Annotated in this window: 408 protein-coding genes, 2 tRNA genes and 3 rRNA genes (2 of these 413 running past the window's edge); 198 read left to right on the forward strand and 215 right to left on the reverse strand. The window is 33.8% G+C overall.

The features are described from left to right. Positions 1-119: the end of a GNAT family N-acetyltransferase gene (locus QWY90_RS07420; RefSeq protein ID WP_290285241.1), read on the forward strand. The gene continues 442 nt to the left of window position 1, outside the view; only the last 119 of its 561 coding nucleotides appear in the window; the start codon falls outside the window, past its left edge; its stop codon occupies positions 117-119. Here QWY90_RS07420 and QWY90_RS07425 read toward each other — a convergent pair whose 3' ends face one another. The 3 genes from QWY90_RS07425 to QWY90_RS07435 all read right to left on the reverse strand — a co-directional run bounded on the left by QWY90_RS07425 (position 120) and on the right by QWY90_RS07435 (position 2,711). After that, a complete protein-coding gene (locus QWY90_RS07425; protein ID WP_290285242.1) occupies positions 120-350 on the reverse strand; it encodes a VF530 family protein in 231 nt (76 codons plus the stop codon). A gap of 68 nt (positions 351-418) precedes the next feature. Then, the gene (locus QWY90_RS07430; protein WP_290285243.1) at positions 419-1,948 is read right to left on the reverse strand and encodes a S8 family peptidase; all 1,530 of its coding nucleotides are present in this window, start codon (positions 1,946-1,948) and stop codon (positions 419-421) included. Between the two features lie 124 nt (positions 1,949-2,072). Then, positions 2,073-2,711 carry an outer membrane beta-barrel protein gene (locus QWY90_RS07435; protein WP_290285244.1) on the reverse strand — a complete coding sequence of 213 codons (639 nt, stop codon included), beginning with the start codon at positions 2,709-2,711 and terminating at the stop codon, positions 2,073-2,075. A 141-nt stretch (positions 2,712-2,852) separates the two neighbouring features. Between QWY90_RS07435 and smpB the strand changes: the two genes are divergently transcribed. After that, positions 2,853-3,305, forward strand: coding sequence for an SsrA-binding protein SmpB (gene smpB, locus QWY90_RS07440; protein WP_290285245.1), 453 nt, complete (start codon positions 2,853-2,855; stop codon positions 3,303-3,305). Here smpB and QWY90_RS07445 read toward each other — a convergent pair. Then, positions 3,302-3,943: a protein-L-isoaspartate(D-aspartate) O-methyltransferase gene (locus QWY90_RS07445; protein WP_290285246.1), complete on the reverse strand. Its 642-nt coding sequence runs from the start codon at positions 3,941-3,943 to the stop codon at positions 3,302-3,304. The genes smpB and QWY90_RS07445 overlap by 4 nt on opposite strands. A gap of 97 nt (positions 3,944-4,040) precedes the next feature. Here QWY90_RS07445 and QWY90_RS07450 point away from each other — a divergent pair, with 97 nt between their 5' ends. The 8 genes from QWY90_RS07450 to QWY90_RS07485 all read left to right on the forward strand — a co-directional run bounded on the left by QWY90_RS07450 (position 4,041) and on the right by QWY90_RS07485 (position 11,545). Further along, complete coding sequence (locus QWY90_RS07450) at positions 4,041-5,009, forward strand: Gfo/Idh/MocA family protein (RefSeq protein WP_290285247.1); 969 nt, start codon at positions 4,041-4,043, stop codon at positions 5,007-5,009. Positions 5,010-5,019: 10 nt separating this feature from the next. Next, entirely contained in the window at positions 5,020-5,460 is a 441-nt protein-coding gene (locus tag QWY90_RS07455) for a DUF8192 domain-containing protein (RefSeq protein ID WP_290285248.1), read from the forward strand. Beyond that, the gene (locus QWY90_RS07460) at positions 5,460-6,347 is read left to right on the forward strand and encodes a 3-hydroxyacyl-CoA dehydrogenase family protein (protein WP_290285249.1); all 888 of its coding nucleotides are present in this window, start codon (positions 5,460-5,462) and stop codon (positions 6,345-6,347) included. The genes QWY90_RS07455 and QWY90_RS07460 overlap by 1 nt, the downstream gene beginning before the upstream one ends. Positions 6,348-6,424: 77 nt before the next feature. Next, a complete protein-coding gene (locus QWY90_RS07465) occupies positions 6,425-7,642 on the forward strand; it encodes a DUF1015 domain-containing protein (protein WP_290285250.1) in 1,218 nt (405 codons plus the stop codon). A 173-nt stretch (positions 7,643-7,815) separates the two neighbouring features. Further along, positions 7,816-8,466 (forward strand): YggS family pyridoxal phosphate-dependent enzyme, encoded by a 651-nt coding sequence (locus tag QWY90_RS07470; RefSeq protein WP_290285251.1) that lies wholly within the window; start codon positions 7,816-7,818, stop codon positions 8,464-8,466. Between the two features lie 38 nt (positions 8,467-8,504). After that, positions 8,505-9,866, forward strand: coding sequence for an exonuclease domain-containing protein (locus QWY90_RS07475; protein ID WP_290285252.1), 1,362 nt, complete (start codon positions 8,505-8,507; stop codon positions 9,864-9,866). Beyond that, complete coding sequence (gene miaA, locus QWY90_RS07480; RefSeq protein WP_290285253.1) at positions 9,866-10,798, forward strand: tRNA (adenosine(37)-N6)-dimethylallyltransferase MiaA; 933 nt, start codon at positions 9,866-9,868, stop codon at positions 10,796-10,798. The genes QWY90_RS07475 and miaA overlap by 1 nt, the downstream gene beginning before the upstream one ends. 6 nt (positions 10,799-10,804) lie before the next feature. Continuing rightward, positions 10,805-11,545, forward strand: coding sequence for an acyl-[acyl-carrier-protein] thioesterase (locus tag QWY90_RS07485; RefSeq protein WP_290285254.1), 741 nt, complete (start codon positions 10,805-10,807; stop codon positions 11,543-11,545). A 120-nt stretch (positions 11,546-11,665) separates the two neighbouring features. Here QWY90_RS07485 and QWY90_RS07490 read toward each other — a convergent pair whose 3' ends face one another. The 13 genes from QWY90_RS07490 to QWY90_RS07550 form a co-directional block, all read right to left on the reverse strand. Further along, positions 11,666-12,367 (reverse strand): response regulator transcription factor, encoded by a 702-nt coding sequence (locus QWY90_RS07490; protein WP_290285255.1) that lies wholly within the window; start codon positions 12,365-12,367, stop codon positions 11,666-11,668. Positions 12,368-12,380: 13 nt separating this feature from the next. Next, on the reverse strand, positions 12,381-13,961 hold the full coding sequence (locus tag QWY90_RS07495; protein ID WP_290285256.1) for a sensor histidine kinase: 1,581 nt from the start codon (positions 13,959-13,961) through the stop codon (positions 12,381-12,383). A gap of 70 nt (positions 13,962-14,031) precedes the next feature. Further along, positions 14,032-14,616: a dephospho-CoA kinase gene (gene coaE, locus QWY90_RS07500; RefSeq protein WP_290283941.1), complete on the reverse strand. Its 585-nt coding sequence runs from the start codon at positions 14,614-14,616 to the stop codon at positions 14,032-14,034. Further along, positions 14,613-15,617 carry a glycosyltransferase family 2 protein gene (locus tag QWY90_RS07505; RefSeq protein ID WP_290285257.1) on the reverse strand — a complete coding sequence of 335 codons (1,005 nt, stop codon included), beginning with the start codon at positions 15,615-15,617 and terminating at the stop codon, positions 14,613-14,615. The genes coaE and QWY90_RS07505 overlap by 4 nt, the downstream gene beginning before the upstream one ends. An 85-nt stretch (positions 15,618-15,702) precedes the next feature. After that, positions 15,703-17,277, reverse strand: a complete 1,575-nt coding sequence (locus QWY90_RS07510; RefSeq protein WP_290283942.1) for a T9SS type A sorting domain-containing protein — start codon at positions 17,275-17,277, stop codon at positions 15,703-15,705. 107 nt (positions 17,278-17,384) lie between these two features. Next, positions 17,385-18,578: an enoyl-ACP reductase FabV gene (gene fabV, locus QWY90_RS07515; protein ID WP_290283943.1), complete on the reverse strand. Its 1,194-nt coding sequence runs from the start codon at positions 18,576-18,578 to the stop codon at positions 17,385-17,387. A 55-nt stretch (positions 18,579-18,633) separates the two neighbouring features. Continuing rightward, entirely contained in the window at positions 18,634-20,286 is a 1,653-nt protein-coding gene (recN, locus tag QWY90_RS07520) for a DNA repair protein RecN (protein WP_290285258.1), read from the reverse strand. A gap of 41 nt (positions 20,287-20,327) precedes the next feature. Beyond that, entirely contained in the window at positions 20,328-21,215 is an 888-nt protein-coding gene (porD, locus tag QWY90_RS07525) for a type IX secretion system protein PorD (protein ID WP_290285259.1), read from the reverse strand. Further along, the gene (gene coaBC, locus QWY90_RS07530; protein ID WP_290285260.1) at positions 21,205-22,416 is read right to left on the reverse strand and encodes a bifunctional phosphopantothenoylcysteine decarboxylase/phosphopantothenate--cysteine ligase CoaBC; all 1,212 of its coding nucleotides are present in this window, start codon (positions 22,414-22,416) and stop codon (positions 21,205-21,207) included. The genes porD and coaBC overlap by 11 nt, the downstream gene beginning before the upstream one ends. Before the next feature lie 6 nt (positions 22,417-22,422). Continuing rightward, positions 22,423-22,743: a DNA-directed RNA polymerase subunit omega gene (locus QWY90_RS07535; protein ID WP_121313610.1), complete on the reverse strand. Its 321-nt coding sequence runs from the start codon at positions 22,741-22,743 to the stop codon at positions 22,423-22,425. Positions 22,744-22,750: 7 nt separating this feature from the next. Next, entirely contained in the window at positions 22,751-23,545 is a 795-nt protein-coding gene (locus QWY90_RS07540) for an outer membrane protein assembly factor BamD (protein ID WP_290283945.1), read from the reverse strand. 109 nt (positions 23,546-23,654) lie between these two features. Next, entirely contained in the window at positions 23,655-24,539 is an 885-nt protein-coding gene (gene dapA, locus QWY90_RS07545) for a 4-hydroxy-tetrahydrodipicolinate synthase (RefSeq protein WP_290283946.1), read from the reverse strand. A 1-nt stretch (position 24,540) separates the two neighbouring features. After that, positions 24,541-25,059: a DUF6913 domain-containing protein gene (locus QWY90_RS07550; RefSeq protein WP_290285261.1), complete on the reverse strand. Its 519-nt coding sequence runs from the start codon at positions 25,057-25,059 to the stop codon at positions 24,541-24,543. Positions 25,060-25,108: 49 nt separating this feature from the next. On the opposite strand from QWY90_RS07550, the gene QWY90_RS07555 reads away from it, so the two are divergent. Then, a complete protein-coding gene (locus QWY90_RS07555) occupies positions 25,109-25,885 on the forward strand; it encodes a 5'-nucleotidase C-terminal domain-containing protein (RefSeq protein ID WP_290283949.1) in 777 nt (258 codons plus the stop codon). Positions 25,886-25,889: 4 nt separating this feature from the next. Continuing rightward, a complete protein-coding gene (locus QWY90_RS07560) occupies positions 25,890-26,804 on the forward strand; it encodes a bifunctional metallophosphatase/5'-nucleotidase (RefSeq protein WP_290285262.1) in 915 nt (304 codons plus the stop codon). Here QWY90_RS07560 and QWY90_RS07565 read toward each other — a convergent pair. From QWY90_RS07565 to rpsF, 6 genes are all read right to left on the reverse strand, one after another. After that, a complete protein-coding gene (locus QWY90_RS07565; RefSeq protein WP_290285263.1) occupies positions 26,781-27,473 on the reverse strand; it encodes a lysoplasmalogenase family protein in 693 nt (230 codons plus the stop codon). The genes QWY90_RS07560 and QWY90_RS07565 overlap by 24 nt on opposite strands. 115 nt (positions 27,474-27,588) lie before the next feature. Next, positions 27,589-29,589: an NAD-dependent DNA ligase LigA gene (gene ligA / locus QWY90_RS07570; protein WP_290285264.1), complete on the reverse strand. Its 2,001-nt coding sequence runs from the start codon at positions 29,587-29,589 to the stop codon at positions 27,589-27,591. Between the two features lie 72 nt (positions 29,590-29,661). Beyond that, positions 29,662-30,135 (reverse strand): DUF6495 family protein, encoded by a 474-nt coding sequence (locus QWY90_RS07575; protein WP_290285265.1) that lies wholly within the window; start codon positions 30,133-30,135, stop codon positions 29,662-29,664. Positions 30,136-30,337: 202 nt separating this feature from the next. After that, a complete protein-coding gene (rplI, locus tag QWY90_RS07580; protein ID WP_290285266.1) occupies positions 30,338-30,778 on the reverse strand; it encodes a 50S ribosomal protein L9 in 441 nt (146 codons plus the stop codon). Between the two features lie 62 nt (positions 30,779-30,840). Then, positions 30,841-31,137, reverse strand: coding sequence for a 30S ribosomal protein S18 (rpsR, locus tag QWY90_RS07585; RefSeq protein WP_136152299.1), 297 nt, complete (start codon positions 31,135-31,137; stop codon positions 30,841-30,843). A gap of 2 nt (positions 31,138-31,139) precedes the next feature. Further along, complete coding sequence (rpsF, locus tag QWY90_RS07590; RefSeq protein ID WP_136152298.1) at positions 31,140-31,484, reverse strand: 30S ribosomal protein S6; 345 nt, start codon at positions 31,482-31,484, stop codon at positions 31,140-31,142. A gap of 187 nt (positions 31,485-31,671) precedes the next feature. Between rpsF and QWY90_RS07595 the strand changes: the two genes are divergently transcribed. Further along, positions 31,672-32,367, forward strand: coding sequence for a LytR/AlgR family response regulator transcription factor (locus QWY90_RS07595; protein ID WP_290285267.1), 696 nt, complete (start codon positions 31,672-31,674; stop codon positions 32,365-32,367). Positions 32,368-32,373: 6 nt separating this feature from the next. Here QWY90_RS07595 and priA read toward each other — a convergent pair whose 3' ends face one another. The 4 genes from priA to nadC are packed head-to-tail and all read right to left on the reverse strand — an operon-like array spanning position 32,374 to position 37,062. Further along, complete coding sequence (priA, locus tag QWY90_RS07600; RefSeq protein ID WP_290285268.1) at positions 32,374-34,827, reverse strand: replication restart helicase PriA; 2,454 nt, start codon at positions 34,825-34,827, stop codon at positions 32,374-32,376. 7 nt (positions 34,828-34,834) lie between these two features. Then, complete coding sequence (locus QWY90_RS07605; protein ID WP_290285269.1) at positions 34,835-35,257, reverse strand: DUF2147 domain-containing protein; 423 nt, start codon at positions 35,255-35,257, stop codon at positions 34,835-34,837. Beyond that, positions 35,254-36,204, reverse strand: coding sequence for a YihY/virulence factor BrkB family protein (locus tag QWY90_RS07610; RefSeq protein WP_290285270.1), 951 nt, complete (start codon positions 36,202-36,204; stop codon positions 35,254-35,256). The genes QWY90_RS07605 and QWY90_RS07610 overlap by 4 nt, the downstream gene beginning before the upstream one ends. Continuing rightward, the gene (gene nadC / locus QWY90_RS07615) at positions 36,205-37,062 is read right to left on the reverse strand and encodes a carboxylating nicotinate-nucleotide diphosphorylase (protein WP_290285271.1); all 858 of its coding nucleotides are present in this window, start codon (positions 37,060-37,062) and stop codon (positions 36,205-36,207) included. Between the two features lie 98 nt (positions 37,063-37,160). Here nadC and QWY90_RS07620 point away from each other — a divergent pair, with 98 nt between their 5' ends. After that, positions 37,161-38,174: a quinone-dependent dihydroorotate dehydrogenase gene (locus tag QWY90_RS07620; protein ID WP_290285272.1), complete on the forward strand. Its 1,014-nt coding sequence runs from the start codon at positions 37,161-37,163 to the stop codon at positions 38,172-38,174. A 1-nt stretch (position 38,175) separates the two neighbouring features. On the opposite strand, the gene QWY90_RS07625 is transcribed toward QWY90_RS07620, so the two are convergent. Continuing rightward, positions 38,176-39,393, reverse strand: a complete 1,218-nt coding sequence (locus QWY90_RS07625; RefSeq protein WP_290285273.1) for a hypothetical protein — start codon at positions 39,391-39,393, stop codon at positions 38,176-38,178. A gap of 65 nt (positions 39,394-39,458) precedes the next feature. Here QWY90_RS07625 and QWY90_RS07630 point away from each other — a divergent pair, with 65 nt between their 5' ends. The 4 genes from QWY90_RS07630 to QWY90_RS07645 all read left to right on the forward strand — a co-directional run bounded on the left by QWY90_RS07630 (position 39,459) and on the right by QWY90_RS07645 (position 44,660). After that, entirely contained in the window at positions 39,459-40,322 is an 864-nt protein-coding gene (locus QWY90_RS07630) for a hydroxymethylglutaryl-CoA lyase (protein WP_290285274.1), read from the forward strand. Positions 40,323-40,380: 58 nt separating this feature from the next. Further along, positions 40,381-41,853 carry an IMP dehydrogenase gene (gene guaB, locus QWY90_RS07635; protein WP_290285276.1) on the forward strand — a complete coding sequence of 491 codons (1,473 nt, stop codon included), beginning with the start codon at positions 40,381-40,383 and terminating at the stop codon, positions 41,851-41,853. 278 nt (positions 41,854-42,131) lie between these two features. Continuing rightward, positions 42,132-43,457: an ammonium transporter gene (locus tag QWY90_RS07640; RefSeq protein ID WP_290285277.1), complete on the forward strand. Its 1,326-nt coding sequence runs from the start codon at positions 42,132-42,134 to the stop codon at positions 43,455-43,457. A gap of 132 nt (positions 43,458-43,589) precedes the next feature. Next, on the forward strand, positions 43,590-44,660 hold the full coding sequence (locus QWY90_RS07645; protein WP_290285279.1) for an outer membrane beta-barrel protein: 1,071 nt from the start codon (positions 43,590-43,592) through the stop codon (positions 44,658-44,660). Positions 44,661-44,725: 65 nt separating this feature from the next. Here the strand turns inward: QWY90_RS07645 and purB are convergent, their stop codons facing one another. Then, the gene (gene purB / locus QWY90_RS07650) at positions 44,726-46,069 is read right to left on the reverse strand and encodes an adenylosuccinate lyase (RefSeq protein WP_290285281.1); all 1,344 of its coding nucleotides are present in this window, start codon (positions 46,067-46,069) and stop codon (positions 44,726-44,728) included. A 149-nt stretch (positions 46,070-46,218) separates the two neighbouring features. Continuing rightward, positions 46,219-46,929, reverse strand: coding sequence for an SIR2 family NAD-dependent protein deacylase (locus QWY90_RS07655; protein ID WP_290285282.1), 711 nt, complete (start codon positions 46,927-46,929; stop codon positions 46,219-46,221). A 157-nt stretch (positions 46,930-47,086) separates the two neighbouring features. Between QWY90_RS07655 and QWY90_RS07660 the strand changes: the two genes are divergently transcribed. The 3 genes from QWY90_RS07660 to QWY90_RS07670 are packed head-to-tail and all read left to right on the forward strand — an operon-like array spanning position 47,087 to position 50,077. Continuing rightward, the gene (locus tag QWY90_RS07660; protein ID WP_290285283.1) at positions 47,087-48,109 is read left to right on the forward strand and encodes a hypothetical protein; all 1,023 of its coding nucleotides are present in this window, start codon (positions 47,087-47,089) and stop codon (positions 48,107-48,109) included. A gap of 13 nt (positions 48,110-48,122) precedes the next feature. Then, positions 48,123-49,400, forward strand: a complete 1,278-nt coding sequence (locus QWY90_RS07665; RefSeq protein ID WP_290285284.1) for a hypothetical protein — start codon at positions 48,123-48,125, stop codon at positions 49,398-49,400. Between the two features lie 23 nt (positions 49,401-49,423). Beyond that, positions 49,424-50,077: a TrmH family RNA methyltransferase gene (locus QWY90_RS07670; RefSeq protein ID WP_290285285.1), complete on the forward strand. Its 654-nt coding sequence runs from the start codon at positions 49,424-49,426 to the stop codon at positions 50,075-50,077. 74 nt (positions 50,078-50,151) lie between these two features. On the opposite strand, the gene QWY90_RS07675 is transcribed toward QWY90_RS07670, so the two are convergent. The 3 genes from QWY90_RS07675 to QWY90_RS07685 all read right to left on the reverse strand — a co-directional run bounded on the left by QWY90_RS07675 (position 50,152) and on the right by QWY90_RS07685 (position 53,816). Continuing rightward, positions 50,152-50,919 carry a carboxypeptidase-like regulatory domain-containing protein gene (locus QWY90_RS07675; protein ID WP_290285286.1) on the reverse strand — a complete coding sequence of 256 codons (768 nt, stop codon included), beginning with the start codon at positions 50,917-50,919 and terminating at the stop codon, positions 50,152-50,154. A gap of 209 nt (positions 50,920-51,128) precedes the next feature. Further along, positions 51,129-53,105: a DEAD/DEAH box helicase gene (locus QWY90_RS07680; RefSeq protein ID WP_290285287.1), complete on the reverse strand. Its 1,977-nt coding sequence runs from the start codon at positions 53,103-53,105 to the stop codon at positions 51,129-51,131. 141 nt (positions 53,106-53,246) lie between these two features. Then, a complete protein-coding gene (locus tag QWY90_RS07685; RefSeq protein ID WP_290285288.1) occupies positions 53,247-53,816 on the reverse strand; it encodes a non-canonical purine NTP diphosphatase in 570 nt (189 codons plus the stop codon). A gap of 117 nt (positions 53,817-53,933) precedes the next feature. Between QWY90_RS07685 and capB the strand changes: the two genes are divergently transcribed. After that, a complete protein-coding gene (gene capB, locus QWY90_RS07690; RefSeq protein WP_290285289.1) occupies positions 53,934-55,196 on the forward strand; it encodes a cysteate-C-fatty acyltransferase in 1,263 nt (420 codons plus the stop codon). Positions 55,197-55,267: 71 nt separating this feature from the next. On the opposite strand, the gene QWY90_RS07695 is transcribed toward capB, so the two are convergent. Further along, positions 55,268-55,768: a hypothetical protein gene (locus QWY90_RS07695; protein ID WP_290285290.1), complete on the reverse strand. Its 501-nt coding sequence runs from the start codon at positions 55,766-55,768 to the stop codon at positions 55,268-55,270. 127 nt (positions 55,769-55,895) lie between these two features. Here QWY90_RS07695 and QWY90_RS07700 point away from each other — a divergent pair, with 127 nt between their 5' ends. Beyond that, a complete protein-coding gene (locus QWY90_RS07700; RefSeq protein ID WP_290285291.1) occupies positions 55,896-56,036 on the forward strand; it encodes a hypothetical protein in 141 nt (46 codons plus the stop codon). Positions 56,037-56,319: 283 nt separating this feature from the next. Here the strand turns inward: QWY90_RS07700 and QWY90_RS07705 are convergent, their stop codons facing one another. Then, entirely contained in the window at positions 56,320-59,745 is a 3,426-nt protein-coding gene (locus tag QWY90_RS07705) for a methylmalonyl-CoA mutase family protein (protein ID WP_290285292.1), read from the reverse strand. A 151-nt stretch (positions 59,746-59,896) separates the two neighbouring features. Between QWY90_RS07705 and purU the strand changes: the two genes are divergently transcribed. Together purU and QWY90_RS07715 are read left to right on the forward strand one after the other, a co-directional pair. After that, positions 59,897-60,751, forward strand: a complete 855-nt coding sequence (gene purU, locus QWY90_RS07710; protein ID WP_290285293.1) for a formyltetrahydrofolate deformylase — start codon at positions 59,897-59,899, stop codon at positions 60,749-60,751. Positions 60,752-60,802: 51 nt separating this feature from the next. Then, positions 60,803-61,558 (forward strand): DUF4197 domain-containing protein, encoded by a 756-nt coding sequence (locus QWY90_RS07715; RefSeq protein WP_290285294.1) that lies wholly within the window; start codon positions 60,803-60,805, stop codon positions 61,556-61,558. A gap of 160 nt (positions 61,559-61,718) precedes the next feature. Here the strand turns inward: QWY90_RS07715 and QWY90_RS07720 are convergent, their stop codons facing one another. The 3 genes from QWY90_RS07720 to prfA form a co-directional block, all read right to left on the reverse strand. Beyond that, positions 61,719-62,519: an ABC transporter substrate-binding protein gene (locus QWY90_RS07720; RefSeq protein WP_290285295.1), complete on the reverse strand. Its 801-nt coding sequence runs from the start codon at positions 62,517-62,519 to the stop codon at positions 61,719-61,721. Between the two features lie 51 nt (positions 62,520-62,570). Next, positions 62,571-63,389: an orotidine-5'-phosphate decarboxylase gene (gene pyrF, locus QWY90_RS07725; protein WP_290285296.1), complete on the reverse strand. Its 819-nt coding sequence runs from the start codon at positions 63,387-63,389 to the stop codon at positions 62,571-62,573. A 71-nt stretch (positions 63,390-63,460) separates the two neighbouring features. After that, positions 63,461-64,534 (reverse strand): peptide chain release factor 1, encoded by a 1,074-nt coding sequence (prfA, locus tag QWY90_RS07730; protein WP_290285297.1) that lies wholly within the window; start codon positions 64,532-64,534, stop codon positions 63,461-63,463. Between the two features lie 104 nt (positions 64,535-64,638). Between prfA and QWY90_RS07735 the strand changes: the two genes are divergently transcribed. The 3 genes from QWY90_RS07735 (at position 64,639) to QWY90_RS07745 (ending at position 68,070) form a co-directional block, all read left to right on the forward strand. Continuing rightward, entirely contained in the window at positions 64,639-65,112 is a 474-nt protein-coding gene (locus tag QWY90_RS07735) for a DUF6265 family protein (RefSeq protein WP_290285298.1), read from the forward strand. Between the two features lie 175 nt (positions 65,113-65,287). Then, positions 65,288-67,519 carry a TonB-dependent siderophore receptor gene (locus QWY90_RS07740; RefSeq protein ID WP_290285299.1) on the forward strand — a complete coding sequence of 744 codons (2,232 nt, stop codon included), beginning with the start codon at positions 65,288-65,290 and terminating at the stop codon, positions 67,517-67,519. 2 nt (positions 67,520-67,521) lie between these two features. Further along, on the forward strand, positions 67,522-68,070 hold the full coding sequence (locus tag QWY90_RS07745; RefSeq protein WP_290285300.1) for a PepSY-associated TM helix domain-containing protein: 549 nt from the start codon (positions 67,522-67,524) through the stop codon (positions 68,068-68,070). Between the two features lie 92 nt (positions 68,071-68,162). Here QWY90_RS07745 and QWY90_RS07750 read toward each other — a convergent pair whose 3' ends face one another. Beyond that, a complete protein-coding gene (locus tag QWY90_RS07750; RefSeq protein WP_290285301.1) occupies positions 68,163-69,626 on the reverse strand; it encodes an aminoacyl-histidine dipeptidase in 1,464 nt (487 codons plus the stop codon). 84 nt (positions 69,627-69,710) lie between these two features. After that, a complete protein-coding gene (locus QWY90_RS07755; RefSeq protein WP_290285302.1) occupies positions 69,711-70,997 on the reverse strand; it encodes a hypothetical protein in 1,287 nt (428 codons plus the stop codon). Positions 70,998-71,081: 84 nt separating this feature from the next. Here QWY90_RS07755 and QWY90_RS07760 point away from each other — a divergent pair, with 84 nt between their 5' ends. Continuing rightward, positions 71,082-72,152 (forward strand): DUF3810 domain-containing protein, encoded by a 1,071-nt coding sequence (locus tag QWY90_RS07760; protein ID WP_336622154.1) that lies wholly within the window; start codon positions 71,082-71,084, stop codon positions 72,150-72,152. A 79-nt stretch (positions 72,153-72,231) separates the two neighbouring features. Here QWY90_RS07760 and QWY90_RS07765 read toward each other — a convergent pair whose 3' ends face one another. The 11 genes from QWY90_RS07765 to QWY90_RS07810 form a co-directional block, all read right to left on the reverse strand. After that, the gene (locus QWY90_RS07765; RefSeq protein WP_290285303.1) at positions 72,232-72,768 is read right to left on the reverse strand and encodes a DUF8465 domain-containing protein; all 537 of its coding nucleotides are present in this window, start codon (positions 72,766-72,768) and stop codon (positions 72,232-72,234) included. After that, positions 72,758-72,946: a hypothetical protein gene (locus QWY90_RS07770; protein WP_290285304.1), complete on the reverse strand. Its 189-nt coding sequence runs from the start codon at positions 72,944-72,946 to the stop codon at positions 72,758-72,760. The genes QWY90_RS07765 and QWY90_RS07770 overlap by 11 nt, the downstream gene beginning before the upstream one ends. Positions 72,947-73,116: 170 nt before the next feature. Then, positions 73,117-73,581 carry a DUF5362 family protein gene (locus QWY90_RS07775; protein WP_290285305.1) on the reverse strand — a complete coding sequence of 155 codons (465 nt, stop codon included), beginning with the start codon at positions 73,579-73,581 and terminating at the stop codon, positions 73,117-73,119. A gap of 121 nt (positions 73,582-73,702) precedes the next feature. Next, a complete protein-coding gene (rocD, locus tag QWY90_RS07780; RefSeq protein ID WP_290285306.1) occupies positions 73,703-74,983 on the reverse strand; it encodes an ornithine--oxo-acid transaminase in 1,281 nt (426 codons plus the stop codon). Between the two features lie 183 nt (positions 74,984-75,166). Further along, entirely contained in the window at positions 75,167-76,423 is a 1,257-nt protein-coding gene (locus QWY90_RS07785) for an NRAMP family divalent metal transporter (protein WP_290285307.1), read from the reverse strand. Positions 76,424-76,445: 22 nt separating this feature from the next. Then, on the reverse strand, positions 76,446-76,745 hold the full coding sequence (locus QWY90_RS15795; RefSeq protein WP_336622167.1) for a hypothetical protein: 300 nt from the start codon (positions 76,743-76,745) through the stop codon (positions 76,446-76,448). After that, positions 76,700-76,999 carry a DUF1697 domain-containing protein gene (locus tag QWY90_RS15800; protein ID WP_336622155.1) on the reverse strand — a complete coding sequence of 100 codons (300 nt, stop codon included), beginning with the start codon at positions 76,997-76,999 and terminating at the stop codon, positions 76,700-76,702. Before QWY90_RS15800 ends, QWY90_RS15795 begins: the two co-directional genes overlap by 46 nt. A 328-nt stretch (positions 77,000-77,327) precedes the next feature. Continuing rightward, positions 77,328-77,843, reverse strand: a complete 516-nt coding sequence (locus QWY90_RS07795; protein ID WP_290285308.1) for a hypothetical protein — start codon at positions 77,841-77,843, stop codon at positions 77,328-77,330. A 101-nt stretch (positions 77,844-77,944) separates the two neighbouring features. Further along, complete coding sequence (locus tag QWY90_RS07800; RefSeq protein ID WP_290285309.1) at positions 77,945-78,385, reverse strand: hypothetical protein; 441 nt, start codon at positions 78,383-78,385, stop codon at positions 77,945-77,947. A gap of 61 nt (positions 78,386-78,446) precedes the next feature. Next, positions 78,447-78,848, reverse strand: coding sequence for a hypothetical protein (locus QWY90_RS07805; protein ID WP_290285310.1), 402 nt, complete (start codon positions 78,846-78,848; stop codon positions 78,447-78,449). 646 nt (positions 78,849-79,494) lie between these two features. After that, a complete protein-coding gene (locus QWY90_RS07810) occupies positions 79,495-80,013 on the reverse strand; it encodes a hypothetical protein (RefSeq protein ID WP_290285311.1) in 519 nt (172 codons plus the stop codon). Positions 80,014-80,462: 449 nt separating this feature from the next. Here QWY90_RS07810 and rlmD point away from each other — a divergent pair, with 449 nt between their 5' ends. From rlmD to QWY90_RS07845, 7 genes are all read left to right on the forward strand, one after another. Continuing rightward, positions 80,463-81,878 (forward strand): 23S rRNA (uracil(1939)-C(5))-methyltransferase RlmD, encoded by a 1,416-nt coding sequence (gene rlmD / locus QWY90_RS07815; protein WP_290285312.1) that lies wholly within the window; start codon positions 80,463-80,465, stop codon positions 81,876-81,878. Between the two features lie 42 nt (positions 81,879-81,920). After that, entirely contained in the window at positions 81,921-82,421 is a 501-nt protein-coding gene (locus QWY90_RS07820) for a DUF6452 family protein (RefSeq protein WP_290285313.1), read from the forward strand. Beyond that, the gene (locus QWY90_RS07825) at positions 82,393-83,205 is read left to right on the forward strand and encodes a DUF6048 family protein (RefSeq protein WP_290285315.1); all 813 of its coding nucleotides are present in this window, start codon (positions 82,393-82,395) and stop codon (positions 83,203-83,205) included. Before QWY90_RS07820 ends, QWY90_RS07825 begins: the two co-directional genes overlap by 29 nt. Positions 83,206-83,222: 17 nt before the next feature. After that, the gene (locus QWY90_RS07830) at positions 83,223-83,456 is read left to right on the forward strand and encodes a hypothetical protein (RefSeq protein ID WP_290285316.1); all 234 of its coding nucleotides are present in this window, start codon (positions 83,223-83,225) and stop codon (positions 83,454-83,456) included. Positions 83,457-83,528: 72 nt separating this feature from the next. Next, positions 83,529-84,683: an acyltransferase family protein gene (locus QWY90_RS07835; protein ID WP_290285317.1), complete on the forward strand. Its 1,155-nt coding sequence runs from the start codon at positions 83,529-83,531 to the stop codon at positions 84,681-84,683. 72 nt (positions 84,684-84,755) lie between these two features. Beyond that, positions 84,756-85,499: an NYN domain-containing protein gene (locus tag QWY90_RS07840; RefSeq protein WP_290285318.1), complete on the forward strand. Its 744-nt coding sequence runs from the start codon at positions 84,756-84,758 to the stop codon at positions 85,497-85,499. Between the two features lie 106 nt (positions 85,500-85,605). Further along, the gene (locus tag QWY90_RS07845; RefSeq protein ID WP_290285319.1) at positions 85,606-87,123 is read left to right on the forward strand and encodes a TlpA family protein disulfide reductase; all 1,518 of its coding nucleotides are present in this window, start codon (positions 85,606-85,608) and stop codon (positions 87,121-87,123) included. A 1-nt stretch (position 87,124) separates the two neighbouring features. Here the strand turns inward: QWY90_RS07845 and QWY90_RS07850 are convergent, their stop codons facing one another. Beyond that, positions 87,125-88,288, reverse strand: coding sequence for a THUMP domain-containing class I SAM-dependent RNA methyltransferase (locus QWY90_RS07850; RefSeq protein ID WP_290285320.1), 1,164 nt, complete (start codon positions 88,286-88,288; stop codon positions 87,125-87,127). Between the two features lie 100 nt (positions 88,289-88,388). Between QWY90_RS07850 and QWY90_RS07855 the strand changes: the two genes are divergently transcribed. From QWY90_RS07855 to QWY90_RS07900, 10 genes are all read left to right on the forward strand, one after another. Beyond that, positions 88,389-89,153, forward strand: a complete 765-nt coding sequence (locus tag QWY90_RS07855) for a class I SAM-dependent methyltransferase (protein WP_290285321.1) — start codon at positions 88,389-88,391, stop codon at positions 89,151-89,153. Positions 89,154-89,230: 77 nt separating this feature from the next. After that, positions 89,231-89,899, forward strand: a complete 669-nt coding sequence (locus tag QWY90_RS07860; protein WP_290285322.1) for a ZIP family metal transporter — start codon at positions 89,231-89,233, stop codon at positions 89,897-89,899. A 140-nt stretch (positions 89,900-90,039) separates the two neighbouring features. Further along, a complete protein-coding gene (gene murQ / locus QWY90_RS07865; RefSeq protein ID WP_290285323.1) occupies positions 90,040-90,852 on the forward strand; it encodes an N-acetylmuramic acid 6-phosphate etherase in 813 nt (270 codons plus the stop codon). 66 nt (positions 90,853-90,918) lie between these two features. Then, the gene (locus QWY90_RS07870; protein WP_290285324.1) at positions 90,919-91,410 is read left to right on the forward strand and encodes a hypothetical protein; all 492 of its coding nucleotides are present in this window, start codon (positions 90,919-90,921) and stop codon (positions 91,408-91,410) included. Between the two features lies 1 nt (position 91,411). Then, positions 91,412-91,639 (forward strand): DUF6095 family protein, encoded by a 228-nt coding sequence (locus tag QWY90_RS07875; RefSeq protein ID WP_290285325.1) that lies wholly within the window; start codon positions 91,412-91,414, stop codon positions 91,637-91,639. A 25-nt stretch (positions 91,640-91,664) separates the two neighbouring features. After that, the gene (locus QWY90_RS07880) at positions 91,665-91,895 is read left to right on the forward strand and encodes a hypothetical protein (RefSeq protein ID WP_290285326.1); all 231 of its coding nucleotides are present in this window, start codon (positions 91,665-91,667) and stop codon (positions 91,893-91,895) included. Continuing rightward, a complete protein-coding gene (locus QWY90_RS07885) occupies positions 91,880-92,182 on the forward strand; it encodes a type II toxin-antitoxin system RelE/ParE family toxin (protein WP_290285328.1) in 303 nt (100 codons plus the stop codon). The genes QWY90_RS07880 and QWY90_RS07885 overlap by 16 nt, the downstream gene beginning before the upstream one ends. Next, positions 92,179-92,763: a DUF1572 family protein gene (locus QWY90_RS07890; RefSeq protein ID WP_290285329.1), complete on the forward strand. Its 585-nt coding sequence runs from the start codon at positions 92,179-92,181 to the stop codon at positions 92,761-92,763. Before QWY90_RS07885 ends, QWY90_RS07890 begins: the two co-directional genes overlap by 4 nt. Positions 92,764-92,815: 52 nt before the next feature. Beyond that, on the forward strand, positions 92,816-93,187 hold the full coding sequence (locus QWY90_RS07895) for a DNA topoisomerase IV (protein ID WP_290285330.1): 372 nt from the start codon (positions 92,816-92,818) through the stop codon (positions 93,185-93,187). A gap of 74 nt (positions 93,188-93,261) precedes the next feature. Then, a complete protein-coding gene (locus tag QWY90_RS07900) occupies positions 93,262-94,122 on the forward strand; it encodes a TerC family protein (RefSeq protein ID WP_290285331.1) in 861 nt (286 codons plus the stop codon). 34 nt (positions 94,123-94,156) lie between these two features. Here QWY90_RS07900 and QWY90_RS07905 read toward each other — a convergent pair whose 3' ends face one another. From QWY90_RS07905 to QWY90_RS07940, 8 genes are all read right to left on the reverse strand, one after another. Further along, positions 94,157-95,830: a formate--tetrahydrofolate ligase gene (locus QWY90_RS07905; protein ID WP_290285332.1), complete on the reverse strand. Its 1,674-nt coding sequence runs from the start codon at positions 95,828-95,830 to the stop codon at positions 94,157-94,159. Between the two features lie 104 nt (positions 95,831-95,934). Further along, positions 95,935-98,643 (reverse strand): DNA gyrase/topoisomerase IV subunit A, encoded by a 2,709-nt coding sequence (locus QWY90_RS07910; protein ID WP_290285334.1) that lies wholly within the window; start codon positions 98,641-98,643, stop codon positions 95,935-95,937. 10 nt (positions 98,644-98,653) lie between these two features. Further along, positions 98,654-101,017: a DGQHR domain-containing protein gene (locus QWY90_RS07915; protein WP_290285335.1), complete on the reverse strand. Its 2,364-nt coding sequence runs from the start codon at positions 101,015-101,017 to the stop codon at positions 98,654-98,656. Positions 101,018-101,043: 26 nt separating this feature from the next. Continuing rightward, positions 101,044-102,900 (reverse strand): DNA topoisomerase IV subunit B, encoded by a 1,857-nt coding sequence (locus QWY90_RS07920; protein ID WP_290285336.1) that lies wholly within the window; start codon positions 102,898-102,900, stop codon positions 101,044-101,046. Positions 102,901-103,080: 180 nt separating this feature from the next. Beyond that, a complete protein-coding gene (locus tag QWY90_RS07925; RefSeq protein ID WP_290285337.1) occupies positions 103,081-104,607 on the reverse strand; it encodes an ATP-binding protein in 1,527 nt (508 codons plus the stop codon). Between the two features lie 4 nt (positions 104,608-104,611). Further along, positions 104,612-105,754: an FIST signal transduction protein gene (locus tag QWY90_RS07930; protein ID WP_290285338.1), complete on the reverse strand. Its 1,143-nt coding sequence runs from the start codon at positions 105,752-105,754 to the stop codon at positions 104,612-104,614. A gap of 124 nt (positions 105,755-105,878) precedes the next feature. After that, positions 105,879-106,973 (reverse strand): redox-regulated ATPase YchF, encoded by a 1,095-nt coding sequence (gene ychF, locus QWY90_RS07935; RefSeq protein WP_290285339.1) that lies wholly within the window; start codon positions 106,971-106,973, stop codon positions 105,879-105,881. A 57-nt stretch (positions 106,974-107,030) separates the two neighbouring features. Next, positions 107,031-108,194: a hypothetical protein gene (locus QWY90_RS07940; RefSeq protein ID WP_290283954.1), complete on the reverse strand. Its 1,164-nt coding sequence runs from the start codon at positions 108,192-108,194 to the stop codon at positions 107,031-107,033. Positions 108,195-108,349: 155 nt separating this feature from the next. On the opposite strand from QWY90_RS07940, the gene QWY90_RS07945 reads away from it, so the two are divergent. Then, positions 108,350-110,794: a TonB-dependent receptor plug domain-containing protein gene (locus QWY90_RS07945; RefSeq protein WP_290283956.1), complete on the forward strand. Its 2,445-nt coding sequence runs from the start codon at positions 108,350-108,352 to the stop codon at positions 110,792-110,794. 152 nt (positions 110,795-110,946) lie between these two features. Next, a complete protein-coding gene (locus tag QWY90_RS07950; protein WP_290283957.1) occupies positions 110,947-111,477 on the forward strand; it encodes a hypothetical protein in 531 nt (176 codons plus the stop codon). Positions 111,478-111,527: 50 nt separating this feature from the next. Here the strand turns inward: QWY90_RS07950 and QWY90_RS07955 are convergent, their stop codons facing one another. Then, positions 111,528-111,878 carry a 4Fe-4S dicluster domain-containing protein gene (locus tag QWY90_RS07955; protein WP_290283958.1) on the reverse strand — a complete coding sequence of 117 codons (351 nt, stop codon included), beginning with the start codon at positions 111,876-111,878 and terminating at the stop codon, positions 111,528-111,530. Positions 111,879-112,016: 138 nt separating this feature from the next. Here QWY90_RS07955 and QWY90_RS07960 point away from each other — a divergent pair, with 138 nt between their 5' ends. The 5 genes from QWY90_RS07960 (at position 112,017) to QWY90_RS07980 (ending at position 116,431) form a co-directional block, all read left to right on the forward strand. Continuing rightward, positions 112,017-113,075: an acyl-CoA reductase gene (locus QWY90_RS07960; RefSeq protein WP_290283959.1), complete on the forward strand. Its 1,059-nt coding sequence runs from the start codon at positions 112,017-112,019 to the stop codon at positions 113,073-113,075. 128 nt (positions 113,076-113,203) lie between these two features. After that, the gene (gene serC, locus QWY90_RS07965; protein ID WP_290283960.1) at positions 113,204-114,295 is read left to right on the forward strand and encodes a 3-phosphoserine/phosphohydroxythreonine transaminase; all 1,092 of its coding nucleotides are present in this window, start codon (positions 113,204-113,206) and stop codon (positions 114,293-114,295) included. A gap of 129 nt (positions 114,296-114,424) precedes the next feature. Continuing rightward, the gene (locus QWY90_RS07970) at positions 114,425-115,387 is read left to right on the forward strand and encodes a D-2-hydroxyacid dehydrogenase (protein ID WP_290283968.1); all 963 of its coding nucleotides are present in this window, start codon (positions 114,425-114,427) and stop codon (positions 115,385-115,387) included. A gap of 61 nt (positions 115,388-115,448) precedes the next feature. Then, positions 115,449-116,015, forward strand: coding sequence for a DUF937 domain-containing protein (locus QWY90_RS07975; protein ID WP_290283967.1), 567 nt, complete (start codon positions 115,449-115,451; stop codon positions 116,013-116,015). Positions 116,016-116,110: 95 nt separating this feature from the next. Next, positions 116,111-116,431 (forward strand): DUF6787 family protein, encoded by a 321-nt coding sequence (locus QWY90_RS07980; protein ID WP_290283962.1) that lies wholly within the window; start codon positions 116,111-116,113, stop codon positions 116,429-116,431. A gap of 45 nt (positions 116,432-116,476) precedes the next feature. Here QWY90_RS07980 and folE read toward each other — a convergent pair whose 3' ends face one another. Next, positions 116,477-117,148, reverse strand: a complete 672-nt coding sequence (gene folE / locus QWY90_RS07985; RefSeq protein ID WP_290283963.1) for a GTP cyclohydrolase I FolE — start codon at positions 117,146-117,148, stop codon at positions 116,477-116,479. A gap of 148 nt (positions 117,149-117,296) precedes the next feature. Between folE and QWY90_RS07990 the strand changes: the two genes are divergently transcribed. From QWY90_RS07990 to QWY90_RS08015, 6 genes are all read left to right on the forward strand, one after another. After that, positions 117,297-117,956, forward strand: coding sequence for an ABC transporter ATP-binding protein (locus QWY90_RS07990; protein WP_290285340.1), 660 nt, complete (start codon positions 117,297-117,299; stop codon positions 117,954-117,956). A gap of 4 nt (positions 117,957-117,960) precedes the next feature. After that, positions 117,961-119,655 carry an LIC_10190 family membrane protein gene (locus tag QWY90_RS07995; protein ID WP_290285341.1) on the forward strand — a complete coding sequence of 565 codons (1,695 nt, stop codon included), beginning with the start codon at positions 117,961-117,963 and terminating at the stop codon, positions 119,653-119,655. Beyond that, positions 119,648-120,412, forward strand: a complete 765-nt coding sequence (locus QWY90_RS08000) for a TIGR02757 family protein (RefSeq protein WP_290285342.1) — start codon at positions 119,648-119,650, stop codon at positions 120,410-120,412. The genes QWY90_RS07995 and QWY90_RS08000 overlap by 8 nt, the downstream gene beginning before the upstream one ends. 211 nt (positions 120,413-120,623) lie before the next feature. After that, entirely contained in the window at positions 120,624-121,799 is a 1,176-nt protein-coding gene (locus QWY90_RS08005; protein WP_290285343.1) for an acetyltransferase domain-containing protein, read from the forward strand. 231 nt (positions 121,800-122,030) lie between these two features. Continuing rightward, positions 122,031-122,414, forward strand: a complete 384-nt coding sequence (locus tag QWY90_RS08010) for an HU family DNA-binding protein (RefSeq protein ID WP_290285344.1) — start codon at positions 122,031-122,033, stop codon at positions 122,412-122,414. A 422-nt stretch (positions 122,415-122,836) separates the two neighbouring features. Next, on the forward strand, positions 122,837-124,246 hold the full coding sequence (locus tag QWY90_RS08015; protein ID WP_290285345.1) for a serine hydrolase domain-containing protein: 1,410 nt from the start codon (positions 122,837-122,839) through the stop codon (positions 124,244-124,246). 470 nt (positions 124,247-124,716) lie between these two features. Here the strand turns inward: QWY90_RS08015 and QWY90_RS08020 are convergent, their stop codons facing one another. Both QWY90_RS08020 and QWY90_RS08025 read right to left on the reverse strand, forming a co-directional pair. Then, the gene (locus tag QWY90_RS08020; RefSeq protein WP_290285346.1) at positions 124,717-125,670 is read right to left on the reverse strand and encodes a transporter; all 954 of its coding nucleotides are present in this window, start codon (positions 125,668-125,670) and stop codon (positions 124,717-124,719) included. A gap of 69 nt (positions 125,671-125,739) precedes the next feature. Continuing rightward, positions 125,740-126,129 (reverse strand): hypothetical protein, encoded by a 390-nt coding sequence (locus QWY90_RS08025; RefSeq protein WP_290285347.1) that lies wholly within the window; start codon positions 126,127-126,129, stop codon positions 125,740-125,742. A gap of 199 nt (positions 126,130-126,328) precedes the next feature. Between QWY90_RS08025 and QWY90_RS08030 the strand changes: the two genes are divergently transcribed. The 7 genes from QWY90_RS08030 to QWY90_RS08060 all read left to right on the forward strand — a co-directional run bounded on the left by QWY90_RS08030 (position 126,329) and on the right by QWY90_RS08060 (position 136,006). Beyond that, on the forward strand, positions 126,329-128,383 hold the full coding sequence (locus tag QWY90_RS08030) for a M3 family metallopeptidase (RefSeq protein ID WP_290285348.1): 2,055 nt from the start codon (positions 126,329-126,331) through the stop codon (positions 128,381-128,383). A gap of 126 nt (positions 128,384-128,509) precedes the next feature. After that, on the forward strand, positions 128,510-130,294 hold the full coding sequence (locus QWY90_RS08035) for an ABC transporter ATP-binding protein (RefSeq protein WP_290285349.1): 1,785 nt from the start codon (positions 128,510-128,512) through the stop codon (positions 130,292-130,294). A gap of 156 nt (positions 130,295-130,450) precedes the next feature. Further along, the gene (locus tag QWY90_RS08040) at positions 130,451-131,794 is read left to right on the forward strand and encodes a DEAD/DEAH box helicase (RefSeq protein WP_290286949.1); all 1,344 of its coding nucleotides are present in this window, start codon (positions 130,451-130,453) and stop codon (positions 131,792-131,794) included. Positions 131,795-131,853: 59 nt separating this feature from the next. Next, positions 131,854-133,782: a vWA domain-containing protein gene (locus tag QWY90_RS08045; protein ID WP_290285350.1), complete on the forward strand. Its 1,929-nt coding sequence runs from the start codon at positions 131,854-131,856 to the stop codon at positions 133,780-133,782. Then, positions 133,779-135,032, forward strand: a complete 1,254-nt coding sequence (locus QWY90_RS08050; RefSeq protein WP_290285352.1) for a dihydroorotase — start codon at positions 133,779-133,781, stop codon at positions 135,030-135,032. The genes QWY90_RS08045 and QWY90_RS08050 overlap by 4 nt, the downstream gene beginning before the upstream one ends. Positions 135,033-135,038: 6 nt before the next feature. Continuing rightward, positions 135,039-135,362: a magnetosome magnetite crystal formation protein family gene (locus tag QWY90_RS08055; RefSeq protein ID WP_290285353.1), complete on the forward strand. Its 324-nt coding sequence runs from the start codon at positions 135,039-135,041 to the stop codon at positions 135,360-135,362. Next, positions 135,362-136,006, forward strand: coding sequence for an alpha/beta hydrolase (locus tag QWY90_RS08060; protein ID WP_290285354.1), 645 nt, complete (start codon positions 135,362-135,364; stop codon positions 136,004-136,006). Before QWY90_RS08055 ends, QWY90_RS08060 begins: the two co-directional genes overlap by 1 nt. A gap of 35 nt (positions 136,007-136,041) precedes the next feature. Here the strand turns inward: QWY90_RS08060 and QWY90_RS08065 are convergent, their stop codons facing one another. From QWY90_RS08065 to QWY90_RS08075, 3 genes are read right to left on the reverse strand one after another with little or no spacing between them, the layout of a single operon-like run. Continuing rightward, the gene (locus QWY90_RS08065) at positions 136,042-136,530 is read right to left on the reverse strand and encodes a hypothetical protein (RefSeq protein WP_290285355.1); all 489 of its coding nucleotides are present in this window, start codon (positions 136,528-136,530) and stop codon (positions 136,042-136,044) included. Between the two features lie 19 nt (positions 136,531-136,549). Next, positions 136,550-137,074, reverse strand: a complete 525-nt coding sequence (locus tag QWY90_RS08070) for a hypothetical protein (protein WP_290285357.1) — start codon at positions 137,072-137,074, stop codon at positions 136,550-136,552. Positions 137,075-137,077: 3 nt separating this feature from the next. Continuing rightward, positions 137,078-137,845 (reverse strand): MBL fold metallo-hydrolase, encoded by a 768-nt coding sequence (locus QWY90_RS08075; protein ID WP_290285358.1) that lies wholly within the window; start codon positions 137,843-137,845, stop codon positions 137,078-137,080. Positions 137,846-137,980: 135 nt separating this feature from the next. On the opposite strand from QWY90_RS08075, the gene QWY90_RS08080 reads away from it, so the two are divergent. Beyond that, a complete protein-coding gene (locus QWY90_RS08080) occupies positions 137,981-139,447 on the forward strand; it encodes a TonB-dependent receptor (RefSeq protein WP_290285360.1) in 1,467 nt (488 codons plus the stop codon). A 33-nt stretch (positions 139,448-139,480) separates the two neighbouring features. Here QWY90_RS08080 and bcp read toward each other — a convergent pair whose 3' ends face one another. Beyond that, complete coding sequence (bcp, locus tag QWY90_RS08085) at positions 139,481-139,933, reverse strand: thioredoxin-dependent thiol peroxidase (protein ID WP_290285361.1); 453 nt, start codon at positions 139,931-139,933, stop codon at positions 139,481-139,483. A gap of 47 nt (positions 139,934-139,980) precedes the next feature. Here bcp and QWY90_RS08090 point away from each other — a divergent pair, with 47 nt between their 5' ends. Further along, complete coding sequence (locus QWY90_RS08090; RefSeq protein ID WP_290285362.1) at positions 139,981-140,646, forward strand: endonuclease III domain-containing protein; 666 nt, start codon at positions 139,981-139,983, stop codon at positions 140,644-140,646. 16 nt (positions 140,647-140,662) lie between these two features. Here the strand turns inward: QWY90_RS08090 and QWY90_RS08095 are convergent, their stop codons facing one another. The 13 genes from QWY90_RS08095 to QWY90_RS08155 form a co-directional block, all read right to left on the reverse strand. After that, on the reverse strand, positions 140,663-140,806 hold the full coding sequence (locus QWY90_RS08095) for a hypothetical protein (RefSeq protein ID WP_290285363.1): 144 nt from the start codon (positions 140,804-140,806) through the stop codon (positions 140,663-140,665). A 60-nt stretch (positions 140,807-140,866) separates the two neighbouring features. After that, positions 140,867-141,454 carry an RNA polymerase sigma factor gene (locus QWY90_RS08100; protein ID WP_290285364.1) on the reverse strand — a complete coding sequence of 196 codons (588 nt, stop codon included), beginning with the start codon at positions 141,452-141,454 and terminating at the stop codon, positions 140,867-140,869. A 255-nt stretch (positions 141,455-141,709) separates the two neighbouring features. Then, entirely contained in the window at positions 141,710-143,407 is a 1,698-nt protein-coding gene (locus tag QWY90_RS08105; protein WP_290285365.1) for a family 16 glycosylhydrolase, read from the reverse strand. Positions 143,408-143,478: 71 nt separating this feature from the next. Further along, positions 143,479-144,429 carry a glycoside hydrolase family 17 protein gene (locus QWY90_RS08110; protein WP_290285366.1) on the reverse strand — a complete coding sequence of 317 codons (951 nt, stop codon included), beginning with the start codon at positions 144,427-144,429 and terminating at the stop codon, positions 143,479-143,481. 31 nt (positions 144,430-144,460) lie between these two features. Continuing rightward, the gene (locus QWY90_RS08115) at positions 144,461-146,860 is read right to left on the reverse strand and encodes an MFS transporter (RefSeq protein ID WP_290285367.1); all 2,400 of its coding nucleotides are present in this window, start codon (positions 146,858-146,860) and stop codon (positions 144,461-144,463) included. A gap of 65 nt (positions 146,861-146,925) precedes the next feature. Beyond that, positions 146,926-148,200: a glycosyl hydrolase family 17 protein gene (locus tag QWY90_RS08120; RefSeq protein ID WP_290285368.1), complete on the reverse strand. Its 1,275-nt coding sequence runs from the start codon at positions 148,198-148,200 to the stop codon at positions 146,926-146,928. A 4-nt stretch (positions 148,201-148,204) separates the two neighbouring features. After that, complete coding sequence (locus QWY90_RS08125; protein ID WP_290285369.1) at positions 148,205-151,624, reverse strand: 1,3-beta-D-glucan phosphorylase, GH149 family; 3,420 nt, start codon at positions 151,622-151,624, stop codon at positions 148,205-148,207. 154 nt (positions 151,625-151,778) lie between these two features. Beyond that, entirely contained in the window at positions 151,779-153,290 is a 1,512-nt protein-coding gene (locus QWY90_RS08130; protein ID WP_290285370.1) for a glycoside hydrolase family 30 protein, read from the reverse strand. A 90-nt stretch (positions 153,291-153,380) separates the two neighbouring features. Further along, positions 153,381-154,256 carry a glycoside hydrolase family 16 protein gene (locus QWY90_RS08135; RefSeq protein ID WP_290285371.1) on the reverse strand — a complete coding sequence of 292 codons (876 nt, stop codon included), beginning with the start codon at positions 154,254-154,256 and terminating at the stop codon, positions 153,381-153,383. A gap of 35 nt (positions 154,257-154,291) precedes the next feature. Continuing rightward, a complete protein-coding gene (locus QWY90_RS08140) occupies positions 154,292-156,154 on the reverse strand; it encodes a CIA30 family protein (RefSeq protein WP_290285372.1) in 1,863 nt (620 codons plus the stop codon). 16 nt (positions 156,155-156,170) lie between these two features. After that, a complete protein-coding gene (locus QWY90_RS08145; RefSeq protein WP_290285373.1) occupies positions 156,171-159,296 on the reverse strand; it encodes a glycoside hydrolase family 2 TIM barrel-domain containing protein in 3,126 nt (1,041 codons plus the stop codon). A gap of 352 nt (positions 159,297-159,648) precedes the next feature. Further along, on the reverse strand, positions 159,649-162,477 hold the full coding sequence (locus tag QWY90_RS08150; protein ID WP_290285374.1) for a triple tyrosine motif-containing protein: 2,829 nt from the start codon (positions 162,475-162,477) through the stop codon (positions 159,649-159,651). A 113-nt stretch (positions 162,478-162,590) separates the two neighbouring features. Beyond that, entirely contained in the window at positions 162,591-163,958 is a 1,368-nt protein-coding gene (locus QWY90_RS08155) for a T9SS type A sorting domain-containing protein (RefSeq protein WP_290285375.1), read from the reverse strand. A 413-nt stretch (positions 163,959-164,371) separates the two neighbouring features. Here QWY90_RS08155 and uvrA point away from each other — a divergent pair, with 413 nt between their 5' ends. Next, a complete protein-coding gene (gene uvrA, locus QWY90_RS08160; protein WP_290285376.1) occupies positions 164,372-167,161 on the forward strand; it encodes an excinuclease ABC subunit UvrA in 2,790 nt (929 codons plus the stop codon). Here uvrA and QWY90_RS08165 read toward each other — a convergent pair whose 3' ends face one another. After that, positions 167,162-168,355: a M28 family peptidase gene (locus tag QWY90_RS08165; RefSeq protein ID WP_290285377.1), complete on the reverse strand. Its 1,194-nt coding sequence runs from the start codon at positions 168,353-168,355 to the stop codon at positions 167,162-167,164. A gap of 283 nt (positions 168,356-168,638) precedes the next feature. Between QWY90_RS08165 and QWY90_RS08170 the strand changes: the two genes are divergently transcribed. Beyond that, positions 168,639-169,253, forward strand: coding sequence for a hypothetical protein (locus QWY90_RS08170; RefSeq protein WP_290285378.1), 615 nt, complete (start codon positions 168,639-168,641; stop codon positions 169,251-169,253). Positions 169,254-169,350: 97 nt separating this feature from the next. Here the strand turns inward: QWY90_RS08170 and QWY90_RS08175 are convergent, their stop codons facing one another. From QWY90_RS08175 to QWY90_RS08225, 11 genes are all read right to left on the reverse strand, one after another. Beyond that, entirely contained in the window at positions 169,351-170,787 is a 1,437-nt protein-coding gene (locus tag QWY90_RS08175) for an MFS transporter (protein WP_290285379.1), read from the reverse strand. Positions 170,788-170,886: 99 nt separating this feature from the next. Beyond that, on the reverse strand, positions 170,887-172,644 hold the full coding sequence (locus QWY90_RS08180; protein WP_290285380.1) for a family 43 glycosylhydrolase: 1,758 nt from the start codon (positions 172,642-172,644) through the stop codon (positions 170,887-170,889). A 10-nt stretch (positions 172,645-172,654) separates the two neighbouring features. After that, positions 172,655-174,751 (reverse strand): glycoside hydrolase family 97 protein, encoded by a 2,097-nt coding sequence (locus QWY90_RS08185; protein WP_290285381.1) that lies wholly within the window; start codon positions 174,749-174,751, stop codon positions 172,655-172,657. Positions 174,752-174,840: 89 nt separating this feature from the next. After that, entirely contained in the window at positions 174,841-177,141 is a 2,301-nt protein-coding gene (gene bglX / locus QWY90_RS08190) for a beta-glucosidase BglX (RefSeq protein ID WP_290285382.1), read from the reverse strand. A 9-nt stretch (positions 177,142-177,150) separates the two neighbouring features. Next, positions 177,151-177,858 carry a carboxylesterase family protein gene (locus QWY90_RS08195; protein WP_290285383.1) on the reverse strand — a complete coding sequence of 236 codons (708 nt, stop codon included), beginning with the start codon at positions 177,856-177,858 and terminating at the stop codon, positions 177,151-177,153. A 14-nt stretch (positions 177,859-177,872) separates the two neighbouring features. Further along, entirely contained in the window at positions 177,873-179,240 is a 1,368-nt protein-coding gene (locus QWY90_RS08200) for a glucoamylase family protein (RefSeq protein WP_290285384.1), read from the reverse strand. Between the two features lie 84 nt (positions 179,241-179,324). Then, positions 179,325-180,230, reverse strand: a complete 906-nt coding sequence (locus tag QWY90_RS08205; RefSeq protein WP_290285385.1) for a LamG-like jellyroll fold domain-containing protein — start codon at positions 180,228-180,230, stop codon at positions 179,325-179,327. A gap of 43 nt (positions 180,231-180,273) precedes the next feature. Next, positions 180,274-181,728: a RagB/SusD family nutrient uptake outer membrane protein gene (locus tag QWY90_RS08210; protein ID WP_290285386.1), complete on the reverse strand. Its 1,455-nt coding sequence runs from the start codon at positions 181,726-181,728 to the stop codon at positions 180,274-180,276. Positions 181,729-181,740: 12 nt separating this feature from the next. Further along, on the reverse strand, positions 181,741-184,722 hold the full coding sequence (locus QWY90_RS08215) for a SusC/RagA family TonB-linked outer membrane protein (RefSeq protein WP_290285387.1): 2,982 nt from the start codon (positions 184,720-184,722) through the stop codon (positions 181,741-181,743). A gap of 252 nt (positions 184,723-184,974) precedes the next feature. Further along, positions 184,975-187,719, reverse strand: a complete 2,745-nt coding sequence (locus QWY90_RS08220; RefSeq protein ID WP_290285388.1) for a helix-turn-helix and ligand-binding sensor domain-containing protein — start codon at positions 187,717-187,719, stop codon at positions 184,975-184,977. 93 nt (positions 187,720-187,812) lie between these two features. After that, positions 187,813-189,018, reverse strand: a complete 1,206-nt coding sequence (locus tag QWY90_RS08225; RefSeq protein WP_290285389.1) for an NAD(P)-dependent oxidoreductase — start codon at positions 189,016-189,018, stop codon at positions 187,813-187,815. Between the two features lie 270 nt (positions 189,019-189,288). Here QWY90_RS08225 and QWY90_RS08230 point away from each other — a divergent pair, with 270 nt between their 5' ends. Both QWY90_RS08230 and QWY90_RS08235 read left to right on the forward strand, forming a co-directional pair. Then, entirely contained in the window at positions 189,289-190,488 is a 1,200-nt protein-coding gene (locus tag QWY90_RS08230; RefSeq protein ID WP_290285390.1) for a serine hydrolase domain-containing protein, read from the forward strand. Continuing rightward, a complete protein-coding gene (locus QWY90_RS08235) occupies positions 190,448-190,861 on the forward strand; it encodes a ribosomal maturation YjgA family protein (RefSeq protein ID WP_290285391.1) in 414 nt (137 codons plus the stop codon). Before QWY90_RS08230 ends, QWY90_RS08235 begins: the two co-directional genes overlap by 41 nt. 7 nt (positions 190,862-190,868) lie before the next feature. Here QWY90_RS08235 and QWY90_RS08240 read toward each other — a convergent pair whose 3' ends face one another. The 8 genes from QWY90_RS08240 to QWY90_RS08275 form a co-directional block, all read right to left on the reverse strand. Then, positions 190,869-193,874 carry a serine hydrolase domain-containing protein gene (locus QWY90_RS08240; protein ID WP_290285392.1) on the reverse strand — a complete coding sequence of 1,002 codons (3,006 nt, stop codon included), beginning with the start codon at positions 193,872-193,874 and terminating at the stop codon, positions 190,869-190,871. Positions 193,875-193,884: 10 nt separating this feature from the next. Then, complete coding sequence (locus tag QWY90_RS08245) at positions 193,885-194,367, reverse strand: ABC transporter ATPase (RefSeq protein ID WP_290285393.1); 483 nt, start codon at positions 194,365-194,367, stop codon at positions 193,885-193,887. Positions 194,368-194,427: 60 nt separating this feature from the next. Continuing rightward, positions 194,428-195,219: a (Fe-S)-binding protein gene (locus tag QWY90_RS08250; RefSeq protein ID WP_290285394.1), complete on the reverse strand. Its 792-nt coding sequence runs from the start codon at positions 195,217-195,219 to the stop codon at positions 194,428-194,430. An 82-nt stretch (positions 195,220-195,301) separates the two neighbouring features. Continuing rightward, entirely contained in the window at positions 195,302-195,748 is a 447-nt protein-coding gene (locus QWY90_RS08255) for an LNS2 domain-containing protein (RefSeq protein WP_290285395.1), read from the reverse strand. 81 nt (positions 195,749-195,829) lie between these two features. Continuing rightward, positions 195,830-197,137, reverse strand: a complete 1,308-nt coding sequence (locus QWY90_RS08260; RefSeq protein ID WP_290285396.1) for a 4Fe-4S dicluster domain-containing protein — start codon at positions 197,135-197,137, stop codon at positions 195,830-195,832. 9 nt (positions 197,138-197,146) lie between these two features. Further along, positions 197,147-198,103 (reverse strand): MlaD family protein, encoded by a 957-nt coding sequence (locus QWY90_RS08265; RefSeq protein WP_290285397.1) that lies wholly within the window; start codon positions 198,101-198,103, stop codon positions 197,147-197,149. A 50-nt stretch (positions 198,104-198,153) separates the two neighbouring features. Continuing rightward, positions 198,154-199,341, reverse strand: a complete 1,188-nt coding sequence (locus QWY90_RS08270) for an N-acetylmuramoyl-L-alanine amidase (RefSeq protein WP_379691943.1) — start codon at positions 199,339-199,341, stop codon at positions 198,154-198,156. Between the two features lie 17 nt (positions 199,342-199,358). Further along, positions 199,359-200,498 carry an N-acetylmuramoyl-L-alanine amidase family protein gene (locus tag QWY90_RS08275; RefSeq protein ID WP_290285398.1) on the reverse strand — a complete coding sequence of 380 codons (1,140 nt, stop codon included), beginning with the start codon at positions 200,496-200,498 and terminating at the stop codon, positions 199,359-199,361. Between the two features lie 133 nt (positions 200,499-200,631). On the opposite strand from QWY90_RS08275, the gene QWY90_RS08280 reads away from it, so the two are divergent. The 4 genes from QWY90_RS08280 (at position 200,632) to QWY90_RS08295 (ending at position 207,515) form a co-directional block, all read left to right on the forward strand. Continuing rightward, positions 200,632-203,295: a putative LPS assembly protein LptD gene (locus QWY90_RS08280; protein ID WP_290285399.1), complete on the forward strand. Its 2,664-nt coding sequence runs from the start codon at positions 200,632-200,634 to the stop codon at positions 203,293-203,295. Between the two features lie 80 nt (positions 203,296-203,375). Next, the gene (locus QWY90_RS08285) at positions 203,376-203,756 is read left to right on the forward strand and encodes a RidA family protein (RefSeq protein ID WP_290285400.1); all 381 of its coding nucleotides are present in this window, start codon (positions 203,376-203,378) and stop codon (positions 203,754-203,756) included. A gap of 1,452 nt (positions 203,757-205,208) precedes the next feature. Next, positions 205,209-206,420 (forward strand): hypothetical protein, encoded by a 1,212-nt coding sequence (locus QWY90_RS08290; protein WP_290285401.1) that lies wholly within the window; start codon positions 205,209-205,211, stop codon positions 206,418-206,420. Positions 206,421-207,035: 615 nt separating this feature from the next. Continuing rightward, positions 207,036-207,515 (forward strand): hypothetical protein, encoded by a 480-nt coding sequence (locus tag QWY90_RS08295; RefSeq protein ID WP_290285403.1) that lies wholly within the window; start codon positions 207,036-207,038, stop codon positions 207,513-207,515. Between the two features lie 535 nt (positions 207,516-208,050). Here QWY90_RS08295 and QWY90_RS08300 read toward each other — a convergent pair. Beyond that, complete coding sequence (locus QWY90_RS08300; protein WP_290284411.1) at positions 208,051-209,046, reverse strand: IS110 family RNA-guided transposase; 996 nt, start codon at positions 209,044-209,046, stop codon at positions 208,051-208,053. A gap of 630 nt (positions 209,047-209,676) precedes the next feature. On the opposite strand from QWY90_RS08300, the gene QWY90_RS08305 reads away from it, so the two are divergent. Then, positions 209,677-210,426 (forward strand): hypothetical protein, encoded by a 750-nt coding sequence (locus tag QWY90_RS08305; RefSeq protein ID WP_290285404.1) that lies wholly within the window; start codon positions 209,677-209,679, stop codon positions 210,424-210,426. A gap of 534 nt (positions 210,427-210,960) precedes the next feature. Here QWY90_RS08305 and QWY90_RS08310 read toward each other — a convergent pair. Next, positions 210,961-211,956 carry an IS110 family RNA-guided transposase gene (locus tag QWY90_RS08310; protein WP_290284411.1) on the reverse strand — a complete coding sequence of 332 codons (996 nt, stop codon included), beginning with the start codon at positions 211,954-211,956 and terminating at the stop codon, positions 210,961-210,963. A 228-nt stretch (positions 211,957-212,184) separates the two neighbouring features. On the opposite strand from QWY90_RS08310, the gene QWY90_RS08315 reads away from it, so the two are divergent. The 6 genes from QWY90_RS08315 (at position 212,185) to QWY90_RS08340 (ending at position 216,201) form a co-directional block, all read left to right on the forward strand. Then, positions 212,185-212,898, forward strand: coding sequence for a hypothetical protein (locus QWY90_RS08315; RefSeq protein WP_290285405.1), 714 nt, complete (start codon positions 212,185-212,187; stop codon positions 212,896-212,898). A gap of 214 nt (positions 212,899-213,112) precedes the next feature. Then, positions 213,113-213,355 carry a type II toxin-antitoxin system ParD family antitoxin gene (locus QWY90_RS08320; protein WP_290285406.1) on the forward strand — a complete coding sequence of 81 codons (243 nt, stop codon included), beginning with the start codon at positions 213,113-213,115 and terminating at the stop codon, positions 213,353-213,355. Then, positions 213,355-213,648 carry a type II toxin-antitoxin system RelE/ParE family toxin gene (locus QWY90_RS08325; protein ID WP_290285408.1) on the forward strand — a complete coding sequence of 98 codons (294 nt, stop codon included), beginning with the start codon at positions 213,355-213,357 and terminating at the stop codon, positions 213,646-213,648. Before QWY90_RS08320 ends, QWY90_RS08325 begins: the two co-directional genes overlap by 1 nt. A gap of 193 nt (positions 213,649-213,841) precedes the next feature. Next, positions 213,842-214,087: a type II toxin-antitoxin system ParD family antitoxin gene (locus tag QWY90_RS08330; RefSeq protein WP_290285409.1), complete on the forward strand. Its 246-nt coding sequence runs from the start codon at positions 213,842-213,844 to the stop codon at positions 214,085-214,087. Continuing rightward, positions 214,087-214,374, forward strand: coding sequence for a type II toxin-antitoxin system RelE/ParE family toxin (locus tag QWY90_RS08335; protein ID WP_290285410.1), 288 nt, complete (start codon positions 214,087-214,089; stop codon positions 214,372-214,374). Before QWY90_RS08330 ends, QWY90_RS08335 begins: the two co-directional genes overlap by 1 nt. 93 nt (positions 214,375-214,467) lie before the next feature. Further along, on the forward strand, positions 214,468-216,201 hold the full coding sequence (locus QWY90_RS08340) for a tetratricopeptide repeat protein (RefSeq protein ID WP_290285411.1): 1,734 nt from the start codon (positions 214,468-214,470) through the stop codon (positions 216,199-216,201). Between the two features lie 30 nt (positions 216,202-216,231). Here QWY90_RS08340 and QWY90_RS08345 read toward each other — a convergent pair whose 3' ends face one another. The 5 genes from QWY90_RS08345 to QWY90_RS08365 form a co-directional block, all read right to left on the reverse strand. Next, complete coding sequence (locus QWY90_RS08345; RefSeq protein ID WP_290285412.1) at positions 216,232-216,606, reverse strand: methylglyoxal synthase; 375 nt, start codon at positions 216,604-216,606, stop codon at positions 216,232-216,234. A gap of 147 nt (positions 216,607-216,753) precedes the next feature. Further along, complete coding sequence (locus tag QWY90_RS08350) at positions 216,754-217,605, reverse strand: BadF/BadG/BcrA/BcrD ATPase family protein (RefSeq protein ID WP_290285413.1); 852 nt, start codon at positions 217,603-217,605, stop codon at positions 216,754-216,756. A gap of 145 nt (positions 217,606-217,750) precedes the next feature. Beyond that, complete coding sequence (gene gap, locus QWY90_RS08355) at positions 217,751-218,758, reverse strand: type I glyceraldehyde-3-phosphate dehydrogenase (RefSeq protein ID WP_290285414.1); 1,008 nt, start codon at positions 218,756-218,758, stop codon at positions 217,751-217,753. A gap of 92 nt (positions 218,759-218,850) precedes the next feature. Beyond that, on the reverse strand, positions 218,851-219,837 hold the full coding sequence (pfkA, locus tag QWY90_RS08360) for a 6-phosphofructokinase (protein WP_290285415.1): 987 nt from the start codon (positions 219,835-219,837) through the stop codon (positions 218,851-218,853). Between the two features lie 141 nt (positions 219,838-219,978). After that, complete coding sequence (locus tag QWY90_RS08365) at positions 219,979-224,382, reverse strand: translocation/assembly module TamB domain-containing protein (RefSeq protein WP_290285416.1); 4,404 nt, start codon at positions 224,380-224,382, stop codon at positions 219,979-219,981. A 216-nt stretch (positions 224,383-224,598) separates the two neighbouring features. Here QWY90_RS08365 and tsaD point away from each other — a divergent pair, with 216 nt between their 5' ends. The 7 genes from tsaD (at position 224,599) to QWY90_RS08400 (ending at position 231,107) form a co-directional block, all read left to right on the forward strand. Continuing rightward, positions 224,599-225,621 carry a tRNA (adenosine(37)-N6)-threonylcarbamoyltransferase complex transferase subunit TsaD gene (gene tsaD, locus QWY90_RS08370; RefSeq protein ID WP_290285417.1) on the forward strand — a complete coding sequence of 341 codons (1,023 nt, stop codon included), beginning with the start codon at positions 224,599-224,601 and terminating at the stop codon, positions 225,619-225,621. A 5-nt stretch (positions 225,622-225,626) separates the two neighbouring features. Beyond that, the gene (locus QWY90_RS08375; RefSeq protein WP_290285418.1) at positions 225,627-226,331 is read left to right on the forward strand and encodes a 16S rRNA (uracil(1498)-N(3))-methyltransferase; all 705 of its coding nucleotides are present in this window, start codon (positions 225,627-225,629) and stop codon (positions 226,329-226,331) included. Between the two features lie 4 nt (positions 226,332-226,335). Continuing rightward, positions 226,336-227,523: a thioredoxin family protein gene (locus tag QWY90_RS08380; RefSeq protein ID WP_290285419.1), complete on the forward strand. Its 1,188-nt coding sequence runs from the start codon at positions 226,336-226,338 to the stop codon at positions 227,521-227,523. Between the two features lie 3 nt (positions 227,524-227,526). Further along, positions 227,527-228,165 (forward strand): DUF4159 domain-containing protein, encoded by a 639-nt coding sequence (locus tag QWY90_RS08385; RefSeq protein ID WP_290285420.1) that lies wholly within the window; start codon positions 227,527-227,529, stop codon positions 228,163-228,165. A gap of 157 nt (positions 228,166-228,322) precedes the next feature. Next, positions 228,323-229,273: a zinc metalloprotease gene (locus QWY90_RS08390; RefSeq protein ID WP_290285421.1), complete on the forward strand. Its 951-nt coding sequence runs from the start codon at positions 228,323-228,325 to the stop codon at positions 229,271-229,273. An 82-nt stretch (positions 229,274-229,355) separates the two neighbouring features. Beyond that, positions 229,356-230,534: a class I SAM-dependent methyltransferase gene (locus QWY90_RS08395; RefSeq protein ID WP_290285422.1), complete on the forward strand. Its 1,179-nt coding sequence runs from the start codon at positions 229,356-229,358 to the stop codon at positions 230,532-230,534. 3 nt (positions 230,535-230,537) lie between these two features. Continuing rightward, positions 230,538-231,107 carry a hypothetical protein gene (locus QWY90_RS08400; protein WP_290285423.1) on the forward strand — a complete coding sequence of 190 codons (570 nt, stop codon included), beginning with the start codon at positions 230,538-230,540 and terminating at the stop codon, positions 231,105-231,107. Here the strand turns inward: QWY90_RS08400 and QWY90_RS08405 are convergent. From QWY90_RS08405 to QWY90_RS08415, 3 genes are read right to left on the reverse strand one after another with little or no spacing between them, the layout of a single operon-like run. After that, entirely contained in the window at positions 231,104-231,763 is a 660-nt protein-coding gene (locus tag QWY90_RS08405) for a M15 family metallopeptidase (protein ID WP_379691226.1), read from the reverse strand. The genes QWY90_RS08400 and QWY90_RS08405 overlap by 4 nt on opposite strands. Positions 231,764-231,766: 3 nt before the next feature. Then, positions 231,767-233,071: an NAD(P)/FAD-dependent oxidoreductase gene (locus QWY90_RS08410; RefSeq protein ID WP_290285425.1), complete on the reverse strand. Its 1,305-nt coding sequence runs from the start codon at positions 233,069-233,071 to the stop codon at positions 231,767-231,769. 11 nt (positions 233,072-233,082) lie between these two features. After that, on the reverse strand, positions 233,083-233,403 hold the full coding sequence (locus tag QWY90_RS08415; protein ID WP_290285426.1) for a rhodanese-like domain-containing protein: 321 nt from the start codon (positions 233,401-233,403) through the stop codon (positions 233,083-233,085). Positions 233,404-233,567: 164 nt separating this feature from the next. Here QWY90_RS08415 and QWY90_RS08420 point away from each other — a divergent pair, with 164 nt between their 5' ends. From QWY90_RS08420 to QWY90_RS08490, 15 genes are all read left to right on the forward strand, one after another. Further along, on the forward strand, positions 233,568-234,029 hold the full coding sequence (locus QWY90_RS08420; protein WP_290285427.1) for a MarR family winged helix-turn-helix transcriptional regulator: 462 nt from the start codon (positions 233,568-233,570) through the stop codon (positions 234,027-234,029). Positions 234,030-234,037: 8 nt separating this feature from the next. After that, positions 234,038-234,670 carry an NAD(P)H-dependent oxidoreductase gene (locus tag QWY90_RS08425; protein WP_290285428.1) on the forward strand — a complete coding sequence of 211 codons (633 nt, stop codon included), beginning with the start codon at positions 234,038-234,040 and terminating at the stop codon, positions 234,668-234,670. A gap of 22 nt (positions 234,671-234,692) precedes the next feature. Next, positions 234,693-235,259, forward strand: a complete 567-nt coding sequence (locus QWY90_RS08430; protein WP_290285429.1) for a YceI family protein — start codon at positions 234,693-234,695, stop codon at positions 235,257-235,259. Positions 235,260-235,520: 261 nt separating this feature from the next. Then, positions 235,521-236,915, forward strand: coding sequence for an anthranilate synthase component I family protein (locus QWY90_RS08435; RefSeq protein ID WP_290285431.1), 1,395 nt, complete (start codon positions 235,521-235,523; stop codon positions 236,913-236,915). 2 nt (positions 236,916-236,917) lie between these two features. Continuing rightward, entirely contained in the window at positions 236,918-237,487 is a 570-nt protein-coding gene (locus tag QWY90_RS08440; RefSeq protein WP_290285432.1) for an anthranilate synthase component II, read from the forward strand. Next, positions 237,484-238,482: an anthranilate phosphoribosyltransferase gene (trpD, locus tag QWY90_RS08445; protein ID WP_290285433.1), complete on the forward strand. Its 999-nt coding sequence runs from the start codon at positions 237,484-237,486 to the stop codon at positions 238,480-238,482. Before QWY90_RS08440 ends, trpD begins: the two co-directional genes overlap by 4 nt. After that, positions 238,479-239,264 (forward strand): indole-3-glycerol phosphate synthase TrpC, encoded by a 786-nt coding sequence (gene trpC, locus QWY90_RS08450; protein WP_290285434.1) that lies wholly within the window; start codon positions 238,479-238,481, stop codon positions 239,262-239,264. The genes trpD and trpC overlap by 4 nt, the downstream gene beginning before the upstream one ends. Beyond that, a complete protein-coding gene (locus QWY90_RS08455) occupies positions 239,264-239,890 on the forward strand; it encodes a phosphoribosylanthranilate isomerase (protein ID WP_500683688.1) in 627 nt (208 codons plus the stop codon). Before trpC ends, QWY90_RS08455 begins: the two co-directional genes overlap by 1 nt. Before the next feature lie 3 nt (positions 239,891-239,893). Continuing rightward, positions 239,894-241,081, forward strand: coding sequence for a tryptophan synthase subunit beta (gene trpB, locus QWY90_RS08460; RefSeq protein ID WP_290285437.1), 1,188 nt, complete (start codon positions 239,894-239,896; stop codon positions 241,079-241,081). 2 nt (positions 241,082-241,083) lie between these two features. Next, positions 241,084-241,845, forward strand: coding sequence for a tryptophan synthase subunit alpha (gene trpA / locus QWY90_RS08465; RefSeq protein WP_290285439.1), 762 nt, complete (start codon positions 241,084-241,086; stop codon positions 241,843-241,845). Positions 241,846-242,005: 160 nt separating this feature from the next. After that, positions 242,006-242,629, forward strand: coding sequence for a TetR/AcrR family transcriptional regulator (locus tag QWY90_RS08470; RefSeq protein WP_290285440.1), 624 nt, complete (start codon positions 242,006-242,008; stop codon positions 242,627-242,629). After that, positions 242,619-243,971: a TolC family protein gene (locus tag QWY90_RS08475; RefSeq protein WP_290285441.1), complete on the forward strand. Its 1,353-nt coding sequence runs from the start codon at positions 242,619-242,621 to the stop codon at positions 243,969-243,971. Before QWY90_RS08470 ends, QWY90_RS08475 begins: the two co-directional genes overlap by 11 nt. A gap of 13 nt (positions 243,972-243,984) precedes the next feature. Further along, positions 243,985-245,067 carry an HlyD family secretion protein gene (locus tag QWY90_RS08480; RefSeq protein WP_290285442.1) on the forward strand — a complete coding sequence of 361 codons (1,083 nt, stop codon included), beginning with the start codon at positions 243,985-243,987 and terminating at the stop codon, positions 245,065-245,067. Positions 245,068-245,105: 38 nt separating this feature from the next. Beyond that, a complete protein-coding gene (locus QWY90_RS08485) occupies positions 245,106-246,695 on the forward strand; it encodes an MDR family MFS transporter (protein WP_290285443.1) in 1,590 nt (529 codons plus the stop codon). 101 nt (positions 246,696-246,796) lie between these two features. After that, positions 246,797-247,147, forward strand: a complete 351-nt coding sequence (locus QWY90_RS08490) for a hypothetical protein (RefSeq protein WP_290285444.1) — start codon at positions 246,797-246,799, stop codon at positions 247,145-247,147. A 123-nt stretch (positions 247,148-247,270) separates the two neighbouring features. Here the strand turns inward: QWY90_RS08490 and yaaA are convergent, their stop codons facing one another. Then, positions 247,271-248,029 (reverse strand): peroxide stress protein YaaA, encoded by a 759-nt coding sequence (gene yaaA, locus QWY90_RS08495; RefSeq protein ID WP_290285445.1) that lies wholly within the window; start codon positions 248,027-248,029, stop codon positions 247,271-247,273. Between the two features lie 279 nt (positions 248,030-248,308). Here yaaA and QWY90_RS08500 point away from each other — a divergent pair, with 279 nt between their 5' ends. The 7 genes from QWY90_RS08500 (at position 248,309) to QWY90_RS08530 (ending at position 253,380) form a co-directional block, all read left to right on the forward strand. Then, on the forward strand, positions 248,309-248,725 hold the full coding sequence (locus QWY90_RS08500) for a DUF2846 domain-containing protein (protein WP_290285446.1): 417 nt from the start codon (positions 248,309-248,311) through the stop codon (positions 248,723-248,725). 291 nt (positions 248,726-249,016) lie between these two features. Continuing rightward, on the forward strand, positions 249,017-249,499 hold the full coding sequence (locus tag QWY90_RS08505; protein WP_290285447.1) for a hypothetical protein: 483 nt from the start codon (positions 249,017-249,019) through the stop codon (positions 249,497-249,499). A gap of 174 nt (positions 249,500-249,673) precedes the next feature. Continuing rightward, on the forward strand, positions 249,674-250,387 hold the full coding sequence (locus QWY90_RS08510) for a hypothetical protein (protein ID WP_290285448.1): 714 nt from the start codon (positions 249,674-249,676) through the stop codon (positions 250,385-250,387). Between the two features lie 27 nt (positions 250,388-250,414). Beyond that, on the forward strand, positions 250,415-250,939 hold the full coding sequence (locus QWY90_RS08515; RefSeq protein ID WP_290285449.1) for a DUF8685 domain-containing protein: 525 nt from the start codon (positions 250,415-250,417) through the stop codon (positions 250,937-250,939). A gap of 67 nt (positions 250,940-251,006) precedes the next feature. Beyond that, complete coding sequence (locus QWY90_RS08520; protein ID WP_290285450.1) at positions 251,007-251,534, forward strand: superoxide dismutase family protein; 528 nt, start codon at positions 251,007-251,009, stop codon at positions 251,532-251,534. A 13-nt stretch (positions 251,535-251,547) separates the two neighbouring features. After that, positions 251,548-252,123 carry a YdeI/OmpD-associated family protein gene (locus tag QWY90_RS08525; protein WP_290285451.1) on the forward strand — a complete coding sequence of 192 codons (576 nt, stop codon included), beginning with the start codon at positions 251,548-251,550 and terminating at the stop codon, positions 252,121-252,123. A 57-nt stretch (positions 252,124-252,180) separates the two neighbouring features. Continuing rightward, positions 252,181-253,380: an LETM1-related biofilm-associated protein gene (locus QWY90_RS08530; RefSeq protein ID WP_290285452.1), complete on the forward strand. Its 1,200-nt coding sequence runs from the start codon at positions 252,181-252,183 to the stop codon at positions 253,378-253,380. Positions 253,381-253,412: 32 nt separating this feature from the next. Here QWY90_RS08530 and can read toward each other — a convergent pair whose 3' ends face one another. Both can and QWY90_RS08540 read right to left on the reverse strand, forming a co-directional pair. After that, positions 253,413-254,048: a carbonate dehydratase gene (can, locus tag QWY90_RS08535; RefSeq protein ID WP_290285454.1), complete on the reverse strand. Its 636-nt coding sequence runs from the start codon at positions 254,046-254,048 to the stop codon at positions 253,413-253,415. 47 nt (positions 254,049-254,095) lie between these two features. Further along, complete coding sequence (locus QWY90_RS08540) at positions 254,096-255,019, reverse strand: LysR family transcriptional regulator (protein ID WP_290285455.1); 924 nt, start codon at positions 255,017-255,019, stop codon at positions 254,096-254,098. A gap of 162 nt (positions 255,020-255,181) precedes the next feature. Here QWY90_RS08540 and QWY90_RS08545 point away from each other — a divergent pair, with 162 nt between their 5' ends. From QWY90_RS08545 to QWY90_RS08570, 6 genes are all read left to right on the forward strand, one after another. Beyond that, the gene (locus QWY90_RS08545) at positions 255,182-255,457 is read left to right on the forward strand and encodes a hypothetical protein (RefSeq protein WP_290285456.1); all 276 of its coding nucleotides are present in this window, start codon (positions 255,182-255,184) and stop codon (positions 255,455-255,457) included. Positions 255,458-255,467: 10 nt separating this feature from the next. Then, positions 255,468-256,310, forward strand: a complete 843-nt coding sequence (locus QWY90_RS08550) for a DUF6671 family protein (RefSeq protein ID WP_336622156.1) — start codon at positions 255,468-255,470, stop codon at positions 256,308-256,310. A 3-nt stretch (positions 256,311-256,313) separates the two neighbouring features. Beyond that, positions 256,314-257,288: an L-threonylcarbamoyladenylate synthase gene (locus QWY90_RS08555; RefSeq protein WP_290285457.1), complete on the forward strand. Its 975-nt coding sequence runs from the start codon at positions 256,314-256,316 to the stop codon at positions 257,286-257,288. Between the two features lie 5 nt (positions 257,289-257,293). Further along, positions 257,294-258,031, forward strand: coding sequence for a carbonic anhydrase family protein (locus QWY90_RS08560; RefSeq protein ID WP_290285458.1), 738 nt, complete (start codon positions 257,294-257,296; stop codon positions 258,029-258,031). Between the two features lie 37 nt (positions 258,032-258,068). After that, positions 258,069-259,022: a sodium-dependent bicarbonate transport family permease gene (locus tag QWY90_RS08565; RefSeq protein ID WP_290285460.1), complete on the forward strand. Its 954-nt coding sequence runs from the start codon at positions 258,069-258,071 to the stop codon at positions 259,020-259,022. 90 nt (positions 259,023-259,112) lie between these two features. Further along, entirely contained in the window at positions 259,113-260,054 is a 942-nt protein-coding gene (locus tag QWY90_RS08570; protein ID WP_290285461.1) for a LysR substrate-binding domain-containing protein, read from the forward strand. Between the two features lie 34 nt (positions 260,055-260,088). Here QWY90_RS08570 and QWY90_RS08575 read toward each other — a convergent pair whose 3' ends face one another. The 6 genes from QWY90_RS08575 to QWY90_RS08600 form a co-directional block, all read right to left on the reverse strand. Next, entirely contained in the window at positions 260,089-260,283 is a 195-nt protein-coding gene (locus tag QWY90_RS08575) for a hypothetical protein (RefSeq protein ID WP_290285462.1), read from the reverse strand. Positions 260,284-260,432: 149 nt separating this feature from the next. Next, complete coding sequence (locus QWY90_RS08580; protein ID WP_290285463.1) at positions 260,433-260,648, reverse strand: hypothetical protein; 216 nt, start codon at positions 260,646-260,648, stop codon at positions 260,433-260,435. 107 nt (positions 260,649-260,755) lie between these two features. Further along, positions 260,756-260,956 carry a hypothetical protein gene (locus tag QWY90_RS08585; protein WP_290285464.1) on the reverse strand — a complete coding sequence of 67 codons (201 nt, stop codon included), beginning with the start codon at positions 260,954-260,956 and terminating at the stop codon, positions 260,756-260,758. Between the two features lie 115 nt (positions 260,957-261,071). Next, positions 261,072-261,743 (reverse strand): tRNA (5-methylaminomethyl-2-thiouridine)(34)-methyltransferase MnmC2, encoded by a 672-nt coding sequence (gene mnmC2, locus QWY90_RS08590; RefSeq protein ID WP_290285466.1) that lies wholly within the window; start codon positions 261,741-261,743, stop codon positions 261,072-261,074. Between the two features lies 1 nt (position 261,744). Continuing rightward, positions 261,745-262,185, reverse strand: coding sequence for a hypothetical protein (locus tag QWY90_RS08595; RefSeq protein ID WP_290285467.1), 441 nt, complete (start codon positions 262,183-262,185; stop codon positions 261,745-261,747). Between the two features lie 12 nt (positions 262,186-262,197). Beyond that, entirely contained in the window at positions 262,198-262,692 is a 495-nt protein-coding gene (locus tag QWY90_RS08600) for a DUF4920 domain-containing protein (protein ID WP_290285468.1), read from the reverse strand. 278 nt (positions 262,693-262,970) lie between these two features. On the opposite strand from QWY90_RS08600, the gene QWY90_RS08605 reads away from it, so the two are divergent. The 12 genes from QWY90_RS08605 to QWY90_RS08660 all read left to right on the forward strand — a co-directional run bounded on the left by QWY90_RS08605 (position 262,971) and on the right by QWY90_RS08660 (position 275,272). Continuing rightward, positions 262,971-264,038 carry a branched-chain amino acid aminotransferase gene (locus tag QWY90_RS08605; RefSeq protein WP_290285469.1) on the forward strand — a complete coding sequence of 356 codons (1,068 nt, stop codon included), beginning with the start codon at positions 262,971-262,973 and terminating at the stop codon, positions 264,036-264,038. A 367-nt stretch (positions 264,039-264,405) separates the two neighbouring features. Beyond that, positions 264,406-264,909, forward strand: a complete 504-nt coding sequence (locus QWY90_RS08610) for a YybH family protein (protein WP_290285470.1) — start codon at positions 264,406-264,408, stop codon at positions 264,907-264,909. A gap of 179 nt (positions 264,910-265,088) precedes the next feature. Beyond that, positions 265,089-265,592 carry a YybH family protein gene (locus QWY90_RS08615; protein ID WP_290285471.1) on the forward strand — a complete coding sequence of 168 codons (504 nt, stop codon included), beginning with the start codon at positions 265,089-265,091 and terminating at the stop codon, positions 265,590-265,592. A 78-nt stretch (positions 265,593-265,670) separates the two neighbouring features. Further along, entirely contained in the window at positions 265,671-266,798 is a 1,128-nt protein-coding gene (locus QWY90_RS08620; RefSeq protein ID WP_290285472.1) for a methionine aminotransferase, read from the forward strand. A gap of 70 nt (positions 266,799-266,868) precedes the next feature. After that, complete coding sequence (locus QWY90_RS08625; protein ID WP_290285473.1) at positions 266,869-268,479, forward strand: helix-turn-helix domain-containing protein; 1,611 nt, start codon at positions 266,869-266,871, stop codon at positions 268,477-268,479. Between the two features lie 358 nt (positions 268,480-268,837). Continuing rightward, a complete protein-coding gene (locus QWY90_RS08630) occupies positions 268,838-269,719 on the forward strand; it encodes an SDR family oxidoreductase (RefSeq protein ID WP_290285474.1) in 882 nt (293 codons plus the stop codon). 135 nt (positions 269,720-269,854) lie between these two features. Further along, positions 269,855-270,622, forward strand: a complete 768-nt coding sequence (locus tag QWY90_RS08635) for a ParA family protein (RefSeq protein ID WP_290285475.1) — start codon at positions 269,855-269,857, stop codon at positions 270,620-270,622. Positions 270,623-270,625: 3 nt separating this feature from the next. Continuing rightward, positions 270,626-271,525 (forward strand): ParB/RepB/Spo0J family partition protein, encoded by a 900-nt coding sequence (locus QWY90_RS08640; RefSeq protein ID WP_290285477.1) that lies wholly within the window; start codon positions 270,626-270,628, stop codon positions 271,523-271,525. Then, positions 271,525-272,079 (forward strand): DUF5683 domain-containing protein, encoded by a 555-nt coding sequence (locus tag QWY90_RS08645; RefSeq protein WP_290285478.1) that lies wholly within the window; start codon positions 271,525-271,527, stop codon positions 272,077-272,079. The genes QWY90_RS08640 and QWY90_RS08645 overlap by 1 nt, the downstream gene beginning before the upstream one ends. Then, positions 272,080-272,784, forward strand: coding sequence for a 4-hydroxy-tetrahydrodipicolinate reductase (dapB, locus tag QWY90_RS08650; RefSeq protein ID WP_290285479.1), 705 nt, complete (start codon positions 272,080-272,082; stop codon positions 272,782-272,784). 64 nt (positions 272,785-272,848) lie between these two features. Continuing rightward, complete coding sequence (lepB, locus tag QWY90_RS08655) at positions 272,849-274,585, forward strand: signal peptidase I (protein ID WP_290285480.1); 1,737 nt, start codon at positions 272,849-272,851, stop codon at positions 274,583-274,585. 72 nt (positions 274,586-274,657) lie between these two features. Next, positions 274,658-275,272, forward strand: a complete 615-nt coding sequence (locus QWY90_RS08660) for a WbqC family protein (protein WP_290285481.1) — start codon at positions 274,658-274,660, stop codon at positions 275,270-275,272. On the opposite strand, the gene QWY90_RS08665 is transcribed toward QWY90_RS08660, so the two are convergent. The 6 genes from QWY90_RS08665 to QWY90_RS08690 all read right to left on the reverse strand — a co-directional run bounded on the left by QWY90_RS08665 (position 275,273) and on the right by QWY90_RS08690 (position 281,435). Beyond that, the gene (locus QWY90_RS08665) at positions 275,273-276,322 is read right to left on the reverse strand and encodes an endonuclease/exonuclease/phosphatase family protein (RefSeq protein WP_290285482.1); all 1,050 of its coding nucleotides are present in this window, start codon (positions 276,320-276,322) and stop codon (positions 275,273-275,275) included. It abuts the gene before it with no gap. 7 nt (positions 276,323-276,329) lie between these two features. Then, positions 276,330-277,181 carry a rhomboid family intramembrane serine protease gene (locus tag QWY90_RS08670; RefSeq protein WP_290285484.1) on the reverse strand — a complete coding sequence of 284 codons (852 nt, stop codon included), beginning with the start codon at positions 277,179-277,181 and terminating at the stop codon, positions 276,330-276,332. 53 nt (positions 277,182-277,234) lie between these two features. After that, positions 277,235-278,047 carry a rhomboid family intramembrane serine protease gene (locus tag QWY90_RS08675; protein WP_290285485.1) on the reverse strand — a complete coding sequence of 271 codons (813 nt, stop codon included), beginning with the start codon at positions 278,045-278,047 and terminating at the stop codon, positions 277,235-277,237. After that, positions 278,044-279,906, reverse strand: coding sequence for a DNA mismatch repair endonuclease MutL (gene mutL / locus QWY90_RS08680; RefSeq protein WP_290285486.1), 1,863 nt, complete (start codon positions 279,904-279,906; stop codon positions 278,044-278,046). Before mutL ends, QWY90_RS08675 begins: the two co-directional genes overlap by 4 nt. 160 nt (positions 279,907-280,066) lie before the next feature. After that, positions 280,067-280,561 (reverse strand): 6,7-dimethyl-8-ribityllumazine synthase, encoded by a 495-nt coding sequence (gene ribH / locus QWY90_RS08685; protein WP_290285487.1) that lies wholly within the window; start codon positions 280,559-280,561, stop codon positions 280,067-280,069. Between the two features lie 85 nt (positions 280,562-280,646). Continuing rightward, complete coding sequence (locus QWY90_RS08690) at positions 280,647-281,435, reverse strand: tetratricopeptide repeat protein (protein WP_290285488.1); 789 nt, start codon at positions 281,433-281,435, stop codon at positions 280,647-280,649. Positions 281,436-281,559: 124 nt separating this feature from the next. On the opposite strand from QWY90_RS08690, the gene recF reads away from it, so the two are divergent. From recF to QWY90_RS08745, 11 genes are all read left to right on the forward strand, one after another. After that, positions 281,560-282,639: a DNA replication/repair protein RecF gene (gene recF / locus QWY90_RS08695; RefSeq protein WP_290285489.1), complete on the forward strand. Its 1,080-nt coding sequence runs from the start codon at positions 281,560-281,562 to the stop codon at positions 282,637-282,639. A 40-nt stretch (positions 282,640-282,679) separates the two neighbouring features. Next, complete coding sequence (locus tag QWY90_RS08700; RefSeq protein ID WP_290285490.1) at positions 282,680-283,378, forward strand: thioredoxin domain-containing protein; 699 nt, start codon at positions 282,680-282,682, stop codon at positions 283,376-283,378. A gap of 1 nt (position 283,379) precedes the next feature. After that, positions 283,380-284,054: a DUF2461 domain-containing protein gene (locus QWY90_RS08705; protein WP_290285491.1), complete on the forward strand. Its 675-nt coding sequence runs from the start codon at positions 283,380-283,382 to the stop codon at positions 284,052-284,054. Between the two features lie 67 nt (positions 284,055-284,121). Beyond that, positions 284,122-285,189, forward strand: a complete 1,068-nt coding sequence (locus QWY90_RS08710; protein ID WP_290285492.1) for a glycosyltransferase — start codon at positions 284,122-284,124, stop codon at positions 285,187-285,189. A 4-nt stretch (positions 285,190-285,193) separates the two neighbouring features. Continuing rightward, positions 285,194-287,041 carry an asparagine synthase (glutamine-hydrolyzing) gene (gene asnB / locus QWY90_RS08715; RefSeq protein WP_290285494.1) on the forward strand — a complete coding sequence of 616 codons (1,848 nt, stop codon included), beginning with the start codon at positions 285,194-285,196 and terminating at the stop codon, positions 287,039-287,041. A gap of 27 nt (positions 287,042-287,068) precedes the next feature. Beyond that, positions 287,069-288,082 carry a UDP-N-acetylmuramate dehydrogenase gene (murB, locus tag QWY90_RS08720; RefSeq protein ID WP_290285495.1) on the forward strand — a complete coding sequence of 338 codons (1,014 nt, stop codon included), beginning with the start codon at positions 287,069-287,071 and terminating at the stop codon, positions 288,080-288,082. A gap of 9 nt (positions 288,083-288,091) precedes the next feature. Next, entirely contained in the window at positions 288,092-288,703 is a 612-nt protein-coding gene (locus QWY90_RS08725; protein ID WP_290285496.1) for an FMN-binding negative transcriptional regulator, read from the forward strand. A gap of 86 nt (positions 288,704-288,789) precedes the next feature. Beyond that, complete coding sequence (locus QWY90_RS08730) at positions 288,790-289,896, forward strand: glycosyltransferase (protein WP_290285497.1); 1,107 nt, start codon at positions 288,790-288,792, stop codon at positions 289,894-289,896. Further along, complete coding sequence (locus QWY90_RS08735) at positions 289,887-290,438, forward strand: RNA polymerase sigma factor (protein ID WP_290285498.1); 552 nt, start codon at positions 289,887-289,889, stop codon at positions 290,436-290,438. Before QWY90_RS08730 ends, QWY90_RS08735 begins: the two co-directional genes overlap by 10 nt. Before the next feature lie 140 nt (positions 290,439-290,578). Beyond that, complete coding sequence (locus QWY90_RS08740; protein WP_290285499.1) at positions 290,579-291,382, forward strand: energy transducer TonB; 804 nt, start codon at positions 290,579-290,581, stop codon at positions 291,380-291,382. Positions 291,383-291,531: 149 nt separating this feature from the next. Continuing rightward, on the forward strand, positions 291,532-292,755 hold the full coding sequence (locus QWY90_RS08745) for a serine hydrolase domain-containing protein (protein ID WP_290285500.1): 1,224 nt from the start codon (positions 291,532-291,534) through the stop codon (positions 292,753-292,755). Here QWY90_RS08745 and QWY90_RS08750 read toward each other — a convergent pair whose 3' ends face one another. Further along, entirely contained in the window at positions 292,756-293,586 is an 831-nt protein-coding gene (locus tag QWY90_RS08750) for a CvfB family protein (RefSeq protein WP_290285501.1), read from the reverse strand. Between the two features lie 118 nt (positions 293,587-293,704). Between QWY90_RS08750 and QWY90_RS08755 the strand changes: the two genes are divergently transcribed. Together QWY90_RS08755 and QWY90_RS08760 are read left to right on the forward strand one after the other, a co-directional pair. Further along, the gene (locus QWY90_RS08755; RefSeq protein ID WP_290285502.1) at positions 293,705-294,199 is read left to right on the forward strand and encodes an RNA polymerase sigma factor; all 495 of its coding nucleotides are present in this window, start codon (positions 293,705-293,707) and stop codon (positions 294,197-294,199) included. Positions 294,200-294,204: 5 nt separating this feature from the next. After that, the gene (locus QWY90_RS08760) at positions 294,205-294,843 is read left to right on the forward strand and encodes a DUF8845 family protein (protein WP_290285503.1); all 639 of its coding nucleotides are present in this window, start codon (positions 294,205-294,207) and stop codon (positions 294,841-294,843) included. Between the two features lie 17 nt (positions 294,844-294,860). Here the strand turns inward: QWY90_RS08760 and QWY90_RS08765 are convergent, their stop codons facing one another. Both QWY90_RS08765 and QWY90_RS08770 read right to left on the reverse strand, forming a co-directional pair. Then, positions 294,861-295,691, reverse strand: a complete 831-nt coding sequence (locus QWY90_RS08765) for a lysophospholipid acyltransferase family protein (protein ID WP_290285504.1) — start codon at positions 295,689-295,691, stop codon at positions 294,861-294,863. Between the two features lie 43 nt (positions 295,692-295,734). Beyond that, positions 295,735-296,373: an NUDIX hydrolase gene (locus QWY90_RS08770; protein ID WP_290285505.1), complete on the reverse strand. Its 639-nt coding sequence runs from the start codon at positions 296,371-296,373 to the stop codon at positions 295,735-295,737. A 67-nt stretch (positions 296,374-296,440) separates the two neighbouring features. Between QWY90_RS08770 and QWY90_RS08775 the strand changes: the two genes are divergently transcribed. Next, entirely contained in the window at positions 296,441-296,884 is a 444-nt protein-coding gene (locus QWY90_RS08775) for a DUF4268 domain-containing protein (RefSeq protein ID WP_290285506.1), read from the forward strand. On the opposite strand, the gene QWY90_RS08780 is transcribed toward QWY90_RS08775, so the two are convergent. Continuing rightward, positions 296,881-297,177, reverse strand: coding sequence for a DciA family protein (locus QWY90_RS08780; protein WP_290285507.1), 297 nt, complete (start codon positions 297,175-297,177; stop codon positions 296,881-296,883). The genes QWY90_RS08775 and QWY90_RS08780 overlap by 4 nt on opposite strands. Next, on the reverse strand, positions 297,177-297,593 hold the full coding sequence (locus QWY90_RS08785; protein ID WP_290285508.1) for a lipocalin family protein: 417 nt from the start codon (positions 297,591-297,593) through the stop codon (positions 297,177-297,179). Before QWY90_RS08785 ends, QWY90_RS08780 begins: the two co-directional genes overlap by 1 nt. Positions 297,594-298,024: 431 nt before the next feature. Between QWY90_RS08785 and QWY90_RS08790 the strand changes: the two genes are divergently transcribed. Next, positions 298,025-299,074 carry a serine hydrolase domain-containing protein gene (locus QWY90_RS08790; RefSeq protein ID WP_290286955.1) on the forward strand — a complete coding sequence of 350 codons (1,050 nt, stop codon included), beginning with the start codon at positions 298,025-298,027 and terminating at the stop codon, positions 299,072-299,074. 2 nt (positions 299,075-299,076) lie between these two features. Here QWY90_RS08790 and QWY90_RS08795 read toward each other — a convergent pair whose 3' ends face one another. The 9 genes from QWY90_RS08795 to QWY90_RS08835 form a co-directional block, all read right to left on the reverse strand. Beyond that, positions 299,077-299,580 carry a J domain-containing protein gene (locus QWY90_RS08795; RefSeq protein WP_290285509.1) on the reverse strand — a complete coding sequence of 168 codons (504 nt, stop codon included), beginning with the start codon at positions 299,578-299,580 and terminating at the stop codon, positions 299,077-299,079. A gap of 2 nt (positions 299,581-299,582) precedes the next feature. Further along, on the reverse strand, positions 299,583-300,536 hold the full coding sequence (gene ftsY, locus QWY90_RS08800; protein WP_290285510.1) for a signal recognition particle-docking protein FtsY: 954 nt from the start codon (positions 300,534-300,536) through the stop codon (positions 299,583-299,585). A gap of 96 nt (positions 300,537-300,632) precedes the next feature. Further along, complete coding sequence (locus QWY90_RS08805; RefSeq protein ID WP_136152050.1) at positions 300,633-300,785, reverse strand: DUF4295 domain-containing protein; 153 nt, start codon at positions 300,783-300,785, stop codon at positions 300,633-300,635. A 34-nt stretch (positions 300,786-300,819) separates the two neighbouring features. Continuing rightward, complete coding sequence (gene rpmG / locus QWY90_RS08810; protein ID WP_035126304.1) at positions 300,820-301,002, reverse strand: 50S ribosomal protein L33; 183 nt, start codon at positions 301,000-301,002, stop codon at positions 300,820-300,822. 27 nt (positions 301,003-301,029) lie between these two features. Further along, positions 301,030-301,266 (reverse strand): 50S ribosomal protein L28, encoded by a 237-nt coding sequence (gene rpmB / locus QWY90_RS08815; protein WP_121313180.1) that lies wholly within the window; start codon positions 301,264-301,266, stop codon positions 301,030-301,032. A gap of 160 nt (positions 301,267-301,426) precedes the next feature. Beyond that, positions 301,427-302,680, reverse strand: coding sequence for a CinA family nicotinamide mononucleotide deamidase-related protein (locus QWY90_RS08820; RefSeq protein WP_290285512.1), 1,254 nt, complete (start codon positions 302,678-302,680; stop codon positions 301,427-301,429). A 225-nt stretch (positions 302,681-302,905) separates the two neighbouring features. Further along, the gene (locus QWY90_RS08825) at positions 302,906-303,250 is read right to left on the reverse strand and encodes an Hpt domain-containing protein (RefSeq protein ID WP_290285513.1); all 345 of its coding nucleotides are present in this window, start codon (positions 303,248-303,250) and stop codon (positions 302,906-302,908) included. Next, complete coding sequence (locus tag QWY90_RS08830; RefSeq protein WP_290285514.1) at positions 303,250-303,861, reverse strand: fumarylacetoacetate hydrolase family protein; 612 nt, start codon at positions 303,859-303,861, stop codon at positions 303,250-303,252. Before QWY90_RS08830 ends, QWY90_RS08825 begins: the two co-directional genes overlap by 1 nt. A 56-nt stretch (positions 303,862-303,917) precedes the next feature. Further along, a complete protein-coding gene (locus QWY90_RS08835; protein WP_290285515.1) occupies positions 303,918-304,688 on the reverse strand; it encodes a 3'-5' exonuclease in 771 nt (256 codons plus the stop codon). Between the two features lie 652 nt (positions 304,689-305,340). Between QWY90_RS08835 and QWY90_RS08840 the strand changes: the two genes are divergently transcribed. From QWY90_RS08840 to QWY90_RS08850, 3 genes are read left to right on the forward strand one after another with little or no spacing between them, the layout of a single operon-like run. Then, positions 305,341-305,928 carry a hypothetical protein gene (locus QWY90_RS08840; protein WP_290285516.1) on the forward strand — a complete coding sequence of 196 codons (588 nt, stop codon included), beginning with the start codon at positions 305,341-305,343 and terminating at the stop codon, positions 305,926-305,928. Between the two features lie 24 nt (positions 305,929-305,952). Next, the gene (locus tag QWY90_RS08845; protein WP_290285517.1) at positions 305,953-308,337 is read left to right on the forward strand and encodes a DUF5686 family protein; all 2,385 of its coding nucleotides are present in this window, start codon (positions 305,953-305,955) and stop codon (positions 308,335-308,337) included. Positions 308,338-308,346: 9 nt separating this feature from the next. Continuing rightward, the gene (locus tag QWY90_RS08850) at positions 308,347-309,000 is read left to right on the forward strand and encodes a YiiX/YebB-like N1pC/P60 family cysteine hydrolase (RefSeq protein ID WP_290285518.1); all 654 of its coding nucleotides are present in this window, start codon (positions 308,347-308,349) and stop codon (positions 308,998-309,000) included. Between the two features lie 235 nt (positions 309,001-309,235). Here the strand turns inward: QWY90_RS08850 and QWY90_RS08855 are convergent, their stop codons facing one another. The 4 genes from QWY90_RS08855 to QWY90_RS08870 all read right to left on the reverse strand — a co-directional run bounded on the left by QWY90_RS08855 (position 309,236) and on the right by QWY90_RS08870 (position 313,775). Beyond that, positions 309,236-309,760 carry a hypothetical protein gene (locus QWY90_RS08855; protein WP_290285519.1) on the reverse strand — a complete coding sequence of 175 codons (525 nt, stop codon included), beginning with the start codon at positions 309,758-309,760 and terminating at the stop codon, positions 309,236-309,238. A 207-nt stretch (positions 309,761-309,967) separates the two neighbouring features. Then, positions 309,968-311,146: an Lcl C-terminal domain-containing protein gene (locus QWY90_RS08860; protein WP_290285520.1), complete on the reverse strand. Its 1,179-nt coding sequence runs from the start codon at positions 311,144-311,146 to the stop codon at positions 309,968-309,970. 27 nt (positions 311,147-311,173) lie between these two features. Beyond that, complete coding sequence (locus tag QWY90_RS08865; protein WP_290285521.1) at positions 311,174-312,508, reverse strand: dihydrolipoamide acetyltransferase family protein; 1,335 nt, start codon at positions 312,506-312,508, stop codon at positions 311,174-311,176. 106 nt (positions 312,509-312,614) lie between these two features. Then, positions 312,615-313,775 (reverse strand): glycosyltransferase family 2 protein, encoded by a 1,161-nt coding sequence (locus tag QWY90_RS08870; RefSeq protein ID WP_290285522.1) that lies wholly within the window; start codon positions 313,773-313,775, stop codon positions 312,615-312,617. 123 nt (positions 313,776-313,898) lie between these two features. Here QWY90_RS08870 and QWY90_RS08875 point away from each other — a divergent pair, with 123 nt between their 5' ends. Together QWY90_RS08875 and QWY90_RS08880 are read left to right on the forward strand one after the other, a co-directional pair. Further along, positions 313,899-315,761 (forward strand): ABC-F family ATP-binding cassette domain-containing protein, encoded by a 1,863-nt coding sequence (locus tag QWY90_RS08875; protein WP_290285523.1) that lies wholly within the window; start codon positions 313,899-313,901, stop codon positions 315,759-315,761. A 109-nt stretch (positions 315,762-315,870) separates the two neighbouring features. Further along, complete coding sequence (locus tag QWY90_RS08880) at positions 315,871-316,650, forward strand: O-methyltransferase (RefSeq protein WP_290285524.1); 780 nt, start codon at positions 315,871-315,873, stop codon at positions 316,648-316,650. Here QWY90_RS08880 and QWY90_RS08885 read toward each other — a convergent pair. Both QWY90_RS08885 and QWY90_RS08890 read right to left on the reverse strand, forming a co-directional pair. Next, entirely contained in the window at positions 316,647-318,017 is a 1,371-nt protein-coding gene (locus tag QWY90_RS08885) for a T9SS type A sorting domain-containing protein (protein ID WP_290285525.1), read from the reverse strand. The two genes, QWY90_RS08880 and QWY90_RS08885, sit on opposite strands and share 4 nt — an antisense overlap. 132 nt (positions 318,018-318,149) lie before the next feature. Then, entirely contained in the window at positions 318,150-318,824 is a 675-nt protein-coding gene (locus tag QWY90_RS08890) for a hypothetical protein (protein WP_290285526.1), read from the reverse strand. Between the two features lie 155 nt (positions 318,825-318,979). Here QWY90_RS08890 and QWY90_RS08895 point away from each other — a divergent pair, with 155 nt between their 5' ends. Next, positions 318,980-319,111, forward strand: coding sequence for a hypothetical protein (locus QWY90_RS08895; protein WP_290285527.1), 132 nt, complete (start codon positions 318,980-318,982; stop codon positions 319,109-319,111). Positions 319,112-319,151: 40 nt separating this feature from the next. Next, positions 319,152-319,838, forward strand: a complete 687-nt coding sequence (locus QWY90_RS08900) for an ABC transporter ATP-binding protein (RefSeq protein ID WP_290285528.1) — start codon at positions 319,152-319,154, stop codon at positions 319,836-319,838. Between the two features lie 15 nt (positions 319,839-319,853). On the opposite strand, the gene QWY90_RS08905 is transcribed toward QWY90_RS08900, so the two are convergent. Genes QWY90_RS08905 through QWY90_RS08920 form a run of 4 tightly spaced genes read right to left on the reverse strand, consistent with a single transcriptional unit; the run spans position 319,854 to position 323,550 of the window. Continuing rightward, a complete protein-coding gene (locus QWY90_RS08905) occupies positions 319,854-320,303 on the reverse strand; it encodes a sterol desaturase family protein (protein ID WP_290285529.1) in 450 nt (149 codons plus the stop codon). After that, the gene (locus QWY90_RS08910; protein WP_290285530.1) at positions 320,300-321,139 is read right to left on the reverse strand and encodes a phytoene/squalene synthase family protein; all 840 of its coding nucleotides are present in this window, start codon (positions 321,137-321,139) and stop codon (positions 320,300-320,302) included. Before QWY90_RS08910 ends, QWY90_RS08905 begins: the two co-directional genes overlap by 4 nt. Further along, positions 321,139-322,596 carry a bifunctional phytoene desaturase/3,4-desaturase gene (gene crtID / locus QWY90_RS08915; RefSeq protein ID WP_290285531.1) on the reverse strand — a complete coding sequence of 486 codons (1,458 nt, stop codon included), beginning with the start codon at positions 322,594-322,596 and terminating at the stop codon, positions 321,139-321,141. Before crtID ends, QWY90_RS08910 begins: the two co-directional genes overlap by 1 nt. A 57-nt stretch (positions 322,597-322,653) precedes the next feature. After that, the gene (locus QWY90_RS08920) at positions 322,654-323,550 is read right to left on the reverse strand and encodes a MerR family transcriptional regulator (protein WP_290285532.1); all 897 of its coding nucleotides are present in this window, start codon (positions 323,548-323,550) and stop codon (positions 322,654-322,656) included. 141 nt (positions 323,551-323,691) lie between these two features. Between QWY90_RS08920 and QWY90_RS08925 the strand changes: the two genes are divergently transcribed. The 5 genes from QWY90_RS08925 to QWY90_RS08945 all read left to right on the forward strand — a co-directional run bounded on the left by QWY90_RS08925 (position 323,692) and on the right by QWY90_RS08945 (position 329,667). After that, positions 323,692-324,261, forward strand: a complete 570-nt coding sequence (locus tag QWY90_RS08925; RefSeq protein WP_290285533.1) for a cob(I)yrinic acid a,c-diamide adenosyltransferase — start codon at positions 323,692-323,694, stop codon at positions 324,259-324,261. 165 nt (positions 324,262-324,426) lie between these two features. Then, positions 324,427-324,648, forward strand: a complete 222-nt coding sequence (locus QWY90_RS08930; protein WP_002986941.1) for a DUF2795 domain-containing protein — start codon at positions 324,427-324,429, stop codon at positions 324,646-324,648. Positions 324,649-324,841: 193 nt separating this feature from the next. Next, positions 324,842-328,189, forward strand: a complete 3,348-nt coding sequence (gene secA / locus QWY90_RS08935) for a preprotein translocase subunit SecA (RefSeq protein ID WP_290285541.1) — start codon at positions 324,842-324,844, stop codon at positions 328,187-328,189. A gap of 251 nt (positions 328,190-328,440) precedes the next feature. Beyond that, complete coding sequence (locus tag QWY90_RS08940; RefSeq protein ID WP_290285542.1) at positions 328,441-329,004, forward strand: helix-turn-helix domain-containing protein; 564 nt, start codon at positions 328,441-328,443, stop codon at positions 329,002-329,004. A gap of 84 nt (positions 329,005-329,088) precedes the next feature. After that, a complete protein-coding gene (locus QWY90_RS08945) occupies positions 329,089-329,667 on the forward strand; it encodes a hypothetical protein (RefSeq protein ID WP_290285543.1) in 579 nt (192 codons plus the stop codon). A gap of 218 nt (positions 329,668-329,885) precedes the next feature. Here QWY90_RS08945 and QWY90_RS08950 read toward each other — a convergent pair whose 3' ends face one another. The 4 genes from QWY90_RS08950 to QWY90_RS08965 all read right to left on the reverse strand — a co-directional run bounded on the left by QWY90_RS08950 (position 329,886) and on the right by QWY90_RS08965 (position 334,134). Next, entirely contained in the window at positions 329,886-330,365 is a 480-nt protein-coding gene (locus tag QWY90_RS08950; protein ID WP_290285544.1) for an outer membrane beta-barrel protein, read from the reverse strand. A 78-nt stretch (positions 330,366-330,443) separates the two neighbouring features. Then, complete coding sequence (locus QWY90_RS08955) at positions 330,444-331,847, reverse strand: FAD-binding oxidoreductase (RefSeq protein ID WP_290285545.1); 1,404 nt, start codon at positions 331,845-331,847, stop codon at positions 330,444-330,446. 166 nt (positions 331,848-332,013) lie between these two features. Further along, entirely contained in the window at positions 332,014-333,222 is a 1,209-nt protein-coding gene (locus QWY90_RS08960) for an MFS transporter (RefSeq protein WP_290285546.1), read from the reverse strand. Continuing rightward, positions 333,223-334,134 (reverse strand): AEC family transporter, encoded by a 912-nt coding sequence (locus tag QWY90_RS08965; protein ID WP_290285547.1) that lies wholly within the window; start codon positions 334,132-334,134, stop codon positions 333,223-333,225. A 184-nt stretch (positions 334,135-334,318) separates the two neighbouring features. Here QWY90_RS08965 and meaB point away from each other — a divergent pair, with 184 nt between their 5' ends. Then, positions 334,319-335,407: a methylmalonyl Co-A mutase-associated GTPase MeaB gene (gene meaB, locus QWY90_RS08970; RefSeq protein ID WP_290285548.1), complete on the forward strand. Its 1,089-nt coding sequence runs from the start codon at positions 334,319-334,321 to the stop codon at positions 335,405-335,407. A 209-nt stretch (positions 335,408-335,616) separates the two neighbouring features. Further along, a complete protein-coding gene (locus QWY90_RS08975; protein WP_290285549.1) occupies positions 335,617-336,000 on the forward strand; it encodes an HU family DNA-binding protein in 384 nt (127 codons plus the stop codon). Positions 336,001-336,163: 163 nt separating this feature from the next. Here QWY90_RS08975 and QWY90_RS08980 read toward each other — a convergent pair whose 3' ends face one another. The 6 genes from QWY90_RS08980 to QWY90_RS09005 all read right to left on the reverse strand — a co-directional run bounded on the left by QWY90_RS08980 (position 336,164) and on the right by QWY90_RS09005 (position 344,926). Then, the gene (locus tag QWY90_RS08980; RefSeq protein ID WP_290285550.1) at positions 336,164-336,799 is read right to left on the reverse strand and encodes a hypothetical protein; all 636 of its coding nucleotides are present in this window, start codon (positions 336,797-336,799) and stop codon (positions 336,164-336,166) included. Next, positions 336,789-337,586 (reverse strand): prolipoprotein diacylglyceryl transferase, encoded by a 798-nt coding sequence (locus tag QWY90_RS08985; RefSeq protein WP_290285551.1) that lies wholly within the window; start codon positions 337,584-337,586, stop codon positions 336,789-336,791. The genes QWY90_RS08980 and QWY90_RS08985 overlap by 11 nt, the downstream gene beginning before the upstream one ends. Positions 337,587-337,621: 35 nt before the next feature. Beyond that, positions 337,622-339,220 carry a hypothetical protein gene (locus QWY90_RS08990; RefSeq protein ID WP_290285552.1) on the reverse strand — a complete coding sequence of 533 codons (1,599 nt, stop codon included), beginning with the start codon at positions 339,218-339,220 and terminating at the stop codon, positions 337,622-337,624. A 28-nt stretch (positions 339,221-339,248) separates the two neighbouring features. After that, positions 339,249-341,321, reverse strand: coding sequence for a hypothetical protein (locus QWY90_RS08995; RefSeq protein ID WP_290285553.1), 2,073 nt, complete (start codon positions 341,319-341,321; stop codon positions 339,249-339,251). Positions 341,322-341,419: 98 nt separating this feature from the next. Next, positions 341,420-342,043 (reverse strand): response regulator, encoded by a 624-nt coding sequence (locus QWY90_RS09000; protein WP_290285554.1) that lies wholly within the window; start codon positions 342,041-342,043, stop codon positions 341,420-341,422. A gap of 39 nt (positions 342,044-342,082) precedes the next feature. Further along, positions 342,083-344,926 (reverse strand): sensor histidine kinase, encoded by a 2,844-nt coding sequence (locus QWY90_RS09005; protein WP_290285555.1) that lies wholly within the window; start codon positions 344,924-344,926, stop codon positions 342,083-342,085. A 796-nt stretch (positions 344,927-345,722) separates the two neighbouring features. On the opposite strand from QWY90_RS09005, the gene QWY90_RS09010 reads away from it, so the two are divergent. Next, positions 345,723-347,048, forward strand: a complete 1,326-nt coding sequence (locus QWY90_RS09010) for a sensor histidine kinase (protein WP_290285556.1) — start codon at positions 345,723-345,725, stop codon at positions 347,046-347,048. Then, positions 347,049-347,684 carry a response regulator gene (locus tag QWY90_RS09015; protein ID WP_290285557.1) on the forward strand — a complete coding sequence of 212 codons (636 nt, stop codon included), beginning with the start codon at positions 347,049-347,051 and terminating at the stop codon, positions 347,682-347,684. Between the two features lie 63 nt (positions 347,685-347,747). Here the strand turns inward: QWY90_RS09015 and QWY90_RS09020 are convergent, their stop codons facing one another. The 3 genes from QWY90_RS09020 to QWY90_RS09030 all read right to left on the reverse strand — a co-directional run bounded on the left by QWY90_RS09020 (position 347,748) and on the right by QWY90_RS09030 (position 350,423). Continuing rightward, the gene (locus QWY90_RS09020) at positions 347,748-347,978 is read right to left on the reverse strand and encodes a DUF8828 family protein (protein WP_290285558.1); all 231 of its coding nucleotides are present in this window, start codon (positions 347,976-347,978) and stop codon (positions 347,748-347,750) included. 98 nt (positions 347,979-348,076) lie between these two features. Continuing rightward, the gene (locus QWY90_RS09025; RefSeq protein ID WP_290285559.1) at positions 348,077-348,982 is read right to left on the reverse strand and encodes a prohibitin family protein; all 906 of its coding nucleotides are present in this window, start codon (positions 348,980-348,982) and stop codon (positions 348,077-348,079) included. A 58-nt stretch (positions 348,983-349,040) separates the two neighbouring features. Then, entirely contained in the window at positions 349,041-350,423 is a 1,383-nt protein-coding gene (locus QWY90_RS09030) for an MATE family efflux transporter (protein WP_290285560.1), read from the reverse strand. Between the two features lie 197 nt (positions 350,424-350,620). Here QWY90_RS09030 and QWY90_RS09035 point away from each other — a divergent pair, with 197 nt between their 5' ends. Beyond that, complete coding sequence (locus QWY90_RS09035) at positions 350,621-351,163, forward strand: hypothetical protein (protein ID WP_290285561.1); 543 nt, start codon at positions 350,621-350,623, stop codon at positions 351,161-351,163. A gap of 48 nt (positions 351,164-351,211) precedes the next feature. Here QWY90_RS09035 and QWY90_RS09040 read toward each other — a convergent pair whose 3' ends face one another. Next, complete coding sequence (locus QWY90_RS09040) at positions 351,212-352,087, reverse strand: PPK2 family polyphosphate kinase (protein ID WP_290285562.1); 876 nt, start codon at positions 352,085-352,087, stop codon at positions 351,212-351,214. A gap of 27 nt (positions 352,088-352,114) precedes the next feature. Here QWY90_RS09040 and QWY90_RS09045 point away from each other — a divergent pair, with 27 nt between their 5' ends. Further along, positions 352,115-352,936, forward strand: a complete 822-nt coding sequence (locus tag QWY90_RS09045) for a DUF6929 family protein (protein ID WP_290285563.1) — start codon at positions 352,115-352,117, stop codon at positions 352,934-352,936. A gap of 90 nt (positions 352,937-353,026) precedes the next feature. On the opposite strand, the gene QWY90_RS09050 is transcribed toward QWY90_RS09045, so the two are convergent. After that, positions 353,027-354,661, reverse strand: a complete 1,635-nt coding sequence (locus QWY90_RS09050; RefSeq protein WP_290285564.1) for an ABC-F family ATP-binding cassette domain-containing protein — start codon at positions 354,659-354,661, stop codon at positions 353,027-353,029. A gap of 112 nt (positions 354,662-354,773) precedes the next feature. Here QWY90_RS09050 and QWY90_RS09055 point away from each other — a divergent pair, with 112 nt between their 5' ends. Continuing rightward, a complete protein-coding gene (locus QWY90_RS09055) occupies positions 354,774-355,997 on the forward strand; it encodes an MFS transporter (protein ID WP_290285565.1) in 1,224 nt (407 codons plus the stop codon). A gap of 1 nt (position 355,998) precedes the next feature. Here the strand turns inward: QWY90_RS09055 and QWY90_RS09060 are convergent, their stop codons facing one another. The 3 genes from QWY90_RS09060 to QWY90_RS09070 all read right to left on the reverse strand — a co-directional run bounded on the left by QWY90_RS09060 (position 355,999) and on the right by QWY90_RS09070 (position 358,140). Beyond that, complete coding sequence (locus QWY90_RS09060; RefSeq protein ID WP_290285566.1) at positions 355,999-356,214, reverse strand: DUF2007 domain-containing protein; 216 nt, start codon at positions 356,212-356,214, stop codon at positions 355,999-356,001. Positions 356,215-356,290: 76 nt separating this feature from the next. Next, positions 356,291-356,908 (reverse strand): DEAD/DEAH box helicase, encoded by a 618-nt coding sequence (locus tag QWY90_RS09065; protein ID WP_290285567.1) that lies wholly within the window; start codon positions 356,906-356,908, stop codon positions 356,291-356,293. A 68-nt stretch (positions 356,909-356,976) separates the two neighbouring features. Continuing rightward, positions 356,977-358,140 (reverse strand): sigma-54-dependent transcriptional regulator, encoded by a 1,164-nt coding sequence (locus QWY90_RS09070; RefSeq protein WP_290285568.1) that lies wholly within the window; start codon positions 358,138-358,140, stop codon positions 356,977-356,979. A gap of 220 nt (positions 358,141-358,360) precedes the next feature. Between QWY90_RS09070 and panB the strand changes: the two genes are divergently transcribed. From panB to QWY90_RS09105, 7 genes are all read left to right on the forward strand, one after another. After that, positions 358,361-359,179, forward strand: coding sequence for a 3-methyl-2-oxobutanoate hydroxymethyltransferase (gene panB / locus QWY90_RS09075; RefSeq protein ID WP_290285569.1), 819 nt, complete (start codon positions 358,361-358,363; stop codon positions 359,177-359,179). A gap of 88 nt (positions 359,180-359,267) precedes the next feature. Continuing rightward, positions 359,268-359,957: an RluA family pseudouridine synthase gene (locus tag QWY90_RS09080; protein WP_290285570.1), complete on the forward strand. Its 690-nt coding sequence runs from the start codon at positions 359,268-359,270 to the stop codon at positions 359,955-359,957. A gap of 56 nt (positions 359,958-360,013) precedes the next feature. Next, positions 360,014-361,363 (forward strand): hypothetical protein, encoded by a 1,350-nt coding sequence (locus QWY90_RS09085; RefSeq protein ID WP_290285571.1) that lies wholly within the window; start codon positions 360,014-360,016, stop codon positions 361,361-361,363. Between the two features lie 60 nt (positions 361,364-361,423). Continuing rightward, positions 361,424-362,755, forward strand: a complete 1,332-nt coding sequence (locus QWY90_RS09090; RefSeq protein WP_290285572.1) for an aldehyde dehydrogenase — start codon at positions 361,424-361,426, stop codon at positions 362,753-362,755. 88 nt (positions 362,756-362,843) lie between these two features. Further along, positions 362,844-366,800 (forward strand): PAS domain S-box protein, encoded by a 3,957-nt coding sequence (locus tag QWY90_RS09095; protein ID WP_290285573.1) that lies wholly within the window; start codon positions 362,844-362,846, stop codon positions 366,798-366,800. Positions 366,801-366,811: 11 nt separating this feature from the next. Then, on the forward strand, positions 366,812-367,669 hold the full coding sequence (gene ypfJ / locus QWY90_RS09100; protein ID WP_290285574.1) for a KPN_02809 family neutral zinc metallopeptidase: 858 nt from the start codon (positions 366,812-366,814) through the stop codon (positions 367,667-367,669). 157 nt (positions 367,670-367,826) lie between these two features. Next, complete coding sequence (locus QWY90_RS09105; RefSeq protein WP_290285575.1) at positions 367,827-369,179, forward strand: hydroxymethylglutaryl-CoA synthase family protein; 1,353 nt, start codon at positions 367,827-367,829, stop codon at positions 369,177-369,179. Here QWY90_RS09105 and QWY90_RS09110 read toward each other — a convergent pair. Continuing rightward, positions 369,176-370,711 (reverse strand): YifB family Mg chelatase-like AAA ATPase, encoded by a 1,536-nt coding sequence (locus tag QWY90_RS09110; RefSeq protein ID WP_290285576.1) that lies wholly within the window; start codon positions 370,709-370,711, stop codon positions 369,176-369,178. The genes QWY90_RS09105 and QWY90_RS09110 overlap by 4 nt on opposite strands. A gap of 161 nt (positions 370,712-370,872) precedes the next feature. Then, entirely contained in the window at positions 370,873-372,885 is a 2,013-nt protein-coding gene (locus QWY90_RS09115) for a M1 family metallopeptidase (RefSeq protein ID WP_336622157.1), read from the reverse strand. A gap of 236 nt (positions 372,886-373,121) precedes the next feature. Between QWY90_RS09115 and recG the strand changes: the two genes are divergently transcribed. After that, the gene (recG, locus tag QWY90_RS09120) at positions 373,122-375,230 is read left to right on the forward strand and encodes an ATP-dependent DNA helicase RecG (protein ID WP_290285578.1); all 2,109 of its coding nucleotides are present in this window, start codon (positions 373,122-373,124) and stop codon (positions 375,228-375,230) included. 63 nt (positions 375,231-375,293) lie between these two features. Then, positions 375,294-377,717: a phenylalanine--tRNA ligase subunit beta gene (gene pheT, locus QWY90_RS09125; RefSeq protein WP_290285579.1), complete on the forward strand. Its 2,424-nt coding sequence runs from the start codon at positions 375,294-375,296 to the stop codon at positions 377,715-377,717. A gap of 120 nt (positions 377,718-377,837) precedes the next feature. Here pheT and QWY90_RS09130 read toward each other — a convergent pair whose 3' ends face one another. After that, complete coding sequence (locus tag QWY90_RS09130; RefSeq protein ID WP_290285580.1) at positions 377,838-378,404, reverse strand: fasciclin domain-containing protein; 567 nt, start codon at positions 378,402-378,404, stop codon at positions 377,838-377,840. Between the two features lie 197 nt (positions 378,405-378,601). Here QWY90_RS09130 and QWY90_RS09135 point away from each other — a divergent pair, with 197 nt between their 5' ends. Further along, on the forward strand, positions 378,602-379,318 hold the full coding sequence (locus tag QWY90_RS09135) for a hypothetical protein (protein WP_290285581.1): 717 nt from the start codon (positions 378,602-378,604) through the stop codon (positions 379,316-379,318). 51 nt (positions 379,319-379,369) lie between these two features. On the opposite strand, the gene rpsA is transcribed toward QWY90_RS09135, so the two are convergent. The 13 genes from rpsA to QWY90_RS09200 all read right to left on the reverse strand — a co-directional run bounded on the left by rpsA (position 379,370) and on the right by QWY90_RS09200 (position 399,512). Beyond that, the gene (gene rpsA, locus QWY90_RS09140; RefSeq protein WP_290285582.1) at positions 379,370-381,145 is read right to left on the reverse strand and encodes a 30S ribosomal protein S1; all 1,776 of its coding nucleotides are present in this window, start codon (positions 381,143-381,145) and stop codon (positions 379,370-379,372) included. Between the two features lie 431 nt (positions 381,146-381,576). After that, positions 381,577-382,830 carry a nucleoside permease gene (locus tag QWY90_RS09145; protein ID WP_290285583.1) on the reverse strand — a complete coding sequence of 418 codons (1,254 nt, stop codon included), beginning with the start codon at positions 382,828-382,830 and terminating at the stop codon, positions 381,577-381,579. Positions 382,831-382,897: 67 nt separating this feature from the next. After that, positions 382,898-383,593 carry a (d)CMP kinase gene (cmk, locus tag QWY90_RS09150; protein ID WP_290285584.1) on the reverse strand — a complete coding sequence of 232 codons (696 nt, stop codon included), beginning with the start codon at positions 383,591-383,593 and terminating at the stop codon, positions 382,898-382,900. A 62-nt stretch (positions 383,594-383,655) separates the two neighbouring features. Then, entirely contained in the window at positions 383,656-384,687 is a 1,032-nt protein-coding gene (gene porQ, locus QWY90_RS09155; protein WP_290285585.1) for a type IX secretion system protein PorQ, read from the reverse strand. A 131-nt stretch (positions 384,688-384,818) separates the two neighbouring features. After that, positions 384,819-387,269 (reverse strand): endopeptidase La, encoded by a 2,451-nt coding sequence (gene lon / locus QWY90_RS09160; RefSeq protein WP_290285586.1) that lies wholly within the window; start codon positions 387,267-387,269, stop codon positions 384,819-384,821. 232 nt (positions 387,270-387,501) lie between these two features. Then, positions 387,502-388,602, reverse strand: coding sequence for a phage tail protein (locus QWY90_RS09165; RefSeq protein WP_290285587.1), 1,101 nt, complete (start codon positions 388,600-388,602; stop codon positions 387,502-387,504). A 42-nt stretch (positions 388,603-388,644) separates the two neighbouring features. Further along, positions 388,645-389,970, reverse strand: coding sequence for an MFS transporter (locus tag QWY90_RS09170; protein ID WP_290285588.1), 1,326 nt, complete (start codon positions 389,968-389,970; stop codon positions 388,645-388,647). A 71-nt stretch (positions 389,971-390,041) separates the two neighbouring features. Next, a complete protein-coding gene (locus QWY90_RS09175) occupies positions 390,042-390,860 on the reverse strand; it encodes a M48 family metallopeptidase (RefSeq protein ID WP_290285589.1) in 819 nt (272 codons plus the stop codon). A gap of 37 nt (positions 390,861-390,897) precedes the next feature. Further along, on the reverse strand, positions 390,898-393,297 hold the full coding sequence (locus QWY90_RS09180; RefSeq protein ID WP_290285590.1) for a glycoside hydrolase family 31 protein: 2,400 nt from the start codon (positions 393,295-393,297) through the stop codon (positions 390,898-390,900). A 187-nt stretch (positions 393,298-393,484) separates the two neighbouring features. Then, on the reverse strand, positions 393,485-395,389 hold the full coding sequence (gene glgB, locus QWY90_RS09185; protein ID WP_290285591.1) for a 1,4-alpha-glucan branching protein GlgB: 1,905 nt from the start codon (positions 395,387-395,389) through the stop codon (positions 393,485-393,487). Positions 395,390-395,459: 70 nt separating this feature from the next. Then, a complete protein-coding gene (locus QWY90_RS09190; RefSeq protein WP_290285592.1) occupies positions 395,460-395,771 on the reverse strand; it encodes a GIY-YIG nuclease family protein in 312 nt (103 codons plus the stop codon). 175 nt (positions 395,772-395,946) lie between these two features. Next, positions 395,947-397,569, reverse strand: a complete 1,623-nt coding sequence (locus tag QWY90_RS09195; RefSeq protein ID WP_290285593.1) for a maltokinase N-terminal cap-like domain-containing protein — start codon at positions 397,567-397,569, stop codon at positions 395,947-395,949. A gap of 2 nt (positions 397,570-397,571) precedes the next feature. Further along, positions 397,572-399,512, reverse strand: a complete 1,941-nt coding sequence (locus tag QWY90_RS09200) for an alpha-1,4-glucan--maltose-1-phosphate maltosyltransferase (RefSeq protein ID WP_290285594.1) — start codon at positions 399,510-399,512, stop codon at positions 397,572-397,574. A gap of 76 nt (positions 399,513-399,588) precedes the next feature. Here QWY90_RS09200 and QWY90_RS09205 point away from each other — a divergent pair, with 76 nt between their 5' ends. Together QWY90_RS09205 and QWY90_RS09210 are read left to right on the forward strand one after the other, a co-directional pair. After that, a complete protein-coding gene (locus QWY90_RS09205; protein ID WP_290285595.1) occupies positions 399,589-400,452 on the forward strand; it encodes an alpha/beta hydrolase in 864 nt (287 codons plus the stop codon). A gap of 6 nt (positions 400,453-400,458) precedes the next feature. Next, entirely contained in the window at positions 400,459-401,103 is a 645-nt protein-coding gene (locus tag QWY90_RS09210; protein WP_290285596.1) for an endonuclease III domain-containing protein, read from the forward strand. Positions 401,104-401,558: 455 nt separating this feature from the next. Here the strand turns inward: QWY90_RS09210 and rrf are convergent. The 5 genes from rrf to QWY90_RS09235 form a co-directional block, all read right to left on the reverse strand. Further along, positions 401,559-401,668 (reverse strand): 5S ribosomal RNA (rrf, locus tag QWY90_RS09215). Positions 401,669-401,818: 150 nt separating this feature from the next. Next, positions 401,819-404,703: ribosomal RNA gene (locus QWY90_RS09220) — 23S ribosomal RNA — on the reverse strand. A gap of 191 nt (positions 404,704-404,894) precedes the next feature. Beyond that, positions 404,895-404,968, reverse strand: a tRNA-Ala gene (locus QWY90_RS09225). 166 nt (positions 404,969-405,134) lie between these two features. Next, positions 405,135-405,208, reverse strand: a tRNA-Ile gene (locus tag QWY90_RS09230). Positions 405,209-405,298: 90 nt separating this feature from the next. After that, a 16S ribosomal RNA gene (locus tag QWY90_RS09235) occupies positions 405,299-406,810 on the reverse strand. Together the 16S, 23S and 5S rRNA genes with 2 tRNA genes alongside form the textbook arrangement of a ribosomal RNA operon. A 750-nt stretch (positions 406,811-407,560) precedes the next feature. Between QWY90_RS09235 and thrS the strand changes: the two genes are divergently transcribed. The 5 genes from thrS to QWY90_RS09260 all read left to right on the forward strand — a co-directional run bounded on the left by thrS (position 407,561) and on the right by QWY90_RS09260 (position 412,430). Beyond that, positions 407,561-409,507, forward strand: a complete 1,947-nt coding sequence (thrS, locus tag QWY90_RS09240) for a threonine--tRNA ligase (RefSeq protein WP_290285597.1) — start codon at positions 407,561-407,563, stop codon at positions 409,505-409,507. A 76-nt stretch (positions 409,508-409,583) separates the two neighbouring features. Further along, positions 409,584-410,084 (forward strand): translation initiation factor IF-3, encoded by a 501-nt coding sequence (gene infC / locus QWY90_RS09245; RefSeq protein ID WP_290283953.1) that lies wholly within the window; start codon positions 409,584-409,586, stop codon positions 410,082-410,084. A 25-nt stretch (positions 410,085-410,109) separates the two neighbouring features. Next, positions 410,110-410,307, forward strand: coding sequence for a 50S ribosomal protein L35 (rpmI, locus tag QWY90_RS09250; protein ID WP_011921545.1), 198 nt, complete (start codon positions 410,110-410,112; stop codon positions 410,305-410,307). 169 nt (positions 410,308-410,476) lie between these two features. After that, a complete protein-coding gene (gene rplT, locus QWY90_RS09255; RefSeq protein WP_126745177.1) occupies positions 410,477-410,821 on the forward strand; it encodes a 50S ribosomal protein L20 in 345 nt (114 codons plus the stop codon). 181 nt (positions 410,822-411,002) lie between these two features. After that, complete coding sequence (locus QWY90_RS09260; protein ID WP_290285599.1) at positions 411,003-412,430, forward strand: T9SS type A sorting domain-containing protein; 1,428 nt, start codon at positions 411,003-411,005, stop codon at positions 412,428-412,430. A gap of 61 nt (positions 412,431-412,491) precedes the next feature. Here QWY90_RS09260 and QWY90_RS09265 read toward each other — a convergent pair whose 3' ends face one another. Together QWY90_RS09265 and QWY90_RS09270 are read right to left on the reverse strand one after the other, a co-directional pair. Next, on the reverse strand, positions 412,492-413,334 hold the full coding sequence (locus QWY90_RS09265) for an isoaspartyl peptidase/L-asparaginase (protein WP_290285600.1): 843 nt from the start codon (positions 413,332-413,334) through the stop codon (positions 412,492-412,494). A 74-nt stretch (positions 413,335-413,408) separates the two neighbouring features. Continuing rightward, positions 413,409-414,281, reverse strand: coding sequence for a cyanophycinase (locus QWY90_RS09270; protein ID WP_290285602.1), 873 nt, complete (start codon positions 414,279-414,281; stop codon positions 413,409-413,411). A gap of 126 nt (positions 414,282-414,407) precedes the next feature. On the opposite strand from QWY90_RS09270, the gene rluF reads away from it, so the two are divergent. The 6 genes from rluF to QWY90_RS09300 are packed head-to-tail and all read left to right on the forward strand — an operon-like array spanning position 414,408 to position 419,643. Beyond that, positions 414,408-415,208 (forward strand): 23S rRNA pseudouridine(2604) synthase RluF, encoded by an 801-nt coding sequence (gene rluF, locus QWY90_RS09275; RefSeq protein ID WP_290285603.1) that lies wholly within the window; start codon positions 414,408-414,410, stop codon positions 415,206-415,208. Between the two features lie 20 nt (positions 415,209-415,228). Next, on the forward strand, positions 415,229-415,600 hold the full coding sequence (gene crcB / locus QWY90_RS09280) for a fluoride efflux transporter CrcB (protein ID WP_290285604.1): 372 nt from the start codon (positions 415,229-415,231) through the stop codon (positions 415,598-415,600). 60 nt (positions 415,601-415,660) lie between these two features. Beyond that, on the forward strand, positions 415,661-416,665 hold the full coding sequence (locus QWY90_RS09285) for a DHH family phosphoesterase (protein ID WP_290285605.1): 1,005 nt from the start codon (positions 415,661-415,663) through the stop codon (positions 416,663-416,665). Between the two features lie 4 nt (positions 416,666-416,669). After that, positions 416,670-417,257: a gliding motility-associated peptidyl-prolyl isomerase GldI gene (gene gldI, locus QWY90_RS09290; RefSeq protein ID WP_290285606.1), complete on the forward strand. Its 588-nt coding sequence runs from the start codon at positions 416,670-416,672 to the stop codon at positions 417,255-417,257. After that, positions 417,250-418,380 carry a peptidylprolyl isomerase gene (locus QWY90_RS09295; protein WP_290285607.1) on the forward strand — a complete coding sequence of 377 codons (1,131 nt, stop codon included), beginning with the start codon at positions 417,250-417,252 and terminating at the stop codon, positions 418,378-418,380. Before gldI ends, QWY90_RS09295 begins: the two co-directional genes overlap by 8 nt. A gap of 51 nt (positions 418,381-418,431) precedes the next feature. Then, positions 418,432-419,643 (forward strand): peptidylprolyl isomerase, encoded by a 1,212-nt coding sequence (locus tag QWY90_RS09300; RefSeq protein ID WP_290286957.1) that lies wholly within the window; start codon positions 418,432-418,434, stop codon positions 419,641-419,643. Between the two features lie 54 nt (positions 419,644-419,697). Here the strand turns inward: QWY90_RS09300 and QWY90_RS09305 are convergent, their stop codons facing one another. From QWY90_RS09305 to QWY90_RS09330, 6 genes are all read right to left on the reverse strand, one after another. Then, positions 419,698-421,143 carry an APC family permease gene (locus tag QWY90_RS09305; RefSeq protein WP_290285608.1) on the reverse strand — a complete coding sequence of 482 codons (1,446 nt, stop codon included), beginning with the start codon at positions 421,141-421,143 and terminating at the stop codon, positions 419,698-419,700. Between the two features lie 77 nt (positions 421,144-421,220). Continuing rightward, on the reverse strand, positions 421,221-421,994 hold the full coding sequence (gene mazG / locus QWY90_RS09310; RefSeq protein WP_290285609.1) for a nucleoside triphosphate pyrophosphohydrolase: 774 nt from the start codon (positions 421,992-421,994) through the stop codon (positions 421,221-421,223). A 152-nt stretch (positions 421,995-422,146) separates the two neighbouring features. Next, positions 422,147-422,626 (reverse strand): DUF5606 family protein, encoded by a 480-nt coding sequence (locus QWY90_RS09315; protein WP_290285610.1) that lies wholly within the window; start codon positions 422,624-422,626, stop codon positions 422,147-422,149. Between the two features lie 199 nt (positions 422,627-422,825). After that, positions 422,826-423,413 carry a peptide deformylase gene (gene def, locus QWY90_RS09320; protein ID WP_290285611.1) on the reverse strand — a complete coding sequence of 196 codons (588 nt, stop codon included), beginning with the start codon at positions 423,411-423,413 and terminating at the stop codon, positions 422,826-422,828. 30 nt (positions 423,414-423,443) lie between these two features. Further along, a complete protein-coding gene (gene ruvX / locus QWY90_RS09325; protein ID WP_290285612.1) occupies positions 423,444-423,860 on the reverse strand; it encodes a Holliday junction resolvase RuvX in 417 nt (138 codons plus the stop codon). Between the two features lie 6 nt (positions 423,861-423,866). Further along, positions 423,867-424,757 carry a copper resistance protein NlpE N-terminal domain-containing protein gene (locus QWY90_RS09330; RefSeq protein ID WP_290285614.1) on the reverse strand — a complete coding sequence of 297 codons (891 nt, stop codon included), beginning with the start codon at positions 424,755-424,757 and terminating at the stop codon, positions 423,867-423,869. A gap of 114 nt (positions 424,758-424,871) precedes the next feature. Between QWY90_RS09330 and QWY90_RS09335 the strand changes: the two genes are divergently transcribed. Further along, positions 424,872-425,687 carry a 2,3,4,5-tetrahydropyridine-2,6-dicarboxylate N-succinyltransferase gene (locus QWY90_RS09335; RefSeq protein ID WP_290285616.1) on the forward strand — a complete coding sequence of 272 codons (816 nt, stop codon included), beginning with the start codon at positions 424,872-424,874 and terminating at the stop codon, positions 425,685-425,687. Between the two features lie 26 nt (positions 425,688-425,713). Here the strand turns inward: QWY90_RS09335 and QWY90_RS09340 are convergent, their stop codons facing one another. The 3 genes from QWY90_RS09340 to QWY90_RS09350 are packed head-to-tail and all read right to left on the reverse strand — an operon-like array spanning position 425,714 to position 428,492. Then, a complete protein-coding gene (locus QWY90_RS09340; protein WP_290285618.1) occupies positions 425,714-426,829 on the reverse strand; it encodes a glycosyltransferase family 4 protein in 1,116 nt (371 codons plus the stop codon). Between the two features lie 13 nt (positions 426,830-426,842). After that, entirely contained in the window at positions 426,843-427,658 is an 816-nt protein-coding gene (locus tag QWY90_RS09345) for a glycosyltransferase family 2 protein (RefSeq protein ID WP_290285621.1), read from the reverse strand. Positions 427,659-427,679: 21 nt separating this feature from the next. Beyond that, positions 427,680-428,492: a glycosyltransferase family 2 protein gene (locus QWY90_RS09350; protein ID WP_290285623.1), complete on the reverse strand. Its 813-nt coding sequence runs from the start codon at positions 428,490-428,492 to the stop codon at positions 427,680-427,682. A gap of 155 nt (positions 428,493-428,647) precedes the next feature. On the opposite strand from QWY90_RS09350, the gene QWY90_RS09355 reads away from it, so the two are divergent. From QWY90_RS09355 to QWY90_RS09375, 5 genes are all read left to right on the forward strand, one after another. Next, entirely contained in the window at positions 428,648-429,625 is a 978-nt protein-coding gene (locus QWY90_RS09355) for a stealth family protein (RefSeq protein WP_290285624.1), read from the forward strand. A gap of 26 nt (positions 429,626-429,651) precedes the next feature. Beyond that, entirely contained in the window at positions 429,652-430,218 is a 567-nt protein-coding gene (locus tag QWY90_RS09360) for an L-threonylcarbamoyladenylate synthase (RefSeq protein WP_290285625.1), read from the forward strand. A gap of 13 nt (positions 430,219-430,231) precedes the next feature. Then, positions 430,232-431,656 (forward strand): CCA tRNA nucleotidyltransferase, encoded by a 1,425-nt coding sequence (locus tag QWY90_RS09365; protein WP_290285626.1) that lies wholly within the window; start codon positions 430,232-430,234, stop codon positions 431,654-431,656. A gap of 75 nt (positions 431,657-431,731) precedes the next feature. Then, on the forward strand, positions 431,732-432,751 hold the full coding sequence (locus QWY90_RS09370) for a COX15/CtaA family protein (RefSeq protein WP_290285627.1): 1,020 nt from the start codon (positions 431,732-431,734) through the stop codon (positions 432,749-432,751). 49 nt (positions 432,752-432,800) lie between these two features. Further along, a complete protein-coding gene (locus tag QWY90_RS09375; protein WP_290285628.1) occupies positions 432,801-433,571 on the forward strand; it encodes a CDP-alcohol phosphatidyltransferase family protein in 771 nt (256 codons plus the stop codon). A gap of 29 nt (positions 433,572-433,600) precedes the next feature. On the opposite strand, the gene QWY90_RS09380 is transcribed toward QWY90_RS09375, so the two are convergent. The 3 genes from QWY90_RS09380 to QWY90_RS09390 form a co-directional block, all read right to left on the reverse strand. After that, positions 433,601-434,206 carry a thioredoxin family protein gene (locus QWY90_RS09380; protein ID WP_290285629.1) on the reverse strand — a complete coding sequence of 202 codons (606 nt, stop codon included), beginning with the start codon at positions 434,204-434,206 and terminating at the stop codon, positions 433,601-433,603. Positions 434,207-434,212: 6 nt separating this feature from the next. Then, positions 434,213-434,698, reverse strand: a complete 486-nt coding sequence (locus tag QWY90_RS09385; RefSeq protein ID WP_290285630.1) for a TlpA family protein disulfide reductase — start codon at positions 434,696-434,698, stop codon at positions 434,213-434,215. Between the two features lie 196 nt (positions 434,699-434,894). After that, the gene (locus QWY90_RS09390) at positions 434,895-437,522 is read right to left on the reverse strand and encodes a valine--tRNA ligase (protein WP_290285631.1); all 2,628 of its coding nucleotides are present in this window, start codon (positions 437,520-437,522) and stop codon (positions 434,895-434,897) included. Positions 437,523-437,802: 280 nt separating this feature from the next. Here QWY90_RS09390 and QWY90_RS09395 point away from each other — a divergent pair, with 280 nt between their 5' ends. After that, a complete protein-coding gene (locus QWY90_RS09395) occupies positions 437,803-438,237 on the forward strand; it encodes a DUF1573 domain-containing protein (RefSeq protein ID WP_290285633.1) in 435 nt (144 codons plus the stop codon). 35 nt (positions 438,238-438,272) lie between these two features. On the opposite strand, the gene QWY90_RS09400 is transcribed toward QWY90_RS09395, so the two are convergent. Beyond that, a complete protein-coding gene (locus QWY90_RS09400) occupies positions 438,273-439,601 on the reverse strand; it encodes an aspartyl protease family protein (protein WP_290285634.1) in 1,329 nt (442 codons plus the stop codon). Between the two features lie 129 nt (positions 439,602-439,730). On the opposite strand from QWY90_RS09400, the gene QWY90_RS09405 reads away from it, so the two are divergent. Continuing rightward, entirely contained in the window at positions 439,731-440,927 is a 1,197-nt protein-coding gene (locus QWY90_RS09405) for a pyridoxal phosphate-dependent aminotransferase (protein ID WP_290285636.1), read from the forward strand. A 376-nt stretch (positions 440,928-441,303) separates the two neighbouring features. On the opposite strand, the gene QWY90_RS09410 is transcribed toward QWY90_RS09405, so the two are convergent. The 11 genes from QWY90_RS09410 to QWY90_RS09460 form a co-directional block, all read right to left on the reverse strand. Next, positions 441,304-450,036, reverse strand: a complete 8,733-nt coding sequence (locus tag QWY90_RS09410; RefSeq protein WP_290285637.1) for an FIDD domain-containing protein — start codon at positions 450,034-450,036, stop codon at positions 441,304-441,306. A gap of 153 nt (positions 450,037-450,189) precedes the next feature. Continuing rightward, positions 450,190-451,362, reverse strand: coding sequence for a proline dehydrogenase family protein (locus tag QWY90_RS09415; protein ID WP_290285638.1), 1,173 nt, complete (start codon positions 451,360-451,362; stop codon positions 450,190-450,192). Positions 451,363-451,423: 61 nt separating this feature from the next. Beyond that, positions 451,424-452,851 (reverse strand): SDR family oxidoreductase, encoded by a 1,428-nt coding sequence (locus tag QWY90_RS09420; RefSeq protein ID WP_290285639.1) that lies wholly within the window; start codon positions 452,849-452,851, stop codon positions 451,424-451,426. Positions 452,852-452,873: 22 nt separating this feature from the next. Next, positions 452,874-454,166, reverse strand: coding sequence for a DASH family cryptochrome (locus QWY90_RS09425; protein WP_290285640.1), 1,293 nt, complete (start codon positions 454,164-454,166; stop codon positions 452,874-452,876). Beyond that, entirely contained in the window at positions 454,163-455,698 is a 1,536-nt protein-coding gene (locus QWY90_RS09430; RefSeq protein ID WP_290285641.1) for a cryptochrome/photolyase family protein, read from the reverse strand. Before QWY90_RS09430 ends, QWY90_RS09425 begins: the two co-directional genes overlap by 4 nt. Before the next feature lie 62 nt (positions 455,699-455,760). Further along, positions 455,761-455,904, reverse strand: coding sequence for a DUF2256 domain-containing protein (locus tag QWY90_RS09435; protein ID WP_290285642.1), 144 nt, complete (start codon positions 455,902-455,904; stop codon positions 455,761-455,763). Beyond that, positions 455,891-456,625: a YqjF family protein gene (locus tag QWY90_RS09440; RefSeq protein ID WP_290285643.1), complete on the reverse strand. Its 735-nt coding sequence runs from the start codon at positions 456,623-456,625 to the stop codon at positions 455,891-455,893. Before QWY90_RS09440 ends, QWY90_RS09435 begins: the two co-directional genes overlap by 14 nt. Continuing rightward, positions 456,622-458,127: a cryptochrome/deoxyribodipyrimidine photo-lyase family protein gene (locus QWY90_RS09445; protein WP_290285644.1), complete on the reverse strand. Its 1,506-nt coding sequence runs from the start codon at positions 458,125-458,127 to the stop codon at positions 456,622-456,624. The genes QWY90_RS09440 and QWY90_RS09445 overlap by 4 nt, the downstream gene beginning before the upstream one ends. Beyond that, a complete protein-coding gene (locus tag QWY90_RS09450) occupies positions 458,120-458,773 on the reverse strand; it encodes a flavin reductase family protein (RefSeq protein WP_290285645.1) in 654 nt (217 codons plus the stop codon). The genes QWY90_RS09445 and QWY90_RS09450 overlap by 8 nt, the downstream gene beginning before the upstream one ends. Before the next feature lie 13 nt (positions 458,774-458,786). Continuing rightward, entirely contained in the window at positions 458,787-459,203 is a 417-nt protein-coding gene (locus QWY90_RS09455) for a DUF2452 domain-containing protein (RefSeq protein WP_290285646.1), read from the reverse strand. A 3-nt stretch (positions 459,204-459,206) separates the two neighbouring features. Next, the gene (locus QWY90_RS09460; RefSeq protein WP_290286958.1) at positions 459,207-459,512 is read right to left on the reverse strand and encodes a TIGR03643 family protein; all 306 of its coding nucleotides are present in this window, start codon (positions 459,510-459,512) and stop codon (positions 459,207-459,209) included. 147 nt (positions 459,513-459,659) lie between these two features. Here QWY90_RS09460 and aroB point away from each other — a divergent pair, with 147 nt between their 5' ends. The 3 genes in view from aroB to QWY90_RS09475 are tightly spaced (at most 57 nt apart) and all read left to right on the forward strand, a layout consistent with a single transcriptional unit that may run on beyond the window. Beyond that, positions 459,660-460,727: a 3-dehydroquinate synthase gene (aroB, locus tag QWY90_RS09465; protein ID WP_290285648.1), complete on the forward strand. Its 1,068-nt coding sequence runs from the start codon at positions 459,660-459,662 to the stop codon at positions 460,725-460,727. 57 nt (positions 460,728-460,784) lie between these two features. Then, entirely contained in the window at positions 460,785-460,964 is a 180-nt protein-coding gene (locus QWY90_RS09470; protein ID WP_290285650.1) for a hypothetical protein, read from the forward strand. A gap of 55 nt (positions 460,965-461,019) precedes the next feature. Next, positions 461,020-461,373, forward strand: partial view of a type III PLP-dependent enzyme domain-containing protein gene (locus QWY90_RS09475; protein WP_290285652.1) — the 5' end (the start) only. Its footprint extends 1,050 nt past the window's final position; 354 of the gene's 1,404 nt are visible here — the first part of the coding sequence; its start codon is at positions 461,020-461,022; the stop codon falls past the right edge of the window.

Below are 461,373 nucleotides of genomic sequence, written 5' to 3' on the forward strand. Positions count from 1 at the left end.
GAGTTTTGCAAAAAAATGGCTTTGTAAAAGAAGCTCACATTTTAGAAAATGAGTTATGGGAAGGTAAATATTGGGACACTGTTATTTATTCTTTACTTAGAAGGAATTGGAAAAAATAATTATTTGTTAAGCTTTGGCAACGTTCTAACATACAATTCTTCTACTTTTTTTCTGGCCCAATCCGTTTTTCTCAGAAAAGTTAAGCTCGATTTAATACTTGGATTGTCTGTAAAACATTTAATTTTTATCAATTCACCCAAAGTATCAAAGCCATAAAATTCAATAAGAATCTCGAGTATTCTTTGAAGTGTGATGCCGTTAAGCGGATTTTTATTTGAATTACTTTGCATACTGTAAAAATAGAATAAAAAAACCATCCCAAAAATTGAGATGGTTTCTAATTTTATACTGTTTTATATTATTGCACCGCTAAAAATGCATTCACGTTTCCATAACCATATTCAGCGCTTTTATTTGGATATAAACTTGCCGATTGTCTCATTTTGTTTAAGACTTGATCTCTTGTCCAAGTTGGGTTTTTAGACCAAACTAAAGCAGCAATACCAGCAGTTGTTGCCGTTGCAACTGAAGAACCCCCAATATAATCGGTTAGGTTTTCATAATAACTACTCACAGGAACTGTATTTCCTGACACAGCTCTTTGCATTGCTACGGTAAATTCAACTTTGCTACCCGTATGACAATCGCTGCATGCTTGATACGTTGAACCTTCTTTTACTCCTGTTACAGCCAATGTTTCTGGCATCCAAGCTGGGAATATTACACCAACAAAAGTGGTGAAGCTTGTAGAAGTTCCGGCAGCACAAAAAATAAGTTTTCCTTTTCCGTAAGCAAATTTGATAGCGTCTTCAATTTTCCCAACAGAGAAAACATAACCCATTGACATAGATATAATTTTCACCTTAGTATTGTTTCCTAAAGCAGTAAACGCCTTTTTCACACCTTCTTGCTCTTGATAGCCATCTAAAACGACATTATAAGCAGCACGATAGGTTACAAGATTAGCATTATAAGCCACGCCAACAGGCAAACCTTTATCATTTCTTGGTGCTGCTGCCGTTGAAGCCATACTTGTTCCGTGTCCGCATAAATCATTAACTCCATCAGTTCCGGTGCTCCATGGCCAAATAGAATCAACATAAACTCCATTTTTTTGTATTGTTCTACCAGATGAAAGTCCGTTATTGAAATTAGCGCCTAACAACGATTGGTTTGGAGAAACTCCCGTATCGACAATTCCTATAGTAACTCCAGATCCAGTACTTATATTCCATGCATTTGGAATATTATGTTGTGTAAATGTCCATGGAATTTTGGCATTTGGTGTTGTAGTAGTATAATCGGCTGCATCCAAAATTTCTGAATCATACCCGCAACCCGAACTTGTTCCTACATTAGAATTTGTAGAGACACCCGGACCTTTAAGAGATTCGCGAACTGCTAAATATTTATAATCTCCAGGCTCAATATATCTAATATATTTAGATTCTCTAAGGGCAATTATAGTTTCTTGTTTAGAAATTATAACATCCATTAAATTTAAATCTGTGTCGGCAGAAATTAAAATCTTATCTAAAGTTGTGTTTTCATACTTCATTATAATTGCTAATAAATCATTTTGGAGCTTAGCATTATTAGATGTTTTAGCTCTTTCAAAATTAGTTTTTGAATTACCAAACCCAATAGTGACAACATTATTTCCATTGACAACTGCGCTCCATATCAAATATGAATCCGCTTGACGCCAATTAAAAGTTCCATTTGAATTGATAGCTGCATCAATTTTAGCATTAATCTGTGCAGGAGTTAAAGGTATTTTTTGATTTTCAGGAATTACAATTTTTTGATTTTCCATAGAATCTTCTCTAGAACAGGATAAAGATAATATTAGTGTTAAGAGAAATAACGGCAGTATTCTTTTTAGCATAATTTGTTATTTTAATTGGTTTGACTTGGCCAATTTAATAAAAAAATGTTAAATACATAAAAACCGTTACCCAAAAATGAATAACGGTCTTCAACCAAATTAAATTTGATAATTACTTATAAAACTAAAAAATAAACTTGAATCCGAATGATAAAGGCGTAGTTAAATTAGGCAAACTTCCACCTAAATTATCAATATAAACTGATTCTGCTGATGCTACATGAGCCAGAGAAAAATTAGTAATTGTTGTTTTGTCTCCAGTTGCAGGATCAATTGTTGTTGATGTGAAATTGGCTAAATCATAAGAGAACTCCACTGAAAAATTCTTAGTAACAAAGAAGTCAATACCGCCAGACATGGCCAAACCAAATTGAGAAATTTTAGTTTCGGCTTCTTTTTCTTTACCAGTAATAATTGGGGCTGCTAATTGTCCAAAGAAATAGAAATTACCAGCTACATTCCAATACTTTCTAACCAATGGTTCTACAACTAGTAAGTTAGTGTTAGCAAGGGTGCCTGTAGCATCTTCAGCTTTCATGTTAATCATACCAACTCCAGCTCCAACGGTAACTGATGGTGTTACAAAATAACCTGCTATTGGCAAAACAGTCAAATTGGTTCCTTTAGTATCGCCAGTTTTTGTTTGTTGATAGCCAAACTGAGCAGTTGCCCACCAGGCTCCTTTAAGACCTTGACTTTTTTCTTGTGCTTGAGCAGTTAATGATAACAATACAATTCCTGCTGCTAATAATAATTTTTTCATTTTATTTATTGGTTTAAAATTATACGTCAAAATTATTGAGATGATTTTGCTCAAAAAATGATATAAATCATAGTTTAACGGTTTTTTTTATTACTAATTTCATTCCAAGTAACAGCAATAATTTAGTACATTTGTCGTCCAATGTTAAAGACAATAAACATCCTAAATAAACGAGCTAAATTTGATTATGAGATAATCGAAACTTATACTGCTGGCATCGTTTTAACAGGAACGGAAATTAAATCCATTCGTTTAGGAAAAGCAAATATTACAGAAGGATTTTGTGAATTTCACAACAGTGAATTATTTGCTATCAATACGCAAATTGAGGAATATCTTTATGGAAATCAATTCAATCACAAAGCAAAAAGTGAACGTAAACTTTTATTAAATAAGAGAGAATTAAGAAAATTAGAAAAAGCTTTCGACACCAAAGGTTTGACTATTATTCCTTTGAAACTTTTTACCAATGAAAAAGGAATTGCCAAATTAGATATTGGGCTTTGCCGCGGAAAGAAAACTTATGACAAGCGGGAAAGTTTGAAAGAACAAGATACTAAACGTGATTTGGATCGAATTAAAAAATCGTTTTAATTTTTATTTTCCAATAAAGGAACGAATCTAAAATCACCAAATTCGTGCTTTTCGAATTGCATTTCATTTTTACGGATAAGCATTGTCATTACTTGCTCATTTTCGCCAACAGGAATAACAAGCTTTCCTCCTATTTTTAGTTGAGCCATCAATGGTTTCGGAATGATTGGTGCGCCAGCCGTAACTATAATACTATCGAACGGAGCGTGATTTGGTAATCCTTTATAACCATCACCAAAAGATAAATGCTTGGGTTTTATACCAAGTTTTGGCAAAAGCAAAGATGTCGTCTTAAACAATTCGTTTTGTCTTTCTACCGAATAAACCTTTGCTCCCATAGCAACTAAAACAGCGGTTTGATAACCGGAACCCGTTCCTATTTCAAGAATTTTATCATCTTTTTTTACTTCCAATAACTGACTTTGAAAGGCTACAGTATAAGGTTGCGAAATCGTTTGTCCCGCACCAATAGGAAAAGCTTTGTCTTGATAAGCAAAATCTTCAAAACTGGAATTTAAAAATAAATGTCTTGGAATTGCTTTTATAGCTTCCAATACTTTTTTATCTGTGATTCCTTTTTCTGCCAAGAGTTTGGCCAATTGATTTCGAAGTCCTTGATGTTTGCTTGTGTCTTTCAATTTGGGTAGTAATTTATTTCGTAAAAATAGAAAACAAATTAGCAATTATCAATTACCAATTATTAATTAATTTCTATTTTTGATAAAATTTACTTCTATGCTTAAAGTTGGCGTTTTAGGTGCTGGTCACCTCGGAAAAATACACTTACGTTTATTACAACAATCTGATAAATATGAACTCGTTGGTTTTTATGATGAAAATCATGAAAACGGAGCCAAAATCGAAGCCGAATTTGGATACAAACAATTTGATACTATTGCCAAGTTAATTCACGCTGTAGATGTCATCGATATTGTAACTCCAACCCTTTCACATTATAAATGTGCTAAAGTTTCTATCAAATCAGGGAAACACGTTTTTATAGAAAAACCAATTTCTACAACGGTTGAAGAAGCCGAAGAAATTATCGCTTTGGCAAAAGAATATAACATCAAAGGGCAAGTTGGACATGTAGAGCGTTTTAATCCGGCATTCACTGCTGTGAAAGATATGATTGAAACGCCTATGTTTATAGAAACACACCGTTTGGCAGAATTCAATCCTCGAGGCACAGATGTTCCTGTAGTTTTAGATTTAATGATACATGATATTGATGCTATTTTGAGTGTGGTAAAATCAAAAGTCAAAGCGGTTCATGCCAGTGGCGTTTCGGTTTTGAGTCAATCGCCAGATATTGCCAATGCTCGAATTGAATTCGAAAATGGTTGCGTGGCCAATATTACTTCAAGTAGAATTTCAATGAAAAATATGCGTAAGTCACGATTTTTTCAGAAAGATGCTTATATCTCAGTCGATTATTTAGACAAAACCTGTGAAGTTGTCAAAATGAAAGAAGCTCCAGAAGTTCCTGGAGATTTTGATATGATTCTTCAAAATGCAGAAGGCGATCGCAAGCAGATTTATTTTTCTAATCCAGAAGTAAGTCAAAATAATGCAATTTTAGATGAATTAGAATCGTTTGCTGATGCCATCAACAACAACAAGACTCCAATCGTAACTTTAGAAGACGGAACTGAAGCATTGCGCGTTGCATATATGATTATCGATTCTATGAACGAAAAGTAATTTTATGAAAATGATTGTTCTTATATTATGTTTTTTTCTTGATGCTACTGCACAAAATAATACTATTGTCCATTTTGAAGAATTAAAACAAAGTATTTTAAATGAAAATATTAATTTAGATACTATTGATTTATCTTCTGAAGTAATTAATAAAACAGAAATTAAAATCTTGCAATTATTAAATAATACTGCTGACGATCTGAATGGTAAAAGTTTCGCATTCGTTTCCGGTTCAACAGGAACGTTTATAAGCAAAAAGACTGTTTTTTTTAACTACTTTAAAGATTCATTCCTTACTAAAAATGATGTTCTTAGCTATTCAATTATAAAGTTAAATCCGGATCAAATCAAATTATCAAATACCGACTATATTGTGTTTTTCTGGACAAAAACATACAATGCCAATTCAAAAGCTTTGCTAAAAAAAATAAAAAATACTAAACCACAATAATGAAAATAATAGCTGTAATAGGCGCAGGAACAATGGGTAATGGAATAGCCCACACTTTTGCCCAAAGCGGTTTTACCGTAAAATTAATTGATGTTTCCGAAAAATCATTAGAAAAAGGGATGGCTACTATTGCTTCAAACTTGGATAGAATGGTAACCAAAGGAACCATTACCGAAGCAGAAAAACACAAAACCATTGGAAATATAATCACCTATACTGATATTAAAGACGGCGTTGTTGGAACCGATTTAGTAATTGAAGCTGCCACAGAAAACGTGGGTTTAAAACTTCAAATATTTAAACAATTAAGCGACGTTTGCGATCACAATGTGATATTGGCAACCAATACCTCTTCCATTTCTATCACTCAAATTGCTGCGCAAGTAGTACATCCTGAACGTGTAATCGGAATGCATTTTATGAATCCGGTGCCGATTATGAAATTGGTAGAAATCATTCGTGGTTATTCCACTACAGATGAAGTGACTAAAATCATCATGGATTTATCAGTAAAATTAGGTAAAACACCAACAGAAGTAAACGATTATCCCGGCTTTGTGGCTAACAGAATTTTGATGCCAATGATTAACGAAGCAATCGAAACTTTATACAATGGCGTAGCAGGTGTTTACGAAATTGACACTGTGATGAAACTCGGAATGGCACATCCTATGGGACCATTGCAATTAGCAGATTTTATTGGATTAGATGTTTGCCTTTCGATTTTAAACGTAATGTATGACGGATTCAAAAATCCAAAATATGCTCCTTGCCCACTCTTAGTGAATATGGTTATGGCGGGAAAAAAAGGAGTAAAATCAGGTGAAGGTTTTTATGATTATTCAGAAAGCAAAAAGGCTGAGAAAGTTTCTAAACAATTTTCATAATTAACAATGGATAATGGATAATTGATAATTTCAAAACATAATTATCAATTGTTAATTGTCAATTATCAATTGAATAAATGAGCAAAATAATCCCTTTTAAAGCCGTTCGTCCTACGCCAGATAAGGTAGCGTTAGTGACCTGTAGAAACTATGATGATTATAGTTCGGCTGAGCTTGCGGCTTGGTTGAGTTTTAATCCGTACTCTTTTTTGCATGTGATTCACCCTGCTTATATGCATTCGCAAAAAATCACATTGGACAAGCGTTTCAAGGGTGTGGCTCATAAATATCAGGATTTTAAAGAGGAAGGCATTTTTATGGAAGAAGACAAAGCTGTTTTCTTTTTATATGAAATTCAGAATAAAGTGCAGACTTTCACAGGTTTTGTAGCCGGAACTTCGATTGAAGATTACAAGAACAATGTCATTAAAAAGCACGAAGATACATTGCAATATCGTGTGGAATATTTTAAAGATTATTTGCATCAGACGGGTTTTAATACTGAACCGGTTTTGATCACTTATCCGGACAGCGAAACACTGAATTCTTGGATAGCCGAAAAGAAAAAAAGTCAACCGGTATATAATTATTCTACAACCAATAAGGAAAAGCATCAAGTGTGGAAAATTGAAGCGAAGGAAGAAATTCAATGGTTGCAAAAGCAATTTGAGCAAATCCCTGAATTATATATTGCCGACGGGCATCACCGCTTGGCTTCTGCTGAATTGTTGTATGATGAAGACAAGCATTTGGGCAACGAAAACCTAAACTATTTTATGAGTTTCTTAATTGCCGAAAGCAATGTTAAAATCTACGAATACAATAGAATCATAAGAGATTTGAATGGTTTTACTAAAGATGATTTCCTCGAAAAATTAACCGAAAATTTTATCATCAAAGACAAAGAACAAGAATTGTGGAAACCACAAAGTAAGTTTGAATTTGGAATGTATTTGGATGGACATTTCTATGCTTTGTTTTATAAGCAAGATAACAAACAACCTTCCATTATAGAAAACCTTGATGCACAGATTTTATACGATAAAGTTTTGAAACCTCTATTAGCTATAGAAGATTTGAGAAACGATGAACGCATTGAATACATTTCTGGAAAACAATCTATTTCAACTATAAAAGAATTAGTTGATGAAGGAGAATTTGAAGTTGGTTTTATGTTATTTCCCTCTGATATTTCAGAAATCAAAGCCTTGGCAGACAACAATTTGATTATGCCACCAAAAAGCACTTATATCGAACCAAAGTTCAGAAGTGGATTGATGGTATATGAATTGTAATGTGACAGCGGGGATTTTAAAAGATGAAGAGCTTTCTAATCAAAGATGAAGAGCTTTTCAATGAAAGATGAAGAGCTTTTTAATTAAAGATGAAGAGCTTTTACATTGCCCATAAATACTGGCCTTCGGAAGGCTTTTATACACTTTAAAAAATTGTTTTTATCTTTAAATTTATGTCAATAGCCCAAAACCTTCAAAAAATTAACACTACACTCCCGTCCCACGTCACATTGGTAGCCGTTTCCAAAACCAAACCTGTTTCCGATTTGATGGAAGCCTACAACGCTGGCCAACGCATTTTTGGAGAAAACAAAATACAGGAAATGACCGAGAAATGGGAACAAATGCCCAAAGACATTCAGTGGCATATGATTGGGCATGTGCAAACCAATAAAGTCAAATACATGGCAGAATATGTGAGTTTGATTCACGGAGTTGATAGTTTGAAGTTATTACAGGAAATCAACAAGCAAGCTGCAAAGCACAATCGGGTAATAGATTGTTTACTTCAAGTTTATATTGCTGAAGAAGAATCAAAGTTTGGTTTGGATGAAAATGAATTGGAAGAGATTTTTCACTCTGACGGATTTAAATTATTGAAAAACATTAAAGTCGTCGGGTTAATGGGAATGGCAACATTCACTGATAATCAAACACAAATCAAAAAAGAATTCCTGAATTTGAAATCTATTTTTGATAAACTGAAAACTGAACACTGCCAACTGAACACTCTTTCCATGGGAATGTCAGGCGATTACCAACTTGCTATTGAATGTGGCAGTACGATGGTTCGGATTGGAAGTAGTATATTTGGCGGAAGATAGAAATCTGAATACTTAAAACTGAATACTGAACACTCATTTTGTACGCAATACTTGACATAGAAACCACAGGTGGACAATTTAATGAAGAAGGCATTACCGAAATTGCCATCTATAAATTTGACGGCCATGAAATTGTTGATCAATTCATTAGCTTAGTAAATCCTGAAAAACCGATTCAGCCTTTTGTGGTGAAACTAACTGGAATAAATAATGCTATGCTCCGCTCGGCACCAAAGTTTTATGAAGTTGCCAAACGTATTATCGAAATTACCGAAGACTGCATTGTTGTAGCGCATAACGCTTCCTTTGATTACAGAATCCTAAGAACAGAATTCAGTCGTTTGGGCTATGATTATATAAAGCCAACACTTTGTACTGTTGAGTTATCACAAAAATTAATTCCGGGTCAACTTTCTTATAGTTTGGGGAAATTGGTTAGAGCACTAGGAATTCCGGTTACTGATAGACATCGTGCCAGTGGTGACGCATTGGCTACTGTGAAATTGTTTAAAATGATTTTAGCAAAAGATACTGAAAAAGAAATTTTAATCAGTTTAATTAAAGCCGAAATCAAATCGGGCTTAACCCCAAAATTATTAGATATTGTTGAAAGTCTACCAACAAAAACTGGAATTTATTATATTCATAACGAAAAAGGCAATCTGATCTATATTGGCAAAAGCCGAAATATCAAGAAACGCATTAATCAACATTTTACTGGAACATCTGGAAAAAGCAAAAAGATTCAGCGTGAAGTTTTTGCTGTAACGCATGAAGTTACAGGAAGTGAATTGATTGCTTTGTTAAAGGAAAGTGAAGAAATAAAAATCAATAAACCCATTTATAATCGAGCGCAACGTAAGACAATTTTTCAATGGGCATTATATTCTGAAAAAGATGAAAATGGTTATTTGGCTTTAATACTTCAAAAAGCAGATGGCAGAAAAAAAGAGATTACATCTTTTACTTCAATACAAGAAGGGAAAAATTCGTTACTAAAAATTACCGAGAAATATAATTTGTGCCAAAAGATAAATGGCTTATACGAAACTAAGAATGGTTGTTTTCAATATAAAATAAAAGAATGCAATGGTGCTTGTTTGGGCAAAGAAGCTCCTGAATTATATAATGAACGTGTGGAAGAATTTATTCAGGAAATGAAGTTTGAAAATGACAACATGGTAATTATTGACAGAGGCAGAACGGTTGATGAACGCTGTGCTGTTTTAATTGAGAACGGAATTTACAAAGGCTATTGTTTTTATGATTTGAATTATCAGGTTAACAATATCGAAATCTTGAAAAACATTATCATTCCGATGCAGAATAACCGTGATACACGAACCATTATTCAAGGCTATTTGAGAAGAAATAAGGTAATAAAGATTGTCAAATTTTAATGAACTATCTAATCACAATCATTGGTCCAACAGCAATTGGAAAAACTTCCTTGAGTATTGCTTTGTCCCAACATTTTGGTTGTGATATCATTTCGTGTGACAGCCGACAGTTTTTTAAAGAAATGCGCATTGGAACTGCTGTTCCGAGTGAAGAAGAATTAGCTTCGGCTACGCACCATTTCATCCAAAATAAATCTATTCTTGAGAATTATACAGTTGGAGATTTTGAGAAAGAAGTCATTGTCAAATTAGATGAATTGTTTCTTAAAAATAACATTCAAATTATGGTTGGTGGTTCAGGTTTATATGTAGATGCTATTCTAAAAGGGTTTGATGAATTTCCAGATATTAATAATTCGATTAGAGAAAAAATAAATGCTGATTTTGAAGAACTTGGAATTGATTACCTACAAAATAAGTTGAAAGATTTAGATGCAAATTATTATCAGCAATTGAGGTTGGAAAACCCGCAAACATTACAAAATCCACAACGAATGAAACGTTTTGTTGAAGTTTGTATTGGAACCGGAAAACCGTATTCTTCTTTTTTAAATCAAAAGAAAAGCCAACGTAACTTCACTCCTATTATCATTGGTTTGGAAGCTGACAGAGTAATAATGTACGACCGAATTAATCAACGTGTAGATATAATGATTAATGAAGGCTTGGTTAATGAAGCTAAAAGTTTGTTTCCAAATAAAGAATTAAATGCACTACAAACCGTTGGTTATAAGGAGTTGTTTGATTATTTTGAGGGTAAGATTACATTAGAATTTGCTAAAGAAGAAATTAAGAAAAACACGCGTAGGTTTTCAAAGCGCCAATTGACTTGGTTCAAGCGAACTGAAGATGTTAAATGGTTTGATTTTAAAGCAGACAAAAATGATATTGTGAATTATATAAAATCCCAAATCCTAATTCCTAAATCCTAAATTATCATGCCTATATCAAAAGACTTTACTTCTTTACTAAACAAAGATTGGGAAATTTCCTTTTTACAATGTTATCCTAATGGTCGTTTAAAGTATACTGATTTATGCAATATATTGCAGCTAACTGCGGCTGATCATGCAGAATTAGGTGGCATCAGTTTTAGTGATATGCAAGTGCATCATCAGGCCTGGGTTTTAAGCAGAATGCGTGTTGAGATAAAACGTTTGCCAAAATGGAAAGACGTTGTAACGGTTAAAACGTGGATTAATTCATTAGAGAATTCGCGTTCTATTCGCTGTTTGGAGTTGTATATTGGTGCTGAGAAAATTGTGGGTTGTGAAACCTTTTGGGCTGTTTTTAATACGCAAACGCGTCGTCCTGAAAATTTGGCTTTACCACATTCCCATTTTGAAAAATACCCTGAAGATAAAGCAACTGTAATTCAATTTTCTAAAATTGACACCACGATTGACAAGACATTTGTGATAGAAAAGACAATTCTTCTTTCTGATTTAGACATAGTAAATCATGCTAACAGCGTTAAATATCTAGAATGGTGTTTGGATTATGTTGATCCACAATTGTTGTTAAATCAAAGAGTTGAAAGTTTTGAAATGAATTATCTAAAGGAAGTTTCATTGGACGATACAATTGCTATTGAGAAAAGTGTCGTAGAAAATCCGATGATTTTTACTGTGAATGCCAACAATAAAATTTGTTTTGCTTTACAACTGAATTTGAAGTAGAAACAAATCTCCTAGCCCGGATTGAAACGGCATCCTTTTTCTTGTTAAAGAAAAAGATATAGTGAAAAGCCGGATTAGCTACTAATTAAAAATGGCTCCAATTTCTTGAAGCCACTTTACTTATTTTTTTACGACTAATCTAAAACCTTCTCCGTGTATGTTAAGAATTTCAACATTAGGTTCTTCTTTCAGATATTTTCTTAGTTTGGCAATATACACGTCCATACTTCTTGAGGTGAAATAATTATCTTCTCTCCAAATTTTGGTTAAAGCCAGTTCTCTTGGCATTAAATCATTTTCATATAAAGCCATCATTTTTAACAATTCAGACTCTTTTGGAGATAATTTAATTGGTTCCTGATCTTCAAATTTCAAGTAACGAAGCTTTGAATTTAGAAGAAATCTTCCTATTTGGAACTCAAATTTTGCTGGTTCATTTTTATTTTCAGATGCTTTTCTTTGAATGATTGCTTTCACTTTCATCAGCAATACATCAGAATCAAATGGTTTGTTTAAGTAATCATCAGCACCAACTTTGTATCCTTTTAAAACGTCTTCTTTCATTGACTTGGCAGTCAAAAAGATTAAAGGCACATCTTTGTTTTTCTCTCTGATTTCTTTTGCCAAAGTATAACCATCTTTATAGGGCATCATTACATCCAAAATACACAAATCGAAATTGTCTTTTTTGAATTTTTCGAAACCTTCCATACCATTTTTGGCAAGAGTTACATCGAAATCATTCAGTGTCAGGAATTCTCTCAAAACTATTCCGAAGTTTTGGTCATCTTCCACCAGTAGTATTTTTTTATTATTTTCCATAGCTTTTTTTATTTTAATTTATGAGTGGGACTTTAATTATAAATGTGCTTCCTTTTCCTTTTTCGCTTTCTACAAATATTTCACTGTTGTGGTCTTCAACAATTCTTTTAACATATGCTAGACCTAATCCATGACCTTTTACGTTGTGCAAATCTCCAGTATGCTCGCGATAGAATTTTTCAAATATTCTTTTTTGGGCTGCTTTCGACATTCCGGAGCCTTGATCTTTAATCTTGATAATGATAAAATCTTTTACATTTTCAGTTTGAATATCGATTATTGGTTCTTCTGGTGAATACTTAATAGCGTTATCCAAAATATTGACAATCACATTAGTAAAATGAACATCGTTTAATAAAACCGAAGTTCTAGTTGCGTCAAAATGTGTTGTTATCTTTCCGTTTCTATCTTCTACAATTAAATTCACATGTTCGATAGCATCTTCAATTATCTCGTGAATGTTGTTAGATTCTTTATTGATATCCAATTCTTTCTTCTCCAGTTTTGAAATACGCAATACATTTTCAACTTGTGCATGCATACGCTTATTTTCATCCTTTATCATTTGCAAATAGCGAAGTACTTTTTCTTTATCGTCAATAACTTTCGGATTCTTGATGGCGTCTAATGCTAAATTTATCGTAGCAATCGGCGTTTTGAATTCATGTGTCATATTATTAATGAAATCGGTTTTGATTTCTGAAATTTGACGTTGCTTTATCAATTGGTTTAAAGCGCTTGAATAGGCAATAACAATGATTAGCGTAAAAATGATTGATAAAATGCAAATTCCAACCAATTCTGAAAACAAAAACTTCTTTTTTTGCGGAAAGGTTAATAACAATTGATATTTATTATTACCGTCATTATCGATAAAAATTGGAATAGAATAAGTAGATTGTTTTTCGTACTTGAACCGTTCTGATTTTATCTTTGTTGCCAAACCATTACTGTAAACATTAAACTCAAATGGAGTTTTTACACCATATTCATTAAGTTCTTCAGACAATAGTTTTTGCACCATTTCATTAGTAACTCTTTCTTGTATGGGCTTTACAGCTGCTATATCTTTATAAACGATTTCAAATTGTGCATTGTCTAATAAATCTAGTCGTCCAGATTTTTCGATTTTTACATCTGGAGAAACTTTTTGTTTTAAACTTGAATTATCAATATCACCGTTGTAAATCTCAGTTTTCCTTTTGGAAGTGTAATTTTTGAGTTTTACGCTATCTAATTTTTTATCAAAGAACGAGGCCGAAATTCCGTAGTCTTCGGATATTATACTGTTTGAATATATTATTGTTTCATTAGTTCTTGAATCTCGTTGATAATAACCAAACTCTAAAAAATCACTTTTTTGAGGTGTTTTCCCGGTGCTGTCTTTGAGACGATTGTACATTTCATAGTACGAATATTGCTCATTCTTTTGCAATTTATCAGCAACATTTCCTAGAACTTGTTTTACATGATACTTAAATTGTTCTTCGTTGTTCTCGAAAGACCTATCAAACCAATAAACTTGAACCAGAATTATACCGATTAGGGATAAGCTCATTAAGATAACCAGTAAGCGAAAGAAAAAATTATTCATCACACAAATTTAACATTTTAACATTTATACAATAAATACATTAACCAAACATTAACATCTTGTATATAAATTATTGATTTTTCAATAATTTTAGTATTTCATCAACTTGCTTTTTGGTAGCATCAACTGAAAGATTATGAATAACATAATCGCTTTTTGCAATTCTTTGTTCATCAGTCCATTGGTTTTGCATTCTTTTTAAAACAGATTCTCTATCTGTATTATCACGTTCAATTACTCGTTGAAGTCGAGTTTCTATAGGAGACGTTATTGTTATTACTGCGTCACAGTATTTATTGCTTCCAGATTCAAATAAAATGGCGGCTTCTTTTACTACGAAGGGATAATTTTTATGTTTTTCGACCCAAGTATAGAAGTGTTTTTTAACCTCAGGATGAACTATGTTGTTAAGTTTTTGCAGCTTTTCTGGATTGTTAAAAACAAGTTGTGCTAGTTTTTCACGATTAAGCTTACCATTATCTAAAATTCCGTTTCCGAATTCATTACTAATTGCTTTAATAATTTTATCAGACATCATTAATTTTCTAGCTTCATCATCGGCAATATAAACAGGAATACCCAATGATTTGATATACTCTGCAACCATTGTTTTTCCGCTGCCGATTCCACCTGTTAATCCTATTATTTTAGTCATTTTTTTAATTTAAAGAATAATTCAGGAAATGCAACTTCTGGTTTTTGTTTTAAAAGAATAACTTTTATGTACGATTCCAAAAAACCTCTTCCATATCCAAAGAATTGTATTAAAACAGCAATTAAGGAAAGAAAACCAATTTTAAAACTTTTATTTTGAACTGTTGCTTCAACCAATAATAAAAAGAAATAAAATGTGTAGAAGAGTATTGGTAATTTAAAACCAAATAGAAACATAACTAGAGAAACTGTAAATCCTAATATAAATAGCGTCGGGAAGAAAAATGTAAGCTTATTATATTCAGGATACCAACTATTTAAAATTGGTCTAGCTTTGCCAAATTTATATACTTGCACTGAAAATTTATCCCAATCAATTCTTCGCTTATGATATACGAATGCTTTTGAGAAAAGTCTAGTGTCATAACCTAATTTCCATAATCTTATTGTTAAATCCGGATCTTCGCCTGGATGAATATTTCCAAAACCATTGGAATCATCAAAAGCTTTTTTAGAAATACCCATGTTAAAACTTCGGGGCTGAAATTTAGTTAACTTTTCAGAACCTCCTCGAATCCCTCCTGTTGTCAAGAAAGATGTCATAGCAAAATTTATAGCTTTCTGAACATCTGAAAACGAATCTAAAGCAGTATCAGAGCCACCAAAGCAATCAACATAATTGGTTGTTAATTCTTTCTCAACTTCAGTAAGATATTGTTTTGGAATAATACAATCTGAATCAAAAATAATGAAGTAGTCTCCTTTAGCTACTTCCATTCCGTAATTTCTAGAGTCTCCAGGACCAGAGTTTTCTTTAAAATAATATGAGATGTTTAATCTTTCTTTGAAATTTTCAACCTCTTGTCTACAAGTAATAGAAGAGCCATCTTCAACAATTACAATCTCATATTTTTTTTTATAATCTGAAATAGAAAGACTTTCTAAAAGCTCTTTAATTTCATCAGGTCTATTATAAACAGGAATGATAATTGAAAAATACATGTCATAAATTTTAACAAAGATAGGTTTTATACAAAAAAAAACCACCTAAAATTTAGGTGGTTTTAGTATGTAAAAAGAATTTAAGTTATTCTTTAATAACCTTAATAGTTTTTGCTTGGTTATTAGATGTTACTCTAACCATGTATGCTCCTTTTGATAGATTTGACATATCAACATTTGCATCGTTAGCATTAATAAAATTAGAACTTACTTTTTGACCTAGCAAATTGTATACTTCAACACTTGAAATTTCTTGGTTATACGATAAGTTCAAGATGTTTTTTACAGGGTTTGGATAATAAGAAAAGTTATTATCATTAAATGCTGGAACTGCTAAACCATCAGTACAAGTAGCTGTACCTGCACCAGTAATAACTGTTGAAAAATTACCAAAATCTGTTGGTGAAAATGATGTTGTTACAAAATAGTAATCAGTACCAGTTGTTAAATTTGTGGTAATTACTGAACCAGGTCCTGAATCATCATTTCCAGCAACAAAATTTGTAAGTTGATCATTTGGATCAAATGAATTTTGATAAACAAATATATAACCATCGAAATCCTGAGTACTGGTAAATGTGTAAGAACCTCCGGTATCAACAGTGAATGGCCCATAGATGTGATATGAGATACCAACTCCTACTCCTGATAATCCTGTTCCACTTGCCAATGGTCTGTCCCATGTGCTACCACCAAGAGATGGATCCGCCAAGGTTCCAACAAGATCACAATTTGGGGTAACAGCAGGCGGAGGAGTTACAGTTAAAACTCCGCTAACATAAGTTGTTCCGTCCCATACACCACCTCCAGGAGGAGGGCTGTAACCACCATAAACAAAGGCACCACCATTTAATTGAAAACGAGTTGCATAATAATAGGTACCAGGAGCTAATGTTGCACCAATAGCAGCTTGGTATTCATCATTATTTCCAACAGCACCTGAGTTCCAAGTCGCAGCTACCCAATTAGTCCAAGTGTTTGGATTTGTGTCTGCGCCTAGTGGACTAATTCCAATCCAAGCATTAATGCCTGGAGCTTGACCTACAATATTTGGGGCTACATCAGTTAAACCACCTTCATAAACTTGACCATAAACAGTAACATTACCTCCTACTTGAAATGTCGCACTACCTGGATATTGTAAATTAACATAATCTGGTAAATCAAAAATTGTAGGAGCAAATGTTATTGACCAGCTATCAACTGTTCCTGTATCTCCAGAGGCAACATCACACACTCTTAAAATCCATGTTCCGTCAGCATTAACAGCATTTAAAAGACCTAAATTTCCTTCTGGCGTATATGTACCAGTAAATGGTGCTGTACCAGCAGTAATAGATGTAGCTCCATTAGCGCTGAATACAGTGTTTGTATAATCAGTACCAGATCCGCCGTTGCCATTAGATAATAAAACTATTGTTCCATCAGGTGCAACCAAAGAAATAACTAAATCACCATCAAAAGTGTGCGTTATACTGAATCCGACTGAGCTAAAACTATTGGTTACTCCAAGAACACCGACTCCAGAAACTGTTACAGGAAAATCGTGAGTGGCATCACAATTATTATCTGTAATTGGACCTGTTCCACCTGTAAATGTTTGAGCAAACAAACTTATTGAGGTAAAACACATTAAAAATAAATAAGTAATTTTTTTCATATTGTTAAAAGTTAAAAGTTAATTGCCATAAATATAAATAAAAATAAAAATAGATTACAACTAAATTGTTTGTTTTAAATAATAATCATTACATTATTATCAACATGTTAATTTTTGATACTTGAAATTGTAACTAATTCATTTGATTCAGCCTTGTAATCAACATTATTTAATCCAAAACCAAATAAGTTAAGAAAATCTTGTTTGTAACCAGCTAAATCACCAATTTCTGTCAAATTTTCAGATGTTGCTTTTGCCCATAATACTTTTATTTTTTCTTGAATATCTTCTCTCATTTCCCAATCGTCAATTCTTATTCTACCTTTTTCATCAGTAGGAACTTCTTTCCCAGAGTAAAGTCTTTGTTCAAACAATCTTTGTATTTGTTCGATACAACCTTCATGAATACCTTCGGCTTTCATAATTTTATATAAAAGTGAAATATAAAGCGGAATTACAGGTATGGCAGAACTTGCTTGTGTTACTAAAGCTTTATTTACTGATACGTAGGCTTTACCATTTAAAGACTTCAAATCATCAGTAATTTTGAATGCTGTTGCCTCCAAATCATCTTTAGCACGACCAATAGTTCCTTTTCTATAAACTGCTTCAGTAACTTCTGGTCCAATGTAAGAATAAGCTATTGTTGTTGCTCCATTAGCTAAAACACCGGCATTTTTTAAAGCATCAATCCACATCTTCCAGTCTTCACCACCCATTACAACTACAGTATTGTCAATATCTTCCTGATTTGCTGGTTCAATAGTAACTTGAGAAACTAAACCAGTATGAAAATCAACTGTTTTGTTTGAAAATGTTTGACCGATAGGTTTTAATACTGAACGATGCAAAACTCCAGTAACTGGGTGCATACGAACTGGCGAAGCCAAACTGTAAATTACCATATCAATCTGACCTAAATCTGCTTTAATTAAATCAATTGTTTGTTGTTTTACTTCATTTGAAAAAGCATCACCGTTTATGCTTTTAGCATACAAACCAGCTTTGTGAGCTTCTGTTTCAAAAGCAGCAGAATTATACCAACCTGGAGTTGCTGTCTTGCCTTCTGACGGTGGTTTTTCGAAGAAAACTCCAATCGTACCTGCATCTGAACCAAAAGCACTTGTTATTCTTGAGGCCAAACCAAAGCCTGTTGAAGCACCAATAACTAAAACTTTTTTTGCGCCATCAATATGTCCTTTTGATTTCACATATTCAATTTGATTTTTAACATTTTGAGCACAACCTTCAGGATGAGCTGTCAAACAAATAAATCCTCGCATTCTTGGTTCTATAATCATATGATATGTATTTATGTTAGTTTTTTTTGAGATACAAAAGTAATAAATTAGCCTTTCAATTCAACAATGCTTTGGCATGGTTAACGGCTGAATCTGATATATCTTTCCCTGAAAGCATTTCGGCTATTTCAATTATTCTTTCATCGTTGTTTAGCAATTTCAATTCAGAAACAGTATTTTCTCCTAATACAGTTTTGAAAACTTTATAATGATTTGCTCCTTTAGCCGCAATTTGTGGAAGATGTGTTATGGCAAAAACCTGCATTGTTTTACTCATATCTCTCATAATTTCTCCCATCTTATTGGCAATTTCGCCAGAAACACCAGTGTCTATTTCATCAAAAATGATAGTTGGCAATTTTGAATATTGCGATAAAATTGACTTCACTGCCAACATAATTCTGGACATTTCACCACCTGAAGCTACTTTTTTCAGCACACCAAAATCGGTTCCTTTATTAGCAGAAAATAAAAACTGAAGTGTGTCTTTTCCGTTATTGTGATAACTTTCTGAAGGAATAATTTCGATTTTAAATCGAACATTTGGCATACCTAACAGATTCAAAATATCAATAAGCTTTTCAGTTAAATTAGGAATCGCTTCTCTCCTACTTTTCTTTATTTTATTTGCAACTTCATCTAATTGCAATTCAAAATCTTTGATGTTATTTTCAAGTTTTGCAATTTCATCTTCTAAAGTTGCAACCGAAACAACTTTGCTTTCTAAATCCGTTTGAATCTGAAGTAATTCTTCTATAGTTAAGACGTTATGTTTTTTTTGAAGGTTATAAACTAGTTGTAATTTTTGATTTATAGTTTCCAGTTTTTCAGGATCATTAAAAACCAAATCTGATTCCCGATTTAACTCTTTAACTATATCATCAAATTCGATTAAAATACTATTTACACGTTCAAAAAGCGATTGGTAATTAGCAGAAAAATTAGTGTTTTTTTGAAGTGCCGTTTTAAACTCTTTTACGTTTTTTATAATCCCAAACTCTTCTTCATTTGCAATAGATAAAAGTTTATCCAGATTTTCTTTAATGAATTCTACATTGCTTAACGCTTGATATTGTTGCTCTAATTCTTCTAATTCACCTTCTTTTAAATTAGCAGATTCCAATTCCTGATATAAAAACGCATTATAATCTTTCTCTTTTAGAATCGTTAAAAACTGATTTTTTTTAGATTCTAAAGTAGATTTTGCAAAACGATATTTTTTTAAATCGGATTGAAATTCTATAAGTAACTCTTGATTATTAGCAATTGCATCAATGATTTTAAATTGATACTCTTCTTCCGATAACTCTAAAGTTTGATGCTGTGAATGCACATCTATTAGGTAAAAACTTAAATCTTGTAGTTGTTGAAGATTAACCGGACTATCATTTACAAATGCCCTTGATTTTCCAGAAGGAAGAATTTCTCTTCGAATAATAGTTTCTTCTTCGTAGTCTAAATCATTGGTTTCGAAAAAAGATTCTAAACTGTATTTTCCAATAGAGAAATGGGCTTCAACGATACATTTTTCATCCTTATTTTTAAGTGACGTTAAATCGGCTCGTTTTCCTAAAACCAAACCCAATGCACCAAGAAGTATTGATTTCCCAGCTCCTGTTTCACCTGTTATAATTGAAAATCCGTTCGAAAAATCGATTTCTAGTTTTTCAATTAAAGCAAAATTTTCAATGGATAATGATGTAATCATGTTCAGATAAAGAAGAAAAGTTTAAGTAGTAAATGTACTAATTATAACTTAATAGCTGACCATTTAGCCGTATTGAGTGGTGACAATTTATTTAAATTATCAATAGTTTCTGATAATGAGACTTTTGGACCACCTGATAAAATAGAAACCAATTCATCTACTTTGGCATCAAAAAACACTCGGGTTAAAAAAGCATTCGGGCGAACTGCATACACTTTTGATAAGGTTGCAATTGCATCAATAATTTTATTTTTTGAAGCTTTTACATCAGCAGTCATTGTATCTAAACCTTCTCTGTGATATTGATATAGAGCTTCTCTGTATGCATCATAAGTTCCTCCTAATACGTCTGAAACTAAGAAATATCTATTTTGGTTTCCATCATTTTGACTCCAACCTTTATAACCACTTTGTTGGGCTACATTAAGTATTTGTTGAGCAACTTCATAATTTTTATTTCCTCCCATCAAAGTATAAGTATCGGAATCAAACCCAAGAATCATATAACTGTAATATGCCAAAACGGAAACTAAGTTTGAATCAAAGTTGGATGGGTTAAATTGTAAATTTTCAAATTCAACATAACGGAAACTAAAATCCTTGTCATTAAAGTTGAATACTGGCGATGCGTAAGTTGAATTAAAAACCGGTCTTGTCGATTGTACCTGAATAGATGCAGAAAACTGATTGGATTCATAGCTGTTCACTATGATTACCATAGAACATTCTATTTTCTCATTTTGTTTGTATTCTTCTCCTGTCCAATCAGTTTTGTTTACAAAATCACTTATAGAAGTTTTTAGGTTTTTAAATATCTGATTGTTAGTTGTTGCTACTTTGTCTGAATTGATCTGAACTGAACAGTTTAACTGCTGAGCTTGTGCCAGTCCAACAAAAAATAATAAAAGAAAACTGATTCTATTTTTCATAAAAAGAAATTACTTTATTCATAATATCGATCGCAACCAATTCTTTTAATTTTAAATCCATTGGTTCAACAACAAAATCCTTATCAATGAAGGTAATTTTATTAGTTGTTTTTCCAAAACCAGCACCTTCATCCATTAGCGAGTTTAAAACAATCAAATCTAGGTTTTTTTTCTGAATTTTCAACTTTGCATTTTCAATTTCATTTTCAGTTTCTAATGCAAAGCCAATTAAAAATTGCTGTTGTTTAATTTTACCCAACGATGCCAATATATCCTGCGTTTTTTCAAGTTCGATTGCTAACGAAGCTGCTGCTTTTTTTATCTTTTGTTTTGCAACAAATTTTGGTTTGTAATCGGCAACTGCTGCTGCGCAAATTGCAACATCAACTTTTTCAAAATACTCATGGCATGCGTCATACATTTCCTGAGCAGAAGTCACTCTAATTAAATTAATAACGGCTTTTTTTGTATTTAAGTGTGTCGGTCCGGAAATTAAAATTACAGAAGCTCCCAATTCAGCTGCTCTTTCAGCAATATCAAAGCCCATTTTACCAGATGAATGATTCCCAATAAATCTCACAGGGTCAATTGCTTCATAAGTTGGGCCAGCAGTAATAAGTATTTTTTTACCTATTAAAGGCAATTTGCTTTCCAAATCTTTTTCAAGAAAATCAACAATGTTTTCTGGTTCTGCCATTCTTCCTTCTCCTGATAATCCGCTGGCAAGTTCACCTTTTTCTGCAGGAATAATAATATCTCCAAATTGCTTTAATGTATGAAAACTGGCAACAGTTGAAGGATGTTTGTACATATCTAAATCCATTGCAGGTGCAAAATAGACAGGACATTTAGCAGAAAGATAAGTGGCAATTAAAAGATTGTCGCAATTACCATTAACCATTTTAGATAAAGTATTGGCAGTTGCAGGAGCAATAAGCATTAAATCGGCCCAAAGACCTAATTCGACATGATTATTCCATTGGGCATTCTCGTCTTCTTCATTAAAAAAGGTAGAATGAACAGGGTTTTTTGAGAGTGTGGATAATGTTATCGGTGTTACAAAATCCTTAGAAGCAGGTGTCATTATCACTTGGACATGTGCACCTGCTTTTATGAATAGTCTAACTAATGTTGCTGTTTTGTATGCGGCAATTCCTCCGGACACACCAAGTAGTACTTTTTTACCGCTTAAAACAGACATCTTTAATTAGTCTTTTGTTGTATCTCTGTAGTAAATTTTGTCATCAAGCCATTCTTGAACAGCTAATGCATGAGGTTTTGGTAATTTTTCGTAGTATTTAGAAACTTCGATTTGTTCTTTGTTTTCAAAGATTTCTTCAAGACTATCGTTGTAAGTGGCAAACTCTTCTAATTTCTCAGTCAATTCCTTTTTGATTTCAGAATTGATTTGGTTTGCTCTTTTAGCCATTATTGTTATTGCTTCATAAACATTGCCAGTACGCTCTTCAATTACAGTTTTGTTGTAAGTAATAGTGTTTACTGGTGCATTCGTCTTTTTTAAATCCATGATTTAATTATTTAGAAAATTGTTGTAAATCTTTTTCAATTCGAGCCAACATTTCGTCAGCTTTTGATTTGTATTGTGAATCTGCTTTATATTTTATCAGACTTGTGTAAGCTGTTTTTGCATTTTCAAGTCTTTCTTTCATTTTAGAAGGAATACTGTTAATTGCTAATGAATAAGCAGAATCCAATTTGTAAAATAGCGCTTTTTCTTTATAAACAGTTCCGGGATAATTAATCATAAAATTGTCAAACGCTACCATTGCTGCTTTATAATCTGAAATAGTATTATAAATTTTAGCATTTTCATATGCTTTCATTTCAAGCTTTTCTCTTAATTTTTTTACCAATGTATTGGCTTCAGCCAAATTTTGACCTTCTGAATAAGTATCAATATAAGTCTGAAGTTTATCGATAGCTTTATTGGTATCCGTTTGATCTAAACTATAAACCGGAGATAAAAAAGTGAATGATTTAGCTCCTAAAAAAGAAGCTTCTTCAATCTTTTCGCTTTTCGGATAACTAGCTGCAAAACTTTCAAATTGATATCCAGCTAAATAATATTGTTCTGTCTTGTATAATGATTGAGAATACATGTAAAACATTTTTTCAGCTGAAGGTTTTCCTTTGTAGGCTGGAGCTATTTGTTCAAAAAGACGTATAGCTTTACCATATTTTTTTGCTTCGTACATTTTTGTTGCAGATGCAAACTTTACAGCGACATCTTCCGATTTTAATGCTTTTTGATAATCGCTACAAGACGATAAAAATAAAATTACTGTGAATAATGCTAAAAATTTCTTCATTTATTTTTTTAATTCAGCTGATTCTAAACACTTATTGTGTTTTAAAAAGCAACTGCAAATTTAGTTATTAATTGTTGATTACAAAATATTTTTTTTGACTTCGAAAAAGTTACATTTTTGAAATTTTATTGGTGAAATTATGCAAACGATTTGCTAAATCTTCATCTGTATTTACTAATGGCAAACGTACCGTATTCTCACACAAACCTAATGATTTAAAGACTTCCTTAATTCCGGCCGGATTTCCTTGCTCAAAAATCATATCAATAGAATCGACTAAGAGATAATGGATTTTATAGGCATCATCTACTCTTTTATTTAAACCAAGATGCACCATTTCAGAAAATTGTTTTGGAAAACCTTCTGCAATTACAGAAATAACGCCAACACCACCAGCCAAAATCATTGGTAACGTAATCATATCATCGCCAGAAATCACTAAAAAATCTTTTGGTTTATTTTGTATCAATTTCATGGCTTGCACAATATCACCAGCAGCTTCTTTTACAGCTACAATATTATTAAAATCAGTTGCTAGTCTAATAATCGTTTCTGGTAACATGTTGATAGCAGTTCTTCCTGGTACGTTGTATAAAATCACTGGAATTGGGGAAGCTTCTGCAATAGCTTTGAAATGTTGATAAATGCCTTCCTGAGTTGGTTTGTTGTAATAAGGACAAACCGACAAAACCGCTACAAAATCTGAAAAATCCCCTGATTTTAATTCCTCAACAACTTCAGCAGTATTGTTACTCCCAACACCAAGAACTAAAGGTAATCTTCCTTTATTGGCATCAACAATAGTTTTTATAACTACTTCTTTTTCAGCTTTAGACAAAGTGGCACTTTCGGCCGTAGTTCCAAGTACAACTAAATAATCGATTCCGTTGTCAATTTGAAAATTTACTATAGTTTTTAAAGCATCAAGATCTACTGAAAAGTCTTTTTTAAATGGTGTAACAAGCGCAACTCCGGTTCCTATTAATGATTGCATGCTATATTTTGTTTAGAATTTTTAAATATTTGAATAGCTCGTCCATAAATACTTTATAGTTTTCAGCATTGGTATTAATCATAAAATGATTTAATCGTTTATCAATAGAAGTAAAACCTACCTTGAAACTAGCTTTAGATAAATGTGAAACCAACAGTAATGCTACTTTTTCGGTATCGTAGTAATTAATTAACAAATCAAAAGGTTCTATGATAAAATCTTTTACTTCTTTTTTATCAACTGTTCCTGTCCAGCTTAAATCTTTATGACTAAAAATCGGATAATCAAAAACCTCATTCTTTTTTATTTTGTCTTTGTAAACCAAAACTTTAATATCGCTTTCATTAATTCCGTTTTGGATTAATTCTTTTACCAAAGCTTCTCTTTCATAAAAATAGCTTTCGTCAAAAATAATCCCAACAGTTTTGATTACTTTATCTGAAGCTAAATGTTTAACATTTGATAAACTATTTTTAACTATTTTTTTTGTTGAAAAATCCTTTAAGTAATTTAAAAACATACTACTTTTACTTGAATTACAAATTTACTAAAATTAGTGGCAAAAAACGATGGTAAAACTAAAAAACTATAACGGTGTAGTAAAGCATTTTGTTTTATTATTAACATTTGCAGCTATTATTTCCTGTGCCGAAAAGAAATACGCAGTAACCAAAATTGAAGGCAAAGAAATAGGAATTACAGACAAAAATTCCGAAGTTGCTGACATTGAAAACTTTATCAAACCGTATCGCGATAAAATTGACGCTGATTTGAATACTGTTTTGGCAAGTGCTCCTGAAAATATTGATAAATCTGGTGAGTGGCAAACACCAATGGGAAACTTTTTGGCTGATATCACTTATGAAAAATCAAATAAAGTATTTCAAATACGTGAAAAGAAATCAATTGATATTTGTTTACTAAATCACGGTGGAATTAGAAGTGTCATTTCAAAAGGAAATATTACCGCAAGAACTGCTTATGAAATTATGCCCTTTGAAAATAGTGCAATTATTATCGGATTAAAAGGAGCTCAAATTTTGGAAATCGTTAATTATATTATTTCCGAAAAAAAACCACATCCATTAAAAGGATTAACTTTTACAATTGACAAAGACACTCAACCAAAAAACATTTTAGTTAATGGAATTCCGTTAGACAATAATAAAATCTATTATGTAGTTACTTCAGATTATTTATCAAGTGGTGGTGATAATATGCTTTTCTTCAAAAAAGGAGTTGAAAAATATGATTTAGATTATAAGCTTCGAAATATCATCATTGATTATTTTAAGGAAAACAAAACGATTACGTCAAGCAAAGACATTAGAATTACCAAAGAATAACATCATGAAAAGAAGAGATTTTATACAAAATACCGCTTTGAGTTCTGCATTTTTAGGGCTTGGAGGTTTATCATTGAGTAGCTTTAAAAAGTTTGACACAAAACATTTGACGATACTTCACACAAACGATGTACACAGTTATATTGATCCTTTTCCGCCAACGCATTCAAAGAATCCTAATATGGGAGGTGTTGCCCGAAGAGCTGCATTAATTGAAACTATCCGAAAGGAAAATCCAAATGTTTTATTACTTGATGCCGGAGATATTTTTCAGGGAACACCCTATTTTAATTATTATGGAGGCGAATTAGAATTCAAACTAATGAGCATGATGAAATATGATTTAGCAACTATTGGAAATCATGATTTTGACAACAGTATTGATGGCTTGTACAATCAATTGCCGAATGCTAGTTTTGACTTTGTTAATGCTAATTATGATTTCAAAAATACAATTATGAATGGTCATGTAAAGCCTTATAAAATTGTTGACAAAGACGGAATTAAAGTTGGTATTTTTGGGATTGGAATTGAGCTTGAAGGTTTAGTTGACAAAAAAAACTATAAAGAAACAATTTATCATGATCCGGTTAATATTTCTCAAGACATTTCACGGATTTTAAAACAAGAACATAAGTGCGATTTGGTAATTTGTCTTTCCCATATTGGTTATCAATACAAAAATGAACCAGATAAAATTAGTGATGTTAAGTTAGCTTCATTGACTAAAGATATTGATTTGATTATTGGAGGTCATACCCATACTTTTCTTGACAAACCGACCGTTTTAAAAAATGCTGATGGAAAAGATGTATTAGTAAATCAAGTTGGCTGTTATGGAATAAACCTTGGCAGAATTGATTTTTATTTCGATAACGATATTTCAAAAATGGCGTCAGGAAAGTCCATTATTGTTTGATTTTTCGGAAATAAGAACATATTTATAAAAAGAGTAAAAGGCTAAAGCATTGAATGTCATTGCTAATGGTCTGAATAATTCTTCGTATTCGTCTACCAAAAAATACTTTTCAATAAATACTACAAACTGTAACATTACAAACAATAATGCGCTAATTAAGAGCACTGAATTTTGTTTATTATCATTCATGAAATAACTCGAAAGTGCTATTCCGGCAAATAACGATATTAATAAGTTTTGAAATATTATTATGTAAATACTGTTCTGTGGAATTTCGGCAGTTTCCATAAACAAATAAAAAAATATCAGCAAGAAAGGTGTTGTTGCTATTATTAAAGGAATAAAATCTCCCACTTTTTGGAAACGGAATATTAGATATAAAACAATTACACGATGTATTGTAAAAACTAACACGCCATAAAACAAACAGCTTGATGTGTTTGGAATAAAAAGAATATTTGTGACTAAGGATAAGAGCAAAGCTGCAATAAAAAGCATATTCTTTTTATCTGATTCAATGTAGTAAATAACGATTAAAACTAAAGGAATTATTGGTTTCAATACGCAGATTAGAGTTCTGTTTACAAAATACTCAGCAACAACCTCAAATAAAGCTATTGCAAAATAGGTAACTGTTAACAATTTTATTATCGTGTATTTTTTTTGCATTTATTCTAATAAAAGACATTCTTTATTATTATTTATAACTGCTTCAACATCTTTAATATTAATTAAAATTAAGTTAAAAAAAATTAATTGTCATAATTAATCACTGTTTTTTTATTTAATCCATAATCATAGTCAAAAAATCAGTTTCTGAAATAATTGGAATTTTTAATTGATTTGCTTTTTCTAATTTAGCTGGTCCCATGTTATCTCCTGCAACAACAAAATCTGTTTTAGCTGAAATAGAACTCCCCACTTTTCCACCATTATCTTCTATTGCTTTTTTTAAGTCATCGCGCGAGAATTTTTCGAAAACGCCGGAAACTACAAAGGTTCTTCCTGATAATTTATCGGTTGCATTTGGATTAAATTTTTCTACTAATTCTAATTGAACTCCAAATTGTTTTAAACGTTCGATTATTTTTACGTTTTCTTTATTTTCAAAAAACTCAATTACGCTTTGGGCAATCTTCTCTCCTATTTCGTCCACTAAAATTAAATCCAGTAAAGAAGCGTTCTGTAGTGCGTCAATATTCTTATAATGTTTAGCTAATTTTTTAGCTACAGTTTCACCAACATAGCGAATTCCGATAGCATACAAAACTCTTTCAAACGGAATATCTTTAGATTTTTGTACGCCATTAACCAGGTTTTCAGCTGATTTTTGGGCCATTCGTTCCAATGGTAGAATTTGTTCAACTGTTAATTCATATAAATCTGCATAATCTTTTACTAAACCATTATTAAACAATAAAGCCACCGTTTCACCACCAAGGCCCTCAATATCCATTGCTTTACGTGAAATAAAATGCTGAATTCTGCCTATAATTTGTGGTGGACAACCATAAAAATTTGGGCAATAATGATTGGCTTCTCCTTCAGTTCTTATTAATTCAGAGTTACATTCTGGACATTTAGTGATGTATAGTGTTGGTTCAGAATCCGGATTTCTTTTAGCAAAATCAACACCAATTATCTTCGGAATAATTTCGCCTCCTTTTTCAACAAAAACAGTATCGCCAATACGAATGTCTAATTTTTCTATTTGGTCAGCATTATGCAAAGAAGCCCGTTTTACAATTGTTCCGGCCAATTGAACGGGTTGTAAATTAGCAACGGGAGTTATCGAACCAGTTCTTCCAACTTGATACGAAATAGAATTTAATTTAGTAGAAACTTGCTCTGCTTTAAATTTATAAGCCATTGCCCAGCGTGGTGATTTGGCAGTATAACCTAATTCATCTTGTTGGTGAAAGTTATTTACTTTTATAACAACACCATCAGTTTCATAAGGTAAATTGTGACGATGTGTATCCCAATGATTAATGTACTCGAAAACTTCTTCTATAGAATTGGCTAATTTAGCTTCTTTGGGAACTTTGAAACCCCATTTACGTGCTGCTTCTAAACCTTCATATTGTGATTCTATATTTAAATTATTACCAACAATAAAATATAATAAACACTCCAAAGGCCTCTTAGCAACTTCACTACTATCCTGCAATTTTAAACTTCCTGAAGCCGTATTTCTTGGATTAGAATAAGGTGTTTCTCCAATTTCAATAAGTTCTTGGTTCATTTTTTCAAAACCTTCAAAGGGTAAAATAATTTCTCCACGAATATCAAATCGTGAAGGATATTCGCCTTTTAATTTTAACGGAATAGATTTTATGGTTTTAATATTATTGGTAACATCATCACCCTGAAATCCATCACCTCGAGTAACGGCACGTTTTAGTTTGCCGTTTTCATAAGTTATCGAAATTGAGGCGCCGTCATACTTTAATTCGCAAGTATACTGCAACGGAACATTTCCTAGTACTTTTTGAATTCGGGTTTCCCAATCAACTAAATCTTCTTTGGAATAAGAGTTGTCCAAAGAATACATTCTGTAATCGTGAACAACTGTATTGAAATTTTTAGTAATTGTTCCGCCAACGCGTTGTGTTGGTGAATTATCGTCATAGAATTCAGGATGTTGATTTTCTAATTCCTGAAGTTGTTTTAGTTTTTGATCAAATTCAAAATCAGAAATAGTTGGCGTATCTAACACGTAATAGTTGTGGTTATGTTGATTGAGTTCATCTCGTAAATCCTGAATTATTTTCTGAATATCCATAAAAGAAATTGGCTATTTTAGTTGCAAATTATGTGCACTAAAATAGCCAATATTTTTTAAAAGAAATAAACTTTACGACTGAATTATTCCGTTGATTTGAAGATATAATTGTCCGTCGCTCAAAATGGCTCCTTCTTTTATTAAATCAAAAATGTGTTTGTTTCGTTCTTCCTGATATTCTTTTTTACCTATATGGATTTCAACCGTATCCGTAAATAAATTATCACTTAACCATTGTAGACCTTCTTTTTCCATAAAATCAACTTGTGATTCTAATGCTTTTAAGACAATGGATTGAATTAATTTTTCCTGACAGTGAAAAAGAAAAATATGATTTTTAGAAAAATGTTCTAAATAATTTGCATTACTCAAAACACCTTCCCAAATTAAATCGGAGAAAACATCCAATTCTTGCTCGGCTACTTCGGGCTTTTCGCTTTTTATTTTATCCCATTCTGATTTATCTATAGATTGCGTTGCCAAGAAGTTTGTAAATTCTTTGTGTAAAGCTTCGAATTGTTCTTTGGTTAGTCTTTTATATTTCATTTTAGCTGCTTAGTAAATGATTTATTGTTTTATATGTGATGTACTAGCCCCGATAGTAGTGGAAATCCTTTTTATTGTTATAGTAAAAGTCCTTCTACTTCGAAGTGCGACAAAACAATAAAAAGATTGCAACGGATAGCGGGATTAGCTTCAAAAAAAAATCCCGACGCGAATCGGGATTTAAAATTTATATAGCAAAATATTAAACTTCAGCTACAATTTCATATGGTAATTCAACTACAACATCTCTGTGAAGTCTCACAGTTGCAGAATATTTACCTGTACGTTTTACAACTCCACTTGTGATGAATTTTCTATCTACAGTTTGACCAGCAGCTTGTAAAGCAGCAGCTATATCAATGTTAGAAATAGAACCGAATAATTTTTCACCACCAGCTTTTGCTGTAATTTTAATTTCGATAGCTTTTAAAGCTTCACCCAATGCTTTTGCATCGTTTACCACTTTAGCTTCTTTATGTGCTCTTTGTTTTAAATTTTCAGCTAACACTTTTTTTGCTGAAGGAGTTGCTAATGAAGCGAAACCTTGAGGGATTAAAAAGTTACGACCATAACCGTTTTTCACCGTTACTACATCGTCTTTAAAGCCTAAATTCTGAACGTCTTGTTTTAAGATCAATTCCATGTTGTTGTCCTTATTAGAGAAGTTAGGTTCCGTTTGACGAGAAACCAACAACTGAGTTTATATTATTTTAATAAATCGGCCACGTATGGCATTAAAGCTAAATGACGTGCTCTTTTCACAGCTACTGACACTTTTCTTTGGTATTTTAATGAAGTTCCGGTTAAACGACGTGGTAAAATTTTACCTTGTTCATTTACAAATTTCAATAAAAAGTCTGCATCCTTGTAATCAATATATTTGATTCCGGATTTTTTGAAACGACAATACTTTTTAGTTTTATTGGTTTCGATGTTTAAAGGAGTAAGATATCTGATATCTCCGTCTTTTTTTCCTGAAGCTGATTGTTGTAAATTTGCCATGATTAGTTTGCTTTTGCTTCTTTTAATTTAGTTCTTCTTCTTTCTGCCCAAGAAATTGCGTGTTTATCCAAACTTACAGTTAGGAAACGCATAACTCTCTCGTCACGTCTAAACTCAGTTTCAAAAGCAATAAGAGCTTCTCCTGATACTTGGAATTCGAATAAATGGTAAAAACCACTTTTCTTGTTTTGGATTTCGTAAGCTAGTTTTTTTAAGCCCCAATCCTCTTTGGATACCATTTTTGCTCCTTTAGCAGTAAGAAAATCTTCAAATTTGCTTACTGTTTCCTTTACCTGAACTTCAGATAAAACGGGATTTAAAATGAAAACAGTTTCGTAATGATTCATAATATTATGATTAAAATTTAATTTGGCCGCGAAAGTATAAATAATATTTCAATAAACAATCACAAGTTTGCTTAAATCGTCTAAAAGTAAAAAATATCGTTTAAAAGCAAAAATAATCGACGAAATGTTAGGTGGAATAAAATAAAGTATATATTTTTACAACACCAAATCTATAATAAATAATATTATGAAACTAAATTGTGTTGTTGTTGATGATAGTTCCATTCAGAGAATGATCATTGCAAAGTTAGTAAATAATCATCCCAATCTACATTTAGTGGGTGATTTTTCTAATGCAATTGAAGCAAAAAATTGCATGTCGGTTCATACCGTTGACTTAATTTTTCTAGATATAGAAATGCCAGTCATCAGCGGTTTTGATTTTCTTGATGGTTTAAAAGTAAAACCTCAAATTATTTTTATCACGTCAAAAGCAGAGTATGCTATGAAAGCATTCGATTATGACGCTACGGACTACCTACAGAAACCGATAGCTCTTGATCGTTTTAATGCTTCTGTTAGAAGAGCGATGGATTTCCATTTGCTGAAAAAAGAAAATCAAGAAGAAGAAGGAGAACATATCTTTATTAAAAGTAATCTCAAAAAACTTAAAATTTATACCAATAAAATTAAGTGGATTGAAGCTTACGGAGATTATGTGAAAGTAGTTACTGAAGAAGATAGCAATCTTGTTCTTTCTACTATGAAATCTTTTGAAAATGATTTATCAAAAGAGAAATTTATTCGCGTACACAAATCCTATATAATTAATATAGATAAAGTGGAACGATTCAATAGTAAGTTCGCTGAAATTGGAGTAACTAAAATTCCGTTAAGTCGAAATAAAAAAGAAGATTTAATTAAAGCACTAGCTATTGCGTAATTCTACTCAATAAAAATCAACATTTACGGTAACTTTAATAGTTCTGTATTGTGATACCAAATCAAAACTATTCAGTATTTTCTGGATAGTTTTTTTTGTGCCTTGAATTGAAGTATCTCCAGGCATCTTTATCATTATAGTACGAATATATTCATTTCGAATTCTTCCAATAGCAGGTTCTTCTGGACCAAGCACTGGAATGGTTAAGTTTTGCTGTAAAACTTGATATAGCCACATCGAACCTTCTTTCAGTTTTTCAAAATCTCTATGCTTTAAAGTCAATCGAATCAAACGGTAAAATGGCGGATAATAATAAATCTTTCTTTCGTAGAGTTGTTCATTATACATTCCTTCATAATCATTATTAGTTACTTGCTGAATTACATTATGCAGCGGATTATAGGTTTGAATAATTACTTTACCGCGCTTCTCAGCTCTGCCAGAACGACCTGCGACCTGCGTCATCATCTGGAAACTTCTTTCAAACGCTCTAAAATCGGGATGATATAACATATTATCAGCATTCATAATTCCAACTAAAGAAACATTATCAAAATCTAATCCTTTGGCCAGCATTTGGGTACCAACCAAAACATCAATTTCGCGATTTTTAAATCCATCAATGATTTTTTCGAAACTATATTTGCCTCGAGTAGTATCTTGATCCATGCGTTTGATGTTTTTTTGTGGAAAAATCTCTGCTAATTCTAACTCAATTTGTTCTGTTCCAAAACCTTTAGTTTGCATATCGATACTCGAACAGACATGACAATTCGTTGGTTTAGCCATATTATAACCACAGTAATGGCATCGCAATTGGTTTTTATATTTGTGGTACGTTAAACTTACATCACACTGCGGACATTGTGGCACATGACCACAAGTTAAACATTCTAATACAGGCGAAAAACCACGACGATTTTGAAAAAGGATTACTTGTTCGTTCTTTGAAAAAGCTTCTGTTATTTCATCTATCAAAGTCGTGCTAAAATGTCCTATCATCTTTTTCCTGAAATAACTATCTTTCAAATCGACCAATTCTATTTCAGGCATTTTCACTTTTCCAAAACGTTCTTTTAAAGTAATCAAACCAAATTTTCCGGAGGTTGCATTATAATAAGTTTCAATACTTGGCGTTGCCGAACCTAACAAAACTTTAGCCTGATGTGCATTTGCTAAAACAATCGCAGCGTCACGGGCATGATATCTTGGTGCTGGATCTTGTTGTTTGAAGGTTTGTTCATGCTCTTCATCAACAATGAGTAAACCTAAATTATTGAACGGTAAAAACAAAGCCGACCTTGCTCCTATTACAATTTGTGCCGTTTCGGAATTTTGATTGACATTGTTCCAAACTTCTACTCTTTCATTGTTGGAATATTTCGAATGAAAAACAGCAACTTTATTTCCGAAATGTTTTGTTAATCGGCCAACTAATTGCGTTGTCAAAGCAATTTCTGGTAATAAATACAAGACTTGCTTTCCTTCTGACACCCGATTTTCAATGAGTTTGATATAGATTTCTGTTTTGCCACTTGATGTTACTCCATGCAAAAGCGAAACTTCTTTATCTTCGAAAGATTTTTCAATTTCATCAAAAGCCTTTTGTTGCGCTATACTTAGTGTTAGTTCATTATCGATTTTATTTTTCTCAAAATTTACGCGGTCTTCCTTAATAAAATATTCTTCAAAGATTTGTTTGTCGACTAACGCTTTGACAATTGCTGTTGAAGTTTGAGCCGTTTCTGTTAATAGCTTAACGGAAATTGGCTTTTTTTCTTGAGCTTGCAATTGAAAATACTGAAGTATGAGATTTTTTCGCTTCTCAGATTGTAAACTGTCTAATAAGGCAATTAAGTTTTCTTCCTGATCATATTGTTTTCTCAGACGAATATACTTAACTAGTTTAGGCTTGTATTCCTCCTGAATTTCTTCCTGAAGCGTGATTATATTTTTATTAATAAGTTTTTGGATAACCGGTAAAACTGTTTTCTTATTCAGAATATCAACAATATTTTGAACTTTCAATGAACTCTGATTTTGCAAAGCTTCATATATTAAAAATTCATCATCTGAAAGTTCGGTTTCATTTACAAATGTTTCGGCAGTTTTAGAAATTAAAGTCTCACTTTCAAGTAATAATGCTGATGGCATTGCACCTCGATAAACATCACCAATATTGCACATATAATAAGACGCAATCCAAAACCAGTGATTGATTTGAAAATCGTTTACAATTGGTTTTTCGTCAAGGATCTGATGTATTTCTTTTGCTTCATAAAGCGTTGGTTCGTTCTGATGCAAATCAATAACCAATGCTGTATAGATTTTATTTTTGCCAAATGGAACTGCTACTCGCATTCCTACATCAATATAAGTAAATTCGTTTTCTGAGACCTTGTAAGTAAAGGTTTTAGAAAGTGAAAGCGGAATAATAACTTCAATAAAAAATGCGTTCAAGAGTATACTATTTTTGTCTAATCCAAGTTTGTGATCTTCCAAAAAGTGGAATTCCTATGTAACCGCGGACAATGAGTTTTTCTTTTCCGTCTATGGTCATTTTGCAATGATATTTTTTTCCGTTTTTAGGATCAACAATTTTCCCACCATCATAAACACCTTCATTTTTGGTCAATCCTTTTATAATTACCAATCCTAAAATAGGTTTATTTTTATCATCTCCTTCACATTTTTCACATTTTTGATGCCTGTGTTCTTGCTCAAAAATTTCAACTATCTTTCCGTAAACTTTACCTTTATGTTCGTATATCTCAACCATACCCTTCTCCTTACCTGTTTCATCGTCCACAGTTTTCCACTTTCCGAAAATTGTCTGTGAAAAACTGATTTTAGTAAAAAATAAGATGGCAATTAACAATTTTAATTTCATGATATTTTAGAGTCTATTTCTTTTTGTTTCTCCCTTTTAATGTAGTGTATTGAAGCATTTAAATCAAAACCTAAAAGTAAAATCATAGAATTAATCCAAATGTAAAACATTACAACTAATAAAGTTCCTATTGAACCATAAAGTTCATTGTATTTAGAAAATTTCACAACCCAAATTCCAAAGAAATAAGAGGAAATAATAATCAAAATAGTAGTAACCACAGAACCAATAGAAATTAAACCTCTTTTCTTATCATGTTTAATACCAAATCTAAATAATATTGAAGTTGACATTAATATCATCAGAATGACAAAACCATATCTTCCCATTTCTATCAAATGAATTTTATCAGACAATACGTCTTGAATTTTTGTTTTTTGGATAAAGACCTCAAAAACTACAATAGCTGCTACAGTTATCAATAATAGGAAAGATAAGAAAATTGATAATGCTAATGCTACAATATACTGTCTGAAAAACTTTCGCTTTAAAGAAACATGAATGTGATGGGAACTTTCAAAACCGCCAAGAATAGCATTCACTCCATTAGTCATTAAAAAAATGGCCATAAAAAAACCAGTTGATAGTAGTCCGCTATGACTATTATGCAAAATATCGTTGATAATTTTATAGATAGCATCGTAGGTTGTTGGCGGAACACTTTGCTGAACAAAACCTAAAAAATCATTTTGAAACCCTTGAATTGGAATGTATGGAATTAGATTAAGTATAAAAAGTGCAAATGGAAATAATGCCATAAAAAAACTAAAGGCAATAGCTGTAGCACGATAGGAAATGTCACCTTCAATTATTCCAAAAAAATATAAATCAAGCAAATCATATAATGACATACCATGAAGCCATGGCAATTTTATTTTCCTTAAAAGAAAAACCAGCTGTTTAATAATAGGAAGTTTTAGGAATTTATTTTCTGTTGTTGCTGACATTTAGATAGCTTTTAAACTTAAATCCATATTATAAACGGAATGCGTCAATGCGCCAGAGGAAATATAATTTACACCACATTCCGCATATTGACGAATGGTATTTTCATTGATATTTCCTGATGATTCTGTTAAGCATTTATTCCCAATCAATTCGACTGCTTTTCTTGTATCTTCAAAATTGAAATTGTCAATCAAGATTCGGTAAACACCTTCATTTTCTATAATTTCTTTGATTTCGGTTAGGTTTCTGGCTTCTACAATAATTTGTAAATCCAGTTTATTAAACTTCAAAAATTCTTTGGTTTTTTTGATTGCATTAGTAATTCCTCCGGCAAAATCATTGTGATTGTCTTTAAGCATCACCATATCATACAATGCAAAACGATGGTTTTCACCACCACCGATTTTGACAGCCCATTTTTCACAAGCCCGAAACCCAGGTGTTGTTTTTCGTGTATCAAGAACTTTGGCATTTGTGCCTTCTAAAAGTTTAACGTATTGATTAGTCTTTGTTGCAATGGCAGACATTCGCTGCATAGAATTAAGTACTAATCGTTCCGCTTTCAAAATAGATTGCGAACTGCCCGACACATAAAATACAATATCACCATGTTTTACGGATGTTCCGTCCTCAATAAAAGTTTCGATTTCTAAAGTTGGATCAACATTTTCAAAAACCATTTTGGCAAATGCAACACCGGCAATTATTCCGTTATCTTTAACTAACAGTTTGGCTTTCCCTTTAGCATTATCAGGAATACAAGCCAACGAACTATAATCGCCCGGACCAATATCTTCACGAATGCCGTTTTGTATAATTATATTGAGTTCCTTTTGAAACTGTTCTTCTGAAATCATTTTGTAACTATTGATTGGCTAAAATAGCATTTAATTTATTGATTTAAAAATGAAAATTGAATTTGAATTTCTATTTTTGTAACACAACAACACTACTCATGTACAAACTACTCATTCGTCCCATTTTATTTTGGTTTGACCCCGAAGATGTCCATTATTTCTCTTTTAGTTTTATCAAATTTATTTCCAAAATTCCTTTTGTTCCAAGTATTTTAAAATCGATTTACGAAGTTAAGGATAGCCAATTAGAACGCGAAGTATTTGGCTTGAAATTTAAAAATCCTGTGGGTTTAGCAGCCGGATTTGATAAAGATGCTAAGTGTTATCAGGAACTTTCTAACTTCGGCTTTGGCTTTATAGAAATCGGAACCTTAACTCCAAAACCACAAGATGGTAATCCAAAGAAACGTTTGTTTCGATTAAAATCGGATAGCGCAATTATTAACAGAATGGGGTTCAATAACGGTGGCGTTGATGCGGCAGTAATTCGATTAAAGAAAAACAGAGGTGTTTTAATTGGTGGAAACATTGGTAAAAATAAGCTTACGCCTAATGAAGATGCTACTGCTGATTACTTGATTTGCTTTGAAACATTGTTTGATTATGTTGATTATTTTGTTGTGAATGTAAGTTCACCAAACACTCCAAACCTGAGAGCATTGCAAGACAAAAAGCCGTTAACTAATTTATTACAAACACTTCAGAATAAAAATTTGGGCAAACCAAAACAAAAACCAATACTCTTAAAAATCGCACCCGATTTAACTAATGAACAATTATTAGACATTATTGCTATTGTAAACGAGACCAAAATTGCCGGCGTAATTGCGACCAATACAACCATTTCGAGAGAAGGTTTACAATCAGAAAAAAAAGCAGAAACTGGTGGATTATCAGGTAAACCTTTGACAAAACGTTCTACAGAAGTAATCAGGTTTCTTTCGGAGAAAAGCAACAAAGCCTTTCCAATCATTGGTGTGGGCGGAATCCATTCGGCTGAAGATGCATTAGAAAAGTTGGACGCTGGTGCCAGTCTAATCCAATTGTACACAGGGTTTATTTATGAAGGTCCAAAATTGGTCAAACAAATTAATAAAGCAATTTTGAAATAAGTTATTTTTTGTGCAAAATATTATAATTTAAGGTAACCGAAATTGCATTTACATAAGCATCCAAATAATAGCTTGGTGCGTAGGGCTTTTGATAATTTAACTTTGCTTCAACTCCAATATAATTTTTATAGTTATAGCCCACACCAAAAGATAAATAGTTTTCATCAGTAGCGTTAAAATCCTGAAAATTACTGCTAAATGTGATTTTACCTTTGGTCAGTGTACTTAAGTTATAGGCTGCTCCAATAAAAATTGACGATTTGTTATTTAAAAAAAGATAATGCTTAACTCCCAAACCTATATCAGTTGATTTATAAGTCATATCAGTTAAAACATCTCTTCTAAAAGAACCAGCCGAATATTTCCCAACACCTTTAAAGCTATAATTAATGGTGTTAAGGTTTAAAAAAATGCTCCATTTATTTTTGTTAAAAGGCAGATTATATTCAAACTCTATAGCTGGTCTGAAGACTATTTTTGAATTAGCTTTAAAATTATACGTTCCAAAACTATCATGACCGGATATTGAAGGAGAAACACTATTTAATCCCGGTTGAAGGTAAATGCGGAATGAATTTTTGTATTTAACTTTTCTGGCTTCATCACTAATTATAGACTTTGACCCTACTTTCTTTAGTAACTTTTCAAGATCATACTGACTGTAATTTAACCTTTCGAAAGTGAACAAATCTAATTTTTCTTTTGAAAGATAAGTTGATAATTGCTGCTTATACAAATTATTGGTTACAAGTTGTCCAATATCATCAAGGTATTTTTTATAAATAAGCTGCTGAAATTGTCCTCCGTCTTGTATAAAAAAACTCGTGTGATTGTTTTCTTTATATTTATAGAGCTTATAATTATCATCTATTAATACTTTTAAAAAAACTTTCTCATTTATATATACAGGATTTCTTTTATTATACTCTACATTTTTAGGCTCATTATTGAACTTATCAATCTTAACTTCTACATTTAAATACTTAAATTCATTTTCTATTGAAAATTCTTTTATTGAACTCAAATTACCAATTATGATTTCAGCAGTTGGATTTAATTTATATTCAAACTCAACTGGATTTTCTAACCAATCGTTATTTTTTATAAAACATTCCGTTTTATTATTATTTTTATCAATAATATATCCTTTTTCAAAATTTATTTGAGAAAATAAAGCGTAGGAAAAAATTAATGTTAGTAAAGTAAATTTTAATTTCATAATTTGTAATTTTCTCAAATATATGTATTTTCTTTAAATAATTGTTTTCTATATTTGATGACCAAATGAATAAAATCAAAATCATAGAATGTCCACGTGATGCCATGCAAGGTATCAAAGACTTTATTCCAACTCAGAAAAAAGTTGATTATATTCAGTCTTTACTACGAGTTGGATTTGATACAATTGATTTTGGCAGTTTTGTTTCACCTAAAGCAATTCCTCAAATGCTAGACACTGCCGAAGTTTTAGCACAATTAGATTTATCCCAAACACAAAGCAAACTGTTAGCAATTATCGCCAATACGCAAGGTGCACAAATAGCTTCTGCTCATAAAGAGATTCAATACTTAGGCTTCCCGTTTTCAATTTCAGAAAACTTTCAAATGCGCAATACACACAAAACCATTGCTGAAAGTCTAGTTACTCTTCAGGAGATTTTAAACATCGCCGACGCTTCAAACAAAGAGGTTGTGACCTATATTTCTATGGGATTTGGCAATCCATATGGAGACCCTTGGAATGTTGAAATAGTGGGAGAATGGACAGAAAGACTTGCCAATATGGGAGTAAAAATCCTTTCGCTCTCTGATACTATTGGAAGTTCTACTCCAGATATGATTACTTATTTGTTTTCCAATTTAATTCCTAAATATCCTCATATCGAATTTGGTGCTCACTTACATACAACTCCAGAAAAGTGGCATGAAAAAGTAGATGCTGCGTATAAAGCTGGATGCTATCGTTTTGATGGAGCTATACAAGGTTTTGGAGGTTGCCCAATGGCAAAAGATGATTTAACCGGGAATATGCCAACAGAAAAACTATTGTCCTATTTTACAACTCACAAAGCAGATACCAATACAAGCCCGATGAGTTTTGAAAGCGCTTATAATGAAGCTACAAAAATCTTTAGCGCTTATCATTAAAAAAACTTCCAACTTTTCCCTATATTTGCACGCAATTTAACTACAACTACAAATTGCAATGAAAGCACACACCACTAAAATCGTTGGAGAAGGTTTAACCTATGACGATGTACTGCTAATCCCAAATTATTCCGAAGTTTTACCGCGCGAAGTTAATATTCAGTCGAAGTTTTCGAGAAATATTACTTTGAATGTTCCTGTTGTTTCTGCGGCAATGGATACCGTTACCGAAAGCTCCATGGCTATAGCTATGGCACAAGAAGGTGGCATTGGCGTGTTACACAAAAACATGACAATTGATCAACAAGCTGCAAAAGTTCGAAAAGTTAAAAGAGCCGAAAGCGGTATGATTATCGATCCCGTTATTTTACCATTAACTGCAAAAGTTATAGATGCCAAAAATGCTATGAAAGAATTTGGTATTGGTGGGATCCCAATTGTAGATGATAACAAAGTTCTAAAGGGAATTGTAACTAATCGTGATTTACGTTTCGAAAAAAATAATGCTCGTCCTATTGTAGAAGTAATGACAAGCCAAAATTTGATAACAGTTGCAGAAGGAACATCTTTAGAACAAGCCGAAGTAGTTTTACAAGGAAACAAAATTGAAAAGTTGCCAGTTGTTGATGCCAATTATAAATTAGTTGGTTTAATAACTTTCAGAGATATAACCAAACTTACTCAAAAACCAATAGCCAATAAAGACCATTATGGACGATTAAGAGTTGCCGCTGCCATTGGAGTAACTTCAGATGCTATTGATAGAGCAACCGCTTTATATAATGCAGGTGTTGATGCCATTATCATTGATACAGCTCATGGACATACGCAAGGTGTTGTTGCTGTTTTAAAAGAAGTAAAGGCTAAATTTCCAAATCTTGATGTGGTTGTTGGCAACATTGCTACTCCCGAAGCAGCGCTTTATTTAGCTCAAAATGGTGCCGATGCTGTAAAAGTAGGTATTGGCCCGGGTTCTATTTGCACAACCCGAGTGGTAGCCGGAGTTGGATTTCCTCAATTTTCAGCCGTTTTAGAAGTCGCTGCTGCACTAAGAGGAACCGGCGTTCCTGTCATTGCCGATGGTGGAATTCGTTATACTGGCGATATCCCCAAAGCGATTGCAGCCGGAGCAGATTCAGTAATGTTAGGTTCTTTATTGGCCGGTACAAAAGAAAGCCCTGGAGAAACTATTATTTTTGAAGGCAGAAAGTTCAAGTCCTATCGTGGAATGGGCTCTATAGAAGCAATGGAAGATGGTTCTAAAGACCGATACTTTCAAGATGTTGAGGATGATATAAAGAAATTAGTGCCAGAAGGAATTGTTGGTCGAGTACCTTATAAAGGAGAGTTGAACGAAAGCATGCAACAATTCATTGGCGGACTTCGTGCTGGAATGGGTTATTGTGGAGCTAAAGATATTCCAACACTACAGGAAACGGGACGCTTTGTTAGGATTACGTCAAGCGGAATAACCGAAAGTCATCCTCATAATGTTACAATTACTAAAGAAGCTCCTAATTATTCAAGGTAAATTAAGGGATAAGAGATAAGGTAAAAGGCATAAGATAACTTCTTATGCCTTTTTTTTTATTAAAATTAATTGAGGGCATTCTGAAAAACAGTTTTAACAATAAAATAAATGCAGATACGAATTATCAAATTCTAAATTTATGCATATTTATTAGTTATACCCTTATTTTTTTTAGGGTATAAATTAATATATTCGTAAAAATGACGCTCTAAGTGCATTTTTTACATGGGTTATAACTCATTTTATATATTTTTAACAAAATTTTAAATATTAAACATATGAGAAAAATTATTTTAAGTGTGATTCTAATCACGATTTTAGTGTTATCTGTTTTTTCAATTTATTTATTTCCAGAAAGTGCAACTTTAGGAGCACATGTTATCCCTCTAAAATTAGATACTGGAGACACAGCTTGGATGCTATGCGCAACAGGACTTGTATTGCTAATGACACCAGGACTTGGTTTCTTTTATGGAGGAATGGTTGGTAAGAAAAATGTAATTAGCACAGTTCTACAAAGCTTCATAGCTATGGTAGTTGTAACTGTACTTTGGGTTGTAGTTGGATTTGGAATGTGCTTTGGACCGTCAATAGGAGGTTTTATTGGAGATCCTTCCCATAACTTGTTTTTTCAGGGAGTAAGTGCTAATACAGCATGGGACTTAGCCCCAACGATTCCATTTATATTGTTTGCTTTGTTTCAAGCAAAATTTGCTATCATTACACCTGCGTTAATAACAGGGGCTTTTGCAGAACGCGTACGTTTCTGGGCTTATATGTTATTTATGGTTTTATTCATACTATTCGTTTATGCTCCATTATGCCATATGACTTGGCATCCTGATGGAATCTTTTTTGGATGGGGAGTATTAGATTTTGCTGGTGGAACAGTCGTGCACATGAGTGCTGGTTGGGCTGCTCTTGCAGGGGCTATATTTTTAGGAAAAAGAAAAGTGCAAAAAGCAAATCCTGCTCGTATAACTTATGTATTATTAGGAACTGGCTTATTGTGGTTCGGTTGGTTTGGTTTCAATGCAGGTTCTGCTGTTGGTTCTGGTAGTCTTGCCGCTCAAGCTTTAGGAACGACAACTGTTGCGGCTGCCGCTGCTGCAATGGGTTGGGTTTTCTTAGATAAAATTCTTGGACACAAACTTTCTGCTATGGGAGCTTGTATAGGTGCAGTTGTTGGATTGGTTGCTATTACTCCTGCTGCAGGTTTTGTATCAATTCCTTCTGCTCTTGCCATTGGTTTTATAGCTAGTATTGTAAGTAACTTTGTGGTTAGCAAATTTCCAAAAGGTAAAATCGACGATGCTCTAGATGTATTTGCTTGTCACGGTGTTGGCGGTATGGTTGGTATGCTTTTAACTGGTGTATTTGCCTCAAAATCTGTTAATGCAATTGTTGGTGACAATCAAGGTTTAATATATGGTGATACTACTTTGTTTTTTACACAATTGAAAGCTTTAGTATTAGTATCAATATTTGCTTTTTCGGTTTCCTATGCCTTATTTTTCATTGTAAATAAAATAACTCCACTACGTGTGAGCGAAGAGAAAGAAGAATTAGGATTAGACATTTCACAACACGGTGAATTCCTATAAATAGCTTATTTAAATCACACTTATTTACTGAAAATATTTTCAACAACATCTGATACATTAGATGTTGTTGATAGTATTTTCTATTGAACTAACCTTAATAATATCTTTAATAATTAACTAAAAAATAACACAATGAAAAAAACAACAACAATTTTTAAAAAGAATATTTTTCAAATAATGGGTATTTCCTTATTAACGATATGTTCTGCAAAAGCTCAAGAAAGCACACCAATATTACCTGGAACAGTATTCGCAGGTTCTGCTGATTTTTATTATAAATATGATTTTGCTGAAGTTGATAACAGTTATACCAGCTTTACACATTCTCATGATTCCTTCGAGATTGGTATGGCTTCAATTGAAGCTTCTCACAAGTTAGGCAAAGCTTCTGTATTTGTTGATTTAGGTTTTGGATCAAGAGCGAGTGAATTTACTTATAACGATGCTGCCAATACTTTTATGATTAAACAATTGTATGTTACCTATGATTTTTCTCCAAGTTTCAAAGTTACAGCAGGTAGTTTTGCCACTCATATTGGATACGAATTAGTAGATGCTGTTGATAACAAAAACTACAGCATGTCTTATGCTTTTACCAATGGCCCATTTTTTAATACTGGAGTAAAAGCTCAATATACTTCAGGGAAATATAGCTTTATGGCCGGAATTACTAACCCAACTGATTTTAAAACTGCTGGAGAGGCAGGTTCAAAAGAAAAAACATTTATTGGACAAATTGGTTATGTTGCTGAAACTGGTAGTGCCTACTTAAACTTCACTTCAGGCAGTAATAATCCTGCTTCTGATAAAAACAAAACGCAATTTGATTTTGTAGGTACTAAAAAGTTAAATAGTAAATTAACTTTAGGTTTTAATGGTACTTATGCTATGGTTAAAGATGACAACGATAGTGCTCTTGATGCTAACTGGTTTTCTTTGATAGGTTATGCAAACTATGCCTTGAAAGGCAAATGGAGTATGGCTTATAGATTAGAGTATTTTGATGATAAAGATGGTGCTATTTTTGGAGCAAAGCCTAGCATCATAGGAAATACGTTGTCTTTTAATTATAAAGAAGGTAACTTTACGTTTATTCCAGAAATTAGATTTGATTCGTCATCAGAAGATATTTTTAGCAAGAAAAATGGAAGTGCAACAGTTTCATCTGCTTATGTTTTATTTGCAACTACTTATTCTTTTTAAAACATACAATAACCAAAACAACACAAATTATAAAGGCATAAGTTTAATTACTTATGCCTTTTTTATTATATCCCAGTAAAATTACTTGGAGTTATTTTCATCAACTCTGCTTTAATTGCATCCGAAACTTCTAAAGTTTTTATAAATTCATGTATTGATTCTTTTGTAATTGCTGCATTTGTTCTAGTCAATCCTTTCAATGCTTCATACGGATTCGGGTAGCCTTCTCTTCTTAAAATGGTTTGAATCGCTTCAGCAACAACAGCCCAGTTTTTTTCTAAGTCTTCTGCAAATTTTGGTTCGTTTAATAACAGTTTGTTCAAGCCTTTTAATGTAGCATCAAACGCAATTAAAGTATGTCCAATTGGAACTCCAATATTTCTCAAAACAGTGCTATCAGTCAAATCGCGTTGTAATCTTGATATTGGAAGTTTGGCCGATAGATGTTCAAAAATAGCATTGGCAATACCTAAATTTCCTTCCGAGTTTTCAAAATCGATTGGGTTTACTTTGTGTGGCATAGCCGATGAACCTATTTCTCCTGCTTTTATTTTTTGTTTGAAATATTCCATCGAAACGTATGTCCAAATATCTCTGTCTAAATCGATTACAATATTATTAATTCTTTTTAAGGCATCAAAAAACGCAGCAAAATGATCGTAATGCTCAATTTGTGTGGTTGGAAATGAATGTTGCAAACCTAGAGTTTCTTCCACGAAAGTGGTTCCGAATTGTTTCCAATCCACATTCGGATAGGCAACATGATGGGCATTATAATTCCCTGTTGCACCACCAAATTTAGCGGCAAACGGAATATTAAATAGTAAACGCATTTGTTCTTCAATACGCTCTACAAATACCAAAATCTCTTTTCCTAAACGGGTTGGCGAGGCAGGTTGACCATGGGTTCTGGCTAACATTGGAATAGCATTCCACTCCATCGCCAATTCTTTTAGCTTTGCCACTAATCCAATTAATGACTTCAAATAAACTTGTTGAAATGCTTCTTTTGTCGAAAGCGGAATGGCGGTGTTATTAATGTCTTGTGAGGTTAAACCAAAATGAATAAACTCTTTGTAGGCTGATAAACCTAATGCTTCAAACTTATCTTTGATAAAATATTCCACCGCTTTAACATCGTGATTGGTTGTTTTTTCGGTTTCTTTTATCCATTGAGCATCTTCGGTAGTAAAGTTTTTATAGAGATTACGCAAACTGTCAAAAACGCTTGGGTTTACCCCTTTTAGTTGTGGCAAATCAGCTTCGCACAAAGCGATGAAATACTCAACTTCTACCAAGACACGGTATTTGATTAAGGCTTCTTCAGAGAAATAATTGGAAAGCGATTTGGTTTTACTTCTATATCTTCCGTCAATAGGTGAAACAGCATTTAGTGGTGTTAGTGACATGTGTAGTGTTGTTTTGTAAGATGCAAAAATAAGGAATAGTGTTCTGTGTTCAGTAATTAGTGTTCAGTTTTTTTAGGAGCAGAATATTTGTCTTTTTTAAGATGTTCACTCCCGCTGTCCGCTATACTTCGGTGCCGCTCCCATCGGGGCTAATGACAACTTTTAGCTTCTATAATTTCTACTAATTTTTCTCTTAAAAACGGAACACCATCTGTAGCATTCATTGAAATTATTTCTAAAGGATTTTGCAAATTATTAATACTCGCAGGTCTTGGGTCGATATAAAAAACAGGAGTGTTTGGATTCGCATAATGCATCAGACTTGCTGCCGGATATACCTGAAGTGATGTACCAATAATGGCTACGTAGTCAGCTTGCGCTGTGATATTTATGGCTTCTTCTAAAGCAGGAACCATTTCACCAAACCAAACAATATGCGGACGTAATTGATTGCCTTTATCATCAACATCTCCAATTACTAAATCGTGCTGCCAATCTAAAATATAAGTTTCGTTTTTGGTGCTACGCACTTTTAATAACTCGCCATGCAAATGCAAAACTTTGGTACTTCCTGCCTGTTCGTGAAGATTGTCTACGTTTTGAGTAATAATATGAACATCAAAATATTTTTCTAATTCCGCTAAACCAAAGTGTCCTTTATTGGGTTTTACCTCTTGTAATTGTTTTCGCCTTTGATTATAAAAATCTAAAACGAGTTCTTTGTTTCTATGCCAACCTTCAGGCGAAGCTACATCCATAACATTATAACCTTCCCAAAGTCCATCGGCATCACGAAAGGTTTTGATACCGCTTTCGGCAGAAATTCCAGCTCCGGTTAGCACTACTAGTTTCTTTTTCATTTTTAATTACTAAGATTATAAGATTACTAAATTAATAAAAATACGGTAACGTTTACTGCGGTTATTCTTATTAAATATGTTTATAACTTGCTGTAAGGTTGTTATGATTTAAAAAAACTTTTGATAGATTTGGGTAAACTAATCATTACAACTACCCGTGAACGAAATTACCTCTTCCAAAAAAATCATCTTCCCCCTTTTACTTATAGCATTAATTGGTTTCTTCGGATATCTGACGGTTATGTGCTATAATAAATACGACAGCCACAATTATGCAACAGCGGATAATATTGTTTTTGCTATTGTATGTTTTTTGCTTGCCCTGGTTTGTGCATTTATTTATATGAGTATCAAGGATATCAGAATAACGACAACACAAGTAGAGTTTAAATCATTGATGGGTTATAAGACCCAAACGATGCGTTTAAGTGATATTAGTTCCTATACAATTCAGAATATTTCAAACAAATATGGCAAAGATAAAGAAGCTATTACCCTTCACGCCAAGGATGGTACTGCAATAAAAGTAAAAGAAAATCTTTACTCAAACTATGATGAAATTAAAGACCTGCTGACCAAAGATGTGACCAGGGATGAAAAATTAGAGGCGCGACTACAGTGCACTGCTTCACTTAAAAGTGCCTTACTAATCATTTTCATTGGGCTTTTAATTTTAACTGCGGGCTTTTTGTCGAGGGAAAAAGTAATTAATAGCAAGGATATTTTTTATGTTAAGGATTTAGCAGCAGACAATATCAGACTAACAAAAGGCAGAAAAGGGAATTCCTCATCACTTCACATTGATTTGATGAAGTATCCTGATTATGATTTCAAGGTTACCAATCTAGGGTTTTCAGCCACCGATTCGGAAGGAGCACTTAATGAAATACATCCTATGGATAGCATCATGGTTGGAATTTCAAAAGATGATTATGACAAAAAAATCAGCAAAACTATAACTCCGGGTTTCTTTGATATCTATTTTGGTTATACTCATATAAAAGTGTATGAGCTACGTAATCAAAACTATGAGTTCCTGTCTATTGATAATTATAATGAGGTTATTAAAAGACATGTTTTTTTCGGGATGGGCTTTTTTAGTCTGGTTGGGGTTATGCTTTTAGGTTTTGGAATCTATATTTATTTTAAGGCAAAGAGAAATACAACTGAAATAGTTTAATAAAATTAAGCTTATGAAACACATCAAAAAAATATCCTTTAGATTTTTCTTTATTTATTTTTTACTGACAATTGCGCCATGGTTTTGGTTAGATGTCATTCCGGGAGTAAGTTATCTTACAAGGATTTATACCCAGGCGGTACAGTGGATAGTTTTTAGATTCAATGATTGGTTTTTGCACATTAAAGATAAACTGAATACTGAAGGTTATGGAAGCGGAGACACTACATATTATTGGGCGGAGTTTTACACAATTATTATACTTTCACTTGTAATTGCAATTCTTTGGAATGCTTTCGATAAAAAAGAAAAAGAATCAAAATCACTGTCTTATTGGCTGCACAATTTGATTCGTTATAATCTTTGCTTTGTCTCATTTATTTATGGTTCCATTAAGCTTTTTGCTTTACAAATGTCTTTCCCTACTTTAAGTCAGCTGGCTACTCCACTTGGCGATTTTCTGCCCATGCGTTTAAGCTGGATGTTTATTGGCTATTCAGAACCTTATCAAATATTTTCGGGGATAATGGAACTTACTGTTGGAGTATTATTACTTTACAGAAGAACGATTCCGCTGGGTTTATTTGTTGGTCTTGGAGTATTTATCAATGTCTTCGTCCTTAATATGTGTTATGACATTCCCGTAAAATTATACTCGATGCAAATTGTTATAAGCTGTTTATTTTTATTAGCTATCGACAGTGAAAAATACCTGAATTTCTTTGTGCTAAATAAGCCAACGGTACCAATTACAGGCTATAATTATAGATTTACCAAAAGATGGCAAAGAATTGGACGGATAGTCTTAAAAAGCACTTTTATTGTCCTGGTTGTTGGCTTTTCTTTTTATGATGCTGTTAGTCAGTACCAGGAAAGCAAAAAACTGGAAACAAGTGTTATTCCGCCAGGCATTTACAATATTAAAACATTTAAAAAGAACAATCAGATTTTTGCTATAGATGCCACTGATACTATGGCATGGAAGGATTTTATATTTGAAAAAGGAAAACTCGGCAGCATCAAAACGGCGGATACTACCTTTATGAACCGATATGGAAGGGCTTATTTTATTTATGAAGCTGACAAAGCCAAACAAATAATACACTTCAAGGAAAGTATGTCCGACAGTGTTCCTTTGTTTGGGATGAAATATAAATTTATCAATAAAAACTTGCTTCAGTTAAATGGAGTTTTCAAAAAAGACACCTTGTTCTTTGAACTAATAAAAAGTAATAAAACGTTCCCGTTAGCAGAGAGACAATTTCATTGGATATCAGAAGCTAACAGATAACTTCGTATTAAAATACTATTATAATGATTGACCTAGATTACCTCAAATATCTGGAAGAATTCCTAACCGACAACCGCAAAGAGCGCTTTGAAAACGTATTAACCAATAGAACAAATCATTTTACGATTGCCGTAGAAGATGTGTTTCAATTCCATAATACAAGTGCCGTGATGCGTAGCTGTGAGGTTTTTGGAATTCAGGAGATTAATATTGTTGAGCAGCGCTTTGGCAAAAACATCGACAAAGAAATAGCAATGGGTGCACAAAAATGGGTCGATATCAATAAATTTGAAAATATCTCCAATTGCATAGAAACTTTAAAAAGTAAAGGCTATCAAATCATTGCGACAACACCTCATAACGATTCGTGTTTGCTGCATGAATTTGATGTAACCAAAAAAAGCGCTTTATTCTTTGGCACCGAAAAAGAAGGATTATCAGAAGAAGTGATGAGTCAGGCTGATGGATATTTAAAAATCCCAATGGTAGGTTTTACGGAGAGTTTGAATATTTCAGTTTCTGCAGCTATCATTATTCAGGACATTACCACTCGCCTACGCCAATCTAATGTTAACTGGCAACTTACCGAAGAAGAATTATTGGAAAAGAGATTACTTTGGGCTAAGAATACGATAAAGGATATTAAGCGGATTGAAAAGAGGTATTATTCTCAGTAGTTATTGGTTGTCTGTTATCGGTTGTTAAAACACAAAGAACGAGAACAGAGAACTGAAAACTGATAACCGAACCTCTACTTCTTCTTCAATACCTTATATTGCTCATAGCATTCACTGATGGCATCCATAATTTGCAAATCGTTTGCCGTTTTTATAAACTCCTCTGAATAACTACAACGCGTTAAGATTTCGGCAATTTCTTTTTTATCAATACCTAAAAGTACGCCCAGGGTTTCTCTATCAAATTTAGATTCTAAAAGATTCCTAACCGTATCATCCTTTTTCATCTGTTTGAGTTTTTTAAGTTCGTTGGTCTTTTTGCCAAAGAAATTATACAGCATATCCGCCGGATTAAAAATAGAACCTAAAACTCTGGTAAAAGCGCCAGGTGAAGTATCGCCGGTTTCATATCCTTGTGATAAACCAGAAATACTGTAACGATAGTTTTCTTTATCCGGAATAAGTTTTGAATCAATTTCGAGATAACCCGTTAAGTCATATTTTCTAACAATAACTTCTTCTAAAGCAATAGCTTTTTCTGTTAACAATAATTTAGCGGTTCCATTTTTTAACCAGTCATTAGTTACTCTTACTCTCAAGGATTGATAACCGAGTAAAGCTATGTGCAGTGTATCATTAACACTTACTTCCAATTCAAAATATCCTTTTATATCAGTTGTAACTCCTTTTACTTTGTTAATATTAATAACGTTTACATTAGTTATAGGTTTCAAAGTATTATCGTTAATAATAGTCCCAGAAACTTTTTGTGTTATCTGATTAACTTGTGCTATTGCACACAAAGGAAGCATAAATAAAAGTAAAACGGTAAAGTATCTCATAGCAATTTTTGATGGTTTAAAAGTATGAAACTCTTTTATGATATTATAAAGTTTGGCATCAGAATTAGAACAAAATTAACAAATTGAGGCATTCACAACGGAAAACTGAGTTTTCATCTCATATAATTAATTACAAATTGCAAAAAACTCCGCTTTACAATTAGTAAAACGGAGTTCTATATAGTTTAATTAATTCTTAAACTTAAAATCTAGCTTTTTCTTGGTCTTCTGCTTTTAGCTGCTTCAAATGAACGACCGGCTGGTTTATCACTTGAACCTTCTGAACGTCTTGGCGCTCGTTCTTCTCTTTGAAAAGAACCTGGTTCTCTTTTTGGAGCAGCATTGTCTCTATTAAAACCGCCTTCTCTTCTTGGTCTGTCTGAACTTGAACTTCTTTCACTTCTGAAACCACTTTCTCTTGGAGCTGAACTTCTTTCGCTTCTGAATCCGCCTTCTTTTCTTGGTCCAAAACTTCCACTACCAGAACTTCTACGTTCTCCACCAGAATTTCTATCACCTCTGAAACCGCCGCCACTTCTTCCGTTGTGATCACGTCTTTCACGGCTTCCACCGTCATTTTTAGAGATTTCTACGTTTATACGTCTTCCGTTCATATCATACCCGTTAAGGATTGACATCACTTTATCAGTATGTTCTCCGTCAGTATTAAAGAAAGAGAATCCTTCTTTCACATCAACTTTAAATACGTCATCTCGACCCAAATCAAGTGTGTCTTTTAAGAAATCTTTCAATTGCATCCAGTCGAAATCGTCTCTCGAACCAATATTTACGAAATAACGAACAGGATCTCCGGCTCTGATTTCTCTTGGCTCTGAACTTCTTTCGCTTCTTTCGCCACCAGATTCACCAGATATATCGCGTTTCTTTTTGTAGTAAGAGATAAATCTATTGAATTCAACAGAAACCATTTTCTTAATTAATTCCTCTTTTGATAAACCATCAAGCACTTCGTTGATTGCCGATAAATAGTTGTCTATCTCGTGGTCAACTTCAGTGTCCTTGATTTTGTTTGCTAAGTGAAGTAATTGGATTTCACAGATTTCAATTCCACTAGGAATTGTTTTTTCCTGAAATTTTTGTTGGATGATTCTTTCGATAGAAGAAATTTTACGCAACTCACTTTTAGTGATGATTACAATAGAAGTTCCTAACTTCCCGGCTCTACCAGTTCTTCCTGAACGGTGATTGTAAGTTTCAATTTCGTCTGGTAACTGATAGTTTACTACGTGAGTAATATTATCAACGTCAATTCCACGTGCCGCAACATCTGTTGCAACAAGCATTTGGATTTGTCTTCCTCTAAACGATTTCATAACACCATCACGTTGCGCTTGAGATAAATCTCCGTGCAATGCTGCTGCACTGTATCCGTCTTCAATTAACTTTTCGGCAACCGCCTGAGTATCACGTTTTGTTCTACAAAAAACTACAGAAAAGATATCCGGATTAGCATCGGCCAATCTTTTCAAAGCTTCATAACGGTCACGAGCATTCACACAGTAAAATTCATGTGAAACGGTAGCCGAACCAGAATTTTTATGACCAACCGTAATTTCTACTGGATCTGCCATGAATTTCTTAGCAATACGCGCTACTTCCGCAGGCATAGTTGCTGAGAATAACCATGTTTTTTTCTCGTCTGGAGTATCAGATAAAATCGAAACGATATCATCATAAAAACCCATGTTTAACATCTCATCTGCTTCGTCAAGAATACAGAAGTTGATGTTTTTAATGTTTACCAAGCCACGATTAATCATGTCCTGCATTCTACCCGGAGTGGCCACAATTACTTGTGCTCCGCGTTTAATCTCTCTGGCTTGATCTGTTATGCTGGCACCACCATAAACTGCCACTGTATGCAAACCTTTTACATATTTTGAGTATTGTTTAATCTCGTTGGTGATTTGTAAGCATAGCTCACGCGTTGGTGATAAAATTAACGCTTGAGTACTTCTGTCTTCAGCATCAATTTTTTGAATTAGCGGAAAACCAAAAGCTGCCGTTTTCCCTGTTCCTGTTTGTGCTAATGCGACTAAGTCTGTGTTTTGTTCCAATAGTACTGGAATCGCTTTTTCTTGCACTTCTGACGGATTCTCAAATCCTAGATCTTTGATCGCCAGCAGTAACGATTCATTCAGACCTAATTGTTCAAATTTATTCATATTGTATTTTAAATTGGGTGCAAAGGTAGGTTTTAAATACCATAAAAGCTAATTTGTTATTTGTTGGTAATTAATTAGTTACGATTTCTTAGCAATTAGGAGAAAAGAAGAAAGAGCCAAGAAGCAAGATTAAGTGAGAGTTTATTGCAGAAAATCAACTAATTGTTTGACTGCCAAACCACGATGGCTGATTTTGGATTTCTCTTCTATTGTCAACTCTGCAAAGGTTTTTGTGTATCCATCGGCTACAAATATTGGATCGTAACCAAAGCCGTTAGTTCCAATTTTTTCTTTGATAATTTTACCTTTGATGATTCCTGTAAATAGGGTTTGACTTCCATTAAGATTTAAAGCAATAACTGTTTTGAATTGAGCCGAACGATTCGATTCCTCTTGTAAATTCAATAACAATTTATCCATATTATCATTGGCATCTTTTTTTTCGCCTGCGTATCTAGCTGAATAAACACCTGGTTCACCGTTTAAAGTTTCAACTTCCAAACCGGTATCATCAGCAAAACAATTATAACCATACTTTTCTGTGACATAATTTGCTTTTAGAATAGCATTTCCTTCAATCGTATCAGCAGTTTCGGGAATTTCTTCTAAGCAGCCAATGGCTGAAAGACTTAAAACCTGAATAGAATCTGGTAGTAACAGTTGAATTTCCTTTATTTTATTTTGATTGTTAGAAGCGAAGACAAGTTGCATTATTCATAATTTTAGTTTACAAATATAAACTTTGAAAAGCTCATAAAACATAATTCCTTAATCATAAATTTTAATAATAAATTATTACTTTTGCCCCGACTAAAACACAAAGTGATTATGGTAAAAGATTTATTCGAAAGAATACAAAACAATAAGGGTCCATTAGGAAAATGGGCTTCTCAGGCCGAAGGATATTATGTTTTTCCAAAACTTGAAGGAGAACTTGGACCAAGAATGCAATTCCACGGAAAAGACATTTTGAACTGGAGTCTGAATGACTATTTAGGGCTTGCCAATCATCCTGAAGTTCGTCAAGCGGATGCTGATGCTGCTATAAAATATGGTGCAGCTTATCCAATGGGAGCCCGTATGATGTCGGGGCATACTGATGCTCACGAACAATTAGAAAATGAATTGGCTGCTTTTGTACAAAAGGAATCTGCATACTTATTAAACTTTGGTTACCAAGGAATAATGTCTTGCATTGATGCTTTGGTTACTAAAAACGACGTAATTGTTTATGATGTTGATGCTCATGCGTGCATCATTGATGGTGTACGTTTGCACATGGGGAAACGCTATACCTATAAACACAATGATGTGGAAAGTATGGAGAAAAATCTTCAACGTGCTACCAAACTTGCTGAAGAAACCGGTGGTGGAATATTATTCATTACCGAAGGTGTTTTTGGAATGCGTGGGCAACAAGGAAAGTTGAGAGAGATTGTAGAAATGAAAAAGAAATACAATTTTCGACTTTTGGTTGATGATGCTCACGGTTTTGGAACCTTAGGGAAAACTGGTGCTGGCGCTGGAGAAGAACAAGGTTGTCAAGACGGAATTGATGTCTACTTTTCTACATTTGCTAAATCTATGGCGAGCATTGGAGCTTTCTTGGCTGCCGATAAAGAAATTATTGATTATTTAAAATACAATTTGCGTTCACAAATGTTTGCCAAAGCATTGCCAATGATTCAAACTGTTGGTGCTTTGAAAAGATTACAGTTGTTGAGAGAGAATCCGGAATTGAAAGACAAACTATGGGAAAATGTAAACGCGCTTCAAAACGGTTTGAGAACCCGAGGATTTAATATCGGAGATACTAATACATGTGTAACTCCAGTTTATCTTGAAGGAAGTGTTCCAGAAGCTATGGTAATGGTAAATGATTTGAGAGAAAACTATGGTATTTTCTTGTCGATTGTAATTTACCCTGTAATTCCAAAAGGGATTATCTTATTGCGTATGATTCCGACCTCTTCACATACTTTAGCTGATATTGAAGAAACACTTACTGCTTTTGAGATTATCCGTGAGAAATTAGTAAACGGAACCTATAAGAAAATTGCTGACGCTACTACGGTTGATTTAGACGCCTAAAACACAAGCTTTGTTGTTATAAAAAAACCATCTCGAACTGAGATGGTTTTTTATTATATTGTAGTATGAATTTATTGTTTTATTTTGATTGTTTTACTTTCATCAATATTAAGTGCTTTTACAACAGCTTTATAATCATTGAAATTCATTTTGTTGTTTTTGCCAAAATAACCAGGTACTACTACTACTCTAAGGATTTGATTCAATTTATAACCGTTGGTTACATTAGCTAAATCATATCCTTCTAAATGTACTTCGGAGTCAAAACGGGTGAAATCAAAATCATAACGCAAGTCTAAAGTTCCATCATCAAAATAATAGGTTTCAGGCAATAGTTTCCATATATCTTCTCCTTGAAAAGAACCTGATAAGCGATAGACTAAAACCATATCCGAATTAAAAATTGTATGCGGATAAGTTAACACGACACTATAATCGTTTGGTAAGAAGTTGACATTAGTATATTCAAATACTTCACTGATGGTATCGTTATCGATATTGTCATTGTTAGTGGTGCAACTTTGTAGCGTTATCATCCCGATAAAAGCTAAAATAAGGGTAATCTTTCTCATGATATTTACTTTTTTAAGTGATTAATGATATTTTAAGCTACTCATTAACTATGCCAAACTTTTATTTTAACAAAGAAATGTTTTTTAAAGGCTAGAAATAAGAAGCAAGAATTTGTACTTTTGAGTTATGGGAAGAAACAATGCTAGAAATATTAAAACACACAACGAGAAGCTTCATAAAGAACAAGATAAAGAAAAGTCTAAAAAGGTTGCGCGTGAAGAAAAATTAAAAGCGATTTTGAAAAAGTTTAATGAGGGTAAAGAATAGAAATGCAAAACAAAGAAGATAGGCAATCTGATAGCGCTTACAGCACTTTTACCTATATGCTTACGGTACTTTGTGGCACTTACACGGCGCTTTGATGGCACTTTAACCGCACTTAGAAGGCAATTTAGAAGCAGGAGAAAAGAAAATAGACTGCTATTGCGTTGAAAATTTGCGTGATTAGTTTATACCACACTAAAGGATTCGTGCGGTAGCGGTGTGGGTAAATAAGCTAAATAAAAAAAACCTCACGTTTCTGTGAGGCTTTCTCTTTTTAATATAATAATTACATATTCCTTCTATACTGCCCACCAACTTCAAACAAGCCAGCGGTTATCTGACCTAACGAACAATATTTAGTTGCATCCATCAATACCTCAAAGATATTTTCGTTGTTGATAGCTGCATTTTGTAATGCCGCTATTTGCTCCTCTTCTTTGTCGTGATGGGTTTTATGTAAATTGGTAAGTGTTTTGATTTGCTCTTGTTTTTCTTCTTCAGTGGCGCGAATTACTTCGGCTGGTAAAATAGTTGGAGAACCTTTAGAACTTAAGAAGGTATTTACTCCAATAATTGGGAATTCACCTGTGTGTTTTAAGGTTTCGTAGTATAAACTTTCTTCCTGAATTTTACTTCTTTGATACATAGTTTCCATAGCACCAAGCACACCGCCACGTTCTGTAATTCTGTCGAATTCGAGCAAGACTGCATTTTCTACTAAATCGGTTAATTCTTCAATGATGAAGGAACCTTGAATTGGGTTTTCATTTTTGGCTAAACCCAATTCTTTGTTGATAATCAACTGAATTGCCATGGCACGACGAACGCTTTCTTCAGTTGGTGTAGTAATGGCTTCGTCATAAGCATTGGTGTGTAATGAATTACAGTTATCGTAAATCGCATACAAGGCTTGTAAAGTGGTACGAATATCGTTGAAATCAATTTCTTGGGCGTGTAAGGAACGACCTGAGGTTTGAATGTGGTATTTCAACATCTGTGCTCTTTCGTTGGCACCGTATTTATTTTTCATGGCTTTCGCCCAAATCTTACGTGCTACTCTTCCTATTACTGCATATTCCGGATCGATTCCGTTTGAGAAAAAGAAGGATAAGTTGGGTCCAAAATCGTTGATGTCCATGCCACGGCTTAAATAGTATTCCACGTAAGTGAAACCATTCGAAAGCGTAAATGCCAACTGTGTAATTGGATTCGCGCCAGCTTCAGCGATATGATAACCCGAAATAGAAACTGAATAGAAGTTACGCACGTTTTTCTGAATAAAATATTCTTGCACATCACCCATCAATCGGAGTGCGAATTCTGTTGAGAAAATACAAGTGTTTTGCGCTTGGTCTTCTTTTAAAATATCGGCTTGGACAGTACCTCGAACCTGGGTTAAAGTTTTAACTTTAATTTCCTGGTAAACATCCATTGGCAAGACCTGATCACCTGTAACTCCAAGTAGCATCAATCCTAAGCCATTGTTTCCGCTTGGTAAATCGCAATTGTATTTTGGTCTGGGCAATCCTTTTTCTTTATAGATTTCGTTGATTCTTTCTTCAACTATTACCTGAAGATTATTCTCGACGATGTATTTTTCACAATTTTGATCGATGGCTGCATTCATAAAGAAGCCTAACAACATTGGCGCTGGCCCATTAATTGTCATAGAAACTGAAGTCAATGGATGGCTTAAATCGAAACCAGAATATAGTTTTTTCGCATCATCTAAACAACAGATAGAAACTCCGGCATTTCCGATTTTCCCATAAATATCCGGACGTAAATCGGGATCGTTTCCGTATAAAGTCACACTATCAAATGCTGTTGAAAGTCTTTTAGCCGGCAAACCTGCACTTACATAATGGAAACGTTTGTTGGTACGTTCCGGTCCGCCTTCTCCGGCAAACATTCTTGATGGATCTTCACCTTCCCGTTTGAAAGGATAGAGGCCAGATGCGAACGGGAATTCTCCAGGAACATTTTCCTGTAAATTCCATTTTAAAATATCTCCCCAAGCTTGGTATTTTGGCAAGGCAACTTTTGGGAGTTGAGTATGTGATAAGCTTTCGGTGTGGGTTTGGATTTTGATTTCCTTGTCGCGCACTTTAAAGCTATATATTGGATCTTTATAGGTTTTAACTTTATCATTCCAATTGAGAATTACAGCCCAATTGAATGGATCAAGATTCATTTTTACTCTGTCAAATTCTTTAACTAATAGGTTTAGAAAATCTTTGTTATCATCATTGAAATTCAAAGCATTAGTATCAATTCCAGTTTTATCAATTCGGGCTGCTTTTTTAGCAACACTTTCGATGGTTTTATAGATTCCGTATAACTTCTGAGCTACTTCAACTTGTGTTAAAACCGTTTCATCATACTTTCGATTGTTCTCTGCAATTTCAGATAAATATCGGGTTCTATGTGGTGGAATAACGAAAATCTTCTCGCTCATTTCACGGGTAATTTGGAAAGTAGATTTCAAATCGGCTTCCGTTTTCTCCACTACTTTGTCCATGATTCTTTTGTAAAGCGTATTCATGCCTGGGTCATTAAACTGAGAAGCAATTGTACCAAATACGGGCATATCATCCGGATTTGTATCCCACAAATTATGGTTGCGTTGGTATTGCTTTTTTACATCGCGCAAAGCGTCTAAGGCACCACGTTTATCGAATTTATTCAATGCCACTAAATCAGCAAAATCAAGCATATCAATCTTTTCTAATTGTGTAGCTGCACCAAATTCAGGTGTCATGACATATAATGAAACATCAGAATGATCCATGATTTCAGTGTCTGATTGTCCGATTCCTGAAGTTTCTAAAATGATAATATCGTATTTCGCTGCTTTCAATACTTGAATCGCTTCGGCAACATATTTGGATAAAGCCAAATTCGACTGACGAGTAGCCAACGAACGCATATAAACTCTAGGGTTATTAATTGCATTCATACGGATTCTATCGCCTAATAAAGCGCCACCCGTTTTACGTTTTGATGGGTCTACTGAAATTAATCCAATTGTTTTTTCTGGAAAATCAATTAAAAATCTTCTAACCAATTCATCAACTAATGATGATTTTCCGGCACCACCCGTTCCTGTAATTCCGAGAACTGGAATTTTTGATGTTTCATTCCGTTTGTGAATCTTATCAAAAACAGGCTTTGCTATTTCTGGAAAATTCTCTGCTGCAGAAATCAACCGCGCTATGGCTGTTGGATTTTTATCTTCGATATGTTTTAACTCAGCATTCAATTCATTACCAATAGGGTAATCCGATTGTTTAACCAAATCATTAATCATTCCTTGTAATCCCATAGCACGACCGTCATCCGGAGCGTATATTCTGGTAATTCCGTAAGCTTGTAGTTCGGCAATTTCACTTGGTAAAATTACGCCGCCACCGCCACCAAAAATCTTAATGTGACCTGCCCCTTTTTCCTTTAGCAAATCATGCATGTATTTGAAATACTCATTATGCCCACCTTGATACGAAGTCATTGCGATAGCATTAGCATCTTCTTGTATTGCAGTATTCACAACCTCTTCCACACTTCTATCGTGACCAAGATGTATAACTTCGACACCTGTTGCCTGAATGATTCTACGCATTATGTTGATTGCGGCATCGTGACCATCAAAAAGAGAAGCCGCTGTTACAATTCTTACTTTATTTTTTGGAATATAAGGTTGTTCTTGAACCATTGTTAAATAAGTGTCTATTTTGAGGACGCAATTTAAGGAATTTTCAAAAAATGGGCTATTAAATGGCACAAAACATAAAAATAAGTTTTGGCTATAAAACAAACTAAATTAAGTTTAGATTTGAAATGCATAAAATCTATTTCAAAGTCAGATGAATAAAATTGTTATACTCATCCATTGCCGGGATCAAAAGGGAATTATAGCTGCGGTGACCAACTATATTGCTTCTATTGACGGGAATATTATTTACCTGGACCAACATGTTGATAGCGATCAAGATGTATTCTTTATGCGATTGGAATGTGAGTTTGCGAAAGACCGTTTTAATTTGGATGATATCAAGGATAATTTTCAGAAAAACTTGGCCAATCCTTTTTCTATGTCTTGGTCAATTCAGCTTCAGGAAAGAAAGCCGAGAATGGCCATTTTTGTTTCTAAATATGACCATTGTTTGTATGATATTCTTTCTAGATATAGTACTGGCGAATTGCATGTGGAAATTCCGATTATCATTAGTAATCACAACGATTTAAGTTCGGTTGCCCAGCGATTTTCTATTCCGTTTAGCTGTATTCCTTTCACTAAAGAAAACAAAGAAGCTGGCGAAGAAGCACAGCTAACAATTTTAGAAAAAAACCAAATTGATTTCATTGTTTTGGCGCGTTATATGCAAATCATCACTCCCAATTTAATTGAATTGTATAAAAATAAAATCATCAATATACATCATTCGTTTCTTCCTGCTTTTCCCGGGGCAAAACCTTATCATTCCGCTTTTAACAGAGGCGTTAAAATCATTGGAGCAACTAGTCATTACGTTACCGAAGCATTAGACGAAGGACCAATCATTGAACAAGATATCACTCGAGTAACGCATACTCATTCGATTGAAGATTTTATTATGAAAGGAAAAGATTTGGAGCGTATTGTTTTGGCAAGAGCTATAAAATTACATTCTGAACGAAAAACTATGGTTTACAATAATAAAACAGTTGTTTTTGCATAAAGAAATACTGGCTCCATTTTTGATAAGCAGTTTGAAAAAAAAATAAATCCTATGAAAACAAAATTGACTTTACTCCTATTATTACCCGCTTTCACTTTTGCTCAAGGCGGCATCTTGGACCAAATTAAACAAGAAGTCCAAAAAGAAGTTCAAAAAGCAGTTCCTGTAGATTTATCAATATTGAATACTAAATTAGGTATGGTAGATATTGCTGGTGGTTTGAAAGAAGCCTTGAACAAAGGAATTGAAAAGCAAGTGACTAAATTAACCGCTACAGATGGTTTTTATAAAAACAGTATGGTAAAAATTCTTTTGCCAGAAGAACTCCAAAAAATAGACAAAACACTCCGAAAAATTGGCATGAGTTCGTTAGCCAATAAAGGGTTATTGATGTTAAACCGAGCTGCAGAAGATGCTGTAAAAGAGTCGACTCCAATTTTTGTTGATGCTGTAAAAAACATGAGTTTTACCGATGCTAAAAATATTTTAATGGGTAACGAAAGTGCGGCAACAACTTATTTGCAAACTAATACAACGACTCCGTTGTATGCTAAATTTAATCCGGTTATCAAAAATTCTTTTACTAAAGTAGGTGCCGATAAAGTTTGGGCTAGTATTATTAAAAAATACAACAGCTTACCTACGGTTAAAAAAGTTAATCCCGACTTAACAGATTATACAACTAACAAAGCATTGGAAGGTGTTTTTAAAATGATAGCTATAGAAGAAAAAACCATTCGTACCGATATTAACGCTAGAACTTCTCCTTTGTTGCAACAAGTTTTTGCGATGCAGGATAAGAAATAGATCTAAATTTTTAGAAATCAATAACATAAGAATAACAAAACCTTAACAGTGTAAGCTAAAAAGGCAGCGTACCTTTGTAATGTAATAAATTTGGTTTTTTATTATTGGTTAAGGTTAGTTAGTTTAGGAATGCCAGCGTAATTGTATGTTGGCATTTTTTTTATGCAATGCTTTCGTGTAGTTTTTTGAAGTAATCAAATGCTTTTATTAAACGACTTCCATACCAGGAAAACATTTCGCCATCTACAAAAACTGTTTTGGCGTGATGTGTAAATCTTCCAATTTCAAAAGCGTTTTCATCAGTAAACGGAAAAGGTTCAGAGGACAGTAATACCAAATCAGGATCGCCTTGAATACGCATTTTTTGGATGATGATTTCGGGATAACGTTCTTCCCTATTTTCATAGACGTTTTTAAAGTTATTTAGCTTCAACATTTCATTGATAAAAGTATTGTTTCCGACTACCATATATGGATTTGCCCAAATAAAGTAAGCTGTCTTTTGAACTGGTTTATCTTTTATAAAATTTAGAAAATTTTTACAAGCAAAATCGATTTTGTCTATCCATTTTTGAGCTTCAGTTCTTTTATTGAAGAGTTGTCCAAAGTCTTCTATCATTTTTAGATTGTCTTCCAAAGTGATAATATCCGTTACCCAAACCGGGCAAATTTTAGAAAGTTCCTCAACGATTTCTTTAGTGTTTTCTTCTTTATTGGCAATGATAATATCAGGCTGCAATAATCTGATTTTTTCGAAATGCACTTTTTTGGTACCACCAATAATTTTCTTTGTCGATTTAAAATGGAAAGGATGTACACAAAATTTGGTAATGCCTACTACACTGTCCTCCAAACCCAAATCATAGAGCAATTCAGTTTGAGAAGGGACAAGCGAAACTATTCTTTTAGGAGTGTTTTCAAAAAAGTGGGAAGTGCCGAGTTGGTCTTGGAGTGTTTTCATTTTTTGTTTAAACGCAAAGGGCGCAAAGAATTACGCAAAGTTCACAAAGTATTAATCTTTGTTTAGTATTATTTCCATTTCTTGCTGCATTTTTAGTGCTTCCATCCTAGCCCTTTCGGCAAAATCTTTATCGTTTGAAGCATAAATAATTCCACGTGATGAATTAATAAGTAAGCCTATTTCATCATTCATTCCATATTTACAAACTTCCTGTAAACTTCCGCCTTGTGCTCCAACTCCTGGAACAAGCAGAAAACTATTTGGAATTATTTTTCTGATTTCTGTGAAATATTCAGCTTTTGTTGCTCCAACAACATACATTAGATTTTGACTGTTTTTCCATGTTTTAGAGGTTTCAATTACCACTTTATACAATTCATTTCCTTCTACATTTTTTGTCTGAAAATCGAATGCACCTTCGTTAGAAGTCAAAGCCAACATAATAGTATGTTTATTTTCAAAAGCTAAAAATGGTTCAACGGAATCCTTTCCCATGTAAGGAGCAACAGTAACCGAATCAAAATTCAAATCTTCTAAAAAAGCTTTTGCATACATAGCTGATGTATTGCCAATATCACCACGTTTGGCATCGGCAATGGTGAAAATTTCGGGATGCTTTTCGTTGAGATAATTGATGGTTTTTTGTAAAGATTGCCAACCTTTTAATCCATTAGCTTCGTAAAAAGCAGTGTTGGGTTTATAGGAAACACACAAGTCATGAGTTGCATCAATTATGGCTTTATTGAATTCGAAAATGGGATCTTCAAGTTCTAATAAATGGGTTGGAATTTTAGTCAAATCAACATCTAAACCTATACAAAGAAAAGATTTCTTGGTTTTGATTTGTTGAACGAGTTGTTGTGTTGTCATTTTTTTTAGTTGTTGTACAAAGTTACTAATTTCAGAACCTAAAAAAAGCCTCAATAAATGAGGCTTATATTTTAGAAAACTTCGCTTTCTTTTAGTTTTTCCATATTGTTCACCAACTGAAGTTCGTCAACAAATTTTTGAATTTTTCCGTTCATTACGCCGTCCATATCAAAAACGTCTAAACCAATTCGGTGATCTGTAACTCTACCTTGCGCATAATTATAAGTTCTGATTTTTGCAGAACGATCACCAGAACTTACTTGTGAAGTTCTCTTGACAGCATCTTCAGCTTCTTTTTTGGCTAATTCTTGTTCGTATAAACGAGAACGTAAAACCGTTAAGGCTTTGTCTTTATTTTTATGTTGCGATTTTTGATCCTGACATTGGGCTACTAAACCCGTTGGAATGTGTGTCAAACGCACAGCTGATTTGGTAGTATTTACCGATTGTCCACCTGGACCAGACGAACAGAAGAAATCGACACGAACATCGTTCATATCAATTTGCACATCAAATTCTTCAGCTTCCGGTAAAACCATAACGGTTGCTGCAGAAGTATGCACTCTACCCTGCGTTTCAGTTTGTGGTACACGTTGTACTCGGTGAACTCCGGCTTCAAATTTTAATGTACCGTAAACATCTTCTCCCGTAACTTCAAAAATCACCTCTTTAAAACCACCAGAAGTTCCTTCGTTCATGTCAACTGTTGAAGTTCTCCATCCACGAGCTTCGCAATATTTGGTGTACATTCTGTATAAATCTCCGGCAAAAATAGAAGCTTCGTCACCACCTGTTCCGGCACGGATTTCAACCATAACATTTTTGGCATCTTCCGGATCTTTTGGAATCAACATGAATTTGATCTCTTCTTCCAATTCCGGTAAACGGTCTTTGGCTTCGTCTAATTGCATTTTGGCCATTTCTACCATTTCAGCATCAGAGCCATCAGCAATAATTTCGTTAGCTTCTGCAATATTTGCGGTAACATTAATGAGCTCTTCACGCTTCTCCATCAACGCTTTCAAACCTTTATATTCTTGATTTAATTGCACATAACGTTTTTGATCCGCAATAATATCGGGTTGAATAATCAAATCCGAAATCTCGTCGAAACGCTGTTTTACATATTGAAGTCTTTCTAACATATCATTCTTTATTTTCGAGTGCAAAAATAGGAAAAAAAGTCTACAGTTTAAAGTGTTCCGTTGGCAGATTTTTTATAGTATTGTACAACCTAAAAACACTAAAGATGAAAACTACTCTAGCAATACTCTCGATAGCTTTACTTATATCTTGTCAAAACAAATCTGAAAAAAAATTTGACAAGCTCGAAAAGATGAATTGGCTTATTGGCAATTGGGAACAAAAACTTCCTGATGGCACCTTAAAAGAAGCTTGGACAAAACAAAATGACAGCACTTTTAGCGGAAAAAGTTTTTTTATCAACACAAAAGATACGGTTCATTTTGAAAGTATAAAGCTTACACAGTCAGCTGAAGAATTAAAATACATTGCTACAGTAGTTGGTCAAAACAATGATGATCCTATCGTTTTTGAATTAACTTCTGATGTTGACAACGCCTTTACTTTTGAGAATCCAACGCATGATTATCCTCAAAAAATTACTTATAAAAAAGTTAACGAAAGTAATATGTTAGCTTCTATTTCTGGAAAACAACAAGGAAAACTGTCTTCAGAAAGCTATTCAATGACCAAAAAATAGACCTTCTTCAGCTCTATATTAAATCTTGACCATACTAAACACAAGGTTTTTTTGATTTATAAACAATAGAAAATCAATTTGTTAAAAAGTATTATTTATATTTAGTCTAAATAAACTTTTTTATTTCAAATCACGTAATTATATTTGCATCGTTATTTTAACTTATTCTAAATAAATGTACAAATATATTTCAATTCTCGCCTTAACACTTATTAGTTCCGTTGGACATGCCCAAGAAACTAAAGATGATTTCCAAGATGAACTCTATGCAGTAAATGATACTGTAAAAAACAAAAAGGGCGAAGTCCTTAAAGAAGTTGTGATTATTTCACAGCAACAAAAAACAATTGTAAAAGGTGGTAAAACCAACATCAAGCCATTAGATTTACCACAAGCAACTTTTGTAATCGGAAAAGAGACTATCAAACAACAACAAATTCTAAGATTATCTGATGCCTTAAAAAATGCAAATGGTGTATATGTTTCAGGAGCCAGTAATGCTTCTGGTAATAACCAAGAAGAATTAGGTTCAAGAGGTTTTACCTTTAGTGGTGGCAATACTTTTAAAAACGGTGTACGGTTCAACGGCTCTTTAATTCCGGAAACGAGTTCATTGGAAAGTATTGAAATCTTAAAAGGAAGTTCGGCACTATTATACGGAAACGTTGCGCCTGGTGGAATCTTGAACCTAATTACCAAAAAACCTCGATTTGACCATGGTGGTGAATTGAGTTTTAGAACAACTGAATATAATTTTTTTAAGCCAACAGTTGACGTGTACGGGAGTGTTAACAACAGTAATACCGTAGCGTATCGCTTTATATCCAGTTATGAGCAAGGCAACAGCTTTAGGAATGATGTCCAAACCGACAGAATTTATTTTAATCCGTCAATCTTATTGGATATCTCAGCAAAAACGAATATTATAATAGAAGCTGATTACACCAAGGACAACAGAACACCTGACTTTGGTTTAACAACGATTGATTATAAAGTGGTGGCATTACCAAGAAATACGTTCCTTGGTTTTAATTGGGGAAAATTTGCCTCAGAACAAGTTGGTTTTACTACAACCATCAATCATGATTTAAATAAAGATTGGCAATTAAAAGGTATTTTCTCTTATCAAGGTTATACAACCAATTTGCTGTCAAGCCTTAGACCTAATGCGGGAATTAACGATCCTAATAACGTAAATAACAATTTAGTTCGTTCTAACGGAGATTGGATTAGAGGCGTTCAAAAAACGGATACAGAACAAGATTACAGTTTGGCTGAAATAGACCTAAACGGAACATTCAAAACCGGAAAAGTAAAACACTCGCTGCTTTTCGGAGCTGATGCTGATCAAAGTAACACAACGACTTTAGCTTATAAAAACATCAATTATTACGATAAAATAAACATCTATAATCCATCAGTAATAATTATAAAAAATGCTGCTTACGCCAACACTGTTATACCAACAATGGATAAAAACACGAATACGTTAGCAAATGTAAAAAGAGCCGGAATCTATTTTCAAGACTTGATAGAAGTAAGTACTAAATTTAAAGTATTAGCAGGTTTGCGATACAGTTATTTAGAAAACACATCTAATGCATTAACGTTTTCAACAAATGTTAATTTAGAGACTAAAACCAATGACAATATTATCTCGCCTAAACTAGGTTTTGTTTTTCAACCTGTTAAAACCAGTTCTATATTTGCCAGTTACTCTGATTCATTTGTATTGAATACCGGAACAGACAGAAATTTAAATGCTTTACCAAATTCGACTATTGATCAATACGAAGTAGGAATTAAAAATGAATTCTTTAAAGGGCATTTAGTAGCCAACCTTACCTCCTATTTGATTGATTATGGTAATTTAGCTCAAACCGATTTTTCAAATGGAAACACCAATACAAACATCAAAGAATTGGCTGGAGCATACCAAAGTAAAGGGGTTGAAATAGACATTACAGGATACCACAAAGGCTTGCGATTAATTGCCGGATATAGCTTTAACGAGACAAAATATACTAAAAGCAACATCTATAATCCTGGAACTTTTTTAAGATTTTCACCAAAACATACTGCTAACGCGAGTGGCTTTTACACCTTTGAAAACACTAAATTAAAAGGATTAGAATTAGGTTTACAAGCTACTTTTATAGGAGAGCGTTTAGGTGGAAGATTAAGACCGAACAACGCTTCGACTGCAGCCGAATTAGCTAGAAAACCAATTCCAGTTGATGGGTTTATACAATTGGATGCCTCTGTAGGTTATTCAATAAAAGATTTTACCATCAGAACAAAATTATCGAACTTAGCAAATGTAGTGAGTTATTATGTTTATGATGATAATACTGTAACTCCGATTGCGCCTAGAATGTTAACAACCACTTTATCTTATAAATTCTAAAAATGAAACAAGCCACCATCAGAAACTTACACCGCGACTTAGGTTATTTTTATATCGGATTGATTATTTCGTTTGCCTTTTCAGGGATTTTGATGAACCACAGAGACAGTTGGCATCCCGAAAAATATACAATTGAAACCAAAGCCATAGATGTTAAACTTCCTTCGGATGAAAAAGACATTACTGAAGACTATGCAAAGGAATTAGGAAAAACATTGGGAATCGATGATAAAATGCGACGTCACAAAGTAGACGAAGGCAAATTCAAAATCTCTTTCGAAAAACACGATGTTGAGATTGACACCAAAACCGGAAAAGGTGAAATTGTTTCTTACATCAAAACGCCTATCATCAGCCAAATGATGAAACTGCACAAAAACAATTCGAATTGGTGGATTTATTATGGTGATATTTTTGGGATATCGTTAATCGTGATTGCTATAACCGGAACATTTATGATTTCCGCCGGAAAATTTAGTTTTAAAAATAGAGGTTGGAAATTGGCGTTGGCGGGAATCATATTTCCGCTATTGATATTATTGTTTGTTTAAATATTGAATTAAATAAAAACCCGCTTATCACTAAGCGGGTTTTTCTATTTCTATGTTCTATTTTCTTTTCTCTTTCTTCTTTCTTCTTTTCTCTATTTTCTCTCCGGTATATTCGCCAATATTTCCAAATAAAACTTCCAGAATTTCTGTGAGGATTTAATCGAAGCTCTTTCATCCGGGCTATGCGCTCCGTGAATGGTTGGGCCAAAAGAAATCATATCCATTTCAGGATAATTGGTTCCTAAGATTCCACATTCTAATCCGGCGTGACAAGCTACAACATTTGGCTTAGTGCCATTTTGTTTTTCATAAATAGAAACTAAAACATCCAGTATTTCTGATTGTACGTTTGGTGTCCAACCCGGATAACTTCCGCCAAATTCTACTTCGCAACCAAACAATTCATAAGCCGAACGCAACGCATTGGCCAAATCAAACTTAGAGCTTTCTACTGAAGAACGTGTTAAATTCTGAATGGTAATTTCACCGTCTTTCACAATTATTTTAGAAATATTATTGGAGGTCTCTACCAAATCAGCCATATCAGCACTCATTCGGTAAACGCCATTGTGAGCAGCATAAATAGAACGAAGTAAACCTTCTTGCACACCTAAATCCATAACTTGTTTAGGCAAATCACTTTTTACGATTTCAATAGTAAGATTTGGTTCCGTAGTTTTAAATTCGAATTTAATATCGCCGATTATTTCTTGCATATCAAAGACAAACGCTTCATCATACATTCCGGCCACAATCACTTTTGCAACACTTTCACGCGGAATAGCATTACGCAAACTTCCACCAGCAATTTCTGAAATCTGCAACCCAAAATTCTCGAAGCCATCAAATAATAAACGGTTCATAATCTTGTTGGCATTACCCAAACCTTTGTGAATATCCATTCCGGAATGTCCGCCATTCAAACCTTTCACAGTTATTGTATATCCAACAGAGCCTTCTGGAGTTTCTTCCTGATTGTAACTTCTGGTTGCGGTAACATCGACACCACCAGCACATCCAATATCAATCTCATCGTCTTCTTCTGTATCTAAATTTAAAAGAATTTCTCCTTTTAAGATTCCGCCTTTTAAGTTCAAAGCTCCAGTCATTCCGGTTTCTTCATCGATAGTAAAGAGTGCATCAATGGCGGGATGTGGAATGTCTGTACTTTCTAAAATGGCCATGATAGCGGCTACACCTAAACCATTATCAGCACCAAGTGTTGTTCCTCGTGCACGAACCCAATCGCCATCAACATACATATCAATTCCTTGGGTATCGAAATCAAAATTGGTATCGTTATTTTTTTGATGCACCATATCCAAATGCCCTTGAAGGACAACGGTTTTGCGGTTTTCCATTCCCGGAGTTGCTGGTTTTCTGATGATTACGTTTCGGATTTCGTCTTCAAACGTTTCTAACCCGAGGCTTTCACCAAATTTTTTCATGAATTCGATAACTCTTCCTTCTTTTTTTGACGGACGAGGCACTGCATTTAAATCGGCGAATTTATTCCAAAGTACTTTTGGTTCAAGGTTTCTAATTTCCTGGCTCATTATGTATTTTTTAGTTTTAATTTTCAAGAAGACAAAGTTACAAAGTTTACTTTCAATATTTTTTACATTAGGAGTATCATTATACTATTGCAATGGATGCTTTTCTAATACTTCGTTTTTAAGTTGTTCTGCTTTTGGGTCGGGTTTTGGAATGGCAGGCGTTTCAATATTTCCATAATCAAATTTCCTGACAAAGATTTTTGAACCATTATCATCGCCGTAGTCCTCTTCATATTTGATATAAGGATATTTCTGTAGGGACTTTTTATAATTCCAGTTGCCTTTGGTATCATATTCATAGGCATTTGTAGTTACATCATAATCCTCTTTTTTACCTGAATAAATTGTATGCTCCTCTTTGATTACATCATTTTGCTTATTGTAAGTGTAAACGTAGGTTTCCTGAAGGCCGCTTTTCTTAGCAGGATAAGTTGATGCAACTCTTTGCTCATTATTGGAATTGGCGGTAGAAACGGATTTAATGTGATTATTTCCGGCATATTCCTTAATCACTTTATATTCCAAATTATATTTAACCATGTTTTCAATTCTTTTGGCTACGATTTCCTTTCCTTCAGCATTGTATTCATAAAGATTGGTTAGGGTTTCATTTGGGCTAAAGGACATATACATTTTCTCTTCTGAAACTAAATAGCTGTTGTTTACCCCAACATGCTTGTACTCTTTAAAATGGCTTGCCTCTTTACCCGATAAAGGGTTATAGTCCTCAGTTTTTTCGGAAAGGATTCTTCCTGCATTGTCAAATTTCTTTACAACATTCAGTTTATGAAAAGTGCTCCATTCTTCAATGCCCTTAATGGTAACGGTTATTCCTGTTTTATCTTTTGAATAATAGTACTCTTTGTAATGCTCAAATTTGTAGGTTCCATCGGCATTGATTCGGTAGCTAAGAAAAGACTTCAGGTTGCCATAGTTATCATAATGAAATCTATGATAAGTTGAGCTTTCATCCTTTCTTTTCGACACCAGCTGCCTAAGTACTAGATTGTTTTTATCGTCGTAGAAATATTCGTCCTTCGACTTATAGCTTTCCATTTTTTGTATTAGGTTATTTTTGGTAAATGCTACATCATACTCCAAATAAAGCGTATCTTTTCCCCTAATGATAAAATCTTCGCCATAAGCGTAAGTGGAATAGGTTTTATAGCCACTTGCAGGGATTTTCATCTTAATCTCAATATTAAATAATTCAAGGGATTTAAAATACGTTGGCTCCGCAAAGCTATCCACCGCAATTGGGTCAAGGAGTTTTTCAGTAAGTTCCTGTGAAAATTTGTTTTCCTGATTATTCCCTTTTTTAAAAAAGACAACAACAAAGAATAGACTTATAATCCAGCAATAATATCTCATAAAAGTTTAATAAAGGATTCCAAAGATAACAATTTATGAAATTTTATACATGGATAAATTAAATCCGTAATTTTGCCTTGAGCCATGCCAATACAACGCAAATACATACTTCCGCTTTTCCTATTAATCCAAATCATTCTGATTAAGGTTTTGGCCTACTGTCCCGAAATCATAGAACGTTATTATAGCAACGGATTATATGTCTTTACTTCAAGATTTGAGCGCACTGTTTTAGGCAGCCTTCCATTTTCTTTTGGCGATATTCTGTATGGAATTCTAATTGTTTATTTGCTAATTTCAATCTGGAAAACCAGAAAAACATGGCGAAAACAGTGGAAAGACAATCTGTTAAAAGTTGTAAGCGGACTCTCTGTTTTCTATTTCCTATTTCATCTGCTATGGGCATTGAATTATTATCGCTTACCGCTTTTTGAAAAAATGAATATTCAAAGAGAATACAGCAATGAAGATTTGTATGCGTTTACTGAAAAGCTGATTGCCAAAACAAACGATGTACAATTTGCCATTACACACAACAAAAATCAAAAAGTAAGCAATCCGTATTCACAGGATCGTATTTTCAGCATGACGCAAAATGGTTATGATAACTTGGCAAAGCAATATCCGTTTTTTAAATATGAAATTCCAAGCAGAAAGAAATCACTGTTCAGTTTACCTTTAACTTATATGGGTTTTGGCGGTTATTTGAATCCGTTTAGCAATGAATCTCAGGTAAATTACATGTTGCCAATGTACAGTTTTCCAAATGTAGTTACGCACGAAATGGCACATCAAATTGGTTTTGCCAGTGAGAGCGAATGCAATTTCATTGGTTTTATGGCTTGCATCAAAAACGATGATTTGTATTTTCAATATGCCGCTTATTCAGTAGCGTTACGTTATTGTTTAGAGAATGTGCTTATGAAAGATGAAGCCAAATTTAAAGCACTAAAACCTACTATAAATCGAGGTATTATTGAAAACTTTAAAGAAGGTGAACTTTTTTGGAAACAATACGACACGTTTATTGACAAAGGATTTCACGCCTTTTATGACCAGTTTCTAAAAGCAAACCAACAAAAAGATGGTTTGGAAAGTTATAGCAAGTTTGTGGATTTGTTGATTAATTATTACAAGGGAAAAGAACTAAGGTAATTCTTTGTCATTCCCGCGTAGGCGGGAATCCATCTCTTTAAGTTGTAGTTTCCCGCCTACGCGGGAATGACAGTGCTGACTACTTCACGTTCTGCTTAAAGTAAACTTCCGTTGCACCTAGCCCATACTTTTGATAATTAGCATCTTGGAAAATAATATTATCATAGCGTCCTAACAAGAAATCGAGATCCGATTTCAATACACCTTCTCCAACACCGTGTATGAAAACAATCTTTGGAATTCGGTTTCGAATAGCAAATTCGATATGGCGTTTCGCGGTTTCCATTTGTAATGTTAGGATATCAAAGTTGTTCATGCCTTTATAACTTCTGACCAACTTTTCGATATGCAAATCAAATTCCGGTGGTGGAATTTCTTTTTTATTTTTTTTCTCTTTGTTGCTATAGTTTGGTTTGGCAACTTCCTTTTCGCTAATTACCTGACTTTTATTAAAGTTGAATTTCATAGCACTTTCAATCTTGATTAACTCGTTGCTTTTAAAGGTCAGATTAAAACCATCGGTAGTTTCAATGGTTACTTCCGTGCCTTTCACTTCAACAACAACGCCATCAATAGCATCATCTAAAACCGAAACTTTATCACCTTTATTCAGCATCTTCTTCCTCCTGTTCTTCTTGATTTTTACTTGGTGTTTTAGCACTTAATTTCATAATGCCATACATAAATACTACAATAGTAATACATAAAACATAAACGTTAGGTTTGGCTTTTGATTGTTCATATAATCCAACAATAATAGCCACAACTGTAAAAGGTATTACTAATTTTTTCATATTTACTGCGTCAATTCACCTTGCATATGCAAGGCTCGTGTCAAAAATAAAAAAACCCGAGGCTCTGCAGACTCGAATTTTAGTTAGGCATCCCAGCCGAATTGTATGGAGCGTTAGCGGAATAAAACCAGCCAAAGTAGCTGGTTTTAGATAAGTATATTTTATTACTATTAATTCATTCCTCCGGTTGCCATTTTGGCTGCAAAAACAATAACTCCAATAATAATTACAATGTATAATGAAATAATAACAATAGCTGTAATTCCTAAAAATTTATGATGCGATTTTAAATTAACTAAAGCATCAGAAAGCACATCGCTATTACTTGATTCTAAAGCTCGTTTTGTGCCAGTAGCATATTTGTATAAATAATAAATTGGAAAAAAATACAATACTGCAATTACAATATATATAATTCCAAAATAGGCTTTAATTGCTCCTAAAGGATTCATGCCGCCACCAAAAGCAGGATTTTCCGGTATTGCAGACATGACAACCGACATGAACAAGCCTCCCATAATCATAAAAGCAATTCCAATAAATCCTAGGATTGATAAAAACATACACCATTTGGCGCTTTCTCTTAAAGCGGCTACCGCTTGCTCGTTTAATACTAAATTGTTTTGGTTTTCCATAATTAATAGGTTTTAGGTTGGTTATAATTGTTTTAGTTTTTACGAGCTAAAGCTCGTGTACCTGAAGCCCACCGGGCTTCCTCCTCTTAATATCAAAGGTTGGTTATAAAAGTTTGTCTACTTACTTTTCAAATTGCTTTAACGTCTTGATGATAATCGAAATACAATCTAATAATTGTTCCTCATTCATTACTAATGGTGGAGCAAAACGAATAATATTGCCGTGTGTTGGTTTGGCTAATAAACCATTGTCTGCGAGCTTCATACAAATATTCCAGGCTGTGTCGCTTTCTTCAGTATCGTTGATGACCACAGCATTCAGTAATCCTTTACCTCGAACAAGTTTTGCAATGTTTGAGGTTTCAATATACTTTCCGATTTCTGCTCTAAAAATCTTTCCTAATTTTCTGGCGTTTTGAGATAAATTTTCATCGGTAACAACATCTAATGCTGCCATAGCTACTGCAGCTGCCACTGGATTTCCTCCAAAAGTAGAACCGTGTTGTCCAGGCTTGATAACATTCATAATATCATCATTTGCTAAAACAGCAGAAACCGGGTAAGCGCCACCTGAAATAGCTTTTCCTAAAATCAAAATATCTGGTGTTACATAAGTTGCTTGCTTTTCGCATTTATTTTCACATGAACAATTACCGCAAACGGCTAATAAAGAACCGGTACGGGCAATTCCGGTTTGCACTTCATCAGCAATAAATAAAACATTGTTTGCTTTGCATAATGCTTTGGCTTTTGCCAAATAATCTTCACTTGGCATATAAACTCCGGCTTCACCCTGAATTGGTTCTACCAAGAAACCTGCAATGTTTTTTGATGAGGTAATGACACTTTCTAACGCATCAATATCATCGTAGGCAATTTTTATAAATCCTGCTGTATATGGACCAAAGTTTTTACGGGCATTTTCATCATTAGAAAAGGAAATGATAGTGGTTGTTCTTCCGTGAAAGTTTCCGTCACACACTATAATCTGTGCTTCATTTTCGTTGATTCCTTTCTTTTCGTAGGCCCATTTTCTACACAGTTTTAAAGCCGTTTCTACCGCTTCGGCTCCTGTGTTCATTGGCAAAACCTTATCAAAACCAAAATAGTTAGTGATGTATTCTTCGTAAACGCCTAACTTATCGTTATAAAAAGCTCTCGACGTAAGCGTCAATGTCTGCGCTTGTTCTACCATTGCTCGCACAATTTTTGGATGACAATGACCTTGATTTACTGCTGAATACGCCGAAAGAAAATCGTAGTATTTTTTACCTTCAACATCCCAAACATAAACGCCTTCTCCTCTGTTAAGTACTACTGGTAAGGGATGATAATTGTGTGCGCCGTACTTGTTTTCTAAAGCAATTGCTTCGGCTGAACTCATTTTTTCTAAAACTGACATTTTTTTTATTTTAAATTCTTTAATATCAATTCCTTCTTTATTGGAGAGAAATCATCCATATCTTCAACAAAAGTATAATTTAATTATGAATTATAAGTTATGAATTATGAGTTCCTAGTTTTTAACAACCCCTAACTCACAACCCATAACCCATAACTCATAACTTATAACTCATAATCCTTTTCATCCTACAAACTGCAAATACAACAACGCTCCTCCTGCTAAAGTCATAATGAATAAGGCTATGAACCCTAAAATATTAGCTAATCTGCTGTTCGTGAAATTACCCATTACGGCTTTGTTATTGGAAATATGAAGGATGATGGCTATTAATACAGGAGCTGTTAGACCGTATAATATAGCGGTATAAATCAAGGCTTTTACTGGAGAAATCCCAATGTAGTTTAAGGACAACCCTAATAGTAGCGAAATCGCAATTACAATATAAAAAGCTTTGGCTTCATGGAATTTCTTATCCAAGCCTTGCTCCCATCCAAAAGTCTCGGTGATGATATACGAAATGGAACCGCTTAAAACGGGAATGGCAATAAGTCCAGTCCCAATTACTCCCGTAGCAAACAACAAATAAGCAAAGTTACCTGCTAAGGGTTTTAAAGCTGCTGCTGCCTGTTCAACGGTATCAATTTGATGAATACCTGCTTTGTATAATACTGTTCCGGTAGTTAGTATTATAAAATACATAACAAAACCTGAAAACGACATTCCGAAATCGACATCTTGTTGCATTTCGTGAATGATTTTTTTATTAACCATCAAATGGCGTTTTTTATTTTTCATTTCTTCTACTTCAACAGAAGCTTGCCAAAAGAAGAGATAAGGAGAAATAGTGGTTCCCAATATCCCGACTAAAATGGCTATAAAATCTTTGTCGAATTTTATAGTCGGAATAAAAGTAGCTTTGGCTATAGCAACAAAATCTTGCTTGTATAAAAAGGGGACGATAAAATAGACCAACATTACAATACACAAGTATTTCAGTACTGCCGCAATTTTTACATAGGGTAAGTAAATAATCAAACCCAATAAGAGTATCGTAAAAAAGACACTAAAGAAAGAAGCATCAATAGCCGGAAACAATAAATTTCCGACAGCTCCCATTCCGGCAATGTCAGCACCAATGTTCATTATAATAGCGGGAAAACTAAAAAGCAACATCAAATAGAGAATTGGTTTTGGATAATTGGTTTTCAAAGTACCTGTTAATCCTTGAGATGTTACTAAACCAATCTTAGCACACATTTGTTGAATAGCTGCCATCAGTGGAAATGCTACTATAGAAGTCCAAAGTGTAGAAAGACCATAAGCGGCTCCGGCTTGTGAATAAGTAGCAATTCCGGAAGGATCATCATCACTGGCGCCTGTTATTAGTCCCGGACCAAGTATTTTCCAAAAACGCTTTAACCTATTCGGACGATTCATAAATGCTTTATTTAAGGCTAATTTACAACAATTCTCGCTCTTGGAACATCTTTAGCAATGTATTTACTGTGTTCCAATTGCGTGTGGTAGAAACAACATTCATGCTTTTTTCTATCCATTTATTGTCGAGTTTTGTTTTGGCTGGAGAGCTATCGTATTTTAAATAAATACGTTTACCATCCAATTGAATTTCATCCGGATGGATAAAGTTTAAGTTAAGTTGGGTAATCATATTATTGGGTAATTCAGAAGAAATAAAGGAAACATATAATTTCTTTAAATCAACCCCTTCATCGTCCAGAAACCCGTTGCGTCTAAACACGCCTGCAAGTCTGCTGCACCAATCACAATTACGGGAACATCGTGCCCGAATTCCTTAAAGATTTCTTGTTTTATCAGAAAGCCAACTTTACTCGGATTTTCTTCCTCAGTATCTACAAACACATTCCCCGATTGGATGTACGTCACTACATTAGTAAAACCAATGCCTTCGAGTGCTTTTTTCAAAGCCACCATATTAATCATTTTATGTCCGGACACATTGATGCCGCGAAGTAGTGCTAAGTGGGTTGTCATCGAAACTATTATTTTTAATTTATAATCCCGTAGGGATTTACTATCGGTAGAAAAATTGGCACCCTTTATTAAAAATTCCTTTAGGGATGATATGTTTTTATTTTAAATATTCCGCAATTATAGCATCCCTAAAGGGATTTTGATTTTCGTTGGTTTATTTTCTACCCGGATAAAATCCCTAACGGGATTGAAAACTATATTTCTTCAAATATACTAAATTCTTGTAAAAAACTAGACCTGACAGGTTTTTGAAACCTGTCAGATCTAAAAGCCTAAGCTTTGCAGTTGGTACAAACCGTTATAAGCGACTGTGATTTTATTTCTAAACTTAATTACTTTTTTTATGTAATCTATTTAGAAAAAAAGGTGATAAACATAACAATAAGAAACTAATAGAACTATGTATAAATCTTGTGTCAAAATTTGAAATTGCTTTTGCTTGAAAAGCGATTAATTGCTTTGTCTGAACTTCGGTCATATTATTTAAGTCTAAATCATTTATAAATGCATTTATTGGTAATTGTTCTCTTAATGTAAAATTTATGTCAATGGCAAACGCAATACATGCTAAGACTAAAAATAAAAATGTTAAACTTCGCCAGTTTTTTAAGAATAGTAGAATCGTAATAGCGAATATTATTCCCATTCCTGGTCCCATTATAGCCATCCTTTCATGCATAAAAGTTCCATCAACTATTTTCCAATATTTTGCATATTCAATAGGGTTTAATTGCGTTTCAACAGGACAAATTTTATGATTGAAAAGCATGCCAGCATATAATCCTATAAGCACAAGAATAAAGTACAAAAATATCTTTTGAAGAGAAGAAAGAAATGTTGCCATGATTTTAATTTTTAAAAGTGATTTTTTGTGTTTACAATTTTAAGATTAATACTGCTTAGTGAGTTCGGTTCTATAATTGCCTTAAATGTTCCAGTTGCTTTTCATACGTGACAATTCGTTTTCCAAACCTGCTGGTTCTTTTTTAAATTTTCTGAAGTCGAAAACAAAACGTTATTTTCAATTTGGATTTCAAGGCCATTAATAGTCAAAATCTCAATTTCTCCTACATTTCTAATAGCACAACAAACCTCTTCCTCCCCTATATTTTTCCAAATCTCGGAAAGTATAAAATGGGCAATGATTCCCTTATTTTGACTATCCAAAACTTTAATCAATTCAGGCGAAGCCATTTTCCCAATTTCGATAATTCTCTTGGCGTCAGTTCCTTTTACTCTTGGTGAAGTTGTTTTTGTTAAAACGATGTAAGCCTCTTTATTGTCTATTTTCTGAATTAGAGAATCTAGTTCTTTATTTTGAGCATAAGTTAAATTAAGGCTTACTACAAGTAGTGTAAGAGCTATTTTTTTAAAAAGCTTTGTCATGTTTAAGGTGTTTTGTTTGAAGTTTTTGGGATGTTTCGCAGATTTGAGCTTTGCACTGCAATCACAATATCCGTTTGTAATATTTGGTTACCGTTATAAATCCAGGTTCCGTTACCTTTATTTCATTATTAGTCAAAATTAAAGTCCTTTCCGGAACGGTTTGACCCATTGGATAGATGCCGTAAGTACCATCGTTTTCCTTAACCCACTCCCATTCAGTCCTCGAGGTATAGCCAGTACAATCAGCATTCGAATAATACGTTTCAGTGACAAATTTATTATTACCGCCTACCATTACTAGAGCTTGGCTACCACATTGACCGTTTATTTCATAATTGTAAACTGTATTTTCATATTCTGCCTTATATAGCATCCATTTCCCTACTATGCCATCAACAGGAGTGTCTTCGCTACTGCAGGATAAGGCTAAAATCGTAAAGATAAAGAGTATAACTTTCTTCATATTGGTAGTGGCATTTTTATGTTTAGTTGTAAAGATATCAAAATTTCTATTTAGTACTTTCTGACTAAAAAAGATAAAATCAGCTATTGCTTGGAACGGCTGTTGGTAAACGTTATTTTTTAGAGTTTTTTTTTAATTATTTTAGTTTACACTTTCTATTTTCACTTTTTCCACTTTACTATTTTCCATTAATGCGCCTAAGATTGAAATTGAAACGTATATAAAGAATGATAAGCTCAATATTGCCCAAATTATTCTTTTTTTAAAAACAGTTTTTCTTTGTTTCAATATCAAAATTGCGTTAACAACTGACAAAACTAGCAATAGCAAAAACAGAAATAAAGTAAAGGTTTTTCCATAAGAATACACCCAGCGAAATTCTTCGTTAAATCTAAAATTCTCAACAGATTTTGACAACAAAAAATTACAAATAAATGCAATTATAATTATTACAGTGAATTTCTTTAGTTGTCTCAAAGTCTATTGCTAAGGTTGGAAAATAATGTTTGCTTACGTTCTGCGGCTTTGCGTCAGTAGCGGCAATTTAAGCAAAATATTGTTATGAAAAGCGGAGTTGAAAATCCGGAGGATTTTCAACAATAACGGTTTGGAACTATTGCGCAAAACCGCTATTAACAGCAGTTTTTTACGTGTTTAATAATTCCGTAAGCTCTTTGTCAACATCAATCAAAAAATTGTCTCGATACAATTCTATTGGTTCAAGTTGTTTTCTTAGAGAATCGGAATTCCAAAGATGATATTCTGATTCTATGGGACAATTATCTAGTACGCTTTCATAACCAATTGCTAATCCAATTGAAACAAATGGTTTTCCAATTTCTTCTTCTTGGTCGAGATATAGTTCTCTTAATTTACGCGATGCTAAAACAAGTTCAATTTTTCCATTTTTTATTTTTTCAAATAGTTCAATTGTTCTCCATTTTTCAAATTCTTGCCAATCAAAGTTTTTTTTAACTACTGATTTTATATAATTTTTAGTTTCTCTGCTTTTATAATTAAATTCAAGCAAATCATTGTAATGGTCTATTTGAAAACTTTTTTCAAGTTCCTTATTTTCATAAATCCAATTCTCCAACGATTCCTTTGAAATGTCTTCATTTAGGAATTTATAAAATGTGATTCTATTTGGATTTATCTCGTTCATTAAAATTGCAGCTAACTCATTTATACCCGAATAAAACTTCCATAATTCATCCAAAGAAATTATATCTAAAAAACAAAGTCGTTTTACTAATTAATTCCAAATATACTAATTTCCTACAACAAGTAAACCTCAAGTTCCCCTTTTCAGCCTTCTTCTAGTCATGTTCGATACATGTTCGGTAAATGTTCCATTTTGCTATAGGCTTACCGAACCAATATAGAACATGTATCGAACAAAACACGAATAATTATAGAACAAAGAGACAGTCAAGGACAAAACCGGACATTAGCGGACATGCAAAATATTTTTTTAAAATCTGAATTAAGTTTGGACAATGAATCTAGTAAAGGTATCGTGCCCTAATTCGTAATTCGTAATTTGTAATTTATTCCGCTACGCTCCATACAATTCGCTTTGCTCGGGTCGTAATTAAATACTATTTTTGCCCCATGGGAAGAAAACAAACCAACAAAGTCATCTTTGAAAACATAACGGTTTTAGATGCTGGTGCCAAAGGCGTATCGGTAGCTAAAGCTCCAGAAGGGCAAGTTATTTTTATACCAAACGTCGTTCCCGGCGATGTGGTAGATGTGCAAACCTTAAAGAAAAGAAAATCCTATTTTGAAGGCAAAGCCATCAAGTTTCACTCTTATTCTGAAAACCGAATTGAACCTGTGTGCCAACATTTTGGTGTTTGTGGCGGTTGCAAATGGCAGAATATGAAGTATGAACAACAGCTGTTTTACAAAAATCAGGAAGTATACAATAACTTGAAACGTATTGGTAAAATTGAATTACCCGATTTTGAACCGATATTAGGTTCGGAGAAACAATTCTTCTACAGAAATAAAATGGAGTTTGGGTTTTCGGACACGCGTTGGTTAAACGAAACCGAAATCAAATCAGAAGACCAATCGTTAAGTAAAAAACCAGCCTTAGGTTTTCATATTCCGAGAATGTGGGATAAGATTTTGGATATTGAGAAATGTCACTTGCAGGAAGATCCATCAAATGCTATTAGAAACGCCATTCGCGAATTTGCGGTTCAAAACGGTATGCCTTTCTTTAATGCACGTAACCATGAAGGTTTGTTGCGTACGCTAATGATTAGAACAGCGTCAACCGGAGAAATCATGGTGCTTTTGCAGTTCTTTCAGGAAAACAAAAAACAACGCGAATTGTTATTGGATTTTATCCACGCAACGTTTCCACAAATTACTTCTCTGCAATACGTAATCAATGGCAAAGCCAACGATACCTTATACGACCAAAACATTAAATTATATAAAGGAAGAGATTATATACTGGAAGAAATGGAAGGCCTACAATTTAGCATTAACGCCAAATCGTTTTACCAAACCAACTCGGACCAAGCCTATGAATTGTATAAAATCACAAGGGAATTTGCAGGATTAACAGGCAATGAAGTGGTTTATGATTTATATACCGGTACCGGAACCATTGCACAATTCGTTTCCAAAAAAGCCAAAAAAGTTATTGGTGTCGAAGCCGTTCCCGAAGCCATTGCTGATGCCAAGGAAAATGCGAAACGGAACAAAATCACCAATTGTGAGTTTTATGTGGGCGATATGAAAAATGTTTTCAACGACGATTTTATTGCACAACACGGGCAACCTGATGTTATAATAACTGACCCGCCACGAGACGGTATGCACAAAGATGTGGTAGCGCAATTAGTAAAAATTGGGGCAGCGAAAATTGTATATGTAAGTTGTAATTCGGCTACACAAGCTCGTGATTTAGCTTTAATGGATGAACATTATAAAGTTACCCGTGTGCGTCCGGTAGATATGTTTCCGCAAACGCATCATGTGGAAAATGTCGTACTTTTGGAAAAAAGATAAAAGATTTGGGATTTAGAAATTAGGATTTGGGAATTAAAACTTATGAAGAAAATAGTTGCATTATTATTGATTGTTTTATTTAGCCTTTCAGGTTGTGAAAAGGATGACATCTGTACAGATGAAACTACACCCCGATTGATATTGGAATTTTATGATATTTCGAATCCGGCGAATTTGAAGAATGTGGTAAATCTTAAAATTAAAGGTGTTGGACAAACACTCGATTTAGGCACTTTTACTAGTGTGTCTAAAGTGGAATTGCCGCTAAAAATAGATGAACTCACTACTAAATACAGTTTAATTCTCAATAGTACAGGCTTGATTCCAAATGAAGATTTCCTTCAATTTAATTACACTTCACAAAACATTTTTGTTTCCAGAGCCTGTGGTTACAAAACTATTTTTGAATTGAATGCTTTTCCTAACGGCGTTATCAAAACAGATGGAGGAATACCACCTGAAGACTTTTGGATAAAAGACATCAACATTTTAACAACCAGCATTACAACCGAAAATGAAACACATATCAAGATTCTATTTTAGTATTGGCTTGGTATTGCTTTCGTTTGCAGGCAATGCACAAGAACAAATTACGGTTAAACCGACCAAAGCGGCAGCTGAAAAAAGTGAGCCTAAAAAAGACAGTATTCCACCCAAAAAAGAGCGCTATGGCTTGCGTGTTGGAGTTGATTTGTTCAAGCTAACGCGTTCCTTTTATGAAACCGATTATCGCGGATTAGAATTGGTTGGTGATTATCGATTGACACGCAGACATTATCTGGCGGCAGAAATTGGTAACGAAAATAAAACGGTTGCTGACGACCAAGTCAATTTTACTACCAAAGGAACATATATAAAAGTTGGATTTGATTATAACTCGTTTCAGAATTGGGGCAATATGGAAAACATTATTTCTGTTGGATTGCGTTATGGCGCAAGTAGTTTTAGTCAAACATTGAACAGTTATCAGATCTATAATCCGAATCCTTATTTTGGAGAATCGCCGGTAATAATCCCGACTGAGAATAATCAATTTGATGGTTTATCAGCCCAATGGATAGAGGTTGTAGCCGGAATGAAAGCCGAAGTATTTAACAATGTCTTCGTAGGTTTTAGTTTCAGACTAAACCGATTGATGTCTCAAAAACGACCTAACAACTTTGACAACCTCTATATTCCGGGCTTTAACCGAACGTATAATGGTGATTTTGGTGTAGGTTTTAATTATACTGTTTCCTATTTTATCCCGCTATACAAAGCAACAGTCAAGGCGAAAGAGAAAAAAGAAGCTAAGAAAGAAAAAACTAAAAAAGAAAAGAAGAAATAATTTAAATCTAAAATGCAATGAACAAAAAAGTAAAAGCCTTCCTTTATAATCTTATCTGCTTTGCAATATTATTCATTTTGTTTCGTTTCTTAATTGATAAATACACCAACTTGACTGGTTTATTTATTCCGGTCACAGCCTTTGTAGTGGGTACACTTACCGCCCCTAAATTTCAGGCAGTACAAACTCAGGATGGTGAAAAAATATTCATGCGCTGGTTGCTGTTAAAAGGCATTCGCGAAGTGGGATAAAGTTAATAACTTTAAGTAAGAAACTCTATATCAATATTATAAATAACTAGATTTGATATTATTCTACTTACTATGCACAAAGACAAAGCGTATTTAAACAATTTAACTGCACTTCGAGGTATAGCTGCCTTACTTGTTGTTGTATTTCACAGCAACGAAATAGTATCAAACTTTATAACGACAGAACAGACCTTTTGGTTTCGAAAGCTCTACTTAATGGTAGATTTGTTTTTTATTTTAAGTGGATTTATCATGTGTTATGTCTATGAAACCTATTTCAATGATAGTACGCAATCCAGAAAAACTATTGAATTTTTAAAAGCTCGTTTGGCACGCATCTATCCTTTGCATTTGGTAACATTAGCGGCATTGGTCCTTGCGGTAGGCATTACCTATGCTATTGGAAAGGACGGCAATTATGGTGCTTTCTCATTGGCTTTGTATAATCCTAAAGCTATTATTACTAATATTTTTCTGTTGCAATCGGCACACATTCACAATATGTTTACATGGAATGTTCCGAGTTGGAGCATCAGTGCTGAATGGCTTGCTTATCTTGTCTTTCCTTTTTTGGTGAAACCTTTTTCAAAATTTAGCATCTCACAAACGCTTCTGACTATTGCAATTCTATTTGCTTTGTATGCCGGCTTGGTTTTTTACATAGCTCCTAATCGTGTACCAATGTTCCCTTTTTTATCTACTGCAGCCGATTTAGATTTGACGTATGACTGGGGTTTTGCAAGAGGTATTATTGGATTTGTTCTCGGTATGTGTGCTTATCGATTTTTTATGAGAAATGTATTGAAAAACACTTTAGGTAATGGCTGGGTTTTATTGGTAATAGTAGCGCTATATAGTGTTTATATGCATTTCAACCTAACTGATTTTGGAGCGCCACTTTTCTTTTTCATCATCTTATTAAGCACTGCCTATGGCAGTAAAAACATGAATGCTTTCTTTGCTTCTGCTCCACTACAAAAGTTAGGGCTTTGGTCCTATTCCATTTATATGTGGCACGGCGCTTTTATTTTTATAGTATTTGAGATTCAATCGTGGTTACAGACAAAACCTCCGCTTCCGGGTCCGCCTGATTATTTTGGGATAACCAATCCTCTAGTTTTATTACTGCTTTGTGTAAGTATTACACTTATTATTGGTGCCTTATCCTATCGTTTTATTGAAAAACCTAGTAGAGTATGGATAAACAATCTAGGGAAAAAGAATTAAGAGGTGAACGAACTAAACAAAATTATATTGCAATGAAAAAGTATATCTTTAATTCCTGAAAAATTACATTAAATGGAAAATACAAAATTCAACATAGCCGTTTTAATCGATGGTGATAATGCCCAACCCAAACTGATTAAAGAAATTCTAGAAGAAGTATCCAAATATGGTAAAGCTACCATCAGAAGAATTTATGGCGACTGGACACAGTCACAAATGAATGGTTGGAAAGATATAATCAATCAATATTCTATCAGCCCTATTCAAAAATTCGCCTACACAACAGGCAAAAATTCTACTGATAGTTCATTGATAATAGATGCTATGGATATTTTGCACGGTAAAAATGCAGAAGGCTTTTGCATTGTTTCCAGCGATAGTGATTATACTGGTTTGGCCAAAAGAATTAGAGAAGAAGGGCTTTTCGTAATGGGAATTGGGCAAAGAAAAACACCAAGTGCCTTTGTACAATCCTGTGAAATATTTACGTTCAGTGAAAACCTTGTTGCTGAACCTCAAGTAATTCCTATTGTTAAAAAGAAAACCAATACTAAAGAAATAGCTACTAAAGAAACCGATTCCACTCCAAAAATAAATTTATCGATTATTGATAAAGCATTCGAAATTTCAACAAATGAAGAAGACGAAGCCTACATCTCAAACATAGGAACTAATATCAGAAAAATAGACCCTAGTTTTGACTCTAGAACTTATGGTTTTAGAAACTTAACCAAACTTTTTGAAAGCATCGGTAAATATAAAGTAGTAAAAAACGAAGTAAACGGTTTGAATCATCCGCTGGTAAGATTGAAATAACCGCTAAATTTTAAGAAAACTTTAAAAGTACAATGTTTTATTTCTTTTCTAAATGCATTATTTTTGACCGTCTAATACCATTTTAAAGAAATACTATCCTTTGTTTATGAAGAAATTTCTATTTGCTACAGTCTTTTGTTTCTTTTCCTATTTTGCTATTGGCCAATCGGGCTATGAGATTACAATCAAATTAAAAAATTGTAATGACACATTGGCTTATCTCACCTATTACCAATTTGATAAAACATTGGTCAAAGATACTTGCACCACAATCAAAAACGGAAAGATTGTTTTTAAAGGAAAATCCAAACTAGATAAAGGTATTTATTCCTTAGTTAGCCAAAGAAAAGCCATATACTTTGATTTTTTCATCGATGATAACACTCAAAAACTTGAACTTGAAAGTGAAGCGAGTGAAAACATTGGCAAAGAATTAAAGGCACTGAATTCACCTTTGGAAAATGAGTTTTTCGGCTATATTGAATACATCAACCAACAAAACAAAGACTTTCAGAACTACAAGCAAAGTGTTACGTTAGCAACCAAAAATGACACGCTCGAACTCAATAAAAAACAAAAAGAAATTGAGAAAAACATCAACGATTTCGAGGAGAAATTCTTAGCAAAACATAATGGAACATACATTGGTGACGCGATAAATCTAAAAGTAGAAAAGCTACTTAAAGATACTCCAAAAACAGCAGAAGGAAAAACAGACAGCATCCAGATTTACAACTATTACAAAAAGCATTATTGGGACAATGTCGACTTCAAAGATGATGCTACCATGAGAAATCCTTTTTTTAATATTAAAATAAAAAGATATTTCGAATCGGTTGTGGTAACGCATCCCGACTCAGTTTGTGTAGAGATTGATAAAATAATGAAATCGTCAAAACCGGAAAGTCTGCTCTATAAACTCTTATTAGCTCATTTCACCTATACTTATGAAACTTCAAAATTGATGGGGTTTGATAAAGTATTTGTCCACATGTCTGACAATTATTTTAAAACAGGAAAAGCCGAGGGTATTTACAGCGACAATGACGTTGTGCAAAAAATTATCAAACGAGCAGATAAATTAAAGCCACTATTGGTTGGTTCTAAAGCTCAAGATTTGTTTATGATAAAAGCCGAAGACTATCCAAAAATGAAAGCCATGGGATTTGAAAACGCTAAAAATAGCGAAGAAATGACCAGCGTTTATTATAAAAATGTTGATGAAGTAACTAAAATGTATGTCAAATTAAGCGATGTAAAAGCCGAATATACCATACTGATTTTTTGGGATGTTGATTGTGGTCATTGCCAAAAAGAAGTTCCAATACTACTTGATCAGTATAATGAATTGATAAAAGAAAAGAAAGATGTAAAAGTGTACAGTGTTTATATGCAACACGAAGGCGATAAATATCTGAAATATATTGACGAGCATAAATTACCATGGATAAACGTATACGATGGCGCGCACTACAACAATGCCGTTGAAAAATATGATGTTTACTCTACGCCAGTAATTTATATCTTAGATAAAAATAAAGTGATTGTAGCCAAAAGAATTGATGCTAATCAATTAAAACCTATGATTAAAGCAATAGAAGCTGAAAGTAAAAAAGGAAAATAAACTATTCTTCAGTATTCATATACTTTCCTTTCTTGCTACCTTCATACATTTCGTATTTGACCAATCGCGCTTCCAAACTTCCGTTAAAAAGTTTGATTTTTCGTGATGGTCGAAGTCCAACAAATTTCAAAGCTTCCAGATTTGCCGTGATAAACCAGGCATTAGTATTTGGATATTTATTCTTTAACGTATCGCCAATTTCTCTGTAAAAACGTTCCAACTCTATGTTCAAACGTTCTCCGTACGGTGGATTAAAAACCATATGTAATGGTCCGGTATTTTCCTTTTTACTGTCAAAAAAATCACCTTGAATGATACTAACATAGTCATCAAGATTGGCATTCACTATATTGTCTTTCGCTTTCTGAACCGCACTTGGCGCTTTATCGTAACCAATAATAGTATGGTGGAATTCAAGAGTTTTCTTCATTAACGCATCGATAATCTGATCAAACAAATCGTTATCCCAATCGTTCCATTTTTCGAAGGCAAATTCTTTTCTGTTGATATTTGCCGGAATATTACAGGCAATCATAGCGGCTTCCGCCAATAAAGTTCCGGAACCACACATCGGATCCAAAAAATCAGAACTTCCATCCCAACCCGAAAGCAATAAGATACCAGCAGCTAAAACTTCGTTAATTGGAGCAATATTAGTAGCTGTTCTATAACCTCTATGATGCAACGAAGCTCCAGATGTATCAAGTGCTACCGAAACTTGGTCCTTATCAATGTGAATGTTAATTCTTAAATCGGGGAAATCTTTATCAACACTCGGGCGTTGTCCTGTTTTCTCACGGAATTGGTCAACGATAGCATCTTTTGCTTTCTGAGAAACAAACTGAGAATGCTTAAAATTATCCGAATGAATAGTTGTGTCAATAACAAAAGTTTGGTTGTCTCCAATGTATTTCGACCAATCAATCCCTTGAATGCCTTTGTATAAATTCTGGTCGTTCGTAGCTTTGAAGTAATAAATTGGTTTTAGTATTTTCAAGGCAGTTCTCAAAGATAAATTGGCTTTATACATGAAACCTTTATCTCCTTTGAAACTCACAGCACGCGTGCCAATTTCAACATCTTGCGCGCCTAATTGTTGTAATTCTTTGGCTAGTATTTCTTCAAAACCAAAAAAGGTCTTGGCAATCATTTTAAAATTCTCCATTTTCAATATCAATTTCAATGGCAATATCACTATTCAATTGCCATAACTTCGGCAAAAATACATTAAATTTGCATGTTCAGAATTCATTTGAAAAGAATAAATGTCTACATCAGAAAATCCTAAATCTCAAATTCCAAATCCTAAACCAAAAAATTGGTATTCCTCTTGGTTTGATACGCCTTATTATCACATACTTTACAAAGACCGAAACTACCGTGAAGCACAAATTTTCATGGATAATCTTACCCATTATTTAAACTTACCCGAAAAGGCAAAAGTATTAGATTTAGCTTGTGGCAAAGGACGACACGCAATTTATCTAAACAAGTTAGGTTTTGATGTTGTTGGTGCCGATTTATCCGAAAACAGCATCGCTGAAGCTACTAAAAATGCCAATGATACATTACATTTTGTGGTGCATGATAAGCGTGAAGTGTTTGCCGAAAAGTTTGATGCCATTTTCAATTTGTTTACCAGTTTTGGTTATTTTGAAAACAGAGAAGATGATATAAAAACGCTAATGGCTATCAAAGAAAGTCTTTCAGAATATGGCTTTGCCGTAATTGATTTTATGAATTCACAAAACGTTATTGACAACTTAATTCCGGAGGAGACTAAAGAAGTAGATGGCATTACCTTTAACATCAAACGATTTATTATTGATGGTTATATAATAAAGGAAATTGATTTTGAAGCCGAAGGAAAAAAGTTTCATTTTACTGAAAAAGTAAGAGCTTACAACTTGGAAGATTTTCAGAATATGATGAATGAAACCGGGATTTATTTGTTGGATACTTTTGGTGATTATAAACTTAAAAAGTTTCACAAAAATACCAGCGAACGATTAATAATGATTTTTAAATAAAGTGGATTGGGTTATTTGTGGATTTGGTTATTCGAAAGCCAAATAACCAAATAACCGAATAAACAAATAAAAAACAAATGAACTACTTATTGCCTTTACTTTCAGTTCTTACGGGTTATTTAATTGCCTTGCTACTTAAACCAAAAGCAAAGCAAAACCTAAAACTGTTATTGGCGTTTAGCGGTTCGTTTTTATTGTCGTTAACCGTTATGCATTTGCTGCCTGATGTGTATGAAAGTGGTAACAAAAGTGTTGGAATTTTTATTATGCTTGGTATTTTATTCCAGATCATTTTAGAATTCTTTTCTAAAGGAGCTGAACACGGACACGTTCATGGTCATGATAAACTGACACAAATACCTTGGTTATTGTTTATTAGTTTATGTATTCACGCTTTATTGGAAGGTTTTCCGGTTGGACGCCATCATGATTTGGCCTACGGAATTGCTATTCACCACTTACCTATTGCCATTATCTTAACGACATTTTTTCTGAATGCGCAGTTAAATAAAGTCGCACTATTTATCTTCATGGTAACTTTTGCGGTAATGACACCATTGGGAACATTGGTTTCCGATAGCTTTCCGATACTTAACCAATATTATACTCAAATAACTGCCATTGTCATTGGAATTTTGTTTCATATTTCATCTACAATAATCTTTGAAAGCAGCGAAGGACACAAATTCAACATTGCTAAAGTTTCAATGATTATTTTAGGAATTGTGTTGGCTAGTTTTATATAATTAATGATAATGTTCTCGCAAAGTCGCAGAGTCACAAAGTTTGTTGAATCATATTCATTCTGAATTGGTTATTATTTATTAAATTTGAAAAAATAAAATTATTTAATCTTTCGCGCCTTCGCGCCTTTGCGAGCAACAAAATGAATTTCACCAAAACTACCGAACAATCCTCACATTACGAACATTTAGAAAAAATGTTGGTTGCCGATTTGTTAGCTAATATCAATAAAGAAGATAAAACTGTTCCGCTTGCTGTGGAAAAAGCATTACCACAAATCGAAGCATTGGTTACAAAAACTGTTGCCAAAATGAAACTCGGCGGAAGGCTTTTCTATATTGGAGCCGGAACTTCGGGAAGATTAGGCATTGTAGATGCGTCTGAATGTCCGCCAACCTTTGGTGTGCCGTTTGATTTAGTTAACGGAATCATTGCAGGCGGTGACAAAGCCATTCGACGTGCCGTTGAAAATGCCGAAGATGACAAACATCAGGCTTGGATAGATTTACAAGAACAAGGCATAAAGGAAAATGATGTTGTCATAGGCATTGCTGCTTCTGGAACTACGCCCTATGTTATTGGTGGATTGGAAAAATGTAATTCAAAAAACATCATTACCGGTTGCATAACTTGCAACGAAGGAAGTCCAATAGCTTTGACCGCAAAGTATCCCATAGTTGTTGTAGTTGGTCCTGAATTTGTAACCGGAAGTTCAAGAATGAAAGCCGGAACTGCCCAGAAATTAGTATTAAATATGATTTCTACCACAACAATGATTCAGCTTGGGAAAGTCAAAGGAAACAAAATGGTAGATATGCAACTAAGCAACGACAAACTCGTAGATCGTGGTGTAAAAATGATTATGAGTGAAATTCCGGTTGACTATGACAAAGCTTCCCAATTACTAAAAGAATTTGGCAGCGTTAGAAAAGCAGTTGATAATTATAATAAATAAACACAGATTAGCACGAATAATCAGCGGTAATTTGTGTAATCTGTGTTTAATAAAAAAGAGATAACTATGAAAAACCTACTTTTAGTATTAATGTTGCTATTCGGATTTACTGCATTTTCGCAAGGACTTACCTTGAAAAAAAATACGACTGAAGAACTCAAATTAGAAAAAGGAAAAATCTATCAGAACGATATACAAATCCCAAGTTATCAGGTGAAGAAAATATTAGCTTCAAACTTGCATTCATTAAATCTATATAAGCAAGCCAAGTCAAAAGAAGCGCTTGGCGGAATGCTTCTCGGAATGGGAATAACGGCGTCTGTAGTTGATTTAGCCATTGGCTTATTTTCCGATGTAAAATATCCAACTGCGATAACTTATGCTGGTTTAGCTGTTGTAGCAATTTCAATTCCGATACTTTCAGGAAGAGCCAAAAAAGTAGAAGAAGCGCTAAAAACGTATAACGACGGACTCAAAAACACGAGTTCATCTACTACTAATTTTGACCTAAATACTGTGGCCAATCAAAACGGAATCGGAATTCAAATAAAATTTTAAAATGCCAATCAATAAAGAACTTTTAGACAAAGGAATCAAATATTTATTATATGCACTGCCGCTAATGTTTATTGGACCAAGCGTGATTTATAATGCGTTTATCAACAAGGAAAACGTATGGCATTATTTGGTATTGGCTTTTGGAATTGTCTTCTGTTTTTTAGCCGTTTATTTTATGTTTAAAGGAATAAAATATTTAACAGACGCACTTTTTGAAAATGATAAATAGTTACTTTTACTAAAAAAAAGAAATCATGGATAGTCAAGCAGAACTAAATTGGATACATCAAGAGATTGACAAAGTAAATGATCCAACTTTTTTGGAAAAATTGAAAACCTTACTAAAATCAAGACAAAAACCTTCAACTGAAACAATCGAAGAATACAATAGCGATATTGAAAGCGCTCTAGATAATATTGCCAAAGGAAATTTTGTAGCAGAGGAAGAAGCCAGAAGTATTTCAAAAAAATGGAATCGAAAATAATTTGGTCAATAAATGCTTTAAAGGAACTTGAAGATATTCATTTTTACCTTTTGTTTGAAAGCAAATCAATTACTATTGCCGATAAAGTTATTGAAGCTATATTTGATAGCACTATCATTTTAAAAAAAACTCCTGAAATCTATAAGCTCGATAAGCTAAAGAAAAACAACGATGGAACTTTCAGAACCTACTTTATTTATGACTTTCAAATAAGCTATAGAATCAACCCGGCTGTAATTCAAGTTCTTCGAATTCGACATAACGCCAGAAAGCCAAAAAAAATATGAGCATTCAATCTAATTATCTGGAAAGCATCAAAAAACAATTTCTCTATTATAAAACAATAGGAGAAAAAGCAATGGATCAATTAGAACCTGAACAATTGTTTAACACGGTCAATGAAGATACCAATTCGATTGCTGTTATTATAAAACATCTTTCTGGAAATATGCTTTCGCGTTGGACCAATTTTTTGACTACCGATGGCGAAAAAGAATGGAGAATTCGAGATATTGAATTCGAGGATTCCCATCTTCATGGGAATGACAAGGCTGAACTCATGAAACTTTGGGACAAAGGTTGGGATTGTTTTTTTAATGCTATCAATGCGTTAACAACTGACCAACTTGAAACTATCATTTATATTCGAAACGAAGGTCATACAGTGATTGAAGCGATAAACCGTCAGTTGGCGCATTATCCGTATCATATTGGGCAAATAGTTTTTTATGCCAAAATGCTAAAGCAAACCGAATGGAGTTCGCTTTCTATTCCTAAAAATAAATCCAATAGTTATAACGCTGATAAATTTGGCAAAGAAAAAAGCATTAAAAATTTTACGGATGACGAATTAAATAAACTAAAATAAGATACTACACCTGACAGGTTTTAAAAACCTGTCAGGTGTAAAAAACAAAGACATGAAAAAAACAACAATACTCTTACTTACAATCTTACTCATATCCTGCAACAACCACGAGCGCAACTGCAAAGATTTCAGAACTGGGAAATTTGAATTTGTTCAAGATATTAATGGTAAAAAAAACACTTCCACTTTTATCAGAACTGAAAAACTTCAAATCGAAACCTATAACGGAAAAACTGATACCGCTTCTGTTCGTTGGATAAATGACTGTGAATTCATTCTCCAAAAACTGCATCCCAAAAACATGAAAGAAGAAAAAGCCATCAGCATGAAAATCTTGTTTACTGAGAAGAATAGCTATACTTTTGAATATTCCTTTGTGGGAAGCAACAAAAAATCACGTGGCGTTGTAACAAAACTAGATTAATCACGTTAAACCGATAACTCACCCGAGGCGTAGCCGAATTATTATGGAGCGCAGCGGAATAAAAATTTATAAAAATGGATATTTTATTTACACCAAATGCCTTAATAGCACTATTGACATTAACCTTTTTGGAAATTATACTTGGAATTGACAACATCGTTTTCCTTTCCATCGTTTCAGGAAAATTAAAAGCGGAAGACCAACCCAAAGCAAGACGTGTTGGTTTACTATTGGCAATGGTTTTCAGAATAATTTTATTGTTTGGAATTACTTGGGTATTAAGTTTACAAGACACTATATTTTCAATTGATTTAGGTTCTATTTTTGAAGCACATGTCACAGGACAAAGTTTAATTATTTTTGGCGGAGGTTTATTTCTTTTATATAAATCGGTTTCTGAAATTCACCATAAATTGGAAGGCGAGGAAGAAAGTACTTCCGGAAAAGCAAGTAATAGCATAGCACAAGCCATAATTCAAATTGCGCTACTGAATATTGTTTTCTCTTTTGACAGTATTTTGACAGCAGTAGGTATGGTGAGTATGAAAGAACCCGCGCAAGGTGGTTTTGGGTATGAAGGTGCTTTATTAATCATGATTTTAGCAGTAGTCATTTCAATAGTCATTATGATGATTTTTGCAGGACCAGTTTCAAAATTCGTAAACGAACATCCTACAATACAAATCCTAGGTTTGTCATTCTTAATATTAATTGGCGTTATGCTATTGGCGGAAGGCTCTCATTTGGCCCATTTCAGATTTGGAAATGACGTTGAAGTAACCAGTATTCCTAAAGGCTATTTGTACTTCTCTATTTTCTTCTCACTGTTTGTAGAATTCTTAAATTTGAGAATGAAGAAAAGTAGAAATGCAGTTAAATTACGCAACAATAAAATTGTTGATGCAAAATTGAAAGATGACGATCTTATGAATTAAATTAAATAAGTCCCACTTAAAAATGGGATTTATTTTAAGACAAACCTATAATTTTCCCATTATTATCAATATCAATTCGCTCTGAATTCGGAACAGCCGGTAAACCAGGCATTCGCATAACATCACCAAGCAACGGAATAATAAATCGTGCACCACTTGCTATTTCGAATTCTCTTACGGTAACAGTGAAATGAGTTGGCCTACCAATTAACTTCTCATTATCCGAAAAACTGGCCGGAGTTTTTGCCATACAAATAGAAAATTCATTAAATCCCAGCTCATTAATCATTTTCAATTGAGTTCTGGATTTTGTTGAAAATTCAACCGAATCAGCACCATATATTTCTGAAGCAATGGTTTTAATTTTTTGTTCAATAGAATCACTGTAATTATAAAGTGGTTTAAATTTATTTTGAGTGTTGTCAATTTCATCAAGCACTTTTTGGGCTAATTCAACAGAGCCAATTCCACCATCAACAAAAGATGTATTTGTTACAGCATGAACTCCTTTAGTTAAACATAGTTTTTTAACCTCATTATACTCATCTTCTGTATCCTCTGGAAATGAATTGATACAAACAACTGGATTTATTCCGAACTTTTGAATGTTCTCAATGTGTTTTTCCAAGTTGCAAAAACCCTTATTAATGGCCAAAACATTAGTTGTTTTTAATTCATTTTCACCTAAACCTGAATGGAGTTTTATAGCTCTTATAGTTGCTACAATCACCACTGCATTGGGTTTTAAATTGGATTGTCCACACTTGATGTGAAAAAATTTTTCAGCCCCTAAATCGGCACCAAACCCAGCTTCAGTCACCACAAAATCACTGAGAGAAAGTCCGGTTTTAGTGGCAATAATCGAATTGGTTCCTTGTGCGATACTGGCAAAAGGTCCACCGTGAAGAATCGCAGGATTCCCTTCTAATGTCTGCACTAAATTGGGTTTTATAGCCTCTTTAAGAAGCACTGCCATTGCTCCTACTACTTTTAAATCTCTTGCAAAAATTGCTTTACCATCAAATGTTTTTCCAATAAAAATATTTCCTAACCGAATTTTTAAATCTTCTAAGTCTTTGGATAAACATAAAATAGCCATTACTTCGGAAGCGGGCGTTATATTAAAACCATCTTCCCGCATTGTCCCGTTTGCTTTTCCACCAACACCAATAATAATTTGACGTAATGCTCTGTCATTCATATCCATTACACGTTTCCACGCAATAGATTTTGGATCTAAATTAAGAGAATGTTTAGGGTTTTGAAGATTATTATCTATAATAGCAGAAAGTAAATTATTGGCTTTTTCAATAGCTGAGAAATCCCCAGTAAAATGTAAATTAATATCTTCCATAGGAATTACTTGAGAATAGCCTCCTCCAGTTGCACCCCCTTTTAATCCAAATACTGGCCCAAGTGATGGTTCGCGTAAAACTGCAATTGCTTTCTTTCCTATACTATTCAGTCCATCTACCAAACCGATTGTCATAGTCGTTTTTCCTTCACCAAACTTGGTTGGAGACATCGCAGTAACCAAAATTAATTTACCTTGTGGATTCTCATTTTGAAGATGAAACGGAAGTTTAGCTTTGTATTTTCCGTAATACTCCAAATCGTCATTAGACACACCAATTTTAGCTGCAATATCTTTAATATGAACTAAAGTAGCGTTTTGAGCAATCTCTATATCTGTTGGAAAATTTGACATTATTACATTTTTATTTAGAAGTAAAATCAGTTTAACCAAACCCCGTAAACAGAATAAATATCAAATGAAAATCTACAATACTCATTAAGTTTATCAAAAGTTATTTATTCCAACGACAACGTTATCTGCCCATCATCATCCGTTTCCGTTTGGATATCTTCTGAAACATCTGTTTCTTCCGTTACTTCCATTTCTTCGGCTGGTTCCGGTTCAGGTTCTTGGTATGGTAAAGGGTCTAACAAATTCACTTGCTTCAATTTATCTGAAGTCAGTTGGTTCCCTAATGCTTTTATTCCTTTTACCGCGATGAATTCTTCGAGGTTTATTGTCTGATTGTCTTTCTGCACGCCTTTTACTTTGGCATAAATAATTTCAGCTATCGGACGCCAATCAGTCGATACAATTTCTAATTGTGACTTTTCGTGTTCGGTTATAAAGATTTCTTCTTTGTTTTCGTTTTCGACTAAGAAACGCTTGATAAAATAACGTTCTTTTTCTCCGTCATAATAAATGGCTGAAATCGGTTTATTTGGATTCCATTTTTCCATCACGACTATATCTTCATCAAAATGCGTAGTCAGTTCCGGAATAATAGTTTTAAGTTTCCCTGATTGATTGATAAGCAGCAATCTATCATTTGGTCTGAATTCGCCAAGCAACTCGCCTCTTCCATCCACATTTAACCTTTGTACTGTATCATCAAACCACACTTTTCTGGGACGTAAGGTTGAGATTCCTTTTTCCTTTAACTCGATTTTCTTGATTGGATATTTGGTTACCGTATTTCCGCGTGATGCCCTTCCTTTAATAGCAATATCAGAGAAATCCAAATCCCATTTTAGTTTCTTGATGCTTCCTACTTGTCGCAACAAAACGGTAATAACTTCCGCTTCTCCATTTGGGTTAGCCGAGAAATACAAGACTTGCGAACCTGATTTTTCCTGAGTTAAATCGTAAAACTTATCACGGGTAACTCCGGAAACGTTGAACCGTTTTATAAAGGTGGAGCCATTTTTACCATCGCGATACATCATATTGTAAATGGTACGCTTATCATTTTTATCGAAAACTGCGATGTGAATGATATCTTTCCCAACAAACTTCTTGTCGTCAACTTTGGCAATCATCATTTTTCCATCACGCAAGAATACAATCACATCATCAATATCAGAACAATCAGCTACGTATTCATCTTTCTTTAATCCCGTTCCAAAAAAACCTTCTTCTTTGTTTACGTAAAGTTTTGTATTTCTTAAAACCACTTTGGTAGCTTCGATAGTATCAAAACTTCTAAGCTCTGTTTGACGTTCGCGTCCTTTTCCGTATTTGTCTTTTAGTTTTTGGAAAAAGTCAATAGCAAAGTCGATGATATTATTCAAATGATGCTTCACTTCTTCCATTTCGGCTTCCAATTTAGAAATAGCATCATCCGCTTTATCCGAGTCAAAACGCGTGATACGTATCATCGGAATCTGCGTCAGCTTTTGTAAATCGTCATCATTGATTTCGCGCACAAACGATTTAAGAAATGGTTTAAATCGGTCATACATATAAACATAAAGCGTTTCTCTGTCAGAATACAATTTGAAATCGATATACATTTCTTCCCGAATGAAAATCTTTTCGAGCGTAGAAAAATGCCATTTGTTTTCGAGTTCATCCAAATGAATTTCTAATTCACGTTTCAGCAAATCAACTGTTCTGTTGGTTGAAATTTTCAACATATCGGAAACGCCGATAAACAAAGGTTTATGATTTTCAATAACACAACCTAAAGGCGCCACTGAAGTTTCACAAGCGGTAAACGCATAAAGCGCATCAATGGTTTTATCAGGAGAAACGCCAGGCGGAAGATGGATTAGAATCTCCACTTCGGCAGCCGTATTATCTTCTATTTTTTTTACTTTTATTTTTCCTTTTTCATTTGCTTTCAAAATACTGTCAATCAAAGTTGACGTATTGGTAGAAAACGGAATTTGGGTAATTACCAATGTCTGTTTGTCTAACTGACCAATCTTCGCACGAACACGAACACGTCCTCCACGTAATCCATCGTTGTAATTCGATACATCTGCAATTCCAGCCGTTGGAAAATCAGGAAACAGCGTAAAAGGTTTATTCTTTAAGACTTTAATCGAACAATCGATGAGTTCGTTGAAATTGTGTGGTAACACTTTCGTGGATAAACCAACCGCAATTCCCTCTGCTCCTTGTGCCAATAACAATGGAAACTTAACGGGAAGATTTATGGGTTCAGCCCGTCTACCGTCATAAGACATTCCCCATTGGGTAATTTTTGGAGAAAATAAAATATCGTGACCCAACTTGGAAATTCTAGCTTCAATATAACGCGAAGCCGCAGCGCTATCGCCGGTGAGGATATTTCCCCAGTTTCCCTGCATATCGATAATCAAATCCTTTTGACCAATTTGAACCATCGCATCACCAATACTGGCATCACCGTGTGGATGATATTGCATGGTGTGCCCAACAATGTTCGCTACCTTATTGTAACGCCCATCATCCAATTCTTTCATTGAGTGCATGATACGACGCTGCACTGGTTTGAAACCGTCTTCAATAGCAGGAACAGCACGCTCTAAAATTACATAGGAAGCGTAATCCAGAAACCAATCCTTGTACATTCCGGTAACTTTGGTAATGGTATCTTCTGAATTCACTTCTTCTTGGTCGTAAAAATGATCTCCCGAGGATTTGAGGTCTTCAAAACCTTCTTCGGAAGTTTCTCCTGACGGTTCGTTGTTCTCGTTCTCGTCTTTGTTTGGGATTATATCGTCTTCTTCGTTGTTCATTTAATTAATTTTAATCTTCTTCTTCATATGATTCGTCAATAAAAACACTCTCTTTTTCGGCTTGTTGTGTAATATTTGGCATTAGCCAAGTATTCAGTTGCTCCAAAAATTTATATTCACTTTCAGTGACAGCAGCTCTTTCAGGATGGCTTACTTTAGTTCTTATATCATTCAATTTTGAAAACCAATGTGTTGCTTTTTCTTTTTGACTAGAACCATATGTCGTTCCTTGATAAACTTCTTTATTTGGGTCTGAAAATGCATCTTTAAAAATTGGCCAATTTGAAGTTATAATTTTTAGATAATCTAGTAAATAGACAAAATGCCAATGTGGCTCATTATTCCCTCTTTCAATTGCTTCGGCTGCTGATCTTTTTTGCGTCTCTTTTGGGACTCCATCATACCACCATCTCTCACCAAATTGATTTTTCAATTCATCAAATAAATAATCTCTGATAGATAACTGAATATTATCTACAAAAACTTTAGATTCTTGATTATATATACCAGAATTGTCTCTTATCCAATCTTTTAATCCAGCGGGATCAAAATTACTAAATCTTAAATTGATAGTTTTTTGAAATTCTCTAACAACATTCTCACGACCCACACCACCAGTTCCTGCATTTCTAAAATCTCTAGCTTTCTGACCAGATATAGTTTTGACTAAATCAGTTATTGGTGTTATGTATTTAATTGTTAGTTGTGCCAATTCTTGACTTGATGTTAATTGTGCTTCAAGTTCTTCATTTTGTATAAGATGGGCTAATATAGAATCACATATTCTTATAATAGCCATTATTCCGACATTCATTGAAATGAATCCACCTTCATTACTGCCTCTTTGCCAATTATCTATTGTTTCTGTCTTAACATAATCAAGAACAATAGTAAAATATTCATATGCTTTGGTTAACATTAGAGAATAATCATCAACCCATAAAGGTCCAGTACTAATTAATTTGTTTTTATTAACTCTAGCAAAAAAATTAGACTTATTAAAACCATAAGAAATTATATAGTCTAAAGTTATGCACGCCAAATCGCTTTTTTTATTTTCACCAACTATAACCCTTCTGTAAAGAGGACTTTCATCTCTTTCTCCTAATCTCTGTAATAATTTCGATTGAACAGCAAAAAGTGCTTCATTATAGATTGATGAGCCCCATTTCAAATCTGCCATTATTGTCGTCAGAAGATTTTTTGAAACACTTCTTTGTTTGTGATTAATATCAACAAACATTTTTACCTGTTCATCAATCGGTAAATTTTCAAAAGCTACAACAGGTATACTATTTTTAAACTTCCATTCTGTATTTGAATAACCATATAATCTGTGTTGACCATCAATTATAAAAGCAGATTGATAACATTTTGGCAAATGAAGAATACATAAGTCAGAAATTGTACTATCGTGAATCCCTTTTACATTATCAAAATAAAGTGGATTTTCTTTTGGTGTAACAACATTTATAATAATTGAGTTAGGAAAATACCCTTCATTATTTAAAAAATGCTCAATTTCTTTAAGCCTTGTTTTAGAAACCATTCTCTGATATGCTCCATCAGATTCTTCAGTAGTAACGGTATTATGAAGAATATATGAAATTTTAAGAAGTGTATCCGGTTCTAATGAAAAAGAAAAAAAAGTATGCTTACCCATTTTTCCTTTTATAGCAGGAACTTTATTTTTTAATTCTGGAATTTCTTGATTCTTAAACAATCTTCCTAACAATTGGTATTTTGCTGCCTGACCAAGATAAGATGTTAGTTGTTCATAATAACTTATATCATCTTGATTAAAATGCTCAATTTGAAGATCTATAAGTCTTTTACGATCATTATCATTAATTATGATATTGTGAGTTGCTAATATGAATTTTACCTTACGATTGTTTCCAAAAAACTCTTTCAGAAAAGATAAACTACCTCGTTTAATAGTTTCAAAATCATTAATTATAGTCTGCAATGATTTTTTTTGCATTTCCATTGAACTTTTACATTCAACAACCAAAATAGTTTCGGAATCAGCAGCAAAAACATCTATTTGTCTACCAGGAATAGTATTGTCTTTTAAATATGGGAGTTTTAAGTTAGAATCAGCATTCAATGTTTCAAAACCCATTCTTGCAAGAATTGACCAAACTTTATCTTCAAATAAAACATCATGAGACTTTATTTTCTTTATTCTTGATGTTGTTTTATTGTCTTTTACTAATTCCCAACCTTCACCGAAATACTTTTGCTTTAATTCCTGCTCAATTGTTCTTTCAATATAATCTTTATTTTTTCTTGATAATGTAGTCTTCAATTCATTATCATCAACTAATGAATTACTAAACTGTTCAAAGATATTATCATAATTCTTACTCATTTTTAGATTTTTAAACTTTAAACAATTTAATTTTTCTCTACCACATCCAATTCCACTTTCAAATTATTGATAATGAAAATCTGTCTATCCGGTGTGTTTTTACCCATGTAGAATTCCAGTAAAGTTTCTATTGATGTAGCTTTATCTAACATTACAGGATCTAATCGGATGCTTTCGCCAATGAAATGTTTGAACTCATCCGGTGAAATTTCTCCTAATCCTTTGAATCGTGTGATTTCAGGTTTTGGCTTTAGTTTTTCGATGGCATCAACACGTTCCTGGTCGGAATAGCAATAGATGGTTTCTTTTTTATTTCGCACACGGAATAATGGCGTTTGTAAAATGTATAAATGTCCGTCTTTAATCAACTCAGGGAAAAACTGCAGGAAGAACGTTATCAATAATAAGCGAATGTGCATACCATCGACATCGGCATCAGTAGCGATTACGATATTGTTGTAACGCAAATCGCCCAAGTCTTCTTCAATATCCAAAGCAGCTTGTAACAAATTGAATTCTTCGTTTTCGTATACAATTTTCTTAGACATTCCGTAGGAGTTCAAAGGCTTTCCACGCAAACTAAAAACCGCTTGTGTATTTACATCCCGACTTTTAGTAATTGAACCTGAAGCTGAATCTCCCTCGGTAATAAACAAGGTACTTTCTAAACTTCGTGGGTTTTTAGCATCGGTTAAATGCACACGGCAATCACGTAATTTCTTATTATGTAAGCTCGATTTCTTAGCTCTGTCTTTGGCTAACTTTCTAATTCCGGAAAGCTCTTTACGTTCACGTTCTGCCTGTAAAATCTTGCGTAAAAGCAAATCAGCAACTTCAGGGTTTTTATGCAAGAAGTTATCGAGTTTTGTTTTGATAAAATCATTAACAAAAGTTCTAACTGATGGACCTTTCGGACCTATATCTGTAGAACCTAATTTGGTTTTGGTTTGTGATTCGAAAACGGGTTCTTCTACTTTCACAGCAACAGCAGAAACGATTGATTTACGAATGTCAGAAGCTTCAAATGGCTTGTTGTAAAACTCTTTAATGGTTTTTACAATTGCCTCACGGAAAGCACCTAAATGCGTTCCACCCTGAGTGGTATTTTGTCCGTTTACAAATGAATGGTATTCTTCTGAATATTGTGATTTACTGTGTGTCAGAGCAATTTCGATATCATCGCCTTCGAGATGAATAACCGGATATTGCATGTCATCTTCCGTAATGGTTTCTTCCAGTAAATCTTTTAATCCAAATTCAGAAAGATATTTTTCACCGTTGTAATAAATCGTTAAGCCACGATTTAAATAACAGTAATTTTTGAGCATTTTTATTATATACTCATTACGGTATTTGTAATTTTTGAAAATGGTTTCATCAGCGATAAAAGAAACTTTGGTTCCTCTTCGTTTTGTAGATTCAACAACCTCTTCTTCAATGGTTAGATTACCGGCACAGAACTCAGCCGCTTTTTGTTGATTATCACGAACCGATTCTACGCGAAAATAATTGGATAACGCATTTACGGCTTTAGTTCCGACTCCGTTCAAACCTACTGATTTCTTGAAGGCTTTGGAATCATATTTTCCACCGGTATTCATTTTGGAAACTACATCCACCACTTTTCCTAATGGAATGCCACGACCATAATCGCGAACAGATACCATTTTGTCTTTTATGGTTACTTCAATTACTTTTCCGGCTCCCATAACAAACTCATCGATACAGTTATCAATAGTTTCTTTGAGGAGGATGTAAATTCCATCATCGGGCGAAGAACCGTCACCGAGTTTCCCGATGTACATTCCGGGACGCATACGGATGTGTTCCTTCCAGTCTAACGAACGGATATTATCTTCGGTATATTGATTTTGCTCTTGCATTGAGAATTATCGATTTTAACTTTATTCAATTCTGTCATCACTTAGTGCAACAACCTCGGGTCAGCTAATATAGTGGAATTAGGATGATTTTTCCAATGACAATTATCAAAGTTATTAAGAATGATATTAACGATGTAATAGTAAGAAATCAAACCATAAATTAAGGTAATAATTTACATATTATTCGTCTTTACTCTTGTAGTGTTTTCTTAATTTAAGGTTTAACTCTTTAGGATTGAAAGGTTTAATAATGTATTCATTAATACCCAAAAGCATGGCTTTTTCTAGATAGCCATAGGAAGCAGATGCTGTTAATGCTATGATTGGTATGGAAATATCTTTGAATCTAATATTTATTGTTGCTTCATAACCATCCATTATCGGCATGGCTAAATCCATTAAAACAATATCGTATTTTCCCGGCTCATATTTTTCAGTAGCGATTAAACCATTCAAAGCTACATCTACAGTAACATTCCATTGCGAGAGAATTTTTTCAGCTACTTTTACATTTATCAAATTGTCTTCAACTAAGAGCACACGTAATCCTTCGAGATTTTCTTCGATATAATCGTGGTATAAAATGTCACTTTTTAAGTCGGAACTATTCGTAAAATAAGGCACATTTAAAACAAAGCTAAAATTAGAACCTTTACCAATTTCACTTTGTAGTTCAATATCGGAATCCAGTAATTGCAATAATTTTTTTGATATTACCAATCCCAAACCAGTTCCACCAAACTTACGTGTTGTTGTTTTTTCAGCCTGTTCAAATTTTTGAAAAATTTGTTGGAATTTATCCAACTCAATACCAATTCCATTATCGATAACCTGAATTTTAAATTTGGAGTTGTTTTGATTGGTTTCTAATTGATTAACTTTAATTTTAATGACACCATTATCAGTAAATTTAATAGCATTAGAAACAAGATTAGTTAAAATTTGTCCTATTCGCAAAGGATCACTAATTATATTTGGCGTAAAATTTTTATCAAATTCAATTTCAATTTTATTAGAATTCTCCGTAGCTTTAACTTGTAAAGATTTTCCAATTTGAGTTATCAATTCTTTTAAATCAAATGGAATGTTTTCTAACTCAATCTTACCCGCTTCAATTTTATTGAAATCGAGAATGTCGTTGATGAGCAAGTATAAATTTTGTGCAGAATGCTTTAATACTTCAATATTTTCTTGAAAACTCGATAAAGAGTTTTCCTTTTCCATGATGTATATCAGTCCAATAATTGCATTTAAAGGAGTTCGAATTTCATGACTCATTATGGAAAGAAAATCAGATTTTGCTTCATTTGCTTTTTCGGCATTAGATTTGGCTACAAACAACTGCTTCTGAAACTCTTTTTTAAAATCGATTTCTTTGTTTAAAATATTTAATAATTCAATTAAATTATCTTCTTCTCCAAGCTTAACTTTTTTATCATTTAACTGATTTATGGCATAAATTAACTTACCATGAACTTCTTCTTTTTTGGCTAATTCACCTTTTAACCTTTGGTTTATTTGAAAGTATTCGACATCATTCAACCTAGATGATTGTTCAAATAATTCGGCATCACGCTCATAACTCAAATAAGATAAATTAACAACATTAATAAACTTGCTCAATGCTTCGTTTTCAGCTATGAGATCATCTGACAGATATTTATTTATTTGCCGTTGAAGTTGTCTATGAATGTTTTGATTCTCCATTTAATTATGATTCAAACATAGTAGTGATTGTCATTGTTTGGTTATGTAATTCGCAGGCTACTTTACTTAATGTTGGAGAAATTTCGCCATAGGAATAGAAACCACAAACGAGCATTTTATCGCCAAAAACTTCTTTAACGACTTCTATTTCTTCTTCTATTCTGTTTCCAAGAACAATTTTTCGACCAACACAACTTACAAGTAAACCCAATTGAGGATCATTGCATTGGTTTTTGTGAATAAGTGCTGCCGCATTATAAGATGCATCGATAAGTTTATCGAAATTCCCTTTCATCAGGCGAACCATAGATCCAACAGGAATATTTCCGGCAAAAGTCATCGATTTACTTTCTTCATCAATAGATAAAATGGTTCTGACAACTGATTCGGATTTTAAATTTTCTTTCATAGAAAGCGGGAAGTATAAGGAAGAACCCGGCAGTTCTTCAGCATATTTACCGAGGTATTCTTTGTATAAATCTAATGCAAAACGATCTCCGATTTTATACAATACATTTTTTTCAGAATGCGTTACTTCACGTTCCGGACCAAAATCGCTCCAACCACCTTCAGAACCAAAACCAAAATGTATGTTATCACCATAAAAACCAATAGCTACAATTTTACCTGGAGAAGCATCATTGTTTAACCCTACAATCGTTTTTTCAAAGTTATATTCATCGCCCGCTAATCCTCCAAAAATTGGAACAGCTTCTTTAGTTTGTAAAATCAGCTCATTGATAAGTTCTGTTCCATTTATAAAACTTCCTTCAGAAAGAATTAGAATTGATTTCAAATCTTCGGATAAAAGATCTTCTTTTATGGTATTTCCAAGCACCTGAATATCTGAATTTAAAAGAATATCTATTTCGGTTACTTTACTATTTGTTTTTTCTAATGCAATTGCAGTTACTACTAAATTATTTTCAACTAAATTGGTGTTTGAAATCTGTCCAGAAGTTGAACAAATAACAATATTAGCATTTGGATATAAACCTTTTAACTTATGAAATGGTTTTGATTTTTCTAAAAATGTTCGTTCACCAAAGGCAAGTACGAGGTTTGCATTTTCAGAATTGAATTGGTCTGTTGCAAAAAGAACAGTTTCCTCGTTATTCTCATTTACTTTGAGTTGTTGCAGTTTCATTTTGGTTGAGTTTTTTTTTTGGTTTTATAAAGAACGAGAAAGTTTTTAGAATAACAAAAAAAAACTACAAAATTTCTTTTGTAGTTTTTTTTATATGATATGTGAGCTCTATTTGTTGCTAAAATTATACGTTAAAACGGAAGTGCATTACATCACCATCTTTCACAATATATTCTTTACCTTCCACTCTTAGCTTTCCTGCTTCTTTTACTTTGGCTTCTGAACCAAAATTAGAGAAATCTTCATAAGCAATAACTTCAGCGCGGATAAATCCTTTTTCAAAATCGGTATGAATAACTCCAGCTGCTTTTGGGGCAGTATCGCCAATGTTGATAGTCCAAGCTCTGACTTCTTTAACACCGGCAGTGAAGTAGGTTTGCTGTTTCAATAATTTATAAGCCGCACGAATTAAAACTGCCGAACCTGGTTCTTTTAAACCTAAATCTTCCAAAAACATTTGACGTTCTTCGTAGGTTTCTAATTCGGTGATATCCGCTTCTGTACCAACAGCCAAAACAATAACTTCGGCATTTTCATCTTTAACCAATTCGCGTACTTGGTCAACATATTTGTTTCCGGTAGCCGCCGAATCTTCATCAACATTACAAACGTATAAAACGGGTTTGTTTGTTATTAATTGGAAATCTTCAAGCAAGGCTTCTTCATCTGCATTTTGAGGCTCAACTGTTCTGGCTGACTTTGCTTGTAAAAGATTTTCACGTATTCTGTCTAATAATGTTTTCTCTGTTTGTGCTTCTTTGTTTCCTGTTTTAGCAGCACGATTTACTTTTTCTAATCGTTTTTCGACGGTTTCTAAGTCTTTTAATTGTAATTCGATGTCGATAGTTTCTTTATCACGAATCGGATTTACATTACCATCAACGTGGATGATATTATCATTATCAAAACAACGCAACACATGAATAATTGCATTACATTCTCTGATGTTTGCTAAGAATTGATTTCCTAAACCTTCACCTTTACTTGCTCCTTTTACCAAACCTGCAATATCAACAATATCAACAGTTGCCATCTGAACGCGTTCGGGTTTTACCAATTCTTCTAAACGGTTTATTCTGGGATCAGGAACGTTTACTACACCAATATTGGGCTCGATAGTACAAAATGGAAAATTGGCACTTTGAGCTTTAGCGTTTGACAAACAATTAAATAAAGTTGATTTTCCAACATTTGGCAATCCTACAATTCCTGCTTTCATTATGAATTTTGTTTTAAAAGTCTGCAAATATAGTTTATTATTTGCTTTTTAAAACCCTTATTCTCTAGTTTCCATTATAGAAATTATTGCTTGCTCATCAGCCGTTGCCGCTAAACCAGAAATATCCCAATAGTTAGTCAATATTGAGTTTTTTTTGTTGTAGAGTGTTTTCTCTTTAAAAACTTCACTGTCTTTGTAAGTAAAACTGTGGTTGCTAAAATTGGTAGTTACAAAATAATTTTTAACTTCAATATTTGTTTTTGTGTTTTTGTCAATTCTCTGAAAACCAATTTCTTCCTTAGAGCTTACTAAATAATAATTTGAGTTTTCTACTCTGTAAATAGTTTTGAATAACGACTTATAAATATTTTTAGAACCAACGGAAGTTCTATCCTTAGTATTAGCAATAGTTTTTGGTGAAATAAAAGAACTAACTTCAATAATCATTTTCTTTTTTCTGTCATAAAGTATCGAAAAATCGTCACGCAATTCTTTTGTATTATCAACCGGAGTTACTAACATTAGATTATAGTCTTCATTTTTAGAATAGGCCTTTACCAAAAAATCATATTCTTTTTTAGCACTTAATTCCAAAATAGGATTTAGGTATTTGAAATTATAATAGTTCTGCATTATATCATTTAAATTGTAACCTAAAACATCTGAACTAATTTCTTCATTTACTATTCCGTATGATCGGTTTTGCTCAACCAGAATATCGGTTTTAAAATTTTTGGAATTCCCAAACATTTGAAAGTTCATAAGCCCATCATTGAAATGCGAATTCACTCCGTTGAGTTTAAAGAATTCTCTTGAATAAACTTTTAATCGAGCTGGAATAGTTAATTTATTTATCGAATTTTCAACCAATGATTTTAGAATTTTTTGAGGATGTTCTTTTGTTATGATAATTTCTTCAAGACCCGTAATACTGTTTTTTAAGTAAAATGTATTTACTTTCTCTTTCAAAATAGTTGATCTCAATTTAATGGCATCATAAGAAGAATGGGTTATTTGTATATTGGAAACACCATTTAAAATAAAACTCACGGCTCCGTCAGCATTACTCAATAAAGTTTGTTTGGTTTTTGAAATATAAACAGTTGCATCTTCAATGGGTAGATTAGTATCGACATCCAATAACACAATCGATTTTTCGACGTTTTGAGACAAAACACCGACGCTTGAAACCAAGAATAAAAATGCAACTATCTTTTTCATATAACAATCTGGGCTAAAACAAATTTAACAAAAAAGTTTATATAGAGATGGAATTCTAAAATAGTTCCTTAAATTATTAAAAGCAATTATTACTTTTTGTTAAAATACTATATAAAAAATAGTAAATTGCAGCACTAATTTTAACCAAAATATTTATGAAAAAAATTACACTACTATTGTTAGTTGTGCCGTTTTCGACTGTTTTTGCTCAAAAAAGCACTAACGATACGAAATCAGACTCAACAAAAGTTCAAGAACTACAGGAAGTACAAATTGTAGGTTCAAGGAATGCGAAACGAACGGTGCTCAATTCTGCCGTGCCAATTGACATTATTAATATTAAAGAGGTGACTACCCAAAGTGGTAAAATCGAAATTAATGAATTGCTTCAGTATTTAGCACCATCGTTTAATGCCAACAAACAATCAGGTTCTGATGGAGCTGACCACGTTGATCCTGCTTCACTAAGAGGAATGGGACCTGATCAGACTTTAGTTTTGATTAATGGAAAAAGAAGACACCAATCTTCGTTGGTTAATTTATTTGGAACGCGTGGTCGCGGAAACACAGGGACCGATTTGAATTCTATTCCGGCCAGTGCTATCAAAAGAATTGAAATTCTTCGTGATGGTGCAGCGGCTCAATATGGTTCAGATGCTATTGCGGGTGTTATCAATATTGTATTAAATGACAATGTTGGCGAATTAAACGGTACTGTAACTACAGGAGTTTATAGAAATGATGCTCAAGGCGATTTTCTTCCTGGAACACCAAATACGCCAGGCTTTCAATTAGACCAAAATGGAAATGGTAATTCGTATGGAAAAGATAAAAATTATGACGGATTTTCATTAAAAGCCGGAGCAAACTACGGTATCAAAATCGGTAAAAACGGTGGATTTGCTAATTTTACGGGTGAATACCTTTCAAAAGACAAAACATTACGTCCGGGTTTTGATTTCAGAAAAGGTTTTGGAGAAGCGGAAATCAAGAGTTACAATTTAATGGCTAACATTCAAATTCCACTTTCCAAAGCAATTGACTTTTATGCTTTTGGTGGAAGAAATGACAGAAACACTGATGCTTATGCTTTTACCAGAAATGGTGGTGAAAGAGTTGTGGAATCAATTTATCCTGGTGGTTACACACCAAGAATTACTTCAAAAATAATTGATAATTCGGCTGCTTTTGGTTTCAAAGCCAAAGCCGGTGACTGGAAAATTGATTTAAGTAATGCTTATGGTAAAAATTCTTTTGATTACACAATTAAGGGAACTATAAATGCCAGTTTAGAAGCAGCTTCTCCAACACAGTTTGATGCTGGTGGGTTTAGCTTGAGCCAAAATACAACCAACTTAGACTTTTCCAGAAACTTTAAATCTGTATTAAATGGACTTAACTTTGCTTTTGGTGGTGAATATAGAATAGAACAATATGAAATTACTGCGGGTGAAGAAGGTTCGTACGCAACTTATGATACCAATGGAAATCCAATAACTAATCCATTAACACAATTTGCGCCTATTGATCCTATTTCAGGTAATCCAAGACCTGGAGGTTCTCAAGGTTTTCCTGGGTTTAGCCCACAAAATGAGGTGAATGAACAAAGAACAAGTACAGCAGCTTATGTTGACACGGAATTGGATGTTTCTGATGATTTTTTATTAGGAACAGCATTACGTTATGAAAACTATAGTGACTTCGGAAATACATTAAATCTTAAATTAGCTTACAAGCTTAAACTTAGTGAAAGTGTGAGTTTAAGAGGTTCATTCAGCACAGGGTTTAGAGCACCATCGTTGGCACAAATTTATTTCAACACCAGTTTTACAAACTTTAATGCTGGTGGCGCTACCGAAGTTTTATTAGCTGCCAATGGAAGTGCGGTAACGGAAGGTTTTGGAATTGACAAATTAAAAGAAGAAAAATCAAGAAATGGTTCTGTTGGTTTAACTGGTAAATTTGGTAAATTCTCTGCAACCGTTGATGGCTACTTAATTAATGTAAGCGACAGAATTGTACTTACAGGCTATTTTGACGCTACAGCTTTAAACTTAAATGTTGATTCCGCTCAATTCTTCGTAAATGGTGTTAGCACTGTAACTAAAGGTATTGATGTTGTTATGTCTTGGAAAAACACTTTTGGTAGTTCTAAAATTGGTGCTACTTTGATTGGAAACATTAATGATATGCAAGTTACTCACGTTAATAACGGAGCTTTAGATCAGGAAACCTTCTTTGGAGCACGTGAAATTGCTTTCTTAAAAGCATCAGCGCCAAACAGCAAGTTTGGTTTAAACTTAAATTATGAAAGAAAATGGTTTGATATCGGAGCTGCATTCACTCGTTTCAGTAAAGTAGTTTTGGTAGATTATGCAGGCTTAGATAATGTATATGATCCAAAAATCGTAACTGATTTAACAGTTGGTTTCCAAATCATCAAACAAGTAAAATTAAGTGTTGGAAGCAATAACTTATTTAACATCTATCCTACTAAACAAGATGAATCTGGTAATACAGAAGCTGGTGGATATTGGGATGCTGTTCAAATGGGCTTTAGTGGTGCTTATTATTACACCAGACTTAGTTTCAAGTTCTAAATTCATATTTAGATCATTTAAAAATCAAATCCTGAGCTAGCACTCAGGATTTTTTTATGTGAAATGTATAACTTAAAGGCAAAATCATATAACAGCCGGAATTCAGTTAGATACTACATTTGATGCATATCAATCATTAAATAATTGTTATTATGAAAACTATAATTGTGGGAGCTATTGCTATTTTATTTTCACTAAACATTCAGTCTCAAAACCAAAATAAAAAAACGGAGACGATAACCAAAACAACAACCGTTAAAGACGATAAAGGCGAACATGTAGTTGTTAAAAAAGAAGAAATAAAAGAAATTCAGAATATTAAACTCCAAGAGGTGCCTAGTGGAACATTAAATACAAATATACAGCCTACTCCAACTCAAGCCACAGTTACCACGAGTGTGAATGTAGATGGTCAGGAAAGAGTTGTAGATGTTGACCATTCTGCTTATTATTCTTATAATGGAGAAAAATATCAGGTCCTAGCCGATAACTCAGGTTACAAAGTTACCAATAATATGAGTGGAATCTCATTATTGAGAAGAACATCCAATAATAACTATATCTACAAAAACAAAGATAAAATTTCAGTAGGTCATTTTGATGCTGATGGCAACCTGATTTTGGAAACCTATGATGATAAAATGGATACGATTACCGTCGAAGTCTTTAATTTACAAAAATAACTTTTTGCCCTTTAACGAAAAAATCCTGAGCTACAAACTCAGGATTTTTTTTATTCATTGTGTAGAAATGATTGTCTGTTGAGTAACGTTTCCTCACTTTCAACATGATTATCATCGGGAATACAACAATCAACCGGACAGACAGCTGCGCATTGCGGTTCGTCATGAAAACCTTTACACTCGGTACATTTACCCGGAACGATATAATAAATATCATCAGATATTGGCGTTTGAGCTGCATCCGAATCAACTTCAGTACCATCTGGTAATATTACTTTTCCTTTAAGTTTGGTTCCGTCTTTATACCTCCAATCGTCTGCACCTTCATATATAGCTGTGTTTGGACATTCAGGTTCACAAGCACCGCAGTTTATACATTCATCTGTTATTATGATTGCCATCTTTTTAAATTTAGATTTAAGAACACCGAAAATAGAATACAGACAATTAAAATTCAATCGTCATTTCTCATTATTCTATTTCCTATTATCTTATTTTTGCACAAAATTACAATCAAAACCCCTTATAAGCAAATCTAAATGAATTCAATTAACACAAAATTATCCTTTGTTGAGTTGGGTAAATTTTTAAGCCAATTTACACTAGCTGAACAACGCAAAAAAAATGATGTGCTTCATAACGATTTGTATTTTGATACATTTAAAGATTTACTACAACTTTCACAATCGCACAATGGTTGGTTTACAACGGAGCAAGTTTACTTTGCTGTTCAATCGTGGGCTGAAGCTTTGACCGCTGAAAATTTAAATAAATGGTTATCCGAATATGATTTGACCGAAGTAAAACCAAAAACAGTTGCTTTAATTCTGGCCGGAAACATTCCGTTAGTTGGGTTTCATGACTTTCTTTCAGTTTTAATTGCGGGTCATAAAGTGTTGGTCAAAGCCTCTTCTAACGACCAACATTTGATACAGTTTTTGGCAAATTATCTAATTAGTGTTGAGCCTAAACTTTCTTATTATATTTCATTTACTGATGGAAAATTAGAAAACTTTGATGCTATTATTGCCACCGGAAGTAACAATACGGCTCGTTATTTCGAATTCTATTTTAAAGATAAACCATCAATCATTCGTAAAAATAGAAATTCAGTTGCGGTTTTAAACGGAAATGAATCGCATGATGATTTAGTAAATCTTGGTGAAGATATTTTTAGGTATTTTGGATTGGGATGTCGTAATGTTTCCAAATTATTTGTTCCGAAAGATTATAGTTTCGAGGGTTTCTTTAAAGCAATATACGAATACAAAGATGTTATCTATTACGAGAAATATTCAAACAATTACGATTACAACAAAGCCGTTTTCCTAATGAGTAATTTCAAATTGCTGGATAATGAATTCCTGACTTTAAAAGAAGATACAAGCTACGCCTCGCCTATTTCTTCTGTATTTTATGAATACTATGAAGATATTGCTGATTTGCAAATGCGTCTTAAAAGTGAAGCAGAAAAAATTCAGTGTGTTGTTTCTAACGATTTAATTCCAAATTCGATTTCTTTTGGTCAAACACAACAGCCAAAACTTTGGGATTATGCTGATAATGTAGATACTTTGCGGTTTTTAGCTTCATTGTAGTATTCGCAACAAATGTTATAAACTAAAACGTTTTCGTTGATAACATCGTTATAATAGGGCGAAATTCTGATCGCTTTTTAAACATGTGTTTCCGAAATTTGCAGTTCAATTTAATAGAATCTGTCACCATGAAAAAACATAACTACAGTGCTGGACCATGTATTCTGCCTCAAGAAGTATTTGAAAAATCAGCACAAGCCGTTTTAAATTTCAATAACTCTGATTTATCGCTACTTGAAATTTCACACCGTAGCAAAGACTTTGTTGCCGTAATGGATGAAGCAAGAGCTTTGGCATTAGAACTTTTAGGATTAGAAGGAAAAGGATATCAAGCTTTGTTTCTTCAAGGTGGAGCAAGTTTAGAGTTTTTGATGGTTCCTTATAACTTAATGAAAGTTGACGGAAAAGCAGCGTATTTAGACACAGGAACTTGGGCAAACAACGCAATTAAAGAAGCAAAATTATTTGGCGAAACGGTTGTTGTGGCTTCCTCTAAAGAACAAAACTACAATCATATCCCAACTGATTATACAATTCCTGCCGATGCAAATTATTTTCACTGCACTAGCAACAATACTATTTTCGGGACCCAAATAAAATCGTTTCCAAAAACGGATATTCCTGTGGTTTGCGATATGAGTTCGGATATCTTCTCAAGAAGCTTAGATTTCTCAAAGTTTGATTTGATTTATGCTGGAGCTCAAAAAAATATGGGTGCTGCGGGAACAACTTTAGTAGTTGTAAAAGAAGAAATTCTAGGGAAATCAGGAAGAACTATTCCAAGTATTTTGGATTATGAGAAACATATCAAAGCGGAAAGTATGTACAATACACCAGCTGTTTTTGCAGTGTATACTTGCTTACTGACGCTAAAATGGTTGAAAGCTCAAGGTGGCATTGTGGCTATTGAAAAAGTAAACGAAGCGAAAGCCAACCTGCTTTACAACGAAATTGATAGAAATCCTTTGTTTATAGGAACTGCTGACAAAAAAGACAGAAGTAACATGAACGCTACGTTTTTATTAGTAGACGAGAAAAACCAAGAGACTTTTGATAAAATGTGGAAAGAAGCTGGAATCTCAGGTATTCCTGGACATCGTTCTGTTGGTGGTTACCGAGCTTCTATGTACAATGCGTTGCCTTTAGAAAGTGTTCAGGTTTTAGTTGATGTGATGAAGAGACTGGAAGAAGTTGTAAAACAAAACGAAGTCACAGTTTAATAGATTGCCCTAGCCCAGATTCCTGCTGCAGTCGCTTCGCTCGTGTGGAGCAAGCTACCATGTAGCGCGGAAAGCTGGAAATAGCTCCTAAAAATTTATAATTTATAATTCAGAATTTAAAATAATAAGATGAAAGTATTAGCCAACGACGGAATTTCTAAAAGCGGAATTAAAGCCTTAGAAAAAGGTGGTTTTGAAGTAATAACAACCAAGGTTGCACAAGAACAAGTAGCCAATTATATCAACGAACATAAGGTTTCTGTTATCCTAGTAAGAAGCGCTACTAAAGTGCGTAAGGATATCATTGACAATTGTCCGAGTCTAAAAATCATCGGTCGCGGTGGTGTCGGAATGGATAATATTGATGTGGAATACGCTCGCAGTAAAGGTTTGCACGTTATCAATACGCCGGCTTCTTCTTCGGAAAGTGTCGCCGAATTAGTGTTTGCTCATTTATTTACTGGTGTTCGTTTCCTTCAAGATTCGAATAGAAATATGCCCTTGGAAGGTGATTCTAACTTTGACGGTTTGAAAAAAGCGTATGCCAACGGAATTGAATTACGTGGTAAAACGTTAGGAATTATCGGTTTTGGACGTATTGGTCAAGCCGTTGCTAAAATGGCGCTTGGTCTTGGAATGAAAGTTATTGCTGCTGATAAATTTGTTGACAATGCTGAAGTAAAAGTTGATTTTTATAACGGACAATTTATAAACGTTGCCTTTGAAACAGAGCCAATGGAAGATGTTTTCAAACATGCTGATTTTATTACACTTCACGTTCCGGCGCAAGAAGGATATGTGATTGGAAAAGAAGAGTTTCTGCAAATGAAAGATGGTGTTGGAATCGTAAACTGCGCTCGCGGTGGTGTAATTGATGAAGTAGCCTTGATAGAAGCTTTAGATTCAGAAAAAGTATTATTTGCCGGTTTGGATGTTTTTGAAAATGAACCAACTCCGGAAATTCAAATACTAATGCACCCAAAAATTTCGTTGACGCCACATATTGGTGCGGCTACTTTAGAAGCGCAAGACAGAATTGGAACTGAATTAGCAGAACAGGTAATCAGTTTGTTGAAATCAGAAAAAGTCTAATAGCATTTTTTTGTTGTAGAATATTTACCTAAATTTATTCTCAATTTAAAAACTAAAACAAATGTTTGAACAATTAACAGACCTAGTAAAACAATTTGGTAGCGATGCTGTAGTTAACAATGCTGCGGTTCCAAACGAACATAATGAAGCTGTAATGAATGAAGCCAGTTCTTCGATTCTTGACAGTTTAAAAGGAATGGTTGCCAGTGGAAATGTATCTGATTTAGCTGGTTTATTTCAAGGCGATAATGCTTCGGATGGTTCAAATCCTGTAGTAAAACAATTAACCGATAAATTATCAGGAAGCTTAGGAGAAAAATTTGGTTTGGATAGTGAAGCAGCTTCTGGCGTTGCAGGAAGTTTAATTCCAAAAGTGCTGGGTTCTTTAGTGAATAAAGCAAAAGATCCTAACGATAGCAGCTTTCAAATTTCGGATATAATTAATGCCGTTTCTGGTGGCGATTCTCAAACAAGTGGCGGAATTATGGATGCTATTTCAAAATATGGTGGGCAATTTGGTTTGGACCAAGATGGTGACGGACAAGTTGGTATTAGTGATGCTGTTGCTGCAGTTTCTAAAAAATCTGGAGGTTTAGGCGGCTTATTAGGCAAACTTTTTGGAAGATAATTTTATACTGAACATACTCAAAACCACGCTTTTTTGCGTGGTTTTTTTATGAGTAAAAACTATTAATTGATTAAATTTGCGCAATAAGATTAACCATGGCAAATTTCAAAGAACGCTGGAATATCAAATCAAATTGGCAAGTTTTTGTCATTATTGTGGTATTTGCCATAACGGGTTCGTGTGCTGCTTATCTTTCAAAACCAATTCTGGCTACCTTTGGCATTAGTAAAACTACCGTTTCTGCTTGGGAATATTATCCGTTATACATACTACTTATCTTCCCTATTTATCAAGTATTGCTAGTTAGTTTCGGTTTTCTCTTTGGACAGTTTGCTTTCTTTTGGGCATTTGAGAAGAAAATGTTGCGTAGCTGTGGCTTAGGATTTTTAGTAAACAAAAAAAGAAACCCCAAATAAATTCGAGGTTCCTTCATCAAAAAACAGTAACCTAACAAACTTTTTTTATTTCTCTTTCTTGATTAAGTTAAAGAAATCATTCCTATTTTCTTTTTCATTAAATATTCCACCGTATTGAATAGTAGAGGTAAAGCTACTTTCGTCGTTAATTCCTCTACTCGATACGCATAAATGTTTTGCTTCCATCATCACAATTACATCGTCTGTTTCTAAAACCGATTTTAGCTCATTAAAAATTTGCATAATCAAACGCTCTTGTACTTGTGGTCTTCTTGAATAATAATCAACAATTCTGTTCAATTTGGATAAACCAATAACTTTTCCGCTAGAAACATACCCAATATGTGCCTTTCCGATGATAGGTAAAAAGTGATGCTCACAAGTAGAATTGAAACTAATATCAGCTTCAACCAACATTTTATCATATTGGTAAGAATTATCGAAAACGGATATCTTTGGTTTATTATTCGGATTTAATCCGGAAAATATTTCTTGTATGAACATCTTGGCAACTCTATGTGGCGTTCCTCTTAAGCTGTCATCAGTCATGTCTAAACCAATCTCATCCATAATTTTATGGAAATGAGTTTCGATGGCTGCAATTTTTTCTTTATCAGATTTTAAAAAAGCATCAACTCGCAAAGGAGTTTCTGCTGAGGTCATTTGATGATTGTCTCCAATCATTTCAAATAATTCTTTTTCAATGGTTGTGTTCATAAGAAGTATTTATTTTGTTCAACAAAAGTATGTAAAAGTTAAACATTATGATTTTCGCCAAGCTAACTAATAAATTATTCAACTATAAAAAAATCTTATACTGTATAATAAATGAAAATACTTTGTTACTTTGTGAAAAATTGATTCAATGATTATTGCCAAAAATATCCATAAATATTACGATAGTTTACACGTGCTAAAAGGAGTTGATTTACACATTCAACAAGGTGAAATCGTATCAATTGTTGGAGCTTCCGGAGCAGGAAAAACTACCTTATTGCAAATTCTGGGAACGCTTGATAATCCGGCTAAATCAAATGACACTTCACTTCATATAAATAGTGAAAATATATTGACAATGAAAGACAAAGCACTTTCTAAGTTTAGAAATACACATTTGGGTTTTATCTTTCAGTTTCATCAATTATTACCTGAATTTACTGCTTTAGAAAACGTTTGCATTCCAGCCTACATTGCCGGAAAAGAAAAAAAAGAAACCGAAGTTGAAGCCAAAAGATTATTAGAATACCTTGGCTTGTCCGAAAGAATAAATCACAAACCAAACGAACTATCTGGTGGCGAACAACAACGTGTCGCAGTAGCGCGTGCCTTAATAAATAAGCCAGCCGTTATCTTTGCAGATGAGCCTTCGGGAAATTTAGATACAGCTTCAGCTGAAAACCTACATCAATTGTTTTTTAAATTGAGAGATGAGTTTGGACAAACCTTTGTGATTGTTACCCATAATGAAGAATTTGCCAACATGGCTGACAGAAAGTTGGTAATGAAAGATGGACTAATTATTTGATAGTATGCTACTCATTCTACTTAATTGGCTTTATATTTTCATAACTGCAACTTCCTTTGGAATTGCGTTCTCGAAAGCATTACGCATTCAATATTTTGAAGTGGTTATAACGCCCATTTTAGGATTGTTTTCAATTACTCTTTTAGCAACCATTTGGGCTTTCTTTGCTCCAATCTCGATTGCATTTCACTTGGTTTTACTACTATTGTCTGTGTTGTTTTGGTACAAAAACAAAGCAACTGCTATTTCGATTATACAGCATGCATTAATCCAAATCAAATCGTTCTCCTTTTCCATCAAAATCCTCTTGACAGTTAGTAGTTTGCTGTTGTTGGCTCAAAGTGCTACACTTCCTTTTATCATTGATAACGAATCCTATTATGTTCAAACCATCAAGTGGCTCAATGAGTATGGCTTTGTAAAAGGGTTGGCAAATCTGCATTTGTTTTTTGGGCAAACCAGCGGTTGGCATATTACTCAAAGCGTTTATAGTCTTTCGTTTTTGTATGATCGATTTAATGATTTAAATGGGTTTTGTTTGATACTGGGAAATTTCTTTGCGTTCCAAAAACTACATTCTTACTTTACAAATGCCAATAGAATGGATTTAGTCTTTGGCTTATTGCCATTAACATATGTCTTTCTGTTTCAGTTTATCAATTCTCCTTCACCTGATTTTCCGGTGTATCTTTTTGGACTTATGTTATTTTCAATATATATACTAAATCAAGATAATAAAGACTCTTTTGTTATAATTACAATCCTAGCATTATTTGCCATTTTTATTAAGATTACAGCAGTTGTTTTACTATTATTTCCATTTATTTTACTGCTAAAAAACTTTTCCGTTTTAAAGAAAGAAGTATTCAAAATTAGCGCTATCGGAAGTTTAGTTTTGCTCTTATTTGTTTTAAAAAATACGATGCTCACAGGTTATCCGCTTTTCCCGTTGCTTTCCTTTAGAATAGATGATTTAGATTATACTGTTCCGAGTATTATCATGGATTTCTTCTTTAGCAAAAGCATGTTAAATTCTTTCTATATAGACAACAGTGCTTTTACTGGCGCTTCTTCATTGGATATAGTAAAACATTACTTTTTATATAATGGAATGTCAGGTTATATAGGTGTTATATCGCTTCTTACTCTTATAATCTCACCAATCGTAATAGTACTAAAACGTTTGCCAAAAGCCATCTGGACTATCTATTTTGTATTTGTCGTATTGGCAGTTTTGTTGTGCTTTAGTTCGCCACAGTATCGTTTTTATGTTTATTTTACTTTGTTCTTTTTGTTGCTATGGTTATCGTTATGGATTACTAACCCAAAATGGATACTTCGCTTTTATGCTTTAAACATGATGCTAATTGCGATTTTGTTATTTATTCCGTTGTCATTTGGGAGTTTAACAAAAAATGCATTATTAACTCAAAACAGCACGTTTCATTTAAAAAATAGTGTTATTCCGGAGCCAAATTCTAAATGGAAACCTGAATACAAAGGAGGAAGTGTTGGCAATATGTCCTATCATTCGCCTATTGACACTTCGTTCTTTTGGGTAACCGGCAATGGAAACTTGCCATGTGTAAACGAAGAACAGCTAAAGTATTTTGAACATGGGTTTTTCTATATTCCGCAACAGCGAAGCACTGATTTGAATGATGGGTTTTATGCTCAAAAGGTAAGCGGACATGAATAAAACCGAGCTCAAAGAATTTCTGGACGAGAAAGTAATTCAATACAATACATTAGACTTTATCGACAGCGACCCAATTCAAATTCCGCATCTGTTTTCGTTAAAAGAAGATATTGAAATTGCAGGTTTTTTAACGGCAACCATCGCTTGGGGCAACCGCAAAATGATTATCAACAACAGCAAACGAATGATGGATATGCTTGGTAATTCGCCTTACGATTTCATTATGGAACACAATGATACCCAATTGGAAAAACTCGATCATTTTGTGCACCGTACTTTTAACAACGAGGATTTTAAAACGTTTGTTAAAGCATTGCAACATATTTACATTAATCATAAGGGTTTGGAAATGGCTTTCGCCAAAAATCAGAAACCATTATCAATGCAGCCAAGTATATCCGAATTCAAGAAGCTGTTCTTTGAAATTGCTCATCAATCCCGAACGATGAAACATGTATCTGACCCGATGCAAGGTTCGGCAGCCAAACGAATCAACATGTTCCTCCGATGGATGGTTAGGCAAGATAACAAAGGGGTTGATTTTGGTATTTGGAAAAGCATCTCTTCTGCTTCACTTTCATGTCCTCTTGATGTCCACTCAGGCAATGTAGCCCGTAAATTAGGGTTACTTTCCCGAAAACAAAATGATAGTAAAGCCTTAACCGAATTAGATACTTCACTTCGTCTACTCGATGTCAATGATCCTGTAAAATATGACTTTGCTTTGTTTGGTTTAGGTGTGTTTGAAGGATTTTAATAGAAGAGAAAAGAAGCAAGAAACAAGAAGAAAGACCGAAATATTGTGAATTAAATTATATTTTCTTTTCTCTTTCTTCTCGTTTCTTTCTTCTTTCTTCTCGTTTCTTTATTTTTATTACATTTACAACGCACAATTCCCCAAGTCGTTATATAACCTAGTATTACCGAGTCATAATTTGTCTCTTTATAACTAACCAAACCAAAACCAAATGACGACAACACTTACCAAGTACCGCATTGAATCGATTGATTTGTTAAAAGGATTAGTCATGGTAATCATGGCATTAGACCATACCCGTGATTACTTTCATTTCTCTGCTTTTTATTTTGACCCTACCGACCCAACACAGTCAACGTTGCCCATCTTTTTCACGAGGTTTATTACCCATTTTTGCGCACCGGCTTTTAGCTTTTTAGCGGGTATGTCTGCTTTTATGGTTGGGAAACGAAAATCAAAAAGTGAATTATCCGCTTTCTTATTTAAACGCGGGTTGTGGTTGGTTTTTATTGAACTGACCATTGTGAACTTTGGGTGGTATTTTGATCTCCAGTTCCGAAACCCTGGATTGCTGACCATTTGGGCATTGGGAATAAGCATGACTGTCTTATCAGCTGTAATTCACCTGCCACGAAAAGCCATTTTATGGTTTAGTGTGATACTAATTGCCGGACACAATTTGTTAGATACCATTCATTTTAAAGGAAATGAATATTGGTCTATATTCCATGAATTCGGAATCTTCCCGATAACAAAAGACTATCTTTTCATAGTGGGCTACCCTATTATTCCGTGGATTGCCGTTATGTCATTGGGGTATTATTTTGGTGCTTTTTACAACGCTGATTTTGGTCAAGCCAAAAGACGAAAGCTATTCAACACTATTGGCTTATTAGCTTTGGGACTATTTGTAGGATTGCGTTTGACCAATTTCTATGGTGACCACTATCTATATAAAGAATATAACAATCTCTCACAAGACATCATTGTTTTCTTTAACCCTTCAAAATATCCGCCATCACTACTCTATTTGTTGATGACCATTGGATTTACTTTGCTTTTCCTTGCCAATTCTGAAAACCTCAAGGGTAAAGTGGTGAACTTCTTTTCCACTTTTGGTAGAGTGCCGTTCTTTTATTACATCATCCATTTGTATGTGATTCATTTAGCGGCAATGCTATATGCTCAACTGGCTGGTTATGGCTGGGAGAAACTAATCCTAGAAGGCTGGATAACCGAATTACCGCGAATGAAAGGCTATGGAGTGAGCTTGATTTGGGTTTATGTCATCTGGGCAAGTATCATTTTGCTACTCTATCCGTTATGTAAATGGTTTGACAACTATAAACAAAGCCATAAAGATAAATCGTGGTTGAGTTATTTGTAGCTTCCGAATGTAAACTATGCTATTCCATGCATTACATTTTTCGGCAAAAACATACCAAAACATACCAAAACATACCAAAACATACCAAAACATACCAAAATATACCAAAACATACGAAAACCTGCAGAAACCTGCAGAAACCTGCAAAAAGTGACAAAAACGACACTGTGGCATTGCTTTGGCGCAGCTATTGATGACGGTCTGACAATATTAATTTAAAACATAATAATTATGTCAGTAAAATTCAAAGCCGTATCGCGCAGAAATCCACAGGATTTGACGGCACCACAGAAGTTTTATGCCCAGGCAATTGCCGATGGCGAAGTAGATTTGGATACATTAGCGAGAATGATTTCCGATCAGAACACCGTTACCGAAGCCGACTGTTATGCCGTGTTGATTTCGTTAGAGAAAAACATTATCGATGAGCTAGCACAAGGACGTATCGTAAAACTAGGACGTTTAGGCTCCTTTCAGGTGGGTATCAGCTCCGAAGGTTCCCTAACAGCCGATGCTGTAAGCATTAGTGCTATTATTAAATCGCGCATCAACTTCCGTCCCGGTAAACGAATGCAGAGTTTCCTAAAAGACGTTTCGTTTAAAAAGCAAGCCTAAGCTGTTTGCAATTGTTTAGGAAAAGAACAGGGTAAGCCCCAACTCTAATTGAGTTGGGGCTTTTTTTTGTTTTATCACTAGAACACTCTTTTAAAATTCATACGTATGAGTTGATTAATTCATACGTATGAATTGAATGATTGATACGTATGAATTAAAAGATTGATACGCACCAATTAGAAACAGTAATAAAAGCGTGTAATAAGAATATTTTTTTGAACGGAGATACACTTTTTGTGTACATTTTTAAACCATAGCGATTTATTATTATTTTTTCCTACATTAGCTAAGACTTATTATAATTAACTTGATATTTATCAGAAGACATGAATAACATTAATGAGTATTGATGTTGTATGTATAAGTTATGTGCCATTTTACAGCGTAACCCAATTAACATTAAACAAACTAATAAAATAGATATGAAATACTTTTTTCTCATCGTAATAATTTTACTTTCCAAACTAACTTTTGGACAAACGAACCAATATTCAGAAATTGTAAACTATTACAACACTGTTCAGAATTTTAATGGAGCGGTTTTAGTTGCAACAAATGGACAGATAGACTACTTGGCTGGAATTGGTGTTTCCAATAGACAAGCCGGAACAACGATGAACTCTAAAACTAAATTCAAAATTGCTTCAATTACCAAAACCTTTACAGCAGTTCTTATTCTTCAACTTTATCAAGAAGGCAAAATTGATTTGAATGCAACTTTCGGAAAATACTATCCAAATTATAAGGGTGAAGCTAAAGATAAAGTAACTATTGAAAATTTACTCACCTACAGTTCTGGAATTCCTAATGCTGTCAAAAACTTATGGATGAGACCTTATCAGTTACCTATAACAATTGACGAATTTATAGATAAATATTGTAGTGAAAATTTAGAGTTCACACCAGGAGAAAAAAGTAATTACAGCAATACTGAATATACCATATTGCATAAAATTATTGAGAATGTTTCCAAAAAATCTTTTTCGAGTCTCTTGCAAGAAAACATTTTGAACCCTTTAAAAATGGAGAACACTGGTTTGCTAAACTCAAAAGATATAATTCCTGGACTTACAAGTTCGTATACAATTGAAGATTCCACAAATCAAATCACATCTGACGAACCTTATTTCATAGAGAACTATTTTGGTTCTGCTGCTATGTACTCAACAGTGGAAGATTTGTTTAAGTTTAATAATGGCATTTTCAATTATAGTTTATTAAATGAGTCCACTACAAAATTAATGCTCAAACCGAATAACAAATTAGATGGGGCAGCCTTAGGTGGTTTCTGGTATTCAGATGGTTATGGTACTTTTAACAAGCCTTTTATATACAGAACAGGCGGTCTTTTAGGTTCTTGTTCCAATTGGATACATTCTATTGATGATAAAAAAACGATTATTGTTTTTAACAATACAAATAGAACAAATTTATATGAACTTTCAGAACAATTATATCTAGTAAGCACAGGACAAAAAGCAACAATACCAATACTTAAAAAACAAGAAAATAGCAGCAATGCCTTAAACCTTGATAAAGTAAAAGGAACTTGGTTACTTGACCTACGACCAGACCCAAATAGCGAACCCTATTTGAAAGATTTTATCTTAACTCCAACCAAAGGCAAAGAATTTGAAGGAGAATTTTATGGTACTAAATTTACTGGTGGTTATTTTAACACTGATTGGGAAAATTTATATTTTGCATTCACAACAGGCGACAAAGACAACGTTTATTACCATTCAGGATATATAATTGACGACAAGATATTCGGCATTTCATATAGTGAAGGACGAAAATTTACTTCACATTGGACGGGAATAAAAAAATAAAAACGGCACATAAAAAGCGTCAAACACAATCGCTACGTTTGTGTTAATCGAATGACTTTCTTACTATATTTGTTTTCTCAAAATGGAGAAATCACGCTCCAAAAGCCGCGACTATATCTGGCGCGGGTACGTTATCAGCCATTTTAACGCTCCGAATAAACAGTATGCTAATTCAAAAACAAACCATGAAAAAACGGCTTCTCTCTATTTCGCTGATAGTAATTGCATCGTGCAATGTATCCTTTGCTCAATGAAAAATTAAAGCTATCAAAGCAGGAAAGGTTATTGATGTTTTAAGCGGAATAGTGCGAACCAATCAAACAATTTTGATTGAATAAACATTTGCAAGAACTTCAACAGAACAGCTTGAATGAACAGCAAAACGTGTGATAACAACCGTTTAATATCAATAACTTATTCACATATAATTAAAAACAAAAAAGGCACTCCAACCGGAATGCCTTTTTTTATTAAAATGATCTTATAATTCCCAACCGCAGTCGAAAACCTCCCGTATTTTGTTCCCCATTCATATTCTGAATTACCGGCAACGAAACGGTTAACGGGAAACTCCATTTCTTATAACTAATGTTGTTCCCAAGCGTAGCAAAACCCATATAGTAACCTGAATCATGGTCTACTTCCCCATCCTCTTTTAACATATCTAACCATTCGCCATAATAACCACCAAAAACCGTCCAACCTAAGTTTGATATTTCTTGTTTTGGTTTATCATCCGTTTTTGTATCTGTAACCAAAGGACAAAAAGCACTACCTGTCTTTAAGCTGTAACTTAATGACACGTTTTGTATGGCAATACTTCCATAGTAATTATCCTGAAAACCATTAGTTGTGTGTTTGTATAAACCATTGGTTTGCAATGCCAGCTTGTCCCAACGCTTAGCCAAAACAATACCTACCATAGGATCATACGAACCTGACCCTACTATTACAGTAGTGTTATCAAAGTTAGCGTTTTTCTGAATTCCGGTTGGTAGCTCTACTCCTGCTTGTAATGCCAAACTAAAGTTGTTTTTGTTATAAACAGCAAAAGTTCCCAGCACTACTAAATCGCCTATACCATTGTCATTCCCGGTATCGGTATGCAGAAACACGTAAGGCACCAAAGCCGAAACCGTAACCGATTTAGTCAAACCATAACGCACTCCTAAAGATTGTATCAGCATACTTGTTAACGGCGCTTCCTCATCAGTAACATCAGTAACCGGTGGCAGGTTTTGATTGATGTGTCGGTAGTCAGTATAGGTTTCGACTACAAATTGCTTTTTGGCTAAGGTTAAAATGCCGTTGTTAAAATCACCATTGGCTGCTCCGGTTCCTGCACCGGCACAACAAGCACATTGGCTATAGCTATAGGTTGTTGCCACAAGAGCAATAACCATCATATAGATTGTTTTTTTCATTGTTTTAAATTAGATAAGTTCATAGTAGTTTTGGCTAGCCAAATATTGGAAGCCAAAGTATAATTGAAATTATGCTAAAGTCTGCGGAGGTTTTTTTAGTGAGAGAGTATACCCAGGTGATAATCCCTTGGTAGCAGTACAAAAAGAAAGAGATGGTTTTGTAATGCTAATAGTATTCAATTGCCAATTAGAAGGCATTGCAATAAATGTATCAAGGGTTTTAATTTTTAAAACGGCTACGGGCAATTTGTTGTTCTCGGCTTCTTCGTCTGCGGCTTTTTTAAGTTCGCGATAAAGCTGGCACTTTCCGTTACAATGCATCATGGGTTTGAAGCGGTTGATACATTCGGTTTTGGCAATCTTTTCTTTATTGATTTCCCAATAGCCAATATAGGTCAACTGGAAGACCGACTGCCAGAGCAATGCAACAAAAAAGGATATGGCAAATAGTGTTTTCAAACTGAAGCAAAAGTAAAAATTAAAATGTAAGTTGTCTTATGATTTCAATCCTATTTTAGTATTATACTAAATTAATACCCTCTTTTCTTCCAAAAGAAATATAGCATTACACCAAGCTTTTACATATTCAAAAAATCCATTATATTTAGCCCTCGAAAAAGTTGTCTATGCAACCTAATAAAAATCAATATACTATACAATGACTTTACCAAAGCACTCGTTTTATTTACTCATTCCAATTTGCTTATTCTCAACCCATAGCGTTATTTCTCAATCTAAAACAAAGAAAGCTAACAATCCGTTTCTACAAGGAATGAATGTTCCTGTTGATTACGCTAAAGTAACATCTGAAGATGTTGCTGATTATGCAAAACAAACTATTGCCGACGTTACTTCGACAATAGCAACACTAAAAAAACAAAAAACAGCAACATTCGCCAATGTCTTCGGAGCGATGGATGACATCAAAAACAAAATGGGGACAGCAAGCAACAACTGCTTTATGCTGAATTGGGTTTCAGCAGATTCGATTATTCGTACCAAAGGACTAGTGAGTTATCAACTGCTGGACTCACTTTCGACGGTCATTTATTCGGATAAAGGAATTTATAAAAAGATGAAAAGCTTTAAAGAATCTGCTTCCTACAAACAACTCAAAGGAAATAAAAGGTATTTAGTTGATGATATGATAGAAGGTTTTGAACGCTCGGGAGTGAATCTAAATTCGGAACAACTTACCAAATACAAAAACCTGACTAAAGAAATTGGTGAGCTTTCTTCTTCGTATTCTAACAATATGAATGCTTCTAAAGAGATTTTATCTCTTGATGAAAAAGGAGCTGATGGACTACCGGAAGATTTTAAAAATAATTATAAAGTTGCTGATGGGAAGTACGAAATTCCGATTATCAATGCAACCAGCGAAACGGTTTTGAACAATGCAACAGCTGAAGAAACAAGAAAAGCTTATTATATTAAATTTTATGACAGAGCTGCCGATAAAAACTTGGCTATCTTAGATAGTATGGTTAAAAAGCGCGATGAGTTGGCAAAGCTCATGGGTTATCCAACTTATGCTGCTTATGCATTGGTTCCTAAAATGGCTAGTAATCCAAAAACGGTATGGAATTTCCTCAACGATTTAGTAAGCCGTTCAAAAGAAAAAGCAAAAAGCGATGTAAGTTTATTAGAAATTGAAAAGAAAGTAGAACTAGCAAAGGAGGATGCTAAATTACAACCATGGGACATTGGTTTTTATAAAAATCAAATCATAAAAAAACAATACCAAATTAACAACGAAGAACTTAGAGCTTATTTCCCAATGGATAAATGTCTAAAAGGAATGATGGATATTTATCAGAAATTATTAGGTTTTGAATTCAGAAAAGTACAAAACCCATCTGTTTGGCATGAAGAAGTAGAAATGTATGAAGTGTTTGAAAGCGGTAAATTAAAAGGACGATTTTATTTGGATTTATTTCCGAGACCAAATAAGGAAACTTGGTTTTATGGTGTAAACATTGTTTCAGGAAAAGGAAAAGAAATTCCGGTTTCGATGCTGCTTGGCAATTTTACCCGACCAAGCAAAACACAACCTTCGTTGTTGAGTCAAAAAGAACTTAATACGTTATTTCATGAATTTGGACATATCATGAATATGATGTCCTATCACGGAGAGTTTTCATCTCAACAAGAGTCTAAATCAGATTTTACAGAGGCTATGTCACAAATATTTGAAAACTGGATACTAGATTATGATGTCCTTAGCACGTTTGCCAAAAATTATAAAACAGGAGAAGTACTCCCAAAAGCTACTTTTGACAATATGATAAAATCAAGAAAAGTAGGCTCTGGTTTGGCTTCTATCCAAAAGCTTGTGCGTTGTTTGTATGATATGAATCTTTATGACAAATACAATGCAGCAGCTCCGGTTCCTTCTGGGGATATCTGGAAAACAATTGACAAACAATTGGGGGTAATGGATTTTTATTCCGGAACTCATTATCAAGCCAACTGGATACATGTGAATACCCATCCGGTCTATATGTATGGTTATTTATGGTCTGAAGTATATGCGTTAGACATGTTTACAGCATTTGAAAAAAACGGACTTAAAGACACTAAAACTGGTGTTAGCTACCGTGAATTAATACTCGCGAACGGAACACAAAGTGATATAGTAAAAGCGGTAGAAAAATTCTTAGGAAGACCATCCAACAACAAAGCCTATATCAAAAGTCTTGGTTTAGAATAAAGAATCAAGAAGAAAAAATAGTATTGCAAAAAAACTCTGGTCTGGACCTGAGTTTTTTTTGTTTTATTTAAGAAATGTTACGTCTAATTATAATGCTTTAACACATACTTTTGTAAAAAAAATACAATGGCCCGATTTCAAGAAAATGATTTACCCAAAGTAAAACTAAATGCAAGTTCACTTAATAAAGCTTTGTTGATATTCAAATATGCCGAGAATCATAAATGGAAGTTTTATGTTGGCTTAGTATTTCTGCTCTTCACTGGTGCCACAGCACTAGCCTTTCCTAAATTAATGGGGATGTTAGTAGATTGTGTAAAAAACAAAAACAACGGCGAAGCCAATACTATTGCTTTGAGTTTGGTAGGTATCTTATCGTTTCAGGCAATTTTTTCTTTTTTCAGATTGTCGCTATTTGTCAATTTTACGGAGAATACTTTGGCCAATCTCCGACTGGCTCTATACAGTAATTTGATTAAACTACCGATGTCCTTCTTCTCGCAAAAACGTGTGGGTGAATTAAACAGTCGCATCAGTTCTGATATAACACAAATCCAGGATACTTTAACAACGACGATTGCTGAGTTTCTACGCCAATTCATTTTGATTATTGGTGGCGTAATTCTATTAGCTACACAAAGTTTAAAACTAACTTTAATGATGCTCGCTGTCGTGCCATTAGTAGCCGTTGCAGCTGTTATATTCGGAAGGTTTATCAGAAAGTATTCTAAAAAAACACAGGATCAGGTAGCCGAAAGTCAGGTAATTGTAGAAGAAACATTACAGGGCATTAGTAACGTAAAAGCTTTTGCTAACGAATGGTACGAAATTGCACGCTACAAAGGCAAGATAAATGAAATCGTCAAAATCGGAATTAAAGGCGGACAATACAGAGGCTACTTTGCTTCTTTCATCATCTTTTGCTTATTTGGTTCTATTGTTGCCGTGGTTTGGTATGGCGTTACGTTGAGTATCAGTGGCGATATGACCGTCGGGCAATTAATTTCTTTTGTGTTGTATTCTACATTTGTTGGCGCTTCTTTTGGTGGTATAGCCGAATTGTATGCGCAAATCCAAAAAGCAGTCGGAGCCACAGAACGGGTATTTGAATTACTCGAAGAAACTCCGGAAAAGATTAATTCAAACCAATCCATAACTACCGAAAAAATCAATGGAAACGTTACGTTCAAAAATGTATCTTTCTCCTATCCTTCCCGAAAAGAAATTCAAGTATTGAAAGATGTGAGTTTTACTGCAAACTTTGGGCAAAAGATAGCTATTGTTGGACCGAGCGGCGCCGGTAAATCAACCATATCATCGCTATTGCTTCGTTTTTATGATATAGAGGGCGGACAAATTTTGATTGACAATAAAAACATTTACGATTTCGATTTAGAAAACCTGCGTGGTAATATGAGCATCGTGCCGCAAGATGTTATTTTATTTGGTGGCAGCATCCGCGAAAATATTGCCTACGGAAAACCAAACGCTACAGAAGAAGAAATATTCAAAGCCGCTAAACAAGCCAATGCTTTAGACTTTGTAAACGGATTTCCGGAGAAATTCGATACGTTGGTTGGAGAACGTGGCATCAAACTCTCTGGCGGACAACGGCAACGTATTGCTATTGCACGCGCACTATTGAAAAATCCGAGTATACTAATTTTGGACGAAGCCACTTCGTCTTTAGATAGCGAAAGTGAAAAACTGGTTCAGGAAGCATTAGAGACTTTAATGGAAGGTCGAACCAGTATCATCATTGCACACCGACTCTCCACTATCAGAAATGCGGATGTTATTTTGGTTTTAAATGAAGGCCGAATTTCAGAGCAAGGCACTCACAAAGAATTATTAGCAATAGAAAACGGTGTTTATAAAAACCTAAGTAATTTACAGTTTTCCAATTCTTAATTAAGTTCAAGGAGCACAACGTTTGTAATATTCAGGACGAACTGTCCCGCTATCCGCGCTACACGGTAGCTGCTGCTATCGGGGCTAAATAGAACGTATGCTGTTATCAGGACGCTAAATTAGAAATATGTATCTTTGGCACAAATTACAATACCAATGAGCACTTTCGAGCAATTCAATCTTCCAAAATCTTTACAAAAAGCCATCGACGAATTAGGGCTAACCACGCCAACTCCAATTCAGGAGAAATCCTTTTCAGTGATTATGTCAGGACGCGATGTAATGGGAATTGCACAAACAGGAACCGGTAAAACCTTTGCTTATTTATTGCCAATTCTAAAACAATGGAAGTTTGTTGCCACAGATACACCAAGAATTGTAATCTTAGTTCCAACACGTGAATTGGTAGTTCAGATAGCCGCAGAAGTTGAAAAACTAACACAATACATGTCGGTTAGAACCTTAGGCGTTTATGGTGGTGTGAATATCAACACACAAAAGAAATCTGTTTATCAGGGAATTGATGTTTTGGTAGGAACTCCTGGTCGTGTAATGGATTTGGCATTAGATAATGTAATCCGCTTTGACAGTCTGCAAAAACTGGTGATTGACGAATTTGATGAAATGCTGAATTTAGGTTTTAGAACTCAGGTTACTTCTATCCTATCGATGATAAAAACTAAACGCCAGAACATTTTATTCTCGGCAACTATGACGGATGAGGTTGATGATATGTTAGAAGATTACTTCGATTTTCCCGAGGAAGTTACACTTGAAAAATCGGGAACACCTTTAGAAAAAATAGAACAGCTAGGCTACTTTGTACCTAACTTTTTAACCAAAATAAACCTAATTGTAGAATTACTAAAAGACGACGCTTTCGAAAGAGTATTGCTTTTTGTAAACAATAAAAAAACGGCCGATTTGTTAGCCGTCAAGCTGGAGGAACTTTATCCGGAGCAATTTGGAATCATCCATTCAAACAAATCACAGAATTACCGTTTACAAACGATGGCTTCGTTTCAAGCTGGAGAAATCAGAGGAATCGTTACTACGGATGTTATGGCAAGAGGTTTGGATATTTCGGATGTGACACACGTTATCAACGTTGAGTTTTCGGAAGTGCCAGAACAATATATTCACCGAATTGGTCGTACCGGTCGTGCCGACAAATCAGGAATTGCGATTAGTTTAATTAGTCCGGGTGAACAGGAAATCCAAATAGAAGCAGAAATGCTGATGGATAAAGAAATCAAGATTTTAGATTTGCCAACAACCGTGGAAGTCGCTACGCGCCTATTAGAATTTGAGAAAGACAAAAAGAAACTAAAGGTTATTTTGAAAACCAACAAACTCGAAGGTGGCGCTTCTTTTCATGAAAAAGCAAAAAAGAATTCAAAAGTGAATCTTGGTGGCCCATCAAAAACCAAGAAAAAAACCGGAACGTCAGTCAATAGAAATATATTGAAAACAAGAGCAGCGAAAAGGAAGAAGAAATAATTGATAATTGATAATTGATAATTGACAATTGATTACTATTTTTGACAAACTTTAAATAAATGCAGTTTAAACACCCAGAAGTCCTTTATTTTCTCTTCTTATTGGTCATTCCAATTCTGGTTCATCTATTTCAACTGCGTCGTTTCAAGAAAGAATATTTCACTAACGTACAATTCCTAAAAGAACTTTCAGTACAAACCCGTAAAAGCTCCACCATCAAAAAATGGCTGTTGCTTTTAACTCGTCTATTACTACTTACCTTTTTGATTTTAGCCTTTGCCCAACCGTTCTTTGCTGCCAAAGACAGTAAAAAGAATACGAACGAGATGTATATTATTTTGGATAATTCCTATAGCATGCAGGCCAAAGGCAAAAAAGGAGAACTTTTAAAACGTGCCGTTCAGGATTTATTGGAACACACTCCGGACGCGCAGAACTTCTCACTAATTACTACTTCTGATACTTATTGGAACACCGATATTAAGAGCGTTCAGAAAGATTTGCAAGACTTGAAATACAGTGCATCGGCATTTCGTTTGGATAATTTGATTGCCAAAGTTAATGCGCGCAAATCAGCTTTCAACAAAGATATAATCGTGATTACCGATGCTGTTGGTTTAGAAACCAATCAAACCAAAAGCTTCAGAAAAGAAGATAATGTCTACTTCATCATTCCCGAAGCGGAACAAAAGAATAACATCGCTATTGATAGTGTTTACATCCAACAAACATTAGACAGCTTTTATGATATTGGTATAAAACTCTCCGCAAATGGTGCCGATTTTAAAGATATTCCGATTTCGTTATACAATAAAAATAAGTTAGTAGCCAAAACGTTGCTCAACTTTGAAACGAATACCAAAACCATCAACTTCACCATTCCAAAAGAAGATTTTCATGGTTATGTTTCGATAGCAGATAAAGGTTTGGCGTATGATAACACCTATTATTTTAGCATCTCTAAGCCAAGTTTAACCAATGTTATTAGCATTGGCGATGCAGATAAAAGCAATTTTTTAGCCCGAATTTATACGAATGACGAGTTCAATTTCAATAACTTCCCATTAGCCAATTTGGATTATAACTTATTGGAAAAGCAGGATGCGATTGTGTTGAATGAACTAAAAGACATTCCACAAGCGTTACAAACTACCTTAAAATCATTTGTAACCAAAGGCGGAAACCTTATTGTCATTCCGGCGCAGGAAAGCAATACCACTCAGTTGAATTCGTTTATGGTTAACTTTGGTACGCTACAATTTAAAACCGCAACTTCCGGTGAAAAGAAAGTGACTAAAATCAATTTCAATCATCCCTTGTTCAGTTCCGTTTTTGAAAAGAAGATTGACAACTTTCAATATCCATCTACTAAAACAGCTTTTGGTTTGACTAGTACAACTCCGGCTATATTGACATATGATGATCAAAGTACGTTTCTGACTTCCTTGCCAAATGACTTATCCTCAGTATATGTTTTTGCGGCACCAATCGACAAAGCCAATAGTAATTTTCAAAACTCGCCACTAATTGTCCCGACGTTTTATAACATGGCGCAAAGCAGTCAGAAAACTAGTGTTACTGCAATGATTATTGGAGAAAACAAACCTTTTGTAGTGGATGCTTTGTTATCAAAAGACGAGATTCTAACGGTAAAAAACAATGCCGAAAGTTTTATTCCCATACAACAGTTGTTGAACACGAAAGTCAAAATGACATTTAATGACAGTCCAACTGAAGCTGGAAATTTTAGTATCTTTAACGGAGCAAATCTGGTGCAAAATATAAGTTTTAATTATAATCGAACTGAAAGTAATTTGGCATTGGCAAACCCTGATGTCGCTAGCAACTTTAAAGAAATTGATGCTATTGAAACCGTATTTAATACCATTCAGACCGATAGAACCGATACGCAAATCTGGAAATGGTTTGTGATTTTAACGTTACTCTTTTTAGCATTAGAACTGCTCATTCAAAAATTTGTAAAATGAACCTAATCCTCCGAAAAGCCAAGATTATTGACCCACAAAGTCCGTTTCATAATCAAACTGTTGATGTAAAAATTACAAATGGCATCTTTGAGAAAATTGGAATTTCATTGCCAAAATCGGAAACACATCAGGAATTTGAACATGAAGGGTTACATATTTCTCAAGGTTGGGTTGATACTAGTGTTTCTTTTGGCGAACCAGGTTTTGAAGACAGAGAAACCATCGCTAATGGCTTGGAAACTGCGGCAAAAAGTGGATTTACAGGAATAGCATTGCAACCCAACTCCTATCCTATTATTGATAACCAATCACAAGTACATTTTGTAAAACAAAAAGCTGACGGCTTTGCTACGGAGTTATTCCCGATTGGCGCATTGACTAAAGCAAGCGAAGGAAAAGATTTAGCCGAACTATTTGATATGAAAAATGCAGGAGCAGTAGCTTTTGGGGATTATAACAAAAGTTTATCAAATGCTAATCTGATGAAAATTAGTTTGCAATATGTACAGGATTTTGATGGATTAGTGATAGCATTTTGCCAAGATGAAAGCATCAAAGGAAATGGCGTTGCCAATGAAGGAATCGTTACTACACGATTAGGATTAAAGGGAATACCAAGCTTAGCTGAAGAACTGATTGTTGCCCGAAACCTATTCTTATTGGAATATACAGGTGGAAGATTACACATTCCAACTATATCATCGGCCAAATCAGTTGCCTTAATTAAAGAAGCTAAAAAGAAAGGATTAAACGTTAGCTGTAGCGTTGCTGTACATCATTTGGTTTTAACTGATGAAAAACTGGAGGGTTTTGATTCCAGATATAAAGTATCACCACCACTGCGAACGGAAGAAGATAGAAAAGCATTAATTGCCGGAATTAAAGACAATACAATTGACTGCATCACAACTGACCACAATCCAATTGACATTGAAAACAAAAAGATGGAATTTGATTTGGCTAAAAATGGAACTATAGGTTTGGAAAGTGCATTTGGAGCATTGCTAACCGTATTGCCTTTAGATAAAATAATAGAAAAATTAACTTTTGGTAAAACTATTTTAAACGCTGAAATTCATAGCATTAAAGAAAATAACAAAGTTTCTATTTCATTGTTTACTACAGAAGACAAGTGGACATTTGGCAAAGAACATATTTCATCAAAATCAAAAAACTCAGCTTTCCTTGGACAACCAATGAAAGGAAAAGCTATTGGGATATATAATCAAGGGAAATTAATTTTATCATAAACAACTATGGAAAATATTGACAAATCTAAAAATACAGCAATTGTTGCTTACATAACTATAATTGGCAGTGTGATTGCTATCTTTATGAATCAAGAGGAAAACAAAAGCGAATTTGGTTCTTTTCACATCAGACAGGCATTAGGGTTGTTTATTTCTTTCTTTTTGCTTGGCTATTTTGTGGGCTATGCCGATAGTTGGACAGCAACGTCAGCATTTTACCTATTCTATTTTATTCTTTGGATATATGGCTTTACCGGAGCACTTCAAGGACAAAAAAGAGTATTGCCATTAGTTGGTCCATTTTTTCAATCTACTTTTAAAAGTTTATAATGAGTTTATCGCTTCACCATCTTGTCAGAGAACCTAAAATAAAATTGGACAAAAACCCATTGCTTTTATTGCTTCACGGCTATGGCAGTAATGAAGAAGATTTATTCTCTTTTGCCACTGAACTTCCTGATGAATATTTTGTGATATCAGCTCGTGCTCCTTTTGATATGATGTATGGCAGCTATGCCTGGTATGCAATAAATTTTGATGCTGATGAAAATAAGTTTTCAGATATTGGACAAGCCAAAAAATCCAGAGACAAGATTGCTAATTTTATTGACGAATTAGTTGCTAATTATCCTATTGATTTACAAAACGTAACGTTAATTGGGTTTAGTCAAGGTTCTATTTTGAGTTATGCTGTTGGATTATCTTATCCTGAAAAAGTGCAGCGTGTGGTTGCTATAAGTGGCTATTTGAATACTGAAATTGCAGTAGACAACTTTAAAGAAAATGACTTCAGTAATTTAAAAATTTTTGCTTCTCATGGAACAGTTGATCAGGTTATTCCGGTTGAATGGGCTCGAAAATCTATACCTGTCTTAGAGAATTTGGGCATCTTTGTAGTCTACAAAGAATATCCAGTTGGTCATGGCGTTTCACCACAAAACTTTTTTGATTTTAAAAATTGGTTGCAATCATAAAACAAAAAAGGTCTTGAAATTCAAGACCTTTTTTTCTATTGTTCTGTATCAGTTTCTATTTCCTTTTTCCCTATTTCACCATCGCCAGAAAACATAGTTGTAGTTCCTTTTTTGAGCACATAACCTTTCCAAGGTATTAATTGCCATTCTTTTAAAACCCAAGGTTTACCTTCTGCTACCCTAGACAAAACTATTGAAGCGGTATCTTTAGGAAGAAAAATTTCAGCCATACTGGCATCTTCGTTGAACAACACGTAAGCACTCAAAGTCTCATCTTGATTATTTGGATTGTCTGTTGGATTCAACTGTATTCCGGAAAAGCATTTTACACATTCTTTATTTACTTTTGACCAAACAAAACCGGCAGAGGCCAAACACCCATTTTCATCTTTATCATTAACCATTGTAGAATCTTTTGCCGTAGCAACTTTATCAAGCTTTTCATCTGCATCATCATTTTTATCAATTAGTTTACAAGAACTAACAAGTAATAAAATTATTATAAGCGGTATGATTTTTTTCATTTTCGATTGGTGTTAACTACTAATTTAATGCAGCAGGATATAAATAAGAATTCATTATTTCAAATGAAATACTGCCATTCTCTTCAACAAAATATTTCAACAACACTTCACCCCAAAGTTCGCCATTACTGTAATTGGCAATTATCCAACGATGATTCAAAAGTTTTACACTATTAATGATAAACTTTTGGTTACCCATCTTAACCTGATCTGTATATTTATTCCCTTCCGGGCTATCATTATAGCTCAAAAGCGCTTGCTTTACTTTTTCAGCAAAAGCCGGAAGATCATTTATTTTGTTGCTTTCGTACAAATAATTTTGTGCTCTGTCATTATTTTCTAAAGAAAACGTATTGGCATCATAGAGTTTATCAGATAAGTGAGTAATACTATCAGACAAGACTTTGGAAGTTAATAATGAATTATCAATTTCCTCAACATTAGATTTCGACTCACTTTTTTCTTTTGATGTAAAATATTTATAGGTAAAAACATTCATCAAAACAGCGATAATAAAAAGATATAAAAACAGTGATTTTCTCATAAACTAAAGCGTTATTTTTAAATTATCATAAGCCAAATAAACATTTTTTGGCAATCGTTGTTGCACTTCTTCATGAAAGCCCATTAGATGACTTATGTGAGTCAGATAAGCTCTTTCCGGCTGAATCAAATGTATAAAATCTAATGCTTCTTGCAAACTAAAATGTGAATGATGTGGCTCTTCACGCAATGCATTAACAACCAGTACTTTTACAGCTTTGAGCTTCTGAATTTCCGATACATCAACGGTTTTTACATCTGTTAAATATACAAAATCTTGTATTCGATACCCAAAAACCGGAAGGTTTCCATGATTAACTTGTATAGGTATAATTTCTGTCTGCCCAATTTTAAATTTTTCATTATTAGTCACCGCAAAAGTTTGAACTCCCGGTGCACCTGGATATTTATTTTCTGTTTCAAAAATATAATCAAATCGTTTTCTCAGACTTTCTAATACCCGTTGATGTCCATAAATGGGAATGTCACTTTTCTGTTTAAAGAAAAAAGGTCTAATATCATCCAAACCTGCAGTATGATCAGCATGCTCATGGGTAAAAAGTATGGCGTCGAGTTTTTCACATCCTGAAGTAAGCATTTGCTGCCTGAAATCGGGGCCACAATCAATCACTATAGAATTATCATCCCAAGTAATCCACACAGAAACGCGTAATCTTTTATCTTTTGAATCAACACTTTTACAAACTGAATGATTACTCCCTATAACAGGAATGCCTTGTGAAGTTCCGGTACCCAGAAAATAGACTTGCATAGGAGCACAATATTTAATGTTTTTTTACTTATTTATAAAAGTAATTTTTTTAATGTAAATAATTACAAAAATAGGCGTTAATTATCTTTTATAAAAATAGGTATTTTAGTAACTTTGCATTGTATTAAACATTTTATGGAAAGATCTGAATCATATATTAAACTTAAAGGAGATAAAGTTATCGAGCAAGTTCCATCATTGAAGGACAAAGCAATGAGAATAAACTTTAACGAAAATATCTACGGAACTTTTGCCGAAATTGGTGCTGGTCAGGAAACAGTAAGGCATTTTTTCAGAGCGGGAGGTTCATCTGGAACAATTGCAAAAGCAATGTCTGCTTACGATAAAGATTTTAGTGATGCTATTTACGGCATTGAAGATGATGGTAGATATGTGACTGAAAGTCGTTTGAAAAACATGTTAAGTCACGAAGTTCAGTTGATTGAAAAGCGATTAAGTAGAGACAAACATCCAAACAAAATGTTTTTCAGTTATGCCAATACGGTTTCCACAATTGATTTTGCAAAACAATTTAAAGGTCATGGTTGGGTTGGAATAAAATACCAAGTTGAAGCCGAAGAAGATTACAACGAAATCACATTACACATACGTTTTAAAGAAAATGATGCCAGATTGCAACAAGAAACTCTTGGGGTACTTGGTGTGAATTTGATTTTTGGTGCTTTTTATAAGTATAATGACCCTAAAAAATTATTGCGCTACTTATATGATCATTTAGATAAAGACCAGCTTGAGATTGATACTATTAACTTTTCAGGTCCGCGTTTCGCAAATGTTGATAATCGATTAATGAGTTTGCAGTTAGTAAAAAATGGCATGACAGATGCGGTGATGTTTGGTCCAGATGGTCAAAATATTCTTCCTGCCTCTATTTTATACAAAAAAAATATCTTAGCATTAAGAGGAAGTTTCCGTCCAGTTACTCAAGTAAATATGGACATGTATGAAAGATCATTGAAAATGTTCTTAGAAGAAAGCAAAGTTGAAAAAGAAAATGCTTTAGTAGTTTTTGAAATTACTTTATCAAATTTACGTTCTGAAGGTGAAATTGATGAAAGAGATTTTATGGATAGAGCTGAACTGTTGTGTGCGCTAGGTCAAACCGTAATGATTTCAAATTTCCAAGAATATTATAAAGTGGTTGAATATTTTGCTAGTTATACCAAAGCCAGAATGGGATTAGCAATGGGAGTGAATAATTTGGTTGACATTTTTGATGAAAAATACTATCGTCATTTGAGTGGTGGAATTCTAGAAGCATTTGGAAAACTATTTTATCGTGATTTAAAAGTATTCTTGTATCCAATGGAAGATGAAAACGGAGAGATTATTAATTCTCAAAATCTAAAAGTACACCCAAGGATGAAAGAATTGTATAAATTCTTTGCTTATAATGGAAAAGTAGTAGATATCACTGATTTTGATAAATCACATCTTAAAATTTTCTCTCGTGAAGTTTTAAAAATGATTAACACAGGTACTCCTGGTTGGGAAGAACTACTTCCAGAAGGGATTGCAGAAATTATAAAGAAACACCAACTATTCGGGTATAATCCAGATAAAATATTGCAAAAAGCATAAACAAAAAGCCAAGAAATATCTTGGCTCTTTTATTTATTTTAATATTTGAGCAGCGTGTGCTTTAGTTTTAACATCGGTAATAACTTCATCAATTATTCCTTCTTCGTTGATAATAAAGGTAGTTCTGTTGATGCCTTCATATTCTCTTCCCATGAATTTTTTTGGTCCCCAAACCCCAAAAGCTTGAATGACTGTTTTATCTTCATCTGCTATCAATGGAAAAGGAAGATTAAATTTGGTTTTAAATTTGCCTTGAGCTTTGGCACTGTCCGCGCTTACACCAAGTAATTCATAATTGTTAGCTTTAAAACGTTCAAAATTATCTCTCAAATCACAAGCTTCTGCAGTACAACCTGGAGTGTCTGCTTTGGGATAAAAGAAAACAACCAGCTTCTTTCCAGCATAATCTTCTAATTGGTGAAATTTATTGTCTTGATCAAAACCCGAAAAATCAGGTGCTTTATCTTCTTTTTGTAGTGTTGTCATATTTTGATATATTAGTTTTATAAATTTACATTCAAATTTAAACTAAAATGACAAAACAAGAACGTGCAACAGTTGTTATAAATACGTTAAAACAAATTTATCCCGAGATTCCAATTCCACTAAATCATAAAGATCCGTACACTTTACTCATTGCCGTTTTACTTTCGGCACAATGTACTGATGTTCGAGTAAATCAAATTACTCCTATCCTATTTGCAGAAGCTGATAATCCATATGATATGGTGAAACTTTCGGTAGAAGAAATTAAGGAAATAATTCGCCCATGTGGACTTTCACCAATGAAGTCAAAAGGAATTCATGGATTATCAGAAATATTAATCGCAAAACATAATGGGCTGGTTCCGCAGTCATTTGAAGCCTTGGAAGCTTTACCAGCTGTAGGGCATAAGACAGCTAGTGTTGTAATGTCTCAAGCATTTGGAGTTCCAGCTTTTCCAGTTGACACGCATATTCATCGTTTGATGTATCGCTGGAATTTAACAAATGGAAAAAATGTAGTGCAAACCGAAAAAGATGCCAAAGCTATTTTTCCAATAGAATTATGGAACGAATTGCACCTTCAGATTATTTGGTATGGCAGAGAATATTGTCCGGCACGAGGCTGGGATTTAGAGAAAGATTCAATTACAAAATTAATTGGAAGGAAAACGGTGTTGGATGAGTATTATAAAAAAAAATCCCGTCTCCTTTAGTACGAGACGGGATGTCTTAATTAGCTATGAAATCAAAGTTAATATTACCAATCTTAACAATATTTAATGCACGAGAATATTGAAGGATAAAACGAATAGTTTCATTTTTTGGTAACATTTTTTTGGGTGCTAATTTTCTTTTAGAGTAGAGTTTTGCCATATAAAAATTAATTGAGTTTAATTGATTTATATAATAACGCAAAAAAATATATTTTATTGTTTAAGATGGCAAATAAATTTTATTTTTTTCAATAACTTTTCTTAAATTAGTAATAGCATAACGCATTCTTCCTAAGGTTGTATTAACGCTAACACCTGTAAAATCAGCTATTTCTTTAAAACTCATGTCTGAATAATAACGCATCATAATCACTTCTTTTTGATCGTGAGGTAGCTTTTGAATTATCATTTTTAAATCAATGTCAACTTGACTTTTGATTAATTTTTTTTCGATATCAAGCGAATTGTCTTTTATATTTGAAAAAATAGAGAATTCTTCTGTATCTCTTTTTAGAGGCATTTTTTTGTCATTACGAAATTTATCTATAATAAGGTTACTTGCTATACGCAAAACCCAAGATAGAAATTTACCTTCTTCATTGTAGAATTTTTTGGTTTTCAGCGTGTGAATAACTTTAAAGAAAGTTTCCTGAAAAATATCTTCCGTTAAATCTCTATCCGAAACTTTAGAAAAGATATATCCGTAAATTTTGGATTGGTGTCTGTCAATTAATAAAGCAAGAGAATTTTCATCACCAGCTATATAGTTATTAACTAATATTGCATCAGAAAGGTTTGATTTAGCCATAATATTACCTTTTAGTAAGGGTTAAAAAAGAGATTTTTTAATCTAAAAAGTAATTTTTTTTATAGGCAAATGCAGTTTAATAGTTATATGTAAGCCAAATTTAACATAATTTTTATTAAATAAGCAAATAAAAAAATAATTTTTATTGCTTTTATTTAATTCAATTAAAATAATGTAATCTAATTCTTTAAAAAATATTTATTGCTTTATCATTCATAAGAATAGATTTCATCATTAACCTTATACCAATGCTACCTATTCTACTATAAATTTCTTAACACATTTTTGAGCACCTGAATAAACAGCTAATAAATAGATTCCTTTGGATAGGTTTTTTATATCCACTTCATTAGTTGTTTCGCTTGTAGTAACAACCATAGCACCTAGCATATTATATATTTCTACCTTATCTATAGCAATTTTTGAATTAATATGCACATACTCATTAGCAGGGTTTTGAAACGTAAATCCTTCCAACTCAGACGGAGTTTCTATACCTAACGAACAATTACTTCCCACCACATAAGAAATATATCTTGTTACTGATGCTCCATTAGAATAAGCAAATTTACAAGCATAATTAATTGTTGCACCAATAGTTTGACCTGTTATGGTTTGGGTAAAAATATTCCCTGTAACATTAGTCATTTGAGTTTCAGTAAAAGGGCTTTGTTTCCATAGAAAAGCTACTAAACCTACTCTGCCTGTATCCAACAATTCAAAATTAATTTTAACATCTGTTCCGATGGTTTCGAATGTATAATTATAACCTGTAGTGAATGATGTTGCTATCTGTGCTTGATTATCAGTGCCTGAGCATGATACTGTTGCAGTAGTTGTTGCGTTTAGTGTGATAGGATTATTAACATAAGCATTTCCATTCAAATCGCTTGCCGAAACAGTAAAAGTATAGTTAGTATTTGGTGATAGATTTGGTATTATTACTGATTTTTGAACACCGGATGGATTGGCAAAAGAAATAGTAGTTGAACCATAGGTTATGGTATAAACTACTGTACCTGAGTTGTCATTTGAATTTAACAGTAACTCTATAGTCGAGCCAGTAACTGCTCCCACAGTAGCTGTGAAATTAGTTGGAGCTTGAGTGTCAACTAAAGTATTTTGATAAACTCTGACATAATCTATATTCATTGCGGCTTGCGTAAAACTTGGAGATATTGTACCGGCAGTTCCCCCCATTGCAACATTTAACAACAAATATTGTTCTGCATCAAAAGGCCAAGTACTTGTATTTTTTATAGCAGGATTATAAGTATAATACACAACATTATCTAAAAGAAATGATATTTGAAAAGGTGACCAATTCATAGAATAGATATGATAATTGTTTTGTAAATCAGATGCAATTGTACCACCATTATTCATAGAATTTCCGAAAGAGGAAGGTGTATGCAGCGTACCCTGAATATAATTAACTGGTTGAGATGGGAAAATCCCATGCTCCATAATATCAATTTCACCACATGCTGGCCAGTTTGTAGTTCCGTATGTTGCATCGAAAAAAGCACCATCTTCATTTATATTTTTACCTAACATCCATATTGCTGGCCATGTTCCTGCATCGATTGGTACCTTTGCTCTAACATCTACTCTACCATATTTGAAAGCAAATTTAGAGTTTAATCTAGCTGAAGTATACTCCTTTGTATATCCTTGATCTGTAAAATTTTCTTTTATAGCTACAATATTTAAAAAACCTCCATTCACATAAGAATTCTGTATACGATTAGTATAATGCTGCACTTCGTTGCTAAACCAACTACCGCCAGAAGGCAACTGCGTTTGTTGAAACCAATTATTAGAATTTATGGGACCGTTTGTATCAAACTCATCTGACCAAACTAAATTGTTATAAACCACATCAACTTGTGAAAAGGTGTATTGTGTAACCAGAAAGAATATGAAAATCTGAAATAGTGTCTTTTTTTTCATTGCAATTATTTTTTTTGGGGTTTTAAAAAACTAAATTATATCAGAATCTATGCTTAAATTCTTTTACCATTTTATTTATCATTTACATCATCTATGAATTTTAATTTTTCGTCTTTATTCCAAAGTCCCCAATAGGCTCCAACATCGCCTTCGGCTCCAACTTTCCATGATTCATCAAAAGAGGAAAAATAGAACATTTCAATATTATCATTAGCTGACCAAAGTTGGGCATTGATAAAATATTTCATTGCATTTTCTTTTGATGAAAAAGCACCTCTTAAGCTACCTCCTTCACTCGGCCACCCTGTTTCGGTGATGATGACTTTTTTACCGTTTCCAGCATGATCTGCTTGACCAAACATGGCTTGCATGTGCGCTAATGAATGATCAATATCACAACCTTCCCAATAAGGATAACAGTTAGAAAGAATTACATCACAAGCCTCGGTAATTCTTGGTCGATGAGAAAACTCATAATAAGCATCAACATAACCAACAGGAATTCCTGGTAAAGCTTCTTTAACCTGATTGATATAGTCTAGTAATTCATCCTCTGTTAAATCACCACGATACATAACTTCGTTACCAACAGCTGCTATATCAACACATCCTTCTTTTGCTAAAGTAATAAGTCCTTCGATCTCTGCATCATTCATTTCCTTATCATTGCCCAACCAAGCACCTACTAAAGTTTTAAGTCCATTTTTATGTGCAACTCTAGGAATATGTTCATTCCCTTCAACGCAAGAGAAAGAACGAATCCATTTGGTATAAGGTTTTATGATTTGAATTCTTCTATTAACTTGCTCTTCTGAAATAATATCTCCTGGTTTTTGTCCGTCTTCATACATACTAAAACATATACCATGCATTCCTTTTTTCAGAGTATCTAGCCATAATTGTTCTAGTTTTTCTGTTGAGAAGGTACTTAAATCTACACTATCATGTTGGATATAGTTACCAATCTGTTGTGCATAATTTGTTTCATTTATTGAAGACAGATAGTCTTTTCTATATGACATTTTTAGTTAAATTAAAATTAATACTTTTCATCTACTTTTGGCTCTGGATAATTAGATTTTTATACTTAAAGTATCCTTTATCATCCCATAATCCCCATGATGTTCCTGCTTTTCCTTCGGATTGTATTTTCCAAGATTCATCAAAAGAAGAGAAATAAAATAAATCAATATTCTCTCTTTGAGCCCACAATTGTGTTTTAATATAATACTTCATTACATTTTCTTTTGAAGCAACTGCACCACCAATTACTTCTCCTTCACTTGGCCAACCTGATTCTGCTATAATTACTTTTTTCCCTTGTGCGGCTTCAAGTGTTTTTCGGTATATCTCTTGAAGATAGAATCCGGAGATTCTTATGTCAGCGCCTTCCCAGAAAGGATAACAATTAGCAAGAATAACATCGCAAGCTGCAGTTAATTTTGGTCTGTTTACAAATTCAAAATATGCATCCACATAGCCTACAGGTGTATTTTTGGTTGCTTTTTTGACATGCTCTATGTAATTAATGATTGCTTGTTCGTTCAATTCTTCTCTGTAAAGCACTTCATTTCCAACTGCAGCGATATCAACTAAATCATTTTGCATTAGTTCTATCAGATTTTTAATTTCTATTTCATTCTCTTTGATATCATTACTTATCCAAGCGCCTACTATAGTTTTTAATCCAATTTCTTTTGCAAGTTTAGGTATTTTTTCATGCCCGTTTGTACAAGAAAAAACACGTATCCATTTGGTGTGTGGTTTTAGTATCTCTAATCTTTTTCTTATTTGGTCTTCAGAAATAGCATCTCCTGGTCTTTGCTCATTTTCATATGCGCTAAAACAAATGCCATGCATTCCTTTTCTAAATATAGCAGTAAATTCATCATCCATTTCATCTTTTGACAAATCAGAAAAATCAACTTTTGTTGTGAAGAAGTTAGGGTATTTTTCTTTTAATTCCTTTTCTGACAAAGCATTAATATTGATTTCTGAAAGCAACTTCATTTTGGCGTAACCTGAAGGTTTGATTGCTTTTCTTTTTTCTAATTCTTTTGAGATTTCTTTAGCTTTGTCTTCAGTCAAATCATAATTTCTCATAACCCACATGGCGATTAATGTTCCTAAAATTGGAATTCCTGAGAAAAAAAGTCTTAATCCGGTAACTGCACCCTCAGTTTGTGTTACTGCCCCAGGATGGAAATCTACGAAAGACATAATGATACCTGTTAACAGTCCAGCAATAGCAAAACCAAATTTTACCATCCACCAATAAATAGCTCCAAATATTCCTTCTCTACGTTTACCTGATGTCAACTCATCCATATCGCAAACATCGGCTGTCATTGACATCATCAAAGTAAATAAACTTCCGATACCAAAGGAAAAGAAAGGTAAAGCGAATATAAACATATAGGGTTTTCCCGGAATGAAAAGAAACCAAAGCAAGATGTAACCAAAAATTGAAATTCCCTGACAAACTAAAAATGTTTTCTTCTTTTCCATTTTTTTTGACATCCAAGAAACTATCGGAATTACGACAAAAGTGGTGGACAAAGCGCCTAAACATCCAAAAAGTGTTGGCCAAATGCCAGCATCTGTTGAATTTCCATTAAATAAATAGTAAACAACTATAAAAAAAGTAAAGCCCGCAACTGTATTGAAAGCATTAAAAATAAAAAAAGTAGCTATACAGAGTTTTCTGAAAGGACTGTTTTTAAAAGCTTCTATAAAACTTGAAAAAATTTCTTTTAGGCTGCCTCCCATTGTTCTAAACGTTAAAGGAGAAAAACTCTCTTCGTTTTTAGTTGACTTACTTTTAATGAATATTGCTGGAACCATCGCTAATAGCATACAAGAAATTCCAACCCAAACAGCCAAAGTTCTGGTGGCAGTATCTGCATTTGGAAACCATGTCGGATCATACATAACAACCCAAAACCAAGGTGCTATTACCCAAGCCCATTGTCCAATCCATTGTGATATAGCCATAATACTAGTTCGTTCATGAAAATCATCACTCATTTCGTAACCCATTGCTACAAAAGGAACGCTAAAAATTGATAGCCCCAAATAAAATACAATAGACCATATTAGAAAATAATAGAAATTATATTCTACTCCGCTTTCCCTGTATAATTGCCACATCACAACAAAAGAAATCCCCATAATAATGGCTCCTGTAAACACATACTGTCTTCTTCTTCCCCATTTAGATCTGGTATTGTCTGAAATAAAACCCATAATTGGGTCAATAAAAGCGTCTAATATTCTAGGGAGGAAAAAAGTAATACCCCACATCCATGTTGGCATACCTAAATTTTCAACCAATACAACCATAAAGATTCCTAAGGCAGCAGGAAACATTTGGTTTGCTAACATTCCCAACCCAAAGGCAACTTTCTGTCCGAAGGGCACTTTATTTTGACTAACATTTGTATTTGAACCCATAATTATTTTTTTAAAATGATGTTATTTAATAACCAATTTTTGAATCGTTTGGTTACCGATTTATGCTAATGCAGTGCTTTTGGAACTAAAACATCCTTCATCAACTGCTCTTTGTTTCCATTGTAAGTTTTGGTTATTTTATTTCCGTTTCTGGTTAACCCTTTGAATATTCCTTCATCAACCAAGTCCCATAAGGCATATTTTGCTTGACCATTTAATGTAAATAGACCAAAATGATTTTCAGAGCCTGATGGATTTTTTGAATCTTTCCACTGTTCATCAAAAGCTTCAAAGAAAAAGCATGACATACCTGCTTTGTTTGTCCATTCTCTCATATGTTTGTAAAAAACTGCTTCTTTATATTCATCTGTTGCTTTAGAACCTTCATTACCATAATGCTCATTAGATAAACTCGCCCAACCTGTTTCGCCAATATGTATTGGTTTAGATACTCCTAGGCTTTTCATATATTTATAAACACCGTCGTATTGTGACATGGCATATTCTTTAGCACGAAGCATTGCTGCCTCAATTTTTTCAGTATCCGTTAAATTGCCTTCCTTATCAAGTACTCCCCAAAAGGCAGGATTGTAATGAGTGTCATGCATTGGATAAGTATGCATCGAAATATAATCAACAGCATTTATAAGTTTCTCTAAATCTTCTACATGATAGATCGGATCTCCACCGCCCCATGAAGCAAAATTATCTGAACTGGTTATCCATAAATCGGCTGATAATTTTCCCTCTTTTTTAAGATCTTGTAAATGATTTACCCATTTTAAAATAACGCCAGGTTGTACAAAATAACTTGTGGCCCATTTTACCATAGCTTCATTACCAACGGCAATAATTTTAACGATTTCAGGGTATTGATTTGCCAATTCAACAGCTCTTGCGATTTCGACAGCATTAGCTTCACTTTCAACATCATGATTTGGAGCTAACGGTGTCCATGCATTTTGACAATCTATCCAAGCACCCAACATTACATACATTTCAAAGGTTTGGTCTTCTTTTTTTAGTTGCCTGATAGCTTCCAAAAGATTGGCAGCTTCTTTTAAATGAACATTGTAAGTTCTGAGTATTCTAATTCCCATAGCCGAAAGAATTTTCATGTCTTCTTTTAGTTCTGGTATTGTTGGTTCAACATCTCTCGAAGTTGCCCTAAAACCACCGTAAGAAATTGCTAAATATTTTGGATTGCCAAGTATATCGGCTGCTGTTAGATTTTTATTTGATATCACTTTACTTTCTTCTTTTGGTATTTTCATACTTCCACATCCAAACACTACTAATAGTATTGGAATTATTAAAATAATAGTTAGGAAGTTTTTCATATTGTTACTTTTTTAAAGACACAATGATTTGATTAATATTACTTTTTCTTTCAAAAACAAGTTTTGAAGTTGCTTCATCTAAACTTAGGTTTTCAAAAACACTTGATGCATTATTTTCAAAAAGAACCTCCAAATTATCATTATCAGCTAATTTGTATATGATTGGAATTTGGCAATAAGTGAAACATAAAGAATTTGCCTCTAATTGAATTTCAGCTTTTTCATTGCTTTTTGTAACCCAATTAAATGTTTTTGGAGCTTGTAAAAATTCATTTCTTCTTAGCAATCGTGGGTTGAATATGATTTTACCTTCTTTCACAAAAACACCAACTTCACCTATTCTGCATAATATATCTTCCTTTACTTGTCCGGTCATTCCTGGTTGTTGTGCTCCTTTACCTGCAGGTGTATGTGAATAAGGATCAGTTGGGAAAGCTCCGTACAATTCGGGTGATTTGTGCACACCAATTCCAGCATTAATCTCATAATAATGGTCTAAAAGTTTACCAATTATTACTTCATCTTCTTTTGAATTTATGGCTAATAAACAATTTTCTTGAACGGCTACTAACAATTTAGAAACCATGTGCCAATAAATTGAACCTAAACCTTCATATCCGTAAAATGTTCCTGAACGACCTGTAAAAGCTTTATGATTGAATACTTCCTCGTACATTTCTAATAATAAGCTAGAATCTTTTTCAACTAAAGCTTTGTATTTTCCTTGATTTAAATTAGATAAAGCCGTTTTTAAAACATTTGCATTGTTGAAATTACCATTAAAGTGATAGTGTCCTAAGACATCTTTTTCAACGATTTGAGTATTTCCATCTTGCATCAATTGCATAATCAATTGCGATTTTTCCACCTTATCAGTAGCGATGTTATTTTTTTTGTCAAACCTTGGTAATTCTTTGTTTGGATACAAAATATAACTGTATTGATCTTGTCTGAATAAGGCACTGCTTTTTAATCCATCTAAAACTTGTAAGGCTTCTTTTGGTGATAACATACCTGAACTTAAAACGGCAACTTGACCTTCAAGCATTTCAGGAAGGTATGAAATAGACACTTCATTTTCGTTTTTAACAGTCATTAAGTTATAAGCATGATACATATTATCTACTCTTTTATTTGCCTTAATGGTGTGCGCTAAAAATTCTTTAAGTACTTCAAAAAATCCTAAAAGCTCATTTTTGGAAATGGATTTTTTTGAACCTTTAAATCCATTTTTATAGATGGACAATCTGTAGTTGCTACCTGCATTTCCTAAGCCATCTAAAACATTTTTTCTGTTCTTATCAGAAATTTTATCAGTGAGTAAATTTTTATTATTTACTAAAGTTGATACTACTTCATTGAAAAAATCAGTCAATTCTTCTGATAACTCTATTTTATCTACAGTTGATTTTACAATCACTTTTTCGTAAAAAAGAATAAATCGGTTTAAATAAGATAACGTAACCATAGAAACACCATTTCCAACTAAAGCGTTGTTGGCGTCATTCCACTCCGGACGTTGGGTATTCATCCAAATTCCTCCTTCCGGAATAAAGTTTGATACTTTTGCCAAAAGGGTTGCTAGTAATTTTTCGGTTAAATTTACTTGATAGATATTTGAATTTGCATCTAATATAAGTGCTCCGTCTGAACCATTTTCGTTTCTTAATTGTCTAATTTCACCATCTAATTTATAGTCGAAATCTATAGTGTCTTTTGGATTTAAAAGCGTATCCTGATAGCTTTTTATTTTATAGGGTACGTTGGCATATACAAAAATATTTTGTGTAAATCGTGTTTCTAAAAGGCTTGGATAATGATTTTCAATAAATTCAAGAAACTTAAGTAAATAGATAATTTGGTGATCCCCCCAATATCCTATATATGACCATGGATCATGTTCTTCAATAGCTTCCCAATCAAATCCGCTTTTCGTAACACGATACGGATTGTAACCATCAAAAGTTGTGGCATTAAGAAACTTATGAATCATACTTTCAATGAATTCAGGAAAAGAATGCGCCAATGCTTCCCAGTTTTGGAAAATATCTCTCCAGTTTCCTTCATAATCTAGAATTTTTGACCCGTCAATCTCGCTTCGAGTATTGATAGAAAACTTATTCCATGGACGGCTTGGATCACCATGACGACGGCTAAATTTAAGTGGTAAATATTCGAAACAAAGACGTTTAAAGTTACTGTCTTCAATGGTGCTGGCACTGTTTTTTAAATCATCTAATGAAAAATATTCTGGCAAAGAAATAAGCAAATCGTGATTGTTCTTAAAAACAGATATATTGGCTTTTTCAAAATATTTTAAAAAATCTTGTTTTTCAATTGTATAACCATTGTCAAAGATACCACCTCTCATGATGTTGAAAAGAGTATTTGAAAAATGTCTGGTATTTGTTAACTCATCTTGTGTGATTTGTAAACCATCGGATGAAGCTGTTAATGCTATTAGATTTTTTGTTCCCAATTCTACATCTTGCTGAATAAGACTAACCAAATCTTTTTCATTTTTAATAAACTCAGCTAACTCAGTGACTTTAGAAATGGTCTGATTTACATTGGCTACAAAAAACCAATTCTTTTCTGATTTTGCTCCCAAGTTAATTGAAGAACTTATAAAATACGCGCCTCGTTCCGCTTTAATGTCTACTTCTTGTTGAATTTCATTTCCTTTTCTAAAATCATCAAGTTGTAAAGAAGAGATTAAATAAGTTGGCGACTCAATTCCGGAAGACCAAACAATATTAGTTTTTAAACATTCGCTGGGTTCTGCCTTATCAACAATGATAGCACTTAAAGAATAAATTCCGATTCCAACATTGGCTAGTAATTCGCATTTTTTATAAGCATCTACTAAATTACTTTTACTGCTTTGCAAATCTTCATTTACACCATTTGGCAAAATATTTTGAACACCATCTAATAAGGTAATTTCAACATTATTTTGAGTGTTATTTATTAGTGTTGCCTTTTTAATAAATCCAAATTTATCACTTGAATTCCATTGATATCTATATGTTAAATTTAAATCCTCATTGATTTCTTCAAAAATTATTTTATTACCGTAATTATTTTTATAAAGGTTTCGAGATGTATTATAAACGCCTGTTTGTCTGATAGAGAAGGGTTCCCAAACAACAGTTTTAGCATTTGAATGAATTTGAAAAATGGTTTTGCTACCTGTTACTTCAGCGTTTTCTGTTATTTTATCATCAGTGTAATAAGGAAACAATGCATTATCACTATCCTTTCTACCGGCAGATAATCCGCCATTACTTGAAATAAACATCCAATGGTTTGAATCGCTTACAATGCTCATAAAAAAAGGTCGCATTGCATCACTATTTGATATTTTATAATACTTCTCGTTTTCGAAAGTCACCCATTCCACTTTACTATTCTTTGCTTCCATTGAAACCTTGTTTGCTTAAGTTATTTAATTTATTTTTTTGATGAATTCATTTTTAATTGTCCTGATGAATTTCCTTTAGTTAACGAAAATTATTCCGGCGTCTTATAATCCTGAGAAACTTTTAAACCAAAAAGTATCTGTTTTTTTGATATGCTTATTTATTACTTATTAAAATGGTTTGAATTGAATGTGCCAGTGCATTTAAATTAGCCGATTTGGATAGTAGAGACACACTATAATTTATATTTTTATCACTAGTATTCATGACAACAATAGCCAAACTTCCATCTGTATTTTTAAAAGCAGTTGTTAATAAGGAATTACTTGTTGAAACACTTGAAATTCTTTTGGCTCCTGGACGAATAAATTTTGAAAAATGCCCAATATAATAATAGGAGTTTGTGAAAGTAAGTTCGTCTGTTTTTGAATTGCTATGAACGGGTGCAAAACAGAGATTTCCAACATGATTTGGTCCGCCAGTTTCATCTAGTAAAATGTTCCAATCGGTCCAAGCCACAACCCCATTATTAAAATCATTTATCATTGATTTTCCATATCGCTCTGCTAACTTTGGATCTTCATTTTTTATTCTTTCTAAATTATAACTTTCATTACAACCTTCTGTGAAAATTAAATTTTTATCAGGATAAGCTTCACGTACATACTTAACTGCATCATACATTGGTATACCATCTTTCCAGTCTTCATACCAATGAAAACCAGTTCCCCAAACGTATTTAGAGGCGTCAGGATCATTAAGAATAACGTTGGCTCTTTGAAATAATAAATCTCTGTTATGATCCCAAATAATAATTTTTTTATCGGCTAAACCTTCATTCTTCAATGTTGGTCCTAAATAATTTTTTAAAAAATCGCGTTCTTCCTCTGCTGTATAAATACAAGATTCCCAGCGCTGTAGTGCTAGTGGTTCATTTTGAATCGTTAAACCCCAAATAGGAATAGCTTCTGCCTCATAGGATTTTATAAACTTTGCATAATAATTTGCCCACGACTGAAAATATTCAGGTAGTAATTTACCTCCATTTAGCATACTATTGTTTGATTTCATAAATGCCGGTGGACTCCATGGGCTAACATACAATATTAACTTATTCCCTGCAGCTTCGATAGCCTTTTTAATAAATGGAATACGAAATTTTTTATCGTGTTCAATAGAAAAAGTTTTAAGAGATTTATCTCCTTCAGCAACATAAGTATAACTTTCTGACGAAAAATCACAGCTATGAATAGAAGTTCTTGCCAATGAATAACCAATACCTCTTTCTTGATCATAATAGGCTTCTAAAAACTTTTTCTGATTATTTTTTGACAATTTGTAAAAAGTTTCCGCAGATGCATCAGTTATGGCTCCACCTATACCTATAAAAGTTTGAAATTCTTTACTAGGATCAACATCGATAGAAGCATCTGTTTCAAGAGGTTGCTTAAATTCTTGGAGTTTTAATGAATCAGCAACACTCAATTTTAAATTAGAATGATTTACTGTGGTATAAACTGATATTTTTATAGTTTTCAAGTTTAAAACTTTATTCGCATTATTTTCTTGTGTAATTTGACTATTCGCTTTTATTGAAATACAACAAATCAACAACAGTCCAATAAACGGAAATGTTTTTAAAGTAATATGTATATTCAATAATTGCATGTTGATTTGTCTAATAAAATCTTTAATAAACTTGAAAAATAAGGTTAATCATAAATTTATGATTAACCTTATCTCTTAGCTTTTTTATATTTATTGATAAACTCTTACGTAATCAACATACATTGTTTGAGGAAAAGTTGTTGCACTATTAGGTGGACCTACATAAGAACCACCAACAGCAAGATTAAGAATCATATAAAAAGTATGGTCGTAAACCCATTCTCCGGTAACTTTATCTGGTGTAATTTGATTGTATAAAACATCATCTACATAAAAGTTTATATAATTTTTACCCCATTCAATACCAAAAATGTGAAAATCAGTATCGAAGCGGTCATTAATCAAATCATAACTTTTGGTAATGGCACTACCTCCTGAATAACCTGGTCCATGAACAGTTCCGTGAGTTATAGTTGGTTCTTGACCTTTATACTCCATAATATCAATTTCACCACAAAGAGGCCAAGTTACAGTATCAGAATTAGCTCCTAACAACCAAAATGCTGGCCATATTCCTTGTCCTGATGGCATTTTAATTCTTGCTTCAAATCGACCATATTTTTGTTCAAACAATCCTTTGGATAATAATCTTGCCGAGGTATATTCTGAACCCATAAAGGCTTGCTTTCTTGCAGTAATTTGTAACATACCATCTGCTACTTTAACATTATCAGAACTGTCGGTATAATATTCTAGCTCATTATTTCCCCAACCATTATTACCAGTTCCAATATTATAAGACCAGATAGCGCTATTAGGTGCACCGTCTGTATCAAATTCATCCTGCATCACTAACTTATTGAATTTTGTAACTTTTTGTTTTTCATCATTTGAACAACTTGAAGCTACAATCAATAAAGCGGTTATAAGCAAACATTTTGTTACTGCTTGCAAATACGATTTAGTATATATATTCTGCTTAGACATATTTTTTTTTATGTTATTAAATTGATTTATCTGATTCATATTTTTAAATTTTTATAATTGTTTACTACGTCTATTTAATTATGAAAATAGATATTATCTAAATGAATATCTCCATTGCCATCAAACTTAAGTTGTATGACATCTGATAGATTAACAGGTGAAAAATCACTTAATGGAATTTCCACACTTTGCCACCCTGCAGTTGGCACAGTTAAAACTTTAGATTTTTCTACAGGACCGGTACTTATTAAATAGGTATTAAGTGATGTTGAGTTAGCAGTCCAATAGTCAATGTGTAAGAAGGTCATTGCAGATACATTTTGACTGCTGCCAAGTTGAATACCTTGATAATTTAATCCGGCATATTTTAGCGTTGTATTTCCAGCAATAACTGGTTGTGTTACAATAGTAGCTTGACCCCAATTAGGATTTAAATTAGTTCCTGCGATATTAGTATATGCATTACTAAATACAGAAATTACGTTTCCAGCAGATACAGTAGGCGTTGGTGCAGCAACTGTTGGTGCATTAGGTTGTGCGTAAAAATACATATTATCAACAAGGATATTTGAAATTGTTGCATCAGAAATAAATAATATCTGTGCTAAATGGCTTCTACTTGTTAATCCTGAAAAATTAGCCAGCGGGATATCAAAACTTACCCAACTTCCTGTTGTTAAATTAGCATTAGTATAATTAACCGACCCATTTGTATCATCACCACCACCATATACTGCATTTGCACCAAAATCACCTAACTGAATTCTAATATGATCCCCAGCTGTCATAGCTTCTTGTACTTGAATATCGACATGAAAATGTGTCATTGCTGTAGCATTAACTGTAGGTTGAGAGAACTGAGTACCAACGAAATTAAGTTGAGTATATCTAATAATATCATCTCCATTTATATTAATATCTGCTTGTCCTTGTGTAGTTTGATAAGGCGCGTAATAACCATTGTAATATTCTACCGGTACATTGGTGTAAGCATTACTGAAAATAGAAATAACATTTGCAGCATCTCGGGTTGGAGTTGGTGCTGGTGTAAATACACCTAATGAATTAATAGTATAAGAACCCTTTGCATCAACACCACCTAATTTTGCAGTTATTACAGTAGTACCTGAACCAATTACATTAATAACACCTAATTCACTTACTGTTGCAACACTTTCGTTTGAAGAATCAAATTTAAAATAACTCGGTGCTACTCCTACGGTTTGGTCTATTCCAGATCCCAAATTAAAGGTTTGTGTTAAACCAGTTATGGTTGTTTTAGAACCAATGAAGGTATTTTCCAATTTATCTACGCCATTAAAAATTGCAGGTCTTGGAAGGGCAAGGTTTCCCAATTTTTCATATTTTACTTCATCTATCCAAAAGGTATAACCTTGACCATTTTCAGGTCCCTCAGAGTACCAAAACATACCTTTTTCACTTGTTAATTTAGATGCATCTGGAATCGGAATAATATATTTTTTCCAGTAAGTAGCTAAAGGAACATTTGTCATAGATACTAAATATTTGTTTTGGTTAAAATCATTACCAAAACCAAGCTCATTGATAGTTGCAGATTGAGATCCTTTTGCCCAAAAAGTTAAAGCATCATATCCTGAAAGGTCACGCCCACCGCCATCTATAAAAACACCACCTACATAGGCACCTGATGGATCGCCAACGTTTGGAACGTCAAATCTCATGGATGCTGATCCTTTATATTTAACATCTGAATCTACATTGAAACCTGTTAATAATGTATTGCCGAAAGCACCATAACCTAAACCTGCACTAAAACCGTCTATAAATACTTCTGCCGTTTTTGGATAAGTTGCTAGTGTGTCATCAGAGAAATCTCTGGTACAACCGATACTAGTTAAAAAAATCAATACAAATAGTACAATGATTTTTAAATTAATAAATTTTACTTTTTTCATTTTATTTTTTTTTTAATTATTTTCCAATATTGATGTGTACATATGTTCTAATTTCCCATTCATTTCCGTTTGGAAATCCTACTGGACTAATAGTTGGTTCTGTTATGAATGGTCCAGAGGTTTGATTTGGGCTAAATCTAGCAGAATATTGGTCAAGAGAACGCCAAGTTCCTCTAATTCCAATTTTGGTGTTAGGCAAAACAAACCAATTTTGTTTTCCAACTGATGTTGATAAATCTAACATCAATTGTAAAGGGTAAGTTAAATTGAAATCACGATGATAATCAAATGGTCCCCAGTCATTAACTTTAACTGAACCAACTAATTTAACTTTATTGTAAATAACTCTTAAGTCACCACCAAATCGCTCTATTACTCTGGCATTACTACCATTAGCTTGTGCATTTCCAAAATAGAAGTTCGTTATAAGCCCAAGATCTGGACTGACTTTTGAGACAATTCTTGTGTTTGATTCCCATAAATCTTTAGCTGGAGTTGAATTTGGGAAAGCAAAAGCTGTACGATTACTTAAGAAACCAATAGCTGCATCCATTGCTGTTGGTTGATGACGGAAAACGAAATCAGAACTTATAGCAAATTTTGCATCTTCTTGCATGTCATTATCCCATTCATAAAACCATGTTGCAGGTGTTGGGTCATAAGTAAGTAAAAGTTCTCCTCCTACTGTTTCTCTGTTAGCTCTTACTGCAAAAGGGTCATCTTGGATATTTCTAAGTCTTCCTGGAGCTAGAACATCATTTGGCATTGGACCAACAAGAGGTTTTTGCCATAAAAAGTTTGGTGCAATTTGAAGATTACCTATTAAATAAGTAAAGCCCGAAAGGAAATTAGTTTGATTTCCACTTCCAGTATCTTTTAATCTCCATCCTGTAAATGTTTTTGTATTATCTGCACCACCATTGGCAACAAGTCCCATTACTGCAGATTGTGCATACCAGTTGAAAGCTCCTTTTGAAAAAGTAATTTTACCTTTTCCACCCCAGTTATCACTTGATTTAATTTTATCATTATATACAGTATAGCTTCCTGATTCTCCGGTAGTGTATTGAAAAGCTCTTCCATTTAAAGGTTGTCCACCCCAAATTCCACCTAGTTCAATACCAACAGCTCCAAATTTTCTTTTAACAGCCAAGGTAGCTTTACGAGTTTTTGGTAGTGGAATAGCAATAGAAGTGTTAGCCTTACCTGCATCAGCTATATCTTCATGATAAACTGCAGTAACATCAAACTTACTGATAGTTCGGCTATATTTTAACAATACTGCTGGGTTAGCACCCCACCATAATTGAGGACCAAAAGCCGCTTTTAAACCATTAAGACTTCTTTTACCGTCTAATTCAAAACCAAGTATTTCTCCATTATAAATGTCTAAATTTTGACCATAATTTGCTTCGGAATATAAATTGAAGAAATCACCTTCATAACCCCAATGATAATGACCAGTTCTATAAAAACCTCTTAAATCAAAATCTTTAGCATTCCACTCATAATTAGCACTATAAACTTGTACACGATTATTATCAGTTAATGTTGTAGTACCGGAATCAGTATTAACGGTCTGTAATCGTCCTCTATTTTCATAAAAAATTTCATCAATTGGGTTATCTGCTATATGCCCAAGAATATTGAAATTTAAATTAGCTCGCATATTAGAGGAAGGATTTCCTTCAACCCCAATAAAGTAAGATTGCATGTGGTCAAAGCCAAGTTTATTAGGGTATACAGCAGTAGCAGGATCAGCATCATCAGGAGTTGTTATTAAACTACCACCTGTATTAAAAGTTGTAAATTCAGCTCTTAAATTGCTTAACTTAAGCATATCATTACTTGCGCTTCCTAAAGTAGCTTTATCACCACGTGCTTTTAAGACTGCGTCCATTAAATTAATATTTGCAAAAGCATTATCAACATAATCAAGTGTTGCTCCTTTTGCATAAGGATCTACATTGTGTGCTTCTTTCAATGCATAATAGGCTGCTCGCGGGTACAATTCGTATAAACCACGATCATTTGTTGTTCCTTTAGCACATATACCAAACCATTCTTCATTCATATTGTTTTCGCCTTTTTTATAGTCGGATTGATAACCACCATTGGACCAAGAAGCATTATTATCGTGAATGTCTAGATTTTTTGTTTGCCCAAATTTCCACCAACCATCACTGAATTGAAAAGTAAAACCACCAAGAGAATTACCTACCTTTCCTAATCCAGCTGCATTTTCGTATATTTCTTTCCAATTATTAACCATATAAAATGCTTGTGATTTTTGGTCTTCTTTATTGTCTAAAGCATTAAAAGCATCTGCACCAAACTCACTAAATAATACTGGTTTGTTCAGCGTTTGTTTAACTCTTTGAAAAACATCTCCAAAAGAAGATCCTCTGTAAACATTAGTTCCTAAAATATCTATGTCTGGACAATCTTTGGCAATAATATCCAAAAACAATAAATCTCCATTACAAATAGCTATTGGATGGGATTTGTCAATAGCCTTCATGGCAACTACAGCTTCGTTAAAAAGTTTGTATAAATGAGCTGCACGTTGAGTAGATTTTCTATCTTCTAAAGGAATATCTTCAGTTTCTGCACCATCCCAAAAAAGACCATAATTGTTTTCATTTCCTAATAGAAACAATAGTAATCCTGGTGTGTTCTTATAAGTTTCAGCCATTTCAGTAGACTCTTTTATAAGTAAATCATGAGTAAGTGGATTGGAATATTCGGTATTTGGCACCCATGCTCCATTTAAAGTTAGTCCATAACGACCAAACGTATGATTAAGCATCGTATAAATGCCATATTTTTCATAAATATATTGAATCCATTTTGGCTGGATTCCAGTGTATTGTCTTATTACATTGACTCCCATGTTTTTTAACAAAGACATTTCAGAATCAAGTGCAGCCTTAATAACTTCATCTGATTGTTTCCACAAACTGTAGTTATAATTAGTACCAATTGGAAAATAATCCCAGTTCATACCGTTTATCATTAAATCTTTCCCATCGACCACTAATTTCATTCCTTTTTCATTACTAACAATTGTAACATTATTAGATTGTGTAAAAGCAGGTGTTGTCAATAAAAAAAGTACTACTCTTAGAAAATTTTTTTTCATGTTTATATTAATTTTAAGTTGGTTCATTTAATTGAGATTAAGAGAAGGAATTGTGTTCCTAAATTTGTTATAATATTCATTATTTATATAAAGTTTTATCTTAAAATATTTTAAAATTAAATTGTGTTAAGTAATTTATAAAAATATAATAAACATTAAATAAACTGCTTTAAACTACCACAACAAAAAACATACAATTAAAAAAAAATGAATTATTTTATATACTATTTAAAAAAACATCAGTTTTTATATGGAATTAAGAATGTTTTATAAATAAAAAAAAACTAACAATAAGTTGTTTTAATTTATTTTGTAGTGGTGTTGTATAGGTAAATATTAACTTGTGATGTAATTATACAGATAAAATATATTCAACAAGCCCTTGTTCGTGTGGTAAATCCATTTTTTTACGCAAACGATATCGTTTTATCTCTACACTTCTAACAGAAATATTAAGCAATGGAGCAATTTCTTTTGATGATAAATTTAATCTAAGGTAGGCACAAAGTCTCAAGTCATTAGGAGTAAGTAACGAATGAGCTTGCTTAACTTTTTTCAAAAAATCTTTATCTGCACTATCAAAAGCATCTCTGAATACATTCCATGAATCTTCTTCATTTATGTTCTGAGTAATAGTAGAAATTACTGACTTTAAGTTACGATTACCTTCATCAGATGTTTTATTTAAATCGTCTTTGATTAAAGCTAATAATTTATTTTTTTCTATCAAATTCATGGTAGAAACGGCTAGCTCTTTATTCTTACTATCTACATCTTTAGTTAATTGCTCATTTTTCACCATCATTAATTGTCTAGAGTTTTCAAGCTCATTTAATTCTAATAAAAGGTTATTCTCCTCTATTAATTTTTCTCTTTGTCTATGATAATAAATTTTGTATTTTTTATTTATAAAATACGCCATACAAAGAATTAATAAAAAATAAGCAAACAATGCTAAATTGGTTGTATACCATGGTTTTAGTATAGTAAATGAATAAACAGCAACATTCTCAGGCAAGGAATTAGCAATTTTGGCTTTAACCTTAAAAACATATGTTCCTGGAGACAAATTTTTAAAATTAACAGATGATTTTGAATCCCATACACTCCATTCATACTGAAGTCCTTCTAATAAATATTGGTACTCAGTGTTGATATATTTATTATATTCTGGAACAGTGTAACTAATCGTTATATTATTTTCATCGTATTTAAATTCTCCTTCATCAACAATAGAAACATTGCTAATTCGCCCATTAAGCTTATTACTACAAACAGATGCTATAGAAACACTGTAGTTTTTAAAACTCAAATCGTCAATATTTAATGTATAGTAACCATCCGTTGTTCCAATTAAATATTCAGAGTCTGATACCTGATTAATATTTTCATATCCTAACATTGAATTATTAAGAGATGTAGGTATCGGAATAACATTTTTTTTAAGTTGTTTACTTAACTTACTTGAAGAAAAATAATTAATATAATTTTTAGTAAAGACCCAAATTTTATTTGATTTGTCAAGAATTAATTTACCAGAAGTATATTCGTCTTTATCAAAAACAGTACTTAAAAATTTATCTTTTACAAAGATTTTATTATTATTTAGTCTATAAATACCATCCTTGTCGGCATATAAAATTGAGCTGTTAAAATTGATTAAACTTGCATTTTTTCCTTTTTTAGGATTAGCATAAGTAAATACTTTCTCTGCCTTTTCAAACATATTATTAGTGTGAAACCTGAAAACACCTTTATATTCATGACTTATATAAAAATCTAAATCAGTTGTCACACCAAAATTTTTAGCAGAATAATTAAATCCTTTAATCTTATTTTTATATACCCATTGATTATTCTCTTTCTTCAAAACAGAAATTCCAAAATAATTTCCTTGAAATAATATATCTTTTCTACCTGGCATAGGCTCAAATTTCCATGTTCCAGATTGAAAAAAAATATTTTGAGAAGTATCATCATTAATTATAAAAGTCCCTGAATCATGTCCACAAAAAAGTGTTCCGTCATATTGAAATAATGACCAGACTTGCCCTTTAGTTCCGGAAACAAATTTGAATTGTTCATCTCTTTGAAAGGATTTGCAAAACAATCCTTGATTTGTACCAATATACAATTTACCCTTATAAACTATTGAGGCATAAATGGTTCCCAATATACCTGTATTATCAGAAAAACTTTTTATTGGTGATTGAAGATTGATACAATTTATTCCATTATCTAAACCAATCCATAAATTTTTGTCTGTATCTTCAAAGAGCGAAAGTGCAGTATTATTACTTAGTCCAATATTTTGAGTAATATGAAATCTTAAGTTCAAATCTTTGGAAAGTATATAAATTCCATTAGAAACAGTTCCTAATACGAATCCTCCATCAGAAAGTTTTTTACAGCTGTAAATACTACTTGATTGCAAATCAAAATCAACATCTGTACTTTTCTTAGTAATTGAATTGCCAGATAACTCAAAGAAACCATTGCTTTGTGTCAAAATAAGTAAACCGTTATTTGATTTAAATATACCTTTAACTTTGTTTTTTAGTATTATTGGATTATTCGAAAGCAACTTACTCGTTCCATTTTCAATCTCAAATAATCCTTCTGAAAAAGTTTGATAATACAATCCGTTTTCCGTTTTGAAAGATTTAAGAATATTGCTTTTTGGTGTGATAATTGAAAATTTATTTAGCTTGGTATCATAAACATAAATTCTATTTAACGATTGAAAAAGCACCCATTGATCAAATTTAAGTATGTCCCAAAAATGCTCATCATCAAGAATTTTATCTTTAATACCATTACTCAACGAATAATACTTTAATTGCCCATTCATTTGACGTTTCCAATAGCCAAATTCCATGTAACAACCAGTATAAATTTTATCATCAATTACCTTAACTGATCGAATGATTGTTTCATTCGGTGATGGATAAAGTGTCCAGTTAGAACCGTTGAATTCTAATAAGCCTTCGTTATTTGCAAAAAACATAAAATGATTAGCATCTTGAGCAATCATCCAGTTTTGATTACCAGCTGCATAACTTGTTGGAGAATATTTTACAATTGGTGGCAATTCTTGTGCAAAAAGAGGTATACTTAAAAATAGTGTTAAAACTATTTTATTAAAATATCTTTTGATATGTGTTGATTTTTGAGTTGTCATAGTATTACAATAATACGAAATCAAAAAATAAATTTATGAATTTGTTTTGAAAAAATAAAAAAAAGAAGAGCACAAAATTTCTTTTGTGCTCTTCAAAATTAATTAACTTAAACTTATTGTTTGATAAATCTTGTTGAAGAAACATTTCCATTAATAGAAGTTTTTACAACATAAACTCCAACTTGTAAACTAGCAACATCTAGAGTTACTAACTCGCTTTTAGGAGATTGCGAAATAACTTCTTGTCCTAAAAGATTGTAAACTGAAACTTTTTCAATACTCATAGCTGACTCAATGTTTAAAACATTGGTAGCAGGATTTGGATACAATTTAACATTTGAAACTTCAAAATTATCATTTGCTAAAGTTGTATTTTTGTGTAAATAAAGATTATCATAATAAACTGTTCCTAAATTAGAAGTGATTACAAATTGTACAAAATCAGTATTATTTGGAGCGTTTATAGCAGTAAAGCTAGTTAATGGAAGGTCTATTGAAATCCAATTTCCTTCTGAACCGCTTGTCAAAATATTTGCATTAGTAGCAGAATACTCGTAGGCATTTGTTTCTCCTGTACCACCACTCCAGTTAGAAAATTTAAAATTAAAACTTTTGTCCTGAGTTGGAGTAGCTGTCCAAATATCCATGTGGAAACGAGTAAATCCAGCAGCACTAAATCTACCTGCTAAAAAAGTAATACCTTCACATCCTAAGCCAGCGATTTTATTAGTATTATTTCCAGCAACTTGTACTAAAGTAGTATTAGCACCACACCAAGAATTATTGTAAGTATTATCATCACCTGTGTAACCGATTACACTTATTGGCGCATATGCATCACTAAATATCGATTTTACGTCAGCAACAGGTCTGTTTGGAGGAGTTGGTGCTGCTGTAGCAGGAGCTGGATCTACTGGTGCAGTTCCAAGTGGACCTTTGATATTATCTACATAAAAAGTTCTTGCTGGTGTTGGACAAGTTGTTGGAGTAAAAAATTCTGTTCTACCTGGTTCCCAATAAGCGTGTATAACAAAACCACTATATACACCATTTGCTGGTGCTGCTTGACCATCTAAAGAGGTATCAAATGTAAATGAAATTGTTTGCCATGTGCTTCCTCCAGTGTGTGTAGCAGATGCTGCAACTATAGCTGGTCCGCCAGTACCTCCTGTAACTTTAACTAAGAATGTTATTGGAGTCGCTGAAAAAACATCCATAGTCATTGTCTTTGTAGTTGTCAAATTAACTAGAGAAGTTAAAGTTAAATTAACTCCTTGCCAAGGTTGACCCGCAGTATTTCCAACTAATTTTAGCACTTGTGTGGTGTTAGTTCCAGTACCTGCCTCAACAACAGGAGCAGGGAAGTCACCAAAAGCTCCGCCAACAGATCCACTTTCTCCTGGTTCAAACCCTAATAAAAGGTCTTGTGAATGTCCAAATGAGAAAATCATAAGGAAAATAAATAAAGTAATTTTTTTCATAATAATTTGATTTTAAGTTAAACTCAAATTTACGCAAGTGTAAGGAGATATGATTTTTTATGCAGGTATATAAAAACTATACAAAATAAAAAAAAATGTAATCCTTCAAATTTAAACATATAACCCTATATCAATGGTGTTTATAGCATTGTTAAAATAACAGTTATTAACTTTTTGATGTGGTAATGTTGTGGAAATTATATTTAATTATAACGACTTTATAGTTCTCAAATTGGCATAATAATATTTAATTCACATAAATATTATTCATAATTTAAAAATTGACATAATTAATTGCAAAAAATCAGGAACAAAAACAGCATCAAAGTGTATTATAATATTGTAATTGATTACAACTCATAATAAGAAACAAATATGAAAATGACTACCTTTGTCAACCTTACTATTTTTCTATGAAAAGTTCAGATATTGCAACCTTAGAGCCAAAGAAAAACATCTTAATCAAAGGAGCACAAATTCATAATTTAAAAAAATTAGATGTTGTAATTCCTCGAAACGAACTAGTGGTTATAACTGGGCTTTCGGGTTCGGGAAAATCGAGTTTGGCATTTGATACTTTGTATGCTGAAGGTCAACGCCGTTATGTTGAAAGTCTATCTTCCTATGCAAGACAGTTTTTGGGTAGACTTGACAAACCTAAAGTTGATTATATAAAAGGAATAGCTCCAGCTATAGCCATAGAACAAAAAGTAAATACAACTAATGCACGATCAACCGTTGGCACTTCAACTGAAATCTATGATTATTTAAAACTACTATTTGCCCGAATTGGCAAAACATTTTCCCCAATTTCGGGAAGTGAAGTGAAAAAAGATACGATTACTGATGTTATTACTAATGTTAAATCGTTTGCTCTAAATAGTAAATGGTTGCTTCTTTCTCCCATTCATTTGGAAGAAGGTCGAAAATTAGAGGACAAGCTTAAAGTATTATTACAACAAGGTTTTTCCCGTATTTTGGTCAACAATTCAATGGTTCGTTTAGATGAAATTGAACAACATTCATTAGACAACAAAGATATTCTTTTAATCATTGATAGAATCGTGGTTAAAGAGGAGGAAGAATTCTTCAATCGATTGGCTGATGCAACTCAAACTGCCTTTTTTGAAGGCAAAGGTGTTTGTTATCTTCAGGAATTAGAAACTAATAAGCGTTTGAATTTTAGTACCAATTTTGAATTGGATGGCATTACTTTTTTAGAACCAAACATCCATCTTTTTAGTTTCAATAATCCCTATGGTGCTTGCCCTACTTGTGAAGGTTACGGCAATATTATTGGGATTGATGATGAATTAGTTATTCCAAACACTACCCTTTCAGTATATGAAAATGCTATATTTCCCTGGCGTGGCGAAAGCATGAGTTGGTATCGTGACCAATTGGTAAACAACGCTTATAAATTTGATTTTCCGATTCATAAACCTTATTTCGAATTAACTGATGAACAAAAAGATTTGATTTGGAGAGGAAATAAATTCTTTACAGGCTTGAATGATTTTTTTAAAGAACTAGAAGAAAAAAATTATAAAATACAAAATCGTGTAATGCTATCACGTTATCGTGGTAAAACCAAATGTACTACATGTAAAGGTAAACGTTTACGCAAAGAAGCAAATTATATAACAGTTGGCGGGAAGACTATTTCAGAGTTAGTTGATTTATCTATAAAGAGATTAATTCCTTTTTTTAATGAACTTTCGCTTTCTGAATACGATCAAAAAGTAGCCAAACGATTGCTTTTAGAAATCAATAACAGATTGGCTTTCTTGAGTGATGTTGGATTAGATTATCTGACTTTGAACAGAAATTCGGCAACACTTTCTGGTGGTGAATCACAACGTATTAATTTAGCAACTTCACTCGGAAGCAGTTTGGTTGGTTCGATGTATATTTTAGACGAGCCAAGTATAGGCTTACATCCAAAAGACACCGAACGTTTAATAAAAGTTTTGAAAAATCTTCGTGATTTAGGGAATACTGTTATCGTAGTTGAACATGATGAGGATATCATGAAAGCTGCCGATAGAATTATTGATATTGGTCCAGAAGCTGGAACTTTTGGAGGTGAATTGGTTGCAGAAGGAACATTTGACCAAATTCTAAAAGCTGATTCTTTAACAGCTAAATATCTTAATGGGAAATTAGAAATTTCAGTACCAAAAAAACGTAGAAAATCTAACAACTTCATTGAAATAAAAGGTGCTCGAGAAAACAATCTTCAAAATATAGATGTTGCTTTTCCTTTAGAAAGTTTGACCGTAATTACTGGAGTTTCTGGAAGTGGAAAAAGTACGTTGGTAAAAAAAATACTTTTCCCAGCAATGCAGAAAAAGTTAGAAGGCATTGGAGACAAAGCCGGACAATTCACTGAATTATCAGGAAGTTTTTCACACATAAGGCATATTGAATACATTGATCAAAATCCAATTGGAAGAAGTTCACGTTCGAATCCAGTAACTTATATCAAAGCGTATGATGACATAAGAGATTTGTATGCTAAAGAAAAGTTATCAAAAGTTAGAGGTTATCAGGCCAAGCATTTCTCCTTTAATGTTGATGGCGGACGTTGCGAAACCTGCAAAGGCGAAGGCTCTATAAATGTAGAAATGGTTTTCATGGCTGATGTTTCCTTGCCTTGTGAAACTTGTGGTGGTAAACGTTTCAAAAAAGAAGTACTGGAAGTAGCCTTTGAAGGCAAAAACATAGACGACATTCTGACTATGACAATTGATGATGCCATTGCGTTTTTTACTGAATATAAGCAAACTAAAATAACTCAAAAACTCCAACCTCTTCAAGATGTTGGCTTGGGATATGTACAATTAGGGCAATCCTCTTCTACCCTTTCCGGTGGTGAAGCACAGCGTATTAAATTGGCTTCATTTTTAGTTAAAGGAGTCACCAAAGAAAAAGCACTATTTGTTTTTGATGAACCAACAACAGGTTTGCATTTTCATGACATCAAGAAACTTCTTGCTTCATTCGATGCTTTAATTGAAAAAGGACATTCCATAATAGTGATTGAACACAATTTAGATTTGATAAAATGTGCTGATTGGATTATTGATTTAGGTCCGGAAGGTGGCGAAAATGGTGGTCAAATTTTGGCAGTTGGAACACCGGAAGAAATTATAAAAAATAAAAAGTCGGTTACGGGATATTATTTAAAGGAAAAACTATAGTTATTCAACAATAATCTTTTTAGTAATTCTTTTACTTGCTGTTTGCAAAACCGCTAAATACATTCCTTTTGACAAACCATCTAAAGAAACTGACTCAATCAGATGAGCATTTTCTATTTGTTTATTAATAACTACTTTTCCTTGCAAATCAATTAGGGAAAAAGAATAATCAGTATCCGTAATGTCTCCTAAATTGATATTCAAAATATTCTTGGCAGGACTTGGAAAAAAACTCACTTGATTATCATTTTGAAAACTATCATTTCCTAAAGTTGATGTTGTAGCCACTGCAAAATGCATTGTAGCGCCAATAAGTGCTTTGGCTACTTTGTAGTTATAAACTGGATCCATGTAAATTAACAAATCGGAATTGGTATGTTTATGTGTCGTTTCATTAGTCTCAAAAAGACCTGTGATAATTTCATTATTACTTTGAAATGACATATAATCAGAGGCATATGCATAAGATAAATTAGCATTTAATGGAGAATATAATCCAACGCAATTAATCAACTCATCAGTCATTGTAGCAGATAAAGCATTGTTTGATGATGGATTATTACTTTGGTCTCTTTCACAAGTAATTGTATCATTAATCAAACCAGCAACACCTCCAACTTCATCTATATTGATAACCAAACGAATATCCATTTTTGGAGTAGTTCCGTTTACAACTGCTGAAACAAAATGTTGGCTACCTTTTAATCCATCTTCCTCTCCACTGAAATTGATGAATTTTATAGAATATTCTGTCGGAATATTGTGTAACAATCTTGCTGTTTCTAAAATAGATACTAAACCACTACCATTATCATTCGTTCCTGTACCTCCAATTGAATCATAATGACCACAAACAATAACATAAGTATTTGGATAAATTGTACCGATTTTGGTAACAATAAGGTTTTTACAAACCGAAGTTGAGCCTGAATAAGTATATGAATCTTCTGCTATTTGAGCTGGAGTGTAACCAAAACCTAAATATTGGACTTTTAGCCAGTCCAAAGTATTTTGTAATGCTGTTGTTCCTCTTTTTTTTAATCCTAAAGATTCGTAGGATGTTAAATTGTTTGTGATATTCGTTTGAGAGCATTGTTCAACCACTGAAGCGTAATAAGGAATATATTCTTGACTAAAGCCATTTGTTATTGTTAGTAATAAAGTAAATGGAAATAATAGTAGGTATTTTTTCATCGATTAATAGAATTAAGGGCCTCTTTTAAATAGTAAAACAATAGCAAATTTAATAAAAAAAATAAATGATTAGCAATTTAAGGCTTATTTAACTTTAGAAATAAATAAACTATGTGAATTATAAAAATCTAAAAATGTGATAGTTAAATAGTCTTAATCAAATCTTAAGAATTAGATTTTGCTTTTTGGCACACCAATTGAAAAGCAGTAATCAACAAAAAAGTATTTGTTCGAAGAAGCTGAAAATCGAAAGAGTAAGCAAAAAACTCAAATTAGAAAGATTATGAAAAAAATTACCCTTTTAGTAGCTAGCATTTTACTGTTTGGAAGTGTAGCGAACGCATCAGAAATAATCCGAAAATCTGGTGAAGAAAAAAGAACGAGATTTAGCTTTGATGAGCCAATCTCATTTACAGAGCGAGGCATTGAGTTTTTCGTTTTTCCAAATGGAGAATTTGATTTTAATACTCGTCCTGATGACAGCGAAGGTGACTATTTTTACAAAACTGCCGGAAAAAGAGGAAGTAGTCAAGAAAGAAAACCAATGAATTATGGTACAAGAATTGAACATGATAGTTTTGGTCGAGTAAGACGAATTGGTAACACGTTTATCAATTATGACAGTAGAGATAGAGTAAATCGAATTGGAAGTGTTTATATGAGATACAACAGAACTGCTTTAACTCAAATTGGTGCAATGCGAATAGTGTATAACCGAAGAGGCGAAATAATTGATACTATCGGAAACATTAAAAGTTATAGTGGTTATGCATACAATTGCAGCAACTATTATGATGATGACAACTACACAGCATCAAACTATAATGAAAGTGATTACTACTATTACAAACAAGATGGTACGAAAGCAAAAGTTGAAGATGATAAAGAAAGAAAATAAGTTACGTTAGTTAAAGATTGATTGGTTGGGTTTTGATGAAAAAATCCCGCAAAGTTGAAAGACGATGCGGGATTTTTGATTTTATATAATTAGAAAATTAGTGTCCACCACTAACTTTCTTATCAAAATCGATACCTTGACTTTTCAATATGCCGCTTACTTTCCATGCATAGAAAGCTAAATAGACAAAACAAAAAACGCCAACAATATAACTCATGTGAATATTACTCATATCTGCAATGTAACCTTGCAACCAACTCACAATTCCACCACCCATAATCATCATAATTAAGAAGCTGCTTCCCTGACTGGTATGTTTACCTAACCCGCTTATTGCTAAAGTAAAGATGCATGGCCAAAGTGTACTACAGAATAAACCAACCGAAGTAAAAGCATAAACACTGGTCATTCCTGTTGTTGCCATTCCGACTAATAAGGCGACAATGCCTAAAGCAGAGAAAATCAATAACATTCGAGCCGGATTCCCTTTACTGGCCATATCAGCTAATATCAATACCAAAATGATTAATGCATAAACATAAAAGTGTGACAAATCGTGATCCATGAATTTATTTACCGCAAGGAAAACTCCAAAAGCTAAATAAGGTGCCAAAAAGCGTAAGAACTTTTGTGTATTCATGTTATCAGTAAAGGCTTCAACTGCACCGGTCCAACGGCCAATCATTAAACTCGCCCAGTATAAAGATATAAATGGCGCAATATCTTTAGTCAAAAAACCTAAATTTTTCTCCATATAAGCCGGTAAGTTACTGGCTGTAGATACTTCTACTCCAACATAGACAAAAATGGCTATCATTCCCAAAATCAATTGTGGAAATTGTAATGCTGAAGTTCTGCTGCTTTGCTCTTCATTTGCATCTTCAACCACTGCAACTGGCTTATCTGGTATTGAAGACATCTTTAACATAACAGCCACTATTAAAAAAGCAGCGCCTAAAACTAAATAAGGCGTTTTCACACTTTCAATACTCATTTCGGTATTGGTTGAAGTTGCAGCTCCAAAAATGGCAAAACTCACAATCAACGGTCCAATTGTAGTTCCCAAATTATTGATTCCACCTGCTAATGTTAAGCGTTGAGAACCTGTAGTTATTGGTCCTAATGCAATAGCTAATGGATTGGCTACCGTTTGTTGCAAAGAGAATCCTAAAGCTACCGTAAACAATCCGGATAGCATTAAAGGAAATGAATGCATATTGGCTGCCGGATAAAATAATAATGTTCCCAAAGCCGAAATCACTAATCCTAAAGCTAAAGAATTTTTATAGCCAATTCTATTGATTAAATCTCCTTTTGTCAAATACGAAATAATCATATAAATAATGGAACCTACTGTATAAGCAACGTAGAAAGCAACTGAAACCAATTGACTTTGCCCTTGGGTTAAATCAAATGCTTTTCTGAAAACGGGAATTAAAATGTCATTGCTGGCGGCAACAAATCCCCAAAAGAAGAAAACGGTTACTAAAGGAATAAATTGCGCCCAATTGGTCTTTGCGGTTGATGTACTCATAAATTGGTTTGGTGTTGGTTAATTATTATTGTTTTAATTGTTTAAATTAATTTATAAAAGTCGTTAATTGAAATGTAATTTCTATGTTTATTTTCATTTTTATTCCGCTATTTTAATTTTACTTTTTGGACTAATGCCATTATTATTAAAAGCTTCTATCTGAAAATAATAAGCATCTGATTTATCCAATCCGTTAAAGTAATATTCTGATTTTCCATAAACCATAATTGAACCGTATAATTTGTCTACCGCTTTTCCAAAATAAATCACATAACCATCCGCATTTGGCTCCTGTTGCCATTTGAACCAAACATTTCTTCGTTCTCCTTTTACCTTCGGACCCGAACGCAATGGTACAAAATTTTGAACTACAGCTGGCTTCTCTCCTGCTCCTTTTCCAAAAACCCTAAAACCACTTATCGCGAATTTCCCGGTAGGCATTTGACTATTTTCCAATTTAAGAAAACGTGCTTTTGATGGTTCTTGAAGTTCAATGTAATCATGAGGAACATCAGTATTGTTTTTGCTTTTATCAACTAAAATTTTCCATTTTTTTCCATCATCGGAAGAATAAATAATATACTTGTGTCCAGTTGTCTTTTCCGGTTTTCCCATCAACTCTGCATCTTGGTCTGCATAGTTAATTTGGATGGCATTGATAGTGCTTATTTCGCCTAAATCAGAAATCAAATACTCTCCTTTATTGGCAGTTTTAGCTGACCAATAAGTTTTAATATCTTCATCAACTGCAAGGTTAGGTTGAAACCCACCAAGTGTTGAAGAAACCTGAACCGGTTTGTTGTAATTAAGCAACATCCAACCTGAAAAATTGGAATCCAAATGGTTCTTATTCTGCGAAGGCAAATACGTTGGATAATCGCCATACGCCGTATTAGAATACAAAATGTCATCTTTATCAAAACCAGCTGGCCAAATTCCGATACGCCTTTCAAAATTATTTTTAACACAAATGCCAATAGTAGAAACATGCCAATACTGATTGTTGACATCCTGAAAAGTAGCTCCATGACCAGCACCGCGAGCAAACCCGCCAGGTTTATACGAAAACGGATTGTGTGACTGGTATTCAAATGGACCTAAAGGATTATTTCCAACATAAACACCATCTGCATAACCGCTAAACTCGGTTCCCGGCGCACCATATTGCAGATAATATTTATTGTTGTGCTTGGTCATAAAAGCGCCTTCGGTAAACGGCTGCAAAAAGGTATTGTCGTTATGTTCACCAAAGCGTTCCCAGCCATGTTCATCATCATTTAAAGCCAATACTGGAATTCTTTCGCCTTCAGGTTGAAAAGTTTTACGGTTAAGTTTCATGCCATACAATGGATACAAATTGCTTGAGCCATAATATTCATAAACTTCATCTTTCTCTTTGTCCCAAAAAATCTGTGGATCCCATGCAGCTGCTTCCGATTTGTGAATGAGTTCTTTCCATTCGCCTTTAGCTGGATTAGTACTCATCCATAACGGAAATTCCTTTCCTTGAGTTGAGCCTACAACAAGCAATGTATCATTGACAAAAGATAAAGATGGCGCACATAATTCGTCATAAACCTTATGTTCAGGACGAAGAAATTTTTGCGAAATAAATTTCCAATTTAGCATGTCTTCACTATGCCAATAGCCCCATTGATTAGTAGAGAAAAGATAGTATTCACCTTTGAAAAAGGTAATGACAGGATCCGCTGTAGCTCTATGTTTTCCTTGTTTTACAAAATCGGGAATGGGACAATATCCATAGTCAATATTAATCGGATTGCAATACGTTTTTTGTTGGGCATTTCCAAAATTTGAAATGAATAACAGTAGTAGTAAGGCGATCCAATGTTTCATATAAACAGTCTTAATTGATTGGCATAAAACTTATTGCTGTTCCACCACCAGCGGCTAAAACCAATTTCAATTTGCTTTTGGAAGTTACAGTCATCGTTTTGATTTCATAGCTGATTGGATTTTTCTCCCAATGTGCCGTTTTCCCATCTTGATAAATGATGGCTTTGTATTTTTTATTTGGAGAAAGAAAATCTAATTTAATCTCAGTGCTTCTGGGATTTTCATCGGTAATCGCACCTAAAAACCAGTTCTCTGATTTTTTATCTTTACGTGCAACAGTCAAATAGTCTCCTGGCTCAGCTTCTAAATATTTAGAATCCTGCCAATCAACAGCCACATCCTTTATAAACTGAAATGCATCCGGATATTTTTCGTAGTTTTCAGGTAAGTCAGCAGCCATTTGTAACGGAGAATACATCGTTAAATACAAAGCCAATTGCTTAGCTAAAGTGGTATGCACCTGAGCCGTTTTGGTCTTATCGTAAATATTCATTTTTACTTCAAAAATTCCAGGTGTGTAATCCATTGGTCCACCAAGTAATCTTGTAAATGGCAAAATAGTTTCGTGCATTGGCGGATTTCCATTGCTCCAAGCGTTGAACTCATTACCACGAGCGGCTTCTGCAGCAATATAGTTTGGATACGTTCTGCTATAACCAGTCGGTCTGGAACTTTCATGTGAATTAACCATCAGTTTATAATCAGCGAATCTTCTGGCAACATAATTGAAATGGTTTACCATTGTTTGTCCATCATGAAATTCACCACGCGGTATAATTCTTCCAACATAACCTGATTTTGCAGCCGGATAACCATACTTTTTCATCAATTCTAACGCTCTGTCCAAATGTCTTTCATAATTAGCCACAGAACCCGAAGTTTCGTGATGCATAATCATTTTGATTCCTTTAGATTTGGCATAATCATTCACCTCTTTCAAATCAAAATCTGGATAAGGCGTTGTGAAATCAAAAACTTCTTCTTTCCAATTGCCAAACCAGTCTTCCCAACCAACGTTCCAACCTTCTACCAAAACACCGTCGAAACCATTTTTAGCGGCAAAATCTATGTACCGTTTTGTGTTGGCAGTTGTAGCGCCATGTTTCCCTGAGGCAATTAAATCTTTTGTTAAAACATTTTGAGCATTTTGACTTCCGGCATAATCCCAAGTTGATTTTCCAACGTGCATTTCCCACCAGACACCAACATATTTCATAGGTTTTATCCAAGAAGTATCTTCAATTTTACAAGGTTCATTTAGATTTAAAATCATTTTTGAGCTTACAATATCACGAGCATCATCGCTTACCATAATTGTTCTCCAAGGCGAGACACATGGCGTTTGCAAATAGGCTTTATCTCCAATAGCATTTGGAACTAAATGTGAAGTAAGTTTGAATTCATTCGGAACTAAATCTAAATGCATTACCGGATAATTTACTACTGCTGCTTCAAATATATTGATATACAAGCCATCAGTAGATTTCATCATTAAAGGAGATTGAATGACATATTTCCCGTTTATTGATTTTAATCCGATACCGTTATTCAAATTGATTTTATCGGTAGAAACCTCTGAAAGTTTGGTTTCCATGTAGGGATATTCCTGACTGTCAAAATCACCAGGAAGCCAAAAGGTTTTATGATCACCAGCCAAATTGAACTCTGATTTTTCATCTGAAACAATAAAATAATTCAGGTTAGCTTGCTTTGGAAATTCATAGCGAAAAGCTACACCTTCGTCGAATACCCTGAAAATTATATTTATTTTTCTACTGTTTATCGTTTGTGAGAGCGCAACAATCATTTCGGTGTAGCTGTTTTTTATATTGGACTGCTCGCCCAAAACAGGTTGCCAGGTTTCATTGACTTTTTTTTGACTGATACTGTCTATTCGAAAGTTAGTATCTAAATCAGGTGTGCCTTTCAATTTAAGACCCATAAAACTTTTAAGAATAACCGGCTTGTTTTTATAGGTCACTGAATAAGTTGGCTTTCCTTCTGATAAAGCGAAATTCAGTGAGATTTGTTTTGACGGTGATTGAATCGTTTGTGCATTACTAAAAAACACTAGTAACAAAAATGAGAAGACACTATATTTTTTCATAAATGATATTTTTGATAAAGATAAAAATAACTCTTTATCATTTTAAAAGGCTTAATGACTGATGTTAATTTTCGAAGTAATAATAAAATCTAATTTACCAATTCAAATTCAGTTTTATTACTCGTATCAGAATTGGGTCCGATAAAGACTTCAAATTTTCCAGGTTCAGCAACAAATTCCAAATTTGAATTGTAGAATTTTAAATCTTCAACTGAAATTTCAAAGGTAACAGTTTGTTTTTCACCTTTTTTAAGGGCTATTTTTTGAAAGCCTTTTAACTCTTTTATTGGACGTGTGACTGTGCCTACTATATCTCTAATGTATAATTGAACTACTTCTTTACCTTCCAAATTTCCAGTATTAGTAACATCTACAGTTACTTTTAAAGTTTCTGATTTCGACATTTTAGTGGCAGAAATTTTCAAATTAGAATATTCAAAAGTGGTATAACTTAATCCATAACCAAAAGGAAATAAGGGCTCATTTATTTCGTCGATATAATTAGTTTTAAACTTTTCAAACTTTCCATCTTTGTTTCCTAATGGTCTTCCTGTGTTTTTTGAGGCATAATATATTGGCACTTGACCAACACTTCTTGGAAAAGTGGTAGTTAATTTCCCTGATGGGTTTACATTTCCAAATAACACATCAGAAATAGCGTAACCAGCTTCACTTCCTGCAAACCATACATCTAAAATAGCCGGAACGGTAGCATTTTCATCGTTTAAAACCAACGGCCTTCCATTAAATAAAACCAAAACTACTGGTTTTCCTGTTTTTAGTAAAGCTTGCAATAAATCTTTTTGTGCTTGTGGAATTTTAAGATTGGTTCTGCTGCTACACTCTCCGCTAAATTCGGCCGACTCGCCTAAAGCCGCAACAATTACATCGGATTGATTGGCAATTTTCAATGCTTCTGAGAGTAATTCTTCTTTGGTTCTATTATCTCGGTGCAAGGTTTTGCCGAACATGGTTGCTTTTTCTTCAAGCATAGCATCATAATCAAGATTGCTTCCTTTAGCGTAAAGTACTTTGGCAGAATTTCCAACTTCAGCTTTTATTCCTGCTAACAACGCAATAGAATTTTCCTGTTTTGCAGCAACACTCCAAGTTCCAGCCATATTCTCTTTGGCATCAGCCAACGGACCAATAACGGCAATAGTACCTGTCTTTTTTAATGGTAACAGTTGGTTATCGTTTTTTAATAAGACCAAAGATTGGGTGGCAATTTTTCGAGCTTCACTTCTATTTGAATTGGTGAAAATTTCGGTTTTAGCTCTATGTTCATCACAATATTTATAGGGATCATTGAATAATCCTAAATCGTATTTAGCATTTAAAAGTAAACGAACAGCATTGTCTATTTGTTGAAGTGTAACTTTTCCTTCCTCTACTGATTTTTTTAATGTAGATAAAAAACCATTACTTACCATATCCATCTCAACACCGGCATTTAACGCTAATACAGAACTGGTCTGCATATCTCCCATTCCGTGTTCCGACAATTCCATGATGGCTGTATAATCTGTAACTACAAAACCTTTAAAGTTCCATTGATTTCTGAGTACATCGGTCATTAACCATTTATTGCAGGTAGCAGGAATTCCGTCTACTTCATTAAAAGAAGCCATTACAGAACCCACACCGGCATCTATTGCTGCTTTATAAGGCGGAAAATACTCATTATACATTCTAATCCGGCTCATGTCTACAGTATTATATTCACGTCCGGCTTCGGGTGCACCGTAAAGGGCAAAGTGCTTTACACAAGATAAAATGGTGTTGTTTTTCATCAAATCATCGCCCTGATAACCTGACACCATCGCTTTAGCAATTTGACTTCCAAGAAAAGGATCTTCTCCATTACCTTCAGAAATCCTTCCCCATCTTGGGTCTCGGGAAATATCTACCATTGGTGAAAACGTCCAGTTGATGCCATCAGCGCTGGCTTCTTGAGCTGCAATTTGAGCACTTCTTTTAATAAGATTCATATCCCATGTGCAAGATAATGCCAGCGGAATGGGAAATGTAGTTTCGTAACCGTGAATAACATCCATTCCGAAAAGCAATGGAATTTTGAGACGGCTTTTTTCAACGGCAATCTTTTGAACTTCTCTAATTTTCTGAACTGATTTAATGTTAAATAAACCACCTACTTTTCCTTGTTCAATATTTTTAGCGACATCAGAACTATTAGCTTGACCTGTAGTAATGTCGCCCGATGTTGGTAAGTTTAACTGTCCTAGTTTTTCTTCTAAGGTCATTTTGGAAATTAAATCACTAACAAATATTTCTTTTGAAGCTATAGGAACTGTTTTTTTGCTTTTTTGAGAAAAAGAAGCTGCTGTTCCCAACAAGGTAATCAGTAGTATGGCAAATTTTATTTTCATTGCTTTAGATTATGGTTTTTTGATTTGTTGTAACATCCAATCATAAATTTCCTGATTGTTATATACTTTAGTCCAACAACCGTGATTTTCGTCCTCAAAAATAGTTAGTTTAACATTAGTAGCATTACAAGATTTTAAAATTTTATACATGCTTATTGGAAATTCCGGATTAACCACATCATCCAGTAAACCGTGAAAAATTCGAGTGGGCATGTCTTTTAGTTTACAGGCATAATCTTGCTCATTCAAATCAACATAACTTGAAATTGGAACTAATGCTGCAAATAATTCGGGATGTACTAATGCTAAATTCCATGCACCCCAACCTCCTGAACTTAATCCGGTAAGGTAAATTCTTTTTCCATCAATGTTATTTTCTTTTTGAACTTTTTGAATCAATAGGTATAATGATTCTGAGTCCCATGAGGTGTTTTCCCGACATTGTGGTGCCAAAACATACGCATCAATAGTATGTGTTTGCAAATAGTTAAACGGGCCGTGAATTTTGACTTTTTCGATATCGGTCCCTTTTTCTCCATCGCCATGCAGAAAAACAATCAAAGGCTTTTTCTCTTTATTATTTTCAGGTTTATGAAGTAGGAATCCATAAGAATATTGAGTTTTAATTTCAACACTAAAATTTCCTTCTATGTCTTGTGAAACGCCAATAAAAGGAATGCCTATTAATAAAATAAGCAGAGATTGTTTTAGTCTCATAACTTTTAAATTACTTAAAACCCGTGTTGTGTGGATGAAAATCCTAGATTTTGAAGTCCGGTTTGAACTTCAGGTGCCTGCATGAATAAATTCCATAGGAAGCCTGTTCTGTAATTTTCTATCATCGGAACAATTGGCCCTTGATCAATAGCTAAATATCTTGGGGTAACCCAATCATAATGTGGTGAAAATGCATCATAAGGTCCGGCAACTCCAATTAATCTATTTTTCCAATCTGCATTTTCATAAAAGAAACGCAACGCTTTCATGGATTCAGTTGGAGTATATGGAAAATCGGATAAGGCAGCGGTTGGCGAAATAACTCCCCGATCGTTACCCATTTTATGATCAGTGTAACCAACACTTCCGTTAGGATTTCTGGTATAACTTGCGGTTAAACCCCAGCAATTTTCTCCGTAACCAATCCAACCAACCGGATTTGTAACACAATATTTATTAATAATTTTGGCATGATTCTGAACCAATGTCCAATAGTTTGCATATTGGTCAGATAAACCTCTTGGGTCTAATCCCAAATAGGAATAATGAGCCCAAAACATTGGGCCAACACTTCCGGAAGAACCATTATAATTAAAAACAACAGGCATACCGTACTGAGTACCTCCGTTAACAATTGCTCCATTCCTTGCCCACGCCTGATGATAAGCCTCAGACGGTATGGCATGAGTTGGAGAAGCTGCTCCCAATACATAGGTAATCAGACATTCGTTATACCCTTCTAGTTTGAAATTCATCGCCCATCCATAATTAGGTGACCAATGCCAATACAAAGCATTTTCGCCTTTGGTATACCAATTCCACTCAACGCCTTTCCATAAAACATCTGCTTTTTGGGCTAAGGCTTGCTCTTCAGCAGTACCGTTTTTAAAATATTCTCTAACGCAAATTAAACTTTGGCATAAAAATGAGGTTTCCACTAAGTCACCACCATTGTCCTGAGTTCCAAATGGAATGACATCTCCGTTGGTTCCATTCATCCAATGAGGCCAAGCTCCGTGAAATCTATCCGCATTTTCAAGAAAAGTTAAAGCTGTATTTAGTCTGGCAACTGCTTCTTCTCTTGTTACAAAGTTTCTTTCTATACCAACCAAAATGGTCATTATGCCAAAACCTGAACCGCCTGTAGTTACTAAATTTACATCTACATAGGTTTCGTCAGTATGATAACGTTCTCTTGCCAATTTAGAATTAAATTCTGCATAATCCCAAAAGTATTTGAAAACATCACTTTGCACTTTATCCAATAATTGTTCATCGGTCAAAGGAATAACTTCTTCCGGAGTATCACCTGACTTGTTTGAACAAGAACAAGAGACTAGAAAAAATTGAAAAATGATTAACGATTTGAGAAGAAATTTCATAATAATGAAGTAAATTGGGATGTTTTGATTTAAAATTTAAAACCTAACAAACATTTGGGTTTGTTAGGTTTTAATTTCTACTAATTATCTACCTGCTAATTCTAATTCGTAAAGCGCTCCTATTTCTGCTGTAGTTAGGGTTTTGTCATAGATTCTTAACTCGTCTACTCCACCTTTCAATGCTGCATTCCATGTATCGACATTTGTACCATTAACAACAGTCTCTAAAGCTCCGATAACTGGTCTTGTTGGAAGGAAATGATTCAATGGAAAAGCTGCTCCGCCATTTCTAACTTCCCAAGCAGAATTAGAAATTTTAGCACCGTTTACATAAATTTTATTGGTAGCAGTTGGACCGTCATAAACATAAACTACGTGAGCCCATTGACCTCCAATTTTGTTAGCAGCCCATGTATGGGTAGCATCCATCCATGCTTCTTGTTTGATCATGTTTACAGCATCACCACCAAACTCAGTTCCGTCTGGTTTTTTGATTCTGAAAACACCTTTCATCTGAATGGAATCGCTAGTTACTAAACCATGAGTTTCGGCCATAAGATTTAAATTACCAAATGCTTCACCTGTTCTAGTTAAAGAGAAAATTGGAGATGTTGTACTTACTGCTGATGGATTTGCTTTATTGTTAGACACTTTAACCCAGCAAGAAATAGATACACTTCCTGAAGTTGAATTTAATGCCGTAATTTCCGGATAAGCCATATAGCCAGAATTGAAATTTGCGGCTTGTCCTTTTACTCCCGTAACATAAGTTGTTGCAACAGTTGATGATGGAGAAGTATTAGAAACAGTTTCTTTTCCGTTACCGTCTAGTGGCCAGTAAGCTTTTAAAGATGATGCAGCAACCTCGTCAGCATTGTTATAACCACCAATAGGTGGCAATGAACTTCCGCTATCACTACTACAGCTTGTAATTGATGCAATTGCAATACTTAAAGCAAATGCTGAAACTAAAATTTTGTTTGTTTTCATAATTTTAAAATATTTAATGATTAAGTTAATATAAATGATAATGTTAATATCCTGGGTTTTGTGTTAATAATCCACCGCTGGCAATAATTTGATCTGAGGGGATTGGAAATAAGTTATGTACACCTACAATAAAAGTTTTGCCGTCTAATGCCATTGCACTTTGAGCTTGACCTGTTCTAACAATATCAAACCAACGATCATGTTCCATCGCCATTTCTGCTCTTCGTTCATTTAATATTGACTGTAATGTAACTGAGGTTACACTTCCTAAACCAGCTCTGACTCTTAATTCCGAAATTCTGCCAGCTGCTTCAGAAGTCATTCCAATATGGAATCCGGATTCAGCTCTAATTAAAAGAATATCACTGTATTTAAGTATTCTCAAATTTTTAGCAGTTTGACCCTTATCTCCATTCCAAGATTCGGCAACACTACTTTGATACGCTTTATAGTTATATCTTGGGTTATTCCAAGTTGTTGGGGCAATGAATCCATCCCATAAAACAGAAGGAACAAACATTACTGTTGCATTTTTTCTCAAATCTCCGGCTTCATAAGAGTTAACAAGGGTTAATGATGGTGTATTAAAACCCCAACCTAAATCTGGTGTTCCTCTTGGGCCTTGAACGTTGGTATAATCAACAAGTCCTTGAGTTAAGGTAGCCTGAACTTCATAAATTGATTCTGATTTGTTTTCGCCAACTTCTCTCCAAACATTGGCATAATTTGGCAATAACGAATATTGACTAGAAGTAATAACTTCTCCTGACATATCGAAAGCTTGTTGCCATTTCTCCTGATACAAATAAGCTTTGGCCAAAAGTGCTTGCGCTGCACCTTTAGATGCCCTGCCTAAATCATTAGAACTGTACACACTTTTAAGAGGTAATTTATCTATCGCATCTAATAAATCTGTTTCAATTTGAGCATAAGTTTCTTCTTTAGATTTTCTGGTGTAAACAACACTATTGATAGTTTGAGCATCGTTAATATCAATTTTAGTAGTCACTATTGGAACACCACCGAAACATCTTACCAAATCAAAATAAAATAAGGCTCTTAAAAATTTTACTTCACCAATTAATCTGTTTTTTAGCGTTGCATCTATTGTTAATTGATCTAAATAGAAAAGTGCAGTATTAGCTCTATTTATGCCTTGATATCTGCCTTGCCATACATCACTGAATGAGATATCGCTAGCTGAAAAGGTTAGGTTATCCATTTTCCCTTTGTCAGTTCCCGTGTCAGAAGGCGTTGATCCTTTATCAGCATCGTCAGAAGTTATGCTTGTCATTCCTATCCATGAAAAAGAATACATATTGTAGTCCAATTGTTTGTTGTATACACCATTAACTAACTGAACTGCATTATTTGGATCATTCAAAAAATCATTTACATTTTGTACATCATTAGGTTTCACATTCAAATCGTCTTCGCAGGAAGCAAAAGTCAAACCTAAAAATAACAGAGACAATATTTTAAAATTTATTTTATTCATAGTACTCATTTTTTAAAAACTTACATTTAAACCAAATAGGAATGTTTTATTTGTTGGATAAGCGTCCAATTCTATTCCGGCGCCACCCAAAGGATTTGCATTGTCTCCACCAACTACTTCTGGCGAATAACCTGAATATTTAGTAAATAATAAAGGATTTATAGCAGTGGCATATATTCGAACTTTATCAATTTTTTCGAAAAAATTCGGTAGTGTATAACCAAGGGTAATATTGTTTATTCTAAAGTAGGAACCATCTTCTACAAAGTAGGTTGATGCAACAGGCACTTCGTTATAAGGTGCTGGATTAACTCCGTTTGGAGTTGATGGTGACCAAAAACTATTTAAATATCCGTGTTCTATATTTTCTCCTCCAAAGCGTTGTGCTTTTTTTCCGTTATACACTTTATTGCCACCTACTCCATAAGTGTCAACAGAGAAATCGAATTTTTTGTAATTGATACCAAAACTCAAACCGTATGTATAAGTTGGTAAATAGGAACCGGCAACAACTCTTTCACTACTATAAGTAAAGTTTCCATCCGAATTTTTTCCGGTAACTTGGTACACATAAAAGCTACCAAGAGCTTCACCAACCAAAACTTGTTTTGTCCATTGACCATTACCTAAACCGCCACCAATTAAATTGGCGAAGTATGAATTATCAGCTTTAACAAGTTCGTTTTTATTATAAGAGTAATTTCCTGAAATAAAATAACTCCAATTGTCATTTATTTTTTTATCCCATCTTAATGAAAGCTCGACGCCTTTATTAGTAACATCACCAGTATTAACGGTCACATTTCCTTGAGATAATACTGGTGGTAAAGTCACTGGCAAAATCACATCCTTTGATCTTCTGTCGTACAAATCAATGGTTCCGGATAATTTATTATTAAGCACTTTAAAATCTATACCTAAATCAAACTCTCCCATTGTTTCCCATGTTAAATTGGGATCTACATCATAAGGTTGGGTGCTTCCTGGAAAAATACTTTGATTATCTCCAAAGGCATAATTAGCGCCTGCTGAGAATATTGGAATATTTAAAGAGTTCAAAGCTCTTGCGTTTCCTACTTCACCATAACCTGCTCTTATTTTAAGATAATTTAGGAATTTAACGTTTTGCAGAAATTTTTCTTCACTCATTACCCATCCGGCAGAAACTGCAGGGAAAACTCCCCATTTCTGAACTTCTTGAAAAGAGCTTGTTCCTTCTCTTCGAACAGAGGCTGTTATTAGATATTTTCCTTTAAAATCGTATTCAAATCTTCCGAAATATGCTAAAGACACCACCGGTGTATCACGGTGATTTGTAATTACCGAACCTGGTGCTGTAGCAGTGTTGTAGGAAGATAAGTCAAGTGACCAATAGTTTGAAGCAACCGGAACATTATAACGTACTCCGTTTAAATTCTCGAAATTCTTGGTAGTTGTTCTTGACATACCCAAAACTGCATTCACATTATGATTGCCAAAAGTTTTTTTGAATGTAATATAGTTGTCCCAATTGTATTCGTAATAGTTACTTCTTTTTTGCTCCAATGTATTGTATATAACTTCACTATTTCCAAAGGAAGCTACATAGTCATCAATAGTACTTGTTGCATTTTGTGATAAATAGATTTGATCATTTGGGGTAAATGAAAAACCTTTATATGTATTATATGTAGCTCCAAAATTTGATGTATAAGTCAACTCTTTTGTAAGTTTAAGTTCAGCCGAAATAGAACCAACAATGGTTACATCTTTGTTTTGATTGTTTGTATAAAATAACTGTGCAACAGGATTCGCAACATTATTAAAACGATCACTACCATTAATATCAATAAGTCCAGTAGCCGGATTTCGTAAAGGAACTCCCCATCTTCCATTATCAAAATATACCGGAACAATTGGAGATTGTTTGTAGGCATTGGTAAAAGCACTTGTTGGTTTGGTCACATTATTAGCAACTGTCAAATTGATATTCTGTGCTATTTTTAATTTATTATCTAGCAATTTAAACTCATTACGCGAATTAACATTGTTTCTTTCGTATTCTGTTCCAGTTAAAATTCCTTTTTCTTTATAATTTGTAGCACCTAGATAATAACTGGCGTTCTCGTTTGCACCAGAAATTGAAATATGATTGTTAATTACTTCACCAGTATCGGTTATTTCTTCTAACCAATCGGTATTGTATGGCTGATCAAAACTGTAATAAGAAGAGGAACCAGCCGCAACGTTATTGTAATAGGCAAAACGATAAGAATCGGCCATTTTTACTTTTTTCTGAATAAATTTTTGGCCATAATAACTATCATAGGATACTTTTACTCTTCCTAGTTTTCCTTTTTTTGTTGTTATGATTACGACACCATTTGATCCTTTTTGTCCATAAATTGCTAAAGATGATGCATCTTTCAAAATATCTATTGTTGCAATTTCATTTGGACTTAATCCATTTATACCAGTCTCAACGCCATCAACAATGTATAGCGGGTCACGGCCACCAAGTATAGTTCCTAAACCTCTAATCCTAATCGATGGATTAGCACCTGGTTCATCATTTGTAACAATATTAACACCAGCAGCTCTACCTTGTATGGACTGGATTGGTGATTGCGCAGCTGTTTTAATGATGTCATTTGCTTTTATTTGGGCAACTGAACCCGTTATTGAACCAAGTTTCTTAGTTCCATAACCTATGACAACAACTTCATTTAAATTATTGGTTTTTTCTACCATCACTATTTTCATAGTTCCAGTCGAAGCCTTTATTGAAATTGTTTCAAAACCAATATAGGAAAACTCTAAAAAATCTCCCACAGCTGATTCAATTGAAAATTTTCCGTCAAAATCAGTGGTTGTCGATTTACCGGAAGCTTTTTGTATAACATTCACTCCAGGTAAGGGCATGTTTTTGTAATCAGTTACTAATCCATTTGTAGTTTGGGATTTAGCCGTAAAAGAGACCAAAAACAGTAACAAAAAACTAAATAGGTATTTCATATAAATATAGTATTTGATTTGCATTTGCTAATATAGTCAATTACATCGTTATAGTTAGATAAAATTAATCACAACATAACTACATCAAAATAAACAATATTCATTTTAAATAATTTAAAATCAGTATTTTAAAATGTTAATATTATGCAAAAAACTCATCTAACAACTATTTATTTGATGTAGTTGTGATGAGTTGTAAAACAATAAAAAAAGCTTTGTATTATTTTATTATTGTCAATATTACACCTAAAATTATAGGTTTATCATAAATTTAGAAAGACCTTCGTCTTGATTAAGGTCCAACTTCTTTCTTAATCTATAGCGATGTAATTCAACACCTCTAAAAGAAATGTTCATTAACGGCGCAATTTCTTTAGAAGATAAATTCATCTTTAGATAGATACTGAGTTTAATATCTTTAGAAGTCAAGTGAGGATATTTCTGAGTAAGTTTATACACAAAATCCTCGTGGCTTTGGATCAAGTTTTTCTCAAAACTTTGCCATTCATTTTTATTGATTGCATTAATCTTAATCGATTTTTTTATTTTACTTTTAAGTTGATTCAAATCATTTTCGCTTTCCAGTATACTCTGAATACTCTCAATCATTTCTGATTGCTTGGCTATTGACAGTGATTTTCCGGCAACTTCAGAGGCTTTAGATTGTACTTGCATTTCTAATATGTGTTTATCATATTCTTGCAGTTTAAGCTTATTGTCGGCCATTAATTCAAGTTGCAGGATTTGCTTCTGGTGTTTTAATTCTTCCTCTTTTAGTTTTAACTTCTCAAGGTATCTAATTTTATTCCACTTATAATAAAGGTAAAAGCTGCCTGAAATCAAAAAAACATAAATTAATATCATCCAAAAAGAAAAATACCATGGTTTATCAACTTTAAATTGATAACTGGCTATGGCAATGTAGTTTCTTCCATTGTTGTAATACACTTTTAAACTTTGATTGCCACTAGAAAGATTGTTTAAAACTATATTTCCCGATTTTACTGGAGAAAAGCTTTTAGCATCATTCAATTTATAAAATAATCCAAAGCGGTTGTATCCGTAATATTCGGAAATAATATCTACTTCAACTGATTGATTATATTGTATAGCGGTGTCATCATCTATCATTTTTCCTTGATAGAACGCCTCAGTAGAAATCTTTTGATTTTTTATTTTTGAATTAACTAATTGAAAAGAAAAAAAGCCATCATCTAAATTCATTAAGAGCCGATTACCATCTCTGAACACTTTAGTATCCTGATTTATAATTTTACCTGCATAATATTTTTCTGGAATTAATTCCCAACTATAATCACTATCCGACTGATGAATAATGTATAATAGTTTGTCTTTTAAAACAATAAAATTAGAATTATTTACAGGAATTACTTCTGAAATAGTAGCGAAGTTTTTATTAAAAACAGTGTTCTTTTCTAATTTATTGGAAATAGTATTGAAATTATACCAAATGTTATTTATGAAAAATAGAATTTCATTTTTAAAATTAAACATCTTTACACCATAGTCATTCCAAATTTTATTTAAATGAGTGATGTTTTCAACTTTCTCAACTTCATAAGTATCATTAAATGTAATTCTATATAAGCTTCTGTAATTATCTACAGCCCAGAGCTCTTTTGGTTTATTTTGAGCAATATTTTTAATGGGTTTTGTCAAATTATCAATGACTTTATACTGCGAAAAATCAATGGGCGAATTGTATAAAATAATACCAGAATAATTGGCTTGGAAATATTTATTATCATAATCACTTTCCTGAAACTTCCAACCACCACTAATAGAATTTACTTTTTTAAGCATATTATTTTCATAGATAAAAGTACCGTCGTTATGACCAATAATATACTTAGAACCAATCTTGTGAATATCCCAAACCTGTCCTTGAGAATTAGGTAATAATTGCAGTTTTTTATCTTGGTATTTAAATACGCCATGATTAGATCCCAACAAATATCCGTTACTGATAGGTGCTAATGCATACACTGAACCAAGAACTCCGGTATTATCAGAGAAAATGGTATAAGGTGAGTTAATTTCTACATGAGAAATACCATTATCTAAACCTAACCACAAATCATTCTCTTTATCAAAACCAATACAAAGCACCGAATTGTTTATAAGCGAATTATTTCTGTTGATATTGATATGTGTTTTTGCTCTTAAATCAACTATATAAATCCCTTTAAATGCAGTTCCTATTGCTAATCGGTTTTCATCAATAAACTTAGCGGTGATAATAATTTCTTTTTTTAGAATTGAATTTAATTCGTTATTCCATTCGATGAGTTTGCCATTTTCTTCCACAAAAACACCTTTCTTTTGCGTGAAAATATAAGTTTCACCATTATTGTTTTCAATACCATGAATAATATTATTTTCTAAACCTTGCCATTTTGACACTTTGGTAAAGACATTATTTTTAAATAAATACACCCCATTATTTACTGATGCTGCATAAATCTTATCGTTTACTACAAAACAATAAGATATTTGAAACGGTATTCTGGTTTTCGTTATTTTGCCACTAGCATAAATAAAAAGCTCGTTAAACGATTGAAAGTATATTTTATCATGATGCTTGAAAATTTTCCAAATTTCTTCATTGATGGAAATTCCCGTAAAAAAATTTTTATTTTTACTTAATGAAGTATACTTCATCTCACCATCTATTCTTTTCCAATACCCAAATTCATTGTATGAACCTGTATATATTTTGTCTTCATCAGCAAAAACAGAGCGCAGAATAGTTTTATTCGGTAAGGCGTAACGTTCCCATTTTACGCCATTATAACGTAAAAAATAGTGATTGTTTGCATAATAAAAAGCATTGTCTTCGCCTTGTGTAACACTCCAAATCTGGTTGTCACCAAAATAATTTGACTTCGTGAAATTTTCTACAAAAGGAAGCAGTTCCTGAGATTGAACTGCATAAATTTTTGCAAACAGAAATAAATAAAAAAATATCTTTTTCACATCATTAGATTAGACAATCCCAAATGTAAAAAAGATATTGTATTAAAACCTCATTTTGCTGTAAACATACAAAGGTTACAGTACAGATAAGTACTATTTTCCATCAACATAATCCTGAAGATAAGCAAAACGTTCCGTTAGTTTTCCGTTTTCAGTCATTTTGGCTCTTTGCAAAATCCCATCTTTATCCTTGTTGAAAAAAGCCGGAATAACATATTCCATAAACATTTCTCCAAAACCTTCACTGGCATCTTTTGGTAATTCACATGGCAAATTATCGACTGCCATAACCATTATCGAACCAGGATGCGTAAAGGGAACTTCTTTGTTTTCTATTGGTAAAAAGCCATAAAAAGGGGCTGCAATTGTTGATGACCTAATAGTACAAGCAATTGGCCCTTCAACGTCACAAGAAATATCGGCTACTATTTTTATTTTACAATCTGCCGCTTGAAGCATTTCTAATGTCAAAATATCAGGAGCGCCATTTCCATGAAAATGACCAGCAATGAAGATATCAGCAACTTTGGTAAACCGTTCAAAGTTGGAAATATAAGCTTCAGGATTTTTATAGAAATCAGAGTTGTCAGTTACAACTTTTCCATCTAATCTTTTGTTGTAATCCAAAACATCGATTTGGGTGTAGACTGGCTGAGAATATATTTTGTTTAAGAAATCATCAGGAGAAACCTGTTTAATTTTCATGCCATCAAGAATTTCCTTCGCTCCCATCCCGACTTTGCCATAACCAGTCAAAACAATTTTGATATTTGGTAAAATCTGTCTTTTCAATCTAACGATTAAATCCTCTTTTGTCTGTAATGTTTCGGCTTTAGGTAAATTGAACAAATCATATTTTATTCCGAAAGCTCTAAAACCATTATAGGCTCCAACAATTCCGGCATAACGACCAAAGCCAATCAAACGTCTGTTTTTTGCATCAACTATAGTTTCATGATCATATAATTCGATATTTTTATCAAGTATGGCTTGAAGTAATTTTCTGTTATGAACTTGTTTTTTTATCGTATGTGAAAAGAAAAAATATTTCTTGTTTGGAATTAAATAATCAACCGGGATTTCTTTTACTCCAAAGAAAACATCACAGTCTGATATATCATCAACTACTTCAATACCTAGGCTTTTATAGTCTTCATCCATGAAAACTCTTATAGCTGAACTTTCAACTTTTACTTTAGCATCAGGATGTTCTTTTTGCAAACGAACTAATTCTTCAGGTGTAAAAACTACTCTTCTATCGGGTGGACTTTTTCTTTCTTTAACAATACCAAAATTCATCAGTCTCTCTTATTTGTTTTTTATTTGTCAGATGCAACGCCTTGAATCATTATCTTACTAAAATAATTTATTTAGATGGCGTTTCATGGGGTGCTTTTTTGTGATGCCAAAAGTAATCGTAACGAAAACGTTTTCAAAACTTTTTTTGAAAAATAAATTAGTCAACAAATATTAGCAAAAAACCATTGTGGAAAACCTGTTGATAGCTTTATAAAAAAGTCAAATTATCATTTTGATGAATAGCTATATTTGTTTTTCAATACTATTACAATGACATCTAAAATCACTCAACATACTTTACTTTTTATAACTTTTATTCTGTTAACCTTTTCGTGTTCCAAACAAGAGAAAAACGAAGATGGTATTGTTAAAATAAATAAAAATGGTATTCCGGTAATGCAACCTTTGCAAGAAGAATTACCTAAACTTACCTCTTCCTATATCAATGATAAAAAATATAGCGTTAGTCGTTACTTTGAAAAAACATGGTCAGAGAAAAACGATAATGTAGCTTTTTTGGTAGCCAAAAATGGTCAAATAATTTATGAAAATTATATGGGCTATGCCAATAAAAAAACTGACGAAAACATAACAAAAGATACTCCTTTACATATTGCGTCTGTAAGTAAGGTATTGACTTCAACAGCCGTTTTGATGCTAATTGACGCCAATAAAATTAAACTTAACCAAAAGGTAAATACAATCATTACAAACTTTCCATATCCTGATGTAACAATTCAAACACTGCTTAATCACCGTAGCGGAATGAGAAATTATGCCTATTTCACTTTTGAAAATGGTAATTGGGATAAAAAAGAAACCCTAACCAATGAAGACATAGTAAAGGTTATGGTTGAGAAAGAAATTACACTAGAAAGACCAACCGACACCGGATTTGGCTATTGCAACACTAATTATGCAATGCTTGCTTTAATCATTGAAAAGGTTACCGGATTAAAATACCCTGAAGCGATGAAGGAAATGATTTTTACACCGCTTGGCATGACCGATACTTTTGTTTTTGACATTGCAAAAGACAGAGACATAATTGCACCATCATATAAAGGAAATATGGAAATTGCAATTGATTATCTTGACGGAATTTATGGTGACAAAAATATTTATTCCACTCCAAGAGATTTATTAAAGTTTGACAAAGCACGTTATGCACCTTTTTTCCTGAATCCTGATTTGATTAAAAAAGTATATCAAGGATATAGTTATGAAAGCAAAGGAATACGTAATTACGGTTTAGGTATTAGAATGACTGAGTTTGAAAAAGGCGAACCTTTTTATTATCACAATGGCTGGTGGCATGGCAACACTTCTTGCTTTATCAATTTGAGAAAAGAGAAAGTTACAATTATTGTGTTATCGAATAAGTTTACCCGAAAGACTTACCAAACTAAAAAACTCGCTGCTCTTTTTGGTGATTATCCCTTTAAGTTGGATGATGATGGTGAGGAATAATATAAAATTCAATGTAGCCTATTTTAGGTTAGCTTCTTTCATCTTTATTATTGAAACGCTAATTGCACTTTACATAAATGATTCAATTATCAGACCTTACATAGGAGATGTATTAGTCGTGATTTTAATCTATTGTTTTATCAAATCATTTCTGGATGTAAAAGTGCTACCGACAGCGTTATTCGTATTGCTATTCGCTTTCACTGTAGAGTTTCTTCAATATCTGAACATTGTAGAGAAACTGGGTTTACAAAGTTCTAAAATTGCCACAACTATTATCGGTACATCCTTTTCTTGGATAGATATTTTGACTTATATTGTTGGAATAATTATAGTAATTTCAGTTGAATATTTTTTTCAAAAAGAAAAATAACAATAGTTTATTTCACTATAATCGCATCCTGAATGACTTTTTGAATGTCTTCGCGAATGTTTTCCTTTGAAAGAGTATTAGACAAATTAGTACCCGGATAGGTTCTGTTAGATAAGAAAACATAAATAATATCTGTTTCCGGGTCAGCCCAAGCCATCGTTCCGGTAAAACCTGTATGTCCAAAACTTGACATTGAAACACAACCGCATGTTGGTCCACCACCACTTAGTTGCGGTTTATCAAACCCTAAGCCACGACGATTTCCTTCGGCACAAAACCAACACGTATTAAAATCGTTGAAAGTAGCTTCAGAGAAATATTGTTGTCCGCCATAGTTTCCTTTCTGCAAATACATTTGCATCATCTTGGCAATATCCATGGCATTGGAAAAAATGCCTGCATGCCCGCCTACTCCATCTTCCATTGCAGCTTCCATATCATGAACATAACCCTGAATGGTGTCATGGCGAAAATAAGTGTCTATTTCGGTTGGCGCAATTACACTTTTATCAAACTTTTTTAAGGGATTATAAAGTGTATTATTCATTCCAAGAATTTTATAGAAATTATTAGTAGCCAATTCATCCAAATGTTGACCAGTAACTCTTTCCAAATATTGCTTCAAAATAATAAAGGTAAAATCACTGTAACGGTATTCTTTTTTATCAATAAGCGGACTATCTATAATTTTTTTCATAATACTATCATGATAATCATCTCGCAAGTACAAACTATCCGATACGCGTTTGCTAAATCCTTCGCTGTATACTTTTCGATAGTATTGCTCCAAAGGCCTATTGGCTGAATCTAAAGTCGCTTTATAAAAAGGAATCCAAGCTTGCATTCTACCATAGTGAGACAACAATTCTTTGAAAGTCATTTGCTGCTTGTTAGAGCCTTTAAATAATGGCAACATTTCGCCTAAGGTAGTTTCGAGTGTCACTTTCTTTTGGTCGTAGGCTTGCATCACATTGGGTAAGGTAGCCACCATTTTGGTTACTGATGCAACATCATACAAATCGGAATTCTTAACTTTCACATCGCCTTCGTAAGTTTGTTTTCCGAATGATTTTTGATAGATGACTTTTCCTTTTCGGGCCACTAAAATCTGCATACCAGGTGCCATTTTACCATCAATGGCTTTTTGAGCATAGGTTTCAATCTGCTTCAGCTTCTCCGAACTCATACCCACACTTTCCGGAGTTGCAAAACCTAACCTATTGAGTTTTTGCGTTGTGATTCCGTCACCAGCCTTTAAGGTGCTATTGATAGAAACCGGAAGCAATCCTTTGGCATCAATGGCACCAAAAATTAATTCGGCTGAAACTTCCTGAGGAATATCTCCATTTTGATACGAAACGATAACGCCAGGTATTTTATCAAAATTCAAAATTCTTGATAAGGAATACGGTTTGGCAAAACAATCTAAAATTACTTTCTTTTTTGAAGCTATTGAATCAATTATTTGCAATTCTGGCACTGTCAGTTCTGGCGATTTCCACCAAGATTTATCCGATTTGTGGTACCCAATAATTACGGTCTCAAAATCGCTTAATTTGGTCATTAAGCTATCAATATTGGTGTCCGAAACTTCAGTGACTTCGGTATATTTCTTTAAAGTACTAACGAAAGAACTGTTAGTATCATCACCTAATTTTACATAGGCAATTTTCTGATTCAGATTCTTAATCGGTAGAATATTTCCATCATTTTTTACGACTGTAACTGCATTTTCATACAATTCATATTGCAGTGTTTGATTTGTTTTCGGATTTAAATCGTTATACAAATTAATACCTTCAATTGGTGTGTACTTATTCAATCCTGCTTTGAACTTATAGTGCAAAATCTTCTTTACCGATTCCGCTAATCTAGCATCCGAAATAAGGCCGTCCTGATAAGCTACACATATTTTTTCTGCAGCAAGTGGCACATTTTCTGCAAAAAGGAGAATGTCATTACCTGCCATAAAAGCTTCCAATTCAATATCTCCTGGTGCTCTGAAATTACTTGCCCCTTTCATGTTTAAGGCATCTGTAAAAATAAGTCCTTCAAAGCCAAGCTCATTTTTAAGCAAATTGGTAACAACCCCATAAGAAATTGAAGTTGGATAACCTTCTCTTGGTTCAAGACTAGGTACATTCAAATGCGCTACCATTACCGAAACCAAACCTTCATCAAACATTCTTTTATAGGGATACAATTCTACTAATTCTAAATGATCCAAAGTAGCAGTAACAGTTGGTAAGGAGGTATGCGAATCTGTTGACGTATCGCCGTGTCCCGGAAAATGTTTTCCAGTTGAGAAAACACCCTGCCCTTGTGCGCCATTCATCAGAGCAATAGCATGTTCCGTCACATTGACTTTGTTTTCGCCAAAAGAGCGGTAACCAATAATTGGATTTTTTGGATTGGTATTGATGTCTAAAACCGGAACGAAGTTAAAATGAATTCCCATTCGTTTACTTTCCTTTGCCAGACTTACTCCTACTTTTTCTACCAATTTTAAATCTTTAATAGCCCCTAAAGTCATATTAAAAGGAAAGCGAAAAGTAGAATCTATTCGCATACTCAAACCCCATTCGGCGTCAATTCCAATAAACAATGGAACTTTGGCAAGTGATTGGTATTTATTAGTCAGGTGAGCTTGACGCATCGGTCCGCCCTGAAAAAAGATTAGTCCACCAACTTTATTCTCGGTAACCAACTTTTCAACAGCTTTTGTATGTAATGTATCTTTATTAGAATAAGCGGCAACCATAAATAATTGCCCTACTTTTTCATCAAAAGACATTTGATTGTAAATACTATCTACCCAACGTGTTTCGGATGAAGTTTCAGGGAAAAAGTTTTTTCGGTCAGCTTTTAAATGGGGAATATATACTTCTTCATCAGCAGCTATATCAGCTTTTGGAAAAATGGGTATAGAATGATTAACAACTTTGGTTGACGAACAATTCGTAACCAAAAATAGCAATCCCATAAAACCTATACTGATTAAAAGCCTTTTCATGTAATTTGGATTAAAAGAAACGACTATGCCAACTTTCGCCAGCCGGAACTTCCCAGTTTTCGTTAAATTCTTCGATGCTATTTACTAAATTGTTAAAAACAATAGTATTAGCAGTCACCGCTTTTTCTTTAGCCATTCGTTTAAAATCGATTAACGATTTATGCGCAATGTGTTCTCCGTTTTTAAAGGTAACGTTCATTTTATCCAATAAATCAACTTGATATTTTTGTTCCAGGTTTTGGATAAAGCTTACCGACGAATCGATAGAACAACCAGTTGCCTGTTGCACTTCCTGATTAACAGCTAGAATGATGAAACGATTGTATTTCAAAAGATAAGAAGCTTCCAATCCGGTTCCGTGAGCCGACCAGTTTTCGATAAATACTTTTAAGTCATTTTCGATTTCAGTCATTTCATCATCTGAAAATTTGCGATTGGAGGGATAAATCCAAATCTTGGAGTCTTCGGGTAAATTTTCAAAGGGAACGTACATTTGATTTAGGGTTTAGGAATTGGCCCTTCGACTGCGCTCAGGGTGACAATTAAATTTTTACTATAAGTCTTGTGCATTAGCAATTAATTCGGCTATATCCATAACTTTAACATTGGCTTCTTGTTCTTTGGCTTTTACTCCATCAGTCATCATGGTGTTACAAAACGGACAACCTGCTGCAATAATTTCTGGTTTTGTTTCTAAAGCATCTTCTGTTCTTTCTACATTAATGTCTTTGTTACCAGGTTCTGGTTCCTTGAACATTTGTGCACCACCGGCACCACAGCATAAACCGTTGGCTCGGGAACGTTTCATTTCAACCAATTCAGCATCCAATTTTTTAATTAAATCTCTTGGAGCTTCATATACATTATTAGCTCTTCCGAGATAACAAGGGTCGTGGAATGTTATCCTTTTTCCTTTAAATTGTCCGCCTTCTATTGTCAATCTTCCTGAATCTAAAAGTTGCTTTAGGAATTCCGTATGATGAACTACTTCATATTTTCCTCCTAATTCAGGATATTCATTTTTTAGTGTATTAAAGCAATGTGGGCAAGCCGTTACAATCTTTTTAGCTTCATAGGCATTCAGAACTTCAATGTTCATCATCGCCTGCATTTGGAACAAAAACTCATTTCCTGCTCTTTTTGCCGGATCACCAGTGCAACTTTCTTCTGTACCCAAAACAGCAAACTCGACATTCGCACGATTTAAAATACGCACAAAAGCCTTGGTGATTTTTTTTGCTCTGTCATCAAAACTACCGGCACAACCAACCCAAAACAATACTTCGGGTTGTTTGCCTTGAGCCATCATTTCTGCCATGGTTGGCACGTTTAATACTTCTGACATTTTTTATAGATTTTTAGATTACTAGATTACTAGATTGTTAGATTCATTTTAGTCTAACAATCTAATTATCCAATAATCGATATTATTCATGATGCTCGTCGTCGAACACTTGAATGGTTACTTCTTTTTCAACTAAATCAGTGAATTTTCCTCTGTAACGAGTAGCTTTTACTAAGTGATTATCAATCCAGTGGTAATTTCCTCCACGTGGTTTTCCGAATAGAATTCCGTGGTATTTAAAACCGTATTTCTTTAACCAAATCTCGGTATACTCTCTGTGTGCTTCTGTTCTAGAAGTAAAGAAGAAAATAATATGACCTTCATCATACCATTTGTTTAAGGTTACCAATGCGTCTGGATAAACCTCTGCTGTTAACATTCTTTCTGGTTCTTCATTTGGAATATCGTCACAAACCGTTCCGTCAATATCGATTAAATAATTCTTTACCCCTTCTGGTAAAATCGGACTTAAATGTTGTCCGTTTTGTGTGATGCTCTGTAAGCTTTTGTCAATGTCTTCCGATTTCATTTTTTTACTTTTTATAGTTTATCAAATTCATTCGACAAATTCTCAAGCCTCACAATTATGAGAATTCATCTGGTTATTATATTAATTTTCGTTTTTCCAGTTTAATCTATCTTGTTGGTTGTATTGCCATGGTGCACCATTATTTTCAATATTGGTCATCATAGCATTTAAGGATTGTGGTGCCGCACTTTGCTCCATCACTAGATAGCGTCTCATATCCATAATAATAGATAATGGGCTAATATTTACCGGACATTCTTCTACACAGGCATTACAAGATGTACATGCCCATAGCTCTTCAGTCGTAATATAATCATTTAATAACGATTTATTATCGGGAACAAAAACACCTTTGTTGGCATCTATATTTCTTCCTACTTCTTCCATTCTATCACGCGTGTCCATCATGATTTTACGCGGCGATAATTTTTTACCTGTTTGATTTGCCGGGCAGGAAGAAGTACACCGACCACATTCGGTACAAGTGTATGCATTTAGCAATTGAACCCAATTCAAATCTTGTACATCAGAAGCTCCAAATTTACTCGAAGCTGCAGTAGCATCTACAGGCTGTGCAGCGAATGGATCTGCATTTGGATCCATCATTAGTTTTACTTCTTTGGTAACACTTTCGAGATTGTCGAATTTCCCTTTAGCATTCAAATCAGCAAAATACGTATTGGGGAAAGCTAAAAGAATATGCAAATGTTTGGAGTAGTATAAATAATTTAGGAAAATAAGGATTCCGGTGATATGTATCCACCATGCCATCATTTCAATCGCTTCTACCTGACCAATATCTAAAGAAGAAAACCACGAAGTAATATATTGAGAAATTATATTTCCGGAATTCATAGCCTGAAAATGCAAATCAGTAGCATTCATGATTAGGAACAATGACATTAACACTATTTCGAAATACAAGATTGTATCAGCATCTCTTTTTGGTGCTCCTTTCAAATCAGAACTGGCGAAACGTTTCAATTTGATGATGTTTCTTCTTATCCAAAAAACAATTACAGCAACTAAAACTAAAACAGCCAATATTTCAAAAGAACCAATAAGGAAACCATAAAGTCCACCTAAGAAGGAGAATACTCTATGTGTTCCGAATAATCCATCAATAATGATTTCTAAAACTTCTAAATTGATGATGATGAATCCGGCGTAAACAATAATATGAAGCAATCCGGCAACAGGTCTTTTTACCATTTTGGATTGTCCCAATGCAATCATTGCCATATTTTTCCAACGTGCCGATTTATTATCGGTTCGATTGACATCATGACCAAGGTTGATGTTCCGTTTTAGTTTTTTTACATTTTTAGCAAAAAAGCCAATTCCGATAGCAAGAATGATAGCAAAGAGTATGTTGTCGATATACATCATGGCTTTGGGTTACTTTTTAATAGTATCGTTAACAGGCGCTTTATAAGGTTTGTTTTTCTTTCCAAACAACGATACGTTTACATATCGAGTTGGATTTAAACGTAAATCTTGCAGTAATAATTCTAATTCTTTAGATGTTTTAGCAAAATTATTGTACATCGTTTCATCTTTGGCAAGTTTACCTAAAGTTCCTTTTCCGGCTTGTACATCTGACATAATTTTATCAACACTAGCCAATGTCTTTTCTAAACTTTTAACCGTTTTACCAATATTTGCTTTGGATATTGAATCCGATATTTTAGCAAAATTTGCGGAAGCTTTATCCACATTTGCCATCGTTGAGTTGATTTTCCCTTTATTTTCAGCTAACATTTCGTTTACCGAAGTAGAAGCCACTTTGAATTCAGCTAAAGTCGCATCAAGATTAGCAATACTGTTTTTTAAGTTTTCTTTGGTTTTTGAATCTAGAATTGAATTGACATTTTTTAATAATACATCTGCAGAAACCACCATTTTTTCCACTTTTTCCTGTAGTGGAGTTAATCGTTCTGCTACTAAAGAAGTTAAGCCTGGTTTGACATCACCTTTTAATAACATTCCGGATTCAGCAACTGATTTATCTTCAAAATTTGGTGTAATCATGATTTGTTTACCACCAATTAATCCGGGTTCGTAGATAGAAGCAATACTTGATTTTGAAAAAGGAAAATCCGATTTGATTTGAAGTTCAACCTTTACTTTTCCTGAATTATTAAGGAAATCAATCTTGTTAACTTTTCCAACAATTAATCCATTAATAGTTACGGGTGCAGAGTTTACCAAACCTTCTACATTGTCATATTGAACATAGAATGTTTTATAATTGGTAAGTAAATCTCTTCCTTTTAAAAAGCTATAACCCCAAATAAATAATAAAATAGATGCAATTACTAAAATTGCGGTCTTGATTTCTCTAGTGATTTTCAATGTAAATCTTTTTTGGCAAAGTTAAAATAAATAATTAAAACTCCTTATTATTATTGCTTTAATGCGTCTTTGACCGATACTTTCTTGCCGTTTTTAAAAGCAATTATAAAGGCTGATGAATATCCTTTGGCTTTGGCTTCCGATAATAATCGTTTTGCTTCATCATAATTGGTCGTTTCTCCGTACATATATTTGTACAAAGTTCCTTCCGAGGTTATTGAAATAGCACTCAAGCCATTGAAATTACTAGGGACAAGCTCTAGTTTTTTTCCGCTTGCCGAAAGTTGCACTTTGAATGACGCAATTCCAGAAGCGACAACTTCTGGCTTAGTCTCAGGTTTAATCTCTGGTTTTGCTTGTGTTTTTTTAACTTCAGGAGTTTTTATTGCTGTTTTCTTTTCAATTGAATCAGGAATTTTTATTGGCTCCATTTTTTGGGATGGTTTAATCATGGTATCACTATCGCTAGCACCAAAATATTCCTTTTTGTAACTGATGATTGCATTGGCTATGGCTTGTGCTATTTCTTGCTGCCCTTCTTCCGAATCTAATTTTGCACCTTCAACAGGATTGGAAATAAAACCCATTTCTATTAAAACTCTTGGCATGTACGCTTTGTGCAAAACCATATAAGGCGCTTGTTTTACACCTCGGCTTTTTTTACCCAAATCATCAATAAAAAAGTTTTGAATTTTGCCAGCTAAAGCAATACTGTTATCTAAGAACTCTTCTTGTGTAATGGTTAAACCAATAAGTGATTCAGGCGATTTTGGGTCGTATCCTTCATACTTTAATTTGTAATCTTTCTCTAAGGTAATAACGGAGTTTTCCCGTTTGGCCGCTTCGAGATTGGAAGCGTTTTTTGACATACCCATTACGTAGGTTTCACTTCCGTCAGCAGCATTGTTTGGATTAGCGTTACAATGAATTGAAACAAAGATATTAGCATCAGCTCTGTTGGCTATATTGGCACGTTCTACCAAATCAATAAACTGATCCGTTTTTCGAGTATAAATCACTTTGATACTAGAATTTTTTTCTAAAATTTTACCTACTTTCAACACTACTGCTAAGGTGATGTTTTTTTCAATATGACCGTGATAAACCGCACCATAATCATGATCGCCATGACCGGCATCGAGTGTTACTTTGAATTCCTGAGAATGAACTTTTGTAGAAATGAATAATAAGATGGCGATTGCAATATTTATTACTCTAATTGATTTTAATACTTTCAAAATATACTTTTAATTAATTATTTAACTGCTGAAACTTTTCCGTCAGCAAACACCACAATAAACGCATCTTTAAATCCATGGCTTTTGGCTTCGCTATTCATTTTTTTTGCATAGTCTAAATCATATGACTTCCCATAATAATAGCGGTAAAGATTATTTTCAAACGTAAATGAAACATCCCTTAATCCTTTGAAATCATTGAATAAGTCTTTCTTTCTTGAACTGGCAAAAAGCTGTATTTTATAAATGCCTTTTTCCGAAATGGCTGCTGATGTAGTTACCGGTTTAGTAATTACAGTATCTACAACTTCTTTTGGCTCTGATTTTGGCTCAGGTTTGTAAGTTCTAACCACCGGTTTATTGTAGTCGTTAGTATCCGATTCGTTAAAATATTCCCTTTTATAATGTATAATTGAATTGGCTATTTGTCTTGCCATTTCGGTTTGCCCATCGTCTGAATTTAAGTAATCACCTTCCTCTTTATTAGATAAAAATCCTAACTCAATTAAAACACCCGGCATTACTGCAGCATCTAAAACCCACAGAGGCTGTTGCTTAATCCCACGTGATTTTCTGTCTAACTTAGTAGTAAAATTATCTTGAATTGCTGAAGCTAAACCAATACTATTGTCAAGATTTTGTTCTTTTTTTATCGTTAATCCGATTAATGTTTCCGGTTTATTAGGATCAAACCCTTGATAGGTTTTCTTGTAATTGTCTTCTAATAAAATTACGGAGTTCTCTTTTTTGGCAACTTCCATATTCATATCACTTCTGTTAAGTGCCATTACAAAAGTCTCAGTTCCCTCGGGCTCAAAGTTTTTAACCGAGTTGCAGTGAATGGAAACAAATAAATCAGCATTAATTTTATTGGCTATTTTTGGACGGTTCACCAATTCTATAAATTCGTCTGTTTTGCGAGTATAGACAACATTGAAATCTTTTTCGCCTTCAAGAAACCTACCCACTTTAAGTGTAGTTTTTAATGCAATGTCTTTCTCAACATAACCGTGATAGGAATTCCCGGGATCTTTTCCTCCGTGACCTGCGTCTAACACTATTGTAAATTTATTAGAAGCTGTCTGTCCTAAACTATTCAAAATGCTAAAAAGAAAGAGTACTGAAAAACAGGTTTTTATATTATTTATAAATCTCATCGACTCAAAAGTTAATTTTAATTAAAACCTAAAGGTTATAATACCAATATTTCCTTATTTTTGACCGGAAAAATTGTTTAAGTTTGCCTCGTCAAAAATCAAGCCATATTTCTACAAAAATAGCATTAAACCTTTGCAAAGAAACTTATTTTATATCGTTTTTTTAACAATTTTCCTAACACTGGGAAACGCAAAAACATATTCACAAGAGCGACCAAAGCAAACCAAATCTTTCCCTCCTAAAAATCAGGAAACTAAGTCTGAAACCAGTAGCGAACCTACCTTAGAAGTTACCGAAATTAAAGTGCCTGACAGTCTCAAGAAAAAGCCTTTATTGGAAAGTAAAATCAAAAGAAAGGCCGTTGACTTCGAGAAATTCGATCAGAAGAAGAAGCTAATTACCCTTTACAACAAAGCCGAAGTCTATTATCAGGATATTGAACTCAAATCTGGAATTATTGTAATTGATTACCAAAAAAGTGAAATATATGCAGGCAGAATAAAAGATTCTACAGGAGCTTACACGCAAAGACCGGTTTTTAAGCAAGGTACTAATATAGTGGAGCCCGACTCCATACGGTTTAACTTTAAAACTAAAAAAGCATTGGTTTGGAATTCGAGAACAGACCAAGGCGAGTTTAAAGTAAAGGCCGAAATCACCAAGAAAGAAAACGATTCGGTTTACTTTATGAAAGGCGCCCGATTTACCACAGCCAAAGACATTGATGACCCTGAATATTATTTTCAAACGAATAAAGTTAAACTGGTTCCGGGGAAAAAAGTAGTGGTTGGTTTTACAAATATGGTGATTGCTGATGTACCAACACCTTTAGCCTTGCCTTTTGCTTTCTTCCCGATGACTGAAAAAAGTCGTTCCGGATTAATTGTTCCAAGTTATAATGATAGTAATACCAGAGGTTTTTCATTGCAAAACGGAGGTTATTATTTTGCGTTAAGCGATAACTATGACTTGGCTGTTTTGGGAGATTATTTCACCAATGGTAGTTATGCTATGCGATTTGAATCTTCTTATGCTAAAATGTACAAGTTTCATGGCAATATAACTATTAGAATTGAAAATCAAATTACTAGCGAAAGAGGATATCCCGATTATGCAAAAAGCAATAATTATAACATCCAATGGTCGCATTTTAAAGATGCGAAGTCTAATCCAAACTCCCGTTTTACTGCTTCTGTTAACCTTGGAACCAGCAAGTTCTTCCGACAATCCATAAATCAGGTCAATGTAGGTTCTAACCTGAATAATCAATTAAGCTCATCGATATCCTACTCTAAAACGTTCAACTCAATTCCACAAGTCAATTTAACCCTGGCCGCTTCGCATTCGCAAAATACCAATACGGAACAAATCAGTATGACCTTGCCAACGATGACTTTAAGCGTTGACAGAATGTATCCGTTTGTTTCAAAAGACGGTGTTAAAAAAGGTTTTTTTAAGAACATAAATTTACAATATAACCTTAGAGGAGAAAACAGAATTCAAACTAATGATTCCCTTTTCTTTAAACCACAAATGTTTAAGGATGCTAAAATTGGTTTTCAACACAGCATTCCGTTAAGTACTAATTTTAAAGTCTTCAAATATTTTAGTGCTACTACTTCATTAAATTATAACGAGGTTTGGTATTTAAAAACAATCAAAAGACAATTTGACGCCACACAAAACAAAGTTGTTGATAATGTTATACAGGGGTTTGACGCTTTTAGAACCTATAACTTTTCTTTTGGATTGGGAACAACTGTTTATGGAACGTTTAATTTTGGAGAAGACAAAAAGATAAAATCACTCCGACACGTTATGCGTCCGAATGTTTCCTATAGTTACACGCCGAGTTTTTCAAAATACTATGACACTTATGATTCGGATGGCAGTGGCACCATGATAAAAGAATATACTCGATTTGATGGCGGAATTTTTGGTGCACCTGGTAAAGCAATGTCAAACAATTTAAGTTTCAATCTTAGTAATACTTTTGAAGCCAAAGTAACCGACAAAGATTCTACCAAAACAGAACTGAAAAAAATTATGTTGTTAAATAACTTGAATTTCTCAACCAGTTATGACATCACGGCTGATTCATTAAAATGGTCTCCGATGCGTGTGAGCGGCGGAACACAGTTCTTTAAGCAAAAGATGAATTTAAATTTTGGTGCAACTCTTGATCCTTATGCCATTAACAATGCCGGAAAACGAATCAACACCTGGAACATTGACAACGGTGGAAGTTTGTTTAGAATGACCAGCGCAAATATGACTGTGAACTATGCTTTCTCCAGCAAAGATATTGGTGGCGAAGAAAAGAAAAACACACAAGGCACAAGAAATGGCGGAAGAGAAGATGACTTGTTTGGTACCAATACCGATTTGGGCGACAGAAGGCAAAGTCAATTTAAAGAAGATGACAAGGAACCCGATAAACCAACCGAGTTCTTTAAGTATGAGCTGCCCTGGGATATGACGCTCGCCTACTCATTAACTTATTCCAATACGAACCGGGAGAAAAGAATATCCGGGAACTCGTTGATGGTTTCTGTGAATACCGACTTGACTCCCAAATGGAAAATCGGTGTTTCAACAGGGTATGATTTTGTACAAGAAGGTGTTACATTTACTCAATTTAGATTTGAGAGGGATTTGCTAAGTTGGCGAATGGATTTTAATTGGGTACCATTTGGAGACAATCCCTATTGGGGATTCTTTATCGGAATAAAGGCAGGTGTTTTAAGCGATATCAAATGGGATAAACGTAATCAGGCGGATAGAACTTTAAGATAGTTATCGGTTATCCGTTATTGGTTATCGGTTATCGGCCTAAGTTATAAATACTACAGAGAACAGATAAATAACAGACAACCATGAAAAAAATAATCTACACAGACAAAGCGCCAGCACCTATTGGTCCTTATAACCAAGCGGTTTTAGTTGGCAATACGCTTTATACATCCGGGCAAATAGCATTGCATCCTGTTACCATGGAATTGGTTTTGGATGATATTAAAACCGAAACCAAACAAGTTATGGAAAACATGAAAGCTGTGCTTGAAGCTGCAGACATGACTTTTGATAATGTGGTAAAAACTACAATTTTTATAATGAATATGGGCGACTTTGCTTCTATCAATTCGGTTTACGGAAGCTACTTTGACGAAAAGACTGCACCGGCACGCGAAACGGTTCAGGTAGCTGGTTTACCAAAAGGCGTGAATGTGGAGATTTCTATGGTGGCAGTGAAGTAAAGAAGAAAAAGGAAAAAAAGGAAAAAGGAAAGAAGAAAGAAGAAAGAGCAAAGAAAAAAGAATGCAGCACTTGGCTGTTTTCATTGTCAATTCCTTTTTCTTTTTGCATCCCTTTTTTTAATTGGCATGTCCGATAATGTCCGATATTGTCCTTTACTGTCCCTTTGCTCTATAAATATTCGTAGTTTGTTCGATACATGTTCGATATTGGTTCGGTAACGCATTGGCAAAATAGACCCTTTATCGAACCAGTATCGAACCAATATAAAACAAGTTAAAAAGAAGCTGAAAAAGCCTTTATACCTTAAATTGTATTAAAATATAATACTATCTTTTACTACAATACAGCTGCTAAATAGCGACTATCAACTTAAAACTAGCGGAATGTAGAGGTAGCTGTCAACTCTCTAAAAGTTTACAAAAAATAAGAATCCCATTGATGATTTGTAAGAATTATTTAATATATTTGAGAAAGAATAAAAGCGAAACAAACATTCGCATATACAACTGAATTTGGTTGGCTTTGCGAATGTTTGTTTCGGGTATATACAAGTTGTGTGCAATTGCACGCCACGTAACCTGATAACTATCGCTAAAATTTAACCGGAAAAGGAAAGAGTTAAGTAATGAAAAAGTAGTCACTTTTTCGTCAAGCCTTGCAAAGTGGGATTTGCTGAAAATTCATTTTCAAAGCGAAGACGCTTAAAAGGCTTGCCAAAGTTATAAGAAAAAATTGATAAAGTCAAATTTTTTTATTATAACTACTTAACTCTAAATTATTGCCGTAAAATTATAGCGCTGAGATTTTATACAACTGCGCCTATCATTGCGGTCTGATAGGAGACAATTATCTAAAATCAATTATCAAGCTTCCGAGAGCGGCAACTGTAAACTGTTTTTGTTATCTTAGCAGAGAACAAGCAACAGCACACAACAGCGGTTACCCGCAATGCCGCCCATAGGGCTAGGCACTGCGGGTAGCCGCGGAACGTTGTGTGCAATTGCACGCCACGTAACCTGATAACTATCGCTAAAATTTAACCGGAAAAGGAAAGAGTTAAGTAACGGAAAAGTAGCCACTTTTTCGTCAAGCCTTGCAAAGTGGGATTTGCTGAAAATTCATTTTCAAAGCGAAGACGCTTAAAAGGCTTGCCAAAGTTATAAGAAAAAATTGATAAAGTCAAATTTTTTTATTATAACTACTTAACTCTAAATTATTGCCGTAAAATTATAGCGCTGAGATTTTATACAACTGCGCCTATCATTGCGGTCTGATAGGAGACAATTATCTAAAATCAATTATCAAGCTTCCGAGAGCGGCAACTGTAAACTGTTTTTGTTATCTTAGCAGAGAACAAGCAACAGCACACAACAGCGGTTACCCGCAATGCCGCCCATAGGGCTAGGCACTGCGGGTAGCCGCGGAACGTTGTAGGCAATTATAAACTCTGCATGAACGAGAAAATACGATTTACCGATTTAACTATTTCAAGTAAAGCTAAAAATGTTAGCCTCAAGAAATATTTTGATTCAATTAAGAGGAACTTACCTGAAAATTGGTCATGGCTCCGAGATAGAGATTATGATGATAAAGAAACATTTTTCATCGTTGAAGAAACCATATTTATAAAAACTCCATATTTTAAAAACGAACAGTATGACTTAATTTATTTTGGCGTTTTAATATTGGGACTAACGGAAAATAAAATTATTCTTTTAGACATTGAAATTCTGAATCTAATTAACAATGAAGATTTAAAAACAATATATTCCAAGGAGGAAATATTAGAACCAAGAGCATTGTTTCTAAATATTTTTTCTAAAGAAATTTTGAAAAAGAACAAGTATTTTGAAAGCTTTAATCATACCTTTGAGTTTGGAGGAAATCAAGACGAAAATTGGTTTAAACATGATATTAGAGATGAGAGAAGTATTAAACTTCATGCGAAAGACACTAACAAAATATATTTTTTTGGAAAGGGGAAACAAGCAAAACACGCAGACAAAAGCATAATTTATTTTTCGCCAAACAATATTTCATTATCTCTAAGCTTAATGAAAAAGGCTTATAAAAAATCCCAAAAACAATTAATCAAGCTGTTAGAAAATCGCAGTGAAAAACTAATCAAGCTATCAGAAAATGACAAAGACGTGTTATATGAATATTTTGAATCTATTACAACAAGTATAATTTTCGCATACATAGCTGTAGAATCGTTTGCCAATGCTGCAATACCAGAAGATTACATTTACGAAAAAATAAATGACCGAAAAATAAAAGAGTCATGGACAAAAGAGAATATTGAAAGATGGCTTTCAACATCTCAAAAAATTTGTGAAATCTTGCCTATTGTCTTAAAAACTGATGATATAAAAGAACAAGAATTTTGGTTAAAGTTTAAAAAACTTGAAAAAATTAGGAATGAAATTGTTCACCAAAAGACTATTGAAAGCGGAACTAAATTAGATTCAGATTTATATAATAAATTATTAGAGAAAGATATTTTTAAAACCATTTCTTCCTCGTTGTCAGTAATTGAGTTTTTTTATGACTATGATAATGCACATCCATATTTTCCTCTTGGTTTAGGAATTGCAAAATTTCAACTCAAAGAAATTGAAAATATTGACGCTGAATTTGGCTCATATAGTGAAGTGGAATAACTGCCTACAACAGCGGTTTTGCGCTATAGCTAGTTTTATCTTTCTTGGAAAATACTCAGAACATCAAAATTTCTTATTACATTTATCCTTAACTTGCCGCTACAGCGCAAAGCCGCGAAACGTTGTGTGCAATTGCACGCCACGTAACCTGATAACTATCGCTAAAATTTAACCGGAAAAGGAAAGAGTTAAGTAACGGAAAAGTAGCCACTTTTTCGTCAAGCCTTGCAAAGTGGGATTTGCTGAAAATTCATTTTCAAAGCGAAGACGCTTAAAAGGCTTGCCAAAGTTATAAGAAAAAATTGATAAAGTCAAATTTTTTTATTATAACTACTTAACTCTAAATTATTGCCGTAAAATTATAGCGCTGAGATTTTATACAACTGCGCCTATCATTGCGGTCTGATAGGAGACAATTATCTAAAATCAATTATCAAGCTTCCGAGAGCGGCAACTGTAAACTGTTTTTGTTATCTTAGCAGAGAACAAGCAACAGCACACAACAGCGGTTACCCGCAATGCCGCCCATAGGGCTAGGCACTGCGGGTAGCCGCGGAACGTTGGCAGAAACCCAATCAGAAAATCTCGGTGAAAATTTAAAATGCGATGAATTTGATGAATTTGAATAACGAAAACATAATAATTGAACCAAATAGAAAACACACAAGAAAGGATTTGTTTTTTATGATTTTAATTGGAATTGCATTTTTTGTTTCAGCCGAATTTTTGGCTCCAGTTTTAAGACATAATCTAAGAAATAAAATACCTTTTGCAGATGGTTTCTTTTTTGGAATATCAATAATTTATATTGTTTATGTTTTATCTAGAAAAATTTACCAAAAAATTGAAATAGATTATGAAAATAATAGGTTGAGAATTGAATATATTACTTTATTAAAAAAAGACTGTGAAAATATTATTCCATTTGAAGAATTGGAATATGAATATAAAAAAATTGCTTCAAGGAGTGGTGGAAAATGGACTTTGAGAATATGGAAAAATAATAAGAAAAAATTAAATTTAGAAGAAAGAGATTATGGTTTTGAAAAAGAAAATATAGATTTGTTAGTAGAAAAACTAAAGGAATTAGAATAATGGGCTATCTGCCAACAGCAGTTACACAAGATGCAAGGATTTTGTGGAATTGCCGTTTCGCATTGAACTTTTTACTTAAATAGAAAATATGTAGTCACGAAGCCTTGCACCTCGTGTAGCTGCGGAACGTTGTGCGTCAGTTTCGTTGCGGAAAAACACGGTAAATTTGAACTTAAATTGTAGCAGAAAATTCAGCTCTTGAAGTTTGGTTTTTATTACCAAAAATTCTGAAAATCTTATCGGTAATGGAATAACGTTTCTGAGTTGTGTTCAACTGTATTTTTGTAATTATTCTGGTTGTAACAGAATTCAACAATAACTAGTTTGGAATCGAATAACGTTTCTCGGCTAAGTTCATTTTTGTGTCGGGAAAGTTGGTTGTTAAACCGAACGCACAACAGCTGTTTCTCGCAATTGCGAATTTTTCTAAAATTCATATTTGCGTTCCGCTAGAATTTTTATCTTTAACAGAAAATAATTCGTTCCGAACTTCGCAACTGACGAGAAGCAGCATTCCAAGATCAAATCCAAATTTTTAAGCACAAAATTTACTTATTTCTACATAAGGCGTTCCTCTGTTAACTGTTGCAAATACTCGTGATACGATTTTGTTTCTGATGATGTTTAACACTACCATTTTTGGTTTACCTTCTTCAACTCTTTTCTGGTAATACAATTTGAGTTCTTTATCATGCTGAATGGCGCTGATAGCTGACATTGACAGCAAACTCTTCATTTTTTTATCGCTTATCCCATGAATCTTATGTCGACCGTGAATACTGGTTCCGGATTGGTAAGGATAAGGCACCAAGCCACAATACGCTGAGAACTGTCGTGAGCTTTCAAAGCGGGTGTAATTGTGGGTATGCAGCAACATTTGAACTGCCAGTACCATTCCGACTCCTTTGACTGTTTTGGAGAGTTTATAGTTGTTAATCATGGTTTCATCATTTTTTATCAGCTCATTCATTGCTTTTTCAATAGCTGTTATCTGGTTGTTTAATTGAACCATGTTTTCTTTTAAGATAACTATTGAAACATCATTTACTTCATCACTAACCAAATCCTGCATGCCTTTGTAAAGGTTCTTGCTTGCGGTGAGTTGTTTGACTAATTGTTCGCGCAAACTCATCATTCTCTGCAGTTCGATTAGCTTCTTCGCCGGTGGTGTTGAAGGAACTAATTCATCTCTTCTAAGCCAGGCATAGTTGGCTATTTCCCAAGCATCTGCCTTGTCGCTCTTGCCGCGTCTTAGTCCCATAGAACGTTTGATTTCTATAGCATTCACACAGCAATAAGCATACTTGTTTTCGTAAAGAAAATAACTCAACAACAAACAATACCAACCCGTGTGTTCAAAGCAAAATAAAGTCTCGTCTAGATTCACTTTTTGTTTTTTACACCAGCTAATAAGTTGTTTAAAGCCTTTACTGTCATTACTAAATTGCTGATGCACTTTGGTGGTTTTAAGGTAAACATCTAAAGTTAATTTTGATACATCAATGCCAATGGTTTCTTTTACTTTTTTCATACATTTGTTTTTAAGATTATTAAAATAACTTGCTGTGCTATCGCCTTTAAAGGGCCTCAAAACCCATCATTCCAACTAGTACTAGCAAGAGCCTAAAGGGGAAACGGGACTGATGCCGCTAACAGGTCACGACCCTACGAAACGTTTTAGTTCACCCGTTTCCTTTTAGGTTAAATTAATCAATATTTTATTAATGCAAACTAAAGGCGGGACGTTGTGCGTCAGTTTCGTTGCGGAAAAACACGGTAAATTTGAACTTAAATTGTAGCAGAAAATTCAGCTCTTGAAGTTTGGTTTTTATTACCAAAAATTCTGAAAATCTTATCGGTAATGGAATAACGTTTCTGAGTTGTGTTCAACTGTATTTTTGTAATTATTCTGGTTGTAACAGAATTCAACAATAACTAGTTTGGAATCGAATAACGTTTCTCGGCTAAGTTCATTTTTGTGTCGGGAAAGTTGGTTGTTAAACCGAACGCACAACAGCTGTTTCTCGCAATTGCGAATTTTTCTAAAATTCATATTTGCGTTCCGCTAGAATTTTTATCTTTAACAGAAAATAATTCGTTCCGAACTTCGCAACTGACGAGAAGCAGCGGGACGTTATGCAACATTTTAGAAAATCTGCTTATGAGAAAAATATCAATTCTATTTCTACTGTTTATTTCTATTAGAACATTATCTCAAAATAATAATGTTGACCTTTCGAACTTCAAGTTATGTGAACTGACAATTGATGACTTAGAAATGTTAGATTCAGAATTAAAGCAAGTCAAACTCGAAGAAATGGATTTATGTTCAGATGGCTTTGTTCAGGATGGCAGATTTGAAAACAGAATTGGATATGAGAGTAAGCTATTTCCTGGTGTAATTTTCCAAAAATACGATTCTCGTGACAATGCAATTGCAAAAATCCATCTAACAAGAGAGTTTAAAGGATATCTACCAGATGGAAATTATATTGAAGTAAAAACTTTAAAGGCTTCTGACATTTTAAAAAAATATGATTCTTTGGATTCTTGGACTTCAAGAAACTGTTCAGATTACTGGGGAATTAAAAAAGATGACAAACTTAATTTTTATGTTAGAATCGATAAAAACAGAAATCCAAGGTATCCCGTTGACCAGAAATATTATTCTGAACAACTTATACAAGGAATAGATATTATTTCTGATTGCTATTCATATTATGAAAAGGAAAAGGAAAAGCCTAAACCACTTTACGTCGTAGAAGGAAAAGAAGTGAATGAACAATTCATAACAGATTTAAAGCCTGAAGATGTAGATTCTATTATTGTGTTGAAAGAGAAAAGTGCCATTGAAAAATATGGTGAAAAAGGAAAGAATGGCGTGATTGAAATAAAACTCAAGAAAAAATAAAAACGTTGCATAACAGCGGTTTCGCGCAATTGCTGGTTTTTATTTTTACGTGTTCACGAAGAACTTTTATCTTTAACAGAAAATAATCCGTTCGCTGGCATCGCAACTGTCGCGAAGCCGCGGAACGTTGTGCGTCAGTTTCGTTGCGGAAAAAACTCGGTAAATTTGAACTTAAACTGTAACAGGAAATTGAGCTCTTGAAGTTTAGTTTTTATTGCTAAAAATTCTGAAAATCTTATCGGTAATGGAATAACGTTTCTGAGTTGTGTTCAACTGTATTTTTGTAATTATTCTGGTTGTAAAAGAATTCAACAATAACTAGTTTGGAATCTAATAACGTTTCTCGGCTAAGTTCATTTTTGTGTCGGGAAAGTTGGTTGTTAAACCGAACGCACAACAGCTGTTTCTCGCAATTGCGAATTTTTCTAAAATTCACATTTGCGTTCCGCTAGAATTTTTATCTTTAACAGAAAATAATTCGTTCCGAACTTCGCAACTGACGAGAAGCAGCATTCCAAGATCAAATCCAAATTTTTAAGCACAAAATTTACTTATTTCTACATAAGGCGTTCCTCTGTTAACTGTTGCAAATACTCGTGATACGATTTTGTTTCTGATGATGTTTAACACTACCATTTTTGGTTTACCTTCTTCAACTCTTTTCTGGTAATACAATTTGAGTTCTTTATCATGCTGAATGGCGCTGATAGCTGACATTGACAGCAAACTCTTCATTTTTTTATCGCTTATCCCATGAATCTTATGTCGACCGTGAATACTGGTTCCGGATTGGTAAGGATAAGGCACCAAGCCACAATACGCTGAGAACTGTCGTGAGCTTTCAAAGCGGGTGTAATTGTGGGTATGCAGCAACATTTGAACTGCCAGTACCATTCCGACTCCTTTGACTGTTTTGGAGAGTTTATAGTTGTTAATCATGGTTTCATCATTTTTTATCAGCTCATTCATTGCTTTTTCAATAGCTGTTATCTGGTTGTTTAATTGAACCATGTTTTCTTTTAAGATAACTATTGAAACATCATTTACTTCATCACTAACCAAATCCTGCATGCCTTTGTAAAGGTTCTTGCTTGCGGTGAGTTGTTTGACTAATTGTTCGCGCAAACTCATCATTCTCTGCAGTTCGATTAGCTTCTTCGCCGGTGGTGTTGAAGGAACTAATTCATCTCTTCTAAGCCAGGCATAGTTGGCTATTTCCCAAGCATCTGCCTTGTCGCTCTTGCCGCGTCTTAGTCCCATAGAACGTTTGATTTCTATAGCATTCACACAGCAATAAGCATACTTGTTTTCGTAAAGAAAATAACTCAACAACAAACAATACCAACCCGTGTGTTCAAAGCAAAATAAAGTCTCGTCTAGATTCACTTTTTGTTTTTTACACCAGCTAATAAGTTGTTTAAAACCTTTACTGTCATTACTAAATTGCTGATGCACTTTGGTGGTTTTAAGGTAAACATCTAAAGTTAATTTTGATACATCAATGCCAATGGTTTCTTTTACTTTTTTCATACATTTGTTTTTAAGATTATTAAAATAACTTGCTGTGCTATCGCCTTTAAAGGGCCTCAAAACCCATCATTCCAACTAGTACTAGCAAGAGCCTAAAGGGGAAACGGGACTGATGCCGCTAACAGGTCACGACCCTACGAAACGTTTTAGTTCACCCGTTTCCTTTTAGGTTAAATTAATCAATATTTTATTAATGCAAACTAAAGGCGGAACGTTATGTGTAACCTTATGAGACCGATACTAACTATAGTACTTTTTCTAAAACTTGGACTTGTTCTTGGACAACCAGTTAATTATTTTGTCCCCCCTGAAATACTAAAAGTAGGGAAGACAATGTCTAGCTTTGTCCCAAATGGCTGGACAATTGTTGACTCAACTAAAGGTGATTTGAATGGTGACCATAACTTGGATATTGCATTCGTTATTGAAAGCAAAGACAGCCTTATAACCTATTCTTTTAGTGAGTTTGAAGGTGAACAGAGAGTTAATAGAATGTATACAGAAAAGTACCCGAGAAGCATTTTAATTATTGCCTTTAGTAACTCCACAAAAGATAGTTTGAATTTGATTGAGCAAAGTAATTCAATGATACATGCGAGAATAGGACTAAATACAAAAATTGAAATAGAAAATAATCTCTTAAAAATTGAATACAATTCGTCTAGTTCAGCTTATAATCATTCAAGCAATTCAAACTACTATTTCAGTTATCAAAATAAACAGTTTTTATTAAACAAGTTTGACAGTTTTAGGCAGGATTATGAATGGACAGAGAATTGTATTATTGACTTTATCAGTAAGATATTTGTATTAACAAAGGGAAAGGTAAATGCAGGGAAACCTGCCACTGTATGGAAAAACATTGACGATATTGAGCCAAAAACAATGACAGAGTTTAAAGAGCCAGGTTATTGGTACATAGCAGAAGGTATTATGATATGAAAAGAAAGGCTACACATAACAGCGGTTTTGCGCCATAGCTGGCTTGTCTTTCTTGGAAAATACGCTGAACATCAAAATTTCTTATTACATTTATCCTTAACTTGCCGCAACAGACGCAAAGCCGCGGAACGTTATAGGTGATTTTTCCAAAATTTCTAAGAAACTATTTGCTTGATTACCAAAATTTGGTAACTTTACCAAAAATGAAGAAATCATGGGAAGAAACACATCAATATCATTGGGCAATCATTTCGAGAGTTTTATAGAAACAACTGTTTCGAAAGGACGTTTCAGTAACGCAAGCGAAGTTGTACGTGCTGGGCTAAGACTTTTGGAAGAAGAAGAAAGCCGTATAATTGTTTTAAGAAATGCAATACGTGAAGGAATCGAAAGTGGACGAGCAGTTGACTTTGATCCTAAAAAGCATTTGGAAACTCTTAAGGCTAGAAAAAAGTAATGGCAAAGTTTTATTTAAGCAACAAAGCTGTTGAAGATTTAAATGACATTTGGGATTATACAGTAAAGACTTGGTCTGAAAATCAAGCCGTTATTTATTATTCATTACTTATGGATTCGTGTCAGGAGTTGGCAAATAAACCAAACCAAGGTAAATTTTATGATGTCGTGGAAAAAAATGTGTTAGGATTTAAAACCGGTGAGCATATTATTTTCTATCAAATTGTTTCTTTGAAAGAAATTGAAGTTGTTAGAATTCTACATGGAATGATGGCTATTAAAAACCACCTATAACAGCGGTTTTGCGCAAGCGGCAAATTCTACAAGCTTCACTCCTATCTTTCTAAAATATTTTATCTTTGATAGAAACAAAAACGTTCTAAAAGTCGCCTGACGCAAAGGCGGAACGTTAGTGGCAACCAAAAAATTTACCGGAAAATTTGCATTCAATACCAACAATTGGTATATTTGAACAAATTTAGAAATTATGGCAAAAAACACATCTATTTTACTTGGCGATTATTTTGATAGCTTTATAAATAGTCAAGTAAAAACCGGAAAATTTTCTTCTGCTAGCGAAGTTGTTCGAGCAGCGTTAAGAATGTTTGAAAACGAAGAAAAGAAGAAAAAAGAACTAATTAAAGAATTAATTAAAGGGGAAAAATCAGGTTTTGTTAAAGATTTTGATCGCAATTCATTTTTAAATAATCTTCATGAAAAATATTCTAAATAATGGAATATGTTTTAAGTAAAAGCGCTAATGAAGATTTAGAGAATATATGGTTATACACATTTGAAAATTGGTCAGTTGAGCAAGCAGACAGATATTTTAATCTATTAATTGATGAAATTGAATATTTATGTTTGAAACCATTTTCAGGTTTTGATTTTGGAAAAATCAGAAAAGGATATTTTCGCTCAAAAGTAAAATCACATTTTATCTTTTACAAAATTAAAAGTGATGAAATTGAAATTATTAGAGTCTTGCATGAGATGATGGACATAGAAAACCAACTCTAATAACAACATCGGCAGCCGCTAACAGCGGTTTGTAGCAACTGCAAAAATTTGTAAGTAAGTTATTTTATTTATATTTACTTTAAAAACAACTATATGCAGTACTTACGTTTACTATTATTGCTACTTACAATTGTGTTTTCTTTATCCAACATGCAAGCACAGAATGAGCGTTTGGTTGACAGTCTTACCCGTGAATTGAAAAAGGCCAAAGACCCTGAAGCTAAATTCAAACTGTATCAAAAATTGTCTCCTTTGGTAGAAACCATGGACAAATACAAGAGCAGCATATTGCTAAACGCTGAGCTAAGCAACAATGCAGACCTCCAGTTGCGCACCTATCGCTTTATGAGTCAGTTATTAGGTCCAGACTCTGGTCAGTTGTACTTAGACAAAATGTTTGCCTTGGCCAAAGAGAAAAAAAATGAGGAATATCAGGGATGGTATTATTTATTCAGCGGTGGCCTACAATATTATTTAAAAGGTAATTCAACTAAAGCCTTAGAGCTAATAAGAGAAGCCAATACTATTGCAGTTGAAAACCAACTTGATTCACTTGCTTTCGAGGCAAGCAGGATGATAGGTTACTTACACAATACTAAAGGCGAAAGATTGTTGGAATACAAATCATACATGCATCAACTTTCTTTGGCAGAAAAAATAAAGGATGGCCGGATCGCTTTAGGCACCTACTGGCAAATGTTTTGGTTTTACAACACTTTGAAACAGTATCCAAAAGCAAAGGAATATGCCTTACATATATTGGAAACAGGAAAGAAGAAAAACTGGCCTGACTGGATTGAAGGTGGTTACCACCTATTGACACATTATTATACCAATGTGGGTGAGTTTGAGACTGCAAAATATTATTACAATGAAACCAATAAGCTTCGGAAAAAAAATCACAATCCTATAACTGAGGATAATGACCTACTGGACATTTACAGTAATGCCAAAGACTATTTAAAAATGCTGCGCCTCTTACAAAAGGATGACATTAAAAAAAATTACTTCAAAAAGGATGATATCAGTAATGGCTATTACTATTACGGGCAACTGGCCACCTGTTATACAAAACTAGGTAAAAAGGATTCGGCAATTTATTCTTTACAAAAAATGAAAGCAGCCATAGGGAAAGACCAAATCAACAAATGGATGTATTATGATTTTCTGGGAAATTATTATAAGCTTGTCAATAATGCCGATAGTGCTGCCGTTTACTATGGTAAAGCAGATTCTAATGAAGGATTTCAAAATAATATTGAGGCACGCATTGAACGTTATGCCAATCTTGACACGCTCTTTTCGAATAAGGGTGATTATCAGAAAGCCTATCATTATAAAACGCTTTGGATGCAATACAAAGACAGTGCAGCTGTATTGTCTAAAGATGGTGACTTAGTGGTATTGGAGATTGAAAATGAAAACCAACGGCAGGAAGCAGAAACAAGAGCAAGCCACAATATTCAATATATGGGTATAACAGCTGGGATAGCTTCTGTATTTATCTTATTGGTGTTGCTGGGAGTATTTAGTTCCAGTACTACTATCATCAGAGGTTTGAGCTTTTTTGCTTTTATCTTCTTTTTTGAATTTCTGATTCTACTGTTCGACACTGCAATACACGATTTGACGCATGGTGAACCCTGGAAAATACTTTCTATTAAAATTATTTTGATTGCCATACTCTTGCCTTTTCATCATTACGTAGAGCATAAAGTGGTAAATCATCTGCTACAGCGCAAGAAAATTAGATTTTTGAATTGGAAAAAAGAAAAACCGCAGCCAGGTAAAGCTGGTGAAAATAGCGCTGACGATTTAGTTGATTAATACAGAGACCTGCATGATAACACAAATAAATTACTGCAACTCATCCAATCCCAACAATAACAACTGTGCTGTAGCTTCATTTGTGGCTAAAGGAACATTATGCACATCGCAAATCCGAATTAGCATACTGATATCCGGTTCGTGCGCATGACTTGAGTTGGGGTCTTTGAAGAACAAGACCATTTTAGTTTTTCCTTCGGCCACACGGGCCGCAATTTGAGCATCTCCACCTTGCGGACCCGATAGCATTTTCTTTACTTTAAATCCAACGGCTTCTGCCCTTCCTCCTGTTGTTCCTGTTGCTATGAGTTTGATATGCTCCTTGAAAAGAATTTCTTTGTTCTTGTTTAAAAACTGAACCATGTCAGCTTTTTTACCGTCGTGGGCAATGATGGCTATTTCCATATGTAATTTCGAGTTTGCAATGCAATCTCATGTTTAAGTTATTTAACCGCAAAGTACGCAAAGTTATTTGCAAAGTAAAAAAGAAAAGGCCTGCTTTTTCAGCAGACCTTAATGAGATTCTTCCTTTGTCAGAATGACATTATAAAGTTATTTATTCATATTGTGGTACGCAATTAAACCATCAATTGGTCTTCTTAGTACGTTACCTACTTTTATATCGTATTTATTTAATGTTTCCACTAATTCGTCTTTTAGATAAAATGCAATAGAGCCTACGAAATGAACCAAAACATCGTGACAATTTTCGTATTGCAGAATATAATTTTCGGCGAAATCTTTCATTTCAGCTTGAATTATTTTCTTGCAGAAAGGCGTGTCTTTATGTTTAATTAAAAACTTGGCAAAGGTAGCTAAGTAAGCATTTGGGTTAGGTTCTTTATATAAATTATGCTTGATATAATCAGGGTCAACATTGTATTCTTCTTGAAATTCTTTGGCTAATTCTTTTGGCATTTTATTAAAGTAATACCCTCTTAACAAATGTCTTCCAAACCGATTTCCAGAGCAATCATCCATGGCTATATAACCTAGAGACTGTACTTTTTGGTGTAAAATTTTCCCATCAAAATAACTACAGTTTGAACCTGTTCCTAAAATACAAACAATAGCTTGTTCCTCTTTTGGAGTGGTAGCATACACTGCTGCATAGGTATCTTCATGAACTGAAACTTTAGCTTTGGCAAAATATTCTTGGAAAACTTCAGTCAAAAAATTCTTCATTCTGTCTGTCCCACAACCAGCTCCATAAAAATAAAGAGCTGAGGCTTTATCTTTATTATGTGAAATATCAAATTTATCCTCTAAACGGCTGATTATTTCTTCTTTATCTAAAACTTCCGGATTTAAACCCAGCGTTTGTGTAGTGAAAAGTACTTTTCCGTAATCATTAATGGCAATCCAATCGGCTTTGGTAGAGCCACTATCAACTAATAATTTCATAATTAATTAGGAATTACGAATTAGGAATTAGCAATTTGAACTAAACTCAAATTATAAAACTTAATTCTTTATTGTATTTTTTTGGTTTTGGTTAGAGATAAAAAAATCCCATCATCGACAAAGATAATGGGATTTTTTGAAAATATTATAGTCCAGCTATGTGAACTGATAAATCAATTAATTTACTTGAATAACCATATTCATTATCATACCAAGAAACTAATTTAAAGAAAGTTGAATTTAAGCCAATTCCAGCTTTAGCATCAATAATTGAAGTACGTGAATCTGAAACGAAATCTTGAGAAACAACATCATCTTCAGTATACCCTAAAATTCCTTTTAATTCGTTTTCAGAAGCTTTTTTCAACACTGCCATGATTTCTTCATAAGAGGTTTCTTTAGCTACTTTTACAGTTAAATCAACTACAGAAACGTCAACAGTAGGGACACGGAAAGACATTCCTGTTAATTTACCGTTCAATGCCGGAATCACTTTTCCAACCGCTTTTGCAGCACCTGTTGATGATGGAATTATATTTACGCTTGCAGCACGTCCGCCTCTCCAGTCTTTTCTAGATGGCCCGTCAGCTGTCATTTGTGTGGATGTTGTAGCGTGAACGGTTGTCATTAGAGCTTCAACAATTCCGAAATTATCATTGATTACTTTGGCCAATGGTGCTAAACAATTTGTGGTACACGATGCGTTTGATACCACTGTATCTGTTGCCTTAGCTTCAAGGTGATTTACACCCATAACAAACATTGGAGCATCTGCCGATGGTGCAGAGATAACTACTTTTTTGGCTCCACCTTCAATATGCGCTTTAGCCGTTTCGATTGTAGTAAAGAAACCTGTACATTCTGCTACTATATCTACATCAACATCCTTGTCGTCCCACTTAATAAGTTTTGGGTCTCTTTCTGCCGTCACACGGATGAATTTATCATTTACAAATAATTTTCCGTCTTTTACTTCTACTTTACCTGCAAAACGACCGTGAACTGAATCGTATTTTAATAGATAAGCCAAATGATCTACATCTAATAAATCGTTGATAGCTACTACTTCTACATTGTCTCTGTTAAAGGTTTCTCTGAAAACAATTCTTCCAATTCTTCCGAAACCGTTAATTCCTAATTTTACTTTTGACATTTTTTCTTTTTATTGTTAATTTGGTTATTTGTTGATTTGGTTATTTGTTTGGTATCGAATTAACGAATAACCAAATAACCGAATCCCCTATTTTAAGTTGACATTATATCAGAAACTCTCAATAATTCCTGATCTATTTCTGAGTGACCTTTGATAGCGTTTTCTAAAGGTGTTAGTGTTACTTTATCATTTAAGATTCCGACCATATAATTGGATTTTCCTTCTAATAATGATTCAACTGCTTTTACACCAAGACGTGAAGCTAGAACTCTATCATAACAAGATGGTGCACCTCCACGTTGCATATGTCCCAAAACAGACACACGAATATCGTATTCTGGTAGATTTTCTTCGATGTAGTCTTTGAGTTCGAAGACGCTTTTTCCTATTTTGTCCCCTTCGGCAATAACAACAATACTTGATGATTTTCCTGCTGCTTTACTTTTTCGTAACGATTCTAAAAGACGTTCCAAACCTAAATCTTGTTCCGGGATTAAAATTTCCTCTGCTCCTGCTCCGATTCCGGCATTAAGCGCAATATGACCTGCATCTCTTCCCATAACTTCGACTAGAAAAAGTCGGTTGTGTGAACTGGCCGTATCTCTAATTTTATCTATACAATCAACAACAGTATTTAATGCGGTGTCGAACCCTAAGGTGTGACTGGTTCCAAAAATATCGTTATCAATAGTTCCCGGAATCCCCATAACCGGGTATCCAAATTCATTGTTGAAAATTTCAGCACCTGTAAATGAACCGTCACCTCCAATAACAACTAAAGCTTCAATGCCGGCATTTACTAAATTTTGATGTGCTTTTTGTCTGCCTTCAACAGTCATAAATTCTTTTGACCGTGCCGACTTTAAAATTGTTCCTCCTTTGTTGACGATATTGTTAACGCTTCTGGGACCCATTTCTTTAAAATCACCTTCAATCATTCCTTGATATCCTCTGTAAATACCTGCACATTCTATGTTGTGAAAAGCACAAGTTCTAACCACAGAACGAATTGCGGCATTCATTCCGGGTGAATCACCACCAGAAGTAAGAACACCTATTTTTTTTATGGTTTTTGACATTTATTCTGTATTAAAATGTAAAATTAGCAAACCAGAACCATTGTTCTACCCCTATTTTTGTTATCTTGATAATATAGGTTAAATTCAATCGTTTTCGTTGATAAGTTTTTAAGTTATTATTATTTTGGTTCAATTTGAATGTTAATCGTCTGTCGGAATTGCTTCTTGATTTGGTTTTATATCTGGTTGTTTTTTATCTTTTTTGCCTTTGATTTGGATGCCATCCGGAGCGATATCTGAATCGTGTTCTTGATTAGTAGTAGTACTTGCTCTTTCTATTTTGGCATTTTTAAAAATCTTGTTTACCAATTCTTTGAGGTTATCAAAATCAACCTCATAGGATATTCCTAATCCTTGCGTATAACCAATTCCCTGACCAATGTAGGTTATGTCATTTTCCTTATTAAATACTCGTAGATTGAGGGTACCATCTTTATTTACTCTATACTGAATTTCAAGGTCTCCAACTATCGCCGTTTCAGTAATTCCTCCTACTGGTACGCCGACTTTTCCGTTAACTGTAATTCTATCATTTATTTTAGAGGAAACGGTAACTCCAAATCTTCCGTCTGTTTGCTGAGTTGGTGTTCTATCTGCTGTTATGTAATCAATTCCCAATTGCAGTTTATCATCACTTCCTGAAAATATGTCATTAAAAAGACTACTCGCTTTTTGAAACAAATTATTAGATAATTGATTTTGATTAACGCCATCCTGACTTAAAAAACTTCCTGTTGATAGTAAATACAATGCTTGTGTTTGCCTTGCATCTTTATCATCTAATTTATATTGAATTTCAGATTTCAACGAACTTCCGACATTAGGGAAATTAATATTAAAATCGGGTTCCGGATTCGTTAAATTTCCTTTGACCCCAATAACAACTTCAACATCAACTTTTTTATTAAACGATGGATTATCAATTAAAACGGCAGGATTTGCCGTGGTTTTATAAACTGCTTCAAGACTCAAAACAGCTGCCAGCGGATCTCCTGTCCAAATGATAGAGCCTCCTTTTTTAACATCAAATTTTTTATCGATTAAGCCTCCGTATTTAAAATTGTAGGAACCGGAAACAACAGAAAAGTCTCCAAACATTTCAAATTTCCCTAAAGTATTAATTCTAAAAAGTAGCGTTCCGTTTCCTTTGCCTTTCATTCCGTGACCACTTTCCCTGTTTAAAATTACTTCAATATTGGCAATCTCGGTTATGGCAAAATCAAATTCTAACTCTAGTCCGTTGTAGTTTTTATTTTGAATTGTTTTATCTTTTTGGCTTTTTCTTTTTTCTTCCGGAGTTCTGAAATGGATGTATTTGCTGTCTTCAACTGCCTGAGCATCATTTATCGGAATCTTGATATCAGTTCCTTTAGCCGATTCAGCATCTACTTTTATCATCAAATTACCCGTTGGTCCTTTTATAGTTGCCGAACCATTCATAAAAGCATTTCCGTAATAGGCAGCGTCTTCCTGATCAACTGTATTTAAGGCTAACAGTCGTTTGGCATAAATAGACAAATCTAACTGCCAATCGCCAAATTGTTTGTGTTTTATAAAACCATTGATACTTCCTTTGGTATTAAATTTAGTATCGGTAATATTCGTTTCTCTGATTATAAATTTGTTTTCGGTAACGTCAACAACTGAATTGTTATCAAATACATAATCGGTGTTGAGATACGGAATAGTTAGGCCGGCCTCATTGATAAAAAGCCTCCCATTATAATCTAATTGATTAATATCGCCGTCAATTCTGGCATTTCCGGAGGCAAAACCTCTTATATTGGTAATCACATCGCCACCTATTTTTCCTAAAACTCCTAAGTTAAATTTGTCAAAATTCAAATCAATATCTAATAATGTCTTGTCGTCTACAATTTGAATATCACCATTGGCACTAAAAGCTTCAACATTTTGATTTTCCAGATTGGAATTCAAATGAAATTTACGCAATGTTTCATCACCCTGAATATCCAAATTCATTTTACCAAGTACAATATCATTGACTTTTAGACTGTCAATCCGTAATGTTGAAGTAGGCTGAAAAATGGTATTACTTTGTTTGAAATTAATCTTTCCATTCAGATTTCCATCGAACTTAAACTTCTCGACATCGGGTGTGACTTTATTCAAATTGACATTGTCAAATGAGAGTTGCAAATCCTTATTCTGCTTGCCATTCAGTATACCAATAAAATTAATGCTCTCTTTTCCGTGTGAAAGAATTAAATTATTGAAAGAGAAATTACTAAGCTTTTTATCAAAGACAATCTTATTGTTTTCCGGATTCTCTTTTTCATTTAAAAACCATAAATAATCCTTAAATTGAAGTTCCGATTTATTAAAGCCAACGACATTTTTATTTTCCTTATTGATGGTGTGATAAAAATTTAAATTGTAAAAGTCGTTGCCTTTTTTTCCGCCTTTAAATTCAGTTCTGAAATGTAAGGTGTCATTAGAAAAAGTATTAATCATACTAAAATCCCTGATTTTATAATGCTTAGTTTTTATAGAATCTAATTGAACATATGCACTATACAATGGGTTTCTGTTGTCAATTTGAAGTGAAATATTATCAAAGGTGTTCTCATAAGCTACAATTTTTGGAGAACTAAAATCTAATTTAAAATTTTTAGTGTCTGAACTTATATTTCCTTTTAGTTTTGTGTTTTGGGCAAGAGAAATATCAGGATTAAATATTTCAATGAGTTTACTATTTAAATCAAAATCAAATTTCAAATATTGATTTGGCAATACTTTATTAGGTTTGTAATTGGAATAAAAACTTCCCAAAGAATTCTCCACCATTTTCTGCAATTGATTGAATTTATATTTTCCAACCACAGAACCTTCAATAGCATCAGCAGAACTGATTATTATAGCTCTTTCACCACTGGCATCAAAGCTTGAATTAGCATTAAGAGAATCAATAAAATAGACATCCTTTTTATTTTGATACGAGGCATTCGTAAGTAAAAAATTTCCCTTGAGATTATCAAACGAATTCCCGGTCGCTTTTACCACTATATCGCCTTTGAATACGGAAATTGAATCTTTAATAAAGTTCAGTTTTACCAAATTGGCATAATCAATTTTGGTGTGGAAATCATAAATATTTTCTTTTTTAGACAAGTCCAAAACCCCATTGAAATCCATAAACAAATTAGGGTCGTTTACATAGAACTTCCCTTTAAATATTGGCTGTTTAAAACTTCCGTCTACAATGATTTTGGTGTAATTATAACCATTATATTTCAATTGAAAAACATCACCGGCAAAAGAGGTATTAATGTATTTTTGAGTAAACCCTTTCCCATCAACATCTATATTCATACTTACCTTACCTATGGTTTTGTCGTTAATCATAGCACCAACATCAAAATTGTCTAATATGATATTTCCATTGTATTTAGCATTATCAATGTTATTCATGTCAGACATGTGCAAATCAGATTCGATGATACCTAATGCGGTGTTCATCACAAAGTTGGTATTGATATATTTCTGAGTGACTTCGGCTGTTCCTGTATAATAAAATTGCCCTAGTTTTTGTATTGATGTTGGGAGTTTTTTACCTAAAATATTGGGCAATAACTTTGTCAAATCATTATAATTGGATGATATTTTATTAAAATCACCTTTCATATAAAAGGAACCCGGAGCACGTGGAAACATGTTTTTGAAATTGACATCGCCTTTGATAATCGAATTTTTTTGGTCACGCAAATACAGTTGCGTTGCATAAAAATTATTAAGTGTTCCTTTGATTTTAGTATTCAGATAGAACTTTTCATTTTTATCCAATTCTATATAAAAATGGCGGATATCATTGGTGGATAAAGTAGCGCTATCAACCGCCACATCAAATTTAACTTTATTATTAAAGTCGCTAAAATCGTGATTGTCTTTATTGTATTTTAGAGTAACTGTCCCTTTAAGGTAAGATTCAGTCGTTCTGACTGCCAGGTTTTCTAACTTGATGTTTTTCTTGGTATAGGTAAAATCAGCAATCAAATTATCTACCGTAACTCCACGATGGTCGTGAAAAGTCATAGAAGCAATGTTTGTAGTAACATTTGGACCTTTGATCATGAAATCTTTCAAATGAGCATCGAGTTTGGTAAAGTCAACATCTTTTGGTTTCGCTCGATTTTCATCAATCATCACAAACCTACTTCTTGTTAGATAAATATTTTTTGAAGTCATCAAAAACTTGCCACTAGCTTTTTTACCGTCGTCAAATGCTGCAATAAACTTATCTAAACTAGTTTCTTTTTCTCCTTTGTAATTCTTTATCTGAAGATAAAAATCATCTAATCTTAAATCTCCAAAAAGCAACTTACCATCAACTAATTTTTTAAAATCTAAAATGCTTGTTTTTATACGACTAGCATAAATTAAAGTGTCGTTATGATGATCTAAAATCAAAACCTTTTTGAGTTTCACTCCGCCAAAAAATGTAATAGCTACTTGGTCTACGTTAATGTTGGTTTTATATTCTTTGTTGAGTTTGTCAGTGGCATAATGTGCGATTTTAGTTTGCACAAATGGAAGGGAAAGTGCTATACTAACTAGCAATAAAAGTAAAAGAAGCCCAATAATTGTCCGAAAAAGTACTTTTCGAAGTTTCTTAAAACCAGTATTTGTCTTATTTTTTTCCAATTATTATTTTGACTTGGGAAAGAAAATTACCTTTGTAAAAATCTTTATATTTGATTTTCTAGACGGATTGTCAAATATAAATCAAAAATTGCGCCTTTTATGCATACCGAAGAAGTTTTTATACTGGCTATCGAAAGTTCATGCGATGATACTGCAGCTGCAGTTTTAAAGAATGACAAAGTACTTTCAAATATCGTGGCCAGACAAAGTATTCATGAAGAATATGGTGGTGTTGTTCCGGAATTGGCTTCGAGAGCACATCAACAGAATATAGTTCCAGTAATTGACGTCGCTTTGAAGAAAGCTAATGTGACTAAAAATCAGTTGTCAGCTGTTGCTTTTACTCAAGGTCCAGGGTTGATGGGTTCCCTTTTAGTTGGTGCTTCTTTTGCAAAATCATTGGCTATGGCTTTAGACATTCCATTGATTGCTGTGAATCACATGCACGCTCATATTTTGGCACATTTTATTGATGAAGAAGGATTTTATAAACCTACATTTCCGTTTTTAGCATTAACCATTTCGGGCGGGCATACACAAATTGTGAAGGTCAATAGCTTTTTCGATATGGAAATTATTGGTGAAACTACCGACGATGCTGTTGGTGAAGCATTTGATAAAACTGCAAAAATATTAGGTTTTCCTTATCCGGGTGGCCCATTGATTGACCAATTTGCAAAAGAGGGCAATCCGAAAAAGTATGCTTTTACCAAACCTAAAGTTCCAAATTTAGATTTTAGTTTTTCCGGATTGAAAACGCAGATTCTGTATTTTGTTCAGAAAAATGTATTGGAAAATCCAAACTTTATCGAAGAAAACAAAGCTGACATCTGTGCTTCAGTGCAACATACCATCATTGAAATTCTGATGGACAAATTGAAACTTGCTGTTGCCGAAACAGGAATTAATCAAATTGCTATTGGTGGTGGAGTTTCAGCAAATTCCGGAATCCGACAAACTTTGAAAGAGGCTGAAAATAAATACGGTTGGAAGACCTTTGTACCAAAATTTGAATATACTACAGATAACGCTGCAATGATTGGAATCGTGGGTTATCAGAAATATTTACACGATAAATTTTCGGATGCTAATGTGGTTTCTAAAGCACGAATAGAATTTTAAAAAGTATGCAACTATTCTACAATCCAAACATAAACGAAACCCAAACTTCCTTTGTTTTTGACAAAGATGAAAGCAAGCATATAGTTAAAGTGCTGCGTAAAAAAGAAAGCGATATTTTACACGTTACAAATGGTTTAGGTTTTTTATTTACAACTGAAATCACTATCGCTTCGGACACTAAATGCACAGTGAAAATTATTTCTTTTGAAAAGCAGGAAACACCAAAGTTTCATTTGCATTTAGCTGTTGCCCCAACCAAAATGAACGAACGTTATGAATGGTTTTTGGAAAAAGCTACTGAAATAGGAATACAGGAAATCACACCAATTATTTGCGATCATTCTGAAAGGAAAATCATTAAAACCGATAGATTTCAGAAAATTCTGGAAAGTGCGATGAAGCAATCTTTGCATTATTATTTGCCAAAATTAAATGAACCTACTGCTTTCAATGATTTTATCAAAACCAAAAAACAAGGTCAATTATTCATTGCACATTGTGAAGAAACCAAAAAAAAATCATTAAAGAATGAATTAAAAGCCAATGAAGATATCACAATTTTAATTGGTCCAGAAGGGGATTTTTCTGTTAAAGAAATCCAACAAGCTATTGACAATAAATTTATTCCTGTATCTTTGGGAGCCACGCGTCTACGGACAGAAACTGCGGCAATAGTAGCTTGTCATAGTGTGATTTTTTATAATGAATAACAAAATGATTAAAAAATTTATTTTAATTCTCTTTTTGATCCTAAATACAGCATTGGCAGTTGGACAAAAGCAAACCTTGTTTTTGGATAAAAATTATACTGAAACTTTGACTAAATCGAAGGTTGAAAAAAAACCAATTGTAATCCTTTTTTATGCCACTTGGTGTGTGCATTGCAACAAAATGAAGAATGAGGTTTTTACAGATAGTATTGTAACCCAATTTTACAGAACAAATTTTATTCTAATGGCTGTTGATGCGACATCAAGCTATGGACAAGAATTAAGAACCAAATTTCAAAATAAATTTAAGGTTTCAAGTTTTCCAACATTTGTCTTTATGGATAGTGATGAAAGTTTATTGTATTGCATCACTGGAGAGTTAACTAAAGATGCTTTTCTTTCAGAAGGAAAGGATGTTTTATTACCTGAAAACCAATTGCCAAATATTTTAAAAACATATAATGAAGATCCTTCAAATCAGGATAAATGCTTAAAATATATAACCACAATACGGAAAGCCGGGATGGATGCTACACCAATTGCTCAGAAATATTTTAGCACCAAAACCCAAGAAGAGAGATTTACCGAACTCAATTGGCGAATTTTTTCAAACGGCATCAATAATTTTGACACGGATGAATTCAAATTTGTGGTAAAAAACAAAGACAGCTTTTCTAAAGTGGCATCGCCATCAAGAGTTGATAAAAAAATATCTTATACCATTTCTGAAACATTAAAACCATTAGTAGAACTTGGTGACACGATAAATTATAATAAAAAACGCCTTATTGCTAAATCATTTCAAATTCGGAAAATAGATTCTTTGCTTTATCGCTTTGATATACAGCTTGCATTACAAACTGGAAATTTGAAAAAATATAAAATAATAACAACGGAAAATGTGCAAAATTTCTCTTGGAATGACGCAGTTTTGCTCTATGATATTTGCAATACTTACTTGGAAACCATAAACGATAAAAAAGGATTATTACAAGCTTTAGAATGGAGTAAACATCTGATTTCATTGGGAGAATCAATAGACAAATATGTGCTAACAACCAAATTATCTTTGAAAGTAAAAGACCATAAACAAGCACTTCTATTTGCACAAAAAGGAAAATTACTAGCTGATAGTTTAGGCTTTAAAAACGACGAAATTAATTCCCTCTTAGCCGAAGCCAAAAGACATTAATCCATGAAAAAATATATATTCTTATTGCTGTTTTTTTCAACCCTTTCTTACTCACAAGAAATTGCCTTGCTCAAATATAGTGGCGGTGGCGATTGGTATGCCAATCCAACATCCTTACACAATTTGATAAAATATGCCAACCAAACAATCAACACCAATATAAAATCAAAACCAGCTACCGTAGAACCTGGAAGCACTGAAATCTTCTCCTACCCTTTTGTACACATGACTGGTCATGGTAATGTGGTTTTTAGCGATGCCGAAATAATCAACTTGAGAAACTATTTGCTGTCTGGCGGATTTCTTCATGCCGATGATAATTATGGCATGGACGAATATATTCGCAGAGAAATAAAACGCATTTTTCCTAACAATGATTTAGTAGAAGTTCCGGCTAATCATCCTATTTTTCAAAAACCAAATCTTTTTTCCAGTGGATTACCAAAAATCCATGAACATGACGGCAAACGTCCTCAAGCTTTTGGAATTTTTGTTGACAACCGATTGGTTTTACTTTACACCTTTGAATGCGATTTAGGTGATGGCTGGGAAGATGAAGAAGTGCACAATGACCCAAAGGATGTTCGTGAAAAAGCTTTAAAAATGGGCGCTAATATTTTGAACTATATTTTTAACAATTAAATCATGTAGTTTATTTCATCCTTTTTTTATTGAAATTATTATGGAATTTTAGAAAAAGGTGTTGTTTGTCGATTTGTTGAAAACTAACGTGAATTTCTTAACAACCTGATAAAATTTTTCATAAAATTGTAACAATTAATTAACCAAAACAAAAAAAATGAAAAAAATCTGTTTATCAATGGCTACTATGCTTGTTTTATTTTCTTGTCAAAAAGAAGACGATACAACCAACACTCCTAAAGCATCCAGAAGAATTTGTGCTTCTCAAGAAGTACTTGAAAGACAACTAAATGAAAATCCAGAGTTGGCAGTTAAAATGGCACAAATTGAATCATTTACTGAAAATGCAGTATTAAGCAATCGTTTAGTAAATGGGAAAATTGAAATACCTGTAGTAGTGAATGTATTATATAGAACTACTGCTGAAAACATTTCTTTGGCACTAATACAATCACAAATAGATGTACTAAACAAAGATTTTAATGCATTAAACTCTGATTACAATAGCGTTCCTGCTTTATTTTCTGGGGTTAAAGCAAATGTTGGAATCTCATTTGTATTAGACCAAGTAATCAGAAAAGCAACTACCAAAACTTCATGGGGCACAAATGATGCTATGAAAAAAACTAGTAAAGGTGGACTTGCTCCAACATCTCCAACAACTAAACTAAACCTTTGGTCTTGTACTATTGGTGGTGGAATTTTAGGTTACGCTCAGTTTCCTGGTGGCGCATCTGCTACTGATGGAGTAGTTATTGACCCATTGTATTTTGGTGTAACAAGTAATTCAAGTTCAAGTTACCCATACAACCTTGGTAGAACAGCCACTCACGAAGTTGGTCACTGGTTAAATCTTCGTCATATTTGGGGCGATGCAACTTGTGGAAATGATTTAGTTTCTGATACACCATCTCACAATGCTGCCAACTACGGCGTTCCAACATATCCTCATTACAGCACTTGTACAGGAACTCCTGTTGAAATGACTATGAACTATATGGATTATACTGATGATAGAGGAATGTACATGTTCTCTGCAGGTCAAAAAGCGAGAATAAATGCAATATTTGTTACTGGTGGAGCTAGAGTTTCTTTTGCACAACCATAATACTAAATTTAAAATTTTTAAACTCGTCTCGTTGATCATAACGAGACGAGTTTTTTTTTACTTTTAGTGAAATTTATTACCTATGAATAAATTCATTTTATCGGAAGAAATTCAAGAGTTTATTACTTCAAATATAGGTGCTGATGTTGCCAAATTAGCATTGCAAAAAAATAAATTTCCAGCTGCGGATTGGACAACAATTCTAAATCAAATTGCAGCAAAGCAAAAAGCAAAAACTAAACTTCCGATATGGTCAAATACATCGAATATTTATTATCCAAGTAAAATTTCCGTTGAGCAAACTTCTTCTGAAAAAACGGCTGAATACAAATCCAAACTAGTTTCAGGTACAAGTTTGATTGATTTGACCGGTGGTTTTGGTGTAGATGCTTACTATTTTTCCATAAGAGTAAATCAGGTTACACATTGCGAAATCAATACCGAATTATCCGAGATTGTTGCACATAACTTTGAACAATTTCAAGTAAAAAATGTTCGATGTCTTGCAGGCGATAGTTCTGAAATTCTAGCCACTTTAAATCAAAAATTTGACTGGATTTACATTGATCCGTCGAGGCGGAATGATGCTAAGGGTAAAGTATTTATGCTCAACGATTGTTTGCCGAACATTCCTGAATTGCTTGATTTTTATTTTAGATTTGCTGATAAAATCATGGTGAAAACGGCTCCTATTTTAGATATTTCTGCCGGATTATCAGAGTTAAAAAATGCAAAAGAAATTCACATTGTTGCTATAGAAAACGAAGTCAAGGAACTGCTTTGGGTTTTAGAAAAAAATTATTCGAAAGAAATCCAAATTACTACTTGCAATTTGGCAAAAGGCATTTCAGAAGAATTTACTTTTAAATATGGAAGTTCGTCGATATCAAATTATAGCTTACCTAAAAAATACTTGTTTGAGCCCAATGCTGCCAATATGAAATCGGGCGGATTTGATGAAATCACATCTCATTTTGAAGTTGAAAAACTCCATCAACACTCGCATCTTTATACCTCAGATAGTTTAATTGATTTTCCAGGAAGAGTTTTTGAAATTGAAAATTGCTTTGAATACAATAAACAAAACATGAAATCGTTTTTGGAAAATAAAAAAGCCAATATCACTACTCGAAATTTTCCAGAAACAGTAGAAAACATTCGCAAAAAATGGAAAATAAAAGATGGCGGAAACACATATTGTTTTTTTACAACTGATGCAAATAATGCTAAAATAGTTTTACTTTGCAGCAAATTAAAATAAACCATGAAGAACCTAGTTTTTACTTTATTTCTGTTATACAATTTAAACGTTTTTGCTCAAAAACCTTGCGAGACAGATACCAATATAACTGATAGTTTGGGTACTTATAAGTTAACGAAACAATTCATCATTTTTGAAAGAAGTTTTGCCGGAAATTCTACTGATATTCTATTTGCTTTATCAAGTAATAATGGCGTTTTAGGTCTCGAAACACAACAATTACAAAGCAGTGCAGGATTCATAAAAGCCAATTGTTTCGACGCCAATTCGAGAATTTTTTTGCAGTTAAACAACGGAAAAATTGTTACTTTATTGTTTGCTGGAAACGAGTCATGTGGCACTTTAATTCGGAATGATAAAAATGAAAACAGCAGAATTTTAAGTGGTTCGTTTGTGTTTTCAAAAGAAAATTTTGAAGACCTTAAAACATCACAAGTTACCTTTATGAGAATTAGATTTTCCGGAGAAACAATTGATTATCCTTTTAAAACAGAGTTTACTGCTGAGTTAGACAAAAAAACCTACCAACCAGAGAATTACTTTATTGAGTATCTAAAATGTGTTGAGAATTAATCTTGGCAATGCCATTTCTGATTAGAAAGTTCGTCTTTATTGCTTCCGTTTAAATTATAATGCCACCATTCTGAATCAAATGATTTGAAATTGTATAGTAGCATCGTTTCTTTTAAAAACTTTCTGTTAGCCAAAATTTCTGGTGAAAGATTTTGATACTTATGACTGGCTTCTTCCCCGAAGAAATCAAATTTGGTTCCCATATCTACTTCCACTCCAACTGAATCAACCAGCGAAATATCGACAGCTCCACCACGATTATGAATTGAACCTTTCTTTGGATTGGCTACAAAATTAGCATCAGGAACAATCTTCCACATCTTTTTCTGGATGGATTTTGGTCGGTAACAGTCGTAGAGTTTTATTCTGAAACCTTTTGTTATAAACGATTTATTTGCTTCTAACAACGCTTTCACGGTTTTAACTCTGAGAAAACATTCATCGCATGGATATACTTTTTCTTTTAAGAAATTATCGGCTGTGGCGTATTTCATGTCAAATACAAAATCCTTGCTATAATTTTTAATATTTACAAAAGCATTGCTATCAACTTCTCTTGTTATATCTAATAAAACAGCTGATTTCTTTGAATCAAGATAACTTGATTTGCAGGAAATTAGTAAGCATGTAATGAATAAAAAAAGTGTCTTTTTCATAATTTAAACTTCATCACTTGTAAACGTAATGAAACTTTTCTTTTTAAATGGTCTGATGATTAATCGTCCTTCGCGGTCAAACCAAATATAATTGTATACCCAGTTGAGGAAAACCACCGCCTTGTTTTTGAAACCAATCAACGAAAAAAGGTGCACAAACATCCACACAAACCAGGCAAAAATACCACTGAAATGATAATGAGGTAAATCAACAACAGCAAGGTTTCTACCAATCGTTGCCATCGAACCTTTGTCATTATATTCGAAAGCTTTCATGGTTTTTTTGTGGATTAACTTTATTAAATTTTCACCTAATAATTTACCTTGCTGAATCGCAGGTTGTGCCATCATCGGATGACCTTTTGGATATTTTTCTATTTCCATCGAACAAATATCGCCAATGGCAAAAATATTTTCATAGCCTTTAACCTGATTGTATTGGTTCACAAGAATTCTATCTGCTTTTTCAACTAAAGATTTAGAATCTAATCCATTTATTTTAGCTCCTTGAACACCGGCTGTCCAAATTACTGTAGCAGAATCAAAAGTTAAGTCGGTACTTGTACTTATTATTCTTCCATCGTAATTTGTTACTCTAACATTTTTCCATATTTTAACTCCTAAATCTAATAGAAATTTTTCAGCTGCTATTGAAGACTTCTCGCTCATTGTATTCAAAATTCTATCACTACTCTGAATCAGATTGATTTGCATTTTATCAATATCTAAGTCAGGATAATCTTTTTGAAGAATCGCTCTTTTCATCTCGGCTAACGCACCAGCTAACTCAACACCTGTGGGTCCGCCACCAACGAGAACAAAATTGATTAAAGCATTGCGTTCCGTTTCATCTTTAATTAAAACGGCTTGTTCAAAATTTTCCAGAATGAGGCTTCTTATATTTAAAGATTGCGGAATGGTTTTCATTGACATCGAATTGCGTTCGATTTCTTTGTTGCCAAAATAATTCGTTTTAGAACCTGTAGCTATTACTAAATAATCATAATGCAGGTCACCTATTTCTGAGATAATCTTTTGGTTTTCGGTATCGATTTCCTTAACAGTTGTCAATCGGAAATAAAAATCTTTATATTCTTGAATAACTTTCCTAATGGGATATGCAATCGAACCTGCTTCTAAACCGCCAGTGGCAACTTGATACAATAATGGTTGAAATGTGTGGTAATTGTGTTTGTCAATAAGTACGACTTGAACATTCTTGTTTCTAAGTTTTTTGGATATTGCAATTCCGGCAAAGCCGCCACCAATAATAACAACACGAGGATTTTTTGAATTTGGAATGTTCATTTTGACATTAATTAATTTTCATCCCGAAAGGCAACATCGCCTTTCCATTTCATGAAGCCACCTTCAAGATTATAGGTTGTTTCAAAACCGATTTGGTTCATAATAGCACAAGCTTGCGCACTTCTACCTCCAGATTTACAATAGACAAAATAGTTTTTGGATTTGTCTAATTCATCTAATTTATACAGAAAACCTTGTCCTTTATAAATATCGTTTAAAATGGCGTTGGGAATAATTCCTTCATTCCATTCGTCTTCAGTTCTAACATCAAGGATAACGGCATTTGGATCATTTTCCAATTTTGATTTCCAGGCTTCTTGTGATAAATCCATAGTTTATTATTTGAAAACAAATATACTTCTTTGTTCATTTAAATGCCATTGATATAAGGTTAAACTTCCTCCTAAATAAAATTAACAAAAAAATAACATAACATTTGTATATACAATAGTAATTGTTTTTTACATTTGTACCTACAAATATTGTACTAACAATTATGAAGATCGAAGAAGTGATAAAATCTACTGTTCCATTAGATGCCGCTAAAAAAGTCATCCTGAACTTTACATACACCCAAAACGTAATTGGAGATAAATTTCATGAAATTTTAAAACCTTATGACATTTCAAGAGAACAATACAATGTGTTGCGAATTTTACGTGGACAAAAAGGTAGCCCAGCTAATATGTGCATCATTCAGGAACGAATGTTAGCCAAAAACAGTAACACTACCCGACTGATTGACAAATTGCTGTTGAAAGATTATGTAACACGTGAAGTTTGTCCTGACAACCGCAGAAAAATTGAAGTGCTTATAACTCAAAAAGGATTGGACATACTTTCAGAACTTGATCCAATTGTAGTGGAACACGAACAACTTTTTGCTAATAATTTAACACAACAAGAATTAGAACAATTGAATACCTTACTAGAAAAATACAGAACATTAAACAATTAATTATAGCTATGAGTAATTTTATTAAAAACGCAAACTGGCGTTATGCCACTAAAAAATTTGATGCAACAAAAAAAGTGTCAAATGAAGATTTAGAAACCCTAAAAGAAGCGATTCGTTTATCAGCTTCATCCTATGGATTACAACCATACAAAGTTTTAATCGTGGATAACCCTGAAATAAGAGCACAATTGCAACCTGCAGCATGGGGACAAGCACAAATTGTAGATGCCTCTCATTTGATAGTATTTGCTAATATTACCAATATCGGAGAAAATGAAATTAATGCTTATTTCAAAGATTTAACCGAAACACGTGGGATTCCTATGGAAGCAGTACAAGGGTATAGTGATTTTATGAAATCAAAAGTTACCGCTCTTCCTTTAGAGGTTAGAAATAGTTGGACATCAAAACAAACGTATTTGGCTTTGGGTAATTTGTTAAACGCTGCCGCAGAATTACATATTGATGTTACTCCAATGGAAGGATTTGAAGCTGAAAAAGTTAATGAAATACTTGGTTTGGATAAACTTGGTCTTAGTGCTTCATTAATAGCGCCTATCGGATATCGTCATGCAGAAGATGACACACAACACTATGCTAAAGTGCGTAAATCAAACGAAGAATTATTTATCAATCTATAATCAATACTTAAAATTAAAAACAATGAAAAACTTAAAAACAATTGCAATTGCATTGCTGGTAGCTTTTAGTTCAACAGTTGCTACTGCCCAAACTAAAAAAATTAATGTAGAAAAAAGTACTATTAATTGGAATGCCAAAAAAGTAACTGGAGAACATTCAGGAACTGTTAACTTTCAAGACGGAAACCTAATTTTTAAAAGCGGAAAACTTGTTGGCGGTAGCTTTACTGTTGACATGACTTCACTAAAAGCTACAGATTTATCAGGTGATTGGAAAACAAAATTAGAAGGGCATTTAAACTCAGAGGATTTCTTTAGTACTGAAAAATTTAAAACTTCAACCTTAGCATTCAAAAAAATCGCTACAAAAGCTAACGGTGTTTATACTATAACAGCTGATTTAACAATCAAAGGAATTACAAATCCTGTAACTTTTGATTTGACAGTAAAAGGAAATGCAGCTTCAACTGTCGTGAAAATAGACAGAACAAAATACGATATCAAATATGGCTCAAAAAGCTTCTTTGACAGTATTGGAGACAAAGCTATCAATGACGATTTCGACTTAACTGTTAACCTACAGTTCTAAAAAGGGAACAATTGCTATGAAAAACCTCGTCTCGTTTTTTAGAACGAGAGAGGTTTTTTTTTATTTTTTGCTTGGAAATTAAAAACACATTCCTATATTTGTTCAACAAAAAAACAAAATGAAGAACATATTAAATAATACTTGGTGGTGGAACAGTTTACGTCAGTCGTCGTGAAATAGTCCATTATTGGTATCATTTATCCAAATAATATAAAGGCTTGTCATTCACGACAGGTCTTTTTTCATTTTAATACTTTCATTATGCAACAGTTTCAATTACATACGCAGCACAAACAAATTCTAGCTGACACGATTACGCCGGTAAGTATTTATCTCAAAATCAGAGATAAATTTCCCAATAGTATTTTGCTCGAAAGCAGCGACTATCATACTGCAGATAACAGTTTTTCCTATATCTGTTGCAATCCAATCGCATCGATAAAGATTGAAAACAATAGTATAATAAGTTCATATCCTGATGGAACTTCTGAAAAAATTGGCATTTCCACTGCCGTGAATGTTCCAAAGGTGATTGAAGAGTTTGCCTCCAAATTCACACCTCAAAAAAACAACTTCAAGTTCATTAATAACGGTTTATTTGGCTATATCAACTACGATGTTGTGCAATATTTCGAAAAAATAAGCATTCAAAAAAGACCAGATAATTTAGCAATTCCCGATTTGTATTATGCGGTTTACCAAAACATTATCGCCATAAATCATTTCAAAAATGAAGCGTATATCTTTTGCCACAGCATTGACAATACCAGTAATATTAAGGAAATTGAACAACTCTTACAAACCAAAACCTTCGCGAGTTACCGTTTTGCCAAAGAAGGGAATTCGCTTTCCAATCTAACGGACGCCGAATTTAAATCAAATGTGGCTTTAGCCAAAAAACATTGTCATCGTGGTGATGTGTTCCAACTAGTTTTATCTCGAAGATTTTCACAGGCTTTTAAAGGTGATGAATTCAATGTGTATCGTGCTTTGCGAAACATCAACCCTTCACCCTATTTATTCTTTTTTGATTATGGAAACTTTAAGATATTTGGGTCTTCGCCCGAAGCACAACTCGTAATCTCAAATAAGCATGCCGAAATTCATCCAATTGCCGGAACTTTTAAACGAACAGGAAACGACGAACAAGACGCCGAATTAGCTAAAAAATTATCCGAAGACGCCAAAGAAAACAGCGAGCACGTGATGTTGGTTGATTTAGCACGAAACGATTTAAGCCGAAATTGTACCGAAGTGAAAGTCGAGAAATACAAAGAAGTACAATTCTTTTCTCATGTCATTCATTTGGTATCCAAAGTCACCGGAAAACTAAACGGAAGTTCAATGAAGTTGGTTGCCAATACGTTTCCGGCCGGAACATTAAGCGGTGCACCAAAACACAAAGCCATGCAACTCATCGAAGAGATCGAAAACACCAACCGGACATTTTATGGTGGCGCCATTGGTTTCATGGATTTTGATGGCAATTTTAATCACGCGATTATGATTCGGACGTTCCTTTCCAAAAATCACCAACTGCATTATCAGGCTGGTGCCGGAATCGTAGAAAGTTCTTCGGAAGAAAATGAAATGCAGGAAGTTTATAACAAATTAGGAGCTTTAAATAAAGCACTCGAATTAGCAGAAACAATATAATTATGAAGAAGATAGCCGTTATCGACAACTATGATAGTTTTACCTACAACCTCGTTCATTATCTTGAAGATTTGAACACACAAGTAACCGTCTTAAGAAACGACGAATTTGAATTGGAAGAATTACAAGCTTTCGACAAAATACTCCTTTCGCCAGGTCCGGGAATTCCGGATGAAGCTGGTTTGCTCAAAGCTGTGATTTCCAAATATGCCGAAAGTAAAAGCATTCTTGGTGTATGCTTAGGTCAACAAGCTATCGGAGAAGTTTTTGGCGGAAGCCTAATCAACCTAGATAAAGTATATCATGGTGTGGCGACAAAAGTAACTCAATCTGTTATTGACGAAAGTCTTTATAATGGTCTGCCAAACGAATTTGAAGTTGGGCGTTATCATTCGTGGGTAGTTGCCGTTGCTAATTTTCCAACTGTTTTAGAAATTACTTCTACAGATGCAAACGGACAAATCATGTCTTTACGCCACAAAAAATTAGACGTTAAAGGCGTACAATTTCATCCTGAAAGCGTTTTGACACCATTTGGGAAACAAATTTTAGAAAACTGGGTAAACTCATGAAAACAATTTTAAACAGATTAATAAATCACGAAACACTGTCCAAAACCGAAGCCAAAGAAGTATTGGTTAACATTTCTTCCGCACACTACAACCCGAGTCAAATAGTTTCCTTTCTGACGGTATATATGATGCGAAACATCACTATTGAAGAACTTTCCGGTTTTCGGGAAGCGCTTTTGGAGCTTTGCATTCCGGTCGATTTTTCAGCTTACAACACTATCGATTTGTGTGGTACAGGCGGCGATGGAAAAGATACATTTAACATTTCAACTTTAGCATCTTTCGTGGTTGCCGGAAGTGGCATTCATGTTGCAAAGCATGGAAACTATGGCGTTTCATCGGTTTCAGGTTCAAGCAATGTGATGGAAACTCTGGGAGTAAAATTCAGTAATAATAAAGATTTTTTAGCCAAATGTATGGGCGAAGCCAACATTGCCATACTTCACGCACCTTTGTTTCATCCGGCAATGAAAAACGTTGGACCAATCCGGAAAGAACTAGGGATTAAAACCTTTTTCAATATGCTGGGTCCGATGGTAAATCCATCTTTTCCTAAAAACCAACTGGTTGGCGTTTTTAGCTTGGAATTGGCTCGAATGTATGCCTATTTATACCAAAACACGAATGTGAATTACACGATTCTACATGCATTGGATGGTTATGATGAGATTTCTTTAACCGCTGATGCCAAAATGATTACAAAAAACTCTGAAAGTATTGTAAATGCTGAGGATTATCAATTATCAAAATTATACTTTGAAGATATAAAAGGAGGGGAAACCATAGAAGAATCGGCTAATATTTTCATGAATATCATTTCAGGAAACGGAACTGAAGCACAACAAAATGTGGTTTGTGCTAATGCCGCTTTGGCAATTTCAACCGTTGAAAATTCGAATATAATTGATTCTTTTGCAAAAGCCAGAGAGAGTTTGCAATCAGGAAACGCTTTAAAAAAATTACAAAAACTACAACAAATCAGCCAAAAAGCATGAGTATATTAGATCAAATAATCGCCAGTAAAAAGAAAGAAATCGATTTAAAGAAGAGCATAGTTTCGGTTGCCCAATTAGAAAACTCAGATTTATTCAACAAAAAAACTAAGTCTTTGAGTAAGTCAATTATAAATTCACCATTTGGAATTATTGCCGAACACAAACGTCGTTCGCCTTCGAAAGCCACGATTAACAATAGTTTTTCTGTAGAAGAAGTTGTAAAAGGTTATGAAAATGCAGGCGCTTCCGGGATTTCGGTTTTAACCGACATGCAGTATTTTGGTGGTTCGTTAGAAGATTTGCTTTTAGCACGAGCTTCTGTTCAGATTCCGTTATTACGAAAAGAATTCATTGTTGATGAATATCAGTTGTTAGAAGCCAAATCCTTTGGTGCTGATGCTATACTGTTGATTGCAGCTGTTTTATCGAAACAGGAAATCAAACAACTATCTGAGTTTGCACAGTCTTTAGCATTAGAGGTTTTACTGGAAGTCCACAATCAGGAAGAACTGGAAAAAAGCATTATGCCAAGCCTTGATTTGATTGGTGTGAACAATCGAAACCTCAAAACATTTGAAGTGAGTTTGCAGAACAGTATTGATTTAATAAATCATATTCCAAATGATTTTGTAAAGATTTCTGAAAGCGGAATAACTACAACTAATGACATAAAACTATTGAGAAGCAACGGATTTCAAGGCTTTTTGATTGGGGAAAACTTTATGAAAACCGATAATCCAGGGAAAAGTCTGGAGCAATTTATCAATCAATTAAAAGGATAATGGTAATCAAAATCAAAATATGCGGTATGAAATATCCAGCAAACATCAATGAAATAGCTTCATTGCAACCTGATTATTTGGGTTTCATTTTCTATGAAAAGTCGCCACGTAATTTTGAAAATACAATTCCAAATATTCATAAATCAATTCATAAAGTTGGTGTTTTTGTCAATGCTTCTTTAGAAGAAATTGAAGAAAAAGTTTCAAAACACCAATTGGATTTTGTTCAGTTACATGGCGATGAAAGTCCGGAATTCTGTCATTTGCTACAGCAAAATAAATTTAAAGTAATTAAAGCATTTAGTATTGATAACCAATTTAATTTTAATACTTTAAATAATTATAATACTTATTCTGATTACTTTCTTTTTGATACTAAAGGAACCAATTATGGTGGCAACGGAATAACTTTCGATTGGTCAGTTTTAGAAAAATATCATTTAGATAAACCTTATTTTTTAAGTGGTGGAATCGGCATAGAAAATATAGATGAAGTAAAATCGTTTCTAGAAAAAGATTATTCCAAAAACTGCATCGCTATTGACTGCAACAGTAAATTGGAAATTTCACCCGGACTTAAATCAACAGAAAAAACAAAACAGCTTATAAACGCTTTTAAAGAATAAACTATGAAAACGAGTTACAATGTAGACGAAAACGGATTTTATGGCGAATTTGGCGGCGCATTCATCCCAGAAATGCTCTATCCAAATGTCGAAGAATTACGACAACAGTATTTATCAATAACCGCAGAACCTTCTTTTCAGGACGAATTTCATGCGCTTTTAAAAGAATATGTTGGCAGACCAACGCCATTATACTTTGCAAAACGGTTGTCAGAACAATTTAAAACTAAAATCTATTTAAAAAGGGAAGATTTGTGTCATACCGGCGCACATAAAATCAACAATACGATTGGGCAAATATTATTAGCTAAAAGATTAGGTAAAACCAGAATTATAGCCGAAACCGGCGCAGGTCAGCATGGTGTTGCAACCGCAACCGTTTGTGCACTAATGGGCTTACAATGCATCGTATACATGGGTGAAATTGATATTGAACGCCAAGCACCAAATGTAGCCCGAATGAAAATGCTGGGCGCAGAAGTTCGACCGGCAACTTCTGGTTCCAAAACGCTAAAAGACGCAACTAATGAGGCTATTCGTGATTGGATCAATAATCCGGTTGATACATTTTACATTATTGGTTCCGTAGTTGGACCTCATCCTTATCCAGATATGGTGGCGCGGTTTCAAAGTGTTATTTCAGAAGAAATTCAGAAGCAGCTTTTAGAACATGAAAATAAAGAAAACCCCGATTATGTAATCGCCTGTGTTGGTGGCGGAAGCAATGCTGCCGGAGCTTTTTATCATTTCTTAGATAATGAAAATGTAAAACTTATTGCAGTTGAAGCTGCCGGAAAAGGCGTTGATTCAGGTGAAAGTGCAGCCACTTCAATACTAGGGAAAATAGGTGTTATTCACGGTAGCAAAACCCTTTTGATGCAGACCACAGACGGACAAATCACGGAACCCTACTCTATTTCTGCTGGTTTGGATTATCCCGGCGTTGGTCCGATGCACTCGCATTTGTTTCAAACAAAAAGAGCAGAATTTATTGCCATTACTGACGACGATGCTATGAAAGCCGGAATTGCATTGGCGAAAACAGAAGGTATCATTCCGGCGATAGAAACTTCACATGCATTGGCAGTTTTACATCAGAAGAAATTCAAGCCTGAAGATGTTGTTGTGATTAATTTATCCGGTCGTGGCGATAAAGATTTAAATACCTATATTAACTATTTCAACTTATAAAAATGAATAGAATACAAAACAAATTAGCAGAAAATAAAAAAATACTATCTATTTATTTTTCAGCAGGTTTTCCTAACTTAAACGATACTAAAAGTTTAATAGTAAATTTAGCCAAAAACAAGGTTGACATGATTGAAATCGGGCTGCCGTTTAGCGATCCATTAGCGGATGGGCCAACCATACAAGCAAGCTCTACACAAGCTTTGAAAAACGGAATGACCACCGATATTCTGTTTGAACAGATCATCGATATTCGGAAAACAGTAGAAATTCCACTAATAATCATGGGGTATTTTAACCCTGTGTTGCAATTTGGCATAGAAAACTTTTTGAAAAAATGTCAAGAAACTAATATAGATGGTTTGATTATTCCGGATTTACCCTTAGAAATTTATCTTTCAGAATACAAACAACTCTTTGAAAGCTATGGAATTGCTATGATTTTCTTAATTACACCACAAACTACTGAAGAAAGAATCCGGCTGATTGATGCGAATTCCAATTCCTTTATTTATATGGTCAGTAGTTCAAGTGTAACGGGGAGCAGAGATAGTTTTGACGAAAATCAATTAGCATATTTCGAAAGAATTGCTACAATGAATTTAAAAAACCCTCAAATAATTGGCTTCGGAATTAGTAACAAAACTACTTTTCAGCAAGCCACAAAACATCAAAAAGGCGCTATCATCGGCAGTAGTTTTATTAACTTTATTGCAGATAATCCAATTTCGGGCATTTCATCTTTTATCCAAAATTTACTTTAGAAAGACAAATTTATAATATTGATATTTAGCCATATAAACATTTACTATAGTATTTATCTATGATTCCTTTTTTGTTAATTTAGTGTTAAAAAACAATTAAACAAACGTTTAATTTAAACACTTGTTTAATTTTGTCTTCCGATTTAATCACAAACAAATCATGACTGAATTTAATGAGAAACAATTAGAGATTCTTCAGGTAGCCGAACAGCTATTTGCCGAAGAAGGTTTTGATGGGACATCAATTAGAGATATTGCCAAAAAAGCCAATATCAATATTGCCATGATATCCTATTATTTTGGCTCTAAAGAAAAAATGCTGGAGGCTTTGGTACTCAACAGGATTTCAGACATGCGCCTGCAACTGGAAAGTCTCTATAATGAAAACATCCCACCTTTCGCGAAGGTTGACAAAATGGTCGAGCTTTATATCAACCGTATCAACAAAAACCGATGCATTTATCAAATTCTGCATTTTGAGTTTTCTACCAAAAAAAGAGAACTAAATTTTGATGGTTTTAATGAAATGAAGAAAAACAATTTAGAGACATTCAAAAACATAATTAAAGAAGGACAGGATTCAGGTGAATTCCAACAAGACATTAATGTTGACCTGCTTCCTCCCATTATTATGGGAACGTATTTCCAATTTCATATGAACAAGCCGTTTTATCTTGAAATACTTGATTTGAAAACTGAAGAAGAATATCAAAATTATATAGCTACCACACTGACACAACACATTCAAACAACCATAAAAGCACATTTAGTATATGCAAATTAATAAAACACTTCTTCTCATCTTTCTGCTTTTGGTTTTTACCAAAAATCAGGCACAAGACACGAGCGTTAACGAACTGGCGCAGCAAAAAAAGCTGCTTACTTTAAAAGAGGCTGTCCAAATGGCTGTCACCAATAGTGATGCTGCATCTTTAGCCAAAGCCAAAGTAGAAACTTCTAAACTTGAATTAGACGTTATCAAAAACAATCGATATCCGAGTGTAAAAGCTTCAGGACAATATTTGAGATTATCAAGCGCTCATGTTGATTCAAATATTCAAACAAATACTAGCGGTTCCGGTTCTTCTGCTCCTTTAAAAATTGATCAATTGATGTTGGGACAAGTAAATGCAACCATGCCTGTTTTTAATGGATTTAAGCTAAAGAACAGCATCAACGAATCTAAAAGTATGTACAAAGCAGAAACCTTCTCTGAAAAGCATTCAAAAGAGCAAATTGGTTTGGAAGTAGTTGAATTGTTTGCCAATCTTTACAAAGCACAGCAAATGGTCAATTTAATTCAGGACAATTTGAAATCGGCTGACCAACGTGTAAAAGACTTCACGGCTATGGAAGAAAATGGTTTGATTGCCCGAAATGATTTGCTAAAAGCGCAACTGCAACAATCGAACGTGCAATTATCTTTGGATAATGCTAAGAAAAATACAGCCATTGCCAATTACAAATTAATCACTTTACTAAAATTACCTGAAAACACTCAAGTTGACATCGACATAGAAGCCGTAAAAAGAGATATGGCAAGCAATCAGGGAAATACCGAACAAGGCGAACGAAACGATTTAAAATCATTAGAGCTCAAAAAACAAGCCGCCGAAAGTGGAATTAAAATCGCCAAAGCAAATTATTATCCTTCATTAAATTTAACCGGCGGGTATATTGCTTTCGATTTGAATAATGTACTGACTGTTACTAATGCGATGAATTTTGGCGTTGGTGTATCTTATGATTTGTCCAGTATCTTCAAAAACAGTAAAAACGTAAAACTGGCACAAAGCAAAACCAAGGAAACAGAAATTGCTTTATCGCTGATGACTGATCAAATAAAAGAAGAAGTCTTTCAGGCAACTGAAAATTACAATCTTTCGTTGAAACAAAGTTTGGTTTATGAAAAAGCCGTAACGCAAGCCACCGAAAATTACCGAATTGTAAAAGACAAATACGACAACAGTCTGGTAGACACTAATGATTTACTCGAAGCTGATTTTCAACAATTACAATCCAAAATAAATCAAGCTCTTTCAAAAGCAGACGTGGCTCAAAAGTATTACGAATTGCAATTTGCTTCAGGAAAACTAAACTCATCTTTAAACATCTCTCAAAAATAAAATATTCAGAACCATGGAAAATACAACAAAAACAAATAAAAAGTTCCGTTTGATATTCATCATATTGTTAGCTTTTGGTTTGACTTATGGCGGTTACAAATACATTCACTCTTTGTCACACGAAACCACTGATGACGCTCAAGTGGCAAAAAAAATGAACCCAATAATCCCAAGAGTTTCTGGCTACATTACCAAAGTCTTGGTTAAGGATAACAACATAGTAAAAAAAGGCGACACCCTTTTTGTGATTGACCACAACGACTATATTGTTAAAGTCGAGGAAGCTAAAGCTAATTTGGCTTCGGCCGAAAACAGTTTCGAAGTAGCTAAAGCCGATATCGGAACTTCGCAAGCTGGTGTTTCCGTTTCTGATGCCAATGTGCAATCTGCCAATGGTTCGATTGAAACGGCTAAAATCAGATTGCGAAGAGCTTCAGCCGACTTTGACCGTTACAACAATTTGTACAAAAATCATTCGATAACAAAACAACAATTCGAACAAGCAGAAGCTGCTAAACAAGAAGCACAAAGCCAGTTACAAATTTTAATTGACCAACAAAAAGCCTCTGCTTTTCAAAGAAACGTAGCTTCAGCCAGAACAAACGTAAGCAACAAACAAGTTCAGGTTGCTGCTGCCAATATCAAAAAAGCACAAGCAAGTTTAGATGCAGCTAATTTGAATTTGGGTTATACCGTTGTGACGGCTTCTATTGACGGACAAGTTTCAACGGTTGACATTCAACCAGGTCAATTAGTTCAAGCTGGACAATCGTTGTTTTATATCGTTAACAACAATGAAACCTGGGTTATTGCCAATTTCAAGGAAACACAATTAGATAAAATGCGAGCAGGTCAAAAAGTAAAACTAAAAATCGACGCATTCCCTGGTGCTGAATTTGAAGGTGAAGTCACTTCATTTTCTCCGGCTACCGGTTCTAAATTCTCCCTTTTGCCTCCAGATAATGCAAGCGGAAACTTTGTAAAAACCGTGCAAAGACTTCCGGTTAGAATAAACTTTACCAAAAACAACCCAAAAGACAAACTACAATTACTACGTTCCGGAATGAATGCTGATGTTGATGTAATTTTGAAGTAAACTCATAACTTATAACTCATAATTCATAACTATTTAAAATGGCTAAAGCACCAGTAGTTCAAGACGATTTAGTAGAATATGGTTTTCGAAGAACAATAATTACCATTACGGCAGTGCTTTGTGCGTTGCTAGAAATTGTAGATACGACTATTGTAAACGTTGCGCTTAATAATATGCGTGGAAGTCTTGGTGCAACATTAACCGATGTGGCTTGGGTAATCACTGCTTATGCAATTGCTAATGTTATTGTAATACCAATGACAAGTTGGTTATCGCAACAATTTGGACGTAGAAATTACTTTGCCGCTTCAATTATCATATTTACCGTGGCTTCATTCATGTGTGGGAATGCCGATAATATATGGGAATTAGTAGCTTTCCGATTTATACAAGGTTTAGGTGGTGGAGCACTTTTAGTAACAGCACAAACCATTATCACCGAAAGTTATCCTGTCGAAAAACGCGGAATGGCACAAGCTATCTATGGCATGGGAGTTATTGTTGGTCCAACACTAGGTCCGCCATTAGGTGGTTATATTGTCGATCATTTTTCATGGCCTTATATTTTCTACATCAATGTACCTATCGGAGTTGTAGCAACACTATTGACTTTATCTTTTGTCAGAAGCCCAAAATATGGAGAAAGGCTAAAAGTCAATCAGGTCGATTGGTTGGGAATTGGCTTATTAGCTGCTTTTATTGGTTCGCTACAATACATTTTAGAACACGGGCAACAAGACGATTGGTTTAATGATACCTGGATTGTCAGACTGGCCATAATTAGTTTCTTAGGCTTGTTCTTTTTCATTTGGCGCGAACTCAATTATAAATACCCAATTGTAAATCTCGGAGTTCTCAAAGACCGTAACCTTCGCGTTGGGGTTGTAATGAGCTTTATCATGGGATTTGGTTTATACGGAACCACATTTATTGTTCCAATTTACACCCAATCTATTTTGGGATGGACTGCAACTGATGCTGGTTTACTTCTAGTTCCAAGTTCTATTACGGTAGCCATACTGATGCCATTTATTGGTAAAATGATACAAAAAGGCATACCTCAAACCTATTTAGTGGCACTTGGATTCATGATGTTCTTTATTTTTACCTATTGGATGCACGATATCATGACGACCGATACCGGAACGGAACACATGTTTTGGCCGTTAATCGTACGCGGAATTGGTTTAGGATTTCTATTTGTACCAATAACTACCTTATCCCTTTCAGGCTTAAAAGGAAAGAGCATTGGCGAAGGTGCAGCTTTTACCGGAATGATGCGACAGCTTGGTGGCTCATTCGGAATTGCAATTATTACAACATTAATCGCTCGTTTTGGACAAGAGCATAGAGTAAATCTAATTGCACATTTAGACCCAACAAGAGTGGCTGTTCAGGACAGATTACATGCTTTACAAAGAGGATTTATGTCTAAAGGATTTAGTCCGGAAGTAGCTTTGCAAAAAGCCTATAAAGTCTTAGATTTTGGTATTACCAAACAAAGCTCAGTCCTGTCATACATGGATATTTTCCTTTATCTAGGCTTACTTTTTCTATTTTGCATTCCGTTTATTCTATTGATAAAAAAAGGGAAAACCAAAGTAGACATAAGCGAAGCCATACACTAATTAACTAATTTGCAAGTTATTAACAATTTGCCTGTTTTTTAAAAACTATTTCCTAAATTTGATCATATACAGTCAAAACTAAACAACTTAAATTAGCAATTATGGGGCTTTTTGGTAGGAATCACAAGAAAATCATCATAGAGCTTCACAAAAAAAGTGAAGACCATTGCAAAGAAATAAGTAAAGAAATCGATGAGATGTTAGACGATTTGAAAACCGAATACGATGAAAATCGCGAAGTAGTTCAAGAGTTCTCCACTTTCGTAGATGAAATAAAGACAAAACTAAGTCCCGAAGATGCTAAAAAACTCCTGGCCTTTTCCTCTAAATTAAACAAAGTAAAACGTTGTGCCAAAAAAGGTGTTGAAGCCATGAGAGAATTAGCACGAGACCAGAGGAAACTTACCAGTGAAACCAGAATGGAATATGAAGAATATCTTTATACTAAATAATAGTAAATGCTCCGAGAATTCGGGGCTTTTTTTTGTCTTTGTTGCAAATGACTTTTGTTAGGGCTTTATTCGGGTTTCGTTCGTGGTTATGGTACCCCTTTGCGAAGAAATACCGAACAAACTTTATCTAGTAAAAACCAATATATTTCCTTTACTCAAATTCGCATCAAAACCATAACCTTCATAATTAAATCCTTTCAGGTCATCAACAGTTTTTGCATTGGTATCAATAATATAGCGAACCATCATACCTCTTGCCTTTTTGGCAAAAAAACTAATCATCTTTAAATTGCCGTCTTTGTAGTCTTTAAATTCGGGTGTAATTACGGGTACTTTCAATGCTTTCATATCCACAGCACTAAAATATTCGTTACTTGCCAGATTAATAAACAACTCGCCTTTTTCCAATTCGCTGTTGAGTTGTTTGGTAATGGTTTTTTTCCAAAACTCATATAAGTTTTTGTTTTTACCAATTGATAAAGATGTCCCCATTTCTAGTCGATACGCCTGCATTAAATCCAATGGTTTTAGTAAACCGTATAAACCTGAAAGAATACGGAGTTTGCTTTGTAGCACTTCTAATTTATCCAATGGCAAGCTGTAAGCATCCAAACCCAAATATACTTCACCATCAAAAGTATAAATTGCCTGGCGCGCGTTTTCAATAGTAAAAGGTGTTTGCCAATCCTGATTCCGTTGCCAGTTAAGTTCTGCTAGTTTATCCGAAATATCCATGAGTTGCGATAAGGCTTTGGGCTTTTTCTTTTTTAAAGTTTTCTGAATTGTTGTCGCTTGTTTTAAAAACTGTGGCTCAGAAAAAGTAGTTGATGGCAATTCCTTTTCAAAGTTTAATGATTTGGCTGGCGATATGACGATTTTCATTTTCTAGTAATTAGCGTTTCAAAAATACAAATTCAATATCAAAAAACATATACCGCATACTGAATTGTTTCCGTTTTTATATTACATAATTCCTTAAGTGATTTGTTAATTATTTTTACTAATAAAAAAAGTTAATTAACTGGTTACATGACAAATATCATTTAATTATACTTGTTATTTGAGTAACTTTACTAATGATTTTCTAGTATTTAGTAATAAAAAAAAATCAAGGTATAAACGAAAAACCATAAGAGTAGGAAAATTATAATTTTTACTGAAATGAAAACAACTAAACTATTTTTATTATTAATCATAGCAGGTTTGCTAACTAGTTTAAGTTATTCTCAAGAAACAAAAGCTAAAGTTTATTTTATCCGATCAACTGGTTTTCAAGGTTCGGCTACTGCTTTTACAGCTTTTATTGACAAACAACTTGTTTGCAAACTGAATAATAAAAAATATTCGATACATGAACTAGAACCCGGAGAGCATGTTTTTACAGTACAATTTGGAGGTAAAAAAGCTAAAGAAAAAGCAGAACCTATAACCATAAATATCGAAGCCGGAAAAACCTATTATATTCAAATGATATTTCAAACAGGTTTATTTGTAAATAATTTGTATTGCCAAGAAGTCACTGAGAATTCAGCTAAAACAATTTTAATTGACTGTGTTGAAGATACAGAATGCTTTTAGTATAGAAAACCTAAAAATAAAAAGAACTGAAGATTAAATTATTAGTCTATTGACCCTTTAAATCTCAGGTTCATTAATTTTTAATGCATTTTTAAAGAGCCACATTAATCAGTGGCTTTTTAAATAATATAAAACTAATGCTTAATCTTGATTGCTTTCCATATTACAAACATCATTACAATTAAAAAATCATATAATAGTTTTTCAAAATTATATAACAATGTTGACATAGCTTTAACCGAATTTTGAGGAAACCGTATTGTTAATAACTGTTTGTAAAATTAAAATCTGATGAAAAGAATTATTTTGTTTTGCTCTATATTGATTATAGTTTGCTTCACCAGTTCGCTTACACTCGTGTCCTGTAAAACTAAAAAACCGGCTGTCGAAAAAGATATAACTTTAGCGAAGCCTACCGAAGTAGAAATCATCAAGAAAAAACGGGCCGATGATTTAGGAACAAGACTATTAGAAACCTGCAATATCTCAAGATTCAAAAGCTTTAGTACTACAGAAGCTACAGATAAGGTTCGAAAAAATGCTACCAAAGAAAAGATTGCTGCTATTTGTCAAAAAATCAATCAAAGAAACGGACGGTTTTTAGGAATTAATCTGACAGATATTACCCATAACAAGATTACTGATGAATATACTTTTCGATACAATATCGATTATGAAAAGAAACTTTACAAAAGGGAACTCTTTGTAACAATCAATACTGACAATAAGGTTTCCGCCATCTCCACAAAAGAAGTTACTCCTAAGCCGTTGTAAAAATCATTTGAAACGGCAATAATTTATGTAATTTGTTTCAAATTGAATCCGTTTGACGCAATAGTTATTTTGAATAGTAAAGAATGAAAAGATTTTTTTGTTAGTTTAATTGTTATTCTGTTATCAAGATAAACCAATTTTATTATTTTTACAAAATAACAAAACAAACAAAAAATGAAAAAGGTAATAACTCTCTTCTTACTTTTTCTTTCTTATAATTTCCAGGCTCAAACCATTGAGTTTCTTGAAAAAGGCGACACACTTCAAAAACCAAAATACCAACAATTCATTTACCTCAGTGACAGCACCGATATTACTACCTCTAAATTTGTGGCTAAAATAAAGTCCCGCGGCAGTTTAAAACACACCACTAATTTATACTATTTTATAAAATATGAAGCGCAGAAATTAGGTGCGAATGCCTATCGTTTTGAGCGTTTTACAAAGACAGATGGGGATATTAATGGAGAATTAATCTTGTCTGCCTATTTCTGTGAAGACTCAATTTTTGATGCTAATTTTGAACATATTCCGAAAAACAAAATAGTCATCTTTGGCAACGATGATATGAACGAAAAGAAAACACAAGGATACAAAGTGCAAGGTCAAAAATATGAAATCGCCAGCGGTCAATTTAAAGTATTTGACATCAAAGAAAAAGACGAAATACAAATAACCAAAGGAGGTTTCACAGGAACTACATTATGGTATAAGCGAAAAGAAGGCGGTTATAGCTCTTTCTTAAGTTTTTCCGGAATCGGACTTAACGGCACTAGCTATTCTCCAGGATACAATGGTGTTGGAGTAAGTTTTAACACCGGAAAAATAAATCACGTTGAACCGAATTTAGCGTTAGCATTGTTAAAAATATACGAAGAACAAAAATAAATTTCATTATCATAAATAAACAAACACATGAAACTTTTAGGAATTGGCTCCAGAATAAAGCATGCCGAATATGGCAAAGGCGTTGTAACAAATGTATCTTCTAAAGAATATTGGGTAACCTTTATTGATGGCGGATTAGAAACCATAGATCTCGATAGCGAATTTGAAGTAATTGAAGCGGCTGAAAACGAAGTTGACACAATTAGCATGTATGACGTTGAGCAAAGTTTACTTTCTATCCTAAAAAAATGGAACGGTCTTGCAGAACCTGTAGCCATTGGTGATAAATGGAAAGGCGGTAATATGAAATTAGTGCCCGGACAAGCTGGCTTAGCTCACAAAGATGTGCCGATAGATGTCTTTTTTCACAAAATAGTAATGCTTCGGGATCGTTTACGTGTAATGGAACAAAAAATTAACGCCAGCAATCTTGAAGAAATAGAAAAAATAGAATTGCAACAATACATCACCCGAATTTATGGTAGCTTAACCACTTTTAATGTACTATTCAAATCACAAACAGATTACTTTGTTGGTGAAAAGACGAAGTAAACTTTAACGTTTCAAAACTTTAGACCGTTCAAATATTGCTTACTTTTATATCATAAAATTTGAAGTCATGAAAAAAATATTATTTGGGTTAATCATTGCCGGATTACTGATTTTTAGTTGTAAAAGTACCAGTACTGGTGGCGATTCTAAAAAGGTTGCTATTCAATTTGAATCAAAAAGTGGCAGCAATGTGCAAGGAACTGCCGTTTTCATTGAAAAAAATGGTGTCGTAAATTTAGAAGCCAAATTAACCGGATTAAAACCTGGTGTACACGCTATACACATCCATGAAAAAGCGGATTGTTCTGCAACAGACGCAGCTTCCGCCGGTGGACATTGGAATCCAACGTTCAAAAAACACGGAAAATGGGGCGATGCCGAACATCACAAAGGCGATATTGGTAATTTCACCGCCGATGTAGATGGAAAAGCAACCATACTTTTCAAAACTGATGAATGGTGTATTGGTTGTGGAGATACAACGAAAGACATTTTAGGGAAAGGTCTAATTGTTCATGACAAACCAGATGATTTCACTACACAACCTTCAGGAAATGCGGGAGCAAGAGTTGCTTGTTCAGCTATTATACAATAGTTAATAGTTTTCCTTGGAAGAAAAAGAACTTTTATATTTCAAAAATGCTCAGGAATGGCGCGAATGGTTACATGATAATCATCATTCGTCAAAAGGCGTACATTTAATTTTTTATAAAGTAAGCAGTGAGTCTGAAAGCATGCGTTGGGAAGAAGCCGTTCAGGTTGCCATTTGTTATGGTTGGATTGATTCTACTGTTAAGAAACTGGATGAAGAACGCAGACGCCAAATGTTTACGCCACGAAAAGACAAAAGCGTTTGGAGCAAACTCAACAAAACCTATATCGAAAAACTCATAGCCGATAATTTAATGCACGAAAGTGGTTTAAATAAGATTGAAATTGCTAAACAAAATGGCTCCTGGTCAACGCTTGATATGGTAGAGAATTTAGAAATGCCTAAAGATTTAGCATTGGCTTTTGCCAAAAATAAAACAGCATTAAACAATTATAATTCGTTCAGTCCTTCCTATAGAAAAAGCTATTTATATTGGCTTAATCAAGCCAAAAGAGAAGAAACCAGAAAAGCTCGTATCATAGAAATAATTAAGCTTTGTGAACAAAACATCAAATCGAGAGATACATTCTAAATTTGATTTTTTCGTTCCTAAAAAAGGTTTAGTTTTGCACTCTAATAGTACCTCAGAATGATTAACCCATCAGCAGCCGGTTGGATAGAAAAGTTTTTTATAGAACAAAAAACTACTGAGCAACATATCCCAATTACTGAAGAAGCATTTTATTTTAGAACGCGCGCGACAGGTTTTATTTTTGGGCATATAGTAAGCTTTGATTCGGTAAATCCAATTCCAATTACTGCGCGACTTCCTGAAGAAATTTCAAAAATTGGAATGCTTAATACATTGTATCAAATGTATTGTCTGACCAAAAATGATAGTGATCAAAACAATTTCATTACCGCAGCTGTTGCTTTCTATAATTTGCTTACGCCAAAAGGTTTTAACCCTTTACAGAAAATGCTCCCTAGCAGTTCTAACTCTAGTAAACTAGAGAAGATCATTCATGATAGAGTACAGACTAACGAAGATTTATTCAGCAAAAAGTTCTCTCATGTGATAACGAATGCACTGCTTTTTGTAGATGTTTTGGCCTTTAAAAAACACCTAGAAAAAGGTTCACTACCTGAGAAGTATTTCAATCAGATTGAAGATATAGTTACCAGTATTGTTTCTCTTTCGCTAAAATCGAAGACTGGCATTTCTGTACATGACGATTTATTACAAAAACTATTTGAATCGTCTGTTCGCTACAATAAGCCATCCAATAAAGGAATTAATACCATCGAAGATTTAGATTTGAGTTATTTGAGTAATGATTTAGAGAAGTTCTATATGATTGACTTGGCAGGAATCAGTTTGTGGAGTGATGAAAAGGTTGAAAATGAAGAACGCTATTTTTTGTTCAAATTGGGAGATAAATTAGAAGTGTCGGAAACTTTCATAATCGAAAGCATCAATTTTATTAATGATTTTATTGTTCAACATAAAAACGAAATTCCCTATTTCAACAATTCCAATCCAGTTAAAAATTTCTATGATCACACTACCGAAAGTGTGCAAATTTTAATTAATAGAAACAAAAACCGATTGATTAAAGAAGTGTCGCAAAGCAAAGAATTGATGCAACTTTTGGCGAAATCTACTCGAAAAGAATTGGATAAAGATGAAAAGAAAAAAATCAAATCGCAGTTGCTCGACATATGCAAATCTGTTCCTTCACTAACTATTTTTCTTTTACCTGGCGGTAGTTTACTGTTACCGATTCTGATAAAATTCATTCCGCAGTTATTGCCTTCTGCTTTTAATGAAAATGAAGAAAGAGAGTAAATAAAAAATTGCCGGAAAGCGATTTTTGTTTTTTAAAACTTTAGCTGATAAACTTCATCCAAATCTTTATTAGAACTGATATTGACTTTTAAATCGGTTACGTATCCAGAATTTAGACCATAGACCCAGCCATGTAAGGTTAGCTCCTGCCCGCTTCTCCATGCCGACTGAACGATGGATGTTTTAGACAAATCAAAAACCTGTTCTTTGGCATTTATTTCAACAAAAGCATTGAAACGCTCATCTTCATTTGCAATCGAATCTAGATAAGTATCGTGCAAACGATAAACATCTTTAATATGTCGAATCCAGTTGTCAATAATTCCTATAGAATCGTTACCCATTGCCGCTTTTACTCCACCACAACCATAATGTCCACAAACAATTACGTGCTTTACTTTTAATACATTCACCGCATAATCCAGAACACTCAACATATTCATATCAGAATGGACAACCATATTAGCAATGTTTCTGTGTACAAAAACTTCGCCTGGCTTGGCTCCGATAATTTCATTCGCAGGAACTCGACTGTCAGAACAACCTATCCACAATAATGGTGGTGTTTGACCTTTGGCTAAATCTTTGAAATAATTTGGATCTTTTTCCAATGTTTTTTCAACCCATTCTTTATTGTTGTCTAGTATTTTTTTATAAAAATCGGACATATATGTGTTAATTTGTAGTAAACGAATTTACATTATTTAATTTAATTTTAATAAATATCAATCCATGAAAAATAAGTGCTTTTTAAATTAATTTTCTCTTCTCTAATATATTTCAAATAAGCTGCAGCAACAGGGCTTAAAGATTTGTTTTTTAACCAAACCAAGTACCAATTAGACTTGATTGGAAATCCTTTCATAGATATGATTTTCAAATCTCCTCTCTCAAGCTCGTTCTTTAATCCAATTATTGGCATTATTGAATATCCTATTCCTGCAATTACAGCTTGTTTTACAGCTTCATTAGAAGTAAGTTGCATTTTTTTTGCAGACTGTAATCCATTCCTGTGAATATAATTTTCCATAACTAACCTTGTAGCCGAGCCTTCTTCCCTATAGATTAATGGATACTCATTGAACAAATTATCCTGATTATTTTGAATTTCTGATGGAGCATTATGATTTCCTATTAAATACAATTTATTATCTAGCAATATCTCTGATTGCAATTGTATATCATCAGGCAAAATAGAGACTAATGCAAAATCAACTTCATTATTTTCTAAACTTTTTACGACTTTAGATTTGTTAGTCACATCCATTTTAAGGTCGATTCCTTTATTTTTATTTAAAAAATCAGATAAGAAATAAGGCATCACATATTTACCCGTAGAAACAACCGATAAAGTTAGTTTGCCTGACAAAATTCCTTTAAAAGTCATTGATTTATATGTTATAGTTGCCACTTCATCTAATACTTTTTGGGCAGTAACAGCTATTTCAGCACCAAAATGGGTAACATATAATTGCCTTCCTATGACTTCTGTCAATGGAATATCGAACTGATCTTGTAGTTTTTTTAATTGAATTGATACAGCTGGTTGAGTCAAATTAAGCTCTTCAGCAGCTTTAGTGATGCTTTTAGTTTCTACTATTTTTAAGAATATCTGTAATTGATGTAAAGTATAATTCATAAATATATTTAATGTAAATCATAACAAATATAAATAAAAATATATATATGCGACGTTATAGATTTGCAGAGAAAATTAGAAGCATTCATAATGAATTAGCTCAGGCTAGAAAAATAATAGCTAATAATTTCGTAACAATTTCTAAGAGTAATAAAATATAATATGATGGAAAAGCATCAATACAAATTAATAGAAGGTATTTTTTCAACTGCAGAAGCTAAAACAGTTTTGATGTCAGTAATTACTAGTAAAATTAACTATCATAACCTTAATGCTTTTAGTGAATTTGTTAGAAATAACAAGGCTGTTGAGAATACCAAAAATAGAGTTTTAGAGTTAACTACAACTCGTGAAGACATTATTAAACTTATAGAAGATGCCGAAAAAATGGGCATGAAATTGAATATTAAAAGTGACATTACTATTGAACTCATTTAAATAAAAGGAATTGGAAATTTTTAAAGATAGAAAATTAGTTATTGCCACAAAGCATAAAAAGGAAAGTGTAATTGCTCCATTACTCGAAAAAAATTTAGGAGTTAAATGTTTTGTTCCAGATGATTTTGACACAGATGTATTAGGAACTTTTACAGGCGAAATAGAAAGAAAAGAAGGTGCTTTGACAACGGCAAGAAAAAAATGTCTTCTAGCAATGGAAAAAACAAATTGTGATTTAGGCATCGCTAGTGAAGGTTCATTTGGTCCGCATCCAACCATTTTTATCGCACATGCTGATGATGAGTTTTTAATTTTTATAGACAAAAAAAATAATTTAGAAATAATAGTACGAGAGTTAAGTCTTGATACAAATTTTAATGCAGCAACTATAAACAGTTTTCAAAATTTGGTTGATTTAGTAAAAAACGTTGGATTTCCAGAACACGCAGTAATACTCAAGATTACTGAAAAAGAAGTTACTTATGTTGTAAAAGGAATTCAATCCTGGGAATTATTAGAAGAAAGTTATAACAAACTATCGGCTAATAGTTCCCAAGTTGTTGCAGAAACCGATATGCGTGCGATGTACAATCCAACACGCATGAAAGTTATAGAAAAAGCTGCTAAAAAGTTAGTAGAAAAAATTAAATCCTTTTGCCCTCAATGTAATACACCTGGTTTTGGAGTTGTAAAAACAAAACCTGGTTTACTATGCAAATGGTGCGGTTCACCTACAAATTCTATAAAATCACATCTATATCAATGTCAAAAATGCCAGTTTGAATTAGAAAAAATGTTTCCTAATGAAAAGAAAACAGAAGACCCAATGTATTGTGATAATTGTAATCCATAAACAATGAAAGAAGAAATCAAAAAAGCGGCAATTATATTAAACGAAGGAAAAGTTGTTGCCATTCCTACCGAGACAGTTTACGGATTAGCAGCAAATGCTTTTAATGATACTGCGGTTCGTCAAATATTTGAAATCAAACAAAGACCTTCATTCAATCCGTTAATCGTTCACATAAAATCGATTGATTATTTAGAAAAAGTATCTGAAAATATTCCTGCAAAAGCATGGCTTTTAGCAAAAAAATTTTGGCCTGGTGCTTTAACTTTAGTTTTACCTAAAAAGGAAATTATTCCTAACATAGTAACAGCTGGTAAAGATACGGTAGGAGTGCGTGTTCCATCACACCCAATTGCTTTGATGCTTTTAGAACAATTAGATTTCCCGTTGGCTGCACCAAGTGCCAATCCGTTTGGCTCTATAAGCCCAACCTCGGCTGAACATGTTCAAAAACAATTGGGCAATAAAGTTCCTTTTATACTCGATGGTGGAAATTGTGAAAAAGGAATAGAATCTACCATTATTGGATTCGAAAATGATGCGCCCATTTTATATCGATTGGGTTCTATTGCAATTGAAGAAATAGAAAATGAAATTGGCCCAATTACCATAAAGAACATTGAAGAGCAACATCCTAGTGCCCCAGGAATGATCAAAAGGCATTATGCTCCTAAAACTGTAACTATTGTTACAAAAAACATAAATGATGCCGTTCATTTTTATAATGGCAAAAGGATTGGTCTATTGCTTTTTAATTCAAAAAATACTGACGAAAGTATAATACATCAAGAAATACTCTCTATCAGTGGTGATTTAAAAGAAGCCGCTTCGCATTTATATGCAGCACTACACCGATTAGATGCTTTGAATTTAGATGTAATTATAGCCGAAGATTTTCCTGAAAATGAGTTGGGAAGATCAATCAATGATAGGTTAAAAAGAGCATCTGAATTAAAAAACACTAAAAATATATTAAACTAATATTTATGATGAATAACAAACAAACTCCATTTTTGATTTTTATTGCACTAGCGATACTATTATCTGGTTGTAAATCTAAAGCTGATTTGGATTATTCCAAAACAACTTTTATAAACCATTCAGTGCTTACTAAAGAACAGCAACAAGCTTTAACACCGGATGAAGTGCTAAAACAATTTAAAGAAGGTAATAATCGATTTAGAAAAAATGATATCACTATAAGAAAACATTCTGATACTATAAGAAAAGCAGCTACGGGAGGGCAATATCCTGAGGCAATGGTCTTAAGTTGTTTGGATAGCAGAGTTCCTGTTGAAGATGTTTTTGATCAAGGTATCGGGGATGTTTTTGTAGGAAGGGTAGCTGGTAATTTTGTGAATACCGATTTACTCGGCAGTATGGAGTTTGCCTGTAAAGTGGCTGGTGCCAAACTTATAATAGTAATGGGTCACCAACATTGTGGTGCTGTAAAAGGTGCTATTGATGATGTAAAGCTTGGCAACATTACCGCAATGCTAGAAAATATAAAACCTGCCGTAGCTATGAGTCAAAATTTTGCTGGTGAAAAATCCTCGAAAAATGAGGACTTTGTTAAGTTAGTAGCTCAGAATAATGTTCGCAATACAATTGCACAAATAAGAGCTAAAAGTGAAATACTAAGAACCATGGAAGCCAAAGGCGAGATAAAAATTGTGGGAGCCTTTTATGTCCTTCGCACTGGAGAACTTCAATTTTTGGATTAAATCATTTATTACTAATTACATTTAAACTACTTATCTTATGAATTTAGATTTACTTTTTGAAAATTTAACAAGTCCAGCTTTATTATTTTTTATCCTAGGAATATTAGCCGTTCAACTTAAAAGTGATTTAGAAATTCCTGCGCAATCATCAAAATTTATATCACTTTATCTTTTGTTTGCTATTGGATTTAAAGGTGGTCAAGAATTAGCACATAGTTCATTTACTATTGAAATATTGTGGTCAATAGTTTTTGGAATATTTATCTCAATAGCTATTCCTATTTACACTTTCTTTATTTTAAAGAAAAAATTAGGAGTTGATAATGCAGGTGCTATAGCGGCATCCTATGGTTCTGTAAGTGCAGTTACTTTTGTTACAGCCGTTACCTTTTTAGAACTTCAAAAGTTGACTTTCAATGGCCATATGGTAGCCATAATGGCAATGATGGAAGCTCCTGCTATAATCATAGGAGTAATGTTAATATCTTGGTTCAAAAAGAACAACACAATAAAATTATCACACATAGTTAAACATTCTTTCACAAATGGAAGTGTATTTTTAATTATTGGTAGTTTAATTATCGGAATGCTTGCCAGCGATAATCAAGCAAATGGAATCAAACCATTTACTACAGATTTATTCAAAGGGTTTTTAGTTATTTTCCTTTTGGATATGGGAATGACAAGTGGTAAAAAACTTGGTGATTTTATTAAAAACGGATGGTTCACAACAGTTTTCGCTATATTAATTCCTATAATAAATGGCTGTATCGTTGCTTATACTAGCCAATTCGTAACTAGTGAAATTGGTGACCGATTTATATTCGCAATTTTAGCAGCAAGTGCTTCTTATATTGCTGTGCCAGCTGCAATGAAAATTGCTGTTCCAAAAGCTAATCCAGGTTTATATTTACCTATGGCTTTAGCTGTAACTTTTCCATTTAATATAACACTAGGATTTCCTTTATACTTTGGAATAATTATGAGCTGAAATTAACTATTGTAAAATTTAGTTAAATGAAATACAAAAACCATAAGTTAAACCTATTGTTTTTATATTTGCATCAAATTTTACTATACAATGACAATTACTCAATTAAAATATGTTCTCGCTGTTGCGGAATATAAGAATTTCACATTAGCTGCCGAAAAATGTTTTGTTACCCAACCTACATTGAGTATGCAAATTCAGAAGATTGAAGAAGAACTCGGAATTCAGATTTTTGACAGAACTAAGAAACCCATTCAACTAACCGAAATTGGGCAAAAAATTGTCAATCAATCAAAGAACATCGTAAACGAAGCTGATAGAATTCAGGATATCGTTGATCAACAAAAGGGATTTATTGGTGGGGAATTTCGTTTGGGAATTATACCAACGATTATGCCCACATTATTACCAATGTTTCTAAATAATTTTATCAAAAAATATCCTAAAGTTAAACTCATCATTGAGGAGTTAAACACAGACGAAATAATCTTAAAATTAAATAATGGTCATCTTGATGCTGCTATTGCCGCTACACCATTGGAAGAAGAGAAAATAAAAGAAGTAGTTTTATATTTTGAGCCCTTTGTGGCTTATATTCCTGAGATTCATTCAACTTTTAATAAAAAGGAAATTGAAATCGATGATTTGAACATAGACGAAATTCTCCTACTTCAAGATGGACATTGCTTTAGAGATGGTATTTTGAATTTGTGCAAGAATGTTGCTACCAATGAAAAAGCTCATTTTCAAATTGAAAGCGGAAGCTTTGAAACCTTAATAAAACTGGCAGATGAAGGTTTAGGCATAACGCTACTTCCCTATTTACACACTTTAGATTTAAAAGAAAAAGACCAACTTAAATTGCGTCATTTTAAAGAACCAAAACCAGCAAGAGAAGTGAGTTTAATTTTTCCAAAAAACGAATTGAAAATCCATATTATTGATGCTTTGAGGAGCACCATTGCTGGAGTTGTAAAAGGAGCAATCGTGTTTCAGAATGTGCAAATTGTAAGTCCATTGCAAAAAAAATAAGGAGCTTTTGCACAAACTCCTTATTTTCTCTCTGCTAACTAACTACAGATAAACATTGTTTTAACTCTGGATGCTCACTTGTAAAGAATTGCAACCATTTTTTTAATTGTTCAACTTCGTATGGCAATAAATTTCTAATCGCCTTTTTCAATTCTTTTACAAAAAGAACAGGGTCGAAGCTTACTCTTTCGAGTACCGATTTAGTGTAATCATAGATCATTCTAGGCATGGTTGGTTAAGATTTGGGGTTATCTTATTGTAAGAACGTTTAGTAAAAGTATGTTAAAAAGATTCTGTCACCAAAAAAAATCGATGAAATACATCGTTTAAATACTTTTTTTATCGACAATATGCAATAATTAAAATTATTTTTAAGTTTTAACTTACTAAAATCTTTTTATCCATAGCCTCATAAAGCCATTTTTGAATTTCAGGTTTATCAGCAGTAAAATAAAACAACCAATTAATTAATTTTTCTCTTTCATGCGGCAACAATTCCCTGGCAGCTGTTTTTAAAACTTTAACAAAAAGGTCTTTATTGTTTGCAGCTTTAATGATGGAAGATCTTGTGTAATCATATATCATCTGTCCCATAACTGTAAAATTTTTGAATGTTATTAATCTGATATACAAAACAGATTACGACAGAGTTTCCCTACCTTGAAACAATAAAAAAAGGGACCGTTTAAGTCCCTTTAGTTTTATTTATTATTAATTAGCAACATACAATGCTGCAGTTCAGGTTTTTCTTTTATAAATTTAGTTAGCCAAGTTACCAATTCTTCTATCTCATAAGGTAATAACACCTTACAGGCTTTTTCAAGTTCTTTACAGAAAAGATTGACATCAAAACTCACACCTTTCAAAACAGACTTTGTATAGTCTAGCATCTGTTTAGACATAAAAAGTAATTCATTTGATTAGATAATAAATAAGAACGTTTTTTACTTACATCAAATTTAAAAATATTTCTTAATCGATAATTAATTTGACTGTTAAATAAAACAATAATAAATGTTATTTTTTTTTAGGCCCTTTGCTGGCTCGTAACATTTCTCTTTTACCTGGAGCACCAGGTAACTTTTCTACAGAAAATCCTGCCGAAAGCATAGCATTTTTTATTGAAGTCCGACATGCGTATGTAACCAAAACGCCATTTGGTTTTAAAGCTTTAAACATAGCAACAAATATTTCCTCACTCCAAAGTTCAGGTTGCACTCTAAAACCAAAAGCATCAAAATAAATTAAATCAAAAACGCATTCATCTTTAATATCCTGAAAAAACTGCTGACGTTTGGTTAACGAAAAATTATAACTAATATTTTGTTTTTCATCCCAAACAGATTCGTGAAATTCCTTAAAAACATTGATTTCAGTTGCATCAATTTCAGATGCGTAATTCATTTGCATGGCTTCATCTAAAGTAACTGGATAGGCTTCTACTCCAATATAATCAATAGTCTGATTATTCTTTTTGGCTTCTAAATAAGTGATAAAACAATTCAAACCAGTACCAAAACCAATTTCTAATACAGCTATTGGTCTTTCTTCGAAAAGTAATAATCCATTTTTTATAAATACGTGATATGCTTCTTGAATAGCGCCATGTTTTGAATGATAACTTTCATTCCATTCTGGCAAATGAATAGTAGTAGAACCATCATTAGTTTGAATTATTTCGCGTTTCAAATTATTTTATGTATAATTTTTTGATTCTCGGAATTGGTCCACCACATTTATTTTCATGACACTTTAAGCAGGCATCAACTCCTGCATTGAAATGTTTTTTGGCATTTATAGGATCGCTGTAGAGTAACTGTTGTGCCTTAATATACTCTTTTGCCTGTTCTTTAAAAAACAAATCATTATCGGTTTCATCTGTGAATTTTGCTGAATAAATCTTCAGATAATGCTCAGGAAACTTCCCGATTGAAACACCTTTTATAATGTTTTTCTTCACACGTTGATTGTCCAGATACATTTGTTCCATCAAAGCAGCCATTTCAGACATTTGATACATTTCCAATTTCTTTTCTTTACCCGGGGAACATTTCTTTTCATCTGGTTTTTCCACTTTATTTTGACATGAGAAAATACCAAAAAATAAAACTAGTACAATTATCTTTTTCATCAAAAATAAAATTTATTTTTTGATGTAAACACCATCCGCCAAAAACGAAAAGGTTACTTCTGGTTTAGTGATTTTTGCAATTTCTGCTGAAGATTTTCCACCATCTTTGGCATAATGTCTTAACGATTCGACCGATTCAATATCAACAAAAGCTTTACCGTTTACTATAGCTTGACTATTATCAGCATTCAACGGAACGAAGAAACCATAATCTTTAAATTTTACGAATGACTCCTCATCACCTGCTAATTCCATTTTCATCCAACAACCTTTCTTTTTGCACACGGCTTTGATATTCGATTGAAATTGAACCGTAATTGTATCGCCTTTTTTAAGGGATTTATACTTTTTCAACATTTCGTTTTTACTATAAATTGTAGTCACTTTAAATTTATCACCAAACAAAGCGTAATCTTTACTATTAAAAGATTTGATTTTTTTTTGAGCTATCACTGTAGTTCCAACACATAATAAAAGTAGTATTAGGATAACATTTAATTTTTTCATGAGAATGTTTTTTAATGATTTGCGAATATAAACAGTTTAGGAAATTTAATAAGTAAATCAACAATTATTTTAAGGTTTTGTTGTTAATTTAATTTCTAAACTAAACAAAAATAAGGAATTAAAAAAAAGTTTTCAATTTTCATTGGAGATGCAATATGCAACCATATTTTTATTAGTTTTACAAAAATTAGCAAAACAACTTTAATTTTTAGAAAGAAAATTTTAAACAATTAATTATCAATATATTGAGATCCTTTCTAAAATAAATCTATCCTTAAATGATATTAAAAAATACTTCCGAAATCGATATAGTTAGAGCAAATTCAACTAAAATAAACGATGTCGATTTTGAAAACCTTACTTTTGGAAGTGTATTTACAGACCATATGTTGGTTTGTGATTTCAAAGACGGTAAATGGGAAAAACCTGTAATCAAACCTTATGAACCTTTCTTAATTGATCCGTCAGCCAAAGTTTTTCATTATGGCCAAGCTATTTTTGAAGGTATGAAAGCTTACAAAGATGAAAACGATGACGTATGGCTATTTAGACCTGACGAGAACTTCCATCGCTTTAATAAATCAGCTATCAGAATGGCAATGCCCGAAGTTACTGAAGAAATCTTCATAGATGGTTTAAAAACCATTATTGATTTAGAAAGAGATTGGGTAAAAAAAGGAGATGGAAATTCACTATACATAAGACCTTTTATGATTGCCATTGGCTCTGGAGTAATTGCTAATCCATCAACACAATACAGATTCATGATTATTCTTTCACCTGCTCGCTCATATTTTGCTGGCGAAGTAAAAGTAATTATAGCAGATCATTACAGCCGTGCAGCAAATGGGGGAATTGGAGCAGCAAAAGCAGCAGGTAATTATGCAGGACAATTTTATCCAACAAAATTAGCAAATGAAAAAGGTTTCCAACAAGTAATTTGGACCGATGATGCTACACATACCAAACTAGAAGAAGCAGGTACTATGAATGTTTTTGTTAGAATAAATGACACTTTAATAACAGCACCTATAAGCGACAGGATTTTAGATGGTATTACAAGAAAAAGTTTGATCGATATAGCCAAACGAGATGGAATAAAGATAGAAGAACGTTCGGTTTTAGTAGATGAATTATTGACTGCTGCAAAAAACGGAAGTCTTAAAGAAATTTTTGGTGCTGGTACAGCTGCTGTAGTAAGTCCAATTGTTGGATTTTCTTGCCAAGATGTTTATTATGAATTGCCAAAAATTGAAAATTCATTTGCTAATGATATTAAAGATAAATTAACCAAAATTCAATACAAACAAGCCGAAGACACTTTCGGATGGATGGTTAAAATCTAAATTATATTTTAAATAACAAATCCTCTAAACCAGAGGATTTGTTATTTAAAATAAATTCTTGATAAATTTAGGTTTTAAATTACTTTCAAGTTTAACTTAATTAGAGATTTGAATTTCATCAAATACCTTTTTTTTTTCTGAATGCCATGTTCTAAAATGGTTCCTCAAAGAAAATCCAAACCACAACTTAATCATTTCAATGGCCACGAACTTTGAATTTACCAAGTATTAATAAACCTCAAACTTCACATATATTTCATTTTATTTTACCCAATTAGTATCTGATTGTAAATAAATTATAATTATCTTTATAAACCTAAATCTTGAAATGTTACCTATAGTATTAATAGTTTAAACAAATCAATTTATGAAAAACAAATTACTTAAAAGCATTGCCTTGGGCGTTATTATAGCTTTAGCTATTGCCTGTCAACCTAAAAAAGAAGATTCAAAAACTGCAGATGCACCAGCAGTTGACAAAGAAAAAATTAAATCCGAAATTGTAGCCATGGAAACTGTAATGGCAGACATGTATAACATGAGAAGTGCTGCATCTGAGGAATATTATGACGATAATGCCACTAGCTTTTCACAAAACAAACCTCCTTTGGTTGGTAAATTTGCCATTGATAAATCAATAAAAGACGATTTAACAAGTTTTGCAGCAGGTGATGTGATTTCGTTCTCTGTAAATGAAATATTTCCTTCTAGCGATGGAAATCAAGTGGTAGAAATTGGAAGTTACAAAGTAGTAGATGCCAAAGAAACTGTTAAATTTACTGGAAATTATATGAGCCTTTTTGAAAAAAAGGATGGCAAATATGTTTGCATCAGAGACATGGGTGCTTCAGATATGCCAAAAAAACAATAAAAAAAAGTTGTACAAGGCCTTTAACATACAGAGCACTTCTTGATTGAAGTGCTTTTTTTTACTTCTATTTTTAATTATTTTACTAATAAACCACTGAAAATAAATAATTTATAACTAAATTTAACAACCTAAATCTTGAGGCTTAACAAAAATTTTATTAATTTTTAATTAACCAATTTATGAAAAACAAGATTTTAAAAGGAATTGCATTAGGCCTAATTACCGCATTATTTATTGCCTGTCAACCTAAAAAAGAAGAAGAAGCAACTGCACCTGTTGCTGACAAAGAAGCAATTAAAGCCGAATTACAAACTATGGAGTCCGCATTTGCTGATGCCATGAACGCTGGAAAACCAGAATCAATTGTCTATTACTCTGATGATGTTATCAGCTATGACCAAAATGCAGCACCACTTAATGGAAAAAAAGCCGTAGATGCTAAGCTGGCTGAACAAGTAAAAAACACAGCAAAAGGAAATAAAATTTCTTATACTGCCAATGAAGTTTTTCCTTCAAGTGATGGTAATCAAGTAGTTGAAATAGGAAGTTATAAAGTTGTTGATTCTACAGGAGCAGCAAAAGCCAGCGGAAATTATATGGCGTTATTTGAAAAAAGAGATGGTAAATATGTTTGCATTCGAGATATGGGATCATCTGATATGCCTAAAGAAGAAAAAAAATAATTCTACCACAGTTTATTTTGAGAAGCACTTCCAATTAGAGGTGCTTTTTTTGTACTTTTAAAATCCTAAAAAAAGTATATGTCCAAACTTCCTAATGTTGGCACGAGTATCTTTACCATGATGTCACAAATGGCAAATGAATGTAATGCAATTAATCTGTCACAAGGTTTTCCAAATTTCCCAGTTGACAAACGACTAACAGATATTGTCGCCCGATTAGCTTCCGAAAATGTCCATCAATATACACCAATGAGTGGATTTCCTCCACTTTTAGAAAAGATTGCTAAACTAACACAACATTCCTATCAAAGAGTTGTTAAAACAAAAGATGAGATTTTAATTACTGCAGGTGCAACTGAAGGGATTTTTGCAACGATACAGGCTTTAGTAAATGCAAACAATGAAGTTATTATTCTGGATCCAAGTTATGATTGCTACGAAGCGCCAATTTTATTGAGTAATGCCAAACCAATAAGGGTTGCACTCAACAATGACTTTACGCCAAATTGGAAAAAAATAAAAGAGGCAACAAATGAAAACACAAAACTTATTATTATCAATAACCCGCATAATCCAACGGGGAAAACTTGGACAAAAAATGATTTTGTTCAGTTGGAAAAATTAGTTGACTCCTTCCCTAACCTAATCGTTCTTTCAGATGAAGTTTATGAATACATTACTTTTGAAGAAGCTCATATTTCTATACATCATCGACCAAAACTATGGAATCGCAGTATTAGCGTTTCTTCGTTTGGAAAATCGTTTCATATTACCGGCTGGAAAATTGGTTACGTAATTGCACCCGAATATTTGATGACAGAAATCAAAAAAGTACATCAGTTCTTGGTTTTTAGTGTGAATAGTATTTCACAGGTTGCGATTTCAGAATATTTAGATATCGTTGATGTCCAAAGTTTGGGAAGTTTCTACCAACAAAAAAGAGATTTCTTCCGTAACTTATTGAAAGAAACAAAACTCGAACTCTTGCCTTGTGAAGGTACTTATTTTCAAGTTGCTTCTTACGCCAACATTTCCAACAAAGATGATTTGACATTTGCCAAACAATTAGTAACCGAAATTGGTGTAGCGACAATTCCCATATCAAGTTTCTATGCCAATGGGACAGCTACTAAATGTATTCGATTTTGTTTTGCTAAAGATGATACCACATTAATTCAAGCAGCAGAGCGATTGATGAAATTATAAATCAATGACTGTTTACTTATTGTACACATCTAATTTTAGAATTGCCAATAAAAAAATCTAATTTTGGATTATGAATTTCATCCGAACAGTTTTCCTTTCCTTTATTTTATTGCTATCACTGAGTGGTTATGCCTCGCCCTCAGAAAATCCGTTAATGAAAAAAGGTTGGGCCGCCTTGGTAAAAGATAACGAAAATGAAGCTTTTCAGTATTTTTGGGAAGCACACGAAAAGGCTAAAAAAGACAAAAAAACCGCCGAAAATGCGGAGTCACTTCTCTATTTAGGAATTTGTTCCTATGGTGCGAGTTTGGAAAAAGGATTGCAGTTTGTCACACAATCGCTTAATGAATACAAACTTTTGGAGAAAACAAATCCCAAAAAAGCTTTGATTGGTCGCTACAAATGTCTGCAACTAATCAGTACGATTTATGTTCGTCAGAAAAAATATGACGATGCCATGCGTTTAAGCCAAGAAGTTGTAGCTGAACTAAAAAATAAAAACGATACTTCCGGTACATTGGGATTAGCATATAATAGCCTTGGTTCTTTGCACGAGTTAAAAAATGAAAAAACCGAAGCTGAACGCTATTATATCTTAGCTTTAAAAGAATTTGAAACAGGAAAAAACATCGCCTATCTTCCAACAGCATATTGCCGATTAGGAGAAATTGCCAAAAAAAAGGGACTAAATAAGTTTAGCCTGAATTATTTCCAAAAAGCGCTTTCTTTAGCCGAAACTTCTCAAAACAAACAAGCTCTGGTAAATGCATTGGTTTCGTTAGGAAAATGGTATATGACTTTTGAAAACGATTTGCTTCAAGCCGAAAACTTTTTTAATAAAGCTCGAGTAATTGCTGAACCAATTTCTGACAAAACTTTTGAAATAAAAACAATAGAAGCTTTAATTGAACTTAAAAAGAAAGAGGGAAACTTCAAAGAAGTAAGTCAATTACAAAATGAAGTAATTGGAATTAAAGACGGTTTTTATTCTTTCGAAAGAGAACAAATTATAAAAAGCTTAGAAGTTCAATTTGATGTATCAGAAAAAAACAGAAAGTTGCAATTAGTATCAGCTGAAAGAGAAGTTGCCAAACTAACCAACTATCTTTTAATATCACTTTTAGGATTGCTAATAGTTGTATTCACCATTGTATATTTCTTCTTGAAACGAATCAACAAACGTGACAAACAATTACTTAAAACAAAGGAAGAATTAGTGAATATAATGGAAAACCAAAAACTACTAAAAGAACAGCAATTTCAAAACGATATAGAATTTAAAGAAAGTCAGTTAAGCGCCATTACTATTCAAATGCTGGAAAAAAATGAATTGCTTGATGAAATTAAGACTATGCTTAACCAAAAAGAACTAACATCGGAGAAGGAAATTAAAAAACTGGTAAGCAAATACACTATTCAGGATAATAATTGGAAAGATTTTGATAATTATTTTGAAAGTGTCAACAAAAACTTTTATACTCGTTTAAAGCAAAAGTATCCTGATATTAGTTCGAATGATTTGAAAATTTGTGCTCTAATCAAACTGAATTTATCAATTAAAGAAATGGCTTCTATCTTAAACATTTCTCCTGATAGTGTCAAAACAGCGCGTCATCGCTTGCGCAAAAAACTACAATTAAACACCGAAGAAAACCTTACCGATTTTATTCTTTCAGTGTAAAAAAAATAAAAAATCAAACACAGATTTCCCAAGATTTTCACAGAATAACTTGTAAAAAATCTGGGGAATCTGTGTTTAAAATCCGAAGTGAAATTTTATAATTAAACCCATTAATCAACAAAAAAACAAAGCATACAATAAATGTTTACCTTTTGTCAACCTACAATTTTAGTCTGAACAGAAATTTAAAAATATCTTTGAATTGAAAAATTGCTATGAATAAAGATTTTCAAAAAATTTATCAAGAAATAAAACGCAAAAGTTAATTGCTGTGAACTGGGTTGAAGTAACTATGCTTCAATCCAGTTTGTTTTTTTTAGGAATAATAGTTTTATATATTTACTAAAAATTAAACCTTATGAATTTTTCAGCAAAAATGCTTCGCGATAATGCGTTATCCGATAAAGTAATAGTAGTAACTGGTGGCGGAAGTGGTTTAGGCAAAGCCATGACTAAATATTTTTTAGAATTGGGAGCTAAAGTTGCCATTTCCTCCCGCGATTTAGAAAAACTAAAAACCACCGCAGCGGAATTAGAAAAGGAAACTGGCGGAAAATGTCTGCCAATTCAATGTGATGTTCGCCATTACGATCAAGTCGAAGCCATGCTTGCCGAAACATTAAAAGCCTTTGGTAAAGTAGATGTGTTGCTTAACAATGCCGCCGGAAACTTCATCTCACCTACCGAAAGACTTTCTGCCAATGCTTTTGACACGATTATTGACATCGTTTTAAAAGGTTCTAAAAACTGTACACTCGCTTTTGGAAAACATTGGATTGCTGAAAAACAAACCAATTGCAATGTATTAAATATCGTAACTACTTATGCCTGGACAGGTTCAGGTTATGTAGTGCCAAGCGCTACTGCCAAAGCCGGAGTTCTAGCCATGACAAGAAGCTTAGCTGTTGAATGGGCAAAATACGGAATCCGAATGAACGCCATTGCTCCCGGACCATTTCCAACCAAAGGTGCCTGGGACAGATTATTACCTGGAGATTTAGCTGAAAAGTTTGACATGGCTAAGAAAGTACCTTTGAAACGTGTGGGCGACCATCAGGAATTAGCCAATTTGGCGGCCTATTTAGTTTCTGATTTTTCTGCGTATATCAATGGAGAAGTAATTGTTATTGATGGTGGTGAATGGTTACAAGGTGCCGGACAATTTAACATCTTAGAAAAAATTCCACAGGAAATGTGGGATATGCTTGAGGCGATGATTAAGAATAAAGGCAGTAAATAATAGTGGCCATTTGGCAGTCAGACTACTGAACACTTAAAACTGAACACTGAACACTTTTACAAGAATGTTAACAAAATTCCGTTGGCAAAGCCATAAATAATTGTATTTTTACGGCTCTAAATTTTTAAAAATTAAATGGGTAAAATCATTGCTATTGCCAATCAAAAAGGTGGTGTTGGTAAAACAACAACTTCTGTAAATCTTGCTGCATCACTGGGAGTTTTAGAAAAAAAAGTGCTTTTAATAGATGCCGACCCACAAGCCAACGCCAGTTCGGGTTTAGGTATTGATGTCGAAAATGTAACTATTGGCACCTATCAAATTCTTGAACACAGCAATATACCGGAAGAAGCTATTATACCATGCAGCGCTCCAAATGTTTGGGTAATTCCTTCGCATATTGATTTGGTTGCCATTGAAATTGAATTGGTTGACAAAGAAAACCGTGAATACATGCTTAAACAAGCATTGGAAAGTATTAAAGACGAATACGATTATATTTTAATTGATTGCGCACCATCTTTAGGTTTGCTAACATTAAATGCATTAACAGCTGCTGATAGTGTGGTTATCCCAATTCAGTGTGAATATTTTGCTCTGGAAGGTTTGGGGAAATTATTAAACACAATTAAAAGTGTTCAAAAAATACACAACGCTAATTTGGATATCGAAGGCCTTTTATTAACCATGTTTGACTCTCGTTTACGATTGTCCAATCAGGTGGTTGAAGAAGTGCAAAAACATTTTAGTGATATGGTTTTCAAAACTATTATTCAACGAAATGTGAAATTAAGCGAAGCACCAAGTTTTGGTGAAAGTATTATTAACTTTGATGCTACAAGCAGAGGTGCAACAAATTACTTAAGTTTAGCCCAAGAAATTATCAAGAAAAACAGCAATTAAGCCATGGCAAAAGCTATAAAAAAACAAGCATTAGGAAGAGGATTATCAGCATTGTTGAAAGATCCTGACAATGATATTAAGTCCATTGGTGATAAAAATGCCGAAAAAGTTGTGGGCAATATCATCGAATTAGATATCGAGTCAATTGCTATAAATCCATTTCAACCGAGAAGTAATTTTAATGAAGATTCGCTTCAGGAATTAGCCTCTTCTATCAAAGAATTAGGTTTGATTCAACCTATTACCGTTCGAAAATTAGACTTTAATAAATACCAATTAATTTCTGGTGAGCGCCGTTTACGTGCTTGCAAAATAGTAGGCTTAACTACTGTTCCTGCATACATCCGGATTGCCAATGACAATGAGTCGTTATTAATGGCTTTGGTAGAAAATATTCAACGTCACGATTTAGACCCAATTGAGATTGCGCTTTCGTATCAAAGATTAATTGACGAAATCCAATTAACTCAAGAACAAATGAGCGAACGTGTTGGGAAAAAACGCTCTACAATTGCTAACTACTTGCGATTATTAAAGTTAGATCCAATTATCCAAACAGGAATTAGAGATGGATTTATCAGTATGGGACACGGTCGTGCGATTATCAACATCGAAAATCAAGATGTTCAAACCGATATTTATCAAAAAATTGTAAGCCAAAACCTTTCGGTTCGTGAGACAGAAGCCTTGGTGAAAAATTATCAGGAGAGCATCAAACCAGCATCACCAAAAGCAAAAAAAACAGCATCTTTCAAAGTTGAAGATGAACAGAAAAAAGCATTTGTAAATTTCTTTGGTTCAAAAATAGACGTTAAAATTGCGGGTAACGGGAAAGGAAAAATTACAATTCCATTTCACTCTGAAGAAGATTTTAATCGCATTATCAAACTAATAAAAGGGTAGTGAATAAGATTTTCTATATAGCAATACTCTTTTTTCTTTTTGGATATCAAGCTGTTTTTTCACAGGAAATTGGTCAAGCTATAAAAGCAAAAGACACTTTAAAATCAAAAGAAATTGACCCACTTCGACCAACAAAAGCTGCATTTTATTCTGCAATTGTACCAGGTTTAGGGCAAGCCTACAATAAAAAATACTGGAAAATTCCCATTGTATATGGTGCAATCGGTACAAGTCTTTATTTTTATATCAGTAACAATAAAAAATACCATAGCTATCGAGATGCTTATAAATTAAGATTGCTTGGCCTTCCTGATGAGTATGATTATCTTGATAATTCAAGGTTAATTGCTGCTCAACGATTTTACCAACGTAATAGAGATTTATCATTATTAGTTTCAGTTGGCTTTTATATTTTAAATATTGTTGATGCCAATGTTGATGCACATTTGATACAGTTTAACGTCAGCGATAAATTATCGTTTCAACCTGCAGTTTATCAAAATGAAATTGATTACAAACCCAATTTAGGTCTAACTTTTAATTATAAATTCTAAATGAAAATAGCCTTATTAGGATATGGTAAAATGGGCAAAGTAATCGAAAGAATTGCTCTGGAAAGAGGTCATGAAGTTGTGTTGAAAAAAGACGAATTCAATACTTTTGATGGTATAGAAAATGCGGATGTTGCCATTGATTTTAGCGCACCAAGTATTGCTGTTGAAAACATATCTACAGCTATCAACCAAGGCATACCGGTAATATCGGGAACTACAGGTTGGCTCGAAAATTACCATAAAATAGAAAGACTTTGTAACGAAAAAAATGCTGCTTTTCTTTATGGTTCCAATTTTAGTTTGGGAGTAAATTTATTCTTTGAATTGAATGATTATCTGGCAAAGATGATGGCAAAATTCAAAGACTACAAAGTTTCAATGGAAGAAATTCATCACACTCAAAAACTTGACAAACCAAGTGGAACTGCTATTTCATTAGCAAATGCTATTATAAATCATACCGAAAAAAACAATTGGGCTATAGAAAACCCAAAAGAAGATGACGTTTTTATTGATGTAAAACGAATCGACGATGTTCCCGGTACACACAGTGTTTTTTATAATTCTGAAGTAGATTTAATCGAAATAAAACATATAGCTCACAATCGAGAAGGTTTTGCACTTGGTGCTGTGATTGCTGCCGAATGGATAATCGGCAAAAAAGGTGTTTTCTCGATGAAAGATGTATTAGATTTACATAAATAAATCTTAAAATTGTAACAAATAAGATAATCTTAAAACTTATACTCAAACTTTTAAACTCAGCATTATGTCATTATATCAATGGTTTATATTTTTCCTAATAGTTCAACTAGTTCATGGTTTAGGAACCTGGAAATTATACGAAAAAGCAGGTAGAAAATCTTGGGAAGCCTTTATTCCGATTTACAATTCCATCGTTTTAATGAAAATCTTAAACAGACCAACTTGGTGGACATTGCTCCTATTCATCCCAATTATCAATCTGATAATGTTTCCTGTAATTTGGGTAGAAACATTAAGAAGTTTTGGAAAAAATTCGACGGCTGATACTTGGTTAGGTATTTTCACTTGTGGACTTTACATTTATTATGTCAATTACACACAAGATGTTAAACACGTTGCAGACAGAAGTTTAGTAGCTCGCACAAAAACGGGCGACACAGTTAGTTCGTTGCTATTTGCTATAGTTGTGGCAACTTTGGTGCATACCTATGTAATGCAGCCTTACACCATACCATCTTCATCATTAGAAAAATCATTATTGATTGGCGACTTTCTTTTTGTGAGTAAATTTCATTACGGAGCTAGAGTTCCAATGACGACAGTTGCAGCTCCAATGGTTCACGATACTTTGCCATTTATACATACAAAATCATATCTATATGATGATAATAATCCAGAATCATGGAAAAACAAGTTGCAACTTCCATATTTTAGATTTCCAGGTTTTGAAAAAATTGAAAACTCGGATATTGTAGTGTTCAATTGGCCAAGAGATACTTTATTTCATATGTACAAACCAGCCGATAGACGCTATAGCAAACCAATTGACAAAAAAACAAATTATGTAAAACGGTGTGTTGGAATAGCTGGTGACAGTTTACAAATCAAAAATGGTGATATATTTATAAATGGAAAACTTTTAGTTCTTCCTGAAAGAGCTAGACCTCAATTCTGTTATGATGTTAAACTTAAAAATGGTGCTGACGAAACATATTTACAACAAAATGAAATAAAAGAATACAACTATGTCTTCAAAATGGAGCGTAAGCTTTGGGATAATAATATCGTTAGACAATTTTTAAATGATGAAAGAATCAGAGTTACACAATTAGCTAAAGATTCTGTAAACGCTTACTTTAATGCACAAGGAGTTACTGCTGATATTTACAAAAAATTAAATTTAGGAATAGGCTATTATCAAGCAAATTTAACAGCACAAAAAGCTGATTTGTTGAAGAATGATCCAAATGTTGAATCTGTAAAACGATTTATTAAAACTGGCGTTGAAGATGGTATTTATCCTGATGCACAAGATGGAAAACCAACAACTTTAAACAATTGGAACAGTGATAATTTTGGCCCAATATATATTCCAAAAGCCGGTGCAACAGTTAAGTTAGATTTAAAATCGCTTCCATTTTATAAAATCATCATTTCAGAATATGAGAAAAATAAATTGAAAGTAATTGGCAACGATATTTATATAAATGATAAAAAAGCAACAACCTATACGTTCAAACAAAACTACTATTGGATGATGGGAGATAACAGAAACAACTCTTTAGACGCTAGATATTTTGGTTATACACCAGAAGATCACATCGTAGGAAAACCAGTTTTCATATGGATGAGTTGGGACACTAATGGAAAAGGGCTTAACAAAATCCGTTGGGAAAGATTATTCACAACCGTGAGTGGCGATGGACAACCACAATCCTATTTCAAATATTTCCTTGGCTTGTTAGCCTTGTATTTTGTAGGCGATTATTTTTGGAAGAAAAGAAAAGCGAATAAAGCTTAATTGTTATAAGTTGTGAGTTGTAGGTTATAGGTCAAAAACTTACAACTTACAACATAGAACTTACAACAAAAAATGAACAACATCATAATCCATCCTTCTTATTTCCCTTCAATCAGTCATTTTGTGGCGATTGCTAATGCAGATATTGTGACGTTTGAAACGGAAGATAATTTTCAGAAGCAAACGAACCGAAACCGTATGTTTATTTACAGTCCAAATGGAATTCAGCTTTTAAATGTTCCAATCAAACACAGCAAAGAAAAACACCAACGCATTAAGGAAGTAAAAATTGAAAATGATTTTGATTGGCAAAAACAACACTTCAAATCACTAGAAGCTGCTTATAGAACTTCTCCATTTTTTGAGTATTTTGAAGATGATATTTTACCGATTTTCCAAAAGAAACATACCTTTTTAATGGACTTAAATCTAGAAACAATGGCAATTGTGTTAAAATGTTTGCGTTTGGAATTTGATTACAATGAAACTGCCGAATATTTCCATGATATCAATGACAAAACCGATTTAAGAAATCTAATAAATGGTAAAAAAGACACTTCCCTTTTTGAACCTTACACTCAGGTTTTTGGGAATAAACATGGTTATTTAAATAATCTTTCTATTTTAGATTTACTTTTCAATGAAGGAAGATATGCATTGGATTATCTGAAGAAGCAACAGCTTTAGTTATTCTATAAACGAAAGCCTTGTCATCACAGGAAAGTGATCGGAATTTTCAAATTGGGCAAATGTAGTAAAACTTTTTACCTTCATTTTTTTACTGGCAAAAATATAGTCAATTCGGGCAGGATAATATTTAAACTTATATGTTTGCCCAAAACCATTTCCTGCTTCTTCAAAACAATCATTCAAATCGGATTTGATACTTCTGTAAACGAACGAAAACGGACTGTTATTCATATCACCACAAATAATTACCGGATAAGCACACTCATTTTTATGCTTTACTAAAATTTCGGCTTGGTTTTCCTGTTTCTTAAAAGCATCTCGAATTCGGTTGAAAAGTTGCTGTGATTTGTTTTGATTAATTGAATCAACATGCTCAGAAATCTCATTCACATCAGGAGAAATCTTTATCGATTGTAAATGAATATTATACACTCTAATCGTGTCTTTTCCTTTTCTGATATCGGCATAAATTATATTATTTCCCGCTGTTGGAATCTTGAAATCGCCTTGGTTAAAAATTGGAAATTTGGAAAAAATAGCTTGCCCTGTTTTGATATTTTTACCTTCCATAAAAATGGCTTTGTACTTGTAAACTCTCAAATCAACTTTAGCATTTTCTGAATATTCCTGAATGCATAATACATCCGGATTTTGCTCATTGATAAAACTCAGAATAGTGTTCCCAACGTCATCTCTATCAATCCAATCAAACAAATTGAACAAACGTACATTGTAACTCATTACAGTAAAATCTTTTTCGGATGCCTCAATATCATTGGAAGAAAACTTGTAGAACTTATTGATGAATGTAATTCCGAGCAATAAAACCAACCCAGAAAGAATGACCTGACGCTTTAATTGCAACAGCCAATAAATAAAGAACAAAGCGTTTAAAATAAGAAACAATGGTAAAATCAATGTCAATACTGAGAGCAGTGGAAACATCTTCGGTGCCAGAAATGGTAAAGCATAAGCAACAAATGTCAATACAGTAACGACTATATTGAATCCGAATACTACTTTGTTAAACCACGATAATTTTTTCATTTACACTTTATTTTCCAGCTTTAAAGAGAAACTCTTTCTCCTCTGCCGTCAGACTATCATATCCCGATTGGCTAATTTTATCTAAAATTTCGTCTAATTGCTGTTGCGTTTTATCTTTAACAACAATTTTACTTTCTCTTTTGATTAGAGGTTTTTTGGGATTAACATGCACTTTTTTGAAAGGTGTTGATTGCTTTTTACTAAACAAATTCAATAGTGAATCGACAATCTTGCTCAAATCGGTTCCGTTTTGCAACAGTTTAATGTAAATATAACCAAAAACTGCTCCACTCAAATGCGCAATATGTCCCCCTGTATTATCCATCTGAATTTGCAGTAAATCCAATAAAAGTAGTACAGCTGTAATGTGCCAAAGTTTTACATTTCCAATTAATAGCAATCGGATTTCCATTAATGGCTGATACGTTGTTGTTGCCACTAATAAAGCCATTATCGCTGCTGAAGCACCAACCATACTTGAAGTTTGATGCAGAAAATAAAAACTCAATACAAAAGCCAATCCTGAAAAAATGGCACTCAAAATATATAATCCTAAATATTGCTTTTGCGTAAAAAAGGTTAGAAACAATCGGCTGGAAAAATTCAAAACCATCATATTAAAAAACAAATGCAAAAATCCATAATGGAAAAAAGCATAAGTCAATAAGGTCCATGGTTTGGTTAAAACAGTTGTTGGTTCGGAAGAAATAGCAACCCAATTGGGAAAATCAAAAGCACCCGACTTAAATTGGTAGAAAAAAATAATCGACAATAGGAAAAAACCAACATTCCAATAAATCATCTTATTAGCAATGCCACCTACTCGATACTGAAATTTTAAATCTTCAATTATACTCATATCTTTAAATATAAAGTTTCAATTTCTGAACACTAATTTCCGAACACTTTTTATTAATCCCAACGATTTTTATTAAACTGATTTCGTTTCCAATACCACATCATTAAAAAACCTGTTAATGCGCCTCCAATGTGGGCAAAGTGAGCAATTCCAGTTCCGCCTGCTCCAAAAAGAGAACTTCCTTTAAATCCTAAAAATAAATCAATTGCAATTATTCCCGGTACAAAATATTTAGCTTTAATCGGAATCGGAATAAACATTATGCCTAATTCAGCTGTTGGAAACATAAAAGCAAATGCTGTAAGCAATCCATATATAGCTCCAGAAGCACCAAGTGAAGTCGATTGGAATGTCTGAACTGCAGATGCTAAAATATTAAACTGATCTTGAGTGCATTTAGCATTGTCCAAAATGGTCTTCACTTTGCTAGCCAGCATTTGTCCCTTCTCGTCAAATATACTTCCATAGTCTGCACTTAAAAGAATATGGATTTCACTTTTCGAAAAATTCAAACTCGAAAGTTGCTCCAAAGCATACTGTATTTGAAAATAATTTACGGCAGTGTGCAAAGCTGCAGCACCTAATCCACATGAAATATAGAAGAAGACGAATTTTTTTGTGCCCCAAAAATGTTCTAAAGCAGAACCAAAAGATACCAAAGCAAACATATTGAAAACAATATGCATCAAATTAGGCATCGGCGCATGCATAAACATACTGGTTAAAGGTTGCCATACTCTGAAATTCGGACTCTCTGGATAATACAAGGAAAACAAAGGATAAGCTTTGGCTACAAATTGTGAACCTATAAAAAATATAATATTGATAATCAGTAACTGCTTAACAGTATCGGTCATTCGCATCATAAGCTAAATTTTTTATCTAAATCTTCGACACTCATTGTGATGAATGTTGGTTTTTGAAATGGTGATACATTTGGTTCTCTGCAGGCAAAAAGATTGTGTACCAAATTTTCTTGTTCTTTTTCGGTTAAATAGGTTCCTGTTTTTACTGCCAAACTTTTGGCCATAGATTTGGCAATGGTATCATTTTGACTAAAGCTGCTGTCCGGAATTCCATCGTGCAAATCACTCAATAACTCTTCCAAAACGATAGCAATTTCACTTTCAGTCACATTGACAGGCAAACCTGAAATTACTACGCTATCTTCGTTGATTGATTCGAAAATAAAACCTGTGTTCTCCAATGAAGATTTTAATTCTGCTAGCAATTCGATTTCCGCAGATGAATAATTCAACTGCAAAGGAAACAACATCTGCTGACTTGATGCCTGATGCACTGTCATACTTGTTAAAAATCCTTCATACAAAACACGTTCGTGTGCCCGCTTCTGATTGATAATAACCATACCCGATTTTATTGGGCTGACGATATATTTTTTTTGAATTTGATAGGTTCGTTTAACTTCCTGCTCTATTTCATTTTCTTCAAATAACGAAGAAGTAACAGCATCATTTTCAAAAGTCATTTCGGCAATCTCTTGTCCGGCTTGCTTTAAACCTACATACAAACTTTCCCAACTTGGTTGCGCTTCCGGCTTTTTATAATTAGAAGAAGAAGAAGAAGAAGAAGTAAATGCTTTGCTAGGCTTTTCTTCCGAAAACGGATTGTACTGTCGGTCGACTTGAATTGTTGGGTATTCGGCTTCTTTATTTTGGTATTGATAAGGTGTGTCTAGATTCGGATCTCTATCAAAATCCAATATCGGAGCTACATTAAATTGCCCCAAACTGTGCTTAATTGACGAACGCAAAATAGCGTACAAAGCATGTTCATCGTCAAATTTAATTTCAGTTTTTGTTGGATGAATATTGATGTCAATAGTGTGTGGCGGTACATCTAAGTATAAAAAATAACTCGGCTGTGCACCAGTTGAAAGCAAACCTTCATAAGCTGCCATAACAGCATGATGTAAATAACCACTTTTAATAAATCGGTTGTTGACAAAAAAGAATTGTTCGCCTCTATTTTTCTTTGAGAACTCAGGTTTTCCGATAAAGCCGTGAAGGTTTACGATTTCGGTTTCTTCTTTTGCCGGAACTAATTTTTCATTGGTTTTACCCGAAAAAATATTTACAATTCGTTGTCTGAAATTCGAAACTGGCAAATTAAACATTTCGCTGCCATTATGATACATCGTAAAATGAATATTGGGATGCGCCATCGCCACACGCTGAAATTCATCAACAATATAACGCTGCTCCACCGTATCCGATTTTAAGAAATTACGTCGCGCCGGAATATTAAAAAACAAATTCTTAACTGAAAACGAAGTGCCTTTTGGCAACACTGAAGGTTCTTGTGAAACAAACTTACTACCTTCGATAATGATGTGCGTTCCCAATTCTTCTTGGTCTTGCTTGGTTTTCATTTCCACATGAGCAATCGCAGCAATAGAGGCTAACGCTTCACCACGAAACCCTTTAGTGTGTAACGAAAATAAATCTTCCGCATGACGAATTTTAGAAGTTGCATGACGCTCAAAACACAAACGCGAATCAGTGATGCTCATTCCTACACCGTTATCTATAACCTGAATTAGTGATTTTCCGGCGTCTTTAACTATCAATTTTATGTTGGTAGCTTTGGCATCAACAGCATTTTCCATTAATTCTTTAACCACAGAAGCTGGCCTTTGCACTACTTCGCCAGCAGCAATTTGGTTGGCAACATGATCGGGAAGTAATTGAATTATGCTCGACATTCTTTAGAGTTCAGTGTTCAGTAATAAGTACTCAGTATTTGGTTTACCGAAGTAAGCAAATTTAAGGAAAAAGTATTGGGATTTGTTGTTAATAATTGTCTAAAAATAAAAAACCTATTCACAATGGAACAGGCTTCAATTTTATATTGAAAAAGGAATATTATGAATTCGAATTCTTTCTCAATTCCGCCATTTTAATCGCAGCAATTGCAGCTTCCGTTCCTTTGTTTCCATGAACGCCACCACTTCTGTCGATGGATTGCTGTTCGTTATTATCTGTTAACAAACAAAAAATTACAGGAACATCGGTTTGTACATTCAAATCTTTGATGCCTTGGGTTACACCTTCGCAAACAAATTCGAAATGCATAGTTTCTCCTTTTATCACGCAGCCAATGGTAATAACTACATCCACTTCTTGCGTTACAATCATTCGCTGTGCGCCATAAACAAGTTCAAAACTTCCAGGAACATTCCAACGAATGATATTTTCTGGTTTGGCACCACAATCTAACAAAGCTGCTTCTGCCCCATTATATAAACCGTTTGTGATATGATCGTTCCATTCTGAAACAACAATCCCAAACCGAAAATCTTTCGCGTTTGGGATTGTATTTTTATCGTAATTGGATAAGTTTTTGTTTGCCGTAGCCATGATTTAAATCTGGATTTGGGATTTGGGATTTGGGATTTAGCAGTAAGTAAAAATCCTTAATCCTAATTCCTGAATCCTAAATCAATTACTGTGCTAAACCAATCAAAGCATCAATACTTTGAGCTTCCGGAGCTGTATCATAATTATCTTTGATATCAGTGAAATACTTTAACGCATCAGCTTTATTTCCTAAAACCAAAGCGGTTTTTCCAGCTTTTAATAAATATCTTGGTCTAGTTAATTCATTTTTGTTAGCATCAGCTGCTTTTACATAATACTCTAAAGCTTCTTTTTGCTTGTTTTGTTGTGCATAAGCATCTCCAATTGCTCCAATGGCAATGGTGCTTAACATAACATCATCCGATTTGAATTTTTCTAAACTTGAAATAGCTTCAGTATATTTTTTTGTATTTAAATAAGAAATTCCTGCATAGTAGTTAGCAATATTTCCAGCATCTGTACCTGAATATTCGTCAGCAATTTTTACTACTCCAAATTTTCCTTCAGAACCTTTCAAAACTAAATTATATAAAGAATCTGATTTTGTTCCGTTAGCATCAACCGCTTTTTGGAAGTTTTGCTGTGCAACAAATAATTCGTTTGCTGCTTCTTCCTGTTTTGGTTCAGCAACAAATTTTTGATATAATAAATAAGAAACTGTAGCTAATGCGACAACAGTAAGAAATCCTAATATATATTTTTGATTTTTAGCTACAAAATCTTCTGCTCTTGAAGCTGATTGATCTAGAGTATCAAATGCTTTTGCTGTTGCACTATCTTTTGCATCAACATTTACATCTTCAATATAGTTATTGTCTAATTTTTCTGCTTTTGGTTTTGGTTCTTTATATCCTCTTTTGTTAAAAGTTGCCATTTATTTTTAATTTAGTGTGCGCAAAAATAAAATTTTTATTCATAAATGAAAGCTATTTTTCTCGATATTTTTGAATAATTTGCACCACCTAAGTTTAGAGCATTAATTTTAAACAAAAACTAAATTGTTTTTAAAGCGAATTTCATTACTCAATTACAAAAATTTTTCAGAAATCGAATTCGAATTGGATTCCAAAATCAATTGTTTCGTTGGGAAAAATGGCATTGGAAAAACAAATATCCTTGACGCTATTTACCATTTGGCAAACGGTAAAAGTTATTTCAACCCCTTGGCAATACAAAACATCAAACACGGTGAGGAATTTTTTGTTGTTGATGGCGAATTTGAAAAAAACGAACGAACCGAACAGATTTTATGCAGTTTAAAAAAAGGACAAAAGAAAATCTTAAAACGAAACGGTAAAATTTACGAGAAATTCTCAGATCATATTGGCTTTATTCCGTTGGTTATTATTTCGCCTGCCGACAGTGATTTGATTATTGAAGGTAGTGAAACCAGAAGAAAATTTATTGATACCGTAATTTCGCAGTTAGATAGCTCCTATTTACAACAGTTGATTCAGTATCAAAAAATCATCAGCCAGCGCAATGCATTGTTGAAATATTTTGCACTGAATCATGTTTTTGAAACCGATACTTTGTCTATATATAATGAGCAACTCAATACTATTGGACAATCTATTTTTGAAAAACGAAAAAAGTTTCTGGTAGATTTTATTCCGATTTTTAACAATTACCATCGCGAAATTACCAACTCTGCCGAAACCGTTCAATTGGTTTATCAAAGTGATTTGTTTGAAAAAGACACATTGACTTTATTGGAAGAAAACATCAGCAAAGACAGAGCTTTACACTATACTTCCGTTGGCGTTCACAAAGACGATTTATCTTTTGAAATTGATAATTATCCGATTAAAAAATTTGGTTCTCAAGGCCAACAAAAGTCATTTCTTATTGCCTTAAAATTGGCACAATTTGATTTTGTCAAAAAACAAAGCGGCGAAAAACCGATTTTACTATTTGACGATATCTTTGATAAGCTTGATGAGTTTCGCGTTAGCAAAATAATTGAAATGGTTAACAACGAAGAATTTGGTCAGTTATTTATTTCAGATACGCATCCGGAACGGACAGAAAACATTGTAAAAACAACACATCAGACTTATAAAATTTTTAACCTTTAATATTGCTCAAATTTGTAATTTAGCATCAAAATTTTAAACTATGAAATCAAAATTCATATCCTTATTACTGAGTTTTCTATTTATAAGTTGTCACGGACAACCATCTAAAGCTGTTCATACCATTGACGCAAAATCTTTTGCTGAAAAGCTGAAAACCAATGAAAATCCACAATTAGTTGATGTTAGAACTCCAGCAGAATATAGCGTTGAACACATAGGCGATGCAAAAAATGTAAATTGGAATGGAGAAGATTTTGTTGCCAAAGCTGCTACTTTTGACAAATCAAAACCAATTTTTGTGTATTGCAAAGTTGGTGGAAGAAGCTCACAAGCCGCAGCTAAATTAGCTGAATTGGGTTTCAAAGAAATCTACAATCTTGATGGAGGCATCATGAAATGGAATTTAGAAAACAACGCTAATGCTAAGCCAAGTGATAAAATCATAGGAATGTGTGACCAGGAATATGGCGAATTGATAAAGTCAAACGATAAAGTAATGATTGATTTCAATGCCAAATGGTGTGCGCCTTGTCAAAAAATGAAACCTTATATTTTGAAGCTTGAAACCGAAATGGCAGCCAAAGTAAAAATTGTTTCGCTCGATGCTGATGAAAATAAAACTATTGTTGAACAATTAAAACTAGACGGTTTGCCAACGATTATTGTTTACGAAAAAGGAAAAGAAGTTTGGCGAAACGTAGGTTATATTTCAGAAGAAGATTTAATAAAACATTTGTAATATGATTACCAAAGAAGCGTTACAATTTCTCGAAGATTTAATTGCCAACAACAATACTGAATGGATGCATGCCAACAAGAAAAGGTATGAAAACTACAAGAAAGATTATCACAATTATATTGCATCCATTTTGGCAGCCTTAAAGCCTTTAGACAAATCTTTGGAACCGTTGGAAGTTAAAAACTGTACGTTTAGAATCAATCGCGATATTCGTTTTTCAAAAGACAAATCGCCCTATAAAACCAATATGGGAGTTTGGTTTACCCAAAATAAATTTTCTAAAAACAGTCCAGGTTATTACATTCATTTTGAAAAAGGAAAATCCTTTATAGCAGGCGGAGTTTGGTGTCCAGAACCAAATGAATTAAAACGCATCCGAAAAGAAATTGCTTTTTTTTATGACGATTTGGAAGCTATTGTTAGCGATAAAAAATTCAAAACCGAATTTGGAGCGCTTACTCGAGATGAAAATAATACGCTAAAAAAAGCACCAAAAGATTTTGAGCCAAATCATCCCGCAATTGAATTTTTAAAATTAAAAAGTTTTACAGCTGCTGAAAAAATTGATGACACCTTATTTTCAGATCCAAATTTCAGCAAAATTGTATCTGAAAAGTTAATTATTTTAAAACCAATGAATGACTTTTTAAAGCGTGCCTTAGAAACCGAAGAATAAATTTCAATTACAATAAAATCTAAAAACTATCTTTGTCACTTCTGGGTTATAAACTTAGAATCATACTATGTCAAAAAAGAGAATTTTATTTCTTGGGGAAACCTATCGTGCTGATGCTATTACTTGGATTAACGGTCTAAAAGAATTTGGCGACTTTGAAATTGTCACTTGGGAACTTCAAACTAGCAGTAACGGCATCAACAGAATTAAAAGACTTTTTGAATTAACCAAAGCAATTTTGACTATAAAAAGTATTGTCAAAAAATTTAATCCTGACATGGTTATTGCAGAACGAACAACTAGTTACGGGTATTTAGCAGCCATTTCGGGCGTAAAACCTACAGCAATTGCACAACAAGGCATTACTGATTTATGGCCACAAAATTCTCCTCTTTATATTTTTAAAAAACTACTTCAGGATTATGCCTTCAAAAAAGCGGATTTGATTCATGCCTGGGGAAATGTTATGGAAAACCACATGAGAGAAAGTAATGTAACTATGTCAAAAGTGCTGGTTTTACCAAAAGGAATAAACTTAGACTTTTTCGAGTTTAATGATGCCTCAAGCAGTACAATGATTAATGCTATAGTAACCCGTGCTCTCGAACCTGAATATAGACATGATTTGATTTTAAAAGCATTTTCACTTATTAAACAGCGTAATATTCCGTTCACACTAACCTTCATTGGTGATGGAACAGAATTGAAAAACTTAACCGATTTGGTAAAAGAAATGAACATAGAACGCGAAGTTGAATTTTTGGGAAGAATTGACAATACTACTATTCCAAAATACCTGCAACAAGCTAATTTTTATATAAGTATGCCCATAACCGAAGGAGTTTCTGCATCCCTTTTTGAAGCAATGGCGTGTGGATGTTTTCCTATTGTAAGTGATTTACCCGGCAATAGAAGTTGGATAACACAAAAAGTAAACGGAATACTTGTAACTTCAGAAAATCACATTAAATTAGCCGAAGAATTACAGTGGGCATTTAACAATAACGATTTTACAAAAAAAGCGATAGCTGAAAATCGTAAGCTTGTCGAAGAGAATGCAGACTACAAAACGAATATGAAAAAAATTGCTTGTACTTATCATGATTTAATGAACACTAAATCAACTACCACTTAAATCTATGTGCGGGATTAATGGAATTTTCCATTTAAACTATAAACAAGTTGACCAAAATCAACTTATAAAAATGCGTGACATTCTGGAGCATCGCGGTCCAGATGACAAAGGTATTTATATAAATAACAACATTGGTTTCGGCCATAGACGTTTGTCTATTATTGATACTTCATCAGCCGGACATCAACCCTTTTTTTCAGATGACGGAAGGTATATTATTGTGTTTAATGGTGAAATTTATAATTATCAATCCTTTTATCCTGAATTAAAAAGCAAAGGAATCCTACTAAAATCGGGTTCCGACACCGAAGTTTTACTAAAGCTTTATGAAGTGTATGGCATGGAAATGTTGCACAAACTTAACGGAATGTTTGCTTTTGCCATTTGGGACACTCAAGAAAAAAAGTTGACCCTTTGTCGCGATAGAATGGGTGTAAAACCTTTGTATTACTGTATCTATCAAAACACTTTATATTTTGCCTCTGAGCAAAAAGCCCTTTTTACCGCTGGTGTTCCGTTGGAAGTTTCTGAAAATGGCATGGAAGAGTATTTCTTTAATCGATTTGTGGCTGGTGAGAATACTTTGTTTGCTCACATCAAAAAAGTTTTGCCAGGACATTACATAACTATTGATGAACAAGGAAAAAGCAACATTACAAGATGGTGGAATTTGAAAGAAAAAATTCAGAATCACACCCAAATTCTGAATCCAAAAAAATGGTTTGAAGAAACTTTTTTTGAATCGGTTCGACTAAGAATGGTGAGCGATGTTGCCGTTGGTGTTTTGCTTAGTGGTGGATTAGATTCTTGTTCGATACTATCCTCATTGCATGAACAAAAATTTGAAAAAATTGAAACGTTCAATATCAGTTTTTCCGAAGAAGAACACAATGAATATCATTTGGCAAAAAAAATAACTGAGGAATATGGGTATACTTTCAATCATACCAAATTGGAGAATGAAAGTTTATATCAAAACCTGATTGAAACCGCCTATTTTCAAGATGAACCCATAATGCATCTCAATGAACCACATTTATTAGCCATTGCTAAATTGGCAAAACCAAAAGTAAAAGTGTTGCTTTCTGGTGAAGGTGCCGATGAATTAATGGGTGGTTATGTTCGGTACAAAGCACTGAAAAGTCCATCGCTGTTAAAAGTGATTTCGCAACTTACTTCATTCGAAACTTTTAATAAGAAACCACGATACGATAAATTATTACGCTATTCAAAAATCAATAATAATTCTGATTTAGTAATATTTAATGGTTGTAATGTTTATCCTGATGATATTAATTTATTTTATGGAAATAAAGAAAAACCTGCCAATGAATATCGTTATCAAATTTTAAAAGAAGCACAAGAATTATATCCAAAAAATCTACAGCGACAAGCATTATATTTTGACCAACACACTTATATGTGTTCGTTATTGGATAGAAATGATCGTTGCACTATGGGAACTTCTATTGAATGTAGGGAACCATTTTTAGACCAACGATTAATCGCCGGTTTAGGAACATTAGATGACAAATGGATGTTTACCGGTAAAAAAGGAAAGTTCATTCTAAAAACAACAATGGAAGACAAACTTCCAAAAGAAATTGTTGATTTCAGAAAAATTGGACTTAGCGCGCCTTGGGGAAGTTATTTATTGCGTTTCCCAAAATTTATAGACGAATTAGACCATTTTGCCAAAAGCCCTATTTTCGAAATTCCCTTTTTAGAAAACATTGATGCTACTAAATTAGTTGCCGAAGTCAGAAAAGGAAACACCAAAATTCTACCTTATTTCATGCCAATATTCATGCTACACAAATGGCAAAAAAACTACTATAACAAGTTTGTTTAAAAGTTCCTTTGTCTTACTTTTGTGAGCATGACTATCCAAAATAACTTCTCTTTAAAAAAATACAACACTTTTGGCATCGAAGCCAAAGCAAAACAGTTTGTAGCTGTAAATTCCATCGATGATTTAAAAACCGTTTTACAGGAACACCAATCGAAACCAAAGTTCATACTTGGTGGTGGAAGTAATATGCTATTGACAAAAGACATTCAGGCTCTTGTGATTCATATTGATTTGAAAGGAAAAAAAGTCTTGAAGGAAGATGATGATTTTGTTTGGGTTGAAAGCATGGCTGGAGAAAACTGGCACGAATTTGTACTTTGGACGATTGACCAAAACTTTGGCGGATTAGAAAACATGTCGCTTATTCCGGGAAATGTTGGCACAACTCCAGTCCAAAATATTGGTGCATATGGCACAGAAATAAAAGACACTTTTGTTTCCTGTGATGCTATGAATATTGTGACTCAGGAAATGAAAACGTTCACTAAAGATGAGTGTCATTTTGGGTATCGGGAAAGCATTTTTAAGCATGAAGCGAAAGATCAGTTTATCATTACATCCGTAATTTTTAGACTGACCAAACACAATCACAAAATCAATATTTCTTACGGAGATATTACTAAGGAATTAGAGAAACAAAACGTAATTACTCCTACTCTTAAGGATGTTTCCAATGCGGTGATAGCGATTAGACAAAGTAAATTACCCGACCCAAAAGAATTGGGCAATAGCGGAAGTTTTTTCAAAAACCCGATTATCTCAAAAGAGCAATACGAAAAAGCACACGCCTTACATCCCGAAATGCCGTATTATGTAATTTCAGACACCGAAGTCAAAGTTCCGGCTGGTTGGTTAATAGAAAGAGCAGGTTTCAAAGGAAAACGTTTTGGCGATGCCGGAATCCATAAAAATCAGGCTTTGGTTTTAGTAAATTATGGCAATGCAACTGGGCAAGAAATATTAGCGGTTTCTAAAGATATTCAAGCTACGGTTTTAAAGGAATTTGGAATAGCGATTGAAGCTGAAGTTAATGTGATTTAATTTATCAAAATGTATATTCCAGAGCTATATAAAAACGAAAAACAAGAAGACATCCAAAACTTCATTCATCAAAATGGTTTTGGGATTTTGATAAACCAAACTAACGGAAAGCTATGGGCAACACATATTCCGCTTCTTTTGGAAGAAAAAGATGGAAAACAATTTTTAGTCGGACATGTTTCCAAAGAAAATCCACAAGCTGACAGTTTTAAAACCAATGATGCAGTTTTAGCTGTTTTTTCTGGCGCACATTCCTATATTTCCTCTTCTTGGTACGACCACGAAAATGTACCAACATGGAATTACCTGGCGGTTCATGTCTATGGAAAAGTACAACTACATTCGTTGGAAGAAAGCATTCAAGCTTTGAAAAGATTGGTAGATAAATACGAAGCCAAATCTGAAAAACCGGTTCGTGTAGAAGATTTATCAAAGAAAACCATGCTTCAGGCTCGTGGAATTGTTTCTTTCGAAATTGAAATCACAGCTATCGAAGCCAAGAAAAAGTTGTCACAAAACCGAGATGACAAAAACTACCAAAATATCATTTCAAAACTGGAAAACTCTAATGATTATCAATCTATTGAAGTAGCTAAGGAAATGAAAATGAATCGAAAATAATCAGAGCAAAAAATCACAACTCATAACACATAAATCATAATTGATTTTGTACATTTGCAGTCCTTTTTAAAAGTCGAAAAAGCACTATGTTATTATCATTATTCTGTTTATTTATTGTCATTGTTCTCGTTCAATTCCTTTACTATGTTGTAGTTTTTGGTAAATTCTCCTTTGCTAAACCACAATCCGGAACACCTAAAAGAATTCCGATTTCAGTTATTGTTTGTGCAAAAAACGAGGAAGAAAATGTTAGAAATTTAATTGCGTTGCTTGTCGAACAAAATTATCCACAATTTGAAATTGTATTGATTGACGATGCTTCAAGCGATAATACATTAGAAATTTTTGAAGAATTTGAAAAACTTCATTCCAACATCAAATTGGTTAAAGTAGAAAATAATGAAGCTTTTTGGGGAAACAAAAAATATGCGCTGACCTTAGGAATTAAAGCTGCAAAACACGAATATCTTTTATTTACCGATGCTGATTGTGTGCCATCATCTAAAGATTGGATTGCCAATATGAGTTCTCAATTTTCAGTAGAGAAAACAATCGTTTTAGGCTATGGTGCGTATAACAAAATTGGAGGTTCATTCCTAAATAAAATCATCCGATTTGAAACGTTACTAACAGGAACACAATATTTTTCTTGGGCAAAATTGGGCAAACCTTATATGGGTGTTGGTCGAAATTTAGCCTACAAACGCGAAGAGTTTTTTAAAGTGCGCGGCTTTATGGATCATATGAAAATACGTTCTGGAGACGATGATTTATTCATTAATCAAGCAGCTGAAAAAAAAAATACAACTATTTGTTATTTGCCGGATAGTTTCACTTATTCCAAACCAAAAACTTCATTTAAAGATTGGTTTACCCAAAAACGCCGTCATGTGTCTACAGCCAAACATTATAAAATATTTGACCAAAACCAATTGGGGATATTCTATGTCTCGCAATTACTATTTCTTATATTACCAATCATTTTATTAGCCTTTCAATTTCAATGGATTGCGGTGCTAAGCATCATTGGTTTCCGCTATATTTTTGCATGGATCACAATGGGTTTTGCAGCCGGAAAGCTTAAAGAGAAAGACGTAATGTATTGGTTTCCAATCATTGAAATCGTATTGATTCTTACACAATTAAACATTTTTGTTACTAATACTTTCTCAAAACCAGTACATTGGAGATAAATCCATACATAGAAAAAGCTAAAAAAGGCGACCAAGTTGCCTTTACCTATTTACTTGACCATTACTGGAATGAAGTATATGGCTTTATGCTAAAACGTACCGAAAACGAAACCGATGCTGAAGATATTGCCATAGAAACTTTTTCAAAAGCTTTTGATAAAATTGCCACTTATAATCCCGAATTTCAGTTCAACACTTGGTTGATTGCCATTGCCAAAAATGTACATATCGATATGCTTCGCAAAAAAAAATCTACAGTTTTTGTTGAAATTACAGATGAAGAAGACCAGCTGGCCTATAATATAGCCGATACTACGCCATCCGTTGAAGATGCTTTGATAACCGAACAAAACTTATCTAGATTACTGCAATTTATCAAAGAATTAAAACCTCATTATCAAGAAGTAATACAGCTTCGTTATTTTCAAGAAATGAGTTACCAAGAAATTTCAGAACAACTCAACGAACCTTTGAGCAATGTTAAAATAAAATTACTTCGTGCCAAAAAATTACTGGCAGAAATTATTGAAAACAAGCAATAATCTTTTTTGCCTGACAATTCATTTTCTACTCTGTAAAAAACTATTTAACAAGTCACACAATATTTTGCTGTACTTCTGCGTTATATAATAAATTCACTCGCTTATGTAACATAGATACTTAACCTTAAAATCATTTAATTATGTCAAACGTTAGTATCTATGAAAAAAACTGGATTGATCTGGTTTTTGAAGACAAAAACAAAGCTTATGGTGCCTACCAATTGCGTCAGGAAAATCAAAAAACTACTTTATTTGCATTGCTTGGCGGAGTACTATTCGTTCTCGCTGCTATTGGTTTGTGGCTATTTTTCTCTTCATTTATCAGTGATTCCATTGTAAAACCTATTGGAGAGACAGGCACAGTCATAACTTTATCTGACTTTCATCCTCCAAAAACTGAGACTGCCAAACCGAAAAAGGTTCAGACGCATACTCAAAGTCCTGCTGAACCAACAAATAATCTAAACTTCTTAGTAGCATCTAATCCACTTGTAACAGACAACGTTCAGACGAACAACAATCTGCCAACAAATCAAAATACGATACCTGGTACTGGCGGTGGAATTGACACACCGACAATTGGCGATAGTGCTCCAACAACAGCTACTATTCCAGTGGTGGATAATAACCCTAAAATAACTAGCGAACTGGACAGACTTCCAGAATTTCCGGGTGGAATAAAAAAGTTCTATGATTATGTAGGCTACAATTTTGAAAAACCAAATGTTGATGAAAATGTAAGTTCAATGAATGTTATTATGTCTTTTGTAATCGAAAAAGATGGCTCTATGACTGATATTAAAGCCTTGAGAAGTTCTGATAAATCAATTGAAAGGGAAGCAATCCGTGTATTGAAATCGCTAAAAATAAAATGGTCTCCAGGTTTTAAGGACGGAGAAAAAGTAAGAGTCCTTTATACACTTCCAATAAAAGTTGCTCTTTAGAAAAATTAGTTAGTTGTTTTTTGCTTTTTGCCCTTGAACCTGACTTGGATTAAAATACTTGTCAGGTTTATTATTTTTTAATAACTAGTGTAAAACTTTTAGAAACTAAAGGTTTTATTTTTGACTAAATATTGGTAATATTGTAGTCTATGAAGATTACATTAATTACCTTTTTTTTATCGATATTATTCTACTTTTCCAATCCAAAAACTGGCGGTAATTTTGTGAATTTATATCATAAAAATCCTGGGGATAGTTTGCATATAAGTTCACCATTTCCAATAAAAATGGGAAACGTGTCAGAGGAATACGTTGCTGAAAAAACACATTATATAGATTCATTTTATAATAAAAACATTAATTCTCCTTTTTACAGCGGTGGATTTATTGTAGTCAAAAATGGTCGAGTACTTTATGAAGATTATAAAGGATATGCGAATGCCCGAACTGGCGAAAAAATTACTGCTTCTACACCTATTCATTTGGCATCCGTTAGTAAAGTTTTGACTTGTATGGCTGTTTTGAGATTAGTTCAGCAAGATAATATTATGTTAGACCAAAAAGTAACTGATTGGCTTCCAAAATTTCCATATAAAGAAACAACTATTAGAACGCTTCTCAATCATAGAAGTGGTTTGCAACATTATGCGAACTTTCCAGGATTGATGAAGAAGAGATGGAACAAAAAGAAAATCCTTTCCAATCAGGATATTTTGGATTTGTTAGTCCAAAATAAATTCAGATTAAAAACTCCGAATGATACACATTTTGATTATTGCAATACAAATTATGTAATCTTGGCTTTAATTATTGAAAAAGCAACAGGTTTAAATTATCGTAAAGCAATGCAGGAATTAGTTTTTAAGCCATTAGGAATGACTAATACTTTTGTTTTCAATTACGAAACCGATAGAGAAACTGCTTCAAAATCGTATAGAGGAAACACTATTTTTCCTTGGGATCAATTTGATGCTTTGTATGGTGATAAAAATATTTATTCGACACCAAGAGATTTAGTAAAGTTTGATATGGGAACATATTCTCCTAATTTCATAAACTCTGAACTTTTGCAGGAAGCTTATTTTGGCTATAGTGCTGGTCATGTGGCAAAACCGATTAAAGATTATGGCTTGGGAATGCGTATGCGATTTTTACCACCAAACAATGAAAAAATGATATACCACAACGGTTGGTGGCACGGCAACAATACTTCATTTGTTCCTGTTAAAAAAGACACTGTAACTGTAATATGTTTGGGAAATAAATATTCAAACAGGCCTTATTCAACTCTGAGTATGGTAAGTAGCCTTTTTTATAAGAAGAAAACCGAAATAGAAAAGCCACTTCCGTTTGAAACCGAATGCCAAGAATAATTATTCCTTTATAAGATAAATTCCGTCGTCTTTAATTTCGATAAGTTTGTCTTTGTAAAGTGAACCGATGGCTTTCTTAAATGTCTTTTTACTCATCTTCAATACTGTTTTTATATCTTCCGGATGGCTGTTGTCATTCAATCGCAAAAAACCTCTGCTTGCTCTTAGTTCGTCCAGAATTTTCTCCGCATTAGGTTCAATATTTTGATACCCTATTTTTTGCAGCGAAACATCAATTTTATTATCAGGTCGAATGGTTTTTATATAACCTGTCATTCTATCACCTGTTCGGATATCGTCATATACTTGATCTTTGTATAGTAATCCTTTATGGATTTCATTGATGATAACGTTTATTCCTAATTCGGTAATATGTGAAATAATTAAGTCTACTTCATCGCCTTCAGCAACAGTTAAATTTTCATTATTCAAAAACTGGTTGGTTTTGCTTGAAGCTACAATTCGATTTGTTTTTTCATCCATGTAAGCAAAGACTAAATAACGCTTTCCTTTTTCCATTGGTCTTGCTTGTTCTTTGAATGGAACCAATATATCTTTCTCTAAACCCCAATCTAAAAAAGCACCAATATTATTAACATAATTTACGCGAAGTAATCCAAATTCATCCAACAAAATATAAGGCTCTAATGTCGTAGCAACAGGTCTTTCTTCATGGTCAAGATAAAGAAAAACAATTAGCTCATCGCCTATTGCATATTCTTTAGGAACATATTTTACTGGTAATAAAACGTCGTCTTTTCCATCGGTTAAAAAAAGTCCGACTTTGGTTTCTCGTGCTATTTTGAGTGTATTATAATGTCCTATTTTCATCTTGAAAGCTTATAATTTTGTTCGGCAAAGATAAGGAAATTAGAAGCTTGAAATTGCATTTTAAAATGTGTAGTTTTGCGAATGTAACAAAACCTATGCTTTCTATACTAACTCGACTATGAGTGACAACTTGGAACAAATATTTGTAAAACAATTAAAGGACAATCAGAACATTATCCACAAGATATGTAGGTTATATACCAATAATGAAGATGCACATAAGGATTTGTTTCAGGAAGTAACTATTCAGCTTTGGAAAGCATTCCCTAAATTTAGAGGCGAATCTAAATTCTCAACTTGGGCCTATCGTGTGGCGCTAAACACTGCCATTACACTTTATAGAAAAAGTACACGTGCCGTTGCAACTACTCCTTACGAAGCACAAAAGCATTTCTTATCACAAGAAGATTACAACTTTGAAGAAGAAGAGCAAATTAAATTGATGTATCAAGCGGTACAGCAGTTAAATGATATTGAAAAAGCTCTTGTATTTCTGTATTTAGAAGATAAAGATTATACTGAAATATCAGAGACACTTGGAATTAGCGAAGTAAATGCTCGAGTAAAAATGAACAGAATTAAAGGTAAATTAAAAAAAATATTAAATCCCTAAGGATTATGGAAGAGTTGGATTTATTAAAAAAAGCTTGGCAAAAAGACAGCCATTCTTACGAGCAAATTTCGGAAGTCGAAATTTATAAAATGCTGCACAAAAAATCATCCTCTATTGTAAAATGGATTTTGATTATCAGTATTATTGAAGTTCTGTCTTGGACACTAATTAGTGTGGTTTGGAATACAGATGATTATATTAGAAAAATGCATGCCGAGAGTACAATTGTGTATTTTAAGATATTGAATTTTATTAATTACATAGTGATTCTTTGGTTCATCTATCATTTTTATAAAAACTATATCAAAATTTCAACCACTGCATCGGCCAAACAATTAATGCACGACATTTTGAAGACACGTAAAGTAGTACAATACTATGTGTATTATAATCTTGCAATGGCAGTAGTAAGCCTTACTGCAGGCTTTGTTATTCAGTTCCTTTTTAATCCAAAAATGGAATTGCTAAAAAACAAAATTGCTCATGAAGATAATTATCATACATTATGCATCACATTAGGTGTTATCCTTTTAACCTTTGTTATTATTGTTGGCTTGTTTTGGTTGTTCTACCGATTATTATATGGTATCTTACTACGAAAACTCAATACCAATTATAAAGAATTAAAGAAAATAGATTTGTAAATAAAAAAAATCCCGTTTTATGACGGGATTTCTTTTTTATCAACATTCCATTTCCTAAGATTATTTAAACGCTCTTGTTCTTCAATTTCTTCAGCTGGAATTACTTTTAAAAACGAAGGATGTTGCTCGATAGCAAATTCTACTTTTTCTACAATCTGCTCAATTGTTTCATTTTCGTAATCAATAACCAATGGCTCTTTGATAATGAAGGATTGCAGTATATTTTTCTTTTTCAGACGTAACCCTTTTTTGTCAAATGAACGTCGGAAACCATCAATGACGATAGGAACTACTATTGGTTTATATTGTTTGATAATATGTGCTGTTCCTTTACGAACTGGTTTAAACGACTTTGTAGTTCCTTGTGGAAACGTAATTACCCAACCATCTTCGAGTGCAATTCTGATGTTTTCAGTATCGTTTGGATTTACTTCGCGTTTTTCGGTTACATCTTTTCCTCCGGCACGCCATGTACGTTCTACTGAAATAGAACCTACATAAGACAAAATTCTTGGTAATAAGCCAGATTTCATAGTTTCACTAGCAGCAACATAATAGATATTCATTTTGGGCTGCCACAAATAACCTACGTTTTTTATATTGTCATGTCTTCCGGAAAGACTGGCATTAAAAACATGAAACATAGCAACTACGTCGGCAAAATAAGTCTGATGGTTTGAAATAAACAATACGTTTTTATCCGGTAAAGAGGCAATAATTTCGGAACCTTCGATATGCAATTCGTTAAAACCTCTGTATCTTCTGTGAGTTATGACACCAAAAATACGGATTAACCATTTTTTGATAAAAAGTATATGACCAAAAGGATTTCTTTTTAATAAACCCATAATTTAATTTTATTAGCAAAGCAAATCTACAAAAACTAAAACTTTATAAAACCAATTTTAGTGTTTCTTTTAATTCACTCAACATCATGGCTGTTGCTCCCCAAATGAAGTGCTCTTCAACCTGAAAACCTGGAACTTCAATACTGCCAGCATAAGAAGTATTCATAATATTGGTAACAATAATTTTATCATCCAAAAAATCTTTTAGTGGTAATTCAACCATTCCTGCCACTTCATCATACTGTAATTCGAATACTAATTCATCATGGCTGTAGCCAAAAAAAGGATAAACCATATAATTACTCGGTGGAATATAAACTTCGGTAAAAGGTCGAATTACATTAATAGTATTGGGATGGACTCCTATTTCTTCGTGGGTTTCTCTTATGGCAGTTTGTTTTAAATCAATATCTCCAGGTTCAACTTTTCCACCAGGAAATGCTATTTGAGAGGAATGCACACCATTATAAGAAGTTCGAAGAATTAATGCCAAATGAGTTTGGCTATTTTTTGGATAAAAAAGCATCATGACTGCTGCTTTCTTTGGAATTATTTTAGTGAAATCGGTATTGTTTATTAATTCTTCTCTGTTAGGCGGAACCATTTTTTTGTGAGCTTTCATCGCTGGAAGCTCAACATTTAGTACTTTTGGCGCATATTTTAAAAACTCGTCGAAATACATCTTGATCAGTTTAGGAATATAAAGTTACCTTAAAATATCAAAGCACTCAAACTTTTATCATACTAAAATGTATAGCAAAGAAGAAGCATTACTCATAAAAAAAGAATTTTGGACCGCTTTTGCTGAGGCTTACCCTAGAAAATGGCTACTGTATGACACCAAAATAAAGGATGTTACTTTTAAGTTTTACATCGATAATAAAAAAGCGCAAGTGCTATTAGATATTGAAAGCAAAGACGAAGAAAAGCGCAAAATTTATTTTGAAAAAATAGAGTCGTTAAAAACAATTTTACTCGAAGATTATCTTCCTGAAGCTATTTTAGAACGCAATTTCTATCTCGAAAGCGGTAAAATTATTAGCCGAATTTGGATAGAAAAATCAGGAGTAAGCTTGAACAATAAAAATAATTGGGAAGCCATTTTTGATTTTTTCAACGAGACAATGACGCAGTTCGAATATTTTTATTTTGAACATGAAGATTATATCAAAGATTTAGAAATCAATACTTAACGTAAGATTACATCTTTAATCACTTCTTTACCAAGTTCTTCATTAATCATTTTGATAATCTTCTGCTTACCATAACTCAATTCTTCACGCAATACTGCCGAAGTTAATGAAACATAAAGTGTTGTTCCCTTTAAAACAACTTCTTTAGTGTAACTATTAACACCATTTCCCATAAGCGATTTCCATGCAGTTGCAACGTCGATTTTGTCCATGCCAGACTGGAGTTTATTTTTTTCAATAAACTGTTTCAAAACGTCTCCGATAGAACCTTCGTTGCTAATTCGTCTTGCCATTATTTAAATGAAAATGGTTTAAATTTTTTATAAGTGTATTCTAAATTTTCTTTATTTTTCAAAACTAAAGTTGAATCTTGAATAGTTATAATTTCTTCTTTCCAATTACCAAATTTTGTATTGTATTCGATAAAGAAAGCATTATCCTTAACTACCACTTTGATGCCTTCTTTAATACCATTGGTTCGAAATTTTCCGTCGAACTGTGGCATTACTTTTTGGCGAAAGCCTTGATTATCTTTTAACTCAAAATAATCGATAGTTTCATTTATTTTATACTCTTTCGTTTTCCCAGTTGAGAATTTCACTTGTTTGATTTCCCAGTAACCATTAAGTTTTTTGATGTCTTCATTTTTTACATTAGAATGACACGAAATCAGTAGCAATACAAAAAGAAACAAACCTATTTTTTTCATGGATTAAAATCGAATTGATGAATGACAAATTTAATTTTAAAATTTACAAAGTCACAGGAAATATAAATTAATATTTTGCACATTAAACTATTTTATATCTTTAAAGTCGAAAGTCAAAATTCTTCAAAATGAAAAAAATAATACTACTTCCATTTATTTTACTTTTCCTTTTTAGTTGCAGTTCTGACTCAGGTTCAGATTCAGGTTCATTAGCTGCTGTAACAACAACTTCAATTAGCGAAACAACTTCAATATCGGCTACAAGCGGTGGAACCATCACTTCAGATGGAGGATCAGCAATTACACTGCGTGGTGTTTGCTGGAGCATCAATCACAATCCAACAATTGCTGACAGTAAAACAACAGACGGAACAGGTTTGGGAACGTTTACATCTAATATTACCGGACTTACAGCAAACACCATTTATTATATACGAGCATATGCCACAAATAGTGCTGGGACTGCTTACGGGAATGAAGTTACCACTACCACAGATGAGACCATGTATTTTCCTCCTAATGACGGAAGTGCCACTTGGACAACAAAATCTATTGCAGATTTAGGTTGGAATCAAAGTGCCGTACAACCTCTATTGGATTATTTAGAATTAAAACATTCCAAATCTTTTATCATTTTAATTAACGGAAGAATTGTTATGGAGAATTATTTCAATGGACATACTGCTACAACTCCATGGTATTGGGCAAGTGCAGGAAAAACATTAACATCAACCATGACCGGAATTGCACAGCAGGAAGGATTGCTGAACATAAATGACAAAGTATCTGACTATTTAGGAACAGGATGGACAAGCGCACCATTAGCTAAAGAAAACCTAATTACCTGCAAAAATTTATTGTCAATGAGTTCTGGATTGAATGATGCTTTAGGAGATGATGTATCGCCTGCAAATCTTCAGTATGTTGCCGATGCCGGAACGCGATGGGCATATCACAATGTATATGTAAAATTACAAGATGTTATTGCTAATGCTTCAGGGCAAACTTGGACAAATTATTTTAATACGAAATTAAGGGATAAACTGGGAATGACAGGAACTTGGAATCCAAATGGTGGTTTAAGTGTTTATTATAGTAATACCCGAAGTATGGCTCGATTTGGATTAATGGCATTGAACAAAGGAAAATGGAATGGGACACAAATTATTGACGAAACCTATATTAATCAGGCAACAACTACTTCACAAAATATTAATCTTGCTTATGGTTATTTATGGTGGCTAAACGGAAAAGCAAGTTATCATTTACCACAAAGTCAGTTACAACTTAACGGAAGCATTATTCCTAGCGGACCAAACGATATGTTTATGGCATTAGGTAAAAATGATCAGAAAATCTATGTGATTCCAAGTAAAAAGATGGTAGTCATCAGAATGGGTGATGCTGCAGATACGGTAAACTTAGCTTTATCTGATTTTGACGCAACGCTATGGACAAAAATTAGTGCATTGTATCAGTAAACTTACTTCCTAAATCTGATTACAGCATAAACAAATAATACAAAAGCAAACAGTCGCAACCCAAGGAAAATACTTGGTAATGGTTTTTCTATAAAATAACTCAATGCCACAATTCCGATACTAATGGCTATTAATTTTAATGAGGATGATTCCTTAAAAAATCTCAAAATCTTATTATTAATTATTGTTTTTTGAACATCTTTCCTTTTAGGAGAACTAGAATCTTGAGGATTATTAGTTTCTGATTTAGATTGGGTATTTTTTTCAGCTTCCTTATCAGCTTCATTTTTTTTAGTAAATCCGAATTTTAAATCATATTCTTTTCTACTATCAATATTTGAAAGAATTTCATAAGCTTCTAATATTTCTTTAAATTTTTCTTCAAAAAAAACATCTCCTTTATGTTTATCTGGATGAAGTTTTGAAGATTGAAATTTGTAAGCCTTTTTGATTTCTTCTAAAGATGCCAAGTAATCAATTCCTAATATCTGATAATAATTTTTCATATTTATTTAAAAAACGAATCTACGAATTCAAATTTATTAAAAACTTGTAAATCTTCAATACCTTCACCTACTCCAATATATTTTACTGGTATTTGAAACTGGTCTGAAATTCCAATAACAACTCCTCCTTTTGCAGTTCCGTCCAATTTTGTAACTGTTAGACACGAAACTTCTGTAGCTGCTGTAAATTGAGTTGCTTGTTCAAAAGCATTTTGTCCTGTTGAACCATCCAAAACTAATAACACATCGTGTGGTGCGTCTTCTACCACTTTTTGCATTACACGTTTTACTTTGGTTAACTCATTCATCAAATTTACTTTATTGTGCAAACGACCTGCGGTATCAATAATAACAACATCGGCATTTTGGGTAACCGCACTTTGTAACGTATCAAAAGCTACCGAAGCAGGATCACTTCCCATTTGCTGTTTTACAATCGGCACACCCACTCTATCAGCCCAAATTTGCAATTGGTCAATAGCAGCAGCACGAAACGTATCGGCAGCACCAAGAACAACTTTGTAACCCGCTTTTTTGAATTGATAGGCTAACTTTCCAATGGTTGTAGTTTTTCCAACACCATTAACGCCAACGACCATGATTACATATGGTTTTTTATTGGATGGAACTGTAAATTCCGTTTCTTCACCAGATTTAGTTTCCGATAAAAGCCCGGCTATTTCTTCACGGAGAATTTGGTTGAGTTCGTCTGTTCCCATATACTTATCATTAGAAACACGCTTTTCAATTCGCTTAATGATTTTTAGTGTAGTAGCAACGCCGACATCTGAAGAAACTAAAATTTCCTCAAGATTGTCCAGAACTTCATCATCAACTTTTGATTTTCCGGCAACAGCTTTGGTTAGTTTGGAAAAGAAAGTGGTTTTAGTTTGTTCTAAACCTTTATCTAGGGTTTCTTTCTTTTCGGAGGAAAATATTCTTTTAAAAAAACTCATTTTTGTTTATTGAAAGTACAGAAATTATGGCGTAAATATAAAAATAAAAAAGCTACTTCCGAGTGAAAGTAGCTTTGATATATAATTTTATTGGAATTATTTCTTTGCTAAGAAACTATCCACTTCTTCTGGTGTCATAATGCTTTCAACAAAAGTATAAGCTCCTGTTTTTGGAGATTTTACCATTTTGATTGCTTTTGATAATCTTTTAGAAGCTGTTTGCAGGGTTGCTACGGTTTTCTTTGCCATGATTTATTTCTTTAAAATCCTTTTTTTGAGGATATTATTTAATTTCTTTATGAACAGTCATTCTCTTCAAGATTGGATTAAATTTTTTAATCTCTAACCTATCCGGAGTATTTTTTTTGTTTTTGTTTGTAATGTAACGAGACGTTCCCGGAAGACCTGTTCCTTTGTGCTCTGTACACTCTAAAATAACTTGTATTCTATTACCTTTCTTTGCCATCTTACTTTATTTTTATTGGATATGGAATTATTTAATAAATCCTTCAACTTTTGCTTTTTTCAAAACAGCCGCCAATCCATTTTTATTGATTGTTTTAATTGTAGACGCAGCTACTCTTAGAGTAATCCATCTGTCTTCTTCAGCAAGATAGAAACGTTTTTTAACTAAGTTAACAGAAAATTTTCTCTTAGTTTTGTTCATAGCGTGAGAAACATTATTTCCTACCATCGCTCTTTTACCTGTAAGGTCACAAACTCTTGACATTATACTTATCTTTTATCGTTATTCAATTCGAGGGTGCAAACTTAAGAAAAATATATTGTAGTAGCAAAAATATTATTGCAGATTTTTTCCTTTTTTTTTATTTGTTTTTTATTGGCTAAAAAGAATGTCTTTTTTGAACAAATTTATTAACAACGGTGCTTTAGTTAAAAGCATTTTTTAAAATTGCTTTCTGTAATATTTCCAATGCTTTATTTACCGATCTATCTATCACTTTTTCACGTGGTTGTCCAAAATTAAAATCTTCAACAAAAACCGCTATAGGTGTTGCCAATGCAATAAAAACAGTTCCAACTTCAGCATCGGCATCACCTTTTGTTGGTCCAGCATTTCCTGTTGTAGCAATTGCGTAATCCGTTTTCATTAGTTTTTGAATTCCCAATGCCATTTCCGAAGCTACTTCTTTACTTACAACGGTATATTTTTCAATAGTTTTAGCATCAACACCAAGCACTGAAATTTTAGTATCCGTGGCATAACTTACCACGCTTCCTCGAAAATAATCTGAAGCACCGGAAACTGATGTTAGCATTTGGGCAATTTTCCCACCTGTACAACTTTCCGCTGTTGAAATAGTCTTTCCCTGTTGACGTAATAATCTTCCAATTATAACTTCTATCGTTTCATCTTCATCAAAACCAACGATGATATCTCCGATGATTTTGGTTAAGGATTGTACATTTTCCTGAATAGCTTTTTCTAAAACTTCCTTATTTTCTCCACGAGCAGTTAAGCGCAAACGCACTCTTCCGGGACTAGGCAAATAGGCAAGCTTTATAAATTCTGGTAAATTGTTTTCCCAATATTCAATTCGTTCTGCTACTAAACTTTCACCTTGTCCGTATGTTAGAATAGTTTTGTGGATAATATATGGTCTTTTGAATTCGGCTACAATTTTCGGGATGAGTTGTTCGTTTACAATCCCTTTCATTTCATAAGGAACACCTGGCATAGATACAAAAACGGTTTTGCCTTTTTGCATCCACATACCAGAAGCGGTGCCATAATTGTTTTTTAAAACCTGAGCTTTTGAAGGCAATAAGGCTTGGTCTTTGTTAATTTGTGTCGGATTGAAATTAAGTTTGGCAAACAACGCCACGATATGGTCTTCAACCTCCTGATTTCTATCTAAAGTATCGTCAAAATATTCACAGAAAGTATACTTAGTAATATCATCCTTTGTTGGTCCGAGGCCGCCGGTTATGATTACTAAATCGACCTGATTTTGTAATGTCGAAAATGTGTTTAGAATTTGCTGTTTATCATCGGAAATGGAAAGCATTTCGATAGTTTGTACGCCAATTTTATCTAACGCTTTGGCGATGTAACCCGAGTTGGTATCAACAATTTGACCGATTAGAATTTCGTCGCCAATGGTTACTATGGTTGCTTTCATTTTATAGTTGCTGAGTGACTGAGTTTTGTTTACAAAGAAAATAAGGTAGCCTGACTAGCCCCGATTACTTCACTGAGTTAATATTTGTTGGCGGTGTTCAGTGAATGTTCGCATTTGAAGTGAAAATAATCTTTCTCAAAGATATTGTAACGAAAAGCGGGAATTGCCATTACTGATAATTAGCTACGCTGAATCTGCGATTTCCCAAGCCGTTCGCTTCTTATATTATAAATCGAAATCTTTTTTGATTTCTTTTACTGCTTTTTCCACCTGACTTTGGATGCTTGCGAAAGTGTCAACTATTTCTTTGCGTTTTCCTTCAGCTTTTGTCCAGGCTTCTACTTGCAGAATCTCTTCAAAAGCTACGGTCATTCCCAACAAATCCAAACTAGGTTTTATTTTGTGTGCATAACTATAAGCTAATTTATGGTCTTTTGTTTTGATACCTAAATCAATTTGTTTTAAGTCTTCAGGAACTTCTGTTACAAACAGAGTTATAATTTGCATTACGAATTCAGGATCATTGTCTGAAAGAGCGTAAACTTTTGCGAGGTTGTAGTTTATTGCCATTATTTAATATGTAATCTTAATACTTTTTTATTTTCTATAAATCCTTCCAGGATATCGTTTGGTGCTACTTTAGCAACGCCTTCGGGTGTGCCGGTAAAAATAATGTCACCTTTTTTGAGCGTAAAATACTTCGAAACATATGAAATTATTTCGTCGATTTTCCATAGCATATAACTTGTATTTGCTTTTTGAACGGATTTACCGTTATTCTTCAATTCAAAAGTAATGTTTTCCATTGAATTAAAATTATTTTTCGGTTGAAAGTCACCAATAATCGCTGAACCATCAAAAGCTTTTGCTTTTTCCCATGGTAACCCTTTATCTTTCAATTTATCTTGGATATCTCTAGCCGTAAAATCGATACCTAAACCTATTTCGTCATAGTATTTATGTGCAAACTTGGTTTCGATATATTTTCCGACTTTTGATATTTTTACCAAAACCTCTATTTCATGGTGAACGTCATTGCTGAATTCAGGAATTGTAAAAGGTGTTTTCTTTGGTAAAATTGCAGTATCAGGTTTCATGAAAATTATCGGTTCATCCGGACGCTCATTATTGAGTTCGGCAATGTGATTTACGTAATTTCTTCCGATGCAGATTATTTTCATTTTCTGTTATCTATTGTCTGTTGTCAGCTTTTGTTGTTTATAAATACAACCGAAAACTATTTAGTGTTTAACTTCCTTAATTTGATTCCGGTTAAAACCTTCTTTGTATATAAGGGAAATTCCGCGTTTTGAATCCAACCAAAATAGCCTGGTTCTTTATCTAAGACCTCATCAACTAATGCTCCTTTGTGTTTTCCGAAAGTGAAAATCTCTTGTCCTTCATTATTTAACGCAATGAAACCTGCAAAATCAACTGATTTTTTTCTCGTAGTAAATTCAGAAAGTGTTTTCATATCGTTTTCCAAATCTTCGTATCGGTCTAATTGTGCTTTTAGAATTTCGTATGTCGCCATGGTGTCTGCTTCGGCACTGTGCGCATTTTCTAGACTTTGACTGCAATAAAATTTATAAGCAGCGCTTAGTGTTCTTTCTTCTTTTTTGTGAAAGATAGTTTGCACATCAACTGATACTCGGTTTTTCATATCAAAATCAACTTCAGCGCGCAATAATTCTTCGGCTAATAGCGGAATATCAAATCGGTCTGAATTAAATCCGGCCAAATCAGAATCCTTAATCATATTGTGTACTTGCGTTGCCAGTTCTTTGAATGTTGGTTCGTTGGCTACTTTTTCATTTGTAATTCCATGTACAGCTGTAGCAAATGCGGGAATTGGAATAGTTGGATTTACTAACCAGGTTTTGCTTTCTTTATTTCCGTTGGGAAATACTTTAAATATTGAGATTTCCACAATTCTGTCTTTAGCGACTTCGATACCTGTGGTTTCTAAATCAAAAAAACAAATAGGACGCGTGAGTTTTAATTCCATTTTAAAAAGTTAGTCGACAAATATAAAATATTGCAGTTACCGTTGGTCGATTATTTAATTTTTTTACTGTTAAAATTACCTATTTTTAAAACCTAAACTGAAATGCAATAAGATAGTAACAAAAACTATTTTGCTTCTCCAAATCGATTGATGATAAAATCCATTCTTTTATTTAAGTCATCGAACAAATGATTAGGTGCTTTAATTGTTATCTCAAAATTATTTCGATTGATTCATAGTTTGATTCTATTTTAAAAAAAAAGGAGAATACAAGTTTAATGATAAAACCGTTATTGCTATCAATAAAGATTAAAACAAAACTTCGATTTTAAAAACATTTTTTATTTTGGAACTTCTTCAAAAAGTACACTTTTAGTATACCAAAAAATGAATCCTACTTTTTACATTTACAAAATCATAACAATTTAACTCTTTTCTATGGTAAAAAGGTGGCTTACCTCCACAAAGTGATACTATACAAAAAATGGTTTTCTGGCTTTTTGTATTGCATATAAACAGAAAATACTATTTGGTTTATAAGGTTGGTTATTAAATAGTATAATGATAAACTGACCACAAATAAACATTCCTACTGTATAATGTTTTGACGACCTAAGTTGGAATGTAAATAATTAAAATTATATACAAGATTATGAAAAATTTATTATTCGGTGTAATTGCCTTATTTGCTTTTGCAAACATTTGTAACGGACAAAAAAACAATCCTTACAACAAAGTTGGAGATGATTTTATCAATGCTTATAAAATAATCTCTAAGGATTATAAAGAAGGAAAAATTAAAGACTTAAATCAGGAAACATTAGATTATTATTCTAAAAGATTATCTTTAAATTACAATATAAAGTTAGAAGAATTTGCTAAAATTTTAAATTCTATTAAAAGTACAACTGTAGAAACAGCTATTAATAATTCGAATTTGGCAACTTTTTCTAAAGCCATTTTACTAAAATCATTAAAAAGCACCAACATAACTGGGCTAGTTGATGATGTCAATAAGAGTACTATTTCAAGTTCGGAAAAGCAAATGGTTTTATCAACACTATCCATAGTTAATACCTTTAACACAAACGGAACTGTTTTTCCAACTCAAGCTAATCGTTGTTGGATTTGCTGGGTAACCTTAGGAGCAGTAACCGGAAATGCTATTTGCGGACCTGTTTGTGGGTTAATTGGTGGTGTTGCGGGTGCTATTTTGGGTGAGAGTGAAAAACAAAAATAATAGACCTTTAATAAAATATTTAAAATGAAGTGCAGACTTTGCGCTATATTACTACTAGTCTTGACCATTTCATATGGTCAAGACTTGATTCATGGAGTTGTGATAGATAGTGAAACTAAAGAACGACTTGCCTTTGCCAATATTCTTATCAATAAAAACATTCAGATAATTACAGATATTAATGGTGCGTTTTCATTTAAGTCATTTTCTGATACTATTCCAATAAGTTGTAGTTATGTTGGTTATCAAAAGAAAGAAATCCTAATAGAAGGAAAAAACTATGCGAAAATTTTAATTGAGTTAACTCCGCTACAAAATACACTTGACGAAATTGTCATACTAACCAAAGAGAATCCAGCCAATGCAATCATTCGAAAAGTAATTGCAAATAAAGAAAAAAATAATCCTGAAAATTTACATTCGTTTCAATATACATCGTACAACAAAATAATATGCGATTATAAATCAAATAGTATAGATAAAACCGATAGTATAAATATTCGGAAACAAATTAAGGGAATTCATTTTTTCATGATGGAATCAGTTACCCAGAAAAAGTTTGTGAAACCTAACAATAATGAAGAAGTTGTTTTGGCAACTAAAGTTTCGGGGTTTCAGAATCCTTCTTTTGCTTCAATTGCAACTGATTTTCAACCCTTTTCATTTTATAACGACAATATAAAACTCTTTGATATTAATTACCTAAATCCGATAAGTAAAGGAAGTTTGACTAAATATAAATTTCATATTGAAGATACTATTGAAGAAGAAAAAGACACCATTTATATTATATCATACAAACCAAAGAAGGATAAAAACTTTGAAGGATTAAAAGGATTATTGTATATCAATACTAATAAATATGCCGTTCAAAATGTAATTGCTTCTCCTTTTGAAAAAGGGAAAATTGACATTAAAATCCAGCAACGCTACACCTTTATAAATAATGAATATTGGTTTCCGGAACAATTAAATTTTGCGTTGGTTTTTAATGAGTTACCCAATAAAAAAACGCCTATCACACTCGATGGGAAAAGTTACATTAATATCATCAGTATAAATGCACCTCTGGATAAGAAAAAATTCTCTTTAGAGGAAGTTAGATTAGATGAAAATGCAACTAATAGAGATAGTATCTTTTGGAAAAAATATCGAAACGAAAAACTAAATACTACAGAATTAAAAACCTATCGGGTGATTGATAGCATTGGTAAAAAAAACAACTTAGATTCCTATTTGTCCGTTATTGAAAAGATTACTCAAAACAGACTTCCTATAAATGCTGTTGATATTGATTTGTCTAAGACATTTATATACAATAAGTATGAGAACCTCAGAATTGGTTCTGGTCTTTTTACTAACGATAAAATTTCAAAAAAAATCAGTTTTGGAGGGTTTTTGGGTTATGGTATCAAAGATGAAGCTTTAAAATATGGAGGTGAAATACGTTATAAAATTTCTCAAAAAAACGAATTTAATATTGGTGTCAAATACCAAAACAACTTAATTGAGACTGGCAGTTACGGATTAGACTCTTTTGAAGAAAATTTATTAAGTTATAGAAAATTTATTGGTTATCAATATGATCAAATAAAGCAAAATACATTCAGCATTCATTTAAGAAGCCTGAGGTATTTCGTTTGGGATATTATGTTGCATCAAACCAGTACAAATCCAAAATATAAATACGAATTTGCACACAACATACAATCTTTTACGAACTACAAAAACACTACTTTAAATGTAAATTTAAGATTTGCCTACAAAGAAAAGTATGTAGCATCATTTCATCAAAAAGTTAGTTATGGAACAAAATATCCAGTACTACTTCTTTCTTTTTCTAAAGGACTAAAAAATATTATTAATGGTGATTTCAATTATACAAAAATAGAAGCCGCGATTGAGCAATCTATATTTACTAGGAATTTAGGAACTACAAAATACACACTCGAAACTGGCTACATAAATAGTTCTTTGCCCTATGGATTGCTATTTACCGGAGAAGGAAGTTATGATACTGACACGCCATTTATCATGAAGAATACTTTTCAAACTATGAAACCTTATGAGTTTTTATCTGATAAATATGTAACGCTCTTTTTGTCACATAACTTTGGTGGCTTACTCTTTAAGTCAAGTAAATTTCAACCAAGTATTTCTTTACATAATAATATTGGATGGGGAAACCTTTCCGATAGCGACTTCCATAAATTTATTGCATTTAAAACAAAAGATAAGATTTACTTCGAGACTGGTATTCAATTTGACAACTTAGTCAAAATGAATTATCTGAATGTTGCCAATATCGGATTTGGTTTTGGAACTTTTTATAGATATGGCGCTTACACAAATCCAGAATTTAAAGACAATGTAGCTTTTAAGTTTACTTTAAATGTAACTATAAAATAGGCCGTTATTATGTATCGAATTATTTCTAAAGCAATACTTATTGTTTGCCATTTTACTTCTTTGATTTTTGCAATAAACGTTTATTCTCAGGATAAAATTGCCAATTTAAAATTGGAAAAGAACACGATTTATATTTTTAGTCGAGGAACCCAAACAAAATCGGGGATAATAGCAGAAAAATTTAATAGTCACGACCGTAAAATTACTCATGTAGGCATAGGTTTTTGGGAGCATAATGACATAAGAATTTATCATGTTGTAGATATTGATTCGAGTCAAACGGCACTTGTAATTACTGATTTAAAAAGTTTTATAAATGAAAGTGTTTATTATTTAAGTATATGGAAATGTGATAACAATACTATTGATTTTAAAAACTTGAAAAAAATATGCAAGAGATATAGTTCCAAAAAGATTTATTTTGATTTCTCTTTTAATTTAAATGATGGAAATACGCTTTATTGTTCCGAATTCTGTGCTACTGTTCTTAATGAAACTAACTCTGATATATTTAATTTTAAGCCCAAGGTGATGCAACTTGATACTTTTTACAAAACCGTTTTAGAGAGAGATGAACTACTATATTATCCTGTAGACTTTTTTGAGGATGATAATTGTTTTACTAAAATATATGAAAGCGACTTTAGTTTTACAACAGATTAAGTTTGAAAAGTAGTTAACAGTATCAGAAATGTTAACGGCAATATTGAAACCGCCGACGACAATATTGAAATTGCGGACGACAATATTAAAAACAACTAATGCTTAATTACTTTTTCTAACTTAAAACATAAAAATGAAGCTGTAATGAGAAACACAAAAGCACAAAAAAGCAAAAGCCCGATATTTGTATCGGGCTTTTATCAACTTATTACAGGAAAGTAATCAAAATTTTTATTTACTCCTTTATTAAATTTGAAATGTCTTCTTCAATTTTTCTGACATCTAATTGTTTTTTTGTGATTTTAACTTCAAACTTACTACTTTCTACTGCAGACAGATTTCCGGCAGCTTTTTTCTTTTCATATTTTTCTTGAAGTTTAACCAAATCTTTGTTTGCGTTTATTAATCTTTGATTTAGCTTAATTTCTCTTTTTTTAGCATCATTTAATTTATCATTATTATTAGCAATCACTCTGTTTTCTTTTTGCGCTTGTTTTTGCTCTTTTTTAAGTTTTTTTTGAGCTTTGGCTAATTCTCTTTGTTCGTCGTTTGCCTTATCCTCTTTTTTTCTTTGTTCTCTACTGATTATATTTTGATTATAAATGTCGGATTTGAGTTCCGATTTTTTTTCATCGATGGTAGCTTTACTGGATTCGATTTTTACTTGAGCAGAATCTACAACAATTGTCGTCTCTATTTCTTGTGCAAATGAATTACAAAATGTAAAAATGAGGATTGCACAACTAGTTAGTTTTTTCATATTAATGAGATTTAATTTTACTACAAAAGTACATCTGTTATAGTCTTAAAATATTACAAAAAATCTATACTGATTTACATCTTTAACGGTTTTTTGTTTAATAAATCTTAGATTTAAATATGGAAAAGTTATGAAATTCATTAGCTTTATAAAACAAAAAAACCTTTCAAATAGAAAGGTTTTTTATTTATGATATATTTTATTGGCTTAAAATCTTCTTACTTGCCATATTCTTCCATAATCACTTTTAAACATTGTAACTTGGTTACCATTAGAATAATTAATTCCAAAATTACTATTATTTGATAACTGAGAAGAACTGATTATTGGGTAAGCACTACCAAATACTGGATAGACATTTTCTGCTCTCAACGTATAAAGTTTCTTTAATTCTTCGATAGAAGGTAAAAACCAATCTGATTTGCCATTTAAACTTGTAGAGGAAGCCATTGCTGCAGCATTGTCAGTAAAGTTGCAGGTAGCTCTAATTATAGCTGTATTTTCTAATCCCGTTCCGATATCATTAGATATACCATTTAAAAATGTAGTACTATTGCAACCATTCCAATTAAATAGCCAGTTAACATTGTTGTTATAGACTAAGTTGCTTGGCGCTGCTTCTAAATACCTCCAGCCATTAGTTGTTTCTCCTTTGTCAAAGAAAACATAACCGCCTGAACCACCAATATAACCGGGCACTTTAAAGCTAACTTCATTACCATAATAGTAGACACCTGAAAATTTAACATAACTCTTTAAATAATAAGTAGTATTAGGAAAAACAAAATCATGAATTGACAGATTAGTTATTGTCATTGCAAAAGTTCCTTCACCAGCGGTAGAATTAGAAAAAGATTGGTTGTCAATCGTTGGGTTATGACTTGTACTATAGCAAATACCTCTTTCGGTATTAGCTGATAAACTACTTGCAACAGTAACATCTACACTAAAACCGGAACACGAAATATTTTTTACTATATCTGTTGTGATAGAGTTAGGTATTGTTATTGAAATTTCATTTCCATATTTTACTTCTCCTGTGGTAAAATTTCTTATGAAAGCCTTTATGTAATAAGTTTCTCCAAAAACAACGTCTCCAAACGAACAAGTAAAATCTAAATTTAATACTGTATTAACTACTTGATTTAAAACAGTTGGATTTGGAACAGTACTATAACATATCCCCGCTTCGCAATCATTTGAATTAGAAAAAGAGGAAGACAGAGTCCCACCGCATGAAACTACTAAATTGTTGTTCGTTAATACTGCCGGTTTTGTTGTCAAAACAACTGTGCTAAAAGTTTCTCCACCTCCAGAATCTGAACTACAACCAACAAAAGCTGATGTCAATAAAAATAATACTAAAATAATTTTAATGTTTCTCATAAATAAAGTTTTTCCTTTTTTAAATTTTTAATATTCTCTGTTTACATCAAATGCTTCTAAATAATCGGCTACCCGTTTTACAAAACTTCCTCCTAGTGCGCCATCTACAACCCTGTGGTCGTAGGAGTGAGACAAGAACATTTTTTGACGGATTCCGATAAAATCTCCTTCCGGAGTTTCGATAACTGCCGGTACTTTTCTGATGGCACCCAGTGCCAAGATACCGACTTGTGGTTGATTGATGATTGGAGTTCCGAACACAGAGCCGAAAGTTCCAACATTAGTCACCGTATAAGTTCCGCCTTGCGTATCGTCTGGTTTTAGTTTTCCGGCTTTGGCACGGTTTCCTAAATCGTTTACCGCTTTTGCCATTCCAACAAGGTTTAACTGGTCAGCATTTTTAATAACAGGGACGATTAGGTTTCCATTTGGTAAAGCTGCTGCCATTCCAAGATTGATATTTTTTCTTTTGATAATGTAATCACCATCAACAGAAATATTCAAGCCAGGGAAATCCTTTAATGCTTTCGCGACAGCTTCCATGAAAATTGGTGTGAAGGTAAGTTTTTCACCTTCGCGTTTTTCGAATGCTGTTTTAACTCGGTCTCTCCATTTAACAATGTTTGTAACATCGACTTCAATAAACGATTGTACGTGCGCTGAAGTTTGTACAGAAGCGACCATATAACCTGCAATCAGCTTACGCATTCTATCCATTTCAATAATTTCATCACCGCCGTTTACTGAAACGGGAACTGCTTGAGTTATCGATTGTCGGTTCTCTGTTATCGGTTGTTGGTTTTCAGTTTTCGGTTTAACTGCTGATTGACTTCCTCTATTTTGAATATAATTTAAGATGTCTTCTTTAGCTACTCTTCCATCTTTTCCTGAACCAGTAATTGTTTCCAATTCAGCTAATGAAATTCCTTCTGCAGTAGCAATATTTTTTACTAAAGGTGAATAGAATTTGTCTGATGATTTGAAGTCGACTGGAGCAACAGCTTCTTTAGCTACTTCAACTGTTTTAGCAACTTCTGCAACCGCAACAGGAGTTGGTAGTGCTTCCGAAACTGGTTCTGGAGCAACACTTTGCTTCGCCAGTTCGCTTACGCTCGTGTCACCTTCTGTTTCAATAATAGCTATAGTTTGACCTACTTTTACCACATCATTCACCTGGAATAAAATTTCGGTTAAAGTTCCTGAAACTTCGCTTGGCACTTCGCTATCTACTTTATCGGTAGCGATTTCAAGTACAGCTTCGTCAGCTTCTATTTTTTCGCCTACGTTTTTTAACCAATTGGTAATGGTTGCTTCCGCAACACTTTCACCCATTTTTGGTAATTTCAATTCAAACTTTGCCATATGTGTAAACTAAAGTTGTGTTTTCAATTTTACTTCGTAACAGTTCGGCCTTTGGCCTTGAGTCTGCTGCAAAAATACTAAAAGAATAAGCGATAATTTTGCTTTTCTATAAATTAATTACTTCGCCTCTATCGTTACTGCTGTTACTTCCAATGATGAAATTACTTTGGATTGGTAACAGTTTAAAAGTAAACGACTTATTTTTATTTGTTTCGAAAAAAGAGATAGCTTCTGTAAAACTCAAATAGTTTGTATCCAAAATTATCTCACTATTTTTCTTCTCCGAAATCGATTGCGAAAATACTATTTTTCCGTTTTCAAAAACTGTTCTTTCGGTATTTTTTTGAAGTTTGTTTTCTAATTTTTCTTTTGTAGTTTCATTATCAGAAACTAACAGATAATTTTCTGGACTTAGTTTTGGTTTGGCTCTTCCCTGAAACAATTTAACAAAAGAAAAGAAGACAATTCCGATTTTCATAAATAGCGAAAAGAAAAAGGAAACATTGAAATGCTTTTTATAAAAGAAATTCATTGCTTGCTGAAAACGATTCATATAAGTTCCATCTTTTACTGTGCTTTCGCCTTTGTAATGAATCACGGTTGTTTCATGGAAATAATAATTGCTTTTCCCTTTCTGCAAGACCCTATAACTCAAATCAATATCATCTGAATACATAAAACAATTTTCATCAAAACCGCCAAGCTCATTATACAAATCGCGCTTCAAGACCATAAAAGCACCGACAAGAATATCCACTTTCCCAGTTTGGTTTTCACCTAAATGCCAAGCGTAATATTTATTAAATAACGATGATTTCGGAAACAACTTATACAACCCAAAAATCTTGGTAAAAGCTACCCAAGGTGTCGGAATGCCGCGTTTGCTTTCAGGCAGAAAGTTTCCGGTTCCGTCAATAAGTTTGCAGCCTACGATTCCTAAATCTGATTTGCTTTTGGCGAAAGCCAGCACTTTTTCAAACGTATCTTCAGCAACGACAGTATCCGGATTTAAAATACAAATGTATTCGCCTTTAGCTTGTTTAACCGCAATATTATTCCCTTTTGGAAAACCCGAATTCTCTTTGTTTTCAATTAGTTTGATATTTGGAAAACGTTGTTTCATCATGGCACAACTATCATCAGAAGAATTGTTATCAATCACAATGATTTCAGCATCCAGATTTTGAATGGCTTTTTGCACACTTAATACGCACAACTCCAAAAAGTAGCGCACGTTATAATTAAGGATGATGATTGATAGTTGCATTGGGCAAATATAATAGATTGTTAGATTTTTAGACTGTTAGATTTTTAGATTTCGGCGTTTTCCTTAAAAACAAAGATTGTTTTGTCCCTCGCAATGACTTACTTTTGCAAAAAATTGTTACTTGTGAATTACCTTTCTGTAGAAAATATATCGAAATCGTTTGGCGAAAGAACGTTGTTTAAAGACATTTCTTTTGGCATCAACAAAGACCAAAAAATTGCTTTCATTGCCAAAAATGGTTCAGGAAAAACCTGTATCATGAACATTATCAATGGCGAAGACGAACCTGATACGGGACAAGTTGTGATTCGAAAAGGATTGAAAATGGCATTTCTTTCCCAAAAAAGTAATCTGCAAGACGAGTTGACGATTGAGGAAAGTATTTTTGCTTCGGATAATGAAGTGCTACATGTAATTGAACGCTATGAAAAAGCGCTTGAGAATCCGGAAGACGAGGAAAAATACCAATTGGCTTTTGATGAAATGGACCGATACAATGCTTGGGATTTTGAAACGCAATTCAAACAAATTTTGTCCAAATTAAAACTCGAGGATTTAAAACTGAAAGTGAAATCGCTTTCCGGTGGACAAAAGAAACGCTTGTCATTGGCTATCATTTTAATTAATCGTCCTGATTTATTGATTTTAGATGAACCTACGAATCACTTAGATTTAGAGATGATTGAGTGGTTAGAAAGTTATTTCGCCAAAGAAAATATTACGTTGTTTATGGTGACACACGATCGTTTCTTTTTGGAGCGTGTTTGTAATGAAATCATCGAATTAGACAACGGTAAATTATACCAATACAAAGGCAATTACTCCTATTATCTTCAAAAGAAAGAAGAGCGCATTGCCATGGAAAACTCAACGATTGATAAGGCGCAGAATCTTTTCGTAAAAGAATTGGCCTGGATGCGTCGCCAACCAAAAGCTAGAACAACCAAATCGAAATCGAGACAAGATGATTTTTATCAAATTAAATCCGTTGCCGAAAGCCGTAGAAAAGAAAATGTTGTCGAGCTTGAAATCAACATGGAACGCATGGGCAGCAAGATTATTGAACTTCATAAACTCTACAAAAAATTCAAGGACAAAACCATATTGGATAATTTTACTTATGATTTTCAACGTGGAGAACGCATTGGCATTATTGGAAAAAATGGAACTGGAAAATCGACATTTTTAAATATTCTGACCAAAACTTTGCTTCCTGATGCTGGTAAAGTAGTGATTGGTGATACGATTAAAGTGGGTTATTACACACAAAGCGGTATTAATCCAAAACCGGGACAAAAGGTTATTGATATTATTAAAGAATATGGCGAATATATTCCGTTAACAAAAGGGAAAATTATTTCGGCTTCGCAGTTGTTAGAACGCTTTTTATTTGATGCCAAAAAGCAATATGACTTTGTAGAAAAATTGAGCGGTGGTGAGTTAAAACGCTTGTATTTGTGTACAGTACTTATTCAGAATCCAAACTTTTTGATTTTGGATGAGCCTACAAATGATTTGGATATTGTGACTTTGAATGTGTTGGAAAGTTTCTTATTGGATTATCCAGGATGTTTATTGGTGGTTTCTCATGATCGCTATTTTATGGATAAAATTGTGGACCACTTATTCATCTTTAGAGGCGAAGGACAAATTGAAGATTTCCCGGGAAATTATTCCGATTTCAGAGCTTATGAAGATTCGGCTGAGCCAAAAAACTTATCGAGTGTAAGTACTGAAAAAGTCAATTGGAAAGAAAAAAATAATACTTCTGTCGGACTGAATTTTAATGAACAAAAGGAATTCAACAAAATTGAACGCGAAATTAAAGACTTGGAATACGAGAAAAAACAAATTGAAAAGTTATTTTCGGAAGGTAAAGTGACTGATGCTGATATTACAGCTAAAGCCAAAGAGCTGGAAGTTATTATTAAGAAAATGGAATTAAAAGAAGAACGTTGGTTTGAGCTTTCTTCAAAAATGGAATAAGGGTTCACAATGTTACACTAAGTCAAACACTATGTCAAACACTATGTTTCGCTAAGTTTTTTTATTGTATATACTTTGTGTTACTTTGTGCCAAACATTGAGATACTTTGTGCTACAAACATTAAAATCATATCTAAACTTCTTCTGGAACTCAAAAAACGAACACGGAGTGCACTCGCCGTTTGTGTTTAATTTGGTTACCAAATGTTTTTATGATAAGAAAAGCTATGCCGAATATTCCATTCTGAAAAGCTATAAAAAAACACTTTTAGAAAACCATAGCACTATTGAAGTTACTGATTTTGGTGCGGGTTCAAAAGTTTTTAAAAGCAATACAAGAGCAATAAACCAAATTGCAAAAAATGCCGGAATTTCTAGTAAAAGAGCAGAACTGCTTTTCAGGATTACAAAATATTTCCAACCGGAAAATATTCTGGAAATCGGAACTTCATTAGGATTGGCGACTTCAGCGTTATCTCTTGGAAATTCTAAAGCAAAAATTACCACGTTAGAAGGTTGTGATACTACTTTGGCTAAAGCCAAAAAGCAATTTGAAGAATTTGGGCTAGCAAATATCAATTCAGTTGCAACCGAGTTTAATTCATTCTTAACAAGCTGCAAACTAAAAACTGAATATTGCCAACTTATTTACTTCGATGGCAATCATTCTAAACTTGCAACCTTAAACTATTTCGAATTGTTATTGCCAACAGTGACTAATGAAAGCGTTTGGATTTTTGATGATATTCATTGGTCGCATGATATGGAAGAGGCTTGGGAGATTATAAAAATTCATCCGAAAGTTACTGTTACTATTGATACTTTTCAATGGGGATTAGTATTCTTTAGAAAAGAACAACCGAAGGAAGATTTTGTGATTAGAGTTTAGTTTTTAATAAACTTTTGATTGATTACTTTTTCGTTAGTTACTACTGAAATGATGTATGATCCTTGCGCCAGATTTTGAACGTTAATTCGATTAGCATTGCCATTTTGTTCCAAAACTTTTTTCCCTGTCATATCAACTATTAAAATTCTATAAATGTCCGTAACAGTTGAAAACTGAATATTTAAAATAGATTTTGTTGGATTGGGATAAATTGAATAAGATAAGTTATTTTGCTCTTCTAATGCTAAGATGGCTGAACAAGTAATTGTTGACGGAGAAAGCGAAAAAGTACTCATGCCATCATTACCCAACTGACCGTACATATTATCTCCCCAAATCAAAAAAGTATCATCTTTTTTTAGTGCTACCGTATGATATTCACCTGTTTGAGCTGTCTTCCAATTAGTAGCTGTACCAATTTGAGTTAATACATGTCTTTCTGTTGAAGTACCATCGCCTAACAAACCATGATAATTCATTCCGCAAGTCCACAAAGTGCCATTGTTTTTAATTCCAATGGAATTATATTTTCCAATTCCAATACTTTGCCAATCATCAGCAGTCCCAACTTGTAGAAGTAAATTTCTCGCGCTTATAGTTCCATCACCAAGTCTTCCGTCAGAGTTTAATCCTGTAGACCAAATTGTACCATTAGTCTTCAAAGCTAATGTGTGATATTCTCCGGCTAAAGCTTCAACCCAATCGGAATCTGTTCCAATTTGTATTGGTACAAGAGAATTGATATTATTACCATTTCCAAATTGTCCATAAACATTATTACCCCAAGCCCATAAAGTCCCATTCGTTTTTAGGGCAACTGTATGTGCTGGTCCGGCAGAAACTTTAAGCCAGTCCGTTTCGTTTCCTATTTGAACAGGAGTATTTCTATTAATTTTAGTGCCGTCTCCTAATTGTCCATAATCAAAATTAAAGCCCCAACCCCATAATGTTCCATCTTTCTTTATTGCCATATTTGACCAATAAGTTGCGGATACTATTTCCCAATCAGTTCCAGTTCCTATTTGTGTTGGCACTATTTTATCAACATTGGTACCATCACCTAATTCGCCATAACCATTGTATCCCCATGACCACAGAGAGCCATCATTTTTAATTGCCATTGAATGACTTTCACCGGCAGAAACTATTTTCCAATCGGTTGCTGTACCTATTTGCGTTGGTGTATTTTTATCGATAAGCGTTCCGTCTCCTACCATTCCATGAAAATTGCCACCCCAAGCCCATAAAGTACCATCATTCTTTATCGCCATTGTAGTATATATACTTGCTGAAACTGATTTCCAACATTGTGTATAACCTTGAAAATTCATAGAAAGTAAGAATAAAAAAAGGATTGTTTTTTTCATGATTTTTTATTTGAGTTAGATAATACTTACAATAAATATAACGCTAAAAAAGGTTTTTTATTATAAACATATATAAAAAATGGCAAACATCCCTGCTTGCCATTTCTTTCATTAAAAAACCAACCTTATTTTTTATTCTTTTGCTTTTTCCATTTCTCTTGTTTTAGCGCCAATTCTGTTTATTTTAAACATAGGTGCAAACTTGAATTTTATAGAAGCTATTTTAGTGTTGTCTTCAGAAGACAAACCTTCTTTTTCAACTGTATTTTTTCTGCTGTCTAATGCTTCATATATCAGTTTAGTTTCATCATAATCTTCTCTTGAAAAATCACCTTTATTGTCTTTATATGATTGGAAAAATTGATCATATACTTTTAAAATATTGTCTTTGTTTACCCAAGAAAAATTCATGTCTTCACCCACTTTTCCTTCTCCAAAAAATCTATCTCTCAACAATTGATTTGGCGTTTTAACAACTACTACTTTTTTAGCATCCAATTCTGCTTGATACTTTGCTTTCAAAGACTCATATTTTGCTTTACTAACCGCTAATTTTTCTCTTAATGCTTCTGCATCCTTTGCTTCAGCTAAAGACATTTCTGCTTCAGAAACTTTTGCTTGATAACCAGCATCTATATCAGACCAATTTGCTTTGGCATCGTCAGAGGTAACATTTCCAACTGAGTCGACATAAGTTACATAATTAGTAACTGTTTTTTCGGCCTCGGCCTGTTTTTCATCTTTACAAGATGCGAAAGCTAAAATTATAGTAGCCAAAATTCCGATTGTTAATGCACTTTTTTTCATAATACTATTATTGTTAATTGTTTGATGTAAAACTACTTGCTTTTATATAGTAAGCCGTTACACATTTATAAAAACGATTTACACAATTACAACATTACTAACTGTAACAATTTGAAGGTAGCGTCTACCTATAGCTGAACTTAAAATTTAAAATAATGGAAACTCAAAAATTTTTAAAATCAAAACAATTTAAAATTCTATTGCCGTTTGTTGTTATTTTAGGAATTATAATTTTAGTAAGAGCTGGCTATGATTTTGGACAATGGTTACATCACTTCATAAATTAACTTAGTTTTTATAACTTTAATACAAATTCAGAATTAAAAAATGGCAAATCCATTAATAAACATCAAGAAATTAACGCGTGATTTCCAACTCGGAAATGAAACAATCAACGTTTTAAAAGGCATCGATTTACAAATCAACAAAGGAGAATATGTTGCTTTAATGGGACCATCAGGTTCTGGAAAATCTACACTAATGAATCTTTTGGGATGTTTAGATACACCAACATCGGGGACATATATACTCAATGGGAAAGATATCAGCCAAATGCACGATGACGATTTAGCCGAAATCAGAAACAAAGAAATTGGTTTTGTATTTCAAACCTTTAACCTATTGCCAAGAACAACCGCTTTAGATAATGTAGCATTACCAATGATTTATGCTGGTTTTTCTAAATCAGAAAGAAACGAGCGTGCCACGGAAGTTTTGAAACAAGTAGCTCTTTCTGACAGAATGGATCACCAACCCAACCAGCTTTCGGGTGGACAGCGCCAACGTGTGGCTATCGCCAGAGCATTGGTTAATAAACCTTCAATCATTTTGGCTGATGAGCCTACTGGAAATTTAGATAGTAAAACATCGATTGAAATTATGAATCTTTTCAACGATATTCACAAAAACGGCAATACAGTTATAGTTGTTACACACGAAGAGGACATAGCCAAATATGCTCACAGAGTTATTAGGATGAAAGACGGCATGATTGAAAGTGATACTTCAAAATAAAAAAAACTCTCTATATTAAATAGAAAAATATTTTCTTGGTACGTACAACATTCCAAAACATTCTCCTTCTTCTTTGCCAAGATGTTTGTGGTGTATTTTGTGCGCTTTTCTTAACCCAACAAAATATTTAATCTTGGTTCTGGTAAACATTTTTATCCGCTGGTGTATTATAATTTCGTGAATAAAAAAATAAGCCATTCCGTATAGTAAAATACCTAATCCAATAAAAAACAAATAGTTTAATTGTGGATTAACTCCAAAATAAAAAAGCAAAATACTTGGTATAGCGAAAATGATAAAAAACAAATCGTTCTTTTCAAAAAAAGATAAATATTTTGGTTGGTGATGGTCTTCATGTAAATACCACAAAAAACCATGCATAACATATTTGTGTGTAAGCCATGTTACACATTCCATAATAAGAAAGGTAATTAAAGTAATTACAAAGTATTGTAATGCTATCATAACATATAATTTAATTGGTACTTAACGTACGATTTTCCAACAATAAACAACTTACTAACATCATCGACTCTTATCCTTTTGCTTAAAATTTCTTCAGGTTGGGTTTTAGCTATTCTTTTTAACAAACTCATATAATATTTATAAGCGGTATAGACTCCAAATTTAGCTTCTTTAGGTAGATTTCTAATTCCAGTTAAAGCAATTTTAAAATCGTCTTCAATTTCTTTAATAATCTTATATTTATCTTCATTAGATAAAGTTAACAAATTTATTTCTGGAAAATAAACCCTTCCTAAAGTTTCATAATCGTGTTTTAAATCTCGTAAAAAATTTACTTTTTGAAAGGCAGAACCTAGTTTCATAGCGCTATCTTTCAATTCGTTATATTTTTTTTCATCTCCATTCACGAAAACTTTCAAACACATCAATCCTACTACATCAGCAGAGCCAAATATATATTCTTCATATTCACTTATGGTCAAGTATTCTTTTTTATTTAAATCCATTCGCATACTCTTTAAAAAAGGAACAACTAAATCCATAATGTCATACCTGTGCACTACATCTTGGAAGGCATTTAAAAGTGGATTAACACTTATCTTTCTGTCATATGCTTTGTAAAAATCGATTTCAAATTCTGTCAATAATTCTTCTTGGTTAAAATCATTGAAAGTATCAACAATTTCATCTGCACACCTTACAAAACCATATATAGCATATATATCATCTTGAATTTTTGATGAAAGTAATTTTATTGCCAGAGAAAATGATGTACTATAATTTTTAGTAATTATTTTACTGCAATCCAATGAAGATTTATCAAATAATTTTTTCATTATTTATATGTTTTAATTATTTTATCACTTGCAATTTTTCCGGAAATTAAGGCCGGTGGAACACCTGGACCGGGAACAGTAAGTTGCCCTGTGAAATATAAATTAGCTACTTTTTTACTTTTTATTTTTGGTCTTAAAAAAGCAGTTTGAGTTAATATATTCGCTAATCCGTATGCATTACCTTTATATGAATTGTACTCTTTTTTAAAATCGTTGACACAAAATGATTCTTTAAAGATAATGTTTTCTTTTACCGATTGATTCGTTAATTTTTCAAATCGTTCGATAATTTTATTGAAATATTTTTCTCTAATCTCAGGAGTATCTTCTAAATCAATTGCTAATGGAATTAAGAAAATACCAGCTTCAAAATCAGCAGGAGCACAAGAATCATCTGTTTTGGATGGAAAACTAGCATAAAACAAAGGATTTTGAGGCCATTGTTTTGTATCATAAATTTCTATTGCATGTTGCTCAAATGGCGCATCAAAAAATAAAGTATGATGATTTACATTTTTTATTTTTTTATCAAACCCTACATAAAACAAGAGAGAAGATGGTGCAAATGTTTTTTTGTCCCAATATTTTTCTGAGTATTGACGATACGGTTTTTCTAATAAAGTTTCAGTGAAATGATAGTCAGCTCCACTTAAAATGACATCAGTTTGAATAGTTTTACCATTCACTTGAATCCCAACAACAGTATTGTTTTCAATATTAATTTTTTCAACATTCGCGTCTACATGAAATTTTACGCCTAGTTCTTTTGCTAAACTCTCCATGGCTTCCACAACTTTATACATACCTCCTTTAGGATGCCAAGTTCCCAAACCAAAATCGGCATAATTCATAAAATTGTAAAAACCTGGTGTATTTGATGGTTTAGCTCCAAGAAACAAAACTGGAAATTCCAAAATTTGTTGCAAACGAAAATCTTTAAATTTAGATTTTACTGTTTTACTTATAGTAGAAAAAAACTGAGTAACGCGCAAAGCCGTTTGAGGAGTAATCAATTCAACTATAGAATCACCCGGTCTGTAAACTAAATCTTTGATTGCAATATCATAGTTCGTTTTAGCTTCCTCTATAAAGCTTTCTAATTTCTTTCCGCTTCCTTTTTCAATTGACTCAAAAGTTGATACAATTGATTTTAGATTATCTGCAATTTCTATACTGTCATTTTCATTAAAGAACACTTTGTATGCTGGAGATAATTTTTCTAACAAATAATAATCAGATGCTTTTTTATCAAAATCATTAAAAAATTTTTCAAATACATCAGGCATCCAATACCATGTTGGCCCAATGTCAAAAGTAAATCCATTCTTTTTTAGTTGTCTGGCTCTGCCTCCAATAGTGCTGTTTTTTTCGTAAACATCAACTTCACAACCTGCTTTAGCTAAATAACAAGAAGCTGCCAAAGAAGAAAAACCTGACCCAATTATTGTGATTTTCATTTTTTTAAAATAACGTTGAACAAATATACAATATAATTAAACAAAATAAATATAATTTTACAAAGCATCTATTAATTTTTCTGCAGAATTATATTGAAATACTGAAGGGACATTTAATTTTAAAGAAGAAGATTGGCGACCAGAAATATGTAGTTTACTTGAATTTTCTTTTAAAATTTTATTATAAAAATTCAAAATGTAATCATCTATTTCATCTGCTGTAGGCATAACAGTAAAGTGAGAAACATATTCGACATTATCATAAAATTTATTAATTTCTAATAAGTCTATAAAAGGAATGCTAGACCCAAAGTAAATGGTTTTATATCCTTTATTTATAAGGAGATAGTTAATAAACATCAAAGAAATTTCATGTGCTTCGTTTTCTGGAAGGAAAAGCACAAAAGTCTTTTCAGAGTCAATAAGTTTATTTTTAATTTGAATTGAACAGATATTTTCAACAAGTTTTTGATAAATCAAATTACTTATAAAGTGTTCGTGAATTGGTTTAATTGAATTAGTTTGCCATAACATCCCTATTTCACTGAGAAAAGGAATGTATATTTCTATAAAGATAGATGAAAAACTCTTGGTTTTCGTTAATTCATTGTGTGTTTCATTAAACAAAACGGCATCAAAATTAAGCATTGCTATTTTTAAAATATTTATTGCAAAGACAGAATTTGTTTTATCAGAATAAACTTCTTTGACTAAATTATTTAATTCTAAGTCTGATAATTTAGCAATCCTAGAAATCTTATAACCGTAATTATTTAAAAAAGAAACATTCAGAAGTTTTTGAAATTCATCTAAAGAGTAATAACGAATATTTGTTTCGGTTCTACTGGGCTTAAATAACTGGTATCGTTTTTCCCAAATTCTAATAGTATGAGATTTTATCCCTGATAGATTTTCTAAATCCTTTATACTAAATTGAGATTTAATTTTGTTCATTAAATTATACTTTATTTTAAACAAATATATGAATTGAATATGATTAAGCAAAATACTTCAGTTATTAATTGATTTAAATTAGTAATAATCCATTAAAACTTTAATTTTTGCTATTTTTGAAATGAAATATTAAAATTCATAATGAAAGTATATACCAAAACAGGTGACTTAGGAAACACATCATTATTTGGTGGAACTCGTGTTCCAAAACACCATATACGTATTGAAAGTTACGGAACTGTTGACGAACTAAACTCACACATTGGTTTAATTCGCGATCAGGAAATCAATCAATTATACAAAAATGTTCTGATTGAAATACAAGACCGCTTGTTTACAGTTGGCGCAATTCTGGCAACTCCACCAGAAAAAGAAACACTAAAAAATGGACAACCTAGATTACAAAATCTAGGAATAACAGAAAGTGATATTGAATTTCTAGAAAAGGAAATAGACACCATGGAAGATTCCTTACCGCAAATGACACACTTTATTTTGCCTGGTGGACATACTACTGTGTCATATTGTCACATTTCACGCTGCGTTTGCCGTAGAGCGGAACGTTTAGCTGTGCATTTACATGAATTAGAGCCTACCGATGAACTTGTAATAAAGTACCTAAACCGACTTTCTGACTACCTTTTTGTATTGGCACGAAAGTTGTCCAAAGATTTGTCTGCAGATGAAGTACAATGGATTCCGAGGAAATAGTGTTCAGTAAACAGTATTGAAAAAACTGTGGTTTACAGATCTCTAAAAACTGAACACTGACCACTTGCAAAACAACGTTCTTAAACATATTTAAAAATAAATCAAAAAAAACTTGACTTTTTCAGTAATAAATTTATTTTTGCATTAAATTAAAATCGATAGAAGATGTATTGGACGTTAGAATTAGCATCGTATTTAAGTGATGCGCCTTGGCCAGCAACCAAAGATGAACTTATAGATTACGCCATCAGAACAGGTGCTCCTCTTGAAGTAGTTGAGAATTTACAATCTATAGAAGATGAAGGAGAAATCTACGAATCTATGGAAGAAATTTGGCCTGATTATCCAACCGACGAAGATTACCTTTGGAATGAGGATGAATATTAAAAAATAAAAAATCACAAAAGAGAAAAGTCCGTTTAGGGCTTTTTTTTTGTTTAAATTTGCACACCATAATCGGTTGTCTGTTCTCTGTTTTAAAAGTTTTTCAATAAGCTAAATTTATTAAAATCTTTTTTACCAACGAACAATACTGATAACCGAAAACTGATAACATTAAAATATAAATACCAACCCAATTATGAGTTTCATAAATAGCATTATCAAAGCTTTTGTAGGCGACAAATCTCAAAAAGATGTCAAAGCTACACAACCTTATATAACCAAAATAAAAGCATTAGAACCTGTATTAGCAGCACTTTCTCACGATGAGTTAAGAGCTAAAACAGCAGAGTTCAAAGAAAAAATCAAACAAGCACGCGCCAAACAAGACGCCGATATTGAAGCTAAAAAAATAGAAGCCGAAAATACGGCTGATATCGATTTAAGAGAAGATATCTACAATGCCATTGACGCTTTAGAAAAAGAAGCTTACGAAATCTCAGAAAAAGTATTGATGGAAATCCTTCCTGAAGCTTTCGCCGTAATTAAAGAAACGGCTAAACGTTTTAAAGAAAATTCAACTATTACTGTTACTTCAACTGAAAAAGACAGAGAACTTTCGGCTACAAAACCTTATATTACTTTAGTTGGAGACCAAACCAATTGGTCAAACCAATGGAATGCTGCCGGAAAAGAAATCACTTGGGACATGATTCACTACGATGTCCAGCTGATTGGAGGTATCGTATTACACGAAGGAAAAATTGCCGAAATGCAAACAGGTGAAGGAAAAACTTTGGTGGCTACACTTCCACTCTACTTAAATGCTTTAACAGGAAATGGGGTTCACTTAGTAACCGTGAATGATTACTTAGCAAAACGGGATAGTACATGGAAAGCTCCACTATTTGAATTTCATGGTTTAACAGTCGATTGTATTGATAATCACTCACCAAATTCAGATGCACGTAGAAAAGCTTACGAAGCCGATATTACTTATGGTACTAATAACGAATTTGGTTTTGATTACCTGCGTGATAATATGGCGCATTCGCCGGAAGATTTGGTGCAAAGAAAACACAACTACGCGATTGTCGATGAGGTAGATTCTGTATTGATTGATGATGCCAGAACACCATTGATTATTTCTGGCCCGGTGCCAGATGGTGACCGTCACGAATTCAACGAATTGAAACCAAAAATCGAAAACCTATACAACTTACAACGTCAATTGGCAAACGGATTTCTAACCGAAGCTAAACGTTTCTTCAAAGAAGGAAACATGAAAGATGCTGGTTTTCAACTGTTGAGAGCTTATAGAGCATTACCAAAAAATAAAGCACTTATCAAATTCTTGAGTGAAGAAGGTGTTAAACAATTATTGCAAAAAACCGAAAACGAATACATGTCAGACAACAACCGTAAAATGCCGGAAGTTGACGAAGCAATGTATTTTGTAATAGAAGAAAAAAACAATCAAGTAGAATTATCAGATAACGGAATCCAATTTCTTTCGAAAGATACTGATGATAAGTTCTTTGTTTTACCAGATATAGGAACCGAAATTGCCAACATCGAAAAACAAAATCTTGATAAAGACAAAGAAGCGGAAGCCAAAGAAAAATTATTCCAGGATTTTGGAATCAAATCAGAAAGAATTCACACTCTTACTCAACTATTAAAAGCCTATACGCTGTTTGAAAAAGATGTAGAATATGTTATCATGGACAATAAAATTTTAATTGTCGATGAGCAAACAGGTCGTATCATGGATGGTCGTCGTTATTCTGACGGATTACACCAAGCCATTGAAGCCAAAGAACAAGTTACCATTGAAGCTGCAACACAAACATTTGCTACCATTACACTACAGAATTATTTCCGTATGTACAGCAAATTAGCCGGAATGACTGGAACAGCAGTAACAGAAGCGGGTGAACTTTGGGAAATCTATAAATTAGATGTTGTCGAAATTCCAACTAACCGAGGAATGTCAAGAATTGATAAAGAAGATTTAATTTACCGTTCGGTTCGTGAAAAATTCAATGCTGTTATTGAAGATGTTACTCAATTATCTCAAGCCGGAAGACCAGTTCTTATTGGAACAACATCTGTAGAGATTTCAGAATTATTGAGCCGAATGTTGAAAATACGTGGTGTAAATCACAATGTATTGAATGCGAAAATGCATAAACAAGAAGCACAAATTGTAGAAGAAGCGGGTAAACCTGGAGTGGTAACAATCGCTACAAACATGGCTGGTCGTGGAACCGATATCAAGCTAACTCCAGAAGTAAAAGCTGCTGGTGGCTTAGCAATTATTGGAACTGAACGTCACGATTCACGTCGTGTTGACCGTCAGTTGCGTGGTCGTGCTGGTCGTCAAGGTGATCCGGGAAGTTCTCAGTTCTATGTTTCTCTTGAAGATAATTTGATGCGTTTATTCGGTTCAGACAGAGTAGCCAAAATCATGGACAGAATGGGATTGAAAGAAGGTGAAGTAATCCAACATTCAATGATGACTAAATCTATTGAACGTGCTCAGAAAAAAGTCGAGGAAAACAACTTCGGAACCCGTAAACGTTTGCTTGAATATGATGATGTTATGAATGCACAACGTGAAGTGGTTTACAAACGTCGCCGCCATGCATTGCACGGAGAACGTCTGAAACTTGACATTGCCAATATGATGTATGATACTTGCGAATTAATCGTAAGTGAAAATAAAAGCAAAAACGATTTCAAAAACTTCGAATTTGAGTTGATTAGATACTTCTCTATAACTTCTCCAATTTCACAAAGTGATTTTGAGAAATTATCAGAAATGGAAATCACTGGTAAAGTATATAAAGCTGCAATGGCTTATTATGTTGAGAAAACGGAAAGAAGTGCTCGTGAAGCATTGCCGATTATTACAGATGTATACAAAAAAGAAGGAAATACATTTGAGAGAATTATTGTTCCGTTTTCAGATGGAATCAAAACGCTGAATGTAGTAACCGATTTGAAAAAAGCATACGATACTCATGGAGCACAATTAGTGGCTGACTTCGAAAAAAATATAACATTAGCTATTGTAGATGAAGCTTGGAAAAAACATTTACGCAAAATGGACGAGTTGAAACAATCGGTTCAATTGGCGGTTCATGAACAAAAAGATCCATTGCTAATCTATAAATTAGAAGCTTTCAACTTATTCAGAACAATGCTTGATGGCGTTAATAAAGAAGTGATATCATTCTTGTTTAAAGGTGATTTACCACAGCAAAACAATAGCATTCAAGAAGCTCGTCAGGTTCGTGAAAAACAAAATTACATCGAAAGTAAAGATGAAATTCAAAGCAGTGAAAGTTCAAACCGTGAAGCTAGTCAAGCTGCTTCGCAACGACCTCAAGTAACTGAGACAATTGTTAGAGAAACTCCAAAAATTAACCGTAACGACACTGTCACGATTAAACACGTAATGAGCGGCAAAACCGAAAACATGAAATTCAAAAAAGCAGAAAGTATGTTGGCTTCGGGTGAATGGGTTTTGGTTCACGAATAAGATTTTAGAAAACAATTTGCAGAAGGCATACTTAAGAATTTAATCCTCAACAGTGAAAATTGTTGGGGATTTTTTTTACCTGATTCAAAAACTGTGAAATATATAAATTAAATCATAAATTATATAAAACCTTTTCTATGAAGTAAAATACCTTCGCGCCGTCAAATAGAGTACCTTTACAGGAATCCGAAACATAAATAACTATTGGATTTCAAAAGTTACTTCCTTTTATAACGCAATTCCCATTTACATTGAAAATACACATTAAATACATGGTTTCGCTTCGTTGCAAAATAGCAGTGAAAGAGGAATTAGACAAATTGAAATTAGCACATTCAACTATTGATTTGGGAGAAGTGGTGCTTAAAAAAAATATTCATGCCGAGGATAGAGAATTACTCCGCAAAGGATTGCTAAAAAAAGGATTGGAATTGATGGATGATAAAAAATCAATGCTAATCGAAAAGACTAAAAATGCCATTATAGAACTGGTACATTACTCCGAAAAATATCCCAAAGTAAATTTTTCTGAATATCTGAGTAAGGAATTAGACTATAACTACACACATCTTGCGAATCTTTTTTCCGAAGTTACCGGAACTACCATTGTAAATTACATCATTTTAAATAAAATAGAGCGTGTAAAAGAATTGCTTCTTTACGATGAGTTATCACTTACTGAAATAGGTCACTTAATGGAATATAGTAGTGTTGCCCACTTATCTAACCAATTTAAAAAAGTAACTGGACTGACGCCTACCTATTTTAAAAAAATCAAACAATACAAAAAAAGGATTCAACTGGAAGAATTGTAAAATTAAGTTGGTATCCATAAATATAATTCCCAATAGCATAAACTATTGGGATTTTTTTATATTTGAAATATAATTAAATTGTAAATGAAAAATAAACTTCTTTTTGTTTTCCTTTTCCTAAGTATTTCAACTTTCTCACAAACTACAGAAAGTTTGAAAATAGCTACCAAAAATTTATATGAGGCTAATTATCTGATGGATTTTGAAACTATTGTTTCCTTTTCTTATCCAAATATGGTAATAACTTTAGGTAAAGATGTTATGCTGGAAAAGCTTGAGAAATATTATGAAAATGATGAATACCGCTTGCGTGAACAATTAGAAACTTTAGCTTTTCAGTATGGCACAATAAAGAAACTAGAAGGCAAATCATTTTGTGTGATTACATTTCGAAATCCGATGCGCTACTTTTTTGAAACCAAATTAAACACAGAAACTGCTTCTGAAAAAGCTACTTGGTTAAAGCAAATTAACAAAACAAATGAAGTTACTTTTGAGCCAAAAAGAAACAGTTTCAACGTAAGAAGAATTTCGACTTATATTGCAATTATGGACGAAACGACCAATAATACTTGGAGATTTTTCAACTTAGATGATGCCAATCAGTTAGCTTCATTTGAAACAATTTTTGGTGAAAGAGTAAAAAAAGAATTGGGTTTATAAAAAATAGTATTTACCTTTATCTTACTATTAGTAACTAATTAAAATATACCATGGCAAAAGGAAAAGACGTTCAGAAAGCCGCTAAGAAAGAACCTCTAAAGACGGCAAAAGAAAAAAAAGCTGAAAAACGCGATAAGAAAAATTCTCCTAAAAGAGATTAAAATGAAAAACCATCCGCCGCGGCAGATGGTTTTTTCATTATAATAACTAACTAAAATTTAAAACTTGTAACCTGCTCCAATAAAGATTCCGTTTACAGCTACATCTCCAAAACCTAAAGAATACTTAGCATTTACGTCAATTTCTTCTGTAACATCATAGGTTGCCCCTAAATCAATATTTACTTTTAATTTGTCTTCAGTTGCATCTGAAAAATAGTTAAAACTTGGTCCAACTAAAGCACTGAACTTTTCAGCAAAAGTATATTTCGCCAAAACCGGAACGCTAAAAAAGTTAGAATCTGAAATAGCAACATACAATACCTCAGGTTGCACAGCAAATTTTTCTGAAACACCAATTGTAGCAAAACCTCCTAAAAAGAATCCTGTTTCCGAGGCAGTAGCAGTACTCCCGGCTACTTTTACTTTAATGGAAGCTAAATCAACTCCAGCTTTTACTCCGAATTTTGTGTCTTTTTGTGCTTGTACTGTAAGTGAACCGGCAAGTAATACTGCAACGATTAGTAATTTTTTCATCATTTTTATTGTTTAGATTAATAATGATGTAAAAATACCTGCAGTCTCAAAAAGTAGCAATACGGCAAATAACGTATTTTATTAAAGTTCGTCTGGGAATATTTTTCCGGGATTTAGAATATTATTGTGGTCAAAGACACGCTTAATACTTTCCATCAACTCCAAATGCGCTTTGGAAAAAGCTATATCCATAAAATTCTTTTGAACATAACCAATGCCGTGTTCGCCTGAAAGTGTACCTTTTAAGGAAACTGTCAGTTCAAATATTTGACGAATTCCTATCGGAACCTGAGTTTCCCAATTGTCATCGGTCATATCGCCTTTAATGATGTTAACATGTAGATTCCCATCGCCGGCATGACCATAACAAACCGATTTGAAGCCATACTTCTCTCCTATTTTCTTGATTCCGGTGAGTAATTCAGGCAACATATATCTTGGGACTACGGTGTCTTCTTCTTTATAAATCGAATTTGATTTAACGGCTTCAGCAACGGAACGACGCATCTTCCACAAAGCAGCTTTTTGGTCTTCGGTATCGGCAAACAAAACCTCATCGATGTCAAATTTCTCAACAACCGTCATGATTTTCTCAGCTTCGAGCATCAAAATTTCAGGATAATTCCCATCCACTTCAATCAGCAAATGCGCTTGGTGTTCAGGTTTAACATTTACACTTATGCCTTCTACCAACCGCAATGTCCAATCAATAGCATCACGTTCCATAAACTCTAATGCACTTGGAACGATTCCGGCACGGAAAATAGCCGAAACCGCTTCGCAAGCTTCGTTAGCTTTATAAAACGGAACCAACATCAAAACATTATGGGTGTTTTTTGGCAAGAGTTTCAACACTGCTTTTGTAATAACTCCGAGTGTTCCTTCACTACCAACCATTAATTGCGTTAGGTTATAACCAGTAGAATTTTTTAAAGTATTGGCTCCTGTCCAAATGATTTCACCATTAGGTAAAACCACTTCTAAGTTAAGAACATAATCTTTGGTCACACCATATTTTACAGCTCTCGCGCCACCAGCATTTTCAGCAATATTTCCGCCAATCCAACAACTTCCCATGCTGCTTGGATCAACAGGATAGAACAATCCTTTTTCGGCAACAGCTTCCCGCAATACTTGATTGATAACGGCTGGCTCAACAGTGACTTGCAGATTCTGTTCATCAATTTCCAGAATTTTATTCAAGCGCTCCATTGATAATCCAATGCCTTCATATACTGATAAAGCACCTCCGCTCAAACCTGTTCTGGCTCCAATGGGTGTCGTCGGAATTTTATATTCATTGGCCACTTTCAATATGGCTGAAATTTCATGTGCATTGGCAGGTTTCAACACAACGTTTGGCGGAAAAACATAATCTTCCGTTTCGTCATGACCGTAATGATTTAGGGTTTCATTGTCAGTGAACAGATAGTTAACACCAACTATATTCGATAATTTTTGAAGAATTTCGGGACTGAGTGACATTAGGTTAAATTAGAAAGGTAAAAGTAACGATAACAAAAGAAAAAGACAAATTATTTTTAGCCCCGATTGTAGTGGAAATCATCTTTGACAAAGTTTAAAACTTTGTCAAAGATATTGAAACGGAAAGCGGGAAAATAGTCGATTGATAAGCCCAAAACATTCGCTTCTATTTTTTCTTCAAATTAGGAAGGAAATAACAAATAATTCCAATCAAAGGCAGAAACGAACAAACGTGATACACATATTGAATAGAAGTATAATCCGCTAATTTACCCAGCAAAGCCGAACCTAAAGCGCCCATTCCGAAGGCAAAACCGTAGAACAATCCGGAAACCATTCCGAGTTTTTTCGGAACCAATTCCTGTGCATAAACTAATATGGCCGGGAAAGCAGATGACATTATAATTCCGATGGTAATCATTAAAACATCTGTCCAAAATAAGTTAACATAAGGCAGCATTAATGCAAATGGTGTAGCTCCAAAAACAGAAAGCCAAATCACGTGTTTGCGTCCGATTTTATCTCCTAACGGCCCGCCAAGTATGGTTCCAAGCGCATACGCGATTAAGTAAATGAACATGTGAAACTGTGCTTGTTTTATACTAAGATGAAACTTATCCATAAGGAAAAAAGTATAATACGTCGACAAACTTGCTGTGTAAAAGAACTTAGAGAAAATGACGATTAACAACACCGCTATCGCCCATTTCACTTTGCTTTTAGACAAATTGTGATAATCGATAAATACTGTCTTTTTATTCTTTCTAAAAATCAAATGGTCTCGGTACCAAAAGGCAATTTTGCTAATAATTCCGAGTGCAATAACCACAGCAATTACAAACCAAAGAATGTATTTTTGTGAATTTGGAACTACAATTAACGCTACCAAAAGTGGTCCGAGTGCTGTCCCAAAATTGCCGCCAACCTGAAATATAGATTGTGCCAAACCTCGTTTCCCGCCTGAAGCCATATTAGAAATTCGTGCCGATTCCGGATGAAAAATAGAAGAACCAATTCCAATCAAAACCACTGAAAGTAAAATCCAATAAAAATTATCAGCAAACGATAACGAAACAATTCCCGCCAAAGAAAACAGCATTCCATAAATCTGTGAAAAAGGCTTTGGATGTTTATCTGTATAATAACCCACAAAAGGCTGAAGCAGTGAGGCTGCTAGTTGAAAAGCAAAGGTTATCAATCCGATTTGGGAAAATGATAAGTGGTAATTTTGCTTTAAAATTGGGTAAACCGATGGAATTATCGCCTGAATTAAATCGTTTAACAAATGAGCAAAACTGATGGAAAACAGGATAGAATAAATTGTTTTATGCAATAATTCCTTATTTTCAGTAGATATATTACTAGTAGTTTCCATTTAAAATGTGTTTAAAATAAAATACCAAAACGCAAGCGTGGCAAAGGATAATGGAATTCCGATTCCAACCATCATGCTGCTTAATTTTGGTTTCAAGCCATAATTTGAGGCTAAAATTACTCCTGTTATCATTGGCGCCATTGCTGATTCCATCACCGAAACATCAACAGCTATCCCTTTGCCTTTCAATATAATTTTATAGAGTAAAAAGAAAATCGCTGGTGTAATAATTAATTTAAAAAGCAATCCCAGCCTCAGAAATTTCCAATGCTGACTTCTTTTGTCAATTTTTAATTGCAATCCGACGGAAACCAAAGCAACAGGTGTTACTGTTGCACCCAATTTTTGAAAAACAGTTTCTAAATGTTCATTAAAATCAAACTTTAAAACATTCATCACAACCGCAATGACAAAAGCGATAAATGGCGGAAACAGTAGTATTTTTTTTAGTATATCACCCGAACTTGAACTGCCTTTAGCAAAAATTCCGGCCGTAATAATTCCGAGTGTTGCCATGACTACAAACGAACCAGGCTGATCAACAATGATCGCGGTCTTTAAACCTTCTTCTCCATAAAGTGCCTGAATAATTGGAAAGCCAACAAATGAAGTATTCCCTAAACCAGCCGTAATTATCAAACAACCGATAAGTCGATTGGGCCAACCTAATTTTTTTCCGATGGCATAGAAAAAAGCAAAAGATAAGAGAAATCCAATCCAGGCAACTCCTAATGGATATAACAAATCCGTAGAAATCGAAACTTTAGGAATATAGTACAAAGCCAATGCTGGTAAAGCAACATAAATAACAAACTGATTAAGTGCTAAGTGTCCGTTTTTGGGAAAGGCTGCGAGTCGTTGCATTCCCAAACCCATAAGTAAACAGAGAAAAATCAACAGAATGTTATCCATTCGAAATACTTAAATTAGTTTGCAAAGGTCGGAAAGTTTGTTTTATTACACAGAGATACACAGAGAAAAAATAAAAAGATTCACTGAGTTTTAAAAAGCTTCTTTGTGAGTCTCTTTAAAATCTCTGTGAATCTCTGTGTAACAGGAAGTAATATTTTACTAAATTTACCCAAACGATTTCCCATTGAACCAAAAGCAAAACACAAAATCAGCGTTACATGAAAAAGAAGGTATTCCGCAACCTGAAACTTTCAGCGCATCTTCCTTAGAGAAAATTTCCCAAAGCAGAAAAGTACAACCTTCAGCAGCAGAACTTATTTCCGGAATTTTAGCGCATGATAAAGTGGCTTTAAGTCGGGCCATTACTTTGGTAGAAAGTACAAGTGTTACGCATTTGGCGAAAGCTAACGAAATAATAAATGGCTGTTTGCCTTATGCTAACAAATCAGTTCGAATAGGAATTACCGGCGTTCCCGGAGTTGGAAAATCAACTTTTATTGAAGCATTTGGTAAATATCTTACGTCGTTAGGTAAAAAAGTCGCGGTCTTAACTATTGACCCAAGCAGTACAATTTCGCACGGAAGCATTTTGGGAGATAAAACCCGAATGGAGGAATTAGTAAAAGATGAAAATGCTTATATACGTCCTTCCGCCTCGGGAGAAACATTGGGTGGCGTTGCCCGAAAAACTAGAGAAACGATTATCCTTTGTGAAGCCGCTGGATTTGATACCATAATTATAGAAACGGTTGGTGTAGGTCAAAGTGAAACCGCAGTTCACTCGATGGTTGATTTCTTTTTATTGCTAAAGATTTCTGGAGCTGGCGATGAACTACAGGGTATCAAAAGAGGCATAATGGAAATGGCGGATGCGATTGTCATTAACAAAGCTGACGGCGATAATATCAATAAAGCTAAATTAGCGAAGACCGAATTCAATCGTGCTTTGCATTTGTTTCCTGCGAAAAAATCAGGTTGGATTCCGACCGTAGCGACTTGTAGTTCAATTACAAAAGACGGAATTGACAGTGTTTGGGAAACGATATCTAACTATTTTGAATTAGTCAAAGCCAATCATTATTTTGAAGAAAAACGCAAAGAGCAAAACCAATATTGGATGATGGAAACTATTAACGAGCAGTTAAAAAATAACTTTTATAATCATCCTGAAATTGCCAAACTTATCACTTCTTCACAACAAGCGGTGCTTGCTAATGAACTTTCCCCTTTTGCCGCAGCGCAAAAACTACTAGAATTTTATTTCAAGAAGTAAAAGAGAACGTTTTGTACTCATCTCTTTTTTAATCATAATTAGTATTATTTTATAAAGTAAGCGCTATTTTCTTTAAACATGTACATCTTTGTAGAAAAAGATGTACATGTTTACACAAAAAGATGTACATGTTTTGAGTAAAAGATGTACATCTTTTATTAAATTTGTACTTATGATTTAATTGTATCACACTACTAAAATAAAAAAGTATGGCTATTCACTTTAAAATGGTTCCCAAAAAAAACATGCAGACTTCTCCGCCAGAAGTTAAATATTACCCTTGTGCGGTGAGTCAGGGCAAAGTAGACTTAGAAGATTTAGCGCGTAAGGTAGCCATGCAGTCTACTATGAGCGCTGCGGATTGTTACGGAGTTATTGTGGGTTTAACCACGGTAATCGCAGAAGAATTGACTGATGGAAATATTGTAGCTATTGATCATTTAGGAACCCTAAAACTAACATTGCAGGGAACTGCTGCCGACACACAGGAGGAATTGGGCAAATCATCGATTACCAAAGTGAAAGTGATTTATAAACCTTCTGCGAAATTAATGGATAGATTAAGGGAAATTACTTTTAAGAGAATACGTTAGGAAATTAAAATCTTAAATTAAATTTTTGTTATAAAGCCAATACAACAGAACAACAAAGCCGCGCAAAATAATGAATTATCACCTTTTGCAGCGGCTATGAATTTGTTAGGGAAGTATTTTAAGTAGAAATTTTCTAGTATTTGTTTTAGTGAGCTAATTCAAACTACATCTCAAAAATGAGATCGATATAGGGAATTCCGATATTAGAATCTGGACCGGGTGTTCCTAAACTATAAAAGTTGGATGAAGTAATAGTCATTCCATTTGAAGTAACCGGAAAAGGATTTCCAGTAGTAAAGGATAACATTCTTCCTGTAGTATTGATTACATTACCAAGATAATTAGAAACAATTCTTCTTATTGAATATGACTTTCCTGCAAGCAAAGAAATACCATTAACCGAATGATAATCTGTTGAGTTAGAATTAAAAATAATATTCCCTGAGTATACCATTGTAGCATCAGTATTGTTATAAATCTCAATAGTATAAGGAACACTAGCAGTATATAAATTGGCATTTCCTTGATAACCAATAGAACAAACTGTTTGATTGGCGTTTAGTGTAAATGTATATTCATGAACATCCAAATCCATTGTATTGGAATCGGTATAGGCTGGATGGGCTGTAACGACATCACTCCAAAGCGTTTTAAATGGAGATAGTCCCGTATTACATCCTGCTGGTGCTGATGCTTGAGGCGAGGTACAACTTGGACCAATTACTAAGGTTGCAGTGATTAACAATACAGTAACAACAGCTGTTGACACTAAATAAGTTTTGATTTTTTTAATTTTCATATAATTTAAAGTTTTGGATTAGTAATTTTTTATAATAAATAACAGCAATAATGATAATAACTAATGCTATGCATTGCGAATGAGAAAGAAAACCATCAATGACATACCCTCTTTCATCACCTCTAAATAATTCTAAAAATATTCTGCAAAAGCCATATAAAATAATATAGGTTAAGAACTGTTGCCCGTCAAATTGTTTGTTTTGTTTAACAGAAAGGATAAGTAGCAGGATCATCAATAATAGAAAGGCTTCATAAAGTTGGGTTGGATGTACACCAATGCCATTAGAGTTTGGAAAAACAACACCCATGAAACTATTAGTAGGCAACCCATAGCAACAACCTCCTAGAAAGCAACCTATTCTTCCGAAAAAATGCGCTATTAAGGTAGTGGTGGCAAAAATATCTAGCATGGATAAAACCGGTATTTTGTGTTTTTTTAAATACCAAACCACAAATGGAACTATCGTTACAAACGAACCATAAAACACAAAGCCACCCGAAAAATTATCTAAAATAAGTTTTGGATTATTTAGATAATACAAGGGTTTCTCTAAGTAATAAAACAATTTACCACCCACAAAGCCCATAATAAAAATGAGATAGAAGAAAGAATTGGGCAATGCTGTAATGCCCAATTCTTTTTTAGCACGCCACTTGGTATAAACCGTCGCCAATAAAGCACCTAAGACAATACAAAACGCATACGAATAAATCGTAAACTCAACCATACCCAAAAGATTGGATAAAAAAACAGGTAATTGAATATGGAAAAGTTCTTTGTGCATGTGCTAACTTTAATTGAGTTTATATAACTTTTCTGTTATTGACATTCCTTGAAAACAATATCATCAATACCAAATTTCCACAGTCTAGTCCACCTGTTTTGCCAATCTCTAATTTTAATTTCAATATTAGCTGTTGTAGAATTTGAAGTCCATATCGCATCTTTTTTAACCCATCCTGAAGATTGATATTGTTTTGAATTATAGTTATAAGTGTAAATCCCCCCAACTATTGCTCTATTTATTATTAATTGCCCATTTATATATACATCAATTATAATGCTTGGATTGCCAGCTAAATTGTTTCCATAGGAATCTCGTTCATAAGTATCCTGAAAATAAGTTAGCATTTCGAAACAGAAGTGATATTTTTTATCTTTTTCAACTGTAATGGGAACGCCTCGCCAAAGTGATCTCCCTGTTAGAATAATTCCGTTACCCATTCCGTCATTTTTTGCCTGTATTTCTAAACACTTACTATTTCCTAAAGATCCAACAAAAAATTTATCGTCATTAACGTATCCAGGATTAGAAAACGATGGTGTAAAAAAACTTACATAACCTAATCCATTATTCCAATTTTCAAAATCACCATTTATAACTAAGTTTTTTATTGCATCACAGTTATCACATGGGTTATTTTCGCCTCCACCTTTACCCGCGCCGACATTTTTCTTATTACTTTCTGTAGTAAGTATTAATGGAACACCGCAAACTTTACCGCCACACATAGCGTAAACAAATACTTTTTGCTTGTAAGATTGATCGTAAATTGAAGTACTTACTTGATTTAAGGGTAATGTGTCATTGGCGATAATCATTGACGGATTATCTAAATTGATGCGCTTAATAAAAAATTGTTTGGCACATGTAGCATCTGCACAACGGTATTTAAGGTTTTCAATATTCACCGCTAATTCTGCGCTGAGAGAATTGGGAGTCAAATTTCCACCAGATGGAGGAACAGTTGTAAAGGGTTGTATAGCTCCATATATAATATTAGCCTCACTACCTGCTACCAATTGATAGCTTGCGCCTTCCCAACCACTTCCACTGCAACAGTCTTTAGGTAGCTCATTGACACTAATATAATGAGAACAGGTCTTACAGGGTTCCTCAGTTTTGTTGTCACAATAACCTTCATATTTAATTTCGTACAAGCCCAGCTCATCAAAGCTATAAGTACCACTTAGTATTGTCCATGCGCCAGTAGGTGTTTTTATTTTAATCACAACTCGGCTTTGACAACCTTCTTTTCCTGAATTACAATAAAAGTTTCCGCTAAAACTTAAAATACTTCCAACACTTTGTGTGATAGTTTCTCCACAAGTTTCTTTGTTAAACTCTTTACATCCTTTTAATGCTTCACTTAATTGACCTGAACCTTTTATTGCTATGCTATTTCCTGAAGCAATTATTCTTTTGTTTTGTTGAGTTACTTTTGTGTAATCCCAACAATAGGTTTGGCTTATAAAATAAGATCCCGAGCAACATTCATTAGTAACATCTTTAGTTACTTCTGATTTTATCGGAATCATAGTTCTAACTCCGGCTTTACTTTTTACCTGTGATTGTAGCATAAATGGTGTTAAAACCAAAAACAAACAATACATCGAAACCTTTATAACTATTCTCATAATTGAAATTTTAATTAGATTTTATTTATTAAAAACCTTGTTGTTTTGGAGAGCCAGATCCTCTACCACTTGTTGTGATTACTGTTACATTATATTCTTTGCCATCAATATTGATTTTGGTTTTTTCATTTATTTGAATTACCTGCACGTCTTTCCCTTCATTAGTGGTATTCATTACTTCGTAAGTAATATTTTCTTTACCGAATGTAATAGGTTGTTTAGGTTCAGGAAGACCGATACTTTTATACAATGAAGAAAGTAATGACAAAGGAAGAACAGTGGGTTGCACATCTACTTTTTTATCAATAAACTTTTGAAGCGTTTTAGCAGTTAATTTGTTTTTGAGACCTAAGTTGTATATCACAATATTGTTTGTGCCAACAAGTTTTATGGCACTAGCGGTCATTATTTCGTCTTCATTCAATACGTAATTTGGCTCACTAAATGAAGGCGAATTTGCTTTGCAATAAATTCCACCTGCACCACAACCAGGCTCTAACTGGCAAGCACTTCCTCCTGAAATAAACCATGGTGTTCCGGCTGCTACCAATGATTTCCATTCCCCTACAATATCTGAAGTAGCGATAACTTTTCCGGTAGCAGCATAAGAAGCTGCGGCTGCGCCACCACCACTATTTTCTTTCTTCCCCAAACTAATCACAACCCCACCACTTATACCCATATCACTGTATTTAGTATCCGTTTTAGTAGTAATATATTGCCCTTCGTTAAAATGCCCTAGGTTATAACTATTGCTAGGAATGGTTGGGTCTAGTACAAAACGGGTACTTTCTGTACTAATTGTTGAACCCATAGTGTAGCTGCCTTCTACCCATATACCTATAGTTGGTGTAATGTTATAAGCCAATCTTACTTTTGGAATTACACCCAAACCACTGGTTTTAGTTGCTTTTTGGGCTAGTAAAACATACGGATAGTCCACCGTGTTTTCTTGTACGGTTTCGGTAACGGTAAATTCCTTTTGCGAGATACTTAAATAAGCAGCATTCAAGATTGGTGAAACTGTTACATCGCCTAAATGAATATTCATTTGTGGCCCTGCTTCAAATTTGAAACCTTGCGCTTTTGGGCTTCCATTTCCTTTTGCCACTACCGTTGGTGGTGCGCTTTGTCCTTGCAATTGATATACAGTGTAGCGACTGTCTAAAGCATAATCACTATTGCCCATGGTGTAGCCACCACCAGCGTTTATCCCTAATGAGGTATTGCCCCACTCCCATATAGGTTTGTACAAACTAACGTTTATATCTATACCGTTTACAATACCTGCTTCTTTAGTAGTTGCGGATGGGTTTGAAATACCACCGCCAACATAAATTTGCGGCTTAGAAAAACGCAATAAGGTTACATGACCGGTTCGTTTTACTTTATGAGTACCGCCTTTAATAATATATGGTGGATGAGGCCCACCTTCTGTTTCTGCTACTTTCATGGAGCTACCATACTTTTTCAATAAGGTTACATGTCCTATACGATCTTCTGATTTGCCTTGTGGTGAATTTTCAAACTCTTTTATAGGCACACATTTACCATTTAAACCTAGGGTGCCTAATGGGCAAAACACTTGCAGGCTTTGCGAAGCGTTTCGTCTTAGTAAGGTTACATGACCTACACGATCTTCTGTTTTTGCTTGCGGTTGATTAACAACGGTACTATCCCAAAGCAAACTTCCTTGCAAGGTGGTAGGTTTTAGTGCGGTAATCAGCAATAAATCGGAACCTGCATCGCCTTCTAATTGCGACATAATGATGTTTTCGTTTTCGGCAATAACCAGTTGTGTGCCATCGCCATTAAATACGTAAGTACTTTTTGGGTTTAAGTTTGTTACTAGATCTTGTCCTGCTTTGAGCAGTTGGTCTTTGTCTAGAGACACCAAATACGACCCTTTGACTAACTCTAAACTAAAGCTGCCGTCTTTGCCTGTAGTGGCTTTGCTGGCTCCGCCACCGGGGTTTTTCTTTACTACAACTCCAATACCAGTAACAGGTGGATTTTGTGGAGCACTTGCCAACGCACTTATACTAAAGGCTAAAAAGCAGCAAAGCGTAAGGATAATTTTGAGTGATTTGTTTTGTTTCATGGTTATATAATTTTGCTTAACAAATATTACCAATTCCTACAAACAAAAAATCCCTTAATCAAGTGATAAAGGGACTTCTATGTTTTAAAAATGGGAAGCTAATTTTTAAGATTTTTGTAATAATAAGCTATGGCTTCACCTAAAGATGAGATGTGAAGTTTTTCGTATATGCGTTTGGCATGAGTATTCACCGTAGCATAACTGATGCCCATCTTATCGGCAACCATTTTATAAGATAGACCTTCGGCGAGGTATGCTAGGACTTGGTTTTCTTTTGGCGAAAGCGGATTATTGATTGCTTTTGGAATAAAATAATCTAAAACTTTCTGGGCAATGGCCGGATTCATAGCTGCACCACCTTGATTCACTTCTTCAATGGCTTGAAGTATGCGTTGCGGTTTGTCGTTTTTAAGGATATAACCGCTTGCTCCGTTTTTGATACAAATAAATATCTTTTCACTATCATCAAAAGCAGTTTGCATTAGTACTTTCACTTCAGGATGATGCATTTTTATTTGGCGCAAACCTTCTATACCATCAACTTCGGGCATATTGATGTCCATTAAAACTACATCGGGATAATAGGTTTCTATTTCTGAAAGTACATTAACACAATTCACTGCTTCGCCTACAAACTTAAGTTCGTCATTGAAACTAAGCAACGCCTTAAGACTATCGCGTCTCTCGGTGCTATCATCATAAATAAAAATTCGTATTGGCATAGCTCAAATGTAACGATGATTTTCTTATGGATTTATCCCTTAATTAAGGGATAGCGGAATTAATGCTTTGATGGTTGTGCCATTATTAATTGTAGAATTTACTTTAAACTTTCCGTTTAATTCTTCAACTCTTTTACGCATATTGGTCATTCCGTTTCCTTTTATTTGATTGGTATCAAAGCCAATACCATTGTCTTTAAGTTCTAAAACGATATTGTTTTCTATAATAGAAAGGCTAATTTGAACTTTTGTCGCTTTACTATATTTGACAGAATTATTAATAGCTTCTTTGATAATAAGCACTATGTTTTTCCTAGTACTAATGTCTTTAATTATGGTGTCAATAGAGGTATCTATTTTTATTTCATATTCGATGGTCGTAGCTCCCAAAATATCGTTAGCAAAGTTTTTAATACGAGTACTAATACTCATAAATTCATCTTTCCCCGGTTTCATACTCCAAATAATATCACCTATTTTATCAGCTATATTTTGAGATTGGTCTTCAATTTTATTTAATATTAGTTGGGCTTCCTCTGGATTTTTAGTTATTAATCTATTAGCGACAGCACTATTGATTTGTAAACTACTTAGTGTTGCTCCGATATCATCGTGTAAATCGGCAGTAATTTTATTTCGTTGTTGTTCTAGCGCAAGTTGTTGCTTAAACTCTATTTCTTGTTTGGCAAGACGTCTTCTGTAAACTAAATACAATATTACAACAAGTGCATATCCTAAAATAAGCAACCAAAACCAAACTTTTTTATAGATTGGAAAATCAATAGCAATAGTAATTGTTTTTTGAATTATAACTTTATTTTGAAATTTATCATAAACACCCAACTCTAGTTTATAAGTATCGGGAGCAAGATTGGCCAAATCAATAGTACAATCACTGTTTTTGTATATCCATTTATTATTGTTTATTCTGTAAACTATAGGAGATTGTTTTCCTTTATAGATATTGCACACTATAGCGTGAATAGTGATATTGTTTTGATTATAATCTAAATTTAATTTACGGATGAAATCGTTATTCGTGTTTGAATGTAGTTTTTCTTGATTAACCAAAATTTCATCTATATATACTTTAGATTTATATATAGCATTATCATATTTTAATGGTGGTTTAAAATAATTAAAGCCTTTCATGCCACCAAAAAAAAGCGTGCCATCAGTTGATTTATAATAAGCTCTGTTATTAAAATCCCAATCTTGAATCCCATCTTCTTTGGTAAAATTGATTATATTATAATTGTCGCCATTAATATAACTTAAACCTCGTTGATGACTTGCCCAGCAATTTCCCTTTTCGTCTAAAAGAATTCCATATATATAAGTTCCTGACAAGTTATTATTAGCATCAATTTTTTTAATAATCTTAAAATTAGAGTTTAAAACTAAAATACCATTATTCGTTCCTACCCAAACTCTATTTTTGTTGGTATCTTCTTGAAAATAAAAAGGCTGAAGTCCGTTTAGTATATTTTGTGAATGCACTATATTATATGATTCATTCAATTGGTATAATGTGGCTTCCTGATTAAGATAGGAAACTACTATCCTGTTTTTTGAAATGGGGTTGATTTTAAAAGGGTTTTTCTTTGTTTGATTGGCTAGCTTATTTAGCTTTTTTTCTTTTGTATCTATTATGTATAATCCGCTTTGAAAGGAACATACTAATTGATTCTCTAATAGTACTATATCTTGTAATAACCCTATTTGTTGGATGTTAGAAAGTGTGCCATAAAACTTTAGTTGCTTATTTTCATCTATTTGAAATAAATCAATTGTTAGATCATTATTTTGAACTAGTTGCCAAATGATTTTATGTTTTAAATCGGTTACTTCCTTTATAATTAAAGCAGGGTTAACATTTGCATTAATTTTTTTTAAATGTCTTTCTTCTTTATCAAAAACGACGTTGTCTTGCACTAAAAATGAACCGTCAGTGAATTCCGAAAAATTGCCAACACCAGATTTAAACAACTCATTGGTACTGGAAACTTTATTTAGCAATGGTGGATTAAAATCTAAAATCATTTGTCCAAAACCATCACGACACATCCATAATCTATTCATTTTATCAAATGAATAGCAGTAGGTAGTTGCAAAATTTTCATTTAATTTTTGATTATATATTTTTTCAAAGTCTTTTTTATATATGTCAAATCTTTCTTTATCTTTTACAACAATTATACTTTTATTAACTGCAATTCCTTCTATTCTCGTGTTATATTCATTTTTTTTGAAAATACTGCGTGAATTACAATCAAAAAGTAACAAATAAGTATTGGTTCCAATTAAAATTGTGTTAGTGTATTTATCATAACTTGACGAAATAATTTTAAACTCATTATCAGTCAAATATTTTTCTAAATAACGATGCGATTTTTTGGTCTTTGTATCAAAAAACAGCAACCCATTAGGATTAAGTATCCATAAGTTATCATTAGCATCAATAAAAGGAATACGAGTAAAAATTGGGTTTTGAGAATTATCATAAACATGAAAAGAAGCAACTTTATAGCTGCTTGAAGTATTATAAAATTTAGCCGTATTTGATTTTATGTCATAGGCAATGATATCAAAATCTTTATTATGACACCATACTTTACCATTAGCAAATCCAATAGAAAAAACTGTCTGATCTTTTCCCTTTGGAAATAAAAACTTTACATTAAATCGATCTTTTCTTCTTACGTAAACATACAATCCAGTTGTACTGCCAATATAAATATTATGACTATCGTCTTCAGCAAAACCATAACCTTGTTGCAGATTTTTGCAGTTTTCAAAATACTGGTCTTTTTTATAGACTTTGACATAATTTCCGTCATATCTATTTACAGCATCATTTCCTGTTATCCATACAAAACCCAAACTGTCTTCATATCTATAGTAATTAGAACCTTGTGAAAGTCCTTCATCTAGAGTAAGCGTTGAAATTGAAAAATTTAAAAAAGAAGATTGTGCTTTTGAAGTATTCCAAAGCAGCAGAAAAAAAAGAGTAAATATTAGATGGCGTTTAATAATATTCTTGTGTTTTAAAGTTCAATAGGTAATTGATTTATAAAAATATTCTTTATTTCGAAATCATAAAAATTTATTTTCTGAAATACTGTATAAAGATGAAATTTCACATTTTGCTGCTATGAATTTGTTAAAAAAGTATTTTAAATAAAAATCCCGAGTGATGAGTTCGGGACTTTTCGGAATAAACTAACTAACTTTTTACTATTATTTTATTTCTATAAAAGGGCAATTTAATTCTCACTTATTGCCCTAAAAGCCAGCGGGCAAACGCAACTGGCCTCAGGAGCAACTCAAATAAACCACAATTATTTATTTTTCTTTAAGGTTATTAACTCAAAGTCAGCGACTATTAAAAAGTGTTTGGGTTACTTTTACTAACACATTATTTTGAGTAGTAGATTTAAGTATGCTAAATATAAATCTCTATTACAAAATTGAATTAATTCGTTATAGGAATTGATGAGTAAAAAACTATATTTACTATGTTGGATGAACCTAAAAAAATACCGTCGTTTAACGGATATAAATAGGGTTGTCTGGCGGAATTCATTTATTTATAGTTAGCGTTACTTTTGTAAGTTCCTAATTATTGAATCATTCACTACCGAGTGATTTGTATTTGATTGAATATAAAAAACGCTGCATGATTTTAAATGACCCCTTTTTTATTGGTATTTGTTTTTTCACCATAGGTTTTTTATCGCTGGTTGGTTTTACTAGTGCCTATCTGAATTACTTTTTTAAATCTAAAATTTATAGGTATTACAGTTTGTATATCTTGACACTTTTGTTATTTGTTATAACTGTTTATATAAAAGATACTGGCGACTTCCCTATTAAAACAGTTCGCCGTAATGTTATGCAGCTCCTAGTTGATGGCTTGCAAATGCTAAGTGCTTTATTGTTTTGTTCTTTTATTTATCATGCAATGGTATTTCAAGATGTGAAATATGAAAAGCTCAAAAAGACGTATCATGCTTTTATTGGTTTTATTGGTATCTACTTTTTAATAATGTTTATTTTTCCGCATTTTGTCAGAGTGAGCTTTGAATTCTTTGTGATAACACGATTGATTATTTATCTGATTGCAATACTATTTTATTATCACCTTGGAAAAGGGTTAAAGATTGTGTTCTTCCGATATTTATTTATAGGAACAACCTTTTTATTTGTTTCCGGGATTTTAGCTCTTTGGGATTCTATAACTAATGCAAGTATTTATACCGGTTTTCACTATTTATGTTACGGTTATTTCTTTGAAAATATTTGCTTTATCGGTGCTTTCATCTATAAATATTTTATTGTAGACAAAGAAAAACAGGAAGTTGAGCATCGGTATGAAGTGCAACTATTTACAACCAAAATCGAAATGCAACAACAAACCATGGAATACATTGGTAAAGAAATTCATGATAATATTGGACAGAAACTAACCTTAGCCAGTTTATACACTCAACAATTAGGGCATGAAAATAAAGCACCTAACATAACGGACAACATTTACAACATTAGTGCTTTAATTAATGAGTCTTTGGATGAAATGAGAGAATTAAGCAAATCGCTTACTGACAATTCTATAGAAAAAAACAACATCTACAAACTGATTGAGAACGAATCCGAACGAGTGCGAAAACTCAATTCATATAAAGTAAAATTTATCAGCAATAATAAAAATATTGATTTAAACTATCAGTCGAAAGCAGTTTTGACACGCATTGTACAAGAGTTTTTTCAAAATAGCATCAAACATGCTGATTGCCAAAACTTAACTTTAGTATTGACCACTGTTAAAAATTCTGTTGAACTTGTATTGGTTGATGATGGCAAAGGATTTGACAAGGATAAAACCTACTCAAACGGAATTGGCCTCAGAAACATGAAGAAAAGAACCGAAATGCTTAATGGCGAATTTAAACTGGAAAGTAAACTAGCTATTGGAACAAAGATAACCGTAACTATACCGTTTTAAATGAAAAACACCATTGCCATAGTTGATGATCATATACTCATAGCACAAGCTTTGAAAGGTATTATTTCAAAATTTGAAAACTTTGAAGTCATTTTTGAATGTGAAAATGGTAAAGAACTTATTCATAAAATAAAAGCCTTGAAAACCGTTCCCAATATCGTAATGCTCGATATTAGTATGCCGGAAATGAATGGTTTTGAAACTGCACTATGGTTAAAAGAAAGTTATCCTGAAATAAAAATAATGGTGTTAAGTATGCAAAACGATGAACAGAGTGTTATCAAAATGATACGAAATGGAGCCAAAAGTTATCTGCTAAAAAATACGCATCCACGTGATCTTGAAATGGCGCTAAACAAATTGGTTCAAGACGGATTTTTCTATCCTGATTGGGCTTCTAAAATTATTTATTCTAATATGAACGGCACTACCAGCAGTTCGATATCAAAGCTTACCGAAAGAGAAAAAGAGTTTTTGAAATATACTATTACCGAAATGAGTTACAAGGAAATAGCAGAGCTAATGTGCTGCAGTCCAAGAACCGTAGAAAGCTATCGTGATAATCTGTTTGAAAAACTAGAGCTAAAAACACGTGTAGGCTTGGCGGTTTATGCGCTTAAAAATGGATTCTCTTAAAACAAAAACAGTTTTCAACTTGTTAATCCAAGTTAAAAACTGTTCTATACTAAAACTAAAAGACTACTCTTCGTAGCGCTCCATTTCTCTATCATAGAATTCACCAGCTAAAGTAATTAGATGTTCCATCTCGCTTTCTAATTCGGTTTCGTCTTCTCCTTCTAAATCTTCCAGAAATTCGACCTCATCATCTTTTAAATTGATAATAAAGCGAGGGAAATCAAGGTGAATTATAAAAATATCATCTTCTGGTAAATCAGAGTTATCGGCTAGTAAAAATTTTGGTAATTCCATGTTTATTTGTGTTATCGGTTGTCTGTTTTCTGTTATCAATAGTCTGTTGCAAAAATAGTTAAAACAGATAACTCATAACAGATAACCGACAACAAAGATTATTTATCAGACAAAATTACCGGAGCACTTCCTTTGCCCATAAAAATGATTTTGGCATTAGACGAGGTTGCTATTTCTTTTTGCGCTTTGATTTGTTCGTATTGTAATTGTTTATCGGTCAAGCCGGATGAGATAATTCTTTGATAATCCGCAATACCTTGTGCTTCTACCCTTTTACGTTCGGCTTCTTGTTTTTCTTTTTGCAAAACGAATGTCATTTTTTGAGCATCTTGCTCGGCATTAATTTTACTTTCGATAGAAGCTTTTACGGAAACCGGAAGATTGATATTTCTAATCAAAAGTTGTTCTAAAACCAAGCCTCTTTTTTTGAAATCATCTTCAATTGATTTAAAAATTCGTTGTTGAAATTCGTTTCTTTTAGTCGAATATAAAGCTACGGCATCATAATAAACTGCGTTGTCACGAATGCGTGTTCGGGTTACCGGACGCACGATTTTATCCGTATAATCTTGACCAATTCCTTTTAAAATCTTTGGAGCTTCTGTTGGTAACACTCTATACAAAACGGTTAAGTCAATTACGACTTCCAAACCATCATTAGATAAAACTCTGATGGCATCATCACCTTCTTGTGCTCCTTCTCCATGAATAGCAGACATAGTGTAATTTTGAGTTTGAACATCAAAAATGGTAATGTCTAACAACGGATTAACAATATGCAAACCACTTTCTAAAACATCGGGTTGCACATTTCCGTATAGCGATTTTACGCCCACTTTACCTGCGTCAATTTGTTTGAATACTGATGATAATAATCCGATAAGAATAATCACTAATCCAAAAATCCTAAAAAGATTAGCAAATTTTGAAAGTGGGTTTTCGTTGTTTTTTAATGTAAAGCTGATAACAATTAAGATAATACCAATAATGAGTGAGAAGATCATTTTTTAAGTTTTTAAATTATACGGTGATTATACGCAACTGTTAAAAGTAAGTTACAAATTATTTAGAAGTAGTTGTCGAAATCAATTTTTTTGTCAGATAATGGAATCTAATAAACAGGAATACAGCAGCAGCAGTTAATCCAGCCAAAAGTCCAATCCAAACACCAACAGCTTTTAACGATGTATATTCTCCGAGATAAAACGAAATCGGAAAACCAATAATCCAATAGGCAACAAAAGTTATGTACATCGGAATCTTAACATCCTGCAAACCACGTAACGCACCCAAAACAACCACTTGAATTCCATCTGAAATTTGAAATACAGCTGCAACCAAAAGTAATTTTGCCGCAATAGTAATTACTTCTTGATTGTCTACTAGTTGTGATTGATTATCCATATTTAAAAACAAATAAGGTAAGATTTGATGTAAAGCAACAAACATTACAGCAAACAAAATTTCGATAAGAATGGCTAATAAAAATATAGAACGTGCTACAATGACCAATTGCTTGTAATCGTTCAATCCTTTTTGGTTACTTATTCGAATCATAGAAACTACGCTAAGGCCCATAGCAAACATAAACGTCATCGATGCCAAACTCAAAGCAATTTGATTGGCAGCCTGACTGGTTTTTCCGATGTTGCCACAAAGCCAGATTCCGGCCGTAAAAAGTACTACTTCAAAAAGCATTTGCATGGCAGATGGAAATCCAAGATTGACGATTTTTTTTATCATTTCTTTCTTGATTTCATCAAAACTAAAACCCTGGAAGTATTGTTTTAGCTGCTCTTTTCGTGATAAGATGATGTGCATAAAAGTAACCATCGCAATACGGGAAATAACAGTTCCTAAACCTGCACCAAGGATTCCCATTTTTGGAAAAATCCAAACGCCATAAATTAAACAGTAATTAATAAATACATGTAAAATATTGGCCATAACAATCGCATACATTGAAACTTTAGTCATCGACAGACCATCGGCAAACTGTTTGTAACCTTGATAAATAATAAGCGGAACTAACGAAAATGCAACCCAATCAACAAAAGGTTTTGCGAGTGCAATTACTTCTTTGGGTTGGTGTAATAATTCCATTATTGGCTTTGCCAAAACTACTAATCCAAAAAGTGCAAAACCTAAAATTACGCACAAAAACAAACCGTGGTGAAAAGCGGAACGGATTTTTGAAGTATCAGTTTCTGCATCAGCTTCGGCAACAATTGGTGTAATAGCCGTTGAAAATCCGATACCAAGCGACATGGCAATAAAAATCATACTGTTACCTAAAGAAACAGCAGCTAACTCTGTGCTGCCTAATTTTCCAACCATGATATTATCAACAATACCTATTAGTGTATGACCAAGCATTCCAATGATTACCGGATAGGCTAATCTTAAATTATAGGAGAACTCTTTGGTATATTGGGAGAAATTCATTTTGCAATTTTTTATTCCTAAGTTTAGGAATGCAAAGAGAAGCATTTTTTTTTATAAATATCTTTTTAAAACCGTGAATTATGTAATGAATTGAATATTTTTTGTAACATCTATTTTTTTGGAACCCACTACTTTTGCACCTGATTTTAAAGAAACCTTTTTAAACTAATTAGGTATAAAATCAAAAAACAACAATTATGAAAATTACAACAAAAATTAAATTAGTATCGGTATTTGCAGTTTCAATGTTTTTTACCAATGTTATTGTAGCACAAGAAACCGAAGTAAAGAATTATGATCAAAAATTTAAATTAGGTTTTGGAATTAATGCAGGAACCGTATTTGATGATCCTTATGAGTACTCACTTGGTGCTGACGCCAGATTGCAATACGATTTATCAAAAAGATATTCTGTTACTTTAACTTCTGGTTTTACAAATCTATTTGTAAATGGTGAAGACAATGATTTAGGATTTATTCCTGTAAAAGCGGGTTTTAAAGCATTTATTTTTAAAGATACTTTTTATCTGATGGGTGAAATTGGTGCAGCATTTGCTGTTACAAACGATTACAATAAGAATTCATTATTACTAGCGCCAAGCATTGGTTATGCTACAAAATACATTGATATTAGTTTGCGTTACGAACGTTATAATGATTTTCCGAATTATAATGATAACAAAATTGGTAAAGGCGTAGGTCAACTTGGACTTCGTTTAGCTTATGGTTTTGAATTGTAATTCATAAGATATTTAAAAAAATGCTCTGAAACTATCAGAGCATTTTTTTTATCCTTTCAATTGCGCTTTATATAAATCGATATTTGCTTTTACTTTTGGGTCTAATTCTGGTTCTTTTATATCGGTGAGTTTTTGCATTTCTTCCCAAATGATTTTAGCTACGATAACTCTAGCCATTTCTTTATCATCGGCCGGAATTACAAACCATGGTGCATGCACTTTCGCCGTTTTATTGATAGCTTCTTCGTAGTATTTCATATAATCATCCCAACGTTCGCGCTCTTTTAAATCTCCTGTAGAAAACTTCCAATTGTCTTCCGGATTTTCTAATCGCTTTAGCAATCTTTTACGTTGCTCTTCCTTGCTCATGTGAAAATAAAATTTCAAAACCAGCGTTCCGTTTTGCGTAATGTGCTTTTCAAAATTATTGATTTGCTCCATTCTGTTTTCCCAAAAAATTGGAGTAATATCTTCCACCTTTTCAATTCCTGGAATGTTCTCAAACATAATGTATTCTGGATGAACTCTAGTTACTAATACATTTTCGTAATGTGTCCTATTGAAAACCGCAAACTTCCCTTTTTCGGGCAAAGCCAAATAATGACGCCACAAATAATCATGTTCTAACTCGGTTGAATTGGGCGTTTTAAAACTATGCACCACAACGCCACGCGGATTGAACTCCTTAAAAACTTCTCGAATTAAACTGTCTTTTCCACTCGTGTCCATACCTTGGAGACAAATCAAAACGCCATATCGATTGTGCGCATACATAGCATCTTGACGTTTGCTCAGTTTTTGTTGAATTTTTAATAATTCTTCCCTTTTCTCATCATCATCGGCATCAATATTTAACTGGGTTGGAATTTTTGACAATTCGATTTTATCAATTACTCTAAAATCATCTGGATTTATGCTTTTCATAACGTAAGTATTTATATTTGTAAACTTATGGAAAAATTTCAACTTTCAGCCTTCACAACCATCAAAGGAATTGGTGCTACATCAGGAATAGTATTTCAAGACAATTCATTATTTATTGTTTCTGACAACAGCACATTTTTGTATCAATACAATATCAATGACAAAACACTTAAAAAACTAAAACTGTTTGAAAACAGTCAGGAAAACATTGCCAAAAAAGATAAAGCTGATTTTGAAGCGATAACTCTATTTGATAATAAACTCTATTTATTTGGATCAGGTTCAACCAAAAAAAGAGATGTCAGAGTTACTTTTACTCTTGAAAATAAAGAAGTCAAAGAAAAGAGTTTGGCTAAAATTTATAAACGACTTCGAGATACGATTTCATTAGCGGAAGATGAATTGAATATTGAAGGTGCCATTATTACTAAAACTATCATTTATTATTTTCAACGTGGCAATGGCGTCAATGCCCAAAATGGTGTTTTTAGTTATGATAAAAAAAATAAAACGGTTGAATTTGTATTGACAACACTTCCAAAAATTAATAAAATTGAAGCTACTTTCACCGATGCAATCTTGATTGATGAAACCATTTACTTTTTGGCTGCAGCCGAAAACACAAGCTCTACTTATGATGATGGCGAAGTTATGGGAAGCATTATAGGAACCATTGATTTCAAAACAATGAAACTAAAAAATTATATTCAAATCAGTGACAAACACAAATTTGAAGGATTGACATTATATAAAAAAACAGCAACTGAAATAGAATTGCTGCTTTGTGAAGATAATGATTCTGAAGAATTGGTATCGACAATCTATAAATTAGTGCTCAAAAATCAATAACTTTTCTTTGCGTCTTCGCGTCTTTGCGAGAAATGAAAATCGCTCGCAAAGCCGCAAAGACACAAAGTTTAAAATAATTAAAAATGTCTGTTACTTTTCAATCTCACGCAGGCTTTCCATTTTCTTATGCGCCAAGAAACCTTTGATATCTTCAAAATGTTCTTTCACTCGTTTGTGTCCAAATTCGAAAACTTTGGTCGCCAATCCGTCAAGGAAATCCCTGTCGTGAGAAACCAAAATTAAGGTTCCGTCAAAGTCGCGTAAAGCATCTTTAATAATGTCTTTAGTTTTCATATCTAAGTGATTAGACGGCTCATCCAGAATTAATAAATTAACTGGTTCCAGCAATAATTTTATCATTGCCAAACGAGTTTTTTCTCCACCCGAAAGTACTTTTACTTTTTTGGTAACATCATCGCCGTGAAACATAAAAGCACCCAAAATATCTTTAATTTTAGTACGAACATCTCCAACTGCAATGTCATCAATAGTCGAAAATATAGTTGCGTTTTCGTCTAATAACGACGCCTGATTTTGGGCAAAATAGCCAATCATCGCATTATGACCAATGTCAACGCTTCCACTATTAATTTCGATTTCTTTCATGATGGCTTTAATCATCGTTGATTTTCCTTCTCCGTTTTTTCCAACGAAAGCTACTTTATCACCACGTTCTATTACTATATTGGCATCTTTAAAAATCAGATGATTTCCATAAGATTTTTCTAAATCCTTAACAATTACCGGATATTGTCCGGAACGAATTGACGGTGGGAATTTCAATTTTAAAGCGGAAGTATCAATTTCATCAATTTCTACCTGAACAATCTTTTCCAGCATTTTTACACGAGATTGTACCGACAAAGTCTTGGAGAAAGTTCCTTTAAAACGATCAATAAATTCCTGATTTTCAGCAATCATTTTTTGCTGCTCGTCATAGGCTTTTTGTTGGTGAATTCTTCGGTCTTTTCTGAGTTCTAAATAATGAGAATATTTGGCTTTGTAATCGTAAATTCTTCCCATGGTCACTTCAATTGTACGATTGGTGATATTATCTACAAACGCTCTATCGTGTGAAATCACCACAACCGCTTTTGCCGAATTAATCAAGAAATCTTCCAACCATTGGATACTTTCAATATCCATGTGATTTGTTGGCTCATCTAACAAAATCAAATCGGGTTTTTGCAATAAGATTTTGGCTAATTCAATTCGCATTCTCCATCCACCGGAAAACTCGGAAGTTTGACGGGTAAAATCTTCTCTTTCAAATCCAAGACCGGTTAATATTTTTTCGACCTCAGCTTCATAGTTGATTTCTTCAATAGCATAAAACTTCTCGCTTAAGTCGGAAACGCGTTCGATTAGTTTCATATACTCATCACTTTCATAATCGGTTCTGATGGTTAATTGCTCGTTGATTTCGTCAATTTCGGCTTTCATTTTGAAGATTTCGCCAAATGCTTTAGAAGTTTCTTCCATAACAGTTGAACCATCTTTAGTCAATAAATGCTGAGGCAAATAAGCAATCACAGCGTCTTTTGGAGCAGAAATATTTCCGGTTGAAGGCTTTGCTTCTCCTGCAATTATCTTTAAAAGTGTCGATTTACCGGCGCCATTTTTACCCATTAAGGCAATTTTATCATTTTCATTAATCGCAAAAGAAACATCGCTAAAAAGTGAAGTGCCACCAAATTGAACTGAAATATCGTTAACTGTAATCATATAGATTGTTAGATTTTTTGAAGCGGCAAAGATAGTCTAATTTAGAAATGCTGCAATTTGAAAATGTATCCTTTGTTTTATTTATCTTTAGCACGACAAACTTACATACTCGATGCCACTACTCGACTACAGTTTTCTATCCAAAATTTTGCCTAAAGCCAAGATTAAAAAGGGTTTTAGGAATGCAAAACTATCTTATTTAAAAAGAGTTCGAATAGCAACTTCATTGTTCTTTTTTGGGATGGGATTTTGTTTTTCGACATGGGCAAGCCGAATTCCGGATATCAAATCGATGTTACATTTGAGCGAAGCCGGATTGGGAACATTACTTTTTGCTTTGCCAATTGGACAACTATTGGGAATGCCAATTTCGGGTAAAATTGTAACCAAATACGGTAGTCGTACAATTTCAATTATTGGGCTTTTGCTTTATGCCTTTTCCCTTGTACTATTAGGATTGGCAACAATAAAATTAGAATTAGCAATTGGTTTATTTCTATTTGGGTTCTTTGCCAATTTATGCGGTATTGCGATTAATACACAAGGCGTTTATACACAGCAACTCTTTGAGAAACCTATTACAGGTTCATTCCATGGTTCGTGGAGTTTAGCGGGCTTCTGTGGTGCGCTGTTGAGTTTATTAATGTTGGCCTTGAAACTTAGTCCGTTTAAGCATTTCATTATTGCTTTTGTTTTGATACTGTTAATTATAGTATTCAACTATAAATTTATAGTAAAAACTGAAGTAAAAAAACAAGAAGAACAATCGAGTTATTCGTTTTTTAAGAATCCCGATACTACATTAATTTGGTTAGGAATAATTTGTTTTTGCTGTATGGCTAGCGAGGGAATTATGTTTGATTGGAGCGGAGTTTATTTCAAAGAAATAGTAAAAGCGCCAGGTGCTTTAGTTGCTTTGGGTTATACTACTTTCATGATTAGCATGGCTTCCGGTCGGTTTTTGAGTGATGTATTAGTACACAAATACGGCAATAAAAAGGTACTTCTCATCAGCGGAATCGTAATTTCTGCAGGATTGTATTCGGCAGTTCTTTTTCCATATTTAATTCCATGCACTATTGCTTTTATGGTCGTTGGTCTCGGAGTTTCTAATGTGGTTCCAATCATATTTAATATCGCCGGAAACAATGAAAAAGTTCCAACTGGCATTGCACTGACAATAGTTTCCAGTATAAGTTTTCTGGGTTTTTTGATTGGGCCACCGTTAATTGGCTTTATTGCAGAGATGACAAGTTTAAAATATTCGTTTGCGATTATAGGCGTTTTCGGAATATTTATTACAGTATTAGTTAGCCGATTGAAAATATTTAAATAAATTAAATACTCAACCTAAACTCTTCTATCACGGGACTTGCTTTGCCAAAATCAATTTCCTGAATAAATAATTCTACTGCTTTTGCCGTTTGAATACTTGGCAAAACATTGGCTTGATTGTTATTTCTAATGACAACATTGAGATTTGCTTCTTCTAGTTTTTCCTTTAAGGTAATTGCTAAGATTTCTTCTCCTGAAAATATTTTTATTAAGCCCATTTTTTTGAGTTATGAATTATAAATTATGAGTTATGAGTTTTGGTTAAAATCTATCTGATCACTAATCACTTAACACTTATTCCTCATCCATTTCGAAGAAAAGCGGTTCAATCATTATTTTATCTGCTAACGACTCTACTCTTTCTGTGATTTGAGAACAAAAGAATAGGCGTTGGGTTTTTTCAATACTGTTAGACAAACGAAGCACAACAGCATCCATTCTGCTTCTGAATAATACATCAGCATCATCAACAACCAGCAACTTAATTGTATTGCTGTTAAATCCTGCCGATGAAAACATAGCGTTGATTTTATTTGGGGTTCCAATTAAAATATCCAATCCCATAGAAACAACATTTTTATCATAATCGATGTCGCCTTTGTCATGAACTCCTAATATACTCAAATCGGTGTAAGTTCCATATTTTAAAAATAGTTCTTCCATTTCCAACACTTTTTCTTTGTTTTCAACTAGGATTAAAGCTCTGGTACTTTCGTCTAAGGTTTTTTCTAATTTTTGTATAACGTTTAAAACAATTGTCGTTGTCTTTCCTGTTCCTTCGGCAGATTGAATTACAGCATCGGCTCCGCTTTTAATAGTAGAAAAGGTTTCCTGTTGCATTTCATTTGCTTCGGTTAAACCGTTTTCAATGAGTGCTTTTTGGAGGTTGGGGTTTATTTTTTTTAAGTTCATATTTTTTAGTTGTCGGTTATCAGTTATTAGTTGTCGGTTAAATGCCGAGAACAGACAACTGATTACTTTTATTTAGAAGCAAATAGTTTTACATCAGTTTCCGAAATTTCATTTCCGCCTAGGATTATCAACCGTTCAACAACATTGCGTAGTTCACGAATATTACCTGTCCAATCGTACTCTTGTAATAATTTGACCGCTTGTTTAGAAAAAGATTTCGAAATATTTCCTTGTTCTTCTGCAATCTTGGAAGCAAAATGTTCAACCAATAACGGAATATCATCACGTCGGTCATTCAATGAGGGAACTTTGATTAAAATCACTGCCAATCGATGGTACAAATCTTCTCTAAATCGTCCTTCTGCGATTTCCTTTTTCAAATCTTTATTGGTTGCTGCCACTACTCTCACGTTGATTTTGATGTCTTTGTCTGCACCAACTCTTTGTATCAAACTTTCCTGTAAAGCACGTAAAACTTTGGCTTGCGCCGATAAACTCATATCGCCAATTTCGTCCAGAAAAATGGTTCCGCCATCAGCCGCTTCAAATTTTCCGGCTCTGTCTTTTACGGCAGATGTAAATGCGCCTTTCACGTGTCCGAATAATTCGCTTTCTATGAGTTCCGATGGAATCGCGGCACAATTCACTTCAATCATTGGAGCATTTACTCTTTCACTTTTTTCGTGTAATTGGTGAGCGACTAATTCTTTTCCGGTTCCGTTTGGTCCCGTAATTAAAACTCTGGCATCGGTCAACGCTACTTTCTCAATCATCAATTTAATTTGATTGATTGGTTCGCTTTCTCCAATAATTTCGTAGTTTTTGGAAACTTTTTTCTTGAGTATTTTATTTTCAACCACCAATTGCTTTTTGTCTAAAGCATTTCGAACGGTGTTTAATAACCTATTCAAATCGGGTGGTTTTGAAATATAATCAAACGCGCCAAGACGCATAGTGTTCACAGCAGTTTCTAAATCACCATGACCAGAAATCATCACCATTGGAATTTCGGGCTTGATTTTTTTTACGGCTTCGAGCAATTCTTCGCCGTTCATTTTTGGCATTTTAATATCGCAAAGTACCAAATCGTAATCTTCGTTTTTTATTTTTTCAAGACCAATTTTTCCGTCTTCGGCTTCTTCTACGATATAAGTATCGCTTTCCTCAAGAAGTATTTTGGTCAATACTCTGCGGATAGATACTTCGTCTTCGATGATTAATATTTTGGGCATTGTGTATTTATAGTTTGTCGTTTATTGTATATGGTTGGCTAACTAGCCCTGATTGTAGCAACTACCTTGTAGTGCGGAAAGCAGGAAAATGGTTTACTCTTTGCCCGAACCTTTCGCTCCTAATCAGTTTTGACAAAAGTAGTATAATTTCACATTAAGCGCTTTACTTTTGTTGCATCAAAAATAGATTTAATACTTTTGCGGTTCAAAACCAACGAATATGTCAACTGCAAAAAAAGATTACAAAAGAATTACCACAAAGTCATTATTTGATATGAAAGCCAATGGCGAAAAAATAGCTATGCTTACCGCTTACGATTTTTCGATGGCAAAAATTGTTGATTCTGCCGGTGTTGATGTGATTTTAGTAGGCGATTCTGCTAGTAATGTTATGGCGGGCCATGAAACAACGTTACCCATTACGCTTGACCAAATGATATACCATGCCTCAAGCGTTGTTCGTGCTATTGAACGTGCTTTGGTCGTTGTTGATTTGCCTTTTGGAAGTTATCAATCTGATCCAAAAGAAGCACTTCGTTCTGCCATTAGAATAATGAAGGAAAGTGGCGCGCATTCTGTAAAACTAGAAGGTGGAAGTGAAATAAAAGAAAGTATTAAACGTATTTTAAATGCTGGAATTCCGGTAATGGGACATTTGGGTTTAACACCACAATCAATATACAAATTTGGAACGTATACGGTTCGTGCCAAAGAGGAAGCCGAAGCAGAACAACTAATTGAAGATGCTAAATTGTTAGAAAAATTGGGATGCTTTGCTTTAGTATTAGAAAAAATTCCAGCTTCTTTGGCAGAAAAAGTAGCTAAGACAATTTCTATTCCAGTAATCGGAATTGGTGCTGGCGGTGGCGTTGACGGTCAAGTTTTAGTAATTCATGATATGTTGGGAATGAACAATGAATTTAGCCCAAGATTTTTAAGACGCTATCTAGATTTATACGAACAAATGACCAAAGCCATTGGGAATTATGTTGCTGATGTAAAATCGGAAGATTTTCCGAATGTGAACGAACAATACTAGCATAGTTAAAAGGATAAAATTCAAACCATTAAGAAATTAAGATTCATTAAGCCTTAATTAACTTAATTTCTTAATGGTTCAAATTAAAATGAAAATAATTTCCACAAAAGACAACCTCCAGATTCTTCACGAAGACAATCACATAATTGTGGTAAACAAACGCGTTGGCGATATTGTACAAGGCGATAAAACGGGTGACAAACCGTTATCTGAAGTTGTTAAAGAATACATCAAAGAAAAATACCAAAAACCCGGAAAAGTCTTTCTTGGTGTCGTTCACAGATTAGACCGACCAACAACCGGAATTGTAGTATTTGCCCGAACATCAAAAGCTTTGACTCGACTTAATGAACTATTTGCTAATCGGGAAACGCAAAAAACCTATTGGGCCATTGTCAAAAACAAACCGGAAAAAGAGCAAGATACATTAGTTCATTATCTGAAACGCAACGAAAAAAACAATACTTCCAAAGCCCACATAAAAGAAGTTCCCGAAAGTAAAAAAGCCATTTTAGATTATAAGATCATCAAAACGCTTGACAATTATTTTGCTTTAGAAATAAATCTTTACACAGGAAGACATCATCAAATTAGAGCACAATTAGCGGCAATTGATTGCCCAATAAAAGGAGATTTAAAATATGGTTTTGACCGTAGTAATCCTGATGGTGGAATTCATCTTCATGCGCGCAAGCTTATTTTTATTCATCCGGTTTCAAAAGAATCTTTAGAAATCTTTGCGCCCACTCCGAAAGATGCTATTTGGAGTTCTATTTAATACTAAAAAGTGTACTTTTACGTTATATAAAATGTATAACCCTAAATACACCTACTATGAAAAAAATAATTGTAACCTCGTTTTTGCTATTTGGTTTTATCACTTTTGCCCAAGAACATTTTTCCGGAATTAGTACTTCCAATCGTGTTGGAATTTTAAATGGTGTGCTCAATCCAGCAGAGTTTTCCAGTCTTTCTAAGAAATTTGAAATCAACTTCTACGGTCTCAGTTTTGATGTCTCCAATAATAAAATTGGGTTTAAAGATCTTACCTCAAATACGAACTTAGAAGATTTGCTTTTCACAGGAACAGCGCCTGTAAACATGCGTGTTGATGCAACAATCATTGGTCCTAGTTTTGCCATGAGATGGATGAAATGGGGATTTGGCTTGACTACTAAAGCCAATGTAAAATTTGATATGGTTGATGTTGATCCAACTATTGGAAACGCAATTTCTAATACTAACTTAGTCTTAAACACTACACTTTTAAACAATCCAAATAATCAGAGATTAGATGGAACTTCGTATGGAACTGTAGGGTTTTCAGCGGCCAGAACCATCATTGATAATGACAAATACAGTTTTAGTGCCGGAATTACTTTAAATATGTTATTTCCTGGTTCCTATTCAAATTTTGGTTTGAGCAACCTTAACGGGACAATTACAGAAAATGCTTCTGGAGCTTACTTGACTACCAATCAGCCTGCTACTTTAAACATTGCCTATTCAGGAAGTCTTGCCGATAGTTTTACTAATTTTAATGATTACAGCCAATCTATTTTTGGAAAACTAAATGGTCTTTCAACTGATATCGGTGTAAACTATGAATGGAAAGATGGTAAAAGTAATTATAAAATAAAAGGTGGACTTGCCATCAAAAACATGGGAAGTATGACTTTTAAAGACAATAATAATCACAATACTAATTACACTTTAGATATACATTCAACTCCTCAAAATCTTCAAGGCCTAGATTTAAGTCTGTTTAATAACGTAAACAATCTTAGTGAAGTTGAACAGGTTTTATTTGACAAAGGTTATCTTAATATCTCAGACCAAAATAAAACCGATTTTAAAGTTAGTTTACCGACATTGTTAACATTATATGCTGATTTTAAAATTGTTCCAAAAGTGTATGTTACTGGTTATTTACAGCAAAAAATGAAAAAAGATGAAAGTAATGCCCAGATTACAGCCAGAAATATTTTTTCAGTAACACCTAGAATTAACTTAGGATTTTTTGAAGCTTATCTTCCGGTTTCTCAGGATGAAATTTCAGGAACTAATGTTGGTTTCGGTTTCAGATTAGCTGGATTTTATCTTGGTTCCAATTCAATTATCACTTCATTAGCAGACGGAAAACAAGCTAACATTTATACTGGTTATAGGTTGGCTTTTTTATAAAAAAATAAAATTGAATTTTAATTGGTAAAAACGTAACTTGCTAACTAATTTAGTCATGTTATGATTTTTAAAACCGATATAAATTACAGAAAACAATCATTAACAAAATTGCTGAATTGTGTTCAGTTACATGAAAAAGAAATTGTACAGGCATTATATGATGATTTCAAAAAACCAACTTTTGAAGCAGTTTTAAGTGAAACTGGCTACATACTTGCTGAACTTAATCATACTATAAAAAATATTAATAAATGGGCAAGACCAACAATGGTTTTGCCTTCTATTTTAAATTTTCCTTCTACAGATTATATCTATAAAGAACCTTACGGAAAAGTATTAATTATTTCTCCTTGGAATTATCCATATCAATTAGTCTTGTGTCCGTTGATTGCTGCAGTTGCTGCTGGAAATCAAGTAGTAGTAAAACCTTCAGAGCTGACGCCAAACACATCCAAAATTGTTTCCAAAATAATAAGAGAAACTTTTGATAAAAATCATGTTGAATGTATTGAAGGAAGTGCCGATATTGCTCAAGAATTATTAGCAAAACGTTGGGATTATATTTTCTTCACCGGAAGCGTTACTGTTGGTAAAATAGTAGCTAAAGCGGCAGCAGAAAATCTAACCCCAGTTACACTTGAACTTGGCGGAAAAAATCCATGTATTATTGATGAAACTGCCAATTTAAAACTAGCTGCCAAAAGAATCGTTTGGGGGAAGTTCTTGAATGCTGGTCAAACCTGTATTGCGCCAGATTATTTGTTGGTTTCGAAGAAAATTAAAGTAGCATTTGTCGAATTATTAAAAGAAGAAATTACCAATGCTTATGGTGAAAATCCTGAGTCTTCTCCTGATTTTACAAGAATTATTAATCAAAGAAACTGGGACAGATTAACCGCAATGTTAACAAATGAAAGTATACTTGCTGGTGGAAAAATGAACAGTCAGGATTATTATATTGCTCCTACTTTAGTTGATGAACCAAGCTTGGATAGTTTGGTGATGAAAGACGAAATTTTTGGACCAATTCTTCCCATTCTATCGTACGAAGACGAAGCTAATTTGGCTTCTATAATTTCCAGATACGAGAAACCATTGTCACTTTATGTATTTAGTGATGATACAGTTTTTGCTAAAAATATTATTCAAAATTATTCCTTTGGAGGCGGCTGTATTAATGATACTATTGTCTATTTTTCTAACAAAAGATTACCTTTTGGTGGCATTGGAAACAGCGGTATTGGTGCTTATCATGGCAAATTAAGTTTTGACACTTTTACACACCGAAAAGCCATTGTAAAAAAAGCAAACTGGCTCGATATACCGATTAGGTATGCTCCATACAAAGGCAAATTAAATACAATCAAAAGAGTAATAAAATGGTTTTCTTAAAAAAATACTTTTTTATTTTTATGTACATTTATCAAATAATATAAAATCCTAATTTTTGCATTGTTAAATCCGTTAAATCCAGATTCATTTGAATAATTATTTATCACTAGCATACTTCGATAATTACTTGATAATTTTTTTATTATTATTTGTATTAACACTACTTTATTTTGCCATTAGCAAAACACTACAAAAAAAGTTAAATTTAAATACTAAAAATTCTTACTTTGATCCAAAAGAAGAGCAATTCAAAATATATTTTTTATTTTTTGGCATCACCATTCCTTTGATTGAGACCATTGTCGATACTTTTCAACTAAGGGCTACAAGTCATTTGATTATAAATTATTTCATGGGAGGTATTTTAATTTTGTTTTATTTTTTAAGTGGTAAATTCAAATTCCTCTCCAAAAACACTAATGCAATTTTTACCTTCTTTTATTTTGTCTATTTTTCATTTATATTTTACAATGTATTTTTTACACCTTTTGAATTAATTGCTTATATAAGTTTAGTCGTTGCCTTTTTCCTTTCTTATTTTGTTATAAAAAATATCATTCATTATTGGGCATTTATTATTTCAATATTACTTCTTTTAATCGTTAGCTATCAACTTGAATTAATTGAGAATAAATATATCATATTATTAATTTGTGCATTTATTTCAATTATTGCCATTCATATATCAAGGCATCTAATTTTTATAGAAACCAGAAATAAATTTATTTTTTCTGATATAATTGTAAATAATGGAAACTCCCTTATTTTAACCTCAAATAAAAAAGGGGAAATCTCATTTTGTAGCCAATCGATTGAGCCAATACTTGGCTATAAACCAGAAGATGTTATGGGAATGGGCTATTGGAAATTAACAGAGGATCCAGAGTTTATAGGTGAAGTTTATCATGAAACTTACATTGACAATAGAAGTTACGTCAGAAAATTGAAATGTAAAAATGGTGATTTCAAATTTATTCAATGGAAAGACAAAAAATATTCAGATGATATAGTTATTGGTATAGGCCAAGATGTAACCGAACAAGTTAATATAGAAAACCAATACAGAAGTTTAATTGAATCAGCTGCTGATTTAATATATGAAATCGATTTAAAAGCCAATATTACTTATGTAAATCAATTCACTAAAGAAACATTAGGGTACACGAGAAGTGAAATTTTAGAAAAGCACTTTTATAAATTTATTAGAAAAGATTACCTAGACTTTGTAGTCGATTTCTATAAAGATATTCCAAAGGAAAGTAATCAATACAATGATCTTGTTTTTCCGTTACTTAAGAAAGATGGAGAGACCATTTGGGTTTCTCAAAAAGTAACCATGAAGAAAAATCAAAACAATGAAATCGTTGGTTTTTCAGCTATTGCAAGAGATATTACACTTGTAAAAAATCTTGAAATAGAGCATTATAACAGAAGTAAAAAAGTTAGAATACATAATGAAACATTAAAAAAATTAACCTCTCAAAGTTATTCAAACAAAGAAACTTTCAACGTAATACTCAAAAACATATTAAAAGTAGCTAGCACAAATTGTTCGATAGACAGAGTTAGTTATTGGAAATTTCTTAAAGAAGAGATACGCTGTGAAAACATTTATTATTTGCAAAGTGACCGTTTTGAAAAAAACTTTTTTATAGAAAAGAAAAAACATCCTATTTATTTTAGAAACATAGAAACTGGGTCACAAATTGTAGCTTCTAATGTCTATGACAATCCTATTACTCAAGAACTTTGTTTTGACTATTTTCCTAAAAATGATATTAAGTCTTTGTTAGACACTCCAATATTTATTAACGGTGAAATTATCGGGATTCTGTGTTTCGAGAAAATTGAAACTACAACTGAATGGGATAATGAAGACATAAACTTTTCGAGATCTATTGCCGATTTGATAGCTATCGCAATTGAATCTCAGTTGCTATTAGAATCAGATAAAAAATTATCCTATAAAAGTGAAATTCTAACCGTAATTAGCAAGAACACGCAAAAATTTTTAATGTCTAAAAATACAGATGAAATTTTTCACGGTATTATAGAAAATGTAGGGAATGTTACTCAAGTTGACAAATTATCCTTTTTTGAAAATGATTCAAAAAATCAATCTTTAATTCAAAAATACAGATGGTCGGGAGAAACAAAATCTTTAACCGAGCTAAACCCTTTGATTTTAAATGTCCCTTACGACAATATTTCTGATGTAATGGAAAATATGTTGCAAAACAAACCCTATTTTTCAGTAGTTAAAAAAATAAAAAATCAAGTTACTAAAGATTTTTTTACATCGTTAGATACAAAATCAATATTAATACTGCCCATTTTCGTTAAAGAGAACTTGTATGGTATCATCGTATTTATAGTAAATCAAAAAGAAAGAGAATGGACAAATGATGAAATAACAACATTACAAACTCTGGCAAACAATATTTCCTATGCTATTGAACGAAATCTTAACGAAGCGATTATTAAAGAAAGTGAGGAAAAATTCCAACTTCTAGCCAATAATATTCCTGAAACGGTTCATCTATCGCGTTATGATGATAAATGGTCCAAAATATATTTGAATGATGAAATCGAAAAATTAACAGGCTATCATAAAGATGATTTTCTCCAAAATAAAATTTATTATATCGATTTGGTACATCCAGATGATTTAAAATTAGTCAAAAACAAAGCAGATGAATTATTTAAAGAAAATCAAAAGATTCATTTAATCTACAGAATAATTCATAAAGATGGCCATTTTATCTGGGTAGAAGAATTTGGAGAACCAATTCTTAAAGATGGAAAAATTGAATTCATAGTTGGAATTTTTATTGATATCACCCAAAGAATGGAAGCCGAAGATGCTATCAAAGAAAAAAATTATGCTCAAGCTGCCAACAAAGCAAAATCAGAATTTTTAGCCAATATGAGCCACGAAATCAGAACGCCTTTAAATGGTATTATTGGATTTACTGAACTTTTGATGCACACCAATCTTGAAAGCATTCAAAAAAAATATATGGACACCATCAATCAATCAGCAAATTCACTGATGGAAGTTATCAATAATATTCTCGATTTTTCAAAAATAGAATCGGGTAAGTTGGAACTTAATATTGAAAACATAAGTCTAACTGAAATTATGAATCAAGTTGTCGATTTAATAAAATATGAAGCTAATTTAAAAAAGCTCAAAATTAATTTAGACATCGACCAAAAAGTGCCAAAATATATATCCGTTGATTATATTCGGTTGAAACAAATTTTAATCAATCTGTTAAGTAATGCTGTTAAATTTACTGAAAAAGGAACCATTGATTTATCAGTTTCTGTTATTGAGTATCTCGATAATAATAAGATAAAATTAAAATTCTCAGTAAAAGATACCGGAATTGGTATAAAAGAAAAAAACCAATTGCGAATTTTTGAAGCGTTTTCGCAAGAAGATAATTCAACTACAAAACGATTTGGCGGAACTGGCTTAGGGCTTTCAATTTCAAACCAACTCCTAAGTCTGATGGACAGCCAATTAGAACTTGGAAGCGAATTCGGAGAAGGAAGTGAATTTAGTTTTGTGCTTGAAGTTGATTATTCAAACCAAGAAAAAGCAGATAAAAATATCATACTTGACACGAAAAAACATCCGTTAGATTCTATAGTTACCAACGAAGAAAAAATAATTTTTATCGTTGAAGACAATAAGATTAATATGCTTTTGGCAAAAACTTTGATGAAACAAATCTTACCGAATGCGCAAATATTTGAATTAGAAAACGGAGAATTAGCATTAGAAAAAATACAAACGATAATCCCAGATTTGATTTTAATGGACATTCAAATGCCCGTAATGAACGGCTATGACGCAACAGTGGAAATTAGAAAAAATCCAAAAGCTGAAAAGATTCCAATTATCGCTCTAACAGCCGGAACCATTGTTGGTGAAAAAGAAAAATGTATACAATTTGGAATGAACGACTATATTCCAAAACCAATTGATAAAGATTTTTTGATTAAAATCATAAGTCAATGGATAACTAATAACTAAAATTTACAATTATGAAATGGATTGGCAATCGTCAAAGTGATAACGTAGAAGACAGAAGAGGAATGTCTGGTGGTGGAAAATTAGCAGCTGGCGGTGGTGTCATTGCAATTGTATTCTTTTTAATAAAGGCATTTTTTCCCGAAGCCGCACCATTTGTAGATACAATACAACAAAGTCAGCAAGGACAACAAACCGAACAATCGGGTGAACCTGTAACATTAACTGCTGAACAAAAAGAAATTGGAGATTTTGCCAAAACGGTATTAGCCTATACCGAAGATACTTGGGGACAAATATTCCAAGAAAACGGAATGCAATATGAAGAGCCAAAAATGGTCTTGTTTTCTGAAGCTGTAGAAACAGCTTGTGGTGGTGCAACTTCTGCTTCAGGACCGTTTTATTGCCCAGGAGATCAAAAAGTATATGTGGATTTAGAATTTATGAAAGAATTAAAATCTCGTTTCGGAGCCGAAGGTGGAGATTTTGCTACGGCTTATGTAATTGCTCATGAAGTAGGACATCATATTCAAAAACTGCTTGGAACTTCAGATAAAGTGCGTCAGTTGCAATCGGGGAAAAGTGAAGTTGAAGCTAATAAACTATCAGTATGTTTAGAACTTCAAGCTGATTTTTATGCCGGAGTTTGGGCACATTACAACCAAAAATATCTAGAAGCTGGTGACATCGAGGAAGCATTAAGTGCTGCCAATGCTGTTGGCGATGATGCAATTCAAAGCAAAATGAGTGGCCAAGTACAACCTGACACATTCACTCACGGAACATCTGAACAACGTATGTATTGGTTCAAAAAAGGATATAATTCGGGAGACATTAAACAAGGGGATACTTTTTCAGCTCTTTTAGATTAAAAATCGTAGTAATTTATATTAAAAATCATAATTCTAAAATTTTATAATGATTTTGTTGAATTAATCATAAATCGTGTTTAACACACTTATTTTAGAGGTAATTTCAATACAAATTGAAGTTGCCTTTTTTAATTTTGCAAAGCAAAAAATTAAAAAAATGAAAGTAGGCATTGATAGCATCGCATTCGATATTCCACAACTCTATTTACCCATAACCACTTTAGCCCAAAACCGCAACATCGAACCTGACAAACTTATCAAAGGTTTAGGCTTGCATAAAATGAGTTTTCCAGATGTGTATCAAGATGTGGTGACAATGGCTTCGAATGCAGTTTTGAAACTGATACAACAAGAAAATTTAAATCTGAATGAAATCAACAGAATTTATGTGGGAACTGAAAGTGGAGTCGACAGTTCGAAACCAGTTGCTTCTTATGTATTGTCTAATTTAGAAATGATTTTTGGAGAAGCAAGTTTCAGAAATTGCGATGTAGTCGATTTAACTTTTGCCTGTATTGGTGCGATTGATGCTTTGCAAAACTGCTTGGATTATATTCGGTTGAATCCAACAAAAAAAGCGATTGTAATTGCTGCTGACAACGCCAAATATGATTTAAATTCTACAGGAGAATACACACAAGGTGCAGGTTCAATTGCCATACTGATAACTGCCAATCCAAGAATATTGAGCTTTTCGAATGAAGTTGGGGTTTCTACTCAAGGTGTTTTCGATTTCTTTAAACCAAGAAGATATTTCACCAAAGAAGAAGCATTACAACTCGAAAATAATCCGGAATGGAATGGGATTTTAGAAAACGAAATCGCCATTTATAAAGAGCAACCCATTTTTGACGGGCAATATTCTAATCAATGTTATATTAACAGAATTTGTGAAGCATACGAACATTTTAAATCAGAATGCAATCAAACCGGAAAACTCTATGAAAACTGGACAAATATTCTGATGCACCTTCCTTATTGCTTTCAGGGAAGACGTACTTTTATAGAAATTTTTGCCAAAGAAAATCCGGTACTTTTAGAATCGCAATTAGGAGAAACTACCAAAGATAAAATCAAAGCTTTAGCAAAAAGTCCAGAATATGTTGCGCTTATAAATGAAAAAATATTTCCTTCAGAAATCGCTTCAGGACAAGTTGGCAACATTTATACAGGCTCTATTTTCTTAGGATTACTTTCTACTTTATGCTATCATTTCCAACAAAAATCTGATTTAACAAATGCAAAATTTGGTTTCGTTGCTTATGGCAGTGGTTCCAAATCGAAAGTGTTTGAAGCTGAAGTTTCTGAAAATTGGCAAAACCAAATTGAAAAAGTAAAACTATTCGAAATGCTAGAAAACTGCACTGCTATTGATTTTACCACTTATGAAAAATTGCATAAAAAAGAATTAAAACAATCGGTCATTGCTCCTAAAAAGGAATTTTATTTAGACAGCATTGAGAAGGAAAATCCAGTATTAATTGGCGCGCGGTATTATAAATTTGCTTAGCCCAACCATCCATCTCTATCCAAACTTCGATACTGTATAGCTTCTGCAATATGATTGGAATTCACAATTTCTGCATTTTCTAAATCAGCAATTGTTCTCGATACTTTCAAAATTCTGTCAAAAGCTCTAGCCGAAAGGTTTAAACGCTCCATAGCCGTTTTTAAAAGCTGCAAGGATATTTCATCCAAAGCACAAAATTCCCGAATTTGCTTCGTACTCATTTGCGCATTATAATGAATCGTATTTAACTCCGCAAAACGCTTTGACTGAATTTCTCTGGCGGATGTTACTCGTTTTCTAATTTTTATGCTGCTTTCGCCTTTTCGAGTTTCCGTAAGTTTGTCAAAAGGAACTGGAGTAACTTCGATATGAATGTCAATACGGTCTAATAATGGTCCGGAAATTTTACTTAGATAACGTTGCATTTCCGCTGACGATGAACTGACAGGCGAATCACTATCATTAAAATAACCACTTGGACTTGGATTCATACTCGCTACCAACATAAACGATGATGGATATGTAATCGTGAATTTTGCTCTCGATATTGTAACTTCTCTGTCTTCCAACGGTTGACGCATTACTTCTAAAACTTCCCTTTTAAATTCAGGCAATTCATCTAAAAACAAAACGCCATTGTGTGCTAATGAAATTTCTCCAGGTTGCGGGTAACTACCGCCGCCAACTAAGGAAACAGATGAAGCTGTGTGATGCGGACTTCTAAAAGGTCGTTGGTTCATTAATCCGGTGTCTTTTACTTTTCCGGCAACGCTATGAATTTTTGTAGTTTCTAATGCTTCGCTCATTGTCATTGGTGGCAAAATACTTGGTAATCGTTTGGCAAGCATTGTTTTTCCGGAACCTGGCGGACCAATCAAAATAATATTATGTCCACCGGCAGCGGCAATTTCCATGCACCGTTTGATACTTTCTTGGCCTTTTACATCCGAAAAATCAAATTCAGGAAAATCTAATGTTTTATTAAACTCTTCTGTTGTGTCAATAATTGTAGGTTCTAAAGTGCCATTTCCTTCAAAAAAATCAATAACCTGCAGTACATTTTCAACACCATAAACATCTAAACCTGCAACTATAGCAGCTTCTTTTACATTTTGAATTGGAAGAAAAAAACCTTTAAAACCTTCTTCTTTAGCTTTGATTGCAATAGAGAGCGCTCCTTTTATAGGTTGCAAACCACCATCGAGAGATAACTCGCCCATGATTAAATACTTCTCTACTTCCTCAGCTTTTATTTGTCCTGAAGCAGCAAGAATACCGATTGCTAAAGTCAAGTCATAAGCGGAACCTTCTTTGCGTAAATCAGCTGGAGCCATATTTATGGTGATTTTTTTTACTGGTAAATTGTAACCATTATTTTTTAATGCTGCTGCAATACGATAACTACTTTCTTTGATTGCATTATCAGGTAAACCAACCAAATGGTAACCTACACCTTTATCGATGTTTACTTCTACGGTAATTGTCGTTGCTTCAACCCCAAAAACGGCACTTCCAAAAACTTTAACTAACATTTCTTACTTTTTACAGAGTAAAAATAACTTAAAGGAATAAATGGGAAGTAGGCAAAAAGTGTACATTTTTATTTAAAGGGTAATAAATTGAATCAAGATGATGCTAAAAATTGAGTTTATAACAAATTGATTACTTTACATGCTCTTAGTTAGTGAGAGTTTTATTTTTTTTCTTCTAAAAGTTTATCTAATTGTGCCTTTTCCTTTTCAGAAAGCGTTTGATATATCATTTGAAATTGAGGCTTCGCGCCGCCAGCCAATAACTCTCTTATTTTATCACGGGCAAATTTTGTAAACTGCCATTTGTAGTGTGTGGTTGCGTTTAACAAATTTTTTAATACAGTTAGATCGTTTTCATTTACTGCTAACGCATTAATAATTGCATTCTGCCGAACGGAACTTTCATACTTTGATGAAGTATAATCAACTAGCTCATTGTAATATTTTTCTTTTTCTGGACTTTGATTTTCGATGGAAAAAGTTAAAAATAAAGAACGTAAACTTTTATCGTTTCCGCCAATCCAATTTTGGGCTTTGTCCAAATAAATAGTTCGGCTTTCAGGAAAGTTTTTCCACAAGTTCATAAATGCAATTTCTTTAGTATCATAGGAAGCATCTTCTAACAAGGTTTCATAATTAGCTTTAAATTCTAACGGAATTTCATCCGTAAACTCTGCAACAGACTGGCGCACTTTAACATCATTTGTTTGCAATGCCAAAAACAATAATTCTTTTTTATCTTCAAACGGAACGTCTTTCATCTGATACAAAATCTCTGTTTTTACAGGATAAAAAACATTCGATTGTAGCAATTCCTTAAATCTTTCTTTATTCTCTACAAATGGTTTCAAACGCATTTTTTGGGTTTCAAAAAGTGTTCGAATGAATTCATTTTTCTTCAACAATGCATTAGCTTCATCACTTCTGAAACGATAATCTTCTAACCAGACTTTTTTAAATGTTTCGGTATCAAAATCGGATACTTTTCTAATTTCTGTCAGGAAATCATCAGTTTCAGCATTTTGAAATTGGTATTTTTTCAAATAGTTGATTACTGCTTTCTGAAATAATTTTGGACCAATAGTTTCCCTAATTAAGTGCAATGCCCAAGCGCCTTTTTGATAAAAGGAAAAGGTACTCGCTTTTTCATTCATCACCGGAATCGTATCCGTTCTTGCAGCATTCCTTAGTTGCAAAGAACTTCGGTATAATTGATGGTAAAAATAATCGTCACCAAAAATCTGTCGCTCTGCCAGCAAAGCGTAATAGGTTGCAAAACCTTCCTGTAACCAATGATGTTTTCCCGATTTTGCAGTTACCAAATCGCCAAACCATTGATGAGCCAGCTCATGTGCGTTTACATTGACATAATTTCTATCATTAAAACCTATAGCATCTACAACAAAATCTTCTGAAAAAATTGTCGCCGAAGTATTCTCCATTCCGGCATAGAGAAAATCTTCCACTGGAATTTGCTTGTAGATTTTCCAAGGATACTTCACTCCTATTTCCGTTTCGAGATAATCAAATATTTGTTTTGAATAGCGATAGGTTGCTTCAAATTTAGCTGTGTCTTTGGTTTGAATAAACAATTGAAGCGGAATGCCTGTTTTGGAAGCGACAACCTGATGTCTGAAATCGCCAATAGCAATTGCCAACAAATAGGAACTCATTGGTTTTTGCATTTGATATTCCCATATCATTTCATTTTTATTGGGATATTCGTTAAGTAAAACGCCATTAGATAAAACCTGATATTTTTTATCAAAACTAATATTCAGATTAAAAACCACTTTTTCATTCACATCGTCAAAACTCGGAAACCAATGGCTGGTATATTTCCCTTGACCTTGCGTCCAAACTTGCTGATTACTTAAGCTTTCGCTGCTGAAATCACCATTAAAATACATTGTTTGTTTTGGAGTGGCTTCGTAGTTAAAAGCAACCGTATTTTTCCCTATTGTAAAGCCTTCAAAAAGGTTTATTGTTTTTCCGTTATTAGTAAATTTTACAGTTTTATTATTGATTTTAACATTAGTTACAACCATCTTCTGCGCATCAATTTTAATAGTATCGATAACTTGTTTAAGTTCAAAAATATACCGAACGGAACCCGAAACTTTCTTCTCGATTGGGTCAATCGAAATATTACCATAAGCAGTTTTAAAATCCACTTTTTGGGTTTGTTGTGCAAAAGTGAAAACGGTAAAAAGAAAGAAAAATAAATGTCGCATTGCAATACAATATCTGATACGAATATAATCATTTTTCTCTTTAGAGTAACTGAGTGGCTGAGTAGCTATGTGGCTGAGTGAATTTGTACATAAAAAATGTACTTTAATTTTCAGCAAAAAAACTATCTTCGCTATACTAAAGAAAATCCATAATCTAAGTAGTCTAACAATCTAAGATGTCTAACAATCTTCTGCAAACTCCCATAGAATACCTTAAAGGCGTTGGACCTCAACGTGGTGAGTTACTGCGTAAAGAATTGGGCATTCATCGCTATGAAGACTTAGTCAATTTTTTTCCGAATCGATATATTGACAGAACTCATTATTACAAAATCAACGAGTTGCAAAAGAATGACAGCGAAGTTCAAATCATTGGCAAAATAATTAATATCAAAACAGTTGAATTTGGTAAAGCCAAAAAGCGATTAGTAGCCACTTTCGTGGATGAAACCGGTCAAATTGAACTTACTTGGTTTCAAGGGCACAAATGGATTCGCGACAGTTTGAAACTCAACATTCCGTATGTGATTTTTGGGAAAGTTGCCTCTTTTGGAAACACTTTCAATATGGCGCATCCTGAAATGGAATTGTTTACCGAACACGAGCAAAGCTTACGTTCGGCTATGCAACCTGTTTATCCATCAACGGAAACCTTGACTAATCGCGGAATTTCTAACCGAGTTGTCAATAAAATGATGCAGCAATTGTTTGTTGAAACACAAGCAAAGTTCATCGAAACCTTGCCAGCTTATCTTTTGGATGAGTTAAAACTGATTCCAAAGAACGCCGCGTTGTTTAATATTCATTTTCCAAAAAGCCAGGAACTTTTGTCGAAAGCACAATTCCGATTAAAGTTTGAAGAATTATTCTTTATCCAATTGCAATTGATTACCAAAAATCTGGTTCGAAAGCATAAAATCAAAGGCCATCCGTTTACTGTTGTGGGTGACTATTTTAATAATTTCTTCCAAAATCATTTACCATTTGAATTGACGAATGCGCAAAAAAAAGTACTCAAGGAAATCAGAAATGATATGGGTACGAATGCTCAAATGAACCGACTTTTGCAAGGCGATGTTGGTTCAGGAAAAACAATTGTGGCACTCATGGCAATGCTAATTGCTTTAGATAATGGCTTTCAAAGTTGTTTGATGGCGCCAACAGAAATTTTGGCTAACCAACATTATAACGGTTTGACTGAATTGGCTAAACACTTAAACATCAATATAAAAATACTAACTGGCTCAACCAAAACTGCTGATAGAAAAATCATCCACGAAGCTTTAGAAAACGGAAGTTTACACATTCTTATTGGTACACATGCTTTGCTCGAAGACAAAGTGCAATTTCATAATTTGGGTTTGGCTATCATTGACGAGCAACATCGTTTTGGTGTGGAGCAACGTTCTAAACTTTGGAAAAAAAATGATATTCCACCACACATTTTAGTAATGACCGCTACTCCTATTCCGCGAACTTTAGCTATGAGTTTGTATGGCGATTTGGATATTTCGGTGATTGATGAATTGCCGCCGGGACGAAAACCTATTCAAACTGTACATCGCTATGACAGCAACCGATTAAAAGTTTGGAAGTTTATTAAAGACGAAATTGCCAAAGGCAGACAAATCTATATTGTATATCCATTAATTCAAGAAAGTGAAACCATGGACTACAAGGATTTGATGGATGGTTACGAAAGTATCTCGAGAGATTTCCCTTTGCCGCAATACAGCATTTCAATCGTTCACGGTAAAATGAAACCCGCTGATAAAGATGCCGAAATGAAACGCTTTGCTGAAGGAAAAACCAATATTATGGTGGCAACAACGGTGATTGAAGTTGGTGTAAACATTCCGAATGCAAGTGTTATGATTATTGAAAGTGCCGAACGTTTTGGCTTGTCGCAATTGCACCAACTACGTGGACGTGTGGGTCGTGGCGCAGAACAAAGTTATTGTATATTAATGACGTCGTTTAAATTATCTAGTGATAGTAAAGTACGATTGGATACTATGTGTCAAACCAACGATGGGTTCGAAATTGCAGAAGTTGATTTAAAATTGCGTGGTCCAGGCGATATTATGGGAAAACAACAAAGTGGTATTCTACAACTTCAAATTGCAGATTTGGTTAGAGACCGAGATATTTTGATGGTCGCCAGAAATGAGGCTCTAAGACTTTTGAAAAAAGATCCATCAATGACTTTGCCTGAACATCAAACGTTGAGAAATGTTTTTATAGAACTTTCCAAAAAGAAAAATATCTGGAATTATATCAGTTAATTAATAATTGATAATTGACAATTGATAATTATCTTTGCAGCTTGAAAAATCAAATAAACACATATGAAGATTTCATACAATTGGTTAAAACAATTCATTAAAATAGATTTAAAATCAGAAGAAACTGCAACTTTACTGACCGATTTAGGTTTGGAAGTAGAAGTTGTTGAAAAATACCAATCGGTTCGTGGTGGTTTGGAAGGCGTTGTTGTAGGTCATGTTTTGACTTGTGAAAAACACCCTGATGCCGACAGATTGAGTATTACTACTGTTGATTTAGGTGATGGAACTCCGGTGCAAATTGTTTGCGGTGCCAATAATGTTGCCAAAGGACTAAAAGTACCTGTCGCTACTATCGGAACCAAATTGTTTGACAAAGAGGGCGTTGAATTTGAAATCAAAAAAGGAAAAATACGTGGCCAGGAAAGTCACGGAATGATATGTGCCGAAGACGAATTAGGTTTAGGAACCAGTCATGAAGGGATTATGATTTTGGATGCTACGCTAAAACCAGGAACGCCTTGTGCTAAAGTTTTCAATATAGAAAATGATGAAGTTTTCGAAATTGGTTTAACGCCAAACCGCGCTGATGCTATGTCGCATTATGGTGTTGCAAGAGATTTACGTGCCAGCTTATTACAAAAAAACAGCAGTATCGAGTTAATCACGCCAACGGTAAGTACGTTCCGAATTGACAAAAGGACTCTCAAAATTGATGTAGACGTTAAAGACAGTAAATTAGCTCCCAGATATTGCGGTGTTACCATTTCTGGAGTTACAATAAAATCATCGCCAGCTTGGTTGCAAAACCGTTTGAAAGCTATTGGTTTGACTCCGAAAAATAATATTGTTGACGTTACTAATTATATTTTACATGATTTAGGGCAACCATTACATGCTTTTGACGCTTCCAAAATCAACGGAAAAATTATTGTAAAAACACTAGCTGCCGGAACAAAATTTGTCACTTTAGACGATGTAGAAAGAACCTTGCATGAAGAAGATTTGATGATTTGTGACGAAAAAGGACCGCTTTGTATTGCTGGTGTTTTTGGTGGAAAAGGCTCCGGAGTTACCGAAACTACAAACTCCATTTTCTTAGAAAGTGCTTATTTTAATCCGGTGAGTGTCAGAAAATCGGCAAAAAGACATGGGTTGAATACCGATGCTTCTTTCCGTTTTGAAAGAGGAATCGATGCAAACATTACTGAATTTGCTTTGAAACGTGCAGCACTTTTAATCAAAGAAATTGCCGGTGGCGAAATCACTTCTGATATCGTTGATATTTATCCAAAAAAGATTGAAGACTTTCCTGTTTTCCTGAATTTTGATAAAACCGCGAAATTAATCGGACAAGAATTACCAAAAGAAACTATCAAGAAAATTCTAGCCTCTTTAGATATAAAAGTAAACAGCGTTACCGATGCCGGTTTAGGTTTAATAATTCCTTCCTATCGTGTTGATGTGCAGCGCGAAGTTGATGTTATCGAAGAAATTCTTCGGGTCTATGGTTACAATAACATCAATTTTACCAAAAAATTAAATGCTACTGTTGCCAACTCACCAAGAACAGAAGATTATAAAGTACAAAATATCGTCGCTACACAATTAAATTCACTTGGATTTCACGAAATGATGGCTAACTCGTTAACATCTCCAGATTATGTAAAATTATCTGATATGTTGAAAGAAGAATACAACGTGATGATGTTAAATCCGCTGAGTAATGATTTATCAGCGATGCGTCAATCGTTGTTATTCTCTGGTTTAGAAGCGGTGTCTTATAATATCAACAGAAGAAATAGTGATTTGAAATTATTCGAATTCGGAAAAACTTATCACAAATTACCTTCAGGTTATAATGAACCTAAACACTTAACACTATTTGTCACCGGAAATAGAGTTGCTGAAAGCTGGACAACTGCTGAAAAACCATCTGATTTCTTTTTGTTTAAAGGGTATGTGAATTCGATTTTAAATCGATTGGGTATTTGTAAAATAGAAAGTAAACCCTTAGCTTCTGATGTATTTGCAGAAGGAATGGCGATTGCCAGTGGTAATGATATATTGGTTGAATTTGGAACCGTGAAGAAATCTATCTTAAAACATTTCGACATCAAGCAGGAAGTATTCTTTGCCGATTTTAATTGGAATCTGATTTTGAAATCGATTAACAATAAAATCAAGTTTACTGATATTCCAAAATATCCCGAAGTACGCAGAGATTTAGCTTTATTAGTTGATACTACCGTTGCTTTTGATTCAATATATAACATTGCCCGTCAAACGGAAAAATCTTTGCTGAAAGACATTAATTTATTTGATGTCTATGAAGGTAAAAACCTGCCGGAAGGCAAGAAGTCGTATGCTGTGAGTTTCACGCTACAGGACACTACTAAAACCTTAACTGATGAGCAGATTGATAAAATTATGAGCAAATTGCAGAAGAATTTAGAAGCTGAAGTGGGTGCAAGTTTGAGACAATAAGTTATAAACGACTAAACCTGGCAGGTTTTAAAAACCTATCAGGTCAATAATATAAAAGTCCCGAGAAATCGGGACTTTTCTTTTTTTGCACTAAATAGTTTCGAAGTACAAGTATAAAAATTATGATTTTGGAGTCACAACTGCATCAATAACATGAATTACTCCATTAGATTGGTTCACATCAGCAATCGTAACTTTGGCACTAATACCATTTTCATCAGTAATGTAAAGTTCTTTACCTTTCATCCAAGCAGTTAATGTTCCACCGCTTACGGTTTTTAAAGTGGCTTTACCGTTTCCAACTTTTATCGCTTTAGCAATATCAGCCGAATTCATTCTGCCTGCGACTACGTGATAGGTTAAAATAGTTTGCAATAATTTTAGGTTTTCAGGTTTTAATAAAGTTTCTACAGTTCCTTTTGGCAACTTGGCGAAAGCTTCATTTGTTGGGGCAAAAACGGTGAATGGTCCTTTTGATTGTAAAGTCTCTACTAAACCGGCGGCTTTTACGGCGGCAACCAATGTAGTATGGTCTTTTGAGTTTACGGCATTTTCAATAATATTTTTAGACGGATACATTGGAGCACCTCCAACGGTAACGGTTTTTTCTTTTTGAGCAAAAGTAGCTGTTGCAGCGAAAAGAGTTAAAGCAAAGAATGCAGTGGTTAAAATTTTTTTTGTTTTCATAATACTATGTTTTTTTAAAGTTATATAACCATATACGCCATTACCTCTTTTATGGTTTTGTAAATAAGATTTTTTCTAAAAACTTTAACAACTGTCAACATAAAATTTATGGAGCAACTAAAGGTGCAATGAGAATTTATTTTATAAATTGGAACGTATAATTTACGTTGTGTCAACCTTTTAAAAAAATAGTGAGAATGTTAGTAAATAGTGTAAACCTCGAAAAAGAATTGCTTTCCAAAAGAAGAAAGTTTAAATCGGAAGCAGCAATTATTGCCGAAGTAAAATCGATTTTTGAAGAAAATGATAGTGAAAGAAATCAAATCATCGATAAACTAAAACAACAAAGTTCAACAAAAATGAATCTGTTGCAGTTTGACTTATTAGAAACAGATAAGCTATTTCATTTAGAGCAAATCAAAAAAATTTGTATCGAATATCGATTGCGGTTTTTAGAGAGTGATATCTTTAAAAATGAAATTCCGGAAGAAGCTATTACTAAAATTAGAATGATGGAGAAAGAACACAACACTTCACTGGAAGGATTCAAAATCATTGCGCCGAGTAAAGCGTTTCAGCTTTTAAACTATGATGACCCGCTTTTGTTTGTCCCAATTGGTAACGATTACTATTATCTTATTCACCAATGGGGAACAGAGATGAATCCTTTAAGAAAAATACTGGTCTTACCAATCAAAAATTTAGGAACCTTCACCATAACGAGTATCCTATTGAGTATCGTTGTAGCCGCATTAGTTCCCGAAAATAATTTGAGCAAATCGGTTCCTTTGGCTTCAGTAATTATATTTCTTTTTGCTTTTAAATCCATCTTTGCGGTTTTCGCTTATTACTTTTTTATGATGGGTAAAAACTTTAATGAAGAGATTTGGCAGCGTAAATACTATAATAATTAAATAAAAAAAGCCCCGATTACTCGGGGCTTTTTTATTATTAGGAACAGTGAATTATTTCTTCTTCTCTGTTTTTTCCATTTTTGCTTTTAATCCGGCAAGGATATCATTGTTATCTCCTAGAGTTTGAGCTGGAGCATTGTTAGAAGCTGCAACTGATTCAGCAACTGCTTTTACATTTTTCTCTTCTTCTTCTCTAAAGATAGCTGTGTGAGATGCTACAACTCTTTTGAATTCTTTATTGAATTCAATAACTTTAAAGTCAGCTACTTCACCTTTTTTCAATTTCTTACCGTCTTCTTTTTCTAAATGACGAGTTGGAATAAACGCAACAACATCATCGCCGAAATCTACAGTAGCACCTTTGTCAACAATCTCAGCGATAGTTCCGTTGTGGATAGTTCCAACAGCGTAAGCATCTTCATGTTTGTCCCAAGGATTATCAGTAGTTTGTTTGTGACCTAAAGATAATTTACGTCCGTCAACATCTAACTCTAATACTACTACATCTAATTTGTCACCAACGTTTACAAATTCAGATGGATGTTTGATTTTCTTAGTCCAAGATAAATCAGAGATGTAAACTAATCCATCAATACCTTCTTCTAATTCAACAAAAATACCAAAGTTTGTAAAGTTTCTAACTATACCTGTGTGTTTAGAACCAACAGGATATTTAGACGTGATATCTGTCCAAGGATCTTGCGTTAATTGTTTGATACCTAAAGACATTTTTCTATCATCTCTATCAAGAGTCAAGATAACGGCTTCAACAACATCACCAACTTTGACGAAATCTTGTGCACTTCTTAAGTGAGTTGACCAAGACATTTCAGAAACGTGGATTAAACCTTCAACACCTTCAGCTACTTCGATAAATGCACCGTAATCAGCGATTACAACTACTTTACCTTTCACTTTGTCTCCGATAGCTAATTTAGCATCAAGAGCATCCCAAGGGTGAGCGTTTAATTGTTTTAAACCTAATTGAATTCTTGTTTTCTCATCATCAAAATCAAGGATTACAACGTTTAATTTTTGATCTAATTCAAGAACTTCACTTGGGTGGTTGATTCTTGACCAAGAAAGGTCAGTAATGTGGATTAATCCATCAACACCACCTAAGTCAATAAACACACCATAAGAAGTAATGTTTTTAACAACACCTTCTAATACTTGTCCTTTTTCTAATTGACCAATGATTTCTTTTTTCTGAACTTCGATATCCGCTTCGATAAGCGCTTTGTGCGAAACAACAACGTTTTTGAATTCGTGGTTAATTTTAACCACTTTGAATTCCATCATTTTGTTTACGTATACATCGTAATCACGGATTGGTTTCACATCAATTTGTGAACCTGGTAAGAAGGCTTCAATTCCGAAAACATCTACAATCATACCACCTTTAGTTCTACATTTAACAAAACCTTGAACGATTTCTCCAGTTTCGTTGGCAGAAATAACTCTATCCCAAGATTTGATTGTTCTTGCTTTTCTGTGAGATAATACTAATTGACCTGTTTTGTCCTCACGGATGTCAATTAATACTTCTACTTTGTCACCCACTTTTAAGTTTGGGTTGTAACGGAATTCATTCAATGAAATAACACCTTCTGATTTCGCGTTAATGTCAACAATTGCGTCTCTGTCAGTAATTCTAACTACAACACCTTCTACTACTTCTTCTTGATCTGTTGAGATGAAAGTTTTAGTAACTAACTCTTCAAATTCTTGTAAGTTTTTCTCATCTACAGGATCAATTCCTTCTGCGTAGTTGTGCCAGTTAAAATCCGTTAAAAACTCTTGTTGTTCTTTGTTTAATACAGCCATGCTGATAAATAATTTGTATGCTGTGTCTCTTGAGTTTCTTGATGCGATAAAAACACAACAGTGTTTATATATAAATGTTTGATACCTAAAGGAAACTCTTCTTCGCCAAAAGGTTGGCAAAAGTAAGCATAATTTCTTAATTACAAAATATTTACAAAGAGAAATTTAACATCCATAAAAGCAAAAAATAAACATTTACTTTTCTTTGCGCCTTCGCATCTTTGCGAGCAATTATTTTTCACGCAAAGATGCGAAGGCGCAAAGTAAAATTAGAGATTGGCATTGTAAATTTAGGAGCGAATGGTTTGGGCTTTCTTGGTTTCCGTTTTCCTGCTGTCCGCACTACGCGGTAGTCGCTCCCATCAGGGCTAGACGGGAATGGTATAAAAGACCTGACAGGTTTTAAAAACCTGTCAGGTCTAGTAACCCTATTAATGACTCACATTTGCCACAGCATTAGGATCGTGTTTGTGCTTAAACATTATGGCAAACAATATGGCAATTACTAAAGCATAACCTGCAAAAGAAAGCCAGATGCCATGCCAATCTCTAACACCATCCTGAGTAAAGAATTTATCAATTACAATTCCACTTACCAGTCCACCAAAGAAAGCTCCAAAGCCGTTTGACATCATCATAAACAACCCTTGTGCAGAAGAACGAATTTTAGAATCGGTTGTAGTTTCTACGAATAATGAACCCGAAATATTAAAGAAATCAAATGCCATTCCGTAGACGATACACGACATAATAATCATCCACAATCCATCAGCCGGATTTCCATAAGCAAACAAACCAAAACGTAAAACCCAGGCAAACATCGAAATTAACATTACTTGTTTGATTCCGAATCGCTTTAAGAAAAATGGAATTGCCAAAATAAATAAGGTTTCCGATATCTGTGAAATCGACATAATTAATGTTGATTTTTGAACAATAATACTATTCGCATACTCTGGGATTTTTCCAAATTCAGATAAGTAAACATCGCCATACATATTGGTCAATTGCAACGCGCCACCTAAGAACATTGAAAACAAAAAGAACAAAGCCATTTTATAAGTTCCAAATAATTTGAAGGCATCTAAACCTAACTTTTGAGCAGTTGTAGCATTTTCAGAAATCAGTTTTTGTGGCGGACATTTTGGCAACGTAAAAGAGTAAATTCCGAGTATAACAGCCGAAACAGCCGAAATATAAAACATGTTCGCAGACGCTTTATTTCCGGATAAATTGGTTAACCACATAGCAGCAATAAAACCAATGGTTCCCCAAACTCTGATGGGTGGAAACACTTTAACAACATCAAAATTATTAGTCTTTAAAATATTATAAGCCACCGAATTGGATAACGAAATAGTTGGCATATAACAAAGCATAGCCGCAAAAATCACCCAATAAAAAGTAGTAGGATTATCCACCATTGGAATATAGCAAAGCGCCAAGCCTCCCAAGATATGGAGAATACCATAAAGTTTTTCAGCGTTAATGAATTTATCAGCAATAATACCTGTGATTGCAGGCATAATGATAGAAGATATTCCAAGGGTTGAAAATATGGCTCCGAATTCGGCACCACTCCATTGTTTTGTCGCAAACCAATAATTTCCAACGGTTATTAACCACGCTCCCCAAACGAAGAATTGGAGAAAACTCATTATAGTCAATCTGAATTTTATACTCATAAAAGATAGTTTTGGTTTAGTTAAAATAGGACGTAAATCTACTATTTATATCGAGATAAACAAATATTTACATCGATTTCGTCACATCTTCCACCATTTCTAAAACGGCGTTGAATTGTTCCTCCCGAGTAAGATAAGAATTGTCAATTTCAATAGCATCATCGGCTTTTCGCAACGGAGAATCATCACGATGTGTATCAATATAGTCGCGCTGTTCTACATTTTTTAAAACTTCTTCAAAAGAAACTGCTTGTCCTTTTTGTTGTAATTCTTCAAAACGTCTTTGAGCACGTGTTTCAGAACTTGCCGTCATAAAGACTTTTAGTTCAGCTTTGGGAAAAACTACGGTTCCAATATCACGACCATCCATCACGATGCCTTTGCCTTTTCCCATTTCCTGTTGTTGCTCCACCAATTTGGCACGAACTTCAGAAACCTCTGCCACTAAACTTACAAAATTAGAAACTTCAAGGGTTCTGATTTCTTTTTCTACATTAACATCATTCAAATACATTTCAGCAAAGCCCAATTCAGCATTGAATTCGAAATGCAATTTTATAGAAGGCAAACTGTTAATCAAGGTTTGTTTATCAAAAAAATCTGTGGCGATATAACCATTTTGCATGGCGAAAAAAGTCACCGCCCGATACATAGCTCCAGTATCAACGTATACATATCCCAAATGTTTGGCTAGTTGTTTGGCTAAAGTACTTTTTCCTGTAGAAGAAAACCCGTCAATAGCAATAGTAATTTTTTTACTCACAATTTTTTAATTTATTTTTTTGGTGTTCGTGAACCTTCGGTTTCAAAATTTTAAATTTAAGTTTAATATCGGTTACCCGAAAAATCAATGGTTAATCCAAATAAGCTGGTATTCGCAGCCAAAGTGTATCGTGAATAAGAATAGTTTAATTTTAAATTACCCATTTTCAATCCAAAACCTACTGAAATTCCGGAGAAATTTCGTTGTTCCAAGATACGTAATTCTTCTGCTCTTCTAAAATTATAGCCTACACGTATATTAAAACCTTTATCCGGAAACAATTCGGCTCCAATAATAACATGGCGTAAAGCATTTCCAAAAACAGAAACTTTCTCCGGAGTCGAACCGCCGTCTAAGGAACCTTGTGCCCTGTTTGGGTTTGAAAATGCCAACTGCCATTGCTGCATATTTTCTAAGGTTAAGTGCCAACGAATCGGAACATTTTCCATCAATTGCGAAACACCAATCAAAACTTCTAAAGGTAATTTTTCTCTTGTGTCGGCATAAGTTGTAATCTGTGTTCCAATATTTCTGATGGAGATAGCCCAATTGACATCATTACGAGTATCTATAAATAAAGCTCCAATATCTACTGCTGCTCCGAATGAATTATAGCTTTCTAAAGTGGAATTAATCAATTTTGCATTAGCCCCAACATAAAAATCAGAACCCGGAATATTATAGGCATAGCCAAAAGTCAATGCGATTTCACTTCCTGTAAAACTCGATGTTTGCAAACCGTTTTCATCGTAACCATCAAATTTTCCGTAATTCACATAGTTTACGCCTCCAAAAAATGTTTGAACGTGTCGGTCATAAGTGTAGGCATAAGATGCTGTTCCATAAGTAACTTCGCCAAAATAACTTCCGTAGTTCAGCGCCAATTTATTATCCATTTCCGGATTAATATTAGCCGGATTAAAGTGTCCCTGATTGACATCGCTATCGTAAAAGGTAATTACTTTTCCACCTAAAGCTGCTTGCCTGGGAGAAGTCACTAAATTCAGAAATTGGTATATTGACTTTCCTCCAATTTGACCAAAACTGACCAAATTAGCGAGACAAAATCCAATACAAATTGCTTTTTTTAACATCAAAAATGACTTATGCTATATACTATAACGGAAATGCGAAGATATTATTTTATATGGTATGAAAAAAAGTTAAAAGAAAAAGGCATAAGCGTTATTTTACTTATGCCTTTGCCCTTTATTTTTAAAATAGTTTACAATTTTTTAGCGTTTTTTACTTTCTGATTTGTCAACGCTACATCAATAACTTCGCTCATTTCTTTTACGTAATGAAACGTTAGTCCATCAATGTATTCGGCTTTGATTTCGTCAATGTCACTTTTGTTTTCATGACACAAAATAATCTCTTTGATGTTGGCTCTTTTGGCTGCGAGGATTTTTTCTTTAATCCCACCAACAGGCAATACTTTTCCACGTAAAGTGATTTCACCTGTCATGGCTAAGTTTTTCTTTATTTTGCGTTGTGTCAAAAGAGAAACTAACGAAGTTAACATAGCAATTCCGGCACTTGGTCCGTCTTTTGGTGTTGCGCCTTCCGGAACGTGTAAATGAATGTTATATTTGGAAATCATTTCCGGTTCTAAACCAAAAATTTCAGCATTAGCTTTTATGTATTCTAAAGCAATTGTTGCCGATTCTTTCATTACTGTTCCCAAATTTCCCGTTAAGGTTAAATTTCCTTTTCCTAATGAAATCAATGACTCTATAAATAAAATATCGCCTCCAACTGATGTCCAAGCCAAGCCTGTAACAACTCCAGCCACATCGTTACTTTCTGATTTGTCGCGTTCTAATTTTGGAGCACCCAGAATTTTAACAATATCTTCGTCGGTGACTTTTGTATTATATTCTTCTTCCATCGCTACCGATTTGGCCGCATTCCGAATAACTTGAGCTAACTTTTGTTCCAAACTTCTAACTCCGGATTCACGGGTATAGCCTTCCACAATCTTTTCTAATTGCTTTTTGCCAATAGTTAAATCTTTTGCATTTAAACCGTGTTCTTTTAATTGTTTAGGAAATAAATGCTGACGTGCAATTTCTACTTTCTCTTCAGTAGTGTAACCTGCCATTTTAATGACTTCCATTCTATCTTTTAACGCTGGCTGAATCGTTGCCATATTATTAGATGTAGCTATGAACATGACTTTAGATAAATCATAACCCATTTCTAAAAAGTTATCATAAAACTCGCTGTTTTGCTCAGGATCTAAAACTTCAAGCAAAGCTGATGATGGATCACCTTGGTGCGAATTTGATAATTTATCAATTTCATCTAAAACAAAAACCGGATTGGAAGTTCCTGCTTTTTTCAAACTTTGAATAATTCTTCCCGGCATGGCACCGATATACGTTTTTCTGTGTCCGCGTATTTCTGCTTCGTCTCGTAAACCACCAAGTGAAATTCGGACATATTCTCTTCCTAAAGCTTCAGCTATAGATTTTCCGATAGACGTTTTTCCAACACCTGGAGGTCCTGTTAAACAGATTATTGGCGATTTCATATCGTTTCGCAATTTCAATACTGCCAAATGTTCTATGATTCTTTTCTTAACATCTTCTAAACCAAAATGGTCGCGGTCAATAATTTTTTGTGCGCGTTTTAAATCGAAATTATCTCTGGAATAATGACTCCATGGCAATTCTAAAAACAATTCCAGGTAATTTCTTTGTATGCCAAAATCGGGAGCTTGTGGATTCATACGCTGCATTTTGGTAATTTCTTTTTCAAAATGCTTGGCCGTTTTGGCATCCCAGGTTTTAGTCTTAGCTTTTTGACGCATGTCTTCAATTTCCTGCTCATTCGAAACACCTCCTAATTCTTCCTGGATGGTTTTCATTTGCTGGTGCAGAAAATATTCTCTTTGTTGTTGGTCTAAATCGAAACGAACTTTAGATTGAATATCGTTTTTCAGTTCCAATTTTTGCAACTCTACATTCATGTAACGTAACGTTTCTAAAGCTCTTTCTTTTAAAGCATTAGTCATTAACAAATCTTGCTTCTCTTTAACAGTAAGATTCATGTTTGAAGAAACAAAATTGACTAAAAAAGACTGGCTTTCGATATTTTTAATAGCAAAAGTAGCTTCAGTTGGAATATTTGGACTTTCCTTTATAATTTGAATAGCTAACTCTCTTGTTGAATCAATTATTGCTTGGAATTCGGTATCGTGTTTGCCTGGTCGTTTTTCTTCAACTTCTTTTATAGTAGCTTTGATATAGGGCTTTTCAGAAGTTACAGCATCAATGGCAAAACGCTTTTTTCCTTGCAGAATTACTGTAATATTTCCGTCAGGCATTTTTAATACTCGAAGAATCTGTGCTACAGTTCCAACAGTATAAATATCATTTTTAGTTGGATCTTCGTCTTCTTCATTTTTTTGGGCAACAACACCGATGATTTTATTTCCGGCATTGGCATCGTTTATAAGTTTGATAGATTTATCTCTACCTGCCGAAATTGGAATTACAACACCAGGAAAAAGAACCGTATTGCGTAAAGGCAAAATGGGCAAAGAATTGGGTAATTCTTCGTTATTCATTTCTTCCTCGTCTTCGGGTGTTAAAAGCGGAATTAAATCTGTTTCGGTATCGAATTCTTGTAGTGACAGATTGTCAAAAGATATTATATTACGGTTTGACATGGCATTTTATTAAGTCAAATTGACATTAGAAATTATATAATGTTAAACAAATGTAGGACATCTTTTCAAGGAAATAAATTAAAATCGATGTATAACAGTTGATTTTTATTAAAATCGATATATAGACTACTATCATCGATTAGCGCCACTAATAGTCAAGTATTGTGCCACAAAAAAACCGTCTCATATATATGACGAGACGGTTTTATGTATTAAATGAAAAATTAAGATTCTATTGTTTTGTATAAACAAAAGTAATATCAGCTGTTAATTCTACAACTACGCCTCCTTGATTGGAAAGTACTGTCCCATTAGAAAATGTTGCAGATAATGTATTTCCTGAAACAATAAAAATTTGAGGTGGATTTGTAATATCAGAACTTGTAAGCGTAAGTTGATTACCACTAAGTGTCCAAGTTCCAAGATCATCAGGATCTGTAAAACAATCATAACCACCGGTTATATTTAATTCAGCTCCTTTTGAATTAGCTAAATAAGTATTATTAGCATTTACTACTAAAAGTGCATTATTAAAGCAGGTTACTTCGTTCATTTGATTTGTAGAAGAAGTTCCGTCTCCATTCAAATCCGTAGGAGGTGTGGTGTTAAAAGCAGTCAGTCTATAAGTTCCAGGCACAGTCCCTGATGGTCCGCCACCAACAGCTGCTACTACTACTGGTCCAATCCAACCACTGTTTTCTGTAGCAGAACATTTAGCTCTTACATAAAAATCATAACTGCCAGACGCAGAAACACCTGTTATTGTTGTAGTAGTATTGCTCGAAGTAACAATGGTACCAGCGCCTAGAGCAAAACCACTTGCACCAAATTGTATTTCCCATTGCGTCTCGGTATTTCCTGCAATCCAAAGTAGATTCACATTAGTATTTGAACCGGCATCTCTGGTAGCCGTAAGACCACCTGGATTAGCACAATTAGGATTAGCCTGAACTGCTTCAACTGTTTCTGGCCCTACCCAATTGCTGGTTGATGTAGCGCTGCAATTAGACTTTACATAAAAATCATAACTATTACTAGAATTCAAACCTGTAATAATGATAGTTGTATTTGATGATGTTACTGTTGTTCCTGCTCCATGTGCAAAACCTACGATTCCATATTCAATTGTCCATGATGTCTCATCATTACCGGCTATCCAACTTAATGTTACTGTATTATTATTGAATGCACTTGCTACTAAAGAAGTTGGAGTTGCGCATGTTCCAAAATCATCTAAATTGATGGCGCTATCTACTGGTTCATTCTCACATGAAGTGAAAGTAAAAGCCGTTAGTATAAAAAATATGCTTCCTATTAATTTTATGTTTTTCATAGCCGTTTTATATATAATGACCAAATATAATTTTTTTTGAATTTATGACAATACTTTTTTGGGAATTCTCAACAATAATAACAATCCGGCTAGGAAAAATACTCCCAAAAAAACGATTGCAAACCTTGGACTCCCGGTGATTTGATCAATTAATCCGTAAACCATCATGCCGATGACAATCCCAATTTTTTCGGAAACATCATAAAAACTAAAGAATGAAGTAGTATCCTCTGTCTTAGGTAAAAGCTTTGAATAAGTTGATCTAGCTAAGGATTGAATTCCACCCATAACCAAACCAACTAAACTTGCCATAACATAAAACTGCATTGGAGTAGTAATAAAATAAGCAAACCCACAAAGTAAAAGCCAAAAAGCATTCAAGACAATTAAAACTTTAATATTTCCAAATTTAGCTGAAGCTCTCGATGTTAGAAAAGCTCCAAGTATGGCTATTAATTGAATTAATAAAATACACGTTATCAATCCGATTTGGCTTTCTTCCGGGCTGCTCCATTTAATTTCTTGTGAGCCAAAATAGGTTGCTATGAGCATAACTGTTTGCACCGCCATACTAAAAACAAAAAAACTCAACAAATACCTTTTTAAAGGAATATTGGATTTAAGCATTTTCCAAACTTTCTTTAATTCCCTGAAACCATTAAAAATAATAGAAAAATTAACTTTTTGTTTATTTGAATTTCCTTTTGGCAAATAATAATAAGTGTATTGACTAAATAAAATCCACCATATTCCAACCATAGCAAACGAATAGCGCATCGCTTTCATAGCAGCTGGATTTTCAATACTATTAGTGATATGAAAAAGTGCCGGTTTCATTATCATTGCCAGATTAATCACTAACAATATAACGCTTCCTACATAACCCAAAGAATATCCTCTAGCACTAGTTTTATCTTGTTGTTCCGGAAAAGCTATATCGGGCAAATAGGAATTATAAAACACCCAACTTCCCCAAAAGCCAATTAGTCCAAAAAAGTAAAATGTAAGACCGAGAAGAATATTATTTAAATCAAAAAAATACAAACCAACACAAGATAAAGCTCCAATATAATTGAAAACCCGCATAAAAATCTTCTTGTTCCCCATATAATCTGCAATACCGGAAAGTAATGGTGAAAATAAAGCCACACATAAAAATGCTGCAGCCGTAACAAAACTAATCAATGCCGAGTTTTTGAAGTTGTGCCCAAAAACTTCGATGTAAAGGCTATGTCTTTTTTCAAAAAGCTGATTATAAAAAATGGGGAAAACGGCAGAAGCAATAACCAAACTATAAACTGAATTTGCCCAATCATAGAAAGCCCAGGCGTTGAGTAGTTTTGGATGACCTTTTGGAAGTATAGGCATAAAATGTCTTTTAAATAAAAAATCCCGATTATTATCGGGATTAAATATACTCTTTTTTTAGAATTGTAATGTTATTTAAACGTTACGCCAAACTTCAAGGCTTCAGCTTTTGCTTCCGGCACCAATCTTTTTAAATTAGCAATTCTGGTTTCGTCAGATGGGTGTGTACTCATAAATTCTGCTGGCTTATTTCCTCCCGAAGCCGCTGACATTCTTGACCAAAAAACCACAGCTTGCTCTGGATTGTAACCTGCAATTGCCATTAAGGTTAAACCAATTTTATCAGCTTCACTTTCATGACTTCTGCTAAAAGGCAGCATTCCTCCATATTGAGTTGTAGCTCCATAAGCCGTCATTGCAATTTGTTGTGTTTCTGCACTTTTGCCTCCAGTAGCAGCAGCAACACCTGCGGCACCGAGTTGTTGTAACATACCGGCACTCATTCTTTGTTGACCGTGATTAGCCAATGCATGAGAAACTTCGTGACCTAAAACGGTAGCCAAACCCGCATCGTCTTTAGTAATAGGAAGGATTCCTGAATAAACTACAATCTTTCCGCCTGGCATACACCATGCATTTACTTCTTTGCTTTCGACTAATTTGTATTCCCACTGATAATCTTTTAAATATCCTTGATAGCCATTAGCATTCAACCATTTCTCGGCAGCATTTTTTATTTTAGTCCCAACAGTTTCTACTCTTTTTGCATCTGTAGTTCCTGCAATTACTTTGTTTTCTTTTATGAATGTTCCGTATTGTGCAAACGCTGAAGGCAAAATTTCACTATTTGGCACTAAAGCTAAAGTGTTTTTTCCTGTGAATGGATTTTTGGCACATGATATAATCAAGGTTATCATCAAGATACCGCAAAATAAAATTCTATTTTTCATATTATTACTTTTAATTAGTAACAAATTTAGGATTTTTTTACGCACCTATGATATGTAATTCTGTGAAATCTTTATATAATATTAATGTGTTGTCGCCATTTAATTTTACTGAATCCAAAGAAATTTTTTCATTATCAACTTCTACTCTCTTCACTTTGAACGGCAATGCTTTTAAATTAATCTTAAAGTTAGAGTAATTTGTTTCAAAAGTTCCTTCTTTGTGTTGCAAGATGATAAGCTCTTTTTCTTTTCCGTTTAACGAAAAGGTCCGTAATGAAAATCTTCCTTTGTTATAATCATAACCATCTTCGGCATCTTCATACACAACTGATTTTTCTTTGCCTAATTTATAATAGACATCTAAAGTAATTTCATCAAATTGCAATTCGCCAACATATTGTTGCACAGGATACTTTGGAATAATAGCACCTTCCTTAATGAAAATCGGAATTTGGTCAAAATCGGTTTTTATCCAAAGCTCTTTTTTCCCTTCTGTCAATTCATTTGTCCAGTAATTATACCAGTTACCTTTTGGTAAATACATTCTTCTGCCCAAAGCGTTTGGCTCTAATATTGGGCAAACCAAAATCTGGTTACCAAATATAAATTCATCAGTTCTGTAATGCGTATGCATATCATCTTGGTCATAATAAACCAAAGGTTTTAACATTGGAGTTCCTTCGTTTACATATTGCCAAAACATAGTGTATAAATAAGGTAACAACTGATAACGTAATTCAACAAATTTTCGAGTAATGTCAATCACTTCTTCGCCAAATGACCATGGCTCTTGTTCCCCATGATCGCCTGAAGAATGCGTTCTACAAAATGGATGAAATACACCCAATTGAATCCAACGGGCATATAATTCACCTGAAGGTTGCTCTGAAAATCCACCAATATCAGAACCCGTGAATCCCATGCCAGACATTGACATTCGCTGCATTTGGATATTGGCAATCCATAAATGTTCCCAACTTGCTACGTTATCACCTGTCCATGATGAAGTATAGCGTTGCGCTCCGGAGTAAGCCGAACGTGTAATAATAAAAGGTCTTTTTGGATAAGCGAAACGTTTCACACCTTCGTAAGTTGCTCGTGCCATTTGTGTTCCGTAAATGTTGTGTGCTTTTCGGTGACTACATGGATTTCCGTCGTAATCGTGACGGACATCATAAGGGAAAGTTTTTCCGGGAACATCCATTACTGCTGGCTCGTTCATGTCATTCCAAACACCTTTCACTCCAATTTCTGAAATCAATTCTTTGAATAATCCAGCCCACCATTCTCTAACTTCCGGATTAGTGTAATCAGGAAAATTGCATTCACCAGGCCAGACTTTCCCTTTCATAAAAGGACCATCCGCCCGTTTGCAGAAATAATCATTTTTCAATGCTTCCTGATACACCCAATAATCTTTGTCTATTTTTATTCCCGGATCAATGATAACAACAGTTTTGAAACCATCTTTGGCTAATTCGGCAACCATTCGTTTTGGTTCAGGAAAATATTCTTTGCTCCACGTAAAACAACGAAAGCCCTCCATATAATCAATATCTAAATAAATAGCATCGCAAGGAATTTTTAACTCTCTAAATTTAGCAGTAACTTCTTTTACTTTACTTTCCGGATAATAACTCCATTTACATTGGTGATAACCCAAAGTCCACATAGGAGGCAATTCTGGTTTTCCTGTCAAATGCGTGTAAGTCGTAACGACATCAGACATTTTTGGACCATACACAAAATAGTAATTCATTTCGCCACCTTCAGCCCAAAAGCTGGTGACATTTCTACGTTCCTGACAAAAATCAAAAAAAGTTCTGAATGTGTTGTCAAAGAACACACCATAAGCTTTTTGATGGTGAAGTCCTATATAAAAAGGAACCACTTTATATAGTGGCTCTTGGTCTTTGTGAAAGGCATATTGATCGGTTGCCCAATTTTCTACGCGTTTTCCTTTGAGGTTTAAATGAGTTGGCTTGTCTCCCATTCCGTAAAAACTTTCACCGTCTTTAGACATTTTACTCATTTTCACGATGTTTCCACCATGCTCATAACTTTCTTCCCAATGAAACCCAATTTCGTCTTCTAAAATCGTGAATCCATCAATATCATGAATCGATATTTTTAGGTTTTTCTTTGTGATTTTACAAAATACTTTACTGGTTTTTATAAGATAAAAAGCATTTTCTTCTATAACCTCGAGTTGATTGTAACCGTGAGATTGTGTTTTATCAATTGCATATGAAAAATCGTTACTAAAATACCCTTTGGTGGTGTATCTGAAACGAATTAAACTATCGCGAAGTATGGTTATTTTTAGAATTACATTGTTGTCAGTATTGAAATAGATGTTGTCAACATCTTGTTTAAAACTAACTATTTTTGAAGGGAATTGATCGCCTTTAAATTCAAGTTCTTGGTTGGTAATCATATTGATTTTTTAATGTATTGTGGTCAAATTTACAAAGATGAAATCTAAATCACATCAACTTATTATAGTAGTTTTTAACTACAACGTTTGCGAATAGTGATAAAAAGTTAGCCACGAATGCACGAATATGTTTTAAATAAAAAACAAAAAGTTATTCGTGTATTCGTGGCAAATCAAATATATGCTTTTACGAAATCTTATAAACCGTAACTCCCAATGGCGGCAAGACTAACTCCGCTGAATAATCTCTATAATTCCAAGGCATATTTTCAATTTTGATTGGCTTGGATGTTACGACTCCACTTCCACCATATTCTGTGCTGTCAGAGTTGAAGATTTGAGTAAGTTTTCCTTTTGTTGGTAAGCCAATTCTATATTTCTCGCGAACAACAGGCGTAAAATTACATATCACAATTAAGCTTTCTTTTTCGTTGTTTCCTTTACGGATATAACTCAAAACTGCATTTTCAGCATCGGAATAATTGATCCATTCAAAACCATCTACATGGAATTGCTTTTCATAAAAAGCCGGATTGCTTTTGTATAGCGCATTCAAATCGGTTATGCATTTTTTGATACCCGCATGGTAACCAAATTGCAATAAATGCCAATCCAAACTTCCTTCAAAATTCCATTCAGAGCTTTGTCCAAATTCTGCACCTTGAAACAATAATTTACCTCCGGGATGCGTAAACATATAACCATATAGCAAACGTAAATTAGCAAATTTCTGCCATTCGTCACCTGGCATTCTTCCTAAAATTGATTGCTTACCATAAACAACTTCATCGTGTGATAACGGCAACATAAAATTCTCGGTAAAAGCATAGGTCATTGAGAAAGTCAAATCGTTTTGATGGTATTTTCTGTAGACACTTTCTTTTTTGAAATACTGTAATGTATCGTGCATCCAACCCATCATCCATTTCATCCCGAAACCTAAACCACCAATAAATGTTGGTCTGGAAACCATTGGAAAACTCGTGCTTTCTTCAGCAATAGTTTGCGTATCAGGAAAATCGGCATATACCGCTTCGTTGAAATCTTTTAAGAAACTAATGGTGTCCAGGTTTTCTCTTCCACCGTATATATTCGGCTCCCATTCGCCATCTTCTCTAGAATAATCTAAGTATAACATTGACGCAACAGCATCAACTCGTAATCCATCAGCATGATAATTTTTCAACCAGAAAATAGCATTGCTGATCAAGAAAGAACGCACTTCATTTCTTCCATAGTTGAACACCAAACTCTTCCAATCAGGATGATAGCCTTTTCGTCTGTCCGGATGTTCGTAAAGATTTGAACCATCAAAAAATCCTAAACCATGAGCATCATCAGGGAAATGTGATGGAACCCAATCTAATATCACTCCAATTCCGGCTTGGTGTAATTTATCAACTAAAACCATAAAATCCTGTGGCTTACCGAAGCGTGAAGTTGGTGCAAAATAGCCTACCAACTGATAACCCCAAGAAGGATCATAAGGATATTCCATAATTGGCATAAACTCGACATGCGTAAAACCGGTTTCTTTAACGTAATCAACCAATTGGTCAGCCAGTTCAAGATAAGTCAAAAATTTACCTTCGCTGTTTCTGCGCCATGAACCCAAATGCACTTCATATACCGAAAAAGGGTTATCTAAACCATTTTTGTCTTTACGGATATCCATCCATTTTTTGTCTTTCCACTTATAGTCTAAATCCCATATAATAGAAGCTGTTTGTGGCGGATGTTCACAATACAACGCAAACGGATCCGCTTTTTCTGTAATAATTCCGTTGTTGTTGGACTGAATTTTATATTTATAAGTTGTGCCTTTTTCTACACCCGGAATAAAGCCTTCCCAGATTCCCGAACTATCCCAACGCACATTTAACAGATGCTCGCCTTGAATCCAATAATTGAAATCGCCAACGACAGAAACCGAACGTGCCGATGGTGCCCAAACGGCAAAATAAACGCCTTTGACACCGTTGACTTCGGTAAGATGCGCACCCATTTTTTCGTATAATCTGAAATGTTTTCCTGCTTTGAATAAATCGATATCAAAATCGGTAAAAAGGGAATGTACTTGTACTTGGTTCATTTTGTTATTGTTGTTAGTTATCAGTTGTCCGTTGTCTGCGGTTTGTCACCCTGAGCGCAGTCGAAGGGCTTTATGGTTTGTATTTATAATGTGTTGCATTTCTGCACTCTGCCAATGTTTCAATCATGTCAAAATCTCCTTTTATCAACGCTTCTTTCTTTGCTTTTGACCATCGTTTTAATTTCTTTTCAAAATAAATAGCTTGGTTTGGTTCAGTAAAATCTTGAAACCATTCCAAAAATACTAGTCTTCTTTTGAAAGTATAAGCATCGGGTAACTTTCCATCATTATGCTCGTTTACTCTTCTTTCCAAATTGTTGGTAATTCCGGTGTAAAGGGAATTATCATTACATCTTAATATATAAACGTAATAAAACTTCATTCTTATTTCTTAGTAACTATGAGCCCTTCGACTGCGCTCAGGGTGACAATCTCTATAATCGATTACAATTTTCTAATCAATTCAAATCCTAACTAGCCCCGATTGGCAGTCTCGTTTTTTGGAACGAGACAGAAAGCGGGAACATAGCCTGCTATAATGCCCGAGCCTTTCGCTCCTAATACCCCATAATACTCTGAATTCCTCTTAACGGAATCACAGCCCAACGCGGACGAGAGTTTAACTCATAACCCAATTCGTAAACTGCTTTTTCTATCAGGCAATATTTTAAAAGGAAATCAATTTCATGGTTGTACCCAATATTCAGATTTCCTGCTTGTGCTTTCTCGACATAGGTTTCCAAAAAGGTTCCTACGAAGTAATTAAACAATATTTCGGCAGCTTTAAAAAGATGCTCTTGATCAAACGGATATTTGTCTTTGTTGTTGAAAATCGTTGCATAAATGGCGTAGTGAAAAGAACGGAATAATCCAGCAACATCTTTCAATGGCGGTTGCTTAACTTTTCGATCACGAATGGTACTTTCGGGTTCACCTTCAAAATCGAGAAGATAAAAATCATCACCGTTGACTAAAATTTGTCCTAAATGATAATCGCCGTGAATTCGGATGCGCTCTGATTTCATTTTCGTCCAGTCGAAATCAACAAAATGCTTACGAACCATCTTTTTATTTTCCATAAACTGGTGTGCTAATTCAAGCGCTAAACCATCTAATTTATGCAAACTATTTTCAATAATATTCAGTCGGTTTTGAAACTGATATAACATTCTGTTTTTCAACCAAACGGTGTAATCGCCATTGTATGTTGTTGGCGTAAAAGCCGTATCGTGTATATCTCCGCCAAGTGCGATGTGCATTTCAGCCGTGCGTTTTGCCATGGTTTGAATACGAAGAAACAAACTCAATCCAACCCAATCTATAATCTCATGTGGAATATCGTTAATCTTCACGCGTTTGAACAACGGAATATCGGGCAACTTATCAATTTTGATTTTCTTAGTTTTCAGATTACTAAAAACTACATCAATTTCTTCTAACATAAACTTCCACGCATCGCCTTGATTGGGTACCAATTCCTGCATCAAACCTAATGTGATATTTCCTTCAGGCAAAGCCAAACTGATGCTTCCGACATACGCAGGCGAACTTTTAAAATTCATACGCTCCGTAAGGAAACGGCTAATCTCATAATCGGGATTGGTGCTGACATAAATTCGGCGGAAAATCTTTAAAACGAATGCATTATTGTAGATGATAGAGGTGTTACTTTGCTCGACACCCATGAATTTTGAAGACTTGTATTCTTTATCATCAAACTTGTTTCCTTTGTGAAAAACCAGTTTTAACTCGGGATTATTTTTTGATTGCGCTATATTTTCAAACAATAGTTTTCTGAAGTCTTCCTGATGTAAAGCATCTACCAAAAAACCTTTTTGACGGCCCATTTTTACTGGAGCGATTATCGTATTAGTATCTAATTCTTCTTCAGCCATAAAAGCCAAAGGCATAAAATAATGCTGATAAAACGCTTCCTTAAAATTCACTTCAAGCAAGACACCAAAATAAACATTCTTCTTAGAAGTAATTTTAAAATGGTCTACCACTTCAATATACTTCAAAGTACTTGCCTTTCCGCCATACCATCGTTTATTGATGATGTAATTTTCTAAAATATCCGATGAGAATACCTTGATAAACTCTTCATCTTCAAATGCATGTTTCCAATCAGTTTTAAAAACAAATGGGGTCGAAAAAGTATCTTGGTTATCGTTTTCCATGGTTATTTCAATATTTTAAATAAATGGAATGGCAAAGCTGGATTTAATTCTACAAAGTTCCATTCTTTATCCCAGATATAACTATTTCCGGTAATCAATTCAACAACGCGAATGGGCTGACCTGCTTGGATTCCTAATGCTTGTAAAGGTAATTGAACCCAAGTTTGTTTTGCATAATAAGGATCAATACTGCAAACCATCAAAGTTTCGTCCAATTTGTCATCATCGTATTTGTAGTACGCCAAAACTTGGTCGCTATCGGTAGCACAAAACTGTATGTTATTGGTTTGTTGCAACGATGGTTGCTCGTGTCTGATTTTATTTAATCTTGAAATTACAGTGATTAATTTGTTCTGAACTGTCCAATCCCAGTTGTAAAATTCATACTTCTCAGAGTTGTGATATTCTTCCTTTCCTGGCATTGCGTCTGAAACCATGTATTCGTAAACTGGCCCATAAATTCCAATACTAGAACTCAAAGTCGCTGCCAAAAAATATTTGTGAAGGTATACGCTTTCATGTCCGCTTTGTAAAGCATACGGTAAAATATCAGGCGTATTTGGCCAGAAGTTTGGGCGGAAGAATTCGCTTTGTTCTGTTTTGGTTAATTCTTCAACATATTCAATCAGTTCGGCTTTGGTGTTTCTCCATGTAAAATAAGTATAGGATTGGGTGAACCCTTGTTTAGCCAACTCATGCATAATCTTTGGACGCGTAAAAGCTTCCGCTAAAAACAATACATCAGGATGCTTTTTCTTGATTTCAGCAATAAGCCAACCCCAAAAATAAAAGGGTTTTGTATGTGGATTATCCACTCTGAAAACTTTAATATCACATTCTTCAACCCAAAATAAAGCAACATCTAATAACTCTTTCCACAGGTTTTTCCAATCGCCACTTTCAAAATAAATGGGTTGAATATCTTGGTATTTCTTAGGTGGATTTTCAGCATATTGTACTGTTCCGTCTGGACGCCATTTGAACCATTGTGGAAAATCTTTCACATACGGATGATCGGGTGCTGCTTGCAAAGCATAATCCATAGCAACTTCTATATTTAGTCTTTTTGCCGCTTGAACCAATGATTTAAAATCTTCAATTGTACCTAATTCGGGATGAGTTGCTTTATGCCCTCCATGTTTGGAACCAATTCCCCAAGGCGAACCTACATCACCTTTTGCTGCGTTTGTAGCGTTATTTTTTCCTTTTCTATTTACTTCTCCAATAGGATGAATTGGCGGGAAATATAAGGTATCAAAACCCATAGCGGCAACTCTGGTCAACAATTTTTCACAATCTTTAAAAGTTCCATGCTTGCCTTTTTCTTGTGATGCCGAACGTGGAAAAAATTCATACCAGGTGCTGAATAAGGCTTTTTTTCTATCTACATAAATCTTTAATTCAGAAGATATGTTGGCTAATGTTCGAGTTGGATGGTGTTTAAATATTTCATGTAATTCTGATGACAATGCAATGGCTATTGCTTTATCATATTGTTTTTCATCCTGAAATGCTTTTATGGCTGAAGTCAAATACGTTTTTTCTGCAGCAGAAACTTCTTTTAAAATTGCCTGACAATATTCGGCTCCTTCCAACAGCTCTGATTTTACCTGCTGATTATCTTCTATTTTTCGTTGTGTTCCGTGTTGCCAATTTAAGGCATAATCAACCCAACCTTCAACTAAATAGGAATAAAACCCTTGTTTATCAACTTTAAATTCAGCTCTCCATTCATCATTCCCTGTTTCGAACATTCTAACTTCTTGCCATTTTTTGTCTTTTTCGTGTTTAAACTTCACACTGCAAGCAACTACATCATGACCATCAGAAAAAACATTAGCAGTAACAACAACTTTTTGACCTACAATTCGTTTGATAAAAAAAGCTCCACCGTCAAGTTGTGGAGAAACATTTTCAATTATTATTCGGGTTTGGTTTTGCATTTTAATTGTAATTTTAGGAAGTTGTAATTTAGAAAAAAATATAATACCTTATAAATTGCAGTAAAATTTTATTGAAATGACAAAAAAAAGCGACATACCCAATCAATCATTGCAAATTCCTAAAGTAATTACACGAACAGCTAAATTATTACAAGCAATTTCGCCAAAATTAGCAACTCTTTTTGCCGCTAAACTATTTACAACACCTCTAAAACACAGCATTCCGAAGCGAGAATTACACATGGAAGAAAAAAGTATACAAACAAAGCTATTTATCCCTAAAATAAATAAAGAGATTGTAATTTACCAATATGGAGAAAGTAAACGCAAAGTATTATTAGCCCATGGTTGGTCCGGAAGAGGAACACAATTGTTTAAAATTGCTGACGAACTGCTTCAAAAAGGATTCTCAACTATCAGTTTTGATGCTCCGGCACACGGAAAGTCAGGAAGTAAAACCACTATAATGACTGAATTTATTGCTTCGATTTTAGAAATTGAAAAACAATTTGGTCCGTTTGAATTTGCTATCGGACATTCTCTTGGTGGTATGTCAATTTTGAATGCTATTAAACAAGGTTTATCAATTAAGAAAGCTGTTATTATTGGTAGTGGCGATATAATTCAAGATATTTTAGACGATTTTGTTTTAAAATTAGAGTTAAAATACGAAACAGCATATAGGATGAAAATACATTTTGAGAAAAAATTTGGAGTAGAAATGGAAAGTTATTCCGCAAGTTTTGCAGCCAAATCAGTAGAAATTCCTGTTCTGATTATTCATGATGAACACGATGATGAAATATCGGTCAAAGCAGCTTATAATATTCATCGCAATTTAAAGAAAGGTGAAATTCTTATTACAGAGAAATTGGGACACCGAAAAATTTTAGGAGATAAAAAAGTAATTGAAAGTATTCTTAACTTTATTTCAAATTAAAATACAATGGAACTATTTAACGAAACACCAAACTGGGCAGAAATCCTTAAACCATTAATCGCCAAATACAAAGGAAAAAAACATCCTTTAGACCATCAAAATACCTATCAACTTCTAGTAATGGTTGTTCTATCCGCTCAAGATTCTGATGCCAATATTAACAAAATTGCTCCTCCACTATTTGAGATATATCCAAATATGGAAAGTTTAGCGGTTTCCAATATAGAGGCATTAATACCATACATCTCAAAAGTTAGAAACTTCGGAACAAAGGCAAGTTGGCTTATCGAAATTGCGCAAACACTCAAAACTGATAAAAACATTCCAACAACAATGGATGAATTGGTAGCTCTAAAAGGTATTGGAAGAAAATCTGCCAATGTTATCCTGCGAGAAACAAATTCTCCCGCCGAGGGAATTATTGCTGATTTACATGTTATTCGAGTGGCTCCACGAACCAGAATCATACCAGAAGCAAACGACGGAAACAAAGTAGAAAAGCTATTAATGCAAACTTTACCTAAAGAAATTTGGGGTGAAATAGGAATGGCTATTTCTTTTCTAGGAAGAGAAACCTGCAGACCAACCAATCCAAAGTGCTCAGAATGTCCTATTCAAAATGTTTGCCAATATCCTTTAAAAACGATTTAAAGATTATGGCGACAAATTCGGAATTAAAAAAGAAAGTAATACTAAGGCTTCAACATTTATTCGAGGCTGCCTGAAAAATTTGTTGACGCAGCCTCAAGTTTTTATTTATAAGGCTTCAACATTTTGTCGACGCAGCTTGAACATTTTATCGAAGCGGCTTGGACATTTTGTCGACGCGGCTACAATATTTTGTTTTCCAATGCGTCGACATTTTGTCCACCGTATTGAAAACAAAAAATCTTTGATATTAAGAGGAGGAAGTCCAGTGGGCTTCAGGTAGTTTTGATTTATCAAAACCTTATAAAACAAAAAACCCTATCCAAATAAATGAATAGTGTTTTCTAAAAAAAGCCTTTCTGCCGGCAGGTAGGTACGCGAACTTTAGTTCGCCAATCCCGTAGGGATGTTATATAGGTAACAAAAAAGCCCTTCACTTTCGTGAAGGGCTTTCTAAAAAAAGGCAGCGACATACTCTCCCACATAACTGCAGTACCATCTGCGCAGTCGGGCTTAACTTCTCTGTTCGGAATGGGAAGAGGTGAGCCCCGACGCAATAACCACCTTAAAAGGTTATAATTGCTTGAGCAACTATTTCCAACGTTAATTATCAATTATTAATTGTTAATTATCAATTGGACAATATCTTAACATACTGAGATAAAAATTGTTTAAAAAGAAAGAAAGTTTGCTGCGCCCCCGAAGGGGCGCAAGCGGTGTACATAAGCTTACGGGTTATTAGTACTACTCGACTATGACATTACTGCCTTTACATCTATAGCCTATCAACGTAGTCATCTCCTACGACCCTTAAAAGAAATCTCATCTTGTGGTGGGTTTCGCGCTTATATGCTTTCAGCGCTTATCCCTTCCAAACGTAGCTACTCTGCGGTGCTCCTGGCGGAACAACAGATACACCAGAGGTTTGTCCAATTCGGTCCTCTCGTACTAGAATCAGATCCACTCAAATTTCTTGCGCCCACAATAGATAGAGACCGAACTGTCTCACGACGTTCTGAACCCAGCTCGCGTGCCACTTTAATGGGCGAACAGCCCAACCCTTGGGACCTTCTCCAGCCCCAGGATGTGACGAGCCGACATCGAGGTGCCAAACCCCCCCGTCGATATGAGCTCTTGGGGGAGATCAGCCTGTTATCCCCGGCGTACCTTTTATCCTTTGAGCGATGGCCCTTCCATGCGGAACCACCGGATCACTATGCTCTACTTTCGTACCTGATCGACCTGTATGTCTCTCAGTCAAGCTCCCTTATGCCATTGCACTCTACGCACGGTTACCAAGCGTGCTGAGGGAACCTTTAGAAGCCTCCGTTACTCTTTTGGAGGCGACCACCCCAGTCAAACTACCCACCAAGCAATGTCCCCCGAATTACGGGGTTAGACCTCAGATAAGCAAAGGGTGGTATTTCAACAATGACTCCACAACGCCTGGCGACGCCACTTCATAGTCTCCCACCTATCCTACACATCACTTATCCAAGACCAATACTAAGCTATAGTAAAGGTGCACAGGGTCTTTTCGTCCCATTGCGGGTAAGCGGCATCTTCACCGCTACTACAATTTCACCGAGCTCATGGCTGAGACAGTGTCCAGATCGTTACACCATTCGTGCAGGTCGGAACTTACCCGACAAGGAATTTCGCTACCTTAGGACCGTTATAGTTACGGCCGCCGTTTACTGGGGCTTCAATTCAATGCTTCTTCTTGCGAATAACATCTCCTCTTAACCTTCCAGCACCGGGCAGGTGTCAGGCCCTATACTTCATCTTACGATTTTGCAGAGCCCTGTGTTTTTGATAAACAGTCGCCTGGACCTCTTCACTGCGGCCCTCATTACTGAGGGCGACCTTTCTCCCGAAGTTACAGGTCTATTTTGCCTAATTCCTTAGCCATGAATCTCTCGAGCACCTTAGGATTCTCTCCTCGACTACCTGTGTCGGTTTACGGTACGGGTACTGTTAATCTAAGTTTAGAAGGTTTTCTTGGAAGCCCTTAGGCGCACTATCACTTTGTCCGAAGACTCCGTGTACTATCGCATTTCCCCAAATCCTGCGCATTTAACTACAAGACTTATAGGTAGGTGCTTTAACGAACTATTCCGTCAGTTCGCGGCGCTTTCATCACTCCGTCACTCCATCACAATTAACAGTAGTACGGGAATATTAACCCGTTAGCCATCGACTGTCCCTTTCGGGTTCGCCTTAGGACCCGACTAACCCTCAGCTGATTAGCATAGCTGAGGAAACCTTAGTCTTTCGGTGTGCGGGTTTCTCGCCCGCATTATCGTTACTTATGCCTACATTTTCTTTTCTAACCAGTCCAGCATGCCTTACGACACACCTTCAACCCTGTTAGAATGCTCCCCTACCACTTGTATTTACATACAAATCCATAGCTTCGGTACTATACTTATGCCCGATTATTATCCATGCTCGTCCGCTCGACTAGTGAGCTGTTACGCACTCTTTAAATGAATGGCTGCTTCCAAGCCAACATCCTAGCTGTCTGGGCAGACAAACCTCGTTATTTCAACTTAGTATAGATTTTGGGACCTTAGCTGATGGTCTGGGTTCTTTCCCTCTCGGACTTGGACCTTAGCACCCAAGCCCTCACTGTTGGTGAACATTATATAGCATTCGGAGTTTGTCAGGAATTGGTAGGCGGTGAAGCCCCCGCATCCAATCAGTAGCTCTACCTCTATATAACTTTATAACCAACGCTGCACCTAAATGCATTTCGGGGAGTACGAGCTATTTCCGAGTTTGATTGGCCTTTCACCCCTACCCACAGGTCATCCGAAGACTTTTCAACGTCAACCGGTTCGGACCTCCACTATGTGTTACCACAGCTTCATCCTGCCCATGGGTAGATCACACGGTTTCGCGTCTAACACTACTGACTAAAGCGCCCTATTCAGACTCGCTTTCGCTACGGATCCGTGACTTAATCACTTAACCTTGCCAGCAACGTTAACTCGTAGGCTCATTATGCAAAAGGCACGCCGTCACCCCACGAAAGGGCTCCGACCGCTTGTAAGCGTATGGTTTCAGGATCTATTTCACTCCGTTATTCACGGTTCTTTTCACCTTTCCCTCACGGTACTGGTTCACTATCGGTCTCTCAGGAGTATTTAGCCTTAGCGGATGGTCCCGCCAAATTCAGACAGGGTTTCACGTGCCCCGCCCTACTCAGGATACCACTATCCTTATCTTCTCTTACTTATACGGGACTATCACCCTCTGTGGTTAACCTTTCCAGGTTATTCTAATTCAATCCGCAAGAAATGTCGTGGTCCTACAACCCCAGAATTGCCGTAACAACACTGGTTTGGGCTAATCCGCGTTCGCTCGCCACTACTTACGGAATCACTTTTGTTTTCTTCTCCTCCGCCTACTTAGATGTTTCAGTTCAGCGGGTTTGCTCTCCTATCGGAGTGACATGTCTTCAACATGCCGGGTTGCCCCATTCAGGTATCTACGGATCAATTCGTGTGTGCCAATCCCCGTAGCTTTTCGCAGCTTATCACGCCTTTCATCGCCTCTGAGAGCCTAGGCATCCCCCATACGCCCTTATTTTGCTTATTGTACCCAACACATAATTAAATGTGCCGTTGTTTTTTGTTTACCACTATTACTAGTAGCAAACGCTTTCTACTTTTTAAATATTTTCTTATCTCAATATGTCAATGAACTTTATTAATTTGAAAATTTGATGATTTGAGAATTTGAAAATGAATCTTCAAATCTTCAAATTGATTAATCTTCAAATCAATTTGTGGAGAATATCGGAGTCGAACCGATGACCTCCTGCGTGCAAGGCAGGCGCTCTAGCCAGCTGAGCTAATCCCCCAATCTAATGGATAATTGTCAATTGATAATTGATAATTATTTTTTCAATTGAGTTTTTAACCAATTCTAGAATTTCCTTTTTAAGCTTTTACAGTTTACTTTAATTATCAATTGTTAATTATCACCCGAGCGTAAGCGAACTGGCGAAGCAATTGTTAATTAAAAAGTAGTCCCGCCCAGACTCGAACTGGGGACCCCTACATTATCAGTGTAGTACTCTAACCAGCTGAGCTACGAGACTCTGTTTTTTTGCTTATTATAATATTTGAACTAACAGCGAGAGTAATGGAATTGTAATCTTTGAAGGCCTAGTCCTTCTTATCGTCTCTAGAAAGGAGGTGTTCCAGCCGCACCTTCCGGTACGGCTACCTTGTTACGACTTAGCCCTAGTTACCAGTTTTACCCTAGGCAGCTCCTTACGGTCACCGACTTCAGGTACCCCCAGCTTCCATGGCTTGACGGGCGGTGTGTACAAGGCCCGGGAACGTATTCACCGGATCATGGCTGATATCCGATTACTAGCGATTCCAGCTTCACGGAGTCGAGTTGCAGACTCCGATCCGAACTGAGAACGGTTTTATAGATTCGCTCCTACTCACGTAGTGGCTGCTCTCTGTACCGTCCATTGTAGCACGTGTGTAGCCCAAGGCGTAAGGGCCGTGATGATTTGACGTCATCCCCACCTTCCTCACAGTTTACACTGGCAGTCTTGTTAGAGTTCCCGACTTGACTCGCTGGCAACTAACAACAGGGGTTGCGCTCGTTATAGGACTTAACCTGACACCTCACGGCACGAGCTGACGACAACCATGCAGCACCTTGTAAATTGTCTTGCGAAAAGTCTGTTTCCAAACCGGTCAATCTACATTTAAGCCTTGGTAAGGTTCCTCGCGTATCATCGAATTAAACCACATGCTCCACCGCTTGTGCGGGCCCCCGTCAATTCCTTTGAGTTTCATTCTTGCGAACGTACTCCCCAGGTGGGATACTTATCACTTTCGCTTAGCCACTGAGCTTGCGCCCAACAGCTAGTATCCATCGTTTACGGCGTGGACTACCAGGGTATCTAATCCTGTTCGCTCCCCACGCTTTCGTCCATCAGCGTCAATCCACTAGTAGTAACCTGCCTTCGCAATTGGTATTCCATGTAATATCTAAGCATTTCACCGCTACACTACATATTCTAGTTACTTCCTAGTAATTCAAGTCTGGCAGTATCAATGGCCGTTCCATCGTTAAGCGATGGGCTTTCACCACTGACTTACCAAACCGCCTACGGACCCTTTAAACCCAATGATTCCGGATAACGCTTGGATCCTCCGTATTACCGCGGCTGCTGGCACGGAGTTAGCCGATCCTTATTCTTACGGTACCGTCAAGCTCCTACACGTAGGAGTGTTTCTTCCCGTACAAAAGCAGTTTACACACCATAGATGCGTCTTCCTGCACGCGGCATGGCTGGATCAGGCTTGCGCCCATTGTCCAATATTCCTCACTGCTGCCTCCCGTAGGAGTCTGGTCCGTGTCTCAGTACCAGTGTGGGGGATCTCCCTCTCAGGACCCCTACCTATCGTAGCCATGGTAAGCCGTTACCTTACCATCTAGCTAATAGGACGCATGCTCATCTTTTACCGTTGGAACTTTAATAGTGACTTCATGCGAAGTTGCTATGCTATGAGGTATTAATCCAAATTTCTCTGGGCTATCCCTCTGTAAAAGGTAGATTGCATACGCGTTACGCACCCGTGCGCCGGTCTCAGATATTGCTACCTTACCCCTCGACTTGCATGTGTTAAGCCTGCCGCTAGCGTTCATCCTGAGCCAGGATCAAACTCTTCATCGTATATTGTTATGCTGATATCGCTATCTGCATCGTAATTTAGACAAAGGCTAGTCTTTTATTCAAATCTTTTCGATTCTCTTACTCTCTTTTGTTGTTTTAACATCTCTGTTAAAACGGCTGTCAATTCAATATGTCTATGAACGTTTATTCTAATTTTAATCCGCCTTCATTCTCAAAGCGGGTGCAAAAGTAACTATTCTTTTCTAACTAACAAGGCTTTTTAAAATTATTTTTGAATTATTTTAATTCCTCGTTTTTTCAGTATTATTATGAACTTTTAATCTCTTGCGGGGTGCAAATATAAAAACTAATTCAACCTCAATCCAAATGTTTTTTGAGGTTTTTTTGCCTTTTTTTTAAGATGTTGATAACTTGTAGTTTACAATAGCTTTACATCGTGGATTTATAAAAAGCTACATTGAAAAACCTGTTTTACATAATCCACAACGCTTAAATACGCTCTATGTACGCTTTATCTATGGAGTATCTATGCTTGGCCATACTTTAAGCGTATGATATTTTACCACCCCGGCCTGCGGCCACCCCTCAAGAGGGGAATGCTTATGTCATGGATATAGCTTAACGTGTCTTTAGCCCCGATAGCAGCAGCTACCTCGTAGCGCGGATAGCGGGACTGAACTTCCTGAGAACAGGAATAGGTGTGCTCCTAAAATACTTTAATATATTACGCTCTATATATTGTATGTGTTTTGTTAATCTTATATATTTGCAGTCCATAAAATTTTAGGAATGATAAAGATTACGCTACCTGACGGTTCGGTTAAGGAGTTTGCGAAAGGCACAACTCCGATGGATGTTGCAAAAAGCATCAGTGAAGGATTAGCTCGAAATGTGATTTCGGCTGCTTTTAATGGTACAACAGTTGAAACGGAAACGGAATTAACCACCGACGGTTCTCTTATATTATATACGTGGAATGACAAGGAAGGCAAAAAAGCTTTTTGGCATTCGACTTCGCATGTAATGGCGCAGGTTTTGGAAGAGCAATTTCCAGGAATTAAATTAACGCTTGGACCGGCTATTGACAATGGCTTTTATTATGATGTGGATTTTGGTGACCAAAAAATTACGGATGCCGATTTTAAAAAAATAGAGGACCGCGTTTTAGAAGTTTCGAGAGAGAAGCATGAATTTAAAATGCGTCCGGTTTCTAAAGCAGAAGCTTTGGAAGTTTATAAAAATAATGAGTACAAAACCGAACTGATTTCGAATTTAGAAGACGGAACCATTACGTTTTGTGACCATGCTAACTTCTTCGATTTGTGTCGTGGTGGTCATATTCCGAATACTGGAATCATCAAGGCTATGAAAATCATGAGCGTTGCCGGTGCTTATTGGCGTGGTGATGAAAAGAACAAGCAGTTGACAAGAGTTTATGGAGTTTCTTTTCCGAAGCAGAAAGACTTGACTGAATACTTAGAATTACTTGAAGAAGCGAAACGTCGTGATCATAGAAAATTAGGAAAAGAATTAGAATTGTTTGCCTTTTCACAAAAAGTTGGTCAAGGTTTGCCATTATGGTTACCAAGAGGAGCAGCTTTGAGAGACAGATTAGAGCAGTTTTTGAAAAAAGCGCAGAAAAAAGCGGGTTACGAGCAAGTAGTTACGCCACATATTGGGCAAAAAGAATTATATGTAACTTCTGGACACTATGCGAAATATGGTGCTGATAGTTTTCAGCCTATTCATACTCCCGCTGAAGGCGAAGAGTTTTTATTAAAACCTATGAACTGTCCGCATCACTGCGAGATTTACAACAATAAACCTTGGTCCTATAAGGATTTGCCAAAACGTTATGCTGAATTCGGAACCGTTTACCGTTACGAACAATCAGGAGAACTTCATGGTTTAACTCGTGTTCGTGGCTTTACACAGGATGATGCGCATATTTTCTGTACGCCAGACCAATTGGATTCTGAGTTCAAAAAAGTTATCGATTTAGTGCTATATGTATTCGGTTCATTAGGATTTGAAAACTTTACCGCTCAGGTTTCTTTAAGAGATCAGGAAAATAGAGATAAATATATTGGAAGTGATGAAAACTGGGAAAAAGCCGAAAGTGCTATCATTAGTGCAGCAAGCGACAAAGGTTTGAATTATGTTATTGAATATGGCGAAGCAGCATTCTATGGTCCGAAACTGGATTTCATGGTAAAAGATGCTTTAGGAAGACAATGGCAATTGGGCACAATTCAGGTTGATTACAACTTGCCTGAACGTTTTGAATTGACTTACAAAGGTTCTGACAATGAATTACATAGACCTGTAATGATTCACAGAGCACCTTTTGGTTCTATGGAACGATTTATTGCAATTTTACTCGAACATACGGCAGGAAATTTCCCGCTTTGGCTGATGCCGGAACAGGCTATTATATTGTCTTTAAGTGAGAAATATGAAAATTATGCGAAAAAAGTTTTAGAATTGCTAGAAAATCACGAAATTCGCGCCCTAATTGACAACCGCAACGAGACGATTGGGAAGAAAATTAGAGAGGCCGAAGTGCAGAAAATGCCGTTTATGCTGATAGTTGGTGAGGAAGAAGAGAAAAACGGAACAATCTCTGTTCGCCGTCATGGACAAGAAGGAAAAGGAAATATTTCGGTTACTATTGAAGAATTTGCAACAATTGTGAATGAAGAAATAGGAAAAACACTAAAAACATTTGAAGTTTAATTAAAAAAATAAAGCCATAGCAATTAGAAACAACAGAGGATATAGTCCTCGAGTAGAAAAAACAGCAGCCCACCGAATTAATGAATTAATTCGCGGCGTTTCAGAAGTTCGTCTAGTAGGAGAAAACATTGAGCCAGGTGTATTTAAATTCACTGAAGCTTTACGTTTAGCTGAAGAGCAAGAAGTAGATTTGGTAGAAATTTCTCCGAATGCAGTTCCTCCTGTTTGTAAATTAATGGATTATGGAAAATTCATATACGAACAAAAGAAAAGAGATAAGCAGCTCAAAGCTAAATCTACGCAAATTGTTGTAAAAGAAATTCGTTTTGGTCCACAAACTGATGAGCACGATTACGAATTTAAGAGAAAAAATGCTGAGAAGTTTTTAAAAGAAGGTTCCAAATTGAAAGCATTCGTTTTCTTCAAAGGACGTTCGATTATATATAAAGAGCAAGGTCAAATCTTATTGCTACGATTGGCACAAGATTTAGAAGAATATGGAAAAGTAGAAGCAATGCCGGTTCTGGAAGGAAAGAGAATGATTATGTTCATTGCTCCAAAAAAGAAAAGTAAGTAAGTTAAATTAAATAAACTAGGAAAAAATGCCTAAAATGAAAACAAAATCCAGTGCTAAGAAGCGATTCAAAGTAACTGGCTCTGGAAAAATCAAGAGAAAACACGCTTTTAAAAGTCACATCCTGACTAAAAAATCTAAAAAGCGTAAATTAGCTTTAACGCACTCTGCTTTGGTTCACAAAACAGATGAGAAAAGCATCAAACAACAATTAAGAATTATCTAATAATTGACAATGTACAATTGACAATGGATAATTAATTATTAATTGTCAACTATCAATTATCAATTACAAAAATTCTTTAGGTTACAAATTATTTAAATAACCTTGGAGTATGGCCACAAAGTTACCTTGATTAAATTCGGTACGCCTGCTACAAAAAAACAGAAAAATTATGCCAAGATCAGTAAATTCAGTTGCTAAAAGAGCAAGAAGAAAAAAGATAATGAAGCAAGCCAAAGGTTTCTTTGGTCGTCGTAAAAACGTTTGGACGGTTGCTAAAAATGCGGTTGAGAAAGCAATGTGCTACGCTTACCGTGACAGAAAAGTGAACAAAAGAAATTTTCGTGCTTTATGGATTCAACGTATTAACGCTGGAGCTCGTTTAGAAGGAATGTCTTATTCACAGTTTATGGGGAAAGTAAAAGCTAACGGAATCGAATTGAACCGTAAAGTTCTTGCCGATTTAGCAATGAATCACCCAGAAGCATTCAAAGCAGTACTTAAAAAAGTAAAATAAACGTTTGTACAATCTTATTTAACTTACTTACAATAAAAAAATCCGGTCTTTCGACTGGATTTTTTTTGTTTACAAAACTAATTTATATTCAAAAAAACAGTAACTTACAATCATCTTTATTCTCTGATTATCAATAATAAAGAAATTTTAATGTATTTATTCACCCTTAAACAAAACTACTATGAAAAAATTACTACTTATTCTAAGTTTTATCTTTTCATCTTCATCGTTGATTTATTCACAAGTAGGCTCAGCTTGTTGGCGTGAAATTTCTGCTGGTCAAAATTTTACACTTGGCATCAAAGCCGATGGTACGCTTTGGGGTTGGGGTCAAAACTCAAATTTATTAGGTTTAGGATTAGGAAATTTAGCCAATCAAAATCTTCCTGTTCAAATTGGTACTGACACAAACTGGCTGACAGTGTCTGCGGGTACTGTACATTCTTTGGCAGTAAAAACTACTGGAACTTTATGGGCATGGGGAAATGGTCAATTTGGTCAATTGGGAAATGGGGTGTTTAATTCAGCTACACCAAATGTTACTCAAGTGGGAACAGCAACCGATTGGCTAAAAGTTTCGGCAGGAAATCGTTTTAGTTTAGCTATCAAAAACACAGGAACACTATGGTCTTGGGGCTGGGATTTTACTGGTCAATTAGGTAACGGTCTCACAACTCCCGATTTAAATCTTCCTGCACAAGTAGGAACTTCCAACAACTGGCGAAAAATTGATGCTGGCGACCAACATTCATTAGCCATAGACGCATCAGGAGCACTTTGGGCATGGGGAAATAATACTTTCGGACAATTAGGTGACGGTACAAATACCACAAGTTTGGTTCCTATTCAAATTGGAACTGCCACAAATTGGGCTGTCATTTCTGCAGGCACTGATCATAGTATGGCGATTAATAGCAACAATATTTTATATACTTGGGGAAACAATACCAATGGACAATTAGGTGATGGCACAAACACAGCATCTAATGTTCCTATTGCTATAAGTTTTGCCAATTCTGGTGCAGTAACATTATATATTGAAGCTTCTGCAGGACAAACACATTCATTAGCGATAAAAAACGATAATACATTGTGGTCATGTGGATTCAATAATCAAGGACAATTAGGATTAGGAAATTTGGTAAATACAAATGTTTTAACTCAAGTTGGTACCGCAAACACTTGGTCTGCAATTTCTGCAGGTCATACCCATTCACATGCGGTAGATTTTAATACAGATGTTTGGTCAACAGGAAGAGGATTGGAAGGTGAATTAGGAATTGGAAGTAACACGGCTTTCAATACACTTCAAGCTGTAGCGTGCCCAATAACTCCTTTATCAACTAATGAAATTAAACTACTAAAAGCAAGTGTTTATCCAAATCCAACTAAAGGAATGGTATCCGTGAATTATAATTTAGAAAATGCTTCAAAAATCACTTTGAGAGTAACTAACATTCAAGGACAAACAATACAAGAAAATAGAATGGATAAATCAAGTGGTACACAAAAGGATAATATAGATTTAAGTTCATTATCTAACGGAATGTACTTCATCGCTATTTCAAATGCAACTGAAACCTTCACTGCAAAAGTGATTAAAGAATAAAAGATCTTACTAGTCCTAAATAAGTGGTACAGATTATTTAGGACTAATTCATATAAAAATATTAATTAAAAACTTCTTCCTTTTCACCATCAAAACTGGCAAACACCATACTTGGATGCGAATCCTGATGGAAGATATTTCCTTTGCTATCAATAGCAATTGCACCGGCAAAACCATCAAAAGGAAGTAATTCTTTAAAGGTTTTTTCAAAAGCTTTTTCTAATGAAAATCCATCTGTAACACGAGTTACTATTTTGGCTGCCACTGCTCCACTCACTATGTCTTCTCCAACTCCGGTTAAGCTTACGCCACAAAATTCGTTAGCATAATTTCCGGCAACGGTTGCCGAATCAGATATTCTTCCCGGAATCTCAAATCCTTTTCCTCCGGTTGAAGTTGCAACTGCAATTTTCCCATCTTTATCTAAAGCTACACAGCCAACAGTTCCTATTCGGGTTGCAGCCAATTTGGCTTCGTATTCGGAACGGCGTTGCGGAATTTCAGTAGAGAATTTTTTGAATCCATGTTCCCTCGCAAAGTTAGTTGCTCCGCTTCCACCGAGTACTTTATCATCATAACTCAATAAAATTTCTGCTACCTGTACTGGGTTTTTTACTTCTTCAATATTGATTACGCCACTCATTTTCATCGTAGCACCATCCATCAATGAAGCGCTCATTCTTATTTTCCCATCAGCTTGAATCTGTGAACCAATTCCGGCGTTGAATAATTCATCATCTTCTAAAAGTGATACAGCATAAACCACCGTTTCCAAAGCAGTATGTGTTTTCAAAAAGTAATACGAATCTTTAACAATACGAAGTAACGCCTGCTGTTTGGCAACTTTGGTTTCGTGATTGGTTGATGATTCCGAGAAAAAACCGCCGTGGATTATTATTTTCATTTAGATTGTAGATTGTTGGATGTTGGATTGTTGGAAATCTAATTATCTAAAAATCCAATAATCTAACCATCCTTTTATACGTATTGTGAAGATTTAATAGTCATCTTAAAAGTAGTCAAATCAAAAGTATCATGTATGCTCAACACATGAGTAACTAAATGGTTGATTGATATTGGTTGACCCAATTCGACTTGCGTTAGATTAGTGTCTTTTATTTCTCTTCCATCAACTATGATAACTAATCCAGATCCAATAGCTTCCATTTTTGTATTGTGTGTAATCAGCAAGCCTGTATCTTCTCCAAGTCCGATTCCAAGTACTTTTGGGTTTCCAACAACCGCTTGAAATAATCTACCAATTCGACCACGCTGTACAAAATGCGTATCGATAATTACTCCGTCAATTAATCCTAATCCTGAAGTGATTTTAACCTCACCTTTCAACAAAGCTTCTGAACTACTTCCTTGATAAATCATATTGTTTGAAGCCGCAGCAGCACCGGCAGAAGTTCCTGCATAAACAAAATCTTCGTTGAGGTATTTGTCTAATAAAATATCGTGAAAAGGTGTTCCGCCAAGAATAGAAGTCAATCGCAATTGATCACCACCGGTAAACATCACAACATCGGCAGCTTTCAAACGATTCAAAACTACAGGATCCATAGCTTCTTCACGACGCTCAATATTCAGAACATCAACATTATCAGCACCCAAATAGTGAAGTGCTTTTACATATTCTGGACCGATTTCTTTTGGAATTTTTGAAGCAGTTGTAATAACTTCAATACGTGAATTCCCTTTATGTTTCGATTCGTCGATGATTCTTTTTAAAATACCTGCTTCAAAAAAGTTCAAATTCTTTGCTGCACTTTTATCCAAATCTGTCTCAGTGAAACTGCCTTTATCAACAGCACCGCCAATAATTATAAGTTTTCCTTGTATATTCATGTGGGTAAAAATAGCAAAATCTAACTACTTACAAACCTTTTTTTTGCTTTTTTGAAACCATTTATTAACTTACTTATCAATAAAAGAATTTAAATTCAACTTCTTAAATTATCTTATATTTGCCCAATGGAAATCAATCAGACACGCATCAATAAATTTCTTTCCGAATCGGGCTATTGTTCCCGCCGTGAAGCCGATAAATTATTGGAAGAAGGACGAATTACCATTAACGGAATTGTTCCTGAAATGGGAACAAAAGTTTCTATAGATGATGAAGTTCGCGTGGATGGAAAATTGGTTAGAGAAAAAAGAGAAAAACCTATTTATCTGGCATTCAACAAACCCGTTGGTATTGAGTGTACAACAAATCAAAGTGTTCGTGATAATATTGTTGATTATATCAATTATCCAAAACGAATTTTCCCAATTGGACGATTGGACAAAGCCAGCGAAGGCCTTATTTTTATGACCGATGACGGCGATATTGTGAATAAAATTCTACGTGCCCGAAACAATCACGAAAAGGAATACATCGTTACCGTTAACCATCCTATTACAGACAGATTCATTCAAAAAATGAGCAACGGCGTTCCAATTTTAGATACGGTTACCCGAAAATGTAAAGTAGAACAAATTAGCAAATTTGTCTTCAGAATTATTTTGACACAAGGTTTAAACCGTCAAATTCGACGAATGTGCGAGTATCTTGATTATGAAGTTACGGCCTTGAAAAGAACGAGAATCATCAATATTTCTTTGGATGTTCATGTTGGTCGTTATCGCGAATTAACTGCTGAAGAAATCAAACAATTAAATAAACTCATTGAACCTTCGAGCAAAACAGAAGAAGCAAGTTTGCCCAAATCAGCTCCAGCTGGAAGTAGGAAGTTTGAAGATGTAAGACGAAATAGAAATCCTAATTCCTAATTCCTTAATCTTAATTAGTAATGCTCAAAACAATTTTATACATAGCAATTGGGGGCGCCATCGGAAGCGTTCTTCGTTATCTGACAGCTGTCTTTGTTTCTAAATTTTGGTCCAATCAGTTTCCGTTGGCGACATTTATTGCCAATGTTTTTGGTTGCTTTTTAATTGGTTTATTTATTGGAATTTTAGCAAAAAATAATCTGACAGACAGTCAATTAAAATGGTTTTTAATAACCGGATTCTGCGGAGGTTACACTACTTTCTCAACTTTTAGTGTGGAGAATTTTAATCTTTTGCAAAACAACAATTCATTATTGGCATTTGGATACATGGCGTTAAGCATTCTTCTTGGTCTTTTTGCGGTTTGGTTTGGTCTTTTGCTCTCCAAATAAAACTTAAAATCTCCTTAAACTCTGCAATCTATATTTCATTTTTTAGTACATTCGCCAACGATGAAAAAAGAAGATATTTTAGCCATTAAAAATTTATTGGCAACGCCAAAAAAAATTGCCATTATTCCACACCGAAGTCCTGATGGTGATGCTATGGGTTCGACCTTAGCATTATATCATTTCCTTCTGAAACTTAACCATAAACCAACAGTAATTTCTCCAAATGATTTTCCAAATTTTCTGGCTTGGTTACCAAGTGCTGAAACTGTTTTGATTTATGAAAATGACAGAGAAAATTGCACCAAAATATTGAATGAAGCTGAACTGGTTTTTACTTTAGATTTCAATTCGTTACAAAGAACCGGTGAAATGGAACAAGTGTTAAACAAGCTTTCAGCGCCAATGATTATGATTGATCATCATCAGAAGCCGGATACTTACGCAACGGTTACTTATTCTGACACTTCTATTGGTTCGACTTGTGAAATGATATATAATCTAATTTCATATTTGGATAAAAAAGAACTGATTGACAAAACAATAGCGACTTGTATTTATACCGGAATTACAACCGATTCGGGTTCGTTTCGCTTTCCTTCCACAACCAGCAAAACACACCGAATTGTTGCCGAATTAATTGACTTAGGTGTTGAAAATAGCGAGATCCATAATTCCTTGTTTGACGATAATTCAGCTAACAGACTACAACTTCTTGGAAGAGCATTGCAAAACATAAAAGTTTTTCCGGAATATAAAACGGCTTACATTACGCTTTCCCAAAAAGAATTAGATGAATTTCATTATCAAAAAGGCGATACCGAAGGCATTGTAAACTACGGATTAAGCATAAAAGGGATTCATTTTTCAGCAATTTTTATCGAACATCGTGATGAAAATATTATTAAAATTTCGTTCCGTTCACAAGGTAATTTTGATGTAAATCAATTTGCCAGAGAACACTTCAATGGTGGCGGACACATTAATGCTGCTGGAGGAAAATCAAACGAAAGCATGAAAGCAACGACCAATAAATTTGAAGATTTAATCTCAAAAATAACAATTTAAGAACATGAAAAACTTGTCGAAAATAATGTTGCTTTTTGTGGTTTTTATGACTTTCCTGAGTTGTAAACAACAGCAACAAGCTCGAATGCCAATCTCGCATTCATCAGGAACATTTATGAAAGAATCAGCGGCACGAAATAAAAAATTAATAGCCGGCGAAGAAGGAAAAATTGATTCGATAATTAAAAGCAATCCAAAAATAGAATACTTAGCATCCAAAAAAGGATATTGGTATCATTATCAAATCAAGAATGAACGCGACACGCTTCGCCCTAAAAAAGGAGATGTCGCTGATTTTGATTATGAAATCATGGATTTAAAAGGTAATGTAGTGTATTCAGAAGTTGAATTACGCCCTCAAACTTATGTTGTTGATAAACAAAATATCATGATGGGATTGCGTGACGGAATAAAATTAATGCGTAAAAACGAAAAAATAACTTTCCTTTTTCCTTCACATATGGCTTATGGTTATCACGGTGATAATAAGCGAATCAAATCTAATCAACCCTTAATTTGCACTGTTACATTGAATGATTTTAAACCAAAAGAAAAAATAATACCTCAAGTTAATTTACCAAAAAATGAATAAAAAGATTTCCCTTTTTTTAGCAGTTATTGGGCTGTGTTTTACATCGTGTAAAGATGAATATAAAGACCTAAAAGATGGCTTGTATGCCGAAATTGAAACCTCAAAAGGAAACATTTTATTAGAACTTGAATACGAAAAAGCTCCTGTTAGCGTAGCCAATTTTGTCACTTTAGCAGAAGGTAAAAACCAATTTGTATCTCAAGAATTTAAAGGAAAACCCTTTTATGATGGTTTAAAGTTTCACCGTGTTATCTCTAAATCTAATGGTGATTCTGAAGACTTTATGATTCAAACCGGTGATCCATTAGGCAATGGTTCTGGTGATGCTGGTTACAAGTGTAAAGATGAATTCACTGACTTGCGACATGACAAACCTGGTGTTTTATCGATGGCTAATTCGGGTCCAAATACAAACAGCAGTCAATTTTTTATCACTTTAGTTCCAACGCCATGGTTAGACGGAAAACATTCTGTTTTTGGCCATATTGTTGGCGACGGAATGACTGTAGCAAGCTCAATAGTTCAGGATGATTATATTAAAAAGGTTACTATTATCAGAAAAGGAGAAGATGTTAAGAAATTTGATGCTGTAAAAATTTTTACTGATTATTTCAAAACGGAAGCTGAAAATCAAAAAAAGCAAGCTGCTATAGATGCTGAAAATAAAAAAATATATGATGCAAAATATAAAGCTGTCAAAGACAAAAAAGTTTTATATTTTATAACATTGAATAAAACAACTACTAAAACTCCAAGTGGTTTAAAGTTCAAAATTACACAAAAATCAAATGGTGAAAAGCCAAAAGATGGTTCCATGGTATATATAAATTTATCAGGGTTTCTTGAAGACGGAACACTTTTTGATACCAGCGACCCAAATATTGCTAAAGAATTTGGTAAGTATGATGAACAAAAAGCTATGCAAAATGGCTATTCGGCATTGCCTTATGTGATTGGATCTAACAAAATGATTCCTGGTTTTATTGAAGGATTAAGCAAGTTAAAAATAGGTGAAAAAGCAGTGTTTTTTATTCCTTCTCAAATAGGGTTTGGAGAACAAGGTGCCGGAAATGTAATTCCACCAAATGCTAATTTAATTTTTGAAGTCGAATTAAAAAAGTAAATTATAAATAGTAATAAATCATAAGTATAAAATTAATTAATCATGAGTAAAATTAAATTCAACATTCTTCTTTTGATTTGCCTTGGAATGATAAGTGCAACGGCACAAACGTCCAAAAAACCGGCAGCAAAGTCAACAAAAACAGTAGTAACTGCAAAAAAAACAGCTACAGCCAATGAAGGAATATTTGCTGAAATAGAAACAGCAAAAGGAAAAATCGTTATTCAGTTAGAATACCAAAAAACACCAGTTACTGTTGCCAATTTCATTTCCCTTTCAGAAGGAACAAATACTTTCGTTACCGATGAAAAGTTAAAAGGAAAACCTTTCTTTGATGGCTTAAAATTCCACAGAGTAATTGCCGATTTCATGATTCAGGGTGGAGATCCGGCAGGAAACGGTTCTGGTGGTCCAGGTTATGCCTTTAAAGATGAGTTTACTGATGCAAAATTTGACAGAGCCGGAATTTTGGCAATGGCCAATTCAGGTCCAAAAACAAATGGTTCTCAATTCTTCATAACCCATAAAAATACCGATTGGTTAACAGGAAAGCATACTATTTTTGGTTATGTAATTACAGGTCAGGATGTGGTAAATAAAATCGCTCAGGATGACGTAATCAATAAAATTACCATTGTCAGAAAAGGCGCTGATGCAAAGAAATTTGATGCTGTAAAGACTTTTGCAGATTATATGGCAAACAAAGCTGAAGATGATGCAAAAGAGGCTGCTATCGCTGCTGAAAACAATAAAAAACAAGCTGAATTAGAGGCACAGAGAAAAGCAGAATACAAAGTTAAATTTGGAGCTGTTATTGCAGCAAAAGCAAAATATTTAAACGATACTAAAACTACTGCAACCGAAACTGCCAGTGGTTTAAAATATAAAATCATTAAAGCGGGTGAAGGTAAAAAACCAGTTGAAGGCAGTAATGTTTATATTAACTATGCCGGATATTTTGAAGATGGTTCTTTATTTCAGAGTAGTTATGAAAATATTGAAAAAGAATATGGAATGTATGATGAAAACAAAGCTAAACAAAACGGTTATCAACCTTTCCCTTTCCCTTATGGTAAGAAAGATGGGTTAATCCCTGGATTTGTTGAAGCATTAAGTTTGATGAATTATGGAGATAAGGCTTTGGTTTTCATTCCTTCAAAATTAGGTTATGGAGAAAGAGGTATGGGAAATGCAATTCCTCCAAACGCTAACATTATTTTTGAAATTGAAATGTTGGAAACAGCACCAGCACCAAAACAATAATAAATATAATTCAATAAAAATCCCCAATTTGAAGTTTCGAATCGGGGATTTTTTTTATTCTTTTTTCTTCATAAAAAGATAATATACTGGAATTCCTAATACTACGATAATCAACCCTAAACCTGTATTTCGTGTATCGTAAATCAATAAATCGATACAAATCAGACCAGTGATAATAATATATAATATTGGAACAAACGGATAACCAAATGCTTTGTAAGGTCGTTCTGCATCAGGTTCTTTTTTACGAAGAATAAATAAACCACCAATCGTTAAAATATAAAACAGTAAGGATGCAAAAGTGGCATAGGCTAATAAATCTCCATACCGGCCGGTTAAACACAAGAAACAAGCCCATAGACATTGCACCCATAACGCTTTCGCCGGAACATCATAATTGTTTAATTCACCCGCTTGTTTGAAGAACAAACCATCTTTCGCCATCGCATAAAACAATCTTCCTCCTGATAAAATCAATCCAATATTACATCCAAAAGTAGATACCATAATTAACGCAGCCATCACTAAAACGCCAACATTTCCAACAATGGCACTGGCAGCAGCGGCTCCTACTCTATCTTGGCTGGCAAACATAATTCCGTTTTGAACTACAGTTCCGTCAGGTGTACCGTTTAAAGGCAATAAGGCCAGATAAGCAATATTGGCCAAAATATAAATAATAGTAACTATCAATGTCCCTAAAAACAAACTTCTCGGAATGTTCTTTTTTGGATCTTTAATTTCACCTGCAATAAAGGTTACGTTGTTCCAAGCATCACTTGAAAACAATGAATTGATTATGGTTGCACCCATGGCTCCAAGCAATGCAATTCCAGATAGTTTAGTGATTGTCAGCGTCCCATTTTCTTCTAATACAGTTTTTTTAGCTTCCCACATATTGGCAAAATTATCGGCAAAAGTATTGGTATGAAAACCTATGTAAATACCCAACGTTATCAAGGCAAACAAAGCTATTAACTTGGCAGAAGTAAAAACCACTTGAATTATTTTCCCGCTTCTAATGCCTTTGGTATTGATAAAAGTTAGCAAAGCGATTATAAACATGGCTAAAACCTGTTTGTTCGTAAACGAAAAACCCTCGCCAATAGTCAAAATTTTATTTTCCAGAATCGGAAAGAAAACCGCTGTATAATTTGCAAAAGCAACTGCTACAGCAGCAATAGTTCCTGTCTGAATTACGGTAAAAACGGTCCAACCGTATAAGAATGAAATTAATTTTCCGTAAGCGCGCTGTATGTAAACGTATTGTCCGCCAGCATTGGGCATCATTCCGGCCAACTCACCATAACTTAAAGCTGCCGACATGGTCAACAAACCTGTGACTAACCAAATTACTAATATCCAGGCAGCAGAACCAATATCTCTCGCCATGGCTGCGGTTACTAAAAAAATTCCTGAACCAATCATGGAACCTGCTACCAAACTTGTGGCGTCGAGTAAGCCTAATGAGCGTTTTAATTCGTGTTTTTCTTCGGACATATTTTGGTTTATTTATTCCGCTGCGCTACATACAATTCGGCTACGCCTAGGATGATTAGTTAATTTCTCAAATATAATTAAAGTTTCTTTGCTTCATTCCAAAAAACATCCATCTCTGCTAAAGTCATATCCATTAGTGGTTTTCCGAGTTCGCCAGCTTTACTTTCTAGATACATAAAGCGTTTGATGAATTTTTTATTGGTGCGTTCTAAAGCATCTTCGGGATTTACTTTTAAGAATCGGGCATAATTAATCATCGAGAATAATACATCTCCAAACTCGGCTTCAATTTTGTCTTGGTTTCCGGCATTGACTTCTTCCTGTAACTCCTCTAATTCTTCCTTCACTTTGTCCCAAACTTGATGCGGTTCTTCCCAATCGAAACCCACTCCTTTTACTTTATCCTGAATTCGGCTTGCTTTTACTAAAGCTGGTAAACCCTTTGGAACGCCTTCTAAAACTGATTTTTTGCCTTCTTTGAGTTTTAGCTTTTCCCAGTTTTGCTTTACTTCTTCTTCATCGGCAACGACAACATCGCCATAAATATGCGGATGACGATGGATTAATTTGTCGCAAATTTCATTACAAACATCGGCCATATCAAAATCATTGGTTTCGCTACCAATTTTGGCATAAAAAACAATGTGCAACAACAAGTCGCCTAATTCTTTTTTGATTTCTGGCAAATCGTTGTTTAAAATAGCATCGCCCAATTCATAGGTTTCTTCAATAGTAAGATGACGCAGACTTTCGAGCGTTTGCTTTTTATCCCAAGGACATTTGGCGCGTAAATCGTCCATAATGTCCAGTAATCTGTTGAAGGCTTCCAGTTGCTGTTGGCGTGTGTTCATATTTTTAAATTTATGCTTCTCGATACAATTCCGTCTCGTTGAAAATAACGAGCCAAAATCACTCGAAATAACGAAATGTATAATCCTATAAAAATAAAAAATCCTATTACCGGAATCAGCAATAGGATTTATATTTATTAGAAAGTAATTAACTATTTTTTGGTTTTAGGTTTAGCTTCCTTTTTAATCTTCACTTCTTCAACTACTTGCTCTTTTATTTCTTCTGCGTTCTCTACTTTTGGTTCTTCCTTTGAAACCATTCCTTTTGACTGAAGAATATTGTACCAGTTTAATACTTTTTTGATATCGGAAGCATAAACTCTGTCTTCATCGTAATCTGGTAAAATTTCTTTAAAATAAGCAATTAACTTCGTATTATCTTCTTTATGTGAAACCGATGTTGGCTCTTCATTTTCTTTGATAGCAATAGCTCGCATGATTTCAACCAATGGTTTTTCTTCTGAATAAGTATACATTGATATTTCTGAAAGCAAGCTAACATTACTTCTTAATCCAACCGTAATTTTCTTTCCGTCTAATAATGATTCTGCTAAAAAGCCCGAACGGGTTTGCAATTTCAATTCAAACAATCCTGGTTTTCCTGCAATGGCTAATATTTTTTCTACGTTCATTTTTTAATTTAATTAAGGGCACAAATATATATAATTCAAAATTCAATGGCAATGTCAATTAGAATGTCAATTGCAAAAAATCAATTTCAAATTTAAAACTAAATAAATACAATTTGATTGGTATTGATATTGATTTTTGATATTGTCATTGATATTAATTTTTGATATTGATTTTTGCAATTGACATTGTTATTGAAAACTACCTTCCTTTTTTATTGGCAAATTTCATTCTGTAATCCGGAAAAGCTTTGCCATCCATGATATTTTGTAACTTCTTTTTAATGAGTGTTTTCTTCAAGGTTGAAATTTTATCGGTAAACAAAACGCCTTCAATATGATCGTATTCATGTTGGATAACACGCGCAATCAAACCATCGAACACTTCTGTCTTTTTGTTGAAATTTTCATCACAATATTCAATAGTTATTCTTTCGTTGCGATAGACATCTTCGCGAACATCGGGAATGCTTAGGCAGCCTTCATTGAAACTCCATTCTTCGCCGTCTTCGAGCAGCATTTTGGCATTAATAAAAGTTTGCTTGAAATTCTTTAATTGCTGTTGCTCTTCCTTTGTCAACTCTTTACTGTCACTAAAAGGCTCCGTATCAATAATAAACAATCGAATTGGCAAACCTACTTGTGGTGCAGCTAATCCAACACCATAAGCGTTGTACATGGTATCATACATATTGGCAATAATGGCAGAAAGATTAGGATAATCTGGAGAAATCTCTTCGCCAACTTGTCGCAAAACCGGCTCACCATAACCGTAAATAGGAATAATCATTTTTTATTTTTTTTTGCAAAAATAAGGAAATTAAATCATTTTACGTGTCAGATAATCTTGAAGTAAAATAGTGGCTGCAATTTCATCTACTAATGCTTTGTTTTGACGTTGTTTCTTTTTTAATCCACTTTCAATCATCGTTTGAAAAGCCATTTTAGAAGTAAAACGTTCATCTACTCGTTCTATTTTCATATTGGGAAAAGCAGTTTTAAAATCGGAAATAAATTTTTCGATAATCGGAGTACTTTCAGATGGCTGCCCATTCATTTGTTTTGGTTCGCCAATAAGTACTTTGGAAACGTTTTCTTTTGAAAAATAAGTAGTTAAAAAAGCAATCGCGGTTTCCGATGGAATCGTTGTCAATCCAGACGCAATAATTTGCAACTCGTCGGTTACGGCGATTCCAGTTCGTTTTATTCCATAATCAATGGCGAGAATTCTTGACATTTATTTTTATTTTATGACTTCAAACTTAGCCAGTTGTTTTTTATCTGCTCCAAACAAAATTAATATTTCATTTTCTAATTTATAACTGTTTGTTTCAGCTAATGTTGTAAAAAAGTAGCTTTCCAATTCCGCATCGGCGCAATCCATTTTGTTGGAAACTATTCCAGAAAAAGTCAAGCTAGTAGATGATGGCATTACATAATGACCAAGAATATTATTGCAGCCCGAAAGCGCAACAAATCTACCGTCTTTTGAATTAAGTTTCATATAATAAACGTTTTTACCTTTTTGAGCTGCTTTTATTTTACGCAATGAAACTAATTTCCATTTGGTTCCAGCCAAAGGATATTTTCCCACAGCAGGATTAACCTTTTCGATTACAGTTGTAGTAATGATTCTGCTATCCAAATCAACTGTTACTTTACTTTCTTCGGCTGTTTCAATAGCTGAAGTGTCTATAGCCTGCTTTGATAAAACGTAGTCTTCGGCTAAATTCCCACTGATTTTTTTACCTGAAATATCAAGTTGTATTAATTTATTTTCTGCAACAAAATATTGATTTGGTCCATTTTTTATATCCGTCAATACAATAATATTCCCTTTTTTATTCCATGTAAAATGTCCTTTTTGCACAAATACTTTATCTCCTTTTCCCTGATACTTTGTTTTAATAGAAAAGGTGCCATTTTCATTGATTGCAATCTCAGTATCCAAACCTTGACAGTCGGCACAAGGTAAAATTCCTTTGTAAGTTCCAATGTAATCTAACGAATTTTTAGCATTGTGAGAATTTAAAACTTCGTTCTTAATAGAATCAGTTTTTGAATCAGCTTTATTTTTTGATTGCTGTTGACAGCTAAACAGACAAACAAAAATAAGAAGTAATATATATTTCATAGCATCAATATTAAGTTTCAAAAATATCAAATCAATTCATAAGTTAAAGTTAAATAAAATGCATTTTTACCAATCGTCTAAAAAAGGTATCTTTGCTCTTCAAACTAAAAAGCCATGAATAATTTACAATCCATCATTGAAAAAGCTTGGGATAACCGAGAATTATTAAAAGACGAAGCTACGCTAAAAACCATTCGAGAAGTTATTGCATTACTTGATTCAGGTACATTGCGAGTTGCTGAACCAACTGCTCACGGTTGGCAAGTAAACGAATGGGTTAAAAAAGCGGTCGTGATGTATTTCCCGATTCAGAAAATGGAAACCTGGGAAGCCGGAATTTTTGAATATCACGATAAAATGTTGCTAAAAACCGGTTATGCCGAAAAAGGAATCCGCGTGGTTCCACCAGCAACAGCTCGTTATGGTGCTTACATTTCTAAAGGCGTTATTTTGATGCCAAGTTATGTAAATATTGGAGCTTATGTAGATGAAGGGACAATGGTTGATACATGGGCGACCGTTGGAAGCTGTGCCCAAATTGGCAAAAATGTACACCTTTCCGGTGGTGTTGGAATTGGTGGCGTGTTAGAACCTTTACAAGCAGCACCAGTTATTATCGAAGATGGTGCTTTTATTGGTTCACGTTGCATAGTAGTTGAAGGTGTTCGTGTCGAAAAAGAAGCGGTTCTTGGTGCTAATGTTTGTCTGACTGCATCAACTAAAATCATTGATGTTACGGGAAGTGAACCTATAGAATATAAAGGATTTGTTCCAGCTCGTTCTGTAGTAATTCCGGGAAGTTATACTAAGAAATTTGCTGCCGGCGATTTTCAAGTTCCGTGTGCTTTAATTATTGGAACACGCAAACCTTCAACCGATTTAAAAACATCACTTAACGATGCTTTGAGAGAATATGATGTAGCGGTTTAAACCGATACTTTTTTACATAATAAAATCTATGAACTTATTGCTTGTTTAGCGAGTTCATAGATTTTTTTTATTTGATTCTCCTGAAGATAATTTTCGATAATATGATTTCGTCCTTTGATTCCCATTTCTTTTGCCTTTTCCGGTTTTTCCAAAAGTTGAATCATAAAATCTGCCATTCCATTTTCATCTTTTTCAGCAACCAAAAAGCCTGTTTGACCATGAATGACTGCCTCTTTTATACCACCATGCAACGTACTAACAACAGGAAGCCCTGATGCACTGGCTTCTAGAATACCCACTGGAGTTCCTTCCATATCACCATTAGGAGCTGTGATTGAATGCTGAACAAAAGCCAGAGAAGTTTTCATTAAATTGGCTACTTCTTCTGAATTAAGTATTCCGGTAAAAACCACGGAGTTATTTAAATTCAACTCATCAACTAGTTTTTCACATTTTAAAAAAAGATCTGATTTTCCTCCAACCATTACTAATTTGGTTTCAGGAAATTTTTGCAGCACTTTATAAAATGCTTTTATTGTGTGTAATGGTCCTTTTTTTTCTGTGAAGCGTCCAACTGCAATAAAATTATTTCTCTCTAAAGTACTTTCTTCAGGTTTAAATTTAAAGGAATTTACACCACACGGAATCACTCTTATTTTTTCTTCATTTGCACCTAAAGCTATCAATTTTTGTTTCATATCCTGAGAAACAGGAAGAATGTAAGAAGCGTAGTCAAAAAGCTTTTTGTATTTGCTGCGGTATTCGTTTATCAGTTTAATATCAGTGGCATCATGTCCATGAAAAATTACAAGTAAAGGAATGTTCAGACTTTTGCAAACAGGCATAAGATGAGACGCAGGCATTCCGTAATTTGCCAAAACAACGTCAATTTTGTTATCGATAAGGTATTTTTTTACACCATAATTTCCAAAAAAATTATTCCTTCCGACAAATCCTTTTACGATTTTATGAAGCAACCAGAAAAACTTCGAATTCAATAATTTGCCGTCTTCCTTTTTTTCAGGAAGTCTTCCACTGTAAAGGGTATAAACATCTGCCAGTTTTGAAAATTCAGCAATTTGGTCCCGAATAAAAGTTTCGGAGTATGCATTTCGACTGGAACGAGTTATACAAATACGCATAAGTAAGTCTTTATTAAATATTAGAATCTATTCCGATTGGCGTTTTAATCACTTTATTTTTTCGAGTGTTAGCTCTTATATCGTAATTCTTCTTCCAAGTTTCTTTATTCACATAACCACGCTTGTGATCAAGATGTACACAAATAGCAGAATATCTAATTTGTTTGGATTTCAATCCTTTATTAAATAATCTTTCCCCTAATTCTCGGTCTTGACCACCGTATTGCATTTCCTGATTGAACCCGTTGACATCAACCAAATCCCTTTTCCAGCCCGAAGAATTATGACCATTCCAAGAAGCATTTGTTGGTGTTATGAAATTCAGAATTTTGGCAGAAATTCCGGAAGCAATGAATTTTATATTTTTACCGCTTGATTTTAATCCCTGTGATTTAAGCCAATTCAAATTGAAACAGTTTTGAGCAATGATATCTTCTTTAGTAATCGCTTTTGAAATATCCATCGGCAATTTGTAATAGCCGCCAGAAAGGAAATAACCTTGTTCTCTATAATCAATATGAACTTGAACAAAATCTGCTCTCGGTATGCAATCGCCATCCGTAAAAATTAAATAATCAGCGGTAGAAGCAATAATTGCTTTGTTGAGAATTTGCGATTTCTGAAAACCATTATCTTCTTGCCAAACGTGAATTATCGGAATGGATATTTCGGCACGTAATCTGTCAATTAAGACTTTCGTAGCTTCACGCGAACCATCATCGGCAATGATAATTTCAAAATCTTTGAACGTTTGCACACTAAAACCTATAATGGTTTTTTCGAGCCAATCTTCTGAATTATACGTACTAAAAATAACCGATGCTGTCATGCTGTAAAATTACATATTATTTTAATGTTTATCTATTCCCAATTCAATTCGGGTAATTTTATTCTTTTTATTGAATTTTCGAACTTCCAGATTACAGGCAACTTTTTCGGGGTTTACATAATTTCTAGAATGATCTAAATGCAAACAAATTGCACTGTATCGAATTTGCTTCGAAAACAATCCTAAATTAAATAAGCGTTCGCCCATTTCCCTGTCTTCTCCACCATAATCTAACAATTCATTAAAACCATTTATTGCCAAAATATCCGCTTTAAATCCGGAAGAATTATGTCCGTTCCAGGAACGTTTTGTTGGCGTTATCCAATTCATAAAACCAGCAAAATAGCGATTATGAACAAGTTTGGTTATTTTGAAATTGAGTTTCAACCCTTGCTTTTTAAGCCATGAAGCATCAAAACATTTTTGGGAAAGAATAACTTCGTCTGAAATAACTTTTGAAATAGTCATCGGAAGTTTAAAATAGCCTCCGGAAAGGAAATAGCCTTTTTCTTTTTGCTTAAGATGATTGGCAACAAAATCTTTCCTCGGAATGCAATCACCATCGGTAAACAATAAATAATCCGAATTTGATTTTAGAATGGCTGAGTTTAGAATTCGGCATTTTCTGAAACCTTTATCTTCTTGCCAAACGTGAAGTATCGGATATTTAAATTTGTCTTTGAACGATTCGATAACCGCTTTGGTTTTAGTGGTTGAACCATCATCAGCAACTATAATCTCAAAATCATTTTCAGTTTGAATAGTATAGCCAAGCAACACCTTGTGCAACCATTCTTCTGAATTGTAAGTCGAGATAATTATGGACAACTTCATACTATACAAACATAAAGAATAAATTGGATTTTAAGCAAAAGTAACCTTATCGTTTTTGGAGTAAGAAAAAAAAGCTAATTTTACCAAAATGCTCAAGTAAAGTATATAAATTATAACTTTGCTTTTTATATAATTAACAAATATGAATAGGTTAAATGACAAATCATTTAAAAAATAATTTTGAAATTGATGCTGTTATTGCATGGGTAGATGGAAATGACGAAAAACACAAAAAAAAACTAGCGCAATACATAGAAGATAAATCATTGCTAAAATCAAAAGGGTTTTTAACTCGATTTAATGAGGTAAACGAAATTGAATATTGCGTCAAATCAATCCGAAAGTTTGCACCGTATATCAGAACAATTTACATTGTCACAGATGAACAAACTCCTTCTTTTCTGAAAGACAATCTTGATAAGTCTGAATTTCATGATATAAAAATTATTGACCACAAAGATATTTTTAAAGGGTATCTAGAATATTTACCAACTTTTAATTGTTATCCTATTGAAACTTTATTATTTAGAATACCAAATCTAGCTGAGCATTTTATTTACTTCAATGACGATATGTTTTTGATAAATGAAACCAAATCAACTGATTTCTTTACCTCAGATGGGTTTCCTATTCTAAGAGGAAAATGGGCAGCTATTGAAAATAGTGGTTTTAAAGATTTTCTAAAATCAATAGGACTCAAAAAGAAAAGAATTTCTAAGATAACTTATAAAAAAGCTCATGAGAATTCGTCTAAAATATTGGGGATTAAAAAATACTTCAAATTAAATCATACACCTTTCCCAATCCGAAAATCAGTTTTTAGTGATTATTTCAGCAAAAATGAAACCATTCTTAGAGATAATATTAGACACCGTTTTAGAGTGCCGACATTCTTTATGGTTCAAGCACATGCAGCTCATTTAGAAATTTTAAATCAAACGTATCTATCAAAAAAAGAGTATAGTTTAGTACACTTTGGCTCAACCGAAAAATCTTTGAGTATAATAAAATGGAAGCTTTTTTGGGGACAAAAGAGATTAAAGAAACTGTTTTTAAACATTCAAAATTTGGATATGTATTCGGAAAAGAAGCTAAATTATATACTCAATTGGTTTAATGACTTATACAAATAAGCTTACCCTAAAAATTAAAAAACTTAATGGATATAAATTCTGAAGTACACAAAGCATTCGAAGTCATACAAAATGGCGGCATCATCCTCTATCCTACTGATACCGTTTGGGGAATTGGCTGTGATGCGACCAATGCTGAAGCAGTGAAAAAGATTTACGCTTTGAAACAACGTGAAGAATCTAAAAGCATGATTGTACTAATGAATGGCGAAAAAATGATGTACAATGTTTTTAAAGAAATACCAGAAAACGCATGGCAAATCCTTGATTTATCGGAGAAACCAACCACTTTAATTTTGGATAATCCACGAAATGTTGCAGCCAATATTATTGCCGATGACAAAACGCTTGGTGTTAGAATAGTCAAAGAACCGTTTTGTTTCAAACTGATGGAACGCATGAAAAAGCCATTGGTTTCAACTTCGGCAAATATCTCAGGAATGTTTACTCCAAAATCTTTCAAAGAAATTAGTCCCGAAATTATAAAAGGTGTCGACTATGTAGTAAATTTGCACCACGAAAAAATTTGCGATAAACCGTCAACGATTATTAAGCTTTCGTTAGATAATCAGGTAAAAATTATTCGCAAGTAACTTATCATACTTAGTGTCAAAAAACTTCAAAATAGCATTAGATAATAAAATCTTTGAAATCATTTCAAAAGCATCTCAAGAACTTAACCTTGAAAGTTATGTGATTGGTGGTTTTGTTCGTGATTATTTGTTGCAGCGCGATTTCAAAAAAGATATTGATATTGTGGCCATTGGCTCCGGAATTGATTTAGCTTTAAAGGTTTCCGAATTATTACCAAACAAACCCAAAGTTCAGGTTTTCAAAAATTATGGAACAGCAATGTTACGCTACAAAGAAATTGACATTGAATTTGTTGGTGCCCGGAAAGAAAGCTATGCTGAACACAGCCGAAATCCAGTTGTAGAAAACGGAACTTTAGAAGACGATCAAAACCGTCGTGATTTTACGATTAATGCGTTGGCTTTTTCTTTGAATTCAACAAATTATGGCGAATTAATTGACCCATTTAATGGTTTGAGTGATTTAGAAAACAAAATCATTAAAACACCTTTAAGTCCAGATATAACTTATTCTGATGATCCTTTACGGATGATGCGTGCGATTCGTTTTTCGACGCAATTAAATTTTGTAATTGAAGAACAATCATTAAAGGCAATAGAAAGAAATAAAGACCGAATCAAGATTATTTCCGGCGAACGAATTGTGGATGAATTGAACAAAATTCTATCCACAGAAAAACCATCGATTGGCTTTTTACATTTATACAAAACCGGACTTTTAGATAGTATTCTTCCCGAATTGACAGCATTGAATAATGTGGAAGAAATTGAAGGACATACTCATAAAAACAATTTTTATCACACACTCGAAGTTGTTGATAATATTTGCCCGAATACCGATGATGTATGGCTTCGTTGGGCAGCTTTATTGCACGATATTGGAAAAGCACCAACCAAAAAATTCAATAAAAAACAAGGTTGGACCTTTCACGGACACGAATTCCTTGGCGGAAAAATGGTAAAGAAAATCTTCGAAAGATTGCACATGCCATTAAATCAAAAAATGAAATTTGTGGCCAAAATGGTAATGCTAAGTTCACGTCCAATAGTACTTTCAGAAGATATAGTTACCGATTCGGCTGTACGTAGATTGGTTTTTGATGCCGGTGAAGATGTTGATAATTTGATGACACTGTGTGAGGCAGATATCACAACTAAAAATCCAACAAAATTTAAAAAGTACCACAACAATTTTGACATTGTTCGACGTAAGATTATTGAAGTAGAAGAGCGTGACCATGTTCGTAATTTTCAGCCACCAATTTCGGGTGAAGAAATTATGGAAATCTTCAATTTAAAACCTTCCAGAGAAATCGGAGTTTTAAAAGAAGCTGTGAAAGAGGCTATTCTAGAAGGTGAAATTCCTAATGAATATCAATCCGCATATGATTTTGTTTTGGCGAAAGCCGAAAAATTAGGCTTAAAAAAAGTAACATAAATTGATATTAGATTAACTATTGTTGAAGACTGAGTTTGATAATCAATAGTTAATTTTGCAAAATAATTTATAGCAATGAAAAAAGACAAAGCCGTAATTTACTGGCTACTTTCAGGTTGTGTTTTAGTGTTTATCATGGTTGTTGTTGGTGGTATTACGCGACTGACCAATTCGGGTTTATCAATGACCGACTGGCATTTGGTTACTGATACTTTGCCACCACTAACCGATGCAAAATGGCAGGAAACTTTCAACGCATATAAACAGTTTCCTGAATACCAAAAAATTAATATTCATAACGATTTCCAACTTGCTGATTATAAATTTATTTATTTCTGGGAATGGTTTCACCGTTTTATCGGTCGTATCATTGGCTTGGCGTTCTTAGCGCCGTTTGTTTATTTTTTAGTTAAAAAAAGAATCGACAAAGGCACATTACATAAATGCTACATCCTATTAGGAATGGGTGCTTTGCAAGGATTCTTTGGTTGGTTTATGGTAAAAAGCGGTTTAGTTGACAATCCAGATGTGAGTCATTTTCGTTTAGCTTTGCACCTCACTTTTGCTTTCATAACCTTTGCCTATACACTTTGGGTAGCGTTGGATTTGATTTATCCCGAAAAGAAATTTGTTGTTGTCGAATTGAAAAAACTAGCTCGAATAACCTTAGTTTTTCTTTTAATCCAGATTATTTATGGCGGATTTGTAGCCGGTTTAAATGCCGGATTACTTCACAATCATTGGCCATTAATGAGCGATGGACAATTCTTCCATGAAAGCATTATTTTAGAAAAAGATTCGTGGTTAGCTAGATTCACTGAAGGTAAAAGTGGTGTTCAGTTTATACACAGAACCATGGCGTATGTTGTGGTTGGATTGATTTTGTTTTTATATTTCAAAAGCAAAAAATATACTTTATCAGCGCAACAACAAAACGGTCTGAATGCCTTGGTGTTAATTGTTTTTTTGCAATTTACATTAGGAGTTTTCACTTTGTTATATAGTGTTCCGCTTTGGTTGGGATTGATTCATCAAATTACCGCTTTCTTTTTATTAACAGCGATGACATTCACACTGCACAGATTATCAAAATAATACGCTTACCCAGACTATATTGTCGCATTTTCTAGTTTACTAACCTTAAATGTCTAAACTTGCTGCCCAGGATAAATTTTTAGATTTATCAGATTACGGAAGGACTTTCGGAAGATTTTTTGCACAACAATTAAAGAATACTCGCTTTACTCCTATTCATGTCACCTTACTTTTTGGGCTTTCAGGTTTAATTGCTATCTATTGCATCCTTACTAAACATTATTTCCTTGCCGGATTTTTTATTGTTTTAAAATCGGGAATTGATGCTGCTGATGGCGAATTGGCCCGACTAAAAAAAACACCTTCTTATTCCGGGAGATACTTAGACAGTGTGTTCGATATCATTTTGAATTTTTTGTTTTTGATGGCGATTTGTTATGTTTCTAAAACCTCGATTTGGTTTACTTTTCTGGCTTTTATAGGTATCCAATTGCAAGGAACTTTATACAATTATTACTATGTGATTTTGAGAACTAAATCGGTTGGTGGTGATTCGACCAGCAAAATATTCGAATACAAAACGCCCAAAGCTTTGCCTGGAGAAAGTCAACAATCAGTCAATATTTTATTTAGAATTTACACCATTGTTTACGGAACATTTGACAAAATCATTCATGCTTTAGACCAACAAGCTTATAAAGTAAAATCTTTCCCAAATTGGTTTATGACTTTGCTTTCTTTGTATGGATTAGGATTTCAGTTATTGATTATTGCAGTGATGTTGCCTTTGGGTTGGATTGAATTTATAGTTCCCTTTTTTATTGCCTATACATTACTACTCTTTGCATTGATTGGGATTAGAAAAGCTATTATCAAATAAAAAAGTCCCGATTACTCAGGACTTTCAGTTTAAACTTTCTTATTTGTTTTTATCGAACAGCCGATAGCTTTTGTTGTCGCAGGTGAAGGATTTTTTCCGCTTTCCAATGCGGCAATAGCGTTTTCAAGATACTTTTCTTTCACAGCAGAAGCATCATCCGAATTATCATCAATGGCACCAATATATTTTACCACCAAATTTTTGTCGAGTAAAAATACATGTGGCGTTTTTGTTGCACCATATTGTGGATAAATCATTTGTCCTTCATCTACTAAATACGGAAAAGAAAAACCCTTGTCTTTAGCTTTTGCCTGCATTAATTCATAGGAATCTTTAGGTTGTACATCAGGATCATTTGGATTTATGGCTAACAGCACATAGCCTTTCGGTTTATATTTTTTAGACAAAGCATTTACTCTATCGTCGTACTTTATAGCAAACGGGCAAGTGTTACAAGTAAACACAACAATAAAACCTTTAGCATCTTTATAATCGGTCATGCTATACATTTTCCCATCAACTGATTTTAGTTTGAAATCGGTTGCTTTGTCTCCGGGTTGATAACCATCCGACACGATACTTTCTCCTATTATAAAGGAAGAAATAAGGGCAAAAACTAGTGGAATAACTCTCATAATAAATTACTTTTTTTGATTAATAAATGTGTTTACGTAGTCGTTAAGTTCATTGAAATTTTCAAATTCACGCTCGGCAAATAACTTTTGATTTCCGCTAAAAATGAATGTCGCCGGAATGGAACCTGACCAATTACCGTCTATTTTGGGAAGCCAAGTATTATAGTCTTTATCGTTTAGCGAAACTACTTGGGCAGTTATTTTTTTTCTTTTGATGAATGGAATGAGTTTCTTTTCGATTTCTTTTTTACTGTCAAGACTTACGAGAATTACCGTTATGTTTTTATTTTCCTGATGCAGTTTTTCAAAATACGGTAACTCTTTTACGCAAGGTGCGCACCATGTTGCCCAAAAATTAACAACATATACCTTGTCATCATTTTTAATAATAGCTTTTTCAAAATCATCAAACTTATCATATACTGCAAGTTCCTGCGCAATCGAAGTTTGAACAAAAACTAAAAAAAAGGATATAAGTAAAAATTGTTTCATGGAAAAAGTTAAGCCAAACGAAATTACTAACTTAACATCACGGTTGTAAACTACTTAACAAAAATTTACAATTACTTTAACGGATAATCTTTTTTATTGTGTTGATTATTTATTAAAATACTTTTAGCAAAAAATAATTCATAAAAATCCGCAAAGTCAGGAGACTTTGCGGAGCTATATTACTAAAGACTTGCTATTACTGCAAACTCTTTAAACTTTGCTCTATCGTGGCAATCTTTGCCAAAGCATCAGCTTCTTTTTTACGCTCTATTTCTAAAACTTTTTCAGGCGCACCACCAACAAACTTCTCATTAGCTAATTTGCCTTGAACACTTCTAAGGAAACCTTGAGTATATTTTAATTCTTCTGTCAACTTTGCAATCTCAGCAGCAATATCAATATTGCCTGAAACCGGAATAAAATATTCATTAGATTTTACTCTGTATGTTAAAGCACCATCAACTTTCTCTGTAATATATTCTAGAGAAACAATGTTGCCTAACTTCATAATAACGCTGTCAAAATAAGTCGAAACCTTTTCGTTGTTTACCACTTTTAAATCGATAGCGTCTTTCATTGCAATATTCTTCTCTTTACGGATTGTTCTCAAACCAGCAATAACTTCTGACGTAAATTCGAAATCAGCGATTAGCTTTTCGTTAAACGAAGTTACTTTTGGATACTCCGCAATAATCAAGGCTTCTTCCGGAGTTCTAACTGCAATATATTGCCAAATTTCTTCGGTTAAGAATGGCATAAACGGATGCAATAACTTGAGATTTGCTTCCAACATTTCAATAGCTTTGTTGAATGTCGCTCTGTCTATGGGTTGTTGGTAGGAAGGTTTTATCATTTCCAAAAACCATGAACAGAAATCATCCCAGACTAATTTGTAGATTGCCATCAATGCATCAGATAATCTGTATTTCTCGAAATGATCTTCGATTTCTACTAGTGTTTGCTGCAATTTTGATTCATACCATTCAATAGCAACTTTAGAGCTTTCCGGTTGAGGAATATCTACAACTTCCCAACCTTTGATTAATCTAAAGGCATTCCATATTTTGTTGGCAAATGCTTTTCCGTTGTTGCACAATTCTTCATCAAACATGATATCGTTTCCTGCTGAGGCGCTCAAAAGCAATCCAACACGAACGCCATCGGCACCAAATTTTTCAATAAGTCCTAATGGTTCTGGAGAATTACCTAACGATTTTGACATTTTTCGTCTTTGCTTATCACGTACTAAACCTGTTAAGTATACATTTGAAAACGGCTTTTGTCCAGTATATTCATAACCTGCAATTATCATTCGGGCAACCCAGAAGAATAAAATATCCGGACCAGTAACCAAATCATTCGTTGGATAATAGTATTTGAAATCTTCGTTTTCCGGTTCCATGATTCCACCAAAAACAGCCATTGGCCATAGCCATGAGGAGAACCAAGTGTCTAGTGCGTCAGCGTCCTGTGTGAGGTTGCTGGTTGTCAGTTGTGGGTTGTGGGTTTTCGTTTTAGCTAATTCTAGTGCGTCTTGAATATTTTCAGCAACTACAAAATCTTCTTTTCCGTCCCCATAGAAATAGGCCGGAATTTGTTGTCCCCACCATAATTGACGGGAAATATTCCAATCGCGTATGTTTTCCAACCAATGACGATAGGTGTTATCAAATCGCGAAGGATATAATTTAATTTCTTTGGTTTCCAACACCGCTTTGATGGCAGGTTTTACCAATTCTTCCATACTCAAAAACCATTGGTCTGATAAGCGTGGTTCGATTACTGCTTTGGTTCTTTCAGAAGTTCCTACTTTGTTTAAATAGTTTTCTGTTTTAGCTAAAGCTCCGATAGTTTCTAGTTCTTTAACAATTTCCTCACGTACTATGAATCGGTCTTTTCCTTGGTAATGCAATCCATATGAATTTAAAGAGGCATCTTCGTTGAAGATATCAATAATTTCAAGGTTGTGTTTTTCACCTAAGGTTTTATCATTCATATCGTGAGCTGGAGTTACCTTCAAACAGCCTGTCCCGAATTCAACATCAACATAGTCATCTTCAATAATTGGAATAACTCTGCCACATATTGGTACAATCGCTTTTTTTCCTTTCAGATGAGTGAAACGTTCGTCATTTGGGTTGATACAAATAGCAGTATCTCCGAAAATAGTTTCCGGACGCGTAGTTGCAACTGTTAAGAAATCTGAAGTTCCTTCGATTTGATATTTTAAAAAGTATAATTTACCTTGTCTTTCTTCGAAGATTACTTCTTCGTCAGATAATGTTGTTTTGGCTTCCGGATCCCAGTTTACCATTCGGTAACCGCGATAGATATAGCCTTTGTTGTATAAATCTACGAACGAACGAATTACAGATGCTGACATATCAGGATCCATTGTGAATTTGGTTCTGTCCCAATCGCAGGAACAACCTAATTGTTTTAATTGTTCTAAGATAGTTCCACCATATTTATCGGTCCAGGCATAAGCATGTACCAAAAATTCTTCACGGGTTAAGTCATTTTTGTTGATACCTTCGCTTTTCAATTTCGCAACAACTTTAGCTTCAGTAGCAATAGAAGCGTGATCTGTTCCCGGAACCCAACAAGCGTTGAAACCTTTTAACCTCGCACGTCGAATTAAAACATCCTGAATAGTGTTATTTAACATATGTCCCATGTGCAAGACTCCGGTCACGTTTGGTGGCGGTATTGTTATAGTATATGGCTTTCTATGGTCGGGTTTGGAATGAAAATAGTTGTTTTTCATCCAGTAGTCGTACCATTTTTTTTCTACGGCGGAGGCGTTAAACTGGGCGGGAATCATATATAGATTGTTAGACTTCTTAGATTGTTAGATTTTTAGATTACAAAAGTGCGATACTTTTTTTATTTAGCCCCGATGGTAGAAGCTACCTTGTAGCTCGGACAGCGGGATAATGGATTACTGATAAATCCCAAGCCTTTCGCTTCTAAACCTTCTGGCATGCCTTTTGTAAACTGACTGCAAAAGTAATTAATAAAGACTTTAGAAAAAATTAAGAATTAAATTTTTGTGTATTAATTTAAACAAGGTAAATTTACGAACCAATTAAAACATTTGACCGATGAAAAAATATATACTTCTAGCCGTACTTTTGATGAACGCTGCCCTTTTTGCACAAAAAGGCGCAAGAATTGAGTTCAAGGATAAAGACAATACTATTGATTATGGAACTGTAAATAAGGATGATGACAGCGGTCTTCGTACTTTTGAGTTTACCAATACTGGCGATGAACCTCTAATTATTACTAATGTGCAATCAACTTGCGGTTGTACGGTTCCATCAAAACCAACTGAACCAATTGCTCCTGGAAAAACCGGAAAAATTGATGTAAAATACAATATGCACACCGGACCAATCAGAAAAACGATTACCGTAGAAAGTAATGCGGTGAATGTGGAAGAAGGCCGAGTTGCTATAAAAATAAAAGGTGAAGTTATTGAGAAACCCGTTGTGAATCTCTTAGAGAAAAAGAAAACTAGCCCTATGATGCAATAAAAAAAGCGTCTTGTTCTAAAAACAAGACGCTTTTTTTATATAATTTTTTTGAGTTGAAATTCGAATTTATACGTTTTATTATCTCTTTCAATTTCTATTTCGATTGTTTTACCTTCTTCTGATCTTAACAATTCATTTATCATTTCGATAGTATAACCGTGCGCTATTTGATGGTTTATTTTTAGGATTCTATCACCAACTTTGAGTCCGGACTTTTCGGCTTCAGAACCAACTCTAACACTTGCAATTTTGAAAATTGGTTTTAATTCGAAATGGACTTTCAAATTATTTTGAACTCTTTCTTCACTGGCATCTGTATAAATCTTAATTCCTTGTGCAGACCTATCGTCGAATGTTTCTTTTACCCATTCAAGTCCGGCATGCTCAATTTCAATTCCACTCATATTAAAATTGAATGGTGATTTTATTTTGTTGTTGGGTTTGGTATAGATTGCACCATTTAAATAATCAAACACAATTGTAAATCTCGAAATGATTTCACTTCCAACAGAACCAATTCTATTTGGAACAAAATTAACGCTTTTTACTGATGACGAATCGGGGAAAGTTACTAAAGGAAAATTGAAGGTTTTTTTACCAAACTCAAAGCTGTTCAATCTGGCTCTTTTCCCAAATACATTTCCGCTAAACCCTCTACCTAAATAGTCTTGAATATTTTTTTCAGGTAATTTAATTTTATCCGTTTTATTTGTAAAAACCCAAACAGCATCACTGTTTCCAGTATCTAGCAATAATTTTGACGGAATTGCTTCTTCACCAGATTTAATAGTTGCAATATAATAGGGTTTCTTATCTTCAACCGTTATGAATTCTTTGATAAATTTCTTTTGAAATCTATTATTGATATTTTTATAGCTATGATCATAGACAATAATTTTTTTTCTATCATAATTAATCTCAACAATATGCTTTCTAAAAAAGTTGTAACCAATAATTCCGTTTACCGGAATTCCAACTTGGGAAGAAAAATTAAACTCTTGGTCAAGAACTATATAAATTTCATGATTATAATCAACAAAATCTTTTATTGCAACTTTATTTTTAGAAGACTTATACGAATCAACGGCATCCTTACTCCCTAATCCTTTTAGTTTTAATTTCTCTACATCAAATAGTTTAACTTCATCTTTATCGTCCAAGCTAAAAAGTATGGTTTGTTCAACACCAGTATCTAATAAAAAAGTTAACTCTTCACCATTTATGGTTACTGGAATAAAAATTAGATTATTAATAAGTTTAAAAGGAATAACAACTTTCTTTTTTAAATTATTTATTTGAAATTCAGATTGGCTAAAACCATAAACAGAAAAAAACAGAAAAAAAAATAGCAGTTTTAAACGCATTACAAATGATTTTATATAAAAATAAAAAATAATTGTCTGCTAATTGTATTTTTAACAAATTATATATAACCTTCCGAATTGTATACCACTGAAAAAAGTCGCAAATTTGCAGTTCAAAATAAAAAAATCATGCCAAAAATATCATTGAAAGGTCAAAAAATGCCTGAGTCACCAATTAGAAAATTGGTTCCTTACGCTGAAATTGCTAAAAAGAAAGGCCATAAAGTTTATCATTTAAACATTGGTCAACCTGATATTAAAACACCTGATGTTGCACTAAATGCAGTAAAAAACAACGATATTAAAGTTTTAGAATACAGCCATTCAGCTGGTTTTGAAAGTTATAGAACTAAGCTTTCCGCCTATTATAAATCACATGAATTGCCAATTGATATTGCCGATATCATCATTACAACTGGTGGCTCAGAAGCCTTATTGTTTGCCATGGGCAGTACTATGGATGTGGATGATGAAATTATTATTCCCGAACCTTTTTATGCTAATTACAATGGCTTTTCAACTGCTTCTGGAGTAAAAGTGGTTCCCGTTATTTCAACTATTGATGAAGGTTTTGCCTTGCCTCCAATAGCCGCTTTTGAAAAATTAATCACGCCAAAAACAAAAGCCATATTAATTTGCAATCCCGGAAATCCAACAGGTTATTTATATTCAAAAGAGGAAATTTTGCAATTGGCAGAAATCGTTAAAAAGCACGACTTATTTCTAATTGCTGATGAAGTGTACAGAGAATTTATCTATGATGAAAACGATAAACATTTTTCGGTAATGAATGTTCCAGGTTTAGAAGAAAATGCCATTATGATTGATTCTGTCTCCAAAAGATACAGCATGTGTGGCGCCCGAATTGGATGTATTGTTTCTAAAAACAAAGAAGTAATGGCAACAGCTATGAAGTTTGCACAAGCCAGGTTGAGTCCGCCAACCTATGCTCAAATTGCCAGCGAAGCAGCCTTAGATACCCCACAAAGTTATTTTGATGATGTAATTAAAGAGTACAAAGAAAGAAGAGATGCATTGATTGCAGAATTACAAAAAATTGAAGGTGTAAAAGTAGCCACGCCTAAAGGAGCTTTTTATTGCATCGCTAAACTACCGGTTAAAAATGCTGATAATTTTGCCCAATGGCTCTTAGAGTCTTACGAAAATAATAAAGAAACCGTAATGGTCGCTCCGGCAGCAGGTTTTTATTCTACACCCAATGTTGGTTTAGATGAAGTCCGAATTGCGTATGTGCTTAAAAAAGAAGATTTAATTCGTTCAGTAGCCATTCTAAAAGAGGCCTTAAAGGTTTATAATCAAAAATAAATATTCCAAACCCAATATAAATCCTGCCTTTAGCGGGATTTTATATTTTTAGGAGCACGACCTTCCTGCTTCTTTACACCACTGCTCCCGCTATCCGCGCTACATGCCTGCCGGCAGGCAGGGTAGCTAGCTCCTATCGGGGCTATTGGGACTTATGTCTTCCTTTTGAACTCTAACAAAATTCATACGTACAAGCCAAACAGTTTGTACGTATGAATTGATTAATTGGTAAGCATGAATTGATTGGTTTGTACGTATGAATTGATTGACTCATACGTATGAATTAATTGATTACTGTTTATGCAGCTTCAAAGAGGTATTCAGGACATAAAAAAACCCCGACTTATAATCGGGGCTTTATATTTAAAACTGAAGTTTACCGCTTCAAAGTAAAGTGCGCCTTAAACTGTTTAGCCGACAGATTCTCATTATAATCAACCGTAAACCAATAGTCATCAGACGGCATTAAATGACCATTAAATGTTCCATCCCAACCTAGTCCGGTTGAACTGATTTGTTTCAACAGTTTACCATAACGGTCAAAGATGTAAATCCTAGCGTTAGGTTGTCCACCCAATCCAACAATATTCCATGTATCGTGTATACCATCGCCATTTGGAGTGAAATAATGGGGGTAATCTATAATTTGCACATCATTTATGATAAGCTCTTCACAACTATAGGCCACACCACCTTCGGTATCCCAAACATGGATAATGTGGGTGCCTAAACTAACATTCTCAAACACATTGCTCGCCTGTCTTGGTCCATCATCCAAACTGTACTCATACGTGCCATAACCGTCAATTAACACGGTAATAATTTGAGAAGCACTAAAAGCATTAGTCACCGTATATCCTATAGTACCAACCGGTATAACAGCCTGCCCTGATTGTATCACCTGAAAGCTAGCCGAGGTTGTATCACAAGCTAATAGACTGTTACTCGTCACATGAACTGTGTAATCTCTTGTGGCTCCTGCTGCCGCTGCAGTGTCTACTGTATACGTTGCTCCTGTTCCAATAACGGTAGTTGGAGCGCCTGCCTCAAACCATTCAAAGGTATAATTACCAGGTATCGCCATTCCGCTATCTAATAGCAGTGGTCTTTCCACTACATTCGTATTAAAGTCTACACAAATAGTATTCACTCCATTATCCGTATTGATTATCGGATTAGGGTAACGCTCTACTTTGATGTCTATCGTGGTTATAGCATAACATAAAGGTGTAATCAAATTACTGCTGTTCTCTACCTTAACCCATATCGTATCTGTATCTGGGTCGGTTTCATACGCTTGTGCTTCTGCCAGTGTTAAGGCATTGGTTCCTGCTATGGCATCGGCCTGAGTAGTATAATAACTCAGTATAAATACAGTCGGATTTTGTCCGTTTAGTATCGCGGTAGCGTAAGTAGTTAAATCAATAAGCTCAACGCCGTCGTAAGGGTCAGCATAACTATCACACTGATTAAATAGTTGTGGTCCTGTAGCTGTCGCATACGCCTCTACTGCCAATGGTAAGATTCCTGTATTCACACAACCTGTGGCATTGTTAACCACTCTTATGTAGATGTTTTGTGCGTTTGGCGTTACATTGGTGTAGCTACTTGGTAGTGGAGTCTCTCCCGTATTGGTTAATGGATTAGCACCTACTGCCGTTAGGTAATAGCTTATCGTATAATTTGCTGGTGCTTGGGTAGCGCCAAGTACAGCCTGTGCCAGTAATGGATTTGTCAAATCAAATACGGAGATACCATCGGCATTGTCATCACAGGCTCTGTAAGGAGCCAGTGGTTGCACTACGATTGGCAATGGATTTACTGTTAATGGTTGTTCTACCAGTACGTAACAGTTATTACCCAGGTAGTCTACTCTATTGTTCTCTACTCTAATCCAAACGTTAGTACCCACTAATGCTGCTGTAGGGGTGAGGATTTCATTCTGTGGTACTGCCGCATCCGCTTGTGTAGCATAATAATGTAGTGTTACATTCGGGTCTCCATTGGCAATATATGCTGCGTTGGTGGTCAAATCAAATAGCTCTAACATATCCCCCGGATTGGTATCATCACATTTAGGTGCCAAAGGTCTTGGATTAGTATTAGGTGTTGGGATTGGCAATACTCTAATATCCAAAGTGGTAATGCTTTTACAGCCTACCGTTGTGGTAACTACTACGCCTAAAGTTTGTACTGCTGGAGGAACATTAATATACGCCAAAGCGTTTGCAGCGGAGATAGCATTGGTATTATTTTGTGCATCCAATAAACTTGGATAATACGTTACCGCATAGCCTGTTCCCTGGTTGATTTGGGTGTCTCTAACTGTTAAATTAAACGCATGGTGCTGATCATTTGGATTGGCATCATCATCACACAAACTAAGCGGTGCCGGTGTAGTGAGTAACAATGGCGTATTAATGGCTAATTGGAATGAACCGATATTGTAACAATGGGTCGTATTGTTTTCTACCCTAACCCATATTACATCTAAATTAGTACCAATATAGTTAGCGGCAGGAATAATTGGGAATGCTCCGCCTTGTGCTAATAATTGTGTGGTGTAATAGGTAACGGTATAGTTGGTTGCAGCTAACGTTTGCTGTGCTAAAACAGCGGCTGTTTGTTGGGTTAAATCTATTGCCGTACGCGCATCCTGAGGATTGCTGTCCTGATCACATACGGTGATAGTGTTCAGGTTTATTGGTGCAATCGGACTTGGGTCGGCATTCAACTCTATTGGTAGGATGCTATAGCAACCTGTAGCATTATCCTGTGCCCGTACGAATAAAATTTGTACAAACGGGTCAATACTAAAGTAAGGTACTGTTGTATTAATAGGGTTGGCTCCTGAATTCGCATCGGGTAACGTCTCATGGATAGTCAGGGTATACGTGGCGATGCCGTTTAACAATCCCGGTAATAAACTCGCCAAATCAAAATTGGCATAACCATCCTGATCTTCATCACAAACAGTATAAGGCTGTGTTGGCGGAATTAGTGTTGGTAAGGGCTCTACCCGGATGTCCATTGTAGAGATAACATAACAACCTGTCAGTCGGTTTGTAACCCGAATCCCTAAAGTCTGAACATAAACCGGAACATTGGTATACTGCAAATTAATAATCACATTCGTATCATTCTGCGCATCCAATAAACTTGGATAAAACGTAACATCCATGCCTGTTTGTCCTAATAATATCGGAGCTATTTGCGAAGCTAAATCAAAAGTTTCAAATCCTGTTAAACCTGTGGTATCACACAATGAGTATTGTGGGTAGTTTGGCTGGGTAGCTTGTGGTAATGGGTTAACAATTAATTGCAACGGTACTATATCATAACAACCCGTAGCGATAATTTCTACACGAACATAAATCGTTTCGGTGTCAATAATACCATTGGTGTAACTCGTAGTGTTGGTAATATTACCTGTTCCCAATTCGGCTGCAGCCTGAGAAGTGTAAAATGTTACTGAATGGGTCAACGGATTCAATGAACCTAATACCTCCTGAATTCTTGTAGTCAAATCAAAAGTCTCATAGCCTACAGCTCCAGTGTAATCACACAACTCATAAGCATCCGGCTCGGTGGCTACCGGAGTGGGATTAACAACAAGTTGAAGTTGTACAATTTCATAACAAGAGGTTACTGTAGATTCAACCCGTACATAAATCAATTGCGAATTTAATTGAATACTAGGATAACTTGCTGGATTTGGTATAGTTGTTCCGTTTAAAGTGGCATCATCTATGGTTTCATGAAAAGAAACATTATAAGGGTTTCCTCCAGTTATTGAATTAGTCGCTAGGGTTAAATCAAAAGTCTCATAACCATCATTATTAGGATCACAAATTTGTAATGGCAAAGGAGTTTGATTTACAACTACATCATTAATAATGGTATTTATAATAAAGTTTGCGGGATTAGACACACAATTTGCAGGAATCTGATTCGATACAATACTGTGATTTCCGGGAGCCAGATTATTGAAAATTGGACTAGATTGATAAGGTAAACCGTCTAATGAATATTGGAAATTCGCACCTATTGGATTGGTTACAGTTACAGTATTTGAATTACAAGATTCTACAATACTTAGCGTTGGAACTACTGGAACGATAACTTGAATTTGAATAGTAGCTGAATTAGCACATTGACCAACATTTGGTAAAAAAGTATACGTTGTTGTAATAGTATTATTAAGTGCTGGACTCCAAGAACCAGAAATACCATTTAATGATGTTGTTGGTAAAGGTGCTAAAACTGCCCCTGAACATATAGGAGATACAGTATTAAAAGTAGGAACTACTATAGGCAATACTTGTATTTGTAAAGTTTTAGAAGTAGCACACTGGCCCGCAGTAGGCGTAAATGTATACGTTGTAGTAGCAGTATTATTAAGTGCCGGCGACCAAACTCCAGTTATAGCATTTAAAGATGTCGTTGGCAAAGCTGATAGTGTCTGACCTGAACAGATTGGTGCAACAGCATTAAAAGTTGGTACTATATTAGGATTAACAACTATTTGCAAAGTTGTTGTCAAAGCACATTGACCAATAGCTGGTGTAAAAGTATAAGTAGTTGTAGCAGTATTATTTAATGCCGGAGACCAGCTTCCGTTAATTCCATTATTAGATGTCGTTGGCAAAGGTGATAATGTCTGACCTGAACAAATAGGAGCAACTGCAGTAAATGTTGGAGTTATAGTATTCCCATTAACTGTAATTGTTAAAGTTTTAGTAAGGGCACACTGTCCAGAATTAGGTGCAAAAGTATAGGTGGTAGTAGTCGTATTATTCAACGCAGGTGACCAAGTCCCTAAAATTCCATTCAAAGAAGTTGTTGGCAAAGGTAATAATGTCTGACCTGAACAAATTGGAGCAACTGCGGTAAATGTTGGAATAATAGTATTACCGTTAACCGTAATTGTTAAAGTTGCAGTAGTGGCACATTGTCCTGCACTTGGTGTGAAAGTATAGAGTGTTGTTGCTGTATTATTTAATGCTGGTGACCATGTTCCGGTTATTCCATTATTAGAGGTAGTTGGTAATGGTGCCAATGTTTGTCCAGTACAAATTGGAGTAATCGCAGTAAAGGTTGGAGTAACATTTGGATTAACAACTATTTGCATAGTGGTATTCTGTGCACATAAACCAGCAGTTGGTGTAAATGTATAAGTTGTTGTAGTTGTATTATTTAATGCTGGTGACCAAGTTCCCGTTATTCCGTTTAATGAAGTTGTTGGCAAAGCAGATAAAGTCTGTCCGGAACAAATTGATCCAACCGCGGTAAATGTTGGAATAACATTTGGATTAACTACAATCTGCAAAGTCGTTGTCGCTGCACATTGTCCGGTAGCTGGTGTAAAAGTATAAGTTGTAGTAGTTGTATTATTCAGTGCGGGTGACCACGTTCCTGTTATTGCATTTAAAGAAGTGGTTGGCAAAGCAGTTAAAGTCTGACCTGAACAAATGGGTGCAACAGCAGTAAATGTTGGAGTGACTGGTGTCAAGCAACTTGCATAACAAGTTCTGGTTAAACTCGGTGCACAAACCCCATTCCAAGTGATTGTTAAAGTAACAGCCTGACCTTGAGTTACACCCGTTACAATATAACTTGAAGGTGAAAATGGGATAACACCTGTTACTGGTGGGCCACCAGCTATTGTGTAACTATAGGTAAAACTATTTTGTCCAATACTATTAAAATCAAATCCAACTTGAGTTGAATTTGTAGTAGGTCCATCACAAAACATGACTGGTGCTGCAGTCGGTGGAACTGGAACCGGATTTATTACTGCTGCGAGGACTGGAGATATACAGCCCGAAACTGAATCTTTAACTGTAACACTATAATTCCCAGGTGATAAATTAGAAAATGTTGGACTTGCCTGATAGGTAGTTCCATCTATGCTGTAAACTAAATTTGCTCCCAAAGGAGATGTGATTACTATAGAGCCGGTAGATACTGTACAGGTGGGCTGTGTGATTGTAACAATTGGAGTCGAAGGTTGGTTTGGAATTACAACATTTACCGTAGTTGAACTTGAACATCCTGAAAGTGGGTCTAAAACAGTAACTGTATAAGTACCTGAAACAGTTGCTGTACTAGGATTAGGAGAGTTTACGGGAAGACTTGGACCATTCCAAGTAATGGTAACACCTATATTTGTTGAATTTCCAGTAAGTTTAACAGTACAATTAGCTTGACTTAATGTTGAAGCAGAAACATTCGGTGCAGCAGCAGCAGCATTGATAGTTACATTTGTGGCTGTAGATGTACAACCTGTAGCAATATTTCTTACAGTTACAGGATAAGTATTTGGCGTTAATCCACTAAATGTTGGACTTGCTTGATAAGTTACACCATTAATACTGTAATTATAATTAGCCCCAAGCGGCAAACTGACAACAATTGTTCCTGTTGGTATAGTACATGATGGTTGCACGGTTGCAGTTGCAGTTGGAGCAACAATTGTAGGAACTGGATTTACAGTTAATGCAATTGGGTTTGATACACATCCTGATATCAAATCTCTGATTGTTACATTATAAGTATTAGGTGCTAATCCGGTAAATGTTGGACTTGATTGATAAGTTGTTCCATTTACACTATATTCATAAACAGACATTTGGTAGCTTCCAACATCAGTGTAATCCTCTGGATCAAATGAAGTCCAGTCAGCAGGATTCCATACTAAACTTGGATGTGGTGCTTGTACATTCCTTCTATAAGTATAACCCGGTGAATTAGCAGGAGTAAATACTGTTCCTGTAGTGTCACCCCATAAATCAATAACAACATCGGCACTATTGGATAATCTAATATTATCATTATTGTTTATACCTCCACATGAAGCAAAAACTAAATTAGGTGTAATATTTCCAAGATTTGTTGCACTCCCAACTGCAACAACTACTACTGCATTATTCAAAAGAGTTCCTGATAATGCAAAATCGCAATTTGTTGAAGGAGTTCCATTTCCGTTATTAAATATTTTAAGCTTATAATTGGCTAAATTAACACTAGATCCCGTGCCATTATATATTTCTATATAAGTTAATGAACCTGAATCAGCATCTGTTACTTCAGAAATAAATAATTCACTAGGAGCCGGGAAAGGAGTGTTTAAAGGACTAGTAAAAACAATTGTTCCTGTTGGAACAGTACAAGTTGGCTGTTGTGTTACACTTACTAAAGGTACAGGAATAGGACAAGGTAAAGATGTACTTGAAACACATGTTGCATTAGAAGCTGTATAACATCCAGTGCCAATTGGTGTAACAAATATTTTAACCGAATCATTCGGATTTAATCCATTAACTGTATAAGTTGTTGATGTAATACTTGCTGGATTGATAATAAGACCACCATTTATTGAATAAGAAATGGCATAACCCGTTGTACCTGCTAAAGCAGCCCAATTGAATGTTACTGAGGTTGATGTAGCAGTTCCACAAGTAATTACAGGTGATGTAGATGAATTTACCGTTACAGTAATTGTCTTTGATAAATTACAAAATGAATTCGTGGTGAGAGCAATATCGTCTAGGGTAAAATCATTACCTCCTGCGGCCACAACACTGTCAAATAGTTGAATTTGTGCCAAAGTACTGGCGCCCGAATTCCAAACATAGGAATATTGTGTCCAACCACAAACTGTTGCTGAAGCACTACCACTTCCTATTACTGTTCCGTTAATTACTGTTCTTATGATAGCAGGACTTCCTGCTGATACTGTTTGCACCCAATAGGAAAATGTATAATTCTGACCTGGATTAACAGTTACATTTTGCCCCCAAACCAGATCGTTTCCACCATTTGTTGTTGACCCATCAACAACCATCATTTGACCTGTTCCTGATGTATGATCAACACACGCAGCTGAAAATCCTACTTCCCAACTATTAGCGTTTGTTACTATACCATAAGCCTTTTGAACAAAGCCAGCATTTGATGGAGTGAAGTAACTATAACTTGAAGTAAAGCCCACGTTACCACTCGAAAAATTGCCATTTGCAATTAAATTAATAGTTGTAGTAATACTTGGAGTTACTGTATAGACAGTGGTTTGTGTTGGGGTAACAGTTGGATTAGGACTTGGTGTAATTAAAGTAGGATCCGCTGGAGCTGCAGTCCAATTATATGGACCAACGCCGCCACTTACTGTCAAGGTAGTTGAATCACCTAGACAAATCGCTACATTACCACTGGTTACTATATCAGTTGGTTCAGTTATAACAATATTAGGTTGCGAAACTGTTGTACCAGCACTGTCTGTAACAGAAACAGAATAAGTTCCGGGCGGAAGTCCTGTAAAGAAACCTGTTGGATTAGTTTGAGGAGTTATCGGCCCAGTTAAATTATAACTAACATAGGGCAAAACGCCATTGCTTGCTGCAGCTGTAATAGTTCCGGTATTTCCATTTGGACAAGAAGAATTACTGGAGGTATATGCTAAAGACAATGGAATCAATGGTGCAGTAACCGACATATCATCTATTGCAAAATCATTACCAACAAAACTCTTATTATTATCATACAATTTAATATTAACACAATTACTCGTTGGCACAAAAGTGTAAACAACTTGTTGCCAACCTGATGCTGGTAAAGGTGCTAAAGTATTACCTGAAACTAATGTTATCGAAGATGCATTAAGTATTTGAACACGAATATCTGCTTGAGTAGCAACATTTGTAACAGTTGTTGCTATTGATTTCACCCAATAACTAAAGGTATAAGTCCCACCAATTATCATTCCGCAAACACCACTACCACCAGTTCCTGCATCCCAAAAATTTTGTTGCCCAGCAGTCGTGTTGCCATCAAAAACCAACATATATCCAGTACCACTAGTATGATCACCTCCACTTATAAAAGAAGTTGTATTTACGGGTTGTGGGTCTTTCGTAATAGCAAAGTTACCTGAAGCGGTGGTGCCAGAAAAAGGAGGTGTTAATTGTGTATATGCGGCTGCATTAACAAAATATCCTATAACAGTACCTGTTTCAAAACCTCCATTATTTAAAAGATTTTGAGAATTTCCATGGCAGGAAATTAAAATTACTATTAGGACTAGTAGTTTTTTTAATAGATGAGTAATCATATTCATTTTAAAATAACTTTTAAGTAGGTCATTAACATATTTTTGGGATTTGTTTAAAAAACAAAAGTCAAATATATTGATTTAAATAACAGCTTAGTATTTTTTTAACGAAATTGACCTATAAAAAAACTCAACAAATGGGATTTTTTAGCGTTATTTTTTAGTCTTTCTTCTATCTCTTTCTATCTTTAACAGATTTAACTCCCTACTCGTCTGTCCGGCTACTGAAGTATTCTCTTCTGCCCTTCTAATCAAATATGGCATCACATCTCTAACTGGACCAAAAGGTAAATATTTAGCAACATTATAGCCATATTCTGCCAAGTTATAACTGATATTATCACTCATTCCATATAATTGTCCGAACCAAATTCGTTCATCATTTTTAGAAATGCCTTTAGCCTGCATCATTTCTATCAATTTATAGGAACTTGATTCGTTATGAGTTCCAGCAAAAATGGACATGCAATCTAAATTATCCATCATATAGTCCATTGTCGCATCATAATTTCTATCAGTGGCTTCTTTACTGTCGCAGATTGGTGACGGATATCCCATTTCTTCGGCACGTTTATTTTCTTTTTCCATGTAAGCACCTCGGACTATTTTCATTCCAATAAAAAAGTCTTCAGCTTTGGCTTGCTCATGTAATTTTTTTAAAAAATCTAATCTATCCCAACGATATAATTGCAGCGTATTGAAAACAACCGCTTTCTTTTTGTTATACTTTCGCATCATTTCGGTAACCAAATCATCTGCAGCGTCTTGCATCCAGCTTTCTTCTCCATCAATTAAAAGCGCAACGTCTTTTTCATGAGCTGTTTTACAAATCAATTCGAATCGAGCCACTACTCTATCCCATTCCTTTTTTTCTTCTACAGAAAGTGGTTTCTTTTCGCCTATTTTTGTGTATAAATCAAATCGACCTAATCCTGTAGGTTTGAAAACGGCAAACGGAATCGCTTTTTTTTCTTTCGCAAATTCAACCGTTTTTAATGTCATTGCTAAGGCGGCATCAAACTGTTCTTCTTCTTCTTTTCCTTCCACCGAATAATCCAAAACAGAGGAAACTCCCTTTTCAAACATTTTATCAACTACAGAAAGACAATCTTCTTCTGTAGTGCCGCCACAAAAATGATCAAATACGGTTGCTCTAATCAAACTTTCTACTGGCAAATGCGCCTTTAAAGCAAAGTTAGTAACCGCAGTTCCTATTCGGACTAAAGGTTCATTGTCAATCATTTTAAACAAAAAATAAGCTCTATCTAATTCGGTATCTGTTTTGAGCGCAAAGGCAACTTGAGTGTTGTTGAATATTTTGTCCATTTAATATAAAATGCAAGGTATAATTAGTAATAGCACAAATATAATTAGAATTTGATAGTTTCTATTTTGAAAATGCTATTCTTTTTATCATTCCGTTAAAAATGAAAAAGTGAAAAGGCAACATACTATACCAATATAATCTGCCAAAAATTCCGATGGGTCTGAAGGTTGCTATTTGATGTAAAACATTATTTTCGTCAACCCTAAATTCGAGCCATGCTTCGCCCGGAATTCGCATTTCTGCATAAAGTAATAATCGTTTATTTTCTTTGTCGGCCAAAATTACACGCCAAAAATCAAGTGAATCACCATTGTCTAAATGCGTTGGACTTGTTCGGCCACGGCGTAAACCAACACCGCCAAAGAGTTTGTCAACAAATCCTCTCAGCTGCCACATCCAATTGCCATAATACCACCCTTTATCGCCGCCAATCGACCAAATATTTTCGATAACCTGAATTGGATTCGTGATTTTAATTTTCTTGCTATCTTTTAAACAACCAAAATTGGGTATCTGAATGTAATTGGATAAATTGTTTTTAATACGACCGCTGGCTAAACTATCTTTCCAACTTGAAATCACTAGGTTTTGCTCAATTTTTTCAAAAGCCAATTTAATAGCATCTACATAAGAAATTGATTTTATGTTAAGCATTTTTTGAAGTCGATTATCTTTACAAACTACTTCCACTTTCATACTGTCAACTAGATTAATCGCTAATTTATAGGATGTTGAAGTCACAAAATACAGCCAATAAGAAGATAGTTTTGGTGTCATAATCGGAACGGTAATTATGCCCAATTTGATTCCGCGGGTTTTAGCATACAATTGCATCATTTGCTTGTACGTGATAATATTTGGCCCACCAATATCGAAAGATTGATTAAAACACTCATCGTTGTTTTGTACTCCAATTAAATACTGAATAACATCCCGAATGGCGATGGGCTGCGTCTTGGTGAGCACCCATTTTGGGGTTATCATTATGGGCAATTTTTCACATAAATCGCGAATTATTTCGAAAGAAGAACTGCCAGAACCTACAATAATTCCGGCTTTTAAAACGGTCAGATTATGTACGCCGCCATACAATATTTTCTCCACACTGTTTCTGGAAAGCATGTGTTTAGATAAATTTGGATCATTGACAATACCACTTAAATATATGACTTGCTTGCTATTCATATATTCAGAATATTGATTAAAATGATTAGCCGTTATTGCTTCCATTTTATCAAAAGATTCTGTAGAACTGGACATAGAATGAATTAAAAAGTAAGCGATATCAATATTCGTTGGACAATTTTCAAAAGTAACTTCTTCTAAAAAATCTACTTCCCAAATGGTAATTAATGAAAGTGTGTAAGCATCCAATCCCAATCTATTTTTATCGCGGACCGCACAAACAATTTCGTGACCTTGATTTAAAAGTTCTGGCAGTAAACGTCTTCCAACATAACCATTTGCACCAGTTAATAGAATTTTCATTTTCTTAAATTTTAGAAGTTATTTAATCATCCAACCATAAATTTCGATAAACTTTATTTTTATCATAATCATTGGCTTGTTTTTCGATGTTAAAATACAGATTTCCTCTTGGATCATTACCAACACCAGCTAAATAAGCCCAATTGCCCCAATTATTACTCACATCATAATCAATAAGTTGTTCTTCAAAATAAGCTGCTCCATAGCGCCAATCCAATTTTAAATCATTGCATAAATAACTTGCTACATTTTGACGCCCGCGATTGCTCATGAATCCTGTTAATTTCAATTCTAACATATTGGCATCAACAAAATCGACACCTGTTTGTCCATCAATCCATTCCTGAAGTTGCTTTCTATTATGCTTATTAACCGTAATTCCTTTGTCTTGAATTCCCGCTTGTTGGAAAAATTTAATGTTGTATTTTTTCATCATAAACCTAAAATAATCACGCCATAACAATTCAAAAACCAACCAATAAGTCGATTCATTTTCTTCGTATTTCGTTTCATATTTTTTTAATTCTTGATAGATGAATCTTGGCGAAATACAGCCCATGGCCAACCAAGCAGAAAATTTAGAAGAATAATCAGCTCCAACCAATCCGTTTCTGGTTTCTTTATAGTTAGAAATACATTTAGATTCAAAAAAATAATGATTTAACCGTTTTATTGCTTCCGATTCGCCTCCTTTAAAATGGATAGCAGCTCTTTTATCAATTGTTGTAAATTCTAAATCTAATACTTCCAAAGAAGGCAAATCTACAGGTTCAATTTCAAGAGATTTTATTTGAGTTGGTGCGACAAATGCGTTTCTTATCATAGCATCTTTCTCCGTTTTTTTTCTAAAATTAGTGAACACATCCGGAATGTCTTTGATAGAAAATGGCAAATCTTCTGCGTGATACAAGGTGCTTGTGCTAAAAGTTTGGAGTTCACATCTTACTTTAAAAAGTTCAGCTTGAACTAATAACTCGGTTTGCTTTTCTTCATAACAAACTTCTTTTTTCGCAAAGACTTTGCTTGCTTTGAAACGTTGTACAAGTTTAGGTATTTCAATTTCCGGTTTGCCTTTCAAAACAATAAGTCCAGAACCAATTGCTCTTAAACTCGCATCTAAATCAATGAGTGATTCCAATAAAAATTGAGCTCTAAAACTTCCTGTTTTTTTAAACCCAAAATCGGTTGTTGTAAAATGAGATTCATCAAAACAATAAAACGGGATAATAAATTCGCTTTGAGCAATTGCTTTACTCAAGGTTTCATTATCGTGTAAACGTAAATCTGTTTTAAACCAAACGAGTGCAGTTTTCATAATTCATTTATATTTTTCAAATAATAATCGGCTTGTTCTAATAGTGCTGTCTTGGTTTCCGGTTTCATTTTTCGCCAAACATTGTACATCATTCCAATTCTTGGATTTTTGCTTAATTTATCTTCATTTCTGTCATAAAAATTCCAATACAAACTATTGAATGGACAAGCTTTTTCTCCGGTTTTCAAGTCTTTTTTATAAAAACAACTGCCACAATAATTACTCATTTTATCAATGTAAGCCGCAGAACTTACATACGGTTTTGTACCTACAATGCCACCATCGGCAAACTGGCTCATGCCTCGAGTATTCGTGATTTCAACCCATTCAATGGCATCAATGTAAATTCCTAAATACCATTCATCTAATTCGTCAGGATGAATTCCGGCTAAAAGCGCAAAATTTCCTGTTATCATCAACCGCTGAATATGATGTGCATAAGCATATTGCAACGATTGGGAAATAGCATCTTTCAAACAATTCATCTTTGTTTTCCCTGTCCAAAACCAATCTGGCAATTTCTCTTGATTATTGAAAAAATTCATAGTAGCATATTCAGGCATCTTGAGACAATAAATCCCACGCATGTATTCGCGCCAACCAATTATCTGACGAACAAAACCTTCCAATTGATTGTACTCAATTTCGTTAGGTCTTTTTTTCCATTCTTGTATAGCCTTTTCAATAACTTCTTGTGGTGAAATCATTTTTACATTCATAGAAAATGAAATCCGGGAATGGTATAATGACCATTCATTTGGAGACATCGCGTCTTGATAACTTCCAAATAATGGCAAGCATTGTTCAAGAAAAAAATCTAATAATTCTAGAGATTGTTTTCGGTTAATGGGCCAAACAAAATTGGCAGCATCAATAGATCCGATTGTTTTTATATTCGTTTTCTGTATCTGATTAAAAATTTCAGTAACATCATTATTAAAAACTAATGGTAACGTTGGTTTGTGATTTTTAGGTAACTTTTTTCGATTATCGCCATCGTAATTCCATTGACCTGTTGCGGGTTTATCGCCCTCCATCAGCACATTATGCTTTTTTCGAAGCATGCGATAAAAACTTTCCATCAAAAAGGTTTTCTTACCTTCAAAGAAATTTCCAAGTTCGTTTCGAGTGGTGAAAAAATGCTCCGAATCGACAACTGAATTTGAGATTGTGATTGATTTACAGAGATTTTTTAAAATAATATCAACTCTATATTCATCTGGAAGTTGATATTCAAAGCAAGTAAAGTTGTGTTTTGAAATTAGATTTTGAATATTTTTTTCAAATGATTGTAGGTTGTCATTGTCATTTAATTTGATATAAATCACTTGATGCCCTTTCGATTTTAATTCCAAATAAAAAGCTTGCATCGCTTCAAAAAAACCAACTACTTTCTGAATGTGATGCGTGGCATAATCGGTTTCAGTTCTGACTTCCATCATTACATAAGTAACCGAATCATCAATGGTATCAAACCAAGAATGATTACTGTTAAGTTGATCTCCGAGAATTAACCGTATAGTTTTAAACATATTCTATTTTTATTTGCCACTAATTCACAGATTTTGATGACTATTAATCTGAGAATCTGTGGCTATTTAATTTTATTCATTCTGCATTTATCACTACAATATTTGACTTCGTCCCAAACTTTCTCCCATTTCTTACGCCAGGAAAAAGGTCGGTTACAAACCACGCAAATTTTGCTGGGTAAGTTTTGTTTTTTAACTCCGTTCATTATTGGTATATATTTTTTTCCGTTTCCATTCAATGGCTACTGAAGAACCTTCGGCTATAAAAACAGCAGTTGGTTTTGTTTCGTTTAAAACAGAAAAATCGTTGCTATACATCGCTTTAAAATCGCATGCAATTTCATAATCTACAACTTCATGAATCTTCCAACTGGGATGATGCAAGCGATATTCTTCAGTGGTTTGCTCATTAATTTTGGTGTAGCCATAATAATGTTCGTAGATAAACTTTTCCAGTGAATCCTTTTTCATTTGATGAGATGACATCCTGTTTTCGACATAAATGCTATTCCACTTTTTTTGGACCAACCATTCAAATTTTATTTTTTGGTTGATGGAATCTTTGACAATGCTGTGTTTAGTGGGAACAACGGTGTAATGTTCTTTGTATAATTTGTTAGCTATCCAAGCCACTATCTTATAAGGAATAGTTTCGTTGATAAAAACCACGCCTCGCTTTACTAAATCTGATTCAGTTCGAGTAACGTAAAATCGCAGGTTAATTTCCTCGAAGGTTCCCAATTTTGGAATGGACACATTGAATAGTTTCGTTTTTTTAAACATAAAACCAACTAGACTAATGTAAGCTTTACCTTCAAACAAATCAAGTTCAACTCCTTTGGGTAAATAAGGCATCAAAATTTCCGGGGCAATTTCATAATTAACCATGATGATGTTTTCCCAGTTGGCTTTTAAAAATATATTCATTTGGATTTATTTTTTTGCTGTTTACTTCTCGAAACTGCCTTTGAGCTATTGACATGTTTTTTTAAAATGCGTTTTCCTTCTTCTTTTACATCTTCCTTCATTCGGAAACTCCAAACAATATCACTAGCAAATTTTCGGGTTGCATCAATATCAACAATCGGAAATGGATAATCTTTACCTATTTCGCAATTATAAAATTGTTGTTCAATAGCATTCATTTTCCTGGGTTCGTGAATTAATTCTATCGGAATTTCAGCCAATTCGGGCAACCATTGTTTAATAAAAATTCCGTCTGAATCGTGTTCTTCTGAGTTCTTTATTGGATTGTAAATTCTGATGGTATTAATTCCGGTTGTTCCGGATTGCATTTGCAATTGTGGATAATGAATTCCGGGTTCATAATCTAAAAACTGTCGTGCTAAAAAATGTAATTCGCGCCAATCTTGCCACAAATTGAAAGTAAAAAATGAAACTACCATAGCGCGCATTCGGAAATTTAAATAACCTGTTGCTACAACACATCGCATGCATGCATCAACAATTGGAACTCCGGTTTTGCCTTCCTGCCAAGCTTTTATATATATTTCATTTTTGGGTTTTACCAATGAATCGTATGCTTTGTTGATGTTTTCAAATTCCATTCGGCATTCATCTTCAAATTTTTGGATGAAATGACAATGCCAGTGTAAACGAGAAACAAAATTGAGCATTGCTCTTTTATTGGATGAACTTTCATAAAACTGATTGGTATATTGATACACCATTCGCATGCTGATATTACCATAAGTTAAATAGGGTGATAATCTGCTACAACCTTTTCTGCTCAAATTGGGTTTCGAAATGTGCTTGCTGTAATTAACATGACGCTCTTTTACAAAACTATCTAAATACCGCCAAGCCCAATATTCGCCACCTTGCTGGAAATTTTTATGGCGAGTTGTAATTTCTTTTGGAAGTTCATTTCCTTTTAATTTTTTGTAAAAATCAGCTTCCAAAGTTTCGATTTTTAGCTCATTTAAATTGATTGCTTTGGGTTCAGCCCGCATGACATTTTCCCAACGTTTATCCCAATCTTTTCTAGATATTAATTTACGGATAACTCCATGCATTTGAGATTGTTTCCAAAAAATAGCATTTTCATCAAAAAAAGATTGCATGGCAATATCTCTGTCAAAAGTGACTTTGTTGCCAATTTCTTGATGAGAAAAAACTGTTTTCACATCATAAATAGTTAGTAATTCTGTAAAAACAGAAGGCACTTCATTGTAAAAAAAATAAATTTCGCAATCAACTGATTTCAGTTTGGCTTGCATTTCTTGTAATGATTCATAGATAAACCGCCAATGACGAACATCCGAATCATCGTAAGCCATTACTGATGGCTCAAAAAAGTATACTAAAAGAATTGGAATATTTTCTTGCTGTGCCATAAAAAGTGGTTCGTGATCTGTAAAACGTAAATCACGTTTGAACCAAACAATATTGACAGCTTTTTTAATCAATTTTAAGTAATGATGTAATTTTTTTATCGGGTTTTGCGTAACTTAATCGGTCTAATTGGACTGTTTTGTGATAACTATCCAACCCTGAACAAGTGATGGTATTTGCTTTTTCTAAATCGACAAAACCATCTTTATGTAAACAATTTTCAGGTATGTAAATTTGAATTATTTCGCCAATAATCAAAATGGTATTATTGATAGAAATGTCTATTTTCTCTTTAAATTCGATGCCCAACTGAATTGCAGATTCGGTTACAAAAGGTGCAAAAAAGTTATTCTTGTATTCGGCTTTCAATCCAGTAGCATCAAATTCAGATATTTCTTTATCGTATCTAGCCGATGTTTGGTGTGCTTGTTTATATGTAGACTCGTTTATATGATTTACGGTATAAAAACGAGTATTTAAAATATTTCTCATGGTATCACGCTCTGGTGGACTTGGACGAAAAATCATTCCGATTAAAGGTGGATTCGCACCAATATGAAAAAATGAACTAAAAATACCCAAATTAGTTTTTCCTTGATTGTCAGAAGTACCAACCAAAGCAACACTTTTGAATCCACCTAAACTATTTATAAGATGTACTCTAAGTTGTTTTTCTAATTTATCTATTGACGCTGTATTGAAATATATTTTGTTGCTCATGTTCCGAATTTTATCAAAAAATAGTTTCTTTTTTGTGAAGTAAAATCCACTTTTTATCGCTGTTTAGTTTAAAAGTACCGATGTGTTCTTTGTTCCATTCTTGTGGGGCTATTAAAGAAAGAAAATGAATTCCGTCATCTCCTCTGTAACAATGATATATTTCACCAACGACAGGTTCAAATGAAAATCTGGCACTGTAAACTAATTCGTTCCACTCAAATTCTTCAATTAAATTTTGGTACTGAGTTTTGAGTTCGTTGAACTTACTTTCGAATTCTTTATTCACATTAGTTATACCTCTGCTTTTCCAGGAAACTAAATCATCAACTCTGATTACGGGTGCACCAACGCTTGAAGCATAAGGCAACAAACTGGCATTATATCCTTCTGTATCAGAATAGACTATATTGTCTGGTTTTTTATTTTCCATGTATTAACGCTTTGAGATTTTATTATTTGAAATGGCTCTTTGTCTGTTACATTTGAATCTATCAATGTCATCTACTCGTTTTGCGGTGTGCTTTGTTTTACAATTTTCAACACGTTCTCGCCAAAGTTTGTAACTTCTAAATTTCAATTCTTTTTTCATTAACGCTTTGACATCAGCCTCAGATAAACCAAATTGAAATTTTATAGCATCAAACGGAGTTCGGTCTTCCCAAGCCATTTCTATGATTCTATCGATTTGAATTTCATCAAATACTTTATTTTCAATAGTAGCAATAATTGATTTCAAAATATAATTGTTTAATCTTTATATAAAATTGTTGAACAAAAGTAATATTTTTTTCTGTTCCAGAAGTATTAAAAAATAAAAAAATAAGTTAATTTTCATTAAACTGTGCTTAAATAATATGCTTATTTTTGCTCAAAATGTAAATACACTATGGAGTTTATCGAGGCCAACGGTTACCCTATTTATTTTGGAGAAGATGAATATCAATCACTAAATAAATTTATTGAAGAAAAAAACTATTCCAATATATTCATCTTAACAGATACGAACTCTAACGAATATTGTTTGACCAAATTTCTCCCTTTTTTGGCTACTGAAAAAACGATTGAAATTATAGAAATTGAGCCAGGTGAAAGCGAAAAAAACATTACCACTTGCGTAGAAATTTGGAACATTTTAACAGAACTTGGTGGCGACCGAAAAAGTTTGCTGATTAATATTGGTGGCGGTGTAATTACTGATATTGGTGGATTTGTAGCTTCCACATTTAAAAGAGGAATTGATTTCATTCACATACCAACAACATTGTTAGCGATGGTTGACGCTTCTGTTGGTGGCAAAAACGGAGTTGATTTGGGCAACCTAAAAAACCAAATTGGAGTTATCAACGTGCCAAAAATGGTGCTTATTAACACAGAATATTTATCAACTTTACCCCAAAATGAAATGCGATCTGGTTTCGCTGAAATGGTAAAACATGGTTTAATTCATGATCAAATATATTGGACTCATTTTAGAAATTTACAATCTGCTCAGCATGATTATTTACCACAATTAATCCATCGTTCTATTGAAATTAAAAACGAAATTGTGATGCAGGATCCAACAGAGAATGGGATTAGAAAAGCATTGAATTTTGGACATACTTTAGGTCATGCCATCGAGAGTTATTTTTTGGAAAACGAAAACAAAAAAACCTTGTTGCATGGAGAAGCTATTGCTGTAGGAATGGTATTGGAAAGTTATATCTCTTGGCAGAAAGGACTTCTTTCGGCAAAAGAATATTTAGAGATAAAAAATATGATTACTACTGTTTTTGAAACCATAGTTTTTGAAGAAAATGATATACAACCTATACTCGATTTACTTATTCACGATAAAAAAAATGAATATGGTAAAATACAATTTGCATTACTTGACGGAATTGGAAATATAAAAATCAATCAAGAGATTGAAAATGAATTAATTATAAAATCTTTTGCCGATTATAAAAGTTAACATAATTTTATTCCAAGTAGTTGCATTTCGAATATATTATTTTTTACATTTGCCCTAATGAAAAAAAGTGTCAACACTTCTGTTTACAGCATTTATAGTCAAGAAACTAACCTAAACTTCTTCACTGCTTCTAATCATTTTTACATACTCAAAAATGATTTGATGGCTTTGTGTTCGCCAATCACTTTTTTATTTCAAGAAAAACTTCCTATTATTTATGCCAATATTAGAGTTTGAATTCCATATTATTTTGTTTTATAAAATAATTTAATCTCTAATTTTCTACTGCCAAATGAATACTAAATATTTCGATTTAATCAACCAAACGTTCTACTTTCCTCAAGAAGAGTTTACTTTAAACAAAGAAAATCAGCTACAATTTCACCATATCGATTTGATGAAATTAGTAGAACAATATGGTACGCCTCTAAAATTCACTTATTTACCGCAAATTTCCAACAACATCAATAAAGCTAAAAGTTGGTTCAGAAAAGCGATGGAAAAAAATAAGTATGAAGCCAAGTATTATTATTGCTATTGTACTAAAAGTTCCCATTTTAGTTTTATAATGAATGAAGCTTTTAAAAACAATATTCATATCGAAACGTCTTCGGCATATGATATAAACATTGTAGAAAATTTAATT

It is taken from the genome of Flavobacterium paronense, from assembly GCF_030409795.1.
In the GTDB taxonomy this organism is placed as follows: domain Bacteria; phylum Bacteroidota; class Bacteroidia; order Flavobacteriales; family Flavobacteriaceae; genus Flavobacterium; species Flavobacterium paronense.

Bases quoted from the DNA above. Each gene is read 5' to 3' on its own strand.
- QWY90_RS07425 (WP_290285242.1), bottom strand. From the start codon at position 350: ATGCAAAGTAATTCAAATAAAAATCCGCTTAACGGCATCACACTTCAA.
- QWY90_RS07430 (WP_290285243.1), bottom strand. From the start codon at position 1,948: ATGCTAAAAAGAATACTGCCGTTATTTCTCTTAACACTAATATTATCT.
- QWY90_RS07435 (WP_290285244.1), bottom strand. From the start codon at position 2,711: ATGAAAAAATTATTATTAGCAGCAGGAATTGTATTGTTATCATTAACT.
- smpB (WP_290285245.1), top strand. From the start codon at position 2,853: ATGTTAAAGACAATAAACATCCTAAATAAACGAGCTAAATTTGATTAT.
- QWY90_RS07450 (WP_290285247.1), top strand. From the start codon at position 4,041: ATGCTTAAAGTTGGCGTTTTAGGTGCTGGTCACCTCGGAAAAATACAC.
- QWY90_RS07455 (WP_290285248.1), top strand. From the start codon at position 5,020: ATGATTGTTCTTATATTATGTTTTTTTCTTGATGCTACTGCACAAAAT.
- QWY90_RS07460 (WP_290285249.1), top strand. From the start codon at position 5,460: ATGAAAATAATAGCTGTAATAGGCGCAGGAACAATGGGTAATGGAATA.
- QWY90_RS07465 (WP_290285250.1), top strand. From the start codon at position 6,425: ATGAGCAAAATAATCCCTTTTAAAGCCGTTCGTCCTACGCCAGATAAG.
- QWY90_RS07470 (WP_290285251.1), top strand. From the start codon at position 7,816: ATGTCAATAGCCCAAAACCTTCAAAAAATTAACACTACACTCCCGTCC.
- miaA (WP_290285253.1), top strand. From the start codon at position 9,866: ATGAACTATCTAATCACAATCATTGGTCCAACAGCAATTGGAAAAACT.
- QWY90_RS07485 (WP_290285254.1), top strand. From the start codon at position 10,805: ATGCCTATATCAAAAGACTTTACTTCTTTACTAAACAAAGATTGGGAA.
- QWY90_RS07490 (WP_290285255.1), bottom strand. From the start codon at position 12,367: ATGGAAAATAATAAAAAAATACTACTGGTGGAAGATGACCAAAACTTC.
- QWY90_RS07495 (WP_290285256.1), bottom strand. From the start codon at position 13,961: ATGAATAATTTTTTCTTTCGCTTACTGGTTATCTTAATGAGCTTATCC.
- coaE (WP_290283941.1), bottom strand. From the start codon at position 14,616: ATGACTAAAATAATAGGATTAACAGGTGGAATCGGCAGCGGAAAAACA.
- QWY90_RS07505 (WP_290285257.1), bottom strand. From the start codon at position 15,617: ATGTATTTTTCAATTATCATTCCTGTTTATAATAGACCTGATGAAATT.
- QWY90_RS07510 (WP_290283942.1), bottom strand. From the start codon at position 17,277: ATGAAAAAAATTACTTATTTATTTTTAATGTGTTTTACCTCAATAAGT.
- fabV (WP_290283943.1), bottom strand. From the start codon at position 18,578: ATGATTATAGAACCAAGAATGCGAGGATTTATTTGTTTGACAGCTCAT.
- recN (WP_290285258.1), bottom strand. From the start codon at position 20,286: ATGATTACATCATTATCCATTGAAAATTTTGCTTTAATTGAAAAACTA.
- porD (WP_290285259.1), bottom strand. From the start codon at position 21,215: ATGAAAAATAGAATCAGTTTTCTTTTATTATTTTTTGTTGGACTGGCA.
- coaBC (WP_290285260.1), bottom strand. From the start codon at position 22,416: ATGTCTGTTTTAAGCGGTAAAAAAGTACTACTTGGTGTGTCCGGAGGA.
- QWY90_RS07535 (WP_121313610.1), bottom strand. From the start codon at position 22,743: ATGGATTTAAAAAAGACGAATGCACCAGTAAACACTATTACTTACAAC.
- QWY90_RS07540 (WP_290283945.1), bottom strand. From the start codon at position 23,545: ATGAAGAAATTTTTAGCATTATTCACAGTAATTTTATTTTTATCGTCT.
- dapA (WP_290283946.1), bottom strand. From the start codon at position 24,539: ATGCAATCATTAATAGGAACCGGAGTTGCGCTTGTTACACCATTTAAA.
- QWY90_RS07550 (WP_290285261.1), bottom strand. From the start codon at position 25,059: ATGTTTTTAAATTACTTAAAGGATTTTTCAACAAAAAAAATAGTTAAA.
- QWY90_RS07555 (WP_290283949.1), top strand. From the start codon at position 25,109: ATGGTAAAACTAAAAAACTATAACGGTGTAGTAAAGCATTTTGTTTTA.
- QWY90_RS07560 (WP_290285262.1), top strand. From the start codon at position 25,890: ATGAAAAGAAGAGATTTTATACAAAATACCGCTTTGAGTTCTGCATTT.
- QWY90_RS07565 (WP_290285263.1), bottom strand. From the start codon at position 27,473: ATGCAAAAAAAATACACGATAATAAAATTGTTAACAGTTACCTATTTT.
- ligA (WP_290285264.1), bottom strand. From the start codon at position 29,589: ATGGATATTCAGAAAATAATTCAGGATTTACGAGATGAACTCAATCAA.
- QWY90_RS07575 (WP_290285265.1), bottom strand. From the start codon at position 30,135: ATGAAATATAAAAGACTAACCAAAGAACAATTCGAAGCTTTACACAAA.
- rplI (WP_290285266.1), bottom strand. From the start codon at position 30,778: ATGGAATTGATCTTAAAACAAGACGTTCAGAATTTAGGCTTTAAAGAC.
- rpsR (WP_136152299.1), bottom strand. From the start codon at position 31,137: ATGGCAAATTTACAACAATCAGCTTCAGGAAAAAAAGACGGAGATATC.
- rpsF (WP_136152298.1), bottom strand. From the start codon at position 31,484: ATGAATCATTACGAAACTGTTTTCATTTTAAATCCCGTTTTATCTGAA.
- QWY90_RS07595 (WP_290285267.1), top strand. From the start codon at position 31,672: ATGAAACTAAATTGTGTTGTTGTTGATGATAGTTCCATTCAGAGAATG.
- QWY90_RS07605 (WP_290285269.1), bottom strand. From the start codon at position 35,257: ATGAAATTAAAATTGTTAATTGCCATCTTATTTTTTACTAAAATCAGT.
- QWY90_RS07610 (WP_290285270.1), bottom strand. From the start codon at position 36,204: ATGTCAGCAACAACAGAAAATAAATTCCTAAAACTTCCTATTATTAAA.
- nadC (WP_290285271.1), bottom strand. From the start codon at position 37,062: ATGATTTCAGAAGAACAGTTTCAAAAGGAACTCAATATAATTATACAA.
- QWY90_RS07620 (WP_290285272.1), top strand. From the start codon at position 37,161: ATGTACAAACTACTCATTCGTCCCATTTTATTTTGGTTTGACCCCGAA.
- QWY90_RS07625 (WP_290285273.1), bottom strand. From the start codon at position 39,393: ATGAAATTAAAATTTACTTTACTAACATTAATTTTTTCCTACGCTTTA.
- QWY90_RS07630 (WP_290285274.1), top strand. From the start codon at position 39,459: ATGAATAAAATCAAAATCATAGAATGTCCACGTGATGCCATGCAAGGT.
- guaB (WP_290285276.1), top strand. From the start codon at position 40,381: ATGAAAGCACACACCACTAAAATCGTTGGAGAAGGTTTAACCTATGAC.
- QWY90_RS07640 (WP_290285277.1), top strand. From the start codon at position 42,132: ATGAGAAAAATTATTTTAAGTGTGATTCTAATCACGATTTTAGTGTTA.
- QWY90_RS07645 (WP_290285279.1), top strand. From the start codon at position 43,590: ATGAAAAAAACAACAACAATTTTTAAAAAGAATATTTTTCAAATAATG.
- purB (WP_290285281.1), bottom strand. From the start codon at position 46,069: ATGTCACTAACACCACTAAATGCTGTTTCACCTATTGACGGAAGATAT.
- QWY90_RS07655 (WP_290285282.1), bottom strand. From the start codon at position 46,929: ATGAAAAAGAAACTAGTAGTGCTAACCGGAGCTGGAATTTCTGCCGAA.
- QWY90_RS07665 (WP_290285284.1), top strand. From the start codon at position 48,123: ATGAAACACATCAAAAAAATATCCTTTAGATTTTTCTTTATTTATTTT.
- QWY90_RS07670 (WP_290285285.1), top strand. From the start codon at position 49,424: ATGATTGACCTAGATTACCTCAAATATCTGGAAGAATTCCTAACCGAC.
- QWY90_RS07675 (WP_290285286.1), bottom strand. From the start codon at position 50,919: ATGAGATACTTTACCGTTTTACTTTTATTTATGCTTCCTTTGTGTGCA.
- QWY90_RS07680 (WP_290285287.1), bottom strand. From the start codon at position 53,105: ATGAATAAATTTGAACAATTAGGTCTGAATGAATCGTTACTGCTGGCG.
- QWY90_RS07685 (WP_290285288.1), bottom strand. From the start codon at position 53,816: ATGCAACTTGTCTTCGCTTCTAACAATCAAAATAAAATAAAGGAAATT.
- capB (WP_290285289.1), top strand. From the start codon at position 53,934: ATGGTAAAAGATTTATTCGAAAGAATACAAAACAATAAGGGTCCATTA.
- QWY90_RS07695 (WP_290285290.1), bottom strand. From the start codon at position 55,768: ATGAGAAAGATTACCCTTATTTTAGCTTTTATCGGGATGATAACGCTA.
- QWY90_RS07700 (WP_290285291.1), top strand. From the start codon at position 55,896: ATGGGAAGAAACAATGCTAGAAATATTAAAACACACAACGAGAAGCTT.
- QWY90_RS07705 (WP_290285292.1), bottom strand. From the start codon at position 59,745: ATGGTTCAAGAACAACCTTATATTCCAAAAAATAAAGTAAGAATTGTA.
- purU (WP_290285293.1), top strand. From the start codon at position 59,897: ATGAATAAAATTGTTATACTCATCCATTGCCGGGATCAAAAGGGAATT.
- QWY90_RS07715 (WP_290285294.1), top strand. From the start codon at position 60,803: ATGAAAACAAAATTGACTTTACTCCTATTATTACCCGCTTTCACTTTT.
- QWY90_RS07720 (WP_290285295.1), bottom strand. From the start codon at position 62,519: ATGAAAACACTCCAAGACCAACTCGGCACTTCCCACTTTTTTGAAAAC.
- pyrF (WP_290285296.1), bottom strand. From the start codon at position 63,389: ATGACAACACAACAACTCGTTCAACAAATCAAAACCAAGAAATCTTTT.
- prfA (WP_290285297.1), bottom strand. From the start codon at position 64,534: ATGTTAGAAAGACTTCAATATGTAAAACAGCGTTTCGACGAGATTTCG.
- QWY90_RS07735 (WP_290285298.1), top strand. From the start codon at position 64,639: ATGAAAACTACTCTAGCAATACTCTCGATAGCTTTACTTATATCTTGT.
- QWY90_RS07740 (WP_290285299.1), top strand. From the start codon at position 65,288: ATGTACAAATATATTTCAATTCTCGCCTTAACACTTATTAGTTCCGTT.
- QWY90_RS07745 (WP_290285300.1), top strand. From the start codon at position 67,522: ATGAAACAAGCCACCATCAGAAACTTACACCGCGACTTAGGTTATTTT.
- QWY90_RS07750 (WP_290285301.1), bottom strand. From the start codon at position 69,626: ATGAGCCAGGAAATTAGAAACCTTGAACCAAAAGTACTTTGGAATAAA.
- QWY90_RS07755 (WP_290285302.1), bottom strand. From the start codon at position 70,997: ATGAGATATTATTGCTGGATTATAAGTCTATTCTTTGTTGTTGTCTTT.
- QWY90_RS07760 (WP_336622154.1), top strand. From the start codon at position 71,082: ATGCCAATACAACGCAAATACATACTTCCGCTTTTCCTATTAATCCAA.
- QWY90_RS07765 (WP_290285303.1), bottom strand. From the start codon at position 72,768: ATGCTGAATAAAGGTGATAAAGTTTCGGTTTTAGATGATGCTATTGAT.
- QWY90_RS07770 (WP_290285304.1), bottom strand. From the start codon at position 72,946: ATGAAAAAATTAGTAATACCTTTTACAGTTGTGGCTATTATTGTTGGA.
- QWY90_RS07775 (WP_290285305.1), bottom strand. From the start codon at position 73,581: ATGGAAAACCAAAACAATTTAGTATTAAACGAGCAAGCGGTAGCCGCT.
- rocD (WP_290285306.1), bottom strand. From the start codon at position 74,983: ATGTCAGTTTTAGAAAAAATGAGTTCAGCCGAAGCAATTGCTTTAGAA.
- QWY90_RS07785 (WP_290285307.1), bottom strand. From the start codon at position 76,423: ATGAATCGTCCGAATAGGTTAAAGCGTTTTTGGAAAATACTTGGTCCG.
- QWY90_RS15800 (WP_336622155.1), bottom strand. From the start codon at position 76,999: ATGACAACCCACTTAGCACTACTTCGCGGCATCAATGTGTCCGGACAT.
- QWY90_RS07795 (WP_290285308.1), bottom strand. From the start codon at position 77,843: ATGGCAACATTTCTTTCTTCTCTTCAAAAGATATTTTTGTACTTTATT.
- QWY90_RS07800 (WP_290285309.1), bottom strand. From the start codon at position 78,385: ATGACAAAGCTTTTTAAAAAAATAGCTCTTACACTACTTGTAGTAAGC.
- QWY90_RS07805 (WP_290285310.1), bottom strand. From the start codon at position 78,848: ATGAAGAAAGTTATACTCTTTATCTTTACGATTTTAGCCTTATCCTGC.
- QWY90_RS07810 (WP_290285311.1), bottom strand. From the start codon at position 80,013: ATGAACGAGATAAATCCAAATAGAATCACATTTTATAAATTCCTAAAT.
- rlmD (WP_290285312.1), top strand. From the start codon at position 80,463: ATGGGAAGAAAACAAACCAACAAAGTCATCTTTGAAAACATAACGGTT.
- QWY90_RS07820 (WP_290285313.1), top strand. From the start codon at position 81,921: ATGAAGAAAATAGTTGCATTATTATTGATTGTTTTATTTAGCCTTTCA.
- QWY90_RS07825 (WP_290285315.1), top strand. From the start codon at position 82,393: ATGAAACACATATCAAGATTCTATTTTAGTATTGGCTTGGTATTGCTT.
- QWY90_RS07830 (WP_290285316.1), top strand. From the start codon at position 83,223: ATGAACAAAAAAGTAAAAGCCTTCCTTTATAATCTTATCTGCTTTGCA.
- QWY90_RS07835 (WP_290285317.1), top strand. From the start codon at position 83,529: ATGCACAAAGACAAAGCGTATTTAAACAATTTAACTGCACTTCGAGGT.
- QWY90_RS07840 (WP_290285318.1), top strand. From the start codon at position 84,756: ATGGAAAATACAAAATTCAACATAGCCGTTTTAATCGATGGTGATAAT.
- QWY90_RS07845 (WP_290285319.1), top strand. From the start codon at position 85,606: ATGAAGAAATTTCTATTTGCTACAGTCTTTTGTTTCTTTTCCTATTTT.
- QWY90_RS07850 (WP_290285320.1), bottom strand. From the start codon at position 88,288: ATGGAGAATTTTAAAATGATTGCCAAGACCTTTTTTGGTTTTGAAGAA.
- QWY90_RS07855 (WP_290285321.1), top strand. From the start codon at position 88,389: ATGTCTACATCAGAAAATCCTAAATCTCAAATTCCAAATCCTAAACCA.
- QWY90_RS07860 (WP_290285322.1), top strand. From the start codon at position 89,231: ATGAACTACTTATTGCCTTTACTTTCAGTTCTTACGGGTTATTTAATT.
- murQ (WP_290285323.1), top strand. From the start codon at position 90,040: ATGAATTTCACCAAAACTACCGAACAATCCTCACATTACGAACATTTA.
- QWY90_RS07870 (WP_290285324.1), top strand. From the start codon at position 90,919: ATGAAAAACCTACTTTTAGTATTAATGTTGCTATTCGGATTTACTGCA.
- QWY90_RS07875 (WP_290285325.1), top strand. From the start codon at position 91,412: ATGCCAATCAATAAAGAACTTTTAGACAAAGGAATCAAATATTTATTA.
- QWY90_RS07880 (WP_290285326.1), top strand. From the start codon at position 91,665: ATGGATAGTCAAGCAGAACTAAATTGGATACATCAAGAGATTGACAAA.
- QWY90_RS07885 (WP_290285328.1), top strand. From the start codon at position 91,880: ATGGAATCGAAAATAATTTGGTCAATAAATGCTTTAAAGGAACTTGAA.
- QWY90_RS07890 (WP_290285329.1), top strand. From the start codon at position 92,179: ATGAGCATTCAATCTAATTATCTGGAAAGCATCAAAAAACAATTTCTC.
- QWY90_RS07895 (WP_290285330.1), top strand. From the start codon at position 92,816: ATGAAAAAAACAACAATACTCTTACTTACAATCTTACTCATATCCTGC.
- QWY90_RS07900 (WP_290285331.1), top strand. From the start codon at position 93,262: ATGGATATTTTATTTACACCAAATGCCTTAATAGCACTATTGACATTA.
- QWY90_RS07905 (WP_290285332.1), bottom strand. From the start codon at position 95,830: ATGTCAAATTTTCCAACAGATATAGAGATTGCTCAAAACGCTACTTTA.
- QWY90_RS07910 (WP_290285334.1), bottom strand. From the start codon at position 98,643: ATGAACAACGAAGAAGACGATATAATCCCAAACAAAGACGAGAACGAG.
- QWY90_RS07915 (WP_290285335.1), bottom strand. From the start codon at position 101,017: ATGAGTAAGAATTATGATAATATCTTTGAACAGTTTAGTAATTCATTA.
- QWY90_RS07920 (WP_290285336.1), bottom strand. From the start codon at position 102,900: ATGCAAGAGCAAAATCAATATACCGAAGATAATATCCGTTCGTTAGAC.
- QWY90_RS07925 (WP_290285337.1), bottom strand. From the start codon at position 104,607: ATGGAGAATCAAAACATTCATAGACAACTTCAACGGCAAATAAATAAA.
- QWY90_RS07930 (WP_290285338.1), bottom strand. From the start codon at position 105,754: ATGAAACTGCAACAACTCAAAGTAAATGAGAATAACGAGGAAACTGTT.
- ychF (WP_290285339.1), bottom strand. From the start codon at position 106,973: ATGAAAGCAGGAATTGTAGGATTGCCAAATGTTGGAAAATCAACTTTA.
- QWY90_RS07940 (WP_290283954.1), bottom strand. From the start codon at position 108,194: ATGAAAAAGATAGTTGCATTTTTATTCTTGGTTTCAAGCGTCGGTGTT.
- QWY90_RS07945 (WP_290283956.1), top strand. From the start codon at position 108,350: ATGAAAAAAATTACACTACTATTGTTAGTTGTGCCGTTTTCGACTGTT.
- QWY90_RS07950 (WP_290283957.1), top strand. From the start codon at position 110,947: ATGAAAACTATAATTGTGGGAGCTATTGCTATTTTATTTTCACTAAAC.
- QWY90_RS07955 (WP_290283958.1), bottom strand. From the start codon at position 111,878: ATGGCAATCATAATAACAGATGAATGTATAAACTGCGGTGCTTGTGAA.
- QWY90_RS07960 (WP_290283959.1), top strand. From the start codon at position 112,017: ATGAATTCAATTAACACAAAATTATCCTTTGTTGAGTTGGGTAAATTT.
- serC (WP_290283960.1), top strand. From the start codon at position 113,204: ATGAAAAAACATAACTACAGTGCTGGACCATGTATTCTGCCTCAAGAA.
- QWY90_RS07970 (WP_290283968.1), top strand. From the start codon at position 114,425: ATGAAAGTATTAGCCAACGACGGAATTTCTAAAAGCGGAATTAAAGCC.
- QWY90_RS07975 (WP_290283967.1), top strand. From the start codon at position 115,449: ATGTTTGAACAATTAACAGACCTAGTAAAACAATTTGGTAGCGATGCT.
- QWY90_RS07980 (WP_290283962.1), top strand. From the start codon at position 116,111: ATGGCAAATTTCAAAGAACGCTGGAATATCAAATCAAATTGGCAAGTT.
- folE (WP_290283963.1), bottom strand. From the start codon at position 117,148: ATGAACACAACCATTGAAAAAGAATTATTTGAAATGATTGGAGACAAT.
- QWY90_RS07990 (WP_290285340.1), top strand. From the start codon at position 117,297: ATGATTATTGCCAAAAATATCCATAAATATTACGATAGTTTACACGTG.
- QWY90_RS07995 (WP_290285341.1), top strand. From the start codon at position 117,961: ATGCTACTCATTCTACTTAATTGGCTTTATATTTTCATAACTGCAACT.
- QWY90_RS08000 (WP_290285342.1), top strand. From the start codon at position 119,648: ATGAATAAAACCGAGCTCAAAGAATTTCTGGACGAGAAAGTAATTCAA.
- QWY90_RS08005 (WP_290285343.1), top strand. From the start codon at position 120,624: ATGACGACAACACTTACCAAGTACCGCATTGAATCGATTGATTTGTTA.
- QWY90_RS08010 (WP_290285344.1), top strand. From the start codon at position 122,031: ATGTCAGTAAAATTCAAAGCCGTATCGCGCAGAAATCCACAGGATTTG.
- QWY90_RS08015 (WP_290285345.1), top strand. From the start codon at position 122,837: ATGAAATACTTTTTTCTCATCGTAATAATTTTACTTTCCAAACTAACT.
- QWY90_RS08020 (WP_290285346.1), bottom strand. From the start codon at position 125,670: ATGAAAAAAACAATCTATATGATGGTTATTGCTCTTGTGGCAACAACC.
- QWY90_RS08030 (WP_290285348.1), top strand. From the start codon at position 126,329: ATGACTTTACCAAAGCACTCGTTTTATTTACTCATTCCAATTTGCTTA.
- QWY90_RS08035 (WP_290285349.1), top strand. From the start codon at position 128,510: ATGGCCCGATTTCAAGAAAATGATTTACCCAAAGTAAAACTAAATGCA.
- QWY90_RS08040 (WP_290286949.1), top strand. From the start codon at position 130,451: ATGAGCACTTTCGAGCAATTCAATCTTCCAAAATCTTTACAAAAAGCC.
- QWY90_RS08045 (WP_290285350.1), top strand. From the start codon at position 131,854: ATGCAGTTTAAACACCCAGAAGTCCTTTATTTTCTCTTCTTATTGGTC.
- QWY90_RS08050 (WP_290285352.1), top strand. From the start codon at position 133,779: ATGAACCTAATCCTCCGAAAAGCCAAGATTATTGACCCACAAAGTCCG.
- QWY90_RS08055 (WP_290285353.1), top strand. From the start codon at position 135,039: ATGGAAAATATTGACAAATCTAAAAATACAGCAATTGTTGCTTACATA.
- QWY90_RS08060 (WP_290285354.1), top strand. From the start codon at position 135,362: ATGAGTTTATCGCTTCACCATCTTGTCAGAGAACCTAAAATAAAATTG.
- QWY90_RS08065 (WP_290285355.1), bottom strand. From the start codon at position 136,530: ATGAAAAAAATCATACCGCTTATAATAATTTTATTACTTGTTAGTTCT.
- QWY90_RS08070 (WP_290285357.1), bottom strand. From the start codon at position 137,074: ATGAGAAAATCACTGTTTTTATATCTTTTTATTATCGCTGTTTTGATG.
- QWY90_RS08075 (WP_290285358.1), bottom strand. From the start codon at position 137,845: ATGCAAGTCTATTTTCTGGGTACCGGAACTTCACAAGGCATTCCTGTT.
- QWY90_RS08080 (WP_290285360.1), top strand. From the start codon at position 137,981: ATGGAAAGATCTGAATCATATATTAAACTTAAAGGAGATAAAGTTATC.
- bcp (WP_290285361.1), bottom strand. From the start codon at position 139,933: ATGACAACACTACAAAAAGAAGATAAAGCACCTGATTTTTCGGGTTTT.
- QWY90_RS08090 (WP_290285362.1), top strand. From the start codon at position 139,981: ATGACAAAACAAGAACGTGCAACAGTTGTTATAAATACGTTAAAACAA.
- QWY90_RS08095 (WP_290285363.1), bottom strand. From the start codon at position 140,806: ATGGCAAAACTCTACTCTAAAAGAAAATTAGCACCCAAAAAAATGTTA.
- QWY90_RS08100 (WP_290285364.1), bottom strand. From the start codon at position 141,454: ATGGCTAAATCAAACCTTTCTGATGCAATATTAGTTAATAACTATATA.
- QWY90_RS08105 (WP_290285365.1), bottom strand. From the start codon at position 143,407: ATGAAAAAAAAGACACTATTTCAGATTTTCATATTCTTTCTGGTTACA.
- QWY90_RS08110 (WP_290285366.1), bottom strand. From the start codon at position 144,429: ATGTCATATAGAAAAGACTATCTGTCTTCAATAAATGAAACAAATTAT.
- QWY90_RS08115 (WP_290285367.1), bottom strand. From the start codon at position 146,860: ATGGGTTCAAATACAAATGTTAGTCAAAATAAAGTGCCCTTCGGACAG.
- QWY90_RS08120 (WP_290285368.1), bottom strand. From the start codon at position 148,200: ATGAAAAACTTCCTAACTATTATTTTAATAATTCCAATACTATTAGTA.
- QWY90_RS08125 (WP_290285369.1), bottom strand. From the start codon at position 151,624: ATGGAAGCAAAGAATAGTAAAGTGGAATGGGTGACTTTCGAAAACGAG.
- QWY90_RS08130 (WP_290285370.1), bottom strand. From the start codon at position 153,290: ATGCAATTATTGAATATACATATTACTTTAAAAACATTTCCGTTTATT.
- QWY90_RS08135 (WP_290285371.1), bottom strand. From the start codon at position 154,256: ATGAATCAGATAAATCAATTTAATAACATAAAAAAAAATATGTCTAAG.
- QWY90_RS08140 (WP_290285372.1), bottom strand. From the start codon at position 156,154: ATGAAAAAAGTAAAATTTATTAATTTAAAAATCATTGTACTATTTGTA.
- QWY90_RS08145 (WP_290285373.1), bottom strand. From the start codon at position 159,296: ATGAAAAAAAATTTTCTAAGAGTAGTACTTTTTTTATTGACAACACCT.
- QWY90_RS08150 (WP_290285374.1), bottom strand. From the start codon at position 162,477: ATGACAACTCAAAAATCAACACATATCAAAAGATATTTTAATAAAATA.
- QWY90_RS08155 (WP_290285375.1), bottom strand. From the start codon at position 163,958: ATGAAAAAAATTACTTTATTTATTTTCCTTATGATTTTCTCATTTGGA.
- uvrA (WP_290285376.1), top strand. From the start codon at position 164,372: ATGAAAAGTTCAGATATTGCAACCTTAGAGCCAAAGAAAAACATCTTA.
- QWY90_RS08165 (WP_290285377.1), bottom strand. From the start codon at position 168,355: ATGAAAAAATACCTACTATTATTTCCATTTACTTTATTACTAACAATA.
- QWY90_RS08170 (WP_290285378.1), top strand. From the start codon at position 168,639: ATGAAAAAAATTACCCTTTTAGTAGCTAGCATTTTACTGTTTGGAAGT.
- QWY90_RS08175 (WP_290285379.1), bottom strand. From the start codon at position 170,787: ATGAGTACATCAACCGCAAAGACCAATTGGGCGCAATTTATTCCTTTA.
- QWY90_RS08180 (WP_290285380.1), bottom strand. From the start codon at position 172,644: ATGAAACATTGGATCGCCTTACTACTACTGTTATTCATTTCAAATTTT.
- QWY90_RS08185 (WP_290285381.1), bottom strand. From the start codon at position 174,751: ATGAAAAAATATAGTGTCTTCTCATTTTTGTTACTAGTGTTTTTTAGT.
- bglX (WP_290285382.1), bottom strand. From the start codon at position 177,141: ATGAAAATAAAATTTGCCATACTACTGATTACCTTGTTGGGAACAGCA.
- QWY90_RS08195 (WP_290285383.1), bottom strand. From the start codon at position 177,858: ATGAGACTAAAACAATCTCTGCTTATTTTATTAATAGGCATTCCTTTT.
- QWY90_RS08200 (WP_290285384.1), bottom strand. From the start codon at position 179,240: ATGAAATTTCTTCTCAAATCGTTAATCATTTTTCAATTTTTTCTAGTC.
- QWY90_RS08205 (WP_290285385.1), bottom strand. From the start codon at position 180,230: ATGAAAACAAACAAAATTTTAGTTTCAGCATTTGCTTTAAGTATTGCA.
- QWY90_RS08210 (WP_290285386.1), bottom strand. From the start codon at position 181,728: ATGAATAAAATAAATTTTAAAATATTGTCTCTGTTATTTTTAGGTTTG.
- QWY90_RS08215 (WP_290285387.1), bottom strand. From the start codon at position 184,722: ATGAAATACCTATTTAGTTTTTTGTTACTGTTTTTGGTCTCTTTTACG.
- QWY90_RS08225 (WP_290285389.1), bottom strand. From the start codon at position 189,018: ATGAATTTTGGTATTGTTAAAGAAAGAAAAAGTCCACCCGATAGAAGA.
- QWY90_RS08230 (WP_290285390.1), top strand. From the start codon at position 189,289: ATGACATCTAAAATCACTCAACATACTTTACTTTTTATAACTTTTATT.
- QWY90_RS08240 (WP_290285392.1), bottom strand. From the start codon at position 193,874: ATGAAAAGGCTTTTAATCAGTATAGGTTTTATGGGATTGCTATTTTTG.
- QWY90_RS08245 (WP_290285393.1), bottom strand. From the start codon at position 194,367: ATGTACGTTCCCTTTGAAAATTTACCCGAAGACTCCAAGATTTGGATT.
- QWY90_RS08250 (WP_290285394.1), bottom strand. From the start codon at position 195,219: ATGTCAGAAGTATTAAACGTGCCAACCATGGCAGAAATGATGGCTCAA.
- QWY90_RS08255 (WP_290285395.1), bottom strand. From the start codon at position 195,748: ATGAAATCGGAAGACATTGACAAAAGCTTACAGAGCATCACACAAAAC.
- QWY90_RS08260 (WP_290285396.1), bottom strand. From the start codon at position 197,137: ATGATGTATATCGACAACATACTCTTTGCTATCATTCTTGCTATCGGA.
- QWY90_RS08275 (WP_290285398.1), bottom strand. From the start codon at position 200,498: ATGAGATTTATAAATAATATAAAAACCTGTTTTTCAGTACTCTTTCTT.
- QWY90_RS08285 (WP_290285400.1), top strand. From the start codon at position 203,376: ATGAAAAAAATAATCTACACAGACAAAGCGCCAGCACCTATTGGTCCT.
- QWY90_RS08290 (WP_290285401.1), top strand. From the start codon at position 205,209: ATGAACGAGAAAATACGATTTACCGATTTAACTATTTCAAGTAAAGCT.
- QWY90_RS08295 (WP_290285403.1), top strand. From the start codon at position 207,036: ATGAATTTGAATAACGAAAACATAATAATTGAACCAAATAGAAAACAC.
- QWY90_RS08300 (WP_290284411.1), bottom strand. From the start codon at position 209,046: ATGAAAAAAGTAAAAGAAACCATTGGCATTGATGTATCAAAATTAACT.
- QWY90_RS08305 (WP_290285404.1), top strand. From the start codon at position 209,677: ATGAGAAAAATATCAATTCTATTTCTACTGTTTATTTCTATTAGAACA.
- QWY90_RS08310 (WP_290284411.1), bottom strand. From the start codon at position 211,956: ATGAAAAAAGTAAAAGAAACCATTGGCATTGATGTATCAAAATTAACT.
- QWY90_RS08315 (WP_290285405.1), top strand. From the start codon at position 212,185: ATGAGACCGATACTAACTATAGTACTTTTTCTAAAACTTGGACTTGTT.
- QWY90_RS08320 (WP_290285406.1), top strand. From the start codon at position 213,113: ATGGGAAGAAACACATCAATATCATTGGGCAATCATTTCGAGAGTTTT.
- QWY90_RS08325 (WP_290285408.1), top strand. From the start codon at position 213,355: ATGGCAAAGTTTTATTTAAGCAACAAAGCTGTTGAAGATTTAAATGAC.
- QWY90_RS08330 (WP_290285409.1), top strand. From the start codon at position 213,842: ATGGCAAAAAACACATCTATTTTACTTGGCGATTATTTTGATAGCTTT.
- QWY90_RS08335 (WP_290285410.1), top strand. From the start codon at position 214,087: ATGGAATATGTTTTAAGTAAAAGCGCTAATGAAGATTTAGAGAATATA.
- QWY90_RS08340 (WP_290285411.1), top strand. From the start codon at position 214,468: ATGCAGTACTTACGTTTACTATTATTGCTACTTACAATTGTGTTTTCT.
- QWY90_RS08345 (WP_290285412.1), bottom strand. From the start codon at position 216,606: ATGGAAATAGCCATCATTGCCCACGACGGTAAAAAAGCTGACATGGTT.
- QWY90_RS08350 (WP_290285413.1), bottom strand. From the start codon at position 217,605: ATGAAATTATTAGTTGATAGTGGCTCTACCAAAGCCGATTGGATTGCC.
- gap (WP_290285414.1), bottom strand. From the start codon at position 218,758: ATGTCAAAAGTAAAATTAGGAATTAACGGTTTCGGAAGAATTGGAAGA.
- pfkA (WP_290285415.1), bottom strand. From the start codon at position 219,837: ATGTCAAAAACCATAAAAAAAATAGGTGTTCTTACTTCTGGTGGTGAT.
- tsaD (WP_290285417.1), top strand. From the start codon at position 224,599: ATGCATACCGAAGAAGTTTTTATACTGGCTATCGAAAGTTCATGCGAT.
- QWY90_RS08375 (WP_290285418.1), top strand. From the start codon at position 225,627: ATGCAACTATTCTACAATCCAAACATAAACGAAACCCAAACTTCCTTT.
- QWY90_RS08380 (WP_290285419.1), top strand. From the start codon at position 226,336: ATGATTAAAAAATTTATTTTAATTCTCTTTTTGATCCTAAATACAGCA.
- QWY90_RS08385 (WP_290285420.1), top strand. From the start codon at position 227,527: ATGAAAAAATATATATTCTTATTGCTGTTTTTTTCAACCCTTTCTTAC.
- QWY90_RS08390 (WP_290285421.1), top strand. From the start codon at position 228,323: ATGAAAAAAATCTGTTTATCAATGGCTACTATGCTTGTTTTATTTTCT.
- QWY90_RS08395 (WP_290285422.1), top strand. From the start codon at position 229,356: ATGAATAAATTCATTTTATCGGAAGAAATTCAAGAGTTTATTACTTCA.
- QWY90_RS08400 (WP_290285423.1), top strand. From the start codon at position 230,538: ATGAAGAACCTAGTTTTTACTTTATTTCTGTTATACAATTTAAACGTT.
- QWY90_RS08405 (WP_379691226.1), bottom strand. From the start codon at position 231,763: ATGAAAAAGACACTTTTTTTATTCATTACATGCTTACTAATTTCCTGC.
- QWY90_RS08410 (WP_290285425.1), bottom strand. From the start codon at position 233,071: ATGAACATTCCAAATTCAAAAAATCCTCGTGTTGTTATTATTGGTGGC.
- QWY90_RS08415 (WP_290285426.1), bottom strand. From the start codon at position 233,403: ATGGATTTATCACAAGAAGCCTGGAAATCAAAATTGGAAAATGATCCA.
- QWY90_RS08420 (WP_290285427.1), top strand. From the start codon at position 233,568: ATGAAGATCGAAGAAGTGATAAAATCTACTGTTCCATTAGATGCCGCT.
- QWY90_RS08425 (WP_290285428.1), top strand. From the start codon at position 234,038: ATGAGTAATTTTATTAAAAACGCAAACTGGCGTTATGCCACTAAAAAA.
- QWY90_RS08430 (WP_290285429.1), top strand. From the start codon at position 234,693: ATGAAAAACTTAAAAACAATTGCAATTGCATTGCTGGTAGCTTTTAGT.
- QWY90_RS08435 (WP_290285431.1), top strand. From the start codon at position 235,521: ATGCAACAGTTTCAATTACATACGCAGCACAAACAAATTCTAGCTGAC.
- QWY90_RS08440 (WP_290285432.1), top strand. From the start codon at position 236,918: ATGAAGAAGATAGCCGTTATCGACAACTATGATAGTTTTACCTACAAC.
- trpD (WP_290285433.1), top strand. From the start codon at position 237,484: ATGAAAACAATTTTAAACAGATTAATAAATCACGAAACACTGTCCAAA.
- trpC (WP_290285434.1), top strand. From the start codon at position 238,479: ATGAGTATATTAGATCAAATAATCGCCAGTAAAAAGAAAGAAATCGAT.
- QWY90_RS08455 (WP_500683688.1), top strand. From the start codon at position 239,264: ATGGTAATCAAAATCAAAATATGCGGTATGAAATATCCAGCAAACATC.
- trpB (WP_290285437.1), top strand. From the start codon at position 239,894: ATGAAAACGAGTTACAATGTAGACGAAAACGGATTTTATGGCGAATTT.
- trpA (WP_290285439.1), top strand. From the start codon at position 241,084: ATGAATAGAATACAAAACAAATTAGCAGAAAATAAAAAAATACTATCT.
- QWY90_RS08470 (WP_290285440.1), top strand. From the start codon at position 242,006: ATGACTGAATTTAATGAGAAACAATTAGAGATTCTTCAGGTAGCCGAA.
- QWY90_RS08475 (WP_290285441.1), top strand. From the start codon at position 242,619: ATGCAAATTAATAAAACACTTCTTCTCATCTTTCTGCTTTTGGTTTTT.
- QWY90_RS08480 (WP_290285442.1), top strand. From the start codon at position 243,985: ATGGAAAATACAACAAAAACAAATAAAAAGTTCCGTTTGATATTCATC.
- QWY90_RS08485 (WP_290285443.1), top strand. From the start codon at position 245,106: ATGGCTAAAGCACCAGTAGTTCAAGACGATTTAGTAGAATATGGTTTT.
- QWY90_RS08490 (WP_290285444.1), top strand. From the start codon at position 246,797: ATGGGGCTTTTTGGTAGGAATCACAAGAAAATCATCATAGAGCTTCAC.
- yaaA (WP_290285445.1), bottom strand. From the start codon at position 248,029: ATGAAAATCGTCATATCGCCAGCCAAATCATTAAACTTTGAAAAGGAA.
- QWY90_RS08500 (WP_290285446.1), top strand. From the start codon at position 248,309: ATGAAAACAACTAAACTATTTTTATTATTAATCATAGCAGGTTTGCTA.
- QWY90_RS08505 (WP_290285447.1), top strand. From the start codon at position 249,017: ATGAAAAGAATTATTTTGTTTTGCTCTATATTGATTATAGTTTGCTTC.
- QWY90_RS08510 (WP_290285448.1), top strand. From the start codon at position 249,674: ATGAAAAAGGTAATAACTCTCTTCTTACTTTTTCTTTCTTATAATTTC.
- QWY90_RS08515 (WP_290285449.1), top strand. From the start codon at position 250,415: ATGAAACTTTTAGGAATTGGCTCCAGAATAAAGCATGCCGAATATGGC.
- QWY90_RS08520 (WP_290285450.1), top strand. From the start codon at position 251,007: ATGAAAAAAATATTATTTGGGTTAATCATTGCCGGATTACTGATTTTT.
- QWY90_RS08530 (WP_290285452.1), top strand. From the start codon at position 252,181: ATGATTAACCCATCAGCAGCCGGTTGGATAGAAAAGTTTTTTATAGAA.
- can (WP_290285454.1), bottom strand. From the start codon at position 254,048: ATGTCCGATTTTTATAAAAAAATACTAGACAACAATAAAGAATGGGTT.
- QWY90_RS08540 (WP_290285455.1), bottom strand. From the start codon at position 255,019: ATGAATTATACTTTACATCAATTACAGATATTCTTAAAAATAGTAGAA.
- QWY90_RS08545 (WP_290285456.1), top strand. From the start codon at position 255,182: ATGATGGAAAAGCATCAATACAAATTAATAGAAGGTATTTTTTCAACT.
- QWY90_RS08555 (WP_290285457.1), top strand. From the start codon at position 256,314: ATGAAAGAAGAAATCAAAAAAGCGGCAATTATATTAAACGAAGGAAAA.
- QWY90_RS08560 (WP_290285458.1), top strand. From the start codon at position 257,294: ATGATGAATAACAAACAAACTCCATTTTTGATTTTTATTGCACTAGCG.
- QWY90_RS08565 (WP_290285460.1), top strand. From the start codon at position 258,069: ATGAATTTAGATTTACTTTTTGAAAATTTAACAAGTCCAGCTTTATTA.
- QWY90_RS08570 (WP_290285461.1), top strand. From the start codon at position 259,113: ATGACAATTACTCAATTAAAATATGTTCTCGCTGTTGCGGAATATAAG.
- QWY90_RS08575 (WP_290285462.1), bottom strand. From the start codon at position 260,283: ATGCCTAGAATGATCTATGATTACACTAAATCGGTACTCGAAAGAGTA.
- QWY90_RS08580 (WP_290285463.1), bottom strand. From the start codon at position 260,648: ATGGGACAGATGATATATGATTACACAAGATCTTCCATCATTAAAGCT.
- QWY90_RS08585 (WP_290285464.1), bottom strand. From the start codon at position 260,956: ATGTCTAAACAGATGCTAGACTATACAAAGTCTGTTTTGAAAGGTGTG.
- QWY90_RS08595 (WP_290285467.1), bottom strand. From the start codon at position 262,185: ATGAAAAAGATAATTGTACTAGTTTTATTTTTTGGTATTTTCTCATGT.
- QWY90_RS08600 (WP_290285468.1), bottom strand. From the start codon at position 262,692: ATGAAAAAATTAAATGTTATCCTAATACTACTTTTATTATGTGTTGGA.
- QWY90_RS08605 (WP_290285469.1), top strand. From the start codon at position 262,971: ATGATATTAAAAAATACTTCCGAAATCGATATAGTTAGAGCAAATTCA.
- QWY90_RS08610 (WP_290285470.1), top strand. From the start codon at position 264,406: ATGAAAAACAAATTACTTAAAAGCATTGCCTTGGGCGTTATTATAGCT.
- QWY90_RS08615 (WP_290285471.1), top strand. From the start codon at position 265,089: ATGAAAAACAAGATTTTAAAAGGAATTGCATTAGGCCTAATTACCGCA.
- QWY90_RS08620 (WP_290285472.1), top strand. From the start codon at position 265,671: ATGTCCAAACTTCCTAATGTTGGCACGAGTATCTTTACCATGATGTCA.
- QWY90_RS08625 (WP_290285473.1), top strand. From the start codon at position 266,869: ATGAATTTCATCCGAACAGTTTTCCTTTCCTTTATTTTATTGCTATCA.
- QWY90_RS08630 (WP_290285474.1), top strand. From the start codon at position 268,838: ATGAATTTTTCAGCAAAAATGCTTCGCGATAATGCGTTATCCGATAAA.
- QWY90_RS08635 (WP_290285475.1), top strand. From the start codon at position 269,855: ATGGGTAAAATCATTGCTATTGCCAATCAAAAAGGTGGTGTTGGTAAA.
- QWY90_RS08640 (WP_290285477.1), top strand. From the start codon at position 270,626: ATGGCAAAAGCTATAAAAAAACAAGCATTAGGAAGAGGATTATCAGCA.
- dapB (WP_290285479.1), top strand. From the start codon at position 272,080: ATGAAAATAGCCTTATTAGGATATGGTAAAATGGGCAAAGTAATCGAA.
- lepB (WP_290285480.1), top strand. From the start codon at position 272,849: ATGTCATTATATCAATGGTTTATATTTTTCCTAATAGTTCAACTAGTT.
- QWY90_RS08660 (WP_290285481.1), top strand. From the start codon at position 274,658: ATGAACAACATCATAATCCATCCTTCTTATTTCCCTTCAATCAGTCAT.
- QWY90_RS08665 (WP_290285482.1), bottom strand. From the start codon at position 276,322: ATGAAAAAATTATCGTGGTTTAACAAAGTAGTATTCGGATTCAATATA.
- QWY90_RS08670 (WP_290285484.1), bottom strand. From the start codon at position 277,181: ATGAGTATAATTGAAGATTTAAAATTTCAGTATCGAGTAGGTGGCATT.
- QWY90_RS08675 (WP_290285485.1), bottom strand. From the start codon at position 278,047: ATGATGCGAATGACCGATACTGTTAAGCAGTTACTGATTATCAATATT.
- mutL (WP_290285486.1), bottom strand. From the start codon at position 279,906: ATGTCGAGCATAATTCAATTACTTCCCGATCATGTTGCCAACCAAATT.
- ribH (WP_290285487.1), bottom strand. From the start codon at position 280,561: ATGGCTACGGCAAACAAAAACTTATCCAATTACGATAAAAATACAATC.
- QWY90_RS08690 (WP_290285488.1), bottom strand. From the start codon at position 281,435: ATGGCAACTTTTAACAAAAGAGGATATAAAGAACCAAAACCAAAAGCA.
- QWY90_RS08700 (WP_290285490.1), top strand. From the start codon at position 282,680: ATGAAATCAAAATTCATATCCTTATTACTGAGTTTTCTATTTATAAGT.
- QWY90_RS08705 (WP_290285491.1), top strand. From the start codon at position 283,380: ATGATTACCAAAGAAGCGTTACAATTTCTCGAAGATTTAATTGCCAAC.
- QWY90_RS08710 (WP_290285492.1), top strand. From the start codon at position 284,122: ATGTCAAAAAAGAGAATTTTATTTCTTGGGGAAACCTATCGTGCTGAT.
- asnB (WP_290285494.1), top strand. From the start codon at position 285,194: ATGTGCGGGATTAATGGAATTTTCCATTTAAACTATAAACAAGTTGAC.
- murB (WP_290285495.1), top strand. From the start codon at position 287,069: ATGACTATCCAAAATAACTTCTCTTTAAAAAAATACAACACTTTTGGC.
- QWY90_RS08725 (WP_290285496.1), top strand. From the start codon at position 288,092: ATGTATATTCCAGAGCTATATAAAAACGAAAAACAAGAAGACATCCAA.
- QWY90_RS08730 (WP_290285497.1), top strand. From the start codon at position 288,790: ATGTTATTATCATTATTCTGTTTATTTATTGTCATTGTTCTCGTTCAA.
- QWY90_RS08740 (WP_290285499.1), top strand. From the start codon at position 290,579: ATGTCAAACGTTAGTATCTATGAAAAAAACTGGATTGATCTGGTTTTT.
- QWY90_RS08745 (WP_290285500.1), top strand. From the start codon at position 291,532: ATGAAGATTACATTAATTACCTTTTTTTTATCGATATTATTCTACTTT.
- QWY90_RS08750 (WP_290285501.1), bottom strand. From the start codon at position 293,586: ATGAAAATAGGACATTATAATACACTCAAAATAGCACGAGAAACCAAA.
- QWY90_RS08755 (WP_290285502.1), top strand. From the start codon at position 293,705: ATGAGTGACAACTTGGAACAAATATTTGTAAAACAATTAAAGGACAAT.
- QWY90_RS08760 (WP_290285503.1), top strand. From the start codon at position 294,205: ATGGAAGAGTTGGATTTATTAAAAAAAGCTTGGCAAAAAGACAGCCAT.
- QWY90_RS08765 (WP_290285504.1), bottom strand. From the start codon at position 295,691: ATGGGTTTATTAAAAAGAAATCCTTTTGGTCATATACTTTTTATCAAA.
- QWY90_RS08770 (WP_290285505.1), bottom strand. From the start codon at position 296,373: ATGTATTTCGACGAGTTTTTAAAATATGCGCCAAAAGTACTAAATGTT.
- QWY90_RS08775 (WP_290285506.1), top strand. From the start codon at position 296,441: ATGTATAGCAAAGAAGAAGCATTACTCATAAAAAAAGAATTTTGGACC.
- QWY90_RS08780 (WP_290285507.1), bottom strand. From the start codon at position 297,177: ATGGCAAGACGAATTAGCAACGAAGGTTCTATCGGAGACGTTTTGAAA.
- QWY90_RS08785 (WP_290285508.1), bottom strand. From the start codon at position 297,593: ATGAAAAAAATAGGTTTGTTTCTTTTTGTATTGCTACTGATTTCGTGT.
- QWY90_RS08795 (WP_290285509.1), bottom strand. From the start codon at position 299,580: ATGAAAAATTATTATCAGATATTAGGAATTGATTACTTGGCATCTTTA.
- ftsY (WP_290285510.1), bottom strand. From the start codon at position 300,536: ATGAGTTTTTTTAAAAGAATATTTTCCTCCGAAAAGAAAGAAACCCTA.
- QWY90_RS08805 (WP_136152050.1), bottom strand. From the start codon at position 300,785: ATGGCAAAGAAAACCGTAGCAACCCTGCAAACAGCTTCTAAAAGATTA.
- rpmG (WP_035126304.1), bottom strand. From the start codon at position 301,002: ATGGCAAAGAAAGGTAATAGAATACAAGTTATTTTAGAGTGTACAGAG.
- rpmB (WP_121313180.1), bottom strand. From the start codon at position 301,266: ATGTCAAGAGTTTGTGACCTTACAGGTAAAAGAGCGATGGTAGGAAAT.
- QWY90_RS08820 (WP_290285512.1), bottom strand. From the start codon at position 302,680: ATGAAAGCAACCATAGTAACCATTGGCGACGAAATTCTAATCGGTCAA.
- QWY90_RS08825 (WP_290285513.1), bottom strand. From the start codon at position 303,250: ATGGCAATAAACTACAACCTCGCAAAAGTTTACGCTCTTTCAGACAAT.
- QWY90_RS08830 (WP_290285514.1), bottom strand. From the start codon at position 303,861: ATGAAAATAATCTGCATCGGAAGAAATTACGTAAATCACATTGCCGAA.
- QWY90_RS08835 (WP_290285515.1), bottom strand. From the start codon at position 304,688: ATGGAATTAAAACTCACGCGTCCTATTTGTTTTTTTGATTTAGAAACC.
- QWY90_RS08840 (WP_290285516.1), top strand. From the start codon at position 305,341: ATGAAAAATTTATTATTCGGTGTAATTGCCTTATTTGCTTTTGCAAAC.
- QWY90_RS08845 (WP_290285517.1), top strand. From the start codon at position 305,953: ATGAAGTGCAGACTTTGCGCTATATTACTACTAGTCTTGACCATTTCA.
- QWY90_RS08850 (WP_290285518.1), top strand. From the start codon at position 308,347: ATGTATCGAATTATTTCTAAAGCAATACTTATTGTTTGCCATTTTACT.
- QWY90_RS08855 (WP_290285519.1), bottom strand. From the start codon at position 309,760: ATGAAAAAACTAACTAGTTGTGCAATCCTCATTTTTACATTTTGTAAT.
- QWY90_RS08860 (WP_290285520.1), bottom strand. From the start codon at position 311,146: ATGAGAAACATTAAAATTATTTTAGTATTATTTTTATTGACATCAGCT.
- QWY90_RS08865 (WP_290285521.1), bottom strand. From the start codon at position 312,508: ATGGCAAAGTTTGAATTGAAATTACCAAAAATGGGTGAAAGTGTTGCG.
- QWY90_RS08870 (WP_290285522.1), bottom strand. From the start codon at position 313,775: ATGCAACTATCAATCATCATCCTTAATTATAACGTGCGCTACTTTTTG.
- QWY90_RS08885 (WP_290285525.1), bottom strand. From the start codon at position 318,017: ATGAAAAAAACAATCCTTTTTTTATTCTTACTTTCTATGAATTTTCAA.
- QWY90_RS08890 (WP_290285526.1), bottom strand. From the start codon at position 318,824: ATGAAAAAAAGTGCATTAACAATCGGAATTTTGGCTACTATAATTTTA.
- QWY90_RS08895 (WP_290285527.1), top strand. From the start codon at position 318,980: ATGGAAACTCAAAAATTTTTAAAATCAAAACAATTTAAAATTCTATTG.
- QWY90_RS08900 (WP_290285528.1), top strand. From the start codon at position 319,152: ATGGCAAATCCATTAATAAACATCAAGAAATTAACGCGTGATTTCCAA.
- QWY90_RS08905 (WP_290285529.1), bottom strand. From the start codon at position 320,303: ATGATAGCATTACAATACTTTGTAATTACTTTAATTACCTTTCTTATT.
- QWY90_RS08910 (WP_290285530.1), bottom strand. From the start codon at position 321,139: ATGAAAAAATTATTTGATAAATCTTCATTGGATTGCAGTAAAATAATT.
- crtID (WP_290285531.1), bottom strand. From the start codon at position 322,596: ATGAAAATCACAATAATTGGGTCAGGTTTTTCTTCTTTGGCAGCTTCT.
- QWY90_RS08920 (WP_290285532.1), bottom strand. From the start codon at position 323,550: ATGAACAAAATTAAATCTCAATTTAGTATAAAGGATTTAGAAAATCTA.
- QWY90_RS08925 (WP_290285533.1), top strand. From the start codon at position 323,692: ATGAAAGTATATACCAAAACAGGTGACTTAGGAAACACATCATTATTT.
- QWY90_RS08930 (WP_002986941.1), top strand. From the start codon at position 324,427: ATGTATTGGACGTTAGAATTAGCATCGTATTTAAGTGATGCGCCTTGG.
- secA (WP_290285541.1), top strand. From the start codon at position 324,842: ATGAGTTTCATAAATAGCATTATCAAAGCTTTTGTAGGCGACAAATCT.
- QWY90_RS08945 (WP_290285543.1), top strand. From the start codon at position 329,089: ATGAAAAATAAACTTCTTTTTGTTTTCCTTTTCCTAAGTATTTCAACT.
- QWY90_RS08950 (WP_290285544.1), bottom strand. From the start codon at position 330,365: ATGATGAAAAAATTACTAATCGTTGCAGTATTACTTGCCGGTTCACTT.
- QWY90_RS08955 (WP_290285545.1), bottom strand. From the start codon at position 331,847: ATGTCACTCAGTCCCGAAATTCTTCAAAAATTATCGAATATAGTTGGT.
- QWY90_RS08960 (WP_290285546.1), bottom strand. From the start codon at position 333,222: ATGGAAACTACTAGTAATATATCTACTGAAAATAAGGAATTATTGCAT.
- QWY90_RS08965 (WP_290285547.1), bottom strand. From the start codon at position 334,134: ATGGATAACATTCTGTTGATTTTTCTCTGTTTACTTATGGGTTTGGGA.
- QWY90_RS08975 (WP_290285549.1), top strand. From the start codon at position 335,617: ATGGCTATTCACTTTAAAATGGTTCCCAAAAAAAACATGCAGACTTCT.
- QWY90_RS08980 (WP_290285550.1), bottom strand. From the start codon at position 336,799: ATGAAAATTAAAAAAATCAAAACTTATTTAGTGTCAACAGCTGTTGTT.
- QWY90_RS08985 (WP_290285551.1), bottom strand. From the start codon at position 337,586: ATGCACAAAGAACTTTTCCATATTCAATTACCTGTTTTTTTATCCAAT.
- QWY90_RS08990 (WP_290285552.1), bottom strand. From the start codon at position 339,220: ATGAGAATAGTTATAAAGGTTTCGATGTATTGTTTGTTTTTGGTTTTA.
- QWY90_RS08995 (WP_290285553.1), bottom strand. From the start codon at position 341,321: ATGAAACAAAACAAATCACTCAAAATTATCCTTACGCTTTGCTGCTTT.
- QWY90_RS09000 (WP_290285554.1), bottom strand. From the start codon at position 342,043: ATGCCAATACGAATTTTTATTTATGATGATAGCACCGAGAGACGCGAT.
- QWY90_RS09010 (WP_290285556.1), top strand. From the start codon at position 345,723: ATGATTTTAAATGACCCCTTTTTTATTGGTATTTGTTTTTTCACCATA.
- QWY90_RS09015 (WP_290285557.1), top strand. From the start codon at position 347,049: ATGAAAAACACCATTGCCATAGTTGATGATCATATACTCATAGCACAA.
- QWY90_RS09020 (WP_290285558.1), bottom strand. From the start codon at position 347,978: ATGGAATTACCAAAATTTTTACTAGCCGATAACTCTGATTTACCAGAA.
- QWY90_RS09025 (WP_290285559.1), bottom strand. From the start codon at position 348,982: ATGATCTTCTCACTCATTATTGGTATTATCTTAATTGTTATCAGCTTT.
- QWY90_RS09030 (WP_290285560.1), bottom strand. From the start codon at position 350,423: ATGAATTTCTCCCAATATACCAAAGAGTTCTCCTATAATTTAAGATTA.
- QWY90_RS09035 (WP_290285561.1), top strand. From the start codon at position 350,621: ATGAAAATTACAACAAAAATTAAATTAGTATCGGTATTTGCAGTTTCA.
- QWY90_RS09040 (WP_290285562.1), bottom strand. From the start codon at position 352,087: ATGAAAAGCATAAATCCAGATGATTTTAGAGTAATTGATAAAATCGAA.
- QWY90_RS09045 (WP_290285563.1), top strand. From the start codon at position 352,115: ATGGAAAAATTTCAACTTTCAGCCTTCACAACCATCAAAGGAATTGGT.
- QWY90_RS09050 (WP_290285564.1), bottom strand. From the start codon at position 354,661: ATGATTACAGTTAACGATATTTCAGTTCAATTTGGTGGCACTTCACTT.
- QWY90_RS09055 (WP_290285565.1), top strand. From the start codon at position 354,774: ATGCCACTACTCGACTACAGTTTTCTATCCAAAATTTTGCCTAAAGCC.
- QWY90_RS09060 (WP_290285566.1), bottom strand. From the start codon at position 356,214: ATGGGCTTAATAAAAATATTTTCAGGAGAAGAAATCTTAGCAATTACC.
- QWY90_RS09065 (WP_290285567.1), bottom strand. From the start codon at position 356,908: ATGAACTTAAAAAAAATAAACCCCAACCTCCAAAAAGCACTCATTGAA.
- QWY90_RS09070 (WP_290285568.1), bottom strand. From the start codon at position 358,140: ATGCCCAAAATATTAATCATCGAAGACGAAGTATCTATCCGCAGAGTA.
- panB (WP_290285569.1), top strand. From the start codon at position 358,361: ATGTCAACTGCAAAAAAAGATTACAAAAGAATTACCACAAAGTCATTA.
- QWY90_RS09080 (WP_290285570.1), top strand. From the start codon at position 359,268: ATGAAAATAATTTCCACAAAAGACAACCTCCAGATTCTTCACGAAGAC.
- QWY90_RS09085 (WP_290285571.1), top strand. From the start codon at position 360,014: ATGAAAAAAATAATTGTAACCTCGTTTTTGCTATTTGGTTTTATCACT.
- QWY90_RS09090 (WP_290285572.1), top strand. From the start codon at position 361,424: ATGATTTTTAAAACCGATATAAATTACAGAAAACAATCATTAACAAAA.
- ypfJ (WP_290285574.1), top strand. From the start codon at position 366,812: ATGAAATGGATTGGCAATCGTCAAAGTGATAACGTAGAAGACAGAAGA.
- QWY90_RS09105 (WP_290285575.1), top strand. From the start codon at position 367,827: ATGAAAGTAGGCATTGATAGCATCGCATTCGATATTCCACAACTCTAT.
- QWY90_RS09110 (WP_290285576.1), bottom strand. From the start codon at position 370,711: ATGTTAGTTAAAGTTTTTGGAAGTGCCGTTTTTGGGGTTGAAGCAACG.
- recG (WP_290285578.1), top strand. From the start codon at position 373,122: ATGTCTAACAATCTTCTGCAAACTCCCATAGAATACCTTAAAGGCGTT.
- pheT (WP_290285579.1), top strand. From the start codon at position 375,294: ATGAAGATTTCATACAATTGGTTAAAACAATTCATTAAAATAGATTTA.
- QWY90_RS09130 (WP_290285580.1), bottom strand. From the start codon at position 378,404: ATGAAAACAAAAAAAATTTTAACCACTGCATTCTTTGCTTTAACTCTT.
- QWY90_RS09135 (WP_290285581.1), top strand. From the start codon at position 378,602: ATGTTAGTAAATAGTGTAAACCTCGAAAAAGAATTGCTTTCCAAAAGA.
- rpsA (WP_290285582.1), bottom strand. From the start codon at position 381,145: ATGGCTGTATTAAACAAAGAACAACAAGAGTTTTTAACGGATTTTAAC.
- QWY90_RS09145 (WP_290285583.1), bottom strand. From the start codon at position 382,830: ATGAGTATAAAATTCAGATTGACTATAATGAGTTTTCTCCAATTCTTC.
- porQ (WP_290285585.1), bottom strand. From the start codon at position 384,687: ATGTTAAAAAAAGCAATTTGTATTGGATTTTGTCTCGCTAATTTGGTC.
- lon (WP_290285586.1), bottom strand. From the start codon at position 387,269: ATGTCAAACCGTAATATAATATCTTTTGACAATCTGTCACTACAAGAA.
- QWY90_RS09165 (WP_290285587.1), bottom strand. From the start codon at position 388,602: ATGAAAAACATAAAATTAATAGGAAGCATATTTTTTATACTAACGGCT.
- QWY90_RS09170 (WP_290285588.1), bottom strand. From the start codon at position 389,970: ATGCCTATACTTCCAAAAGGTCATCCAAAACTACTCAACGCCTGGGCT.
- QWY90_RS09175 (WP_290285589.1), bottom strand. From the start codon at position 390,860: ATGAAAAATAGAATTTTATTTTGCGGTATCTTGATGATAACCTTGATT.
- QWY90_RS09180 (WP_290285590.1), bottom strand. From the start codon at position 393,297: ATGATTACCAACCAAGAACTTGAATTTAAAGGCGATCAATTCCCTTCA.
- glgB (WP_290285591.1), bottom strand. From the start codon at position 395,389: ATGAACCAAGTACAAGTACATTCCCTTTTTACCGATTTTGATATCGAT.
- QWY90_RS09190 (WP_290285592.1), bottom strand. From the start codon at position 395,771: ATGAAGTTTTATTACGTTTATATATTAAGATGTAATGATAATTCCCTT.
- QWY90_RS09195 (WP_290285593.1), bottom strand. From the start codon at position 397,569: ATGGAAAACGATAACCAAGATACTTTTTCGACCCCATTTGTTTTTAAA.
- QWY90_RS09200 (WP_290285594.1), bottom strand. From the start codon at position 399,512: ATGCAAAACCAAACCCGAATAATAATTGAAAATGTTTCTCCACAACTT.
- QWY90_RS09205 (WP_290285595.1), top strand. From the start codon at position 399,589: ATGACAAAAAAAAGCGACATACCCAATCAATCATTGCAAATTCCTAAA.
- QWY90_RS09210 (WP_290285596.1), top strand. From the start codon at position 400,459: ATGGAACTATTTAACGAAACACCAAACTGGGCAGAAATCCTTAAACCA.
- thrS (WP_290285597.1), top strand. From the start codon at position 407,561: ATGATAAAGATTACGCTACCTGACGGTTCGGTTAAGGAGTTTGCGAAA.
- rpmI (WP_011921545.1), top strand. From the start codon at position 410,110: ATGCCTAAAATGAAAACAAAATCCAGTGCTAAGAAGCGATTCAAAGTA.
- rplT (WP_126745177.1), top strand. From the start codon at position 410,477: ATGCCAAGATCAGTAAATTCAGTTGCTAAAAGAGCAAGAAGAAAAAAG.
- QWY90_RS09260 (WP_290285599.1), top strand. From the start codon at position 411,003: ATGAAAAAATTACTACTTATTCTAAGTTTTATCTTTTCATCTTCATCG.
- QWY90_RS09265 (WP_290285600.1), bottom strand. From the start codon at position 413,334: ATGAAAATAATAATCCACGGCGGTTTTTTCTCGGAATCATCAACCAAT.
- QWY90_RS09270 (WP_290285602.1), bottom strand. From the start codon at position 414,281: ATGAATATACAAGGAAAACTTATAATTATTGGCGGTGCTGTTGATAAA.
- rluF (WP_290285603.1), top strand. From the start codon at position 414,408: ATGGAAATCAATCAGACACGCATCAATAAATTTCTTTCCGAATCGGGC.
- crcB (WP_290285604.1), top strand. From the start codon at position 415,229: ATGCTCAAAACAATTTTATACATAGCAATTGGGGGCGCCATCGGAAGC.
- QWY90_RS09285 (WP_290285605.1), top strand. From the start codon at position 415,661: ATGAAAAAAGAAGATATTTTAGCCATTAAAAATTTATTGGCAACGCCA.
- gldI (WP_290285606.1), top strand. From the start codon at position 416,670: ATGAAAAACTTGTCGAAAATAATGTTGCTTTTTGTGGTTTTTATGACT.
- QWY90_RS09295 (WP_290285607.1), top strand. From the start codon at position 417,250: ATGAATAAAAAGATTTCCCTTTTTTTAGCAGTTATTGGGCTGTGTTTT.
- QWY90_RS09305 (WP_290285608.1), bottom strand. From the start codon at position 421,143: ATGTCCGAAGAAAAACACGAATTAAAACGCTCATTAGGCTTACTCGAC.
- mazG (WP_290285609.1), bottom strand. From the start codon at position 421,994: ATGAACACACGCCAACAGCAACTGGAAGCCTTCAACAGATTACTGGAC.
- QWY90_RS09315 (WP_290285610.1), bottom strand. From the start codon at position 422,626: ATGAACGTAGAAAAAATATTAGCCATTGCAGGAAAACCAGGATTGTTT.
- def (WP_290285611.1), bottom strand. From the start codon at position 423,413: ATGATTATTCCTATTTACGGTTATGGTGAGCCGGTTTTGCGACAAGTT.
- ruvX (WP_290285612.1), bottom strand. From the start codon at position 423,860: ATGTCAAGAATTCTCGCCATTGATTATGGAATAAAACGAACTGGAATC.
- QWY90_RS09330 (WP_290285614.1), bottom strand. From the start codon at position 424,757: ATGAAATATATATTACTTCTTATTTTTGTTTGTCTGTTTAGCTGTCAA.
- QWY90_RS09335 (WP_290285616.1), top strand. From the start codon at position 424,872: ATGAATAATTTACAATCCATCATTGAAAAAGCTTGGGATAACCGAGAA.
- QWY90_RS09340 (WP_290285618.1), bottom strand. From the start codon at position 426,829: ATGCGTATTTGTATAACTCGTTCCAGTCGAAATGCATACTCCGAAACT.
- QWY90_RS09345 (WP_290285621.1), bottom strand. From the start codon at position 427,658: ATGACAGCATCGGTTATTTTTAGTACGTATAATTCAGAAGATTGGCTC.
- QWY90_RS09350 (WP_290285623.1), bottom strand. From the start codon at position 428,492: ATGAAGTTGTCCATAATTATCTCGACTTACAATTCAGAAGAATGGTTG.
- QWY90_RS09355 (WP_290285624.1), top strand. From the start codon at position 428,648: ATGACAAATCATTTAAAAAATAATTTTGAAATTGATGCTGTTATTGCA.
- QWY90_RS09360 (WP_290285625.1), top strand. From the start codon at position 429,652: ATGGATATAAATTCTGAAGTACACAAAGCATTCGAAGTCATACAAAAT.
- QWY90_RS09370 (WP_290285627.1), top strand. From the start codon at position 431,732: ATGAAAAAAGACAAAGCCGTAATTTACTGGCTACTTTCAGGTTGTGTT.
- QWY90_RS09375 (WP_290285628.1), top strand. From the start codon at position 432,801: ATGTCTAAACTTGCTGCCCAGGATAAATTTTTAGATTTATCAGATTAC.
- QWY90_RS09380 (WP_290285629.1), bottom strand. From the start codon at position 434,206: ATGAGAGTTATTCCACTAGTTTTTGCCCTTATTTCTTCCTTTATAATA.
- QWY90_RS09385 (WP_290285630.1), bottom strand. From the start codon at position 434,698: ATGAAACAATTTTTACTTATATCCTTTTTTTTAGTTTTTGTTCAAACT.
- QWY90_RS09390 (WP_290285631.1), bottom strand. From the start codon at position 437,522: ATGATTCCCGCCCAGTTTAACGCCTCCGCCGTAGAAAAAAAATGGTAC.
- QWY90_RS09395 (WP_290285633.1), top strand. From the start codon at position 437,803: ATGAAAAAATATATACTTCTAGCCGTACTTTTGATGAACGCTGCCCTT.
- QWY90_RS09400 (WP_290285634.1), bottom strand. From the start codon at position 439,601: ATGCGTTTAAAACTGCTATTTTTTTTTCTGTTTTTTTCTGTTTATGGT.
- QWY90_RS09405 (WP_290285636.1), top strand. From the start codon at position 439,731: ATGCCAAAAATATCATTGAAAGGTCAAAAAATGCCTGAGTCACCAATT.
- QWY90_RS09410 (WP_290285637.1), bottom strand. From the start codon at position 450,036: ATGATTACTCATCTATTAAAAAAACTACTAGTCCTAATAGTAATTTTA.
- QWY90_RS09415 (WP_290285638.1), bottom strand. From the start codon at position 451,362: ATGGACAAAATATTCAACAACACTCAAGTTGCCTTTGCGCTCAAAACA.
- QWY90_RS09420 (WP_290285639.1), bottom strand. From the start codon at position 452,851: ATGAAAATTCTATTAACTGGTGCAAATGGTTATGTTGGAAGACGTTTA.
- QWY90_RS09425 (WP_290285640.1), bottom strand. From the start codon at position 454,166: ATGAAAACTGCACTCGTTTGGTTTAAAACAGATTTACGTTTACACGAT.
- QWY90_RS09430 (WP_290285641.1), bottom strand. From the start codon at position 455,698: ATGTTTAAAACTATACGGTTAATTCTCGGAGATCAACTTAACAGTAAT.
- QWY90_RS09435 (WP_290285642.1), bottom strand. From the start codon at position 455,904: ATGAACGGAGTTAAAAAACAAAACTTACCCAGCAAAATTTGCGTGGTT.
- QWY90_RS09440 (WP_290285643.1), bottom strand. From the start codon at position 456,625: ATGAATATATTTTTAAAAGCCAACTGGGAAAACATCATCATGGTTAAT.
- QWY90_RS09450 (WP_290285645.1), bottom strand. From the start codon at position 458,773: ATGAGCAACAAAATATATTTCAATACAGCGTCAATAGATAAATTAGAA.
- QWY90_RS09455 (WP_290285646.1), bottom strand. From the start codon at position 459,203: ATGGAAAATAAAAAACCAGACAATATAGTCTATTCTGATACAGAAGGA.
- aroB (WP_290285648.1), top strand. From the start codon at position 459,660: ATGGAGTTTATCGAGGCCAACGGTTACCCTATTTATTTTGGAGAAGAT.
- QWY90_RS09470 (WP_290285650.1), top strand. From the start codon at position 460,785: ATGAAAAAAAGTGTCAACACTTCTGTTTACAGCATTTATAGTCAAGAA.